At 59.5% G+C, this 461,373-nt stretch carries 413 protein-coding genes, 13 tRNA genes, 3 rRNA genes, 1 other RNA gene, 3 pseudogenes and 3 riboswitches (1 of these 436 running past the window's edge); of the genes and pseudogenes, 264 read left to right on the forward strand and 169 right to left on the reverse strand.

What is annotated here, in order from left to right:
- Positions 1-121: 121 nt before the first annotated feature.
- Positions 122-503: a transfer-messenger RNA gene (ssrA, locus tag P8A24_RS02975) on the forward strand.
- Between the two features lie 366 nt (positions 504-869).
- Here ssrA and P8A24_RS02980 read toward each other — a convergent pair.
- The 6 genes from P8A24_RS02980 to P8A24_RS03005 all read right to left on the reverse strand — a co-directional run bounded on the left by P8A24_RS02980 (position 870) and on the right by P8A24_RS03005 (position 7,641).
- A complete protein-coding gene (locus P8A24_RS02980) occupies positions 870-2,498 on the reverse strand; it encodes an Eco57I restriction-modification methylase domain-containing protein (protein ID WP_278059592.1) in 1,629 nt (542 codons plus the stop codon).
- Positions 2,428-3,393, reverse strand: a complete 966-nt coding sequence (locus P8A24_RS02985) for a XamI family restriction endonuclease (protein ID WP_278059594.1) — start codon at positions 3,391-3,393, stop codon at positions 2,428-2,430. The genes P8A24_RS02980 and P8A24_RS02985 overlap by 71 nt, the downstream gene beginning before the upstream one ends.
- Positions 3,394-3,583: 190 nt before the next feature.
- Entirely contained in the window at positions 3,584-5,875 is a 2,292-nt protein-coding gene (locus P8A24_RS02990; RefSeq protein ID WP_278060176.1) for an AAA family ATPase, read from the reverse strand.
- Between the two features lies 1 nt (position 5,876).
- Positions 5,877-6,083 (reverse strand): helix-turn-helix domain-containing protein, encoded by a 207-nt coding sequence (locus P8A24_RS02995; protein ID WP_278059596.1) that lies wholly within the window; start codon positions 6,081-6,083, stop codon positions 5,877-5,879.
- The gene (locus tag P8A24_RS03000) at positions 6,080-6,727 is read right to left on the reverse strand and encodes a hypothetical protein (RefSeq protein WP_278059598.1); all 648 of its coding nucleotides are present in this window, start codon (positions 6,725-6,727) and stop codon (positions 6,080-6,082) included. The genes P8A24_RS02995 and P8A24_RS03000 overlap by 4 nt, the downstream gene beginning before the upstream one ends.
- A complete protein-coding gene (locus tag P8A24_RS03005) occupies positions 6,727-7,641 on the reverse strand; it encodes a hypothetical protein (RefSeq protein ID WP_278059600.1) in 915 nt (304 codons plus the stop codon). Before P8A24_RS03005 ends, P8A24_RS03000 begins: the two co-directional genes overlap by 1 nt.
- A gap of 388 nt (positions 7,642-8,029) precedes the next feature.
- On the opposite strand from P8A24_RS03005, the gene P8A24_RS03010 reads away from it, so the two are divergent.
- From P8A24_RS03010 to P8A24_RS03040, 7 genes are all read left to right on the forward strand, one after another.
- Positions 8,030-8,587, forward strand: coding sequence for a sigma-70 family RNA polymerase sigma factor (locus P8A24_RS03010; RefSeq protein ID WP_278059601.1), 558 nt, complete (start codon positions 8,030-8,032; stop codon positions 8,585-8,587).
- 95 nt (positions 8,588-8,682) lie between these two features.
- Entirely contained in the window at positions 8,683-8,904 is a 222-nt protein-coding gene (locus P8A24_RS03015) for a hypothetical protein (RefSeq protein WP_278059603.1), read from the forward strand.
- Positions 8,901-9,293, forward strand: coding sequence for a hypothetical protein (locus tag P8A24_RS03020; RefSeq protein ID WP_278059605.1), 393 nt, complete (start codon positions 8,901-8,903; stop codon positions 9,291-9,293). Before P8A24_RS03015 ends, P8A24_RS03020 begins: the two co-directional genes overlap by 4 nt.
- On the forward strand, positions 9,280-10,425 hold the full coding sequence (locus tag P8A24_RS03025) for a DUF2800 domain-containing protein (RefSeq protein WP_278059607.1): 1,146 nt from the start codon (positions 9,280-9,282) through the stop codon (positions 10,423-10,425). The genes P8A24_RS03020 and P8A24_RS03025 overlap by 14 nt, the downstream gene beginning before the upstream one ends.
- A gap of 16 nt (positions 10,426-10,441) precedes the next feature.
- Positions 10,442-10,990 (forward strand): DUF2815 family protein, encoded by a 549-nt coding sequence (locus P8A24_RS03030; RefSeq protein WP_278059609.1) that lies wholly within the window; start codon positions 10,442-10,444, stop codon positions 10,988-10,990.
- Positions 10,991-11,007: 17 nt separating this feature from the next.
- Positions 11,008-11,217: a DUF1049 domain-containing protein gene (locus tag P8A24_RS03035; RefSeq protein ID WP_278059611.1), complete on the forward strand. Its 210-nt coding sequence runs from the start codon at positions 11,008-11,010 to the stop codon at positions 11,215-11,217.
- Positions 11,218-11,299: 82 nt separating this feature from the next.
- Complete coding sequence (locus P8A24_RS03040) at positions 11,300-13,252, forward strand: DNA polymerase (protein ID WP_278059613.1); 1,953 nt, start codon at positions 11,300-11,302, stop codon at positions 13,250-13,252.
- Here the strand turns inward: P8A24_RS03040 and P8A24_RS03045 are convergent.
- Positions 13,237-13,530: a hypothetical protein gene (locus P8A24_RS03045; RefSeq protein ID WP_278059615.1), complete on the reverse strand. Its 294-nt coding sequence runs from the start codon at positions 13,528-13,530 to the stop codon at positions 13,237-13,239. The genes P8A24_RS03040 and P8A24_RS03045 overlap by 16 nt on opposite strands.
- A 245-nt stretch (positions 13,531-13,775) precedes the next feature.
- Here P8A24_RS03045 and P8A24_RS03050 point away from each other — a divergent pair, with 245 nt between their 5' ends.
- The 3 genes and pseudogenes from P8A24_RS03050 to P8A24_RS03060 form a co-directional block, all read left to right on the forward strand.
- Entirely contained in the window at positions 13,776-14,216 is a 441-nt protein-coding gene (locus tag P8A24_RS03050) for a DUF7768 domain-containing protein (RefSeq protein WP_278059617.1), read from the forward strand.
- Complete coding sequence (locus P8A24_RS03055; RefSeq protein ID WP_278059619.1) at positions 14,213-15,253, forward strand: primase alpha helix C-terminal domain-containing protein; 1,041 nt, start codon at positions 14,213-14,215, stop codon at positions 15,251-15,253. Before P8A24_RS03050 ends, P8A24_RS03055 begins: the two co-directional genes overlap by 4 nt.
- Positions 15,186-16,025: pseudogene (locus P8A24_RS03060) on the forward strand (IS3 family transposase); the annotation flags it as partial. The gene P8A24_RS03055 and the pseudogene P8A24_RS03060, both read left to right, overlap by 68 nt.
- Before the next feature lie 306 nt (positions 16,026-16,331).
- Here the strand turns inward: P8A24_RS03060 and P8A24_RS03065 are convergent.
- Positions 16,332-17,879 (reverse strand): ATP-binding cassette domain-containing protein, encoded by a 1,548-nt coding sequence (locus P8A24_RS03065; protein ID WP_278059623.1) that lies wholly within the window; start codon positions 17,877-17,879, stop codon positions 16,332-16,334.
- A 356-nt stretch (positions 17,880-18,235) separates the two neighbouring features.
- Here P8A24_RS03065 and P8A24_RS03070 point away from each other — a divergent pair, with 356 nt between their 5' ends.
- The 3 genes from P8A24_RS03070 to P8A24_RS03080 all read left to right on the forward strand — a co-directional run bounded on the left by P8A24_RS03070 (position 18,236) and on the right by P8A24_RS03080 (position 19,601).
- A complete protein-coding gene (locus tag P8A24_RS03070; protein WP_278059625.1) occupies positions 18,236-18,541 on the forward strand; it encodes a hypothetical protein in 306 nt (101 codons plus the stop codon).
- Positions 18,542-18,568: 27 nt separating this feature from the next.
- Positions 18,569-18,763 (forward strand): hypothetical protein, encoded by a 195-nt coding sequence (locus P8A24_RS03075; RefSeq protein ID WP_278059627.1) that lies wholly within the window; start codon positions 18,569-18,571, stop codon positions 18,761-18,763.
- 265 nt (positions 18,764-19,028) lie between these two features.
- Complete coding sequence (locus tag P8A24_RS03080) at positions 19,029-19,601, forward strand: P-loop NTPase family protein (protein ID WP_278059628.1); 573 nt, start codon at positions 19,029-19,031, stop codon at positions 19,599-19,601.
- A 152-nt stretch (positions 19,602-19,753) separates the two neighbouring features.
- On the opposite strand, the gene P8A24_RS03085 is transcribed toward P8A24_RS03080, so the two are convergent.
- From P8A24_RS03085 to P8A24_RS03110, 6 genes and pseudogenes are all read right to left on the reverse strand, one after another.
- Complete coding sequence (locus P8A24_RS03085) at positions 19,754-20,164, reverse strand: ADP-ribosylglycohydrolase family protein (protein WP_278060178.1); 411 nt, start codon at positions 20,162-20,164, stop codon at positions 19,754-19,756.
- Positions 20,104-20,592 carry an ADP-ribosylglycohydrolase family protein gene (locus tag P8A24_RS03090; protein ID WP_278059630.1) on the reverse strand — a complete coding sequence of 163 codons (489 nt, stop codon included), beginning with the start codon at positions 20,590-20,592 and terminating at the stop codon, positions 20,104-20,106. The genes P8A24_RS03085 and P8A24_RS03090 overlap by 61 nt, the downstream gene beginning before the upstream one ends.
- 41 nt (positions 20,593-20,633) lie before the next feature.
- Entirely contained in the window at positions 20,634-21,521 is an 888-nt protein-coding gene (locus P8A24_RS03095; protein ID WP_278059632.1) for a DUF4300 family protein, read from the reverse strand.
- A 134-nt stretch (positions 21,522-21,655) separates the two neighbouring features.
- Positions 21,656-22,201: an ArsR/SmtB family transcription factor gene (locus tag P8A24_RS03100; protein WP_278059634.1), complete on the reverse strand. Its 546-nt coding sequence runs from the start codon at positions 22,199-22,201 to the stop codon at positions 21,656-21,658.
- On the reverse strand, positions 22,185-23,447 hold the full coding sequence (locus tag P8A24_RS03105; RefSeq protein ID WP_278059636.1) for an MFS transporter: 1,263 nt from the start codon (positions 23,445-23,447) through the stop codon (positions 22,185-22,187). The genes P8A24_RS03100 and P8A24_RS03105 overlap by 17 nt, the downstream gene beginning before the upstream one ends.
- Before the next feature lie 91 nt (positions 23,448-23,538).
- Positions 23,539-24,543: pseudogene (locus P8A24_RS03110) on the reverse strand (DUF5692 family protein); the annotation flags it as partial.
- On the opposite strand from P8A24_RS03110, the pseudogene P8A24_RS03115 reads away from it, so the two are divergent.
- Positions 24,526-24,882: pseudogene (locus P8A24_RS03115) on the forward strand (hypothetical protein); the annotation flags it as partial. The pseudogenes P8A24_RS03110 and P8A24_RS03115 sit on opposite strands and share 18 nt — an antisense overlap.
- Before the next feature lie 87 nt (positions 24,883-24,969).
- Complete coding sequence (locus tag P8A24_RS03120; protein ID WP_278059638.1) at positions 24,970-25,962, forward strand: DUF5692 family protein; 993 nt, start codon at positions 24,970-24,972, stop codon at positions 25,960-25,962.
- Positions 25,963-26,019: 57 nt separating this feature from the next.
- Here the strand turns inward: P8A24_RS03120 and P8A24_RS03125 are convergent, their stop codons facing one another.
- Positions 26,020-26,994 carry an EamA family transporter gene (locus P8A24_RS03125; protein ID WP_278059639.1) on the reverse strand — a complete coding sequence of 325 codons (975 nt, stop codon included), beginning with the start codon at positions 26,992-26,994 and terminating at the stop codon, positions 26,020-26,022.
- Between the two features lie 100 nt (positions 26,995-27,094).
- Here P8A24_RS03125 and P8A24_RS03130 point away from each other — a divergent pair, with 100 nt between their 5' ends.
- The 5 genes from P8A24_RS03130 to P8A24_RS03150 all read left to right on the forward strand — a co-directional run bounded on the left by P8A24_RS03130 (position 27,095) and on the right by P8A24_RS03150 (position 30,686).
- Positions 27,095-27,340, forward strand: a complete 246-nt coding sequence (locus tag P8A24_RS03130; protein WP_278059642.1) for a ribbon-helix-helix domain-containing protein — start codon at positions 27,095-27,097, stop codon at positions 27,338-27,340.
- A 5-nt stretch (positions 27,341-27,345) separates the two neighbouring features.
- Positions 27,346-27,648: a type II toxin-antitoxin system PemK/MazF family toxin gene (locus P8A24_RS03135; protein ID WP_278059644.1), complete on the forward strand. Its 303-nt coding sequence runs from the start codon at positions 27,346-27,348 to the stop codon at positions 27,646-27,648.
- A gap of 241 nt (positions 27,649-27,889) precedes the next feature.
- Positions 27,890-28,312 (forward strand): DUF2871 family protein, encoded by a 423-nt coding sequence (locus P8A24_RS03140; protein ID WP_278059646.1) that lies wholly within the window; start codon positions 27,890-27,892, stop codon positions 28,310-28,312.
- 106 nt (positions 28,313-28,418) lie between these two features.
- Complete coding sequence (locus tag P8A24_RS03145) at positions 28,419-29,387, forward strand: pirin family protein (RefSeq protein WP_278059648.1); 969 nt, start codon at positions 28,419-28,421, stop codon at positions 29,385-29,387.
- Positions 29,388-29,546: 159 nt separating this feature from the next.
- Positions 29,547-30,686, forward strand: a complete 1,140-nt coding sequence (locus P8A24_RS03150) for an L-lactate dehydrogenase (RefSeq protein ID WP_278059650.1) — start codon at positions 29,547-29,549, stop codon at positions 30,684-30,686.
- Between the two features lie 138 nt (positions 30,687-30,824).
- On the opposite strand, the gene argH is transcribed toward P8A24_RS03150, so the two are convergent.
- Together argH and P8A24_RS03160 are read right to left on the reverse strand one after the other, a co-directional pair.
- On the reverse strand, positions 30,825-32,228 hold the full coding sequence (argH, locus tag P8A24_RS03155) for an argininosuccinate lyase (RefSeq protein WP_278059652.1): 1,404 nt from the start codon (positions 32,226-32,228) through the stop codon (positions 30,825-30,827).
- 1 nt (position 32,229) lies between these two features.
- Positions 32,230-33,447 carry an argininosuccinate synthase gene (locus P8A24_RS03160; RefSeq protein ID WP_278059654.1) on the reverse strand — a complete coding sequence of 406 codons (1,218 nt, stop codon included), beginning with the start codon at positions 33,445-33,447 and terminating at the stop codon, positions 32,230-32,232.
- A gap of 258 nt (positions 33,448-33,705) precedes the next feature.
- On the opposite strand from P8A24_RS03160, the gene P8A24_RS03165 reads away from it, so the two are divergent.
- From P8A24_RS03165 to purB, 3 genes are all read left to right on the forward strand, one after another.
- The gene (locus P8A24_RS03165; RefSeq protein WP_278059656.1) at positions 33,706-35,151 is read left to right on the forward strand and encodes a GuaB1 family IMP dehydrogenase-related protein; all 1,446 of its coding nucleotides are present in this window, start codon (positions 33,706-33,708) and stop codon (positions 35,149-35,151) included.
- Positions 35,152-35,248: 97 nt separating this feature from the next.
- Entirely contained in the window at positions 35,249-36,532 is a 1,284-nt protein-coding gene (locus P8A24_RS03170) for an adenylosuccinate synthase (protein ID WP_278059659.1), read from the forward strand.
- Positions 36,533-36,625: 93 nt separating this feature from the next.
- Entirely contained in the window at positions 36,626-38,050 is a 1,425-nt protein-coding gene (gene purB / locus P8A24_RS03175; RefSeq protein ID WP_278059661.1) for an adenylosuccinate lyase, read from the forward strand.
- 113 nt (positions 38,051-38,163) lie between these two features.
- On the opposite strand, the gene P8A24_RS03180 is transcribed toward purB, so the two are convergent.
- A complete protein-coding gene (locus P8A24_RS03180) occupies positions 38,164-38,622 on the reverse strand; it encodes a hypothetical protein (protein WP_278059663.1) in 459 nt (152 codons plus the stop codon).
- Positions 38,623-38,944: 322 nt separating this feature from the next.
- Here P8A24_RS03180 and P8A24_RS03185 point away from each other — a divergent pair, with 322 nt between their 5' ends.
- Entirely contained in the window at positions 38,945-40,036 is a 1,092-nt protein-coding gene (locus P8A24_RS03185) for a zinc-dependent alcohol dehydrogenase family protein (protein ID WP_278059665.1), read from the forward strand.
- Positions 40,037-40,149: 113 nt separating this feature from the next.
- Here the strand turns inward: P8A24_RS03185 and P8A24_RS03190 are convergent, their stop codons facing one another.
- Entirely contained in the window at positions 40,150-41,355 is a 1,206-nt protein-coding gene (locus P8A24_RS03190) for a cobalamin-independent methionine synthase II family protein (RefSeq protein ID WP_278059667.1), read from the reverse strand.
- Between the two features lie 431 nt (positions 41,356-41,786).
- Here P8A24_RS03190 and P8A24_RS03195 point away from each other — a divergent pair, with 431 nt between their 5' ends.
- Positions 41,787-42,344, forward strand: a complete 558-nt coding sequence (locus tag P8A24_RS03195) for an alpha/beta fold hydrolase (RefSeq protein WP_278059669.1) — start codon at positions 41,787-41,789, stop codon at positions 42,342-42,344.
- A gap of 172 nt (positions 42,345-42,516) precedes the next feature.
- A complete protein-coding gene (locus P8A24_RS03200; protein ID WP_278059670.1) occupies positions 42,517-43,878 on the forward strand; it encodes an NAD(P)/FAD-dependent oxidoreductase in 1,362 nt (453 codons plus the stop codon).
- A gap of 71 nt (positions 43,879-43,949) precedes the next feature.
- Here the strand turns inward: P8A24_RS03200 and P8A24_RS03205 are convergent, their stop codons facing one another.
- The 3 genes from P8A24_RS03205 to P8A24_RS03215 all read right to left on the reverse strand — a co-directional run bounded on the left by P8A24_RS03205 (position 43,950) and on the right by P8A24_RS03215 (position 46,448).
- Positions 43,950-44,963: a polysaccharide deacetylase family protein gene (locus tag P8A24_RS03205; protein WP_278059673.1), complete on the reverse strand. Its 1,014-nt coding sequence runs from the start codon at positions 44,961-44,963 to the stop codon at positions 43,950-43,952.
- A 139-nt stretch (positions 44,964-45,102) separates the two neighbouring features.
- The gene (locus P8A24_RS03210; RefSeq protein WP_278059675.1) at positions 45,103-45,960 is read right to left on the reverse strand and encodes a glutaminyl-peptide cyclotransferase; all 858 of its coding nucleotides are present in this window, start codon (positions 45,958-45,960) and stop codon (positions 45,103-45,105) included.
- Between the two features lie 236 nt (positions 45,961-46,196).
- A complete protein-coding gene (locus P8A24_RS03215; RefSeq protein WP_278059676.1) occupies positions 46,197-46,448 on the reverse strand; it encodes a type B 50S ribosomal protein L31 in 252 nt (83 codons plus the stop codon).
- Positions 46,449-46,696: 248 nt separating this feature from the next.
- Here P8A24_RS03215 and P8A24_RS03220 point away from each other — a divergent pair, with 248 nt between their 5' ends.
- Positions 46,697-47,920 (forward strand): amidohydrolase, encoded by a 1,224-nt coding sequence (locus P8A24_RS03220; protein WP_278059678.1) that lies wholly within the window; start codon positions 46,697-46,699, stop codon positions 47,918-47,920.
- A 1-nt stretch (position 47,921) separates the two neighbouring features.
- Here the strand turns inward: P8A24_RS03220 and P8A24_RS03225 are convergent, their stop codons facing one another.
- The 7 genes from P8A24_RS03225 to P8A24_RS03255 all read right to left on the reverse strand — a co-directional run bounded on the left by P8A24_RS03225 (position 47,922) and on the right by P8A24_RS03255 (position 56,864).
- On the reverse strand, positions 47,922-48,230 hold the full coding sequence (locus tag P8A24_RS03225; protein WP_278059680.1) for a helix-turn-helix transcriptional regulator: 309 nt from the start codon (positions 48,228-48,230) through the stop codon (positions 47,922-47,924).
- On the reverse strand, positions 48,227-48,580 hold the full coding sequence (locus tag P8A24_RS03230) for a type II toxin-antitoxin system RelE/ParE family toxin (protein WP_278059682.1): 354 nt from the start codon (positions 48,578-48,580) through the stop codon (positions 48,227-48,229). The genes P8A24_RS03225 and P8A24_RS03230 overlap by 4 nt, the downstream gene beginning before the upstream one ends.
- A gap of 54 nt (positions 48,581-48,634) precedes the next feature.
- Positions 48,635-49,483 carry a M15 family metallopeptidase gene (locus P8A24_RS03235; RefSeq protein ID WP_278059684.1) on the reverse strand — a complete coding sequence of 283 codons (849 nt, stop codon included), beginning with the start codon at positions 49,481-49,483 and terminating at the stop codon, positions 48,635-48,637.
- Between the two features lie 98 nt (positions 49,484-49,581).
- Entirely contained in the window at positions 49,582-50,568 is a 987-nt protein-coding gene (locus P8A24_RS03240; protein ID WP_278059686.1) for a PRD domain-containing protein, read from the reverse strand.
- A 251-nt stretch (positions 50,569-50,819) separates the two neighbouring features.
- A complete protein-coding gene (locus tag P8A24_RS03245; protein ID WP_278059688.1) occupies positions 50,820-52,850 on the reverse strand; it encodes a glucose PTS transporter subunit IIA in 2,031 nt (676 codons plus the stop codon).
- Between the two features lie 283 nt (positions 52,851-53,133).
- The gene (locus P8A24_RS03250; protein ID WP_278059690.1) at positions 53,134-55,362 is read right to left on the reverse strand and encodes a glucose PTS transporter subunit IIA; all 2,229 of its coding nucleotides are present in this window, start codon (positions 55,360-55,362) and stop codon (positions 53,134-53,136) included.
- Positions 55,363-55,499: 137 nt separating this feature from the next.
- A complete protein-coding gene (locus P8A24_RS03255) occupies positions 55,500-56,864 on the reverse strand; it encodes an MFS transporter (protein WP_278059692.1) in 1,365 nt (454 codons plus the stop codon).
- Positions 56,865-57,094: 230 nt separating this feature from the next.
- Here P8A24_RS03255 and P8A24_RS03260 point away from each other — a divergent pair, with 230 nt between their 5' ends.
- The 10 genes from P8A24_RS03260 (at position 57,095) to P8A24_RS03305 (ending at position 68,691) form a co-directional block, all read left to right on the forward strand.
- Positions 57,095-58,594 (forward strand): YkvI family membrane protein, encoded by a 1,500-nt coding sequence (locus tag P8A24_RS03260; RefSeq protein WP_278059694.1) that lies wholly within the window; start codon positions 57,095-57,097, stop codon positions 58,592-58,594.
- Between the two features lie 183 nt (positions 58,595-58,777).
- A complete protein-coding gene (murJ, locus tag P8A24_RS03265; protein WP_278059697.1) occupies positions 58,778-60,466 on the forward strand; it encodes a murein biosynthesis integral membrane protein MurJ in 1,689 nt (562 codons plus the stop codon).
- Position 60,467: 1 nt separating this feature from the next.
- Positions 60,468-61,712, forward strand: a complete 1,245-nt coding sequence (locus tag P8A24_RS03270; protein ID WP_278059699.1) for a carboxylate--amine ligase — start codon at positions 60,468-60,470, stop codon at positions 61,710-61,712.
- A gap of 358 nt (positions 61,713-62,070) precedes the next feature.
- A complete protein-coding gene (gene nrfH / locus P8A24_RS03275) occupies positions 62,071-62,535 on the forward strand; it encodes a cytochrome c nitrite reductase small subunit (RefSeq protein ID WP_278059701.1) in 465 nt (154 codons plus the stop codon).
- Positions 62,536-62,540: 5 nt separating this feature from the next.
- The gene (locus tag P8A24_RS03280; RefSeq protein WP_278059703.1) at positions 62,541-64,034 is read left to right on the forward strand and encodes an ammonia-forming cytochrome c nitrite reductase subunit c552; all 1,494 of its coding nucleotides are present in this window, start codon (positions 62,541-62,543) and stop codon (positions 64,032-64,034) included.
- Between the two features lie 79 nt (positions 64,035-64,113).
- Positions 64,114-64,971 carry a tetratricopeptide repeat protein gene (locus tag P8A24_RS03285; RefSeq protein WP_278059706.1) on the forward strand — a complete coding sequence of 286 codons (858 nt, stop codon included), beginning with the start codon at positions 64,114-64,116 and terminating at the stop codon, positions 64,969-64,971.
- Positions 64,971-65,669 carry a cytochrome c biogenesis CcdA family protein gene (locus P8A24_RS03290; RefSeq protein WP_278059708.1) on the forward strand — a complete coding sequence of 233 codons (699 nt, stop codon included), beginning with the start codon at positions 64,971-64,973 and terminating at the stop codon, positions 65,667-65,669. Before P8A24_RS03285 ends, P8A24_RS03290 begins: the two co-directional genes overlap by 1 nt.
- Positions 65,670-65,684: 15 nt before the next feature.
- Positions 65,685-67,124 carry a cytochrome c biogenesis ResB family protein gene (locus P8A24_RS03295; protein WP_278059710.1) on the forward strand — a complete coding sequence of 480 codons (1,440 nt, stop codon included), beginning with the start codon at positions 65,685-65,687 and terminating at the stop codon, positions 67,122-67,124.
- On the forward strand, positions 67,117-67,974 hold the full coding sequence (ccsB, locus tag P8A24_RS03300) for a c-type cytochrome biogenesis protein CcsB (protein WP_278059712.1): 858 nt from the start codon (positions 67,117-67,119) through the stop codon (positions 67,972-67,974). Before P8A24_RS03295 ends, ccsB begins: the two co-directional genes overlap by 8 nt.
- 36 nt (positions 67,975-68,010) lie before the next feature.
- Entirely contained in the window at positions 68,011-68,691 is a 681-nt protein-coding gene (locus P8A24_RS03305) for a TlpA family protein disulfide reductase (protein WP_278059714.1), read from the forward strand.
- Between the two features lie 94 nt (positions 68,692-68,785).
- Here the strand turns inward: P8A24_RS03305 and P8A24_RS03310 are convergent, their stop codons facing one another.
- Positions 68,786-70,027, reverse strand: coding sequence for a lipid II:glycine glycyltransferase FemX (locus P8A24_RS03310; protein WP_278059715.1), 1,242 nt, complete (start codon positions 70,025-70,027; stop codon positions 68,786-68,788).
- Between the two features lie 394 nt (positions 70,028-70,421).
- Here P8A24_RS03310 and P8A24_RS03315 point away from each other — a divergent pair, with 394 nt between their 5' ends.
- Positions 70,422-71,543, forward strand: a complete 1,122-nt coding sequence (locus P8A24_RS03315) for a YdcF family protein (protein ID WP_278059717.1) — start codon at positions 70,422-70,424, stop codon at positions 71,541-71,543.
- 90 nt (positions 71,544-71,633) lie between these two features.
- Here P8A24_RS03315 and P8A24_RS03320 read toward each other — a convergent pair whose 3' ends face one another.
- From P8A24_RS03320 to P8A24_RS03330, 3 genes are all read right to left on the reverse strand, one after another.
- The gene (locus P8A24_RS03320; RefSeq protein ID WP_278059719.1) at positions 71,634-72,605 is read right to left on the reverse strand and encodes a lactate/malate family dehydrogenase; all 972 of its coding nucleotides are present in this window, start codon (positions 72,603-72,605) and stop codon (positions 71,634-71,636) included.
- Positions 72,606-72,884: 279 nt separating this feature from the next.
- Positions 72,885-73,328 (reverse strand): MarR family winged helix-turn-helix transcriptional regulator, encoded by a 444-nt coding sequence (locus P8A24_RS03325; protein WP_278059722.1) that lies wholly within the window; start codon positions 73,326-73,328, stop codon positions 72,885-72,887.
- A gap of 228 nt (positions 73,329-73,556) precedes the next feature.
- The gene (locus tag P8A24_RS03330) at positions 73,557-78,107 is read right to left on the reverse strand and encodes a TIGR03773 family transporter-associated surface protein (protein ID WP_278059724.1); all 4,551 of its coding nucleotides are present in this window, start codon (positions 78,105-78,107) and stop codon (positions 73,557-73,559) included.
- Positions 78,108-78,691: 584 nt separating this feature from the next.
- Between P8A24_RS03330 and P8A24_RS03335 the strand changes: the two genes are divergently transcribed.
- Entirely contained in the window at positions 78,692-80,302 is a 1,611-nt protein-coding gene (locus P8A24_RS03335) for a fibronectin-binding protein (RefSeq protein ID WP_278060180.1), read from the forward strand.
- Between the two features lie 80 nt (positions 80,303-80,382).
- Here P8A24_RS03335 and P8A24_RS03340 read toward each other — a convergent pair whose 3' ends face one another.
- A complete protein-coding gene (locus P8A24_RS03340) occupies positions 80,383-81,795 on the reverse strand; it encodes a hypothetical protein (RefSeq protein ID WP_278059726.1) in 1,413 nt (470 codons plus the stop codon).
- A gap of 242 nt (positions 81,796-82,037) precedes the next feature.
- Here P8A24_RS03340 and P8A24_RS03345 point away from each other — a divergent pair, with 242 nt between their 5' ends.
- The 8 genes from P8A24_RS03345 to P8A24_RS03380 all read left to right on the forward strand — a co-directional run bounded on the left by P8A24_RS03345 (position 82,038) and on the right by P8A24_RS03380 (position 89,185).
- Positions 82,038-82,592, forward strand: coding sequence for a GNAT family N-acetyltransferase (locus tag P8A24_RS03345; RefSeq protein WP_278059728.1), 555 nt, complete (start codon positions 82,038-82,040; stop codon positions 82,590-82,592).
- On the forward strand, positions 82,570-83,307 hold the full coding sequence (locus tag P8A24_RS03350) for an AzlC family ABC transporter permease (RefSeq protein ID WP_278059730.1): 738 nt from the start codon (positions 82,570-82,572) through the stop codon (positions 83,305-83,307). The genes P8A24_RS03345 and P8A24_RS03350 overlap by 23 nt, the downstream gene beginning before the upstream one ends.
- Positions 83,304-83,630, forward strand: a complete 327-nt coding sequence (locus P8A24_RS03355; protein ID WP_278059732.1) for a branched-chain amino acid transporter permease — start codon at positions 83,304-83,306, stop codon at positions 83,628-83,630. Before P8A24_RS03350 ends, P8A24_RS03355 begins: the two co-directional genes overlap by 4 nt.
- Positions 83,631-83,691: 61 nt before the next feature.
- On the forward strand, positions 83,692-84,891 hold the full coding sequence (pepT, locus tag P8A24_RS03360) for a peptidase T (protein WP_278059735.1): 1,200 nt from the start codon (positions 83,692-83,694) through the stop codon (positions 84,889-84,891).
- Between the two features lie 14 nt (positions 84,892-84,905).
- A complete protein-coding gene (locus P8A24_RS03365; RefSeq protein ID WP_278059737.1) occupies positions 84,906-86,477 on the forward strand; it encodes an aspartate:alanine exchanger family transporter in 1,572 nt (523 codons plus the stop codon).
- 175 nt (positions 86,478-86,652) lie between these two features.
- Positions 86,653-86,934: an HU family DNA-binding protein gene (locus P8A24_RS03370; protein WP_278059738.1), complete on the forward strand. Its 282-nt coding sequence runs from the start codon at positions 86,653-86,655 to the stop codon at positions 86,932-86,934.
- 149 nt (positions 86,935-87,083) lie between these two features.
- Positions 87,084-87,422 (forward strand): DUF3039 domain-containing protein, encoded by a 339-nt coding sequence (locus tag P8A24_RS03375; RefSeq protein WP_278059741.1) that lies wholly within the window; start codon positions 87,084-87,086, stop codon positions 87,420-87,422.
- Positions 87,419-89,185 (forward strand): DEAD/DEAH box helicase, encoded by a 1,767-nt coding sequence (locus P8A24_RS03380; protein ID WP_278059744.1) that lies wholly within the window; start codon positions 87,419-87,421, stop codon positions 89,183-89,185. Before P8A24_RS03375 ends, P8A24_RS03380 begins: the two co-directional genes overlap by 4 nt.
- A 157-nt stretch (positions 89,186-89,342) precedes the next feature.
- Here P8A24_RS03380 and P8A24_RS03385 read toward each other — a convergent pair whose 3' ends face one another.
- Positions 89,343-90,698 carry a nicotinate phosphoribosyltransferase gene (locus P8A24_RS03385; RefSeq protein ID WP_278059746.1) on the reverse strand — a complete coding sequence of 452 codons (1,356 nt, stop codon included), beginning with the start codon at positions 90,696-90,698 and terminating at the stop codon, positions 89,343-89,345.
- A gap of 123 nt (positions 90,699-90,821) precedes the next feature.
- Between P8A24_RS03385 and clpS the strand changes: the two genes are divergently transcribed.
- From clpS to rdgB, 8 genes are all read left to right on the forward strand, one after another.
- Positions 90,822-91,121 (forward strand): ATP-dependent Clp protease adapter ClpS, encoded by a 300-nt coding sequence (clpS, locus tag P8A24_RS03390; protein WP_370870601.1) that lies wholly within the window; start codon positions 90,822-90,824, stop codon positions 91,119-91,121.
- Positions 91,118-91,852 (forward strand): DUF2017 family protein, encoded by a 735-nt coding sequence (locus P8A24_RS03395; protein ID WP_278059748.1) that lies wholly within the window; start codon positions 91,118-91,120, stop codon positions 91,850-91,852. The genes clpS and P8A24_RS03395 overlap by 4 nt, the downstream gene beginning before the upstream one ends.
- Positions 91,849-92,664 carry a glutamate racemase gene (gene murI / locus P8A24_RS03400; RefSeq protein WP_278059750.1) on the forward strand — a complete coding sequence of 272 codons (816 nt, stop codon included), beginning with the start codon at positions 91,849-91,851 and terminating at the stop codon, positions 92,662-92,664. Before P8A24_RS03395 ends, murI begins: the two co-directional genes overlap by 4 nt.
- Entirely contained in the window at positions 92,661-93,443 is a 783-nt protein-coding gene (locus P8A24_RS03405) for an MBL fold metallo-hydrolase (RefSeq protein WP_278059752.1), read from the forward strand. Before murI ends, P8A24_RS03405 begins: the two co-directional genes overlap by 4 nt.
- Before the next feature lie 93 nt (positions 93,444-93,536).
- Entirely contained in the window at positions 93,537-94,169 is a 633-nt protein-coding gene (locus tag P8A24_RS03410; protein WP_278059754.1) for an FG-GAP repeat domain-containing protein, read from the forward strand.
- Positions 94,170-94,585: 416 nt separating this feature from the next.
- Complete coding sequence (locus P8A24_RS03415; protein WP_278060184.1) at positions 94,586-95,269, forward strand: SGNH hydrolase domain-containing protein; 684 nt, start codon at positions 94,586-94,588, stop codon at positions 95,267-95,269.
- A gap of 146 nt (positions 95,270-95,415) precedes the next feature.
- On the forward strand, positions 95,416-96,153 hold the full coding sequence (rph, locus tag P8A24_RS03420; RefSeq protein WP_278059757.1) for a ribonuclease PH: 738 nt from the start codon (positions 95,416-95,418) through the stop codon (positions 96,151-96,153).
- A complete protein-coding gene (gene rdgB, locus P8A24_RS03425; protein WP_278059759.1) occupies positions 96,150-96,755 on the forward strand; it encodes an RdgB/HAM1 family non-canonical purine NTP pyrophosphatase in 606 nt (201 codons plus the stop codon). Before rph ends, rdgB begins: the two co-directional genes overlap by 4 nt.
- A gap of 110 nt (positions 96,756-96,865) precedes the next feature.
- On the opposite strand, the gene P8A24_RS03430 is transcribed toward rdgB, so the two are convergent.
- Positions 96,866-97,402 (reverse strand): DUF4916 domain-containing protein, encoded by a 537-nt coding sequence (locus P8A24_RS03430; RefSeq protein ID WP_278059761.1) that lies wholly within the window; start codon positions 97,400-97,402, stop codon positions 96,866-96,868.
- Positions 97,403-97,578: 176 nt separating this feature from the next.
- Between P8A24_RS03430 and P8A24_RS03435 the strand changes: the two genes are divergently transcribed.
- From P8A24_RS03435 to P8A24_RS03445, 3 genes are all read left to right on the forward strand, one after another.
- Positions 97,579-97,902 carry a hypothetical protein gene (locus P8A24_RS03435; RefSeq protein WP_278059764.1) on the forward strand — a complete coding sequence of 108 codons (324 nt, stop codon included), beginning with the start codon at positions 97,579-97,581 and terminating at the stop codon, positions 97,900-97,902.
- Positions 97,899-98,375, forward strand: a complete 477-nt coding sequence (gene bcp, locus P8A24_RS03440; protein WP_278059765.1) for a thioredoxin-dependent thiol peroxidase — start codon at positions 97,899-97,901, stop codon at positions 98,373-98,375. Before P8A24_RS03435 ends, bcp begins: the two co-directional genes overlap by 4 nt.
- Positions 98,376-98,433: 58 nt before the next feature.
- A tRNA-Leu gene (locus P8A24_RS03445) sits at positions 98,434-98,514 on the forward strand.
- Positions 98,515-98,767: 253 nt separating this feature from the next.
- Here the strand turns inward: P8A24_RS03445 and P8A24_RS03450 are convergent.
- Positions 98,768-99,169: a PepSY domain-containing protein gene (locus P8A24_RS03450; protein ID WP_278059767.1), complete on the reverse strand. Its 402-nt coding sequence runs from the start codon at positions 99,167-99,169 to the stop codon at positions 98,768-98,770.
- Positions 99,170-99,281: 112 nt separating this feature from the next.
- Between P8A24_RS03450 and P8A24_RS03455 the strand changes: the two genes are divergently transcribed.
- The 4 genes from P8A24_RS03455 to P8A24_RS03470 all read left to right on the forward strand — a co-directional run bounded on the left by P8A24_RS03455 (position 99,282) and on the right by P8A24_RS03470 (position 102,832).
- Positions 99,282-100,586: a HAMP domain-containing sensor histidine kinase gene (locus P8A24_RS03455; RefSeq protein ID WP_278059769.1), complete on the forward strand. Its 1,305-nt coding sequence runs from the start codon at positions 99,282-99,284 to the stop codon at positions 100,584-100,586.
- The gene (locus tag P8A24_RS03460; RefSeq protein ID WP_278059771.1) at positions 100,583-101,269 is read left to right on the forward strand and encodes a response regulator transcription factor; all 687 of its coding nucleotides are present in this window, start codon (positions 100,583-100,585) and stop codon (positions 101,267-101,269) included. The genes P8A24_RS03455 and P8A24_RS03460 overlap by 4 nt, the downstream gene beginning before the upstream one ends.
- A gap of 82 nt (positions 101,270-101,351) precedes the next feature.
- Entirely contained in the window at positions 101,352-101,645 is a 294-nt protein-coding gene (locus P8A24_RS03465) for a helix-turn-helix transcriptional regulator (protein ID WP_278059773.1), read from the forward strand.
- Positions 101,646-101,887: 242 nt separating this feature from the next.
- Positions 101,888-102,832, forward strand: a complete 945-nt coding sequence (locus P8A24_RS03470; RefSeq protein WP_278059775.1) for a type II toxin-antitoxin system HipA family toxin — start codon at positions 101,888-101,890, stop codon at positions 102,830-102,832.
- 58 nt (positions 102,833-102,890) lie between these two features.
- Here P8A24_RS03470 and P8A24_RS03475 read toward each other — a convergent pair whose 3' ends face one another.
- Positions 102,891-104,717: an AMP-dependent synthetase/ligase gene (locus P8A24_RS03475; protein ID WP_278059776.1), complete on the reverse strand. Its 1,827-nt coding sequence runs from the start codon at positions 104,715-104,717 to the stop codon at positions 102,891-102,893.
- Between the two features lie 40 nt (positions 104,718-104,757).
- Complete coding sequence (locus P8A24_RS03480; protein WP_278059779.1) at positions 104,758-105,660, reverse strand: hypothetical protein; 903 nt, start codon at positions 105,658-105,660, stop codon at positions 104,758-104,760.
- Between the two features lie 37 nt (positions 105,661-105,697).
- Here P8A24_RS03480 and P8A24_RS03485 point away from each other — a divergent pair, with 37 nt between their 5' ends.
- Positions 105,698-106,429, forward strand: coding sequence for a fumarylacetoacetate hydrolase family protein (locus P8A24_RS03485; RefSeq protein WP_278059782.1), 732 nt, complete (start codon positions 105,698-105,700; stop codon positions 106,427-106,429).
- A 61-nt stretch (positions 106,430-106,490) separates the two neighbouring features.
- Here the strand turns inward: P8A24_RS03485 and P8A24_RS03490 are convergent, their stop codons facing one another.
- The gene (locus P8A24_RS03490) at positions 106,491-107,651 is read right to left on the reverse strand and encodes a MalY/PatB family protein (RefSeq protein WP_278059784.1); all 1,161 of its coding nucleotides are present in this window, start codon (positions 107,649-107,651) and stop codon (positions 106,491-106,493) included.
- 92 nt (positions 107,652-107,743) lie between these two features.
- Here P8A24_RS03490 and gltX point away from each other — a divergent pair, with 92 nt between their 5' ends.
- The 4 genes from gltX to P8A24_RS03510 all read left to right on the forward strand — a co-directional run bounded on the left by gltX (position 107,744) and on the right by P8A24_RS03510 (position 109,780).
- Complete coding sequence (gene gltX, locus P8A24_RS03495) at positions 107,744-109,243, forward strand: glutamate--tRNA ligase (RefSeq protein WP_278059786.1); 1,500 nt, start codon at positions 107,744-107,746, stop codon at positions 109,241-109,243.
- Between the two features lie 242 nt (positions 109,244-109,485).
- A tRNA-Gln gene (locus P8A24_RS03500) sits at positions 109,486-109,557 on the forward strand.
- A 39-nt stretch (positions 109,558-109,596) separates the two neighbouring features.
- Positions 109,597-109,669 (forward strand) — tRNA-Glu (locus P8A24_RS03505).
- Between the two features lie 38 nt (positions 109,670-109,707).
- Positions 109,708-109,780, forward strand: a tRNA-Glu gene (locus P8A24_RS03510).
- Positions 109,781-109,834: 54 nt separating this feature from the next.
- Here P8A24_RS03510 and P8A24_RS03515 read toward each other — a convergent pair.
- The 4 genes from P8A24_RS03515 to P8A24_RS03530 all read right to left on the reverse strand — a co-directional run bounded on the left by P8A24_RS03515 (position 109,835) and on the right by P8A24_RS03530 (position 115,405).
- Positions 109,835-111,229, reverse strand: coding sequence for an NAD-dependent succinate-semialdehyde dehydrogenase (locus tag P8A24_RS03515; protein ID WP_278059788.1), 1,395 nt, complete (start codon positions 111,227-111,229; stop codon positions 109,835-109,837).
- 186 nt (positions 111,230-111,415) lie between these two features.
- Positions 111,416-113,419 (reverse strand): M3 family metallopeptidase, encoded by a 2,004-nt coding sequence (locus P8A24_RS03520; RefSeq protein ID WP_278059790.1) that lies wholly within the window; start codon positions 113,417-113,419, stop codon positions 111,416-111,418.
- Positions 113,420-113,543: 124 nt separating this feature from the next.
- Positions 113,544-114,677 carry a glycosyltransferase family 4 protein gene (locus P8A24_RS03525; RefSeq protein WP_278059792.1) on the reverse strand — a complete coding sequence of 378 codons (1,134 nt, stop codon included), beginning with the start codon at positions 114,675-114,677 and terminating at the stop codon, positions 113,544-113,546.
- Positions 114,674-115,405 (reverse strand): IclR family transcriptional regulator, encoded by a 732-nt coding sequence (locus P8A24_RS03530; protein WP_278059794.1) that lies wholly within the window; start codon positions 115,403-115,405, stop codon positions 114,674-114,676. The genes P8A24_RS03525 and P8A24_RS03530 overlap by 4 nt, the downstream gene beginning before the upstream one ends.
- Before the next feature lie 167 nt (positions 115,406-115,572).
- On the opposite strand from P8A24_RS03530, the gene murA reads away from it, so the two are divergent.
- Positions 115,573-116,892, forward strand: coding sequence for a UDP-N-acetylglucosamine 1-carboxyvinyltransferase (murA, locus tag P8A24_RS03535; protein WP_278059796.1), 1,320 nt, complete (start codon positions 115,573-115,575; stop codon positions 116,890-116,892).
- Between the two features lie 3 nt (positions 116,893-116,895).
- A complete protein-coding gene (locus tag P8A24_RS03540; RefSeq protein ID WP_278059798.1) occupies positions 116,896-117,714 on the forward strand; it encodes a lysophospholipid acyltransferase family protein in 819 nt (272 codons plus the stop codon).
- A gap of 92 nt (positions 117,715-117,806) precedes the next feature.
- Here P8A24_RS03540 and P8A24_RS03545 read toward each other — a convergent pair whose 3' ends face one another.
- Positions 117,807-118,454 (reverse strand): AMIN-like domain-containing (lipo)protein, encoded by a 648-nt coding sequence (locus P8A24_RS03545; RefSeq protein ID WP_278059800.1) that lies wholly within the window; start codon positions 118,452-118,454, stop codon positions 117,807-117,809.
- Positions 118,455-118,554: 100 nt separating this feature from the next.
- On the opposite strand from P8A24_RS03545, the gene P8A24_RS03550 reads away from it, so the two are divergent.
- On the forward strand, positions 118,555-119,664 hold the full coding sequence (locus tag P8A24_RS03550) for a D-alanine--D-alanine ligase family protein (protein WP_278059803.1): 1,110 nt from the start codon (positions 118,555-118,557) through the stop codon (positions 119,662-119,664).
- A 226-nt stretch (positions 119,665-119,890) separates the two neighbouring features.
- Positions 119,891-120,847: a thiamine-phosphate kinase gene (gene thiL, locus P8A24_RS03555; protein WP_278059805.1), complete on the forward strand. Its 957-nt coding sequence runs from the start codon at positions 119,891-119,893 to the stop codon at positions 120,845-120,847.
- Between the two features lie 91 nt (positions 120,848-120,938).
- Here the strand turns inward: thiL and rpmB are convergent, their stop codons facing one another.
- Positions 120,939-121,130, reverse strand: a complete 192-nt coding sequence (gene rpmB, locus P8A24_RS03560) for a 50S ribosomal protein L28 (RefSeq protein ID WP_278013363.1) — start codon at positions 121,128-121,130, stop codon at positions 120,939-120,941.
- 181 nt (positions 121,131-121,311) lie between these two features.
- Between rpmB and P8A24_RS03565 the strand changes: the two genes are divergently transcribed.
- The 12 genes from P8A24_RS03565 (at position 121,312) to P8A24_RS03620 (ending at position 131,109) form a co-directional block, all read left to right on the forward strand.
- Complete coding sequence (locus tag P8A24_RS03565; RefSeq protein WP_278059807.1) at positions 121,312-123,504, forward strand: ATP-dependent DNA helicase RecG; 2,193 nt, start codon at positions 121,312-121,314, stop codon at positions 123,502-123,504.
- A 2-nt stretch (positions 123,505-123,506) separates the two neighbouring features.
- On the forward strand, positions 123,507-124,064 hold the full coding sequence (gene rsmD / locus P8A24_RS03570; RefSeq protein ID WP_278059809.1) for a 16S rRNA (guanine(966)-N(2))-methyltransferase RsmD: 558 nt from the start codon (positions 123,507-123,509) through the stop codon (positions 124,062-124,064).
- Between the two features lie 9 nt (positions 124,065-124,073).
- The gene (gene coaD, locus P8A24_RS03575) at positions 124,074-124,553 is read left to right on the forward strand and encodes a pantetheine-phosphate adenylyltransferase (RefSeq protein WP_278059811.1); all 480 of its coding nucleotides are present in this window, start codon (positions 124,074-124,076) and stop codon (positions 124,551-124,553) included.
- The gene (locus tag P8A24_RS03580; RefSeq protein ID WP_278059813.1) at positions 124,550-125,062 is read left to right on the forward strand and encodes an SPFH domain-containing protein; all 513 of its coding nucleotides are present in this window, start codon (positions 124,550-124,552) and stop codon (positions 125,060-125,062) included. The genes coaD and P8A24_RS03580 overlap by 4 nt, the downstream gene beginning before the upstream one ends.
- A 7-nt stretch (positions 125,063-125,069) precedes the next feature.
- Positions 125,070-125,639 (forward strand): YceD family protein, encoded by a 570-nt coding sequence (locus P8A24_RS03585; protein ID WP_278059815.1) that lies wholly within the window; start codon positions 125,070-125,072, stop codon positions 125,637-125,639.
- A complete protein-coding gene (gene rnc, locus P8A24_RS03590; RefSeq protein ID WP_278059817.1) occupies positions 125,639-126,322 on the forward strand; it encodes a ribonuclease III in 684 nt (227 codons plus the stop codon). The genes P8A24_RS03585 and rnc overlap by 1 nt, the downstream gene beginning before the upstream one ends.
- Before the next feature lie 138 nt (positions 126,323-126,460).
- Positions 126,461-127,081, forward strand: coding sequence for a response regulator (locus tag P8A24_RS03595; protein WP_278060186.1), 621 nt, complete (start codon positions 126,461-126,463; stop codon positions 127,079-127,081).
- 410 nt (positions 127,082-127,491) lie between these two features.
- On the forward strand, positions 127,492-127,848 hold the full coding sequence (locus P8A24_RS03600) for a hypothetical protein (RefSeq protein ID WP_278059819.1): 357 nt from the start codon (positions 127,492-127,494) through the stop codon (positions 127,846-127,848).
- 9 nt (positions 127,849-127,857) lie between these two features.
- Positions 127,858-128,736 (forward strand): hypothetical protein, encoded by an 879-nt coding sequence (locus tag P8A24_RS03605; protein WP_278059821.1) that lies wholly within the window; start codon positions 127,858-127,860, stop codon positions 128,734-128,736.
- 74 nt (positions 128,737-128,810) lie between these two features.
- A complete protein-coding gene (locus P8A24_RS03610; RefSeq protein WP_278059822.1) occupies positions 128,811-129,413 on the forward strand; it encodes an ABC transporter ATP-binding protein in 603 nt (200 codons plus the stop codon).
- On the forward strand, positions 129,406-130,611 hold the full coding sequence (locus P8A24_RS03615; RefSeq protein ID WP_278059824.1) for an ABC transporter permease: 1,206 nt from the start codon (positions 129,406-129,408) through the stop codon (positions 130,609-130,611). The genes P8A24_RS03610 and P8A24_RS03615 overlap by 8 nt, the downstream gene beginning before the upstream one ends.
- A 21-nt stretch (positions 130,612-130,632) precedes the next feature.
- Positions 130,633-131,109 (forward strand): hypothetical protein, encoded by a 477-nt coding sequence (locus tag P8A24_RS03620; RefSeq protein ID WP_278059826.1) that lies wholly within the window; start codon positions 130,633-130,635, stop codon positions 131,107-131,109.
- 23 nt (positions 131,110-131,132) lie between these two features.
- On the opposite strand, the gene P8A24_RS03625 is transcribed toward P8A24_RS03620, so the two are convergent.
- The 5 genes from P8A24_RS03625 to P8A24_RS03645 all read right to left on the reverse strand — a co-directional run bounded on the left by P8A24_RS03625 (position 131,133) and on the right by P8A24_RS03645 (position 139,106).
- A complete protein-coding gene (locus P8A24_RS03625) occupies positions 131,133-132,758 on the reverse strand; it encodes a GAF domain-containing sensor histidine kinase (protein ID WP_278059828.1) in 1,626 nt (541 codons plus the stop codon).
- On the reverse strand, positions 132,755-134,527 hold the full coding sequence (gene cydC / locus P8A24_RS03630; RefSeq protein WP_278059831.1) for a thiol reductant ABC exporter subunit CydC: 1,773 nt from the start codon (positions 134,525-134,527) through the stop codon (positions 132,755-132,757). Before cydC ends, P8A24_RS03625 begins: the two co-directional genes overlap by 4 nt.
- Positions 134,524-136,278, reverse strand: coding sequence for a thiol reductant ABC exporter subunit CydD (gene cydD, locus P8A24_RS03635; RefSeq protein ID WP_278059833.1), 1,755 nt, complete (start codon positions 136,276-136,278; stop codon positions 134,524-134,526). The genes cydC and cydD overlap by 4 nt, the downstream gene beginning before the upstream one ends.
- A gap of 183 nt (positions 136,279-136,461) precedes the next feature.
- A complete protein-coding gene (gene cydB, locus P8A24_RS03640; RefSeq protein ID WP_278059836.1) occupies positions 136,462-137,589 on the reverse strand; it encodes a cytochrome d ubiquinol oxidase subunit II in 1,128 nt (375 codons plus the stop codon).
- 11 nt (positions 137,590-137,600) lie between these two features.
- Positions 137,601-139,106, reverse strand: coding sequence for a cytochrome ubiquinol oxidase subunit I (locus tag P8A24_RS03645; RefSeq protein ID WP_278059838.1), 1,506 nt, complete (start codon positions 139,104-139,106; stop codon positions 137,601-137,603).
- Between the two features lie 510 nt (positions 139,107-139,616).
- On the opposite strand from P8A24_RS03645, the gene P8A24_RS03650 reads away from it, so the two are divergent.
- The 3 genes from P8A24_RS03650 to rpmA all read left to right on the forward strand — a co-directional run bounded on the left by P8A24_RS03650 (position 139,617) and on the right by rpmA (position 142,983).
- Positions 139,617-142,229 (forward strand): Rne/Rng family ribonuclease, encoded by a 2,613-nt coding sequence (locus tag P8A24_RS03650; protein ID WP_370870603.1) that lies wholly within the window; start codon positions 139,617-139,619, stop codon positions 142,227-142,229.
- A gap of 152 nt (positions 142,230-142,381) precedes the next feature.
- A complete protein-coding gene (gene rplU / locus P8A24_RS03655) occupies positions 142,382-142,687 on the forward strand; it encodes a 50S ribosomal protein L21 (RefSeq protein ID WP_278059840.1) in 306 nt (101 codons plus the stop codon).
- A 38-nt stretch (positions 142,688-142,725) separates the two neighbouring features.
- The gene (rpmA, locus tag P8A24_RS03660; protein WP_278059842.1) at positions 142,726-142,983 is read left to right on the forward strand and encodes a 50S ribosomal protein L27; all 258 of its coding nucleotides are present in this window, start codon (positions 142,726-142,728) and stop codon (positions 142,981-142,983) included.
- Positions 142,984-143,657: 674 nt separating this feature from the next.
- Here rpmA and P8A24_RS03665 read toward each other — a convergent pair.
- The 4 genes from P8A24_RS03665 to P8A24_RS03680 are packed head-to-tail and all read right to left on the reverse strand — an operon-like array spanning position 143,658 to position 148,458.
- Positions 143,658-144,302 carry a LutC/YkgG family protein gene (locus P8A24_RS03665; protein WP_278059845.1) on the reverse strand — a complete coding sequence of 215 codons (645 nt, stop codon included), beginning with the start codon at positions 144,300-144,302 and terminating at the stop codon, positions 143,658-143,660.
- The gene (locus tag P8A24_RS03670) at positions 144,302-145,930 is read right to left on the reverse strand and encodes a LutB/LldF family L-lactate oxidation iron-sulfur protein (RefSeq protein ID WP_278059847.1); all 1,629 of its coding nucleotides are present in this window, start codon (positions 145,928-145,930) and stop codon (positions 144,302-144,304) included. Before P8A24_RS03670 ends, P8A24_RS03665 begins: the two co-directional genes overlap by 1 nt.
- Before the next feature lies 1 nt (position 145,931).
- Positions 145,932-146,720 carry a (Fe-S)-binding protein gene (locus tag P8A24_RS03675; RefSeq protein ID WP_278059849.1) on the reverse strand — a complete coding sequence of 263 codons (789 nt, stop codon included), beginning with the start codon at positions 146,718-146,720 and terminating at the stop codon, positions 145,932-145,934.
- Positions 146,721-146,766: 46 nt separating this feature from the next.
- Complete coding sequence (locus tag P8A24_RS03680; RefSeq protein WP_278059851.1) at positions 146,767-148,458, reverse strand: L-lactate permease; 1,692 nt, start codon at positions 148,456-148,458, stop codon at positions 146,767-146,769.
- Positions 148,459-148,711: 253 nt separating this feature from the next.
- Here P8A24_RS03680 and obgE point away from each other — a divergent pair, with 253 nt between their 5' ends.
- The 3 genes from obgE (at position 148,712) to P8A24_RS03695 (ending at position 152,487) form a co-directional block, all read left to right on the forward strand.
- Positions 148,712-150,235, forward strand: coding sequence for a GTPase ObgE (gene obgE, locus P8A24_RS03685; RefSeq protein ID WP_278059853.1), 1,524 nt, complete (start codon positions 148,712-148,714; stop codon positions 150,233-150,235).
- Entirely contained in the window at positions 150,232-151,326 is a 1,095-nt protein-coding gene (proB, locus tag P8A24_RS03690; RefSeq protein ID WP_278059855.1) for a glutamate 5-kinase, read from the forward strand. Before obgE ends, proB begins: the two co-directional genes overlap by 4 nt.
- 201 nt (positions 151,327-151,527) lie before the next feature.
- Positions 151,528-152,487 carry a hypothetical protein gene (locus tag P8A24_RS03695; protein WP_278059857.1) on the forward strand — a complete coding sequence of 320 codons (960 nt, stop codon included), beginning with the start codon at positions 151,528-151,530 and terminating at the stop codon, positions 152,485-152,487.
- A 78-nt stretch (positions 152,488-152,565) separates the two neighbouring features.
- Here the strand turns inward: P8A24_RS03695 and trxA are convergent, their stop codons facing one another.
- Positions 152,566-152,937 carry a thioredoxin gene (trxA, locus tag P8A24_RS03700; protein WP_278059859.1) on the reverse strand — a complete coding sequence of 124 codons (372 nt, stop codon included), beginning with the start codon at positions 152,935-152,937 and terminating at the stop codon, positions 152,566-152,568.
- A gap of 162 nt (positions 152,938-153,099) precedes the next feature.
- Here trxA and P8A24_RS03705 point away from each other — a divergent pair, with 162 nt between their 5' ends.
- The 6 genes from P8A24_RS03705 (at position 153,100) to P8A24_RS03730 (ending at position 157,352) form a co-directional block, all read left to right on the forward strand.
- Positions 153,100-154,380 (forward strand): glutamate-5-semialdehyde dehydrogenase, encoded by a 1,281-nt coding sequence (locus P8A24_RS03705; RefSeq protein ID WP_278059861.1) that lies wholly within the window; start codon positions 153,100-153,102, stop codon positions 154,378-154,380.
- Positions 154,370-155,113, forward strand: coding sequence for a nicotinate-nucleotide adenylyltransferase (gene nadD, locus P8A24_RS03710; protein WP_278059863.1), 744 nt, complete (start codon positions 154,370-154,372; stop codon positions 155,111-155,113). The genes P8A24_RS03705 and nadD overlap by 11 nt, the downstream gene beginning before the upstream one ends.
- Positions 155,110-156,045: a prolipoprotein diacylglyceryl transferase gene (locus P8A24_RS03715; protein ID WP_278059866.1), complete on the forward strand. Its 936-nt coding sequence runs from the start codon at positions 155,110-155,112 to the stop codon at positions 156,043-156,045. The genes nadD and P8A24_RS03715 overlap by 4 nt, the downstream gene beginning before the upstream one ends.
- Positions 156,046-156,065: 20 nt before the next feature.
- On the forward strand, positions 156,066-156,530 hold the full coding sequence (gene rsfS, locus P8A24_RS03720) for a ribosome silencing factor (protein WP_278059868.1): 465 nt from the start codon (positions 156,066-156,068) through the stop codon (positions 156,528-156,530).
- Positions 156,527-157,180, forward strand: coding sequence for a histidine phosphatase family protein (locus tag P8A24_RS03725; RefSeq protein WP_278059870.1), 654 nt, complete (start codon positions 156,527-156,529; stop codon positions 157,178-157,180). The genes rsfS and P8A24_RS03725 overlap by 4 nt, the downstream gene beginning before the upstream one ends.
- A 99-nt stretch (positions 157,181-157,279) precedes the next feature.
- Positions 157,280-157,352 (forward strand) — tRNA-Ala (locus P8A24_RS03730).
- Positions 157,353-157,460: 108 nt separating this feature from the next.
- On the opposite strand, the gene P8A24_RS03735 is transcribed toward P8A24_RS03730, so the two are convergent.
- Positions 157,461-158,198 carry an HNH endonuclease family protein gene (locus P8A24_RS03735; RefSeq protein ID WP_278059872.1) on the reverse strand — a complete coding sequence of 246 codons (738 nt, stop codon included), beginning with the start codon at positions 158,196-158,198 and terminating at the stop codon, positions 157,461-157,463.
- An 82-nt stretch (positions 158,199-158,280) separates the two neighbouring features.
- Here P8A24_RS03735 and P8A24_RS03740 point away from each other — a divergent pair, with 82 nt between their 5' ends.
- From P8A24_RS03740 to nadE, 9 genes are all read left to right on the forward strand, one after another.
- Positions 158,281-159,243 (forward strand): diacylglycerol/lipid kinase family protein, encoded by a 963-nt coding sequence (locus P8A24_RS03740; protein WP_278059874.1) that lies wholly within the window; start codon positions 158,281-158,283, stop codon positions 159,241-159,243.
- Positions 159,244-159,420: 177 nt separating this feature from the next.
- Entirely contained in the window at positions 159,421-160,248 is an 828-nt protein-coding gene (locus tag P8A24_RS03745) for a PRD domain-containing protein (RefSeq protein WP_278059877.1), read from the forward strand.
- A gap of 11 nt (positions 160,249-160,259) precedes the next feature.
- Complete coding sequence (gene nagE / locus P8A24_RS03750; RefSeq protein WP_278059879.1) at positions 160,260-161,858, forward strand: N-acetylglucosamine-specific PTS transporter subunit IIBC; 1,599 nt, start codon at positions 160,260-160,262, stop codon at positions 161,856-161,858.
- Positions 161,859-162,344 (forward strand): PTS sugar transporter subunit IIA, encoded by a 486-nt coding sequence (locus P8A24_RS03755; protein ID WP_278059881.1) that lies wholly within the window; start codon positions 161,859-161,861, stop codon positions 162,342-162,344. It abuts the gene before it with no gap.
- A gap of 127 nt (positions 162,345-162,471) precedes the next feature.
- Positions 162,472-162,732 carry an HPr family phosphocarrier protein gene (locus tag P8A24_RS03760; protein WP_278059883.1) on the forward strand — a complete coding sequence of 87 codons (261 nt, stop codon included), beginning with the start codon at positions 162,472-162,474 and terminating at the stop codon, positions 162,730-162,732.
- A gap of 3 nt (positions 162,733-162,735) precedes the next feature.
- Positions 162,736-164,454: a phosphoenolpyruvate--protein phosphotransferase gene (locus tag P8A24_RS03765; RefSeq protein WP_278059885.1), complete on the forward strand. Its 1,719-nt coding sequence runs from the start codon at positions 162,736-162,738 to the stop codon at positions 164,452-164,454.
- Between the two features lie 216 nt (positions 164,455-164,670).
- Positions 164,671-166,254, forward strand: a complete 1,584-nt coding sequence (locus tag P8A24_RS03770; RefSeq protein WP_278059887.1) for a succinic semialdehyde dehydrogenase — start codon at positions 164,671-164,673, stop codon at positions 166,252-166,254.
- 8 nt (positions 166,255-166,262) lie between these two features.
- Positions 166,263-167,096, forward strand: a complete 834-nt coding sequence (locus P8A24_RS03775) for an SDR family oxidoreductase (protein ID WP_278059889.1) — start codon at positions 166,263-166,265, stop codon at positions 167,094-167,096.
- A gap of 124 nt (positions 167,097-167,220) precedes the next feature.
- Positions 167,221-168,042 carry an ammonia-dependent NAD(+) synthetase gene (gene nadE, locus P8A24_RS03780; protein WP_278059891.1) on the forward strand — a complete coding sequence of 274 codons (822 nt, stop codon included), beginning with the start codon at positions 167,221-167,223 and terminating at the stop codon, positions 168,040-168,042.
- A 195-nt stretch (positions 168,043-168,237) separates the two neighbouring features.
- Here nadE and P8A24_RS03785 read toward each other — a convergent pair whose 3' ends face one another.
- The 3 genes from P8A24_RS03785 to P8A24_RS03795 all read right to left on the reverse strand — a co-directional run bounded on the left by P8A24_RS03785 (position 168,238) and on the right by P8A24_RS03795 (position 170,718).
- Positions 168,238-168,909 carry a response regulator transcription factor gene (locus tag P8A24_RS03785; RefSeq protein ID WP_278059893.1) on the reverse strand — a complete coding sequence of 224 codons (672 nt, stop codon included), beginning with the start codon at positions 168,907-168,909 and terminating at the stop codon, positions 168,238-168,240.
- A 356-nt stretch (positions 168,910-169,265) separates the two neighbouring features.
- A complete protein-coding gene (locus tag P8A24_RS03790) occupies positions 169,266-169,985 on the reverse strand; it encodes a sensor histidine kinase (protein WP_278059896.1) in 720 nt (239 codons plus the stop codon).
- Positions 169,986-170,016: 31 nt separating this feature from the next.
- Positions 170,017-170,718 (reverse strand): DUF559 domain-containing protein, encoded by a 702-nt coding sequence (locus P8A24_RS03795; protein ID WP_278059898.1) that lies wholly within the window; start codon positions 170,716-170,718, stop codon positions 170,017-170,019.
- Between the two features lie 805 nt (positions 170,719-171,523).
- Here P8A24_RS03795 and P8A24_RS03800 point away from each other — a divergent pair.
- The 5 genes from P8A24_RS03800 to P8A24_RS03820 all read left to right on the forward strand — a co-directional run bounded on the left by P8A24_RS03800 (position 171,524) and on the right by P8A24_RS03820 (position 176,240).
- Complete coding sequence (locus tag P8A24_RS03800; protein WP_278059900.1) at positions 171,524-172,309, forward strand: ABC transporter ATP-binding protein; 786 nt, start codon at positions 171,524-171,526, stop codon at positions 172,307-172,309.
- Positions 172,306-173,706, forward strand: coding sequence for an FtsX-like permease family protein (locus tag P8A24_RS03805; protein ID WP_278059902.1), 1,401 nt, complete (start codon positions 172,306-172,308; stop codon positions 173,704-173,706). Before P8A24_RS03800 ends, P8A24_RS03805 begins: the two co-directional genes overlap by 4 nt.
- 104 nt (positions 173,707-173,810) lie before the next feature.
- A complete protein-coding gene (locus P8A24_RS03810; RefSeq protein ID WP_278059904.1) occupies positions 173,811-174,149 on the forward strand; it encodes a hypothetical protein in 339 nt (112 codons plus the stop codon).
- Between the two features lie 136 nt (positions 174,150-174,285).
- Complete coding sequence (locus tag P8A24_RS03815) at positions 174,286-174,735, forward strand: hypothetical protein (RefSeq protein WP_278059906.1); 450 nt, start codon at positions 174,286-174,288, stop codon at positions 174,733-174,735.
- Positions 174,736-174,815: 80 nt separating this feature from the next.
- Positions 174,816-176,240, forward strand: coding sequence for an MDR family MFS transporter (locus P8A24_RS03820; RefSeq protein WP_278059908.1), 1,425 nt, complete (start codon positions 174,816-174,818; stop codon positions 176,238-176,240).
- 24 nt (positions 176,241-176,264) lie between these two features.
- Here the strand turns inward: P8A24_RS03820 and P8A24_RS03825 are convergent, their stop codons facing one another.
- The 3 genes from P8A24_RS03825 to P8A24_RS03835 form a co-directional block, all read right to left on the reverse strand.
- The gene (locus tag P8A24_RS03825; RefSeq protein WP_278059910.1) at positions 176,265-178,454 is read right to left on the reverse strand and encodes an alpha-galactosidase; all 2,190 of its coding nucleotides are present in this window, start codon (positions 178,452-178,454) and stop codon (positions 176,265-176,267) included.
- 105 nt (positions 178,455-178,559) lie between these two features.
- Positions 178,560-178,946, reverse strand: coding sequence for a hypothetical protein (locus P8A24_RS03830; protein WP_278059912.1), 387 nt, complete (start codon positions 178,944-178,946; stop codon positions 178,560-178,562).
- A gap of 72 nt (positions 178,947-179,018) precedes the next feature.
- Positions 179,019-180,398: an MFS transporter gene (locus P8A24_RS03835; RefSeq protein ID WP_278059914.1), complete on the reverse strand. Its 1,380-nt coding sequence runs from the start codon at positions 180,396-180,398 to the stop codon at positions 179,019-179,021.
- A gap of 614 nt (positions 180,399-181,012) precedes the next feature.
- Here P8A24_RS03835 and P8A24_RS03840 point away from each other — a divergent pair.
- The 11 genes from P8A24_RS03840 to P8A24_RS03890 all read left to right on the forward strand — a co-directional run bounded on the left by P8A24_RS03840 (position 181,013) and on the right by P8A24_RS03890 (position 189,034).
- Entirely contained in the window at positions 181,013-181,387 is a 375-nt protein-coding gene (locus tag P8A24_RS03840) for a YchJ family protein (RefSeq protein ID WP_278059917.1), read from the forward strand.
- Between the two features lie 20 nt (positions 181,388-181,407).
- Positions 181,408-181,767: a hypothetical protein gene (locus P8A24_RS03845; RefSeq protein WP_278059919.1), complete on the forward strand. Its 360-nt coding sequence runs from the start codon at positions 181,408-181,410 to the stop codon at positions 181,765-181,767.
- Positions 181,768-181,910: 143 nt separating this feature from the next.
- Entirely contained in the window at positions 181,911-182,861 is a 951-nt protein-coding gene (locus P8A24_RS03850) for an acyltransferase family protein (protein ID WP_278059921.1), read from the forward strand.
- Entirely contained in the window at positions 182,852-183,940 is a 1,089-nt protein-coding gene (locus P8A24_RS03855) for an SGNH/GDSL hydrolase family protein (RefSeq protein ID WP_278059922.1), read from the forward strand. The genes P8A24_RS03850 and P8A24_RS03855 overlap by 10 nt, the downstream gene beginning before the upstream one ends.
- A gap of 92 nt (positions 183,941-184,032) precedes the next feature.
- Complete coding sequence (locus P8A24_RS03860) at positions 184,033-184,332, forward strand: ArsR/SmtB family transcription factor (RefSeq protein WP_278059925.1); 300 nt, start codon at positions 184,033-184,035, stop codon at positions 184,330-184,332.
- Positions 184,329-185,378 carry a permease gene (locus tag P8A24_RS03865; RefSeq protein ID WP_278059927.1) on the forward strand — a complete coding sequence of 350 codons (1,050 nt, stop codon included), beginning with the start codon at positions 184,329-184,331 and terminating at the stop codon, positions 185,376-185,378. Before P8A24_RS03860 ends, P8A24_RS03865 begins: the two co-directional genes overlap by 4 nt.
- Before the next feature lie 11 nt (positions 185,379-185,389).
- Positions 185,390-185,806, forward strand: coding sequence for an arsenate-mycothiol transferase ArsC (locus tag P8A24_RS03870; RefSeq protein ID WP_278059929.1), 417 nt, complete (start codon positions 185,390-185,392; stop codon positions 185,804-185,806).
- A 55-nt stretch (positions 185,807-185,861) separates the two neighbouring features.
- On the forward strand, positions 185,862-186,098 hold the full coding sequence (locus P8A24_RS03875; RefSeq protein ID WP_278059932.1) for a thioredoxin family protein: 237 nt from the start codon (positions 185,862-185,864) through the stop codon (positions 186,096-186,098).
- A gap of 128 nt (positions 186,099-186,226) precedes the next feature.
- Positions 186,227-186,396, forward strand: a riboswitch (Lysine riboswitch).
- Positions 186,397-186,508: 112 nt separating this feature from the next.
- Positions 186,509-187,408: a transporter substrate-binding domain-containing protein gene (locus P8A24_RS03880; RefSeq protein ID WP_278059934.1), complete on the forward strand. Its 900-nt coding sequence runs from the start codon at positions 186,509-186,511 to the stop codon at positions 187,406-187,408.
- Between the two features lie 14 nt (positions 187,409-187,422).
- Positions 187,423-188,307, forward strand: coding sequence for an amino acid ABC transporter permease (locus P8A24_RS03885; RefSeq protein ID WP_278059936.1), 885 nt, complete (start codon positions 187,423-187,425; stop codon positions 188,305-188,307).
- A gap of 1 nt (position 188,308) precedes the next feature.
- Positions 188,309-189,034: an amino acid ABC transporter ATP-binding protein gene (locus tag P8A24_RS03890; RefSeq protein WP_278059938.1), complete on the forward strand. Its 726-nt coding sequence runs from the start codon at positions 188,309-188,311 to the stop codon at positions 189,032-189,034.
- Between the two features lie 94 nt (positions 189,035-189,128).
- Here the strand turns inward: P8A24_RS03890 and P8A24_RS03895 are convergent, their stop codons facing one another.
- From P8A24_RS03895 to P8A24_RS03910, 4 genes are all read right to left on the reverse strand, one after another.
- On the reverse strand, positions 189,129-191,804 hold the full coding sequence (locus tag P8A24_RS03895; protein ID WP_278059940.1) for a bifunctional lysylphosphatidylglycerol flippase/synthetase MprF: 2,676 nt from the start codon (positions 191,802-191,804) through the stop codon (positions 189,129-189,131).
- Positions 191,801-193,060, reverse strand: coding sequence for an alpha/beta hydrolase (locus P8A24_RS03900; RefSeq protein WP_278059942.1), 1,260 nt, complete (start codon positions 193,058-193,060; stop codon positions 191,801-191,803). Before P8A24_RS03900 ends, P8A24_RS03895 begins: the two co-directional genes overlap by 4 nt.
- A 240-nt stretch (positions 193,061-193,300) precedes the next feature.
- The gene (locus P8A24_RS03905) at positions 193,301-194,011 is read right to left on the reverse strand and encodes a purine-nucleoside phosphorylase (protein ID WP_278059944.1); all 711 of its coding nucleotides are present in this window, start codon (positions 194,009-194,011) and stop codon (positions 193,301-193,303) included.
- Between the two features lie 53 nt (positions 194,012-194,064).
- Complete coding sequence (locus tag P8A24_RS03910; protein WP_278059946.1) at positions 194,065-195,330, reverse strand: AI-2E family transporter; 1,266 nt, start codon at positions 195,328-195,330, stop codon at positions 194,065-194,067.
- 100 nt (positions 195,331-195,430) lie between these two features.
- On the opposite strand from P8A24_RS03910, the gene P8A24_RS03915 reads away from it, so the two are divergent.
- Complete coding sequence (locus P8A24_RS03915) at positions 195,431-196,183, forward strand: HAD-IIB family hydrolase (RefSeq protein WP_278060190.1); 753 nt, start codon at positions 195,431-195,433, stop codon at positions 196,181-196,183.
- A 1-nt stretch (position 196,184) separates the two neighbouring features.
- Positions 196,185-196,886, forward strand: a complete 702-nt coding sequence (locus P8A24_RS03920) for a vitamin K epoxide reductase family protein (RefSeq protein WP_278059948.1) — start codon at positions 196,185-196,187, stop codon at positions 196,884-196,886.
- Positions 196,887-197,015: 129 nt separating this feature from the next.
- Here P8A24_RS03920 and P8A24_RS03925 read toward each other — a convergent pair whose 3' ends face one another.
- Positions 197,016-197,441, reverse strand: a complete 426-nt coding sequence (locus P8A24_RS03925) for an HIT family protein (RefSeq protein ID WP_278059950.1) — start codon at positions 197,439-197,441, stop codon at positions 197,016-197,018.
- A gap of 73 nt (positions 197,442-197,514) precedes the next feature.
- On the opposite strand from P8A24_RS03925, the gene leuS reads away from it, so the two are divergent.
- The 3 genes from leuS (at position 197,515) to P8A24_RS03940 (ending at position 202,470) form a co-directional block, all read left to right on the forward strand.
- Entirely contained in the window at positions 197,515-200,379 is a 2,865-nt protein-coding gene (gene leuS, locus P8A24_RS03930; RefSeq protein ID WP_278059952.1) for a leucine--tRNA ligase, read from the forward strand.
- Positions 200,380-200,481: 102 nt separating this feature from the next.
- Entirely contained in the window at positions 200,482-201,456 is a 975-nt protein-coding gene (locus tag P8A24_RS03935) for an aldose 1-epimerase (protein WP_278059954.1), read from the forward strand.
- 231 nt (positions 201,457-201,687) lie between these two features.
- Positions 201,688-202,470 (forward strand): HAD-IIA family hydrolase, encoded by a 783-nt coding sequence (locus P8A24_RS03940; RefSeq protein WP_278059956.1) that lies wholly within the window; start codon positions 201,688-201,690, stop codon positions 202,468-202,470.
- Positions 202,471-202,567: 97 nt separating this feature from the next.
- On the opposite strand, the gene P8A24_RS03945 is transcribed toward P8A24_RS03940, so the two are convergent.
- Positions 202,568-204,424, reverse strand: coding sequence for a helicase HerA-like domain-containing protein (locus P8A24_RS03945; protein ID WP_278059958.1), 1,857 nt, complete (start codon positions 204,422-204,424; stop codon positions 202,568-202,570).
- A 166-nt stretch (positions 204,425-204,590) separates the two neighbouring features.
- On the opposite strand from P8A24_RS03945, the gene P8A24_RS03950 reads away from it, so the two are divergent.
- From P8A24_RS03950 to pntB, 5 genes are all read left to right on the forward strand, one after another.
- A complete protein-coding gene (locus tag P8A24_RS03950) occupies positions 204,591-205,460 on the forward strand; it encodes a helix-hairpin-helix domain-containing protein (protein WP_278059960.1) in 870 nt (289 codons plus the stop codon).
- Positions 205,461-205,604: 144 nt separating this feature from the next.
- On the forward strand, positions 205,605-207,182 hold the full coding sequence (locus tag P8A24_RS03955) for a ComEC/Rec2 family competence protein (RefSeq protein ID WP_278059963.1): 1,578 nt from the start codon (positions 205,605-205,607) through the stop codon (positions 207,180-207,182).
- Positions 207,073-208,035, forward strand: coding sequence for a DNA polymerase III subunit delta (gene holA / locus P8A24_RS03960; RefSeq protein ID WP_278059965.1), 963 nt, complete (start codon positions 207,073-207,075; stop codon positions 208,033-208,035). Before P8A24_RS03955 ends, holA begins: the two co-directional genes overlap by 110 nt.
- A gap of 101 nt (positions 208,036-208,136) precedes the next feature.
- Entirely contained in the window at positions 208,137-209,669 is a 1,533-nt protein-coding gene (locus P8A24_RS03965) for a Re/Si-specific NAD(P)(+) transhydrogenase subunit alpha (protein ID WP_278059967.1), read from the forward strand.
- 1 nt (position 209,670) lies between these two features.
- Positions 209,671-211,116, forward strand: a complete 1,446-nt coding sequence (gene pntB, locus P8A24_RS03970; RefSeq protein ID WP_278059969.1) for a Re/Si-specific NAD(P)(+) transhydrogenase subunit beta — start codon at positions 209,671-209,673, stop codon at positions 211,114-211,116.
- Between the two features lie 127 nt (positions 211,117-211,243).
- On the opposite strand, the gene rpsT is transcribed toward pntB, so the two are convergent.
- The 7 genes from rpsT to wecB form a co-directional block, all read right to left on the reverse strand.
- Positions 211,244-211,510: a 30S ribosomal protein S20 gene (gene rpsT, locus P8A24_RS03975; RefSeq protein WP_278059972.1), complete on the reverse strand. Its 267-nt coding sequence runs from the start codon at positions 211,508-211,510 to the stop codon at positions 211,244-211,246.
- Positions 211,511-211,773: 263 nt separating this feature from the next.
- Entirely contained in the window at positions 211,774-212,400 is a 627-nt protein-coding gene (locus P8A24_RS03980; RefSeq protein ID WP_278059974.1) for a type II toxin-antitoxin system PemK/MazF family toxin, read from the reverse strand.
- Between the two features lie 68 nt (positions 212,401-212,468).
- Complete coding sequence (locus P8A24_RS03985) at positions 212,469-212,981, reverse strand: PH domain-containing protein (protein ID WP_278059976.1); 513 nt, start codon at positions 212,979-212,981, stop codon at positions 212,469-212,471.
- A 45-nt stretch (positions 212,982-213,026) separates the two neighbouring features.
- Positions 213,027-213,605, reverse strand: a complete 579-nt coding sequence (locus tag P8A24_RS03990; protein ID WP_278059978.1) for a hypothetical protein — start codon at positions 213,603-213,605, stop codon at positions 213,027-213,029.
- A complete protein-coding gene (locus tag P8A24_RS03995) occupies positions 213,602-215,266 on the reverse strand; it encodes a glycosyltransferase (protein ID WP_278059980.1) in 1,665 nt (554 codons plus the stop codon). Before P8A24_RS03995 ends, P8A24_RS03990 begins: the two co-directional genes overlap by 4 nt.
- Positions 215,256-216,488 (reverse strand): glycosyltransferase family 4 protein, encoded by a 1,233-nt coding sequence (locus tag P8A24_RS04000; protein ID WP_278059982.1) that lies wholly within the window; start codon positions 216,486-216,488, stop codon positions 215,256-215,258. The genes P8A24_RS03995 and P8A24_RS04000 overlap by 11 nt, the downstream gene beginning before the upstream one ends.
- Entirely contained in the window at positions 216,488-217,624 is a 1,137-nt protein-coding gene (gene wecB, locus P8A24_RS04005; RefSeq protein WP_278060192.1) for a non-hydrolyzing UDP-N-acetylglucosamine 2-epimerase, read from the reverse strand. Before wecB ends, P8A24_RS04000 begins: the two co-directional genes overlap by 1 nt.
- 149 nt (positions 217,625-217,773) lie before the next feature.
- On the opposite strand from wecB, the gene wecC reads away from it, so the two are divergent.
- Complete coding sequence (gene wecC / locus P8A24_RS04010) at positions 217,774-219,024, forward strand: UDP-N-acetyl-D-mannosamine dehydrogenase (RefSeq protein ID WP_278059984.1); 1,251 nt, start codon at positions 217,774-217,776, stop codon at positions 219,022-219,024.
- Positions 219,025-219,092: 68 nt separating this feature from the next.
- Here wecC and P8A24_RS04015 read toward each other — a convergent pair whose 3' ends face one another.
- From P8A24_RS04015 to P8A24_RS04040, 6 genes are all read right to left on the reverse strand, one after another.
- Complete coding sequence (locus P8A24_RS04015; RefSeq protein WP_278059986.1) at positions 219,093-220,664, reverse strand: CDP-glycerol glycerophosphotransferase family protein; 1,572 nt, start codon at positions 220,662-220,664, stop codon at positions 219,093-219,095.
- Positions 220,661-222,766, reverse strand: a complete 2,106-nt coding sequence (locus P8A24_RS04020; protein WP_278059988.1) for a glycosyltransferase — start codon at positions 222,764-222,766, stop codon at positions 220,661-220,663. Before P8A24_RS04020 ends, P8A24_RS04015 begins: the two co-directional genes overlap by 4 nt.
- On the reverse strand, positions 222,757-223,374 hold the full coding sequence (locus P8A24_RS04025) for a hypothetical protein (RefSeq protein ID WP_278059990.1): 618 nt from the start codon (positions 223,372-223,374) through the stop codon (positions 222,757-222,759). Before P8A24_RS04025 ends, P8A24_RS04020 begins: the two co-directional genes overlap by 10 nt.
- Positions 223,364-224,239: an ABC transporter ATP-binding protein gene (locus P8A24_RS04030; RefSeq protein WP_278059991.1), complete on the reverse strand. Its 876-nt coding sequence runs from the start codon at positions 224,237-224,239 to the stop codon at positions 223,364-223,366. The genes P8A24_RS04025 and P8A24_RS04030 overlap by 11 nt, the downstream gene beginning before the upstream one ends.
- Positions 224,229-225,077, reverse strand: coding sequence for an ABC transporter permease (locus P8A24_RS04035; RefSeq protein WP_278059993.1), 849 nt, complete (start codon positions 225,075-225,077; stop codon positions 224,229-224,231). Before P8A24_RS04035 ends, P8A24_RS04030 begins: the two co-directional genes overlap by 11 nt.
- Positions 225,078-225,139: 62 nt before the next feature.
- Positions 225,140-225,529 carry a GtrA family protein gene (locus P8A24_RS04040; protein ID WP_278059995.1) on the reverse strand — a complete coding sequence of 130 codons (390 nt, stop codon included), beginning with the start codon at positions 225,527-225,529 and terminating at the stop codon, positions 225,140-225,142.
- Between the two features lie 80 nt (positions 225,530-225,609).
- On the opposite strand from P8A24_RS04040, the gene P8A24_RS04045 reads away from it, so the two are divergent.
- From P8A24_RS04045 to P8A24_RS04060, 4 genes are all read left to right on the forward strand, one after another.
- Positions 225,610-226,077, forward strand: a complete 468-nt coding sequence (locus P8A24_RS04045; protein ID WP_278059996.1) for a GtrA family protein — start codon at positions 225,610-225,612, stop codon at positions 226,075-226,077.
- A 76-nt stretch (positions 226,078-226,153) separates the two neighbouring features.
- Complete coding sequence (locus P8A24_RS04050) at positions 226,154-226,855, forward strand: glycosyltransferase family 2 protein (protein ID WP_278059998.1); 702 nt, start codon at positions 226,154-226,156, stop codon at positions 226,853-226,855.
- Position 226,856: 1 nt separating this feature from the next.
- A complete protein-coding gene (locus tag P8A24_RS04055) occupies positions 226,857-227,207 on the forward strand; it encodes a DUF2304 domain-containing protein (protein ID WP_278060000.1) in 351 nt (116 codons plus the stop codon).
- Positions 227,204-228,883 (forward strand): DUF6020 family protein, encoded by a 1,680-nt coding sequence (locus P8A24_RS04060; protein ID WP_278060002.1) that lies wholly within the window; start codon positions 227,204-227,206, stop codon positions 228,881-228,883. The genes P8A24_RS04055 and P8A24_RS04060 overlap by 4 nt, the downstream gene beginning before the upstream one ends.
- Positions 228,884-228,930: 47 nt before the next feature.
- Here P8A24_RS04060 and galE read toward each other — a convergent pair whose 3' ends face one another.
- Positions 228,931-229,977 (reverse strand): UDP-glucose 4-epimerase GalE, encoded by a 1,047-nt coding sequence (gene galE, locus P8A24_RS04065; RefSeq protein WP_307014880.1) that lies wholly within the window; start codon positions 229,975-229,977, stop codon positions 228,931-228,933.
- A 127-nt stretch (positions 229,978-230,104) separates the two neighbouring features.
- Here galE and P8A24_RS04070 point away from each other — a divergent pair, with 127 nt between their 5' ends.
- Both P8A24_RS04070 and P8A24_RS04075 read left to right on the forward strand, forming a co-directional pair.
- Complete coding sequence (locus tag P8A24_RS04070; protein ID WP_278060005.1) at positions 230,105-232,816, forward strand: bifunctional glycosyltransferase/CDP-glycerol:glycerophosphate glycerophosphotransferase; 2,712 nt, start codon at positions 230,105-230,107, stop codon at positions 232,814-232,816.
- Positions 232,816-234,690 (forward strand): hypothetical protein, encoded by a 1,875-nt coding sequence (locus tag P8A24_RS04075; RefSeq protein WP_278060007.1) that lies wholly within the window; start codon positions 232,816-232,818, stop codon positions 234,688-234,690. Before P8A24_RS04070 ends, P8A24_RS04075 begins: the two co-directional genes overlap by 1 nt.
- Positions 234,691-234,824: 134 nt before the next feature.
- On the opposite strand, the gene P8A24_RS04080 is transcribed toward P8A24_RS04075, so the two are convergent.
- Positions 234,825-236,939: an N-acetylmuramoyl-L-alanine amidase gene (locus P8A24_RS04080; RefSeq protein WP_278060009.1), complete on the reverse strand. Its 2,115-nt coding sequence runs from the start codon at positions 236,937-236,939 to the stop codon at positions 234,825-234,827.
- A 178-nt stretch (positions 236,940-237,117) separates the two neighbouring features.
- Between P8A24_RS04080 and lepA the strand changes: the two genes are divergently transcribed.
- The 4 genes from lepA (at position 237,118) to P8A24_RS04100 (ending at position 241,769) form a co-directional block, all read left to right on the forward strand.
- Positions 237,118-238,974, forward strand: coding sequence for a translation elongation factor 4 (gene lepA / locus P8A24_RS04085; RefSeq protein WP_278060011.1), 1,857 nt, complete (start codon positions 237,118-237,120; stop codon positions 238,972-238,974).
- Positions 238,975-238,976: 2 nt separating this feature from the next.
- Positions 238,977-239,813, forward strand: a complete 837-nt coding sequence (gene trmB / locus P8A24_RS04090; protein WP_278060013.1) for a tRNA (guanosine(46)-N7)-methyltransferase TrmB — start codon at positions 238,977-238,979, stop codon at positions 239,811-239,813.
- On the forward strand, positions 239,813-241,000 hold the full coding sequence (gene hemW, locus P8A24_RS04095; protein ID WP_278060015.1) for a radical SAM family heme chaperone HemW: 1,188 nt from the start codon (positions 239,813-239,815) through the stop codon (positions 240,998-241,000). The genes trmB and hemW overlap by 1 nt, the downstream gene beginning before the upstream one ends.
- Before the next feature lie 94 nt (positions 241,001-241,094).
- Complete coding sequence (locus tag P8A24_RS04100) at positions 241,095-241,769, forward strand: hypothetical protein (RefSeq protein WP_278060017.1); 675 nt, start codon at positions 241,095-241,097, stop codon at positions 241,767-241,769.
- On the opposite strand, the gene P8A24_RS04105 is transcribed toward P8A24_RS04100, so the two are convergent.
- A complete protein-coding gene (locus P8A24_RS04105) occupies positions 241,770-242,615 on the reverse strand; it encodes a DUF3097 family protein (protein WP_278060019.1) in 846 nt (281 codons plus the stop codon).
- Positions 242,616-242,721: 106 nt separating this feature from the next.
- On the opposite strand from P8A24_RS04105, the gene hrcA reads away from it, so the two are divergent.
- Genes hrcA through uppS form a run of 9 tightly spaced genes read left to right on the forward strand, consistent with a single transcriptional unit; the run spans position 242,722 to position 250,788 of the window.
- Entirely contained in the window at positions 242,722-243,738 is a 1,017-nt protein-coding gene (gene hrcA / locus P8A24_RS04110) for a heat-inducible transcriptional repressor HrcA (RefSeq protein ID WP_307014886.1), read from the forward strand.
- A 12-nt stretch (positions 243,739-243,750) separates the two neighbouring features.
- A complete protein-coding gene (gene dnaJ / locus P8A24_RS04115; RefSeq protein WP_278060024.1) occupies positions 243,751-244,875 on the forward strand; it encodes a molecular chaperone DnaJ in 1,125 nt (374 codons plus the stop codon).
- Positions 244,872-245,642: a 16S rRNA (uracil(1498)-N(3))-methyltransferase gene (locus P8A24_RS04120; RefSeq protein WP_278060026.1), complete on the forward strand. Its 771-nt coding sequence runs from the start codon at positions 244,872-244,874 to the stop codon at positions 245,640-245,642. The genes dnaJ and P8A24_RS04120 overlap by 4 nt, the downstream gene beginning before the upstream one ends.
- Position 245,643: 1 nt before the next feature.
- Positions 245,644-246,603: a PhoH family protein gene (locus P8A24_RS04125; protein WP_278060028.1), complete on the forward strand. Its 960-nt coding sequence runs from the start codon at positions 245,644-245,646 to the stop codon at positions 246,601-246,603.
- The gene (gene ybeY, locus P8A24_RS04130) at positions 246,600-247,106 is read left to right on the forward strand and encodes an rRNA maturation RNase YbeY (RefSeq protein WP_370870604.1); all 507 of its coding nucleotides are present in this window, start codon (positions 246,600-246,602) and stop codon (positions 247,104-247,106) included. The genes P8A24_RS04125 and ybeY overlap by 4 nt, the downstream gene beginning before the upstream one ends.
- Before the next feature lie 2 nt (positions 247,107-247,108).
- Positions 247,109-248,350 (forward strand): hemolysin family protein, encoded by a 1,242-nt coding sequence (locus P8A24_RS04135; protein ID WP_278060030.1) that lies wholly within the window; start codon positions 247,109-247,111, stop codon positions 248,348-248,350.
- Complete coding sequence (era, locus tag P8A24_RS04140; protein WP_278060032.1) at positions 248,343-249,251, forward strand: GTPase Era; 909 nt, start codon at positions 248,343-248,345, stop codon at positions 249,249-249,251. Before P8A24_RS04135 ends, era begins: the two co-directional genes overlap by 8 nt.
- 34 nt (positions 249,252-249,285) lie before the next feature.
- Positions 249,286-250,020, forward strand: coding sequence for a DNA repair protein RecO (recO, locus tag P8A24_RS04145; RefSeq protein WP_278060198.1), 735 nt, complete (start codon positions 249,286-249,288; stop codon positions 250,018-250,020).
- Positions 250,021-250,029: 9 nt separating this feature from the next.
- The gene (gene uppS / locus P8A24_RS04150) at positions 250,030-250,788 is read left to right on the forward strand and encodes a polyprenyl diphosphate synthase (RefSeq protein WP_278060033.1); all 759 of its coding nucleotides are present in this window, start codon (positions 250,030-250,032) and stop codon (positions 250,786-250,788) included.
- 48 nt (positions 250,789-250,836) lie between these two features.
- On the opposite strand, the gene P8A24_RS04155 is transcribed toward uppS, so the two are convergent.
- Entirely contained in the window at positions 250,837-251,589 is a 753-nt protein-coding gene (locus P8A24_RS04155; RefSeq protein ID WP_278060035.1) for a VIT1/CCC1 transporter family protein, read from the reverse strand.
- Between the two features lie 203 nt (positions 251,590-251,792).
- On the opposite strand from P8A24_RS04155, the gene P8A24_RS04160 reads away from it, so the two are divergent.
- The 33 genes from P8A24_RS04160 to P8A24_RS04320 all read left to right on the forward strand — a co-directional run bounded on the left by P8A24_RS04160 (position 251,793) and on the right by P8A24_RS04320 (position 285,754).
- On the forward strand, positions 251,793-252,311 hold the full coding sequence (locus P8A24_RS04160) for a hypothetical protein (RefSeq protein WP_278060037.1): 519 nt from the start codon (positions 251,793-251,795) through the stop codon (positions 252,309-252,311).
- Between the two features lie 48 nt (positions 252,312-252,359).
- The gene (locus tag P8A24_RS04165; protein WP_278060039.1) at positions 252,360-253,067 is read left to right on the forward strand and encodes an SseB family protein; all 708 of its coding nucleotides are present in this window, start codon (positions 252,360-252,362) and stop codon (positions 253,065-253,067) included.
- Between the two features lie 226 nt (positions 253,068-253,293).
- Complete coding sequence (gene infC / locus P8A24_RS04170) at positions 253,294-253,917, forward strand: translation initiation factor IF-3 (protein ID WP_307014927.1); 624 nt, start codon at positions 253,294-253,296, stop codon at positions 253,915-253,917.
- 39 nt (positions 253,918-253,956) lie between these two features.
- Positions 253,957-254,151: a 50S ribosomal protein L35 gene (rpmI, locus tag P8A24_RS04175; RefSeq protein ID WP_278013474.1), complete on the forward strand. Its 195-nt coding sequence runs from the start codon at positions 253,957-253,959 to the stop codon at positions 254,149-254,151.
- A gap of 21 nt (positions 254,152-254,172) precedes the next feature.
- Positions 254,173-254,553 carry a 50S ribosomal protein L20 gene (gene rplT, locus P8A24_RS04180; RefSeq protein ID WP_278060042.1) on the forward strand — a complete coding sequence of 127 codons (381 nt, stop codon included), beginning with the start codon at positions 254,173-254,175 and terminating at the stop codon, positions 254,551-254,553.
- A 200-nt stretch (positions 254,554-254,753) separates the two neighbouring features.
- The gene (locus P8A24_RS04185) at positions 254,754-255,605 is read left to right on the forward strand and encodes a TrmH family RNA methyltransferase (protein WP_278060044.1); all 852 of its coding nucleotides are present in this window, start codon (positions 254,754-254,756) and stop codon (positions 255,603-255,605) included.
- A gap of 102 nt (positions 255,606-255,707) precedes the next feature.
- Positions 255,708-256,784 (forward strand): phenylalanine--tRNA ligase subunit alpha, encoded by a 1,077-nt coding sequence (pheS, locus tag P8A24_RS04190; RefSeq protein WP_278060045.1) that lies wholly within the window; start codon positions 255,708-255,710, stop codon positions 256,782-256,784.
- Between the two features lies 1 nt (position 256,785).
- Entirely contained in the window at positions 256,786-259,371 is a 2,586-nt protein-coding gene (gene pheT / locus P8A24_RS04195) for a phenylalanine--tRNA ligase subunit beta (protein ID WP_278060046.1), read from the forward strand.
- An 8-nt stretch (positions 259,372-259,379) separates the two neighbouring features.
- Positions 259,380-260,180 carry an SDR family NAD(P)-dependent oxidoreductase gene (locus P8A24_RS04200; RefSeq protein WP_278060048.1) on the forward strand — a complete coding sequence of 267 codons (801 nt, stop codon included), beginning with the start codon at positions 259,380-259,382 and terminating at the stop codon, positions 260,178-260,180.
- Between the two features lie 72 nt (positions 260,181-260,252).
- Positions 260,253-260,741: an arginine repressor gene (locus tag P8A24_RS04205; protein ID WP_278060051.1), complete on the forward strand. Its 489-nt coding sequence runs from the start codon at positions 260,253-260,255 to the stop codon at positions 260,739-260,741.
- Positions 260,742-260,799: 58 nt separating this feature from the next.
- Positions 260,800-262,062 carry a tyrosine--tRNA ligase gene (tyrS, locus tag P8A24_RS04210; protein ID WP_278060053.1) on the forward strand — a complete coding sequence of 421 codons (1,263 nt, stop codon included), beginning with the start codon at positions 260,800-260,802 and terminating at the stop codon, positions 262,060-262,062.
- Positions 262,063-262,619: 557 nt separating this feature from the next.
- Positions 262,620-264,146 (forward strand): 16S ribosomal RNA (locus P8A24_RS04215).
- A gap of 233 nt (positions 264,147-264,379) precedes the next feature.
- Positions 264,380-267,463 (forward strand): 23S ribosomal RNA (locus P8A24_RS04220).
- A gap of 75 nt (positions 267,464-267,538) precedes the next feature.
- A 5S ribosomal RNA gene (rrf, locus tag P8A24_RS04225) occupies positions 267,539-267,655 on the forward strand.
- Together the 16S, 23S and 5S rRNA genes form the textbook arrangement of a ribosomal RNA operon.
- Positions 267,656-268,002: 347 nt before the next feature.
- The gene (locus P8A24_RS04230; protein WP_278060055.1) at positions 268,003-269,481 is read left to right on the forward strand and encodes a hypothetical protein; all 1,479 of its coding nucleotides are present in this window, start codon (positions 268,003-268,005) and stop codon (positions 269,479-269,481) included.
- Positions 269,482-269,490: 9 nt separating this feature from the next.
- Entirely contained in the window at positions 269,491-270,510 is a 1,020-nt protein-coding gene (locus P8A24_RS04235; RefSeq protein WP_278060057.1) for an HAD-IIA family hydrolase, read from the forward strand.
- A 62-nt stretch (positions 270,511-270,572) separates the two neighbouring features.
- Positions 270,573-270,710 (forward strand): hypothetical protein, encoded by a 138-nt coding sequence (locus tag P8A24_RS04240; protein ID WP_278060059.1) that lies wholly within the window; start codon positions 270,573-270,575, stop codon positions 270,708-270,710.
- Entirely contained in the window at positions 270,710-271,552 is an 843-nt protein-coding gene (locus tag P8A24_RS04245) for a TlyA family RNA methyltransferase (protein WP_278060061.1), read from the forward strand. Before P8A24_RS04240 ends, P8A24_RS04245 begins: the two co-directional genes overlap by 1 nt.
- Entirely contained in the window at positions 271,549-272,385 is an 837-nt protein-coding gene (locus P8A24_RS04250; protein WP_278060063.1) for an NAD kinase, read from the forward strand. The genes P8A24_RS04245 and P8A24_RS04250 overlap by 4 nt, the downstream gene beginning before the upstream one ends.
- Positions 272,378-274,069, forward strand: coding sequence for a DNA repair protein RecN (recN, locus tag P8A24_RS04255; protein ID WP_278060065.1), 1,692 nt, complete (start codon positions 272,378-272,380; stop codon positions 274,067-274,069). Before P8A24_RS04250 ends, recN begins: the two co-directional genes overlap by 8 nt.
- A gap of 8 nt (positions 274,070-274,077) precedes the next feature.
- Positions 274,078-275,253: a putative cytokinetic ring protein SteA gene (steA, locus tag P8A24_RS04260; RefSeq protein WP_278060067.1), complete on the forward strand. Its 1,176-nt coding sequence runs from the start codon at positions 274,078-274,080 to the stop codon at positions 275,251-275,253.
- A gap of 9 nt (positions 275,254-275,262) precedes the next feature.
- Complete coding sequence (locus P8A24_RS04265) at positions 275,263-276,234, forward strand: copper transporter (RefSeq protein WP_278060069.1); 972 nt, start codon at positions 275,263-275,265, stop codon at positions 276,232-276,234.
- The gene (locus P8A24_RS04270) at positions 276,231-277,019 is read left to right on the forward strand and encodes a hypothetical protein (RefSeq protein ID WP_278060071.1); all 789 of its coding nucleotides are present in this window, start codon (positions 276,231-276,233) and stop codon (positions 277,017-277,019) included. Before P8A24_RS04265 ends, P8A24_RS04270 begins: the two co-directional genes overlap by 4 nt.
- The gene (gene murJ / locus P8A24_RS04275; RefSeq protein WP_278060073.1) at positions 277,016-278,587 is read left to right on the forward strand and encodes a murein biosynthesis integral membrane protein MurJ; all 1,572 of its coding nucleotides are present in this window, start codon (positions 277,016-277,018) and stop codon (positions 278,585-278,587) included. The genes P8A24_RS04270 and murJ (P8A24_RS04275) overlap by 4 nt, the downstream gene beginning before the upstream one ends.
- Entirely contained in the window at positions 278,584-279,174 is a 591-nt protein-coding gene (locus tag P8A24_RS04280; protein ID WP_278060075.1) for an NUDIX domain-containing protein, read from the forward strand. Before murJ (P8A24_RS04275) ends, P8A24_RS04280 begins: the two co-directional genes overlap by 4 nt.
- A gap of 150 nt (positions 279,175-279,324) precedes the next feature.
- On the forward strand, positions 279,325-279,999 hold the full coding sequence (locus P8A24_RS04285) for a helix-turn-helix transcriptional regulator (RefSeq protein ID WP_278060077.1): 675 nt from the start codon (positions 279,325-279,327) through the stop codon (positions 279,997-279,999).
- 36 nt (positions 280,000-280,035) lie between these two features.
- Entirely contained in the window at positions 280,036-281,475 is a 1,440-nt protein-coding gene (gene sufB, locus P8A24_RS04290) for a Fe-S cluster assembly protein SufB (RefSeq protein ID WP_278060079.1), read from the forward strand.
- On the forward strand, positions 281,475-282,608 hold the full coding sequence (sufD, locus tag P8A24_RS04295; protein WP_278060081.1) for a Fe-S cluster assembly protein SufD: 1,134 nt from the start codon (positions 281,475-281,477) through the stop codon (positions 282,606-282,608). Before sufB ends, sufD begins: the two co-directional genes overlap by 1 nt.
- Positions 282,608-282,928 (forward strand): Rieske (2Fe-2S) protein, encoded by a 321-nt coding sequence (locus tag P8A24_RS04300; RefSeq protein WP_278060083.1) that lies wholly within the window; start codon positions 282,608-282,610, stop codon positions 282,926-282,928. The genes sufD and P8A24_RS04300 overlap by 1 nt, the downstream gene beginning before the upstream one ends.
- Before the next feature lie 30 nt (positions 282,929-282,958).
- Entirely contained in the window at positions 282,959-283,717 is a 759-nt protein-coding gene (sufC, locus tag P8A24_RS04305) for a Fe-S cluster assembly ATPase SufC (protein ID WP_278060085.1), read from the forward strand.
- The gene (locus P8A24_RS04310; protein ID WP_278060087.1) at positions 283,717-284,973 is read left to right on the forward strand and encodes a SufS family cysteine desulfurase; all 1,257 of its coding nucleotides are present in this window, start codon (positions 283,717-283,719) and stop codon (positions 284,971-284,973) included. The genes sufC and P8A24_RS04310 overlap by 1 nt, the downstream gene beginning before the upstream one ends.
- On the forward strand, positions 284,970-285,431 hold the full coding sequence (gene sufU, locus P8A24_RS04315) for a Fe-S cluster assembly sulfur transfer protein SufU (RefSeq protein ID WP_278060089.1): 462 nt from the start codon (positions 284,970-284,972) through the stop codon (positions 285,429-285,431). The genes P8A24_RS04310 and sufU overlap by 4 nt, the downstream gene beginning before the upstream one ends.
- Positions 285,362-285,754, forward strand: a complete 393-nt coding sequence (locus P8A24_RS04320) for a metal-sulfur cluster assembly factor (protein WP_370870573.1) — start codon at positions 285,362-285,364, stop codon at positions 285,752-285,754. Before sufU ends, P8A24_RS04320 begins: the two co-directional genes overlap by 70 nt.
- A gap of 66 nt (positions 285,755-285,820) precedes the next feature.
- Here the strand turns inward: P8A24_RS04320 and ypfJ are convergent, their stop codons facing one another.
- The gene (ypfJ, locus tag P8A24_RS04325; protein WP_278060091.1) at positions 285,821-286,708 is read right to left on the reverse strand and encodes a KPN_02809 family neutral zinc metallopeptidase; all 888 of its coding nucleotides are present in this window, start codon (positions 286,706-286,708) and stop codon (positions 285,821-285,823) included.
- Positions 286,709-286,835: 127 nt separating this feature from the next.
- Between ypfJ and P8A24_RS04330 the strand changes: the two genes are divergently transcribed.
- Both P8A24_RS04330 and P8A24_RS04335 read left to right on the forward strand, forming a co-directional pair.
- Positions 286,836-288,449 (forward strand): ABC-F family ATP-binding cassette domain-containing protein, encoded by a 1,614-nt coding sequence (locus tag P8A24_RS04330; protein ID WP_278060092.1) that lies wholly within the window; start codon positions 286,836-286,838, stop codon positions 288,447-288,449.
- Between the two features lie 10 nt (positions 288,450-288,459).
- A complete protein-coding gene (locus tag P8A24_RS04335) occupies positions 288,460-288,954 on the forward strand; it encodes a SixA phosphatase family protein (protein WP_278060094.1) in 495 nt (164 codons plus the stop codon).
- A 65-nt stretch (positions 288,955-289,019) separates the two neighbouring features.
- Here the strand turns inward: P8A24_RS04335 and glgC are convergent, their stop codons facing one another.
- Positions 289,020-290,264, reverse strand: coding sequence for a glucose-1-phosphate adenylyltransferase (gene glgC / locus P8A24_RS04340; protein WP_278060096.1), 1,245 nt, complete (start codon positions 290,262-290,264; stop codon positions 289,020-289,022).
- Between the two features lie 97 nt (positions 290,265-290,361).
- Between glgC and glgA the strand changes: the two genes are divergently transcribed.
- From glgA to P8A24_RS04365, 5 genes are all read left to right on the forward strand, one after another.
- Positions 290,362-291,588 (forward strand): glycogen synthase, encoded by a 1,227-nt coding sequence (glgA, locus tag P8A24_RS04345; RefSeq protein ID WP_278060098.1) that lies wholly within the window; start codon positions 290,362-290,364, stop codon positions 291,586-291,588.
- Between the two features lie 29 nt (positions 291,589-291,617).
- Positions 291,618-292,400 (forward strand): ABC transporter ATP-binding protein, encoded by a 783-nt coding sequence (locus P8A24_RS04350; RefSeq protein ID WP_278060100.1) that lies wholly within the window; start codon positions 291,618-291,620, stop codon positions 292,398-292,400.
- A 7-nt stretch (positions 292,401-292,407) separates the two neighbouring features.
- A complete protein-coding gene (locus tag P8A24_RS04355; protein ID WP_278060102.1) occupies positions 292,408-292,833 on the forward strand; it encodes an NfeD family protein in 426 nt (141 codons plus the stop codon).
- A 21-nt stretch (positions 292,834-292,854) separates the two neighbouring features.
- A complete protein-coding gene (locus tag P8A24_RS04360; RefSeq protein WP_278060104.1) occupies positions 292,855-293,949 on the forward strand; it encodes an SPFH domain-containing protein in 1,095 nt (364 codons plus the stop codon).
- Positions 293,950-294,021: 72 nt separating this feature from the next.
- Positions 294,022-294,858 (forward strand): TrmH family RNA methyltransferase, encoded by an 837-nt coding sequence (locus P8A24_RS04365; RefSeq protein ID WP_278060107.1) that lies wholly within the window; start codon positions 294,022-294,024, stop codon positions 294,856-294,858.
- 3 nt (positions 294,859-294,861) lie between these two features.
- Here P8A24_RS04365 and P8A24_RS04370 read toward each other — a convergent pair whose 3' ends face one another.
- Positions 294,862-295,179, reverse strand: coding sequence for a helix-turn-helix transcriptional regulator (locus tag P8A24_RS04370; protein ID WP_278060109.1), 318 nt, complete (start codon positions 295,177-295,179; stop codon positions 294,862-294,864).
- A gap of 99 nt (positions 295,180-295,278) precedes the next feature.
- Positions 295,279-295,758, reverse strand: a complete 480-nt coding sequence (locus P8A24_RS04375; RefSeq protein ID WP_278060112.1) for a tRNA (cytidine(34)-2'-O)-methyltransferase — start codon at positions 295,756-295,758, stop codon at positions 295,279-295,281.
- Positions 295,759-295,898: 140 nt separating this feature from the next.
- On the opposite strand from P8A24_RS04375, the gene P8A24_RS04380 reads away from it, so the two are divergent.
- From P8A24_RS04380 to P8A24_RS04395, 4 genes are read left to right on the forward strand one after another with little or no spacing between them, the layout of a single operon-like run.
- Complete coding sequence (locus P8A24_RS04380; RefSeq protein ID WP_278060114.1) at positions 295,899-296,537, forward strand: hypothetical protein; 639 nt, start codon at positions 295,899-295,901, stop codon at positions 296,535-296,537.
- On the forward strand, positions 296,534-298,081 hold the full coding sequence (locus tag P8A24_RS04385; RefSeq protein WP_278060115.1) for a DNA polymerase Y family protein: 1,548 nt from the start codon (positions 296,534-296,536) through the stop codon (positions 298,079-298,081). The genes P8A24_RS04380 and P8A24_RS04385 overlap by 4 nt, the downstream gene beginning before the upstream one ends.
- On the forward strand, positions 298,078-301,275 hold the full coding sequence (locus tag P8A24_RS04390) for an error-prone DNA polymerase (protein ID WP_278060117.1): 3,198 nt from the start codon (positions 298,078-298,080) through the stop codon (positions 301,273-301,275). Before P8A24_RS04385 ends, P8A24_RS04390 begins: the two co-directional genes overlap by 4 nt.
- Before the next feature lie 40 nt (positions 301,276-301,315).
- Complete coding sequence (locus tag P8A24_RS04395; protein WP_278060120.1) at positions 301,316-301,774, forward strand: hypothetical protein; 459 nt, start codon at positions 301,316-301,318, stop codon at positions 301,772-301,774.
- Positions 301,775-301,919: 145 nt separating this feature from the next.
- On the opposite strand, the gene P8A24_RS04400 is transcribed toward P8A24_RS04395, so the two are convergent.
- The gene (locus tag P8A24_RS04400; RefSeq protein WP_370870574.1) at positions 301,920-302,393 is read right to left on the reverse strand and encodes a pyrophosphohydrolase domain-containing protein; all 474 of its coding nucleotides are present in this window, start codon (positions 302,391-302,393) and stop codon (positions 301,920-301,922) included.
- A 264-nt stretch (positions 302,394-302,657) separates the two neighbouring features.
- Between P8A24_RS04400 and P8A24_RS04405 the strand changes: the two genes are divergently transcribed.
- From P8A24_RS04405 to P8A24_RS04425, 5 genes are all read left to right on the forward strand, one after another.
- Positions 302,658-302,743, forward strand: a tRNA-Leu gene (locus tag P8A24_RS04405).
- Between the two features lie 65 nt (positions 302,744-302,808).
- On the forward strand, positions 302,809-303,534 hold the full coding sequence (locus P8A24_RS04410; protein ID WP_278060121.1) for a glutamine amidotransferase-related protein: 726 nt from the start codon (positions 302,809-302,811) through the stop codon (positions 303,532-303,534).
- Positions 303,534-304,682 (forward strand): glutamate--cysteine ligase, encoded by a 1,149-nt coding sequence (locus P8A24_RS04415; protein WP_278060123.1) that lies wholly within the window; start codon positions 303,534-303,536, stop codon positions 304,680-304,682. The genes P8A24_RS04410 and P8A24_RS04415 overlap by 1 nt, the downstream gene beginning before the upstream one ends.
- A 14-nt stretch (positions 304,683-304,696) precedes the next feature.
- Entirely contained in the window at positions 304,697-305,995 is a 1,299-nt protein-coding gene (locus P8A24_RS04420) for a M20/M25/M40 family metallo-hydrolase (RefSeq protein ID WP_278060125.1), read from the forward strand.
- Positions 305,996-306,034: 39 nt separating this feature from the next.
- Positions 306,035-306,463: a hypothetical protein gene (locus P8A24_RS04425; RefSeq protein WP_278060126.1), complete on the forward strand. Its 429-nt coding sequence runs from the start codon at positions 306,035-306,037 to the stop codon at positions 306,461-306,463.
- On the opposite strand, the gene P8A24_RS04430 is transcribed toward P8A24_RS04425, so the two are convergent.
- Positions 306,460-307,383: an aldo/keto reductase gene (locus P8A24_RS04430; protein ID WP_278060127.1), complete on the reverse strand. Its 924-nt coding sequence runs from the start codon at positions 307,381-307,383 to the stop codon at positions 306,460-306,462. The two genes, P8A24_RS04425 and P8A24_RS04430, sit on opposite strands and share 4 nt — an antisense overlap.
- A gap of 50 nt (positions 307,384-307,433) precedes the next feature.
- Here P8A24_RS04430 and P8A24_RS04435 point away from each other — a divergent pair, with 50 nt between their 5' ends.
- Together P8A24_RS04435 and P8A24_RS04440 are read left to right on the forward strand one after the other, a co-directional pair.
- On the forward strand, positions 307,434-308,282 hold the full coding sequence (locus P8A24_RS04435) for an undecaprenyl-diphosphate phosphatase (protein WP_278060128.1): 849 nt from the start codon (positions 307,434-307,436) through the stop codon (positions 308,280-308,282).
- A 6-nt stretch (positions 308,283-308,288) separates the two neighbouring features.
- On the forward strand, positions 308,289-308,957 hold the full coding sequence (locus P8A24_RS04440) for an HAD family hydrolase (RefSeq protein WP_278060129.1): 669 nt from the start codon (positions 308,289-308,291) through the stop codon (positions 308,955-308,957).
- Here P8A24_RS04440 and P8A24_RS04445 read toward each other — a convergent pair.
- Complete coding sequence (locus P8A24_RS04445) at positions 308,932-309,756, reverse strand: RecB family exonuclease (RefSeq protein WP_278060131.1); 825 nt, start codon at positions 309,754-309,756, stop codon at positions 308,932-308,934. The genes P8A24_RS04440 and P8A24_RS04445 overlap by 26 nt on opposite strands.
- A 104-nt stretch (positions 309,757-309,860) precedes the next feature.
- Here P8A24_RS04445 and P8A24_RS04450 point away from each other — a divergent pair, with 104 nt between their 5' ends.
- The 10 genes from P8A24_RS04450 (at position 309,861) to P8A24_RS04495 (ending at position 319,846) form a co-directional block, all read left to right on the forward strand.
- Entirely contained in the window at positions 309,861-310,970 is a 1,110-nt protein-coding gene (locus P8A24_RS04450; RefSeq protein ID WP_278060133.1) for a tRNA (adenine-N1)-methyltransferase, read from the forward strand.
- The gene (gene arc / locus P8A24_RS04455; RefSeq protein WP_278060134.1) at positions 310,963-312,654 is read left to right on the forward strand and encodes a proteasome ATPase; all 1,692 of its coding nucleotides are present in this window, start codon (positions 310,963-310,965) and stop codon (positions 312,652-312,654) included. Before P8A24_RS04450 ends, arc begins: the two co-directional genes overlap by 8 nt.
- A complete protein-coding gene (gene dop / locus P8A24_RS04460) occupies positions 312,651-314,234 on the forward strand; it encodes a depupylase/deamidase Dop (protein ID WP_278060136.1) in 1,584 nt (527 codons plus the stop codon). Before arc ends, dop begins: the two co-directional genes overlap by 4 nt.
- An 8-nt stretch (positions 314,235-314,242) precedes the next feature.
- Positions 314,243-314,413, forward strand: a complete 171-nt coding sequence (locus P8A24_RS04465; protein WP_278060138.1) for a ubiquitin-like protein Pup — start codon at positions 314,243-314,245, stop codon at positions 314,411-314,413.
- Positions 314,410-315,783, forward strand: coding sequence for a Pup--protein ligase (pafA, locus tag P8A24_RS04470; RefSeq protein WP_278060140.1), 1,374 nt, complete (start codon positions 314,410-314,412; stop codon positions 315,781-315,783). The genes P8A24_RS04465 and pafA overlap by 4 nt, the downstream gene beginning before the upstream one ends.
- Positions 315,780-316,625, forward strand: coding sequence for an FKBP-type peptidyl-prolyl cis-trans isomerase (locus P8A24_RS04475; protein WP_278060142.1), 846 nt, complete (start codon positions 315,780-315,782; stop codon positions 316,623-316,625). Before pafA ends, P8A24_RS04475 begins: the two co-directional genes overlap by 4 nt.
- A gap of 12 nt (positions 316,626-316,637) precedes the next feature.
- Positions 316,638-317,570, forward strand: coding sequence for a prolipoprotein diacylglyceryl transferase (gene lgt / locus P8A24_RS04480; protein WP_278060144.1), 933 nt, complete (start codon positions 316,638-316,640; stop codon positions 317,568-317,570).
- A 10-nt stretch (positions 317,571-317,580) separates the two neighbouring features.
- The gene (gene pyk, locus P8A24_RS04485) at positions 317,581-319,005 is read left to right on the forward strand and encodes a pyruvate kinase (RefSeq protein ID WP_278060146.1); all 1,425 of its coding nucleotides are present in this window, start codon (positions 317,581-317,583) and stop codon (positions 319,003-319,005) included.
- Between the two features lie 46 nt (positions 319,006-319,051).
- A tRNA-Leu gene (locus P8A24_RS04490) sits at positions 319,052-319,134 on the forward strand.
- 154 nt (positions 319,135-319,288) lie between these two features.
- Positions 319,289-319,846 (forward strand): ANTAR domain-containing response regulator, encoded by a 558-nt coding sequence (locus tag P8A24_RS04495; protein WP_278060202.1) that lies wholly within the window; start codon positions 319,289-319,291, stop codon positions 319,844-319,846.
- Between the two features lie 51 nt (positions 319,847-319,897).
- On the opposite strand, the gene P8A24_RS04500 is transcribed toward P8A24_RS04495, so the two are convergent.
- Entirely contained in the window at positions 319,898-320,263 is a 366-nt protein-coding gene (locus tag P8A24_RS04500; RefSeq protein WP_278057384.1) for a PaaI family thioesterase, read from the reverse strand.
- Between the two features lie 47 nt (positions 320,264-320,310).
- Between P8A24_RS04500 and polA the strand changes: the two genes are divergently transcribed.
- Positions 320,311-322,986 (forward strand): DNA polymerase I, encoded by a 2,676-nt coding sequence (gene polA / locus P8A24_RS04505; RefSeq protein WP_278057386.1) that lies wholly within the window; start codon positions 320,311-320,313, stop codon positions 322,984-322,986.
- 28 nt (positions 322,987-323,014) lie between these two features.
- Here polA and P8A24_RS04510 read toward each other — a convergent pair whose 3' ends face one another.
- Positions 323,015-323,830 carry a class I SAM-dependent methyltransferase gene (locus P8A24_RS04510; RefSeq protein WP_278057389.1) on the reverse strand — a complete coding sequence of 272 codons (816 nt, stop codon included), beginning with the start codon at positions 323,828-323,830 and terminating at the stop codon, positions 323,015-323,017.
- A gap of 151 nt (positions 323,831-323,981) precedes the next feature.
- Between P8A24_RS04510 and rpsA the strand changes: the two genes are divergently transcribed.
- The 13 genes from rpsA (at position 323,982) to secG (ending at position 341,128) form a co-directional block, all read left to right on the forward strand.
- Entirely contained in the window at positions 323,982-325,451 is a 1,470-nt protein-coding gene (rpsA, locus tag P8A24_RS04515; protein WP_278057391.1) for a 30S ribosomal protein S1, read from the forward strand.
- A gap of 93 nt (positions 325,452-325,544) precedes the next feature.
- On the forward strand, positions 325,545-326,177 hold the full coding sequence (gene coaE, locus P8A24_RS04520) for a dephospho-CoA kinase (RefSeq protein WP_278057393.1): 633 nt from the start codon (positions 325,545-325,547) through the stop codon (positions 326,175-326,177).
- A 10-nt stretch (positions 326,178-326,187) separates the two neighbouring features.
- Complete coding sequence (gene uvrB / locus P8A24_RS04525) at positions 326,188-328,239, forward strand: excinuclease ABC subunit UvrB (protein ID WP_278057395.1); 2,052 nt, start codon at positions 326,188-326,190, stop codon at positions 328,237-328,239.
- 253 nt (positions 328,240-328,492) lie between these two features.
- A complete protein-coding gene (locus P8A24_RS04530; protein WP_278060204.1) occupies positions 328,493-329,563 on the forward strand; it encodes a TerC/Alx family metal homeostasis membrane protein in 1,071 nt (356 codons plus the stop codon).
- Positions 329,564-329,647: 84 nt separating this feature from the next.
- Complete coding sequence (uvrA, locus tag P8A24_RS04535) at positions 329,648-332,542, forward strand: excinuclease ABC subunit UvrA (RefSeq protein ID WP_278057397.1); 2,895 nt, start codon at positions 329,648-329,650, stop codon at positions 332,540-332,542.
- Positions 332,539-334,521, forward strand: coding sequence for an excinuclease ABC subunit UvrC (gene uvrC / locus P8A24_RS04540; RefSeq protein WP_278057399.1), 1,983 nt, complete (start codon positions 332,539-332,541; stop codon positions 334,519-334,521). Before uvrA ends, uvrC begins: the two co-directional genes overlap by 4 nt.
- A 32-nt stretch (positions 334,522-334,553) precedes the next feature.
- The gene (gene rapZ, locus P8A24_RS04545; protein WP_278057401.1) at positions 334,554-335,492 is read left to right on the forward strand and encodes an RNase adapter RapZ; all 939 of its coding nucleotides are present in this window, start codon (positions 334,554-334,556) and stop codon (positions 335,490-335,492) included.
- Entirely contained in the window at positions 335,492-336,427 is a 936-nt protein-coding gene (locus tag P8A24_RS04550) for a gluconeogenesis factor YvcK family protein (RefSeq protein ID WP_278057403.1), read from the forward strand. Before rapZ ends, P8A24_RS04550 begins: the two co-directional genes overlap by 1 nt.
- A 97-nt stretch (positions 336,428-336,524) precedes the next feature.
- On the forward strand, positions 336,525-337,523 hold the full coding sequence (gene whiA, locus P8A24_RS04555) for a DNA-binding protein WhiA (RefSeq protein ID WP_278057405.1): 999 nt from the start codon (positions 336,525-336,527) through the stop codon (positions 337,521-337,523).
- A 166-nt stretch (positions 337,524-337,689) separates the two neighbouring features.
- Positions 337,690-338,694 (forward strand): type I glyceraldehyde-3-phosphate dehydrogenase, encoded by a 1,005-nt coding sequence (gene gap / locus P8A24_RS04560; protein ID WP_278057407.1) that lies wholly within the window; start codon positions 337,690-337,692, stop codon positions 338,692-338,694.
- A 114-nt stretch (positions 338,695-338,808) separates the two neighbouring features.
- Positions 338,809-340,002, forward strand: coding sequence for a phosphoglycerate kinase (locus P8A24_RS04565; RefSeq protein WP_278060207.1), 1,194 nt, complete (start codon positions 338,809-338,811; stop codon positions 340,000-340,002).
- Positions 340,002-340,772 carry a triose-phosphate isomerase gene (tpiA, locus tag P8A24_RS04570; protein WP_278057410.1) on the forward strand — a complete coding sequence of 257 codons (771 nt, stop codon included), beginning with the start codon at positions 340,002-340,004 and terminating at the stop codon, positions 340,770-340,772. Before P8A24_RS04565 ends, tpiA begins: the two co-directional genes overlap by 1 nt.
- A 110-nt stretch (positions 340,773-340,882) precedes the next feature.
- Complete coding sequence (secG, locus tag P8A24_RS04575) at positions 340,883-341,128, forward strand: preprotein translocase subunit SecG (protein ID WP_370870605.1); 246 nt, start codon at positions 340,883-340,885, stop codon at positions 341,126-341,128.
- 83 nt (positions 341,129-341,211) lie between these two features.
- On the opposite strand, the gene P8A24_RS04580 is transcribed toward secG, so the two are convergent.
- The 3 genes from P8A24_RS04580 to tkt all read right to left on the reverse strand — a co-directional run bounded on the left by P8A24_RS04580 (position 341,212) and on the right by tkt (position 345,909).
- Positions 341,212-342,141, reverse strand: a complete 930-nt coding sequence (locus tag P8A24_RS04580) for a glucose-6-phosphate dehydrogenase assembly protein OpcA (RefSeq protein ID WP_278057415.1) — start codon at positions 342,139-342,141, stop codon at positions 341,212-341,214.
- A gap of 9 nt (positions 342,142-342,150) precedes the next feature.
- A complete protein-coding gene (gene zwf, locus P8A24_RS04585; RefSeq protein ID WP_278057416.1) occupies positions 342,151-343,680 on the reverse strand; it encodes a glucose-6-phosphate dehydrogenase in 1,530 nt (509 codons plus the stop codon).
- A 135-nt stretch (positions 343,681-343,815) separates the two neighbouring features.
- Entirely contained in the window at positions 343,816-345,909 is a 2,094-nt protein-coding gene (gene tkt, locus P8A24_RS04590) for a transketolase (RefSeq protein WP_278057417.1), read from the reverse strand.
- A gap of 150 nt (positions 345,910-346,059) precedes the next feature.
- Between tkt and xerD the strand changes: the two genes are divergently transcribed.
- From xerD to P8A24_RS04650, 12 genes are all read left to right on the forward strand, one after another.
- Positions 346,060-346,962, forward strand: a complete 903-nt coding sequence (xerD, locus tag P8A24_RS04595) for a site-specific tyrosine recombinase XerD (protein ID WP_278060209.1) — start codon at positions 346,060-346,062, stop codon at positions 346,960-346,962.
- A 21-nt stretch (positions 346,963-346,983) separates the two neighbouring features.
- Positions 346,984-347,835 (forward strand): ParA family protein, encoded by an 852-nt coding sequence (locus tag P8A24_RS04600; protein WP_278057418.1) that lies wholly within the window; start codon positions 346,984-346,986, stop codon positions 347,833-347,835.
- A complete protein-coding gene (locus P8A24_RS04605) occupies positions 347,835-348,713 on the forward strand; it encodes a segregation and condensation protein A (protein WP_278057420.1) in 879 nt (292 codons plus the stop codon). The genes P8A24_RS04600 and P8A24_RS04605 overlap by 1 nt, the downstream gene beginning before the upstream one ends.
- Entirely contained in the window at positions 348,706-349,272 is a 567-nt protein-coding gene (gene scpB, locus P8A24_RS04610; protein ID WP_278057421.1) for an SMC-Scp complex subunit ScpB, read from the forward strand. Before P8A24_RS04605 ends, scpB begins: the two co-directional genes overlap by 8 nt.
- The gene (locus P8A24_RS04615) at positions 349,269-350,018 is read left to right on the forward strand and encodes a pseudouridine synthase (RefSeq protein ID WP_278057422.1); all 750 of its coding nucleotides are present in this window, start codon (positions 349,269-349,271) and stop codon (positions 350,016-350,018) included. The genes scpB and P8A24_RS04615 overlap by 4 nt, the downstream gene beginning before the upstream one ends.
- Positions 350,019-350,690, forward strand: a complete 672-nt coding sequence (gene cmk, locus P8A24_RS04620; RefSeq protein WP_278057424.1) for a (d)CMP kinase — start codon at positions 350,019-350,021, stop codon at positions 350,688-350,690.
- 9 nt (positions 350,691-350,699) lie between these two features.
- Positions 350,700-352,163: a ribosome biogenesis GTPase Der gene (der, locus tag P8A24_RS04625; RefSeq protein WP_278057426.1), complete on the forward strand. Its 1,464-nt coding sequence runs from the start codon at positions 350,700-350,702 to the stop codon at positions 352,161-352,163.
- Between the two features lie 165 nt (positions 352,164-352,328).
- The gene (locus tag P8A24_RS04630) at positions 352,329-352,643 is read left to right on the forward strand and encodes a DMT family transporter (RefSeq protein WP_278057427.1); all 315 of its coding nucleotides are present in this window, start codon (positions 352,329-352,331) and stop codon (positions 352,641-352,643) included.
- Positions 352,643-352,990, forward strand: coding sequence for a DMT family transporter (locus tag P8A24_RS04635; RefSeq protein WP_278057429.1), 348 nt, complete (start codon positions 352,643-352,645; stop codon positions 352,988-352,990). The genes P8A24_RS04630 and P8A24_RS04635 overlap by 1 nt, the downstream gene beginning before the upstream one ends.
- Positions 352,990-354,165 carry a hypothetical protein gene (locus P8A24_RS04640; protein ID WP_278057431.1) on the forward strand — a complete coding sequence of 392 codons (1,176 nt, stop codon included), beginning with the start codon at positions 352,990-352,992 and terminating at the stop codon, positions 354,163-354,165. Before P8A24_RS04635 ends, P8A24_RS04640 begins: the two co-directional genes overlap by 1 nt.
- Positions 354,166-354,174: 9 nt before the next feature.
- Positions 354,175-355,140, forward strand: a complete 966-nt coding sequence (locus tag P8A24_RS04645; RefSeq protein ID WP_278057433.1) for a glycosyltransferase family 2 protein — start codon at positions 354,175-354,177, stop codon at positions 355,138-355,140.
- 1 nt (position 355,141) lies between these two features.
- Entirely contained in the window at positions 355,142-357,088 is a 1,947-nt protein-coding gene (locus tag P8A24_RS04650; protein WP_278057434.1) for a glycosyltransferase family 39 protein, read from the forward strand.
- Between the two features lie 77 nt (positions 357,089-357,165).
- Here P8A24_RS04650 and P8A24_RS04655 read toward each other — a convergent pair.
- Positions 357,166-357,239: transfer RNA gene (locus P8A24_RS04655), tRNA-Pro, on the reverse strand.
- Positions 357,240-357,494: 255 nt separating this feature from the next.
- Between P8A24_RS04655 and pepN the strand changes: the two genes are divergently transcribed.
- The 5 genes from pepN to P8A24_RS04680 all read left to right on the forward strand — a co-directional run bounded on the left by pepN (position 357,495) and on the right by P8A24_RS04680 (position 362,546).
- Positions 357,495-359,996 carry an aminopeptidase N gene (gene pepN, locus P8A24_RS04660; RefSeq protein WP_278057436.1) on the forward strand — a complete coding sequence of 834 codons (2,502 nt, stop codon included), beginning with the start codon at positions 357,495-357,497 and terminating at the stop codon, positions 359,994-359,996.
- A gap of 95 nt (positions 359,997-360,091) precedes the next feature.
- Positions 360,092-360,535, forward strand: a complete 444-nt coding sequence (locus P8A24_RS04665) for an FHA domain-containing protein (RefSeq protein ID WP_278057438.1) — start codon at positions 360,092-360,094, stop codon at positions 360,533-360,535.
- The gene (ftsR, locus tag P8A24_RS04670; RefSeq protein WP_278057439.1) at positions 360,532-361,275 is read left to right on the forward strand and encodes a transcriptional regulator FtsR; all 744 of its coding nucleotides are present in this window, start codon (positions 360,532-360,534) and stop codon (positions 361,273-361,275) included. The genes P8A24_RS04665 and ftsR overlap by 4 nt, the downstream gene beginning before the upstream one ends.
- A gap of 154 nt (positions 361,276-361,429) precedes the next feature.
- Positions 361,430-361,948, forward strand: a complete 519-nt coding sequence (locus tag P8A24_RS04675; protein ID WP_278060210.1) for a MerR family transcriptional regulator — start codon at positions 361,430-361,432, stop codon at positions 361,946-361,948.
- Positions 361,949-362,189: 241 nt separating this feature from the next.
- On the forward strand, positions 362,190-362,546 hold the full coding sequence (locus P8A24_RS04680; protein WP_278057440.1) for an RNA polymerase-binding protein RbpA: 357 nt from the start codon (positions 362,190-362,192) through the stop codon (positions 362,544-362,546).
- An 86-nt stretch (positions 362,547-362,632) separates the two neighbouring features.
- Here P8A24_RS04680 and P8A24_RS04685 read toward each other — a convergent pair whose 3' ends face one another.
- From P8A24_RS04685 to P8A24_RS04710, 6 genes are all read right to left on the reverse strand, one after another.
- Positions 362,633-363,385, reverse strand: coding sequence for a polyprenol monophosphomannose synthase (locus P8A24_RS04685; RefSeq protein WP_278057443.1), 753 nt, complete (start codon positions 363,383-363,385; stop codon positions 362,633-362,635).
- Positions 363,382-364,866, reverse strand: coding sequence for an apolipoprotein N-acyltransferase (gene lnt / locus P8A24_RS04690; RefSeq protein WP_278057444.1), 1,485 nt, complete (start codon positions 364,864-364,866; stop codon positions 363,382-363,384). The genes P8A24_RS04685 and lnt overlap by 4 nt, the downstream gene beginning before the upstream one ends.
- A gap of 269 nt (positions 364,867-365,135) precedes the next feature.
- Positions 365,136-367,724 carry a DEAD/DEAH box helicase gene (locus P8A24_RS04695; protein ID WP_278057446.1) on the reverse strand — a complete coding sequence of 863 codons (2,589 nt, stop codon included), beginning with the start codon at positions 367,722-367,724 and terminating at the stop codon, positions 365,136-365,138.
- Complete coding sequence (locus tag P8A24_RS04700) at positions 367,721-368,032, reverse strand: hypothetical protein (protein WP_278057448.1); 312 nt, start codon at positions 368,030-368,032, stop codon at positions 367,721-367,723. The genes P8A24_RS04695 and P8A24_RS04700 overlap by 4 nt, the downstream gene beginning before the upstream one ends.
- Positions 368,029-368,955 (reverse strand): helix-turn-helix transcriptional regulator, encoded by a 927-nt coding sequence (locus tag P8A24_RS04705; RefSeq protein WP_278057449.1) that lies wholly within the window; start codon positions 368,953-368,955, stop codon positions 368,029-368,031. The genes P8A24_RS04700 and P8A24_RS04705 overlap by 4 nt, the downstream gene beginning before the upstream one ends.
- Positions 368,952-369,860 carry a helix-turn-helix transcriptional regulator gene (locus tag P8A24_RS04710; RefSeq protein ID WP_278057450.1) on the reverse strand — a complete coding sequence of 303 codons (909 nt, stop codon included), beginning with the start codon at positions 369,858-369,860 and terminating at the stop codon, positions 368,952-368,954. The genes P8A24_RS04705 and P8A24_RS04710 overlap by 4 nt, the downstream gene beginning before the upstream one ends.
- 59 nt (positions 369,861-369,919) lie before the next feature.
- Here P8A24_RS04710 and P8A24_RS04715 point away from each other — a divergent pair, with 59 nt between their 5' ends.
- Positions 369,920-371,026: a DUF3866 family protein gene (locus tag P8A24_RS04715; protein ID WP_307013907.1), complete on the forward strand. Its 1,107-nt coding sequence runs from the start codon at positions 369,920-369,922 to the stop codon at positions 371,024-371,026.
- 63 nt (positions 371,027-371,089) lie between these two features.
- On the opposite strand, the gene P8A24_RS04720 is transcribed toward P8A24_RS04715, so the two are convergent.
- From P8A24_RS04720 to P8A24_RS04835, 24 genes are all read right to left on the reverse strand, one after another.
- A complete protein-coding gene (locus P8A24_RS04720) occupies positions 371,090-372,049 on the reverse strand; it encodes an ABC transporter substrate-binding protein (protein WP_278057452.1) in 960 nt (319 codons plus the stop codon).
- Complete coding sequence (locus P8A24_RS04725) at positions 372,046-372,798, reverse strand: ABC transporter permease (RefSeq protein WP_278057453.1); 753 nt, start codon at positions 372,796-372,798, stop codon at positions 372,046-372,048. The genes P8A24_RS04720 and P8A24_RS04725 overlap by 4 nt, the downstream gene beginning before the upstream one ends.
- Before the next feature lie 56 nt (positions 372,799-372,854).
- Positions 372,855-372,976: riboswitch (FMN riboswitch) on the reverse strand.
- Between the two features lie 84 nt (positions 372,977-373,060).
- Positions 373,061-373,723 (reverse strand): ribulose-phosphate 3-epimerase, encoded by a 663-nt coding sequence (gene rpe / locus P8A24_RS04730; RefSeq protein ID WP_278057455.1) that lies wholly within the window; start codon positions 373,721-373,723, stop codon positions 373,061-373,063.
- Positions 373,720-375,159, reverse strand: coding sequence for an RsmB/NOP family class I SAM-dependent RNA methyltransferase (locus P8A24_RS04735; RefSeq protein WP_278057456.1), 1,440 nt, complete (start codon positions 375,157-375,159; stop codon positions 373,720-373,722). The genes rpe and P8A24_RS04735 overlap by 4 nt, the downstream gene beginning before the upstream one ends.
- The gene (fmt, locus tag P8A24_RS04740; RefSeq protein WP_278057459.1) at positions 375,152-376,075 is read right to left on the reverse strand and encodes a methionyl-tRNA formyltransferase; all 924 of its coding nucleotides are present in this window, start codon (positions 376,073-376,075) and stop codon (positions 375,152-375,154) included. Before fmt ends, P8A24_RS04735 begins: the two co-directional genes overlap by 8 nt.
- Positions 376,076-376,158: 83 nt before the next feature.
- Positions 376,159-378,231, reverse strand: coding sequence for a primosomal protein N' family DNA-binding protein (locus P8A24_RS04745; RefSeq protein ID WP_278057461.1), 2,073 nt, complete (start codon positions 378,229-378,231; stop codon positions 376,159-376,161).
- 45 nt (positions 378,232-378,276) lie between these two features.
- Positions 378,277-379,467 carry a methionine adenosyltransferase gene (gene metK / locus P8A24_RS04750; protein ID WP_278057463.1) on the reverse strand — a complete coding sequence of 397 codons (1,191 nt, stop codon included), beginning with the start codon at positions 379,465-379,467 and terminating at the stop codon, positions 378,277-378,279.
- Positions 379,468-379,507: 40 nt separating this feature from the next.
- Positions 379,508-380,722: a bifunctional phosphopantothenoylcysteine decarboxylase/phosphopantothenate--cysteine ligase CoaBC gene (coaBC, locus tag P8A24_RS04755; RefSeq protein WP_341276044.1), complete on the reverse strand. Its 1,215-nt coding sequence runs from the start codon at positions 380,720-380,722 to the stop codon at positions 379,508-379,510.
- A 61-nt stretch (positions 380,723-380,783) separates the two neighbouring features.
- A complete protein-coding gene (gene rpoZ, locus P8A24_RS04760) occupies positions 380,784-381,053 on the reverse strand; it encodes a DNA-directed RNA polymerase subunit omega (protein WP_278057467.1) in 270 nt (89 codons plus the stop codon).
- Between the two features lie 30 nt (positions 381,054-381,083).
- Positions 381,084-381,635 (reverse strand): guanylate kinase, encoded by a 552-nt coding sequence (gmk, locus tag P8A24_RS04765; protein ID WP_278060212.1) that lies wholly within the window; start codon positions 381,633-381,635, stop codon positions 381,084-381,086.
- Between the two features lie 93 nt (positions 381,636-381,728).
- Positions 381,729-382,043: an integration host factor, actinobacterial type gene (mihF, locus tag P8A24_RS04770; protein WP_442319915.1), complete on the reverse strand. Its 315-nt coding sequence runs from the start codon at positions 382,041-382,043 to the stop codon at positions 381,729-381,731.
- Positions 382,044-382,310: 267 nt separating this feature from the next.
- Positions 382,311-382,787, reverse strand: a complete 477-nt coding sequence (gene nusB, locus P8A24_RS04775; protein ID WP_278057469.1) for a transcription antitermination factor NusB — start codon at positions 382,785-382,787, stop codon at positions 382,311-382,313.
- Positions 382,787-383,344: an elongation factor P gene (gene efp / locus P8A24_RS04780; protein ID WP_278057471.1), complete on the reverse strand. Its 558-nt coding sequence runs from the start codon at positions 383,342-383,344 to the stop codon at positions 382,787-382,789. The genes nusB and efp overlap by 1 nt, the downstream gene beginning before the upstream one ends.
- Positions 383,345-383,437: 93 nt before the next feature.
- Positions 383,438-383,947 (reverse strand): shikimate kinase, encoded by a 510-nt coding sequence (locus P8A24_RS04785; RefSeq protein WP_278057473.1) that lies wholly within the window; start codon positions 383,945-383,947, stop codon positions 383,438-383,440.
- Positions 383,944-385,509, reverse strand: coding sequence for a 3-dehydroquinate synthase (gene aroB / locus P8A24_RS04790; RefSeq protein ID WP_278057475.1), 1,566 nt, complete (start codon positions 385,507-385,509; stop codon positions 383,944-383,946). Before aroB ends, P8A24_RS04785 begins: the two co-directional genes overlap by 4 nt.
- Positions 385,509-386,711, reverse strand: coding sequence for a chorismate synthase (aroC, locus tag P8A24_RS04795; RefSeq protein WP_278057477.1), 1,203 nt, complete (start codon positions 386,709-386,711; stop codon positions 385,509-385,511). The genes aroB and aroC overlap by 1 nt, the downstream gene beginning before the upstream one ends.
- 12 nt (positions 386,712-386,723) lie before the next feature.
- Positions 386,724-387,218, reverse strand: coding sequence for an A24 family peptidase (locus P8A24_RS04800; protein ID WP_278057479.1), 495 nt, complete (start codon positions 387,216-387,218; stop codon positions 386,724-386,726).
- Between the two features lie 26 nt (positions 387,219-387,244).
- A complete protein-coding gene (locus P8A24_RS04805; protein ID WP_278057481.1) occupies positions 387,245-387,994 on the reverse strand; it encodes a hypothetical protein in 750 nt (249 codons plus the stop codon).
- Positions 387,991-389,115: an endolytic transglycosylase MltG gene (gene mltG / locus P8A24_RS04810; protein ID WP_278057483.1), complete on the reverse strand. Its 1,125-nt coding sequence runs from the start codon at positions 389,113-389,115 to the stop codon at positions 387,991-387,993. Before mltG ends, P8A24_RS04805 begins: the two co-directional genes overlap by 4 nt.
- On the reverse strand, positions 389,108-389,608 hold the full coding sequence (gene ruvX, locus P8A24_RS04815; protein ID WP_278057485.1) for a Holliday junction resolvase RuvX: 501 nt from the start codon (positions 389,606-389,608) through the stop codon (positions 389,108-389,110). The genes mltG and ruvX overlap by 8 nt, the downstream gene beginning before the upstream one ends.
- Entirely contained in the window at positions 389,571-392,234 is a 2,664-nt protein-coding gene (alaS, locus tag P8A24_RS04820; RefSeq protein WP_278057487.1) for an alanine--tRNA ligase, read from the reverse strand. Before alaS ends, ruvX begins: the two co-directional genes overlap by 38 nt.
- An 8-nt stretch (positions 392,235-392,242) precedes the next feature.
- Positions 392,243-392,611, reverse strand: a complete 369-nt coding sequence (locus P8A24_RS04825; protein WP_278057489.1) for a DUF948 domain-containing protein — start codon at positions 392,609-392,611, stop codon at positions 392,243-392,245.
- A 65-nt stretch (positions 392,612-392,676) separates the two neighbouring features.
- The gene (rpsD, locus tag P8A24_RS04830) at positions 392,677-393,300 is read right to left on the reverse strand and encodes a 30S ribosomal protein S4 (protein WP_278057492.1); all 624 of its coding nucleotides are present in this window, start codon (positions 393,298-393,300) and stop codon (positions 392,677-392,679) included.
- Between the two features lie 111 nt (positions 393,301-393,411).
- A complete protein-coding gene (locus P8A24_RS04835) occupies positions 393,412-394,746 on the reverse strand; it encodes a replication-associated recombination protein A (protein ID WP_278057494.1) in 1,335 nt (444 codons plus the stop codon).
- Positions 394,747-394,864: 118 nt separating this feature from the next.
- On the opposite strand from P8A24_RS04835, the gene P8A24_RS04840 reads away from it, so the two are divergent.
- Positions 394,865-397,258 (forward strand): MMPL family transporter, encoded by a 2,394-nt coding sequence (locus tag P8A24_RS04840; RefSeq protein ID WP_278057496.1) that lies wholly within the window; start codon positions 394,865-394,867, stop codon positions 397,256-397,258.
- Between the two features lie 60 nt (positions 397,259-397,318).
- On the opposite strand, the gene P8A24_RS04845 is transcribed toward P8A24_RS04840, so the two are convergent.
- Both P8A24_RS04845 and aspS read right to left on the reverse strand, forming a co-directional pair.
- Positions 397,319-398,038: a GNAT family N-acetyltransferase gene (locus tag P8A24_RS04845; RefSeq protein ID WP_278057498.1), complete on the reverse strand. Its 720-nt coding sequence runs from the start codon at positions 398,036-398,038 to the stop codon at positions 397,319-397,321.
- Positions 398,039-398,076: 38 nt separating this feature from the next.
- The gene (gene aspS, locus P8A24_RS04850) at positions 398,077-399,879 is read right to left on the reverse strand and encodes an aspartate--tRNA ligase (protein WP_278057500.1); all 1,803 of its coding nucleotides are present in this window, start codon (positions 399,877-399,879) and stop codon (positions 398,077-398,079) included.
- A 265-nt stretch (positions 399,880-400,144) separates the two neighbouring features.
- On the opposite strand from aspS, the gene P8A24_RS04855 reads away from it, so the two are divergent.
- From P8A24_RS04855 to P8A24_RS04865, 3 genes are all read left to right on the forward strand, one after another.
- Positions 400,145-400,918, forward strand: coding sequence for a formate/nitrite transporter family protein (locus P8A24_RS04855; protein WP_278057502.1), 774 nt, complete (start codon positions 400,145-400,147; stop codon positions 400,916-400,918).
- Between the two features lie 83 nt (positions 400,919-401,001).
- Positions 401,002-402,483: an MFS transporter gene (locus P8A24_RS04860; RefSeq protein ID WP_278057503.1), complete on the forward strand. Its 1,482-nt coding sequence runs from the start codon at positions 401,002-401,004 to the stop codon at positions 402,481-402,483.
- Between the two features lie 84 nt (positions 402,484-402,567).
- The gene (locus P8A24_RS04865) at positions 402,568-404,529 is read left to right on the forward strand and encodes a DEAD/DEAH box helicase (RefSeq protein ID WP_278057504.1); all 1,962 of its coding nucleotides are present in this window, start codon (positions 402,568-402,570) and stop codon (positions 404,527-404,529) included.
- Positions 404,530-404,596: 67 nt separating this feature from the next.
- Here the strand turns inward: P8A24_RS04865 and P8A24_RS04870 are convergent, their stop codons facing one another.
- The 4 genes from P8A24_RS04870 to P8A24_RS04885 are packed head-to-tail and all read right to left on the reverse strand — an operon-like array spanning position 404,597 to position 409,984.
- Entirely contained in the window at positions 404,597-406,183 is a 1,587-nt protein-coding gene (locus tag P8A24_RS04870) for a GTPase (protein ID WP_278057505.1), read from the reverse strand.
- A complete protein-coding gene (locus P8A24_RS04875) occupies positions 406,180-407,904 on the reverse strand; it encodes a P-loop NTPase family protein (protein WP_278057506.1) in 1,725 nt (574 codons plus the stop codon). The genes P8A24_RS04870 and P8A24_RS04875 overlap by 4 nt, the downstream gene beginning before the upstream one ends.
- Positions 407,888-409,225 (reverse strand): histidine--tRNA ligase, encoded by a 1,338-nt coding sequence (hisS, locus tag P8A24_RS04880; protein ID WP_278057507.1) that lies wholly within the window; start codon positions 409,223-409,225, stop codon positions 407,888-407,890. The genes P8A24_RS04875 and hisS overlap by 17 nt, the downstream gene beginning before the upstream one ends.
- Positions 409,226-409,264: 39 nt before the next feature.
- A complete protein-coding gene (locus tag P8A24_RS04885; protein WP_278057508.1) occupies positions 409,265-409,984 on the reverse strand; it encodes an MBL fold metallo-hydrolase in 720 nt (239 codons plus the stop codon).
- A gap of 112 nt (positions 409,985-410,096) precedes the next feature.
- On the opposite strand from P8A24_RS04885, the gene P8A24_RS04890 reads away from it, so the two are divergent.
- Both P8A24_RS04890 and P8A24_RS04895 read left to right on the forward strand, forming a co-directional pair.
- Positions 410,097-411,479 (forward strand): DUF349 domain-containing protein, encoded by a 1,383-nt coding sequence (locus P8A24_RS04890; protein ID WP_278057509.1) that lies wholly within the window; start codon positions 410,097-410,099, stop codon positions 411,477-411,479.
- Positions 411,480-411,574: 95 nt separating this feature from the next.
- Entirely contained in the window at positions 411,575-412,117 is a 543-nt protein-coding gene (locus P8A24_RS04895; RefSeq protein WP_278057510.1) for a hypothetical protein, read from the forward strand.
- On the opposite strand, the gene P8A24_RS04900 is transcribed toward P8A24_RS04895, so the two are convergent.
- The 16 genes from P8A24_RS04900 to thrS all read right to left on the reverse strand — a co-directional run bounded on the left by P8A24_RS04900 (position 412,054) and on the right by thrS (position 428,752).
- Entirely contained in the window at positions 412,054-414,360 is a 2,307-nt protein-coding gene (locus P8A24_RS04900) for a RelA/SpoT family protein (RefSeq protein WP_278057511.1), read from the reverse strand. The two genes, P8A24_RS04895 and P8A24_RS04900, sit on opposite strands and share 64 nt — an antisense overlap.
- Positions 414,361-414,463: 103 nt before the next feature.
- Positions 414,464-415,006, reverse strand: coding sequence for an adenine phosphoribosyltransferase (locus tag P8A24_RS04905; RefSeq protein WP_278057512.1), 543 nt, complete (start codon positions 415,004-415,006; stop codon positions 414,464-414,466).
- On the reverse strand, positions 415,006-416,082 hold the full coding sequence (gene secF, locus P8A24_RS04910; RefSeq protein ID WP_278057513.1) for a protein translocase subunit SecF: 1,077 nt from the start codon (positions 416,080-416,082) through the stop codon (positions 415,006-415,008). The genes P8A24_RS04905 and secF overlap by 1 nt, the downstream gene beginning before the upstream one ends.
- Positions 416,082-417,977 carry a protein translocase subunit SecD gene (secD, locus tag P8A24_RS04915; protein WP_278057514.1) on the reverse strand — a complete coding sequence of 632 codons (1,896 nt, stop codon included), beginning with the start codon at positions 417,975-417,977 and terminating at the stop codon, positions 416,082-416,084. Before secD ends, secF begins: the two co-directional genes overlap by 1 nt.
- Positions 417,978-417,999: 22 nt before the next feature.
- Positions 418,000-418,374 (reverse strand): preprotein translocase subunit YajC, encoded by a 375-nt coding sequence (yajC, locus tag P8A24_RS04920; RefSeq protein WP_278057515.1) that lies wholly within the window; start codon positions 418,372-418,374, stop codon positions 418,000-418,002.
- 217 nt (positions 418,375-418,591) lie between these two features.
- Entirely contained in the window at positions 418,592-419,608 is a 1,017-nt protein-coding gene (gene ruvB, locus P8A24_RS04925) for a Holliday junction branch migration DNA helicase RuvB (RefSeq protein WP_278057516.1), read from the reverse strand.
- A gap of 2 nt (positions 419,609-419,610) precedes the next feature.
- Entirely contained in the window at positions 419,611-420,204 is a 594-nt protein-coding gene (ruvA, locus tag P8A24_RS04930) for a Holliday junction branch migration protein RuvA (RefSeq protein WP_278057517.1), read from the reverse strand.
- Between the two features lie 133 nt (positions 420,205-420,337).
- Entirely contained in the window at positions 420,338-420,958 is a 621-nt protein-coding gene (gene ruvC / locus P8A24_RS04935; RefSeq protein ID WP_278057518.1) for a crossover junction endodeoxyribonuclease RuvC, read from the reverse strand.
- Complete coding sequence (locus tag P8A24_RS04940; RefSeq protein ID WP_278057519.1) at positions 420,959-421,720, reverse strand: YebC/PmpR family DNA-binding transcriptional regulator; 762 nt, start codon at positions 421,718-421,720, stop codon at positions 420,959-420,961.
- An 82-nt stretch (positions 421,721-421,802) separates the two neighbouring features.
- Positions 421,803-422,369: an NUDIX hydrolase gene (locus P8A24_RS04945; protein WP_278057520.1), complete on the reverse strand. Its 567-nt coding sequence runs from the start codon at positions 422,367-422,369 to the stop codon at positions 421,803-421,805.
- On the reverse strand, positions 422,366-423,535 hold the full coding sequence (locus P8A24_RS04950) for a PrsW family intramembrane metalloprotease (protein ID WP_278057521.1): 1,170 nt from the start codon (positions 423,533-423,535) through the stop codon (positions 422,366-422,368). Before P8A24_RS04950 ends, P8A24_RS04945 begins: the two co-directional genes overlap by 4 nt.
- A 9-nt stretch (positions 423,536-423,544) precedes the next feature.
- On the reverse strand, positions 423,545-424,081 hold the full coding sequence (locus P8A24_RS04955) for a hypothetical protein (protein WP_278057522.1): 537 nt from the start codon (positions 424,079-424,081) through the stop codon (positions 423,545-423,547).
- The gene (locus P8A24_RS04960) at positions 424,078-425,202 is read right to left on the reverse strand and encodes a glycosyltransferase family 4 protein (protein ID WP_278057523.1); all 1,125 of its coding nucleotides are present in this window, start codon (positions 425,200-425,202) and stop codon (positions 424,078-424,080) included. Before P8A24_RS04960 ends, P8A24_RS04955 begins: the two co-directional genes overlap by 4 nt.
- Positions 425,199-426,158 carry a phosphatidylinositol mannoside acyltransferase gene (locus P8A24_RS04965; protein WP_278057524.1) on the reverse strand — a complete coding sequence of 320 codons (960 nt, stop codon included), beginning with the start codon at positions 426,156-426,158 and terminating at the stop codon, positions 425,199-425,201. The genes P8A24_RS04960 and P8A24_RS04965 overlap by 4 nt, the downstream gene beginning before the upstream one ends.
- On the reverse strand, positions 426,145-426,789 hold the full coding sequence (gene pgsA, locus P8A24_RS04970) for a phosphatidylinositol phosphate synthase (protein ID WP_278057525.1): 645 nt from the start codon (positions 426,787-426,789) through the stop codon (positions 426,145-426,147). The genes P8A24_RS04965 and pgsA overlap by 14 nt, the downstream gene beginning before the upstream one ends.
- 10 nt (positions 426,790-426,799) lie before the next feature.
- Complete coding sequence (thrS, locus tag P8A24_RS04975; protein ID WP_278060216.1) at positions 426,800-428,752, reverse strand: threonine--tRNA ligase; 1,953 nt, start codon at positions 428,750-428,752, stop codon at positions 426,800-426,802.
- A 277-nt stretch (positions 428,753-429,029) separates the two neighbouring features.
- Here thrS and P8A24_RS04980 point away from each other — a divergent pair, with 277 nt between their 5' ends.
- The 6 genes from P8A24_RS04980 to P8A24_RS05005 all read left to right on the forward strand — a co-directional run bounded on the left by P8A24_RS04980 (position 429,030) and on the right by P8A24_RS05005 (position 435,299).
- Complete coding sequence (locus P8A24_RS04980; protein WP_278057526.1) at positions 429,030-430,412, forward strand: L-serine ammonia-lyase; 1,383 nt, start codon at positions 429,030-429,032, stop codon at positions 430,410-430,412.
- A 243-nt stretch (positions 430,413-430,655) separates the two neighbouring features.
- Complete coding sequence (locus tag P8A24_RS04985; protein ID WP_278057527.1) at positions 430,656-430,949, forward strand: YerC/YecD family TrpR-related protein; 294 nt, start codon at positions 430,656-430,658, stop codon at positions 430,947-430,949.
- A 93-nt stretch (positions 430,950-431,042) separates the two neighbouring features.
- The gene (locus P8A24_RS04990; protein ID WP_278057528.1) at positions 431,043-431,846 is read left to right on the forward strand and encodes a transporter substrate-binding domain-containing protein; all 804 of its coding nucleotides are present in this window, start codon (positions 431,043-431,045) and stop codon (positions 431,844-431,846) included.
- A 62-nt stretch (positions 431,847-431,908) separates the two neighbouring features.
- On the forward strand, positions 431,909-432,562 hold the full coding sequence (locus P8A24_RS04995) for an amino acid ABC transporter permease (RefSeq protein ID WP_278057529.1): 654 nt from the start codon (positions 431,909-431,911) through the stop codon (positions 432,560-432,562).
- A gap of 3 nt (positions 432,563-432,565) precedes the next feature.
- Positions 432,566-433,318 carry an amino acid ABC transporter ATP-binding protein gene (locus P8A24_RS05000; RefSeq protein WP_278057530.1) on the forward strand — a complete coding sequence of 251 codons (753 nt, stop codon included), beginning with the start codon at positions 432,566-432,568 and terminating at the stop codon, positions 433,316-433,318.
- Between the two features lie 52 nt (positions 433,319-433,370).
- On the forward strand, positions 433,371-435,299 hold the full coding sequence (locus P8A24_RS05005) for a hypothetical protein (RefSeq protein ID WP_278057531.1): 1,929 nt from the start codon (positions 433,371-433,373) through the stop codon (positions 435,297-435,299).
- Between the two features lie 409 nt (positions 435,300-435,708).
- On the opposite strand, the gene P8A24_RS05010 is transcribed toward P8A24_RS05005, so the two are convergent.
- The 11 genes from P8A24_RS05010 to P8A24_RS05055 form a co-directional block, all read right to left on the reverse strand.
- Positions 435,709-435,945, reverse strand: a complete 237-nt coding sequence (locus tag P8A24_RS05010) for a hypothetical protein (protein WP_278057532.1) — start codon at positions 435,943-435,945, stop codon at positions 435,709-435,711.
- A 116-nt stretch (positions 435,946-436,061) separates the two neighbouring features.
- On the reverse strand, positions 436,062-436,508 hold the full coding sequence (locus tag P8A24_RS08925) for a nucleotidyltransferase family protein (protein ID WP_370870576.1): 447 nt from the start codon (positions 436,506-436,508) through the stop codon (positions 436,062-436,064).
- A 152-nt stretch (positions 436,509-436,660) separates the two neighbouring features.
- Positions 436,661-439,486 carry a class I SAM-dependent DNA methyltransferase gene (locus tag P8A24_RS05015; protein WP_278057533.1) on the reverse strand — a complete coding sequence of 942 codons (2,826 nt, stop codon included), beginning with the start codon at positions 439,484-439,486 and terminating at the stop codon, positions 436,661-436,663.
- 51 nt (positions 439,487-439,537) lie between these two features.
- Complete coding sequence (locus P8A24_RS05020) at positions 439,538-440,053, reverse strand: GNAT family N-acetyltransferase (RefSeq protein ID WP_278057534.1); 516 nt, start codon at positions 440,051-440,053, stop codon at positions 439,538-439,540.
- Between the two features lie 75 nt (positions 440,054-440,128).
- Positions 440,129-440,386: a 50S ribosomal protein L7/L12 gene (locus P8A24_RS05025; RefSeq protein WP_278057535.1), complete on the reverse strand. Its 258-nt coding sequence runs from the start codon at positions 440,384-440,386 to the stop codon at positions 440,129-440,131.
- A gap of 35 nt (positions 440,387-440,421) precedes the next feature.
- Positions 440,422-440,787: a PIN domain-containing protein gene (locus P8A24_RS05030; RefSeq protein ID WP_278057536.1), complete on the reverse strand. Its 366-nt coding sequence runs from the start codon at positions 440,785-440,787 to the stop codon at positions 440,422-440,424.
- The gene (locus tag P8A24_RS05035) at positions 440,771-441,223 is read right to left on the reverse strand and encodes a type II toxin-antitoxin system RelB/DinJ family antitoxin (protein ID WP_278057537.1); all 453 of its coding nucleotides are present in this window, start codon (positions 441,221-441,223) and stop codon (positions 440,771-440,773) included. The genes P8A24_RS05030 and P8A24_RS05035 overlap by 17 nt, the downstream gene beginning before the upstream one ends.
- 46 nt (positions 441,224-441,269) lie before the next feature.
- Positions 441,270-441,342: transfer RNA gene (locus tag P8A24_RS05040), tRNA-Gly, on the reverse strand.
- A gap of 29 nt (positions 441,343-441,371) precedes the next feature.
- A tRNA-Val gene (locus P8A24_RS05045) sits at positions 441,372-441,445 on the reverse strand.
- Between the two features lie 13 nt (positions 441,446-441,458).
- Positions 441,459-441,529, reverse strand: a tRNA-Cys gene (locus P8A24_RS05050).
- Between the two features lie 34 nt (positions 441,530-441,563).
- Positions 441,564-441,636, reverse strand: a tRNA-Gly gene (locus tag P8A24_RS05055).
- Between the two features lie 148 nt (positions 441,637-441,784).
- On the opposite strand from P8A24_RS05055, the gene P8A24_RS05060 reads away from it, so the two are divergent.
- A tRNA-Val gene (locus P8A24_RS05060) sits at positions 441,785-441,856 on the forward strand.
- Between the two features lie 239 nt (positions 441,857-442,095).
- On the opposite strand, the gene P8A24_RS05065 is transcribed toward P8A24_RS05060, so the two are convergent.
- From P8A24_RS05065 to P8A24_RS05075, 3 genes are all read right to left on the reverse strand, one after another.
- Positions 442,096-442,752 carry an ABC transporter ATP-binding protein gene (locus tag P8A24_RS05065; protein ID WP_278057538.1) on the reverse strand — a complete coding sequence of 219 codons (657 nt, stop codon included), beginning with the start codon at positions 442,750-442,752 and terminating at the stop codon, positions 442,096-442,098.
- A complete protein-coding gene (locus P8A24_RS05070) occupies positions 442,749-444,449 on the reverse strand; it encodes an ABC transporter permease (protein WP_278060217.1) in 1,701 nt (566 codons plus the stop codon). The genes P8A24_RS05065 and P8A24_RS05070 overlap by 4 nt, the downstream gene beginning before the upstream one ends.
- A 93-nt stretch (positions 444,450-444,542) precedes the next feature.
- Positions 444,543-445,610 (reverse strand): thiamine ABC transporter substrate-binding protein, encoded by a 1,068-nt coding sequence (locus tag P8A24_RS05075; RefSeq protein ID WP_278057539.1) that lies wholly within the window; start codon positions 445,608-445,610, stop codon positions 444,543-444,545.
- Positions 445,611-445,647: 37 nt separating this feature from the next.
- Positions 445,648-445,752: riboswitch (TPP riboswitch) on the reverse strand.
- A 128-nt stretch (positions 445,753-445,880) separates the two neighbouring features.
- On the opposite strand from P8A24_RS05075, the gene glgX reads away from it, so the two are divergent.
- The 3 genes from glgX to treZ all read left to right on the forward strand — a co-directional run bounded on the left by glgX (position 445,881) and on the right by treZ (position 452,470).
- Positions 445,881-448,100: a glycogen debranching protein GlgX gene (gene glgX, locus P8A24_RS05080; RefSeq protein WP_278057540.1), complete on the forward strand. Its 2,220-nt coding sequence runs from the start codon at positions 445,881-445,883 to the stop codon at positions 448,098-448,100.
- Positions 448,101-448,259: 159 nt separating this feature from the next.
- Positions 448,260-450,770, forward strand: coding sequence for a malto-oligosyltrehalose synthase (gene treY, locus P8A24_RS05085; RefSeq protein ID WP_278057541.1), 2,511 nt, complete (start codon positions 448,260-448,262; stop codon positions 450,768-450,770).
- A complete protein-coding gene (gene treZ, locus P8A24_RS05090; protein WP_278057542.1) occupies positions 450,767-452,470 on the forward strand; it encodes a malto-oligosyltrehalose trehalohydrolase in 1,704 nt (567 codons plus the stop codon). Before treY ends, treZ begins: the two co-directional genes overlap by 4 nt.
- Here treZ and P8A24_RS05095 read toward each other — a convergent pair.
- Positions 452,439-453,464: a lipid II:glycine glycyltransferase FemX gene (locus P8A24_RS05095; protein ID WP_278057543.1), complete on the reverse strand. Its 1,026-nt coding sequence runs from the start codon at positions 453,462-453,464 to the stop codon at positions 452,439-452,441. The genes treZ and P8A24_RS05095 overlap by 32 nt on opposite strands.
- An 84-nt stretch (positions 453,465-453,548) precedes the next feature.
- Between P8A24_RS05095 and P8A24_RS05100 the strand changes: the two genes are divergently transcribed.
- Positions 453,549-454,124 carry a DUF3000 domain-containing protein gene (locus P8A24_RS05100; protein ID WP_278057544.1) on the forward strand — a complete coding sequence of 192 codons (576 nt, stop codon included), beginning with the start codon at positions 453,549-453,551 and terminating at the stop codon, positions 454,122-454,124.
- On the forward strand, positions 454,121-455,320 hold the full coding sequence (locus tag P8A24_RS05105) for an HRDC domain-containing protein (protein WP_278057545.1): 1,200 nt from the start codon (positions 454,121-454,123) through the stop codon (positions 455,318-455,320). The genes P8A24_RS05100 and P8A24_RS05105 overlap by 4 nt, the downstream gene beginning before the upstream one ends.
- 1 nt (position 455,321) lies before the next feature.
- Here the strand turns inward: P8A24_RS05105 and dxs are convergent, their stop codons facing one another.
- The 3 genes from dxs to P8A24_RS05120 form a co-directional block, all read right to left on the reverse strand.
- Positions 455,322-457,190 (reverse strand): 1-deoxy-D-xylulose-5-phosphate synthase, encoded by a 1,869-nt coding sequence (gene dxs, locus P8A24_RS05110; RefSeq protein ID WP_278057546.1) that lies wholly within the window; start codon positions 457,188-457,190, stop codon positions 455,322-455,324.
- 79 nt (positions 457,191-457,269) lie between these two features.
- Positions 457,270-458,469 carry a class I SAM-dependent RNA methyltransferase gene (locus P8A24_RS05115; protein WP_278057547.1) on the reverse strand — a complete coding sequence of 400 codons (1,200 nt, stop codon included), beginning with the start codon at positions 458,467-458,469 and terminating at the stop codon, positions 457,270-457,272.
- Positions 458,470-460,281 carry an APC family permease gene (locus P8A24_RS05120; RefSeq protein WP_278057548.1) on the reverse strand — a complete coding sequence of 604 codons (1,812 nt, stop codon included), beginning with the start codon at positions 460,279-460,281 and terminating at the stop codon, positions 458,470-458,472.
- A 44-nt stretch (positions 460,282-460,325) separates the two neighbouring features.
- Here P8A24_RS05120 and P8A24_RS05125 point away from each other — a divergent pair, with 44 nt between their 5' ends.
- Both P8A24_RS05125 and P8A24_RS05130 read left to right on the forward strand, forming a co-directional pair.
- A complete protein-coding gene (locus tag P8A24_RS05125) occupies positions 460,326-460,994 on the forward strand; it encodes a potassium channel family protein (protein ID WP_278057549.1) in 669 nt (222 codons plus the stop codon).
- Positions 460,991-461,373: the 5' portion of a potassium channel family protein gene (locus P8A24_RS05130; RefSeq protein WP_278057550.1), read on the forward strand. 286 nt of this gene lie beyond the right edge of the window; the window shows 383 of its 669 coding nt (coding positions 1-383); the start codon lies at positions 460,991-460,993; the stop codon falls past the right edge of the window. Before P8A24_RS05125 ends, P8A24_RS05130 begins: the two co-directional genes overlap by 4 nt.

Here is a 461,373-nt window from a genome sequence, read left to right on the forward strand (position 1 = left end):
CGCGAGTTGCGCCGTGCGCGAGGTGGGCCTTGCTGGACCGGGGAGCCCGACGTCGTCGGCTCTGGACTTTCGCTCCTGACGCGAGTACTATCGAGAAACACGTTGGTTAACAACTGAATACGGGGCTGATCGGTTTCGACGGCGGTGACTGCCGAAGGGAAGCGGGTAGAGGATGCTTGGTCATCTCTTTAACGATTCCAAGCGAAAAAATAACTGCCAACAAGCAGAACAACGACTTCGCCCTCGCTGCCTGAGCGCGAGCGCATTTCAATGAAGTCCGTCAGACCATCCGTGCTTTCCGGATGGATTCCTGGCGTCGTTTTAGAAAGCCACTGCTGATCTGCTAGGAAACTGAGCGGATCGGGACTTTCAAAGTTTCTAGGTTGGTGAGTGACTTGTTCACGTGAGCACTCCAGCCGAAAACAACGTTGTGTGAACTGCACCCGGAGAAGACTTGGGTTTTGCATCGTCGGACGGGAGTTCAATTCTCCCCAGCTCCACCATTTGTACTCGACTTTTGATACAAAGAATTGAGTACGAACTGAACCCCTTGGGTTCCGCGTTTTACCTGGTATTTCGCGGGATTCGAGGGGTTTAGTGTTTCTCAGGAGCGGGTGGTCATCGGGCCGGTAGCGGCTTCCAGTGGCCGGGTTCGGGCTTTCGCGCGGTCGTATGGGGCCCAGACTTTGGGAGCCGTCAAAAGGTATAGGCGTCCGTCAAAAAGTATGGGCAATCGTCAAAAGGTTCAGGGTTGCCGTCAAAAAGTACCGGGGTTGGCGTCAAAAGGTATCGGGGTTGGCGTCAAAACGGTTTAGGGCGCCTGAGTTCATATGTTGGCGTCAGTTCGTTCGTCTCGTGATATACGTTTTCTAGAACAGGCGGTCCCCGCTCGTGTTATACCGAATCCCAAGCTGGCGGAAGATTGAACCGGCCGGGACATTAGCGAGCTCTTTCGGCTCGATCTTCCTGAGTCCTCCTCCATAAACTCGTCCTCCAGCTATCAATGATTCTTGGGAGAACTGTTGCAAAGCTTTGTGTACGTCTTCAAGCGTAAGAGAGCCCTCTTGGATAGCGTTTTCGAGTACGCCGCGTGGATAGAGCATTAGATAACCGTTGGTTGCAATTGCTCTCGAGTAATTGAGAATGAACCTAAATGGGGTGCCTTTGCCGTTAGCGCGCCCCATGTAGGTCAGCAAAATGGGTGCGGGTTCTCGACTCTCAACTTTGTACCAGGGCGCGCGATTGCGTACCAAGTAGGAGTTGCGTGTCTTGTCATCAGCACCTTCAAAGTACTTTGCGAGACTTGGGTTCTTGGCCGCAATCGTTGCTTCAGGTTCAGAGGAACTCATCAGGACAAGCTGTTCAGATAAGATTGGCCAGCCATCCGGATCAGCAGAAATGGTTGGAAGGTTTAGCCTTCGGGGCGGGGGAAGCACTGGAATGAGATCCGAATCGTCGATTCCGTCTGCTGCGACCGCATCTCTAGAGCGGATGAAATAAGAATTATTTCCCGTTGCTATTCCACGACGAATAGTAAACAAATCAGAAAGCGTAGGTTCAGTTTCCGGCAGGTCGGAACGTGGAGCTTGCGTGAAGTATCCACTCCAGCGGCTTTCTCCGTGCAGTGAAGTCTGCGGGAATACGAGACTTGCGCCTTCTGGGTTGTTGATGTCATCGCCCTCGGAGAAAGTGACTTTATGATTCTTGCCGGGTTGTTTGTTCCTAAAGACGAGTATTAAAGATGTGACTAATGCGTCATCAAAAACTAATCCATCGGGATCGAATCGGTGAATCCGCTCGATAGACACATTTTCGGCCAGGTATTTCCGAATAGATTTTCCATAGTTTGTATCGAGAAACTCAGATGGTATGAGCCATGCGGATATTGCGCCTGGCGCTAGGCACAGCTGGGAAGCGAGAATGAAGTAGACGTAAAGCCCTGACAGACCGGAAGGTGATCGTCCAGTGACGCGCGACACGATTGCGCTGTAACGAGCTTTGATTTCTTTTGGCAAATGATGGTGACGAACGTACGGTGGGTTAGCAATGAGCAGATCTGCTTTGAGTGAAGAGGTTGTAGCGAAATCGAGGAAATCTCCTTCAATGATCGTTGTTCCCCACTCACTCCATAGATTCTTTGCTACCTCAGCAAATTCCTGATCCTTCTCAACTCCAACGATGTCCCTATACCTAATGCCAGTTTGTTCTGCAGCTGACAGGGCAGCATAAATGAAAGCTCCGGAGCCGCATGACGGCTCGAGCATGATGGGTTCGTCAACTGAAACCAATTGGAGCGCGAATTTTGCTATTGAACTTGCTAACGAAGGAGGAGTTGCAAACTGGCCCTCCTTGTTCCGCTCCACAGGGTCGCGTTTCGCATCGAGTTTGCGCTGCTTGGATAGGCGTTTCTTCTCAAGATCCGTAAGACTAAAGTCCGGCAATTTCGAGGTCCTCCACTCTGTGCTCCCAGATCCAGTCAAGCCCTTCAGCGGCTTCATAGCCAAGATACCCTGCATCAAAATAACCGCATAAAAGCAGAAGAAGGTCAAGTTCATCGCCGTAAGTGCGCTTCAATTGATGTGCCTTAGCTGCCTCTTCTTTTCGTCTCTTGTTTGTGTTTGTGAAGTCGCCAGCACTCTTAGCCTCAATAAGTACAGGGAATCCGGACTGGTTTGGTGTATGTGGTTGCACTACGAGGTCAATCGGCATATTTATGAGCTTTCCGTCTCGATTTTCTACCGGAACGTTATGGTGCACGGAAAAAGTTCCTGGTGGTAGATCTTTAAGAGAGAGATTCCTGGCGTAACGTTCTTCTTTGTACCCGCGGGCAGTCAGCCATGCGCGCATGACTGTCAATTGTCTCGCTTCTTGCGCGTTTCTAATGATGGGGTCTGTAACTGCACCGCATCGGCGATCGCCCACAACAACTGAGGCAAGCTCAATCTGCTTCTCGGAAGGCGGCGTCTTCGTGGCAACCCATTCAAAAAGAGTGTCGTCTAGAAGCTCCATGATTATCGAAATAATCCGCTCTAAATTATCTCGTAAATCCTTGTCAGTCATTCGAGTTGGTAAATCGCCAGCCTCGAGGCTATTGACAAGAGATTTGGGAACATTGGCGAGACCAACCAATCTGTCCCGAGCTATTGGTGGAGCAGTGACCATGCGGAGAATTCCCATAATCTGCGGGGCATCTATAATGTCTTGCGGGGTTAACCTATTCATGTAGGCGGTAGCTTTGAAAAGCTGCTCGACTTCGTCAATCACGGCGGAACGGGAACCTCTATACGCTTCGGGAGCGGCGTCGAGAAACCATTCGTTGTACATCTTCACCGATCGGTACACGTCCTCCTTCCAAAGATCCACACGATGTCGGTTGATATTTGGTTTACTCATAAGAAGTCCTTACCTTTCGCGGTTATTATCCCGAGAGTGTCACAGTCCTGGTCGCTAGATGAATGCGTTCTTGCGCTTGAGACAGTCTTCCCGGTCGCGTTGATCTTGGTTGGCGTCATAGATGATCCGGCGGTGCAGCAATTTCCTGCTTTGACCGAGGCGGTTACTTGTTGCCAGTTTGAACGCATGCTCATTTGCTTCTCGCTTCTGCTGGCGCAAATTCGACCGCGTGTTGTCCATTCATCATCTTGTAGTGCTGTTCTTGTCCCATGAGGGTGAAGATGAGTTGGAAGATATGGCGTAGTTGGTTGGGGTCGTGGTCTTCGGCGATGAGGTAGGTGTCGTCCTCGAGTCCGTTCTTGTGGTGGCTTATGCAGGTGAGCATGGACGTGACGAGGTGGTAGTCGGCAAGGTCTTCGATTCCTTCGCCGTTCGTGTGGATGAATTTGTCCCGGTTGTCTTTGAGCAGGGTTGTGGTGAGGTCGGCGCTGTCGTAGCCACAGAGTTGGAGAAAGTAGTGCTCCAAGATCCTGCGGGTGACGTTCAGTACCGTGATGCTAGAAGATGCTTCTTTGTATTCGTTCCATAGCGCTGCGTAGGAGTTGAGGACGGGGGTGTAGTTTTCCTTTTGGGAGGGGGCGTCTTGCCCGTGACGTACGCACAAATTGACTCTGGATACGTTGTCGGTTTTCTTGATGAGGAAGTAGGAGGCGTAGCGGTAGTCGTTGAGGTTGGGGTAGGAGACTTCTCTATAGAAGTATGGGTTGTGGGACAGGATGATGATCTGCTTGATGTGGTTGCCGCGTCCGGTGTCGTGGCGGTAGTCAACGTTGTTTTGACAGATCTTGATGAGTTCTCTGATGTGGGCGGCGACGATGAACATTGCGCCGGAGTCCATGCTTGAGACGGGATCATCGATGACCACGATGTTGTTCCGGAGGTATTCTGCCTGCTCCAGGCTTCCTTGGATGAGGAAGTAGAAGTAGAGGAAGGCGATGAAGTTTCGTTCGCCTTCGGATAGGTTTTCGGCGGTGGTGCCGTCGAGGCGGACTACGCGATAGGCGTTTTTCTTGCCGGGTACATCATCGAGATGGAAGCCTTGGAATCCAGATTCTCGCAGGACGGTGTTGATCTGCTCTTTGACGACGCTTGTGTTAACGACTGAACCGAGAAGTTGCTGGATCTGCGTGTCGAGATCCTTAACCGAAGCACGAGCTGACTTCGCTATTAGCGTGGCTGCGTCAATCTCGTCTGCTAGCTTCTTTGCTTCGTTCCCATAGCTGGTGACAATGTGAGCAAGGTGATCGGCGATATGCTGCCATACTCGTTCGGTACAGATCTTGCGTTGCTGTTTTTGGTTTGCGACGACCTTATTGTGAGCCTCGATCGCTTCGTTGGCGTCAGTAATGAGCTGGTTGAGATCGTCGATCACACTTGTGGTGTCGTCAAGCTGTAGCTGACTACTGGGTGTTCTCAGTTTATGTTCGATGGTTTCCACGTTGGCTTGTAGCTTCGCCCGCAGGAGTTCGACGTAGGTGTCGTACTCTTTTGTCTCTAGCTGGGGTGGAGCAGCCGTCATAGTGGTGCTGAGCGGAACATTCCATGCTTGGCGCGCGGCGGCCTTATACGTGTCGGCGAAGGTCTGTAAGTCTGCGAGCGACTGTTCGTAGGCGTCATCGAAGCACGCGACCAGAGTTTCTGTGAATCCTTCGGGTAGTTCTTGCTGGCAAAAGGGGCAAGGGTCTCCGTCGCTGGTGGAGAATGTGGCGTTGCCGTGCCTGACCCAGTCAGCAGCGTTGATGGTGTCGATGAATCTGGCGAAGTCTGTGTTAGCCGTGTTGACGATCGCCGCGCCCATGAGGCGATCATCGGGGGGCTGAATGTCGACGAGGTCGAGGAGCGGGTGGGTCGTTGCTTGCTTGTCGAAGGCCGCAGTGTAGAGCGCTTCTAGTTCGCTCAGGTCTTGTTCCTTCGGATCGGCTGTGGTGAGTACGGCTTCGGCGAAGGTTCGTTTCTGCTTTCGACCGTGTTGGGTTTCAGAAAACTGGTCGCGGAGGTCTTTTGACTTTTCCCAGCACTCGTCGTGAAAGTTTGCCGTTAGTTGTTCGAGCTGTGCTTGTTTCGCGGAGGCTTCGTCTTCGTGATGCTTGGCAACGCGAGTGTGTTCATCGCGGTCTTGGCGGAGGATGGCGAGTTTCTTCTCTGCCTCGATATTGGCTTTGCCGAGGGTGAAGACGCCGTTGAGTGATTCGTAGGTGGAGAAATTCTCATCAACGAATCCGCGATCGTAGACCATGACTGAGTAGTCGTCTGCATCAACATTCGTGTCCCAGGTCAGGCCGTGTCCTAAGCCTAGGGTGCGTGCGATTGTTGATTTACCTGCTCCGTTTCGGCCGAAGAAGAAATTGAGGTAACTCAAGTCAACGGTGCAATCCGTGAAGGTAGCTGAGTTGACCCTGATTTGCCTAATCGGGCCTCGCATCTTATCCAACGGTGTTCTCCTGATCGAGTTTTCCTTCACGAAGCCACTGGTCGACTTCCGAGAGCTTGTATTTGTACATTTTCCCGGCCTTGTATGCGGGTAGGCGTCCTTCTTTTGTCCAGTTACGCACGGTGTCCTTGCTGACGCTCAGATGGGTTGCTACGTCGTCAAGGTTGACCCAGTTTTCTATTTCGCTTCCTGTGTTCATGGCTGGCCTCCGATCAGGGTTGGCATGAGGACGCTAATTCCGGCCTGCGCGAGTTCGTGAACAAGATCCACGTTCTTGACTGCCCAGTGAGTACGGTTGAGCTCATTGAATTTGTCGTTGCCACATAGGTCGAGTTCTTCAAGCAGCTCGTTGAGTCGTTGCTGCGGGATCGCTGTTAAAGGTGCATATCCGATTTTTATCCCGCGTACACCGTTGCGGATGTTCGTGATTGCTGCAAAGTAAGCAACCTGGTCATTGCTGGCCCTGCCGAATTCGTCGTTCTCGTTCATGATGAGGGCAGGGTAGGTTTTCAGTGTCTCAATCGCATCTTTGTCGAGTTTCTTTAACTCCTCACGATTTGTGGGGCACATGCTTTCAGTCAAGGCACGCTGAGGATCCATAGGGACCGATCGGGCGTTCGGGTCAAAATCTGGGGTCACGATCAGCTGGTAATAGTCACAACTGAGGGCGACCGGAGTAGCAGGGGCGCCAGCAGTCCCGACAGGTGTTTGCAACATGATGTGGATAGGTGCGTTGACGGTACCTGCGTGAGCGATCTGAACACCATTTGCCCCGAGTTGATTGAGAACCATCGCATTGGGTGGCGAGGCCGGTTCTGCTGGGACGATTTGTCCATCTGACATCACAACCCCCTGCCAATGTTAAGGGTGCCCACTGAACCAATCTGCTGACTGTTCGCCCCGTACTGGTTAAACACGACGTGCGGTGTTACTGCATGGGCCTTCTCGAAATTGCGATCGGCTGAGGCATCACTGTCATCATTAGCCTGATCGTCGTCGACTATTTCAGCTTCGATAATCTCGTCATCCCCCGAAATGCGAGGTTGCGCCTGTTCGGTGGGGTCTTCGTCGTAGCGGGTGATGGCAGGTGTCCAACTCCCGTCGAAGTTGAATGCCTTCATATCGAATTTTCGTGTCGCGTTTGGTGCAGAGGTGGCAAGGTGCCATCTGTCAAAAGTGCTCTGGCCTGATGTGTTGCGCACCGTCGGATCCGAGACATATTTCCAAACCCCGAGGATGAGGGACTCGAGGCATATTTCCCTGGCGTCTCCAAGCTGGGCTTTGGTGCGGTGCGAGCCGTCGGGCAAGAGCTCGACTTCTTGAGTGTCAGTGATGGTGGCGTCGCGGTTGATGAGCGTTCCGAGCATCTGGACAAGGCGTAGCCCCTTGGAATCTACGTCGATGAAGCGGTCAACGAAGTCTCTCGTTCTGGCCAAAGCCTGGGGGAGATTGTTATCAATCAGATCGTTGAATTCGTGCGCAAACTCTTCCCCGCCTACTGGCATATAGGTGGTGTTCCCATCATTTTTGCAGTTGCGTAGTCCACTCGTGTTCTGGCTGAACGTGCTACCGGCTGATGGTGGCTGAAAGCTTGGGCTCACGATGCGGATGAGCCCGGCAAGGATTTCTGGATTACTGAGCCCGTCGGCTTTACCGGCGAGGGTGTCGCGAGCCTTTTTTCGAAGAGGAAGTGCTTCTTGGAGCAGCACGAAAAAGGTGCCCGCTGTTAGGCGATCACTACTTTCCCGCGTTCCCATGATCCTCGATTCCGAAATTACAAACCTTATGAACCTTAAGAACCTTGGTAACCCTGGTGTCCGAACCTTGCGAACTCCACGTTAGAAAGTGGAGATGCAAGAAGCGACTCCACCGCATCGGCTCCGAACGAGTGGACTGGTTCCCATCAATTCCTAGAAAATCACTCTACTTCGTTACCGGCATCGGCGCAGTGGCGACGCGTCTCGTGTCTCTGGCCAGGCTCTGATCAAGCCTGTCCTCCAGTTGGCAACTGGGAGACGCGTTCGAGACGCACCTGGCGGGCAGCCCCTCATCGGGCTGTCCGCCTCTTTCGTCTCAACCGTGATCCTCCAGTAGCCAACGCAAGTTCTCGAATGGGTCTCCCTTCATTTCTGAAGGAAGATTCAAATGGTTTTCAACAACAAGCGCACCCTCACGGTGCGTTTTGAACGCGAGGATTCGACCGAGCGTTTCCCGTCCTCTAGATACTCCGTCCAGGTCACCCAAGACGAGGTAGATGTCATGGTCAAGTGTGACTACGTACAGCGTCTAGCTGTAGCTGATGATCCAGCATCGGTGGAGCGTCGTGACCCGAACGAGATTCTCGAGCAGGAGGTCGCCAGGCCTGAGTACAACGCTGCGAAGTCCCACTTTCGCAACACCACCTACCGAGCCACCACCCCACGGGATGCGGAAGAGCCAGTGTCGGTGATTGAAGGAGAGCTCACCTCCGACGGCTATCTCGTCAGCGAAGATTCTTCCGATCCGGCTGATGCGTGGGTGGGGGAGATTCGCATCTGGGACGCGATCAATTCTCTGCCTGAGCGTGACCGAAACGTCCTGGTCGATGTGCGACTCAACGGTTTCACCCAGGCCGAAGTCGCCGCCAAGTACGGGGTTACCCAACCGGTGATCTTCAAGATCCTGCGGCGCGCCACCGACGTGTTGAAGGAGAAGTTGTCATGAGGGGTTATAAACAACGGTGCCTGAAAGCCCTTCTAGTAGCAGGGCATGCCAATCCGGGCTCAACCGTCCTGCACATACAGGAAGGGGAGTCTCTAATGAGGCACAAACTACAGGTTCGGATCACCCCCGATACCGATTCGGTGGTCAAGGTCCGCCAGCTTCGTCTTCGTGAGCGTCTGGCCCGCCGTATCTTCGGCACCAGCGATCGTTTCGCTGTGCTCGTGCCGGGCGGCAGCGTTGACGAGGTCACGATCATCGAACAGTCCGATGAGTTGATGGCGTTGGCTGACGCGGTCCAGGGCGGTGGTGCGAAGTGAACATCACCGAACTGAACAAAGCGATAGCGGCGTTGAACCAGATCGCAGAGATCGCGACCAGCGCGGCTGGTGTTTTGGAGCAGGCGGGGTGGGAGTCGTTTGAGGATCATCATGGGATGAGCGGGGTGCGTCCGATCGCGGCAGCTGAGCTTTCCCACGCCGCCCTCGAGGACGCCTACGAGGACCACATCGAACAGGTATCACTTGATCCGGTCGTGACTGTGGAGGAAGTCCGCGCCGCCCTCGCAGACTTGTCGAAGGCCGGGTTGACGGCCCAGGCGCGATCCTTGATTGAACAGACCGGGGTATCGAAGCTCTCCGAGGTGGACCCGGGCAAGTTCGCATGGTTGCTCGAGCAGGCGAAGGTGATTACTGATGCCACCGAATGACCACGCACTCCTAAGCGCATCGAGCGCTCATCGGTGGTTGGAGTGCCCGCCGTCGGTTCTCGCCAGCCTCGAGGTCGCGGACACATCGTCGGCGGCCGCGGAGCAGGGGACAGCGGCTCACGAGCTGGCCGAGTTCAAACTCAGGCGCGCTCTCCATCTCAACCCTACTGTCCGTCCGGTCTCGGATTGGCACGACGCCGAGATGGAGACCCACACGGATGACTACGTCGCCTACATCCAACAGGTTCTAGCTTCGGTCAAGGAATCGACTCCGGATCCGTTGGTGTGTGTCGAGCAGCGCCTGGACTTCTCCCACGTCGTCCCAGATGGTTTCGGTACCGGTGACTGCGTGATCGTTGCTGACGGGATCATCCATGTCATCGACCTCAAGTACGGGGCCGGTGTCCTGGTTGAGGCTGAGGAGAACCCACAGCTCAAGCTCTACGCTCTGGGCGCACTCCACGCGTTCGAGGCCTTGTATGAGCCAGGCGAGGTGGTGGTGCATATCTTCCAGCCACGAAGGGACAACGTCACCTCCTGGACCACCACCGCCACCGAGCTCACCACGTGGGCTGAGACCGAGGTGGCACCAAAAGCTGAACTCGCCGTGGCGGGCGAGGGCGAGTTTTGTCCCGGGGCGTGGTGTCAGTTTTGCAAGATCGCATCAACCTGCAGGGCCAGAGCACAAGCCAACCTTGACCTGGCCAGGTTCGAATTCGCCCCACCAGCAGAGCTCACGGATGCCGAGATTGCCGAGGTGTTGGCTCAGCTGCCACAGCTGACGAAGTGGGCGGCTGATGTGGAGGCGTATGCGACGTCGCTTGCGGTCAACCAGGGCAAGACCTGGGGCGGGTTCAAGCTCGTCGCCGGCCGCTCGATGCGCAAATACGCCAACGAATCCAAGGTGGTTGAGGCGCTCGAAGCAGCCGGTTGTACGGACGTGTTCGACCAGAAACTGCGCACCATCACCACGCTCGAAAAGCAACTGGGCAAGAAACGGTTCGCCGAGATCCTGGCAGGCCTCGTGGTCAAACCAGCGGGCAAACCATCCCTCGTGCCCCTCTCCGATAAACGCCCCGCCCTCGAGATTCGGGATGCGGGTAGTGAATTCACGTTAATAACCGATAACTAAGAGAAAGAAGACACTCATGTCCAACACTGAGACCCGTGTGGTCACCAATGAGGTCCGCCTGTCGTATGCCAACATTTTCGAGGCGAAGTCCATCAACGGCTCCAAGCCCAAGTACTCAGTCTCCTTGATTATCCCCAAGTCCGACACGGCCACGATCGCCAAGATCGAGAAAGCCATCGACGCCGCCATCGATCAAGGCGTGGCGAAGTTTGGTGGGAAGAAGCCCAACAAGGCTGCCCTCAAGCTCCCGCTGCGTGACGGCGATATCGACAAGGACGACCCAGCCTACGCTGATGCGTTCTTCGTCAACGCCAACTCCACCACGCCACCCCAGGTCGTCGACCAGGCGTTGAACCCGATCCTGGACGCCAACGAGGTCTACTCCGGTTGCTATGGGCGCGTGTCGATCTCGTTCTATGCGTTCAACACGAACGGTAACCGGGGTATCGCCTGCGCGCTGGGCAACATCCAAAAGATTCGCGACGGCGAACCACTCGGTGGCGGCCGCGTCAGTGCAGAGTCTGACTTCGCCGCCTTCACGGCCGGCGAGGACTTCCTCAACTAGACGAACGGAGAACCATCATGAGCGAGTGCTACACCGCCGCTTTGTTGGCAGGAACGACTCTTTTTGTTGCTTGGGCGATCGGCTCCATCGTCGGGTCCGTGCTGGGAGCATGGCTGACCTCATGGTTTGAGAACCGTGCGATCCGCAAGGACCGTGAGCGTATCGAACAGCTCATGGCAGAGACCGAAGCGCAGCGCGAGCAGTACCGCATGCGCACCAAAGAGTAACTATTAGCCCGCGGCCGGGAGAACACCTACCACCACTAAGGTGGGTGTTGTCCCGGCCCTTACCTCGTGTGGAGGCGTTATCGTGCACGAACTGGCCATTGACATCGAGACCTTCAGTCCCGTCAACCTCACCACATCCGGGGTCTACCCCTATGCCGAACACCCTGACTTCGACATTCTCTTGTTTGGTTATTCGATCGACCACCAACCGCCCATCGTGGTGGACCTCGCCGGTGGAGAAGAACTGTCTGCCGAGGTCGTTCATGCTCTGGTGGACCCGGATGTGGTGAAGGAAGCGCATAACGCTGCCTTCGAACGTATCTGCCTCAGCTCGTACCTGCACCGACACCACCCAGAACTCATGGCAGACCGTCGGTTTCTTGACCCTTCCCAGTGGCGCTGCACCATGGTGTGGGCCGCCTACCTCGGCCTACCGCTCGCGCTCGATGACGTCGCAAACGTCCTTGACCTTCCTGCCCGGAAAGACCCGGCAGGTAAGAAACTCATCCGACACTTTTGCACCCCCAACAACGACGGCACCCGAAACCTACCCGGCAGCAACCCAGCTGGCTGGGAGTCGTTCAAGGCGTATAACGCTCGTGACGTCGAGGTGGAGACCGCGATCCACCAGCGCCTGGCAAAGCACCCCATGCCACAATCCGAGTGGGACACCTATGCGCTCGATCAGCGCATCAACGACCGAGGCATCCTCCTCGACCACACCCTCGTTGAGCGTGCTGTCGCTATCGACGACGCCTCGCGTGCCGCGCTGCTTGCTCGAGCAGTCGAGCTCACCGGACTCGAGAATCCGAATAGCCCCACCCAGCTCAAGACCTGGCTCGAAGCCCACGACTGCCCAATGGATTCATTGGCGAAAACTGCGGTCGAGACCGCCCTCGAGACGGCAGACGGTGTGGTCCGCCAGGTCCTCGAACTACGCGGAGAACTCTCCAAATCAAGCGTCAAAAAGTACCAGGCGATGCAGGTATTCCGTGACGGTGATGGGCGGGCGCGCGGGCTCATCCAGTTCTATGGCGCAGGCAGGACAGGACGGTTTGCAGGACGCCTCATCCAAGTCCAAAACCTACCCCGCAACTACCTGTCCGATCTCGATACTGCCCGTGACCTCGTCAGAGCCGGTAACCGCGAGGCGGTCGAATTGCTCTACCCGTCGGTTGCCGACACGCTCTCCCAGCTCATCCGCACAGCCTTCATCCCGTCGCCCGGCCACTCATTTGTGGTCGCGGATTTCTCTGCGATCGAAGCACGCGTGATCGCCTGGCTCGCCAGCGAAACCCACACCCTGACCGCATTCGAGGAAGGCAAAGACCTCTACTGCGAGACCGCATCACGCATGTTCGGCGTCCCCGTCGAAAAACACGGCACCAACTCTGGGCTGCGGCAGAAAGGCAAGATCGCAGTATTGGCTTGCGGATACGGTGGCTCGGTTGGTGCTCTGACTGCGATGGGAGCCTTGAACATGGGGCTGAGTGAAGATGAGCTCAAACCCATCGTGGATGCATGGAGGGCCGCCAACTCCAACATCGTCCAGCTCTGGGCCGATGTTGAGCATGCGGCGATCACAGCGATCACCACCAGAAGGGCTGTGCGCCTCCGCAACCTACGCTTCATTTACCAGGCCGGGATGCTGTTCATCGAACTCCCATCAGGCAGGAGGCTCTCGTATGTGAAGCCTGGGCTGGGGGAGAACCGGTTCGGTGGCCAATCCATCACCTACTGGGGACTCGGGGCCAACCGGAAATGGGTCCAGCTCGAGACCTATGGTGGGAAGCTGACCGAGAATATCGTCCAAGCAATCGCACGCGACCTGCTCACACACTCCCTGCACCTGCTCGAGACTGCTGGACACACGATCGTCATGCATGTCCACGACGAAGTTGTTATCGACCACCCCGAGACAAGCCCACACACCGTCGAGACCATCTGTGACCTCATGGCCACCACCCCCGCATGGGCGGCCGGGCTACCACTGGACGCAGACGGATACGAGTGCGCCTACTACCGCAAAGACTGAACACCAGCTTCGTAACGAGCGTGGGCAGCATCGGCGGTGATGGTCTCGGTTGCCACAATCTCAACGTCGTAGCCAGCGAAGGTCCGGGTGAACACCTCCATGCCGTGCCTGGTTGCTTCTACAGCGGTTTCGCCCCTGACGTAGAAGATCGCGGTGGTCGGGGTTTCACGGTCCGCATCAGGCCAGTAGTAGAGCTCATCGACCAGGTCGAAGGCTGACTCGATATCGGTGTCGGTGAGGTTGGGGTGGGCAATGAAATCAACAATGACGTGCCACATGGCCGGTCTCTTTCTAGGACTCTCCCACACAAGGAAAGATTGCAACATTACCCCAACGACAACTGTCCCGCACGCTAATTGCCTTCCTGTGGCGCAAGCCCCGATCCCGCCCACGAAAATATCTATCGTACGTGGGGTTATAAACCACGGTGTCTGAAAGCCCTCCTTGTAGAGGGCTCCCACTCTCGCGCGCCTTGCGCAGGGTGCGTCACCGATCTTGGGCCTTCTGGAAAGTGGAGGCACCAATGACACCGACCAGCAGTCTCGATGTTGGCTTTACGCCACGCAATAAGGAAGGGTATGCCGACTACACGGCATTCCAAGCCTTAAAGAACGCCCAGCGGGCAGAGTTCGGATACCGGCCCCTGGTCTATATTTGCTCACCCTACTCAGGCGACACAGTCGCAAACGTGGAGGTGGCTCGCCGGATCTGCGCCCACGCCGTCGAGGCGAAGAAGATCCCGCTGGCACCACACTTGCTTTTTCCGCAGTTCATGAACGATGAGAACCCCGATGAGCGTGAGCTTGCCATGTTTTTCAACCGTGTCCTGCTCTCACACTGCGAAGCCGTCTGGGTCTACACCCCACGAGTGTCTGCCGGGATGAGGCTTGAGATCGACTGGGCCCACGCCCTAGAGTTGCCGATCCGCTACATCGACGCGGACTTTAGCGAGGTGGTCTTGTGACTATCACCTTGTGCGCATCAGGTGTGTGTGGGGTCCAGTCCAACACCCGCTACCCACACCACCACACCATCACCACCACCGCCGAACTCGCCTCGGTCGCGGCATTCGATCATGTGGCCGCTATTTATGCCGGGGATAAGCGCGGCAATGCCACCTTCATCGAATCTGATTGTGTGGTGATGGATATCGACAACGACCACACCAACATACCATCTGAGTGGATCACCCCCGCCCGGCTCGCTGATCTCATGGATGGCGTGGCGTTCATGACCGCAACCTCACGGAATCACAACAAACCCAAAGGCCAACTTTCCGCGCGCCCCCGCTTCCACGTGTATTTCCCCATCAGCCCGGTTCAGGATGCTGGGGTGTATGCGGGGCTGAAACAAACCCTGGCGGCCAGGTTTGATTTCTTTGACGCGAATGCGACCGATGCTGGCCGGTTCACCTACGGCAACCCCCACGCCCAGGTCGAGATCTTCAACGGTGACACCACTCTAGACGTGTGGCTCGATGAGGCAGATGACCTGGACATGTTTGCCGCGTTCGACGCCGCCACCCAGGTGATCGGTGAAGGCTCACGCAACGCCACCCTCTCGCGTTTCGCTGGCCGGGTGCTCGTGCGGTTCGGGATCACCGACTCGGCACGTGACGCCTTCGATCGGAAAGCCGCACTATGCGAACCACCCCTATCGGAGTGGGAACTGAAACGGATCTGGGCATCAGCCTGCAGGTTCGCAGCTAAGGTTCAATCCAGACCCGACTATCTCCCGCCCGAGGCTTATGAACAGCTGACCAGCCTCAAACCTGACGACTTCACCGATCTGGGGCAGGCGACCGTGCTGGCGGGGGAGTATGCGGATCGGATGTGTTTCTCAGCCGCGACGAACTGGATGGCGTATGAGAACGGGGTGTGGGAAGAAAACGAAGCCAAAGCCCAACGCCTCGTCCAAGAACTCACCAGCCGGCGGTTTCATCACCTCCCGTGGTTACCGCCAATCCAAAGCCCGTGGAATGAGTACGCGCAGTGTTCGTGATGCTGGCCTTGTGGAGCACATTCGAGACGTTCACGGCCGCAACTACGGCGTCTACGGTGTGCGGAAAATGTGGCATGCCTTGCGCCGTGGCGGAATTCAGATCGGTCGGGAACAAACCGCGAGGCTCATGCGCCTAGCTGGGGTATCGGGCAAGGGTAAGGGACGTTCCCCGATCACGACACGCAAAGCCAGAAGAGAAGATACCAGGCCAGATTTAGTCCAGCGTGAGTTTCGCGCTCCTTGCCCGAATCGGCTGTGGGTCGCGGATATCACGTATGTCCGCACCGCGACAGGCTTCGTGTATGCCGCTTTTGTGACAGACGTATTCTCGCGAAAGATCGTCGGCTGGGCGTTATCGGATTCCATGCGCACCGAAGCGTTACCGCTACAGGCGTTGAATCAGGCGATCGTCAGCGCGAAGGAAACTGCCGGGGTGATTCATCACTCGGATCACGGGAGCCAGTACGTCAGTATTGTGTATAACGAGCGCCTGCTCGATGCAGGCATCAGTGCATCGACCGGGACGGTTGGGGATTCCTACGATAACGCGCTTGCTGAGAATGTCAATGGCTCGTATAAGAACGAGCTCATCCATACCCGCACATGGCGTGATGTGCTCGAGGTTGAAATCGCTACCTTCGAGTGGGTGAACTGGTGGAACCAGGCTCGTCTCCACCACACCCTCGACTACCGGCCCCCGGTCGAGGTCGAAAACGAGTACTGGCACAAGGCCAGCACATCAGAGAAAATAAAAATCAGGGCAAATGCCTAGGAACAAAACCTGGGACACTTCACGAAGCTCGCATTGACGCTTATTATTCTGATGGGCAAGAGGCCAAGCGTTTGACGGAACGATCAATCGCCGGCGTTCTTAAGCAGCGGAGTTCCTCCCAGTGCGTGTCAGATTGTTGGATTGTTGTCGGCCTTGCTCTGGGATCGGTATTGGACTTGCCGCAGACGTCCAGCACTGAATGTCAATAAAAGAAAGAGGAACTGAGGACCAAACTTTCTTTTCGTGAGGCTTCGAGCCGCTGGTTGTGTTGAGTACCGAGCGGCCCGTCGCCTCAACCCCAATGGTTTAGAACGTCGCGGTTCCGTCCTTATGCAAGGTCAACACGCGCTCGATCCCGATTCGGTCGATGAAGTGCTGGTCATGGCTCACCACCACAACAGCGCCTCGGTAACTCGCAAGCGCATTCACGAGTTGATCGACGGAATCGATATCGAGGTTATTGGTCGGTTCGTCGAGGAATACGGCCTCCGGCGGAGGGTCAGCCATCAAGAGCCGTGCAAGACACACTCGGAAACGCTCGCCTCCAGAGAGCGTGGAGACGTCGCGCTTCACAGTGTCCCCGTGCAACCGAAAAGCAGCAAGGATCTCGTAAGTGTTGTGTTTCAACCTGCCTGGCGCCGACGTCGAAACGGCATCGAATACTGTTCCGGCCGGTAATTCGAGTTGCTGATCAACGTAACCGATTCGCGCCGTCGCTCGAGCGAGCGCTGCGCGCAGCACGGTCGTCTTCCCGACGCCGTTGTCTCCAGCGATCTGCCAGCGGTCGCCTCCTCCAACGGTCACTGCCACGTCCCCGAACGTGAGCTCGGCGAGCACCTTGGACCGAGGAACATCCGGATCGACGATCGGGATCCGGATCGATTCGTACTCGCGCACGTCCTCTTCGGCACGCTTGAGCTGTTCGCGAGCTTCAATTACCTTTGCGGCTGCGGCCTTCACGCGGCCTGCGCGGCGTGCTTCTGCCGCCCGTTTCGCGGTAGGGTCGGAGAGTTTGGGGCCGCCTTTGACAGCCGTGAATTTTGCCTTTGCTCGTGCGGCTTCGTGAGCGGTTCGCGCACGAATTTGCTCGAGGTCTTTTCGTTCTGCGTTGAGTGCAGATTGAGTGTCGGTGACGTTGCGAAGGGTGGCTTCGCGCATCGCCTCGCGTTGTTCAACATAGTGATCCCAGTTCCCTCCATAAACCACGGCGTTTCCCTGGTGGACTTCCACAATAGTGTCTACATGGTGAAGTAGTTCAGTATCGTGGCTGGCCACAACAACCTGTCCGGACCAATTGTTGATCGCTTCAATTAAAGTCTCACGGGATGGGCGATCCAGGTTGTTCGTGGGTTCGTCCAGCAGCGCGACGCGACGGCGTGACAGCTTCAGTCCTGCCACGCCGAGGCGGACGAGTTCGCCTCCAGAGAGTGTGCGGGCTTCGCGTGACAACACGTTGTCGAGGCTGAGGGAGGGGAGTGTTTCGGAAACGAGTGCGAGTGCTCGGGCTTCGATATCCCAGTCGTCTCCGACGTCGTCGAAATCGGTGGGGTTAACGCTCCCCGCTTCGATACGCTGAAGAGCCAGTAATGTGCGGTCGATACCGAGAATTTCTGCAACGGTTGAGTGAGGTGACGTCGCGATACGTTGTGTGAGCGTCACGGTCGGCGGTGCGCTGATCGAACCCGATTGTGGCGCTAAAGCTCCGTTGATGAGTTTGAGAATGGTGGACTTGCCTGATCCATTACGGCCGACGACGCCGATTCGGCGCTCGGTCAGGGAAAACGAAGCGTTTGCGAGAATCGGACGTTCATCAGGAGAATACGAAAAACAGACGGAAGAAAATGAAATCGACATAGTGCTCCAAGCATCGAAGGTAGCCGGAGCGGTTGCTCGCGGCTGTTCAGATACGCGGAGTGTCGTTCATTGGAGTGTTTAATCCTTTCGTCAGGATGCTCTCACTACATCCGTCATGAGCGTACCACGGCAGTTCGGGAAGCTGTCAACTGCCGTAATGGTAGCGGCAGGACGCGATCAAGATCTCGTCGCATTGTGGCCAAGAACCTACCGGGCGTTTGCGCAATGTTTCGAACCACCGTGAGCAGTTTTCGTGAAGGGCCTATCTGTGAACTCCGGGGCTGTTGTTGGTTTGGTTGGAGTTGTAGCCTCGTGAGACAATCGATGAAGAACGTCGAATGATTCGAGGTGGGTCAATGAAGACCGTCGGCTGGTGGATTCTTGTGGTCTGCCTGTTTTTGATTGTGTTTCCCTGCATGCTTGCGCTCGCGTTTGGTCTGATGCTTGCGGGTGTGCTTGCACCGATAGCGGGTATTGGAAATGTTCTTGCACACCTTGCTGGCTGGCAGATTCATCTGTTTGCACCCGGCACAGTTCCGCTTTCGCCGTGGCTTGCACTCCCTGCTTCATTGTTGATCGGCGTGCTTCTGGTTGTGCTGGGTTGGCTTTTGTGGAAATCGAGCGTAGGGCTTTATCGCTGGATAATGCGCGTGAAGCCATAAGCTCGAAGCTACGTAAGGATAGGACAAATGGAATCTCACGAAGATCGCATCGATGCTTATTATTCTGATGGGCAAGAGGCGAAGCGTTTGACGGAACGATCAATCCTCGGCGTTCGTAAGCAACGGACTTCCTCCCAGCGCACGTCAAATTGGTGGATTGTTGTTGGCCTCGCTCTGGGCTCAGTGCTTGGACTCGCCGCATACGCCCAGCACTGGATTTAAATAAAAGAAATTGGCGCCTAAGATCCCTACTTTCTAATTGTGAGGACTCGGGCGGTGCGTCGAGGAAGATGGCTTCCGGTAGCGGGTCGGCTATAGAAAATCGTGAGGGGCGGGTGAACGGTGTGGTGCGTGGGCTCGTTCATCAGTACGACTCGCCAGTAAGACAGCCTCAGTCATGTTGTTTTGTTAGACTCGGCCTTTGTCGGGGCTTTCGAGCCTGTTCTCCATTTGTGAAGTAGCTGAATCATCCGAAAGGGGCGCCTCTATGCCTCGCGCGACCATAGATAATGCCCTTGTTGCTCGGCGTGTGCTTTTCTATGGCGTGACTGGCTCGGGTAAATCGACTGCGGCGCTACGTTTTGGGGAGGCTCGTCGGCTGTCTGTTGTGCTAGTGGATGAATCTATTGGCTGGCTCCCCGCCAACGTCGCTCCATGGACCAACCGGAGTGATGAAGAAATGCGTTCCATCGCATCCGGGTTGGTGGCCGATGAAGAGTGGGTATTCGACTCCGCCTACGGCCAGTTTCGTGACATCGTGCTCGCACGTGCGCAAGTCATCGTTGCACTTGATTGCCCGCGTTGGCTTTCGCTGGGGAGGCTGATCCGACGCACGTGGCAACGTGCTCGCGATGGGCGCGAGATCTGCAATGGGAACAAGGAAAACTGGAAGCAAATCTTCAGTCGAGATTCGATTGTGCGGTGGCACTTCCAGACGTTTTCGCGGAAACGTGTGCGGATGCGGTCACTCGAAGCGGCGCCAACCGGTGTTCCTGTTTTGAGGCTAACCCACCCGCGTCAGCTCGAGGAACTCGTTGCTCTCGCGATGACGTCATCATGAGTTGACGAGATGATCGTGGTGATCGGCGACCCGCTTGGCTCCGATCAGAGATAACGCCGACGCCGGGTTCCTCCTCGTCCTTGCGCTGTAGTTTTTCGGTTGGGGTCTTTCGCTCCCCCAAGTGGTTCTTCCGCGCGCGATACTGGTGATCGTTATCTCTTTGCCAGACGGTTTTCGTAGCTTGTGACGAAACCCCTCAGGTCGTCGGGCAGGAAGGAAAGAGTAGCCATCGCCATCGTGCGCATCTGCTCATCCACACTACCGTTCTTCGCGTAATACGCCCACGCGATCGAGCCGGTAATCGCGCCCATCGTGTCGGCGTCGCCACCGAGCCAGATAGCGTTGCGAATCGCTTCTTCAAAGCTCATCGACTCGATAAACGCTTGAATCGATTCTGGGACCGTGCCTTGGCACGAGGAATCGAACTGATACGTTGGCTGGATTTCTGCAAGGCTACGCTTCAGCGGGTAGAAAGCCTTCCGCATATAGTCCGCAATCGCGGCTATCGGTTCACCGGCGCGTGCCAGATAAATCGCTGCGGCAACTGCCTGTGCGCCTTTGATTCCTTCCGGATGGTTGTGTGTGTGACGGCGGCGCTCAGCTCGGCGAAGTGAAGAGCTTGATCGAGGCTTGCCGCAAGCTCGCCGGCGGCACTCACTCGCATCGCGCTCCCGTTGCCCCACGAGAGATATGGCGACGTGTTCGTCAGGCGTAACCACAATTCGAATCTCTCCCCGTACGACCCCATCGGAGTAGGGAAGCGACGTCCGATTTCTTTCATTCGGGCAATCAGCAAATCCGTGAGGCGGTGATCTGTGCGCGCGCTCTCCTCCAACCCAAGAAAATCCGTAAATGCCATTCCCTGCGCGATCGTCATGAGCGAATCATCAGTGAAATCCGACCCGTCAGGAAACAGGGCAAAATCCCGCCCGTGAACTGGATCGAACTCACGGGTCGAGCCGACGACGTCGCCAATTATCGCACCGATCACGTTTCCGCCTCCCTCACTTCATCTTCACCCGTCAAGCATGCTTACCCCGCCAGCGGCTTTCCGTTTTCGAAGATGAGTGGTGAGCCGTAGTCCACGTTCGGCCCATCGTCGTACATGCCGCGCAAATACTTTGCGAGGTCGGCGCGCGAGGCGAACGTGATCGCACGGTAGGGCTGGTCGAACGCCAGCTTCTCAACGAACAGCAGTCCGCTTCCCGCGTCAACGAGAACGCCCGTGTGCCCGATAAACGAGTACGCCTGCGCGTCGAGCGTGTCGTGGATGAACACCGAAATCACGGACGCCTTCCCGCTGGCGAACGTGATTGTGTGGTCAGCAAAGTACTTTTCGACGTCGGCGATCCGCTTCGCTTCGTCTTTGTTTTTCGTCGTCGGGACGCGCCCGTAGAGAACATCGAAAGTTGGCTGCTCGCTGGCAAAAAGTTTCGGCGCGACGGCGATCTGCTCGTGGTCGATAAAGAGCTGCGATGCGTCCGCTCCCGCAGGTTTGCCTGCGCCAATGAGCGAGTGTGCGAGCGTGAACACCGTGATTCGGCAGTTCGTGAGGCGCTGTTGCGCGCCGGTCGCGGCAGAGACCGTGCCGTCGTCGGCTTTAGCGTTCGCCAGCGGGGTTGGCGAAGCGATGAGCGAACCTTTCGGGGCGACGGCGGTCAGCGAGCGTACTTGCTCGGCAAACGTGTCGACGTCGGCTTGCGGTAGCCCAGCGCCCGCAAGCGCGGCCGTCACTTTCCCAAGCGACTCCTCGCTACCGAGATTCGTGAACGTCCCCGGCTCGCCGACGTCGATCACTGCTACTTGCGCACTTGCGGACGTGCTCTCGGCAGTGGGCGACGACGTCGGGGCGGGCGACGACGTCGGGGCAGAACAGGCAGCGAGAGCCAGGCACAAGCCGGTGGCAAGAAGTTTCTTCATTCGCCAAACGATACTCCGCCGGCGGGGTTATGTCGCGGTCTGCACTGATCCGCCGGGCAGTTTTATCGTGATCGTGAAGCTACACAACTCCGCGCGGAAACATCAACACACTCAGAATTTCTCGATTTGGTGTGTTACTCCGCCGGCTGGATGGGGAGTAGCTCCGCGTTGAGGAAGTAGACGACGTCGGTGGGGGAGTTGGTCAGCGCATTCTCGTCGGCGAGCTTCGCGATCTTCTTGAAAGCTGTGGAAAGAATCGTGGCTGCTTTGCGTGCGCTGTCCTCGCTCAAGCCGATAAGCCTGTCGCCTTGGAACGCTGGCATGTCCTCGCGTCCGAACGTGAAGTTCAGCGATTTCACGAGCATCTCCTGCTTGTAGGCGCCGGCCATTGCGGCGAGCGTGGGGAGTTGCTCGCGGCTGACCTCGTCGTCGTGAATCGCAACTCCGCCGTCGGGAATTTGCCACCAGGTTTCGCGCTGGTCGCCGCTGCGCGCCACGCGCACAACGGCCCCCGCCTCCTCCAGTTTTGCGATGTGGTACGAAATTTTGTTCGCTGCCTCGCCAATCGCGCCCGCGATGTCGGACGTTCGGAGCTGCCCTCCGAGCGCGAGTTGCGCAAGAATTTTTACGCGCAGTGGGTGGAGGAGCGCGTCGGCGCGGGTTTTAGCGGAGCGAGGCATGGACATATTCCTCCCATTTGTCGGGCGTCGGGATGTGGCGGATCAGCGCGCGGCTTGCGGCGATCCCGGCGCCGCACAGCATGCAAGCCGCGCAGAACGCGACCGCGACGGAGGGGTGGACGTGCTCCACAAGCGCTCCCGCGATGATCGGTGCGAGCGCGCCCAGCCCGGAGCTGAGAATACCGAGCGCTGAGAGCACTCGCCCCTGCAACTCTACCGGGACAATCGCGGCAACAAAGCCGTTCATCGACGCGTTGATCAGCGGCAGAACGAGGCCGATCGCAATCGCAGTGCCAATCATCACCGGCAACGTTGGTGAGAAAAACGAGGGGATTCCTGCGATCGCGAAGAATGACATGGCCGCGATGGTTGGCGGCCCGGTCCTCAGTGCCCCAACAAACTTCCCGGCAATCAGTGTGCCGAGTAGGAGTGCGGCGCCGAGCGTGAGTGAGAGGTAGCCGATCTTCACTGGGGCGGTTCCGTGCGCTGCGAGAGTGAAGACGTACGTGTTCCACAGTCCGCTAAAACCTAGGTTGAAAACGAGCAAGGTGCCGGCGAGGGCTGCGAAAATTCGTTTGCCCGCTATCCATGCCAGGCCACTCGCGAAATCACGGCAGAAATGGCGCTCGCTAGAATCGGGCGAGCGCGGGTTGAGGTTGCGCCGGATCAGTGACGCGGCGGCGAAGGCGGTGAGGTATGCGCCCGCGCCAACGCTGAATGGGAGCCAGATGAACAGCGCGTAGAGGAAGCCACCGGCCGGCCCAGAGAGGAGTTCGATTGCGGCATCGCGGCCCTGGTTCGCGGCTTGCGCCTTGGGGAAGTTTGCTGTGGCGACGATTGAACGTAAGGCGGCGTTGCTTGCCGTACTCAGCAGCCCGTTCACCAGCGAGGCGAGCGAGGCGCACGCGAGCAAGATCCAGAACGTCATTGTGTGCCACGCGATCAGCAGGCTTGCGAGAGCCCAGATTCCGGCACCGGTGAGTGCCTGGATTTTGATGAGGGTTTTTCGGTCGAACCAGTCCACGATCACTCCGCCCGGGATGGATGCTGCGAGGGCGATCGCCATCGAGACACCGGTGATCAGCCCGGCTTGCGTAGGGGAGCCGGTGAGTGCGACGACGAGGAGTGGCATTGCAAAGGCACGGATCGAAGCGCCGACGGCGGTGCCCGTGTCGGCAGTGAACCAGAGTGCGTAATCGACGTTCCAGAGCCTCGGGGCTGGCTCGGGGCTGGAGTTTGTGTTCATGCCATCATTGTAATTAGTTCAAATAAACTGCGCAAATAAATTGAACTAATTGTCTGTACGCTCTTCGCCGCCGGCGCTCGAGCTGGCGGTGTTACTCGCGCTCCGTCACTCCTTTTGCGAGTAGGGTCGGGTCTGCTGCGAGCGGAGTACGCGGCTTGGGATAGCGCTTGTCTTTCTTCCACCAGGGCATCCAGCCAACGTAGCCGTCACGCGGCGGGATATCGCTCTCCGGTTCGAATCCGAGCTCGGTGGGGGTCTCCTTGATCATGTCGGTCACCCAGTACTTGTCGCGATCGTCGGTGTGCTCGCGCATAATCGTGCGGAACTCGCCCAACTCGAAGAAGAGGCAATTCGTCCACGGATTGCGGCCGAACACGCGAATCTTGTAAAGCCAGTACCCGAACAGCCACAGGTTGAAAAGCAACGCCGCCCAGGCGCAAATTTGGTTAGCCACGGGATTCATTGTGGAGAAGTTCGTCATGATGCTCGGGCGAACCAGCAGCTCAGGCAGGATATTGTTCGCTGCGATCCAGAACATGAGCGTGAAGCAACGGAACCAAATCCACTGGCCCTTCGCCCAAGTGAACGCCGGTACGGTACAAGCCAAAAGCAATGCAAGCGTGCAGTACCAGGTGTAATCGGCGAGCGAGTTGTACAAGAATGCGTGGTTCCACAGGTCGTAGGCGATAATCCACGGCCACACCATGTCAACCCAGATCAGCCCGCGCACCTTCGCCGTCTTAGGCGAAGAAATGAAGATCTTCCCCAAGCCCGTGATCGTGATGATATTCAGGAAGCCGGCCGCTGCAGTGATGAGATTCCAGTAGCCCCCGATCGTTCTAAAACCAGTTGCGGGATCGATCCCGATTCCGCGTTGCTCAAACACGGCGCTCACAGCCGAATACCACTCGGGGGAGAGCGGGGTTTGGGTGAGCCCACGAATCTCCGGAAGCCCAGCGATCATCGAAACCGAGCGCGCCTGATCAATATCCATCAAACACTGCGCATTCGATGCGCAGGCCAGGTATGTATCTTTCTCGAAGAAAATCGTGATATCGCGAATATTTGCCTCGGTGATGTTCACCGCCAGGCCGAGTTCCGCAAGAAGCCGCAGATCCAGGCGCGCATCAAGCGCGCGGTTCTGGGTGGCAAAGTGTTTGGCTTTGGCACACCCGCGGGCCGTTACGACGGCACCCCGCTCTACGAGAACACCCACAACACGTGGTTGCGTTACGGCCGCATGAAGCCGGCGTGCACCGAGTTGCGCGAGCCGGTCACCGAGAACGCGGCCTGGCCGCCAACCGGCCCCGGCACGCCGTGGGCCGGCGACGTCGACGAACACTACTTCGACGGCTGGAGCGAGCCCGAGTTCTCCTGGGACGAGCAGATTCGCCAAAAGATGGAGGGCACCTACCTGAAGAACTGGGGTAAGGAAGCTGCGCCGACGACGACGGAGGGCTCGGCAGCGACGGCGGCACCGGCGTCGTCGGGCGAAGCCGGCGAGAAGGAGGCGAAGTAACCCATGGAGCCAACCTATCCCACCCTCTTTTTCTTTGAAGTGGGGCAGTGGTGGGACTATGCAATGCTCGCGGTGGTGATCGCCGCGCTCGCGACCGCCGCGTGGCTCGCGATCCGCAGTAAGTGGATGGCGATCGCGTCGTTCATCGTGATTCCGGTGTTGCTCACGATGTTCTGGTGGCCGTGGTCGACGGCCGGCACAAGTTCCGCCGGCTGGTTCCCGATCGTCAAACAGTACTCGGCGCTTCTGGGCTCACTTTCGCTCGTGGCGCTCCAGTATTTTCCGAAGCTGCGCACTAAAGCGTGGTACTTGTGCATTCCGCCGCTGATTCTGTCCGTCAACATCCTTGAAGCCGTGATCCGTGATTTTCAGTGCTACTTTATTCACGGCGTGGACCCCGAGAACAATATGCTCACATGGGGCGGCCCGTGGAACATCATGAACGGTATTGCTGGAATTTTGAACCTGCTGATGATCTCCGGCTGGGTCGGGATCTATGTCGCAAAGGGGAAGAACAAGCAGATTATCTGGGGTGATCTGACGATCCCGTGGATCATCGCCTACGACCTGTGGAACGTTGCCTACGTGTACAACTGCCTGGCAGACCGCGCATGGTATTCGGGCGTGGCACTGCTCGCGGCATGCACGATCCCGGCGTTGATGCGCGGCGGGCGCGGCGCATGGATCCAGTATCGTGCATACACGCTCACGTTCTGGTCGGGTGTGGTGCTCACGTTCCCGCATTTCATGCACGATTCCGCGTTCGCACACCGCTCCGCGCACAACCCGCAGGCGATGTTCATTGTGTCGCTGTTGGCGTTGCTGGTGAATGTAGCGGTTTTCGCGTGGCATGCGTACCGAGTTGTTACGAAGCGGCGCAACCCGTTGACCCAAGAGGTCTACGCGGATACGCCCGAGAGCATGCGAATCGCGGCCGAGTTTGCCGACGCCGATGTGCTGGCTCGTCGCGACGCGCGGCTGGCGAACCGGGGCTAGCACGATTCGTTGAGATGAAAATGGCGAGTTTCATGGGAACTCGCCATTTTCATGTTCTCAGCCGCGAGCGAGGGCCACCGCCACCGTGATGCAACCCAAGCCAACAAGCTCGCCCGGCGTCGGGATCTGGCCCAGCAACGCAACCCCAACGAGCATCGACGTCGCTGGAAACAGCGAGCTGATCAGCGAATAGGTGGACGTGGGAATGTGTTTGAAGAGCAAAACATCCAACAAGAACGGCAGGAGCGAGGAGAGAACAGCCACGCCGATCATCATCGCGAGCAGGCGGTAATCCGTGAGGATCGGGCCGAAGCCTATGATCGCGAGCGGAAGGTAGGCGAGAGCGCCGGCGCAAAAGCCGATCGCGAGGGCGTCGGGCCCGCTTGCGCCCGTGCTCACCTTGCGCCCAGTCCAAATGTAGAGCGCCCAGAACAGGCCGGCGAACAGCGCAAGTAGAACACCGAGGAGCTGACCCGGCGCGCTCAAATCCACACCTACCCACGAGATCAGGAACACGCCAGCGAGCGCAAAACCAATGCCGACGCGCTCGCGGATACTTCTGCCGGTGAGTGCGGCGAGCACCACCGGCCCGAGGAACTCGAGGGCCACCGCCGTGCCCAGGTGGATCAGTGAGATCGCATAGTAAAACACCACGTTCATGGTGGTCAGCGCCAGGCCGAACGCGGCCGGCGCGCGGAGCGTGAGCCACGCTTGGCGTGGGTGGCACCAGGGGATTTTTGGCCGGCGGATCGCGGCTAAAACGATCCCTGCGATGGAGAAACGCCCCCATGCCACCGCGCCCACGGTCGCCGCCGCGAAGAGCTGCACGGCGATCGATGCGCCCACGTATTGCATGATCGCCGAACTGATCACGATCGCGGGAGCAAACAGCGCCACGAAGTTGCGCTCGTGGCGGGGGAGCCGCGGTGGCTCGGCTGGCTGCACCACGGGCTTGGCTGGTGTGCCGTGCGCAATGTGTGGTTCGGGCGCGCCTTGCATGCCCGACGTCGGGGTGGGGTTTTCGGTACTCACAATCGGCCAGTCTAGCGACGAAAACCGCCCCTCGCCCCGGCGTCTGTGAATGTGAGATTTTGGCATTTCCTTCGAATGCTCAATGTGTCATACTATGTGCATGACAGTCCAAATTGCAGTTCGTATCCCTGATGAGTTAGCGGAGTTTATTGACGCAGAGGTGCATAAAGGTGGCGCACGCAATCGCACTGATTTTGTTACGAGTGCGATTGAGCGTGATATGCGCCGTCGATTGGCCATGCGTGATGCTCAAATTTTGCGTGAGCAGGGGGCAGAGGATGATCTCGACTCCCTAGTTGCGTGGTCAGCGGGGCGGAGCAGTTCGGTCTTTTCTGACTTGGATTGAGAACAATGCGTGAGATCCGTTTAGCGAAATTAGACAAAACTCGCCCAGTCCTTATCTTGACCCGTGAAATAGCGCTTCCTGCAATGCGGAAAGTGACCGTTGCGCCGATTACCTCAACAATTCGTGGGTTAACCAGCGAAGTACGAGTGGGCCAACGCAACGGTCTTGATCACGAGTGTGTAGTGGCTTTAGACAACATCACCACGATCCCTCAGACTCTGCTCGGAAAAAGAATCGGCTATTTCTTCGATGAACAGGAAAGTGAATTATCCTTGGGGCTAAGTCTCGCTTTCGATTTACCTTTCTAGCTACTCTCGGCGGTTGTTTTGGGGCGTGCTCACCCGGTTCAGCACCGGCACGAGCGCGATTAGTGCGCACAAGGCAAGCGCGATAGCGCCCGCGGGCGCTGCGATGAGCCGCCCGAGCTCCGACGTCGGCGCCGAAACTTAGCGTCACGCGCGTCGCTCGCCGTCGCCAAGCGTGCCGTGTAGGGTGGAGCAAAAGCGCGGGCAACACCGCCACGCGTGCACAACCCGCCAAGGAGAGAACATGAAGAAGATCTGGATTGCCGCATGCGTGTATGCTGCGCTCGGCCTGTTTGCGGGCCTGCTGTACCGCACACTCACGCATTCGATGGACGTGATCCCCAAAACCCAGCTGGCCACCCTCCACACCCACTTGCTTTCCCTCGGCATGATCGTGATGCTCGTGGTTCTCGCGCTCGACGCCGTCTTCCATATCTCAAATACGCGCGCATTCAAAGGCTTCTTCCACGGCTACAACACCGGCCTGGCGCTCACCGCCGGCGTGATGCTCTGGCAGGGGATCGTGCAGCTCGGCGGTCACAAGGCGGGAGCCGCGGCCGCAGGCATCGCTGGCCTGGGGCACATCGCGATCACCGTTGGCATCGTCTTCTTGCTGGTCAGCCTGGCGGGCCCGGTGCGCGAACTCGCTGCCTCGCGCGAAAGCTGAGCGCCGGCGTCGGGAATCGGCTAAGCGGCGGACCTTGAAAGTCCGCCGCTTTCGCTGACGCCAAAATACCCCCACCTGCCTGCGCTTTCCCCGGTAGCCTGTGTGCATGGAGAATCGAGCCGCAGTAGAAATCATCACCTCCCGCGACGTCCCGCTCGGCGGGCCTCGCGCCATGACGGTCAAGCGCACGCTCCCGCAGCGCCAGCGCTCGCTGATCGGCGCCTGGTGTTTTTGCGACCACTACGGGCCCGACGACGTTTCCGTCACCGGCGGAATGGACGTTGCCCCGCATCCGCACATGGGCCTGCAAACCGTTTCGTGGCTTTTCGAAGGTCAGATCATGCACAACGACGCAGCCGGCTACCACGCCGTCGTGCGCCCGGGCGAAGCCAACTTCATGACCGCCGGCCACGGCATCTCCCACTCCGAAACCTCCACGCAATCCACCACCCGCCTCCACGGCGTGCAACTGTGGGTGGCACTACCCGATTCGGTTCGCGACGGCGAGCGTCGCTTCGAAAACTACGTCCCCGAACCGGTTACCTTCGACGGCGGGCAGGTCCTCGTCTTTATGGGTGAACTCCTCGGTTCGACCTCGCCGATCACCTGCTTCACACCGCTCGTCGGCGCGGAGATTCGGCTCGACGCCGGTGCGCGCCTCACGCTGGACGTTGCCGAAAGCTTCGAACACGGCCTCCTGCTCGACGCCGGCGACGTGCTGCTCGAAGGGGTGCCGGTAGAGCGGACGCAACTGGCCTACACCGGCGTCGGCGAAACCTTGCTGACCATCGAAAACACTGGCCAAACCGAGGCTCGCATGCTCCTCATCGGTGGGGAACCGTTCGAGGAATCGCTCGTGATGTGGTGGAACTTCGTGGGCCGCACGCACGAGGAAATCGAGCGGGCGCGTGAGGAATGGCAAACCCACTCGGGCCGATTCGGAACCGTCGAAGGCTACATTGGCCACCACCAAGACGGCCCGAGTTGGCTACCCGCGCCCAAAATGCCACACACGCCGATCCGGCCGCGCATCAACCCCGCACCCGTCGCGCGCCCTGAAATGCGAATCGACTAATTTGTGACGCCGAGGCCGGGGGCTACTACGAGATGAGAGGGTTTGAAACATCGTGTTGAGCTCGCTCACATAGGGGTCTCCGGCATGGGCATGTGAGCCCTCGCGGAACTAGCCTTAAGAGGTATTCGATAGTTGCGTTTAGTGGCAAAAGGAGTAGCGATGAGCGCGAAGAAAGACACACCAAGCACTACGGACAAGAACACCAACTCACCACACGCCACTGCCGCCCAGGAAGGCGTAACGACGCCGGTGCCGGAACAGGTCCAAAAGAACGTTGAGCGAGTCAAGGCAGCCGTTGCGAAGAATCGCGCGCACCAGAACTCGAAGATTATCTTGATCGGCGACGGCGCGGTGGGCTCCTCCTACGCGTACGCCCTCACGATCGAGGGGATTGGCCGCGAGCTCGGCATCATCGACCTCAATAAGAAGAAGGCAATTGGCGACGTGATGGACCTGTCCGACGCCCTGTCCTATACCTCGCCGAAGAAGATTTTTGCGGCGGATTACGAGGATTGTGCCGACGCCGGCCTGATCGTGATTTGTGGTGGCGCTCCGCAAAAGCCGGGGGAGACCCGCCTTCAGCTCGTGGATAAGAACCTGCGCATTTTCCATGACATTATCTCTTCGGTGATGGCAACTGGCTTCGACGGCATGATCCTCGTGGCCTCGAACCCGGTGGATATCCTCACATACGCGGCCTGGCGCTTCTCGGGCCTGCCCTCGAGCCGCGTGTTTGGTTCGGGTACAGCGCTCGATTCGGCGCGTCTACGCAAGGAGATTGGCGAGCTGTTCAACGTGGACGCCCGCTCGGTGCACGCCTACATTATGGGCGAGCATGGCGATAGCGAGTTCCCGGTGTGGTCGAACGCGAATATCGGCGGTATGGCCCTCTCGGGCTGGATTATGCGCGATCCGAGCGTGAACTCGAAGGCGCTGGTGGACATCTTCGACAAGGTGGTCAACGCTGCCTACAAGATCATCGATGCGAAGGGTGCCACCTTCTATGGCATCGGCGTGGCTCTCGCGCAGATCACAAAGGCGATCGTTCGCGATGAGAACTCGGTTCATGCGATTTCTGCATACCTGGACGGCGAGTTCGGGGTACACGACATCTACACGGGAACTCCGGCCGTGATCGGAGCCGAGGGCGTGAGCACGGTGATTCCGATCCAGCTCGATATGGTGGAAACCGAGCACTTGGAGAGCTCGGTGAAGGTGCTTCGCGACATCATCGACGAGTCCTTCGCCAAGTTCGAGAAGGACATGGGTATCAAGGTTCCTGCGGGCGTCATCGGCTGATTTTCTCAGAAGTGAGCGGTGAGGCGGCAATGCCGCCTCACCGCTTTATTGTGCCCCGTCAGTTTCAGTTGCTGCCGACGCCGGTGCCCACCGACGCCGGTGCTAGCCGTTGCGTTGGCATCCGAAAACGCCGCTAGATCACTGCGCACCCGCCGAGATCCTGAGAGTGGCGAGTTCTGAACGCACCGCCGCGATATCTGCCACCACGGCCGCAGGCGCGGGGCCTCCGGGGATGTTTCGGCGTGCCACGCATGCGTCAATGTCGAGGAAGCCGTACACGTCATCCTCGATCACGTCTGACTCGGCCTGGAAAACTTCAAGCGGGAGATCTTCGAGAACCGTGCCGTGTTCGATGCAGTAGTGGACGAGCGCCCCGGAGTGTGCGTGAGCCTCGCGGAACGGCACTCCCTTCGTCACCAGGTAGTCAGCAAGGTCGGTGGCGTTCGTAAAGCCGCCGGCGGCGGCCTCGCGCATCCGCTCCTCGCGCACGTCCAGCATGGCGATCATGCCGGTGAACGCCGGAACCACGAGCCGCACTGTATCCACAACGTCGAAAATCGCCTCCTTATCCTCCTGCAAGTCTTTGTTATAGGCGAGGGGGAGGTTCTTCATCATCGTGAGCAACCCGAGGAGGTGCCCGAAGACGCGAGAGGTTTTCCCACGGGTCAGTTCGGCCACATCGGGGTTCTTTTTCTGTGGCATGATCGAGGATCCGGTGGCGTAGGCATCGTCGATCTCGACGAATGCGAACTCGGCCGAGCTCCACAGGATCACCTCTTCGCTCAGGCGCGAGAGGTGCATCATGAACAGCGAGAGCGCCGCCGCAACTTCCACAACGTAGTCGCGGTCCGCGACGGCGTCGATCGAGTTCCCCATCACCGCATCGAAGCCGAGCAACTCGGCGCTCATTGCGCGGTCGATCGGATAGGTGGTCGTAGCGAGCGCGGCCGCGCCGAGCGGGGAGACGTTCGCCCGCGCCCCGGCGTCGGCAAGCCGCGCCAGATCGCGCACAAACATGTGTGCGTAGGCCATGAGGTGGTGACCGAACGTGATGGGCTGGGCTCGCTGGAGGTGCGTGTAGCCGGGCATCACGGTGGAGGTGTGGGCCTCGGCTACAGCAATCACCGTGGTGGTGAGCTCGCCAATCATTGCCGTGAGCGTTGCTAACTCGCCACGCATCCACAGTCGTAGATCGGTGGCCACCTGATCGTTACGGGACCGGGCGGTATGGAGTTTCTTTCCGGGCTCGCCAATGCGCGCCGTGAGCTCCTCTTCGACAAACATATGGATGTCTTCCGCACCGTTATCGAAAGCGAGCGTGCCCGATTCGATATCAGCCTGGATGCCGCGCAGCCCGCCAACGATCGCGTCGCGCTCGGTATCCGTCAGCACGCCGACTGCTGCCAGCATGGTGGCGTGCGCGATCGAGCCGGCGATATCCGCGGCGTACATGCGCTGGTCGAAGCCGAGCGAGGAGTTCATCTTCGCCACATCGGCGGCAGTCGCCTTTTGGAACCGCCCGTCCCACATCATTTTCGCCATGTCAGCCCTCGAGCATTCCGTTGGCGGCGCGCATCTGTGCCACGACGGCGGTGGGCAGGCCGAACAAGTTAATAAAGCCGGTGGCATCCCCCTGGTTGTACACGTCGTCCTCGTTGAACGTGGAGAGTTCTTCCTGGTAGAGCGAGTACGGCGAGGTAGTTCCTGCCGGGGTGACGTTGCCTTTGTAGAGCTTGAGTTTCACGACGCCGGTGACGACTTTTTGCGTATTGTCGACGAACGCACTGAGCGCCTCGCGTAAGGGGTGGAACCACAAGCCGTTGTAGACGAGCTCAGCGAACTTTTGGGAAACGAGATCCTTGTAGTGGAGCGTATCGCGATCGAGGGTGAGGAGCTCGAGCTCGCGGTGAGCCGCGTAGAGCACGGTGCCGCCCGGGGTTTCGTATACGCCGCGCGATTTCATTCCCACGAGGCGGTTTTCCACGATGTCGGCGATTCCCACGCCGTGCTTGCCGGCAAGCTCGTTGAGGTAGGTGAGCATCTCGACGTCGCCCGTGACGTCGTTCACGCGCACCGGAACGCCGTCAGCGAATTCGAGTTCAACGTACTCGGCCTCGTCGGGGGCTGCCTCGGGCGTGTTCATCAGGTGGAGTAGCGAATCGTACTTGGGCTCGTTTGCCGGGTCCTCCAGATCCATGCCCTCGTGCGAGAGGTGCCAGATGTTTTGGTCCATGGAGTAGTTGTTTTCCTTGGTGACCGGCACGGGGATGTTGCGCGCTGTGGCGTACTCGATCTCTTCGTCGCGCGAGCGGATGTCCCAGGTGCGCCAGGGGGCGATGATCTTCATGCCGGGGGCAAGGGCCTTGATGGCGAGCTCGAAGCGCACCTGATCGTTGCCCTTGCCGGTGCAGCCATGGGCGATGGCGGTGCAGCCTTCAGCCTTCGCGATTTCCACCATGCGCTTGGCGATCACGGGGCGAGCGGTGGAGGTGCCCAGGAGATACTTGCCCTCGTACACGGCGCCGGCCTTGAGAGTGGGGTAGATGTAGTCGGTGATGTATTCCTCGGTGAGATCCTCGACGTAGATCTTTTCCGCACCGCACGCGAGGGCCTTCTTTTCGAGGGCTTCCTGATCAACGCCGATGCCGACCTCGCCAGCCATTGCGACGACGTCGCAGTCGTAGTGTTCCTTCAGCCACGGGATGATGATCGAGGTGTCGAGGCCGCCGGAGTAGGCGAGAAGAATGCGTTCTTTAGACATTGGGGAACTCCTGAAAATAGTGAATAAATATCCGCTTATGGTGATAACTATACTCTTGAGCGGTGGTGATGCAAATCCACAATATGGATTTTTTAATTCCATATTGTGGACGCAGAGGAAATTAGTGCCCGTTTTTCACCCCTGCAAAACCCCGAAATGTCGCCATTGGCCAAATAGCGAGACGCACTAATCTCGAAATATGAGATTCTTGTGTGAATTGGCTTCACTTCCAGCTCGCCGCTCCCTAGACTCAACGTCGTGAAATTCCTTAACGATTCAAAGCCCCAGTTCGAGCTCACGTACGACGACGTCTTCATGGTGCCGTCGCGTTCCTCCGTCGGATCACGTTCCAACGTGGATCTGACCACCGCCGATCACACCGGCACCACCATCCCCCTCGTCGTTGCGAACATGACGGCGATCGCCGGCAAGCGCATGGCGGAAACCGTGGCCCGCCGTGGCGGCCTCGTGATTATCCCCCAAGACATCCCCGTCGACGTCGTGATCGACACCGTCGCACAAGTCAAGTCCGCCCACCTCCTGTACGACACCCCCGTCGTCGTCAAGCCGCACCACACCTGCGGATACGTTCGCGGCCTGATCCCCAAGCGTGCCCACGGAGCCGCAATCGTTGCGGACCCGGATTCGGGCATCCCGCTCGGCATCGTCAACATGGACGACGTCACCGGCGTGGACCGTTTCACCCAGGTCAAAGAAGTGATGAGCACCCGCCTTCTCACGCTCCCCGAGGGAGTGGACCCGCGTGAGGCATACGAAACGCTCAAAGAGAGCCATTATCCGCTCGCCCCGATCGTTGACGACGCCGGTGCGCTTGTTGGCGTGCTCACTCGCGCTGGCGCTGTGCGTGCCACGATCTACCAGCCGAACGTGGACGCGAACGGCTGCCTGCGCGTCGGCGCAGCGATCGGGATGAACGGCGACCCGGCAGGCAAAGCGAAGCGCCTGGTCGAGGCGGGTGTGGATCTGATCGTGGTCGATACCGCCCACGGCCACCAGGACACCATGCTCGAAGCCGTGCGTTCGGTGCGAGCCGTCGTGCCCGAGGGATTCCCGATCGTGGCCGGAAACGTTGTGCACGCCGACGGCGTCCGCGATCTCGTTGAAGCCGGCGCAAGCATCGTCAAGGTGGGTGTCGGCCCGGGCGCGATGTGCACCACCCGCATGCAAACCGGCGTCGGCCGCCCGCAGTTCTCCGCCGTGCTCGAGTGCGCCCAGGAAGCCGAAAAGCTCGGCGCGCACGTCTGGGCCGACGGCGGTGTGCGCCACCCGCGCGACGTCGCCTTGGCACTCGCGGCCGGCGCCTCCAACGTGATGATTGGCTCGTGGTTCGCCGGCACGTACGAATCGCCGGGCGAGCTCCAGTGGGACGCGAACGGCCGCCCGTACAAGGAGTCCTTCGGCATGGCCTCCAAGCGCGCGGTGAAGAACCGCACCGCGAAGGAATCGGCTTTCGATCGCGCTCGCAAGGCGCTCTTCGAAGAGGGGATCTCGGGCGGGCGCATGTTCCTCGACCCGGAGCGCCCGGGCGTTGAAGACCTCATCGATCAGATCGTCTCTGGTGTGCGTTCCTCGTTCACCTACGCAGGCTCGGCGAACATCGAACAGTTCCGCCAGCGCGCGATCGTTGGCATCCAGTCGTCCTCCGGCTACCGCGAGGGCGCACCGGTTCCGACCTCCTGGTGACCTCCCGACGTCGGTGCCCGCCGAGCGTTAAGACGCGCCCTGGGCACCGGCGTCGCCAGGTGCCGCAAAACACAAACTTCACAAAGAAAGAACAGTAATGACGGATCAGATCGCAGCAATCGTGGGAATCAACTGGGGCGACGAAGGTAAGGGGCGCATGGTCGATCTTCTCGCCGCCCAATACGACGTGGTGGCGCGCTACCAGGGCGGCGGGAACGCTGGCCACACGGTGGTCAACGAGCATGGCACGTTCGCGCTTCACCTGCTGCCGTCGGGTATTTTCAACCCGGGCGTGATCAACGTGCTTGGCAACGGCGTGGCCGTGAACGCCGAGCAACTCATGCGCGAGATCGACGACGTTGCGGCGCAGGGTGTGGCCGTGACGCCACAGAACCTGGTGGTTTCCGAGCGTGCCTCGCTACTGCTGCCGTGGCACCGCGACCGGGACAACCTCGAGGAGGCGCGCCTTGCGGATAAGCAGTACGGCTCCACGAAGCAGGGGATTGCGCCGTTCTATTCGGACAAGTTTGCGAAGAAGACGATCCTCGCGGGCGAGCTGCGTAATCGCGAGGCGCTGCGCAAGCACGTGGCGCTGCTGCTCGAGTGGGAGAACCTCACTCTTGAGGGCGTGTACGGGGCCGAACCGACGTCGCTGGACGATGTAATGGAATGGATTGACGAGTGGGCGATGCGCATGGTTCCGTTCCTGGCTGACCCTGCGCAGGTGCTCGGCGACGCCCGCGCGGCCGGCAAGCGTATCCTGTTCGAGGCGCAGCTTGGCGCGCTTCGCGACATCGACTTCGGTATCCACCCGTTCACGACCTCGTCGAATACGATCGCTGCATACGCGCCGGTTGGCTCTGGCTTGCCGAGCGCCCGCGTGGAGCGCGTGGTAGGCGTGGTGAAGGCCTACTCGACGGCGGTGGGTGCTGGCCCGTTCGTGTGCGAGTGGGACGGCGAGAAGGCGGATCGTCTGCGCGACGCCGGCGGCGAGTATGGCGCGACGACGGGGCGCCCGCGCCGCGTTGGCCCGATCGACATCGTGGCCACCCGCTATGGCGTTGAGGTTCAGGGCGCTACCGAGATCGCGCTGACGAAGATGGACGTGCTGTCCGACATGGACGAGATCCCGGTTGTCGAGGCCTACGAGCTCGACGGCGAACGCACCGAGCGTTTCCCGTTCCCCTCCGATCTGGACCGTGCCCGCCCGATCGAAACCTCGCTGCCGGGCTGGCGCACCGACATCTCCGGCGCGCGCACCTGGGACGAACTTCCGCAAGAAGCACGCGACTACGTGGAGTATGTTGAGTCCAAGATCGGCGCGCGCATCAGCTACGTGTCGGTGGGCGCCGAACGCGACGCCTACATTGTGCGCAACTGACTTGCGCAGGCAGCCAGCGTCGGCGAAAACAGAACACCGACGTCGGGCGCGCTGGCTGAGCAAGCTGGCGCGCCGGGGTCGCGAGAGGAAAAAATGAGCGAAACGAAAAATCGGTATGTGAGCCCGCTGGGGGAGCGCTACGCGTCGGAGACGATGATGGAGCTGTTCTCGCCGCGCACGCGCGTTGCTACCTGGCGCAAACTCTGGGTGAGCTTGGCACGAGCCCAGCACGAGCTTGGGCTACCGGTGAGCGCGCAGCAGGTCGCGGCGCTGGAAGCCGCCGCCGACGACATCCGGTTCGATGTGATCGAGGCGCGCGAGGCTGAGGTGCGCCACGACGTGATGGCGAACGTGTACTCGTTCGGGCAGGTCGCGCCCGAGGCCGCCGGGATTATTCACCTCGGTGCGACGAGCTGCTACGTGACCGACAATGCGGACCTGGTGATCTACCGCGACGCGCTCGACAAAGTGCGCGAAGGGCTCGTGGCTGTGATTGCGAATCTTGCCGATTTTGCGGATAGTTACAAGGCGATGCCGACCCTCGGCTACACGCACTACCAGCCTGCGCAGCTTGTGACCGTGGGCAAGCGCGCCACGCTCTGGCTGCAGGATTTTATGGCGGATCTTGAGGAGCTCGATTTCGTTGTTTCGACGATCAAGTTCCTTGGCTGCCGCGGCACCACCGGAACCGAAGCGAGCTTTGTGGAGCTGTTCGACGGCGACGGCGGTGCAATCGACGAGATGAACCGGCGGATTGCCGACGATTTCGGGTTCAACAAGCTCTTCGACGTTGCCGGGCAGACGTATCCGCGCAAGTTCGATGCGCGGATCATGAGCGTGCTTGCAGGCGTGGCCACGAGCGCGTATCGAATGGCGCAAGATATTCGTCTGCTTCAGCATGATCGCCAGGTGGAAGAGCCCTTCGAGGCGCACCAGATCGGCTCGAGCGCGATGCCGTACAAGCGCAATCCGATGCGTACCGAGCGCATTTGTTCCCTGGCGCGTTACGTGATCGCGGATGCGGCGAACGCCTCCGCGACGGCGAGTGCCCAGTGGCTTGAGCGCACGCTCGATGATTCGGCGAACCGGCGGATTTCGGTACCCGAGGCGTTCTTGGGTGTGGATGCGATCCTGAAAATCGCCGCGAACGTGACTTTCGGTTTGCACGTGAACGATGCGATTGTGGCGAAGGCTGTGCGCGATTACCTGCCGTTTATCGCTACCGAAAACATTTTGATGGAAGGCGTCAAGCGTGGGGGAGACCGCCAGGAACTCCACGAGATCATTCGTGAAGAATCGCTCGCAGCAACCGCGAAAATGAAGGTCGGCGAGCCCTTCGATTTGCTCGGCGCGCTTGCCGAGCACCCTGAGTTTGGCATGAGCCCGAAGGAGTTTGCGCAGGCCCTCGACCCGTCCGCCTACATCGGTCGATGCCCGCAGCAGGTGGATGCGTACCTGGAAAAAGTGCGTGCCGTGATCGGGGAGCAAGCCAAAGAAAACCCGCAGCTCGCGGTGTGAGGTGAGCTTCGGCGTGAGGTGTTCTGGGCGCTTGGCTGAGCTGAGAGTGCCCAGTTGGCAGTAGTTTGAGAGACCGGGTGGCCGGCGAGAATCCTCGCCGGCCACCTGCTCGTCTATCCCATTCTTTCGAGGCGGCGAGTGACGTACGGAGCTAGCGCCGAGAGGACGCCGATGACGAGCGCTTGCTTTGTGTGTGGCAGTTTGCGTCCGCGGTCTCCGGCGCGTACGGCCCGGCGGTAGATCGTCTTCTCGCCCCAGATAGTCAGCGCGACCGATCCAGCAAGTACCGCTCCGCCCGCGCTGAGGGCGATTGCTTTTGTTGTGGTGTCGTAGGCTGTAAAGTCTTCCCATACTTGCGCAGTGGCAGGCTTTGCGTCGTCGTGAGTATCGCCGTCGACGTCGGTGGGGCGAGGTTCGTTTGCTGCGTTCATTGCTCCGAGACCGGCAACAATTGCCGTTTTAAGTAAGCCTCTAGCGACACGTGAGCGCACAAAATCGGGTAGCGCATAGTAGGCGGTGGTGCCAGCGCCCATGATGATCGCTTCAGTGGTGGCAGAAAATTTCAGGTTCATGGTGAGCCCCTTCGTCGGCGTTGACTTTCCCCTATCTTGCCATCGGTTCGTTTGTCAGTGAGTAGGCCCTTCGTCGGAGATTTCTCAAACATCTGTGGAAAAGGGCTGAATTTATCGTGAACGTATCCTCGTTTAGTGGCGCAAATAGGCCAATTCGCCCGGGAGGGGAGAGATAACTCCCGGGCGAATTGAGTTTGGGTCTTTCGTCCGCTTCGTGGAGGTTGTAGACTGCCAGCGTGTGGTGGAGGTAACAATAAACCACACACCTAGATGATAACAATTATCGACTAGGAATTACAATCCCATATTTTCTCACTGCTCAATGATGAGCATTTCGAAGGGAGAGATCATGAAGGCATTGGTGTACCACGGTGAGCGCAATATCGCGTGGGAAGAGCATCCGGATCCAAAGATTCTGCAGCCAACTGACGTTATTGTGAAGATCGATACCACGACGATTTGTGGCACTGACCTTCATATCTGGAAGGGCGATATGCCCGAAGTTGAAGATGGCCGTATCCTCGGCCACGAGGGTGTGGGCACCATCATCGAGGTTGGTGAGGGCGTGAAGAACTGGAAGGTCGGTGATCGCGCAATCCTTTCCTGCGTCAGCGCCTGTGGTGAGTGTGAGTACTGCAAGAAGGGGCTCACCTCCCACTGTATGAATCCGGAAGGTGCGAAGGGGCTCGGCTGGATCTTCGGATACATGATCGACGGGACGCAAGCAGAGAAGGTGCGCGTTCCATTCGCTGATACCTCCCTCTACCGGATTCCCGACGGCGTGTCTGATGAGCAGGGTTGTATGGTTTCCGACATTCTCCCAACCGGCTATGAGATTGGTATTCGCGACGGCGGTGTGAAGGAAGGCGACACCATCGCGGTCATCGGTGCGGGCCCAGTGGGCCTGGCTGCGATGATGACGTCGGCCCTTCATGGTGCAAAGCGCGTGATCGCCATTGATTTTGACGATAACCGCCTGGAGAATGCCAAGGCGAAGTTCGGTGCAACGCATTCTGTGAATGCGGGCGATGAGGACTGGTTCGAGCAGGTCATGGCACTCACTGAAGGTGGCCTCGGCGTGGATGTTGCATGTGAAGCGGTCGGCGTTCCGGTGACTCTTCAAAACTGCTTCAAGATCGTGCGCCCTGGCGGCCAGGTGGCAAATATTGGTGTGCACGGTGCGCCGGTGGAAATCGCCATGAACAAGTACTGGATTCAAAACATTCGAATGTCCATGGGCTTGGTGAACGCTGTCGAAGGCGAGCGCCTCCTCCAGGGCATCACGGACGGAAAGTTCAAGGCTGAGAATCTGGTGACCCACCACTTCGATATGAACGACATGATGGATGCCTACGAGACCTTCCGCAACGCGAAGGAAACAAAGGCGATGAAGGTGATCATCACGCAGAAGTGATAACGCCACGTGATTGAACAGGGGTGCGGGAGGCTGGGTTATTCCAGCCTCCCGCACCCCACCTGCGAGCTCAATTTAAGCGGCAAGATCTGAGCTCAATTCAAGCGCGAGGATCAGCCAAACAGCTCTGTCGAGGCGATGTGCGCGCCCTCGACGAGCGATTCGAGCTTCGCCCACGCGATATCGCGGTGAATGCGCCCGCCCAGGCCACAATCCGTCGAGGCGATCACGTTCTCGGGGCCAACCAGCTCGGCGAACTTCACGATCCTGTCCGCCACCAGGCGCGGATGCTCCACCACGTTCGTCGAATGCGAGACGACGCCGGGAACCAGCACGCGACCCTTGGGCAACCGCCCGCCACCCCACACGCGCCACTCATGCGCGTGGCGGGGTGAGGACGCCTCGAACGAGAAATACTTCGCGTTCACCTGCAAACACTGATCCACGATTGCCTCGAACGGGATGTCGGTAGTGTGCGGGCCGTGCCACGAACCCCAGCAGATATGAAGGCGGACCTGGTCCGGGTTGATCCCCTCAAGCGCGCGATTTGCCGCATCAATACGCAATTGGAGCCACGCCTGGAAATCCTCCACGCTCGGCTCAGGATTGATCTGATCCCAGGCTTCCGCAAGATCCGGCGCGTCGAGCTGAACCGTGAACCCGGCGTCGGTGATGATTTTGTACTCGTCGTGCTGGGCATCCGCAAATGCGCAAAGCTGCGCTACTTCGTCGTCGTAGAATTTGTTCGTGAGGCGAGCTGCCGCTCCCGGGGAAAGGGATGCAATGAAGCCGTTTCCGCCGCCGTGCGCGGCAAGCGCATTCGTCAGCAGGCCGACGTCGGTGCGTGTTTCCTTGTGCCCCACGTACGTGATCGGCCCAGTGATCTCCGGGTTCGGCACGCTCGCGCGGTGGGTGAGGATTCCCGACGTCGGGTCGGTGTAGGCGTCGTTAAAACGACGCCGATCGCGCCGGTCCTGGAACGACGTGAGCCGGATCTTGCCCGGTTCGCTGCGCACGGCGTCGTCGTTCGCCCAGCGATCCTTGCCTGAGAGCGTGAGCCCGCCCAGGCGCGAGAACGAGTAGTTCCACCAGGCGCCGTAATCGACCGCGCCTGACGTGATGTGGCCGTACTCGCCCTCGTTGATGATGTCGAGCCCGATCTCGCGCTGACGGGCAACCACCTCGCCAACGGCAAGTTCGAGGATCTCGCGGAAATCGGCGTCGGAAATCTCTCCGGCCGCGCGACGCTGGTTCGCTTCGAGAAGCGCAGGCGTGCGGGGGAGCGAGCCAACATGTGTGGTCAAAATATGGTCGGTCATGGTCTTCTCCTGAACTGTGCACGATGTGCACGAATGGTGTGAAGTTGGTTGGTGCTCATGATGAGCGAACATTCGCCGGGGTTTGGAGGACATGAAAAAAGCCCGGCGTTCGCAGCGGGCCTCATTTTCTGTGTGTGTGAATCACTCACACCACATTGAGCATGGACCGGCCTGCCAGGGCGTACATTCGCATCATCTGGAAAGCCATCGTGCTCAACCTCCTTTGTGTTCAAGGAAAAACTTGGGGCAACCCTACCCGTTTGCGGTGGGCGGGTGCAAATCGTGCCCGACGTCGGGGCGCAACTTGCGCCCGGCGAGCAACTCACGCCCGTAGCGTCCCTTGCGCAACGGCGTCGGCGAAAAGCGAAACTTTTCCTCGCAATACCCAGCAGGGTGTATAAATGGAGGAGAGAAATGCCAACGAAAGGAACATGATGGCAACGTATCAAGACACTGCCGTGGACAACCCCAAGGGGCTCGCGCTCCTCCTGCCTGGTAAGGCGTATCCGACGCAGATGCCGCAGCTCTACTTTGCGAAGCAGGTGGCTCTCGCAGCCGGCTACAACGTGCGTGAACTTGCGTGGGATCCGGGCATGGAGTGGTCGGTTCCGGCGATCACGGCCGAGGTGGAGAAGGCGCTCGAGGGCAACGATCTGCCGCTCGTGATCTTTGCGAAGTCGATCGGGTCGCTCTCGTCTGTTTACGCGGCAGAGCATTCGGTGCGTTCGGTATGGATCACGCCAACCCTGGATACCCCTGAGGTGATCGAGGCGATCGGCGCGAACACGGCGGCGCAGTTCGCGTTCGGTGGTACCGAAGATGGCTACTGGAACTCCGAGGCTGCTTCCACCTGGCCCGAGAACGTGCGCGTGCTCGAGTTTCCGGGCGCCGATCATTCGCTCCTCGTTGCCGGTAACCCGGCGCGTGGAGCGGCAATCGTGGGCGAGTACACGACCGCGATGGTCGAGTTTGCCTCCGAGAACCTGTAACACTGTGGGGAAGGCGGCCCGCCGACGTCGGTAAGCTTTGTCCCGACGCCGGTGGGCACCTCTTGCTTGTCTGCGAAACGTTAGGGATATAACAGGCCCTCGGGCTATGGGAAGAACGCGGACTTGGGGTAACCTAAGTTCGCATTTTTCTTATGACACGCGAGGAGTACACGTGCCACATCGAGTAGTAGTGATCGGATCGGGTTTCGGCGGGCTGTTTGCCACGAAGGAATTGAAGAAAGCCGACGTCGAGGTCACGATGATCTCAAAGACCTCCCATCACCTTTTCCAGCCGCTGCTGTACCAGGTGGCCACGGGGATCCTCTCGCCGGGGGAGATTGCGCCGGTCACGCGCGAGATCCTCGCCAAGCAGAAGAACGCCCGGGTGCTGCTTGGTCTGGTGGAGGATATTGATACTGAGGCTCGCGAGGTTGTGTGGCGCTACCATAACCGAACCGAGCGCACGCCATACGATTCGCTGATTATCGCCGCCGGCGCGAACCAGTCCTACTTCGGAAACGATCAGTTTGCGCAGTTCGCCCCGGGCCTGAAGTCGATCGACGACGCGCTCGAGCTTCGCGCACGCATCCTCAACGCGTTCGAGCTCGCCGAGATCGAGTCGGATCCGGAAAAGCGTGCCAAGATCCTCACGTTTGTCGTGATCGGAGCTGGCCCCACCGGCGTTGAGGTGGCCGGCCAGATCCGCGAGCTCGCGTCGAAGACTCTCCGCCACGATTTCCGCAACTTCGATCCGGCCGCCGCCCGCGTGGTACTCGTGGACGGCGCAGCGCACCCACTTCCGCCGTTCGGTGAAAGCCTCGGCAAGCGCACCCAGCGTGATCTGGAAAAGCTCGGGGTCGAGGTGCTGATGAGCCAGATGGTTGTGGGGATGAGCGATTCCACTGTCACGCTACGCGATCGTGACGGCAACGAGCAGGTCATCGAGTCGATCTGCAAGGTGTGGTCGGCTGGTGTGGCGGGCAACCCGCTGGGCAAGAAGCTCGCCGAGCGCACCGGCGTCGAACTTGATCGCGCCGGCCGTGTGCGAGTGAACGAGGATTTGACGATCTCTGGCCACCCGGAGATTTTCGTTGTGGGCGACATGATGAGCCTCGACGGCGTTCCCGGCGTTGCCCAGGGAGCGATCCAGCCGGGTCGCTTCGCGGCACGCGCCATCAAGGATCGCCTCGCTGGCCGCGAGCCGGCGGCCAAGTTTGAGTACAAGGACAAGGGCTCGATGGCGACGATCGCGAAGTCGAAGGCCGTGGTGAAGATCGGCAAGCTCGAGATGGGCGGCTTTTTCGCCTGGCTCGCCTGGTGTGGGTTGCACCTGTTCGCACTAACCGGCTTTAAGTCGCGTTTGTCCACGCTGATGCGCTGGTCGATGAGCTATCTCTCGCGTCACCGCAGTGCCCGTGCAGTCACGAACCAGCAGCTAGTGGGCCGCCTTGCGCTCGAGGCTCTCGGTGAGCGCGCCTCGGGGCATCTGTTGGTTGACGACGTCGATGTGCACCCGATTGCGAAGCGCAACTAATCGAGTGTTGTGATGAGGTGAGGGCCAGCGATATCGCTGGCCCTCACCTCATCACAACGGGGGTAATCGGATTAACCTCCGATGATTCCGAACTCGTAGCCCTTCGACTTGAAGTAGTCGATGATCTTCGGCATGGTCTTGACGGTCATTTCCTTACCGTTGGCATCGTGGGAAAGAAGAACAACAACATTCTTATCTCCCGCCGTCTGCATCACAGCCTGCATCATCGTTTCGGGATTCTTTGGCTGGGAACGCTTCGGTACTGCATCGTTCGTGCCGGCGTTCCAATCGAGCCAATACACGCCCTTCTTTGCGAGAACCGCATCGCACGGCGCCATATCCTTCCAGGACATGTGACCGCCGGGGTAGCGGAACGTGTTTGAGGACCAGCCGGGGCCGAGGATATTCTTCATCTTCGCGTTCAATGCGTCGAAATCCTTCGCCACGTTCGCGGGGTTGCAGTGGCGGCCAGGGTAAAGGAAAGAATAATCGTGTGAGTTGGAGTGGACGGCGACGGCGTGCCCTTCCGCATACTGGCGCTTCATGAGCTCCTGCACCTTCGGGTTTCCAAGGGAGAGGCCGACATTGTAGAACGTGGCGTGAACTCCGGCCTTCTTGAAAGTATCAAGGTTACGCGCGGTGGTGGAGGTGTTCGGGCCATCGTCCATCGTGATGAAGACGATCTTCTTACCCTTGGGGTACGTGGGTGATTCCTTGCCGTTGAGGAGCCAATCGTGAACGTCCTTTGCAGGGTATGCGTACGCTTTTGCGGAAGCGATATGGTTGGTTCCTTGTTCGGGTTGCGTCTGCGCGCTCGGCTGGGCAGATTCGCTTCCCGACGCCGAGGTGCTGGCGGTGCCGGACGCATTCGCGGTGGGCGTTCCCGATTCGTTTGATGACGGTGTTGTGACCGCGGACGATGACGTGGTTGGCGAGGCACTGGCTGACGTGGTTGCGCTTTGCGTGGCAGGGGGTGTCGAAGCATCTGGGGTTGATACGCCAGAATTCTGCGGTGCGGGTGAGCATGCGGCAAGTGTTGCGGCGAGCGCAACGGATGCGGTGATGAGAGTACGTCGAGCGAACACTTCGACCCCTTCGTGTGGTGGATTCGAGCGCGGTGCAGGCGCTTAGGTGCACCTAAATTCTAGTTGGTATTTCCTAGATATGGGCCACTCTACCTGTGAGCGTGGCAACGTCTCGTCCACCCGCGGACGGAAGTTGCGCTCACTGTTGGGGCACGAAACGAGCTTCGTACATGGTGGGCCAACGTTTGCCTGTCAGATAGAAACGATCCGTGCCAGGGATCTGCGCGATTCCGTTGAGGACAGCTTCCCGATCGGCGAGTGTGCTCTCGGGGCGTAGTCCACTGGCGTCGATCACCGCAGTAACCCGTCCGGAGACAGGGTCGATCCGCAGGATAGTGTCCGTCACAAACACGTTCGCGTAAATTCCGTCGCTCGTACACGAGAGCTCGTTGAGCGGGCCCGGTGCTGCGCCGTCGAGAGAGACTTTCACGCGGCCGGTTTCCGCGAATGTTTCGCCGTCGCGCCGCACGAGCGTGTCGGTGCCGTTCGACATCCACATTTGCCCGTCGTCGTAGGAGCACAATCCCCACCCTTCGCCGTCGTAATGCGCTTCGGCGGTTTTCGTGAACGTTTTTGCGTCGTATTTGAAGGCTTTGCCGGCCTTGTAGGTCAGGAGCCAGATCGAATCACCCACCCTCGTGGTTCCCTCACCGAAGTATTGTGCGGGCAGATCGATTTTTTGAAGGATCTCGCCGGTCAGCGTTCGGCGCGAAAGGGACGAGGAGCCGGTGAGTCCAGATGAAACCAGGAGGTGGCCGCCTTCCACTTCGATTCCTTCCATGAAGAGGGAGGCGTCGAAGGGGTGCGTGGCGATCGTTTCAACGCGCATGCGTTGTGCGGGCTGGTTGGGTGCTGGCGCAGTCGGTGCGACGACGGCGGACGAGGCGGCCGACGCCGATGAGTCACCTGGCTCAGAGGAAGTGGCTGGTGACGAGCACGCAGCTGTGAAGAGGATGGCCGTCAGTGTGATGGTGAGTGTGAGGGGAGAAAAGCGCATGACACTATTGTGCCTGATATCGTTGCAGGAGATCCGAATATAGGTGACCTTGGTGACGGGGTCTAGACGTACTGTGAAGAACCAGGCACAATGGTTTATCTCGCGATAGTTGAGCGAGGGCGGAGCAGGTATTGCCTGCTCCGCCTTTTCCTTATGCCGCGTTCTTGCTGCGCGTGGTGAAAAACGAGGGCGAATGGGTTGGCCCATTCGCCCTCGCGATGTTTACTTGCGCGCGATCACTTGGTGCGCTTGCCGTAGCGGCGGTTGAACTTCTCAACCTGGCCGGCGGTATCGAGAATACGGCGCTGGCCCGTAAAGAACGGGTGCGACTTATCCGAAACTTCGATGTCGATCACCGGGTAGGTGTTGCCATCTTCCCACTCGATCGTCTGATCCGACGTGCGGGTGGAGCGGGTCAGGAACGTGTAGTTCACCGAGCGGTCACGGAAAACCACCGGGTGGTAATCGGGGTGAATACCCTGCTTCATAATGTCCTCCTTGAAAGAATAGAACCTGAGCCAGCCTACCATCTGCGATAACTGTTCTCACAATTCTTACCTCATTTGGTAAGGCTGAACGCGTCACATTTATTCCAATGCTTCGGCTGGATGGGAGATTTGCAGCCGTCGACGTCGGCGCATCGGTGCCGAGCGAACGCGCGAGTGAGACGGGCCGGCAACGCACGCCGACCGCTCGCTACCATGGAATCACCAATTGCAGTATCGAAGGGATAAGAATGAACGCCGTTGTGGACGCCGTCGCTGGCCGCCTTGATGCATTTGAAGACATGTACCTCGATTTTCACCAGCACCCGGAGCTGTCAATGCAAGAGGATCGCACGCGCGCAGCGATTTCCTCGCGGCTTTCCGAGCTTGGCTATGAGATCCTGGAGATCGGCGGTGGCATCGTTGGCATTCTAGTCAATGGCGAAGGGCCAACAGTTCTCTTCCGTGCGGATATTGATGGTCTGCCTGTACGTGAATCAGACGATAAAGAATATGCCTCACGCGCCCAGCAGGTGAACCGAGCGGGCGAGCACGTGCCTGTGATGCACGCCTGCGGTCACGATTTCCACATTACTGGCGGGCTGGGGGCGGCGGAGTTTCTTGCCGAGCATCGCGATCTGTGGTCGGGCACGTACGTGGCCTTGTTCCAGCCTGGGGAAGAAACCGGCGAGGGAGCGAAGGTGATGGTCGCGGCGGGACTGGTGGACGCCGTGAACGCGGCAACCGGCAATGGCAGAGTCGATGTTGCCCTGGCTCAACATGTGCTCCCCGCCCCTGTTGCAGGCCACGTGGCCACCGTCGTCGGGCCGGTGTTTTCGGCGGCCGCAACGCTACGAATCACCTTCACTGGCCGCGGCTCGCATGGCTCCATGCCGCACCTCGGAATCGACCCGGTTCTCATGGGAGCACATACTGTCACTCGGTTGAACGAGATCGTCTCGCGCGAGCTCGCTCCTGGCGAATTCGGCGTCGTCTCCGTGAATGCGTTCCATGCGGGTGAGGCTGCGAATGTGATCCCCGATTCCTCAGAGCTCCTCGTGAACATCCGGGCTTATTCGGACGAAACATATGAAAAGGAAATTGCAGCGATCCATCGCATCGCACAGGCTGAGGCCGCTGCGAGCGGCGCGCCGGCGCCAGTAGTCGAGATGTTTGAAGATACGCCAGTCGTCACCAACGACGCCGTCGTCACAGCCCGCGTTCGTGAGAGTTTGGTTTCGGTGCTCGGCGAGGAACGTGTAGACGATCTCGTCCCGTCGACGGCGTCGGAAGACTTCTCGATCATTGCCGATGCGTTCGGCGCGCCCTACTGCTACTGGGGCCTTGGCGGCTTCGCCGATCCAGCTGCCGCCCAGCCGAACCATTCCCCGCATTTCGTGCCGGATCTACACCCCACTCTGGAAACCGGCGTCGCTGCCGCGATCGCAGGAGTGCTGGCGTACCTCGGGAAGTGACTCAGGCCACCTGGACGCGTATGTCGCCCTGAATAAATTCAAGGGAGAGGGAACCGCCGATGGCCGAGAGGTAATTCCGTATCGTTCCCAGCTTGGTTGTCTCAATCTCGCCACGTTCGATTTTGGATACCTGACGTTGGGAAACGCCGAGTCGTTGTGCGACGTCCGATTGTGTTAAACCGGCGCTTTCGCGTAGTTCGCGCAATCTGTGTGCGCGAACTTGCGCCATCATGTTTTCCTTTGCTTCGTCGATAGCGTGCCGGTCAACAGGGCGGTCACGTAAAAAATCTTCAAGTAGTAGTGCCATCATTTCCCTCGTTTCAGTTGCTTCAGATGGAGGTCGTAACGATCATCTGCGATGGGGATGTTTGTTTTATACCATTTTGTCCATTGGCCGGATTTGTCTCCTGCGATGAGGATAATGGCCCGCCGGTTCGGATCGAATATAAAGAGTAACCGTATTTTGCTTCGACCGGATGAGCCTGGCCAAAGTTCTTTCATGTTCTTGTGGCGTGATCCTGAGATTGTATCGACAAGTGGGCGCCCTAAACTCGGCCCATGCTCTCTAAGCAATTCTAGTGCCGCGATTACTTGTACCGATGAGCTGGGGTCTAATCTGCTTAGCCAGTCGGCAACTGGTTCGACATCGATTTCCCACACGACATAATTTTAGAACTTAGAAGTTCTAAAATCAATGTCTTTTTCGTGCTGTTCTTAGTATGTGGGTGCTGCGGGTTGGCCCAAGTAATCTTCGTACGTCTTCGCACCAGAACGGTAGTAACGGGTGGACTCCTCAACGCCGAGGAAACGGAAATGCCACGGCTCGAAGTTGTAACCCGTCACGCCCGTGTTCCCTTGCGTGTAGCGCAAAATAAACCCGTACTTCCATGAATTTGCGGCAAGCCACTGCGCGGCCTCGGTTTTGGCAAACGCCGCCGTAAGCTCGCTGCCGTCGGTCAGATCCACGGCAAGGCCAGTCTGATGCTCAGAATACCCGGCGCGGGCCGAGAGGAGCTCCGCGTGCTCACTTCCGTAACGGTTGGCGTATCCGGGGTGAAGGGTTGCCTGAGTCGAGGCGGAGCGGTAGCCCGAGCGCAGCTCGAAGAAGACCCCTGCTTTTTTCGCGGCAGCATACATCTGTGCGAGCGCCTCGGCCGCATCTTTGCGAAGTAACTGGCCACCAAAACTTGGCACGCCAAGCGACGTCGGTGCTACCAGATCCTTAGGGGTATAGCTGAGCGGGGTAAGTGGGTTCTTCTTGTTCACTAAGACGGTGAGCGAATCAGCTGACGTGAAATCGATTGTTTCTGAACGGGGCTGGCGCGACGCCATCATGAGGGTGGCCATTGGCCCGAGAGCGTCCGCCATCGATTGAGCTGAGCGGTAGGGGATCGCGGGATCAACGTGCAGCGTAGCCTGCTGGGGCTTTTCTGTAGCCGCGCTCGCCTGTTTTTCAGTGGCAGAGCTTTCAGAACCGCTAGCAAATGGCGTCAGGAGGGCACACGAAATTCCCAGCGCCAGCGCGCCGGAAATCCCACCAATTTTGTGAACCATGTGTGCCATGGGCAGAAGTTTATCGAATCGTTATAAAAAGATGAACGCAGATTTCATGTGAATTTGCTGAACGAAGCAAACTGTGTGGGCAAGGTGACGGCGGATGCTCAACCGCGCGCATCTTGCGCAAGGCGTGCGATATGAAGGGAAAGGTACGCAACCTCGTCGGTGGAGAGCGTGGCGTCGGTGCGCAGCTCAATGATTTCGGCGAGCACGCGCGCCACCTTCGCAGCCTCCGGGTAGGAGGAGTTGATCGATTCGGAGATCGCGCTCATGAGATCGTCGAGCTGGCGGTGTTCGGCGATGCGCACGAACAGGTAGCGCAGGTGCGTGATGAAACGCCCAACGTTCACGCTGGATTGCTCGAGGTGGATCCCGAAATAGTCCTCGATCACGTCGATCATCTGTTGGATCACGCCGGTCATCATGTACGTGCCTGCGAGGTTTCCCTGCGTGAAAGCGGCGTTCACCAAGTGGAGCGTGATTGCCACCGCCTCGTCGGCCGGGAGGCGGACATCCTCATACTGCGGGCACTGCTCGAAACGCGCGTTGATCTCGTCGAGCATCTCGTGGGCGGCGGTGAACTCGGCCGGGTACAGGCCCCGCACTTCTGCTTCGAGTGGGTACGGCGAATGGATACCCTTGCGCGCCCGCTTCACGGCAAACGCGATGTGATCGGCAAGAGCGATCAGTAGCGCTGGATTTTCTGCAACGACGCCGGTGAGGGGCTGAGCCGAAGTCCCGGTTGGAGCGACGGAGTGGGAGACACCGGCGCCGGGCGTTCCGGTGGGAGTGCTCGAGCTAGATGTGCTGGTGTCGGGAAGGAAAGCGCTAGAAACAGGTGTGAGCTGCACACTCGCGGAAACCTCGCCGACGATCGCGACGATCTGGGGTGGGATGTCGGCGAGGAGCTGGCCGAGGTGGTCGGGGGAGCGGTCATCAGAGGGAACAAACGTGCGCACGATCGCTGCCGGATCGACGGCGTCGCCGGGCTTCTTCTGGAAGCCGAGCCCGCGGCCCGTGAGGATCACCTCCGTGCCGTGCTCATCCCGTGCCAACACCACGTTGTTGTTGAACACGCGCAATACGTTCATGCCACCTCCTTCGTCACCGCACCATTTTAGTGCAGAAATATTCTCGTGCCCGGGCCTTTCGTTCGCTGTGCGCAACTGTGAGGGTGCGGATCCCGCTTGTGGCCTGGTCGGAGCGCGATGGCTCAGGGGACCGGTGGGGGCGGGGCCTCGGTGCCGTATGGCGCGATGTCTCGGGTATGTCGGTTCGCGCAGGGATGAGGCGGGGCGGGCGGAAGTGAACTTCCGCCCGCCCCGGAATCCTGCCAGCGCGATTACTTCGTTGCCGAAATAATCTCCTCGCCAGCCTGAACATCCATGCCCACGCGCGGCTCAACCGAGCTCATCGCGCGAGTATTCGTGATTACCACGAGCGTGGTGGTGGGGTAACCCGCCGCCTGGACCTTCTCCAGGTCAACGTCCACCAGCGGCTGACCCGCTTCGATAATGTCGCCCTTGGCAACCTTCGGCTCGAAGCCGTCGCCCTTCATCTCCACAGTGTCGATGCCGACGTGCACGAGCACCTCAACGCCCGTATCCGACGTGATGCCGTACGCGTGGCCAGACTTCTGTACCGTCTTGACCTTGCCCGAGACGGGGGAGACGATGTGACCGCTTGCGGGCACCACGCCAACGCCCTCGCCGAGCGCGCGGGAGGCGAACACCTTGTCGCCGGTTTCCTCCAGCGAGATCACCTTGCCGGCAACCGGTGCGAGCACTGCCGTCGTCACCGGGGCGAGAGTTGCAACCGAGCCGTCTTCTGCCGACGCCGGGGCGCCAGCCTCTGCGGCGGTCGCGGTAGCGGTTGCAACGCCTTCCTCAGAATCGCGCTGGGCGATAAACTCGGCCTGCTGCTCCGGGGTACGGTAGCCGGAGATGATCACGAGGATCATCGCGGTGAAGAATGCAACCGCGATCGCGATCACGTAGGTGAGCATCGGGGTGAACACCGGGATCGTCAGAAGCGAGGTGAACACGAAGGCGGAGGTCTTCACGCCGCCGGTCGGGATGCCAAGAATACCGATCACAACACCGCCGGCCAAGCAGCCTGCGAGCATGCGCGGGTAGATGCGCTTGAAGCGCAGGTGGATGCCGTAGAGCGACGGCTCGGAAATACCACCGAGGAGGCCGGCCGCGAGAGCACCCGCAGCGGTCTGGCGCATCGTCTTATCACGATCCTTAATTGCCAGGAACAGAACACCAGCGGTCGCGCCGAAGCACGCGAAGTTCCATGCGCCCATCGGGCCCTGGATGAAATCGTAGCCGAGGGTGTTGATGTTGATCAGCATCAGAGCGTTGAGCGGCCAGTGCAGGCCGAGCGGCACCAGGAACGGGTACACGAGCGGGATCAGAATAGCGAAGATGAACGGAGCGTTGCCGTTGAGCCAGGCCAGGCCAGCGCCCAGACCGGAGCCGAGCCAGATCGAGATCGGGCCGATGAGGAACGCGGTGAGCGGGATCATGATGATCAGCGAGAAGAAGGGCACGAACACCATGTGCACGATCTCAGGGATGATGCGCTTGAGGGTGCGGTACACACCCGCGAGGACCACGGCCATGAACAGAGGCACGAACACCTGCCCGCCGTAATCATTGAGCTGCATCGGCAAGCCGAACACGTGAGCCGTGTAGAAATCGCCACCGAGAGTCGACGACGTGGTCTTCACTGTGTCCGCCGCGTTCTTCAGGGCGCCGAACTCCGGGGTCATCACAGCGAGCATGATCGCGGCGCCGAGCCAGCCATCAACCTTGAGCTTCTTCGCGGCGTTGTAAGCAACCATCACCGGGAGGAAGTAGAGCACCGAACGCCACATCGCGTCGATGAATACCCAGCTAGCGCCCTTATTCGGATCATGGAAGTTTTGAATGTGGAGAGCTTCCATCACGGCTGCAAGTGCGATGATCAGCGACGCGCCGAGGAGCACGCCGAGAATCGGGCGGAACGAATCGGAAAGGAACTCGAAGAAGGTATCCACCCACGCGTACTTGCCACGGGCCTTCGCGCGCATCTCGTCCTTCACATCTGCGTTCGACTTCCCGCCGTGGAAGTTTTTCATCTGCGGGAGTTTCACCATGTCGTTGTAGACGTTGGCGACGCCGCCGCCGATGATCACCTGGTAGCGGTCGCCGCTCTGGGGGACGGCGCCGAGCACGCCAGGGATCTTTTCGATCTCGTCGTTGTTGACGCCGGAGGCGTCCTTGAGCTCGAAACGCAGGCGGGTTGCACAGTGCGTGAAGCTCGAAATATTTTCTGGGCCGCCGATGGCGTCCAGAATCGCCTCGGGGGCGTTAATTTTGGTGGTCACACCTAGCTCCTTTGCTGAAAGTGGCCGTTTTCGGGCAATAAAAAAGACCCGAGATACACTGGTGGTATCTCAGGTCTTGCCCCAAAACGGGTAACAATCCTTCGGTCCGAAAACCGATTGCGTACAGCCTAGCACCGCATGTGATGCAGTTCAATAGGTGCGACGAACCGGGAACCGGCAGTCGCGAAACGTGTGTGCATGGTTGACGCACACGGCGTGCGGAAATGCAGTTCGTGAGATGTGCGCCGGCGTGCTCGTCAGATCGCCGCGCCACAGTCTGGCTTCAGAGCGCGACGGCGATGACCGCGCCGCCCTCGGCCACCTCACCGGGCGCCTCTGGCGTCACCTGCGCGAGCGCACGCGTGTTTGTGACCACCACGAAGGTAGTAGTGGAGTGCCCTGCGGCCTCGATCGCCGCGAGATCCGCGCTCGCAAGCGGATCGCCAACATCCACACGTTGCCCGCGCTCAACATGAGCGGTGAACCCGCGGCCCGCCATCTCCACTGTGTCGATCCCAATGTGGATCAGAACCTCCACGCCGTCGTCCGAGCGAATCCCGTAGGCGTGCCCGCTTGGTTGCACGGCCGTGACCACGCCCGCAACCGGCGAACTGAACTCGCCGCTCGCCGGGACGATTCCCACGCCGTTTCCGAGAGCCCGCGAGGCGAAGATCGCGTCGCTCGTTTCCTCCAGCGCTACGATCCGGCCATCGACCGGCGAATACACGCTCGCGTGCAACCCATTGGCCGCGCCCGTCACCTGGCCCTCCTGCGAGGGGAGCGGGAACGCGTGCGCGAGCCCTGAGCCCGGCCCCTCGTCCGCAAACACTGGAGCCTCGGACATCGCTCCGGCCTCCGACCGATCGCTCCCCGACGTCCGCGCGGGCACACCTGCGACATCAGCGCCCCCGACGTCGGGAGCCTGGCGAACGCCCACACCCGCCGGAGCCGTGGCCGTAACTGGCGCATCGGCGTCGTCCATCAACGGCGAAAGCTGGCCGACCCGGAAACGAGTGCCGTTCGCGGATGCGCCAAAAATCGGCTTCTCGCCAGGCTCGCGGTAGCCCACAATCAGCACGCCAACCATCGCCACGAAGAAAGCCACCGCGATCGCAATCAGGTACGTGCCCGCAGGATCGAAGACGGGGATAGTGAGCAGCGATGAGAAGACGAACGCCCGCGTTGTGACCCCGCCCGTCAGCCATCCGCCGATCGTGATCGACAGTCCGCCAGCCGCACACCCCACCAGCAACGCCGGATACACACGCCGATAGCGCAGGTGAACGCCGTAGAGCGCCGGCTCCGACGTGCCGCCAATCAGCCCCGCCCACAGCGCCGAGCGCGCCGTTGAACGAGTGGCGTGATCCTTCGCCCGCCATGCCACAATCGCCACGCCCGCCGCCGCGCCGTAGCACGCAAAATTCCAGGCGCCCATCGGGCCCTGCAGAAAATCAAAGCCGAGCGTCGAAAGGTTCACCAGCATCAGCACGTTGAGCGGCCAATGCAACCCCAGCGGAACAATAAACGGATACAGCAAGGGGATCGACAGTGCGAACACGTATGGCGCGGAACGATTCACCCAGCCCAGCATGTCGCCGATCTCGTTCCCCAACCACACGAACGCAGGGCCAATCACGAACGCTGTGAGCGGCACCATCACGAGCAGCGTAAGGAACGGGACGAACATCAGCTGCATCGTTTCCGGCAGATGCCGCTTCAGCCAATGATAGAGCCACGCCAACACGGGAACCATCGCCAACGGAACGAGTACGCGGCCCCCATAGCTCGGCAAATGCAACGGTAGGCCGAAAACATCCAGAGTGAAACTCAACGTTCCCGCCGGCGAGCCCAGCTCCTCCAAGCCGGCCGTTCCTCCCGAGGTGTGTGCCGCAAGCGTTCGAATCGCGCCCGTAAACGGGGTCATCAACGCGAGCATCACCGCCGCGCCCAGCCATCCATCAACCTTCATCTTGACCGAGGCGTTGTACGCCACCAACACAGGCAAGAAGAAGAACACGCCCGCCCACAGCGATTCCACGAACCACCGCTCAGGAGTGCGGCCCGTGGAGGCGAACCCGGGCACCCCCAGCCACTGCAACACGATCGCCAGCGCCATCACCAGTGAAGCACCGAGCAAAACACCAAGCGACGGGCGGATCGCATCCGAGAGATACTCGGAAAAGGCGTTGAACACGGCCGACTTCCCGCGGCCCTTCTTCTCCAACTGCTCCTTCAGCTCATCATCTGTGGCGCGCCCAAAATTGCGCATCGCCGGCAGAGCCATGAACTTCGAAAAATAATCCGCAACATTGCCGCGCACGACCACCTGGTAGCGATCGCCCGCCTGCGGGATCGCGGCGATCACATCTGGCGCGCCGGCGATCTTCTCCCGATTCACCGCCGAATTATCCTTGAGCTGGAAACGCAAACGTGTGGCACAGTGGATCACGGTGGCGATATTCTCCATGCCCCCGATGCCATCGAGTACTTCCTGTTGCGAATTCTTGGCCACGCTGCCTCCCTTAGTTCTGCATCAATGGTAGCCGGAGGGGAGGACAAAAATTGGCGATCACCTCGGGTGAGGAGGTTCGGTAGGCGGCCCACCCCGCGTCGGGCTCGCCGGACCGAGCGTACCGGCGGCGAGGTGTCCTACGCCCGCACTGAAATCTTCTCCCGCATCAGCCACAGCGCCGGCACACCAGCGCACACGGACACCGCAATGGCGTAATACGCGGGCGCGAGCAGATTCCCCGTCGCGGAGGTCAACATGCTCACCACCGCAGGAGTGAGCCCACCAAACAAAACCGCAGCCAAGTTATAGCCGATCGCCATCCCAGAAAACCGTCCATGTGCAGGGAACTGCTCGGGCACCGACGACGCCGCAATCGCAGACCACGCCGCGGCGGGCGCCGCCAACAGCGCTGCCGCCACGCCCAACACCCACGCTGAGCCCGAGGACAACATCGCGTAACCCGGCACCGCGAGCGCCAACAGGGCAAGGAGGGTCGCTATAAAAGCGCGCCTGCGCCCGAAAACATCCGCCGCAAGGCCAACGAACGGCGTCACCACAATCGCCGCCACCGCCGCCACAATGCCGAGCCGCAACGCAGTCATCGAATCTGTGTTCATCGACTCCACGTACGTTGGAATATAGGTAATCGTCAAGAAATACGACGCCGAACCGACCGTCGAGATCAAGAACGACACCAAGACCGCCATTTTTTGCTCGCGGAACGTGTACATCAGCGGGGTCGACGCCGCGGCTCCATCCGCGTCCGCGCTCGCGGGATGACCCGCCTGCGACACCCGAGCCACAAAACCAGCTGCACTGCGCGACGCAACCTGCGCACCGCCGTCGGGCCTCGCCACTGAGCTATCGGCGCTCGTCGTGACCGCAGGCGACTCCGCCATGTACTTACGCAACGGAATCATGCCGGCGGCGAAGAACGCGCCGAGCACAAAAGGCAGGCGCCACGCCCAGTCGTGGAGGGCCTCAGTGCCGAAGATCCGGGTGACCAGCGCCGCCGACCCCACCGCGAGCAGTGCACCAACCTCCGAGTTGGCCGCCGCCCACGACGCCGCCAACCCCCGCCGGTTCGGGCGCGCTGTCTCAGTCAAATACACCATGATGCCCGTGTACTCCGCGCCCACGGAGAAACCGGCGAGCGCGCGGAAAAGCAGCACAATGATGCCACCCCACGCGCCGATCGTCGCATACCCGGGTGTGAGCGCTATCCCCGCCATCGACACAGCCATCAACCCCGCCGATGCGATCAGCGCAACCGTGCGCCCGCGTGTATCGCCGATATGTCCGAACACCACCGCACCCAGCGGGCGGAAAACAAACCCCACCGCCGCGATCGCTAGCACAAGTAGTGTGGAGTTTTCTGAATTTGGGTAGTAGGTGGAACTGAGCGACGTGGCAAGGTAGAAGAATAGCGAAAAATCGAACCATTCGATCACCGTGCCCGACGCCGCGATCAGCATAGACAGACGACGCGTGCGTTGATTCATTCTTCAATCATAATCGGGGAGGGGAGGGTTGCCACTCCGACTTCGGGGTGAACTGAACGAACCGTCGCCGACGCTGGTACCAGGCTTGCGTCCGCACTGTTCCTTCCCACCCGGCGCCACACCGCCCGCCATACGCTTACCGCGGAATCGGCCACAATCCGCCACTGTCTCTCCACATCGGAGCGTAATCCGGGTAGGGTGGCAGGGTTAAAGACACGAAAGATTTCCTTATGATTAAACAAATTTTGATTGTTTCTTCCGCGTTCATTGGCCTTGTCGTGGGTGCGGGTTTCGCCTCCGGCCAGGAGGTATTGCAGTACTTTGTGGCGCACGGCACCTGGGGTATTGCGGGCGCAGTGGTGGCCACCGTGATGATCTCTGTGATTGGCGTGGTGGTGCTCCAACTCGGCTCGTACTTTCTCGCCAAAGAGCACTCGATTGTGTACGACCGCGTGGCACACCCAATCATTTCGCGCCTGCTGGACGTGTTTACCACCTTCGTGCTGTTCTGCATGGGCGTGGTGATGCTTGCGGGCGCAGGCGCGAACCTCAACCAGCAGTTCGGCATTCCGAACTGGCTCGGCGGCATTATTCTGGCGCTGATCGTGTTTGCGGTGGGCTTCCTCGACACCTCGAAGGTGACCACGGTGATCGGCGCGATTTCGCCGTTTATTATCGCCCTGATCATCGTTGCCGCGATTTACGCCTTCACGCATCCGGACGGCTCGGCGGCCCAGATGAACGCGTCCGTTCACACGATCACTCCGGCGATCGACAACTGGATACTCGCCTCGCTGAACTATGTGGGGATGAACCTTGCGACGGCGGTGGCGATGGCCCTCGTCATGGGCGGTAACTTCCTCTCGATCCGCGTTGCAGGCTGGGGTGGCGCTGTGGGCGGCACCGCCTTCGGCGGTCTGGTGATCCTCACAGTCGTGTCCCTCTTCGTGAAGGCAGATACCGTCAAGGATGCCCCGATGCCGATGCTGAAGCTGGTCGATTCGATCCATCCGGCGTTCGGCACGATCATGTCCGTGGTGATTTTCGGCATGATCTTCAATACTGCGATCGGCATGTTCTACGCGCTCTCGAAGCGTGCAACGGTGAAGCATCCGCGTTATTTCAACGCGGCGATGGCGGTGCTAATCGTGATTTGCTACGGCGTTTCGTTTGTTGGCTTCGAGACTCTCGTGAACAAGGTTTTCCCAATCGTGGGCTGGGTTGGTTTGGCGCTCGCAGCGATTCTCACGGTGGCGTGGGTGCGCTCGAATAAGGAGATCCGTGCGGAGGCGAAGCGTCGTAAGCGTATTCGTTCGTTGTTGGGGCGGATGTGGACGGCGGGCGTACACTTCTCGCATCTGGATCGCCTGCGTCTGCGCAAGCACCTTGCGGCGTCGAATATCGACGACCGTCGCATGGCGCGGCGGATGAGCCGTGAGGTTGTGGCCGATCTCCAGGGCGACGATTCTGTCGAGGTCGAGGATCGCTGGGAGGCGACCGAGGCGCGCTGGGATGAGGAGCGCGAGAAGGTGATTGCTGAGGCGGCCGAGAACGAAGCGCGCGCAGCTGCCGGCGCGGAGTTCCCCTCCGAGGGTGCGGTCGGTGCGTCGATGTCACCTGACGCAATGGACGCCCGCCCGACGTCGGTGGCGGAGTCCGAGCCTGTTGATCTTGCGCCTGGGTTCGGCGCGGGGGAGACGTCGGCTGTGGCTGAGCGTCGTAACGACTGAGCCAGGTTCAGCTACGAGCAGAGCAACGATAGTGGGGGCATGGCGATTTCATTCATGCCCCCACTAGGTCTACTTTGCTGTGGCGTGGTTGGTGGGTAAGTAGTCATCCGCTTGCCTCATGCGTGCCGGTGTCGGGAGGCGGTAGGCTGGGTGCGCTCGCAGAGCACAGGAAGAAGGAGTTTTATGGCGGCGAATGCAACCAGATCGTCGATCGTGATGGCAGCGGGTACGCTGGTATCTCGGTTGCTTGGCTTCGTGCGTTCGCCGTTGCTGCTCGGCGTCGTTGTTGGTGTGAATTCGATGGCGGCCGATTCGTTCGATATTGCGAATAAGCTCCCGAACCTGATTTACATGGCTGTGATCGGCGGAGTGGTGAATGCCGTACTGATCCCCGCAATCGTGCGCGCCATGGCGCAGGGCCAGGAAACCGGCGCAGCTTTCATTAATAAGATCCTCACACTTGCAACAGTTGGCCTGGGCGGGATCACGTTTGTCCTCACGTTAGCATCGCCGTGGCTGGTGTCCATTTTCGCGTCGTCTCTTCCGCCGGATTGGTACCAGGTTGCGGTGGCCTTCGCTTTTTGGTGTGTACCGCAGATCTTCTTCTACGGCATGTATACGGTGATCGGCCAGGTGTTGAATGCGAAGGAAAACTTCGGCCCTTACATGTGGGCTCCGGCGCTGAATAACGTGGTAGCGTGCCTGGGAATCACCGCGATGATTCTGGTGTATGGTTCGGCCACGCAAGCGGTGACGGGAACGGCGTCGGTATGGACGGCGGGGCGGATCGCGTTCCTTGGTGGAGTCTCGACGGCGGGGGTAGCGGCGCAGGCGCTGGTGCTCTTGATTTCGTTGCGTAAAGTGGGGGTTCGGTGGCGCCCGGATTTCGCATGGCGAGGTGCAGGTATTGGCAAGTCGGCTCGCGTTTCTACGTGGATTTTCGCGGAGATGGCGGTAGGTATTGTGCCGACGATTATCTTGACGAACGTTGCGGCGCAGGCCGCCGCCCGTGGCGACGCCAGTGGGATCGAGCGCGCCCGGATCGCAGGCAACGCGGGCTACTCCGCTGCCTATATGTTGTATTCGTTGCCGCAATCATTGATCGTGGTTTCGGTGGTGACGGCGATTTTCACATCGCTTGCTCGGAACGCGCAGGCGCAGAACTTGGCGGTGATCCGCCGCGATTCCACGCGTGCTCTCCAGGTGATCGGCATGTTGATGTTCTGGTGCACGGTTGGCCTGGTGGTACTGGCATTGCCGCTCACACGATTGCTCATGGCTACTGTGCCCCTCGCGCAGGCGAGTGCCGTGTCGGTCGTGTTGGTGACGATGTCGCTGGGCCTGGTTGGCGTGGGTGCTTCTACGGTTCTCAATCGCGTGTATTACGCTTATGAGGATACGCGTGGCGCATTCATGATCGGGTTGCCGCTGAAGTTGATGGGCATGATCGGTTATGTGCTGTCAGGGTTCCTTTCGCCGTCGCTCACGGTAGCAGGTATCGGCCTGACCATGGCACTGACGAACACGGTTTCGGTACCGCTGATGCTGTGGGATTTGCGCCGGCATATTGGCAAGATTTCGATGTGGCCGATTGCCTGGACGTATGCGCGCTATTTCGTGATCTCAGTGATCTCGGGTGTGTTCGGAATCGCTGTGGTTTCGTACCTCGACGCAGGTGCGCAGCTTCCGCTTTCGTTGGCGGTGTTCCAGGTGTTGATTGGCGGAACGGCGATCACGGCGATGTTTTTTGTGCTCTGCGAACTTTTGCGCATGCCTGAGGTGGCCTACTTTGAGCGGATGGTTTTTGCAGTGTTGGCGAAGTTGGGCGTGAAGCGTGTTGAGCCGCATTGGCCGCGCCACGGAAGGAAGTAACGTGATTGATAACCTGTTGCCGGTGATTTTTGGTTACGACATTTCGGCATATTCCTTTGCACGCTTGTTCCACGAACTTGGGGGATATCGTTCGCTTGTGGTGGCTGACGCTGATCGTGGGCCCATCCAGCATTCGCGGCTTTTCGATGTACGCAGGATTGATCGAGAGGTTCGTCAAAACGAGGATCGGTTTTTTGCTGAGCTCGGTGCGATTGAACGCGAGTATCCGGATCGCCAGCTCTTGCTGTTGATCAACACGGACGATGAGGTGGAGTTTGTTGCCCGCCATCCGCACAAGCTTGAGCGCTGGATTGCACCGTATTCGAGCGAGGATGTGATCGCTCGGGCTTCGAACAAAGAATCGATGGCTGAGCTTGTTACTGGCCTGGGGTTGGCGGTCCCCAAGCGCGCGGACGTTCGGATCGTATCGGAGTCGGGAGTAGAAGCGTGGGCTGCGGCACTGGAGTCGCTGACGTTTCCGGTGGTGGTCAAGCCGCAAGATGCGCGGTTCTCGCTGGATCGCTGGTGGAACCAAGGCCTGCGGAAGGTCAAGGTGCTGGCTACCGTACCTCAGGCGCTGGAGTGGTTTGGGATGCTCGCTCGCAACGGCGTGGAGACGAATCTGATTGTTCAGGAACTGATTCCTGGGCACGATACTGCGCAGTGGCTGGTGAATGGGTATGTGGATTCGAATGGTTCGGTCACGGCAGTGGGTAGCGGTCACGTACTGCTCGGTTTGCATCAGCCGGCATATATTGGCAACGCGGGCATCGTGCTGTTGGAGAAGAATGATGTGCTGATCGATCAGGCTACTCGGATCGTGAAAGCGGCGGGGATCCGAGGGTTCTTCTCGATGGACGTGAAGGTAGATCCGCGCACGGGTGTTCCTTACTGGCTGGATCTGAACCCACGTATCGGACGTGGCCATTATTATCTGAAAGTTGGGCGAGTGGATTTGGCGAAAGCGTTGCTCGACGACGTCGAAGGGCGGCCGGCGCAGTTCCAGACTAATTCGCGTACCGGTATTTTTTCGATCATTCCGCAGGCGATTGCAACGCGCAAATATGTGCCCGATGCAGATTTGTGGGACAAGGTGAAAGAAGCGCGTAAGGTGGCGAAAGTTGACCCGCTCGCTTATTCAAAGGATTGGCACATCAAGCGCTGGATCTATCGCACAGTTCATGGGCTCAATGAAGCGAAGCGGATGCGCCAGTTTTATCCGAAGCCGACGGAAACTGGTTTCTGAGATGATGCCATGGCGTCGTCAAACGATGTGTGGGTGAACTGGTTGGAGAAAAGCGGTTGTGGCACCACAAGTCCTGGGTAAAAACACATTTTTGGATCGTGTCACGAAAGTATAAAACTGCAGTATGTCGGGGATAAGTCGTGGTGTAGAAATTTTTCGTATGCGACAAAAGTCCTTCGTGTCGCCAACCTGTTGATGATTGCGAAAATTACTTCGAATTCTTTTTCGTGGAATTTTTTATGTGAAACGCGTGTCAGATAGATTGATAATGAGACTTGTAACGAAGCCATTGTTATCAAAAACTGGGAGGTGCGCGATGGAGCGGAAATCGTCTCGGTTACGCCGCATATGGCGTGCCGTGATCGGTCTCTTTTCAGGAAAGATGGGGCTCGCCCTTGCCGCAATGATCGGCATTGTGCTGGGTGTTGGGGCAATGACGCTCCACTATTCCGGATTCACGAAGTATTTCGGCAATGATCCGCAAACATGCAATTCGTGCCATGCCATGAACGAGCAGTACAACGGATACATCAAGGGGTCGCATGCGAATGTGGCAACGTGTAACGACTGCCATGCACCGCACGGCAGTTTGGTGGCGAAGTACATCAACAAGGCCGAAAACGGCCTGATGCACTCTCTGAAATTCACATTTGGGAATTACCCAGAGAACATCCAAATCAGGCCTCACAACAAAGAGGTCACTGAGCAGGCGTGCGTGTACTGCCACGGAAATTTCGTGGATCAGATTGCGCACAATTCAGTTCAAGCCGATGAAACGCTTTCGTGCATTCGTTGCCACGACGGCGTCGGACATAAGAGGTGAAGAAAATGAGCACCGAAAACAACGTGCCGGATGCTCAGCCTGCCGCAACGGCCGTGCCGCAGGAGAAATCCAGAACATGGATTGCTGGGGTATTGCTGGTTGTGGTTGCGCTGATCGCTGCTGGGATCACGTGGTTGCTCATGGATATTGCTGGCCATAAGCAAGAGGCTGCACATCCATGGAGCCCCGTGGCTCAGATTGACGACACAACGTTCGATCCCGCTGTGTGGGGTCAGAACTGGCCGAAACAGTACGAGGGATTCAAGGCGACAGCCGAGATGGAACCTGGTGCGGCAGTGGAGAACACTGATCCGTCGGTTCCGGAGGATACCCGTAAAACTAAAACCCATTCGAAGCTTGCAGTGGAGCCTCGATTGGTGAGCATCTGGAAGGGGTACGCGTTCTCGGTGGAATACAACGAGCCGCGTGGTCACGAATGGATGTTCGAAGATCAGAAGTTCGTGAAGCGCATGACGGATTTCAAGCAGCCTGGCGCATGCTTGAACTGTCACGCTTCGGTGCCGGCTGTTCTCAATTCGATTAACCCGAACGATCCGAAGGATGCGTGGGCGAAGATGAACAAGATGCCGTACGCCGAAGTCGCACAGCACGCCAAGGGGCCGCTTGCTTGTATCGACTGCCATGATCCAAAGACCATGAAGTTGACGATCACTCGCCCTGCCTTTATTGAGGGAATTAAGGCGGAGAAGGCTGCCGAAGGCATCAAGGATTACGACGTCAATCGTGATGCCACGAATCAGGAGATGCGGACGTTCGTGTGTGCTCAGTGCCACGTGGAGTACTACTTCAAGGGTGAGGAAAAGACCTTGACGTTCCCATGGACAAAGGGCTTGACCGTCCAGGACGCCATGGCGTATTACGACGAGGTTGGCTTCTCGGACTTTACCCACAAGGATACGGGAGCAAAGGTCATCAAGGCCCAGCACCCGGATTTCGAAACATGGAGTCAAGGAATCCATGCGAAGAACGGCGTGAGCTGTGCGGACTGCCATATGCCGTACAAGCGCGACGGAGCGGCCAAGGTCTCTGACCACCAGGTACGTTCGCCGATGGCAAGTGAAGCGCAGATCAACTCTTCATGTCTGACCTGCCACCACTCCACTGCGACTGAGATGAAGGATCGTGTGTCGAACATCCAGAAGCGGTGGGAAGGCGCCAAGGATACGGCGTTTACCGCGGTCCAGAATCTGATTGACGACATCGTGGCCGCCAAAAAGGCGGGGACGGTGAAGGACGAGGATCTTCAGAAGGCCTACGATTTCCAGCGCAAGGCGCAGTTCATCGTGGACTACTCGGTTTCGGAGAACTCGCGAGGCTTCCACGCTCCGCAATACTCGGTATCGATTCTGAACGAGGCTACTGATTACGCTCGCTCGGGCCAGTTGGCTTTGCGAGGCGTGAAGGTCGACACGGCACGCCCGGCGTCGAGCTACAAGGACATCAAGCCGGTTGACCGGCCCAGTCCAATCAAGAAATAGCATCGGCTCGGTAGTGGCGGCGCTCAGCGCCGCCACTACCGATTTTTACACACACGATTGAAAAATTAAGGAGACGGCAGTGACGAATGAACGTGACAATAGCCAAGACTTCGACGACGCCGTCGATATCGAGCAGTTTGAAGCAGAAACTGACGAAGGAACACAGTCGGCTGGCTGGTTCTCTCGCCGTAAGAAACACACGGAGAGCGCTCCCGTGAAGCCGCGCACTCACGCATCTGCGGATCCCGCAGCTGCTACGCAGGCCGCAATTGCGACGTCGGGAACGAACGCACGCATGGGGAAGCGGGGTTACACGAAACTTGAAATTGTTTTGGTGGTGCTACTCGCGATCTGCCTCGTGATCATTATTCGCCAATCCGGAGCAAATTCGTCTCCCACCTCATTGCCCTCGGGGCATCCTGATATTTCTCAGATGCAGGGGAATCCTGCTGGTGCGGGAAGTAAATCTGCGTCTGCGGGGCATCAGACGCTCGACGAAAAGAAGGTCGAGGAGTTGAAGAAGAAGCTCGAGGCGAATCCGAAGGATCTGCAGGCGCGCAAAGATTTCGGCAAGCTCTATTTCGATGCCGGATTCTATCAGGATGCCTCTGGGCACTTCGATGGCGCCCTTGAGATCGAGCCGAATGATATGGAAACCTTGCTGATCGCCGGTGTTGCGAAGTTTAATGTGAACGATTTTGATGGTGCTGAGAAGCTCTGGAAGAAGGCCACTGAAGTGGATCCGAGTAAGCCGGAACCATGGTTTGATTTGGGCTATGTGTATTTGATGCGCAAGCCTGTTGACGAGGCAAACCTTAAGGCCGCATGGGATAAGGTGCTCGAGCTCGCGCCTAATTCGGACATGGCCAAAGACATCAACGAATACCGCAAGAGCTCGGGGCCGAAATCAGCGACGAGCACGCAGGGTGCGAAGTAATGGAAATCGGAATTGCCGTCGCATTTGTGGCAGGGCTTGTGGCTTTCGCTTCCCCCTGTTTCCTTCCGGTTGTCCCTGTATTCATCGGGCAATTGATTGGAGGAACGCCAGGGAAGGTATCTCGCAAAGCCGCAGCCGTTCACGCGCTGGTTTTCATCGCAGGGTTCTCAGTGGTCTTCATCGGACTATGGGGATCGATCGCACTGCTCGGGAACGTCGTGGGTCAATACGCTCCGGCTTTACGGGTGACTGGTGGAGTGGTGCTCATCGTGATGGGCCTGCACATTGCCGGCCTGATTGCAATCCCGTTCCTAGATCAGACAATGGGCGCCGATATGTATAACGCGAGCACTCGCGGCACAGGCGTCACACGATCGGCGCTCATGGGCATTGTGTTTGGTGCCGGTTGGACTCCCTGCATTGGGCCAATTCTCGGCGGCATTTTGGCCCTCGCGTCGCAAAGTGCAACGGCGTTTTCGGGAATCGCATTAATGCTCGTGTTTTGTGCGGGGTTAGGCACCCCGATAGTCGCAGTGGCCGTCGGCGCTGTTGACGCCCGAGCGCGTTTCGCCTGGTTCACCCGCCACCACTCGGCGATCGCTGTTGTGAGCGGGGCAGCGTTGATCGCGCTCGGATTTTTGATGGTGACTGGGTTATTTGGGAAGTTAGTGAATCTCGTGCCGAGTGTGGCCGCTTAGGAAAAGGTGAAAGAGATGAGTGACCGCATGGATAACGGCCCTGTTGATGGGCTTGATGGTGTAAATTTTTCGGCTCGCCAGATCGCGCGTGCCGTCTATGCGTTTTTCTATAACAAGCGCGTGGGTCTGATTTTGATTTTGATCGTGAGCGTGCTCAGTTTGATCGGCGTTCTCGTTCCGCAGGTGAGTAACGAGGTACGAGCTCATCCGGAATCGTGGGCGTCGTTCCTTGATCGTGTGAGTGAAGTTTACGGTGGCTGGACTCGCGTCCTCGCGTTCCTCGGGATGTTTACGATTTTTTCGTCGTGGGTGTACTTGGGGGCGATGGTGTTGCTATGCCTGTCGATTATTGGCTGCACGGCGCATCGCCTACCGTTGTTGTACCGCAACGCGTTCAAACCTCACGTCAATGCTCGAGGAAGCTTCTTCGAGCGTGCCCGTCTGCGCGAGGAGTTTTCGACGCCGGCTACCGCCGACGACATCGAAGCGGCACTTCGCGTGCAGACGAAGCGTTGGCACGGGCGCGTTTTGGAAGGTCGCAGCGGGGAGGAACGTAATTTTTATGTTGATCGTTTCCGCCTTGCGCCCTTCGGTACAGCGCTTTCACATGCTGCATTCGTGATTATTATCTGCGGTTTTGTGGTGAGCTCAATGACGGGTTTCCGTGATGAGTCCTTCACGCTCACTGTGGGAATGGATAAAGAAGTTGGCCATTCGACGGGGCTGACAGCACGCGCTGAGTCATTCCGCGATACGTATTACGATTCGGGCAAGCCGAAGGACTATGTGACCGACCTCGTGATTTCACGGGGTGGGACACAGGTTGCACGCCAGGAAGTTCGAGTGAACTCACCGATGACAGTCGACGGCGTGACGTTTCACCAAGCGTCCTTCGGGATATCCGGAGTACTCAAGGTTGAGGATGCTTCAGGCAAGGTAGTGTTCCACGACGGTGTTCCCCTCACTTCGACCACGTCCGACGGTAATTACAGTTTCGGCACTGTCCGAGTCGATGGACTCGATGTGTACGTAGTGGCGTCGGCATCTGGCCACCAGAATGCGGATATCCGTGCGGGGCAGGCTCGCCTGGAGGTATACCCGGCGGGGGAGAAGACCCCGACGGCGACGAAGGTCGTTGACCAAGGCCAGGCAGAAAAGCTTGGCGAGCTCACGTATACATTTGAACGTGAAGCTCAGTACACGGGTATCCTCGTGAAGAACGATCCGGGAACGTGGGTGGTTTGGCTCGGCGCCGCATTGCTTGCTATCGGAACAACCCTGACGATGGTGTGGCGTCACCACCGCATCTGGGTACGAATCACTCCAGGTGAAGGTGGTGGCACGCGCGTGCAATTCGCCTCGCATGACAAAGCCGAGCTTGGCTTTGAACGCCAGTTCTCACAATTCGCACATTCGACTGTGGAAATTATTCAAAAGGATGTAACCAATGCTTGAGTTTTCTCAAATTCTTCTATTCGCCACCGCGATTTTGGTCGCTTTGGCCTTTACCGCCTACGTTTTGCTTACGTTCACCGCGTGGCGTACCCGTTCCCAGAAGGTGACCTCTGTGTCTTCGACGTCGGCGGGGAGCCAGCCCAAGGGAGTTGCGTGGTATGCGAGCGGGCTGGTGGTACTGGCACTCGTGGCGCTCACGGCATCGATGATTTTGCGTTGGGCTGCCACGGGGAAGGTTCCGCTTGCAAACCAGTACGAGTTTGCGACGTCGTTCGCGTGGGGGATGTTGTTATTCCAGGTGTACTTCAATCACAAATACCACGCGCGGACCCTCGCATTGTTCACCCTTCCGGTGATCCTTGCGATGCTGGTGTACATCACCACACTCAGCTATGAGAACGATCCGTTGATGCCTGCGTTGCAGAATTCGCCACTGCTCACGATTCACGTGTTCACTGCCGCGCTCTCGTACGGCGCCGCCGTGGTCGGGTTTGGTGCTGCGCTCATGTTCCTCCTTGCACCGAGGATTTCCTGGCGAGGTTGGCCCAAGCCGGAGTTGCTCGACGAGATTGCTTACAAAGCGGTGGTGATCACCTTCCCGCTTCTGACCATCATGATCATCCTGGGCTCGATCTGGGCGAATATTGCGTGGGGCCGCTACTGGGCGTGGGATCCGAAGGAGACTGCCGCGCTGGTCACTTGGCTGATTTACGGCGCGTACCTGCATGCTCGAGTGGTTCGCGATTGGCGCGGGAATAAGGCTGCGTGGCTTCTCGTGATCGGTTTCGTGGCGATTATTTTCACGTTCTTCGGCAATTACTGGTTCGGCGGCCTACATTCGTACGCCTAATGTGGGTCGGCACTGAGAAATATTCAGGGAGACGAGATGAGCGAGTATAACGACTCCGGGGCTGGACGTGATACCGAGCGAACAACTGGCGCCACACCTGCATCGCAGGGAAACTCCGAGCTAGGTAAGGATTGGCGCGCGCGCATCCGCGAGAGCAAGTTTGGCACGGTCATTGTGCTGGCAGTGACTGCGGCAATCGTCGTTGCCGGCGCCTGGACGCTCAAAGGTGCGCCGGTGGATTCTATGGCGGAGGGAACCGGCAAGGTGACCGCTGTTGATACAGGTGGAGCCAGCGTTTCGCCTCAAGTTGGCGCGACTGTTCCGGATTTCATGGGCACTGATATCAACGGCCAGCCCGTGCGGTTTTCGCAGCTGAAAGGAAAGCCCGTCTGGCTGTCATTCGTGGCTTCATGGTGTCAAGGATGTCGTGCGGAGATGCCGGATGTTGCTTCTGCAGCGAAGAAGTATGCGTCGCAGGGGCTTGAAGTGGTGTCGGTATTCGTTGGAGAGGATCAGGCTGCGGTTGCGGCGTACGCGCAACGCGCTGGCCTTGATTTCACGTTGATGCCCGATCCGACATCGGAGGTCTCGGCTCTGTACGGTACGCTCGGGATCCCCTCGCATTTCTTTATTGATAGAGAGGGGAAGCTCCGCGAGCACCCTGTGGGTGTTCTCAGCGAGGCTCAGATAGTGAAGTCACTCGAAACAATCATGTGAACGAAACGGTGGGTTCTGAGCGCAGGTTTTGCGCTCAGAACCCACCGTTCATCCGGCGGCCGTGATTATTCGCCAGTCGTCAAAAACTCACCGTTTATTCGGCAGCCTTTGTCAGTTTGGCGAGGAACGGCGAGACCACAAGCTGGTACGTGCCGATGAACTCTTCCACCTGTCCGTTGAGTAGGCGCTTGAATTTGAGCACGGAGGCATCTGGGGCATCGGGCCCAAAGTTCCCAGATACACCGAATGTGTTGTAAGTATCGAGCTCGTGTTCCACCGCCCAGCGGAACAGCGAACCTTCCACGGGGTAGTTGCGAGCGAACTGTACGAAGCGCTTGTCCATTCCGCCGAGCAATCCCACCAGCTCATTTCCACAGCGGAACGCGAGAGCGCCGTTGATCGCGATCTTGTCACCATATTGATCGAGAGTTGCCTGAGCTTCTGCACGTTGGGCATCGTTCTGCTCCAAGGCTTTGCGCTGTTGGGCAAGCTCTGTATCGCGCTTGGCAGTGGGCTTGCGCGCCTCGAGCGTGGCGATGCGTTCTTCGGTGGCTGCCCGATCTTCAGCGAGCTCGTCGAGGTAGCGCGCCGGATGCATGTAGGCGATGCACAGGAATCCATTCTCTGGCCCAACATCTTTCATCAGCTCGCTGAAAAGTGCGATCTGGTTGTGTGAAAGATCAGCCATTTCGTGACGATCCTGAGCCGCAGAGAACAGGCCAGTGAACGTTTCCCATGCCTCGGGCCCTTCGAATTTCACTTCCACACCGTAGCGTTCCGTGTTGCGGAAACGCCTGCGCAGAGTTTTCGAGATTGAACCGATCGCTTCATCGAAGTTCATCCTTGCAATCGTCTTGGTATAGATGTAGCGAATCTGCACGTCAGAGCGCTCATAGAACTCCGCATCAACATGTGTGAATCCGTATTGACGCAGAAGGGAATCAGCGTGCGCACCTTCAGCAAGCTCGGCGTGTACAAGCTCAATGTCCTCATAGCGGTTCTTCGCCACGATCGGGTTCACATCAAGAGTCAGCACGTTGCGCTGTGCCTTCAGATGTGCTCGCAGGCCGTCAAAGAACGCTTGCACACTGGCGTCGTCGTTCCAATCGAGGGTCGGACCATACGTGAGGTGTGCCTTGCGGAAGAGCTTCTTCCACGGCTGGTAGGTGAGCACGCCAGCGCCAACTACTTCTCCGTCTGCCTTCACACCGACGAACTCCGCTTGTGCGCCGACGGCATTTTTTGCGGCCGCGTATGCGGGGAGTTGGGGGATGAAGTGCCGGCGGTGGGCGATGAACGTTTCGTATTCGGCTCGTGTCAGCTTCGCGAATTCCATGCTCACTATTGTTCCAAATTTCTGGTGGCCGTGGGTGGTCCTCAGGTAGTGCGTTGTGTAAGACATCTAGCACTCGAAACGCAACTTGCTGGTGTTTGGGCAGACGGACATCACCGGTGAGCAGTAGGGGAGCGCCGGGCGTGAACGGAGGTGGCTTGTTATGCGAGCGACCTGCTCCAATGCGTCATCCTCGGCGCAAGAGCGAGACGAGGATATTGTGTAACATTCAACTATGCCTGTGGGTATAGACCGCGTTTTCAATTTTGAATAGTTAAAAGCGAAATTACTCTGCCACCGCCCGACGCCGATGCCCGGCCCGCGCCCGCCCGGCCGGGTCCGTGTTCGTCCAGATAGGATGTGTGCGACATGAACCGGCCGCGCGAGAGGAATAACGATGGACGAAGAGCTTTCCCGATTTTTGGTGGTGCTGGCTGTTGGATTGATCCTCCTGGCGTGGGGGCTTGTGCGCCTGGTGCGTGATCGCCGGCGAGCTGCAACTGGATTGTGGCTGCTCGCGGGTGGTCTGCTGACGTGGGTCGGGCTTGCGGCGCTTGTGTCGGCGGTTTCGCCGGCACTGGGTTTGTTCATGTTCTACGGGTTGCTCATCGGCGGGTTCCTGCTGGTCGTTGGGGTGTCGTTGGCTCTGATCGCGAATGGGTATTACGTGATGATGCGATACGGCGTGAATTTGGCGCGTGCGCTTCCGTTGGCGGCGGGCCTGGCTACTTTCGCGGCCACGATCTTGATTGTGTATATCAATTCTTCGGCGTTTGTTCGTGCCCTCGAATCGGCGAGCCCGCAAACGAATTTGCGCGTGCTCGCCCTCGCGATGTGGTACATCCTGGTGGTAGGCTATGTGGGTTTCAATTTGGTGGCCTACGCCCTTCAGGCATGGATTCACAGTTTATGGCCGCGCGAGGAGCGGTATGACGCGGTGGTTGTGCTGGGTGCGGGTCTGATTGGCGAGCGAGTCACGCCGTTGTTGGCGGGACGCTTGGATCGCGGTATCGGCATTGCTCGCGACGCCGGCGCCCGAGTCATTGTGTGCTCCGGCGGGCAGGGCAGTGATGAGGTGATTTCCGAAGCTGAGGCGATGAGCCGGTACGTGCACGAGGTGAGCGGGGACAAGTTCACTGTGCTGAAGGAGGATCGCTCCACCACCACGCGTGAGAATTTGCTGTTCACTCGCGAATTGTTGGAGAAGGTAGGAGCGGATGCGCTCGCGGCCGGTGCGGATATGGTAACGACGCCGGAGGGGGATCCGGAGTTTTCCAAGCCGGGCGAGCGTCCGTTGCGGGTTGCGGTTGCGACGTCGAACTTCCATGCGCTACGTGCGGGCGGGTTGGCTCGTCAATTGGGGTTGCCGTGGCATGTGTATGGTTCGCCCACGGCGCTCTACTACATCCCCACGTCGTTCTTGCGTGAGTTCGCGGCGAATATGGTGTTCCATTGGCGCCTGCACGCAGCGGTCGTGGGGCTCTTGACGTTGTTTATTGCTCTGCTGGCGATGATGTAGCAGGCACCCGGTGTCCGTGGTGGCGCTAAAACAGTGAACGTGGCAAGTTTTCCCGAGAAAACTTGCCACGTTCACTGTGTGGGGTGATTTCTAGTAGTTGCAGTCGGCGTCGGTCATCGCGCTTTGGATGGCGATCGCGGCGCGTTCTTTGGCCTCTTCTTCCCATGCGTTGAGGGTGAGTGGGAGTCGCTTTTCCACTCCCGCTGCGCCGATGGCGAGTGGGAACGACATCGCGACGTCGCCGTCGTGGCCCCACTCTGCGCGCAGGGTGGTTGAGCCGGGAAACACGGTTTTCTCGTCGAGGAGGTAGGAGCGTGCCATGGAGAGAGCGGCTTGCGCTACACCAGCGTTGGTCCAGCCCTTACCGTTGAAAACGGCGTAGGCGGCGTCGACGACGGCCTGCCCGACTTCGGCCGGGTCGAGGGGATCGACGCCGTAGGTTGTTGGCAGATCGGCGGTTGCAACCGCGCCTGCGGTGAGGTGGGAGAGGATGGGGAAGGCGGCCATGCCGTGCTCACCGCCCATAAATCCCGCCACAGAGGCGGGGGCGATTCCGACATGGTCGGCGACGCGGCGGCGCAGGCGTGCAGAATCGAGACAGGTTCCGGTTCCCCACACGAGGTGCTCGGGGTACTCGAATTCGTTTTGTGCGATCCACACGAGGGTATCGACGGGGTTTGTGATGATGATGACGGCAGCGGTTTGCGTGTGTGCCGTGATGTCGCCCATCACTTGGCGGATGGTTTCGGAGTTGACCTTCGCGAGAATTGCACGGTCGGGCTTGCCGGTGGGATCGTTTGGGTCGGGGAGCATCGAGGGGCCGGCGGCGACGATCACAACGTCGGCGTCGGTGTAATCGGCGGTGGTTCCTTCGTGCACGTTCACGTTGGTGAGCGTGAGCGCGCCGATGGCCTGGTATTGATCGAGTGCTTCGCCGTAGGCAACGCCTGGCGCAGTATCAATCACAGCGATTTCTCCGAAAAGTCCCATTTTCATGGCGTCGGTGAGCACTGCGCTTCCGACGTGTCCGGCTCCTGTAATTACAAGTTTGTGGGGCGTCATCTATTTCCTCCTGTATTTTCCCGACGCCGGTGGCTCGGCTGGTTCAAGGTTAACGGGTGGTGTGTGGCGTGTGTGGCCCACGGTCACATCGTGGAGGTCGACTACGGTTACCGCAGTTGTGCGGTAGGGGATTATCCCGCGAGTGCCAGTGCCAAAGGTGACGAGCGCCAAAGGCGTTGAGTGAAACACATAACGAGGAACTCAGGAATCCAGCCTCCCGCACGTTTATCGATGCCGGCACGAGTGTCTGTGGGCTGATCAGTGCTGTGGCCCTGCGGCTCACGGCTCGTCCGCCGAGACGTTTTCCTGCGCGGTGCGAATGAACTCCACGAACTTTTGTTGTTCGTCGGCGCTCATTCCCTTCAGGAGGTCAGATCCAGTGTGGGTGCCATGCTCGTGGAGGAAATGGATTGCGCGGTTTCCTTTATCGGTGAGGTGAATGACTTTGGCGCGCGCATCGACGTCCGAGGCTGTTACTTCGATCATGTCCTTTGCGGCCAGGCGTGCAACGAGGCCTGATGCTGTCTGGTGACGAACACGAAGAAAGTTCTTCAAGTGAGTGGTGGACGATTCTGGATTGTGTGAGAAAAAGAGGAGCGAATCGGCCTGCTCGGCGGTGAGCCCGACCTCTTTCAAGTGCTCGTTGCGGTTCGCGATGATCCGGTTCGCAAGAGTAAGGATTCCTCGGGCGACACGGAACTCGATGTCTGCGGGCTGATTCATATCGGGCACCTTTCTCCTTCTGTGCCCAACAAGTGTAGCACGCTGTATTTGTCGTTGTTGTGCGTCGTTCACTGTAGGAGACGGGCCACCTCGCGACGCGGCACCAGTGCACCGAGGGAACAGCTGCGAAGCCGTCGCCCGGGGAGAATGTTGCTCGTTCACCGTTGGATAGATGGGTGTGGCCCGGAAGGAAACCTTCCGGGCCACACCCATTGATCGATTCGTCACTCAGTAGCGTTTCTTTCGCATCCCGACGAGCACGCTTCCCACGGCGATCGCCGTGAGCATCAGGACGAGCCCCTCAGGCACACCGACGGTGCCGGTGTAGGAGAGGTTCGACGGGAAGCCTGCCGCCTTGAGCTCAGCCTTCGACGGCGTGCACGGAGCGCCAGAAGCAGTCACCCACTTGCCCTTCGGCATCGAGCTCACTGCTGAGCCCGACGTCGACGTCGGAGTGTCGGCTGCTACCGAACCACTGACGAGCTGCGGTCCGAAGTCGAAGTGGCCAGAGTTCGCACTACCGGAACCACCCACAACGAACGTGAGTGTGGTGTTGCCCGAAACGCGCTTGCCGTCCTTCGTCGTCGCCGACAGCGTCAAACCAACCTTGTACGTTCCCTCCTTTGTAAACATCCAGTTCGGGTGAACGTGGGTGTTCGCAGGAATCGTTGCAGTTCCGCTTCCGCGGTTGCCGTTGCCGGAGAACCAGGCCTGGCCAACCGCGTTCCCGAGGTTACCCGAGGTGAAGACCTCCATCATGCCCGGACCCGAGAACGAAGTCAGCGAGATCGAGGTCGCCCCCGAGATATTCTCCAGAGCGCTCGGGTGCTGGGTGTTCATTCCCAGCCACGGAACGCCACCGACCTGCGAGGATGAGATCATCCACACTGGGGTCCCCTGTGAAATCGCGCCAATATTCTGCGGTGTCGTCGCCTTCCCCGCATTCGAAATACCAAACGTCAACGACGACGGCGAGACCCACTTTGCGGGGACCGCGCGATCGTCCTTCACCATCGGAACCAGGTTCAATCCAGCGTTGCCTGCTGCAGGTGTGTTTGGCTTTGCTTCCTTGGCGGAGACTTCGTTCGCGGACTTGTCAGGAACGAACGTGCATGCCTCACGAGTCGACCCACCAGCGCTGCTCGACGAGTACGTTGCCGAAGGTGCCGGATCAGCGCCAGCGTTCGACGATCCATCGCCTGTGCCTGTCGTTGTGGCCTCGGAAGTGCCGTTCGAGGTTGACTGAGTGTTCGAGCCAGTATTCTTGTGCTCGCCGGTCTTCTTCTTAGGAGTTTGCGGCTTCTTCTGCTCAGCCTTCGGGGCAACCGCGCCCGGAAGCTTCGTGTTGTCTCCAACAACGATGGTGTACACCCCAACGTTCGACTTCACGGGATCGCCGCCCATTACAGGAGTTGACTCGGCATGAACAGTGAACGTGTAGATGCCTTCCTTCTCGAACATCCAGTTCGCGTGAACGTGAGCCGGGTTGACCTGATCGATGTAGTCGCCAGCGCTGATCGCAAAATTGCCGGACTTCAGCGCGGGGGCAACGCCGCCAAACGCGTCGGAGCGCGAGAGGAAGACCTGCCCAGGGCCCTCAACCTTGTCGAAGACGATCTTGGTTGCTTCGAAGTTCGGGCGTACCGCAGAGGTGTCCCATCCTGGCCACACCATTTGCGACGTGTCCGCGTCATTCGCCGGAAGGAAGAAGACTTCCTTCGGGAAGATGGAGGGGAACGTGTCCGGTGTGATGATGAAGCGGTCGCTCTTCACACGAAGCGCGATGCTCTCGGGCTTGTGTAGAACTGGCTTGCCGGTGGTGTCTTCCTTCGCGGCAAGGAGCACCTTGCCGTCCTTGGCGAACACGTTGAACAGGTCAAAGTGGCCGTGATCGAACAGCGTCACTTTTGTCTGCGGGTCGGCCTGCGCGGGGGGCTCCTGAGTTTCGGGAGCCACTGGAGTTGTCACGGATGCGTCCGGGCCCTTCTGTTCCGGAGCTTGTGAGGTCTGCGGGGCCATCGGCGTCGCCTCCGCCTTGGGGGCGTCCGGAGCCTCGATCACCGAGGGATCCTTTGCCTTGTTAATGGCATCGAGGATTGCGTCGAGAGTGTCGAGCTTACCGCTGATCTCAGCCAACTGGTCCTTGATCGCGTCCAGGGCCGAGTCGCCAGGCTGAGGCATTTCAGGCGTGTCGGCCTCGGCATTCGGCGTCGGAGTTGTGCTCGGAGCGGGTTGCTCAGTCGCATCGCCAATGAGCCAAGTGTATGTTGCCTCATTCGACTTGACCTTCACCGAATCAGCCTTTGGCAAGCCCATCAGTGAACCGGCAGCCAGAGCGCCCTTCGCGTCTTCTGCCTGAACCTTCATCGTGTACACGCCCGGCTGGGTAAACAGCCATGAGGTGTGCACGTGCATCGGTGTTTCCTGAAGAATTGAATCGCCCGAGTTCAGCTCCATGTTGCCGCCCTCGAGAGGGGAGACGAGCTTTCCACGACGGTCCGAACCAAACATGAACACCTTGCCACCTTCAGGAGTGGTGACCTTATTGAAGTGGATGCGAATCTGCTCGTACGCAGGCTGAACCAGTGTGGTGTCCCATCCGGCAAACGGAGCGTAGGTCTGATCCTCGCCATTTTGCGACAAGAGGTAGCCGTTCGGCGCGGTCTCCTTGGCAAGCTTGCCGGGGATATCACGCTTCGACTTGTCGCTCACGCGTAGGTAGAAGCTTTCCGGTGCGCGCAGCACGGGTGTCTCGCCTGTGGTGTCGTCCTTCGCGTTGAGGACGAGCTTCTTGCCGTCGGCTGACACGTTGATCAGGTCAATATGGCCGCGTGCGATCTCGAGCTTCTTCTCCACCGGCGCCTTCGGAGCGAGCGTTTCGTTGTCCTTGGGCGTTGGGGCCGACGTCGGAGCAGGACTCGGTTCGGGAGCCGGAGTTGGCTTCACGATTCCCGGAACCAGTTCGACCCATGGGAACGAGGCCTTCGGAGCCTCGGGGGTTGTGTCGTCGTTTTCGGACGGGGCAGAGGACGGTTCTTCAGTCTTCGGCGTCTCCTCAGCCTTCGGCGACTCGCTCGCAGACGGGTCAGGGGCGTTGGTCTTGGGATCGCCGGCCTTCGCCTCTGGAGCCTTGTCGAGCTCGGACAGATCGCCGGCAGCATCCTTGTTTGGATCGGCGTCGTTGGGCTTGACGAACCAGTTGTATGTCTTCAGCGAAGATTCCACCGGTCCAGATTCGGTCTCGGCAACTACCTTCGCTTTGATGACGTACTTACCCGGCTTGGTGAAAATCCAGTGGGTGTGCTTGTGATACGAGGCAGGCACGGAGAACGAGGCGCCGTCCTCAACATAATACTTGCCGCCGTCGAGCACGGTCTGGAACGTGCCGTCGAGGTTGGCGTCCATAAACGCGAGCTTGCCAGGGCCCGTGATCGATTCGAAAACGACTTTCGCGTTCTTGACTTCGTTCTTGGTGTACTGGTTTGAAGCAAAACCAGGGTAGAGACCCTTCTTTGCCTTCACCGAGGGGGAGATGTAGCCCGTGGTTTCGCCGCCGGGCAACTTGTACTCCAGGCCGGTCTCGTACGTGTCGGCGTTCATGACGAAGCGTGCCGACTCGGGCGTGCGGATAACGCCCTGACCGGTGATGTCTTCCTTGGTGAGGAGGTCCACTGACTCAAGGTCGCTGGAATAGACATAGAATGCGTCCAGGTGTCCTCCGGCGAGGGTTGCAGGAGTTTCTACAGGTTTCCAAGCAGCTGGTGGAGAATCGACCCAGTCGGGCGTGCCATCATCCTCGTTATCGCCGAACAGGCCACCCCAGTTCCATCCAGAGCCAGTATCTTGAGATTCATCGGTTCCGGGAGTCTCGGTATCTTTGGTGTCCGGTTCGGGCGCATCAGCGGAGGGCGCCGCGGAAGTTTCGCCGTCAGCTGGAGCATCGGCATCGACGTCCTCTGAGGGCTGTGTGCTCGGGGTATCCGTGGGGGTAGGTGCAGGTTCTGTCGACGGCGCGGCCGATGGCTCTTCCTTCGGAGCTGGTGCTGAACTGCTGAGATCTTCGGCTCGGACGCCCTGTGGGCGGTCTTTAGCTGTTGGATCCTCGCCGCGGTCAACAACTGGTGACGCCGGGGATGAATCGTCTTCGGACTTGGTGACTTTGTAGGTCTGGGTCACTTCCTCGCCGCGGATAACCTCGCCATTCTTGACTCCCAGAGGAACGACCTTAAATGTGTAGTCGCCAGCCTTCTGGAAGTACCAGTGCGCGTGGGTGTGTCCGAGGATAGGCAGGTAGGTGCCCTTCCTGATGAAGTATTGATCTCCCGCAAGGACTGGGGAGATGTCCTCATCGTTGGTCAGGTTGTTGCCATAGAGTGAAAGCTCACCCGGGCCTTTCACATCAGTGAACAACACCCCGAGTGCGGTGAAGCCATTCCCGGTGGGGTTGCCGCTCCAGCCGGGCTCAAAGTAGGAGCGTTGGTTCACCGAGTAGTATGCTGTATGGCCGGTCTTCTCGAACTGCGCAAACTCGTAGGAGCCGTCATCGTAAGCTGAGGGGTCAATGATGAATGTGGCGTTGCCGTCGTAGACGGTGTTTGCTAGACCGTTTCGTGTCTTCAGAACGGGGGTTCCGGTATCCGTCACGACGTAGAAGCCGTCCGTGTGGTTCTCGGAGAACACCGGGCCGTCGGCGGCTGTTGCGGCCACCGGCGTCGTCGACACGAAGAAAAGGCTGGCGGCTGCCGCAAGAACGGCAGACTTCAGAGCTTTCATCTTCATTTTGTTTCTTTCTAATTCACTGCTGTTAGGCATGAGGAATCGATAGAAATTCCTGAGCAAGATGCTAACAAAAATGAGTAGCGTTCTCATGTAGTAGTGAGGTTGATCGCACTAGGAGAGTTTCACTCGTGCGTTGCGCCCCAATTTTGGAGCAAAATCCGTTTTCGAGTCGAATTGATATGTGGGTGTCATATAATGGGTGAAACTCTTTTCAAAACCTGCTTGTTATCGAGTGCGGCGCTTATCTGCAACCGAGCAAAACACTCGAGAAATAACTGGTGAAAAGAGTTTCACAATTCGATGGAAAGGAATCTTGTGAGTTCACTACGCAGATTCAGTAAAAGAGCGTTGACTGGCGCTGTCGGTGCGGCGTTGGTGGGCGGCGTTGGTGCAACATTCGTCAGCCCGGTCCAAGCCGCGCCTGCTGACACGCAGCAGTATCACATTGCGGAAAAACGGAGAATGACTATTCGTATGTCCTCGCGGTCACTCCATTACCCAAGTACCCGAACTATCAGCGGTACTTTTTTACGAGCCTCTTTAAGGTAGTCAACGGAACGGATCAGATCCTGCGCGCTTACTGCATCGAGGCAAGCGAGCCTGTAATTTATGGCAAGGCCACCACCTACACGGTGGACGCCAAGTCTTACGAGCCTATTCGAAAGAGTGCGGCCAACCACTTCAAGGAAGAAGAAGTCCAGAAAAAGGTTGCGTGGATTTCGCAGAACTCGTACCCAACACTCGCTCTTGAGCAGGTGCGCACGAAGTATCAGTTGCCGAACTTAACTGAGAAGCAGGCGATTGCAGCAACACAAGCTGCGATTTGGCATTTCACCGATGGCTTCGATGTCGACATGACGAAGTCGCGCGCAATTCCAGATGCGGATAATCTTGCCGATCATCCGCACTGGCTCGAGAATACGGATGCCGATGAAGTCCGCTCGGCGATCGAGCGTAATCTTCCGGTTGTGAAGGCGGAGAACGGCGAGCGCATGGCGAAGCTGTACGAGGCGTTGATTGGGCAGCAGAACACGGGTATCGAGCTCTCCGAGCTCACGCAGCCGCATGTTTCGCTCTCGAAAGCCACTGTGCCGTTCGAGGCAGGGGAGCTGGCTGGTCCAGTCACTGTTTCAATCGAGAATGCCGAGAGCGCGTCGCTTGAAGTGTCTCCGAATCTTCCTTTGACCGACAAGTATGGTGTGAAGATTAACCCGGCTGAAGTCAAGCCTGGGCAGCAGGTGTATGTGGATGCTCGGGGGGAGACAACCAAGGGTGAGGCTCTGATCACTGCAACCGTGAAAAGCAAGGTTTTCAACGGCAAGATTCTTATCCCCACTCAGCCCCTGAAGAGTGGTGGTCTCTTTGCGGGCCAGAACGTATTTCTGATGCAGCCGGCCGAGGCGCGCGCGAAAACCGACGTGACGCTCTCCTGGACGAGCAAGCCGACTCCGACGCCGACTCCGTCGGATACTCCGACGCCGACTCCGTCGGATACTCCGACGCCGACTCCGTCGGATACTCCGACGCCGACTCCGTCGGATACTCCGACGCCGACTCCGTCGGATACTCCGACGCCGACTCCGTCGGATACTCCGACGCCGACTCCGACTCCGTCGGATACTCCGACGCCGACTCCGACTCCGTCGGATACTCCGACGCCGACTCCCTCGGATACGCCTATTGCCGGTGGCGGTAACTTCGTGGATTTCACCGAAGATACCCAGCCGGGTGATTCTGGTTCGAATGGTGGACAGACCACCGAAGAAGATTCGCAGGTCCCGTGGATCGAGATCGGTGGCGGTGGGGTCATCGATTTTACTGAGGACACCCAGCCAGGGATGTCGGGTTCCAACAGTGGTGAGACCACTGAGGAAGATACGCGTATTGTGACCTACTCGGGGTCACCGACCCCGTCGGAGACCCCGACCCCGTCGGAGACCCCGACCCCGTCGGAGACCCCGACCCCGTCGGAGACCCCGACCCCGTCGGAGACCCCGACCCCGTCGGAGACCCCGACCCCGTCGGAGACCCCGACCCCGTTGTCGACTCCGAGTCAGCCGGGCTCTACGCCGAGTCAGCCAGCGCCGCGAACCAAGCTACCGTTTACTGGTGCGTCGGTAGGGGCGATGGGAATTCTGGCATTGCTTGCTCTGAGCGCCGGTGTAATGATCACTGGGCGTCGTCGCTTTGAGTAATAGGTGCCGATCGCTTAGGTGAAGAAATAAGAGTTGGGGGCCACCGGGAAACCGGTGGCCCCCAACTCTTCCTTCTGTGATCAGAAGGCGTAAGGCATTGCGTAAACGATGAATGCGTTGTAGCTCGACTGCTGGCGGAGCTGCCAGAATGCTGGGCGCTGCTGTGCGCGGAATGCCTCAGCGTAGGCACGCTTCGCGGCCTCGTAACGAGCCTGGGCTGCGTTGGTACGCTTGATCGCATCTGCGAGCTTGGCTCGGGATTCCTTGGCCGTAGCCACCGCATGCCGCGCCTGCTGGGCGCGCTCCGAGGTGGCCTTTACCGACTGCTGGGCGAGATCGACGCTGTATGCCGCATCCTCGTACGCGAGTTCCGCTCGGGAAACACGATCTTGGGCATTCTTGACACCCTTACCAGCTTGAGCAAGAACAGCGGAGGCTTCCTGGGTGGCTACGCGTAGTTTGGCAAGTTCTGGTTCGGCCCGTGCAATGTGTGCCTGGATGTACTTCTCCCAGATCTCACGCGAGTTAGGGGATGCGAAAGTGTTGAGGATGTTGTTGGCCTCGTCTGTTGCCTCGACGGCGGCCTCGTATTCGGCCTGTGTCGCAGCGAATTTCTTCTCTGCCGCAGCAAGTGCATCCTTCGCCTGCTCGATGGCTACGCGCGCTTGGGCGGCTGTCATCGTCTTCTTGGGGGCGGAGGCCTTCGGCGTAGATGCGCCGGGGAGAGGCGGCGCCGGCGGGACTGCTCCAGGGAGCGGGGGAGCAGGGGGAACATCGGCGGGAGCGGACGTTGTCTCAGCCGGCGCAGGTTGTGTTGCGCCCTCGGGAGCCAGAGCGGCTTCGAGTGCTTCTTCGGCTTCGCGAAGTGCAGCCTTTGCCTTGCTGACCTCAGCACGCAGAGGAATCAGCTCGAAACCGAGGTGGACGCTCTTTTTCGCCAGGCCAGTAGATGCCTTGAGTGCTTCTTTCTCGCCATCAGTGAGCTCGTGTGCAGAAGCGATCTTCTCCAGAAGACTACGGTTATACTGCTGACCTTCCTCTCCCGTGCGATAGTCGGCTTCCTTCTTGTTCGCTGCTGTCTGGGCAGCGTCCTGGGCGTTCTTCGCTACAGTAAGAGCAGCTTTCGCCTCCTTCAGTGCTGATTCGCTGGCCGAAAGCTTCGCCTTAGCTTTTGAAAGGCCGCTCTCGGCGGCTGCCAGCGCATCTGCCTTTGCGTTGGCGATTGCCGTGGCGCGCTGGATCTCCCATGTGCTTGGCGTTGTGAGTGAGATTCGCTTGGCCTGATAAACGGCCTGAACGTATTCGCGTTCAGCGCGATCGAGAGCGGCTTTGAGGACACTCAACGAAGCTGAACGTGCCGTGTATGAGTGGTCGGTGGAAACGTATGTGCGTGTGCTGGAAGTGTACGGGTAGGCGTTAGCCGGTGCCGCCACTAAAAGTGAAGAAACGGCAAATGTGCAAGCCGCAGCGGCTCCAGTGAGCTGATATTTCATTGTGTTTCTCTTTCATGGTTGCGAAAAACTCAAAATAATCTGTGAAGTTTGTGTGACTATGATGAGTGCTTATGTGAATGAGTGAAGGTATAAGCGTGATCAGCCTAGCAGGATGATGTCGAAAAGTCCTGAGAACCCGATCATTTGTGATGACCTGCGAAAACATCGGTAAACGAATATTTTTGAATGTAATGTAAAAACTCGTACTCAACCAGGGGGAACGCGCTGGTATCCTCGGTGGCATGGACATCAATGCGTCAGATATCACCTCCTTTGATTCGCCTTTTGCTCTCCAGGCTCGCGCTCTCTACCATGAGGCATTCCCGGAAGCAGAACTTGTCCCAGAGGAAGAACTTTTCCCTCTCATCGTGGAAGGGAAAGTGCGAGCAACCGCTTTTCACGATGCTGCAGGTTTCCTTGGCGCCACACTGACAATGAGTGATGCAGACATCCTCTACGTGGTTTTCCTTGCCGCATCTCCTGAGCGACGCGGAAAAGGAGCGGGTGGCTCAATCCTTGATTATTATCAGCGTCAATTCCCACACCATCGCCAGATCCTTGAGCTCGAAACTCTCACCGACCCACACGCACCAAACCCGGAGCAACGGAGCGCCCGCGAACGCTTCTACCTGCGCCATGGATTCCACTATGCGGGCTTTTCTTCAATCGAGGAAGGAGGTGTGTTTGACTTTCTCGTACGTGGGGGCGAGGTCACCCTTGCAGAGGTCAAGACGATGATTGAAGAAGATGTGAGTGCGTGGGAGGTAGAACTCGTTGATCGAAGAAAACGGAACTGAGGAGCAGCAAACCGCGGCGCCGGCGTCGCGCCGCGAATCCATCGGAATCGCCGCCAAAATTTCGTGGCCGATCTTCCTCGCCTACCTTCCGCTCGGCATGGGCTTCGGCGTGCTCATGGCAAAATCAGGCTGGGGGCCACAATGGGCTGGGCTGTCTGCCGCTGTGGTCTACGCCGGTTCACTCGAGTATCTTGTTGTGGTGTTCCTGGGTGGTGGTTTCACGCTCGGTACTGTTGCTCTGATGGCTTTCCTGTTGAATTCTCGCCATATGTTCTACGGGCTTCCGTTCTTGCGCAAGTTCCGAAGCTTCGGCCCGCGTGCCCAGGCGTTCCTGATCTACACACTCACGGACGAAAACTTCGCGCTCCACGCCTCCTACCGGCACGCGCGTGGGGACGAGCGTCTGATTCGTCTCGTCTACTCCGGGCTCACCTACTTCTACTGGGTGTTCTCCGCAGTTCTTGGGGGAGTTCTTGGTGCTGCGCTTCCGTTCGATTCCACCGGGCTCGAGTTTTCCCTGACTGCACTCTTTGTTGTCATCGCGATGGATCAGATCCGTCAACTCGGAACCGTGATTCCTGCAGTCGTTGCCGTAGCTGCCAGCGCAGTCGCGTGGGTTTTCTTTGGCCGCGAGAACTTTCTTCTTCCCGCACTCCTCTTGGCGCTCGTCGGTTTGCTTGCGCTTCGCGGGCTTATCGAGGAGGCCGCGCGATGAGTACCTGGGGAGCCCTGACGATTATCGCGATCTGCGGTGCAATTACAGTTGCGCTACGTGCGTTTCCATTCGTCGTTTTCCGCGGGCGAGAAGTCCCCGCCTGGGTTGAATACCTCGGTTCGGTTCTCCCGATCGCCGTGATGAGCGCGCTCGTTGTGTTTATGGTGCGTCATGTCTCGCCGACGTCGGTCGGCTCGGTCGCGCCCACTGTAATCGCCCTCGCCGTGACGATCGGCGTTCACCTGTGGAAGCGCAACACATCGCTGTCTGTTATTGTGGGAACGCTCACCTATATGGTGTGCGTGCAGGCGATTTTTGTGTGACGTTGCGTTAAACCTGCCTCTGGGCGCGGTGCGGTTGCAGGCGCGGTCCTACCATTTAACCGTGAGGGAAGAACTAATTGAGCGATTCATGCGCTACAGCGCGATTGAATCGCAATCGAACGCAAAGGCTACCGAGGTACCGTCCAGCAGTGGGCAGTGGGAGATGATCCGCCTACTCGAAGCTGAACTGGCTGAGCTTGGTGCCAAACGTATTCATGTCGATGAGCACGCCTGCCTCACCGCCGTCTTCCCCGCAACGGGTACCGGCCCGTCGGTGGGTTTCTGTGCGCATGTTGATACTGCCGACGTCGGGCTCTCGCCGCGCGTCAACGCACAGGTACACGACTATGCGGGTGGTGACATCGATCTTGGACGCGGACCCCTCTCAGTTGCGGATTTCCCCGAGCTGGAGCGGTATGTGGGCGACACCGTGATCACAACCGACGGGACGTCCGTGCTCGGCGCTGATGACAAAGCGGCAATCGCCGAGCTGATGACGGCGTTTGGCCGACTTGGCGATTTTCCTCACGGAGAAGTTCAGATCGCCTTCGTCCCCGACGAAGAGATCGGACTGCGCGGTGCGAAAGTGCTCGATATGAGCCGCTTTAACCCCGATTTCGCGTACACGCTCGATTGTGGACCGATCGGCGAAGTGGTGTGGGAAACGTTCAACGCTGGCTATGCGCGCATTGAGATCGACGGCGTGGCCGCCCACCCGATGAGCGCGAAGGGCGTGCTCGTCAATCCCCTCCTGATTGCCATCGACATCGCCAACTCTTTCAATCGAGCTGAAACTCCCGAGAATACTGAGGGGCGCGAGGGATATATCTGGGTTCAGGAGATGGATGCCGTGCAATCCCACGCGTCCCTCACCCTCAATATTCGTGACCACTCCCGTCAGGGCTACGAAGAGAAGAAATCCCGGATCGCCGCCGTCGTCGATGAAATTGCACGACGAGAGCCGCGCGCCCGCGTCGAACTCGTCCTCGAAGATACGTACGCGAATATTGCCGACTCGATGACGGAGGAAAATCGGGCCGGGCTCACCCGCCTCCTTGAGGCGTTCGAGTACGTCGGTGTCGAGCCGAAACCCACACCGATGAGAGGCGGAACCGATGGATCCTACTTCTCCACACAGGGGCTTTTCACGCCAAATTTTTTCACTGGCGCACATAACTTCCACTCGTTTCACGAGTTCCTTCCCGTCGGGTCGATGGAGCTCGCCACCCGCATCATTCTTCGGCTGGTCACAGCCGCATAACTGAAAGGAATACGTTGATAGAGCTACTTTCGGCGCAGCCGCTTTTGACCGTCTTTCTCGTGGTCACACTCGGCGCGCTCCTTGGAATGGTTCCGTTCGGGCCGCTCAAGCTCGGCGCGGCTGGCGCACTCTTTGTCGGCCTGCTTGTTGGCAACTTTGTGCCAGAGATGGGGAAGACTCTCGGTCTTGTGCAAAGTCTTGGGCTTGGCCTGTTCGTCTATATGGTGGGCATCAGTGCAGGGCAAACTTTCTTCTCGGATCTGCGCCGTCAGGCGAAGTTCATCTTTTCGTCTGTGCTAGTTCTCGGCATCGGCGGCGCGGTTGTGGTGTTCCTCGGAAATCTGCTTGGCCTCTCGCGTGATCTGGGAATCGGCGTTTTTGCTGGTTCCATGACCACCACGCCGGCGCTCGCCGCTGCAACTGACGCCGCCACGAACAAAGACGCCCCTGGCGTGGGCTACGCGCTTGGGTATCCGATGGGTGTGATTGTTGCGATCATTGCCGTCGCGATCGTGGTGGGTCAGAAGTGGAACGAAAAGAACGATGTTCCGTCGCGCGCCGGAGATCACCTCTCGGCCGTTACAGCCATTGTCCATCGTGCCATGCCGGTCCGCGACGTTCCCGGCTGGAAGGAACAGCAGGTGCGGCTGTCGTATCTGCAGCGCGGCGACTCCGTGCGCGTGATTTCGCCCGGTGAAGAGTTTGTGGAGGGTGATCGCGTGGTGGTGGTTGGCATGGCAGCCGACGTCGATGCAGCTGTTGATGCTCTCGGCGAGGTTGTCCCGTCTCACCTAGCGGACGATCGCTCGACGGTTGATTTCCGCCAGTTCCTCGTGTCCAACGACGATCTGGCGGGACGTAGCGTCGTTGAGCTTAACGTGGGAGGCCGCTTTGGTGGTGTGATCACGCGTATTCACCGTGGCGACATCGAGATGCTCGCAGCCGACGACATGCACCTTGAACTCGGAGATCGCGTTCTCGTGGCGTTCCCGCGCCGTGAGTTTGACGCGTTGAATTCTTTCTTCGGCAACTCTGTGCGCTCCATTTCTGAGGTCGACGCGATCCCGATGGGGCTGGGTATGGTCCTTGGCCTTTTGCTCGGCATGGTGCAGTTCACGCTTCCGGGTGGGAGTACCTTCTCCCTCGGTGCTGCTGCGGGACCTCTTGTTGTGGGCATGATTCTTGGCTATCTCCAGCGAACGGGTCCGGTCGTGTGGCAGTTCCCAATGGCCGCAAACCTGACGATCCGTCAGCTTGGCTTGCTCCTCTTCCTGGCCGCCGTGGGTATCTCGTCCGGCCCGGCCTTCGCGCGGACTGCATTCACGCCGGAAGGACTACGAGGGGGCCTTCTTGGTCTCGCGATCGCCGTCGTTGTTCTTGTGCTCACTGCATTGGCGGGCAAATTCCTCGGTCTGTCGGCGCAACGCACTGCTGGCGCCATGGCGGGCATCCTTGGTCAGCCAGCGATCCTTGCCTATGCACAGGGCAAGGTCAACGATGAGCGCATTGAATCGGGTTATGCTGCGCTGTTTGCGTTCGGAATTATCGTGAAAATCATCTTCGTCTACCTTCTCGTTGCGATCTAGCAACTGTTGCGAATGTGACGAAGCGAGAGTAAAAAGGATCAAAACGTGGAAAGAATTTTGCGAATTTCGTGCAACACGCCCGAAAAGTCGCCGTTTTGCCCGCATATCCGTTAGGTTTTTACTTAGCGGTTCATCCGAACCCGTCAGACATATCCGTTTTATCGAGAGGAAAACAATGTCCCTCAACCGCACTGAGCTTATTGCAAAGATCGCCGAAGAGGCCGGCCTGACCAAGACCGACGCCGATAAGGCCATCTCGGCCCTCCAGACCGTCCTCGTTGAGGCTCTCGCCAAGGGCGATTCGGTGAAGATCACCGGCCTCATGTCCGTGGAGCGCACCGAGCGTGCTGCTCGCAAGGGCCGCAACCCCCGCACCGGCGAAGAGATCCAGATCCCGGCTGGCTACGGCGTGAAGATCTCGGCTGGTTCGAACCTGAAGAAGGCTGTCACCAAGTGATTGATCACTCCGAGGTGGCGTTTATGCCTACTCGGAGATAGTACTTCGGAAAAGGGAGGCGCTTAGGCGCCTCCCTTTTCCATGCGAGTGTGGTGAATCCCCGCCTGCTGGGTCTGGGCATCGCGGGGGAGCGGAATTAGAATAGGTCCATGTTCACTACTCCTTCGTTTGGTCCATCTCAGCCTGGCTACCCGGATCCGGGGCAGCCCGAATCTGCCGGCGGCACTGCGGTTCTCGAGGAGGTCCGCGAGGAGGTTGAGCCCGGCGATAACGAGCGATACGCCCACTACGTTCGTAAAGACAAGATCATGCGCTCGGCCGTGGAAGGGCGCCCTGTTGTCGCGCTGTGTGGCAAAGTCTGGACCCCGATGCGTAACCCCGATCGTTACCCAGTGTGTCCCACGTGCAAAGCGATCTACGAATCGATGAAGAACGGCGGAGGGGATTCCTCGTGGCCGTTCGGCCCGAACGTTCCGGGTGAGCAGTGAGCGGCGGGCGTCAAAGCCAGCCCTCACTCTTCTCAGCTGAAAACCTTTCTCCCTCGTATCCCCAGCGCGCTGCTTGGGGTACGGCAGGGAGTCTGCGCGCTTGGCAGGCGGAGGCGCTGGAGCAGTATTTGAACCAGATGCCGCAGGATTTCCTTGCGGTGGCGACACCGGGCGCTGGTAAAACCACGTTTGCTCTGCGTGTGGCCGTGGAGATGATGGCACGCGGTGAGGCCACAGAGCTCACGGTGGTGTGCCCCACGGAACATTTGAAGTATCAGTGGGCCGAGGCTGCGGCGCGCGTGGGTATCCAGCTGGATCCGGATTTTTCGAATTCGCAGAGCGGGCTTGGGCGCTCGTTTAACGGCGTGTGCCTGACGTATGCGCAGGTGGCGCGCGCGCCGATGATGCACCGGCACCGAACCTCCGCGAAGAAGACGATGGTAATCTTGGACGAGGTGCACCACGGTGGCGATAACCTCTCGTGGGGTGACGCGATCCGTGTGGCATTTTCTCCGGCGGTTCACCGCCTGTCGCTCACAGGAACGCCGTTTCGCTCGGATACCTCGCAGATCCCGTTTGTTACCTACGAGCCCGACACTGATGGCATTTTGCGTTCGCGCGCGGATTATTCGTATGGATACGGCAATGCCTTGCACGACGGTGTCGTGCGTCCGGTGATCTTCATGTCGTATTCAGGCGAGATGACCTGGCAGACCAAACACGGTGAGGTATACCAATCCACGCTCGGTGAGGTATCGACGAAAGACATCACAGCGCTCGCATGGCGCACGGCACTCGATCCGAGCGGTGATTGGATCCGTGCGGTTCTCGCTGCCGCTGACGATCGCCTGACGGTTGTGCGCAAGGGCGTTCCCGACGCCGGTGGGCTGGTGATCGCTACGGATCACAAGACTGCCCGTGCGTACGCTGCGATCCTCGAGCAGATTTGCGGCGAGGCCACCACGGTGGTGCTGTCGGATGACGCGACGGCGTCGGATAAGATCGCCGAGTTCTCGGCGAATACGAAGCGTTGGATGGTAGCGGTTCGTATGGTCTCGGAGGGCGTGGACGTTCCGCGCCTATGCGTGGGCGTGTACGCCACCTCCACATCTACTCCGTTGTTCTTCGCACAGGCGATCGGACGTTTCGTGCGGGCGCGTAAGCGCGGAGAGACGGCGTCGGTGTTTCTTCCCTCCGTTGAGGTGCTCCTCGGGCTGGCAGGCCAGCTAGAGAAGGAACGTGATCACGCACTCATCAAGAAAGACAATCCGGACGGCTGGAATGACGACGAGCTTGCGCAGGCGAACCGTGAGGAAACAGCCTCCGACGAGGTCGATGGACCGGGCTACCAGGCACTCTCTTCAGATGTGACGTTTGATCGCGTCGTGTTCGACGGGGCGGACTTCGGCCAGTGGGCTGAGGTTGGCTCAGACGAAGAAGCAGATTTCTTGGGGATTCCTGGCCTGCTTGATCCAGCTGAAGTAACGCAGCTGTTGCGCCAGCATCAGGCTGAGCAGGCGGCGGCATCGAAGAAACGCGGCGATGGCCCCAGCCCAGTGATGGATTCGCGTAAGCGAAGGGAAAAGCGCAAGGAGCTTTCCAAGCTTGTGGCCGCCTTCGCGGCAAAGACAGGCCGCCCGCACGCGCTCATCCACACCGATCTACGCAAAGCCACTGGCGGCCCGGACGTGGCGCGCGCATCCCTCGAACAGATCGAGGCGAGGATCCTTAAGATTCAGCGGTGGTTCGTTGGACGAAAATAATCATTGTGCAGCAGCGGGGCGGGGACAGTTCAAAATCCGTCCGCGCCCCGCTGCTGCACAAACACTGTCGTCCGCAGGCCCCGCCGTCATGCGCGGCTTCAAGACGAAGTTCCAACAGGAGCGTATGGAAATGCCGGGCGGCAGCAGGGTGTGAGGTTTACTCCTCGTCGCCGTCGAAGATATCCTCCAGGCGGGTGGGGATTCCCGGCTCGCCCTCGGACAGGCGCCATGCGGCGTAGGGGAGAGCAGCGCGAGAATTACGGTGACGCTCAGCGGCAAGCGCCAGCGAATCCGCCTCGCGGTACTTTTCATTGATCACGCCGTTTTCGATCAGAGGCACCTGGAGCGGACGGGCGTGTTGCGAGGCCAGGTAGTCGAGCCCCTGCTGGTAATCGCGCGCAGAGACCACGACTTCCTCCACTGCACGGCCTGTTTCGTCGTGACGGCGGCCGGCTACCTTGAGGCCCCCAACCGACGCCTTGTGGTCCGATTTCTTTGCGACTTCCTTCCACGTGCCGTCCGTGTTCTCGCGAGCAACCAGCTTGTAGACGAGCCCCGCCGTCGGGTGCCCGGAACCGGTGACTAGCTTCGTGCCGACGCCGTACGAATCCACGGGAGCGGCACCAAGCGCGGCGATCGCGTACTCGTCCAGATCGGAGGTTACTGTGATCTTCGTGGACGTTGCGCCAAGATTATCGAGTTGTGTGCGTACTGTGAACGCCTGTGCCACCAGATCACCAGAATCCAGGCGCACAGCGCCAAGCTCGCCACCGGCGTCGCGGGCCGCCTTAACGGCCTTCTCTACTCCAGCTGTGACGTTGTATGTATCGACCAGCAACGTCGTGCTCGTGCCCATGGTTGCGATCTGAGCAGCGAACGCTTCCTCCTCCGAATCGTGAAGAAGCGTAAACGAGTGAGCCGCCGTGCCAATCGGCTTGATCCCATACTGGCGGGCAGCCTCAAGGTTGGACGTGCCCGTAAAGCCTCCGATGATCGCAGCGCGAGCGGCCGCAACTGCGGCCACTTCGTGGGCACGGCGGGCACCCATGTCCAGGCACGGACGGTCGTGGGCCGCCGTCGTCATACGCGACGCCGCCGTCGCCACCGCAGAATCGTAATTCAGGATCGACAGCAGCACCGTCTCAAGGATGCACGCCTCAGCGAACGTGCCCTTCACCGTCAAAATTGGAGAATTCGGAAAATAGCACTCGCCCTCCGCATAGCCGTAAATCGAACCAGAGAAACGATAGTTCGCGAGGAAATCGAGAGTCTCTTGCGAAAGGAAACCCTGCTCGCGCAGGTACTCGATCTCTTCCGGGTCGAAACGGAAGTTCTCCACTGCGTCAAGCACGCGAGCTGTGCCAGCAACAACGCCGTAACGGCGCCCGCCGCCCAATCGGCGGCCAAAAACTTCAAAAACAGATTCACGAAAAGCCGTCCCCGAGTGAATTGCCGAGTCCAGCATCGTCAGCTCGTACATATCGGTGAGCAACGCCGTCGAATGTGTGGTCATAGGCACTACGGTAGTGCTCATCGTGTGACCGCGCATACTTTTTAGGAGAAAAACCGCTCAAAATGTGGGTGAATGCGCTGTTGGCGTACCGGACACGCGCCAAATCTTGGGTAGAATTACGCCGTGCCCACAGAAAATACCAACATCGTCAAACCTGAAGAAAACGCGACGGCCGTGCCAAGCAAGGCAACCGGCTGGCGCACCGTCGTGCATAACGATCCCGTGAACCTGATGGGCTACGTTCAATGGGTGTTCGAATCCTACTTCACAATGGATGTGGAAACTGCATACAAATGCATGCTTCGTGTGCACCACCGCGGGCGCGCGATTGTTTCGCACGGTAGCCGTGAGGCGATGGAGAAAGACGCCACTGCCATGCACACGTACGGCCTGCGTGCCACGATCGAGGAGGACGAGCAATGATGGCTTTCCGCCCCGCGCGCGGGGGATACGAGGCACGCGCCACCGAGGACGAGCGCACCATGCTCGCCTCGCTCGCACGCGATCTCGTTCTCATCATGGGATCCGACATTCGGCGCGAGGTTGAGCGCCGCGAAGAAGTCGAGCAACGGCCCTCGGATCCCGAAGCCGATCTTTTCGATGCGCTCGAGTTGGAGCTCGCGGGAGTGGAGGAAGCTGCCCACTCTGCCGTCGACGTCGGGCCCTCCAGTTACGAAGATGGCTTACCCGTCGACCCTGCGATGGAAGCACTCTTCCCGGACATGAGCGAGAACCCTGAATCTGCACACACACTGAGGTCGCTGACGGAGGATTCGATCGCGGGAGCGAAGATCGAAAACCTCACCACGTTCTATATGCAACTGCGTGCGATCGAGACTCCGCAAAATCCGGGCGCCACCGCGATGGGGATCGGAGACCGTGTATGGGTGTCGAACGAGGACGCCCCGTCCTGGCTCGCCTCCCTCAACGACATTCGCCTTGTTCTTGCCACCCGCCTCGAAATCGATTCCGACGAGGCCGCCACTGAAATTTTCGAACGCGCCGGCATGTTCACCACACAGTATTCTCGGCTCACCGACAACGTGCCCGAGGTCGAAACTCCAGAAGACATGATGGCTGTTCTCTACGCGATGGCCACATGGTGGCAGGAATCGCTCGTAGCGTCCGTACGTTCGAAGGAGGCGCGTCGATGAACAACGCACCCATTGGCGTGTTCGATTCCGGGCTCGGCGGGCTCACCGTGGCCCGTGCGATTATCGATCAGCTGCCTGGCGAATCGATCAGCTACATCGGTGATACGAAATACGCGCCGTATGGCCCGCGCCCGATTGCACAGGTACGCGAGCTGGCGCTGGGCGTGATGGACCAGCTTGTGGATCAAGGCGTGAAGATGCTGGTGATCGCATGTAATACGGCCTCGTCGGCCGTTCTCCACGACGCACGCGAGCGCTATCAGCGGGCAGGCATCCCCGTGATCGAAGTGATTCAACCTGCCGTGCGCAGGGCGATGGCCTCGACAAGGAACCGTCACATCGGGGTGATTGGCACTCAAGGCACGATCGGTTCGGGTGCGTACGCGGATGCTTTCGCGGCGGCAGTTGACGTGCGCTTGACCATGAAGGCGTGCCCAGCTTTCGTTGAGTTTGTGGAGCAGGGGGTGACTGCCGGGGCTGAGGTTCTCGCCGCCGCGCAAGAGTATTTGGAGCCTGTTCGCGACGCCGGTGTAGACACGCTCGTCTTGGGCTGCACGCACTATCCGCTGTTGACGGGTGTCATCTCGTACGTGATGGGGGAGGACGTAACCTTGGTGTCGAGTGCGGAAGAGACCGCGAAAGACGTTTACCGCACCCTCATTGCGAACGGTATGCTCGCTGACGCCCCCGAGCCGAACTACCAGTTCATGGCAACAGGCGACCCCCAAGATTTTGGACGCCTCGCACGGCGCTTCTTGGGGCCAGAAGTGACAGGGGCAACGCAAATCTCTCACACGGAGGAACGCGCATGAAGCTCACAGTGATTGGTTGTTCGGGATCGATGTCGGGGCCGACGTCGGCGGCATCCTCGTATCTCGTGCGGGGGCAGGGCGGAGGTTCGATTCTTCTTGATCTGGGCGCCGGAACTATCGGCAACCTTCAAAATCATATTGATCCGCTTTCGCTCGACGCGATTGTGCTCAGCCACCTGCACGCAGATCACTGTGCCGATCTCGCGGCGATGCACGTGTATCGCCGCTGGCATCCGGCGGCGCCCGGCACGCCGATTCCCGTGTATGCGCCTGCGGATGCTGGTGCGCGTCTTCAGCAACTCGCTGATGATTCCGCGTGTGAGGATTATTCACCCGAGTTCGATTTCCATGTGGTCGCTCCGGGAGACACCGTGAGTATTGCTGGGCTCGATCTTGCATTTTCAGCCGCGTGGCATACGGTGCCAGCGGTTTCGATCCGCGTTGAGGATCGCGTGGGCGGGGGACGTGCACTGTACACGGGCGATTCGGACTTGAACGACGAACTGGTGGCGGCGGCGTCGGAAGCGGATTTCGTACTGGCTGAAGCTGCGTTCGAAGAGGGCCGTGATACGGTGCGCGGCGTGCATATGACGGGCATTCGTGCGGGGCAGCTCGCTTCTCGAGCCGCCGACGTCGGTGCTCGGTTCACTGAGAACGGCACGCTTGTCCTCACTCATTTGCAACCGTGGACGAGCGTAGAGAAGGCGCTCGCCGATGCACGCAGTGCGTTTGGTGGGGAAGTGTCGGTTGCGCGTCCAGACGCTGAGTATGAGATTTAGGGCCTGGATTTTACTTATGTGAATAAACGGCGGAAAATTCCTCGGATTTTGCTTATAGTGAATGTGCACATTTACTCATTAATCGGGGGATTTATGAAAGATTTCGCGCGTAAGGTGTTTGCGATTGTTGGCGTAAGTGCGTTGTCAGTTGCTGGCATGGTCGCACCACCGTCTTTCGCACAGTCAAACTCCTCGCAGGCGCAACTTGCGCATCGAGGATCATCTCAGGCCACGGCGTCGGCATCGTGGAGCCTCCAAAACATCGGTACCGGATGGGCGTCGAAAGTAATCACACATACGTTTAATGCGGGTGACTTAGACCGCAACGGGTATCAGGACATGATGCTTACGGATACGAAGGGCGACCTGTGGTTGTACCCGGCGCGATCGAATACGTCGTTCTATCCGCGCAAGCGTGTTGGTTACGGCTGGAACGGAATGCGCGACATTTTCGGCGGTGTTGATTTTAACGGCGATGGGAAAGTCGACATCCTCGGGATCGACAATAGAGGTAATTTGCGCTTCTATGCGGGCCTTGGCAACGGGTATTTTGCGAAAAACCGTGTGATTAACACAGGGTGGAGAAGCGCAAAGAACGTTTCCCTTGCGCAGAAGGGTTTCAATGGGAAGCCCATCATCATGGCCTCATTCAACGGCGTGTTGCGCTCGTTCGCGACCGATGGCCGTGGTCACTTCGCGCGCAGAATCACCTATGGTAGCGGCTAGAACGCTGTTCGCTTGACTTCAATGACAACCGATGTGACGGGTGACGGCATCCCGGATATGTGGGTAGTTCTGAAGAATGGCGAATTGCGTCTCTATGCTCCAAAGGACGGCCGTGGCACTGCGTTCTATATCTACAACAAGCTTTCCACTGGTTGGGGCTCCGTCATTAACTTCCTCCCAACGGCTAATCCGAAAGTGATTAGGGCGGTATTCCCTGATGGGCGGCTGCGACAGTACACGATGCGGTCATTTACGCCTCAGGCGCTTAAAGAGAAAGCACCCGGGTTCACTCCGCGGAAAAACCTACTTCGGCTAAGTTCATCGGCGCCAACACTAACGTTGACTTCACCAATCCTCAAAAGCAGGTGTCGATTCCTTCCGGTCGTGGTTGCCACATTTCTGTGTCATTCTCAGCGGTGACGACGCCGTCTGGCTGTCGTTACGGAAACGGGCGTGGCCCCAAAGTCCTGATGGTCGCTGGTGATTCACACGCCGCTGCGTGGGCTCCCGTGATGGAAACTCTTGCGAACCAGGGTCGATTCACTCTCGAGTACAACACTCGAGATTCGTGCTCCATCCAAGATCGAGGATTGACTGGAGAAAGTACTGAGGTTCCCTCGTGCCTGCGGTGGAAGAAGAATGTTGTGGCGAAGATCAAGAAGAACCCGCCTGATGTTCTGCTCCTGTCGTACTACACCTATACGAAGCCGATCACTCTCGCCGCTCACGAAGCGGCCATGCGCGATTTGCTCCGCCAGATTCCTCGTCACACGCAGGTTGTCTTCATCCGAGATACTCCTCGGTTCAGTGATGACGTCATGCAGTGCTTGCAGCAGAACCTGGACCGTCCTGGTGCGTGTGCAGTTCTGCGTAAGGACAGCGTCGACGAACAGTATTTTCCAATCAATAAGAAGTTGGCGAAAGAATTTGGCGCGAAGGTCTTGGATATGAACGACTACATTTGTGATGCAAACTATTGCTATCCCGCAATCGGTGACACCACAGTGGTGAAAGACGCTCATCATCTTGCTCGCGGATTCGCCCAGAAGATGACTCCCGCATTGTTAGCGGAGCTTCGCAGAATCGGGATTCTTCGATAGTCGAGAGAAGGCTAAGCAAAAGCGTGTTGACGGACCTATCCTGTCAACACGCTTTTGTGTTTTTGTCGGCTGCTTGTGCAAGCAGCCGACTGTTATCTACCAGCGCCGGCCGTCACACCGTCTGTGGAGCGCGTTATGCTTGGAACATGACTGATTTTTCTCGCAAAGATGGGCGTGCCACCGATGAGCTCCGCCCGGTAACGATTACCCGCAACTATCTCGAGGCAGGCGAAGGCTCGGTTCTGGTGGAGTTTGGGCGCACGAAAGTGCTGTGCGTCGCTTCTTTCACGGCTGGCGTTCCGCGCTGGCGTAAAGATTCGGGCCTGGGTTGGGTGACTGGCGAGTATGCGATGCTCCCGCGAGCAACCGATACGCGCAACCAGCGCGAGTCGGTCAAGGGCAAGGTCGGCGGCCGTACCCAGGAGATTTCGCGCCTGATTGGCCGTTCGCTTCGCGCAGTGGTTGATTTCGAGGCGCTGGGCGAGAACACGATCGTGCTCGATTGCGATGTGCTCCAGGCCGACGGTGGCACCCGTACCGCCTCGATCACGGGTGCCTACGTTGCTCTCGCCGACGCTGTGGCGTGGGGAATCGCCAACGGGCACGTTCACCCTCGCGCAGGCAAGCCAGTTCTGCGCGATTCAATTTCGGCGATCTCTGTGGGGGTGATCGATGGCCATCCATGCCTCGATCTGCCATACGAGGAGGATTCGCGCGCGGAAACCGACATGAACGTCGTGATGACAGGCGCAGGCAAGTTCATTGAAATCCAGGGAACAGCGGAAGGCGAGCCGTTTTCACGAACCGAACTCGGCACGCTTCTCGACCTCGCGGAGAAGGGAAACCGTGAACTTGCCAAGCTCCAGGAGTCGGTGCTTGCATGAAGCTGATTCTCGCCACTCACAACGAACATAAGGTCGCCGAACTCGAGGCGATCCTGCGCCCGCTGATCCCTGAACTTGAGGGGCTCGAATCGGCCGCGTCGCTCGGTCTGGATGAACCTTTGGAAAATGCCATTACGTTCGAGGGCAACGCGCTCATCAAGGCGCGCGCCGTTGCACAAGCAGCAGGCGTTCCCGCGCTCGCGGACGATTCGGGCATCGTTGTCGACGTCCTCGGCGGCGCGCCTGGCATCTTTTCCGCCCGTTGGAGCGGCGCACATGGCGACGATGCCGCCAACGTGGCGCTTTTGTTGGCGCAGCTTGCGGACGTGCCGGTTGAGCACCGCGGTGCCGCCTTCGTTTCTGCAGCTGCACTCGTTATGCCGGATGGGCGCGAGTTCACGCAACTCGGCGAGGTTCGTGGCACGCTCCGTTTCGAGCGCTCAGGCAACGGCGGTTTCGGCTACGATCCGATTTTCCAGCCGGAAGGTTTCGAGGTGACGGCGGCCGAGCTCGCTCCCGAGCAGAAGAACGCAATCTCGCATCGCGGCCGCGCCTTCACCGCGTTCGCGCCGGTAATCCGCAGGGAAGTCTTCGGCGCGTAAGCCCAACGAGCCGGTTGTGCACAAGCCGCGCTCCGGCGTCGGGACAACTTGCCGACGCTTGCCGTCGGGAAAACCAAGGATCCGGGCAACTGCCCGGATCCTTCCCGTATTTACAGCCGTTGGCGCTGGTAGCCAAGGTATGCAAGCGCACGGCGGACGATATCGACGTGCCCGGGCGTCATTTCGGAGCACAGCTCGCGAGTGTAAAGATCGCCTGGCTCGAACCAGGTAAAGCCGAGGGCGTCGTTTTGTGGGGAGCAATCCCCAGCGATTGGTACGACGTAGCACAGCGCAACCGCGTGCTGGCGCGGGTCGAAGAATCCCTCGCCGGGGGTGGGGAAGTATTCACCGATCGTGAACGGAACCATGGATGCAGGGATTCTCGGAAGAGCCATGGATCCGAGGTCTTTTTCCAGGTGACGGATCACCGCTGCGCGGACAGTTTCGTGGAAAAGCACCCTGCCGGAAACGATGGAACGCGAGATGGCATCATCGCCGCCTTGGAGCAGCAACCCGACCGCCTCGACCTCGCCAGATTCGCCGAGGCGCACCGGCACAACGTTCACATAGAGCATCGGCACTTTGTTGCGAACAAATTCGAGTTCTTCCGGGCTGAGCCACGAGGCCATTTCTTCCATCTCATCCATATCGTCATTGTGCTCTCTTCAGGCGGGGGAAAGACAGGCTGTGCGCCAGCGGTGAACGGTGGCGCGGAAAGTGGAACGAACATTCTCGCGTGGTCTGCTGTGTTCTGGAAGGTCTGCCGTCATGTGGCGTGCCGCGTCCGCGCGAGCCTTGGTCAAAGCCGTGGCATGATGGAGGTATGAAGAAATATGAAAAGCCGATGATGGCTCTCGCGCTTGCCTTTTCCACGGTGATGGTGCTGATCGGCTGGTACACGTTGGTCAAATCGGATTGGAACTGGATGGTTTCGATCTTGGTGTTGGTGTCGACTGCGCTCGCTGCGGGTGCGGCGTGGGCATTCTCGTCACGATTCCTGCATGGTGTGGCCGGGTGCATGCTCGGCGTTGCGTTCCTGACGCCGACGGAGTTCGGGCTGGTCCCGATGATCGTAGGCTTTGTGCTGTTCGCGCTTTTGGTGAGTTTGCGGCTTTTCAACGAGTTGGAAAATGGAGGACAACGATGACGTTTGAGGTTGGGCTCAAGGCTCCGGATTTCACGCTGCCGGTAGCTGGCGGCGGCGAGGTAACGCTGTCGCACGTGTTGGCTGGCGCTGAGAAGGGCGTGATCGTGTACTTTTATCCACGCGCGATGACTCCCGGGTGTACGAAGGAAGCGTGTGATTTCCGTGATAGCGAGAATTCATTGAAGAGCGCTGGCTATTCGGTGATCGGGATTTCGCCGGATTCTGTGGAGCGGCTCGAGAAGTTCACCGCGAAGGAAGCGCTCAATTTCCCGCTGGCATCCGACGAGGATATGGCTGTTGCTACCGAGTGGGGCGTGTATGGCGAGAAGAAGAACTACGGCAAAGTGTCGATGGGGATAATTCGTTCGACCTTTGTGATCGACCCCGATGGTACGTTCTCTCAGGTGATGTACAACGTGAAAGCGACGGGGCACGTTGCTCGCGTCCGGAAGGCTCTCGGCATCGACGAGTAAGGTTTCATGGTTCCCCGGTTTTCCTTTCCCGACGTCGGCGGCTATGCTGGGGGAGCACGCGCGAGTGGCGGAATTGGTAGACGCGCTAGATTTAGGTTCTAGTGTCTTTGACGTGGGGGTTCAAGTCCCCCCTCGCGCACAACGACGCAGGGTTTTCTGCGAGGCCGAAGGCCTCGTGAGAAAACCCCAGGAAGTTGTGCTGAAATTCCCGAAGGGAATTCCATAGCACAGCAAAATGGCTCTGTATCAACGAAAGATACAGAGCTATTTTTCTACGTACACACCCGCGTACACACAGGGCAAGATAAATGGTCTCAAACGGCACTCAACACCAGATGGTGGCCGGCATTTTCGCCGGCCACCATCGTGTTGTTCGCTGAGAGGTTGGGTTTTCACTTGTCGCAGGGCACGTCCAGGGTGGTCACGTCTGCGTCGGTGGGGCACTCGATTTTGTGATCGTCGAGTACCTTGCCGTTGTCGCCGTGGACGGTGACCCAGTGCTCGGTTCCGCCGGCTGCCACGACCACGTCCCAAGCGACGGTGTTTTCGTCCCACGGGAAGGCTTCAGCCTGGACGACCTTCCCGCCGGGGTGGGCTGCGAGTGCCGTCTTTTCGGCGTCGGCCTTGGTCACCTTGGCGTGGGTTGCCCAATTGTCACAGTCGGCGCAGGGAGCCGTGGTTGACGACGTCGGAGCCGGGCTCGGAGCGGACGCTGCGTTTGCGAGCTGGGCAGTGCCGGCGACTGCGCCTGCGGCGAGGATGCCGGAGAGGATGATTGCCTTGATATTTGCCATTGGTGTGTCCTTTCGTTGTGTTCCAATGTGCCTTAAGTGTGCCGGGTACTTCCTGAATGCCCGCTGAATCGCCGCGTTGACCGGCTGCTTTTGCGCTCGGGATAATAAGTGCATGATGTTAAAAAATCGGCCTATTTCTGTGCGTGCGGCAGTGTCCGCGAGCGCAGTATTGGCATTGGCTTTGACCGCGGTCGTTGTGGTTTTCGCGTATGTGCTGGCGGCGTCGAACGCGAGTTCGGCGCGGGAGTCGGCGTATGCGCAGGCGCAGGCATGGGCTGATCGTGTGGCGGATGGAACTCCTGTTTCCCAGATCATTGACGAGTCGTTGCGTGCCGGCGCGGAGCTTCAGGTTGTCAGTCGCGAACGAGTGGAGATGGGTGAGTTTTCGTCGCTTGCTCACAAGCCGTGGTTGCCAGCGCAGGCCGAGACGGGTGAGCTGAGTGTCGGATCGGCGCGCTACGAGGTGGTTGCTGTCCCTGCGGGTGATGCTCGCATCGTGGTGGCAGTTGCGGTGGAGACGGAAACCGTGCGCACCGCCGTCGTCGTGTTGGCGGCGCTTGCTGTGGCGATGTGGGGAGCAGCGACGGCGGTGACCTACGTTGCCGTGAAGCGTTCGTTGCGCCCGGTAGCACGAATGACGGCGGACGTGCAGGCGATTTCGGATGCTGGTGGCAGTGAACGTGTGAGCGTTCCGCCGAGCCACGATGAGATCGCTCGGCTCGCCACGACGATGAACGCAATGCTGGAGCGCCTCGCGCGCTCGGACGAGGCGCGCCGCCGGTTCGTTGCGGACGCCTCACACGAGTTACGTTCTCCGATCGCCACGTTGCAGGCGCACGTTGAGACTGCGCCCGACGCCGGTGCGGGCGAAGTCCGCGTGCATCGCAACCTTGCGCTGAGCGAACTTGAGCGGCTCGGCGGGCTTGTTTCGGACATGCTCACGCTGGCACGCGCCGACGACGCCGGTGTGGCGGCCGAGTTTTTCGACGTCAGTGAGTGCGTGGCTGGCGAGGTGTCGCGGTTGCGTGGTGCAGGGAGGGACGTGCACGCCACCATCGATTACGGGCCGGTGCGTGGCGATCAGGCCGCACTCAACCATGTGTTGCGTAATCTCGGCGATAACGCGCTTCGGTATTCGAGTGGATGGATCGCGTTGCGCATGGAAACGGACGGCGCGTGGGTCAAGATCCACGTGGATAACGAGGGCACGCCGATCCCGCAGGCGATGCGTGAAAAAATCTTTGACCGGTTCGTGCGCCTTGACGAGCACCGTGGACGTGACGAAGGCGGATCCGGGCTTGGGCTCGCCATCGCTTCCACGCTCGCTGGTGCGATGGGCGCAACTCTCACCACCGGCGTCGGGCCGGACGGCAACTGCCGTTTTACTGTGAGCCTGCCGCTTGCGAAGGAGGAATGATGCGAATCTTGCTGATTGAAGATCACGTGCCGCTGGCGCAGTCGATCGTGCGCGGGCTGAAGGCCGAAGGTATGGTCGTGGATCACGTCGAAAACGGGATTGAGGGGAGCTGGCTTGCGCGGAATAACCCCTACGATGTGATCATCTGCGACATCATGCTTCCGGGGAAGAACGGGTATCAGATCGTGCGCGAGCTTCGCCAGGCACAGGTGTGGACCCCGGTTCTCATGCTCACCGCGAAGGACGGCGAATACGATCAGGCCGACGCGTTTGATCTGGGGGCCGATGATTATCTGATCAAGCCGTTTCATTTCGTCGTGCTGGTGGCTCGGCTGCGGGCGCTCGCGCGCCGCGGAGCGCCCGCCCGGCCGGCAGTGTTCACGTGCGGTCCGATCACGATCGATCCGGCCGCGCATCTGGCATCGGCTGGCGGCGCGCCGCTTGAGCTCTCCGCAACAGAGTTTGCGCTGTTGTCGTTCCTTGTGCGTCGTGCGGGCGAAGTACTGTCCAAACCTGAAATTCTTGACAACGTGTGGGGAGCAGATTTTTCAGGGAGCGAGAACATCGTGGAGGTGTACGTGCGTAAGATTCGCACGCATCTGGCCCGCGCCGGCGTCGGCGATATGATCCACACAGTGCGGGGCGCCGGCTACCGGCTCGAGGTGGCCGGGGTAATCGGCTGACCTTCCACATCACATTGTTCTATGTTATGTTTGTGCAACATAGTAAGTCGGTGTGTTACTGATATGAAACATAGGAGGGGTGATGAAGCAACCAGACTTTATTGTGAATAAAAATCTGGAGGAGTTTGGCAACCATATGCGCAACTGGCGAAAGATCCGGCGAATGAGCCAGCAGGACGTGGCCGATCGTGCACACATCACCCGCCAAACGGTTGCGAAAATCGAACAAGGCATCGGCTCAGTGCGTTTCGAAGATGCGATCGCGATATTAAAAATCTTGCAGCAGGACCGCGTGGTTCTAGACGCAGTCAACCCGTGGAACAATGAGGCCGCACGTGCTCGGTGGATGCTCACTGAAAAGGAGCGGGTGGGATGAGTGGTGCATTCGATGTGCTCATGGGCGATGCGACAGTCGGGCATCTGACCTGGTTTGGTGAAGGAAAATTCGTCTGGAGCGAGTTTGCTTACAGCCCTCAGTAGCTGAATAACCCATCGGCATACGCGGTAAGCCCAGATCTTCCGCTCACTTCTCGCACGCTCAGCTTCGGCGGAGCTCCCTCGCTACCAGGGGCCCTCGAAGACGCGGGGCCAGATTCGTGGGGACAAAAGCTCATCGGTATGCGCCATCCTGGCCGCTCACTATCAGTTTTCGAGTATCTCACCGACGTCGACGACCGCACGCGCATGGGGAACTTGCGCATCGCCGTCGGCGGAGAAGTTGTTCGCGCAGAAACCGAAGAGATCCCGTCCACGACGGTTCTCCACGATTTTGCCGAACGGACGGCGAAGATTGGCCACCTATCGGACCACGAATTCGAGGTGATCGCCGTCGCAGGGTCATCTCTTGGCGGAGCCCGGCCAAAGATGACCATGCACGACGACGATTTTGGACTAAGTGTGGTCAAGTTTCCTTTCCGGTCTGACGACGACGACGATGTGGAAGGGTGGGAAGCAGTCGCGTTGAGTTGCGCTTCCGACGCCGGTATCGAAGTTGCGCCGTTCCGTCACGTAAGGCTAGGGGAGTTTTCCTCTGCGCTGGTAACGCGGCGCTTTGATCGCGGATTGGCTGGAGAGCGGATCGGATATATTTCTGCGCACACGGCGCTCGGTCTACCTGATGCCTCCCACCCGTACTCCTTTGAGATGCTCGCGAGCGTCATGGACGTCCTTTGCGATGATCCTCGTGCGGACAAGGCATCATTGTTTGATCGGGTTGCGGTGTCGATTGTCCTTGATAGCGTGGATGATCACATGCGAAATTATGGGTTCTTGCGGACGGCTGATGGCTGGCGACTTGCCCCTGCTTTCGACATCGTGCCAGACTTTCGCGCTCCGATGATTGAGGCAACCCCGATCGCGCATGGCCACTCAGGACGTGGGCGAACAATTGGCAAACTGGTTGATGCACATCAAATTTTCGGTTTGGCGCGTGAGGAAGCCGAGGCCCGTGTTGCCGGAGTTGTCGCTGCTTGTCGTCGTTTCCGCCAGTACGCACACAATTTCGGGATAGCGGAGCTCGATGATTCCGTGCTGGCTGAACGTATTGAAGCTCGCATCGCATAAACGTGGCCTGAGCTGAGAACGCTCAGCCCAGGCCACGTTGAGACAATATCTGCCCGCCTTACTTCTTCTTGCCCTTTTCTTCTGGCTTTGCGCCTGAGTAGAGCTTCTCGATCGCGGAAGCGAAACGGCGGTTCACCTCGGCGCGCTTGACCTTCAGCGACGGCGTGAGCAGCCCGTTCTCCACCGTGAAATCGGTGGGGAGCACCGAGAACTTGCGGATCGATTCGGCGCGGGAAACCTGCTTGTTCGTCTTGTCGATCGCACGTCCGAGCGATTCGAGCACAGCCGGATGCTTCGCGGCGGTGTACACGTCCATCGTGGTTTCCAACCCGTGAGCGGCAAGCCAGCCCGGCAGCATGTCGGCATCGAGGGTGATGAGCGCCGAAACGAACGGTCGCTGATCGCCAATGGCCACGATCTGCGAGATCAACGGGTGCGAGCGAAGCGGATCCTCAAGCACTGCAGGCGAGACGTTCTTGCCACCCGCCGTCACGAGCAATTCCTTCTTGCGCCCGGTGATCGTCAAATAGTTCGCCTTGTCCAACTCGCCGATATCGCCCGTGTGGAACCAGCCTTCGTCGTCGAACACTTCAGCGGTGGCTGCAGGATTGTGGCGGTAGCCGCGGAACAGGTGCGGGCCCTTGATGAGGACTTCACCGTCGTCGGCGATCTTGTATGTGGTTCCCGGCATCGGCAAGCCAACCGTGCCCATCCGAATAGCCTTCGGCGGGTTCACCGAGGTGGCACCGGTAGCTTCCGTCAGCCCGTAGGCTTCGAGGACTTTGAGGCCGATGCCACGGTAGAAATGGCCGAGTCGCTTGCCGAGCGGCGCGCCCGCAGAGACTGCCCAATCCACTTGCTCGCCAATCACATCGGTGATCTTGGACCACACGAGCTTGCGTGCCATCTTGACTTTGAGCTTAAGAATCGGGCCGTTCCGCTTCGACGACGAATCGACCGCAACCTGCGCAGCCCAACGGAAGATCTTGCGCTTGAGGCCGCCGCCCGCCTTGGTTTCCGCAGCGTTGTAGATCTTCTCCAGAACGCGCGGTACAACGAGCAGTGCCGTGGGCTTGAATGAAGTGATGTCGGCAACGAGATTCTTGATGTTCGGGGCGTGGCCTGCCACGCCAGTTCCCGTGATGATGTAGTAGAACACCACGCGGGCCATCACGTGTGCCATCGGGAGGAAGAAGAGCACGCGGGCATCCTTCGCCATCGTGATCACGGGGAGGAACTTGTGCACGCCCATCGTGGAATGCACAAAGTTTCCGTGCGTGAGCTCAACACCCTTCGGGTTGCCCGTTGTGCCGGAGGTGTAGATCACGGTGGCGAGCGTGTCCATGGTGAGGTTCTTCTTACGGCGCTCGATCTCCTCATCGCTCACATCCGTAGCTGCCGCATAGAGCTTCGAGATCGCGTCCCCGGCGAACGAGACAACCTTCATCAGCTCCGGAGTTGCCACCGATTCGACCATGGCCTTTTGCGCCTCGGATTCGGTGATCACGTATTTCACGTTGGCGTCTTCAAGAATCCAGCGCACCTGCTCCGCCGAATCCGATTCGTAGATCGGCACCACAACGAGGCCAGCGGAGAGCGCGGCCATATCGATGAGGTTCCAGTGATAAGAGGTGGCGGCAAAGATCGCGATCGAATCGCCCTCGGCGAGGCCTTCGCCCACAAGGCCACGAGCCACCACGCGAATATCCGCCTGGAATTCGGCCACCGTCATCGGCGACCACGTGCCAATCGCGAGCTGGCGCTCGATCGCCACCTGTTTCGGCGCGCGCTTTTCGCGTTCGTCGAGCATCCACGGGATGTTCATCCAGTGCTTCGTGGTAGCGAGAGACTTGCGAGTGACGCTTCCGTCACGGTTCTTCTTCATCAAACCTTCTTTCTTGGCGGATTCGCAGGTAATGCCAACTTTAGGAGCGGGCGCGGCCGAGCGCTACTGCTTGAGCGAGGGCGTCGGCTATCTTTTTCCGGAGTGCGCTCCCGTTTTTATATGCCTCGCGTTGGCGCTGGACGTATTCGGCACGCCCATCCACCGTTTCGACGGGGATGGGCTCGACGCCGATACTACGAGAATCGTACGGGCTCGCGGCTTGGTCGATTCGGCGTGCAGCGAGTGCCAGATCGTAGGCCTGGATCGCCCATTCGCTGGGGAAAATTTGGGGAAATTGGAGGCAGACGCGCAGCAGGTCCATCGTGACGTGAATACAACCGGGCTGTTCGTTCTCGATCACCGTTTCGTAGGAGGGCTGGCTCGCGTTCAGGGGCTTCGCCTCGGGTTGGAAGAACTGGAAGGCGTCGAAGTGGGAGCATCGAATGTTTGCTTCCTCGACCACGCGGTCGGTTTGCTCCTGCCCGAGCCTCAGCGGCAACGGGTGGCGCAGGTGGTCCGCTTTGTAGACCATGGCCCATTCGTGCCAGCCGAAGCATCCAAAGCGTGGCTCGCGCTCGAGAAGCTTTTCTTGGAGCGAGGCTTGGAACTCCAGCCCGTGGGCGCGCTCGGCGAAATACGTGGGGGAGAGCATGACGACGTCGGCGCCAGCCTCATACCAGCGGTTACGGGAGCGTTCCTCCCACCATGCGAGCGCCTCGCCGCCGCGCGGGCGTGCCAGCCCCACACCGCCGTCGTCGGCGATTCCCGGATGCCACGTGGCAAAGCGGCCCGGGCGGAGCGGATAGTACTCGTAAAGAAAATCTTCCATCGCGTTGGGGGTGTGATGGCTTTGCCGTTCCAGACGCCCGCCGGTTCGCGTGTTCGCCGCTTCTTGGTGGGCAAGGACTCGCGGCCACCACTGTTCTTCTTCGAGCACAATCATGAAACAAGTGTGGCAGGTTTTGCCTTACAGTGGGTGCATGAAGATTGCGCGACTCTCACTTGAATCCGGCCCGCGTTTTGGCGTGGCCGACGAAACTGGCAACTACCACATTATTGCGGGAGACCCGATCTATTCGGGCATTGAACAAACCGGCAAGGTGGTGCGTGAGGCGGAGGCCAACCTTGTGTCCCCAATGATTCCGCGCTCGAAGGTTGTGGGTGTGGCCGGGAACTTTGGGCAGGAAATCGATGGGCTGGCATTCCTCAAGCCGAACACCGCCGTCGTCGGCCCGGACGTGCCGATCACTGTGCCCACCTGGTCCACCCAGGTCGCCGTAGCCGGCTCTCTCGCGGTGATTATTAAGCGCATCTGCAAGGACGTGGAACCGGAGCAGGTCGGTGAGGTGATTTTCGGTTATACGGGGGCGATTGACGCCACGGACGTTGCGTCTTTGAAGCAGGGCTGGCTGGCCGAGGCGAAGGGCTTCGATACGTCGTTGCCGCTCGGCCCGGTGATCGAAACCTCGCTCGATACGACGTCTCTTGAGATGGCGCTCGAGGTGAACGGCGAGGTGCGTGCCAGCGGGAACACTGTGGATTTCACGCGCTCAGTTCCGGAAATCGTCTCGCGCATGTCCAAGGTCTTCACACTTCTGCCCGGTGACGTGATCCTGCTCGGACACCCTGGCGAGCTGGTGCCTGTTGAGGCCGGCGACGACGTTCGCTTGACGATTGAAGGGATCGGCACGTTGCGTAATCCCGTGGCATAGGGAAGAAACGCACAAGAAGGATCGGCGGGAGCCTGAGCTCGCGCCGATTCTTCTGTGTGGCTTACTTCAGTCCGAGCGCGGATTCAATTCTCTCCAGCGCCTCGGCGAAGACGGCGGGCGGCTCGGCGATCATCATGCGCGCGAAACGCTCCAGTCCTGGCCCTTGTTCCTCGCCCGGGGTGAGCGCCACGCCGAACTTTTCTAGGTGAGTTGCGGCCCCGACGTCGGCGGGTATGCGGCCGGCATCGTAAGCGCCAGAGAAATCGAGCCACGCGATGTACGTTGCTTCCATTGGCGTGAGCTTCACACCGGGCCAGGTGGCAACTCGGCGCGAGAGCTCGTCGCGATTGGCTCGGATCGTGGCAAGCGCCTCGCGCTGCCAGTGCCAGCATTCGTTGTATGCGACGGTCTGGGCTACGACGCCGAGTGTGGACAGTGCCAGCTCATCCTCGGCGAACACTGGTGCGAGTGTATCCAGATCCGCCGGATTCGTGAAAATCACCTGTGCGGCCTTATAGCCGGCCAGATTCCATCCCTTCGACGCCGACGTCGTGGTGATCGACTGGCGTGCGGCGTTGCTGGAAATTGTTGCGTAGGGGATGTGTTCGCCGTCCATCACGAACGGTGCGTGGATCTCGTCAGCAATGACGGGGGTTGCGGGGTAACGCGAAAGCACAGCATCGAGCGCCGTGAGCTCCTCGCGGGTATAGACGCGGCCGGTTGGATTTGCGGGATTGACCAGTATCAATACGGCGACCCCGGCGTCAAGTTCCCGCTCGATCGCCGCGAGGTCGAATGTGGTCCGGCCGTCGACGTCGGCGAACGGCACTTCCACGACCTCACGGCCAGTGAGCGGGATAACATGGCGGAATCCCTTGTAACCGGGAGTGAGCATGAGGATGCGCTCGTGTGGGCGCGCGAGCCGCGTGACGAGCAACTTGCCGATCGTGACGACGTCGGGCGCGAGGCTGACCTGGCTGGGGGAGATGTCGAGCCCGAACCGGGCGACGAAACCAGCAGTGGCTTCGCGCAGAGCGTCCAGTTGCTCCGGATCCAGATACCCGACGCCGGGACCATCGATTATTTCCTTCACAGCCTGCTGAATCTGTGGCGCGGTCCCGAAATCCATCTCGGCGCGCCACAGTTGGAGCGGCCGTTTCGGATCGGACCACTTCGGCGAGCCTGAGGAACGAAGATCATCAAGAGTCGAGTCAAATCCCATGAATCCAGCATATCGAACGTGCCATGGGCCACGTAAGGGTCAGGACGTTCGCTACGCACCGGCGTCGTGAACGGGTTTAGAATGGAACTACTATGACTACTTTGCCTCCTGCGGATACGATCCGCGTTCGTTTTTGTCCGTCGCCCACCGGCACACCGCATGTCGGCATGGTGCGTACCTGCCTGTTTAATTGGGCCTATGCCCGCCACACCGGCGGCACGTTCGTGTTCCGTATCGAAGATACCGATGCGGCTCGTGATTCTCAGGAATCCTACGAGCAGATCCTTGATTCGTTGCGCTGGCTGAACCTGGATTGGGATGAGGGTGTTGAGGTCGGCGGCCCTCACCCGCCGTACCGCCAGAGTGAACGCATGGACATCTACAAGGATGTTGCTGCAAAGCTTCTCGAGGCGGGCTACGCCTACGAGTCCTTCTCCACTCCGGCGGAGATTGAGGAGCGCCACCGCGCCAAGGGTGAGGATCCGAAGCTCGGCTACGACGGCTTCGATCGTGATCTCACTGAGGAGCAGAAGGCTGCCTACCGCGCCGAGGGCCGCCAGCCGGTTCTGCGTATCCGCATGCCTGACGAGGACTTGACGTTCGACGATCTGGTGCGCGGCGAAATCACGTTTAAGGCCGGTTCGGTGCCGGATTACGTGATCGTTCGCGGCAACGGTGATCCGCTCTACACGCTCACCAACCCGATCGACGACGCAATGATGGAGATCACCCACGTGTTGCGTGGCGAGGACATTCTCTCCTCCACCCCGCGCCAGCTGGTGCTTTACCGCGCGCTGATCGAGCTCGGCATTGCGAAGTGGACCCCGTACTTCGGCCATCTTCCATATGTGATGGGCGAGGGCAACAAGAAGCTGTCCAAGCGCGATCCGGAATCGAACCTGTTGCTCCACCGTGAGCGTGGCATGATCCCCGAGGGTCTGCTGAACTACCTTTCGTTGCTCGGCTGGTCGTTCTCTGCCGATCAGGACGTTTTCTCCCAGGATCAGCTTGTGGAGAAGTTCGATATTCACGATGTGAACCCGAACCCGGCGCGCTTCGACGATAAGAAGTGCATCGCCATCAACGCCGAGCACATTCGTATGCTCGAGCCGTCTGATTTGGCGCAGCGCCTCGTGCCGTTCCTGTTTAATGCTGGTGCGGTCTCGAACGAGAAGTACGAACTGCTCTCACAGACCGAGCGCCACTACCTCGATTCGGCGGCCCCGCTGGTGCAGACCCGCATCCAGCTGTTGGGCGAGGCTCCGGCCCTTATGGGCTTCCTCTTCGCTGGTGCCGATGAGCTTGAATACAACGAGAAGGCTGTGAACAAGCTCAAGGATTTCACCCCTGAGGTGCTGGCGAAGGCCGTTGAGGTTCTCGGCGCGCTTGAGGAGTTCACGCCGCAGGCGATCAAGGCCGCATTCGACGAGCAGGTGGTGGCCGCGATGGAGATTAAGCCGCGCTTCGCTTACGCACCGCTCTTTGTGGCTCTCACCGGCACGAACGTGTCGATCCCGGTGGTCGATTCGATGTCGATCCTCGGCAAGGACGAGACTCTCACTCGCATCGAGCGCTTCGCTGCCACGTTCTAATTCGCCGTGCAGTGCGCGGGGCGCGGGCGGGAACTTCCCGCCCGCGCCCCCTGTATGTTCCGCCAACAGAGCGGTTCGTTGCAAGGCGTGAATACATGGCGTGACGCTTCGGGCGGATCGGGATGGCGTCCCGAGGGAGGGCGGCTGTGAGTGAGCACGGTCACGGCAATCTAATTTGCTAGGTGGGTGCGAACCTGCCTATTATATTTCTCGTTGCGGTTCGAAAAGAACACGCGCCATATTGGGGTATGGTGTAATTGGCAGCACGAGTGATTCTGGTTCATTTAGTCTAGGTTCGAGTCCTGGTACCCCAGCGAAATAGCGTCAGCTATCTCAAAGCGAGTCATCGCAAGGCCCCGTTCGTCTAGCGGCCTAGGACGTCGCCCTCTCACGGCGGTAACACCGGTTCAAATCCGGTACGGGGTACGAATCAGAAGAGATTCTGGTTTACAACAAAATAATAGGCCCCGTTCGTCTAGCGGCCTAGGACGTCGCCCTCTCACGGCGGTAACACCGGTTCAAATCCGGTACGGGGTACAAAAGGAAAGGATCCGATCTTTCGATCGGATCCTTTCCTTTTATTGCCGTCGATCAGAACGAGCCGTCGATCTTGGTCTCAACCACGACCTTCTGGTTCACGAACTCCTTCAGGCCCCACTCGATTAGCTCGCGGCCGAAGCCGGAAAGCTTGGTGCCACCGAACGGTACATCCGCCTTCACGCCCGTGGGCTGGTTCCAGTACACCATGCCCGTATCGAGCTTGCGTGCCACCTGAGCGAAACGATCCTTGTCGGACGTGAACACTGAACCACCCAGGCCGAATGGCGAGGAGTTGGCAACCTCAATAGCCTCGGCCTCATCCTTGACGCGGTAGAGCTGGGTGACCGGGCCGAAGAACTCCTCGCGGGAAGTCTCCGAGCCTGCAGGGATTTCGGTCATCAGGATCGGCGGGAAGAAGTTGCCTGTTTCCGGAACCTCGAAATCGAACTCTTCAACCTTCACGCCGTCGCGGGCCTTTGCCGCTTCAACCTGCTTCTTGAGCCCTTCAACGGCCGATGCAGAGGACAGCGGAGCGAGGGTGGTGGCCGGATCCATCGGATCGCCGAGCACGAACTTCTTTACTTCGTCGCGGTACACCTCGAGGAAACGATCGTAGAGCGAATCGACCACGATCAGGCGCTTCGAGGAGCAGCATACCTGGCCGCCGTTCCAGTGGCGTCCGAATGCTGCCCACTTGGCGGCCTTCTCCACCTCGGCGTCGTCCAAAACGATGAACGCATCAGCGCCGCCGAGCTCGAGCGTGGACTTCTTGACGTACTTCGATGCTGTCCCCGAAACGGCTGCGCCGGCCGGCTCGGAACCGGTCAGTGCCACGCCGCGCACGCGAGGATCCGAGAGGATCTGGTCGGTGGCATCGTGTGAGGCGAACACGTTGACGAGCAGGCCGTCTGGTGCGCCCGCCTCCTTGAAGAGCTCCTCCATCTTCAATGCAGACTGCGGAACGATCGATGCATGCTTGAGCACGATGGTGTTGCCTGCTGTGAACTGCGGTGCGCCGATACGGATCACCTGGTAATACGGGAAGTTCCACGGCTCGACAGCGTAGATCACTCCGAGCGGCTCAAAGTAGGCCTTCACCTCACCGTCGGCGAATCCCTTCGCAGGGATAACCTCAGGCGCGAGGAGATCCTCGCCCTTCTCCACGTAGTACTCGAGCATGCCCACACACAGATCAACCTCGAGCTCTGCCTCGCCGATCAGCTTGCCCATCTCGGTTGTCAGCACCTTCGCGTACTCATGGCGCTCTGCCTTGAGAATCTCAGCCGCCTTGGCGAGCACCTTCACGCGCTCGGAAATCGGTCGATCCTTCCACTCCTGGAAAGTCTCATCCGCCTTCGTGATCGCTGCTTCGACTTCCTCACGGGTAGCAGTGGGGAATTCCTTCTCAACCTTGCCGGTAAACGGGTTCGTGGTTGCGTATGCCATTTTCTCTCCTCAAATTTCGCGACGTTGCGTAGAAGAATGTTGTGACCGGCGTCATTGCCGGATTGAGACCAGTCTAACACCAATTTTGCATTATGTGGGCAGATAGTCCTACGTCCAGGGCGAACTTTAGTCCTAAAAAGTGGGTGCAGATGGCACGCCACCTGCACCCACATGTGTCGAGCGAAGTTACGCCAATCCACGACGCTCCAACAGCGCCGCTGACGTCGGCTCGTGCCCGACCAGTGCCAGGAAGGAATCCATTACCGGACGTGACGATCCACGCGAGAGCAGTTCCTCGACGTAGCGCTGGCCAGCCTGACGGTTGAAACCACGATTCTCGCCTTGCTCGCCCCACCAGTGCTGTACCTCGGCAACCAAAACGTCTGCCCACAGGTACGAGTAGTAACCGGCGTCGTAGCCGCCCGAGAACGTGTGCGCAAAGTAGGCACTACGGTAGCGCGGGGGCACAAACTCGATCCCGTGCTTCGCCAGCGCCTCGAGTTCGAATGCTTCGACGTCGTCGGGAACCTGACCCGCCGAAATCCGGTGCCACTCCTGGTCCAGGAGCATCGCGGCCGTCAGCTCGGTGGTGGCGTAGTCCTCGCCGAACGTGCGCGCTGAAATCAGAGTGTCGATAAGCTCCTGGGGGAGCGGATCGCCTGTCTCGTAATGGCGCGCATAGCTGGCGAGAACCTGCGGATCCCACGCCCACATTTCGTTGAGCTGCGAGGGCATCTCCACAAAATCTCGAGGAACATTCGTGCCCGAGCGTCCGCGGTACGTGACCTTCGAGAGGAGGCCGTGAAGCGCATGGCCGAATTCGTGGAACAGCGTGATCACGTTATCCCAGGTAAGCAATACTGGCTCGCCCGCCTTCGGTTGCGGGAAGTTCGTGTTGTTGAGGATCACGGGCTTCGTGCCGTCGTGGGCGGAGTTCACCATCACCGAATGCATCCACGCGCCGCCCTTCTTACCCGGGCGGCGGTAGTAATCCGCTTGGAACAAGCCGATCCCGTTGCCAGCTTCGTCCTTTACTTCCCACGTCTTCATCGTGGGGACGTAGCCGGCGATATCCTCACGCGGGGTAAAAGTGATCCCATACAGGCGCGACGCCGCAAAGAAAACACCCTTCTCCACCACGTTCTCGAGGAGGAAGTAGGGGCGCATCGCATCGTCGTCGAGGCCCAGCTCGGCGCGCAACTTCTCCGCGTAGAACGGCCAATCGGCTGCCGTGAACTCAGTTTCACCGTCCGCTTCGGCCATCGCACGCAACTTCTCGCCCTGAGAGCGCATAGCCGCCATGGCCTTTGAGGCGACCGAATCGAGCAAATCCATGATCTTTTCCGACGAGCCGGCCATCTCGCGTTGCGCCACCACCTCGGCGTGGTGAGGGAAGCCGAGGAGCGCGGCGCGCTCGGCGCGCAGGCCCACAATCTTCTTCACCAGTTCGCGCGTGTCCGACGCGGAATGCGAACCCAGGCCACGCGAGAGCGACGCCTCGTGAAGCTTGACGCGCGTCGCATGGCGCGCAAGAACCGCAAGCGGCGGCTGCGAGGTGAAGTTCGCGAGTGGAACGAGGTAAGTGCCGTCTTCCTGCTTCCACTCGGCCAGCTGTGCGGGTGACGCGCCCTCAAGCTCCTCAGCGCTCGCCACCGGCAGAGCATTATCCTCCATCGCCTGAACCACACGGTGTCCGAACTCGATGCTTGCGCTGGTCAATTCGGAATCGATCGCGCGCAAGCGATCGGCGGCCGCACCTTCGAGTTCAATGCCGTGCATGCGAAACGCTTTGAGCGTATCCGACATCCACGTGCGCACTTCTTCGCTTTCGCCGGAAACGTCGAGGGAGTTCAGGCGCTCGAACAGAGGCTTGTTCAAGTAGAAGGCAGCCTCGTGCTCGGTGAGCTTTGGCCCGAGCTCGGCTTCGATCGGTGCGTACGTCTCGCCACCCATCGACGAGAAGTAGGTGAAGATGATCGAACAGATCCGGTCGGTTTCACGGCCGGCATCCTCAATTGCCTCGAGGGTGTTGGCGACCGTGGGAGGTTCGGTGTTCGCAGCGATCGCTTCCCATGCCTCGCGCTCGGCTACCATGGCGGCCTCCATCGCGGGGAGGAAATCTTGCGGCGTGTAGGACGTCCAGTCCGGGACGCCATAGGGCAATGTTGACGGTGTCAGTAATGTGTTCATAGGCGCCATTCTACCCGTGGCTACTGGCTCCGGCTTCGGCGCAAGTTCGCTACGAGCACGACGCTTGATCCGCCCGTACGAGCCGCGCCTGGCGCAAATAGGTCTCGAACGGCGCCTGTTACAGTCAGCTCAGCAAGTCGAGCAACGGGACGGCCGCTTTGGACCAGGTCCACTCCTGTTCGACCCATTCGCGCCCGCGAGAGCCCATAGCTGCCGCGCGCGCAGGTTCCTCAAGCAAGTATTCGATCGCTGCCGCGACGGCGTCGGCGCTCCGACCGTTCGTGACGATGCCGGTTTCGCCGTCGAGAACGGCTTCCGGTGCGCCGCCAGAATCCCCGGCGACGACGGGGCGGCCGGCTGCGTACGCTTCGAGATAGACGATCCCTAGCCCCTCGATGTCGAGTCCTCCGCCGCGCGTGCGTGCCGGCATGGCGAAAATATCAGCCATCGAGTAGTGGGCGGGAAGCTCGCTGAAGGGTACTTCGCCGGTGAAGACGATGTCTGCCGACGCCGTGCTCGCCGCGGCTCGCGCGCGTAACTTCTCACCGTAGGGCCCCTTGCCCACAATAACGAGTTTCGTCCCGGGGAAACGAGCGGTGACGCGCGGCCACGCGTCGATCAAGGTATCTTGCCCTTTGCGCTCCACGAGACGCGAGATACAGGCGACGATGGAGGTGCCAGGAGTGATTCCGTAGCGGGCACGAAGAGTTTGGCGTCCGGCGTCGTCGAATGCGAAGATTGCAGGATCAATGGCGCCGTGGAGTTGGACGACTGGCGTGTCGCCAATGAAAGGTGCCAGTCGGCGCAAAGTGGCGTTCGTCAGGTAGGTGACGACGTCGGCGTCGGCGAAGACTTTCCGCAGGGTCTGCCGCGAACCAGGGAGCATCGACCAGCCGATCTCGTGGCCGTGGGTGGTGGAAATGATGCGCCTAGCGCCGGCGGCTCGCGCAGCGTTGGCCATGATGCCGAGCGGCGCGGCCGCGCCGAACCAAACATTTTCCACCGCGTGCTCGCGGATCAGCTGTTGCATCTCGCGGCGAACCCCCGGCGTGGGGAGCATTGTGGTGCCGGGATACCTCACGACCTGGTAGGGGAGTGTGGCGTCGTACTCCAGGGCGCTTTGCGCCCCCGACGGCGGTGTTGAAGCGTAGACCACCAGCTGGAGTGGATCGATTTGGGTTGCGAATCCTTCGAGGAATGTTTGGATCCCGCCGGCGCGCGGTGGGAAATCGTTGGTGACAAGGAGGGTTTTCTTCACGAGACGGCCTCGGAACGCGCCAGGATTTGTGTCAGACGGTTTGCGGCACTGACGACAGCGCCTGCGTGCAACCGGCCGGGCTGCTGGCCCATGCGCTCGATCGGGCCAGAGATTGAGACGGCGGCGATCACGTTTCCGTTTGGGGAGCGCACGGGTGCCGAGATGGAGGCGACGCCGGGTTCGCGTTCGCCGACGGACTGTGCCCATCCGCGACGGCGGACGGCAGACAGGACAGTCGCGGTGAACTTTGCGCCGTTGAGGCCCTGGTGGAGTTGCTCGGGATCTTCCCATGCGAGGAGGACCTGTGCCGCAGATCCGGCATACATTGAGAGCGTGGCGCCGACTGGGATCGAATCGCGTAGCCCCATCGAGTGTTCGGCGCTGGCGACGCACACGCGCATATCGCCCTGGCGCTTGTACAATTGTGCGGATTCGCCGGTGTGATCGCGTAGCGCGACGAGAATGGGGTTCGCGGCGGCGAGAAGGTGATCTTCGCCCGCGGCTTTGGAAAGTTCGGCCAGGCGCGGCCCAAGCACGAACGAGCCGGAGGAGTCGCGAGCAACGAGCCGGTGGTATTCGAGTGCGACGGCGAGGCGGTGCACGGTTGGGCGGGCGAGAGCGGTTGCGCTCACGAGGCCTGCGAGGGTGAGCGGGCCATTTTCGAGGGCGGTGAGAACTGCGGCTGCCTTGTCGAGAACGCCGACGCCGCTTCCTTCAGTGTTTTCCATGAGTCGATATTGCCATCTCATCTGTCGAGATGCAACATTCCATATGTTGGCGATTTTGGGTGGTTGCGTGGTGCCACCGCAGGGGAGTTATTCCCTCGGCGCACCCACTCCTTCTGATGAGCGATTGTGTAATAAACTGTGTGCGTTGAACTGACAAGGAGATGTGAATGTCGGGTGTACTGAAAGTTACGGGCGGCACGCCGCTCAATGGAGAGATCACCGTTCGAGGTGCGAAGAATTTCGTGTCGAAGGCGATGGTTGCCGCTCTGCTCACGGAAGAGACGTCTGTTCTGAAGAACGTTCCTCAGATCCGCGATGTGGACGTGGTTTCCGATCTCCTCCGTGCTCACGGTGCCGAGGTTAACTACGATCAGGAAGCTGGCACTGTCACTATTACGCCGGGCAAGATCCACCTTCCTGATCCGATGGAAGTCGATCGCCTCGCCGGCTCGTCTCGTATTCCAATTCTTTTCGCCGGCCCCCTCCTTCACGCGCTTGGAGAGGCCTTCATTCCAGACCTTGGCGGGTGCCACATTGGAGATCGTCCGGTTGATTTCCACCTTGCGGTCCTCGAAGATTTCGGCGCAAAGCGTGATCCTCAGGCTCTCGGCCTCCATCTACTTGCGCCGTCGGGTCTCAAGGCGAAGAAGGTTCACCTGCCGTACCCATCTGTGGGTGCTACGGAGCAGACCTTGATGGCGGCTGTGCGGGCCGAGGGAATCACCGAGCTTTCCGGTGCGGCGGTTGAGCCTGAGATTATGGATCTGATCGCAGTTCTGCAGAAGATGGGTGCGCTCATTACGGTGGATACGGATCGCACGATCCACATCGAGGGTGTGTCTACCCTCCGTGGCTACACACACACCGCTCTTGCTGATCGTATTGAAGCTGGTTCGTGGGCTGTAGCAGCGCTCGCTACCCATGGCGATATCACCGTTCGTGGCGCCGAGCAGGCTCCGATGATGAACTTCCTCAACGTCTACCGCAAGATCGGTGGCGAGTTCGAGGTGCTCGACGACGGCATCCGATTCTGGCATCCGGGTGGTGAGCTCAATTCCGCAGCACTCGAAACCGACGTGCATCCCGGCTTCATGACCGACTGGCAGCAGCCCATGGTTGTCGCTCTCACACAGGCGACTGGCGTATCAATCGTTCACGAGACGGTGTACGAGAACCGTTTCGGATTCACCGAAGCACTCAACAAAATGGGTGCGCACATTCAGGTGTATCGAGAGTGCCTCGGCGGTAAACGTTGCCGCTTCGGGGTGTCGAACTTTTACCACTCGGCGGTCATCCAAGGGCCAACTCCGCTTGCGGCGGCCGATATCACGGTTCCTGATCTTCGCGGCGGATTCTCGCACCTCATCGCTGCGCTCGCGGCGGAGGGTACCTCTCACGTGTCCGGTATCGACATCATCAACCGTGGCTATGAGCACTTTATGAAGAAACTGGAGGCTCTGAGCGCCAACGTTGAACGCGTGGAGTGATCCATGGGCTTCTTCACTGTGCCAACAGATGCTCCCTGGATCATGCATCTTGCGGTGCCGGTGGCACGCGTCCTGCGTGCAATCGTCACCCGGCCCACAGTAGTTGGAATTGAAAAAATCCCTGCGAGCGGCCCTGTTATCATTGCGCCTAACCACACGGATTATTTCGACATCATTTTGATGGGTCTCGCTGTGGTCGAGGCTGGTCGTACGCCTATCTGGGTGAGCGCGGATCAGTACTTTAAGATCCCGGTTTTCCGTTCGATCCTCAAGGCTGTCAACACGGTTCCGGTGTACCGTTCAACCGGGCACGCGGGCGATGCGATGGCCGGTATGAAGAAGGCCCTCGAGCAAGGCGGATGCCTCGTTGTTTTCCCCGAGGGAATGATGAGCGTGGATCCGCAAAAGTGGCCGATCACCGGGAAAACGGGAATCGCTCGCCTGAGCGCCATGGTTCCCGGCACCACGATCCTGCCTGCAGCACAGTGGGGGACGGAACGGATCCTTGAGCCGTGGAGCCTCAAACTGAGCTGGAAGTGGTTGCGTTCGCCGTCGACGGTCGTGATCGGTGATCCGGTCAATCTCGGGCTGACGGAGGATTCTCCACACGGTGAGGTCAAGGCTGCAACCGAGCGGCTGATGAAGGCGATCGAAAAACTCCTCGTTCCGCTACGTCAAGCAAATCCGCTGGGCTTTACAACTGAGCCGCGCGATGTGCGCTGGGATAAGAAGCGCGACGGCGATCCCCACACGGCAACGGCCGGAACGGACGGGCTACGCGAAGAACTGGCACCGTTTGAACATCCGGTTCGACCAAAGTAAGCCGCGCACCGGCCTCGGGAGACCCGGCGCCGGGCGAGGATCAGGCGAAAGTGTGGGAGGGAAGCGAGTCGCTTCCCTCCCACACTGGCGTTTTAGCGCGCCACGTCGATCACGAGACGCGCAGGATCGTCCATCCAGGTCACTTTGTAGGGGCGCGCCTTATCAGATCCGATATAAATCTGGTGTGATCCCTCGAACCCGCCATTGACCTTCACCTCAGTAATGACCGAGCCTGCCGGCGGCACTGCCTTGAGCTCCTCCACGTGCTCCAGGGGGCCGGGGTAGCGAATCCCGTAGCCGAATACCTCCAAAATGATGTCTCCGCGCAGGTCGACAGGGAATCCGGAGCCCTCCTCCGTGGCTTCCTTCGTCCAGCCAGCGTTCCACTGGACGGGCGCTTTCGCCTTTGAATACTCGATCACGACGCGGTCGTAGCCTTTATCGGGATGGGACCCCATGCGTACCTTCACCGGCAGCGCCTGTGCCGAGAGGTCTTTAATATTCACTGAATGGCTTTCGCCCGTAGTAAACCCTTCGAGGGTGGGGGCAGGACTGCTCTGTGCGGGAGCGCTCGAAGTCGCGGCTTGCGCGGCATCTGGAGCCGACGACGAAGCGGCCTGTTGCGCTTGATCGGATTGCGAGCCGGCCGGTGCTGCCGACGTTGGCGTGCTGGTTGCTGTCGAGCTGCAACCAGCGAGCGTCAGGGCGGCGATGGCCCCAATGGCCCAAATGTTCTTCATATGCTCCTCCTTCTCGGGTGTGGTCCATCCCACTCTATCGCGTCGGTGAAGCTCAGAGCGCTTCAACGTGATCAGCAATGGCCGGCGGTAGAATGCTTGCATGCAGAAAATCTCAGTTGCAGTGATCTACGGTGGGCAAAGCGGAGAACATCCGATTTCGTGTGCTACGGCCGGAGCGGTGATGGCCGCTATGGATCCAGAAAAGTATCAGATCCTGTCGATCGGTATTCGCCGCGATGGTGCCTGGGTGCCGGGGGAGACTGACCCTGCACGGCTCCAACTGGGAGATGCCACTGTGGAGGTCGGCCCGTCTGATGAGCGGATTATCATCGGGCCTGGCGATGGTACGCAGTCGATTCTGGCACGTAACGTGGTCACGGGTGAGATTCGAGATCTCGGAGCTGTGGACGTCGTTTTCCCTCTCCTTCACGGCCCGTTTGGTGAGGACGGAACGATTCAAGGATTGCTGGAGATGGCGCGCCTGCCATACGTTGGCTCTGGGGTGTTTGCCTCCGCCGCAGGAATGGATAAGGTCTACATGAAGCAGGTGCTCTCCCAAGCAGGGCTCGCGATCGGTCCTTACGTGTACGTATCGCCGTGGCGCTGGGCTAACGAGCGCGAGGTGGTGCTTTCTGAGATCTCACAGCTGTCCTTCCCATTGTTCGTGAAGCCGGCGCGCGCAGGCTCATCGCTCGGAATGACGAAAGTAACTGATCTGGCCCAGCTCGACGCTGCGATTGCCACGGCAGCGGAGGTTGATCCACGGGTGCTCGTTGAGCAAGGTATTTCCGGGCGCGAGGTGGAGTGCGGGGTGCTTGGAGGCCTGGGCGGAACGCGCGCCTCGGCGTCGGGAGTCGGTGAAGTGATCCTGGATGTGCCCGAGGGCGAATTCTACGATTTCGAACACAAGTACGTGGCAACGGACGTGCTCACCAACCAGATTCCTGCGGATGTTTCGCAAACGGAGCTCGAGGATCTGCGTAGCGTTGCTCTTCGCACTTTTGAGGCGTTCTCGTGTGAGGGTCTGGCACGAGTGGACATGTTCCTCCTCGCAGGTGGCGAGGTTGTGGTCAACGAAATCAACACGATGCCCGGTTTCACCCCGTTCTCAATGTATCCCGCTCTGTGGCAGGCTGAGGGCATGAGTTATTCGCAGCTCGTAGATCATTTGATTTCGCTTGCACTCGAACGGACGGTGGGCCTGCGATAGCGCACTAACATCGTGCGAATGCGAGGTGAGCAGAGCCACCACGGCGAGCCTTGCTCATTTTTGCGCAGGTCGTTAGAGTTTTCTCCGGCCCAATAGTGTGAGACTGTGTGGTCGCCAGATAAAGGTGAGGTATCTGGCGAGGCGTACCCTGCAGTCTGCTTCGTCAAAGCGCCTAGCATCCTCGGCATGGTTGAGATGGCATGATGAACTCATGCAGATTTCTTCCATGACCGAGGACGTTTTAATTTCCCGGCTTCGCCCGTTGCTTCCGGTTTCGCGGCGTGCGTTCGTTGCCTCTGGCGACGACAGTGCCGTGTATTCGCTTTCTGGCGCAGCGACGCTTTCTGTGGACATGCTTGTTGAGGGCGTGCACTTCCGCCCCGAGTGGTCGAACGGCGCCGACGTCGGGGCGCGTTCTGCCGCACAGAATCTTGCCGACGCCGTGGCGATGGGTGCCCGGCCGACGTCGCTGGTGGTGGGGCTGGCGGTGCCGCCGACCACCGAGGGGGAGTGGGTAGAGGATTTTGCCCGAGGGATGGCGAGCGTGTGTGAGCCGCTCGGAGTTGGGGTCGACGGCGGAGATTTCGTGGCGTCGGATCAGATCGTGGTGTCGGTGACGGTGCTGGGACAGATGGAGGGGCGTGAGCCGCTTCGCCGAAGCGGGATGCAGATGGAGGACAAGCTGGTATTCGCGGGGAATCTTGGGCATGGGCGCGCCGGATACGAGCTATTAAACGCCGGCTACACGCGTGAAGATAAGAATCCGAAAATCGCGGCGATGATCGAGCACTTCCTCGTACCGCAGCCACCGCTGGAGATTGCACTTGCCGCTGCGAGCACTGGCCAATTGCGGTCGTTGATGGACGTATCGGACGGGCTGGTCAAGGACGTAGGCCGCATGGCGGGTGCGTCCGGTGTGTGGGTGGATATCGATCATCACGCAATTACGCGCCTGATCGGCCCGATCGCGACGGCAGCCGGGAGGCTCTCGGCGGACCGTAGCCAGTGGGCGTACACAGGCGGGGAGGATCACGGGTTCGTGGGGACAGTGGCGAAGGATGCTCCGATTCCCGGGGGCTTTACGCGGATCGGAACAGTGCGCGGAGCGGCGCTCGGCGGGCGCGTGACGGTTGGCGGCGTCCCGTTCGAAGGGAACGGTGGCTGGGACCACTTCGCGCAGTGATGAGAAATGCCCGCTCGCGCGAGGAGCGAGCGGGCACAATAGTGCGGGTATCAAAAAGGCCCCTGCGCAAGCAGGGGCCAATTTGTCGCGATCAGATGTTGCGAGTCACCTTGCCGGCTTTGAGGCAGGAGGTGCACACATTCAGGCGCTTAGGCGTACCCTTCACCAGCGCACGGATGCGCTGAATGTTCGGGTTCCAGCGACGGTTGATGCGCCTGTGGGAGTGCGAGACGCTCTTGCCGAAGCCCGGGCCCTTGCCGCAGACGTCACATACAGAGGCCACGGTTATCTCCTTCGTTTAGCTTCACTTAGCTTACCAATATTGGCAACCAAGCCAGATTAGCCCAAAAGCAAGTGATGGCGCAATTTAAACCGCCGTGGCATGGGGCACTTTGCCCCTGGTAGGCCCGCTCCGAGGCGTCACAGATGATGATAACCTGACGACAGTGAAAAGGGAGGAACGCATGGGCGATGCGGCGACGAGCGCGGAAGAGTGGACTGCCCTCACGCGGCCGCTCGCGCGCCTACTCGGCGCGAAAACCGCGTCCGCGCTGGAGAAACTCGGGCTCGCAACCGTCGGTGATCTTCTGCTCCACGTTCCTTTCCGCCTCGCCCATCGCGGCGAACTGATGGGGATCGAACGTGTAATGGAAGGTGAATCGGTCACCGTCGTCGGGCGCGTGATGAATTCCACTCTCCGCCCGATGAATGCTCGGCGTGGTTTCATCCTCACGATCACTATCTCCGATGGTAACCACGATCTGTCGCTCACGTTCTTCGCAAAGTCCTCCCGGCCGCTCAAGTTCCACGAATCGCGCCTCGCGCCAGGAACGGTAGCCGTCTTTTCGGGCACGATCTCCTCCTACCGCGGTCAGCTCCAGCTCAACCACCCGGACTACGAGCTCCTCGAAAATGAGGATGAGGTGAACGCGCAGGAGATCACCAAGCCGATTCCGATCTATCACGCCTCGGCGTCGTTGCCGTCGTGGAAGATCGCGAAAGCCGTGGAGGTGATCCTTCCGCAGATTTCGGAGGCGAACGTGCCCGATCCGCTCCCGGCGTCGTACCGCACCGAGCACCACCTGCCCTCGAAGTTTGCCGCGCTGCGGGCGCTCCACGCTCCGCAAACGGATGCTGAATGGGAGGCGGCGCTGGAGCGCATGCGTCACGAGGAAGCGTTCGTGCTCCAAAGCGTCCTCGCCACTCGCAGAGCCACGGCGCTCGCCGTAGCCGCGCCGGCAATGGAACGCACCGACGTCGGCGCGCTCGCCACGTTCGACTCGTGCCTGCCGTGGCCGCTCACGGACGGGCAACGTGAGGTGGGGGAGGAGATCGCTGCCGATCTCGCCACCACGCTCCCGATGCGCCGGCTCCTCCAGGGCGACGTCGGCGCCGGCAAAACCGTCGTCGCCCTGCGTGCGATGCTCCAAGCGGTCGATTCCGGCCGCCAGGCTGTGCTCCTCGCGCCCACGGAAGTCCTTGCCTCCCAGCACCTCGAAACGCTCCGCGCCCTCCTGGGGGATCTCGCAACCGGCGGGCAACTCATGGCGCCCGAGCACGCCGTGCAACTCGAGTACCTCGTCGGCTCACTCGGCGCGAAGGAACGCCGCCAAGCCCTGGCCAACATCGCCTCCGGCGCGGCGGGCATCGTCGTGGGAACGCACGCCCTCCTTCAAGAAAATGTGCAGATCCCGTTCCTCGGGCTCGTCGTGGTCGACGAACAGCACCGCTTCGGAGTGGACCAGCGTGACGCCCTCTCCCACGGCGCCCACATGCTCGTCATGACCGCCACGCCCATCCCGCGCACCATCGCGATGACCTCCTTCGGCGATCTCGACGTCTCCACACTGCGCCAGCTTCCCGCCGGGCGAGCTGGAATCACCACGAACCTTGTGCCGGCTTCTAAAGCCGCGTGGATGGAACGCGTGTGGCAACGGGCGCGCGAGGAGGTCGACGCCGGGGGCAGGGTTTTCGTTGTCTGCCCGCGGATCTCCGCCGACGACGACGCCGACGCGCCCGAACCCGTCGCTGAGGACCTGTTCGGAGCGGACGCACCTCTCGCCTCCGTGGAAGGAACGCTCGCCGAGCTCGCCCAGAACCCGGCTCTCACCGGCGTCGGGATCGGAGCCGTCCATGGGCGCATGAGCGCAGCGGAAAAAGACGCCGCCATGGCCTCCTTCTCTGCCGGACGTGCGCCCGTGCTCGTCGCCACCACCGTGATCGAGGTCGGAGTGGACGTACCGGATGCCACCATGATGGTGATCCTCGACGCCGACCGCTTCGGCTTGGCTCAGCTCCACCAGCTACGCGGGCGGATCGGGCGAGGCACGAAACCGGGCCTGTGCCTCGCCGTCCACAACTCGCTCCCCGGTACCCTCGCCTACGAGCGCCTTGAAGCGTTCGCCTCGACAAACGATGGCTTCGCGCTCGCCAACGCTGATCTCGAGCTACGCAGCGAAGGAGACGTGCTCGGAGCCGCCCAATCCGGGCGCGGGTCCACGCTCCGATTCCTCTCCGTCCTGCGCGACGCGCGCATTATCGACACAGCCCGCGAATCCGCCATGGCGCTGGTCGAGCGCGACCCGCGGCTCGTCACCGAACCCGCGCTCGCGGCCGCCGTCGCAGCTACTCACGCCGACTACATCGAGAAAGGCTAACCATGACCCGAATTGTTGCAGGAACAGCGAAGGGCAGGATCCTCCAGGTGCCGAAATCGGGAACCCGGCCCACGTCGGAGAAAGTGCGCGAGGCACTCTTCTCCCGGCTCGTGCACCGCGGCTACGTGGAAGGCTGCCGCGTCCTCGACCTGTACGCAGGATCGGGTGCGATCGGCCTAGAAGCTGCCTCGCGCGGAGCCGCAACCGTGATTCTCGTGGAAAACAACCCGGCCGCAGCGAAAATCATTCACGCGAACGCGGCAGCCACCGGGCTAGGCGTGAGCATTGTCAAGCAGAGCGCGGCCTCCTACCTTGCCGCACTTCACGGCATCGAATTCGACCTTGCTGTGCTCGACCCGCCCTACGACGTCGGTGAAGAAGAGCTCGCTACCGTGTTAGGTGAGCTCGCGGCGCACCTCGTGCCCGACGCGATGATCGTCGTGGAGCGTTCCAAGCGCAGCCCCGAACCCACCTGGCCAGAGGGATACGTGCTCGACGACCAACGAACCTGGGGCGATACCACGGTGTGGACAGCTACAGCGCTGGACTCAGATGAGTAGAATAAAGGCATGAGTATTGCTGTTTGCCCCGGATCGTTCGATCCGATCACGTACGGTCACGTGGATGTGATCAAGCGTGCCGCCACGATGTTTGATTCGGTCATCGTTGCCGTGTCCACAAACTCGGCCAAACGCTACATGTTTACCGACGCCGAGCGGGTGCAGCTTGCCCGCGAGGCGCTCGCGGCTGCTGGCGTTGAGGCTGAGGTGGAGTTGGTGGGCGGACTCATTGCTGAGTTCGCGGCTGAGCGAGGGGCGGCGGCAATCGTGAAGGGCCTGCGTGGCACCGCGGATTACGACGCCGAGGTGGCAATGGCACTCCTGAACCGGCACCTGACCGGAGTGGAAACGGTGTTCGTGATGGGCGATCCTGCGCTGAACCACATCGCCTCCGCTTTCACGAAAGAAATTGCCGCTTATGGCGGAAACATTGACGATCTCGTGCCTGCCAACGTGGCTTGCGCGATCCGAGGAAAGGTAAAGAAATGAGCGAAGCGGAATCCCTGCTTGAACTCGTTGACGACATGATCGCCATGGTGGAGCGCGCCCGCTCCGTTCCCATGTCGGCATCCGTCATGGTGAACAAGTCCGAGATGCTCGATCTTCTCGACGCCGCACGCGAGATGATCCCCGATCAGATCGGCCGAGCCGACGCCGTGCTCGCCGAGGCGCGCGCAACCCGCGAAGAAGCACGCAACGCCGCCGACGACGTCGTCGAGGACGCGCGCAAGGAAGCCGAGACGATCGTTGCGGAGGCCCGCGAGCAGGCCTCGCGCCTCGTTGCCTCGGATTCGATCACAATCGCCGCGAAATCTCAGGCCGCGAAGATCGTAGACGAGGCAAAATCGCAGGCGGCGAAACTGCGCTCTGGTGCAAACGACTACTCGCAGACTATCCTTGATGAGCTCGCCGGCCAGCTCGAACATCTCCAGGATCAGATCGCGGCCGGCCGCGAAGTGCTTCTCGAACGTATTAATCCGGCACAGCCGGAAGAATGAGGAATTGATGGATCTCAAATCTCCCTTCGTGATCTCGATCGTGGATCTCCCGCGCCAAGAGGGAGCCATGCGCGAGGTGCGCACCGGTTTCAACGCCCCCTCCGACGTTGGCGTGGCGATGTACCAGGTGGCTGAGGGCTCGCCGCTCGGCGTGGATCTCACGTTGCAGTCGGTCTCCGAGGGCGTGCTCGTTGATGGGTACGTTTCGGCGCACGCACACGGCCAGTGCTCGCGGTGCCTGATTGATATTGACGAGGACATGAACGAGCGCATCTCTGAGCTGGTGTTCTATCCAGAGCGGGCGGCCGCACTGGAGGACGAGGGCGATGAGGAGGCTGAGGATTTCTTCCTCATCGAAAATGATCGCATCGATCTGGAACCGATTATCCGCGATGCCCTCGTGCTCTCCATGCCACTCCAGCCGCTGTGCCAGGCCGATTGTGAGGGGCTGTGCCCGGTGTGCGGCGAGCGCTGGCTGGATCTGCCGGAAGATCATGAGCATCTGGAGGAAGCGTCGGATTTCTCGGTTCTCGATGCGCTCGCGGCAAAGCTCCGCGCAGCGGAAGAAGGCGAGTAATGCATCGCGATTTTCACGAATTCGATCTCGAAGGCTGGGGCGCATCGGTCGAGCCGGCTCTGCTTGAGCAGGCACTCACGCATCGCTCGTGGGCCTTCGAACACGGCGACGCCCACAACGAGCGCCTCGAGTTTTTGGGAGATTCGATCCTCGGCGGCGTGGTGGCGCGCCGCATCTACCTCGACTTCCCGGAGTCTGACGAAGGCGAGATGTCCAAGATCAAGGCCGCCTCTGTTTCGGAGAAATCTTTGGCGCAGATCGCTCGGCGCCTGAACCTCGGCGAGTTCATTCGCTTGGGCAAGGGGGAGGAGCGCAGCGGTGGCCGTGAAAAGGATTCGATCCTGTCCGACACAGTGGAGGCGCTGATCGCTGCCACGTTCCTTTCCTCCGATATTTCGGTGGTCAAGGGTGTGATCGAGCGTCACCTGTTAGTGCAGATCGAGGCAGCTTCGAAGATGGGGCCGGCGCTCGATTGGCGAACCGCTTTGGAAGAGCTGGCTCGCGCACGGGGGATTCCTGGCGAGCTTTCGTACGAGATCGTGGGCTCGGGCCCGGATCATGCTCGTTCCTATGAGGCGCACGTATTCCTCGGCGGCGTGGAGTACGGGGTGGGGACGGCTTCCAGCCAGAAGATGGCGAAGCTCGCGGCGTGCGAGAACGCCTACCATTCGATTCAGGGTTGAAAGTTCGCTCATAGGCTAGGCCTCGCCAGCGCGGACAATCACGCGAATGTGAGGTAGATTATTTTCTCGTAGAGGTGTGGGCCGTTCGGCCCGGCTTGTAAGAAAAGGTGAAACGTGGATAAAACGAACGTGACAGTGATGATTATCGACGACCACGAGGTGGTTCGCCGCGGCATCGCAGAGGTTGTGGAACGTGCGGACGGGCTCACTGTGGTGGCCGAAGCTGGCACGGTGGCTGAGGCGGTTCGCCGCGCAGAGCTGATGCACCCGCAAGTTGCGCTCGTGGATCTTCGCCTTCCGGACGGCACAGGTATCGATATTTTGCGCAAGTTTGCTGAAGTTGCGCCCGACGTCGCCCCGATCATCCTCACCTCCTTCGACGACGACGACGCTCTCGCCGAGGCGCTCGCCGCGGGCGCACGTGCGTACCTGCTCAAGTCGGTGCGTGGCGCCGAGATCACTGAGGTGATCCGCGCTGTTGCTGAGGGGCGTGTGCTCCTTGACGATCGCACGATTACTCGCCACCGCGAAGACCACGACGATCCGACGGTTGATCTGACGCCGTCGGAGCGCCGCGTCCTCGAGCTGATTGGCGATGGCCTGTCCAACCGCGAGATTGGCGACAAACTCGGCGTTGCGGAGAAGACGGTGAAGAACCACATCACGTCGCTGTTGGCGAAGATGGGCATGAAGCGCCGCACGCAGGTGGCCGCCTGGGTGGCCGGCCAGCGAGCCGCCGGTTGGCGCAACCAGAATTAGAGCGTTCATCAAACCAACCTATTACCTCCTCTGTGCTCCAGCTACAGTTTCGTAGCTGGGGGCACACTTCATCGCGAGCACTGGGCGGAGGCTGTGGCGATGTATCACGGGGTAGATGAAACTCGGCGTTTCGTGGCACGGAGTTTCTTAGGTGTCGCTAAAAGTTTCGAACTGAGTTTAGTAATTCTGGATGGTGGGAGGACTGGGGAACTGCGAGAATGGGCCCTTGTTGAACGTGATACTGCACTCCGGAAACGTATGTCATTACTCACTCGATATTCGTTCGCATTAGCTTGTCTCGAAAAATTGCGATCGCTATGATTGTGATTGCTCGCAAAGATGCGAGTGATTCCCACATTGAAAGAAGATAGTGCAATGAAAAAAAGAATCTTGGCGTTTTTCTGGTTGCCTTGAGTATTTTCACTGGTGCAGGTGCGGCGGTTGCTAACGCCGACACGACCCGCATCGGTGGCGATCTCAATACTTCTGGGGCTCTTGTCAAATATGACTACACCAGAACACACACGTTCAACGGCCCGATTACAATCGACATTGACGATATGCCATCAACATATCTGCGGTTGGGTCTGCGGAACATGAAAATTGCAGGCGGCCCACAGTTTGGCCAGAGCATCCAGTGGAATTCTGTTGGACGACACTCGTGGACAGGTGTCCGCAAGGGGACGCGTTTTGCTCTCCAAGGCCGCATGGGGGCTACCTGGTTCTGGCAGCGGGACAACCACTGGGGCGGAACGATTACCTACTGAGTGAGTACAATGAAATCAAAAATGAGCATATTGCTCGTTGGCTCGATGGTGGCTTCTGTGGGACTGGTGGCGTGCGGAACGCACGGCACGGAACAATCACAGGATCCACCTGAAAGCCAATCAGCGCCGCTAGTCGTAGTCGAGAAACGCGATATCGCTCCGACAATTTCACAATCCGGTGCAATCGAAAATTTGGCACCTTACGTGGTTCTGGCCCCGAACGCTGGCAGCGTCGATTCTCTCCTTGATGCTGGTACCACTGTGAAAAAAGGCCAACGAATCGCGGTGATAGCGGGAACCGAAGTTGTCGCGCCAACTGACGGGCGGGTAACAAAAACGGTGCGAAGCGGTGCTAACGTTCCAGCAGGGTTTTCAATAGCGGTTGTGGAGTCTGAGGCTTTTTCGATCCCTGTTGAATCGAAGTTGCTCAAGCACCAGTTTTCCTCTGGCGCGCAATTTTCTGGCCGCTTCCAGATTGAGGATGGAGTGGGTCCGAGCAAATGTGAAGCTGTGGTATTTCGTGAGGATTCGCGCGGAGGCAGCGAGAATGAAGGTGGATCGGGACCGGGAACCGCTGCGGCTCCGGGCCGCGCATCGTCAACTTTGCAATGTGTGATCCCTCGCAATGAGAACGTGTTTCCTGGTAGCTTGGCCACCGCTGTTCTTGTAGCGAAGACCCGTCAACAGGTCTTGGCATTGCCGGTAGAAGCTGTGGCAGGTCGTCAAGGTCATGGCGAGGTAATCGTTCATCGCGACAAAACGAAGGAGCGAGTGGCAGTTTCTCTCGGTGTCAATGATGGTGCATGGATTGAGCTGACATCTGGAGTAAAAGAAGGCGAGCAGGTCGAATCGCTTGCACCGAAACTAGATCCAGTGGGCAAACAGTGACACTTATTTCATTGACAGACTTAAGTGCGAACGTACAGTTGCCTGATGGGAAGTTACTGACCACCGTCGATCGCGTGAATCTCGAAATCGAGGAAGGGCATTCGTACTCGATCATGGGCCGTTCCGGATCGGGAAAAACATCGTTAATCTCGATCATCGGGATGTTGAATATGAGGGTTGAAGGCGGATACCACTATCACGGGCGGAATGTTCGTGATCTATCTGATCGTGAACGGGCGAAGCTACGAGCAGACAAAATTGGATTCGTTTTCCAAAACTACTCATTGATTGCGCACATGCGTGTTTGGGAGAATGTCGCGCTACCGCTGATGTACGCAAAATCCGTGCCGCGTACAGAACTACGTCCGCGTGCGCTCGAAGCTCTTGAAGAAGTCGGTTTAGCAAAACGTGCTCACGACTATCCCTCGAGGCTTTCGGGTGGAGAGCAACAGCGTGTCGCTATCGCTCGAGCCTTGGTATCCGATCCGGAACTGATGATTTGTGACGAGCCAACTGGTGCATTGGACCGCTCGACAGGAGATCGGGTGATGGAAACTTTACTGACTCTGATCTCAGAGAAAAGTGTCACCCTTGTGATGGTCACCCATGATCGAGAGATTGCACGCATGTGTGAAAACCAGCTCGTCATGGATGTAGGGAGAGTGCGTCATGTTTAGGATGGTGCTCCAAGATATTCGAACTTCTCGTTTACGTACATCGATCACGGCGTTTTCGATTTTCATTGGAGTAATCGCTGTAGTGTTCTCGGTCCTCATTGGGACGATGGGAAAGAGCTACCTCGAATCCACGATTGCGCAGAAATCCGGACGTTCGGTGACGTATAAAGCTGATCTCACTGATGCTTCTTTGACTACTACAGCGCTCGCTCGGCTTGATCAGCGTGTCACGGCCATGAAAGGAATTGACGGAACAATCGTCATCGAGATGCCCGATACTTTGATGAGCCTGGTTCCCGGAAAGTCACAGAATTCAGACGAAGCAGCTACGGTGAACGGTCACGATACACATTCGGCGCATGTAGTTTTTACCGATCCGGAATACTCAACAGTGTATTCGGTACCGATGGACCGAGGCCAATGGTTCCAGCGGACGGATGCTCCTACGGCTGCTTCGATAATCGTCAATAAAAAACTTGCCCAAGATTTGAAAGGTGCTCAGACCGTCTCAGCTTATATTGGGAATTTACGGACGCCGATGATGATGCGGATACAGGGCGTTGTCAACGATGGGGAAATGGATGAGGCGAAAGTGTATCTTCGACACGATCAAGCCCAAACATTCTTCCGAGGGCTTGCCGAGCAAGGCAGTGTCTCACTCCGCCTTCATCCGCGCAGCGAGGGTATGAGTCAAGAAGAGGTTCGCAGTCGCGCCGCTGATATTGTTTTCGATATTTTTGGTGATCAAAAGTTTGAGTTTGTGACGACCAATGACGGAAACCAGTTCGTAGGCGTGATTGAGTTCTTGCAACTCGCCTTCCTCCTGGTATCTGCCGTGATCCTTTTCGTCTCGATGTTGGGTTTGCTCAACATCAGTATCGCGTCGACGGAACAGAAAACTCGTGAGCTCTTGATTCGACGCGCGGTTGGGGCCTCCCGAGGTTCCATTTTTGTCCTCGTGCTGTCCTCGATTGTACTTCTGACCGTGGCGGTATCGATCCTCGCCGTGGGGATCAGTGTGGTCATTGTTCAGTTTCTTCCGCTCCTTGTCCCTCACGATTCTCCAATTGATATCCCCGGGTATCCGTACACCGCTGCGATTGCCGGGATCGGTAGCGCCGTAGTGACAGGGCTACTCGCCGGACTAATTCCTGCTTACCAAGCGGCCCGCCTAGAGCCAGCTCTTGTTCTTCGATGACCCTCATGTGAAAGGAATAAGATGATGAAAAAGATGAGTCAAGTATTGTGTGTTTGTGTAGCTCTTGCTCTGGTGGGCGGATGTGGCACGAAAAGCACAACATCCCAGGAAACTTCAGGAAAAACATTTATCACTCATACAGAGCTTGAACAAGAATATCGTGATTCCATCAAAAAGCTGGAGTTTCCGAAGGGCTTTAAAGTCCCGCAACAAACCACTGAAGAAATAGATGCAACATTCCAACGCGGATATGGCAACACCGTTGCTTCGTATACATGGCAATGTGCATGGCAAAAAGAATGGCTGGAACGATATGCTTCCGATTCTGATCGAGCAAATCGGGCACTGAAAGTCTTGGAAAAGGCGCCGTCGATGCCCTACCTCGATAAAGCGCATGCCGACGATGCGACGCGGCGGATATTCAAAGAGAATATTGATAAAGCAAAACTTGGAGATCCATCGGGAATTCAAGAGGATGTGAGTGCCAATTGTAAGTAAGTGCCACAGAATCTGTCATTCCTTTAGCGCAGCGGTACGCTCCAGCGCATGACCGTACCTTTCGCGCCTTCACGGGGGCCAAGTGAAAACTCTCCGCGGTGTCTGCGTGCGCGCGCCGCCAGGTTTGAGGTGCCCGAGCGTCGGCCGAGCGTCGGGGTGATGCCATCACCGTCGTCGGCGACTTCCACCACCAGTTCGTCAGGGGAGGTGTCCACGTGAACAGAAACGGAAGATGCGTGCGCGTGGCGGGCTGCATTGGACAGACCTTCGCGGACAACTGCGACGACGTCGTCGGCGATATCGGCGCCGACGGCGTCGTCGATCAGTGTCATCTCGTTCTCTGTTTCGAACGGCTCGCCGTTCCACGTGATGATGAGCGAGGGTGCGAAGCCAAGGAGCTCGCGCGCCTTTGAAGCTTCGTCCGCAAGGCGCGGCGCCACCGCGGCCGAGGACTCAGAATCGCGCAGGCGGCGCACAATCGCACGGATCTGCGAGACCGAATCGTCAATCGCCTTGATCGCGTGGTTGAGAGAATCGAACACCTCAGCGGGCAGATCGCGCTGCTCGAGATCTTCCTTCACCGCAGTGATATGCATGCCGGAGGCGAACAGCTGCTGGATCGCGAGATCATGCAGATCGCGCGAGATGCGCGAGCGCTGATCGAGCTCAGCGGCAAGCTCAGAGGCGAACCGTGCCTCCGCCAGCTCGAGCGCGATCGCGGCCTGCTTCGCTGCACTCTCGCCCATCGCCAAATCGTGGAGGTTGAACTCTTTCTTCCCCGGGCGGCGCAGCAAAATAATCACGCCCTTACCAGAACCCTTCGCGATCAGCGGCGCGTAGAGAGCCGGCCCCCACTGGCGCATCTGGTCCAGGCGAATCGTGCGCAGGCGCTGCATCGAATCGATCACCATGCCCGACTGCTCCGAGATCGTCGTTTGCGCACGCCCGTTCGGCGGGAACTCGACTCCAAGCAGATCGCCTGCATCGCCGTCGACAATCTCGCCCACCCACGTGTTGTTAATCGAGGGGAGCACCATCACGGCCGCGTCGGCCTCGGCCGCCAGGCGCATCTCGTGCGTGATTACCTCAAGTGCTTCGTCCTCGTCCGTACCTTCGAGGAGTGCGGACACAATATGTTGGGTGGCGTTGAGCCAGCCTGCACGGTTGCGGGCCTGTGCGTACAGGCGCGAGTTGGTGACGGCGATCGCCGCGGCCCGCGCGAGAAGGCGCATGTTCGCACCGTCGTCGTCGGTAAAACCGCCCGGTTTGTTTGTCAGGTACAAGCGCCCCCATACCTGCTGATCGATCGGAATCGACACACCGAGGAACGAGTTGAGCGGCGGATGCTCGGGCTTGTGAGGCTTGCGTGGTTCGGGCGGCAGATCGTTGTCGATCAAGTATCCGAACGGTGGGACACGATGGAAAAGGCCGTGGCCGCGCGGCGGGCGGCCAAGTGCTTTTGCGGTTTCCTCATCGAGCCCGGATTGGAAAAACTCCATCGTTTCGCCGTGCGAATCGAGCACGGAGATAGCGGAAAACTCGGCGCCGGTGAGCATACGCGCGGAATCGGCAAGGTAGTGGAGAGCCTTGTCGCGCTCCAGATTGCCTGTGAGGGCGAGCGCCTCGGTAATAACATCCATCAAGCTCATTGTTCACCTTCCTGCGCCAGCGCCCACGCGTACGCCTCATTTGACGCGGCGAGCTCAGCATGTGTGCCGCTTGCCACCACGCGCGCTATCCCGTCCACAGTACCAAGAACGATCACGCGATCGGCGGCCGCCAGCGCGGAGAGATGGTGAGTGACGAGCACGACTGCTCGTTCGCCGTCACCTGCGTGGAGCAAGTCCGCGATCAGTCGGTCCGCAGTTATAGGATCGAGGTGTTCGCCCGGTTCGTCGAGGAGCAAGAAATCGGCGGTCGAGGCGAGCGCGCGTGCCAGGAGTAGGCGACGTCTCTCTCCGCCCGACATCGTCGTGGCATCCGAGCCGAGTTGCGTTGCGAGGCCGTGCGGGAGCTGAGCGAGCCAATCGCCCAGGCCTGCGCGTTCGAGGAGCTCTCGCGCTTCGGCGTCGGTCACGTTCCCGCGGCCCACGCGTACGTTTTCGAGGACCGACGTGGCGAAGACGTGGGCGTCTTCTGCCGTGAGGATAAGTGTTTTGGAGACGTCGGCGCGCTCAAGTTCGCTGACCTCACGCCCGTCAAGCCGCACCGAACCCGTGTGTGGGGCGATGAGCCCGGCAAGCGTTGAGAGGAGAGTAGATTTTCCGATTCCGGAGGCGCCGACGATCGCGAGCGATTCTCCGCGGCGCACCTCCAGCGAGCCGATATACCCGACGTCGGGGCCACCGGGCCAGCCGATCGTGAGGTTGTTGGCGAGCAGGCCGGTGCCGTCGGGCTCGGCTGCGCGTTCGGCGTGCGCAGCGGCGACGTCGGCGCTGGGGGCGTCGGCGCCGTCGAGGATCTCCATGATCCGGCGTGCAGCGGCGGCAGAACGAATTAGTTGGATGCCGGCGTCGGTCATTCGCTGGGTTGCTTCGAAACCGGACAGCGGCGTGAGCACACACACCACGTAGTTGACGGGCGAGAGATCGCCGGTAGCCACCTGCCAGCCGCCAATCGCGATCGCTGCCACGACAGTGATGCCGAGCGCGAGAATATCGAGCGCCGCAGCAAGCGCAAGTGGGCGTGCAGCAGCGTCGCGGTGGCGCTGGATGCGCGCCTCCGTCCGTTCTCGGGCCGCCTCCATCTGGGCGAGTCTGCCGGAAACGCGCAGTTCTGAGGCGTGTTCGAGCAACGTGAGCGAGTCCGAGCCGAGGACTGCGCGGTCTTCTACGTGCGCTTCTTGCCACGCCGCGCCGTGCATCGCAACCCACGGGGCTGCGATGCCGGCGATCGCAAGGCACAGCGCGAACACGAGGCCGATCAGGGGCGAAAGGATCCCCACGATCGCCAAAGAAATCAGCGAGACTGTGAGCGCGACGGCGGCCGGGAGCATCGATCTGACGACAAGGTTTCCCACCTCATCGACGTCGGCGCCGGTACGGGCCAGCAGATCCCCGCGCTTGAGCGACGCCACGCGATCTGTGCGGGCGTCCGCCAACGCTTGGTAAAGAGAGGTGCGCAGGTTCGACATGCCGTAGAGCGCCACCCAGTGGGAGGCGATGCGCTCGAGGTAGCGGAAAATCGCCTTGCCGACGCCGAAGGCGCGAACGCCCACCGAGGCGACCGACAGGTCGAGGACGGGCGGGAGTTGCGCTGCGCGGGCGATGAGCCATGCGGAGGTGGCGCCGAGCGCTACGCCGGAGCCGATTGCTCCGGTGCCGGCCGCAACCGACGCTGCGAATTTCGCTTTGTCGTAGTCGAGGAGTTCGATGGCGCGCTTGAGTGCCGCGCGGTCTGCTTTGCTCAGCACGCTCATCGGGTGCCTCCGTTCCTCAGGGCCGCTGGGATCGCAAAGTCGGCTTCGCCGTCGAGCACGCGGTTCACGGCCTCGATGGCGCGCCGGCGGGCGGCGTCGGCAGCGAGTTCAGCGCTAATGTCACGCGTTCCGGAGCGGACGTCGATCACGTGGTCCGCCAGTGCAACCATCGCGGCACGGTGCGCGATTACCAGCACGGTGTGTCCGCGCCGGCGAAGTTCCTTCACGACGTCGCTCACGTAGGTTTCGCTGGACGCGTCCAGGTGGGCGGAGGGCTCGTCGAGAACGACAAGGGCGCGCGGGGAAACGAGTGCGCGAGTGAGCGCGAGTCGTTGACGTTGGCCGACTGACAGGCCCACCCCGCCCGAGCCGATGCGCGTGTCCCAGCCGTCGGGGAGCGAGGCAACGACGTCGGAGAAACCGGTGAGCGCGGCGGCCTGCGCGGCTTCCTCAGGGGATGCGCCGAGGTTGTCCGCTACTGTGCCCGGGATGAGGGCGGGGCGTTGCGGCACCCACGTGATTTGGTTCCACAGCGACTCACGGTCGATGTTTTCGAGGGGGATCGATCCGATCCGAATAGTGCCTTCCGACGGCTGGAGGAGCCCAAGGAGCATCGACACAGCCGTAGTTTTTCCCGCTCCAGATGGGCCGCGCAGCACAGTCACTTTTCCGGGTTCGACGACGCCGGTGAGGCCGGCAGGCGCGACGGTCGCGCGGCCTTCGGCGAACATGGACACGCCGTTGAATTTGATGGGTGTGGAGGCGAGGTCAGGTGCGGTGACACCGTCGTCGTGGGTGGGAAGTGGCGTGGTGAGGAGGGTGAGTGCGGCGTCCACTGCGGCCACGCCGTTCGCTGACGCGTGGAACTGTGTGCCGACTTCGCGAAGTGGGCGGAGGATTTCGGGCGTAAGCATGATGAGGATCAGGCCGTGTGCCAGCAGAATTGAGCCGCCCACCATGCGGAAGCCGACCTCGACAGCGACGAGCGCCGTGGTGAGCGTGGTGAGGAACTCGAGGGCGGCGCCGGAGAGGAACGCGACGGCGAGGGTTTGCAGAGTGGAGGATGCGAAGCGATCGCCGAGGGTCTTCACATGGGCGCCCGGGCCCTTCTCGCGGCCAAGTGCCTTGAGTGTGGGCAAGCCGGCGAGGAGATCGAGGAGCTGCGCGGATTGCTCTTCCATCGTCTTCAGGCGCTTGGCAGAATAACGCGCGGTGAGCTTGCCGATGAGGATCATGAAAAGAGGCACGAGCGGGATACATGCGGCAACGAGCAACGCCGAGGGCCAGTCAAGGATCGCGACGACGAGGAGTAGGGCTGGCATCGCGATAGCGGTGAGGAACAGTTCGGGCAGGAACTTCACGAAGTAGTCTTCGAGATCGTCCAGGCCACGGGTAGCGAGCGTGACGATCTTGGGGGAGTGCCCGTCGGAGAGCCAGCGTTCGCCCATGTCGCCCGCGTGGCGAAGAACCTGGCCGCGCAGATCGGCGATCACTTTTAACGCTGCGCGGTGGCCGATCGACTTCTGAACATATGTGACAGCTGCGCGGGCAAGGAGCACACCTGCGAGCGCGAGGACGAGACGCGCCGTGGTAGGGCTATTGCCGTAGAAAATGGGTTCAACCGCGTATGCGATGAGGAACACCTGTGCCGTGATCGACGCGGTGGAAAGCAAACCAAGCCCCACAAGGAATGCGATATAGGCGCGGGTGGCAGAAGCGTAACGGATCAGGCGCGGGTCAAACGGCTTCACGAATAGCTGTCCTTTCTTTCACCTGGACATTTTACCGGGCCGGCCAGTGAGAAAACGAATGCGATGGGAGGTAATCCTCCCCATAAATGCAGGAAGTGATCCTCCCAGGAATAATAAGCTCGCCGGTGAAAACCAATGCGGGCGGGTGGGGAACCCCACCCGCCCGCATGAGCAATAGCGCGATTACTTCGCAGTTTCGAATGCGCGCACCTGCGGGCCCAGGCCCGCAGGCTTCTCGGGCACATTCTCCACAGCCATACGAGCCGCGAACGACTTGTAGGCCCAGAACGTGTAGCCAAGCACAATCGGAACGAAGATCACGGCGGCGATCGTCATGATCGTCTGGGTCGGAGAAGTCGCCGATGCCTGGACGAGCGTGAGGTTGTACTTCTCGTTCACGTACGACTTCAGGGCGTTAGCACCGAAGGTCAAGAACACGAACACAACCGCGAACGCGATCGCAGTGAACGACGCGAAGAAGGCTGCCACGTCCTTGTTCTGCTGGGCGAAGAATGCCGCAGCGATGAACGCGAGCGCGGCCACGAGCAACGGAATGATGCTCAGAGCGTTTGCCGAGTAGGCGAAGTTCGCCCACAGGCCCCAGATCGCAGCGCCGGCAACCGTGACCAGCGTGAGCTTCTTGGCGAGCTCCATGTTGCGAACTGAGAACTCCCCGCGCGTCTTAATCGCCATGTAGAGCGCGCCGTGGGTGGCGAAGATCGCCAGGAACACGAGGCCGGAGAACACGGTGAACGGGGTGAACAGCGAGAAGAAGCCACCGGTGAGGAAGTGGTTATCGCCAGCCTTCAAAGCTGCGTCCACTGCGTTCGGATCAGCAGCCTTGAACACGCCGTTTTCGTAGTGGCCAACCTCGATCGCCATGCCCTGCACCAAGTTACCGAAGGCAACACCCCACACGAGGGTGGCGAGCCAAGCGACTGTGGTGTGTAGGGTATCCCAGGTGTTGCGCCACTTCGCTGTGTTGATCTTGCCGCGCCACTCAAGTGCACAGATGCGGATGATGAGCAGGAGCAGGATCAGGACGAGAGCGGTGTACATGCCCGAGAACATCGTGGCGTACCAGGCCGGGAAAGCGGCGAAGGTTGCGCCACCGGCGGTCAGGAGGAACACCTCGTTGCCGTCCCAGTGCGGGCCAATCGTGCCGAGTGCCAGGCGGCGCTCACGATCATTTTTCGACACAATCGGTATGAGCATGCCGACGCCGAAGCCGAAGCCTTCGAGCGTGAGGTAGCCGATCCACAGAACGGCGATCAGGATAAACCAGAGAATCTGAAGAAAAGTAAGTTCCATGATGACTCTCCTTAGTAGTTGAAGCTCAGGGTAGCGTTCGGCTCGGCCTTGAGGTCAACCGGCTTCACCTCGTAGTCGGCATTCGTGTTGATGCCTTCCTTGGCGTAGCGCTTAACCAGCAGGAACCAGACGATTCCGAGAGCCGCGTAGAGGAGCGTGAATGCGAGCATCGAGATCACGATTTCTGCGGACAGAACCGTGGGCGAGACTGCATTCTCGGTGAGGAGCTTGACCATCTGGTTCGAATCCTTGACGCCCATCTCAGCAACGATCGGGTAAACAACCCACGGCTGGCGGCCCATCTCGGTAAGAATCCAACCGAAGATCGAGGCGATGTAGGGGAACGGAATCGTCCAGATGAAAAGCTTCGCGAGTCCCTTCGAGGTCGGGAGCTTGTCGCCCTTGATGGCCGCCAAACCGACGATCGATAGAATGAACGAGGCGAAGCCAAGGCCCATCATGATGCGGAACGAGTAGAACGACACGAACACGTTCGGGATGTAGTTGACCGGCATGCCGTTGACTTCAGCGCCGAACTGCTTCGCGAACTGCTCCTGAAGATCCTTCGTGCCCGGGATGTAGGAATCCGGACCCGAGAAGTGGTTCGTGGCCGCAAACGACTCGAGGCCAGGAATCGGCAACGTGATCACGGAATCGGGGCCAAGCTCGGTGGAGGTGAGTGCCAAGCCGAGCGGGTGGGCCTCGCCACCTTCGTAGATACCCATCGCAGCGGACATTTTAGTGGGCTGGATTTCGCCGACGTGCTGGCCCATGAAGTGGCCAGTGCCGATGACGAGGAGCGAGGACACAAGCATGGTGACCAGACCGAAGTGAGCCGCAGGCTTCCAGTAGTTGGTCGCTTCAGCGGTGTCGCCAGCGTTCATCCGGCGGACCAGCCACCACAGCGAAATGCCAGCGATGAGTGAGCCAGCCACGAGGAGCGACGCAGTAATCGTGTGAGCGAAGGCGTACAAGGTGGTGGGGGAGAAGATAACCTTCAGGAAGCCACCCATGCCGTCGAGCTCTGCGCGGCCCGTTTCCGGGTTGAAAACAGCGCCAACAGGGTGCTGCATGAAGGAGTTCGCGGCCAAGATGAACAGGGCTGAGATGTTGGTGCCGAGGGCCGCCAACCAGATAGAAGCGGTGTGAGCCTTGGGCGACACGCGGCCGCGACCAAAGATCCACACGCCAAGGAAAACGGACTCCAGGAAAAATGCGAGGAGCGCCTCAAATGCAAGAGGGGCGCCGAAGATGTCGCCCACGAAGAGGGAGTACTGCGACCAGTTCATACCGAACTGGAATTCCTGGACGATGCCGGTAGCCACACCGAGGGCAAAGTTAATCAGCAGAATCTTGCCGAAGAACTCAGAGAGACGGAGCCAACGCTGGTCTCCGCTCTTGAGCCATCGAGTCTGCATCACTGCAACCAGTGGCGACAGTCCGATCGTCAACGGCACCAACAAAAAGTGGTACACCGTTGTGATACCGAACTGCCAACGTGCGAGGTCGACGTTCACTCGATCACCTTTCTTAGACGTTGTGTCGGCTCGATTGCTCGAACCGGGTAGCTGATGTTGGTCGGTGAGTAAGACCCACATCAGGCTCTGACCTCTCTATCTTCCCGGTTTTCTTGACGTTTTTCCATCTCTTAGAGCTGAATTTAGGTGCTGTTATCTTCATCGCGTTTATGACACTCTTCGGAGTGTGTGTAAGAAAATCCGCCTTTCGGTGAGTTGCCGCGTTTTCGAGGGAAACTATTTTTCTGACACCTGGATTTTTAGGCGTAATTCAGGGAAGCCTAACTGGGGACGTAGGTCCTAGAGCCGTTCTCTGACGTGGGAGTTTGCGGGGCTCTCCTCTTAATGGGGTTGCGCAGTGTAGAATGGAGACAGGTGGAGAACATCGGTCCACATGGAGGAAGCGTGCGCCGCGAGAGCGTTGCAGCCCTTCCTTCACATAGAAGACTTCCGCGGGATCCCCGCGACTACCTGCGCGTAGCCGATGTATGCGTGCGCTACAGGAGAATAATGATGGCTGACGAAGCCAATGAGAAAGTGACCTCGAGCGAGGCCGCCGAGAAGAATACAACCAAACGTGCCGCTCGCCAGCGCAAGGCGCCTGCAAAGCATGAAGGCGCGGCAGAGTCGGTGGCGCAGTCGCTCGCCGAACTCGCCCAAGAGAAGGGGAAGTCGGTGTTTTCTGCGGCCGAGGAGGCGGAAACCACTCCAGATGTTGTAGCGCCAGCTCCGATGACCGCTCTTCTGTTCCAGGAGCCGGACGTCGAGAAGGCTGTCCGTACACGCCGAACCCGTAAGAAGGTTTCCGAGCCCGACGTCGACGCTCCGGAAGCCTCGGAAGAGTTCGCTGAGGAAGATGCTCCGAAGCGCCGCCGTCGCGGAACGCGAGGGGGTCGCAGGAGCGCCGAGGTCGAGGCGCCAAATTCAAGCGACGAGGAATCGGCTGAAGATTCCACTGATGAAACATCGAAGAAGAAGCGTACCCGACGTAAGAAGTCTGATGCCGCGGACGCGGTTGCTGAGAAGTCTGATGCGAAGACGGAATCGGGGGAGAGCTCGGAACCCAGCGAGGGGGAGGAAATCTCGGTGCGTCGCCGTCGTCGCCGCCGTTCTGATGCCGACGAAGTAACCGCTCCGAAGGGGTCGACACGTCTCGAAGCGAAGCGTCAGCGTCGCAAGGAAGGTCGCGCAGCTGGGCGTCGTCGCCAGACGATATCGGAAGCCGAGTATCTCGCACGTCGTGAGTCGGTTGAGCGTGAAATGCTCGTGCGTGAACGCGACGGATTGAACCAGATTGCAGTGATTGAAGACGGCGTGCTTGTCGAGCACTTCGTCGCGCGGCATACGCAAACGTCGATGGTGGGCAACGTCTACCTTGGGCGCGTGCAAAACGTGCTGCCATCGATGGAAGCTGCGTTCGTCGATATTGGAAAGGGCCGTAACGCAGTTCTTTACGCTGGCGAAGTGAACTGGGAAGCTGCGGGCTTAGAAGGTAAGCCGCGCAAGATTGAGCAGGCGCTCAAGAGTGGCGATACTGTGCTCGTGCAGGTCACGAAGGATCCTATTGGGCATAAGGGTGCACGTCTTACCTCGCAAGTGACGCTTGCCGGCCGCCACCTCGTACTCGTCCCGAGTGGTGCCATGACGGGAATCTCCCGCAAGCTCCCCGAGCGTGAGCGAGCCCGCCTCAAGAAGATCCTCAAGGAGATCGTTCCCGGAGATCATGGCGTCATCGTTCGCACCGCGGCGGAAGGTGCCACCGAAGAGCAGTTGCGTGACGACGTCGAGCGCCTGACAAAGGCCTGGAAAGACATCGAGGCGAAAGCGAAGTCCACAAAGAACGCCCCGTCATTGCTGAAGGGTGAGCCGGAGCTCGCCGTTCGCGTGGTCCGCGACATCTTCAACGAGGATTTCCGCGCCCTCAAAGTTCAAGGGCGCAACGCGTGGGAGACCATCTCCGAGTATGTCCGCGATCTGTCGCCCGAATTAATGGATCGCGTCGAGCATTGGGAATCGGATGCGGATATCTTCGCTGCCAACCGGGTCGATGAGCAGCTCCAGAAGGCGTTCGATCGCAAGGTGATCCTGCCCTCCGGCGGCTCGCTCGTGATCGACCGTACCGAGGCAATGACGGTGATTGACGTCAATACCGGCAAGTTCACGGGTTCGAAGGGTGGCACGCTCGAAGAGACCGTCACAATGAATAACCTTGAGGCCGCTGAAGAGATTGTGCGACAGCTCCGGCTGCGCGATATCGGTGGAATCATCGTGGTGGACTTCATCGATATGGTGCTCGAGGCTAACCGGGATCTCGTGTTGCGCCGTCTCATTGAGTGCTTGGGGCGCGATCGGACCCGCCACCAGGTGGCTGAGGTAACCAGCCTCGGACTGGTCCAGATGACGCGCAAGCGTGTCGGCCAGGGCCTCGTTGAGGCGTTCTCCACCACGTGTGAAGTTTGCGAGGGGCGTGGCTACATTACGCACGAACATCCTGTTGAGCGTGGAGAAACCACCGAGCAGGCTGAGAAGGCCGACGCGAAGCGTGCCAAGGGGCGTGCAAAGAAGGCGAAGGCTGAGCCGGAAGTTGCCGACGATCCCAAGCGTTCAGAAGTAAAAGCTGCTCTGAACTCCATCGCTGCAGCGGCGGTGCATAAGCATGAGGAAAGTGAGGTTGATTCCGAGCTGAAGGCTGATGAGCAGGGCGAGGAAAAGTCGAAACGTGCCCGCGGGCGTCGGAGCCGTTCGAAGAGCTCGGACCAGATTGCCCAAAGTGCACCCAAGCAGGATAACCTGGGCGATTCTGATAACGTTCACGATGCCCCGCACGCCGATGGTGAGGATGAGGCCTCTCAAGGGAAGGAGCGTCGCCGTTCCCGCTCCCGCAAGGGTGTGTCGCGGAACGGGGGTGCTGAGCCTGTCGAAGCCACCTCGAGTGCAGATGCGTCTCGTGAAGCCTCTCGTGACGTAGCAGGCCACGATGATGATGCCCATGCGTCGGCGCCTTCAGGGAATCGGGAGCGTGCCGTGACGACGGAGCGCAAGTCTCGAATCGTGTCGTCCTCCGGGACGATCACGCCGACGTCGTCTGCGTCATCGGCGTTCCTGAGCTTCCCTAAGAAGTAAAGAAAGAGGAGGCGAAACTGTGGCGTGCGTCGCCGTGTGTCAACTTGTTTCGCCCCTCAAATCCATCTAATATGGATTGTCGGCGCGTTGTTACGCGTCCCTAAAATCGTAAGTGCACTCCGGTGCATCCCAACTGACGGAAGATGAGCAAAATGGTTTACGCGATTGTGAAGGCAGGCGGCCGCCAGGAGAAGGTGTCCGTCGGATCCATCGTCGTTGTGGACAAGATGGCAGGCGAAGCCGGCGACAAGGTCGAGCTCGAGCCGCTGATGCTCGTCGACGGTGACAAGGTCACCACCGCCGCCGAGGGTATTACCGCTAAGGTTACTGCCGAAATTGTTCGCGATGAGAAGGGTCCGAAGATCTCGATCATCAAGTACAAGAACAAGACCGGCTACCGTAAGCGTATGGGTCATCGTCAGAAGCTGACCCGCCTCAAGGTTACCGGCATTAAGTGACCACGGTCCGTCCCGAGCTTTAGAGAAGAAGGTCTGAAATGGCACATAAGAAGGGCGCGAGCTCCTCGAACAACGGTCGCGATTCGAACGCGCAGCGCCTCGGCGTGAAGCGCTTCGGCGGCCAGGCAGTGAACGCGGGTGAGATCCTCATCCGCCAGCGTGGCACCAAGTTCCACCCGGGTGCCAACGTCGGCCGCGGCAAGGATGATACTCTGTTTGCCCTCGAGGCTGGCACGGTTGAGTTCGGCGTTCGCCGCGATCGTAAGATCGTGAGCGTCGTTGCGGCTGAGGCCTGATTTGCCTGAGCTGAGGAATTAATCCTCACACAACATAATCACCACAGTGGAGGCTGGGATCTTATCCCAGCCTCCACTGCTCTATGCACTAACTCGGCTGAGCCACCACCCCACGACTCCGCGCAGCGACGCCGCAACAGCGTCCCTGTGCTTGCGCAATTGTTCGGGCGCGCACAATCTGCCCCACAGTCGAATCTTCTGGGCAACCAAATCCCGCCTGCGCTACCTATGAGCCGTTGTGGCACGAGACAACCTGCCTCCACCGCGGTAGCGGACATCACGAGCCGCAACCTTCCCGGCATCCCAAACCTAGGCCTGCTCTCTCCATGGCTCTACCTATCGGATCGCGTTCTACCGTCACGAGTGACCGGTTTTGGTGCGTGGATGGGCACCCGTCGTGAATGGTGCTGCGGGTCGGAGTATTCGCACTAAAACCGGTTCTGGTGCGTGGCGGGTGGACACCCGCCACCTGCCATGCTGGCGTACAATTTTTGGGGCATGTTGGGGCGGGGCATTGTGACCGGTTTTGGTGCGCGGATTGGGATCGAGCGATGTTAGTGCCTCGGATGGTCGTATACGCACTAAAACGGGTTCGGGTGCGGGGCGGACCGTGCACAGAAAGGTGCCCTGGTGGCGAAGCCACCAGGGCACCTCACTTACTTGATGGAATCCGGTCAGTCCACGATCACAACGCGCAGGTTGCGCGGGCCATGAACGCCTGCAACACGGACCAGCTCGATGTCTGCCGTAGCGGACGGGCCAGCGATCCAGGTGGTCGGACGAGTGGGATTCTCGCTGAGGATACGCACGGCCTGCGGAACCGTGGGGTACACGTCCGAAGCGCGGAGGACCACAACGTGAGTATCCGGAACCAGCGTGATCGCACGGCGGCCCTGATCGGGCTCACCGTCAAGGATGATCGTGCCAGAAAGCGAGATCGCAACGCGAGAAGCCGTCACCACGGCGTCCGTCTCATCCAGCTCCTTGTGGGTGAGGTTCGCCTCGCGGGAATCCTCACGCACGGTGCGGCCATCACGGCCGGCGGCTTCCTTCCAGGAATCCTTCAGACCGTGGGGGACGACCACCGAATTCAAGCCCTTGAGGAAATCAGCGATCACGTCCTCGATCCCTGCCTCGTTCGTGCGGACGACAACAGCGTTGTAATCCTCGAGTTTCTCGATCATGTCGGCAATGACCGGCTCCGAACCTGGAGCATCGGTGCCTTCCATACGGTAGTTGCGCTCCACCTCGGGGGTGGGGTACGGGGAGTCCTTCAGAGCTCCGCGCACGGCTGCCAGAATGTCTTCGCGAGCACCCATCAGTTCTCCTCCTTCTTTGCTGCGTGTGCGCCGGCGGGCTTCGCCGGTGTTGCCTTAGCCTTGGTGGGCTCGTGGCCTGCCTTCTCCTCATCCGCAAGCCAATCGCGGAACGAGCGAGCCGGCGGAGCAGGGATGTCCTTGTTGCGGGTCCAAGCGCTGACCGGCCACGGCACGTTCGAGATGCGCTCGTCCTTGCCTGCGACAATACGACCAAGCTTGGCGGCCTTCTCTGCGGTGCCCCACAGCTTGCCGTTGCCCATCACCTTGGACGACACCTTCATGCCGATGTCCCAACCGCTCGGGATACCGCCGCGGTTGCGCTCGGTGATCTCATGGCGCAGGTGCACCAGGATGCCCGGAATGTCGATCTTGACGGGGCACGCATCGCCACATGCGCCACAGAGCGTGGATGCGTAGGGGAGCGTGTGAACCGGATCGTGGTGATCGCGACCGTCGAGAAGCTGAGGCGTGAGGATCGCTCCGATCGGACCCGGGTACACCGAGTTGTAGGCGTGGCCGCCCACGTGCTCGTACACCGGGCAAACGTTCATGCACGCGCCACAGCGGATGCAGTTGAGGGCCTCGCGGCCGACAGCGTTTGCGAGAGTCTTCGAACGGCCGTTGTCCAGCAGGATCAGGTGGAACTCCTGGGGGCCGTCGCCCGGGGTGACGCCAGTCCAGAAGGAGGTATAGGGGTTCATACGCTCGCCGGTTGCGGAACGCGGCAGGAGCTGGGAGAACACCTCAATATCCTCGTACGACGGAACCATCTTCTCGATACCAACCACCGAGATCAGGGTTTCCGGAAGGGTGAGGCACATACGGCCATTGCCCTCAGATTCGTACACGGACAGCGCACCAGTATCGGCCACCATCATGTTTGAACCGGAAATAGCGACCTTAGCCTTGAGGAACTTTGCGCGCAGGTGCGCACGGGCGGCCATGGCCAGTGCGCGCGGATCAGCCTCGAGATGCTCGGGAGCATCTTCCATCTCGCGCTCGAAGATCTCCTTGATCTCGGCGCGGTTGCGGTGGATCGCCGGAACCACAATGTGCGACGGCATGTCCTTGCCGAGCTGGACGATGAGCTCCGCGAGGTCGGTCTCGAAAGCGTCGATGCCGCGCTCGGCGAGGTACTCATTCATATTGATTTCCTGAGTCACCATCGACTTGACCTTCACGACCTCTGTGACCTGCTTCTCTTGCAGGATGGAGTAGATGATCTCGTTGGCTTCCTTGGCGTCGCGAGCCCAGTGCACAATGCCGCCGTGAGCCTTGACGTTCTCTTCCATCTGAACGAGAAGCTCAGGCAGACGCGACATGGTGGACGACTTGATCTGGGAGGCCGCGTTTCGCAGATCCTGCCAATCCGGCATCTCCTCAACGCGTGCGTTGCGCTTGTTACGGATAGTTGTGGTGGCGTATCCCAGGTTCTTACGCATCTGGGTGTTCTTCAAAGTGACTTCAGCGCCCTCTGGGAACGACGCGCCCCAACGCAGAGTGTTTTCCGGGATCGGATCGCCGTTCACCCACTGGTGGTGGGTTCCGCGCACGCCAGGCTCAGCTTTTGTCGCTGGGGCACCGGTGATCTTCGACAGGACCTTGGGGATTCCGAGGAATGTGGACATGTTACGCACCAACCTTCACAGTGGACTGCGCCGGGATCCAAGGCTGATCCTCGGTGCCGGCAAGAACTTCAGCAAGATGCATCGCGCGAATACCTGCGCGGTTGCGAGCGAGGCCGCCGGCAATGTGCATGAGGCACGAGTAGTCGCCGGCCACGAGGACGTCGGCTCCGGTGGACTTGATGTTGGTCATCTTGTCCGCGAGCATCGACGCCGAGGTGTCGGGGTTCTTCAGCGAGAAAGTTCCACCGAAGCCACAGCAGGAATCGCCGTGCGGGAGCTCGACGAAGTCGATGCCGCGCACGTTGCGCAGCAGGCGCTCCGGCTTGTCGCCAACGCGTGCGACGCGGAGTGAATGGCATGTGGGGTGGTAGGTGACGCGGTGCGCGAAGTAGGCGCCGACGTCGTCGGTTCCGAGAACATCGACGATGAACTCCGATAGCTCGTACGTCTTGTTTGCGATTGCCTGTGCCTTAGTGCCGAGCTCCGGGTGGCCCTGGGCGTCAGCGACGAGCTTCTGCTGGTGTCGGATCGAGCCGGTGCACGAGCCGGAGGGAACGACGATGGCGTCCCACTCGCCGTCGAGGACGGGCTCGTAGGTGCGCACGTGATTCTCGATCAGCGGCATCGCTTCGGGGTAGTAACCAGTGTTGACGTGCATCTGGCCGCAGCATGCCTGCGACGGCGGTACGACGACGTCGATTCCCAGGCGCGTGAGCAACTGCAGTGTTGCCTGCGGCGCCTGCGGGAACATGGCGTCTCCGATACACGTTGCGAAAAGAGCGACTTTCATGAGACCTACTTTCCTATATTTCGTAAACTTTGCGACTAAAGATTGATCAGTTGGCGACGAAGGTGAACGACGGCAGGATGCCGTTGGCCACGAGGAACGTCAGGGCGCACAGGTAAACCAGGAGGCCGATTGACCACGGTGCCGCCTTGCGCAGGATTTCCGCTTCGGTGCCAGGCTCCTGGATTGCAGTGGACGCGATTGCCAAGTTCTGTGGGGAGACGATCTTGCCGATGCCGCCGCCGATGGAGTTGGCGGCGAGGAAGACGTCTGGCGAAGCGCCAATTCCGTGTGCGGCAGTGGCTTGCAAGTTCGCGAACAGCGCGTTCGAGGAGGTTGCGGAGCCGGTGACGGCGGTGCCCACCCAGCCGAGGATTGGCGAGAGGAAGGCAAAGGCTGCGCCGGTTGCCGCGAGTGCGGTACCGATAGCGGCGGTCTGGCCCGAGAAGTTCATGACGTATGCGAGCGACATCACGAGTGCGATAGTGACGAGCGACCAGCGGAGCGCGACGACGGTATCGACGAAAGTCTTCAGGCCCTTCACGAACGTGAACTGGAACTCCTTGGTGGACTTCCAGCCGTACACGGCTGAGACGATGAGTGCGGTGATCACGATCATGAAGCCAGGCGAGTTGAGGATCTGAAGGTTGTAGATCGCGGACTTGGAGACCTGGCCGTCGCCTGTCATGAGCGAGCCGTACAGGCCGGGCCACTGGATCGGGATATCCGTTTTCGCGAGGGTAGCCGGAACGTCGATGCCGAGTTTCCATAGCTTGTAGATTGCGAAGATCATGACGACGAGGCCGTATGGCAAGAGTGCGAGGGTGACGCGCTCCCCGGAAGGGAGGGTGCCGGACTCGCTGGACGACGTACGGTATTCCTCCGGAACTTCCGGCTGCTTGAGGTAGATCATCGCGGCGGCAGCGGCGAAACCAACGAGCGACGCGAGCACTGCAGTCAGCGCGTAAGAAATGAACGTCGCGGCGATGATGTGGCCAAGAGCGGTCACAACACCCTGGAAGAGGGCGACGTGCCACAGCTGCTTGAGGCCGCGGACGCCATCGATGATCAGGAGGAGGAAGATCGGAACGAGGACGACGATCCACGGGGTGATCGACACCGCCTTGTAGGCGACGGCGGTGCCCGGGTCGATACCTGCCAAGCCGCCGAGTTTACCAGCGGTGGTCACCGGAATGGCCATCGCACCGAAGCCCACGTTGATGGCATTGCCTACCATGGTCACGATCGCGGCCTTAATCGGGGGAAGACCGAGCGACACAAGCATCGCGGCGACGATCGCGACCGGTGCGCCGAATCCCGCGAGCCCCTCAAGCAGGCCACAGAAGGAGAAGCCGATGAGGAGTGCCTGGACGCGCATATCGCCGCGCCCGACGGCGGAGAAGACGGTGCGAACATCTTCAGCGCGGCCCGACTCGACTGAGATGTTGTAGAGCCACACGGCCGCGATCACGATGAAGATAATCGGAAGCAGTCCAAATGCAATTCCGTAGAGCGCCGAGGAAAAGACCATACCTGCAGGCATACCGAAACCGAGCGCTGCGGAGATGGCGGCAATGGCCAGTGATCCGAGCGCGCACCAGTGGGTTTTCAGCTTAAAGACGCCGAGAAGTACGAAGAATGCGATGAGTGGGAGGATTCCCACAAGGGCGCTGAGTGCGGCTGAACCACCGATGGAAGTGGGGTTCGGCGTGAACGCTGCGCTCACGATAATTGCGTTCAAGGGTGCATTTCCTTCCTCTTTGAACAATGCGACTTAAGGCCGGGAGTAGCCCTAGTGCAAGCATAGGGAACTCATGTTCTAAATGCGCTCCATGCGCCCTCGTTTTACGGCCCAAAAATGTTTCGTAAATCGAACTGTGCTCCGCCTGAATGTGGCCTGAAAATTTACCGTTTTCGCTGATACGCGGTCATGGAGCTTCGACGTTGGCGACGTCTCGTTTCGCAGTGCCGCGCCGTCGCTTACACTTATACCTATGCCAGATTTTATTGATCGCGTTACTTTGCACCTGAAAGCCGGTAAGGGAGGCAACGGTGTTGCTTCCGTGCGCCGCGAGAAGTTCAAGCCGCTCGGCGGGCCGGATGGCGCGAACGGCGGCCACGGCGGGGATATTGTGCTTGTCGCGGATCGTAATGAGACCTCCCTCCTCACTCTTCAGCGCAACCCTCACCAGGTGGCTCCGAATGGCGCGCCTGGCGCCGGTGATCTGCGCCATGGTAAGCGTGGCGAGGACTTGGTTCTCACTGTGCCGGTGGGAACTGTGGTGAAAGACGAAGACGGCTCGGTTCTCGCCGATCTTTCCCACGACGGTGATCGTTACATTGCTGCACTTGGAGGTTTTGGTGGTTTGGGTAACGCGGCGCTTGCTTCTCCCAAGCGCCGCGCTCCTGGCTTCGCTCTCCTTGGCGAAGAGGGGGAAGAGAAGGACGTGCGGCTTGAGCTCAAGTCCGTTGCCGACGTTGCGCTGGTCGGTTTCCCGTCGGCGGGAAAGTCGTCGCTGATTGCGGCGATGAGTGCAGCGCGTCCGAAGATCGCCGACTATCCGTTTACAACGCTCGTCCCGAACCTCGGTGTCGTCGACGCCGGGAGTGCGCGGTTTACGATGGCCGACGTTCCCGGGCTCATCCCGGGTGCTTCGGAAGGCAAGGGGCTCGGCCATGAGTTCCTCCGTCATATTGAGCGTTGTTCGGCGATTGTCCACGTGCTCGATTGCGCCACGCTTGAGCCTGGCCGCGATCCGCTCACGGATCTGGACACGATCGAGGCGGAGCTCAATGCCTATGCCAAGGACGTGCCGCCCATGGAGGGCGTGGTGCCGCTCATGAAGCGCCCGCGCGTGGTGGTGCTCAACAAGGCTGACGTTCCGGAGGCGCGTGAGCTTGCCGAATTTGTTCAGGCTGAGATCGAGAAGCGGAAGGTTCCTGTCTATATTGTGTCGGCTGTGTCGCACGAGGGTCTGAAGGAGCTGAAGTTCGCTCTCGCTTCTCTCGTTGAGAAAATGCGTGAGTACATGGCTCCCGCCGAGGCGGAGACTCGCGCAGTCATTCGCCCTCTCGATCGCCGCGAATCGAATGCGTTCACGATTCGTCGCCTTGAGTACGAGGGTGAGCCGTTGTGGGAGGTTCGCGGATACAAGCCAGAACGCTGGGTTCGCCAGACCGACTTCGCGAACGACGAGGCTGTAGGCTATCTTGCCGATCGGCTCAATACGCTGGGCATTGAGAAGCAGCTCATCAAGCAGGGTGCTCGTGCTGGGGATTCTGTAGTGATTGGCTCGGCTGAGGACGGTTTCGTTTTCGATTTCGAACCATTGGTTTCCACGGGGGCGGAGTTGCTGTCGCCGCGCGGCACTGACGATCGCCTCTACGAGCGTCACCGTGCCACGCACGCGGAGCGTAAGGCTGCCTACCACGAGAATATGGACGCCAAGGAAGCCGCGCGTCAGGAGCTCCTTGACGAGCGTAATCGCGGCATTTGGACGGATCCGGAGGTCGAGTGAAAACGCTTCTTGCGAACCGCGCCCTGCTTGGTCAGGCGGCACGACTTGTTATTAAGGTGGGTTCGTCGTCGTTGACGAAGAACGGAGCGCTCAACGAGCCGGCGCTCGCCGCGCTTGTCGACGTCGTGGGCGCGGCTCACGCACGTGGGCAGGAAGTGGTTCTGGTCTCCTCTGGCGCCGTGGCTGCTGGTCTGGCACCGCTGGGGTTTGCCTCACGTCCGAAGTTGCTCCGCGATCAACAGGCGGCGTCGATGGTGGGGCAGGTGCGCTTGCTCGCCGCGTATACGCGCGAATTTTCGCGGTACGGCATCACGATCGGCCAGGTACTACTCACTCCTGAAGACGTCCTGAACCGCAGTCACTATGCGAATGCGCAAGGTTCGCTGCGGCGTTTGTTGCACCACGGCGTCGTGCCGATTGTGAACGAGAACGACGCCGTCGTCACGGGCGAGCTTCGTTTTGGCGATAACGATCGGCTCGCGGCGCTCACGGCACATCTGGTCGATGCGACGGCACTGATCTTGTGCACCGACGTTGATGGCCTGTACACGGCTCCGCCGTCGGAGCCGGGAGCAGAGCTGATCACGGAGGTGACGTCGCTGAGCCAGGTGAAGTCGCTCGTGATTACGGGGAAGGGCTCCGACGTCGGAACTGGCGGCATGCGCACAAAGGTGGAGGCCGCGAAGATTGCGATTTCTGGGGGAGTGGGGGCGCTCGTGACGTCGGCTCAGAACCTTGCGTCCGCGCTGAACGGGGATCCCGTGGGTACGTGGTTCGTTCCGCAGGGCAAGCGTCAGAGGGCCCGCGATTTGTGGTTGAAGAACGTTGCGCAGGCTCGTGGCTCGCTTGTCGTCGACGACGGCGCGGCTGCCGTGGTGCGTGCTGGCGGTGCGTCGTTGCTGTGTGTGGGAGTGACTGAGGTTCGTGGCGCGTTTGCGCGTGGTGCTCTCGTGAGGATCGTCGATCCGCATGGCGAGGAAGTCGGCCGCGGGCTTGTGGGGTATTCGTCGGCGGACGTGCGCAAGTTTTTCGATGATGGTGGGCGTGCTCCTCGGCCTGTGGTGCATGCGGATGACCTTGTGAGGCGGTAGGACACGCCCTGTTATCGATTCCACACGCCAATCATCCTCCAGTAGGGTTTGCGGTGTTTTTCCTGGTAAACTCGGGGTGATATTCTCGTTCACTTTTTATCCGAAGTGTGATTTGAATAAATATTCGATGCTGTGAATGAAATTGCTCCGCATGCGCGGTAGATTTCTCTCAGAAACTTTCGAAACCCCAGGTAGGAAACGATGACGCTAGAATTGACCGCTTCAGCGAGGGCTCTGGAATCATTCGAGATTGATCCAGAGTTTCTCGTGCGCGACCACGTGTGCTCAGCCTATTTTGGGCTTGAAATCGGAGCCCTCGGGGCGGCGGGTGATGTTGACCCTGCGTACCGCCACGAGCTCGGCCCTCTCCAAGTGAACTGGCAGCGTCTCGCAAGTGCGGTCCGTGCTGCGCAGATGGGCGGCATGGATTTCGTCTCGATCGATTCACGTTTCCTCCTGAAGGCTGACGTTGATCCTCGCGAGGGCCTCCTGGATGGCGCGCGTGCTGCCGCGCGAATTGCGCCCCACTCCATTGGAGGAGTGCTTGTGGAAGTCCCAGGTGTGCCCAAACTGATGAGCCAAGCGATCGATATCATGGAAAAACAGGATGAAGGCTGGGCTGGTCTGATCTTCCACTTGAACGACAGTTCGGATTTCTTAGGGCTCAGCAAAGTTGCTGCAAAAGCCCAGGAAGCTGGCGTCAAGCTCCTTGTGATTATCGGGGAGGCGGAGTTGGTTCCACAGCGTGCGCATATTATTGCTCCGTATGCAGATGCGATCGAGCTACGGTGCCCCGATCCCATCCTCGCGCGGAAGGCGCGCTTCGCGCTTCGTGAGGCAGGGGAGAAGCTCGGAAAAGAAATCCACGTCTACGCTCAGGTTGGTGTGGTGATTTCGGCATCGGAATCCGCCGCTCGGGATCGTGCAGAGCTTGTGGGTTCGATCCATGTTGGGCATCTCTTTGGTGGTCGGATGCGAGTCCTTGGAACAGTGTATGACGTCGCAGACGCCGTCGAAGCATTGATCGGCATGGGTGCTGCAGACGGAGTGTGGTTCATGCCATGCTCGCTTCCTGCGGATCAATCGTCGGTGATTAAGGGTGTCGTCCCCCTGATCCGTGCGCGCACGCGTGAGTGGCGAGCCGCCAACGCTTTGGCCTGAGAACCTCTGAATGTGAAACAAAAAGTTGGTGGACGTTTCGTCCACCAACTTTTTGTTAATCACAAAACTCGCTGAAGATTAGTCCTCATAGCCCGAGTTCTGCGGCTGGGTAGCCTTCTTCACTTCGTTCATATCGAGGTTCTTTGCCTGCTCGATCAGGTCCTCGAGCTGGGCGGCCGGAAGCGCGCCAGCGCCACGGTAAAGCTGAACACCATCGCGGTAAATAAACAGGGTCGGAATGGACATCACACCGTAGGTCTGGGCGATCTCCGTCTGAGCGTCAACATCGACCTTTCCGAACGTGATCTCCGGGTACTTCTCCGACGCAGCCTCAAAAGTGGGGCCAAACTGGCGGCACGGGCCGCACCATGCTGCCCAGAAATCGAGAATGGCGATGCCATCGCCGATGGTGTCGTTCAGGTTTGCGGAAGTAATTTCGATGGTTGCCATGGAAAGCCTTTCTTCGGTTCGGGCCGTTACGTGAGTTCTAACGATCTCGTCGGAGTTTTATTCCCGATATATTGGACTAAACTCCAACTCTCACGTGTTGCCATATATTATGGCATGTCGGAGAACTAATATTTTCAGTTTTACAACCCACGAGGGGGATGAATGGCGCAGACATCGAGCGACGTAGCGCGTGAGGGTGTGGAGAGAGTTGCGCGGCGCGCGAAATCCGCGGCGCGTGTGCTGCGTCAGTGCGGAACCGCGCAGAAAAACAGCGTCCTGAATGCGATCGCCGACGCGTTAGAGATGAACACGGACGTGATTGTTTCGGCGAATGCTCGCGATCTTGCAGCTGGTCGTACAGCGGGAACGTCTGCTGGCCTTCTCGATCGCCTCATGCTCGACGGCGAACGTGTTCGATCGATCGCGAACGCCGTTCGAAACGTTGCCGCTCTGCCTGACCCCGTGGGTAACGTGGTGCGTGGCTCGACGTTACCCAACGGGATGAGCTTGATTGAGAAGCGCGTGCCAATGGGCGTGGTCGGAATGATCTACGAGTCACGCCCAAACGTGACGGTCGATGCTGCCGTTCTGGCATTGAAATCGGGCAACGCTGCGATTTTGCGTGGTGGGCGTGCGGCAGCGGAATCGAATAAGGAAATCGTGCGAGTCATTCGCGAAGCGATTGAATCGCAAGGACTGCCTGCAGATCTCGTTGCGAGTGTTGACGAGTTTGGTCGTGAAGGCTCCGTTGCATTGATGCGTGCTCGCGGACTCGTGGATCTCGTCATCCCACGTGGGGGAGCCGGGCTCATCCAGACGGTTGTACGGGAGGCGACCGTCCCGGTGATCGAGACCGGCGTTGGTAACGTGCACGTCTACGTCGATGAAGCGGCCGACGTCGCGAAAGCCCTTCCGATCGTCATGAATGCGAAAACCCAGCGAGTTGGCGTGTGTAACGCTGCGGAAACTCTCCTCGTCCACGAAAAGATCGCGCCTTCGTTCCTCCCTGCGATGCTTGACGCTCTTTCCACCGCCGGAGTGGTGCTCCACGCGGATGCGGCCTCGAAAGCTTTCGCACCGGCGTCGGGAAACGTTGTGGACGCCACAGAAACCGACTGGGAGACGGAATATCTTGCCCTCGAGCTTGCCGTGAAGGTCGTGGCGGACGTCGACGACGCCATCGAGCACATTTTGCGCTATACGTCGGGGCACACGGAAGCGATCGTGTCGGAGAACTACTCGACGATCCGTCATTTCGTTGATTCGATGGATTCAGCAGTCGTTGCTGTGAATGCGTCAACGAGGTTCACGGACGGAGGCGAGTTCGGGCTCGGCGCTGAGATTGGCATCTCGACCCAGAAGCTGCACGCTCGTGGGCCGATGGGGCTTGAGGCTCTCACCACCACAACGTGGATCCTGCAAGGAGACGGAAATGTCCGATAACACGTGGATCGACCCGTCGTCGGGAGAGGTTCGCAACCGCGAAAGTCTGCTTTACAACGAAACCGAGCACCGGCGTCGTCGAATCGGGATTATGGGCGGAACATTCGACCCGATCCACAACGGGCACCTCGTGGCAGCCTCGGAAGTGCAACACTACTTTGATCTCGACGAAGTGGTGTTTGTTCCCACCGCCGAACAGCCCTTCAAGAAGGGCAAGCGAGTAACGTTCGCTGAACATCGGTACTTGATGACCGTGATCGCGACTGCTCCCAACCCGCGCTTTTCTGTATCGCGGGTGGATATCGATCGTGGTGGAACAACTTACACCATCGACACGCTTCGCGATCTGCGAAAAGTGTATCCCGACGCAGAAATGTTCTTCATTACGGGTGCTGACGTGCTCCCGCAAATCCTGCGGTGGAAGGACCAAGAGGAACTCTGGGACCTCGCACATTTCGTTGGTGTGAACCGGCCTGGCCACGTTCTCGATACGTCGGCATTGCCGGAAGGATCCGTTTCCGTGCTCGAAATTCCGGCGATGGCAATCTCTTCGACGGGCGTGCGAAACCGCGTCGCGAGCGGGGTTCCCGTGTGGTATCTCATGCCTGATGGGGTAGTTCGCTATATCAGCAAGTATCATTTGTATAGACCAGAGGAAGCGATTACGACTGCCCTTGCGTCGGTCGTTGGCGACTACGAGCCAAATGCCGATCCTGGGAAGGAGATTTTATGAGTGACACACCGCGATTGAGTAGGCGGGAGCTGAAGGCACAAGGCAAGCTCACAACCCGCCCGGCGAACGCCACGCCTCTCACAGAAACCGCTGAGCTTCGCCTCGGGCGAATGTCGCGCAAGGAGATGCGCCTGCGCGAGAAAGAGGAGGCTCGTAAGGCCGCGGAAGAAGCCGAGAAAGCTGCAGCCGAAGCACGCGCGGCAAAGGAAGCTGAAGAAGCCGCAGCCGAAGCGCGCGCGGCAAAGGAAGCTGAAGAAGCAGCCGCCGCTGCGGCTCAGGCTGAAAAGGAATCGGCGCAGGCCGCGCAGGAGGCAGAAGCAGTCCAGGCGGCCGACGTCGCGCAACCTGAGGCGCCTGAAGAGAATCAAACCGCCGTTGCGTCCGACGAAGAAACTGCGCCTGCTCAGGAAGAAGCAGTGCAAAATCCAGCAGTAGAGGAAGAACCTGCGGAAGAACCGGCAACCGCCGAACAGCCAGTGGCAGATCAAGAGGCTCAGCCGAAGGCCGAGGAACAGGCCGAATCTGCGGATGCTGAAAGCCCTGAACGCAAGTCGGTGTTCGATCGTTTTGAAAGCAACGAGGAAGAGGGCGCCGATGAGGAGCCGTCGCTTCGTAGCCGCTTGACCTCCATGACTGCACGCGACAATTCCTCGATCGGCGCGGACGAAGCACCCGGCGTCGTTAAGGCACAGCCTGAGCGCGAAGCGGACGAGGATTCTCACGCCACCGAGAAGGTCGAGGCGGTTACGGATCCGAACTACGCAGATTTTGAGGATGAAGAGGATGAAGAGCCGTCAACGTGGCGTTCGATCCTCGGCTGGATTCTCATCATTCTGATTGGTGTGCTGGTGGGCTATCTCGTGGGCACCTGGATGAACCAGACACTGTTCTCGCTCGGCGCCCTGCCGGCGGCTACCACACTTCTTCTTTAATGAAGCGCGAAAGGACTTTTGTGAGCGCAACACCTGAATCTATTGAGATGGCGATCGTTGCCGCACGGGCAGCGTCGGACATGAAGGCCACGTCGATCGTTGCGATTGACGTTTCCGAGCGTCTCGTGATCACCGACGCTTTCGTGGTCGTATCCGGATCGACCGAACGCCAGGTGCGTTCACTGGTTGATTCGATCGAAGAAGCAATGCACAAGGCCGGGCACAAGCGTGTGCGCCGTGAAGGTACCGAGGGTGAGGCCCACTGGGTGCTCATTGATTTCGGTGCCGTGATGGTGCATGTTCAGCAAGATGAGGATCGCGAGTTCTATGCTCTGGAGAAGCTATGGGCGGATTGCCCCAGGATTGAGCTTCCGGAGGATGTCACGGTGGAGCGCGAGCCGGAGCGTTCGTCGCTGATGGATTTCTACTCCTGGGAAGGCGAGTCTACCGACGCCGGTGAGGGCGATGTGGAGGTCGCCGAGTGAGTGCTTCCACGGTGATACTGTGGCGCCACGGGCAAACTGATTTCAACAAACTCCGCCGAATCCAAGGCGCATCCGATATCGCGTTGAATGCTACTGGGATTGCGCAGGCACAGCGTGCCGCGAAGCAGCTGGTCAAGCTCGGTATTGATCAGATCGTCGTTTCGGATCTTGGGCGTGCCCAGGCCACGGCGGATGCTGCGGCAAAGCGGCTTGGTGTCACCCCGGTCGTCGACTCTCGCTTGCGAGAGCGCGGCTACGGCCTGTGGGAGGGGAAGACCTCCGAGGAAATCCAAGAGCTGTGGCCGAGCGAGTGGGCCACCTGGCGTACGGGCGCCGATCCGGTCGGGGTTGGCGTGGAGCGGCGGGACGACGCCGGTGCGCGTTTTGCGCAGGCGGTGACGGAGCACGCGAATGCGGCTCCGGATGGGTCGACGCTTCTCGTGGTGGCGCACGGGGGGATTATTTCGTGTGGGATCGTGAGCTTGTTCGGCGGGCATCCGTCGAGTTTCTACCCTCTTGTTGTGCTCGATAACTGCCATTGGGCAGTGCTGAAGGCCGGGCAAGTGGAGGGAAGCTGGAGGCTTCGGTCGTATAACAGGATGCTGGCGCACAGTGAAGATGTGGACCTGATTCCTGAGATTATTGGCTAGTTCCCACGGTTTCGATCGGCGGTGATCTGTTTCACTCGAGTAGAGCGGATCTGGATTGGCCAAATCGGGGATCGGCGCGTAATATTAATCAGGTCTTACGGGGCATTGGCGCAGTTGGTAGCGCGCTTCCATGGCATGGAAGAGGTCAGGGGTTCGAATCCCCTATGCTCCACAATCAGAATCCCGAACGGCGTAGCCGTCCGGGATTCGCTGTATTTCCGCAGCGCGAGCTCGCTCGCGGCGGAGGAAAATACGGCGAAGCCGGTGCTGACGTGAAACGTCAGCGTGGGCACTCCGCCAGCACTCTTGCCATCGCGTCTTTTTCTTGGCGGGTCACGCTCAGTCCCCATGTGCTTTTGACCTGGATTTGCATGGTCACGTACGTGCAACGGAACTCGCGGTTGGGCGGGAGCCATTCGGCGGCGTCGGCCGCTGACTTTTCTTGGTTTGCGGGGCCATCGACGGCGAGGAGGTTCGTGGGCTCGTTGGCGAAACGTTCGCGGGTGGCAGCGTCCCACTCCCATGCGCCTGAGCGCCAAGCGTTGCCCAACGCGATGACGTGATCGATTTGTACGGCTTCCGATGTTTTCGGCCCGCGGACGAAGTTGATCGAGTTTCCGGTGTACGGATCTGCAAGCTGGCCACGAAGCACAACGCAATCGTGAGTGCGCGGCTTAAAGGTGACCGAGCGCAGGTCTCGAGCGAGAATGTCGTTGCGGGTGTCGCATCCGTTACGGTCGACGTCGGCCCAGGCCTGCCCGAAGGCGCTCCGTTTGTACTGTGGCGCACCTTCGCTCGCTCGCACGGGGAGCGCAGCGAGCGCACGCACAATCTCCGTATCGGGCAACACGAGCACTGGCGGGCGCGAGAGTGGCCCGCGCCAGTTGCTGGGCGTGAGCTTCACACCGAAACGGGCCTCCAGCCCTCCGACGTCGGGCCCGAGCCCGGGTACGAAAAGCCAGGCGACGAGCGCGACGAGCGCCGCCGCAACCCACCGAGATCGCCTGCGTTTTCTCACCTGTCGATTCTCCCACGAACAGCATCGCCAGCCGCGAACTTTTCCACAGGCGAGTGTGAGTGCCGGTCCGTAGGATGGGGGCATGGCAAAAATCCGCTTCGTGCTCTCTCGCAGTGCCGGCCGTGGCCGGGCGCACCGGCTTGTCGACGCAATCCGGCGTGTCTACCCGAACGCCACTCACACGCGCGTCGGTTCCTCGCGCGAAGCGGCGGGTGACGTGACGATCTCGATGACGTACGGGCCAGCTGACGTCGCGCAGCTTGCGCGTGAGTGGCGCGAGTGGCACGGTGCAGATGGCGTTGTGTACGTGGCTGGTGGCGACGGCTCAGTCAGCGAAACCGCTTCCGCTCTTGCAGGTAGCGAGTGTGCGTTCGGCGTGATCCCGATGGGGAGTGGGAATGACTTTGCGCGCGGCCTCTACAATGGCGATGTGGGGGAGCGTGCAGCACTGGCTTTGGTCGCGGGTACCGTAGCGCCCCAGGTACGTCCAATCGATCTTCTGCAGGTCAACGACGTGACCTGCGTGAACGTGTTCTCCCTCGGCTACGACACTCGGATCCTGCGCAATGCCATGCGCGTCGGGCGCGCAGTGCCGTTCGCTGGCTCTCTCGCGTACCCGATCGCCGTCGTCGGAGCGGTCGGCATGCGAAAACGGGATTTCGTGCGCGTCTTGGGCACCGACGTCGGCGGCGAAAAGCTCCGGATTGAGCAGGACGTGACCGTGTGTGCCGTCGGGAATGGGCGCTTCTACGGCGGCGGCTACCAGCCGCTCCCTGAGGCAAAAATCGACGACGGTGTGGCGGATTTTCTTTATTCGGAGCCTGTTGGATTGATGGGATTTGCGGCGGTGATTGGCAAGTATCGCGGCGGCTCGCATGTGGGGGACCGGCGCGTGCATATGCGGCGAGTGCGTTCACTCGTAATTGAGGGCGAGCGCGAGTTGCTGTGGAATGTGGACGGGCAAATCCATGAAAGCTCACGGATCGCAATCCACGTTTTGCCTGGCGCCGTGAGACTTGCCCTCCCGACGCCGGACCGTTCGTAGCGTCCACGGTGGCACTCACCCTGGAGGCTGACGAAACTGAGTGTCCTAGCTCTCACCTTTTTCCCAGATGTCGGGTACACTGAGAGCGTTAGTTTCCATCTGGGTGTTACTGATTTTCAGGCATGACCAGGACTTCAGGCGCATCATTGTGCCTGTGTCGCTCAACGAGGAGCTCAAGTGTCCGAAAGTCCTGCTCGCGTGATTCGCGCGTTCAACAACAACGTGGTTCTTGCACGTGTTGGTGACGCCGAAGTTGTGCTTGCCGGAAAAGGTATCGGATTCGGCAAGCACCCAGGGGATCTCATTCCATCCGAAGCGATTCAACGTCAATACGTGGAAGCCAACGCAGAACGCATTCAAACACTCAAAGCGCTTGCTCTGCGCCACCCGGCGCTGGCGGAATCGGTTGCGAACGCCGTCGAAAAGGCGGCCGAGGGGATCGCCGGTGTACACCCGTCCGTGTACGTTGTGCTGGTCGATCATCTTGCGTTCGCGATCGAGCGCTACCGCGACGGCATGTACGTGCCCAACGAGCTGCTGGGGGAGATCCAGGCCGGATTCCCTCTCGAGTTCGCTGCTGCGGAGAGGGTTTTGGCAGATGTCTCCAGCAAAATCGGTATCGATCTCCCGATCGACGAGGCCGGATACATTGCTTTGCATTTGAATGCGGCACGCACAGGAGCATCGGTCAAGCGATCCGTCGCAATGGCCAACCTCCTGTCGAAGCTTGTGACTGCGGTTGCTGCCCACCTCGGCGCTGAGGTTTCGCGGCCGGCGATTGCGTCCGAGCTTGCGCGGCTGATTAGCCGCGTGGAGGCGAAGAAGTTTCGGCGCAACGCCGCGACGGAGGCGATCCGGAGCGCGTTGCCGAAAGAATACGCCTTCGCACACACCATTATCCGAAAGATCCCCGGAACCTCCGTCAATGATGCGGTGTCCGGGGAAGCGGCATTCCTTGCGGTAGCAATGCACGGCTGGCGCATGGATGCCGACGCACAAGATTAAGGAGTTTTTCCATGGGAGGAAAGACCATTTCGGGCTTGCAAAAGCTCGGTAAGGCGCTGATGGGCGCCGTCGCGGTGCTTCCGGTTGCCGCGATCCTCATGGGTATCGGTTACTGGATCGATCCGACAGGCTGGGGCGCAAACTCGATCGTCGCCGCTGTCCTGATTAAGGCAGGCGCCGCAGTTCTGGATAACCTTGGCTGGGTGTTTGCCGTGGCGATCGCCTTCGGCCTCGCTCGCGATCACAACGGCGCTGCCGCGCTGTCGGGCTTCATCGGCTTTGTAACGATCACGAACGTGATCGGTGAAAAGACCGTTGCAGGCTTCCGTGGCGTCGATCTCGAAAAGCTCGACGACGCCGCCAAGCTGGCGTGGGCTTCCGAAGGCTGGTCGAAGATCGGCCCAGGTAACGTGCTCATCGGTATCCTCGTTGGCTTGCTTGCCGCGTGGGTGTACAACCGCTTCCACCGCACGAAGCTCCCGGACTACCTGGCGTTCTTCTCGGGGCGCCGTCTGGTGCCGATCCTGACCTCGCTCTTCTCGATCGTGCTCGCAGGAATTTTGTACTTCGTGTGGCCGTTCGTGTTCTCTGGCCTGTTCCACTTCGGCCAGTGGATCCAGACGCTCGGCGCCATGGGGGCTGGTATCTACGGTTTCGCGAACCGCCTCCTGATCCCTGCCGGTTTGCACCATGCTTTGAACTCGATCTTCTGGTTCGACGTGATCGGCATTAACGACATCAATAACTTCCTCGGTGGTGCTAAGACCATCGCGGCGGCTGCCGATGCGACGAACGCGGCAACCTGTGTTGGTGCCGGCTACTGGAACGGTACCTCCTGTGAAGTGATCGGCTACATTGGTCGCTACCAGGGTGGCTTCTTCCCGATCATGATGTTTGGCCTGCCGGGTGCGGCGCTCGCCATGTACCTGCGTGCTGATTCGAAGGCGAAGAAGACCACCGGCGCGCTCATGATGGCCGGCGCCCTGGCATCGTTCTTCACTGGCGTGACCGAGCCGATCGAGTTCTCGTTCATGTTCCTCGCTCCGGCGCTCTACCTTGTCCACGCGGTTCTCACAGGCATCTCGGTGGCGATCGCGGCAGCGATGCACTGGACTGCGGGCTTCGGCTTCTCTGCAGGCTTTGTGGACATGTTCCTCTCGGCGCGCAACCCGCTGGCTAACCAGTGGTACATGCTGCTGGTGATGGGTGTGGTGTTCTTCGCAATCTACTTTGCGGTGTTCTACTTCCTCATTGGCGCATTCGACCTGCGTACGCCGGGCCGCCATGAGGACGAGGACGGAGCCGAGAAGGCAACGCTGACCTCGGATTCCGATTTCGCCGACGCCGCTGCGAAGATTATTGCTGGTCTGGGCGGCGCGGAGAACATCAACGAGATCGACTACTGCACCACCCGCCTGCGCACCACGGTCCGCGATCACACCAAGGTGAACGAGAAGCTCATCAAGTCCACCGGGGTGGCCGGAATGATTCGCCCATCGCAAACAGCGGTCCAGGTTGTCGTTGGCCCGCAGGTAGAATTCATGTACGACGAGGTGGCTGGCCAGCTTGCTTCGTCCAACGTGACGTTGAAGGGCGAGCAGGAGGTCTAAGTGTTCGGTTTTGGCAAGAAGAAGGAAGAGTTTCACGCACCTTTCGCGGGAACGGTACTCGCGCTGGACGATGTCCCAGATGAAGCATTCTCCTCGCGGATGCTCGGCGATGGGTTCGCGGTTTCGCCGGATCCTTCGGCCACGGTTGTGGAGGTTCTAGCGCCGATCGCAGGAACAGTGGTGAAGATTTTTAAGACTCACCATGCGTTCTCGATGCGTACTCCGCGTGGCGTGGATGTCCTCGTTCACATTGGAATGGATACGGTGGAGCTCGGCGGCAAGGGGATGGAGGCACTGGTGGATTCTGGTGCTGAGGTCGCCGCAGGCACCCCGATTATTCGTGTGGATGCAACAGCTGTTCGGGACGCGGGCAAGTCGCTCGTTACTCCGATCGTTTTCACGAAGAAAGCCCAGGTGGCTTCAGTTGATGTGAACGTTGGTCCTACGGAGCCGTCCAAGGTTGCCGCTACTGTCACACTTGCATGATTGACATGGTTGAGGGGCCGGCGATCGGCCCCCTCAACCGTGAAAATCGCTGGTTTTATATAATAAATGCGCGGCATATCCGCGTGCCCCCTCGCGGGTTCTTCCGCGAATAACGAAAGGAAAATTCATGGCGCAGCGCGTTGTTACTGTTGGTTCGAAGGTCGGTCTGCATGCTCGCCCGGCGGCGAAGGTCGCTGAGGTTGCTGAAGAGACCGGCGCAGATATTCTCCTCACCTTTGGCGAGGAAGAGGCCGACGCAGCATCGATTCTCGAGATCATGGCGTTGGGTGCGATGAACGGCGACGAAATCACCGTCAGCGGCGATGATGAGACAGCAGTAAACACTGTTGCAGATCTCATCGCGTCGGATCTCGACGGGGAGGAGTGATCCGTGGCTTCGACAAGCCTTTCGGGTATCGGAGTTTTTGCCGGGAGCGCGGTGGCCCCCGCCGTCGTCGTCGAGCGTGTGGATGCCGATGCCGTCAAGGAGATCGAGTTCGCCGACGCCGGTGCGTCGCGCGAGCTAGCCACCTCGGCGCTTACTGCAGTTGCGGAGCATCTGACGAAGCGTGCTGAGGCTACCTCGGGTCATGCGCAGGAAGTTCTTCAAGCGACAGCCGGTCTGGCAACCGACCGCGGGCTGGTGAAGGCCGTCGGCAAGAAAGCCGACGCCGGGGCTGGGCCAGTTGAAGCTGTGCGTGCGGCTGTCGCCGATTACGCGGCCAAACTTGAGAAGATCGGCGGCTACATGGCTGAGCGAGTCACGGACCTGATGGATATCCGTGATCGTGCAGTTGCACAGCTCGCTGGTTTGCCGCAGCCGGGTGTGCCTGATTTTGAGGGAGAGGCCGTGATCGTTGCTGACGATCTCGCGCCCGCCGATACTGCAACTCTGGATCCAGCGCGCGTTCTTGCTGTGGTTACTGAGAAGGGCGGCCCAACGTCGCACACGGCGATCTTGTGTGCACAGCTGGGAATTCCCGCCGTCGTTCGCGCTTCCGGCGCGGGGGAAATTACGTCGGGCACCGTCGTCGGTGTTGATGGCGAACACGGTGTGGTTCTCGTTGAGCCGACCGCCGATGAGCAGGCGGGGTTGATCGAGCGTGCCCGCGTCCGCGCGGAGGCTCTCGCGGCCGCCGTCGGCAAAGGCGAAACCTCCGATGGCCACCGCGTACAGCTCCTCGTGAACCTGGGCGGAGCGGAGGAGGCGGAGAAGGTCGCCGCTGCTCATTCAGCTGAGGACGATCCGATCGAAGGCATCGGCCTGTTCCGCACCGAGTTCCTGTACCTCGGCCGCTCAGACGCTCCGAGTGTCGAAGAGCAGACCGAAACCTACCGACGTGTTCTCGCCGCTTTCGCTGGCAAGAAGGTCGTCTTCCGCACACTCGATGCGGGCTCGGACAAGCCACTGAAGTTCACTGAGAAGATCGAAGAAGACAACCCTGCCCTCGGCGTTCGCGGAATTCGCATGTGTCAGCGCAACGAGCAGTTACTTCGCGATCAGCTCGAGGCGATCGCAGCTGGCTACAAGGCCGTTGTGGAGTCTGATCTTCCGGGCGCGGCCGAGACATTGCTGTGGGTCATGGCGCCGATGGTTGCCGATGCAGACGAGGCGGACTGGTTCTTCGGCCTCGCCCACGAGTACGGGATCGAGCACGCAGGTGTGATGATCGAGACCCCGGCAGCGGCAATCCGCTCTGGCGTGGTGTTGAAGAACGGCTCGTTCGGCTCGCTAGGAACAAACGATCTGACCCAATACACGATGGCAGCCGATCGCCTCCTTGGTGATCTCGCGGCGCTCAACAGCCCGTGGCAGCCAGCGGTTCTGGACATGATCTCGGCGGCCGTTTCTGGCACTGAGAACCCGATCGGCGTGTGTGGCGAAGCTGGGGGCGATCCGCTCCTCGCTCTCGTGCTCACGGGCATCGGAGTGAAGTCGCTGTCGATGGCGGCACCAAAGGTCCCGGCCGTTCGTTTCGCACTTTCGCTCCACACGCACGCGCAGTGCGTGGAGCTTGCTGAGGTTGCGCGCTCGGCGCGTACGGCAACCGCAGCGCGCGAAGCTGTATTGGCGAAGGTCGATCCGAAGCTGGCCGCGCTGGTTTCCTGATCGGAGAGCGTTTGGCCGAATGGTGGCGGTTTTCGCAGATGTGCGAAAACCGCCACCATTCATTTCCGAGGCATGAGATGATCTCGCAAGCCCACGCCCTGTCCAGTGCGGGGTAAACGTTGCGTATGGTCAACGATGTGGCCGGTCCTGAACGCCTCTGCGGCTCGATCCAGGTGTGCATTTGAATCGCAGCAGGGATAAGCGTTGAATGGAGATATGAGTTACTCAGATCACAACGGAGTGAATGTGCCTGGCATCGGCCCCCAGTGCCACGGGCGAGGCATCGATCCGTCGCTGGCATTCCTCGCGCACGCACACGGGGAAACACTCGAGGTCCATTACCCTGTGGACGGCACCCCCGTCGGCACAGTTCGCACAGCCACCCAGGCCGACGTCGAGAGCGCATTTAAGCTTGCGCGCGCTGCCCAGCATGAATGGGCGCAAACCCCCATCCGCGATCGCGCACGCATCCTCGTCCGGTTCGCCCAGTATGTTCTCGACAACTGTGACGAGCTTCTTGATTCAATCCAGCTCGAAACAGGGAAAAACCGGCTCTCCGCATTCGAGGAAGTCATGGATGTGGCACGGCTCGCCGCCCACACGGCCGCCGTCGCGCCCTCGATCCTCAAAACCAAGCGGGCCGCAGGAGCATTCCCGATACTCACGCAGGTGCGGGTCGAACGCGCGCCGAAGGGCGTCGTCGGGGTAATCGCTCCGTGGAACTACCCCCTCACGCTTGTCGCCACGGATATCGTTCCCGCACTTATCGCAGGAAACGCCGTCGTGATGAAACCCGATTCCGCCACGCCGTTCACGGCCCTCCTCACCCGAAAGCTCCTCCTTCAAGCAGGATTACCCGAGGATCTCTTCCTCGTCACCCCAGGCTCCGGCCGCACCGTGGGCACGTGGATCATCGACCGCGCAGACTTCATCATGTTCACCGGCTCCACCGCCACCGGGCGCCTCATCGCCGCGCGCTGCGGTGAACGCTTGATTGGTTGCTCGGCCGAGCTCGGAGGAAAGAACCCGATGATCGTCCTTGCCGACGCCGACATCGAACGAGCCGCCGCCGGCGCAGTCAAAGCCTGCTTCTCCAACACCGGGCAACTGTGCATCTCCATCGAACGTATTTACGTGGCGCAAGAAATTGCAGACGAGTTTACCCGCGCATTCGTCGAGAAGACCCGGGCACTCACCCTCGGGGGAGGGCTCGACTGGAATACCGACGTCGGCTCGCTCATCTCGCCCGAGCACATGGCGCGCGTCAAAGCGCATGTGGACGACGCCGTCGCGAAAGGCGCCCGCGTGCTCGCCGGCGGGCGGGCCCGGCCCGACCTCGGCCCAGCATTCTACGAACCCACCATCCTCAGCGACGTGCCTGACGAAGCCGACGTCGCGCGGGCAGAAACCTTCGGCCCCGCCGTCGCGCTTGACACCTACGACCACGAAGCCGAAGCCATCGCCGCCGCAAACGACACCACCTACGGGCTGAACTCGTCCGTCTGGAGCCGATCTGTCGCTCACGCACGCGCCGTCGCCTCCCGACTCGAAACCGGCACCGTCGCCATCAACGACGGCTACACCGCCGCCTGGGGCTCCATCGCCGCACCCATGGGAGGATGGAAAGAATCCGGAATCGGCCGCCGGCACGGCGCCGACGGCATCCTCAAATACACCGAAAGCCGCACTGTTGCGGCACAACACCTCATTCCCATCGGCCCGTTCGGGCCACTCGACGCAGAAAAATTCGCACACGTGATGCGGCGAGGCATACGCGTACTCAACGCTCTCAAGTTCTAGGAGGAAAAATGGCAGGAAAACGAGTACCCATTAGAGGAGCCCGAGTCCTCATCACCGGCGCCGCATCCGGAATCGGGCGGCTTATGGCCAAAGGCGCGGCCGAACGCGGGGCCCGCGAAGTGTTCCTGTGGGACCTCAACGGCGAGGCCGCCCAGGCGCTCGCACGCGAAATCGGAACCAACTTCGCCGGGCTCCCCAGCGCAACACGCGCATCGGCCTCGGCCATCGACGTCACCGACTCGGCCGCCGTCACCGCACTCGCCAAGGAAATCGGCCACGTTGACATCGTCATCAACAACGCCGGCGTCGTCACCGGCAAACCGCTCCTTGAGGCGAGTGAGGCGCAGATCCGGCGCACATTTGACGTGAATGTCCTCGCGCAATACTGGGTGACCCGTGCGTTCCTCCCCGCAATGCTCGAACGCGACCGCGGCGCAATTGTGAACATCGCGAGCGCCGCCGGCCTCGTCGGAGTAGCAAAACAAACCGACTACTCAGCCTCCAAATTCGCGTCCTTTGGCTTTACAGAATCGCTCCGCGCCGAGCTCTCTAAAGCCGATTCGCACGTCCACACCCTCGTCGTCGCCCCGTACTACATCGACACCGGCATGTTCGACGGCGTCCGGACCAAATTCCCTGCTCTGTTGCCGATCTTGAAAGAAGCGGACGTCGCGAGAAAGATCCTTGACGCCCTCGAATCAGGCAAACACCAGCTCGTCATGCCACCCTTTGTGAAACTCCTGCCTGCGATGCGCCTGCTACCACCGCGTGCATTCGACGCCGTGTGCAACTTCTTCGGTGTTAACACAACCATGGATAACTTCGTCGGACGCAAGAGCTAGGCGCTGCGATTGCTGCTCGCGCGCCGCCGTCGGGACGGCTCACGGCGAGACTCGCGCGCCGGCGTCGGGACGGCTCACGGCGAAACTCGCGCACCGGCGACGGGAAGGGAAGTAAACTAGCCGCATGCGTGAACTACAGCGAGAAATCATCGAAAAACTCGGCGTGAAGCCGAACATTGATCCCGCCGCGGAAGTCGAGGCACGTGTGCAATTCCTCGTCGACTATGCACGATCTGCGCGGGCAACAGGCTTCGTGCTTGGAATCTCCGGGGGAGTGGACTCCACCCTCGGCGGCCGCCTGGCACAGATGGCGGTCGAAAAGATGCGAAGCGAAGGCGATGATGTCGCCTTCGTCGCCGTGCGCCTGCCGTACGGGGTGCAGGCCGACGAGGCCGACGCCGCCGCCGCGATGGACTGGGTCGCCGCCGACCACGAGGTGACCCTCAATATCAAGGAACCCACGGTAGCGCTCGAAGCCGCATACGAAGACGCCATGGAAATGGACATCTCAGATTTTAACCGCGGCAACGTCAAGGCACGAATGCGCATGATCGCGCAGTACGCGATCGCTGGCGACGCCGGACTGCTCGTCATCGGTACCGACCATGCTGCCGAGAATGTGACGGCATTCTTCACTAAGTTCGGCGACGGTGCTGCGGATCTACTGCCGCTCGCAGGGCTCAACAAGCGTCAAAATCGAGCACTACTGAAGTACCTGGGGGCACCCGAGCCCCTATGGGCGAAAGTGCCAACTGCCGATCTGCTCGATGGGAAACCGCTACGCACAGACGAAGACGAGCTGGGCCTCACTTATGATCAGATCGACGACTACCTCGAAGGCAAAGAGATCGATCTGGCGGCTGCCGAGAACCTCGAAGCCAAATGGATGCGAGGGCGCCACAAGCGCACCGTCCCGGCGACGCCCGCAGACACCTGGTGGCGCTGAGGTGACACAACATCTTGGCCGTTGCCTCGCTCTTCTGCCTGAAGCTGGGGTCGGAGCGGGCATTCGTTGCACACGCGCCAGTATTCGCCGTGCTGACGGCAACCGCACCGAATGTCGGCCAGGCGCGTGATCGCCGTCGGCGGGCAGAGGATCACTTTCGAACGTAGGTCCGCCTGCGCCGTCGGCCATCGAGGATCAGTTCTGGCCAGTTGCTGTGAGATAGGCGAGCACAGCACGCACCCGCCGGTTTTCTTCGCCCGGTGGCAAGCCGAGCTTCGTGAAGATGTTCGACACGTGCTTCGACACCGCGGCGGAGGAGAGGAAAAGCGTATCTTGGATTTCCGAGTTCGACATGCCTCGCGCCATCAGCTCGAGCACCTCGCGCTCTCGCGGCGTAAGTTGCGAGAGCGCATTCATCGAGCCACGGATCAGGCCGGCGGCAACGTCGGGGTCTACGACCATGCCGCCAGCCGCCACCATATTGAGTGAGGCCACGAAGTCCGATACCTTCGATACGCGTTCTTTGAGGAGATAACCGATCCCTGCCTTCCCGCGATCGGGCGATACGAACAGCGACGCTGCGTATGCGGGTGCAACGTATTGTGAGAGAACCATGATTGCGAGCTGCGGATAGCGCTCACGGAGCTGGGCGGCTGCGCGCAAACCGTCGTCGGACATCCCCGGTGGCATGCGAACGTCGGTGAGGAACACATCCACCTGCTCGCCGGCGTCGAGGAGGGCGCCGACACGGGAGACCGCGCTCGGGGCGTCTTCAGCGAATCCGACGACCTCGAAACCCACACGTTGCAAGATCCCTGCGAGCCCTTCACGCATCAGCGTGGCATCGTCGGCAATAAAAATTTTCACAGCGTTCCTCTCCGGGATTCTCCCAGGGTTCGTCTCCAGGCGATCTGTCGGGGCCTCTGCCAGCTGAATCCCTAACCGATTTTAGTGCAATTACGAGGATCGGTTCTGCTTTGGGTCGCAGCTCCCCAGATATGCACCAAACCTCGACTCGTGGAAGGTAGCCAGCGCGCCAGCGTACGCTTCAGTCCTCAAAGGTCTGTGTTGTTGACAACCCGCGGCTGATCTCCAGTCAACCGATTTCAGTGCGATTGTTGGGATCGAAGGTGGTGTGTGTGGATGGGGTGGCGGATCTGCACCAAACTTTGTCGAGTGGAAGGTGACAAGTCAACCAGCCTGTTTATCTGTGTCTAGTGAAGCTAGGCGTTGGGCACTCCAGATTCGCCGCGCCGTAACAAAAGCGGGATCGTCGCGCGTAGCACCGTTGGGCCACCCGCAGGTGAGGAGAGCTCCAGTTTCCCGCCGAATGCGGCGAGTCGTTCCCGCAACCCTGCCAGCCCGTGCCCAGGTGTAATCGTTGCCCCACCTAGCCCGGTGTCGACGATCGAAATGTGGAGGTCGTCGTCGGCGGCGAGGACGACGGTTGCCGTGGCTTGAGGAGCATGTTTTGCGGCATTCGTCAGCGCCTCGGAGACTAAAAAGTAACCAGTAGCGATGATGCCTTCGGGCATGGTCGGCAGGGAGTGAGGAACTCGAACCTGAACGGGAATTTCGGCGCGCTCCGCGACATCGCGGATCGCCTTTTCCAGCCCGAGATCGGACAGCACTTTAGGGTGGACGTTGTTGACAGTTGCGCGGATTGCGGCGAGGCCTTCAGCGTTAGCCTGCTGGGCACGTGCGAGAACGGCAGGGAGATCGGCAAGTGCGGGCGGTAGGGTGCCGGCAAGTTGGATGATTAACTCTGCTTCGCCGAGTGCCATCCCGGTCGCAACGACGAACTGCTGAGCTCCGTCGTGAAGATCACGTTCGATACGTCTGCGCTCAATCTCGAAAGCGTGCACGATCTCGCGCCGCGATTCCGTCAGCTCTGACAGCTCACGTGCAATATTTCGTCGATGTTTGTTGAACCAGCCGAACATGCTCTCCAGTGTATCGGCTCAGTCTGAGGACTTATGCGAAGATCGAGTAATGATCAGTGAGGTCAAGCAGCCGGCGTTGATGCCGGCGTGAGCGGACAATGGCGCGAAGGACGCCTTTCGTGTGGCGCCAATCCGTCCATATTTGCTCGAAACTTAAACGCAGTACCTCAAATCCGCGAATCGCCGCTTCAAGATCGCGCCTCCTGTCAGTGAGATATCCGGATTTTGTGGCGTGATAGGCTGACGAATCCGCTTCGAGGATCAGGTGTTTCCCGAGCCGGAAATCGGCTCGATAATCTGCAGAGAACTGAAATTGCTGGTCAAACTTGATTTGCTCTCGGATGAAGAAGAACTTGAGCCGCGTCTCTGAACCAGAGCCGGATCGATCGTCAACGAAGCGCAAAAGACGAGCGCGCCGTTTTGGCAGACGACGGATGATCGCGTGAACTTCGTCCATCGACGCTTTGCCCTGTGCGAGGGCGCTTTCAAGCACAATCGCAGCAGTTTCAGTTGAATGCCAACGGGCGACCTGTTCCAGAACTTCCACCAATGGAGGAACGAGCCGGTTACGGGGATACTTCCAACGGCGGATCGTCGCTTGTCCGAATCGTGGGCGGCGGGTGCCGGGCCGCGTCGAGACCTCAGTTGGGTGCCGCCCCGGCGGAACCCACAGTTTGTAGTATTTCGCCGCGGTGAGCCCGGCAATCTGCAGGTGGCGGCGTGCCACCTGCATGAGGAGCCCATTGGCTTGGGTATCACACCACAGGCCAGGGCACACTTTTCGGAGTGTTCCCTGGCTGATTGCAACTCGGAGCGCGGTGCGGGTTCGGTAGCCACGCTTAAATAGCGTCGTTCGTGAATAAAAGCCTTTTTCCATGGAACTAGCGTTGCGATTTTACCGGTTGCATGGGGAGGGCCAGCTCGAGCCTGTGGATTCAAATGGTAGGCCGCATACCTGTGGACAACTTTCGCGCGTGCTGAGCACGGGTTCGCTCTGCTAGGCGGTGTGTCGGTTCGCTTTTAGTGCATATTCCGCGATCGGTGGTGTAGAGGATAGCGGGTGGCGGTTTGCGCACTAAACATGGTCGCGAGCAGGAATTTTGGGAACGGGAGACTTCTCCTCGGCCGGGAAACTCTTCGAGAACGGAGGGGTACGGACAGGCGTGTGAAAGTAGTTGGCAAGAATCGTCCGACCGTTTTTAGTGCATATTCCGCGATCGGTGGTGTAGAGGATAGCGGGTGTCGGTTTGCTCACTGATTTTGGTGACGGGAGGGGTGGGCCGAGTGCTGGCAGTGCTGAGAGAGCGAGGAAATGAACGATGCCGGTGGGTTGAGGACACGGGTGGGTTGAGGTTGAGGACACCGGTGGGTTGACGACGCCGGTGGGCCGAAAATGGTGCCCGGCTGGAAACGCCGGAAGCATGCCCTGTCAGCCAGGATCGGGAACACTGCCGTGGAATGAACAGTAGAGCTAGCTCTACCCCAAGTGTGGAGTTGGGCCGATTCCGCCCAGCTCCCACCTGCGGTGAAATAGAACTATGAACACGATGAATCTCCGCGGTCGCGGTCTGAAGAAAATGTATGGCCCCGTTCATGCCCTCGCTGGTGTGGACATCGATATTCCCCAGGGCGAGCAGGTGGCGATTATGGGCCCGTCGGGCTCGGGTAAATCCACGCTCCTGCACGTGTTGTCGGGCATTCTCACGCCTGATCAGGGGACGGTTGAGCTCGGCGAGACGACGGTGTCGAAGCTATCCGATGCGAAGCGTTCGGCGCTCCGACGCCGACAGTTGGGTTTTGTTTTTCAAGACGGTCAGTTGGTTCCGGAATTGACGGCGCGTGAGAACGTGGCTTTTCCGCTCTTGCTTGAGGGTGTGAGTAAGGCGAAGGCGCTCGCAGAGGCGGAGAATTGGTTGGGCCGGCTTGGTGTGGCTGACCAGGCTCGCAAACGTCCAGGTGAGATGTCGGGCGGCCAGGCGCAGCGCGTAGCGATTGCGCGAGCGCTCGTTCATCGGCCAGCGATTTTGTTTGCGGATGAACCCACTGGCGCGCTCGATCAGGCGACAGGCCACGAGGTGATGCAGATTTTGACGACGACGGCGCAGATGAATGGCACCACGCTTGTTGTCATCACGCACGATGCGAAGGTCGCGGCGTGGTGCCAGCGTTTGGTTGAGATTCGTGATGGCTTGGTGCATTTTGACGGCCCTGCCGCCCGCGCCGACGCCGGTGCCCGTCTCGCGTCCGACGCCGGTGCCCGCCGCGCTGCCCCTGGTACGCACGTTGCCCAGCCTGGCCAGATGGATGAGTGGGGTGCGCGATGAAGACTCTCTCGCTTGCCAGTATGCTGGCGAAGGCTCGTCTGCAAACACGCACGGGCAATGCGCTCCTCGATGTTTTTGCGGTGGTGGCGTTTGCTGTGTCGAGCTGGCTCACGCTGACCACTCTCGGTGGCGTGTGGATGTTTTACAACAATCAGGCGGCAATTGATGAGGCTTTCGCCACGCGCTATGGTCTGGAAGATTTCATGGCGGGTTCGGGTGGCATGTATTTTGGTCTATCGGTGATTGCGCTTGCGTTGCTGACGATCCCGCTCTTGTCGCTGGGGGCTGCTGCAGCCCGTCTCGGGGCGAATGGCCGTGAGCGCCGGCTCGCCTCGCTACGACTTGTCGGCATGAGTGCGCGCCAGGTTGTGGGGATGTCGGTGTTCGAGTCGATGATTCACGCAGCTCTCGGTTTTCTGGCGGGGCTTGCGATCTATGTGGCCTCGTTGCCGGCGTGGACAGCGCTTTCCTTTGGAACCGTTCAGATCACGGTGTCGTCGATGACGTTGCCGTGGTGGGCGTTGCTTGGTACGTTTGCCTTGATTGTTGCGATTGCGGTCGTGTCGACGGCGGTGGGTTTGGCGAATGTGTCGATCTCGCCGTTGGGTGTGGCTCACCGTGTGACGCCGGCTGCGGTGCGCGCCTGGCGCATGGTCGTGTTCGTTGTTGCGCTTGTGGCAGTGCTTTACTTTTCGCAGAGCCGTGATCGCGCTCGCGATGTTGAGGTGACGCAGTTGATCACGTTTGCGGCGATTATCATGATGCTTTTTGGGGCGGTTGCCCTGGTGGGTCCGTTGTTTATCCAGCTGACGATGCGTCCGCTTCTTGCGGTTGGCAAGCCGGCGTGGCTCCTTGGAATGCGGCGCGTGTTGGGCAATTCGCGTGCGGCGTGGCGCAATATTAACTCGGTGGCGCTGATGGGGATGGTCGCCACGATCACGCTAACTCTGGTGTCGTTCAACGTGGCCTCGAGTGTGAAGAATACGTCGGCTGATCTCATGCTGTCGCAGATCGCGTCGGACATTTCGAAGGGTGTGGTGATTGCGTTCGCATTCGCGGTGGTTTTGGGTGCGGTTTCGACGTTGGTGCATCAGGCTTCGGATGTGTTTGACCGCGCCGATGAAGCTCGAGCACTTGTCCAGCTGGGTACTCCGCTTGGGGTGTTGATCCGGGCACGTTTCGTGCAGGTGATGGCTCCGATGGCCGCGTTGATGTCGATCCTCCTGGTAGTGGGCTTTCTTCCGGCACTGGCTCAAGGGGGCGGGGTCAATCTCGGCAACCTTAAGACTTTGGGGTTCATGGTCATCATTGGCGTAGTTCTGACCTTCGTTTCGGTGCTCGTGACTGTTCCGATTCAGCGCCAGGTGGTGTATGCGCGGGTGCGTAAGAATGACTAGCCTTCGGTTGTAATACTGCGAGTGGGCGGCGGATTGATCCGCCGCCCACTCGTCGCGTTCTGCCCGCGCGGCTAGGATGATGTGGAGAATAAGGCGTGGAGGGCATGTTGGATATTGATTTTGCGAACCTGACTCGCGTGGACGCGGAGCGCTTAGCGCTTGCTGGCGAGCTTGTGAAGTTTTTCCTGTACCCTCGCCGGTTTGGCGGCACTGAGGAGGAGGCGGATTCGCGTTTTCTAACGCCTGAAGCTGCTGCAGCCAAAGCGAAGTTCGACGACGCCGTTGGTGCGCGTTTCGACGACGGCCGGATTACGGGCTACATGGTGAGGGCTTACGACGTGGGGGAGTCGCCGGTTCCCCGAATGATTAAGTTGATTGCGACTTCCCGTGGGGTTCCGATTTTCGTGCAAGAGGTCTCTGTCTGGTCTGCGGGTGAGCGCTGACGCCGGTGTGCCTTTGGGCTATTCTGAGTTGAGGTTTTCGTTCAATGAGGTGAGAGATGGATCGACGCACACGGTCTCGTCATCATTCCGCCAACGGCCTATTGCCTGATGTGGATGGTGATCGCACGCGCGCAACATGGAAGGATTTTTCGTTGTTAGCGCTGATCGCGGGGTTAGTGTTGGTTGCTGGGCTGATGCTAACGAACGTGTGGATCACCGCCCGGCGCGCGGTGATGGTTCGCCCTGTGGATTTTGCGTGGGGCTTGGCGGGGGACGAGTTTCTGGCGATGGTGTTGGTGGGGCTCCTCATAGTTGTTTTGTTTTGTTGTTTTGGAGCACAAGCGGATTTGTTCCGTGGTGGCATTCGTTCGCGCCGGGCGTTGGGGGAGGTGGCATCCTCTTTATTCAAGCACTGATCAATGTGTGGGCGAACCTGGAAACAGCCCCGTGGAGTTCGATGGTGGAGGATTCGAAGTTTGCAATTTTGACCTTTGTCGCGTGCTCAACACTTGGTTTTTTGTGTTGGGCGTTCCGGGTTGCGTGGCGTCGTGCTGGAAAAGATCTGATTGAACGCGAAGAAGAGTAACCCTCCAATGAAACACAGCATGCTGAATAATGTGAGACACGCAACGGAATATAGTTGAAAACAAAAGTATTATTGGGAGTATGAGAACGAACGACTCCTGGTCGCCACTGCGCGACGAAAACACGCCGGTGCTCTTCGCACTGATGCTCGCAAACGCGCTTATCGCAATGGACGCGACGATTTTGGCGACCGCCGTACCGTCTGTGATCAGTGATCTGGGAGAGTACTCGCGGTTCCCGTGGCTGTTCTCAATCTACCTCCTCACGCAGGCAGTGACTGTTCCCGTCTATGGCAAGCTCGCTGACATGCACGGGCGCAAGCCCATTCTCGTTTTCGGAATTGTCGTGTTTCTGCTCTCGTCTGTCTCTGCTGGCTTCGCTACCTCGATGACATCGCTCATCATCTCGCGCGCGATCCAGGGCGTCGGTGCTGGCGCGGTCGGCCCGATGGCGATGACGATCCTTGGCGATATCTACACGCTCGAGCAGCGAGGAAAAGTCCAAGGCTACATGGCGAGCGTTTGGGCAGTGAGTTCGGTGATCGGCCCGCTTCTTGGCGGCTTCTTTGCGGAAGTTGGCGCCTGGCGCGGGATTTTCTTCGTGAACGTTCCTTTTGCGCTCCTCGCCCTCATTCTCGTGTGGCGCAAGTTTGCCGACGTCGGTGAGCACCCCTCGCGCAGGATCGATTACCTCGGTGCCATCACAATGACAGTTGGCCTGACGTCGCTCGTGCTTGGAATCCTCGAAGGCGGAATCGCATGGCCGTGGCTGTCGTGGCAGACGGGAGTCGCTTTCGGCGTCGGTGTCGCGCTTCTCGCGCTGATGGGTGTGATCGAACCCCGCGCAGAGGAGCCCGTGGTGGAGTTCCGACTGATGAAGAAACGGCTGATCGTGGCGACCTCGCTGACCATGGTCTCCATCGGTGCGCTGACGGTTGGAGTGACAAGCTTCGCCCCGAACTTCCTTCAGCAAGCCACCGGGATTTCGCCGATTCTTGCTGGCCTCGCCGTCGCTGCGATGACCCTCGGGTGGCCGCTTGCCGGTGGCAATTCCGCAAAGCTCTACCTGCGTCGCGGCTTTCACCGAACGATCCGGCTCGGCGCAGTTATCGCTCTGATAGGTTCAATCCTGTTAGCCGTGACAGTCCACTGGCCCAGCGCCTGGTTCGTGGCAGGGTTCGCATTCATTCTCGGGCTCGGTCTGGGGTTTGCAACCGCACCATCGACGATTGCTGCACAGAACTCGGTGGGGTGGAACCAACGAGCACAGGTCACCGCAATCAACACTTTTGCGCGCTCAATCGGAAGTGCGGTTGGCGTGGCGGTCTTCGGAGCGGTGTCGAATGCAGTCCTCGGCTACTATGGTGGCCAAGCAACGCCCGCATCCGTGACGGCATCAACGCAGGCAGTGTTTATTGGTGTCGTCCTCGGCGCGCTCGCAATGCTTGCCGGTGCGTTGCTCACGCCGAAGGACGAGCCTGTCGTCAAAAAGGTTCACCTCAGTTAGACAACGGCCCTCGACCCTCCCTCCTCACTGGCGTCCAGCTCGCCCATCGCACACCAGTGCCACGGCGTCGACCTCGAGGAGAACCGCATTCCCGGGGAATACGTGCTTCGAACGCAAACCCCAGTCGGTGAGAACACGGCCCGGAACCTCGATGCCCTCGTCGTTCCACCAGGCGGGTGCCGGTCGACCGACGTCGGAATCGCTGTAGCGCGCCGCGCCCCCAAGCGGGCGCACGCGATACACCAGCTCAGGGCGTAAACCCGGCAACTGGATCGGAGCGATCGGATAGTTCGCCGACGTCGCAAGCTGGGTCACGGCGTAGACCGCATGCTGACAATCAACGCTCACTACGCCGTCAACAGTCACGGACGGGTCGGAACTATCCCCATGCACCGCGTTCATCGGTGCTTCGATCAGCTCACGATGTAGCGCTACCCACTCGCGAGCCAGCACCCTCTCGAAATCGCTCATCCGAGAAATATCCATCTCGAACCCGAAACCGTAGCAGAACGCGACAGCGGCGCGCGTCGTCAACGTTGTCGTCCGGTTCGTCTGATGCGACGGCGACGCGGCCACATGCGCGCCAATCATCTCCGGTGGGACAAGCAACGAAGTGTAACGCTGGATCGTAGCCCGCTCGACCGGGTCCGTGCAGTCCGACGCCCACACTGAACTCGCGATCGCCATCGCAGCCAGGTCCACTCGCCCGCCACCAGAAGCGCAATTCTCAATCACGAGCTGCGGGTGAGCAGTGCGAAGCTCGCGCACCAGACGGTAATAGGCGAGTGTCTGATCGTGAACGGCCGGCCGGCCTGTCGCCGGGGAAATCGCCTCCGTGATAAACCGGTTGTGATCCCACTTGATGTAGTCGATGCCCAGTTCTCCAATAAGGGTAGAGATCCTGTCAAAGAGATAACTGAAGGCTCGCGGGTTCGTTAAATCGATCACATACTCGTGGCGGCCAGGAAGCGGCAAACGATCGGGGCTCGGGCGCAACACCCACTCAGGATGGGCACGCGCAGCACCGGAATCGAGCGAAATCATCTCTGGCTCGAACCACAAGCCAAATTCCATACCAAGCGAGTGAACGCGCCCCGCGATCTCCTCGAGCCCATTCGGCCACTTCTCGGTACTCACATACCAATCACCAAGGGCTTGGAAATCGTTCGAACGGCCCACGAACCAGCCGTCGTCGACAACGAAACGCTCCACGCCAGTCTCCGCCGCAGTTTGAGCCAGAGCGAGCAACGTTCCAGGACGCTGGTCAAAATACACCGCCTCCCACGTGTTCAACGTCACCGGGCGGCGCAACTCGCGCCCCGGCGTCATCGCATGCAACGCGCGGATGTGCGTGTGGAACTGGTGTGACACCTCGTTCAAACCGTGCCCAAACCCGCCGTACACGCGCGGGGACGTGTAGCTGGCGCCCGGCTCGAGCACAACCTCTCCCGGGTAGAGCAACTCGCTGCCGCCGATGAGGCCCGCCGAGTAAGGAGTGCGCAACGCGAAGTGCTCTACGTTGCCACTCCAGGCGACGTGGCTTGCGTACACTGCGCCTCGCGTAAAACCGAAGCCCGGCGTCCCTGCGATCGTCATGAAGCCAGAGTTGAAGTCCGGCCGGCCCATCCAGGACTGCTGGCTGTGTAACCCCTGCGAAAATTCGGACCGGATCGGGGCGCGTTCACGCAGGTGATGGCCGCTAAACGTGAGCAGCTCGCTCGCCGACGACGGCACCGGGAAAGCGAGCCGGAGCTGGACCACTTCGAGCGGTTCTGCACCCGTGTTTGTCAGCTTTGCCTCTTGCCAAGCAAGCCCGCCCTTCTCCAGCGCAATTGCGTAGTGCAACTCGACGCCGTCGGCGTCGGCGGTTAACTCGTACCTCGACTCGGTGGCGGCAGCCTCGCGGACAGTAAACGCGGGGAAAACCGCAATGCCGTCGCGGCGCAACATGAGGAACGGCGCGCCGCTCCAGCCTTCGGCCTGGTGAGGAAGAATCGAGGGGATCTCTGCGCGGTCGATTCCGGCGTTGATCAGCTGCGGTGATTGGGACGCAAGGAGCGCAGGGTGCTCCAGCGGGAGGTCCTCGCCCCAATACGTGATCACGGGAAGCGCGCTTGTCGGCGAAAGGACGATCGCCGGGCGCACTGATGGAACGCCGACGGGATGCGGCGAATGTGGGGCACGAATGATGACGTCGTTGTGCATCGTGGCCATGATTTTCTCCAAGAAAGACGAAAAAATACGAGTTGGGGGAGCCGGCGAGCGTCACTGATCGCGGCTTGGAACCCACTCACCACCCTACCACCGAGGTGTCCATGGTTAGTCGACAGGCTCCCACTCAGGGAATGAAAGCTCACTCGCTCGGGGGAGCGTGGTGGGCAGGTCGTCGGCGAGAGGAGGGATCTCGAGCGAGGAAAGACGGTCGCCGTCGACCAAGAGCATCACCATCTCGTCACGCGGCGAGAAACCATCGAGAACGAAATCGGCGCCGTCAGTTTGCTCCTCGAAAAAGTTGATCGAGTAGCACGTTCCGCAATCGCACCGGCCCGTCACCACCAGGTTGGGGATCTGCGTGAGCCAGCGCTCGCGGTCGGCCTGCGTGGGCTGGGCGTGGCTGGACGTTCCGTTGAGGACCATCGCCTCAACAACCTCTGCTTCCTGCCCGGTGAGCGGGCGCGGAAATTCTGAAGATGACTCGTTCACCATGTTGCCACCGTACAGCAATGCGGGGTCATCGCCAATAGGCAGATTGGTGATGACCCCGCTGATGTTTCAACACTATGCTTTCACGATCTTCTTCTCGTACCGCGAGATAAAGAGGTAGAGAACACCTCCAAGTATCGCGAGCGCGAACAGCACGAAGAACGACGCCGTCCAGGACAGATGCTCGGCCAGGATCGGCATCACGAGGTTCGCAGCCATTTCACCGACGATATATCCGAACAACCCAACGAAACCAACGGCAGCGCCAGCCGCTTTGAGTGGAACAACGTTCAAGGTCATGATGTTGACGATCAGCTGCGGGCCGTAGATGAGCGCCCCCATCAATCCCGAGACGATCAGGAGTACCACATAGTTATGGTTGCCCATGTACACCCACACGAGCGCGGCGAGGCCGATCAACCCAATCGAGCCAACGATTGACTGGCGGTTTGGCGCCTTGATCGCGACCCATGCAAAGAAGAAACAGCCAGGGATGGCCACCCATTCCAGCACGGAAAAAGCGGTGAGGTATTGGTACTTTTCGAACCCCATTTCGGTGCCGAGGAACGCTGGCATCCAGTTCAGGATGCCGAAGCGCAGGAAGTAAAGAATTGCATTGATGAGCGCGACGATCAGAACGACAGGCGAGGTAATCACAAAGCGGTAGAAAGTGGTCCAGTAGCCGTCTTCGGGGACGTCGTCGACGTCGGGCTCGCCGTATGGGCCGTAGATCGTGTTCAACCGTGGCATGTGTTCATCCTCTGGCCGGTCGCCGCCATAGCGCCAGAACACAAACGAGAGGACGACGACGAACATGCCGGGGATGAGGAAGCCGAGGTGAGTTGAGCCTGCGCCTCCGAGCGCGGCGATCCACGAAATGATGAGGGGAAGGCCTGCGCCGCCCAGATTCTGTGAGGTGTTCCAGATCGCGATACCAGAGCCGCGCGAACGGTTCGGATACCAGTTCGCGATCATCGCCATCGAGCTAGGTGCGAGTGCGCCTTGCAAAGTCCCCAGCACAAGCATGAGCGCGAACAGGAGCCAGAAATTATGGACGTAACCCATCGCGATGCAGATCAGGGCCGAGCCGCCGAGGCTACCGGCGAAAATACGACGAAGAGAAACGCGGTCCGAGAGCACGCCCATGAAGAATTTCGCGAACCCATATGTCAGTGTGAAGGCGGTGAGGATAATGCCGATTTGGGTGAGCTCCCAACCGTTTTCTAGGCGGATCTGTTCGGATTGAAGCTTGAAATTATTTCGCACCAGGTATGCGCAGACGTAGCCGAAGTAAGCGACAGCGAAGACGACCCACCGGCGTCGCAAGTAGCGTGCGAAGGTATCTGGCGCAGTTGCTTTGAACCGGTCTGCGTACTGCTGTTCTGTGGCGTCGTCCTCGAGTGTGGCGAACTCGAGGTGGTCAAAATCGATTTTGCCGTCATATCGATGGCTCATGTGGCCTCCTTGATGTCTTCAATACTCACCCCGTTGTGAATATTGGTCTCAATAGGTTATCGCACGTGCTGCTTCAGACGCGGCCGCCGTCACTATCTGTAACGCTTTGTAATTGTGGGGGGGGCGTGGTGACCGGTTTTAGTGTGCGGATTGGTAGCCGGGCAAAGATGCGCGGCGGATCTCGATAGGCGCACTAAAAGTGGTTCAGCGAAGCAGGGGCGGATGGGAGGGGATGACTTAGGCGAGTTTGGCGCGGGGTGGTCGGGCCGCGTGGCTAGTACCCGTGGTGACCGGTTTTAGTGTGCGGATTGGTAGCCGGGCAAAGATGCGCGGCGGATCTCGATCGGCGCACTAAAGTTGGGCGGCTGGGTGGGAGTGGCCGGGACTGTGATGAGGAAGATTAGGTATAAGCGAGGCAGGTGCGAGTTCGTACCGCGACAAGTTTTAGTGCGCGGATCGGTGTCTGGGCAAAGATGCGCGGCGGATCTCGATCGGCGCACTAAAACTGGTTCGGGAATAGCGACGGTAGAGGAATCGGGCAGGCGTTCTGAGGATTTTGTGAGCGCGGAATAGGGCCGAAGAGCGCTGTGCGCCGAAGATGGTACGCTCTGCACGTGTCTGATTTGATGTGTCCGTGCGGCTCCGGATCCACATACGCCGAGTGCTGCGAGCCGTTCCATGACGGCGCCCCCGCGCCAACTGCCGTCGCGTTGATGCGCGCCCGCTACAGCGCCTACGCGCTCGGCCGGCTGAATTATGCGTTCGCCACCTGGCATCCGCGCACCCGCCCAGCGGATCTTTCATCGGCTGGCATTGCCTGGACGGGCCTGGAAATACTGGCGATTGTGGACGGCGCTGTAGCTGACGACGCCGGAGAGGTCACGTTTCGTGCGCATTACGTTTCCGCTGGCGAGCCTGGTGTGATGGAGGAGCGCTCTGCGTTTGTGAAACGTGGCGGCCGCTGGGTCTACGTTGAGGCGCTGGCCTAGCCGTGTGGCAAAATTCCCGTATGCACGCTGTTCACCGTTCTACCTGGTACCGCCTGGCTGCCCTGCTCGTCGCCTATGTTGTGATCCCGCCGGTTACGGTCGCTTCCTATTCGGTGTGGGGAGATCCGTATTCCTGGCCTGAGTTGACGATTTTGCTCATACTGTTGCCACTGGTCACGATGGTGTTGGCCGCGTGGGATGGTGCTCGCCGCGGTTATAACGTGCTGTGGCTTGCTCTGCCCGTGCTCGCCTCTGTGGTGTGGGCTTTCATCGACCGCGATATGGCCTGGATCGTGTTCGGTGCGGCCTATGGCGCGCTCGGGACGATCGCAAACGCGCTCGCGGCGGCGTTGACTGCGCGCTCACGATTCGAGGAGTAATCCCGACGACGTCGGTGCGCGGGTTGCGTCGAGTCTACGGCTTGTTGCCACGCCCGGTGTGGGCGATGTTACGCCTGCGCGGATGAATCGGCTTCCCATAACGGCCTACGGTATGAATGCATAATCAATGGAATAGAGCAACTATGCCAAAACCGATTGGTCATTCTTCACGCTACAATCCCGCGATCGATGGCATACGCACCCTCGCGGTTCTTGCTGTGATTTTTTATCACATGAAACTCGCGTGGATGCCGGGCGGCCTCCTGGGAGTTGCCGTTTTCTTCACGATCTCGGGTTTCTTGATTACGGGGAACTTGATGCGGTCGTGGTATCGCCATGGAAACCTGGGTTTGAAAACGTTTTGGCTTCGCCGTCTGCGTAGGCTGATGCCTGCGGTGATCTTGGTGGTGTTGGTGGTGTGGGCGCTGACTCCTTTCCTGGCTGCGAACAAGTGGGCCGACTACCGCTTTGGCGGGCTCACCGCGATTTTTTACGTGAATAACTGGGCCAGCATCGTCTACGGCGATTCGTATTTTGACCAGTTTGAGGCGAGCCCGCTCGAGCACATGTGGTCGCTCTCGGTGGAGGAGCAGTTCTACGTGTTTTGGCCACTGGTGCTGTTCCTGTTCCTCGTGCTCGCTCGCGGCAGGAAAGCGACTGTGGTTGCGCTGACGATGGTTCTCGCCGCGGCGTCGTTTGGGTGGATGGCGTACGCGCATTCGCTTGGGTATGAGGCCACTCGGATCTATGAGGGCACTGACACGCGCGCGGGTAGCTTGTTGATCGGTGCCGTGTTGGCGATGCTGGTGACGCGCCGGAGTGCGGAAAATGGTGAGGAGACGACGTCGGGGCGGCTTTTCGCTGAAATTGCTGGACTTGCGGGTGTAGCGGTGGTCGTCGGGATGATGTTGCGTACCGACGATAACGCGTCTTATCTGTACACGTACGGCCTTGTGCTTGTGGGTATCGCATCGGCTGGCCTGCTGTACGGGGTAAGTCATCAACGCACGCTCGTTGGGCGCTTTTTGGGCTCGCACCAATTGCCTGGGTGGGGGAGCGTAGCTACGCGATTTATTTGTGGCACATGCCGGTGATTGCTTTTGGAAAGCCTGGGCTTGATCTGCTCCCGTTGTGGGCGTCGACGTCGGTGGTGACGGTCGCGTCGATTGTTCTTGCGTCGCTGTCGTGGACGCTCGTTGAGGATCCGATTCGCCGTCACGGTCTCATTCCACCGATTCTCGCGTGGCTTCGCAGGCAGGCTCGCTTCCCGAAGGCGATCTGGGCCTTCCCGGTGGCGCTCGCTGTGGCGTTTGCCGGTATTCTCGCGCCGGCGTCGGCAGGCCAGAAAATGCAAGCGGACCACCAGGCATTTTTGGCGCAGGAGCGTGCAAAGAAGCTCGAGGAACAGCGCCGAGAGGAAGAGAAAGCGAAGCAGCTAGCAAAGGACCAGTATTTAGCGGCGACCACTACGCGTTGTCAGGAGATCGTGCACCTGGGGGATTCGACGTCGCTGTCGATGTTCACGGATTCGGGTGTCCTGGATCCGGCGGATAACGCCTACAAGGTCTATGCCTCGACCGGCGCAAAGAAGGTGGAAAACTCGTCGTTTGGTGCCCGGGCCACAAACCAGGGTTTCAAAGAGAACCCGTCGGGCAATGATTCGCTGAAAGAGATCTTGGCGAAGGGTGTTTTGCCTGATACATGTTTCGTGATTGCGTTGGGCACGAACAACGCGGCGAATTTGAATCGCGGAGGTGCGCTTGAGCTTGCGCCGAAGGCGATCGACCAGACGATGCGGATTATCAACGGAAAGTATCCGGTTTTATGGATCTCGACCACAGTGAACCCTGCTGGTTCGCCAAAGTGGTATTCGAAGGATGCGATGAACGCTTGGAATAAGGCGCTGTTCGAGGCGCAAAATCGGTATCCGAACATGTGGGTCTACACCTGGGATCAGGATGTAAAGCCGGGCTGGTTCCTCAAGGGCGACGGCGTGCACTACAACCAAGAGGGGAGTTCGGAGCGTTCGCATCGTTTCGCTCAGGCGGTGATTAATGCGTGGCCGATGCGTCCGCAGAAGCTGGATGTGCCGTTAATGCCGAAAGAGCCGATTCCCGCGAAAAATCGTGTGGTGACGAGTGAACGTCCGAAAGTGAAGATTCCACAGGGCTAGCGTACCGGTAAGGGGATCCTTCGTTTCGAGGGGTCTCGCGCACAGCTCACTTCACATATTCTTGAATCAAGAACGTTTGAAGTGAGGTCCTGATGGTTCGCTTAGTTGATGAATATGCTGGAGCGGCGCAGCTTTTTGCGGCGCTCGCGGATCCTGTTCGGCTCGAGGTTTTTGAACGCATCGCGCAGGCCGTCGAGCCGATGTGCGTGTGCAATTTACAGCCCAATCCGCCGATTCCGGACAACCGCCTGAGCTACCATCTGAAGGTCTTGCGCGACGCCGGGCTGGTCACATCCGAGCGGCGTGGCCGGTGGGTTGATTACACGATCGCTCCCGACGCCGAGGCGCGGCTTGCGCATGCGCTTCCGCTGTCGCCGGCGGTGACACGATGACGCAGATGCTCGAGTTGACAGCGCCGACGTCGGAGCGTCGGTTTTGGGGGACTCTCGCGGCTGGTGTGACTGGCTGGGTTGTTGCTTTCGTCGCGAATGAGTCGCTGTGGACGTGGCTGTTCGGGCAGGTATTCGGCCTGGATGTGGAGGGTCGGCTTGGGGGAGCACTCCACTTTTTCGCCGTGGACACTGTCAAGATCCTTCTTCTCCTCACGGGGCTCATGTTTGTGATCGGCGTGGCTCGAGCATCCCTCAACCTCGATCGTGCACGCGAGTTCCTCGAGGGCAAGGGTTTGTTTGTTGGGCTTGTGCTTGCGGTGGTGCTCGGCGTCGTCACGCCTTTCTGCTCGTGTTCGTCGATCCCGCTGTTCATCGGGTTTGTGGCAGCGGGGATTCCGCTACCGATTACGCTCACGTTCTTGGTGGCGTCGCCACTGGTGAGCGAAACGGCGGCGATCCTCATCGGTTCGCAGTTCGGCTGGGGGATTGCAGGCGCATACGTTGCCGCAGGGTCCCTGATCTCGCTGATGGTTGGTTTCGTCTTTTCACGATTCCACTTGGAGAAGTGGGTAGAGGGATCTGTGTTTGGGATTACGCTCGGCGCTGCCCCGACGTCGGGTGGTCGGATGCCAGCCCGTGCACGCGTGAACTCAGCGATCGCGGAAACTCGCGATATTTTCTCCAAAGTGTGGCTGTGGGTGATCGTCGGCGTCGCGATCGGGGCCGCGATTCATGGCTGGGTGCCTGCGGATTTCTTCGCAGGCTACCTTGGCGCAGTTAATCCGCTCGGTGTTCCGTTGGCCACGATTCTTGGCGTGCCGCTGTATGTGAACGGTGGCGGCGTGGTTCCGATCGGTGAGGCGCTGTGGGCGAAGGGTCTGCCGCTTGGAACCGTGATGAGCCTGATGATGGGCGCGATTGCGCTGTCCATTCCTGAGGCGATCATGCTTCGCCGCGTGCTCAAGCCTCAGCTTCTCGCACTGTTTTTCGGCGCGGTGACCGTTGGGATCATCGCCGTCGGCTACCTGTTCAACGCTCTGTTCTGAAAGGCAGAATAATGACTACCGTAATGTTTGCGTGCCGAAAGAACGCCGGCCGCTCGCAGATGGCTGCGGCTTTGATGGCACATATTGCGCCGCACCTGCGCGTGATGTCCGGCGGAACGACGCCGGGGCGCGAAGTGCACCCGCAGGCGCGTGAGGCATTGGCGCAAATCGGGCTCACACCGTTCTCGGAGCAACCCCAGGCACTCACGCCGGATCGCGTGAAGGAAGCTGACTGGGTGATCACCATGGGATGCGGGGAAACCTGCCCAGTGTTTCCCGGAAAGTACTACGAAGATTGGCCGGTGGAAGATCCAGCCGATCAGCCGATCGAAAAGGTTGCGCTCATCCGCGATGACATCGAGCGGCGCGTGCGCGATCTGCTCGCCCGTATCGAACGCGAGGTGCCAACCGGCGCCGTCGACAACTGAGAACCAACCGGCGTCGGCAGCGAGGCCGCGCCTGTCAACAATGAAAGAAGGAACAATGAATATCAAGATTCTCGGGCCGGGTTGCACGAACTGCGTGAACCTGGAGAAAAACGCGAAGGAAGCCGTTGAGGCCCTCGGGCTGGAGGCCACCGTCGAAAAGGTGACGGACTATGCGGACATCATGAGCTACGGGATCCTCTCGACGCCGGGGCTCGTCGTGGATGAGAAGGTACTCGTCTCGGGGCGTGTGCCGAGCGCCAACGAAATCACACGCCTGCTAGGGGAGGCGTGAAGAAGCGGGAAGCGCAGGTCAGCGAGCTCGGATTTCGAGGCGCTGGCCTGCGGGTTCTCACTATGTGGACGGCGGCGCGCCGGGATTTGCGCACATGTCCACCCGAGGTCTAATATCAATCCCAACATAAGCATGATAGAGGCGCAGCCAACATCAGTAGCTTCCAGAAAACGCCCGGTTGAGGTGGGAAGCGAAAGGGAAGGTTGCCGAGGGGATCGTGGTTCAACCGATCACGAATTACCCGGGCCATCAGGGAATACCTGATGGACTGTCGCGAAAGCGGAGAGCTGTCATGATTCCATACGTGAGCGCGAACGCAAACGCATGAGGTCATGTACAGACATGGCCTCATTTTTTGTGGCCGTGGCTTATGTGAACCGAATATCACAACGTATGGAAGGAAGCGCAACATGCGCAACTACAAGGCTTTGGCCGCACTCACTTTTGCTCTGACCCTCGGCGCGTGCTCCACGGGCGCGGCCCCGACGCCGGCTGCCCCACCTGCGCCGGCGTCGGCTGGTGCGTCCGGTGCTGCGAACGGCACCGGCGTCGAAGACGGCGTCTTCACAGTGGCGATGGAAGCGGCTTACGCGCCCTACAACTGGGCTCAGCCGACGGATGCGAACGGGGCCGTGCCGATCAAGGGCTCGAACCTGTTTGCCAACGGCTACGACGTGATGACGGCGAAGCACATCGCGCAGAAGAACGGCTGGAAGCTCGAAATCGTCCAGTTGGATTGGGATTCGCTCATCCCGGCCGTGCAGTCGGGCACGGTTGACGCCGTGATCGCGGGTCAGTCGATGACGGCAGAGCGTGAGAAGGAAGTGGACTTCGCCGGCCCGTACCAGGTGGCCAACATGGTGGTGCTCACGAAGAAGGATTCGAAGTTCGCCAGCGCGAAGGGCATTTCAGACCTTGCAGGAGCGAAGGCCACCTCGCAGTCGGGCACCGTGTGGTATGACTCGTTGGTTCCACAGATCCCGAACGTCAACCGCCTCCCCGCAGTCGAATCGGCACCGGCGATGCTCGTGGCGCTCGAAACTGGTCAGGTGGAGATCGCGCCCTGCGATAAGCCCACCGCCCAAGGTGCTGTGCGCGCCTACCCGGACCTGACGATCCTCGACTTCACCGGAACAAAGGACAACTTCACAGTCTCCGGTGAGGACGTGAACGTGGGTATCTCGGTGCGAAACGGCAACACGCAGCTTAAGGACGCGATCAATAAGGCTCTCGAGGGGCAAACCCAGGCTGATTTCGACGCCCAAATGGCACACGCGGTGGAGATCGCGCCGCTGCAGAACCAGAACTGAGTAACGGATTCATCATGACCCTCTGGAACGACATCATTTACCTGCTCGACCAGTACGGGTGGATCTACCTGGCGGGGATGGGCAACACGCTCATCCTCGCCACGGTGGCCACACTGATTGGTTGCCTGATCGGGTTCGCGTGTGGTGTGCTCACGACGATCCCGCACCCGCCGTCGATGGCGTGGCCGCGCCGCGCCGGTTTATGGATCATCCGAGCCCTGATCCGCATCTACGTCGAAGTGTTCCGCGGCACCCCGATGATCCTGCAGGCGATCTTCATCTTCTACGGCCTTCCGTACTTCACGAATAATGCCCTGCAGTTCACGAACATTTGGACCGTCTCAATTCTCGTCGTGTCGATCAACACTGGCGCGTATATCGCGGAGTCGGTGCGCGGTGGTATCTTCGCCGTGGACCCGGGCCAAACCGAGGGCGCGCGTGCAATCGGTATGAGCCACGTTCAGACGATGCTGTACGTTGTGCTTCCGCAGGCGCTGCGTAGCCTCCTCCCACAGATCGGCAACAACCTGATCATCAACATCAAGGACACGTCGGTGATGTTCATCATCGGGTTCTCCGAGTTCTTCTCGGTGCACAAGATGGTCTCCGGCGCGATCTTCAAGTACTTCCCGTCGGCGACGATCGAGATGGTCGGTTACTTGACTGTGACTCTCCTCGCCTCGGTGTTGCTTCGCTGGTTCGAGCGCCGCCTTGACGGCGATGAATCCTACGAGTTGGTCAACTCGGATCAGCTGGTGATGGCGGCAGGTACGTATACGTTCCGTGAGCCGCGTCGTCGCCCCGACGTCGTCGGCGCGGGCGAGCCCAATGCCAGCCGTGCTCACGACGCCGGTGGGCGAGCACAAACCCAGGCCACAACTTCCGGGGAGGAAAACTGAGATGGCGACGATTCTTGAGATTGAGGGGCTTCGCAAGAGCTTCGGAAAAAACGAGGTGCTTCGCGGCGTGGACCTGACGGTGAGCGCCGGCGACGTGACCACGGTGATCGGCGCGTCCGGCTCCGGAAAGTCCACGATGCTGCGCTGCATTAACCTGCTCGAGCAGCCTAGCGGCGGCACGATTCGCTTCCACGGCCAGGATGTGCGTGAACTGAACCCTCACACCTACCGTTCGAAGGTGGGGATGGTGTTCCAATCCTTCAATCTGTTCAACAACATGACCCTGCTGGAGAACTGCGTGATTGGCCAGGTGAAAGTGCTCGGGCGAGGCAAGGAAGAAGCGCGCGAAAGGGCGCTCCACTACCTTGATCGCGTGGGCATGGCCCCGTACGTGAACGCGAAGCCGCGCCAGATTTCGGGCGGTCAGAAGCAACGTGTTGCGATTTCGCGTGCGCTGGCGATGGACCCGGAAGTGTTGCTGTTCGACGAGCCGACCTCAGCACTGGACCCGGAGATGGTGGGCGAAGTGACGGACGTGATGCGTTCGCTCGCCGAGGAGGGCATGACGATGGTGGTGGTAACTCACGAGATGACCTTCGCCCGCGACGTCTCCACCAACGTGGTGTTCATGGCCGACGGCGTAGTGCTCGAATCGGGTACGCCTGCGGACGTGTTCGGATCACCTCGCGAACATAAGACGCGTGAGTTCCTCCGCCGCTTGCGCTGATAACGCGCTTGCCTCAATAGACCGCTCGGGCATCGTCTGCTCCCGCCGTGAACACCGGGAGCGGGCGATGCCCGAGCTTTTTCTGAGCGTGAAATTAGACGGACGTTTCGCTGTTGACCTTCGCTACGATGGCGTCGATTTCACACGCGGGAAGGAGCTTTGCCGCCTCGGCAGGGATCTCCTGCCCGCGCCGCAAAGCCTTCTCCACGGCGTCGCGCGCCTCAACCAGAGCACGGCGCTTGGCCTTTTCTTCTTCGTCGATCTTCGCCTGCTTTTGAGCCTCGAAGTACACGCGCACGATCTCTGCCATTCCCTTCGGCCCGATCTCGGGCAGATAGCAGTGCGAGATTGCGAGCCCGATGGCACCGAGCGCGAGCTCGTCGTTGTAAGCCAAGTACCAGCCTTCATGTGTGGGGTTGAACTTGTATTTCGAGCCCGCCAGCGAGCGGAAGCCGTAGAGAGGCTCGATGATTGCACCCACTCGATCCAGGACGTTGTCGAGGAACGACGGATCTGAAGCCGCTTCGCTTCGTGCAAGCGGCGCTCCCGACAGCGAGACCCACTTCAACCCGAGCTCATCCATCTTCGGCACGGACTCGCCAAGCAGGAACTCGATCACAGAACGCCAGCCATCCGAATCACGGCGCATGAAATCGAGCGTGTAGCCCACGAGCTGGCCGCCCTCATAAACGGGGAGCCAGGAGGTGATTCCGTGGAGCGTCAGCTTGCTGTCAATAGCGAGCATCATCTTCGTTCCGGGAACTTTCAGCTCGTCCAACGCGCCCAGGGTGAAGCCCATTTCTGGGAGGGCCTTCTCGGCGACCCATTGCTCGGACAGTGCTGTGACGCGGGCGCGCATGTCTAGATCGAGGCTCTCCCAATCTGTCCAGACAGCCGTGATGCCTTCCTTGGCTGCGTTGTTCTTCGCCGTGCGAACGTTCTGGAATTTCTTGCCCGTGAACTTCGTATCTGCGGGCAGTACGCCTTCCTCGGCGACGTGGAGCTTCTTGAAGCCTGGGCGCTGGAAGGATTCGTTGACTGAATACCATGCGATGTGCCAGCCCTGTTGCTGGACGAACGCTTCGAAGGCAGACGCTAACTCCTCGCGTTCAGCTTGCGTGGGCAAGGATATCGGTGCCGTTTCTACGCGTGCCGTAGCATCGGCGTCGTCGGCCGTCTCCTGGTCGGCGTCGGAGGAGCGGCCAGCAAACACGGGTCCGCCGAGCGTCACGGCGACGCCATTCGACACACGGTAGGCTACGTAGCCGAGCTCGTGGAAGAAATATGAGTTTCCCTCCCACAGCGTCATGAAGGACAGGTGGTCGCCGGTGCCGGACTCGAGGATTTGGCGCGCCTTGACGCGGTCGTGGAAGTGAAGATCTGAGTGGGAATCAACCACCAGGTAGAACAATGCGACCGCGATGAAAATCCAAAATACTGTTCCCGACCAAATGAAAGCGTTCCACGCGCCGGTTCCAGATGGCACGTTCCCGAGTGGGAGGAAGAGCGAAGCAATTGGGGGGAGCAGACGGACAACGAACTCGCCAAGAGCCTCGCGCAATCCGATCGCAGGGGCGAATTGCGAGGAAAACGTCAAAGCCCCGGCAAACCATATGAGGGCGGCAGTACCTAGGCCGGTTCCAACGAGTGCAAGCGCGCGTGCATGCTCACTGCGTGAGGTCCGTACCCTGTACAGAGTGCGGGTTGCGAGGAGTGCGATTGTGACGGCGAACCATGGAATGAGCGAAAACACGCAAATAGCAATGACTGCGCTCAAGTCGCCTGCGATAAGGCCAACCTGGACGAACTGGACGACGACGATCACTACAGTCAGAAGAGTCGAGGCGAGTGCGCCAATCCAGGCCGCACGCTTGGCACGCACAAGCCCCCACGCGAAAATCAACTGGATAGTCACAGGAATAAGGTTGGCAATCGTATTGGATGGTCCCTCAAACTTGACGAGACTGCCCATCGAGGCACAGCGAGCTGCGTCGCCAGCGGCACACGCCCAATCAGCGTGGAACGCAAGGGCAAAAGGTTGCCAAATGAGGAAACTCGCATCCACAAACAAGCCAGATGCCGCCGGATGAGCGCCGATGAGGACGGGAACGACCGCGACCGTGCCAAGGAGAACGGCAACGAGAACGCGCTTCTCACGTGCCGAGGACTGACGGAGGGTACGCAGGCGTGGAACTCCGAGGCCAGCGACAAGGGAGCCAGCGATGATACCGCCGATCACGGCGATGAATGACACCGTGTTCGTCACCGTGCCGAGGAAGAGCATCTGAGTTGCCGAAATGACGAAAGCGGCAAGGCGAAGGCGGCGCTTCCAGATGGCTGGCATGAATGCGGTAGCGAACATCGACGTGCCGAAGATCCATGCCCCTGGAGAGAGCAAGATGTCGGATGTACCGGCCGTGGCAATCGACTCAAGGAATGGTTCGGAGATAACAGCGAACCACAGGCCGAATGGGGCGAAGATGGTGTGCATCGCAAGGGAGAGGAGCGCGAAACGCATCGAGCCGAGCACTCGCTCAGCCGCAACTCCGAGCGTGAGAATCCCAATCGTTGCCCCGATCACGCCTTGGGCAGTGGCCGATGTTAGCCCCGAGCTAAACACGTGGAGGAAGTTCAGATCGCCGTTGGCGCGCAGTCCAAACGTATGGCGGAGGGCCATGTGATCGCCTCCGAGGGCGAGCCACATGATCCACATCGTGACGAGGAGCGCAATGGCAACAGGTGCCTTTTTGACAATCGCGAATACTTTCACTTCAACCCTCCAATGGTCTGAGCGGCGAAGGGGAGCGCTTTGACGAAAGCAGCCCGCCACACGTCAAAGCTGTGCCCGCCTGGAACAGTGAAGGTTGACACATTCATCCCTGCGTTCATCGCGAGCCTCGCAAGGTATTCCTGTGAGGTGATCGCCTCGGCATCTTCTGCTCCGGAGATAAACATTCCGCGTTGTCCGCTGAAGACGTCTGAGCGGGTATCGGCTGCCTTCGCGAGTACGTGTGCGGGGTCGGCAGCTTCCCAGGCGGCAGTATCGCCACCGAAGAGGGTGTTGATCGTCGCTTCACGGCTGCCGACCTCGAGGGTTTTGTCGCCTGAGAAGGAGAGGAACGCGCCATAGGTTCCCGGCGCCGTCGTCGCGATTTGAACAGAGCAGGTTGCCCCGTAGGACAGGCCGCCGATCGACCAGGTGTGTTGGTCGGTGTTGACTCGGAAGTGCTCCTTGATCAGAGCGGGCACGTCTTTGGTGAGATAGGTGTGGACCTTGTAGACGGGGCCGTCGACGCACCCGGGGTTCCCCATCAACGAGCCAGTGCCGTCCACCGAGATGATGATCGGGGAGCGTCCGCCATGCGCCTTTTGGTAGTTGTCGGCTGCTGTTGCGGCATCGCCGGCAGTGAACCAGTGATCGGGAGTCCCGGGGTTTCCGGCGAGAAGAACGACGACGGGCAGGCGCTCTTGCGAGGTGAAGTAGGCGGGTGGAATGTACGCGACGGCGTCGCGAGCAGGGAAGCCCGACGTCGGGCCTTCAAACGGAACCGTCACGAGGGCGCCGACCGTTCGACCTTCGTTGACCGGCGGACGTTGCTGGTGCGTGAACTCCTCGTAGCTCATTCGAACAACGTTGGTGGGCGGCAAAAAGGAGCCGAAGTTTGTGTATTCCTTGTAGGTAAGGTTCGCGACGAGGAAAGTGAGAATCGCGCTGAGCACTGCCAGTGGGAGTAACCGTAGCCGAGCACCGGCAACGAGTGCGACACCTGCGATCGTGAAAACTGCAGTGAAGCCGGCAACGAAAAGATTCCATGGAACTTCACCTGGCCAGGGGTTCGGCCACACGAAGAAGCCGAAAACCGCGATGCCGTCGATAATTCCAGCAACGATCAGGGCAAGACGAGCCCGAGCACGGTTTGCTCGGAATGTGTAGACAAATGCACCGACGGTGATCGTTGCCACGAGAGCCCAGATCACGATCTGCGCGGGCAGACCGGTGAGCGGGATGTTCCAGAAAAAATCCATATTTCCATTATGTTGCGAGAATTGTGTGAATCTCGTGCCACTGAGGACGGAAATTATGGTGAGCGTTTGAAACTGATCGCCAAAATCTGTCATACCCTCATGAAATCCTGTCACCGATACATCGACGTGAAGGGAGATCAACAATGCAGATGAACGATTCGGCCGCGCAGGGAATGGAACGGGGGCGTACGTTCCCCAAGGAAACGTACGCCCCCGCGCTGTTGATGGTTTATGCGCAGATCAGGAATGAGCCGCAGCAACTGCGAGCTTCAGAGCGCGCTGGAACAGCTCCTCACGCTCAGCGGCAGTGTAATCACGATCCGAGCCCTTCAGAATGTGATCCGAAACCGTGAGGACTGCAAGTGCCTGACGGCCGTACTTGGCGGCCAGGCCGTAGAGGGCGCCGGCTTCCATCTCGGTACCCAAGCAACCGACGGCGGCGAGTGCTTCGTTCTCCTCCTTCGGAACGCCATAGAAGCGATCGCGCGAGGCAACGGTGCCAACATGGATACCTTCTTCACCTTCGGCTGCATCGACGGCTGCGCGCACGAGGCCGTAATCTGCAACGGCCGAATAGTGGATTCCCGGTGTGAGATAGGTGTTGAGTACACCTTCGTAGTGGGCGCCCATCGCCACAACGACGTCGCCGACGTTGACGTCCATCGAGAGGCCACCGCAGGTTCCTACGCGGATCGCGCGCTCAACGCCGTAGTGCATGAAGAGCTCATTGACGTAGATTGAGAGCGAGGGCTGGCCCATGCCGGTTCCCATAATGGACAGCGGCTTGCCATTGACTTCACCCGTGAAACCGAGGATGCCACGGACGTCGGTGACGAGCTTCGCATCAGGCATCAGCTGCTCGGCCATGCGCTTGGCGCGCTTCGGATCGCCGGGAAGCAGCACTGCGGGGGCGAAATCACCGGGCTGCGCACCAATGTGGGGTGTGGACATAGTTATCTCCTTTGATTGACTTCGGCGAATGCCGACGCTTCATTGTAACAATCTCATTCGTTGGATGCGGTGGCTTCTTCGTCGCGTTCGATCGATTCTTTCGTCCCCGATTCGCCTGTGACAAAGCGGGATTTGGGCGACTCGGTCTGGGCAACGTTTTGCGCGAAATCTTCCCAGTAGAGCTTGGTGTAGTAGTCGAACGGCTTGAACGGCCCGCCCGGGCGGTTCTCGTCGGATGTGAGATATGGGTAAATGTCGTGGCCACGCAGATACAGGGCTACCGTGTTCACAGCGGCGGCGATCGGCACGGAGAAGAGTGCGCCGTAGAGGCCGAAGAGGGCAGACCCTCCAGCGATCACCATAACGATTGCGAGCGGGTGCATGTTCAGAGCGTTGCCTTGTAGGACGGGCTGGAGAACGTTGCCCTCGACCTGCTGAACCACGAGCACGCCAACGAACATGGCCAGTGCCATCCACGGGCTTCCCGTGTTGACAAGCACCACCATTGTGGCAACGAAACCAGAAACGAACGCACCAACGATCGGGATGAACGAGAACAAGAACACCAGTACGCCGATTGGGAAAGCGAGCGTGATTGGCGTTTTCAAGATGAATGCAACGAGCGCAATGCCGAGGGCGTCCACGAATGCCACGATCGCCTGAACTCGCACGTACGAGGCAACCGTAATCCATGCGCGGATGCCCGATTCGTTCACTGCGGTGCGGTTCTCGGCGGGGAAGAGGCGTACCACCCAGTGCCACATGCGTCGTCCATCCTTGAGGAAGAAGAACAGGGTGAAGAGCACGAGGACGGTACCAGTTGCGAGCGAGAGAAGGCCCGAGCCCACGGAGGCGACGCCGCCCGCGATCGTCGAGGAATTGGACTTCGCGTAGTCCTGAACTTGCTGCCAGGCGTTCGAAATTTCTTGATCGAACTGAGGGAACTGTTGGTGCAGCCAAGCCACGATCGAGTCGATTCCGGCGTTGATTTGGCTGGAGAGATCCGCAAAGCCCTGGAAGATTGAGGTGCCTGCGCCGATGAGGAGCAGACTGACAATGATCACCAGCCCGAGGAGAGCGGTTACGGAGGCGAGGGAGCGCGGCCAGTGCCATCGATTGCGGAGGAAAGATGCCACTGGCTCGAGGATCACAGCGAGCAAGAGCGACACCATGAGCGCAACCACAATGGAGGAGAGCTGGAGCATCGCCCAGCCGGCGGCGAGTAGCGCGACGGTGGTCACAATGAGGCGCCATGACCATGCAGCGCTTCGCTCGAGGGTAACTGGCACTTTCGGCTCAGATGAGTTGTTGTTGAGCATGCTTCAATTCCTTATCTAGAGGTATTCGTATTAAACACTAGCGCCCAATGCTGGCAAAGTGGAAAAATATGGCCGACTACCTGAATGGAAGGGAAACATGATTTCGTTGATCGCGTTCGATCTGGACGACACGCTCGCGCCGTCCAAGTCGCCACTGCCGCCAAGGATGGGTGAAGCGCTTGCCAAGTTGCTCGACGTGGTGCAGGTGTGTGTGATTTCTGGCGGAACGTTTGCACAGTTTGAGAACCAGTTGCTCGCAAATTTGGACGCCACCGAGGAACAGCTCGGGCGACTCCACCTCATGCCCACATGCGGCACGCGGTACATGAGGCGCGACGCCGGCGCGTGGGTACCGGTGTATGTGCGCGACTTGCCCGATGAGTTGCGTGAGCGTGCACTGGGGGCTCTCGAGGAACAGGCGAAGCGGCTGGGCTTGTGGGAAGAGACGACGTGGGGAGATATCCTCGAAGACCGCGGCTCGCAGATCACGTTCTCAGCTCTTGGCCAGGAAGCCCCGCTCGAGGCGAAGAAGGCGTGGGATCCAACAGGAGCGAAGAAGGAAGCATTGCGCTCCGCCGTCGAGCCTCTGCTCCCGGAGCTCGAGGTGCGATCTGGTGGGTCGACGTCGGTGGATATTACCGCCAAGGGCATCGACAAAGCGTACGGAATTGCGGAGCTAGCACAGCAAACTGGAATTGCGATCGAGGAGATGCTGTTCATTGGCGACCGCCTTGACGAGGGAGGGAACGATTACCCCGTTACTCGTCTTGGGATCGCGACCCACGCGGTGACGGGCTGGGAGGACACCGCCGAGTTCGTTGAACAGTTTGTCGCTCAAAACAAGGGGAAGTAGCGTGAAGGATCTCGAATATCGCGATGATATGACTGATGAAGAGCTCGACGCTCTCGAGGCACGGCTCGATTCCGTGGCAGAACGCTATCACGCGCCGGCGAGCGAGCATGAGCGATCCGGTGGTGTAACACGTGGAACAGCGATCGCCGTCGTCGTGTCCTCTCTGATCGGTTTTGCCGCATCGCTGGGGCTGATTTTGTCCGAAAAGGAAAAATTGACGAACCCGGATGCTGCGCTCGCGTGCGATATTAACCCGCTCGTGGGTTGTTCGAAGTGGATTGGCCAATGGCAAAACGAGGTGTTTTTCGGCATCTCGAACTCCGTGCTCGGATTCGCGTTCTTTTCGGGCATGATCGCGATCGGGCTCGTGTTGCTCACGCGCTCGACGATTTCGCGACTCGTGTGGCAGGCGATTTCACTTGCGACGACGGCTGGAATCGTCTGGGTGTGCTGGTTCGCATACATGTCCTTCTTCAAAGAGGGTTCGCTCTGCCCGTATTGCGTGGTGACATGGTTCGCGACGATACCTCTGTGGGTGACGGTTGCAGGTGCATCGCTCCACGCTGGGCACTGGGGGAGCGGCGGAGTCCCGTTTGGGCGTGCTCTCGTGCGTAACCGCTGGTACGTGGTGGTTTCGGTATGGGCTGCGCTGGTTGTGTTCGCGATTATCTGGTTCTGGGATCAGTGGATGATCGTCTTGTGAGCCCCCGACGCCGGTGCTCGGCTCATATCGTGGGCCACGGCGTGGGCGCAAAACACCGAAGAAAGAATGACTGTCCCGGTCTCACGCCATTGTGAGGCCGGGACAGCCGGTTTTGTGAAGTTGCGGAGGTTATGCCTCGGCGACGAATTCTGCGTGGCCGGAGCGAATCAGGGCGGTGCGGAGCTTCGCCATCGCCTCGGCAATCTCTTCAGCGGGGGCTGCGGTGGCGTTGTCGAACTTTGCCGCGCCAGAATCTGCGCCTGGGATCACGTGGACGTGCGTGTGGGGCACGTCGAATCCGAGGATTTGGACGATCGTGCGCTCCACACCGAATGCTTCTTCCTGGGCGCGGCCCACGATCTGGGCAACATTCATGAGGTGGGCGAAGACCGCCGGAGCGAGATCGGTGTACTTGGCGACTTCCTCGCGCGGGATCACCATGACGTGACCGGGACGAACGGGCTCAATCGTGGCCATGACCACGCATACAGCGTCCTTCCACACAAACTGGCCAGGGATTTCTCCGCGAATAATCTTCGTAAAAATGCTTGCCATAAGGTTCAGTGTACGCCGGGTTTGTGCGGGGGTGCGCTACCATTGGATGAACCGTTTTTATTCAAGGAGAGTCATGAGCGAATTTCGCTATCGCTACACGGCCGAGCTCGCAAACGAGATCGAGGCGAAGTGGCAGAACATCTGGGAATCTGATGGTACCTTTAACGCCCCAAATCCTGTGGGTGAGCTAGCGGGAGATACCGATAAAGAAGCATTCTTCCTCCTTGACATGTTCCCGTTCCCGTCGGGCAAGGGCCTGCATGTCGGCCACCCGCTGGGGTACATCGCAACGGACACGGTTGCGCGCTATCAACGCATGCTGGGTAAAAACGTGCTGTACACGATGGGATACGACGCCTTCGGTCTTCCCGCCGAGCAGTATGCGGTGGAAACGGGCCAGCATCCGCGTGTGACGACCGAGGAAAACATCGCGAATATGCGCCGTCAGTTGCGTCTGCTCGGGCTGAGCCACGAGCAGCGCCGCTCGCTCGCTACTACGGATATCGAGTTTGTGAAGTGGACCCAGTGGATCTTCTTGCAGATCTTTAACTCCTGGTACGACGCCGAGGCGCCGGGTCGCGAGGAGGGCACGGTTGGGCGTGCTCGCCCGATCTCGGAGTTGATCGTCGGCTACGAGGATGGCTCGATCGCGACGCCGTCGGGGAAGGCTTGGAGCGAGATGAGCTCCGATGAACGCCGTGAGGCTGTCGATAGCCGTCGTTTGGCATATATCGAGAATGCGCCGGTGAACTGGGCTCCTGGCCTGGGCACGGTGCTCGCCAACGAGGAAGTGACGGCCGATGGCCGCTCGGAGCGCGGGAACTTCCCGGTCTTTAAGCGCGAACTTTCGCAATGGATGATGCGCATCACCGCCTACGCGGATCGTCTAGCGGAGGATCTCGATACGGTGGATTGGCCGGAGAAGGTGCGTGCGATGCAACGCAACTGGATCGGAAAGTCCCGCGGCGCCGATGTTGATTTCACGGCCCATCACGAAGGTGGGGACGAGACCCTCACCGTCTTTACCACGCGTCCAGACACGCTCTTCGGCGCAACGTTCATGGTGGTCTCGCCTGAGCATCCGATGCTGAAGTCCGAGAACCTGCCCGCTCAATGGCCGGCGGGAACGCGCGAGGCGTGGATGGGCGGTGCATCGGATCCGCGCACTGCCGTCCATGATTACCAAATCGCTGCGTCGCGCAAGTCGGATATGGACCGTGCGGACGCCGAGAAGGAAAAGACGGGTGTTTTCACCGGTATTTTCGCGACGAACCCGGTGACGGGCACCGATATTCCAGTGTTTACGGGCGATTACGTCATGATGGGCTACGGTACGGGTGCGATCATGGCGGTGCCGGCTCACGATGAGCGCGATTTCGCGTTCGCAACCAAGTTTGACCTGGATATCGTACGCACGATCGCGGCGCCGGAGGATTTCCCTGCCGATCAGGCGTACACCGGCGATGGCGCGATTATCGATTCGTCGAACGATTCGGTGTCCCTTGACGGCCTGGATAAGGCAGCTGGCAAGGCGCGCATGATCGAGTGGCTCGAAGCCGAGGGCAAGGGTAAGGAGGCGATCTCATATCGTCTGCGTGATTGGTTGTTCTCTCGTCAGCGCTACTGGGGTGAGCCGTTCCCTGTGGTCTACGACGAGGAGGGGAACGTTCACGCGTTGCCAGAGTCGATGCTTCCGGTGGAGCTTCCGGATACGCCAGATTATTCGCCGCGATCGTACGATCCGGACGATGCGGAGTCCAACCCGGAACCACCGCTTGGTCGTTTGACTGACTGGGTGAATGTGGAACTCGATCTGGGTGACGGTGTCAAGAAGTACAAGCGCGACACGAACACCATGCCCAACTGGGCAGGCTCTTGCTGGTACGAGATTCGCTACATCGATCCGCACGACGACGATGAATTCGTTGCCGCGCAGAACGAGGCCTACTGGATGGGGCCGCGCGAGGGCAAGGCATCCGGCGGCGCCGATTTGTACGTGGGCGGTGTGGAACACGCAGTGTTGCATCTGCTATACGCGCGCTTCTGGCAGAAGGTCCTCTTCGATTTGGGCTACGTGTCCTCCTCAGAGCCATTCCACAAGCTGTTCAACCAGGGCTACGTTCAGGCGTATGCCTACACGGACTCGCGCGGTGCATACGTCCCTGCAGAGAACGTCGTCGAGGTACCGGCGTCGGACGGTTCAGGCGAAGTGACCTGGGAGTACAACGGCGAGAAGGTGAACCGTGAGTACGGCAAGATGGGTAAGAGCCTGAAGAACATCGTCACCCCGGATTACATGGCAGAAACGTACGGCGCCGATACGTTCCGCGTGTACGAGATGTCGATGGGGCCGCTCGATATTGACCGCCCATGGGAAACCCGCGCAGTGGTTGGTGCTCAGCGTTTCCTTCAGCGCCTGTGGCGCAATGTTGTGGACGAGGAAACTGGTGATGTGCTTGTCACGGATGAGCAGATGCCGCGTGAGATGGCCCAGCAGGTTGCGCGAACGATCGATTTCGTTCGGGGCGAATACGAGAACATGCGCATCAATACGGCCATCGCGAAGCTGATTGAGCTCAATAACTACCTCACCGGAAAAGATGTGCCGCGTGAGGCTGCCGAGGCGATCGTTCTGATGACTTCTCCGGTTGCCCCACATATTGCGGAGGAGCTGTGGAGCCGCCTTGGCCATGAGGGCTCTCTCGCGCACGAGCCATTCCCACAGGTGGAGGATCCGTCGCTCCTTGTTGACGATCAGGTGACTGCCGTTTTCCAGGTGAAGGGCAAGGTTCGCGATCGCGCCGAGGTTCCGGCAGATATCTCGGCTGACGACCTTGAGAAGTTGGCGCTCGCCTCCGAGAAGGTGCGCAAGTTCCTCGACGGAGAGCCGCGCAAGGTGATCGTCCGAGCGCCGAAGATTGTCAACATCGTTCCGTGAGTGAACATGAGGGGCGGGTCGTGTATCAAAATTCCGGCCCGTCCCCGCATGTTGTATGTGACGTTGTAAACTGTTGGGAAACATTGAGAGAAGGCGAGTGATATGGCGCAGGTTGCAAGCACCACCGTTGAGAAGGCGGAGTTTGATGGGATGCCAGCGTGGCGGTTAACATCCACTTCTGGCGCCACGGCCCTTGTCGCAGAGCAGGGCGCCACCGTGATCTCGTGGGAGCCCGCCGCGGGGGCACACGTGATCTCGGGCTACGCGAACGCCGGCGAGCTTCGCGCTGGGGTTGGCGGACGCAGTGCAGTGTTGGCTCCGTGGATGGGGCACATGGAGGGGGATTCCTACAGCTTTGACGGCGCCGAATACAACGTTGGAGGTGTTCCGGAAGGTTTCCTGGGCCTTGTGAAGGATGCGCCGTTTACAATGCGTAATGCGGATTCCACGCTCACACTCGAGTATTCCTACTCCGGCTCAGAGGCGTACCCGTGGCCGTTCGATATTTCGGTGACGTTCTCCCTCGATTCGGGTGCAGATGCCGCCGAGCATTTGTCAGTGACCCTGGCTGCAACGAACCGCTCCGACGTCGCTGTTCCGCTGGCGCTGGGCTGGTCACCGTATCTTGCGATGCCGGGAGTCTCCTCCATCAAGAACTTGTCGGTGGAGATCCCGGCGCGCACGAAGATTCTCACCGATGCAAACTCGGTGCCGTTGCGTGGCGAGGCTGCATACTCGGGAGTCAAGGCCCCGGTGGTTATCGATTACATTGGCACGAAGTCGTTCGCCACGTATTACCGTGGCCTCGTTCCGAACGATGCCGGTGTGGTTGTCACGTCGATCCTCAACCCGTCGTCGGCGGCTCAGATTACGCTCACTCAGGAGCCGGCCGAAGCGCCGGTGGTGTACGTCGATTCGGGTGACCGCCTAGATCGCGATGCCCGTAAGTCGCTGTGCCTCGCGCCGATCTCGCATCATGCGGATTCGTTCAACCGCTACGATTCGGCGCCATCCTTGAGGCTACAACCGGGCAACACCCGTTACATGACCGCCACACTCACGTACCGCGCACACTGATTGACGGCGCATTTCGGCGAATTGACTTCGGCGGGTTTCGCAAAATAGTTTGCGAAACCCGCCGTTTTGTGCCCGATCCACGGGTGCTTTCTGACGGCGCATAGGGGATGCGATGTTCTTCGGCGATTAGACGAGCGCCCAGGTGGCCCTGCATTTTCGCAGTTCAAAGGGTGTGTTTTCCGTGAGCGATACTAGGGTTACCCAATCGTAGGTTAGTGGTATAACGGGGGTATGAATGAACGTATTGATAGTTGGCTGACCGATATGGATGGCGTGCTAATCCACGAGGGCAATGCCCTCCCCGGTGCGAACGAGTTCATCACGGCGCTCCAGGAGAACAACATCCCGTATTTGGTGTTGACGAATAATTCGATTTTCACCCCGCGTGATCTTTCGGCGCGTCTAGAGGCGTCGGGGCTGAACGTGCCTGAGGAACACATCTGGACGTCAGCACTCGCCACCGCGCAGTTCCTCGCGAACCAGTCACAGTCGCGCCGCGCTTTCGTTGTTGGAGAGGCTGGGTTGACCACTGCATTGTACGAAAAAGGCTTCGTCATGACGGAACAGAACCCTGATTTCGTGGTGTTGGGGGAGACTCGCACTTATTCGTTCGAAGCAATCACGAAGGCGATTCGCCTGATCGACGCCGGTGCTCGTTTCATCGCAACGAATCCCGATCCCTCGAGCCCATCGGCCGAAGGAAAGATCCCGGCAACGGGAGCTGTGGCTGCAATGATCACGAAGGCAACAGGTAAGAATCCGTACTATGTGGGCAAGCCAAACCCTGTGATGATCCGCAATGGATTGAACAAAATTGAGGCTCATTCGGAGCACACGGCGTTTGTGGGCGACCGCATGGATACCGATATTCAGTCGGGTATGGAGGCGGGGTTGCAGACCCACCTGGTGCTTTCTGGCTCCACCACACGCAGTGACATTACGCAATACCCGTACCGTCCGGATTTCGTCCATGAGTCGATCGCGGATGTCGCACAGCTCGTGGCATCGGACTAATTTATGCCGGGCGTTTTCGTCAAAGGTGTGGCTTCACGGAACACTTCCGTGAAGCCACACCTTTTCTTCATCACCGAGAGATCGGGCTGTTGGGAGGTTACTTTCTGCGCGTCCCAAAGATCGAACGGAGGATCTCTCGCCCAACGGTGCGCCCGACTGTGCCCACGATCGAATCCACAACGGATTCGCGGCGCCGCTTGGAGCGTTCGGCTTCCTTTTCAGCCTCGCGGCGGGCACGTTCCGCTTCCTTTTCCGCAGCTTTGCGATCCGCTTCTGCCTGCTTTTCGAGCTCGCGGGCGCGGCGTTCCATTTCCTTTTGGGCCTCCGCCTCGGCTTTTGCAGCAGCTTCGGCGTCTGCCTTTGCTTTCGCTTCGGCTTCGATTCGTTGTGCGAGGAGCTCGGTGGCGGACTCGGGATCGACGGCGTCCTTGTACTTCGCCATCGTGGGGGAGGCTGCGAGTGCCCCAGCGACGGCGGCATTAGAGCCGACTCCCATCACCGACGCTGGTGCCCAGATCTTGGTGGGCGCGACGGGGGAGGGACGGCCCTTCGGATCCAGAACCGTCACAATGGCCTCGCCGGTTCCCAGCGACGGCAAGAGCGCTTCGAGATCGAGCTCGGGAGTGATCGGGAATGTCTTGACTGTTTCCTTGAGCGCGGCAGCATCTTGAGGCGTATGAGCGCGCAGAGCATGCTGAACCTTCGCGCCGAGCTGAGCGAGGACGTCGGCAGGGACATCCTTCGGGGTTTGGGTGACGAAGAAAATGCCCACGCCCTTGGAGCGGATCAGACGGACCGTCTGCACAACCTGCGCGAGGAATTCCTTCGACGCATCGGTGAACAGCAGGTGAGCCTCGTCGAAGAAGAATACGAGCTTCGGTTTCTCAGCGTCGCCGACTTCGGGCAGCTCCTGGAACAACTCGGCGAGCAACCACATGATGAATGTGGAGAACAGCGCGGGTTGGGAACCGACGTCGGGAAGCTCAAGCGAGGAAATGACGCCGCGCCCGTCAGTAGCAGTACGCATAAATTCTTTCACGGAGAACGCAGGCTCGCCGAAGAATGAGTCGGCTCCTTGGGCCTGGAGGGCGGCAACCTCGCGCAAAATCACGCCCGCCGTCGCGGACGCGACTCCGCCGATCCCGGAGAGCTGTTCTTTTCCGGCGTCCGAGGTGAGGTACTGGATGACGTCGCGCAGATCGCCGAGATCGATGAGTGCGAGCCCGTTTTGATCTGCCCAGTGGAAGATCAGCGAGAGTGCTGATTCCTGGGTTTCGTTGAGCCCGAGCACCTTTGCCAACAGAAGCGGGCCGAAGTCGGTCACAGAGGTGCGGATTGGGGTTCCGTTGCCATTACCGCCGAGCGTGTAGAGTTCCGTCGGGAACGATTTGGGCTCCCACGGTTGGCCGTTCGCGGCGGTGCGAGCGAGAAGTTTCTCGCTCGAGGGGCCGGGTTCAAGGAGTCCAGTGAGGTCGCCTTTAATATCGGTGATAAAAACGGGCACTCCTGCGTTCGAGAGCGACTCTGCGAAAAGCTGGAGCGTACGCGTTTTTCCGGTACCAGTTGCACCGGCAACGAGCCCGTGGCGGTTGAGCATCGCGAGCGGCAGCTTCACGGGAACTGACGGCACGGGAGTGCCGTTTTCCATATACGAACCAAGGGTAAAAGTGAGGCCTTCGTAGGTGTAACCGTCGGCGACTTTCTGGGCATAGTTGCTGATGGGCGCCGCCTCCGGTTCGCTTGCAGGAGCCGGCGCTGGAGCCTCGCTTGGGCTCAGAGCGTCAGTTTGTTCGCTTCCCGACGCCGGTGCGGTAGGTTCGGCTGGTGTGGGACTCCCTGCCGCGGCGAGTGCCGCTTCGAGTTGTGCTTTCGCGGCTGCCGCCTTTGCGGCGGCGGCTTCTGCTTCTGCTTGCGCTGCCTCAGCTTGGAGGCGCTTGATCTCGGCTTCGTTCATGCACACATGATACGTTGTCTCGGCCACATTTTTGTTGTGAGGCAACGGCGATTTCATTGTTGAAGCATCTCGAAAATGTATCCACAGTTTGCAGTAGTGTGGTGTTTTTCCACAGGTGTCTGCCCTGAAAGGGCAAGGGATGTTGTGGACGTTTCATACTGGGCTCATGGAAGTACCACCACGGGCGTTGAGAGAACTCAAGCGTGCGCCGCGCGATCGGCGTCGCGAATCAGAGCGTATGCAAAGAGAGCCGCATCAGGGTCGCGCTACTGCTACGGGATTCGCTCATGTCGCCCTTGCGGCGGGCGTGGGCGACGATATCGGAGCGCTTTCCGAGCAGCCCCCGAAATGGAAGATCCGCCTGACGGCCGAACAGGGACGCCTCGTCGCTGTGAGTTTGATCCTCGTCACTGTGGTTGTGTGCGTGCTCCTTGTGTGGAACCGGCCGGGGCAAGCTATCGAATTCCCATCGCAGGTGCAAAGCTCTGCTGCGTTCGCAACTCCTCAAGCACCGAGCTCTTCAGCAGTGCAGCCAGGTCAAGGCTCGAGCGTCTCGCCTGCACCTCCTTCGGGTGATGCGGTCGTCTATATCTCCGGAGCGGTTGTGCGCCCCGGCGTCGTTACAGTGCCTCAGGGAGCGCGCATCGACGACGTCGTGAAGGCAGCCGGAGGGTTCGCGCAGCAGGCGGATACTTCAGCTGTTAACCTTGCCGAGAAAGTGGAGGATTCGCAGCACATCCACGTGCCTCGCGTTGGCGAACCTTTGAATGGTACTGGCCATGTGCCCGATCACCCAGGCGAAAAGAACACACCGCAGAACAATAGCGGAAGCGCAACGCAGGAGAACACTGTGAATCTCAATTCGGCTACGGTAGCTGAGCTCGAAGCAATCCCTGGTGTCGGTCCTGTCACCGCCGCCGCGATTGTCGAATATCGAACGAGTATTGGTTCTTTTTCGTCGGTGGATCAGCTTACCGAAGTCAGTGGTATTGGCGTCAAAACGCTCGAGAAAATTCGTCCGCATGTGCGCCTCTAGCCCAGGCGTATACCAAATCATTGCGTGTCGACAAACATTTGTCAGTATCGCAATGGCACGGAAGCATGTGGTTGTTACGTCTTCAACACGACAATCGTGGGGGTGCTTGCCATGATGATTCGCCGTCCGGTGAGGTAGCGAGAGATGGGCGACCTTCGGCTCGGGCCAGCGGCCGTCGTGTTGTGGCTTGGTGCGATCTGTAGTTGGCATTCGCTGACGTTGACGCTTGCCGGCCTCATCCTCGTTCTGGGGGCTGCTTTGTGGCAGGGCGAGGAGAGCATTCGTCATCTGGTGTGTGTTTGCGCGGTGGCGCTCGTGTGTACGAACGTTTCGGGAGCTATCCACGATTCCCTCTCCCACAGGGATCCAGCGGTGACTGCGGCGGCGCAGGATGCATATGTTCGGGCGGTGGTTGAAGTTGCCTCGCACCCCACTACTGACACTCATGGGGGAGCGAAATTTCGGGGCGTTGTGAGCGCGGTCGAGTTTCGCGGAACGGGATCGACGTCCGCATCGCACGTTGAGATTCGGCTCACCCGCCCCGAGATCGTCACTCTGGGGGAAACGCTGCTCATTCGCGGCCGTGTGGGGGTCAGTCCGCGGGGAGGTGATCTGCAGCTTCGTGGCGTTATCGAAAGCCGTGCACCTCTGTCGTCTTCTTCCCGTGTTGCCCGGACAATCCGCGAGCGCTTAACGCAAGCATTACGGGGCGACGATCGCTCAGTGGCTGGCCTGCTCCCGGGCATCCTCGTTGGCGACGATTCGGAGCTCGATCGAGATCTGAAAACCGAGATGCGGAGTTTGTCACTCTCGCACCTCACCGCAGTGTCGGGAGCCCATGTTTCGTTAGTAGTTGGTGGGATCATCGCGATGATCGGGCTGCGACGTGGCTGGCTCGGTGCGGTGAGCGCTCTCGCTGGTATCTGGGCACTTGTGCGGCTTGTCGGCCCGGATTCGTCGGTGTTGCGAGCAGTCTGGATGGGTGTTGGCATGTGCACCGGGTACGCACTACGCCGGCGCGTGAGCGCTTTCCCGCTCCTTGCACTGACGGTCGGTGGTACGAGCTTGGTCGATCCGCATCTGGCGACGTCGGTGGGCTTTGTATTGTCGGTGCTCGCGACGGCGGGGATCATTACCGTCGGGCGCCCGTTAACTCGCGCGCTTTCCTCGCTTCCAAAACCGTTGGGAGAGCTTATCTCCATACCGGTGGTCGCAAGCCTTGCAACAGCTCCGGTGGTCGCGAATTTTCAAGATGAGGTGTCTGTCTGGGGTGTGGTCGCGAACGTCGTGGTTGCGCCGGTGGTAGCTCCGCTCACGATCACGGGGTTGGCGGCGTCCGTTCTTTTAATGGTGCCAGGAGGCTCACTGGTGGCGTGGGTATTTCTCGGGGTGGCGAAGGCGTGTACGTGGTGGATCGTCGCAGTCACGCATGTGTGCTCGAGTTTCCCGTTTTCCCAGGTCCCTTTCGGTATTGCGGCACTGGTGAACGCCGGAGTCGTGGCGGCGCTAGTAGCAGCCTTGGCGCTGATGAAATACCGCAACACGCGCGTCATCGCTGACGAAACGAACTGCACGCCAAAAACTGTCATAGGTGCATGGAATAATAGTGGGCATGCAGTGGAACGAAATTCAGGCAGCGCCGGTAGTCCTCATCAAGTCGGAGGAACCGGTCTTCGCAGATCGGGCGTGGGAGTTGCTGAGGGATCAGCTCCGCCACCGTGATCCGAATACCGAGTTCGTGCGCGTGGACGCCGCCCAGTATCAGCCTGGTCAGCTCGCGGCGCTCGCGAGTCCGTCACTGTTCGCCGAGCCAAAATGTCTTTATGTTCCTGCGCTGGAAACTCTGGATACACCGCTTCAGGCAGATCTTGCTACGTACCTGGAATCTCCAGAACCCGACGTCGTCGTTCTTCTGCGTCATAACGGCGGGGTACGTGGGAAGAAGGTGCTTGAGGAACTCGCAGCTGCCGCAGTGCCAACCGTTGTCATTCCGAAAGTGAAGACCGCCTCAGACAAGGCGGACGCTGTGATGGAGGTGGTGCGTTCGCGCCGGCGTCACATGAGTTCCGAGGCGGTTGGCGCGCTCGTTGATGCACTCGGAAGCGACGTTCGGGAATTACTTGCCGCGGTCTCTCAGTTGCTTGCGGATGTGGAAGGTCGGATCGAAGAAACCCACGTGCATACATATTTTGCTGGTCGCCTCGAAGCAACGGGGTTTAACGTTGCCGATGCCATGGTAGCGGGGCAGACGGCCCGTGCTGTGCAACTTGCTCGGCATGCTATGGCGACGGGCACATCTCCTGTCGCGATCGTCTCGGCGTTGGCGTTCTCGCTACGCCAGATGGCACAGGTGCTCGGTGCGCGTTCGTCGAAGCTCGGTGTGAAAGTGCAGATGGCGCCGTGGCAAATGGATCGTGCAAAGAGAAGCATCCGGAACTGGAGCGTTGCTGGCCTTGGGCGAGCGATCGAGCTCGTCGCAGCTGCCGACGCAGAGGTTAAAGGGGGGTCGCGTGATCCAGGGTTTGCCCTTGAGCGAGCGATTGTGAGGATTGGGCGAATTCGTAAGAGAGGATAATTCGCGTTTCGTTCCTCTGATAAAAAGTGACGTAGGTCCTAAAATGAAAGTGTGAGCCGCGTATCAATACAAGAACGCGGACTAAATGAAAAGGAGATAAGGTGCGTATTGGAGTACCAAATGAGTCTCGCCATGGCGAGGCCCTGGTCGCTACCACGCCTGATACTGCTGGGAAACTCATCAAACTCGGCTACGACGTTGTTGTCGAGAGCGGTGCGGGGGAGCGTGCAGCATACCCTGATCAGCAGTACGTAGAGGCAGGGGCTTCCATAGTTTCACGCGACGAGGTGTGGACAAGCGATATCGTCGTCACACTTGACACGCCACAGGATTCCGAACTCGATCTCATGGCTCGAGGCGCGACGCTGGTTTCGCGGCTTGCGCCAAAGCGTAACGAAGCAACGATCCAGGCTTTGGCTGAGCGAGGGCTGACAGGGCTATCGATGGACATGGTTCCGCGTATCTCGCGTGCCCAGTCAATGGATGTTCTCTCGTCGATGGCCAACCTTGCCGGTTATCGCGCGGTGATCGAGGCCGCTAACGCATATGGGCGTCTCTTTTCTGGCCAGGTTACGGCTGCGGGTAAGATGCCGCCGGCGAATGTGTACGTGATCGGCGCCGGCGTTGCAGGTCTGGCTGCGATCGGTACTGCTCACTCGATGGGCGCGCAGGTATTCGCAACGGACGTCCGCGAAGAGACAGCCGAGCAGGTGGAGTCGATGGGCGGAAGCTTCGTGGCGATTCCAGTTGCCGGCCAGAAGAGCGAGGATGGATACGCGAAGGAGATGACGGCAGATCAGGCACAGGCTGCCGCGAAACTCTACGCTCAGGAAGCCGCGAAAGCCGATATTGTCATCACCACGGCCAATATTCCGGGCCGCACCTCACCGATCCTTTTGGACGATGCTGCGGTCGCTGCGATGAAACCAGGCTCGGTGATCGTCGATATGGCTGCCGCGAACGGCGGCAACGTCACTCTGACGCGATCTGGCGAAGCAGTCGTCACAGATGGTGGCGTCACTATCATCGGCTATTCCGATTTGGCTGGGCGCCTGCCGGGGCAGGCCTCGCAGCTCTACGGCCAGAACTTGGTGAACTTCTTCAAGCTCACCACGCCGGAGAAGGATGGCGTGCTCAACCTTGATCTGAACGACGAGGTCGTTCGCCAGATGGCCGTGACTGTCGAGGGGGAGGTGTTCTTCCCGCCACCGCCGGTCAAGGTCTCGGCTGCTCCCGCAAAGTCGCAGACTGCGCCAGTTGCGGAGCCTGCGCCTGAACCGGAACCGAAATCGTGGCTTGCGCGCTACTGGTGGGCTCTTGTCGCGGCCGTGGTACTCGGCGTGCTGATCTTCCTCGCGCCACCGGCGATTGCCTCACACTTCATGGTGTTTGCCCTTGCCGTCGTCGTCGGCTTCTACGTGATCACCAACGTCACGCATTCACTCCACACGCCACTGATGTCGGTGACTAACGCAATCTCGGGAATCATCGTGGTCGGTGCGATCCTCCAAGTTGGAGCAAATAACGTCGCCGTTCAGATTCTCGCCGCGATTGCAGTGGCGGTTGCCTCGATTAACGTGTTCGGTGGCTTCGCAGTGACCGAACGCATGCTGAAGATGTTCCGGAGGAGCTGAAATGAATACTTACGCAATTCTTGGGACTGTTATCTCGATCCAGACGCTCGCGTATATCGTCGCAGCGCTGTTGTTTATCCTCGCACTTGCAGGGCTGTCAAAGCAGACCACCGCTGAGAACGGCAACCGATTCGGTATCGCGGGTATGGCCGCAGCGCTGATTGCGACCGTGGTTGTTGTGCTCACTGCTTCTGGTGAGTTGATGGGAAGCCGGCATCTTGTTGCCGTGCTTGTCCTTCTGGTGGTCGCGATCGGAGTGGGCGGCGCTTTTGGGATCTACAAGGCCCGAAAAGTCGAAATGACAGGCATGCCGGAGCTTATCGCACTGTTGCACTCCTTCGTCGGTTTTGCCGCCGTGCTCGTGGGCTTTAACTCTTTCCTTCTCACGCCGGGTAGCGATAGCCCCGAGAACGCTTTCCATATGGGAGAAGTTGGCCTCGCTGTTTTTATCGGCGCTGTCACATTCACCGGTTCGATCGTCGCCTACTTGAAGCTGAGCGCCAAGATCAAGGGAGCGCCGCTCACACTCCCGGGCCGCAACTGGCTCAACCTCGGCGCTATCGTGGTCTCGCTCCTGCTGATCGTGTGGTTCGCCTACACACGGTCCGTTGCTATGGGGCTTATTCCGTTACTTCTGCTAACGGTGGTTTCCCTCGCACTTGGAGCACACCTCGTCGCGGCGATCGGTGGTGGCGATATGCCCGTGGTCGTCTCGATGCTGAATTCGTACTCGGGCTGGGCGGCTGCGATGGCAGGCTTCACGCTCGGTAACGATCTTCTGATCATCACCGGTGCGCTCGTCGGTTCCTCTGGTGCTTACCTGAGCTACATCATGTGTAAGGCGATGAACCGGTCGTTCATTTCGGTGATTCTCGGTGGTTTCGGGTCCGACGGCGCCACCACTGGCGAGTCGAAGGATTACGGATCGCATACCGAGATTTCTCCGGAGGATGTGGCAGAGCTCCTCAAGGGCGCGAAGCGTGTGGTGATTACTCCTGGCTACGGCATGGCTGTGGCGCAGGCACAGTACCCGGTAGCAACGCTCACCGAGAAACTGCGCGCCCAGGGGGTGGATGTCACGTTCGGTATCCACCCTGTTGCGGGGCGCCTGCCTGGTCACATGAACGTCCTTTTGGCTGAGGCAAAGGTTCCTTACGACATCGTTCTCGAGATGGACGAGATCAACGACGACTTCGCTGATGTCGATGTCGTGCTTGTGATCGGTGCAAACGATACTGTGAACCCCGCAGCGCAAGAGCCGGGCTCGCCGATTGCAGGAATGCCAGTTCTCAAGGTGTGGGAGGCGAAGCGAGTGATCGTCTCGAAGCGTTCGATGGGCAACGCCGGCTACGCAGGCGTTCAGAACCCGCTGTTCTTTAACGAGAACACGGATATGATGCTCGGAGACGCCAAGGATTCGGTGGAACGAATCGTGGCCGCGCTCTAAAACACAGGTAACAGCGGCGCATAAAGGTGGTGGCTTCGGTTCCGAAGCCACCACCACAAGCCGCGAATAAAAAATGTGAGGGCCGGATCAACAGATCCGGCCCTCACGTTTCGTCAGCGTGGGTGCATCACTTGCCGAGCTTGGCAACCTGCTTTGCAAGCTTCGACTTGCGGTTGGCGGCCTGGTTCTTGTGGATGATGCCCTTCGAGACAGCCTTATCAAGCTTACGCGAAGCAACCTTCAGCTCGTCTGCAGCCTTCTCGGCATCGCCAGCGGCGATAGCCTCGCGGGTCTTACGGACAAGGGTACGCAACTCCGACTTGTAGCCCTGGTTGCGCACGCGGCGCTTCTCGTTGGTCTTGATACGCTTCTTCTGCGACTTAATGTTTGCCACTTAATAACTCTTTCACTTCTCGTACGTGCGCCTGCACGCACGAAACTGACATGGTCGTTGAGGGCTTGCCTGATCCGGACTGCCGGGCGTGGGGACACCCGTGGAAAGAATCAAGGCCGAACTTTTCACCCGACCGAGCTCAAAGTCCGAGAAACAACATTACCAGTGTGGCTCTTCATTTGTGAAGGAACTCCACACGATTCTCGGTGGAGCGCGTCACGTGAATGGTGCAGGCATAGAGTGAACACAAAGTTCGGTTACCGCTACTGGATTTGTGCGAGCTTGTTCACTACAGCCTGGAAGATTGCAGAATCAATGCGCCCACCCTCGCGTCGTACAGTTTGCTCGTGCACGACGAGCAAACGATCGAGACGCACTTCGCTCGGTCGGCGTTTCGGATCCCAATCTCCAGAGCCGATATCCATCCACTGTCTGCCCCAGCGTGCTTCCTGAGCGGCGTCGATATCGTGATCTTTGGAGGTCAGCTGAGCCACGATCACGTGCGGGCCTTCCTGCGCGACAACCAAGACGGGGCGGTCCTTTCCGCGTCCGTCGTTCTCCTCGTAGGGGATCCACGTCCACACGACCTCGCCAGGGTCCGGAGCGCCGTCGTGCTCGGGAGCGTATGAGAAGGCTGGCAAGCCGAGCGCGGCGACGTCGTAGACGAGCGCTGGTTCGTCCGGGCCAGGGAACTGCGCGGTTGAGTGTGCAATCCCGTCGCCGGCGGACCTATCTGCCCGGGACGCTTGCGTGTGTGTTGTCGCCGTCGTTCGGCGTTGCTTTCCCGAAAGCGAGTCGGTGACGGCGCGCTCCACTTCCCGGCTTGCCCGGCGAAGCAGAGTGCGGCCGACGTTGCGGATTATCGAGGAGAGGATGTCGGTCCAGGCCATCACAATTCCTTTCGTTGGGTGAAATTCACAGCTGCCGAAGGGGCGTGAGGTCCTCCTCGGCTGGTGGGTTAGTCGTCGGGGTCGACGTCGGCCGCGGCGGAAGCGTTTCCGAACAACAGTTCCGTCAGTTCCAAGTTCACCTTTTCAACTTCCGGAACGTCCGTCAAAAACAAAGGGTTTCCGGCAGACGTTTCCAGAACGAGCGTTCCGCACCCGAAGAGGCGATCAACGAAATCGCGCTCGTAGGAAACGTTGGAAATGCGCGAAAGCGGAATATCGTGCCCTGCCTTGGTGAGGATTCCCGCGCGAGTGATCACGCGCCGATCCGTGATGGTGTACGTGGTGGTGAGCCACTGGAGGAACGGGTAGCCCACGAAGATCACCAGGAGGACGAGCGCCGTGATTCCCGCAGCCAGAGCGCCCCATGGCCACAGCGAATCAGGAAGATAAACGAGCGCGATAATGACGAGGGCGATCACCACGATCCCGACTGCGAAATTTCCTGTGAGAGCCTTGATGTGCTCATGCATGTGGCGGATCACGCGTTCGTCGCGCCCCAAGAGTTTGTTCGGAAAAGCCATAGGTCTATGGTGCCACGCGCGTGGCGTGAGGGGAATTTGGGAAACCTACAGTATGAGGAAGAGCGCGGTGATGAGGAAGATAACCGAGACGGGGACGGCGATGATGGTGCCCACCAAGGCAATGAGGGTGACGCGCACGTCGTCTTTCAAATACGGCGCGTTGTCCACACCTCCGGCCATCGCGATCGCGGCTCGCTGTGCTGCCTCGATTCGAGGCAGGTACGTCTGGCGAAGCTGCGCTGATTCGGCCATCGCCTTCTGTGAGCGTTCCCGAGCGATCGCATGCTTGCGTTCTTCGGTCAGTGCCGCTTCGGCGTCGTCGCGGACAACGAGCTGGCCCGCGCCACCCGACGCCGGCGCGCTGTTCGACAGGCGCGCTTGGGTGGCTTTCACTCCCGCCTCGAGACGGCGCCTGCGCCACGCAAAGAGTGCCACAGGGATCGCTGCGACGATGCCAACGATAAACGGTAGCCAGGTGCCGCCTGCCATATTCCCGGCTCTCCAGCCGGCCAGAAGAAGGAACACGACGACGAAGGTGGAAACTCCGACAAGCAGGCGCCCAGCTCCGCGTCCGAGCCGTTCGATCAGCGGCAAAATGATAGACATCGAGCCTGCACGGATCATGAGCGCCCTCCTTCGCTGGTGAATAGTTGGCTGTAGAGCCTACCGTATGCGCGAGTGTTTGCGGGCCACGTGCGCCGCGCAGCTTCAGATTTCGCCGCCGCGGAGGCGGCTGCGTACGCGGTAGGGGAGTCCATCAGGGAACGGATCGCATCCGCCATCGCCTGCGCATTGCCAGGTTCGAACGCGATTCCGGCACCGGCATCGGTGACCATTTCGCGTAGCGGTGCAAGGTCGGAGATCACCACGGGAGTGCCGTTCGACATTGCTTCGACAGGTTTAATCGGCGTAATGGTTTCGGTGACGAGGGTGCGGCGCCGTGGAACGGCGAACAGATCAAGCGCCTGGTACCAGGTGTGGGAGTCGCTCCGGCTGACGCGGCCGGGCATTGTGATCGCTTCCTCGAGCCCGAGCGTGTCCCGTAGCCCGGTGACTTTTGCTCGCGATACGCCGTCGCCGGCGATGACACCGCGCACGTTGCGTCCCTCGGCTCGCAGGATGCCGATGGCCTCCACGAGCGTGTCGAGCCCTTCGTAGTCGACAATCGATGTGAGGGTGCCAACCGTGAATGCTTGCGTCAGACCGAGTCGATCGCGTGCCTGAGTGGGAGTGAGCGGCGTGACATCCGCGGGTGAGTAGGCGTTGGGAATGATTGTGATTTTCTCGGCGTCCACGCCGCGTGCCACGAGGTCGTCGAGTTGCACTTTCGACAAGACAACGACGGCGGAGGCGGATTTGGCGAGTTCGGCCTCTTTTTCTTGGATGAGATGGAACAGTTCGGAGTGTGCCGCACCGTCGCGTTCGGATTCGGGCAGCGACGCCACCCACGATTTTTCGCGTTGCCCGCGCATTTCGTACACCCACGGAATCCCGAAAGCCTCCGCGACCGCGCGCGCAACCTCTGCGTTGGTGTAGTCGGTGGTGGCGTGCAACGCGCGTGGGCGGAGCTTCGCAACGAGCGACGCCAAGTAGTCGGCGTGCATCTGGGCCCGCTCGTAGGCGCCGAGTGGGTAAGAATCGGGCTGGATACGCCAGTAGCGCACGCCGTCGACATCGGAAAAGAGGGGAGCGCTCGCTGAGCCGATGATCGTGGGATAGCCCAGGCGTGTCACCCCGGCGACGTTCATGCCTGCGTCACGCTGGCCGGCGATGATGGCACTGGTTCGAACAGTGTAGCCAGAGGAAGTGTAGGGGGCGGAGGAGACGAGGACGTGGAGCACATCGAGGCGCTGAGAGCTATCGGTTTGTGCTGGCATCACCGGAACGTCGAGTGCGAGCGGCTGGGTGAGTAGACGGCGTTCGCTTTCGTAGCGTTGGCGAAGCTTCGTGTTTGGCGTGAGCGCAGCAATTGCCTCGCTGATCTTCCCGACTGCCCGAAGGTAACGTGCGCGTTGGAGCGGGGTCGCTGTGGCGCCGGGGTCCATACCTTTCGCCACGCGCATGGAGCGCACGAAAGGCCCGGGCGTGTCCAGTGTGGATGGGTGGTCGGCGAGGAAGGCACCAACCTGCGCGAGGTAGGGAATATTCGTTGCGTCGGCGGCCCGCGCGACGGCGTCGCGGAGCTTACGTGGCAGGCGGCGGCTCGTCTGAAGTGCGAGGAATGCGGGATCTTCAGTGGCCATCGTTTTGATGGCGGAGGCGGCGAGTCGGAGATTAACGGGCACGAGCACACTCCTCCAGAGCGGTGACGAAGGTTGCAGATGGTTGTTCTTGAGCAAGTTCCTCAGTGAGGAACGTGTGACCAGTGTTGCCGACGTCGAGCCGGCTGGGGGAGCTGGCAAGAGAGATCCAGAGATCAGCGAGCGCCTGCGCGTCCATGGGCGCTACGGCTTGCCCGACGCCGGAGCGTTCGAGTAACTGTGCGCCTTCTCCTGCGAGCGCCGCGCTCACAAACCGGCCAGAATTGATCGCTTCAAACAGTTTGGACGGGATGGTGGTTGTCAGTGGTGGCCAGTCTTTCAAATGGACGAGAACGGTATCGCACCAGGCGAGGTGGGCGGGAATCTCGGATCGGTCGACGCGCCGGGTGAATTCGACGTCGTCGGAGGCGACGGCGCGAAGGCGCTGCTCGTGAGCTCCGGTGCCGACGAGGCGTAGGTGCACGTCAGTGCCCGCATTCTTTGCGAGGCGCACTGCCTCGATCGCGTTCTCGAGGCCCTGGGCGCGCCCGAGCGTTCCTGTGTAGAGCACGCGCAACTCGCTGTGGGGTTCGGTGGCGGGTAGCATGGGGGCGGACTGAAGATCGAGGAGTAGCAGGTTGGTCAGCGGGCGGGCGTTGATCCCGCGTTCAGCGAGTTGGCGCGCATGCCAGCGCGAGGTGGTCAGGACGAGGTCCGCATGTGCGACGACGGTTCCGAAGGCTCGGCCTGCGGCGTGGAGCGCGGTTGCGAAGGCGCGCCTTGCAAGCGACGGTTCGCCGCCGTCGGCGGAGGCGACGTAGTCGACGAGTTCTGGCCAGGCATCGCGCAGGTCCAACACAAACGGCACACCGAGCCGCTTTGCCACCGTATATGCGGTAAAGGCTGTAGGGAGTGGGGGCGCGGTCGCGATGACGACGTCGGGGCGCCGATCGCGTGCCGAACGCAGGGCAGTGCGCACTGACGTGCCGGAGACTGTTGCCTGATCGACAATTCGCGAAGGAATCGCTTGAGTGTGTGGGCGGAATTGTGCCCTGTAGAGAACTTCGCGTGGGCCTAGCCGAGTGACGGCTCCGGCTTGGTCTTCCCGGGCAGTGGACAGGAGCGTGCCGGTGGGATAGTGCGGGGGAGGCGCGACGATGGACACAGTGTGGCCGGCATTCGTGAGCTGGTCGACCATCCAGCGCCCGCGGCGCTGTGGCACGCCCTTTTCGGGAGCCCACTGTTGGGCGACGAACAGAACGTGCATCAGGCCACCGGGGAAAAATCGGGCAGGCGCTGGCCGATTCCAAGGAGCGCAGCGATTGCGGCGACGCAACGGGAAGAAGCCTCGCCGTCGCCGTATGGGTTCACCGCATTCGCCATAGCCTCGTAGGCGGCGCGGTTGTCCTTGAGGCGGGACACCTCCGTAACGATGCGATCGGTATCGGTGCCGATCAGCTTTACCGTTCCGGCGTCCACAGCTTCCGGGCGTTCAGTGTTTTCGCGCAGAACAAGGACGGGCTTACCGAGGGAGGGTGCCTCTTCTTGGACGCCGCCAGAATCGGTGAGTACGATGTGGGCGGCTTTGATGACATGGGTGAACTGTGGATAGTCGAGGGGATCGAGGAGCACAACGTTCGGCTCACTGTCGATCTGTGGGGCGATGAGTTCGCGGACCTTCGGGTTGCGATGGATGGGGAAGACAATCAGATCATCTGGGTACGCACGGGCAAGTTCGCGAAGCGCCTGCGCTGTATTGCGCATCGGTTCGCCAATATTTTCGCGCCGGTGAGAGGTGACAAGGAGGATCCTTCGGCCAGAGGCGAGGGCATCGGCGAGCGTGGGATCGGAAAAATCAACATGCTCCTCGACGGTGTGGAACAAGGCGTCGATCACAGTGTTGCCCGTGACGGCGATGGACTCAGGCACGACGCCGTCGTGAAGCAAGTTGGCCTTCGATTCCTCAGTGGGTGCGAGGTGGAGTGAGGCGATCTGCGAGACCACTTTGCGGTTACCTTCCTCAGGGAACGGTGAGAAGAGGTTGCCACTGCGCAGGCCAGCTTCGAGGTGTACGACAGGGATTTCGCGGTAGAACGCGGCGAGAGCAGCGCAGGTGACGGACGAGGTGTCACCTTGAACCACGAGCGCATCGGGTGCGTACTGCTCAAGGATCGGATCGAGCCCAGCGAAGATCTTCCCGGCCATCGAGTTGAGTGACTGACCGGGGGCAAAGATTTCGAGATCGACATCGGGAGTGATCTTGAACAGCTGATTGACCTGGTCGAGCATTTCGCGATGTTGACCGGTGGAGACGACGATGGGAGTGAAATCCGGGGAGGCCTCCAGCGCCTTGATGAGCGGAGCGACCTTGATGCCCTCAGGGCGTGTTCCGTACACCACCATTATTTTTTTCACGGGTTCCTCCTTGTGACACCGTCGACTGCGCCACCATTTTACCAGTAGCGAAGCGTAGGACTCATGACCGTGCGGTGGACGGTAGAATGATTGTCGAGTGTCTGACCGGCACAAATGTTTGATGGAAGTAGAGGAATATGGCACGCAAAGTTGTGGTGATTGGTTTGGGCTATATTGGCCTGCCCACCGCCGTCGTTCTCGCAGAATCTGGCTGGGAAGTGACGGGTGTTGATGTCTCGGACCGCACGATCGAGTATGTGTCGGCAGGTCGCCTGCCCTTCGTTGAGGAAGGATTGGCTGATGCCCTGAAGAAAGTTGTCGAGAATGGCTCGCTCAAGGTCCAAAAGGAAACTCCAAAAGGCAACATCTTTATCATTTCTGTTCCGACTCCTTTCAAGGGAGATCACGAGCTCGATTCAGGCGCGATCGATTTGGCAACCGATGCTCTCATCCCGCAGCTTGAGGGCGATGAACTGGTGATTCTTGAATCGACTTCTCCTCCGGGAACCACTGAGCGTATGGCGCAGCGAGTAATGGATGCCCGCCCGGATCTGTCGGTTGATGGCTCGAATGGCCGCCCGATCGTGCATTTCGCGCACGCCCCGGAACGCGTCCTTCCTGGCCGTATCATGATTGAGATGCGTGCGAACGATCGCATTGTTGGTGGTATGACCCCGGAAGCTACCAAGCGTGCGGCAGAGGTTTACCGCTCCTTCACGGAGGGCGAGGTTGCCGAAACGGATGCCCGCACTGCTGAGATGAGCAAGCTTACCGAGAACGCCTTCCGTGATGTCAACATTGCGTTTGCGAACGAGCTCTCCCTGATTGCGGACGAGCAGGGGATCGACGTGTGGGAGCTGATTTCGCTTGCGAACCGCCACCCGCGCGTGAACATTTTGAACCCCGGCCCGGGCGTGGGCGGTCACTGCATCGCGGTGGATCCGTGGTTCATCGTTTCCACCTCGCCGTTTGCCAAGTTGATCAAGCAGGCCCGAGAAATCAATGATGGTAAGCCGGATTTCGTGATGGGCAAGCTCGAAGAAGCTGTTGCACAGAAGAAGGCGGAGAAGGGCACGGCAACGATCGCCCTGCTCGGCTTGGCTTTCAAGCCGAATATCGACGATCTTCGAGAATCTCCTGCGATGGCGATTGCGCAGCGCGTGGCTGCAGAGTACCCGGAAGATCGGGTGCTAGTTGTCGAGCCGTTCGTTCCGGAAATCCCAGCGAAGATCGCGAACTTCCGCAACGTGGAATACGTTGATGCGCACACGGCCGTCCAGCAGGCGGATGTTGTGGTTGAGCTCGTGGCCCACGATCAGTTCAAGGATCTCAAGGGTTCCATCCCAGATTCGGTCGCAGTGATCGACACCACCGGTTTGTGGCGCTAAGCGTACGTATCGAACGGGGCGAGGGAGTTTTTCTCCCTCGCCCCGTTCGTTTGTTGGTGGCCTGGCGGCTAGTCGCTGAGCATGGATCGGATCGATTTGACCACCCGCGCTGAGTTATTGCGATCGACGTGCGCGAAGGCGGCGTCGCGGCGGGCGCGGAACTCATCACCGAGAGTGGGCAGCGCATCTTCGCCAATCATGGCGAGTACGGCATCGCGTGTTTCTTCAAGTGTGCCAGCAACTGGTCCGAACCCGGTTTCTCGCGTGTCGTCATCGCCACGCTCGTAGGTTTGCCCCTCGTAAAAAGTTTCCACGTCGAACTGCGCGTACACCACGGGTTTGTCCAGGTAAGCGACGTCGTAGGCGACGGAGGAGTAGTCGGTGACGAGCAGTGCGCAACACTCGAAAGCCCCAGGGTAGTCGTGGGGAGGAGTCGAAACTGTGACGACGTCGTTGCCGGAGAACTCGTGAGTGTAGTTGGCGAGCGAGGGATGCAGGAGGAACTCGATTCGATACCCCGCCTCGCGCAGTCCAGCGAGGAGGGCACGGTCGGAAAGGAACGCGTTCCAAAACTGACAGTACTGCGATGAACGGAATTCGTCGGCGCAGACGCCGGCAAGATTGGTGCGCCACGTCGGCGCGACGAGGACCACGCGTTCGGCCCTGTTTTCGAGCCGGTCCATGCGGGGCATACCCGTGAGCGCGACCTGGCCCGGCTGGTACCCGTAGCTGGAGGCGAGGGCACGCGCTTCGGCGTCGCCGGAGGCGACCACGAGATCGATACGTTTCACATATCGTCCCAGTACTGCGGATAGGTCGTGGAAAAGTACTCCGTGCTGGAGGAAAACAAATCGCCACGGGTAAAGATCACGGTAGACTCCGTGGTCGCCAAGCGGATCGATTACGTAGGGGCCGGCTTGCGAGGATGCCACGACGCGCGCTCCAAGTGCGGCGAACTTTCCGGGTAATGACGCAGGATCGACGACTTTTCCAAACTCGGCAAGCCGTGCGCGTTCGGCGGCATTCGCGATCGCGAAGACGGGCACGACGTCGGGGCTCGGGTGAGCGGCGAGGTGCCGGAAAAGAGCCTCGCCGTTGTCGCCCGCTTTGTTCGGCGAGTCCGAAATCAGCCAGGTGCGTTGGTGGAGCACTCGGGCGAGCGGGGCGAGCACACGGTAGAAAAAAATGCGAGCAGGTAGCGCGCTTTTGACAACAGACGCTGCGAGCGCCGTGTTCCACCGCAGGCTCGCGAGCACGGCGGCTCGCGTTCCGCTAGAGAAAGTAAGCGTGGTCGGGTTCGTTTTCGCAATCACGCGCCCACCGATACGTTTGTAAGCGAACCGTCGCGACGACATCGCAGCAGCACCGCGAAGCTCGAGCCGGCCGACGTCGTGCGAGCCCGATATTCGCAGTTGGAGGGTCGAAGAGTTACCGGGGACAACGAGTAATGCAGAATTCACTGCGCCGGCACCGCCCAGCGCGCGGAAACGACCGGCAGAAGCAACACAGAAATCCGTGAGCGGGGCGAACACTCCGTCGATGCCCAGCTCACACTCGCTGGGAGGCTGAGGCGTGACCACATGAATCGCCCAGTTCCCAGCAGCTACCTCGACGAGATCAACGAAGAATACCTCGCTCATTGGGGAGCTTTCGTCGCAATGTCTGCAAGTGCTCTCTCGAACGATACGAGATCGCCAATCGTCGACGTGTAGTGGGCGTCGAGCTTCGATAGCGGAGAACCGGGTTGCACGATCGCCCATATCGGCGTGCCGGATGCGCGATAGTCCGAAACCTTCGACGGCAGGAACGGGTTGAGCGTCATCGACGCGGGGGCAAGGGCATCGGTGGCGAGGAGCACGTCGAACTGCCGGCAAGCGCCCACAAACTCCACATACGGTAGGTACGGATGCAGGTGCACGCGGTGCGCGATTCCGAGCTCTTTGACCTGCGCTTTCAACGCGTCGAAGGTGTTTGTGAAAATGTGGAGGTGAATGCGCTCATCGCTACCTGCCAGAGCGCCGAACACGTCGCTAAACCCTCGATTGGCATACACGGAGCCGAAATATCCGACGTTGATCGTCTCGGGGCTGAGCTGGAGATTTCGTGTTGGAGTGTCGAAGAGCGCAGGATGCGGAGCGGGATGTGGGCGCACTTCCACCTTGCGGGCGAAACGAGCCGCGTCGTCGGGGGAGTAGAACGAGAGCATGTAGGCAAGCTGGTTCTCGTTGGTCACGATCACTCGGTCGGCGAGCTCGAAAGCGGCGCGTTCAATGAAACCGAACAGATTGTCCTCTCCGTTGAGAGCCGGGCAAGCTCGGCGAACTTCCCGGGCGACGTCGTCGTCGGAAACTTTTCCGGGCCGGACGTTGCCTTCGGCGTCGGTGCGGAGAGGATCAGAAAACTCAGCCACCCATTCCACCTGCGGATGGCGCGCTTTGAAGAGAGCCGCTGCGAGATGAGAACCGGGCCAGAGCGCGCGCGAGTAGATGCAATCGTAGGCGTGGCCGGAGTGCCATATTTCGCCGCGCTCACACGCGCCCGCAGCGTACTGGGCGATCTCGTTCCAGTTCCCGAACGCGGTCGGGGTGTCAAGGAACTCAGCGCGCTTGATCCAACGCGAGGCGAGAAGATCGAGAGAGTGATCCGTGCGGCGGCGCGAGCTCATATCGTTCGCGATCACATCCGAGTATTGGCGGCGATCCGCCACCACTTTCGCTGCGATCACGCCGGCGGTGTCCGAGAACGGCGGGAAACAATAGGAGAACACAAGCTGCGTTGCAGGGGGGCGTTCGAGATCACTCCAGGCGAAGCGCTCAACTCCGGCGCGGATGACTGCCGCCTCAAGCTCGTCCATCTCGTTAGGATGGCCTGCCATATAGTTGCGCACAAAGCTCATCTGTGCGCCGACGCGCGAGGCGATCGGGCCGGCAACTGTCGGGCCGAGCTCGAGGCGTTGCACCGCCGCGATGACCTCGAGCCGCTGAACCACGTTGAAATCGAACGACTCCTCCTTGCGCGAAACAGAATCGGCGGCGAGCAGGCGGCGGTAGGCCGCGTTGTCCGGCCGCGCCGGCACGACCTTCAGGTGTGGGTAGGCGAGCAGACCCGCCCAGAAAACCACGTCTTCTCCTGAGCGTAGGCTCTCGTCGAAACGCAGTGTTTGCAGGATTGGCGTGGGGACGAGCTTGCATGCGTTGAAACTCAGTAGCCACGGGTAGTCGGCGATTTCGCCTCCTCGTAGCGCGGTAATTTGCCGATTGAGAGCGTTCGAAGCGTTCACGGTTCCGTCGGGAGTGACATCGAGGATCGGATTGACGACGACGGTGCCTGGTTCCGCAGCAGCCCAGGCGTTCGTGAGGTAATCGGGTTCGAGAGTGTCATCCACATCGAGGAACACGCAATAGCTTCGCTGAGCGAGGCGAATACCGAGGTTGCGAGCGGTACCTGCACCAGCATGTGCGCTGCGGTACCAGCGCAGCTCGAACCGATGCTCTGCAACGAGAAGATCAGCGGCGCCGTCGTCGGGGCCGTTGAGTACCACGATCACTTCAAATAGATCGGTGGCGAGGGTTTGCGCGGCGAGCGAGTCGAGGAGGGCGGGCAAATACTCGCGGGATTTGTAGGCAGGGACGATCACGGTGACGCCAGCGGCGAGTGGCGAGAGTCCGCTCGGTGTGGATACGCGTTGAGTACGGTGGATCCGCCCAAGGGCTCGCAGCGTTGAGTCAGTGTTTAGAACCATTTTCGGAGCTTTCTGCGGAATCCTCGGAGCTTGCGGAGGGCGGTACCGATCGGCGTGTCTGTCACGAAGTGCCACTCGCGTTTCCAGTCGGCGAAGCGGAGTGCGAGTTCTTCGTAATCGGCGTTGCCTCCAACTGTGGGGCGATCGACGAGAGTGTCGAAGGGCGAGGGTGCACCTGCCGCGATCTGCGCTGCGAGGAGGTTTTCCTCGGTTTCTTGGATTCGGTGTGCGAGAAGGTGACGGCTGAGTTCGAGTGCCTGCGCGAGGCTGCGGGGCTCAGCTGCTTCATATGGTGCGAGTTCCCTTGGACCGACCCAAAGTGCTGGCGCACCGAACAGCTCGACGATGCACGCCACACGAGGCTCGATTACAGCCTGAAGTATCTGCGCGGGCGAGTCTGTTCCGACGACGACGGTCGCGATATTCGCGTTTGACGCAAGCTGTTCGATACGGGCGAAACTCGGCGCGTCAACGTCGGCAACCACCGCAGAAACCTGCGCGATCACACCAGCAAGCGCATCGACGTCGGGAAGGAGAATCGCGCCGCTCGGAAGCGGCGGGATCGGCCGATCGCCGCCAACGTACGCGAGCGTTCCCTCAGGCAACATAGGCTGTGCCGTCCTCGTTGTGGACCAGCTCGACCTTCGGGAAGCGCTCACGGCAGTCGGCCTCGATCTCGGCCATGATTTTGGGGCTCCCCTTTGCCGAATGCCAGGCCCAACGCTCATACATTTTCGTGATCTCTTCGGGATCGCCGTCGGCAAGGATCCCGCCGTCGTGGAGCCAGATCACTCGGTTGCACAGTTCGCGAATCAGCGTGGGGGAGTGCGAGACAACGAAAACGGTTCCTGCCGCATCGAGCGTTTCGTGCATACGCTTCTCCGACTTCTCTTTGAAAGCGGTATCGCCCGTTGCGAGTGCCTCATCAATTAAGAGGATTTCGGGGCGTGCGGTGGTCGAAATTGCGAAACGTAGGCGCGCGGCCATTCCCGAGGAATAGGTTTTCATCGGGCGGTGGATTGCCGTGCCAATCGAAGTGAAGGAAACGATATCCGGGAGAGCGGCTTCGGCTTCTTCAGGGCTCATTCCCATCGCCAAACAGCCCAGGCGCGCGTTTTCGTACCCAGACAGTTCGGGGACGAGCGCGGCTGAGACTCCCAAGAGGACTGGCTGGCTCGCGGCATACACCTTGCCTGACGCCGGAGACTCGGCACCCGCGACAATGCGCAGGAGCGTTGATTTTCCGGCGCCGTTGTGACCGACGATTCCGATCGATTCGCCGCTCTTTGCCAGGAGAGTGAGGTCAGTGAAAGGCGCGACGTCGACCATCGGAGGGCGCCCGAGGAGCTTTCCTTTGACCTTCTGGATGAACGAGGCGTTCTTGCGTTCTTCAGGAGAAGTTGACGGCGTTTTGTAGAGCACCGACACCTTGTCGAGGATGATGTTGTATTCGAGCTTAAGGTTATTTGACATTCGAGAACTTCTCCTCGTTGTACCAGAACAGCACGAAACCAAAAATGAACATTCCGATACTCCAAGCAGTGAAGGACAGCCAGAGCCATGCTTGTGGAAGACGGTTGTAGACGAGGAGTTCGCGGCACAGTTCAAGGAACTGCCAGCCGGGGTTGATCTCCATGATCGCCACGACCTTCGGATGGCCTTTAAACTGTTCCATCGCCCAGATGACGCCCGAGCCGTAGAACCAGAAACGCGTGATCACAGGCCAGATGAACTTCAGATCGGGAATCAAGGTGGTCATCGCTGAGGTAAAGAATGCCAAGCCTAAGCCGAATGGGATTGCGATCGCAAAGGCAACGGGGAACAGAAGCCATGTCCAATACGGTAAGGAGTGCGGAGGGACGATGACGATGAAGAGGATCGTGGCATACAAAGTAGGCAAGAAATCGTAAAGATTTCGCAGAGTGAACGAGAAAACAAGGGAGGCTCTCGGGAAGCTGAATGCGCGGATGAGATTGCGCCCGTTCGTGATGATGTTGGTTGCTCCGCCGAGTTGGTTGTTGAGGAATTGGAAGAAAGTGACCCCAACAACGAGGTAGCCGACGAAGCCCGCACGGCTCTTGGAGAAGCCGAGAAGAACGCCGAAGATCACGTAGTAGACCGCAGCGTTCAGAAACGGGCTGAGGATGAGCCAGATCGTTCCTAGGGTGGTGTCTTTGATCGACCCGTATGCCTTGGCTTTCGACTCGCGCTGGATGAAGTAGCGGCGTGCCCACAGATTCCGGACGTACTCAAGCAACGGAGGGCGCGCGCCGATCGGCGTATACTGCTCCAAATCCACTTTTGTATTCACCCCACCAATTTACCAGATGCGCGCTCCTCGAAATATGAGCAAGAAATACCGGTTCCCGTGTCCTATTCGCGCGATTCGAGCGTCTTTTTCCGAGAAACGAAATTCCACACCATCACGATCGCTGTGGCAAACACTTTCGATGCCATGTAGTTTAGGCCGATAACGCCGGTAAGAAGCCACATTGTTAGGTTGTTCAGGATGAGCCCGAAGAGTGCGAGGACCACGAAGATTGTGAATTCTCGGGAGCGTCTGAGATCGCTACGGCGTGCAAAAACGTATCTCATCGAGGCGACGTAGTTGAAGACCAACGAGATGCAGTATGCGACAGTAGCTGAGACGAGATAGTTGAGCCCCGTGACCGAAACGAGAAACCATAGCAGAGCAAAATCGAGGACGGTCGCAAGTACCCCAACAATTCCGAATCTGGAAATTTGGGCGAAAAGGCGATTCATGCCGGTACCCTTTCGAGCGAAGTGGTGACGCGACGTTACTGCGCCTACTAGCGTGTATGCTATCAACATCCAGGAACGTGGTGGAATCGATCCGCAAGTCGATGGAAGGAACGCAAGTAGTGGTTGACCCGCAGCGAGACAGATCTGATCGAGGCCGAGCGTCCAGCGAGTTCGGTGCAATTGTCCGTTATATTGTGAGTGCTGGAATTTCCTTCGTGCTAGATGTGGTGCTCTTCGCCGTATTCCAAATTGCGTTGCAGGCGGTCATGGGACGTTATTCGATTCTTGTTGCCACTGTGCTTGCACGAGCGATCTCGTCTTTCGTGAATTTTCTTCTCAACTCGTACTTCGTTTTCAAAAGCCAAAAAAAGAACGCGATCTATCAGTACTATGCTCTCGTTGTCACACAAATGACGGTGTCGGCGCTAGCTGTGTATCTGCTGAGTTTTGTGTTCGCCGTCGCACCTGTGGCGATCAAGATCCCTGTTGAAATCGTCATTTTCTGCGCAAACTACTTAATCCAGAGATTTGTCATTTTCTCGAAGTGAACCAATGTTAAAATTTCATGGGCTTATGCATGATTTTTCGAGGAAGGTTGGCTAGATGGGGAGTAGTCACGGACGCGTGGTAGTGCTTGTCCCTTGTTATAACGAGGCGGGTGGAATTGCGAACGTTGTTGAGGGCTTGCGTCGATCGGGTTACGACTATCTTGTGATTAACGATTGCTCGACGGATAATTCTGCACAGATCTTGCGGTCGGTTGGTGCAAACTTCCTCGATCTTCCAAACAACTTGGGGATTGGCGGTGCGATGCAGACTGGGTATCGCTGGGCGCAACGCCATGGCTATGATGTGGCGATCCAGTTCGACGGCGATGGTCAACACCGCACAGATGAAATCGACAAAATTGTCGGCCCGATCCTAGCGGGTGAAGCTGACTTCGTTGTGGGGTCGCGGTTTGTAGGGGATGCTAAGGGCGCAGGCTTTCAAAGTACGTGGCTACGTCGCGTTGGGATTAAGACCATCTCGTCGGTGACGAAGTTTCTCACCAGGGGGAAAACGATTCTCGATTCGACGTCAGGATTTCGCGCAGCAAATTCGGAGATTATTCAGCAGTTTGCCGATCGTTATCCGTCTGAATACCCGGAACCGTTGACTAATCTCGCTGTTCTTAAGAGCCGGCTGCGTACTCTTGAGGTTCCTGTCACAATGAATGAAAGGGAATTCGGGGAATCCTCGATCGGTGGCCTGTCGTCGGTCTATTACATGCTGAACGTCGTAATTCAGCTGTTCCTGGTTTCCCGGTTCCCTCAGGAGGACTTCTAAAATGCCCGTTGTCTTGTCGTTGCTAGTCACCCTTGTCGGGCTGCTTCTCGCGCTGTACGTTCTCAAGAACATCAAGACGCACAAGCTTGATTTCAGGCACGGTCTCTTTTGGCTGGTGCTTGCTAGCTTGATTGTGTTGTCTGCGTGGATTTATCCCCTTCTTCGTGTTGTCGCCGAAACGTTTGGTATCGAAAACGTCTCCAGCATGGCATTCTTCTTTGCCCTTGTACTACTGATTTATTTGTCGTTCACGTATTCGAGAGCCTTGTCCAAGCAACGCCGGCAGGTCACTAAGCTCACTCAAGAGTTAGCCCTTCTGCGCCGCGATCTGGAGGGGGGAAGCCATCAATGAATACTCTGAGCGAGTATCGTCATCTCCTTAGCGCAAACCGGATGCCCGTCGTCGTTCTGCTCGTTGCAGGGACGCTGACGTCATTTATCAATGCGCTGGGCATGTCTCTTGTTCCGACCGGGAGGTGGGAAGTAGGCCCACTCACGCTCATCGGCCTCACAGTGGTGGGGATACCATTCTGGGTTGTTGCATACGGGATTGCAACGTTGTTGTACACGCACTTCGCAGGGAAAAAACTGCCGGGTCCCTTGCGTTTCGTTGAAAATGCTTCGGTGCCTCAACTTGCTGGCATACTCATCGTCTTTTGGCTACCGTACTTGCTGGTCTTCTATCCAGGAACAGCGAACATGGATACGGTGTTACAGATCAGGAATTTCTTAGGTGACGATGTTAAGACGGTGAGTCTGCCGAGCGAGGGGTTCCGTTTCAAGGATGCTAATCCGCTCCTTGATACATTGGTTTACGGCGCAGTTGTTTACTTTTCGTCTGTTGTCTCTCAGTACCTTCCTTTGGGGGCCGTCAACGCAGGCTGGAATCTTGGCATGGCGCTCCTAGCACTGACCCAAATTGTTGGCACCGCTTTCGCAGTCGCGTATGCCGTCTCGTTCTTCCGTGGGTTTGACAAAGGTCGGTCACTGACTCTCATCGCATACGTCATGTTTGCGTTGCTCCCGGTTTACCCGATGTATGCCATTTGTGTGGTCAAAGATTCTACTCAGGTCCCATTCTTCATTGTCTTTTTCGTGATGTTCGCGAAGATTCTTCACACACGAGGAGCGGTCCTCAGCTCTTGGAAGTGGGCGGTCGGTTTTTCACTGACTCTGTTGATGTTTGTTTTGACCAAGAAGACTGGTGAGTTTGTTCTACTGCTCGTCGTTCTTTTGATGCTTTTCGCAATAAAATCTCTGAAATTTCGCGTTCGTTTCCTTGCTTCGACGGGAGCGGTGCTTGTTTTCATGCACACTGTTATGCCCTTCGTTGTGTTCCCACTTCTGAACGTTGAACCTGGTCAGAAAGCGGAATCTTTGGGTCCACTTTATCAGGCAACCGCCGCATACGTGTCGGCGCATCCGCAGCAGGTCACAGCTGAAGAAAAAGCTGTTATCGATCGTATATTGAAATACGACACACTCGCTGAGAGGTATGATTTTTCGCTCAGCGATCCCGTGAAGAACCGGTCTAATTTTGACGCCACTGAGGACGAGTTCGCAGCCTACTACAAGGTGTGGTTGAAACAATTGGCTCGGGAACCAGCTACCATTGTCGGTTCGCTGATTTTCCCTATCCTCGGGTTCGTTTCGGACCAAAAGCAGGTAGGCTTTTATTATGAAGCTGGCAAGTATCAGGCAGTGAAATATCCAGCCGTATTAAAGCCCGCGCGCGATTTCGTATTCCATGCGACGCAGTGGTATCCCAAAGCTGGTGCGACTGCAGCGTTCGGTAGCGTTGCATTCTATACGCTGTGGATTCCCGTCGCTTCGCTGGTGATCGCCTTAATCAGAACACGACGTTGGCCTGTGACCGCCTACTGGATCCCGATTGTGGCATCTCTTGTGCTTCTTGCGCCTTCTCCCGTGACTTCCACCCGGTACGCTCTTAACCTCATTTGGGTCGCTCCGCTACTTTTGCTCCTTCCACTAGTCGGTGCCCAGGAAAAGACAAGTACGCATCGATAAAAAATATGTACCCGGCGCGGTTCATTCACCGCGCCGGGTACATATTTTTAAAGTTGGGCTGGGCGAGAGATGGGATCTCCGTCAGGATAGCCCTCCGGATTCGCCTGTTGGAACCGCCATGTATCCGCGCACATTTCGTCGATCGTCTTTTCGGCGGTCCATCCGAGTTCGATCTTGGCGCGTGAGGCATCAGCCCAGAATGCGTCGCGATCGCCGTCGCGCCGAGGCGCATACTCGATGGGGAGCGTAAGGCCCGAGGCTTTTTCAAATGCGTGAATAAGCTCCAAGACGGAGGTGCCTTGGCCAGTGCCAAAGTTCCATGCTCGAACCTTGGTGTCGTGAGCTGCAAGGTAATCGAGTGCGGCGACGTGGCCTGCTGCGAGATCCTGCACATGGATGTAATCACGTAGACAAGTACCATCGGGGGTGGGGTAATCGGTGCCGAACACGTAAAGCTTCTCGCGGCGACCAGTGGCAACGGAGGCGATTGCGGGCATCAAATTGTTCGGAATACCGAGCGGATCTTCGCCGATCGTCCCGGATGGGTGTGCGCCGACTGGGTTGAAGTAACGTAAGAGGCCTACCTGAATATCGGCAACTTTGGCTGTATCGGTCAGTACACGTTCGATCGCGACTTTCGAATACCCGTACGGCGAGAGTGAGTTGACGGCCTCCATATCTTCCTGGAATGGGATCGGGTTATTGCCGTAGACAGTCGCTGAAGACGAGAAAACAATGTGACGAGTTTCAGCTGTCGCCATTCCATGGAGCAAGTTGAACGTGGTGTTCATATTGGTTTCGTAGTACCACAATGGTTTTTCAACCGACTCACCCACAGCCTTCAGGCCAGCGAAGTGGATGACAGCGTCCGGCTGTTCCTGAGTGAAAATCGCTTCGGTGATCTCGCGGTTGGTCAGGTCGGCGTTGTACCAGGTCAGGTGCGAGCCAGTGAGAGCTTCAAGCCGGTCGATAACAACAGGTTTCGAGTTCGAAAAATTGTCGACAATGATCGGTTCGTGTCCTGCTTCGACAAGTTTGACCACTGTGTGAGATCCAATAAAGCCGGCTCCTCCGGCGACGAGTACGCGCATCATGGCTCCTCTAAGTCAAGCGAAAATATCCTTCCATATGATGATAACGCGTTGCTGCAGGTCCGATACTGCGTATGTTCTCTGCTGTAGAATTACTCAGGTGAGAATCGCGAGGGAATGGAGTACGCGAATGGGCGCTACAACTCAGTTTGATCCGTTGTTCACTATCGTCGTTCCGGTCTACAACACGGAGAAGTACGTGGGGGAGACGATTGATAGCATCATTCGTCAGGCTGAATCGATGTTTGAGCGTACTGAAATTATTCTCATTAACGACGGTTCTACTGATGGTTCGGCAGAGATTGCGCAGTCGTATGTGGATCGGTATCCGGGAAAAATTCACCTTTTCTCCAAACCGAATAGTGGTACGAGTGATTCTAAGAATTTAGGAATTGAACATGCGCGTGGCCAGTACGTCGGTTTTCTGGACTCTGACGACTTGTACGGTCCTAACGTTCTAGGGGAAGTTGCGCAATTCTTTGCCGTACACTCCGATGTCGACGTCGTTTCGATTCCGATGCAATTTTTCGACGGGCGGACCGGTGAGCATCGACTGAACAACAAATTCGGTCCTGGTACACGTGTCATCGACGTACTCGACGATTGGAAAGACGTCCAGCTTTCAGCAGCATCGTGTTTTGTCCGCCGGGCGTTACTTCAACAGCACAACATCCGTTTTGACGCGCGAATCCATCTGGCAGAAGATGCAAAATTCATTACTCAAGCGATTATGGTAGCTACGAAACTTGGTTTGGTGTCTTCGGTCGCGTATCTCTATCGCAAGCGCGCTGAAGGATCGTCAGCGATTGATACTTTCAAAGCCGACCCTGCGTCGTACACGCCAGTGCTGAGGTATGCCTGGGAAGAACTTTTCGAACAGTACTCGAACTCACTGGGGATTATTCCCAAGTATGTACAAAATGTTGCTATGCATGACATGGAATGGCGTCTGTCGGATAAGCAACAATTTGTTCTCGATCGGGAGGAACTTGACGAGTACGAAAGTGTAATGAGGGCTTTGCTTGAACGCATCGATGTCGATGTCATTATGGCTCAGCCTTTCCTTCGCGACATTTTCAAAATTTATGCCCTCTCGATCAAATTCGGCGAGGATGTCGTTCAACACTCCGAGCGTGACGGCGCCGCATTTTACTATCGTGGTCGCGAAATCTGGCGTTTTCGAATTGAAAGCGTCTTGATGCACGTCGATTACCTTGATGCTTCTGATCGAACTATTACTCTGCATGGCGCCTACTTTGGTATTCAATTCCCAGATATCGAATTTGGGATTCTACGAAACGGGAGTTTCATCCGGTTCGAACGGGCGTCCATACCGAAGTGGCGCCAGGTATCAAATAACGGGCGCCTAGTGTATGAGCCTTGGGTCTTTAACCAGAAGTTCTCAGCGGTTGTTGGTGACGTCTATCATCCGGCTGTCAGGTTGGGGGATAAGATATTTCGTGTTCGATTTGTCTTTGAGCAAATGGCGAAAATGCCTCGATTTGGTGGTGCTCACCGAGTGTACGGCGATATCATGCTTACGAATTTCACCAACCGTGGGCTTGCCGTGGAAGCAGTCACCCCGGCCAGAATTCTCAAGCGTGAATTAGGGTTTTCCCGGCGCATCGCTCGGCCTTTGCTTCGGCGTGGAAAGCGTGCGCTCGCACTGCTCGGCTATCGTTGGATATGTCAACTAGTGAGGCCACGCCTCTCCAAGGAAATTTGGCTAGTGTCCGATCGTCCTTATGCGGCAGGCGATAACGGCGAAGCGTTCTTCCGTTACTTGGCAACTCACACTCCGGATAATGTTCTGCCGATCTTCGTGATACGAAAGGATTCACCGGACTATCCGCGAATGAAGCAGATTGGCCGAGTCATCGACCCACAGTCACCGCTGTTCCCCCTCGTCCACCTGATGTCTGCACAGGTGATTTCATCACAGGCTGACGATGTCGTTGTGAATGCGTTCCGTGGCATGAAGCAATACATGTCGGATCTGTACAATTTTGACTTTGTTTTCCTGCAACATGGCATTACAAAGGACGATCTGTCTGGTTGGCTCAACAAGAGTTATAAAGATATCCGAGTTTTCGTTACTTCCAGTCCTGCCGAGCAGGCGTCTATTGCTAACGAGGAGTATGGCTATACCAATGGGGAAGTAGTTCTCACAGGAATGCCGAGATTTGACCGACTGGAGAACCGGCCAACCAAGAAAATTGTGTTCGCGCCAACCTGGCGTCAGAAAATCGCAAGTGCTGTTGATCCAGCAACAGGACAACGCCCGTATGCTCCAGGGTTTAAAAACACTCGATATTATCAATTCATTCAGGAACTGATTTCGGATCAGCGCCTTAATGACGCTCTATTGCGGTACGGATATGAGGCTGAACTTTTCTTGCATCCGAATCACGTAATGAATTCAGGCGATTTTAAAGGTGGGAAAGCTTTTGTGATTCAGGCTGGCCCGCACGATTATTCGCAGATGTTCGCACAGGCATCTTTGCTCATTACGGATTATTCTTCGGTTGCTTTCGACTTTGCGTATCTACGCAAACCGGTCATCTACACGCAGTTTGATCATGATGAGTTTTTCTCAAGCCATTCATATGATGAGGGATATTTCTCCTATGAGAATGATGGGTTTGGTCCGGTTGTGTATGATGTCGAGAGTACGGTGGACGCAATTCTTGATTCCTTAGATCGTGGTACCCAGCTCAGTGATTTCTATCGAGCCCGAATCTCGAAGTTTTTCGCTTTCGATGATCGTTCCAACAGCGAGCGAACACTCCAAGCGATTCTTCAACAAGCGCGTCGCCGAAATAAGCAGACAGGAAATAACTAATGCGTCACCCACTTCGTAAACTGCGGGCATTTTCAAAAACACAGCTTGACAAATTGCTTATAGGGGCAGGGCGAACGGGCGCTCCGCAGGCTGTCCTTGATTCTCTTCGTGGCAATCGGTTGACGAAGAAAGTTGCGTCACGTTTCGAAGGTACGGACATCGCCTTGACGATGCGGCAAGCAGAAAGTATGCCGTTAGGACCTGGAAAGTTCTACGTGCGCCTTTGTTACAAGAGCTGGTCTTCACATGTTGGCGAGTACATCAAGCTGTATTGTCGTGGTGAACAGATATATGGAAACGTGATCGAACCGCCGGAAGCAGGGAAACCCGTAGAGTATCGCAATATGGTTGGGACGAGCGCGAACCCAGAAGATTATGCGATCAACTTGCGCGGGAAGTTCAGTGTGTCTGTCTCTCCGTATCCGTTTGTGACACGCGAGCAGGCGCGATTTGATGCACGCTTTGACGTCCGTCAACACGGAAAGGTTTTCTATTCAATTCGAGGGAACACCGTTGCTCCGGAGCGGGTTGTGTTTACCTTCCCTGGATTTACGCTTTCCACGTCGTCAATTTCTTATACTGTGTCGTATTTGAAAGGATTGTCTCCCACGGAGCTGCTCCGTACAGCTGTGGTTGTTTTCCAAGATCGATATTATGTTCCTGGCTCTTACATGCTTGTAGATTCGCAAGGCCGATCAGTAGTTGAGGATGTTCGTGGTGCGATGACGGATATTCTTGATAATTTCGGTCTTGATTCAAGTCAAGCTTTGCTCTTTGGTGCCTCAAAGGGTGCAAGCATTGCATTATTTTACGGACAGTTTTTCCCAAAGTCGCATCTGGTGGTATCCACCCCGCAACTCAATCTTCCGTATTATTTCACGAAACCAGCATTTCGAGAGAATCTCTTCATGTTCGAAGCAATGCGGGGCGTCGTTGCGCCTGGCGACCTGCTGCAGGAATACTGCAATGAAGGACGAAGAATTGACTTCTTCTATACCTTAAAGGACGAGCTGTCGAATCAGTCTCTCGTCGAGTTTCCGCAGGATGCGGCCAATTTCGTTTCCCATCGAATCAGTGGAGTACATACTGATGTTGCAAAGCGCGGATTGCCATCGATGATGGGAGTTATTCGCCAGTTTATTCACGGGCAGCCTCTCGAGCCACGCAGCAAGATTGAAGTTGGCTCGGTGCGGCTGTTCGAGCAAGGTGAGCATTTGGTTGGTGTGGACGTTCAGTTGGGCCGAAAGTTGGTCATTGACTCCGAGCATAATTGGTATCTTGAGAGGAGATTTGGGCAATCGGTGCTTCGCTACGAAATGGATGAGGTGAGTCTGGGGGCGGCACTGAAGACCAGCTCTACCCAGTTGCTGGACACGCGAATTGATTCGCTTGATGGCGAATGGGCGCTGAGGTATGTGACGGAAAACGGTACGACTGATGCCGTAATTCTTTCTCACTGGTCGGATGCCGTGAGGAAAGCGCGCATTTCGGCAGGTGTGGATCTAGGCTTGCCGGGTGACTTCCACGTCGACGTCAGGTCTCAAGGCTCATACACGGTTATCGACGGATATGACGTATCAGTTTTCAACTACTGCTTTGTGCCTGGCGCTGGTAGTGACAATTGTGAACTGGTTGTGGTGCTCGGAGAGGCACCTTGTGATCTTGTTGAAGCTGTGAGTACTGACCAGCCAACCTTGGCAATTGATTCGAGTACTTTTTCGCCATCACTTTCTCAGTTCATCATGAGGGTAGGGGCTCGGGTGTATGCGTCGCGGCTGCGAATTTTTGTCACGAAGGGCTACGATTCTCAGAGCTTCGTTGATGCGTTGTCGACAATTGATTGGAAGACCGTTTTGATCGATCGTCTGGGGTGAGAAGATACTCCGATTTTATCGCCGAACGATATCTGCGACTGTCTCGGACAATTGTGGTGGGTTTCTACGAAATCGCTTCGTAGAAACCCACCACAATTTTGGTATAGCCCCGCATCCTCGTGGGAGCGATGAGCCTATTTCATCCGGAGTGACCTTAGCGTGTACTTACGCAAGATTCCGTCAGGGAAAATAGCGCGAACTTCGCGTGGATCGCCAGACTGTGTGAGGAAATAACGAATGCCTTTCCACCCATACCCAATCTTTGAGTAATTGAAGGTTTGTGCGCGTCCATCCTTCGGGGCGTAAAGGTAAAGATCTCCGTTATTGCGAACCGCCCACATATCGGGAATGCCGTCTCCTGTGATATCGCCTGTAATGGCGGTAAGAACGGTGGTATTCCAGCCCGGGCCAAAGGTCGTGCGAGTTGTGAGGTTTCCGCGGCCGTCAGTCCGCCAAGCACGAAGGTAACCAGCTGATGTCCCCATGATCATCGGTTTGCCGTCGAATCCGTTCCCGGTCACAGAGATGTTTGAGACATCGCCCCAGCCAACACCGATTGTCTTTTTTGCGAGGAAGTGACCGTCGCCGCGCCCGGGGTACAAAATAAGATTTCCAGTAACCTTTTCGATGCCGAGGATGTCGACATTTCCGTCACCATCAAAATCCGATCCTCCGAACACTGTGCTCATGTTGCGCCACCCCCATCCAACCTGCAGTCTCTGCATGAAGCGTGTGCGTGAATTCATGGGGTAGAACCACAGGAAGCCGTTGCGGTCGGTGAGCATCATATCGTTGTAGCCATTGCCATCGAGGTCGCCCGCTGCGAAGACTGCAGTGTACTGGGTCGATGCCCAGCCCCATCCGATATCGGTTCGATTCCACGAGTAATTTGCAGTCTTTTGCTCGGAGTAATCTTGGTTTTGCGAAATGGGAGTCGGACTGGTGGTCTGATCTGCAGACGCATCGGCGATTGCCTTCGCAACGTTGGCACGAATCGTCGGCAGATAGTTTTCGATCAGTGCCGGGCAGTCGGTGTAGGACACGTCCTTATGGCCGAGAATTACAGGCTTGGTGAGCGGAGTCTTGGCGAACTTCGTCATGGTGGACCACGTACCATTCGGGTCGATCCCGGCGCGGCCAAACTGCCATGCGATCATATTCACGATCTGGTCGATGGCGGCCTGGGGCGGCTGGATCTGCGAGTAGTTCCCCATCACTGAAATGCCGACGGACCCGCTGTTGGCCGGTGCAGCATGCGCGCCGATACTCATTTTCCCTGCAGGTGAGTTGAGTGAGCCTTCACGGCCCTCAAAGACGGTCCCGTACTTGTCGATGAGGAAGTTGTATCCGATGTCGCCCCACTGCCGCATGTTGGCATGATAGTTCCAGATTGCTTTCACGATCGACGGCGACTGTGCACTCGTGTACGTATTGTTTCCTGCTGTGTGATGAATGACTGCAGCCTTCAGAGTTGCGCTTTCGGGCCGCCACTCGGCCTTCGCGGGGGCGCCCCACTGGGCGCGGCTGACAACGGTCGGCGCGGGAATGTTCGTAACGGGAGCGGGTGCCATCGCAAAGTCGCGGGAGAAAGCCGCGTTTGTTATCGACGTCGGTGCCTCGCGGAAGAGAGCGTTCTCGAACGTTGTCGTCTCGCCGATAGCCGCCTGTTTATCCGTACCTGCCGGCGGGAGTTGCTCGGCGACGTCGGTGCGCGCCTCGCGTTCAGTTCCGTGAGTTCCAGCGCCAGTGAGGAGCGCCACCTGGAAGTCCTTCGGGGTCTGAATGAACTTTGCTCGAACCTGAACCCCGTCGGCTCCGGCAGCCATCATCGGTTCGGTGCCGGGTGCCTCGCCTTGGCGGCCTTCGTCCCTCTCGATGTCGAGTGAATACCACGGCGACCAGGTGCCGTTGGTGCGTGTGCGCATCTCAACTAGCTGTGGATCCGCCCCGGTCCAGGTCGCGGCCGCAACATTGAAGTGTTGGGTGTCCAGAGGCTGAGTGATCACGGTGTAGTCGTTCGTGCCGCCGAGTGCCACCGGTGCGACTCGAGACGAAGCTGCATCAACGACAACGTCGTAGCCGGCAGGTGCCGTCGTCGGGGCGGCCGATTCCGGAGCTTCGAGTGCTGGAACATCGAGCAGGTCGAAGACGTACGCGTCGGGTTGTGGGATGGCCAGCGGCGACACAGGAATAGCGAGGGGAGCAAGCCCCAGCGACAAGACGGGAATCAAGGTGTGCGCTTTTATCACGAATTCTCCAATTGCTCGGACACCTGCGCGGTGTGAAATATGTGCCTCTTGAGTATATTTTCAATGAAGCGATAATAAAAGTGATGAATTGCGTAACTTCCCCTGAAGCTCACACGCTACCCTCGCCGCCGCGTGCCTGCGCTTGGTAAAGTTTGTATGTTCATACAGGAGGATTACTTTGCCTATTTCGACCGACCGCGAAAAAGCGGCCATCGTCCCAGCGGCCACCGATCCCGCGCTGATTCGCAATTTTTGTATCATCGCCCACATCGACCACGGGAAGTCCACCCTCGCCGATCGTATGCTTCAGCTCACCGGCGTCGTGGATGAGCGCGCTATGCGCGCGCAGTATTTGGATCGCATGGATATTGAGCGCGAGCGCGGTATCACGATCAAATCGCAGGCCGTGCGCATGCCGTGGAGCGTTGGCGGCCAGGCGTACGCGCTGAACATGATCGATACCCCCGGCCACGTGGACTTCGCTTACGAGGTCTCACGTTCCCTTGCTGCCTGTGAGGGGGCGATCCTCTTGGTTGATTCAGCGCAGGGTATCGAAGCGCAAACCCTCGCAAACCTCTACATGGCGCTCGAAAACGATCTGGCGATCATCCCGGTTTTGAACAAGATTGATCTTCCGGCGGCAGATCCCGATCGTTACGCCGAAGAGCTCGGTAACCTCATTGGCGTGGATCCGAGCGAGTGTATCCGGGTCTCAGGAAAGACGGGCGAGGGAGTGGATCAGCTCCTGGACCGCATCGTTTCCGAGGTTCCGGCGCCAGTTGGCACCCCCGGCGTCGCGCCACGCGCGATGATCTTCGATTCGGTTTACGATTCTTATCGCGGCGTGGTCACTTACGTGCGAGTGGTCGATGGTGAGCTTTCTCCGCGCCAGAAAGTTCAGATGATGTCCACGAAGTCCACGCACGAGCTGCTGGAAATCGGCGTCATTTCGCCCGAACCAGCTCCAACCAAGGGGCTGGGAGTTGGTGAGGTCGGTTACCTCATTACAGGTGTGAAGGATGTGCGCCAGTCGCGTGTGGGCGATACCCTCACCGACGCCGGCAAGCCTGCCACTGAGCCGCTTGCCGGCTACCGCGACCCCAAGCCCATGGTCTTCTCCGGCCTCTACCCGATCGACGGTTCCGATTACCCAGCCTTGCGCGACGCCTTGGATAAGCTCAAGCTTAACGACGCCGCCCTCACTTACGAGCCCGAAAACTCGGTTGCGCTCGGCTTTGGTTTCCGTTGTGGCTTCCTTGGTTTGCTTCACTTGGAGATTATTCGTGAGCGCCTCGAGCGCGAGTTCAATCTCGATCTCATTGCTACCGCCCCGTCGGTGATTTACCGTGTGATTACGGAAGGTGGCGAAGAGGTGATCGTTCAGAATCCATCGGAGTTTCCAGCCGGTAAAGTACGAGAAATCTTCGAGCCGTTGGTTTCGGCAACGATCCTGACGCCGAAGGATTTCGTGGGAACGTCGATGGAGCTGTGCCAGGAGCGTCGCGGCAATCTGCTAGGCATGGATTATCTTTCGGAGGATCGCGTGGAGCTACGCTACACGTTGCCGCTCGCGGAGATCGTCACAGACTTCTTTGATCAGCTCAAGTCCCGTACCAAGGGCTACGCCTCGCTCGATTACAAGCGCGAGGGCGAACAGTCCGCAGATCTGGTCAAGGTTGATATCCTCCTCAACCACGAACAGGTGGATGCGTTCTCCGCGATCGTGCACCGCGATCGCGCGTTCGGATATGGCTCAGAAATGACGAAAAAGCTCAAAACGCTCATTCCACGCCAGCAGTTCGAAATTCCGGTTCAGGCAGCCGTCGGCACTCGCGTGATCGCGCGTGAAACGATCAAGGCTGTCCGTAAGGACGTGCTGGCCAAGTGCTATGGCGGCGATATTTCGCGTAAGCGCAAACTCCTCGAGAAGCAGAAGGAAGGCAAGAAGCGCATGAAGTCGATCGGCCGTGTTGACGTGCCGCAAGAGGCCTTCGTTGCCGCCCTGTCTTCCGAGATGCCCGAACAGAAGAAGTAACAATGAGTGAACAGAACCCAAACTTTGGCCGAATCATGTCTTTTTCCCGCCGTGGTTCACGGCTGGGAGATAAGTTTGAAAAGGTGATGGAGGAGCACGCAGCACGGTTCGTGATTCCCATTCCTGCCGGTGAGGCGCTCACCACGATTGCAGACGATGCGTTTATGGATCTCGCGGAGGCGTTCGGCCGCGATGCGCCGCTCACGGTGGAGATCGGCCCGGGTTCTGGTGAACAGACGATTGCGAACGCCCTCGCCAACCCGGATCGCAACTATCTCGCCGTCGAAGCCTGGGCTCCCGGCGTCGCGCGGTGCGTGAACGCGGCACAGCGGGAAGGCGCCCACAACGTGCGCATCATTGAGGTGGACGCCGCACAAGCCCTCCCGATCATCTTCCGCACCGACGTCGAGAATCCGAACCGGCGCGCAGACGAAGTCTGGACATTCTTCCCAGACCCGTGGCGCAAGAAGAAGCACTTCAAGCGCCGCATCGTCAAGGCATCGTTCGCGCGCACAATCGCGGGTGTGCTGAAAGAAGGCGGAATCTGGCGGCTGGCAACCGATTGGGATTCGTACGCGTGGCAGATGCGCGACGTCGTCACGGACGCCCCCGAGTTTACGAACCCGCACGAGGGCCAGCGGGTGGACCCGGCAGATGACGGCGCCTACGAGGGCGGCTTCGCCCCGCGCTTCGAGCACCGCGTCATGACGCGCTTCGAACAGCGCGGTATCGACGCCGGCCGGACAATCCACGATCTCAAAGTTGTGCGCGTACCGGGCGAGTTCCCGCTCCCGGTTCCCGCGAACGAAACAGGCGCACCGGCGTCGGAGGCGCTCTAGTGGCGCAACTTCCCGACGGCGTCCCCGCGCCTGGGGACGGCTCGCTTCCCGATCCGAACGTTGCCAGCGGGTTCGCAGCCTACGTCCACATTCCGTTTTGCGCCGTACGCTGCGGATATTGCGATTTCAACACGTACACGAACCTTGACTTCGGGCCAGGTGCGTCGGCGTCGGACTACCACGACACGCTCGCGCGCGAGATTGAGCTCTCGGCGGGGGTGCTCGGCAACCCAGGCAAAGTTACGAGCGTCTTTTTCGGAGGCGGGACGCCAACGCTCCTGCCTGCGAAGGATCTTGCTGCAACCCTGGAGCGCCTGCGTGCCACGTTCGGTATCGAGCCTGGCGCAGAAGTGACAACTGAGGCAAACCCCGAAACCCTCACCTTTGAGCGCCTGCGCATCCTGCACGACGCCGGCTTCACTCGTGTCTCGTTCGGCATGCAGTCGGCTGTTTCGCACGTATTGCAGGTTCTCGATCGTGCCCACACTCCCGGCCAAGTGGATGCCGCAGTCGGCTGGGCGCGCGAGCTCGGGCTCGAGCATTCTGTGGATCTGATTTACGGAGCGCCAGGGGAGTCCATGGATGATTGGCGCGCCTCACTCGAGGCCGCGATCGCGCTCGATCCGCCGCACATTTCCGCTTACGGCCTCACGATCGAGCCTGGCACGAAGATGGGTGGCCAAGTCCGGCGCGGAGAGATTCCCGAGCCCGACCCGGATGTCCTCGCCGACAAATACATGCTCGCCGAGGAGCTTTTGTCCAACGCAGGCTACGAGTGGTACGAGGTGTCGAACTGGGCCAAGCCTGGCCATCATTCTCGCCACAACCTCGCCTACTGGCAGGACGCTAACTGGTGGGGGTATGGGCCTGGCGCTCACAGTCACGTCAATGGCACACGCTGGTGGAATGTGAAGCACCCGATCCAATATGCGGCGGCGCTTGCACAGGGAAAATCGCCGGCTGCTGCTCGTGAGCTTCTCACGGCCGATGAGCGACGCGAAGAACAGATCATGCTTGGCATCCGCCTGCGCGAGGGAATCGCAACGCCCCAGGGTGCCGCACCCGAGGTAGTTGCGGGCTTCATTGCAGACGGGTTGGTGGAGCCTGTACCCGCGATGCATAGCCGTCTCATCCTGACAGTAAAGGGGCGCTTGCTCGCCGATACCGTCATCCGAGCGCTCTGGTAATGCTGCCGAGTGGCCTGTGGCGAGCCACACCCCGGCGTCGCGAACACACGTCCTCATTTTAGTGCCACCAGCCCATGCTGGTACGCTTTGCCTCATGAATGTCAACGATGTCGCAATGTTTTCTCTCGTCGGCGTGTTTTTCCTGGTTGTCATCGGAGGGATCGTCTTTTCGTTCCTTGGCAAAAACAAGGGTCATTGGGATGAGCGCTCGCGCGTGCGCGGGCAGATGCGTAAGCGCGGTTGGAAGGTTGCAGACACAGTTGGCGACATTGCCAAATTTTTCGCGGTCAATGATCGTTACACGCTCATGGATCGTGCCCTGGCACCGGACGTGCCAGGCCTGATGGCCGTCGAGGGCAAGAGCGGTGAGACGGAATGGAAGACTGCCGTGACGATCTCTCCCGACGACGGTGCGCAGCTTCTCGTGTCGGCTACCCTTGCTCAGCGACCGGACGGTTCGATTGGTGCGCTGGACGAGGCGCGCCTGGATCGCACTGACGGCGGCTTCGCGATTTTCTCCGATCAAGGCGAGGCGAGCTGGCTAGCGGACGGCACGGAGAGCGGGCAGTTCCCTCCCTATCTCACTCATGATCTTCTCGATTGGCTTTACCGCTGGGAGAGCGCGGAAGCCGTTCACTTTGCAGGTGAGCAGGTCACGGCCCGCTTGACCCCCGAGGCGTCCAGGCGCGATCTCGTGGAACTCGTGGACGAATCTTCACGGGCAATCGGCACCACGATTGGCCTGCTCCCTCCGATCGCGTGGGCGTAGCTACTCGCCTTCGGTGACGAAATCGATCAGCTCTTCCATGCGCCCGAGGAGGGCGGGGGAGAGATCCGTATAGGAGTGCACTGAATCGAGGATGCGCTTCCAGCCCAGCCCGATGTCTTCGGCGTTCGAGTGCGGCCAGCCGAGCCGTGTGAGAGTGCCCACCTTGATGTCCTCTCCGCGTGGCACGGTTGGCCACTGCCGGATGCCGACGGCGCTGGGCTTCACTGCCTGCCAGACGTCCACGTAAGGGTGGCCGAGGACGAGCACGCCGGGCTTTCGCATGGCGGCCTGCGCGATTCGTGATTCCTTCGACCCAGGAACAAGATGATCGAGGAGAACTCCGGCTCTGTGGCGCTCATCAGGCCCGAACACCTCGAGGATCTCGAGGAGATGATCGGCGCCGAAGAGCTCTTCGACCATAATCCCCACGTAGGCGAGATCCTCACCCCAGATTTTCGACACCAGCTCGGCGTCGTGCTTTCCCTCAACCCAAATGCGACTCGGACGTGCCACCCGAGCCTCATGGGCAACGGCTCGCGAGCCGGAGGCGGTAATCTGCGCACCAGCGACCGTCTTCAGCCCCGACGTCGTTGTTGCCGGTTTCGGCGGGACCAGGGTGACGGGTTTGCCCTCGGCCCAGAACCCCGGGCCCACGAAGAATGAGCGTCGTTTGTTGAAACGATCCTCGAGCTCCATCTGCCACTTTCCGGCGACTTTCGCGACCCGCATCACTTCTCCGACGTAGCCCGACGACGGGTCTTCGAGGAGCATGCCCACCTCGACTGGCACCTCGGGCGCCTTCGGGTTGCGTGAAAAGTTGGCCAATACATCGTTTGAGTAACGCACGCGCCCCAGAATAGTGCACGCGCAGGGCTGAATTTGGGATATGTACACCGGCAAGTTGCGGCGTAGAATTAGCACTCGGAATGTGCAAGTGCCAGGGAGGTGAGTGATGACGGATCGCAAGTCAATTGTTTTGAAAGCAATCGTGGAGGATTACGTTGCCACGCGCGAGCCCGTTGGCTCGAAGGCCGTGGTGGAACGTCATAAGCTCGCTGTCTCACCGGCAACGGTCCGCAACGACATGGCGCAGCTCGAGGAAGCAGGTCTGATCGTCCAGCCGCACACGTCCGCCGGACGCATTCCAACCGATGCTGGATATCGTGCATTCGTCGATGCGATTGCGAAGGTGAAGCCGCTGTCGAAGGCGCAACGCACGGCGATCAACGACATGCTTTCGGACGCGGTGGATCTCGATGATGTCTTATCTCGAGCCGTGCGCCTGCTCGCTCAGTTCACGCGGCAGGTTGCGGTTGTGCAGTACCCATCCCTCACGCGCGTCGGGCTAAGGCATGTCGAACTCCTGCTGTTGGCTCCTCGCGTGATCCTCGTGGTGATTATTACCGATGCTGGGCGCGTCGAGCAACGAACGATTTCAGCGGTTGCCGAGCATACGGAGGCTGAGCTGGCACAGGTTTCTCGTGCACTCAATGAGGCTTGTGGCGGCGCATCTTTAGAGAATCTCGCTGGCGCCGCCCTTGCCGCACAAGAAACCCTCCCCGCCCCGTTGCGTTCGATTGCCGCGGTCGTCGCAGAGACGATCGACGCCACCTTGCGCACCGACGTCGAAGAACGCGTCGTCGTCGCCGGTACAGGCAACCTCACCCGGTACGGCATCGACCCGGCGGAGGTGGCGCCCGTGCTCGACAAGCTCGAAGAACAAGTGGTTCTGTTGCGCTTGCTGGCCCACCAAGCAGGCGGACTCGGCGTACGCATCGGTGCCGAAAACGGTGCGGATCTTGGTGAGACCTCGGTGGTGTCCACCGATTATGCGGGTGGCCACGCGGGTGCCGTCGCGCGCCTTGGTGTGGTTGGCCCAACCCGAATGGACTATCCGGGCGCAATGAGCTCGGTGTATGCGGTTGCTCAGTACCTGTCTCATTTCCTTGGAGAAACTGAGACGGACTAAAGGAAGGAACACGTGGCAGATTATTACGAGATTCTCGGTGTTTCGCGCGATGCGAGCCCGGAGGAAATCAAGAAGGCGTACCGCAAGCTTGCGCGAAAGTTGCACCCCGACGTCGCCGGCCCTGAAGGTGCAGAGAAGTTTAAGGAAGTGACCGAAGCATACGACGTGCTCGGGAATGAGGAAAAGCGCCGCACCTACGACATGGGCGGTGCAGATGCGTTGCATGGTGGCAGCTTTGGTGGTGGCGCTGGCTTCGGTTTTGAAGATATTTTCAATTCCTTCTTCGGTGGAGGGATGGGCGGCGGGCGCGGCCCGGCGTCGCGAGCGCGCAAGGGTGGCGATACCCTCGTCGATCTCGAGATTTCACTCGAAGATGTCGTGTTTGGTGGCGATCATCAATTTACGTACGACGCCATGATCGAGTGCAATACTTGCCATGGTCAGATGAGCGAGCCAGGCTACAGTGCCGAAACTTGTACGCAGTGCGGTGGGTCGGGATCGATCCAGAAAGTGACGCAGTCGTTCCTGGGCCAGATGGTTACCCAGGCGGCCTGCCCCACCTGCCGTGGTTACGGCACCGTGATCACTCACCCGTGCCATGAGTGTGCGGGAGAGGGCCGTGTGCGCGCCTCGCGTACCACCACGGTGAAAATCCCGGCTGGCGTGGATAACGGCATGCAGATCCGCGTGGGTGGTATGGGTGACGCTGGCCTGGCCGGTGGGCCCGCAGGCGATCTGTTTGCTCAGGTACATGTGGCGTCTCACCCGCTTTTCGAGCGCCGTGGCGACGATCTCCTCACTACCGTTGAGGTCCCCATGACGACAGCGGCGCTCGGCACCGACGTCACGATTGAAACCTTCGACGGCGATAAGTCGATCACGATCGATCCGGGCACTCAGAGCGGGAAGATCATTTCCCTCGCTGAACTCGGCGTGGGCAGGCTCCGCCGCCGCGGGCGTGGGCGTCTCCTCGTGAACGTGCAGGTTGCAACGCCAACGAAGCTGACCGACGAGGAACGCTCGTTGATTGAAAAGCTCGCCGCGCTTCGTGGAGAGGAGCGCACCAAGGTGCAGGGCCGAACCGAGAATTCCTCGGTGTTTTCGCGTCTGAAGGATAAGTTCGGAGGCAACGCATGACCCTGCCAGTCTACGTCGATCGCGAGCTGAAGCCGCTCGAAGCGGGTACGTTGGTGTCGCTTCGCGGTGAGGAGGCTCGTCACGCGGCCACCGTTCGTCGTACCCGTGTCGGCGAGGAGCTGGATATCGTTTCCGGGCGTGGGGTGCGCGTACGCGTCGAGGTGACGGCGACGTCGAAGGATTCCTTGACGGGCCGGGTACTGGAGTCTGTGGAGGAGCTTCCGTCGGATCCCCAGATCGTGCTCGTTCAAGCGCTCGCTAAGGGCGGGCGCGACGAACAGGCGGTAGAAACAGCCACTGAATTCGGCGTGGACCACGTCATCCCGTGGGAGTCGGATCGGGCAATCGTTTCCTGGTCTCATCCGGGTAAGGCCGAGAAGGGGCGTACCAAGTGGGAGGCGGTCGCGTTGGCTGCTGCGAAGCAGTCACGTCGTTCCTGGGTTCCAACCGTTGGCGAACCGGTTTCGACGAAGCAGCTTGCACAGTGGATCCGGTCGGAGAAGGCGATGGGCGGCCGGATTTTCGTGTGCCACGAGTCTGCAACCACCCCGCTCGTCGAGAAACTCGAGCAGCGGACGCAACTCGCCGGCGACGTCGCGCCGCGCACCACCGTCGTCGTCGGCCCTGAGGGCGGGATCACGGATCTTGAGCTTGCACTCCTCGCCGACGCCGGTGGGGAAGTCGTGCTTCTGGGCAAGCATGTGTTGCGCTCGGCGACCGCAGGCCCGTGGGCGATCGCTGTCCTTCGCGCTTTGGGAGGAAAATAAAATGATGGAAACGCTGAATCTGGTCGTGCCGGCGTCAGTTCCGATGATCAACCTGCTCGGGCACGACGACGACGTGCTCCGCACCCTCGAGGGTGGGCTCGCACCTGTCACGTTTCACGTTCGCGGGCACAAAATCACTCTCAATGGGCCAGGAGAAGATGTCGCGATTGCCGGTCGCCTTGTGCGCGAGCTGATTTCGGTCGTCGTGGGAGGGGAACATCTCACCACGGATGCCGTGGAGCGCGCGATTTCGATCACGAAATCGGGCCTTGCGAAGCCGACTGCCTTGATGAAAGCGGATATCGTGACCGCTCATGGCAAGACGATTCGTCCGAAGACTCTCGGCCAGAAATCGTACGTTGAAGCGATCGACGCGAATGCGGTCACCTTCGGCATCGGCCCCGCGGGCACCGGGAAAACTTATCTGGCTGTGGCGAAGGCCGTCGTCGCGCTCATGAACAAGGATGTCAAGCGCATCGTACTCTCGCGCCCGGTGGTCGAGGCCGGAGAATCTCTCGGCTACCTGCCAGGGAGCCTCAACGACAAGATTGATCCCTACATGAGGCCGCTCTACGACGCGCTGTATGACATGCTCGATCCTGAGGCGATCGTGAAACTGCTCGCTGCAGGGACCATCGAAATCGCCCCGCTTGCCTACATGCGCGGGAGAACGCTTTCTGATTCATTTGTGATCCTCGACGAGGCACAGAACACCACGCGGGAACAGATGAAGATGTTTCTCACGCGCCTCGGTTTCGGCTCGAAAATGGTGATCACGGGTGATCTCACGCAGGTGGATCTTCCCCGCAAAGCCACCTCGGGCCTGTTGCTCGCACGCCGGATTCTTCGTGGAGTGGACAACGTTGCTTTCGCAGATTTCGGCTCAGCCGACGTTGTTCGAAACCGCATCGTTGCCGATATTATTGATGCCTACACACGCTATGAAGAGGACGAATCATGATTGAAGTGAATGACGAATCTGGCTACACGCCTGCCCCTGACCTGGCAGAAATTTCATCCCTGGCCACGTTTGTGCTGGGCGAAATGCGCGTGCATCCGCAGGCTGATTTGAACGTGATCATGATTGATGATGAGGCGATGGCGATCCTTCACAAGAAGTGGATGGATTTGGATGGTCCAACTGATGTGATGTCGTTCCCGATGGACGAGTTGCGTCCCGCTCCACTGGGTGAGGAGCCAAAGCCTGGAATGCTAGGAGATATTGTGGTTTCGCCGTCGGTGGCGGCCGCCCAGGCGCTCAAGGGCGGCCACGCCACGCAGGAAGAAATCCTACTCCTCGTCACCCACGGCATCTTGCATTTGCTCGGTTATGATCACGCCGAGCCGGAGGAGAAGAAGGAGATGTTCACGCTTCAGCGCAGGCTGTTGCTCACGTTCCTCGCCTCTCGCCGCGACGATTTCCAAGATGGCGATATTGATCTCATCGCCCCGCCGGTGGAGTGATCATGGGGAGCGTTTACCTCGGTCTCTTAGCCCTTCTCGCGCTCGTCGCGCTGTTGTCGTCGGTGTACACCACGCTCGTTGGTGCGGCCCTGACGCGTATTTCGCGCTCCCAGGCTTCGCACGCGCATGCGCAGGGCGCGAAATACATTCTTCGTGTCGTTGAGCAGCGCCCGGCGGCGGCGTCGGCAGTGAACCTCATCTACGGCATCCAGGTGGCGGTGTTTGCGATCGCCGCCACGCTTGCGATCGATACGCTCACCGAAAGCTGGTGGATCACGCTTGTGATCTGTGCGGGGGGCACGTTCGTCCTATTTCCTCTCTTACGCATCCTGGTACCAGCATCGATCGGGCACAAGCATCCGGTTGCGATCATCGCGGCTGCCGGCGGGTTTTTGCTGTTCGTCACCTGGTTTACGGCGAAGTTTGTGCGCGAGCGCGAACCAGCGGACGAGGAGGAGCGTGAGGCCTACGAGGAGAGCGCTCGCACCGCGATGGTGGAGCGCGTTGCCGAGTCAAAGGCAGTGGACGACGACGAACGCTCCCTCCTGGAGTCGGTGTTCAAGCTGTCGAGCACGCGTGTACGTGAGGTGATGGTGCCGCGCACCGATATGATCACGATTGATTCCCAGGAGAGCTTAGACAAGGCGGTGTCGCTGTTTGTGCGCTCCGGGTTCTCTCGTGTCCCGGTCGCGGGGGAATCTGTGGATGATCTCCTCGGCGTTTTGTATCTGAAGGACGCGATCTCGAAGCTACATGGCAAAACGCTCGAGCCCGCTTCGATCACGCAGATCATGCGTTCGCCCGTTTTTGTTCCAGAAACGATGATGGCCGACGATCTGCTTCATCAAATGCAGTCCGATTCGAACCATATTGCTCTTGTGGTCGATGAGTACGGCGGTATCGCGGGCCTGGTAACGATCGAGGATCTGCTCGAGGAACTTGTTGGTGAGATGAACGATGAGCACGATCGGGCCCTGCCGGAGCTCCAGGAGTTGGGCGACGGCACGTATCGGCTCCCTGCCCGCATGCCGATTAGTGAGGTTGGCGAGCTGTTTGATCTCGAGTTGGAAGACGACGACGTCGATACGATCGGTGGCTTGTTAACGAAGGCTTTGGGGCGGGTTCCGATTTGGGGAAGCAAAGTCGAGGTTCAGGGATTGGCCCTGGTCGCCGATGGCTTTGAAGGACGTCGCAAGCGGCTCGCGTGGGTGCGTGCGAACACAGTGGAGGAAGAAAATGAGTGAGGATTTCCGCGCAGGTTTCGTGGCGATCGTGGGCCGGCCGAATGCGGGTAAGTCGACGTTGACAAACGCGATGGTGGGCGAGAAGATCGTCATCACCGCAAATCAGCCCGAGACCACCCGTCGTGCAGTGCGCGGCATCGTTCAGCGTCCGAACGGGCAGCTGATCCTCGTCGACACCCCGGGTTTGCACCGTCCGCGTACGCTCCTGGGGGAGCGTTTGAACGACATGGTTCGCGATTCCTTGGAAGATGTGGATGCCGTGGTGATGTGCCTACCTGCAGACGAGAAAGTGGGTCCTGGCGATAAGTATTTGCTCGGCGTCGTCGCCCATGCAAATGCCCCTGTCTATGCCGTCATCACGAAGGTCGATAAAGTCAGTCGCGATGCGCTTGCCGCCAAGATCATCGAAGTCTCGCAGATCGGTGATTTTGCCGAGATCGTCCCGGTCTCGGCGGTGAAAGACGAGCAGGTGGATCTCCTCGCGTCGTTGATTCTCCAGAAGATGCCTCCCTCGCCGCCGCTATACCCGAGCGATTCGGTCACCGATGCTTCAGAAGAAGATCGCATCGCGGATCTGATTCGTGAGGCATCGCTGGAGGGTGTGCGCGATGAACTGCCCCATTCGATCGCCGTCGTGATCGAGGAGATGGAGGAGCGCCCGCGACGCCGTGGAGATAACCGCCCGCCAATTGTCGATATCCAGGCGTCAATCTTCGTCGAGCGTGATTCGCAAAAGGGAATCGTGATCGGGAAAGGCGGTTCGCGCCTGCGAACGGTTGGTTCGCAAGCCCGCGCCGGGATCGAACAGATTCTCGGGAAAAGGGTCTTCCTTTCGCTGCGCGTGAAGGTAGCGAAGGATTGGCAACGCGATCCCAAGCAACTCGGGAAGCTCGGCTTCTAGGGGTCTTTTGCCCGCAAGCCGTCAGTGTCATAATATATCGGTGAAAACTTACCGTGTACATGCGATCGTGCTTCGCCACCAAGATTTGGGCGAAGCCGATCGTATTGTCACGTTGTTCACCCGTGAACGGGGAATTGTGCGAGCTGTGGCGAAGGGTGTCCGTCGCACAAAGTCGCGCTTCGGAGCGCGCCTTGAGCCCTTTTCGCTTGTCGATCTTCAGCTCTACGAGGGGCGCAGTCTCGACGTCGTGACTCAAGCAGAATCGATCCACCAGTTCGGTCGCAAAATTGTGGCGTCGTATGAGGCATATACATCGGCGTCGGCAATGGTGGAGGTCACGGAGCGGCTTCTTCCTGCGGAGGGCGAACCCGACGCCGAACTGTTCAGACTTCTTCATGGCGCACTGGCTGCGGTGGCAAGTGGTGATCGCGCGCCGGACCTACTGATGAACTCATATATCGTCCGGGCGTTGGCGCACGCAGGTTGGGAGCTCGCGATCTTCGAGTGTGCAAAGTGCGCAATTGAGGGACCACACGAGGCCTTCAACGTGTACGCGGGTGGCGCAGTGTGTGATGACTGCCGTCCGGCCGGCTCTGCCACCCCGTCGGTGGAGACATGGCAGCTCCTGGCAGCCCTATCAGTCGGGGATTGGCGTATTGCCACTCAGGCAGACGAATCGGCGCGTAAAGCTGCTGCCGGTTTGATCGCTGCCTATGCGCAGTTCCAGATCGAAAGGTCGGTCCGCTCACTGAAGTTAGCAAACCGGTAAGCTGAGAGTATGAAACCACCATCGCATCCCTCCGGGGCAATGCCTCCGAATGTCACCCCGCCTGCGCATGTTGCCATCGTGATGGATGGAAATGGGCGTTGGGCGAATGCCCGTGGACTGCCGCGTACCGAGGGGCACAAGGCTGGCGAGCTGTCGCTGATGGAAGTGATCGCTGGATGTATCGAAGCAGGCGTGAAGGTGTTGTCGGTTTATGCTTTCTCCACGGAGAACTGGAAGAGATCGCCGCGTGAGGTGGCCTTCTTGATGAATTATTCGCGTGATGTGATACGTTCGCGGCGCTCTGAGCTCAACGATTGGGGCGTGAAGGTCGTGTGGTCAGGGCGCGTCCCGCGCCTATGGAAATCAGTGATCAAGGAGTTGAAGGCTGCCGAGGAGGTGACCGCCTCGAACTCCACGATGGTACTGAACTTTTGTTGCAACTATGGTGGGCGAGCAGAAATTGCCGACGCGGCTGCAGCTCTCGCTGCCGACGTCGCGGCTGGCATTGTTCGCCCGAAGGATGTTGATCCTGCGCTTTTAGGCAGGTACATGTACCAGCCGGATCTTCCCGATGTAGATCTTTTTATCCGCAGTGGCGGAGAACAACGCACATCGAACTTTATGTTGTGGGAAGCGCCGTATGCGGAGTACATGTTCGTCCCGGAGCCATGGCCGGAGTTTGATCGGTTAGTGCTGTGGCGGTGTATTGAGCAGTTCGGCTCGCGTGAGCGCCGGTTTGGCGGAGCAGAAGATAAAGTTGCGAAATAGGAATTGCGCGCTGGCATGCCAGTGCGCGATCCCTCTTTCACGAGAGCATCAGGCTGTTGGCGCGCCCAGCAGGTACCCAACGCCGTAGGTGACCCACATCGCCGCGTTACCCCAGAGGATGTTGCGGATCACCGCAGGGACGATCGGTGCATTGCCCAAGGATGCCGAGACACCTCCGGTGATCGCGAGTGCGATCGAGACTGCAATCACAGTGACAATCACGGCAACCGACACCGGCGAGAGCAAAATGGCGGCCATTGGGATGATGGAGCCGAGGACGAACGCCAGCATGGAGGCGAGCGCTGCGTGCCACGGGTTGGTGAGTTCATCGGCGTCGAGTCCGTACTCGTAGTGGGCGTGTGCCTCGTATGGGTCGCGTACCGAGAGTTCGCGTGCGATCTTTGCGGCGACAGGCTTGGAGATTCCGCGCCCGGCAATCATGCCGGCGAGCTTGCGTTCGGCACCTTGCGGGTCGGAGTCGATAAAGACGCGCTGACGTGCGATGGCGGCGCGCTCGGAATCGCGCTGGGTGGAGACAGAAACATACTCGCCGGCGGCCATCGAGAGTGCGCCAGCACCGACGCCAGCGATTCCGGCTGCGAGGAGAGCGTGTCCGGTGAGAGAGGCGCCCGCGACACCGGTCACGAGGCCCGCGATGGAGACGATGCCGTCATTCGCGCCGAGGACTCCCGCACGGAGCCAGTTCAGCTTACCGCCGATCGAGGTGGGCTCGATGACGGGGAAGTCGGTGTTCAGCGGCGCGTCAGTGAATGCTTGCGCTGGAGTATCGATAACTGCCATGGTTTTCTCCTTCGTTCTGGTTCGAATCTACGTCGAAAACCCGCATTCGACTAGCAAGGGAAGCCTTACGTTATTTTGAATGAGTCAAGTTTCTTAGGGTAGCCAAACTGCGTGATATTTTTCGTCTCTCGCCGCGTCAGTTCGCGGCTAAACGGCGAAATCGGTTAGTGTGATGGAGTGAAAATTCGCGGAAGGAGAGGCCAATGAAACGTCATGTGATCCTTACGCCATTCGCCGAAGCTCAGGTGGTTGCGGCGGTGCTCGCCATGCGCGGTGTTGAGGCTTTTGCTGTCCCGTCTTCTGCAGGCGTGCTCGTGGTGGTGGATGAAGATGCTGCCGAGTTTGGTGAGTGGGACATTTCGGAACTCCTCGGAGAGGATCCCGAATCCGCTGAAGGTCGGGAGCCTACTGCCGCGGAGGCGGCTGCGTCTGCCTTGTCAGAGCTTTCCGACTACGGTGTGGTCGTGATGGTTGCGGAGCTTGGCGACGACGTGGGTTCGGAACCTGGTGTTTCGGGGATGGTGAAAGCTCATCGGGTGAATGCGGGGGAGCGTGGCGAGGATTTGTCGGCCGGCCAGCTCATCAACAACTTGCCCGATGAAGTTGAGGATCTGCTGATTGGCGCTGACGTTCGTGCAGTTCCTGACGCCATCGATACAGCGGACCTCGGCCCCACGGAGATTCAGGAAATTCTTGACGCGCTTGGTCGCGGGAATTCTTGAAATCGCCGGTTAGCGAATTTGCGATACTCATTTGTGAAAGGTAGGACCATGCCCATTCCTCGCGATCTCACTGGAGGTAATCCCTTCGCCGGTGATGACGGGGCGCTCGAGCCTGCTCTCGCTTCGGCCTTCGTCACGGACGAAACGCACCGTGCAAAGGAAGTGGTGCTCTCGCTCGGCCGCGTACTCATCCCTGTGTTGCCACACGAGCATCCTGGTCGCGACGAGCTGGGGAAAGTCGTTGAGCACGAGAAAATTACTGTGAATGCGTGCGGTACCGAAGACGAGTCGCTCGTGAAGGTGCCGTTCCCTGGTGGCAGGGATTCTCTCGCGGTCTTTTCATCTGCTGAGGCGATGCGAATGTGGAACCCGCAGGCGCGTCCGGTGCCGGCGAAAATCATGACGGTTGCCTCTGAAACGCTTCGTCTTGAAATTGGGTTGATCACTCTCGATCCAGGCCTGCCGAGCCAGACGTGGATCGGCCGTAGCGCCGTCGTCGCTCTCGCAACACGCACGCCGTGGCGCGCGCCGTGGGAGGATCAGCGGATCGCGGATGAATTAAATGCCGGGCTGGGTGGCGAGGCGGTCGTCACGTTGAAGCCGTCTGCCGCTGGGGCTACCGTTGTCGAACTTGCCGTCGGTACGGTCAGCCGCGACGACGCCATGGTGGCGATCGCGTCCGTGACCTCCCTGATGGAGAACAACGAGTACGTCAAGGCGCGTTTGGACGCCGTGGAGATACGTCCTGTCGCCTGACGTGTGCAATGTCACCGACGTCGGTGGGCTGGTGTGCGTGGAGAGGCGCGGCGCTCAGTGGTAAACTCTTTTCCGACCGACCGGCAGATTGCCGGAACGCAAGCGGAGCAATCCCACCTGGATCCCCAAGGGATCGGGTTTCACAAAACGGCGCTCATGCCGTTGCCCTTGTGAACTCCGTGCGCATTCGGAACGGAGTAGAGGAGCAATTATTAACGAGCCAAGAATCAACGATCGTATTCGCGTACGTGAGGTCCGTCTTGTCGGTCCTGCGGGTGAGCAGGTCGGAGTGGTTCGCGTCGAAGACGCGCTGCGTCTGGCCGCTGAAGCGAACCTCGATCTAGTTGAGGTGGCGCCGAACGCTAATCCTCCTGTCGCGAAGCTCATGGACTACGGCAAGTACAAGTACGAAGCCGCCCAGAAGGCTCGCGATGCGCGCCGTAACCAGGCGAACACCCAGATTAAGGAAATTCGCCTCGGCCTGAAGATCGATTCGCACGATTATGAGACCAAACTCAAGCACGCCAACAAGTTCCTTGATGGTGGCGACAAGGTCAAGGTCCAGTTGCGATTCCGTGGCCGCGAGCAGTCGCGCCCGGAGGTCGGCCTGAAGCTGATGCAGAAGGTCGCCGAGGATCTGAAGGACAACTCCACATTGGAGTCGGCGCCGCGCGTTGATGGTCGCAACATGGTGATGGTCCTGGCCCCGCTGAAGAAGAAGTCTGAAGCGAAGTCGGATCAGCGCCGTCGTCGTGAAGCCGAGCGTGATCACCGCAAGGCTGAAGAAGCGCGCCGCACCGAGAAGAATGCGCAGCGAGTCGCCGCTAAGAGCGAATCGGACGAGAAGTAGAAAACAATCCCCCACGGGATCGAAAAGAAGGGGCACATCATGCCGAAGATGAAGACTCACTCGGGTACCAAGAAGCGTATCCGCGTTACCGGTAAGGGCAAGCTCATGCGTGAGCAGGCTGGCAAGCGCCACCTCCTCGAGCACAAGTCCTCGCGTCGCACCCGCCGCCTGTCCTCGGACCAGCCGGTTGCGCGCGCAGACGTCAAGATGATGAAGAAGCTGCTCGGCCGCTGAAGGTAGAAGGAGAAATATACTATGGCACGCGTCAAGAACGCCGTTAACGCTAAGAAGAAGCGTCGTACCACCCTCGATCGCGCCTCGGGTTACCGCGGTCAGCGTTCGCGCCTTTACCGTAAGGCCAAGGAGCAGGTCACTCACTCGTTCGTCTACAACTACCGCGATCGTAAGGTCCGCAAGAACGAGTTCCGTAAGCTCTGGATTGCTCGTATCAACGCTGGCGCACGCGCTAACGGGATGACTTACAACCGTCTCATCCAGGGTCTTCGCCTGGCTGAGCTCGAGATTGACCGCCGCATGCTCGCTGAGCTCGCTGTGAACGATCCGGCCGCTTTCGCTGCGGTTGTGGAGAAGGCCCGCAAGGCTCTCCCGGCCGATGTGAACGCTCCGGTTGCCTGAATTGAGGCTTGAAATGAGGCGCACGCCGTTTGGCGTGCGCCTCATTTTTTGATGCCCTTTGGAGTCGTCGAGGGGGCACGTGAGGGTAACTGGGCGTCGGCGTCGTGAGGTTTGTGATTGCGGCGTTCCTCCGTTGCTGGGAACAACCCCACAGCAGTGCGAGGATATTGTTGAGTTGCTCAGCCGCTAAGATGGAGCACATGCGCAATACGATTGATCGAATGACGGGCCAATTGAAGAAAGTTGCGGGTCTATACTCGCGCAACGCTCGGCGAAAGTGGGAGCGCGCGGTTGTTGAAGGTCCGCAGGCGGTCCGTGAGGTACTGTCATCCGCGCCGGAGCTCATTCGTGATGTCTACGCCACTGATGAGGCGCTCGCTTCACACCCAGATGTTGATTCGTTACTGCGCGCAGTTGATCCATTTACCCACATGTTGCCGCGAGATTTGTTTGAGCAGCTCACTACCACGGCGCAGGGCATACTCGCAGTGATCGACATCCCTGACGAAGTTCCCTTCGATTCACTGATGGCCGATTCGCCGAATCTGATCGTCTGCGCTGTGCAGTTGTCGGATCCCGGCAATTTGGGAACGATTGTGCGTAGCGCAGATGCGGCCGGCGCCGATGCCGTGATCCTCGGGCAGGGTAGCGTCGAGGCGATGAACCCGAAGGTGATTCGCTCCACTGCCGGCTCGTTGTTCCATCTTCCGATTCTTGAGGAAGAAGACGTGCCGAGCGTGGTTGAGCGGGTAAAGGCCGCGGGTATGCAGGTCTTGCTCGCCGACGGCGGTGGTGATGTCGATCTTGTTGATCTTCAACACGCGGCCGTTATGGGAGCGTTGAAAGGCGAAGCACCAGAAGGGATTGACCTGCGCCGCCCAACATTGTGGCTTGTCGGGAACGAGGCGCACGGCTTTACCGTGGCGCAGCGTGCGCTTGCTGATGCTGTAGTTTCTGTCCCGATGTGGGGTGGCTCAGAATCATTGAATGTTGCCATGGCAACGACGCTGTGCCTCTATGCTTCGGCGTCGGCGCAACGGTGCGCCAACTAGATTTCTGTCCGTGCCCAGCAATCGGCCGTCCCACATCGGCCGCAAAGCGTCTAGAATGGTGGGGTATGCGCATTATCCATTTGCGAATAGTGAAAGGTCACCATGGATCTCAGTCCACTCGATGAGGCCGGTATCGGGGCCGCAGTTGCCGCTGCGAAGGAAGCTTTTGCGGCAGCGACGTCGCTGGAGGAGCTGAAGGCGGCGCGCCTGGCTCACTCGGGCGATAACGCCCCGATCACCGCTGCGAATATGCAAATCCGCAATCTTGACAAGGCGGATAAGCCAACCGCCGGCAAGCTGATGGGAGGTGCGCGCAAAGAGATCCAGGCCGCTCTTGCCGTGGCGACAGCTCGTCTCGAGGCCGAGGCCGAGGAGCGCATGTTGGCCGACGAGACGGTCGATGTGACGATGCCGACCCGCCGTGCGCCGCTTGGAGCTCGCCACCCACTGACGGTGCTCGTTGAGGATATCGCTGATTTCTTCGTCGGCATGGGCTGGGAGATCGCGGAGGGCCCTGAGCTTGAACACGAGTGGTTCAACTTTGATTCGCTGAACTTCGGCCCGGATCATCCGGCGCGCCAGATGCAGGATACGTTCTATGTTGCGGGCGCTCAGCAGGTGGGGCAGCAGGAGATTGATGAGGCTCACGGCCTTGTGTTGCGTACCCACACCTCTCCCGTGCAGTCGCATGTGATGCTTGATCGCGGTGTGCCGCTCTACATTGCGTGCCCGGGCAAAGTGTTCCGTACCGATGCTCTCGATTCCACGCACACTCCCGTCTTCCATCAAGTTGAGGGTTTGGCGGTTGATAAGGGGCTCACGATGGAGCACCTGAAGGGTACACTCGATCACTTCGCACGGTCGATGTTCGGCCCAGAGGCGAAGACTCGCCTGCGCCCGTCCTATTTCCCCTTCACGGAGCCGAGCGCCGAGATGGACCTGTGGTTCCCTCAGAAGAAGGGTGGCCCGGGCTGGATCGAGTGGGGCGGCTGTGGAATGGTGAACCCGGAAGTTCTTCGTAACTCGGGTATCGATCCAGATGTCTACACCGGCTTTGCTTTCGGCATGGGCATTGAGCGTACGCTCATGCTTCGCCATGGAATTGCAGATATGCGCGATATGGTGGAAGGCGATGTTCGTTTCTCCGCGCAGTTCGGCACGACGGGAAGGGGCCACTGAGATGCCATTCGTTCCGATTGATTGGTTGAAGGAACATGTTGAGGTTCCAGCGGATCTCACCGCGGAACAACTCGCCGCTGATCTTGTCAAGGTTGGCCTTGAGGAAGAGGAAATTCATCGTAGCGACGTCACTGGACCGATCGTCGTCGGCAAGGTGCTCACCTTGGTCAAGGAGGAGCAGAAGAACGGCAAGTTGATCAACTATTGCCGTGTCGACGTCGGAGCCTACAACGATGCGCCTGGAGAGGGAAAAGAGCCGGCCGATTTCCCTTCTCGTGGAATTATCTGCGGCGCACACAACTTTGTCGAGGGTGATTACGTTGTGGTGTCGCTTCCGGGGGCTGTACTTCCCGGCGATTTCGCGATTGCCGCCCGCAAAACATACGGCCATATTTCCGACGGTATGATCTGCTCGGCCAAGGAACTTGGGCTTTCGGAGGAAAGCGAAGGGATCATTGTACTCGCTCATGAAGACGACGCCGGTGCAATTGCATCGATCCCTGCGCCGGGTGAGGACGCTCTTGGCTACCTTGGTCTCGATTCCGAAGTGCTCGAAATCAACGTGACTCCCGATCGCGGGTATTGCTTCTCCATGCGTGGTATTGCACGTGAATACTCGCATTCAACGGGAGCGAAGTTCACAGATCCTGCGCATGATGTGGATCTCCCTCCGTTCAACAACAAAGGTTTCCCTGTGGAGGTTGCCGACGACGCTCCGATCCATGGTGTGCCAGGTGCGGATCGCTTCGTCACTCGGATTGTTCGTGGAGTGAACCCGAATGCGGAGTCTCCGAAGTGGATCCGAGATCGGTTGACCGCTGCAGGAATGCGTCCGATTTCGCTTGCTGTGGATGCAACGAACTACGTCATGCTCGATCTCGGTCAGCCGCTTCACGCTTACGACTTGTCGAAATTGAGTGCTCCGATCGTGGTACGTCGTGCGAAGCCGGGGGAGAAGCTTCGCACTCTGGACGACGCCGAGCGCACGCTGGATCCTGAGGATCTTGTGATCTCTGATTCCGAGGGTGGCAAGGGAACTCGTGTGATTGGTCTCGCCGGTGTCATGGGCGGCGCATCCACCGAAATCTCGGACAGCACACAGGACGTGCTGATCGAGGCCGCGCACTTCGACGCTGTGTCGATTGCCCGCGGTGCTCGCCGTCATCGTCTGCCTTCTGAAGCCTCCAAGCGTTTCGAGCGTGGGGTTGATCCTTTGATTGCTCCTGTCGCCGCCCAGCGTGTGGCGGAGATCCTGGTGGAGTTCGGCGGCGGTACGATCGACGAGGCGAATTTCGAGTACAACGAAGTTTCGTTGCCAACGCCGACAGAGTTTGATACTCGTGAGACTGACCGTCTCACTGGCCTCACACCGTCGGTTGAGAAGACCATCACGATTCTTCGCGAGATTGGAGCAACTGTTGAGGTGGTGGAGGATCGTGGTGATTCTGCACTTCTTTCCGTCACTGCTCCCACATGGCGTCCAGATCTGGTTGGCCCTGCACACTACGTGGAGGAGGTTGCCCGCTTGATCGGCTACGACGAGATCGCATCGATCGTGCCGCCCGCACCTGCAGGGCGTGGGCTCACGGTTGTGCAACGGCAGCGTCGCGATCTCGCACGCGCATTCGCGGAGCAGGGGTGGACTCAGGTATTGAGCTACCCGTTTGTTTCTGCAGCAGCGCTCGATAAGCAGGAAATTCCTCAGGATGATTCACGTCGTCGCGCCATCCGCTTGGTGAATCCTCTTCAGGAAGAGGCTCCCTATATGCGCACCTCGATCTTGGATTCGTTGCTCGCGACCGCCAAGATGAATGTGGCTCGCGGGAATCCGCAGGTGGCCATCTTCGAGACGTCATTAGTGACATTGCCGGGGAAGATCGTTGATATCGAGAACCCTGGAGCTGGTGCGCGCCCGTCGGATGAGGTTCTTCAGACACTGCACGGTGCGATTCCTGCGCAGCCGCACCATATTGCTGGCGTTGCGGCACCGCAGGTGACTGCGACGGTTGCGGGCTTGCCACCGCAGGTGTGGGATTGGCGAGATGCTATCGAAGCGTTGAAGATTGCCGCTCGTACGGTTGGAGTGGATGTCCAGATCGTTGCGGCTCAATACGCGCCGTTCCACCCGGGGCGTACCGCCGCGCTCGTGGTTGGCGGTCAGGTCATTGGCCATGCTGGCGAACTTGCTCCGAAGGTTGTGAAGGCTTTCGACCTGCCCAAACGTTCAATCGCATTCGAGTTTGATGCAGATGCTCTGATGGCCGCCCGCGGCGGCGAGCCGATCCAGGTTGCTCCAGTTGCAACATATCCCTCTGCGAAGGAAGATATCGCGCTCGTCGTGGATGAAAAGTACACCGTCGCTGAGGTCATGCGCGTCATCGAAGATGCTGCCGGTGAAGTGCTTGAGGATATCCACCTGTTTGATGTCTATCGTGGCGACCAGGTCGATGAGGGGAAGAAGTCTTTGGCTTTCGCCCTTCGTTTCCGCTCGGCGGATCATACGCTTTCGGCGGAGGACACGGCAGGGTTGCGTCACAAGATCGTCAAGCGCGCGAAGTCGAAGCTTGGCGCGCAGTTGCGGGGCTGAGGCGCGCGGTGGCCCGATCATCCGAAGTCATTGTTCTGACCGGTGCTTCGCGTGGCATTGGGGCGGCGATTGCGAACGCAATCGCCGCCCCGGGGCGCACGCTGTTACTTGTGGCCCGTTCGATCGCTTCGCTCGAAAACACTGCCCAGGCGGCGCGTGGGCTCGGAGCGACCGTACATACTTACGCAGCTGAGCTCAGCGACGTCAGCTCCGTGAACTCTTTGGTTGTACATATCGCGGCAGACGGCTTTGTGCCGGATACGGTGATTAACAACGCCGGTGTGATGGGGGCAGAGCTAGCGCCGTGGGAGGATGATCCCGTGGCCTGGTGGAGAGTGTTGGAAGTGAACGTTCGCGCTCCGTTCCTGCTTGCCCATGCTTTCGTTCCGGCGATGCTGGAGGCTGGTTTCGGCCGAATCATTGATCTGTCGTCTGGCGCAGCTGTGTGGGACACCTCCAATACCGTGGCGTATTTTGTTTCGAAAACCGCCCTCTACCGGCTGGGATCGTCCATGCACGAGGCCGGTTATGAGCGTGGTCTACGCGTGCTGGAGGTAGCCCCCGGCGTCGTCAAGACAGACATGACCGCCGACGCACAGATGCACGTCGGGCGTACCGAGTGGAATGAACCTACGGAAGTCGCGGAGATTATTGCGGCTGCGGTGGATGGCGATCTTGACGGTTTGTCTGGTGCGCAGGTGCGTGCAGGGACCGATTCGCTCGAGGATCTGCGCGCGCGATCCGCTGCTGGTATCGGAGTCGAGGAGCGTAGATTGCGCATGACACCCTTCAAAACTGAAAATGAATAATAATGCACAATTCCTCGAATGTGAATTATAATTCTTCCAGTTTCATATCTATTCGATAAAGGAGAGGGGCACATGCCGAATCCGGTACCGAATACTCGCACCGCCCGTCAGGCCAAGATTGTTGAGCTGATCGAACAGCAGCCGGTGGCGTCCCAAGCGTCGTTGCGCTCATTACTTGCCGATGTTGGCATCAACGTCACTCAAGCCACGCTCTCTCGCGATCTCGAAGAGTTACGTGCGTATAAGGAGTACAACGCGCAGGGCGTACGTGTGTACAAGATCCCTGATGCGGTCGAACTTTCTTTCGCTGACGCCGGTGCACCAGGTCAGTTTGACCGGTGGGCTGGAGAGTTATTGACGGGCGCCGAATCAGCGCTGAATCAAGTTGTTTTAAGGACGATTCCAGGTGCGGCTCAGTTGCTTGCCTCTGCGATTGATCGTGCGGTTATCGGCGGCGTTCTTGGCTGTATCGCGGGCGATGATACTGTACTCGTGATCACTGATTCGGAACAGCGCGCAACGCGTTTATGTGACGATCTGTTGAGCCGTGTCGGCCGGTAAATCGTCATTTGGCGCTTCCTCAGGCACAATAGTGGGAGACAAACGAAAGGAAATGAACGTGACTGACGTCCTCGAAGAATTGCAGTGGCGCGGGCTGATTGCCCAGCACACAGATATCGATGCGCTCAAGCAAGCGCTGGATTCTGGGCCGATCACGTTCTATTGCGGTTTCGATCCTACGGCGCCGTCGCTCCATCACGGGCATCTTGTCGCCGTGAAGTTAATGCGTCATCTCCAGCTTGCTGGACACCACCCGCTTGTGCTCGTCGGTGGAGCGACGGGCCTTGTTGGAGATCCGCGCGCGAAGGGCGAACGCGTTCTCAACGGTCGCGACGTCGTTGCAGGGTGGGCCGATGCCTTGAAATCTCAGCTCGAGTCGTTACTCGATTTTGACGGTGACAATCCCGCTCGCACCGTCAACAATCTGGACTGGACCGAGCAGATGAGCGCGATCGATTTCCTGCGCGATCTTGGTAAGAACTTCCGCATGGGTACGATGCTGAATAAGGACATTGTCGCACGCCGGCTAGAGTCCGATGAAGGTCTGTCGTATACCGAGTTTTCGTACCAGATTCTTCAGGCCAATGATTACCTCGAGCTTTTCCGCCGTTACAACTGCACACTGGAGGTTGGAGGAAACGATCAGTGGGGCAACATGGCGGGTGGGATGGATCTCATTCGAAAGGTGGAGGGCAAGTCGGTTCATGTACTGACGAACCCACTGATTACGAAGTCTGATGGAACGAAGTTCGGCAAGACTGAAGGTGGCGCTGTGTGGCTGAACCCTGAGATGCTTTCGCCGTACAAGTTTTACCAGTTCTGGTTGAACACGGCTGATGCCGATGTTATCCACATGCTGAAGGTATTTACTTTCCTCTCGCGCGAGCGAATCGAAGACCTTGAGCAGTTGGTATCGGAGCGCCCACAAGCCCGTGAGGCGCAGAAAGTCCTTGCTGAGGAAGTTACCACTTGGGTACACGGCGCGCAGAACACGGAGCGTGTCAAGGCGGCTTCAGCGGTGCTGTTCGGCAAAGATGAGCCTGCTGGTTTGGATGAGCGCACGCTCGCGGATGCGACTGCCGAGCTTCCGCGGACAAAGGCTGGGCTTGGCGATGAGCTTGTCGATGTTCTCGTTAACCTTGGTTTCGAGAAGGGGCGTGGCGCAGCGCGGCGTACGATCGAAGCTGGCGGTGCGAATATCAACAATGTAAAGGTATCGGATGTCGAGCGCGTGCTGGTTGATTCCGACGTGCTCCCTGGGGGAATTGTTCTGATTCGCAAGGGGCGCAAGAATCTCGCGGTCGTCGAGATCGTGCAGTGAGCGGTGCACGAGGCTTCAAAGTGTCCGTAACTGTGTGAATGAAACTGACTGCTACGTGTGCGGCGGGAGGGCCGAAAAACGCCCCTCCCGCCGCCTCGTCCGGTAGAGAAAGCGATGTGGCAGCAGGGTGTGACTGGGGCCATGAAAATTCGATTTGACCGGGAAACCGAACCCGCCTAAAGTATTTACCTGTTGCGAGGCACGAAAGAAATTTCCAAACGATTCATCTCGTTGGTTTTTCCGCAGTGGTAAGCCGGAAAATCGGATTTCGATTTGACCGGTCGTCAACAGTGGGTTAAACTATGACCCAGTCCTCTTGAGGTGAGAATAAGAGATATTCGATCTTCGATGTAGGGGTGTTGTTTGAGATCTCAATAGTGTGTCAGCTTTTTATGTCTGACCTTGACTGTTTTTGGTTGGGGTTGGTTTTTGTTTGGTCTGGCTGGGCTCGCCTTTTTGTGGGTTTGGTTGGGCTGTTTTTATGCCAGTTTGTCTGGTTTTTTTGGAGCCGATTGGTTTTCTGAATTATTGATTGGAACCCTTGTGGTTTTGGTTTTTGTTTGGAGAGTTTGATCCTGGCTCAGGACGAACGCTGGCGGCGTGCTTAACACATGCAAGTCGAACGATGAAGCCGGAAGCTTGCTTTTGGTGGATTAGTGGCGAACGGGTGAGTAATACGTGAGTAACCTGCCCCCTTCTTTGGGATAAGCCTGGGAAACTGGGTCTAATACTGAATATTCTGCGCTGGCCGCATGGTTGGTGTTGGAAAGGTTTTTTCTGGTGGGGGATGGGCTCGCGGCCTATCAGCTTGTTGGTGGGGTGATGGCCTACCAAGGCGTCGACGGGTAGCCGGCCTGAGAGGGTGACCGGCCACATTGGGACTGAGATACGGCCCAGACTCCTACGGGAGGCAGCAGTGGGGAATATTGCACAATGGACGCAAGTCTGATGCAGCGACGCCGCGTGGGGGATGAAGGCTTTCGGGTTGTAAACTCCTTTTAACACTGAAGAAGCGAAAGTGACGGTAGGTGTTGAATAAGCGCCGGCTAACTACGTGCCAGCAGCCGCGGTAATACGTAGGGCGCGAGCGTTGTCCGGAATTATTGGGCGTAAAGAGCTCGTAGGCGGTTTGTCGCGTCTGCTGTGAAAGACCGGGGCTTAACTCCGGGGCTGCAGTGGGTACGGGCAGACTAGAGTGCGGTAGGGGTAACTGGAATTCCTGGTGTAGCGGTGGAATGCGCAGATATCAGGAGGAACACCGATGGCGAAGGCAGGTTACTGGGCCGTTACTGACGCTGAGGAGCGAAAGCATGGGGAGCGAACAGGATTAGATACCCTGGTAGTCCATGCCGTAAACGTTGGGCACTAGGTGTGGGGCCTTTTCCATGGGTTCTGCGCCGTAGCTAACGCATTAAGTGCCCCGCCTGGGGAGTACGGCCGCAAGGCTAAAACTCAAAGGAATTGACGGGGGCCCGCACAAGCGGCGGAGCATGCGGATTAATTCGATGCAACGCGAAGAACCTTACCAAGGCTTGACATACACCGGAATCATGCAGAGATGTGTGCGTCTTCGGACTGGTGTACAGGTGGTGCATGGTTGTCGTCAGCTCGTGTCGTGAGATGTTGGGTTAAGTCCCGCAACGAGCGCAACCCTTGTCTTGTGTTGCCAGCACGTGATGGTGGGGACTCACGAGAGACTGCCGGGGTTAACTCGGAGGAAGGTGGGGACGACGTCAAATCATCATGCCCCTTATGTCTTGGGCTTCACGCATGCTACAATGGCTGGTACAGAGGGTTGCGATCCTGTGAGGGTGAGCGAATCCCTTAAAGCCAGTCTCAGTTCGGATTGGGGTCTGCAACTCGACCCCATGAAGTCGGAGTCGCTAGTAATCGCAGATCAGCAACGCTGCGGTGAATACGTTCTCGGGCCTTGTACACACCGCCCGTCACGTCACGAAAGTTGGTAACACCCGAAGCCCGTGGCCTAACCCTTGTGGGGGGAGCGGTCGAAGGTGGGATTGGCGATTGGGACGAAGTCGTAACAAGGTAGCCGTACCGGAAGGTGCGGCTGGATCACCTCCTTTCTAAGGAGCCTATTTTCTCCTCGGTTTTTGTCTAGTGTTCGAGGGGGCCTCATGGATTGAGTGTTTGTGGGGTTGGGTTTTCTAGTGGAACATGGGAAGTTGGCATGCTGTTGGGTTCTGGGGTAACACCCTGTGCTACCTGTGATCATCTGCGGCCGTTGTGGTTGTGTGTGGTTGTGGTGTTGGTGTGGTGGTTGAGAATTGTATAGTGGACGCGAGCATCTTTTGGTTTTTTGTAAGTGTTCAAGGGCGTTCGGTGGATGCCTTGGCACATAGAGCCGATGAAGGACGTTGTTGCCTGCGATAAGCCTCGGGGAGTTGGCGAACGAGCTGTGATCCGAGGGTGTCCGAATGGGGAAACCTGGCCAGAGTTGTTTCTGGTGACCGCTGCCTGAATGTATAGGGTAGTTGGGGGTAACTCGGGGAAGTGAAACATCTCAGTACCCGGAGGAAAAGATATTCTGTGAGTAGTGGCGAGCGAAAGCGGATGAGGTTAAACCGGTTGTGTGTGATAGCCGTCGGGTGTTGCATGATCGGGGTTGTGGGACCTACTAGGAAAAACCGACGTTTTTCTAGCAAGTGAGAAACCAGCCATATAGTCGAAGCTGTTGGGAAGCAGTACCGCAGAGGGTGAGAGTCCCGTAGGTGAAATGTGGTTGGCTTGTTGTGGTGTTCCCGAGTAGCACGGGGCTCGTGGAATCTCGTGTGAATCTGCCCAGACCACTGGGTAAACCTAAATACTCTATGTGACCGATAGTGAATGAGTACCGTGAGGGAATGGTGAAAAGTACCCCGGGAGGGGAGTGAAATAGTACCTGAAACCGGACGCTTACAATCCGTCAGAGCCTTCTTGGTGGGGGTGATGGCGTGCCTTTTGAAGAATGAGCCTGCGAGTTAGTGGCATGTAGCGAGGTTAACCCGTGTGGGGGAGCCGTAGCGAAAGCGAGTTTTAAAATGCGATTTTGAGTTGCATGTCCTAGACCCGAAGCGGGGTGATCTACCCATGGCCAGTGTGAAGCACGTGTAAGAGCGTGTGGAGGCGCGAACCCACTTCAGTTGAAAATGGAGGGGATGAGCTGTGGGTAGGGGTGAAAGGCCAATCAAACTCCGTGATAGCTGGTTCTCCCCGAAATGCATTTAGGTGCAGCGTCGCGTGTTGCTTGGTGGAGGTAGAGCGACTGGATGGCTGATGGCCCTTACCCGGGTACTGACGTCAGCCAAACTCCGAATGCCATCAATGTTGAGCGCGGCAGTGAGACTGCGGGGGATAAGCTCCGTAGTCGAGAGGGAAACAGCCCAGACCGCCGGTTAAGGCCCCTAAGCGTGTGCTAAGTGGGAAAGGATGTGGAGTTGCTGTGACAACCAGGAGGTTGGCTTAGAAGCAGCCACCCTTGAAAGAGTGCGTAATAGCTCACTGGTCAAGTGATTCTGCGCCGACAATGTAGCGGGGCTAAGTACACCGCCGAAACCGCGGCAAACAATTTTTTGTTTGGGTAGGGGAGCGTCGTGCGTGAGGTGAAGCAGTCAGGGAACTGGTTGTGGATTTCGTACGAGTGAGAATGCAGGCATGAGTAGCGAATGATGGGTGAGAATCCCGTCCGCCGAATGACTAAGGGTTCCAGGGCCAGGTTGTTCCGCCCTGGGTTAGTCGGGTCCTAAGGCGAGGCCGACAGGCGTAGTCGATGGGCAACCGGTTGTTATTCCGGTACCGGCGAAGGACCGTCCAATGCTGAAGCTTGTGATACTAACCATCCAAACCACGCTCTTTTCCTTCGGGATTGGGGTTGTGGGGAGCGTGGGACCTGAACTTGTGTGTAGGCAAGCGTGTTAACAGGGGTGACGCAGAGTGGTAGCTTCCGCGTGGCTAATGGCTTGCCACGTTTAACAGCGCAGCCCGTTTCCTAGGCAAATCCGGGAAACAATTTCAGGGTGAGGCTGGATGATGACCCACAGTGGTGGGGAAGTAGAGTGATCCTGTGCTGCCAAGAAAAGCCTCGACGCGAGGTCCGAGCCGCCCGTACCCTAAACCGACACAGGTAGTCGAGCAGAGTATGCTAAGGCGTTCGAGAGAATCGTGGTTAAGGAACTCGGCAAAATGCCCCCGTAACTTCGGAAGAAGGGGGGCCTGATCCTTGAAGCACCTTGCGTGCTAGGGGTGATGGCCGCAGAAACCAGGGAGAAGCGACTGTTTATCAAAAACACAGGTCCGTGCGAACACGTAAGTGGATGTATACGGACTGACGCCTGCCCGGTGCTGGAAGGTTAAGAGGAACGGTTAAACACGTGTGTTGAAGCTGTGAATTTAAGCCCCAGTAAACGGCGGTGGTAACTATAACCATCCTAAGGTAGCGAAATTCCTTGTCGGGTAAGTTCCGACCTGCACGAATGGCGTAACGACTTCTCCACTGTCTCAACCGCGAACTCGGTGAAATTGCATTACGAGTAAAGATGCTCGTTACGCGCAGAAGGACGGAAAGACCCCGGGACCTTTACTATAGCTTGGTATTGGTGTTTGGTACGGCTTGTGTAGGATAGGTGGGAGACTGTGAAGCATGCACGCCAGTGTGTGTGGAGTCATTGTTGAAATACCACTCTGGTTGTGCCGGATGTCTAACCTTGGACCATGATCTGGTTCAGGGACAGTGCCTGGTGGGTAGTTTAACTGGGGCGGTTGCCTCCTAAAATGTAACGGAGGCGCTCAAAGGTTCCCTCAGCCTGGTTGGTAATCAGGTGGCGAGTGCAAGTGTACAAGGGAGCTTGACTGTGAGACTGACAGGTCGAGCAGGTGCGAAAGCAGGAACTAGTGATCCGGCGGTGGCTTGTGGAAGCGCCGTCGCTCAACGGATAAAAGGTACCCCGGGGATAACAGGCTGATCCTGCCCAAGAGTTCATATCGACGGCATGGTTTGGCACCTCGATGTCGGCTCGTCGCATCCTGGGGCTGGAGTAGGTCCCAAGGGTTGGGCTGTTCGCCCATTAAAGCGGCACGCGAGCTGGGTTCAGAACGTCGTGAGACAGTTCGGTCCCTATCCTCTGCGCGCGTAGGAAACTTGAAAAGGGCTGTCCCTAGTACGAGAGGACCGGGATGGACGAACCTCTGGTGTGCCAGTTGTTCCGCCAGGAGCATGGCTGGTTGGCTACGTTCGGAAGGGATAACCGCTGAAAGCATCTAAGCGGGAAGCCTGCTTTAAGATAAGGTTTCCAAACACCCTTCGTGGTGTGTGAGGCCCCCTAAAGACGATAGGGTTGATAGGCCAGACGTGGAAGGCAAGTAATTGCTGGAGCTGACTGGTACTAATGGCCAACCACTGACAAAAAGATAAAACGAGATTGCCTCGCGTCCCCTATACAATTCTGGACCACCAAACACACAGTGTTTGCTCCACCCGTTTGACGGTGGCTATAGCGGTAGGGATCCGCCCGGTCCCATTCCGAACCCGGAAGCTAAGCCTACCAGCGCCGATGGTACTGCACTCGCGAGGGTGTGGGAGAGTAGGACACCGCCGTCATTACACTTAACGTGGTAGCCCCCGGCATAGTCCGGGGGCTACCACTGTATGTACGGGCCTGGTGTTGGCGGGGCTTTTTGGCCTTTAAGCCGGCTTGTTTATAGTTTGGGGGAGAATACACGGCTATGCCACCAACAAACACCCTCACCCGCAACCAGAGTAGTCTTTTTGCCCTGGTTGTCGTTGCTAACGTCGGCGAATTTTTAGACATGTTCCGGATCGGACTGCTTTCACGGCTCGGACTGTGATGTGGCGCGACACGTTTCGCGTTTATTCGCGTAGGAGCTAGACTTACTATTGCACGTGCGCCGTGCATCCGTGATTAACAATTGAACCGTGAGGAAAAAATGGCCAACCATTACGACAACAATGAACGTTCACCGCGTCGCGAGAGGCCATCCTCCGGTTGGCAGTCCGCGTCCGAGCGCCGGCAGAGTAGCCAGCGTAAATGGTCTCGAGACGGAAACGACGGTCGTGATGATCGTGGCTACCAGCGTGATGATCGCGGGTATCGTGGTGGCCGCGACGGCGGATTCAAGCGCGACGATCGCCGCGACGACCGCGGCTATCGCCGTCATGATCGTGACGAGCGTGGTTACCGTGGGGATCGCCGTCGTGATGATTTCCGTCGTGACGGTGATGATCGTGGCTACCAGCGTGATGATCGCGGGTATCGTGGTGGCCGCGACGGCGGATTCAAGCGCGACGATCGCCGCGACGACCGCGGCTATCGCCGTCATGATCGTGACGAGCGTGGTTACCGTGGGGATCGCCGTCGTGATGATTTCCGTCGTGACGGTGATGATCGTGGCTACCAGCGTGATGATCGCGGGTATCGTGGTGGTCGCGACGGCGGATTCAAGCGCGACGATCGCCGCGACGACCGCGGCTATCGCCGTCATGATCGTGACGAGCGTTATGAGAACAAATCGCGTCGTGGCCAGGGTCGCGAACGACGTGACGATGCGCAGCTTCCCACACACGAACTCGAGGTTCCCGCATCCATCACGCCAGAATCGCTTGACCCGACCGCCTACCGCCACCTCAACTCACTCAATGTTGAAAATGCTCACAGGGTTGCACGTCACCTCGCGTACGCCGGCGAGATGATCGACATCGATCCTGAGGTTGCGTACCAGCACGCGAAGGCGGCATTCGTGACTGCCGCACGCATCGACATCGTCCGTGAGGCGCTCGGTATCACTGCCTACATGACCGGCCGTTACGCAGAGGCACTCCGTGAACTTCGAACCTACCGCCGAATGAGCGATGACTACCAGCATGTGCCGCTTGAGGCAGATTCAGAGCGTGGCCTGGGCCGCCCAGAGAAGGCACTACGTTTCATCGAGGGCATCCCGATGAATAGGCTCGAGCCGTCGGCACAGGTCGAGCTTGCATTTGTCGTCTCTGGTGCACGTGCCGAAATCGGGGATTCTGAAGGCGGCCTGGCTGTCATGGAGAAATTGAAGATTAACAATCTTCCGAACGAGGTTGCGGCCCGTGCATCGCTCATCAAGGCAGACCGCCTGGAGGAGCTTGGCCGTGATGAAGAAGCTGCCGAGCTTCGTGCGAAGTATGGTGACGACGACGATTCGGACGAGGTAGATGTTTATGACCTCAACGACGTACTCGACGACATGATCGACGAAGACCCGCATACGCCTCTGGCTTCTGAGCAGGAAGACACTGACGATCTCGACTTCGACGGGGATGATTTTGCCGACGAGGATCTTGATGACGACGTTGCGAGCGACGAAACCGTTGATGAGACGGTTGACGGCGACGGCGCTGCGACAGACTCTCCTGAGTCTGCTGATGAACAGTAAGGTGGTTTGATGACGACCCAATACTCTGGACCGGCGCTCGTCGAGATCGCTGATCTGATGCTGACCGACCTCGACGGCGTCGCCTATCTGGGGCAACAGGAAGCTCCATATGCGGCTGAGGGTATCGCAGCTGCGCGTGAGCGGGGCGTGCACCCGGTGTACGTGACGAACAACTCGTCGCGCCCGCCGGCGAAGGTTGCCCAGCACCTGTCATCCTTAGGTATCCCCACCGAGGCAACAGACGTGATCAACACTGCGATAACCGGCGTGATGCAGGTGGCACAGCATGTCCCTGCTGGCTCGAAGGTGCTCGCCGTTGGCGGCGAGGGAGTTTTTGAAGCACTCCGCGACGCAGGGTTCGACGTTGTGACAAGCGCCGAGGACGATCCTGCGGCTATTCTCCAGGGCTTTGCGGAGCACGTCAGCTGGGTTGAGTTGTCGGAGATCGCGTTGGCGATCCGAAAGGGTGCGCTATACGTCGCAACCAATCTCGATGCGACAATGCCCAGGGAGCGAGGCGAAACGATCGGTAATGGTTCTCTTGTTGCGGCGGTGGTGAATGCGACGGGAGTGGAGCCCCTGAGCGCTGGTAAGCCTGCTCCCGATATGTACAAGCTTGCAGTCGAGCGTACGGGGCTCAGCTCGCCGATCGCGATTGGTGACCGCCTCGACACTGACATGGTGGGCGCAAATGCTGCGGGAATCATCTCGGTGCATGTTCTGACGGGAGTTTCGCAGGTCCGCGACGTCCTTCTTGCAAGCGCTCAGGCGCGTCCTCGCGTTCTGGCGCGCGATCTGCGCGACCTGGGGATTGCCTACGCGCCAGTTGACAAGGATGGCGACGTTTGGCGCTGTGAGACCGCGAAGGCTTGCGTCAAGGATGGTCAGTTGCTGGTGGATGACGCGCCGATTGCTGGTTCTTTGACACTCAACCAGTATCGCGCCGCCGCCTCGGCGGCCTGGGAAGCGAGCGACGCCGGTGTAACATTCGACGCCGAATCGATTCCTGCTGTCGTCTCCGTTCGATAGCTGTGGATAACCCCGTGGCCGCATCGTGGCCACGGGGTACAGTAGTGGGGTGAGGAGGATATATGAGCGAACCGAAACCTGCGGTTGATCCGCGCACAAAACTTGGCCTGATCGGTGACAAGCCGCGCAACGAACAGATTTCGGATCTCGAAGATATCCACCGCGCACTCAGCGCCCAACTGAGTAAGGCACAGGGATAATGGCGAAGCTAATCCGTGTTGATGCTGAACTCGTCAGGCGTCATCTTGCAAAGTCGCGTAAGGAAGCAGCGGAATTGATCGCTGCCGGCAGGGTGTACCTTGACAAGATGGAGGTGACGAAGCCAGCGCGGCAGATGGACCCTGCGGCTGCATTGATTGTGAAAGAAACGGGTCAGCCACGCTACGCTTCGCGAGGCGCCTATAAACTGATTGGCGCATTGGATTATCTCGGTGAAGACGGGCCCACGGTAGCCGGAGTACGTGCGCTCGATGCAGGCGCGTCAACAGGAGGCTTTACGGATGTGCTTCTCCAACGTGGTGCGGCATCGGTAGCTGCTGTTGACGTCGGCTACGGGCAGATCGCATGGAAACTCCGCGAGGATCCACGTGTTGACGTGATTGAGCGGACCAACGTCAGAACGTTGGATCCGGCCATCGTTGCGCCTGCACCGTCTTTGGTAGTTGGGGATTTGTCGTTCATCTCTTTGACACTCGTCATCCCCGCTCTTGTCGCTGTATCCTCGGATGACGCCGAATTTGTGCTGATGGTCAAGCCTCAGTTCGAGATTGGAAAGGAGCGACTTGGCCATGGGGGAGTTGTTCGTAACCTTGCCCATCACCACGAAACAGTGAAGAAAGTTGCTCTCGCTGCTCGTGAATGCGGGCTTCAGTTGCGCGCTGTGGCGCCGTCGCCTCTACCAGGTCCGTCGGGAAATGTGGAGTATTTCCTCTACATGGCGAAACAGGGCCAGGACCTTCTCGGGGAGCATCTTGATGAGGCAATCGAGGCTGCTATTTCGGCTGGTCCGGCTGGGGGAGTACACGAGGAGGCGAACGAATGAGGAAGATCGCGCTACTAACGCACGAATGGCGCCAAGACGCGCTGGAACGTGCACGCTCGGCGAAGGAGCGCCTAGGGAAGGCCGGGATCACCGTTGTTGACGCAACCTGTTCTTCCGACGTCGCCGATGCGGAATTGCTTCTTATGGCTGGGGGTGACGGAACGATCCTGCGAGGGGCCGAATTCACGCGCGGCACGAAAGTACCGATCCTCGGTATCAATTTTGGGCACGTCGGCTTCCTTGCTGAGGCGGAGCCATCATCCATGGATGAAGTTGTCACTGCGGTAATTGAACACCAGTGGACAGTCGAAGACCGCATGACCCTCGATCTCGACATCACCCTCGAAAATGGCGAGGTTATCCACGACTGGGCCGTCAACGAGGCGTCGATCGAGAAAGCTCATGGGGCGCGCACAATCAACCTAGGCATCGGAGTGGATGGACGTGGGCTGTCCACCTACAACGCAGATGCGGCACTGATCTCCACACCCACTGGTTCAACCGCCTACAATTTTTCCGCACAAGGCCCAGTGGTTTGGCCCGACGTCGAAGCGATGATTTTTAACCCGATCGCCGCGCATGCGCTCTTTACACGCCCACTCGTTGTCGGGCCGAACTCGGTGATCCAGGTGCAAGTGTATTCGCGCGACGCGATTATCTGGTGCGATGGTCGCCGTCCTGTCGACGTCGTCGGGGGAGCGCAGATCGAGGCGCGCCACTCGAGCGAACGCGTGTATCTTGCGCGTCTGAACGATTCGCCTTTCTCCTCGCGCCTGGTACGGAAGTTCCACCTACCCGTTGCCGGTTGGCGTAAGCGGGGCGCCGATGATTGAGAAGGTTGTGATCTCGAACCTCGGTGTGATCGAGTCTGCCGAGCTTGAGCTCGGAGCCGGAATGACTGCGATCACGGGTGAGACCGGCGCGGGAAAGACCATGGCTCTGACATCGTTGGCACTGCTGATGGGTCAAAAGGCAGATCCTGCTCGCGTGCGCAATGGTGCAGAGTTTGCGCAGGTTGACGGCGTCTTCGTTGCACCTGCGCATTCGCCCGCAGTCACACTCGTCCAAGAAGCCGGCGGCACCGTTGATTACGAAGGTGACGATGCGATCATCTACGTCTCGCGCGTGGTCCCGGCGAGTGGAAGATCGAAAGCGTACGCAGGTGGGAAAGCAGTGCCAGCCTCTCTGCTTGCGCAGATCGCGGAGCTTTTGGTTACTGTGCACGGACAAAGCGATCAGATCCGATTGAAATCTCCGGCGGCCCAACTGGCTTCACTGGACGCCTTTGGAGGGGAGGAACTTGCCACGGCGCGCCGCTCCTACGATGAGGCGTGGGCTCACGCGCGCTCGGCGCGTGCGCAGCTCAAGGAATTTCGGGAGAATGCGCGTGCCTCGGGGATTGAGCGACTCTCGCTTGAAGCGTTGATAAAGCGTGTCGACGCACTCGACCCACAACCTGGGGAGGATGACGAGCTGCGCGCTGAGGCGATCCGACTCGAAAACGTGGAGTCGTTGCGTGAGGCGATGGGCGGCGCTGCCGGCGCGCTTGAGAATGCTGAGGAAGGAGCTGTGTCACGAATCGAGTTTGCACGTCACGAGCTTCAGCGCGGCAGCAGCGACGATCCAACGCTCGCGCAACTTGCACACGAGCTCAAGAGCGCGATCGCGGTGGCCACCGACGTCGGAGCTCAGTTGCGCCACAAGCTTTCGGAATTGTCAGCGGATCCTGAGCGTCTCAACAAAGTTCACGCTCGCCGAGCCGAGCTTACCCGCCTCCAGCGCGACCTAGCGATGTCGATTCCCGAGGTGCTTGCCGAACGGGACCGAGCTGCACAGCGTCTCTCAGCGCTAGTCGACCCCCAGGCGCTAGCAGAGAAACTGGAGTCTCAATACGCGAACGCTGTCTCGGAGCTCACGCGCGTGGGAAACGTGCTACGCGCAACCCGCGAACGTGCTGCGCAGGAGCTGTCTGGTGCGGTAACGCGCGAGTTACGCTCGCTTTCCATGAAAGATGCCACATTTAGTGTGCAGATCACCCCGCGCGAGAAGCCCGCTCCGCACGGTCTTGAAGACTGCGCCTTTATGCTCCAAGCTCACCGTGGTTCGCGTCAGCTTCCTCTTGCCACCTCCGCCTCCGGAGGTGAAATGTCGCGTATCATGCTCGCGCTTGAAGTCTCGCTTGCCGCTCGTTCTCACGAGGGACAACGCACGTTTATTTTTGACGAAGTAGATGCCGGAATCGGCGGCAGTACAGCGATAACAGTAGGTGAACGGCTGGCGCGTCTAGGGAGTCACCATCAGGTACTTGTCGTCACTCATCTCGCACAGGTCGCAGCTTACGGCGCGGCGCAGGTTGTTGTGCGAAAGTCGTCTGGTCCAACGGTCTCAACTGACGTCGAGCACGTCACTGATGAGGAACGGGTCGTTGAACTCGCACGAATGCTCTCTGGCCAACCGGATTCGGAGACGGCACGCGCCCATGCGGCTGAACTACTCGCCGGCGCGATTGTGGAATGATTAGCACCATGGTGTTCAGACGAAAACTGATTCCGCTCGGAGACGATTCGCAGATACAAGGACCTGCACGCGTCGACTCACGAACGAAGCGACTGACTAAGCGGCTTTCCCGTGGCGATGTAGCGATCATCGACCACGAAGATCTCGATCGAGTATCAGCTGAAGCGCTCGTTGAGTGCCAACCCGTCGTCGTGCTTAACGCGGCAAAGTCCACTTCCGGACGTTACCCGAACCTTGGCCCCGGAATCCTCCTTGAGGCGGGCCTGCCGTTGGTCGATAATCTGGGCTCGTCAGTGATGGACATTAAGGAAAACGCGAAGGTGCGTGTCACCGATGGGGGAGAAGTTTACGTCGGAGAAAAGCTCATCGCGGAAGGCGACGTCCTGACGGCAGAATCAAACGCCCTCGCGATGGAGCACGCCCGCGCGGGTATGGCCACGCAGCTGAAGGCGTTTGCGACGAACACGATGGAATACGTCGAGAAGGAACAGGATCTCATTCTCGACGGCGTGGGCGTTCCGGATGTGAAAACCTCGTTCGTCCGCAAGCATGCGTTGGTGGTGGTACGCGGATACCGATACAAGGAGGACCTACAGGCGCTGCGTCCGTATATCCGTGAGTATCGTCCGGTGATGATCGGAGTCGACGGCGGCGCCGACGCGATTCTGGAAGCGGGCTACCATCTCGACATGATTGTCGGGGACATGGATTCGGTGTCCGACAAGGCGCTGCGTTGCGGCGCTGAGATCGTTGTGCATGCATACCGCGATGGACGCGCTCCGGGAAAGAAACGCATGGAGGATCTCGGGATCGATCATGTGGTGTTTCCAGCAACTGGAACATCTGAAGACATTGCGATGTTGCTGGCCGATGACAAGGGCGCAGAACTTATCGTCGCCGTCGGTACACATTCGACGCTGATTGAGTTCCTCGATAAGGGGCGTGCTGGCATGGCGTCAACGTTCTTGACGAGGCTCGAGATTGGCTCGAAGCTCGTCGATGCGAAAGGCGTGTCTCGCCTGTATCGGTCACGGATTTCGAATTGGCAGATCGCCGCGTTGGTTATCGCTGGGGTGATCGCGATGGTTGCCGCATTGTCGGTCACTGATGCGGGGCAAATTCTGTTCAAGCTTGGCAGCGTGTGGTGGAGTGACTTCGCACGCTGGGTCACTCGACTTTTCTAAGGGGATTTCATGGTTGATTTTCGTTACCACCTCGTTTCGCTGGTGTCGGTCTTTCTCGCGCTGGCGATCGGCGTGATCCTTGGGGCGGGTCCCCTCCAAAATTCCATCGGAAGCGCACTGTCGAACCGTGTGGAGGCACTGTCGGATACGAATGCCGCCCTCGCGACCGAGAATGAGGCGCTGACGAGGGCTCAGGACTCGCAAAATCAGGCGATGGCCCAGCTCATTCCGTCGCTCACCGAGAACGCCCTTTCTGGCAAAACCGTGGCCTTCGTTGTGCTGCCGGGAGCTGCCGACGACGTAGTGAGTCAGGCGCGCGACGCCGTCGCGAAGGCGGGTGCCACCGTCACGGGCACAGCGAACGTGAAGGAAGCGTGGACATCGTCGGCAAACACTGCGTTCCGTTCGGCGTTCGCTGATCAAATTAAGAGCTACATTGCGAAGGCCCCTGCTGGCACGGACGCGAACGGCGTTCTCGCGGGTGCCTTGACCCAGATTGCCACTCGCGGTACGTCCGACCAGGCGAACGCCGACCTTCCGAATTTGCTGACGGGAGCGAAGACTCCGCTGGTTACGCTTGAGGATATGAAAGCGAAGGCCGACGCCGTTGTAGTCGTGGCACCCGATGCGGACGTTTCCGCTACTACGGCGACTTCAGAGCAAAAGGCGCAGATCGAATACGACGCGAAGGCGTATGCAGGCGTCGTTGCGGAGCTTGCGGCGAACGCTCCAACGGTTGCTTTCGGCGCAGCTGATTCTCCCAATGATGTGGTCACAGCGGTTCGTGGCGCAAAAGGCAAGGCCTCGACGGTGGATTCGCCGACACTGACGATCTCTCAGCTTAACGTCGTTCTCGCGCTCGTTCAGGAGCTTGCTGGAAAAGACGTTCACCTGGGATTTGACGACGGCGTGAGCGCCGCCGTTGGCCCGCTGGAGAAGGCGCCGACACCAGCACCATCCGCGTCAGAAGGCGCAAAGTGATCCGGCCGGCGCTACTCGGTGCGGTTGTTGCGGGGGTAGCAACAGCTGCTCTCGCCAAAATGAGCTTGCCGAAGTGGGATCGCCCATCGTATAGCGGGAGCACGGTGTCGCTCACCGGAGGGGCAGCGAGCGCTGCAGGAGCTGTTGTGGCGAGCGCTGTCAGTGGCGATATCCCCGCAACTATTGCGGGGGCTGCAGGTGCGGTCGCTGGCTATGTTGACGACCATCACGAGGATTCTTTTTCTACAATGGGCAAGGGATTCAAGGGCCACCTCGGAGCGTTGGCGCGTGGTGACATCACGTCGGGTGCAGTGAAGATCCTCGGAGTCGGGGCGGGTGCCGCAGTTTCTGGCTGGTGTGTTGCTTCGCGTTCTCGCGGTGTCACGCGGCTGTGCGACGCTGCGCTCAATACTGTTCTGATTGCGTCGAGCGCGAACGTCGTGAACCTGTTCGACTTGCGTCCAGGTCGTGCGTTGAAGGTAGCTTTGGCTACCGCTGTTCCATTGGGGCTCTCAGGAGATAAAGCGGCGCTCGCAGTTGCAGGATCATCGGTGGCCTCCCTTCCCACGGATCTTCATGGCGACACTATGCTCGGGGACCTCGGCGCGAATGCACTGGGCGCTCAGCTCGGCGTTGCTCTTGCTCGACGTCTTCCGTTGGGTGGGAGACTCGCCGTTACTGCCGTCGTCGTCGGTATGATGTACGTCTCGGAGAAAGTGTCTTTTTCGAAAGTAATTGATGAGTGCGCTCCGCTGCGATTCATTGATCAGTTGGGCCGACCGTGAAGAAGTTGCTTGCCTCCGTGGTGGGGGCGGCAGGCGTGATCGCCGTATTGACCCTCGCGTCTCGGCTGATGGGCCTGGTCCGCAAACTTGCGCAGTCGTGGGCGTTGTCCGATGGTCTCGTCGCAACGGCATACGACACGTCGAATACGATCCCGAACGTTTTGTTTGAAGTTGCGGCTGGCGGAGCACTTGCTGGCGCCGTAATCCCACTGATCTCGGGATTTCTCGCGAAGAAGCAGCGGGCGGATGCTGAACAGACGGTGTCTGCTCTCCTGACATGGGTTGTTGCTGTCGGCGTGCCGCTTGCGGTTACTGTCGTTGCATTGGCGGGTCCGATTTCTGGGGCTGTGCTTGGGGCAGGAGCGAGTGCACAGGCCCATGAAGTTGCAACGTCTCTCTTGAGGGTCTTCGCTTTCCAGATTCCTCTGTATGGGATTTCCGTGGTGACGACGGGCGTACTTCAAGCACACGGCCGTTTTGTACTTCCGGCTCTCTCCCCGCTAATTTCGTCGATCGTCGTGACGGTGGCTTTTGTTGTATATGGCGCAGGCTCGACGCCGCACGCCATGCCGAGCGCGGGTGAGCTTGCCGTGCTTGCATGGGGAACAACATTCGGAGTTGTGGCGTTTTCGTTACCGCAACTGGTCCCTGTGATGCGGCTTGTCACAGTTCGGCCGACGTTTGCGTTCCCTGTCGGTGTTGGCAGGCGTACGTTACGGCTTGCGGGTGCCGGGCTCGCGGCGCTTGGCGCGCAACAGGTTGCGATTATCGCGATCATGGTGACGACGAACGCGCTCGGTGGAGTTGGCGCCTACGCGGCGTACAATTACGCGTATTCGCTGTATATGGTCCCATATGCCGTGCTTGCGGTGCCGATTGCAACTGCGGTTTTCCCCCGGATCTCGGCCGCCGTTGGCTGTGGGGACCGTGAGGGTTCTCAGTTGTTGGTTGCGCGTTCAACGAGGCTGGTGATCGCCGCGGGAATGCTTGCAGGTAGCGTCTTAATTGCAGTTGCGAGGCCGGCTGCTCTCGTGATCTCAGTGGGACGTTCTATTCCTGGTATTGAGCAGGCGATGGTGGCAATGGGCGTCTCGCTTGTTGGTTTCTCATTGCTATATCACGGTGCTCGGGTGCTGTACGCGCTCGACGCCGGAGGGCGCGTGGTGCGCGCGAATTCGCTCGCGTGGGTTTGCGTCGTGTTGGTGCTCGCGGTTGGTTGGCTTGCTGGCGTCGAGGGTCGTATTGCGACGCTTGTCTTGGTCGGCGTGGCAATGAGCGTGGGTATGTGCCTGGGTGCGGTTGCACAGCTTGTGGCAATTCGGTCGGTTGCAGGTGAACGCGCAATCGCCGGCGTTGTTCGCCTCGTGGCATTGCTTCTTCCCGTGCTCGTTGTGATGACGGTCGCAGCCTGGTTTGCCTCCGTGATGCTGATGGGCGTTGTTCCTGGTCTTGGCGGCGCTGTCGTTGCCGCTGTCGTAGCTGGCGCTATCGTCGTCGCGGGCGGGGGAGCGGCGCTGCTCGTTGTCGATCGGAAAGCGATTGTTGCATTGAAAGGGAAATCCGCATGAAGGAACAACTCCAAGATGTTGACGCGCCCACGCACGTCGACGTGCTCAACTCCAGTAACGAGGCTTCGTCGCCGATTTTCTCGGTACGCCACGATACGCTTCGTTTTCGTGGGGGAGATACTGCCAAGCGTGACGTCGTGGTGCACGACGACGCCGTTGGTATTGTCGCGATTCGTGGGACTGAGACCCCTGAGATTTTGCTGATCCGTCAGTATCGCCATCCTGTTGAGCAACTGATGTGGGAGATCCCCGCGGGTCTTCTCGATCACGAGGGGGAGGATCCGCGCGACGCAGCCAAGCGCGAGTTGGCTGAGGAGGCGCAGCTCGCCGCAGACGAGTGGGACGTCCTCGCGCATTACGCGTCGTCGCCGGGTTTTAGCACGGAGAAAGTGACGATCTTCCTCGCGACGTCGGTGCACGAGAGCAACCTACCGGAAGGCTTCGTACTCGAAGCGGAGGAAGCCGAAATCGTTAAGCGGTGGGTGCCGCTCGCTGACGTTGTCGACGCTGTCGTTGCGGGGCAGCTTTCTTCGCCGAGCCTGGTGATCGGCGCGCTTGCAGCGGCTCGACGTTTCGATATTCGTTGAATTGAGTGATTCCAATTACTTGAGGTGCGGGTTTCGCCACAGGCGTCGTGGAAAAGCTACGTGCGTCACAGGGACATTCGGCCTAAGCACTTGCAATTGTCGATTTTAGAAACAAAAATGTTTCTTAAACACGAAGTGCTGGAGGTGAACATGTCTGAGCTGAACGACAGCAGCACATGTGACCAGGTGCTCCGGCTCATTATCGAACACGGGCCGATCAGCGCCGGTGAGCTCGCAAAGATGCTGGTATTAACCCCGGCTGCTGTCCGGCGTCATGTCTCGTCGCTTGTTTCGGACGGTTTGATTGCCGAGCATAACGTTCCGAACATTGGCCCCGCGAAGCGTGGCCGACCGTCGAGGAAGTATGTGGCAACCCAGGCGGGGCAGGCAGAGCTCGCTGAAGGATACGCGGATATCGCAAATGCGACCTTGTCTTTCATGAAGTCCGAGTTTGGACAGGGCGCTGTCGCAAAGTTCGTCGATGGCCGAGTCGAGGAGATCGAAAAGCGTTACTCTGCCGCATTGGCTGGAGCGAACAATCCGCTCGAACGTGTCGAGATGCTTGCACATGGATTGAATAAGGACGGCTACGCTACCTCTTTGCGTTCGGGCGGTCCTCGAGGTATTGCTATCCAGCTGTGCCAAGGACATTGCCCGATCCAGGATGTGGCGGCAGAATTTCCCGAGCTGTGTGAGGCAGAGACCCGCGCCTTCGCACGGCTGCTGGATGTGCCCATCCAGCGCCTGTCCACGTTGGCTGGCGGGGCGCACGTATGCACCACCAATATCCCGCTGGGGAATCCGAGAAAAAACTTGGGCGCGTGAGCGCTCATTGGCAATTCGCCATTGGAAAGGAAATCCATGACCCAACCTGCAGTGGGGCAGAAAGAAACGCTGTCCCAGGAAGAGACAATCGCCTCGATCGGAAACTACCAGTTTGGCTGGCATGATTCTGATGAGGCTGGAAGCAAGGCCAAGCGAGGCCTGAACGAAGAAGTGGTCCGCGACATTTCGGCGCGCAAGGGCGAGCCCGAGTGGATGCTGAAGAAGCGTCTGAAGGCCCTCAAATTGTTCGAACGCCGACCGATGCCGACTTGGGGTGCAGACCTTTCCGGGATCGATTTTGATTCGATCAAGTACTATGTGAAGTCCACCGAGGGCGCCGCCGCATCGTGGGAGGATCTGCCCGCCGATATCAAGGCAACCTACGATCGCCTCGGAATTCCGGAGGCTGAGAAGGAGCGTCTTGTCGCCGGCGTCGCCGCTCAGTACGAATCGGAGGTCGTGTACCACAAGATCCGCGAAGATCTTGAGCAGCAGGGCGTCATCTTCCTCGATACGGATACTGGCCTGCGCGAATACCCAGAAATCTTCGAGGAGTACTTCGGTACCGCGATTCCGCTGGGCGACAACAAGTTCGCGTCGCTCAACTCAGCCGTGTGGTCGGGCGGCTCGTTCGTTTACGTCCCGAAGGGCGTGCACGTGGAGATCCCGCTTCAGGCCTACTTCCGTATTAACACGGAGAACATGGGACAGTTCGAGCGTACCCTGATCATCGCGGATGAAGGTTCCTACGTCCACTATGTCGAAGGCTGTACCGCGCCGATTTACTCCTCTGACTCGCTTCACTCGGCAGTGGTGGAGATCTTTGTGAAGAAGGATGCGCGCGTGCGTTACACCACCATCCAGAACTGGTCGAACAATGTGTACAACCTTGTGACCAAGCGCGCGATGGTTGAAGAGGGCGGCGTGATGGAATGGATCGATGGCAACATCGGTTCGAAGGTGACCATGAAGTACCCGGCCGTCTACCTGATGGGTGAGCATGCCCGAGGCGAGACCCTCTCGATCGCTTTTGCGGGTGAGGGCCAGCATCAGGACACCGGTTCCAAGATGGTGCACATGGCTCCGAATACCCACTCGTCAATCGTGTCGAAGTCTGTTGCGCGTGGCGGCGGCCGCGCTGCATACCGCGGTCTGGTAAAGGTCAACCCGAACGCACGCCACTCGAAGTCGAACGTTTTGTGCGATGCGCTGCTCGTGGACCAGATCTCGCGTTCGGACACCTACCCGTACGTGGATGTGCGTACCGACGACGTCGAAATGGGCCACGAGGCCACCGTGTCGAAGGTGAGCGAAGACCAGCTTTTCTACCTCATGTCGCGCGGCATGGAAGAAACAGAGGCGATGGCAATGATCGTTCGCGGCTTCGTCGAGCCGATCGCGCGCGAACTCCCGATGGAGTACGCGCTCGAATTGAACCGCCTCATTGAGTTGCAGATGGAAGGAGCAGTTGGCTGATGGCTGACGAATTCAAGAACACAGGATCGTCGCGCGCTGATCGCCCGCTGTCCTTCAAGGGTGCCGACTACGGTGTTCCGCAGGGCACTGAGGAAGACTGGCGTTTTACTCCGCTTGAGCGGGTGGAGGATTTCTTCGCGGATTCCTTCGCAGGAACCGGTCTGACGGTATCAGCACACGGAGGAGTCGAGCTCGTGGAGGTTGGCCGCGATGATCCGCGTCTCGGTTCCACAATCCCGCCGGAGGACCGCGTGGGAGCGACTACCTGGGAGAGCTTCGACAAGGCTTACGTTCTTTCGATCCCGAAAGACGAAAAGGTTGCCGACGAAGTTATCGTGACCTTGAACGGTAGTGGTGGCTCCGGCGTCGTTCCTGCTCATCTCTACGTTGAAGCGCAACGCCACTCGGAAGCAACCGTCATCCTCGATCACGTTGGCGGCGGCAAGCTCGCCGAGGGCGTGGAAATCAACCTTGAAGATGGTGCGCATCTGACGCTCGTCACGTTGCAGGACTGGGACGAGAAGGCAGTGCACGCCTCGTCGCACCGCATCAAAGTGGGGCGCGATGCCACGCTCAAGCATATCGTTGTCTCCCTCGGCGGAGATCTCATCCGCATCACGTCCAGCGTTGATTTCGCTGGTCCGGGAGGCGACGTGACGATGCTCGGCGCGTACTTCGTCGACGAGTACCAGCACATGGAACACCGTCTCTTCGTCGATCACAACGTGCCCAACGCCAAGTCGAACGTTGCCTACAAGGGTGCGCTCCAGGGCACTGAGGCCCACTCGGTGTGGGTGGGTGACGTGCTGATCGGCAAGGACGCCATTGGAACCGATACCTACGAGCTCAACCGCAATCTCATTTTGACGGAGGGCGCAAGTGCCGATTCGGTGCCGAACCTCGAAATCGAAACAGGTGAGATCGAGGGAGCGGGCCACGCGTCGGCCACGGGACGCTTCGACGACGAGCAACTCTTCTACCTCATGGCGCGCGGTATCCCAGAAGACGAAGCTCGACGCCTCGTCGTTCGCGGATTCTTCGCCGAGCTCATCAACCAGATCGGTGTAGAGAGCGTGCAAAACAAGCTCATGGAGAAGATCGAAGAAGAGCTCAACCTGACAGGAGAGCTGTGATGTCGGATCTCGTGGTGTGTGCGATTGGCGATGTCGCACCCGGTGAAGTGGAAGCCTTTACGGTCGAAACCGAACACGGGCCGCACTCCTTCGCCGTCGTGCACTCGGCTTCGGACCACTGGTTCACCATGGATAACCGGTGCAGCCATGGCCGCTTCAAGCTCTCGGAGGGCTTCGTCGAAGACGAGACCATCGAATGCACCCGCCACGGCTCCGTGTTCGATCTGCTCACCGGCGAGTCGCTGAACCCGCCGGCGTCGTCGCCGATCACAACCTACCCAACTCGTACCGAAGGCGACGCCGTCGTCATCGACTTTTAACCTATTCCTACCAAGAGAAAAGAAAACAACGTGTCCACACTGGAACTGAAGAATCTCCACGTCTCGGTCGACACCGAAGATGGCCCCAAGCCGATCCTCAAGGGCGTGAACCTCGTGGTTAACGACGGCGAAATCCACGCTGTCATGGGCCCGAACGGCTCGGGCAAGTCCACCACCGCCTACGCGATTGCTGGCCACCCGAAGTACCACGTCACGGAAGGGCAGATCCTCCTTGACGGCGTCGACGTCACTGAAATGACCGCCGACGAGCGCGCACGCGCTGCCCTCTTCCTCGCCATGCAGTACCCGGTGGAAGTGCAGGGCGTGTCGGTGACCAACTTCCTGCGTACCGCCAAGACGGCGATCGACGGGCAGGCACCGAAGGTCCGCGAGTGGGTCAAGCTCATGAACCAGGCCATGACCGACCTCAAGGTCGATCCGGAGTTCGCCAACCGCGACATCAACGTCGGCTTCTCCGGCGGTGAGAAGAAGCGCCTCGAGATCCTCCAGATGGAGGTTCTCAAGCCGAAGTTCGCTGTGCTCGACGAAACCGATTCGGGCCTCGACGTCGACGCCTTGCGCCTCGTTTCCGAGGGCGTGAACCGCGTTCACGAGAACAACGGCAACGGCATCCTGCTCATCACCCACTACACGCGTATCCTCAAGTACATCAAGCCGCAGTTCGTGCACGTGTTCGTGGACGGCCGCATTGTGGAGTCCGGCGGTCCGGAGCTTGCTGACAAGCTCGAGGCTGAGGGCTACGAGAACTACGGCGAGGACCGCGCCTGATGGACACCCCCGCACCTCGCGAGGACTTCCCGATTCTGCAGCGAACCGTTGCGGACGGGAAGCCGCTCGTCTACCTCGATTCTGGTGCGACGTCGCAAAAGCCGCAGGTGGTCATCGACGCTGTTAATCGCGCGGAATTGTATTCGAACGGCGCTGTGAAGCGCGGTTCGCACCAGCTCGCCGCCGAGGCAACTGTGGCGTACGAGGAGGCGCGCGAGAAGGTGGCGCGGTTCGTTGGCGCTGATCCGGACGAGATCGCATGGACGAAGAACTCCACCGAGGCGCTCAACCTCGTGGCGTACTCGATCGGCAATGCGAGCCTTGGGCGCGGAGGTGAACGCTTCCGCGTTGGGCCGGGCGACAACCTGGTGGTCACGCAAGCTGAGCATCACTCGAATCTTGTGCCGTGGCAGGAACTCGCGTTGCGCACCAGCGCGCAGCTGCGCTGGATCTCGCTGACGGAGGATGGCCGTCTGGATCTCGACACACTCGGGGTGATCGACGCGCGTACGAAGGTCGTGGCGTTTACTCACGTGTCCAACGTGACGGGCGCGATCAGCCCTGTCGCCGACGTCGTCGCTGCAGCTCGCGCAGTTGGTGCGCTTGTTGTTCTCGACGCGTGCCAGTCGGTTCCCCACATGAGCGTGAACTTCCATGATCTCGACGTCGACTTCGCATGCTTTTCTGGCCACAAGATGATGGGGCCAACGGGCATCGGCGGCCTGTACGGCAAGCGAGAACTACTCGCAGAGCTTCCGCCGTTCCTCTTCGGAGGGTCGATGGTGGCGGTAGTCGAGATGGACAAAACCACCTACCTGCCGGCACCCGCGAAATTCGAGGCCGGCTCGCAGCCGGTCGCGCAGGCAATCGGCCTCGGGGCCGCCGTCGACTATCTAAGCGCAATCGGGATGGACAAAATCGCCGCTCACGAGCACGCACTGACCGTGCGCGCTCTCGAGGGCATCGTGAAGATCCCTGGCGTACGCGTGATCGGCCCGACCACCACGTTCGATCGTGGGGGAGCCGTGGCGTTCGCTGTGGACGGAGTCCATCCGCACGACGTCGGGCAGGTTTTGGACTCGCTGGGCGTTGAAGTACGAGTAGGGCATCATTGCGCGCAGCCGGTTCACCGCCACTTCGGGGTGGACTCCTCGAGCCGCGCGTCGTTTGCTGCGTACAACACGGAAGAAGAAGTGGACGCTTTCCTTGCCGCCCTGGCGAAGGTGCGGCCGTTCTTCGGATTGGAGGATGAATGAGCGCTCTTGAACAGATGTACCAGGAGATTATTCTGGAGGCATCGAAGGAACGCCACGGTGAGGGTCTGTTGGATTCTCCTGACGGCGAGTCGTTCCAGGTCAACACCACGTGTGGCGACCAAGTGACGATGCAGGTCAAGCTCGCCGACGACGGGGTGCATTTCGAAACCGTTGGTTGGGATGGTTCCGGGTGTTCGATTTCCCAGGCGTCGATTTCGATCCTCAATGAAATGGTTGAGGGAAAGACTGTCGATGAATTCGAGCACCTGTACGAGACGTTCCGCGCCATGATGGACAAGCAGGGCGCCGAGATTTCGGCGGAAGAGGCGGATCTTCTCGAGGATGCTTCTGCGTTCCAAGGTGTGTCGAAGTTCCCGATGCGCATCAAGTGTGCGCTGTTGGGGTGGATGGCGTTGCGCGACGCCACCGACAAGGCTCTCAAAGCGAAGGAGAACTGATGAGTGAAAATGTTGCACCGCCGAATGTGGCGGATATCGAAGAAGCTCTCCGCGACGTGATCGATCCGGAGCTCGGCATCAACGTCGTTGATCTCGGACTTCTGTACGGGATCACACTCGAGGGGAATTCGGCGATTGCCGACATGACGTTGACATCTGCCGCCTGCCCGCTCACAGACATGATCGAGGAGCAAGCTGCGGTTGCGACCGCCGGCTTGGTTGACGACTTCCGGATTAACTGGGTATGGCTCCCGCCGTGGGGTCCAGACAAGATCACCGACGACGGACGTGCGCAGTTGCGTGCTCTGGGCTTTAACGTGTGAGTGTTATCGGAACAAAAATGTGGCGGGTCCATCCGGGTCCGCCACATTTTTCTTGAGTCGGGGCACCTATGGGCGATCAACCGCCCACGTGTTGCACGCTTCGAGTGTGCCATTTTCGAGGCCGCGTTCGAGCCATTCGGCGCGCTTAGCGGACGAACCATGGGAGAAGTTATCCGGGTTCGCGTTCATGCCGGCTTTTTGGGCGATACGGTCGTCGCCGACGGCGGCTGCGGCATTCAACGCTGAGCTGATCTGCTCAGCTGTGGGTTGCTTCATGAACGGGATGCCGGTGTCTGGGTCTTTGACCGTGGAGGCATTGTGCATCCACGCGCCAGCCAGGCAGTCTGCCTGAAGCTCCGAGCGCACCATCGAAGAGGTAGGGCCGGAAGAATTATGGTCAATCTTTTGCAGGTCACCGGTGTGGTTTTGGATGTGGTGGCCCCACTCGTGGGCGAGGATGTAGAGCTGGGCCAGTGACGTGTTGTCGGCGCCGAAGCGTTTGAGCTGGTCGAAGAACGTGGTATCGATGTAGATCGTTTGGTCGCCGGGACAGTAGAACGGCCCGACGGCGTTCGAGCCGGTTCCACATGCGGTGGCGACTTGACCTGAGTACAGGTTGAGCGTGGGAGCGTAGTACTTGAGCCCGGCTTCGGAGGCGAGCTGCGCATTCCAGAACTGGTCGAGCGAGTTCTTTCCTGCGACCATGCGGCATCGGTCGGAGGAGTTCGCATCAGCGCCGGTTCGGCACTCTGCCGCAATGTCTGTTGCGGGGCGGTCGTTGACAGGTGCGCTGACCTCGCTTCCGAGGTTCGGAAATTGCCCAGTCACAAGGTAGAAGATGACGGCGGCGACGAGGCCGAAACCTCCAAGTCCGCCGCCGATGGCTGCACCTCTCCGCCCGCCGCCTGTACGGACACCAGATGTGTCGAGCGTGACATCGTCGTTGAAACTCATGAAAATTCTCCCTGTGTTGGAGTGAAGTACACCTTTAGTCCCACACACTACTCACATTGTGCGTGACGTGCTTGATAACACGTGGGGCTCAATACTGAGGCTCCCCATAGCCGGTACAATGGCTTGCGTGATTCAGACCTCCGATTTTTCCATGCGAATTGGTACCCGCACCCTGATGCAGAACGTCTCCGTGCGTGTGGCCAAGGGAACCAAGGTGGGGCTTATCGGGCGAAACGGCGCCGGTAAGACCACCTTTTTCCGCGTCCTGTCCGGCCAAAGCGACATCCCTGAAGTGATCGAGCATTCGGGGCAAATTTCGCGAAGCGGAACGATCGGATACCTGGCGCAGGATTCGCGCACGGGCGATCCCGAGCAGATTGCACGAGATCGTATCCTGTCGGTGCGAGGCATCGCAGAAACAATGCGCCGCATCCGCAAGGCAGAACGTGAGATGTCGACGCTCGAAGGGCCGAAGCAGATCAAGGCGATGGAACGCTATGTGCGCCTCGATGCGGAGTTCGCGGCGGCGGGCGGATATGCGGCGAACGCTGAAGCTGCTCAGATTGCTGCGGCCCTGGGGCTGGATGAGCGTGTGCTCGATTCCCCGCTCGGCCATCTTTCGGGCGGTCAGCGGCGCCGCGTTGAACTCACTCGCGTGCTCTTCTCGCAGGCTGATACCTTGCTCCTCGACGAGCCGACTAACCACCTGGATCACGATTCGCTGATCTGGCTTCGTGATTTCATTCGCTCCTATCCGGGCGGTGTCCTCATGATCTCCCACTCTGTCGATCTTTTGGCGGATACGGTGAATCACGTGTGGTATCTCGACACCAACCGCGCGGTGATCGACCAGTACAACATGGGCTGGGATGCTTATCTCAAGCAGCGTGAGGCAGACGAGAAGCGCCGTCGTCGGGAACGTGCGAACGCGGAAAAGAAGGCCGAAGCGCTCCTCGCGCAGGCCAACAAGATGCGCGCGAAGGCTACGAAAGCCGTGGCCGCTCAGAACATGATCAAGCGTGCCGAGCGGCTCGTCGAAGGCCTCGAGGAAGTCCACCAGGAGGAGAAAGTGGCGCATCTGCGGCTGCCTGAGCCAGCGCCGTCGGGAAAGACTCCGCTGATGGCGAAGGGGCTGACAAAGAACTACGGATCGCTTGAAGTATTCACAGGGGTGGATCTCGCGATCGACCGTGGCTCGCGAGTGGTGGTTCTTGGGCTCAACGGAGCAGGTAAGACGACGCTCCTGAAACTCCTTGCAGGAGTGGAGAAACCCGACTCTGGTGAGGTCGTTGCGGGGCACGGTCTCAAGCTCGGCTACTACGCCCAGGAACACGAAACGATTGACAATTCCGCGACCGTCGTCGAGAACTTGGCGAAGAGCGCGCCCGAGCTCAACGATACGGATTTGCGTAACGTGCTCGGCTCGTTCTTGTTTTCGGGCGACGACGTCGACAAGCCGGCCGGCGTGCTCTCCGGTGGCGAGAAAACCCGCCTTGCTCTCGCAATGCTCGTGATCTCAGCGGCGAACGTATTGCTCCTGGACGAGCCGACCAACAATCTGGATCCTGCCTCGCGCGAGGAGATCTTGAAAGCGATCCGTTCATACAAGGGCGCCATTGTGCTGGTGACGCACGACGAAGGGGCTGTGGAAGCGCTGGAACCAGATCGTGTATTACTGCTTCCGGACGCCGACGAGGACCTGTGGTCGGATGACTATCTGGAGCTGATTACTCTCGCCTAGGATTGATGCTATGAGAACGCTGTATATTATGCGCCATGCGCAGGCTGGCCACGGAAGTCCGGATAAGGTGCGAGATCTGACCGAACTTGGGCGGAGCCAGGCCGCCGACGCCGGTGCGCGTTTTGCGCTGGCCGGGCCTGTAGATTTGGCGATCGTTTCGGGTGCTGTTCGTACGCGGCAAACTTTTGAAGGGATCGTTTCAGCAGGCGGAGTTTTCGGCGACGTTCATTTTGACGATGATCTCTACACAGCCGGGCAGTACGGCGCTCTGGAACTGCTGCAAGAGGTAGTGCCGTCCGTGTCGTCCGTGCTCCTGCTCGGGCACGAGCCGACCGTTTCTGGCCTAACCGCTTTGCTCTCCAACGGAGCGACGCCGCTGGGACGCGAGGCGGGGCGCGGATTCTGGCCGTCTCAGGTTGCAGTGCTCGAATTCGGATCGACGTGGGCAGGGCTCGATATGCGTGGTGTGCAGGTCAATGACCTGTGGAAGCCCAGGAAATATTGATGTCAGTGGTGCGATGTCGTGGTGGGAGGGAGAAAAATCCTCCCTCCCACCACGACATTGAGTGATCACCGGGTGACGTGCGCACCCTTGGGAACGACAACTACGCCCGAATCAGACACCACAAAGCCACGAGCGCGATCATATTCGTGATCCAGTCCGATTGAGACTCCCTCATCGATCACAACATTCTTATCGAGAATGACCCTGTTGAGAGTGGCGTTACGTCCGATATTCGCGTTTGCGAAAATCACTGAATCGCGCACTTCTGCCCACGAGTTCACTCGAACGTACGGCGAAAGTACGGAGCCGTGCACTTCGCCTCCAGAGATGATCACACCCGGGGAGATGATCGAATCGATCGCGTGCCCCATACGCTCATAATGGCCGTAGACGAACTTTGCCGGAGGCAGGCCAGTGTAACCGGTCAGAAGCGGCCACTGCCTGTTGTAGAGATTGAACACGGGGTTGACTGCAACGAGATCCATGTTTGCCTCGTAGAAAGAATCGATAGTGCCAACGTCGCGCCAATAGTTGCGATCACGTTCGGAGGTTCCGGGAACCTCGTTGAACGTGAAGTCGTACACTCCGCAGTCATTGTTGTTGACGAACATGGGGACAATATTGCCGCCCATATCGTGCGCGGAGGAATCATCTTGGGCGTCGGCGTGCATCGCCTCGATGAGAGCAGAAGTGGTCATCACGTAGTTCCCCATCGAGGCAAGGATTTCGCCGGGGGAATCTGGCAGACCGTCGCAGTGGGCAGGCTTCTCGAGGAACTGTGCGACCTTGTGCGGATTGTTTGGATCGGTTTCGATCACGCCAAAGCTTTTCGACATCTCTTTGGGTTGACGGATGCCGGCAACCGTCAAGCCCACGCCCGATTCGATGTGCTGGCGCACCATTTGCTCGAAATCGAAGCGGTAGATATTGTCTGCTCCCGTGATGAGGACATACTCGGGGTGTTCGTCCTCAAGCGTGTTGAGCGACTGGTAGATGGCGTCAGCGCTTCCGAGGTACCACTGCTTACCGCGGCGCTGCTGGGCTGGTACTGGCGCAATATAGTTTCCGAGCAGGTTCGACATGCGCCACGTCTGTGAGATATGACGGTCGAGCGAGTGCGATTTATATTGGGTCAGAACGACCGTTCGCAGGTAGCCCGAGTTGACAATATTCGACAAGGCAAAATCGATAAGCCGGTAGATACCGCCGAAAGGAACAGCTGGCTTTGCGCGATCACGGGTGAGGGGCATGAGCCTTTTGCCTTCCCCTCCAGCCAGCACCATTGCAAGCACAGAAGGTGTATTTCTCATGGTTCTTACTTTAGCGACAATTTGACCGAGCCGTGTAGAAAACTCGCATGGTGAACCTTCTACCTCGTTAGACTGGAGACATCAACGAAGGAGTGTCATGAGAGTCGATCTGTTTTCTCGCGAGTTTCCGCCACACGTGTACGGGGGAGCGGGTGTGCACGTGACGGAACTTTCACGGGTTCTGGCGTTGCATGCGGATGTACATGTTCACGCGTTCGACGGCCCCCGTCCGACGTCAGTGCCGGGGGTGACTGTGCACGGTTACGACGCCGTGGCGGAACTTTCGCAGGCAAACAGCGCAATCGGTTCCCTCGGCGTCGATCTTGAAATGGTTGCAGGCGCCGAGGGTGCGGATATCGTACACTCTCACACCTGGTATGCGAACATGGCAGGCCATCTGGCCAAGTTGCTCTACGGCGTGCCTCACGTAATCTCTGCACACTCGTTGGAACCGTTGCGGCCATGGAAGCGCGAACAGCTCGGAGGTGGTTATCAGGTTTCGAGTTGGATGGAGCGAACTGCCTACGAGAGTGCGGATGCGATCATCGCCGTCTCGAACGCGATGAAGGAGGATATCCTGCGCGTCTATCCGGCGGTTCGTGAAGAAAGCGTGCACGTGATCCACAACGGCATTGATCTTGATGCCTGGAAGGCGCCTCAAACGCAGGAGGAATGGGTGGCCGCGCGGGAACGATTCCGTGCGACAGGCCTGGACCCTGAGCGGCCCACGATCGTGTTCGTTGGCAGGATCACCCGACAAAAGGGTGTGCCGTACCTCCTGCGCGCACTCAAGTATGTGGATCTTGGTGTGCAGGTGCTCCTTCTCGCTGGAGCGCCCGATACGCCTGAGATCGCGAAGGAAACGCGCTCTCTCGTCGAAGAGCTTCAACGCGAACGCGAAGGAGTGGTGTGGATCGACGAACACCTTCCGCATACGGATATTGTCGCCCTCGAATCTTGCTCGACCACCTTCGTCACGCCGTCGATCTACGAACCGCTGGGAATCGTGAATCTCGAGGCAATGGGTGTGGGCCTGCCCGTCGTCGGCACCAATACCGGGGGGATCCCCGACTGTATCGTCCACGGCGAAACCGGCCTCCTCGTCGATATCGAGCAATTGGACGATGGAACTGGCACTCCACTCGATCCGCCTGCGTTCGAACGCGCCCTCGGTGAAGCACTCCAAGCAATGGTCACTGACCCGCAACGAGCTGCGCAGATGGGAGCCGCGGGCCGGAGTCGGGTAGAAGAACACTTCGCATGGCACGCCATCGGCGAACAGACCATGAAACTATATACCGACGTCGTAGCTTCGCATTCCTGAAAGGTTCCACAATCGGCTACTCTTGAGCCATGGGTGATGTATGCGAAGTTGCAAACGTATCGGTCGTGCGCTCGGGCGCAGAAATTCTCAGCAACGTTAGCTGGGGGCTCAACGAGGGCGAACGTTGGGTTGTTCTCGGCCCGAACGGCGCGGGAAAAACCACGCTAATTCAGCTTTTGGCGGGGCGTCTTTTCCCAACGAGTGGCTCAGTGTCTGTAATCGGTGAGGATCTCGCCGAGGTTTCTGCCGAGGAAATCCAGCCACTGATCGGGCTTGCCTCAGCGGCGCTTGACGCCAAGATCCCCGCAACTGAGAAAGTCCTCGACGTCGTGCGTACCGCTGCGTGGGGGAAAACCGTCAGTTGGCGCGAATCATACGAAACGGAAGATACGGATCGAGCCGCGTCGCTGCTTTCACTCCTCGGAGTTGGCGAGCTTGCCGATCGAGAGTACCGGACGCTTTCTTCAGGAGAGCGCAAGCGCGTTGCTACGGCGAGAGCGCTCATGCCCAACCCCGAGATCCTCATTCTCGACGAGCCAGCAGCCGGACTCGATTTGGCAGGCCGAGAGCACCTCATGTCGAGCCTGTCTTCGCTCGCGTCCGAAAACGGAGCACCCGTGATGGTTCTCGTTACTCACCATGTCGAAGAGATCCCTGCAGGCTTCACCCATGCTCTGCTCCTCAAAGAGGGGAAGGTAGCGGCCAGTGGCCCCATCTCGTCGACTTTGACTGAACAGAACCTGTCTAACGTCTTCGGTCTGCCCATTCAGCTACACACAAGTGGCGGACGCTTTACCGCAACCGCACGATAGGAATAACATGTCACCGATTATCTGGGCACTCATCGCAGTGGTTCTCGTGATCATCGAGGCCCTCGTCGTCGATTTCACGTTCCTGATGATCGCCGCTGGCGCGCTCGCTGGCGTCGTCACAGCTCTCGCAACGGACGCACTCGCGCCACAAATCGTGGTGGCGGCAATCGTTGCAGTATTGGGTCTCATCTTCGTTCGGCCATACTTTAGGAACTATTTTTCGAAAGACAAGCAGCTCGAGTCGAACGTCTACGCACTTGAAGGAAAAAACGCCAACACGCTCACTCGCGTCACTTCAGACGCCGGTCAAGTCAAGATCAATGGCGAAGTCTGGAGCGCTCGAGCGCTCGACGGCGAGATTCCTGTGAATACGCAAGTCCGAGTCGTGTCGGTGCACGGAGCGACGCTCATCGTGTCACCGGCGTCGGCGTAATTAATTGAGAGAGGGTACCTCATGCCTCCCATCGCAAATATTGGAACTATCCTGCTCATCGCGATCGTCGTGTTGGCGATTGTCGTGGTGTTCAAGGCCGTCATCCAGGTTCATCAAGGCCACACCGTGATTGTGGAACGCCTGGGCAAGTTCCACACTGTTCTGACCCCAGGTCTTCATTTCCTTGTGCCGTTCATCGATTCGGTGCGCCAGCGTATCGACATGCGCGAGCAGGTGGTCTCGTTCCCGCCGCAGTCGGTAATTACCTCTGACAACATCGTGGTCTCCATCGACACAGTCATCTACTACCAGGTGACCCAGCCGCAGTGGGCCACTTACGAGATCGCGAACCCGCTCCAGGCGATCGAGCAGCTCGCAGTCACCACGCTGCGTAACATCATCGGCTCGATGGATATGGAGCAGGCTCTGACCGGGCGAGACCAGATCAACGGGCAACTGCGTGGCGTCCTCGACGAGGCGACCGGCCGATGGGGAATCCGCGTGTCCCGCGTGGAGCTCAAGGCGATCGACCCGCCGGCAACCGTCCAGTCTGCGATGGAGCAGCAGATGAAGGCAGAACGAGACCGCCGCGCCGCGATCCTCACCGCTGAGGGTGTCAAGCAGTCCGAGATTCTCACCGCTGAGGGCGAAAAGCAGTCTGCGATTTTGCGAGCCGAGGGCCAAGCGCAAGCGACGATCCTCAAGGCACAAGGCGAATCGCGCGCTATTTTGCAGGTCTTCGACGCTATCCACCGCGGCAACGCCGATCCGAAGCTACTCTCGTACGAGTACCTGAAGATGTTGCCGCAGATCGCGAACTCGTCGTCGTCGAAGTTGTGGATCGTTCCCACAGAGCTGACGGCTGCTCTCGATTCGGTATCGAAGGGCTTCGCGGGCTTCGGCGAGGCAGGCGCCAGCGCAGATCTTCGCGACGGCGAAGGGCTCTCGGACACGCTCGGTGCCACGGCGCTCCAGGATATCGACGAGGCGCTCGCCGATGCCCGTTCACAGGCGTCGAAGGCGTCGAACGAGGCGGAGGCATCTGGAACAGCGTCCGGTTCCCCGTTCGATCCAGACGCTGCACTCGGGCAGGCTCCGAACGACCCTAACGCCTAAACACGCGTAAAATATCGGGGGCGCACATTTTGCGCCCCCGATATTTTTGTGGCCACCACTGAGGAGAACACCGTGTTCGTACCGATCGACTCGCTCGACGATCCGCGTCTGGAAGACTACACCCGCCTCACCGACGTCGCCCTTCGGCGCAAACTCGAAACCGAACGCGGGCTGTACATGGCAGAGGGCGACAAAGTGATGACGCGTGCCGTAGCCGGCGGCCACACGCCGCGTTCTTTTCTCACTGCGCCGAAGTTCCTTCCCGTGATTGAGCCAGTCATCGCACAAGCGACGGGCTTCGATGACGGTGGTGAGGTTCCTGTGTTTGTTGCGAGTGACGTGCTTATGGAGGAACTGACGGGATTCCACGTGCACCGGGGTGCCCTGGCGGCCTTTAACCGTCCCGAGCTGCCTTCCGTCGAAAAGGTACTGGAGGGAGCGCACAGGATTCTGGTCTTGGAAAACCTCGTGAATCACACCAACGTGGGGGCCGTGTTCCGCAGCGCTGCGGCGCTGAACATCGATGCCGTGCTTGCCACGCCCACGTGCTCAGACCCGCTCTATCGGCGCGCCGTTCGCGTTTCGATGGGGACCGTTTTTCAAGTTCCATGGACACGCATTGAAGACTGGCCACGCTCGATTTCACAGCTGAAAGACACCGGCTGGATTACGGCGTCGCTTGCGCTTCGTGACGACGCTCTTGCGATCGACGAATTCTCAGCCCTCGAATCGGTCCGTGATCCGGAATCCAAAGTTGCGCTGATTTTGGGGACCGAAGGTGACGGTCTGTCGTCGCGCACGATCGCGAGCGCAGACTATTCGGTGATTATTCCGATGGCGCATGGCGTGGACTCGTTGAACGTTGCAGCTGCCGGCGCGCTGGCCGCATGGGAACTCCGACGCCGGTAAGGCTCAGTTGTACTTTCGGTACTCGGTGGGGCCGAAGGTTTCTTCTGCCTCGTTATAGGCGACTTCGGCGTCGCCAATGAGATCTTGCACATCGCAACCAAGCACGCGGGTGAGGCGAATGAGCGTAGTGAGCCGAGGATTAGCGGGCTTATTGCTCTTGTGATCGGAACGCGCGTATTCGAGATCTTGGTAGGTGCGGCGGTCCAGGCCCGCTTGTAGAGCAACTTCTTCTTGGGTGAGACCCAGTTCCTTACGACGGCGGGCGATCGTTTTTGCCAGAGTTGATGCAAGGATACGGTCAGATTCAGGTACATCGGTCACCCGGCCATTGTGAACGCCGCTTCACGAGGTGAGTGCGGGGTATACCCCGCACTCACCTAAATCACATTTTCGCAGGTCAGAGTGGGGATGCGAAGGGTTTTAATTCCCAAAGAGTGCAGAGCCTTGGTAACCGAGCTGTCGCCACGCTTCATAGACTGCGATCGAAGCAGAGTTTGCGAGGTTGAGCGACCTTCGCCCCTCGAGCATCGGGATTCGCAGGAGAGACGTAATGCGTGCGTCGTCGAGGACTGACTGGGGGAGACCCGTTGGCTCTGAACCAAACAGGAGTACGTCGTCGTCGCGATAACTGACAGACGCGAAGTTGTTGTCGGTGTGCGAAGTGAAAGCGAAGATACGTGCTTCGTCGCCGAAATATTGTTTTGTTTCCTCCCAGTTTGGGTGGATGACGACATCGGCGAGGTCGTGGTAATCGAGCCCTGCCCGCTTGAGGTGCGTGTCCGAAAAATCGAATGCGAGGGGCTCCACGAGATGGAGGCGTGCGCCGGTACAGGCGGCAAGTCGGATAGCGTTTCCCGTGTTTCCTGGGATCTTTGGTTCGTGAAAAATGAAATGTAGCACGTGAAATAATGTATCTCACGTGGGTATTTTTCTTCGAATTTTCGCCGATCTGTGTGGCGGGCGGAAAAATGATCTCGATTTTTTGTCATACCCCTCCATAAGATAGTTATCGAACAAGTGTTCGAGAGAAGGGAGAGGGAATGAATGCCAAGCTCGCTGCTGCGCGTGCGGCCCTTGCGGTTGCTGAAGATCGTCTCGGCATCAGTAGCGCACGCACAGATGGGTATGCCGTTCCTCGTTATCTCTCAGCGGTGTTTCCCCGTGGGGTTGTGAAGGGCCAAGCATATGTGGCATCTGGTTCGCCGATGTTGCCCTACTTGTTGGCCGGTGCCGCGGCGCAAGCGGGTGCGTGGGTAGCGATGGTCGGAATTGGTAACGTGAGTTGGTCTGCTACGGATGCGTGCGGCATCGAGCGCGAGCGCTTGGCGTACATCCCACACGTGGATTCTTTTGGTCCACAGGTGATCAGTGCTCTTGTGGATTCTTTTGATGTGCTCCTCGTGGGAGAAGTAGGCATGAGTAGCCGCCAAGCGCGGAGCTTGGAACGGCGTGTGCGTTCCAGAGGGAAAGTCGTGATTGCTCCCAGATGGCCAGAGGGCGAAAACGTCTCGATGCATCTTGCTTCTGTGGAGGGTTTACGTGATGGACGCGGGCATATTTCGTCGATGGACTACGATATTTCTTCGCAATTTGGGCATGTGCGCGTTTCCTATGCTCGCGGGGTGTGGGCCGAAAAGCCGAATTTTGGGTATTCACCGCTTGAGGTGGTACGGGCATGAGGATGGGTGCAGTATGGATTCCTGATTGGCCTGTTGTGAGTGCCGGAATGCACCTCGGCGAAAAAGCGGGAACGCCTTTGGCCGTTACTGAGGGCGGGAAAGTAGTAGCAGCGAATCCTCAAGCGCGAGCCCTCGGTGTCCGCGATGCGATGACATCGCGGCAAGTACGTATGCGCGGTGTGAGGTCAATTCCACGTTCTCGCGAGCGCGAAGCCATTGATTTTGAGTTGGTGGTTGAAGCCGTCCATCGGCTGGTTGCCAATTGCCTTGTGATCTCAAGCGGAGATCTCGTTTTTGTGGCGCGTGGGCCTGTGAAGAGTGCTGGGAATGAGGAACGTTTGGCAGAAGCGTTGATCGGGGTGATCGCGGAAGAAACAGGCACGGAGGCCCACATTGGCTTTGGTGAAGGCGCGCTCTGTGCGGTGGTCGCAGCGAGGGAAGATGCGGCGCCGCAGTGCGCAGACGAGTTCCTGGCCGATAAACCGGTGGGAGTTTTACGGCTATTAGCAGCCAGCGGCCGGATCGAGCGCGAATGTTCTGATTATCTGAGCGCTCTGGAAGGTCTCGGAGTGAGAACTCTCGGGCAACTAAAAACGATGGATAAAACAGCGGTGATTTCACGTTTCGGAGGGGTCGCCCAATGGGCCTACCGGCTGGTTGAGGGGGAAGATTCTTTCTCTGTGAAGAGTCAGAGTTCCGAGAAACATGTGAGTGTCCTACAAACGTTCGATACTCCGATTGCGAATATCGAGCAGGCGGCGTTCATCGCGCGGCACATGGCACACGAACTCAGCGAAAAGCTCAGTTACCACGGAAAATCTGCACGTGGATTGCTGGTGAATGCGCGTTCCGAGCAGGGCGGCGAACGGGCTCGAGCGTGGTATATCGAGGCGCCCACAGAACGTGACATCGTCGACCGTGTTCGGTGGCAACTGGCTAGCTGGATTGGCGACGGCGAACACGCTCCGCGCTCCGCACTCGTGTCTGTCGCTATTAGCGCCACCTCTCTGTTCCCTCTGGGGATTGATCAAGGGAAGTTGTGGGGCGGGAGCGCTACACAAGGGCGCAGTATCTCGCAGGCAGTCGCCCGCGTCCAGAGTCTTCTGGGGGAGATGAGCGTGCTTGTTCCTGAATTCATTGGCGGAAGGTATCCGCAAGAGGCTTACCAGTTGCGTGGGTGGTCAGAGCCAGCGTCTAGTGTGCGCACAGGGACATGGCCAGGAGCGTTGCCACATCCGTGGCCAACAAGCGTCGAAAATGCTCCTCTTTCTGCAACGCTTATCGACGGCGAAGGCCACCCCTGTAGCGTTGGTCAGATCGGCGAATTCATCTGTGACGAAGGGTGCGTTTTACCAGCACCCGCGGTCTATCAAAGAGGAAAAACGGAAAGCAAGATCCTGCATTTTGCAGGCCCGTGGCTACAAGACACCAGTTGGTGGGCAAAGCGTGAACTCTACGCATGGTGTCAGCTCGAAACAGGTAATGGAGCAGTTCTCGTTTTGCGTCATGGTGGGCGCTGGTGGCAAGTAGGGAGGTACTGGTGAAATACGCGGAGCTTCATACACATTCGAGCTATTCGTTCCTCGACGGGGCATCTGCTCCGGCGGAACTCGTTGAGCGGGCTGCACAACTTGGTTTATCGGCGATTGCGTTGACCGATCATGATGGGTTCCCGGGAGTCGTTCAATTCACTCATGCCGCTCGGGAGTATGGGGTGTCAACTGTGATCGGCACGGAAGTAACCTTTTCACAAAACGCGGCAACGCTTTCCCCTCGACGGTCAGGAGCGATCGATCCCGAAGGTGAGCATCTTGTCGTGCTCGTGCGCGATGCTGATGGATACCATTCGCTGTCACGGGTACTGTCTGAGGGAATGCTCGCAGGAGGTACGAAAGGTCAATCGTTGATCGGCATCGGTGATATTGCGAATGCTAGCGCTGGGCAGTGGCAGATTTTGACAGGGTGTCGAAAAGGGCGCGTGAGATCCGCGCTCGATTCCGCACGTGGAATCTGGGCAATGGAAGAAGCTACGCGAGCTGTGAGCGAGCTGGTTGGAATGTTTGGGCGGGAAAACGTGGCGGTGGAGCTCATCTCAGGTTTTGCCCCGCTCGATCGTGATCGGAATGAGGCCCTTGTGGCGATCGCCGAACGAGAAAATGTGCGTATTGTGGCCACGAATAATGTTCACAGCGCGCGCTCTACTGGGCTTTCTGATGCTCTCGTGGCGATACGTGCGAACCGGTCGCTTGAATCAGCTGCGCCTTTCCTCCCTTCCTGGAAGAGTGTGCTGATGGGAGATTCTCAGATGCGAATTATCCATCGAGATCACGAAAGCAGCGTCGATATGGCAGGGGAGATTGGGGCCGAGTGTGCTTTCGACTTCGCCTTAGTCGCCCCTGATCTTCCTCCCTTTCCTGTGCCTGCCGGAGAAAGCGAAGCTTCGTGGTTACGCAAGCTCGTTGAAGAAAAAGCCACGCGCCGGTACGGCACGCGCGCTCAGAATCCTTCAGCATGGAAAGTGATCGATCATGAGATGCAGGTGATCGAGCAATGCCATTTCCCCGGGTACTTCTTGATCGTTCACGAAATCGTTCAGTTCTGTGAGGAGAACGGTATCTGGTGCCAAGGCCGAGGTTCAGCAGCGAACTCTGCGATTTGCTACGCGTTGGGGATTACCGCTGTCGACGCCGTGCGTCACCACATGCTTTTTGAACGGTTCCTCTCACCTGGGCGTTCCGGCCCTCCTGATATTGATCTCGATATCGAGGCGAAGCGACGCGAAGAAGTCATTCAGCATGTATACGCGAGATACGGTCGTGAATGCAGTGCTCAGGTAGCGAATGTGATCACTTATCGCCCAAAGTCGGCGATTCGCGATGCTGCTCGAGCCCTTGGATATGAGGTCGGTGCTGCGGATCGCTGGGCAAAGATGCGCGGGCGCAGTGGAGAAGTCCGAGGGATAGAACATGAGATACCCAAAGATGTTGTTGCTCTTGCGCAGCAACTTGAGCGGCTCCCGCGTCACCTCGGAATCCATTCGGGAGGGATGGTGCTCTGTGATCGTCCGGTGATCGAAGTGTGTCCGGTGGGGTGGGCAACCAAACCTGGCCGAACAGTTCTCCAATGGGATAAAGACGATTGTGCTGACGCCGGATTGGTGAAGTTTGACCTCCTCGGCCTGGGGATGCTGACGGCCTTGCGACTAGCGTTCACTCCGCTCAGGGAGAGTGGGGTGACTGGCACAGATGGCCGGCCGATCAATCTTCACAATCTTCCGCAAGATGATCAGCGAGTGTATGACTTGTTATGTGCTGCCGATACCGTGGGTGTGTTTCAGGTGGAATCGCGTGCACAGATGGCAACTTTGCCGCGTCTACAACCGCGCACATTCTACGATCTGGTGATCGAGGTTGCGCTAATCCGTCCCGGGCCGATTCAAGGGAATTCAGTGAACCCGTATATCAACCGGCGTCGAGGGAGAGAGCCTGTCACGTATGAACATCCGCTCCTCAAAAATGCTCTCGAGAAAACACTCGGTGTGCCGCTCTTCCAGGAGCAATTGATGCAGATTGCCATCGATGTGGCAGGTTTTACTCCTGGTCAAGCCGATCAGCTCCGAAAAGCGATGGGCTCCAAGAGAAGCCATGAACGTATGCTGCGCCTTCGGTCCCAACTCATGGACGGAATGGCAAAGAACGGAATATCTCGCGTAACGAGCGAGCGCATCTACGAAAAATTGGAGGCATTCGCTGATTTCGGATTTCCCGAGTCACACTCTTTTTCTTTCGCTTACCTGGTCTATGCGAGTGCATGGTTGAAAGTGCACCATCCGGAAGGCTTTTATGCTGGCATACTGGCAGCTCAACCAATGGGCTTCTATTCTGTTCAGACGCTCATCGCGGATGCCCGCCGTCATGGCGTGAGTGTGCTCGAGCCTGACGTAAATTTTTCTGCCGCACATTCTCAGGTGGAAAAATGTGAGCGGCGCGTCGTCGCTCAGCACGCCCTTGTCGATGCTTCGCCGGTGCTTGGCGTGCGCCTCGGACTGACGAATGTGACAGGACTAGGGAAGGCAATTGAACGCATCATCAGTGCTCGACTCTCGGGAAAATTCGAATCGATTTCTGATCTTGCTTTGAGAGCTGAGCTCACAGAACGAGAGCTCATGCTTCTTGCGCAGGCAGGGGCCCTCAAAAGCCTCGGAATCAGTCGTAGAGAAGGAATATGGGCGGCAGGCGCAACAGCGTTTCAGGCCGTACGCCATGGAAACGAGGTTCAGCCAACGATTCCGGGCCTCGAGTTCGGCGCCCGTGCACCAAAACTTCCGCGTATGAGCAGGATTGAGGAGCTTCGTGCTGATGTGAAGAGCCTTGGAGCCTCCGTTCACCATCATCCTGTCGAGTTCGTTCGTGCATTGCTCGCGCCAGAAGTTCTGAGGATTAGCGACGTTGCGGGAGTGGACAACGGTACACGGATCAAAGTTGCGGGGATGATCACGCATCGTCAACGTCCCCATACAGCTTCTGGAATCACGTTTGTCAACCTCGAAGACGAAACAGGGCTACTCAACGTCCTGTGCTCGGCTGGCATGTGGAGACACTTTTCTCGTGAATGGAACGAATCGGCTGTTGTCGTGCGCGGCGTGGTTGAGAAAGCTGACGGTGTTGTGACTCTCGTGGCGGACGGGGTGGAGAAATGCGCAGTGAGCGTATCACTGCCTTCACGAGACTTCCGCTAACGATAAACTGGAACACGGATCGAGTGAAGGAGAACCAGCAATGGCAAAGTCGAAATACGGAAGCCTCATCAAATTCGCCACAGTGGCGGGCCCAGTAGCAATCGAACTGATTCGCAAGTACGGACCCGCATTGAAGAAGATCGCCCAAGAAAATCCTGAGCTTTTGGATCGTGTGAAAGCCACCGTCGGAAAGCTACGCCAGTCGAAAGGTGAAGCCACCCTCGCCGGGCTTGAAGAACGCATCGGCGTGCTTCGCGATCAAATCACCTATCTGTACGCATCTGCAGATAATCCAGGTGAGGCTCGCCGAGCCAAAGCCTGGCGCGGTGAGGTCGAAGTGATCGAACGTGCTTTGCCGATCCTCCAGGCGATGGCGGGTAAGCAGCGCAAAGCCGAAGCTGCCAAACTCTCCAAACGTCTCGATACTTTGTCCGCACAAATCCTTGATGCATCGATCGAAGAGCAGATCGAGGATGCGGAGATCGTCGAGGAATCGTGAAGGCGCGCTCGTTGCGCACAATAGCTGGCGACTGACTCACGTAAAAGTGGCGAGTTTTCACTGCGAAAACTCGCCACTTTTACGTGAGTGGAACACCGGCGCTAAGTACCTTCGATGCGCTGGCACTGGGGCGTCGCAACGTTACCTATTCGTCTATCTTTTTGTGACAACCGAGCACCTTCGCCAAATCAGGATCGTGGAAGTTCGGGCCTTTCAGTACTTTGCCATCCTCACGGTAGATGGGCGCTCCGTCAGCGCCGAGCTTTGACAGGTTCGAATCCTGAATTTCTGCAAGAACATCGGCCATTGGAATGCCCGTCTCCAGTGCCATGCCGTAGATCACGTACACCAGGTCACCGAGTGCGTCAGCTGTCGCGACGGTGTCGCGGTTGCCGTCGTCGGCGCCAACCGCTTGCTCGAATGCGTCAGTGACGATCGCTGATGCGGCCTCTCCGTACACCGCGCCAACTAGTTCAGTGAATTCTTCAGCGATGAGCGACATCCTCATATGGACGCGTTCGCGATCGACGTTGGGGGAGTCGGAAACGATTGGGAGGTTGTAAACCTCATGGAATTGACGAACAAGTTCTTCTGGGCGGGATGAATCGAAAGTTGACATGCCCTCATCGTAGGCGACATTCCTGATACGCCGATGGGAATGCTCGCTATCCGAACGCCTTACCAGATTTCTGTGCGATTACTTCCATAATTGCGCTACCTCCGTTGAAGAGAGGAAGACACGAGTGAATTTTTGGCGTCCCTACGTGACTTTGCGCTAAAGCGGCGTTCATCACATCGAAAAACAGGGGATTCGATTTGGCACATCGTAAATCTGGTGGTAGATTTTTCTTCGTTGCCCGGGGTTAATAACTCCGAGTCACCTGCGCGGGTGGCGGAATAGGTAGACGCGCTAGCTTGAGGTGCTAGTCCACGTATTAGTGGGTGGGGGTTCAAGTCCCCCCTCGCGCACGGATGAGGGTCCTGATCACAATCAGGACCCTCTTTTGTACATGCAGACGACCCCAGGAGACGAGATGTCGCGTTTTGCTTTTCTGGTCAATCGCCCACCGTCGCCGATTGCCGACGATGAACTCGCGTCCGTGCGCCGAATGAGCGGCGCAACGATCATCCCAATTGAGATGGCAAGCGATCTGCCGAATCTTGATTCCTATGATGGTGTTTTCATCTCTGGTTCGCCGTTTAATTTCCTCTCCGCATCGAAGAGTCCGCTTCAAGAGCGTATCGAGGATAACATCGCTGTAATTTCAGATTTCCTGGTCGCGAATGACATTCCGACATTGGGTATCTGTTTCGGGATGCAGTGGTTGGGTCGCGTCCGCGGCGCGAGAACTACCGCCCGTTACCCGGAAAACATTTCGGCGCCTCACGTCGCGCTCACCGACGCCGGCCGCGCCGACCAGCTCTTTGGTCAGTTGCCGCCTACGTTCCGTGTGTATACCGGACATTCAGAGGCGCTAGAGTTGTCCGTGCCCGGAACGACGTTTGCCGATGCCGCAACGATTCTGGCGACGGGCAAAAATTGCCCTGTGCAAGCACTCCGGTTTGGTTCGAATGTGTACGGCGTGCAGTTCCACCCGGAGATCGACGAAGCCTCGTTGGAGCTTCGTATCTCGGTCTACGGCGGCACGTATTATGAAGCTGGGGAGGCTGCCCGCATCCACCGAAACACTTACGGCGTGGATGTTAGTGCCGGCGCTCGGATTATCGAATGTTTCGCACAAACATATGGGAGGGCCTGATGGAATTTGCTCAGTCGCCACGCTCAACTCTCGGCATCGAGTGGGAACTCCAATATATCGATGCCGATTCACATGCGTTGCGTCAGTGCGCTGATTCAGTGATGACGGCTCTGCGTGCGCTTGATACGGATACCTCGTCGATTCACCGCGAAATGCTCCTCAATACTGTGGAGTTTGTTTCGGAGCCTCATGAACATGTGCGTGATTGTGTGGAGGACATGGCGCGTTCGACGTCGGTGCTCGAGCCCGTCATTCACCCCATGCGCGTCCGGCTCGGCACAGCAGGAACACATCCGTTCTCGAACCCTGCAAGCCAGATCGTGACCGACTCCGAACGGTACGCCGAACTGGTCAACAGAACACAGTATTGGGGTCGGCAGATGCTCCTGTTCGGCACTCATGTGCATGTCGGTGTGGACAACCGCGCGAAGGTGTGGCCGCTGATCCGTGCGCTGCTGACTCGCGCCTACCATATCCAGGCTCTGACGTCGGCGTCGCCGATCTGGAACTCGGAGGTGACGGGATACGCCTCGAACCGGGCGATGGTGTTCCAGCAGCTCCCAACGGCAGGTATCCCGTACCAGTTCCTCACGTGGGAAGATTTTGAAAAGTACGTCGCCGGTATGGTCGCCACGGGCGTGATTGAGCAGGTCAATGAGGTGCGTTGGGATATCCGCCCGTCGCCTGCGAACGGCACGATCGAGCTGCGGATGTGTGATGCGGCAACGAACCGTGCGGAGCTCGGCATGGTCGCAGCGCTCGCCCAGTGCCTCGTGGAGTACTTCTCTCGGATGCTCGACGCCGGAGAGGAACTTCCCACGTTGCCGGATTGGTTCGTTCGTGAAAACAAGTGGCGAGCCTCGCGTTACGGTATGGATGCGATTCTGATTTCCGACGCCGGTGCGCGCGAGGAGCTCGTTGCACACGTGCTCGTGAGAATGGTTGACAAGCTTGCGCCGATCGCCGCGGAGCTTGGTTGTAGCCTCGAGCTTGAGTGGGTGGAGCGCATCATGGCGATTGGTGCGCCCTACCAACGGCAGATGGAAGTATTCCGCAGTACGGGTGGAGATTTCCGCGAGGTCGTGCGCTATATGCTCGCAGAGTTCGACGCAGGACATCCGATCGAAACCGAGGATTTTCTTTTGTGAGGGGAGCGATTGACATGCAGGGACCGAATGAGGCGCTCGGGATCGCGCGCAAGCTGATTCAGTTTGATACAACAAACCATGGCGGGCCGGGGGAGATCGAAACTCCGGCAGCTCACTACGTGATGGATCTGCTTCATGAAGTGGGGCTCGAGCCGCAATGGTTCGAGTCTGAGCCGGGCCGCCCGTCGGTCGTTGTTCGCATCCCGGGAAAAGTGCACGAAGGTGCGCTTGTGATCCACGGGCACCTCGACGTCGTGCCTGCAGTTGCCTCTGATTGGTCCGTGGATCCGTTTGGGGGTGTGATCAAGGACGGCTATCTGTGGGGCCGCGGCGCTGTGGATATGAAGAACATGGTGGCCATGATGCTGGCGGTGCTGCGAGATATTGCCCGCACGGGCTTCGTTCCTGCTCGCGATCTGATCTTCTGCTTCTTCGCGGACGAGGAACGCGGTGGGCATAAGGGCTCGATATGGCTCATCGAGCACCATCCGGAGGTTTTTGCCGGCGCAACTGACGCCATTTCCGAGGTGGGCGGATACAACACGTATGTGGCGGGCCGTCCGGTTTTCTTGTTACAGACAGCTGAGAAATCCTTGACGTGGTATCGACTTACTGCGCGAGGGAGAGCGGGGCACGGTTCACAAATGAACCGTCAAAATGCGGTGACCGCGTTGGCGACAGCTCTCTCGCGAATCGGCAACGAACAGTGGCCGCTGCAGCTGACGCCAACCGTCCGCACGCTCCTTGAGGGAGTGGCGCGCCTCAGCGGGGTTCCCTTTGATCCGAACGACACTGCGGGCCTCGAACGTTTGGTCGAGCAGCTCGGCCCCGCACAGACGTTCGTTGGTGCGACCTTGCGCACGGGTGCGAACCCGACCCAGTTGGATGCAGGGTATTTGGTGAACGTGATCCCGCAGACGGCGACGGGCGGACTTGACGTGCGCGCGATTCCAGGCACCGAGGAGGCTGTGAAGGAACGGATCCGCGAGCTCCTCGGGAGCGTCGAGGCGGAGTACCTCCACGATGACGACGGTATTGAAGCTCCGTTCCATACGCCGCTGGTTGATGCGATGATCCGCGCTGTTCAGGCCGAGGAGCCAGACGCGGTTGTTCTGCCGTACATGCTTTCTGCTGGTAGTGACAACAAGACACTATCGAAGCTCGGGATCCGCGGGTATGGGTTCGCACCGACTCGAGTCCCTGAGGGATTCGATTTTCCTGCGATGTTCCACGGGGTTGACGAGCGTATTCCGGTAGATTCCTTGCCGTGGGGAACCCGCGTTTTGCATCATTTTGTGTCCAATTTCGCCTAGTCTTTTTGCGCTTTGGCGCGAGGAGGGTAGGCTCAGGGTATGGCTATTGATCCTCAGACTGCGTTTGACCAGCTCCTCGATTCGCTCGAAGAGTTCCACGAGGCTGTGCTCTCGGCGTCCGATCCGGATGAGCCAGCGATCCTTACTGCAATGAACGCGTTGTCGGACGCGTACACGATTTACGACGATATGCTCTTCCGTCAGTTTGGCGTGGAGGGCCCGTTTGATACGTTCGACGAGGACGATTCCGATTTTGAGGAAGATTTCGACGACGAGGACCTTGACGACGATTCCGATTTTGAGGAAGACGACGAGGACGATTTCGACGACGAAGACGACGAAGACGACGATTCCGATTTCGACGACGACGATTCCGATTTCGACGACGACGAGGACGATTCCGACGACGAAGACCTTGACGACGAGGTCGACAACGAGGACTTTTTCGACGACGACGAGGAGCGCTAGCGAGAAACTTCCCCCAGCGCCTGCGCAACGGGTGCAGGGAGCGGGGAAAGATCGAGAGCTAACGCCTGGTCAAACTGCGAGGCAGTGCGCGCTCCAATGAAAACGGCGCCGATTTCGGGCCGCATCAAGCTCCATGCGAGCGCAACGTCTGCAGGAGTGCGTGCGAGGCCGTCAGCCGCGCGAGTTACTGCCTCGGTCAAGGAACGTTGCGAATCCGTCAGATGCTGCTCCACAGTCCACGCAAGGTGATCGGTAGCGGCTCGCGACGTCGGAGGGATGGTGTGCCGATATTTGCCAGTGAGCACACCTCCAGCAAGCGGAGCGTAGGCAAACATTCCCATCCCTGCGTGCGCAAGGAAAGCTGTGGCTTCCGCGCTCCGATCGAGGAGCGAGTACCGCGCACCAAGTGCCACGAGCGGAAAGAGCTGGTGGTCGGCAACATATTGCGCCGCCGTCGCGGCGAGCCACGTGGGAAAGTTTGCGAGTCCGATATAGTGCGTGAAACCGCCCCGAACGAGATCGGCTGCAGCGTGGAGCGTTTCTTCGATGGGAGTGAGCGGATCCGGGCCGGCGATCATGACGACGTCGGCATAGTCGGTCCCCATGCGTTCGAGCGAGGAACGAACGGACTGGATCAGGGACCGCCTTCCTGTGTTGATCCCTTCAGGAGTGATTCCCGCATGAAGGATGAGTGCGAGCTCTGCGCGTGGCGCGCCGGAGGCCAGAATGTCGCTCATCACGTCGAGCCCCGCGCCGTCGGAGTAGGCAGGGGAGAGGTCGATCGCGTTTCCTCCGGCCTCAAGCAGGGAAAACACCTGGGATTGGGCCTCTTCGCTTTCGGTGTCGCGGCCCCAGGTGAGGGTGCCGAGCCCGATTTGTCCGCATTCGAGGCCGCTTGAGCCGATTCGTTTGGTCTTCACAACATGTAAGCCTAGTCGATTCCGTCCACGTGGCGGGGTACTGTAGCGGCGTGGGTATTTTTGAAGCAATTATCCTTGGCATTGTCCAGGGTCTAACAGAGTTCCTTCCGATTTCGTCGTCGGCGCACCTGCGCATCGTCGGTGAACTGTTCCCGTCCCTCGGAGGCGACCCGGGTGTGACGTTTACCGCCGTGACACAGATCGGTACGGAAGCCGCCGTCGTCCTCTACTTCTGGAAAGATATTACGCGCATTATCGCGAAGTGGTTCCGCTCGTTGCCGTTCGGTGCGCCGGAGAACCGGCTGCCGACGTCGGACCCGGACGTGCGCATGGGCTGGATCGTTATTATCGGCACGTTGCCGATCGTGATCCTCGGCCTGCTTCTCGAAAAGTGGATCGATACGACCTTCCGTAACCTCTATATCACTGCTCTCATGCTTGCCCTCTTCGCTGTGTTCCTCGGGCTTGCCGATAAGCTCGGGCGCCGCACGATTCCGCTGGAGCGGATGAGTCTGCGCGACGGCGTGATCCTCGGTTTCGCCCAGTCGATGGCGTTGATCCCGGGTGTTTCGCGTTCGGGCGGCACGATCACTGTGGGTCTGGCTCTTGGCTATACTCGCGAGGCTGCGGCGAAGATTTCCTTCCTTTTGGCGGTTCCAGCGGTGCTTGGCTCGGGTTTCTACCGGCTTATCTCTGATAAGGGAACCAGCCCGGTGCAGGTGGGCGCGATGCCGACTCTCGTTGCGACGGTTGTTGCGTTCGTCGTCGGCTATGGCGTGATCGTGTGGTTCTTGAAGCTCGTCCAGACGAAGTCGTATGCGGGCTTCGTCGCCTACCGTCTGTTGCTCGCCGCGCTTGTGGTGGTGTTGCTCGCAGCCGGCACGATTAACGCGATCTGAGGCCGTATGCTTCCGAAAGCTTTCCTGTTCGATATGGACGGCACCCTCACCGATTCCGAAAAACTCTGGTTCGACGCCGAAGTGGAGGTGCTCTCCCGCTACGGCATCCCGTGGGTCGAGGGAGACCAATACGACGTCGTTGGCATGTCGCTGACGAACGCTGGCCAGTACTTCGTCGATCGTTTCGGTTTCGACCACACAGCCGACGAGTTCGGGCATATGATCCTCGACGCCGTCGTGGAGATTGGCAAGCACGAGGGGCTGGAGTGGCGTGAGGGAGCCCGCGAACTGCTTTCCGCAGCGCACGAGTGGGGGATTCCCTGTGCTCTGGTGACCTCCTCCTATCGGAAGTTCACCCAGCTCACGCTGGACGCGCTACCGGAGGGCACGTTTCACGCCGTCGTGACGGGCGATATGCTCACCCGCGGCAAGCCTGATCCGGAGCCATACCTGATGGCGGCGCAGTTGCTCGGCGTTGAGCCGGCGCAGTGCATGGCCTTCGAGGATTCGGTTCCGGGTGTCACCTCAGCACACGCCTCCGGTGCGTTGACCGTGGGCATCCCCTTCGGCGTCGAGATTCCACAGTTGCCAGGGATGGTGACAGTGCCCTCACTCGCCGAACTGAGCCGGGAGCGAGTCGAGGAACTGTTCAGCGAGTGGGACGCTCGGCAGTAAGGAGTGCAGTGACGCCGTCGGCACTGATCTCAGGTGCAGTTCCTCCGAACGCGGGGCAGATTTCCTTGAAGTGGCACCAGTTGCACAGCGGGCCGGTTTGCGGCTGGAAGCCGGTGTCGATTGCCCCACGAATCGCAGACCAGATCGACTCGAGTTCGGCGGTGGTGGCGTCGACGTCGGCAGGAACCGGATCGTAGGTGAGGGTCCGTCCGTCTTTCAAATAGAGCAACTGGGTGCGCGCAGGCAAGACATTCTCCGAGTAGTAGAGCGCGGTGGCATAGAAGCGCATCTGGAAAATCGCACCGTCCTGGAACCGGGGGCTCGGTGATTTCCCGGTCTTGTAATCTACGACTCGCAGCTGGCCCTGGGGGGATTTATCGAGGCGATCGACGATGCCACGGATCGCGAGACCAGATGGCAGTGTGGCGTTGACAAACTGCTCGCGCCCTGCGGGTTCCAGATAGCTCGGGTTCTCGAGCGCGAAGTACTGAGAAATCAAAGGACGCGCGGATTCGAGCCATTCTGCGCGCTCCTGCGGGGAGTTGAAGAGATCGGCGTCGGCAGGCGTCTTGTCCAGGTGCGCCTCCCACATCGGGTGGAGAAGGGCTTGCGCCGTTGATTCTGTACGCTCGGGGGCCGGGTGGTCGAACAAGTGCTCGAGGACCGAGTGGACGATCGTTCCGCGCAGGGCCGCCGTCGACGGCGGTTCAGGAAGCTTGTCGATCACACGGAAACGGAACTTGAGCGGACACGAACGAAAATCGGAAGCTCGTGATGGCGACAGGGCAGCATGTTTCATGCACTCCACGCTACTACGTTGTGGTCCATTCGCCCGCCGGTTATCCACAGTGGCCCTCAACACGCGCGAGCGCGCGTGTGGGCCCAGCCCAGTAGACTGGAGCTGTGAATAATTACCTGCATCCTCTTGGTCCTGCCCGCCGTCGTGGCCCATTCCGTGCCGGTGAGCGTGTTCAGCTCACCGACGTGAAGGGGAAGAAGTACACCGTCACTTTGATGCATGGCGGCTATTTCCAGTCCCAGCGCGGCTCGTTCAAGCACGACGATCTGATTGGCAAAGACGAGGGCACCGTCTTTGACGCCGATGGGCACCAGTTGATGGCGCTTCGCCCGTTGATGAGTGACTATGTGCTCTCGATGCCGCGGGGAGCTGCCGTGATCTACCCGAAAGATTCGGCGCAGATCGTTGCAATGGCCGATATTTTCCCGGGTGCGAAGGTTGTCGAGGCCGGTGTCGGCTCGGGCGCACTCACACTGTCGTTGCTCGCTGCGATCGGCCCTGAGGGCCATTTGACCTCGGTGGAGCGCCGCGAAGAGTTCGCGGAAATCGCTATTGCGAATGTCGAATCCTGGTATGGGCCGCAGATGCCGGCCTGGGATGTGCTGATCGGCTCGGTGAGCGATCACCTCGAGGAGACAACCGGTGTGGACGCCGTCCTGCTCGATATGCTCGCTCCCTGGGAAAACATCGAACCTGCGGCGCACGCGCTTCGCCCAGGCGGAGTGATCCTCGCCTACGTGGCCACCACTACCCAGATGTCACGCTTCGTGGAGACTCTGCGCGAAAGCCAGTGCTTCACCGAGCCGGAGGCCTCGGAAACGCTTCAGCGAACCTGGCACTTGAATGGCCTGGCGGTTCGTCCGGACCATCGAATGGTGGCACACACGGGATTCCTGATCGTTGCCCGTCGAATCGCGCCCGGCTCGCAGCCGCTCGAAAAGAAGATGCGCCCGGCGCCCGGCGCCCACAACGAGGCACCCGAGTGGAGCGCCGAAGATTTCGAGGAGCGCACAATTTCGGAGAAGAAGCTCCGCAAGGTTCGCCGTGATGTTGCGCGCCGTGCCGACATCGAGGCATCGGGGACTGCCGAGGCAGGCCCCGCACAAGCGGCGATGGACGAGAAAATCACGGCAGAGGGAGCCGCGAAGGCAGAGGCAAACTTGCACGCGATTCGCGCTCGCCGTGTTGCACGAAAGGCACAGCGCGATGAGTGAACCGACGCTCATGGATCAGTTCCTCGAGGTTCAGCGCAAGAACGATCGTCTCTCGGCAGCGCTCAAGGATGCCCGCAATACGATCGCCCAATTGGGCGAGCAATTACAGGCGCTCACCCAGCCACCGGCGTCGTACGGAACCGTGCTCGAGATCGGCGCCGATCGTACCCTGGCCGTGATGAGCGCGGGCCGTAAGTTGCGCGTCGCGGTTGCCGCCGATGTCGATGTTGCTTCCCTCGTCGAAGGCCAGGAAGTGCTACTCAACTCCGGCAACGTGGTTGTGGCTGCGCAACGCTTTGAGAGTGCCGGCGAGCTCGCGACGATCGAACTCGTGGCTGGCGATCGCGCACTTGTGCGCCTGGGCGATGCCTCGAAGCGCTTGTTCCACCTCACCAAGCGCACCGACGCCGGAGAGTTTCGCAGCGGTGATCTCGTGCTCGTTGATGCGAAAAACGGCTTCGTGCTTGAGCATGTAGAGCGCCCCGACGTCGAGCACCTGCTCTTGGAAGAAATCCCCGACGTGTCGTATTCGGACATCGGTGGCCTTGGCCCGCAGATCGAGGCAATTCAAGACACAGTGGAATTGCCGTTCGAGCAGCCGCAACTCTACCGGGAGCATGGCCTCAAGCCTCCAAAGGGTGTGTTGCTCTACGGCCCTCCAGGATGTGGAAAGACCCTCATCGCGAAGGCGGTTGCTACCTCACTGTCGCACAAGCTCTCGTCCTCGAGCTCTGGGCGTTCCTACTTCATTAACATCAAAGGCCCGCAGCTTCTCGATAAGTACGTGGGTGAAACTGAACGTCAAATCCGCGAAATCTTCTCGCGTGCTCGCGACCGCGCCGCAGGAGGCGTTCCGGTCGTCATTTTCTTCGATGAAATGGAGGCATTGTTCCGCACCCGTGGAAGCGGAGTCTCCTCCGACGTCGAAACCACCGTCGTCCCGCAATTGCTCGCGGAAATTGATGGCGTAGAAAAGCTCGACAACGTGATTGTCATTGGCGCCTCAAACCGTGAAGATATGATCGATCCGGCGATTTTACGCGCGGGCCGCCTCGACGTGAAGATCCGCATCGAGCGCCCAAAATTCGCCGGCGCAATCGAGATCATGGAAAAGTACCTCACGCCCGATCTGCCGATCCACGAGGAAGAAATCGCGAGCGCAGGGTCTGCTCAGGCCGCCGTTCGCCATATGATTCGTGCGGGTGTTGAGGCGCTATTCGCGAAAACGCCTGAGAACGCGTTCGTTGAGGTGACCTATGCCGACGGTGAAAGCGAGATCCTCTACATTAGCGATTTCGTCTCAGGAGCGATGCTTGCCGAGATCGTCGACCGTGCGAAGAAAGGCGCCATCAAGGATTTGCTTGCTACAGGTGAGCGGGGAATTCGCACGCGGCATCTCATTGAGGCGACACGCGAGGTAGCACGGGAAGATGAATCTGTTGGCGCGATTCAAAGCCCCACCGAATGGGCACGGGTCAATGGGCGTAGCTCCGACCGTCGCATCACATACGTCAAGAAGCTCGGCGCAATGGGTCAAGCGCAGGGTGCCGACCCCGTTCCACATGGGATCCCCGACGTCGAAGCGCCACAGTCGGACACCGTCGTCGATCCCACAACAGTTCCAGCTCGTGGCCCCCGTGCCGTCACCGATTTCTCGCGAACTTTGAAGGAGGGCTTGCTGTGAGTGTCAAACGCATCATGGGAACGGAAACCGAGTTCGGAATCCTGAGCGTGAATGAACCCGCCGCGGATCCGGTGGATTTGTCAACCGAATTCGTTTCGGCTTATCTAGCTCAGGGAGCATCAGCGGGTCCACGTGGTGGAGTGATGTGGGACTATCAGGGTGAAGACCCGCTCAACGACGCCCGCGGATTCCGTTATGACCGCGCCGACGTCGATCCTTCGCTCCTGACTGATGATCCTGATTCTCCTGCACCATCGGGTCCGGGCCTGCAGTCGGTGCCCCGCCCGACGTCGGCCCAGCTTACGGCTCCTCGTGCGGCGAACGGCGTCCTGACAAACGGTGCCCGCTTGTACGTCGATCACGCCCACCCTGAATATTCCTCGCCTGAAACGGCAAACCCGCGCGAGGCTGTGTTGTGGGATCGGGCAGGAGAGCACATCGCCGTTGAGGCTCTCTCGCTCCTTGCGCATTCCGGGAAGAATTTCGCTATTTATAAGAACAACGTGGACGGCAAGGGTGCTGCCTATGGCAGCCATGAGAACTACGCGGTGTCGCGTAGCGTCGAATTTTCGGATATTGTCCGCTACCTCACGCCGTTCATGATCACGCGCCCCGTGATCTGCGGTGCAGGTCGTGTTGGCATCGGCCAGAAGTCGGAGTATCCGGGGTTCCAAATCTCGCAACGCGCCGACTATGTGGAGACGCCGGTGGGGATCGAAACCACCTTCAGGCGGCCCATTATCAACACTCGCGATGAGCCACACGCCGACCCTGCTCAGTTGCGTCGTCTGCACGTGATTGGGGGAGATGCGAACCTTTTCGATGTGTCGAACGTACTCAAGATCGGCACCACCTCGCTGGTGTTGTGGATGCTTGAACAGGACGCTGTGCCGCTCGCACTCGAATCGGTGGTGATGCACGATCCTGTGATCGCCACGTGGAATGTCTCCCACGACCTCACGCTTACCGAGCGCCTGGATCTCAACGAGGGAGAGATGACAGCGCTCGACATTCAAGAGATTTTCCTTGAGTCTGTGCGTGCGGCGGTTGATACCCACGGCGAGCCCGATTTCGATACTGCAGAGATTCTACAGTTGTGGCAGTGGACGATCGATACGCTCCGTCGTGACAAGTTCGATGCGGCGAGCTCCATCGAATGGGTCGGTAAACTCCGCCTGTTGGAACAGATGCGCGAGCGTGGGGGTTTGAGCTGGGATAACGATCGGCTCCGCGCACTGGATCTCCAGTGGCACGATCTGCGCCCCGAGCGCTCGATCGTTGCCAAGCTTGACGCAGCCGGCAAGGTACGCCGTCTGTTTACCCCATCTCAAGTCGCGTGGGCGGTGTCAAACGCCCCGCGCTCAACCCGGGCTTTCGTCCGTGGCGGCCTGGTCGAGAAGTTCGGGCCCGACGTCGTTGGTGCGAGTTGGTCGTCGGTGATTCTCGACGCCGGTGAGCCACAGTTAGTGCGTGTGCCGCTGCTCCATCCAAACCTTGGTACCGAGGCCCTCGTGGGGGATATCCTGGAGAAGTCGGCAACGGTCGCTGATTTCCTGTCGCAGGTCACGAAAGAGAAATGAGGAATCACATGTCGCAAGAATTTATTCGCCCGAACGCGGCGCAGGAAGAGAACGTTGTAACGCCGCTCGAACAACCGCAAGTGACCGACGTCGATTCTCTCCTCGATGATATTGATGCGATCCTTGAGGACAACGCGGCTTCCTTTGTTGCCGGATTTGTCCAGAAGGGCGGCCAGTGAACCGCCGAATCATCGGGATCGAGACTGAATATGGGATTACGGCGGCCGCGCTCAACTCTTCTGCCGCACCGGTCGAGGCTGAACAGGCGGCCGAGCTGCTGTTCCAACCCGTCGTCGAGACGAACGGGAGTACGAACGCTTTCCTGACGAACGGAGCCCGCCTCTACCTCGACATTGGTGCACACCCGGAGTACGCAACAGCCGAATGTGATTCTGTGCGCGATCTGTTGCTCAACGAACGCGCCGGCGATCTGATGCTTCGCGACCTTGCGCGCACCGCGAATGCGAAACTTGAGCAGGCGGGCGTGCCTTCGCGTATCCATCTGATGAAGAACAATCTTGATTCGGCAGGCAACTCCTTCGGATGCCACGAGAACTATCTGGTGCGGCGCCGGCCAGATTTCACCGAGCGCGTGGCGTGGTTGATCCCGTTCTTCACCACGCGCCAGATTTTGGTGGGCTCGGGCCATATTCGCCGTAGTGAAGCCGGCACGAGCTATGAGCTCTCCCAGCGTGCGGACCAGGTGTGGGATTCGATCTCGAACGCATCAACACGCTCGCGTCCCATGATCAACACCCGCGATGAGCCGCACGCGGACGTCGACCAGTATCGCCGGATGCACGTGATCGTGGGCGATACCAATATGCTCGAGCCGACGATGGTGCTCAAGGTTGCCGCAACTGAGGCGCTCCTGAACGTCGTCGAATCGGGAGTGCGCTTGCCGAGGCTTGAACTTGTGGATCCGCCCGCCGCATTGCGAACGATCTCGCGCGATCTTACTGGCACCGCCCCCGTACCGGTCACGGATGGCACGGCGATGAGCGCGCTCGATATCCAAACTCAGGTTCATGATTTCGTTCTCGGGCACTACGAGAAGGAAGGTTGGTTGACGGGTCTCGATCCGATCCGTGCCTACGGGCTCGATTTGTGGACACGCGGGCTGGACGCGTTGCGCGCCGGTACGATCGACACTCTGGCGAACGAGTTAGACTGGGTGGCAAAGAAGCGCCTCCTCGAGCGTTACTGTGATCGACTTGGAACCGATCTTTCCGACGTTCGCATTGCGCGCCTCGCGCTCGCCTGGCACGACATCACCGACGCCGGTCTCCTGTCCAAACTCGAAGACGCCGGTGCGGTTTCCACCCTGGTGCCTCGCTCCGACGTCGAGAGCGCACAGACGCTCGCCCCGCAAACTACTCGCGCCGCGCTCCGCGGTCGGTTCATCGAGGAGGCGTTGCGGCGCCGCCGCGGGTTCACTGCCGACTGGACTACGCTGCGCCTAGCCGACGCCGGGCAGACGGTTGCGCTGAAAGACCCGTTTGCGTCGGTTGACCCGCGCGTCGATGAGCTGATTGGGGAGATGTCGTGAAACGTGAGGTTTCTCGTTTCGTGCTCGCCGTCGTCGTGGGGGTTGGGCTGGGTCTGCTCTTTCCCTGGCGCATCTCGACGGCGGCCGAAATTACGGTCTCGGGGGAGCTTGGCGCTCCCGTCACTGTGGTCTCGACGGGCAATACACTCCCGGCGGATTTTTCGCGAACAGAACGGACAGGGGATGGTCGAGCGGTCACTGCGGGCGGTCAGGTCCTCTTCACAGCAACGTCGTTCGACCTAGCCTCAGGTGCTCTCACGGCGGCGCAGAACTCTGGACAAATCCAGGCCCTGCCGGCCACAAAAGAGGCGTTGGGGCAGCTGTATTCGTCGATCGTTGGCACGAAGGAGGGCTCGCGTGTTGTCACAACATTCACGCGCTCGGGGCGCACAGAGGTGGTAGTGATCGACGTTCTCCCGACTGTTGCGAGTGGCGAGCCCGCGGATGCTGGCGTTCTCGCTCAGCGTTTTACCTACGCTAACGACCGCGATGGTCGGCCGATCGCGAAGGGGAAGTCGGCTGCTGGCAACGACTTGGATATTCAAGTATTGCGCACTGGAAAAGGTGTTCAGGTGACAGGCTCCGATGTGGTCATCGGAAACTATCGCATGTTTGATCCGAACGGAAAAATAATTGAAGACACCTGGGCGACTGATGCGCCCGCGCGCGTGACGATGGCCGAGGTCTACCCCGGGCTCCACGATGGGCTACTGGACCAGCGTGTCGGTTCGAGGGTTGCGCTGACCATTCCTCCTCGTCTTGCTCAGGGCAAGGTGGCGGCGTTTGTCGTGTTCGATATTCTTGGGGTGTTGCACCCGCTCAGCGGTGAGACTGCAAAGTAAGAAGGAAGTATTATGAGCATTTTTGCGTCGATTCCCTCGCCCTCACAGGGCGTGTGGTATCTCGGCCCGCTCCCGATCCGAGCCTATGCGTTAGCGATTTTGACGGGAATCATCGTGGCGTACTGGCTGTCAAACCGCCGCTACATTCGCAAGGGCGGTGGCGAGGAAGTCACCATCGACGTGGTGGTGTGGATGGTGATCGTCGGTATTCTAGGCGCTCGCGTCTACCATCTGATGACCAGTCCTGATGCGTACTTCGGGGCGGGTGGCGACCCGTGGAAGGCTTTGCGGATCTGGGAAGGCGGGCTCGGTATCTGGGGTGCAGTTGTGGCGGGTGCGGGCGCAGCTTACGTCGCGCTTCATCGCCGAAACTTGCGGCTGGCTCCGTTCGCCGACGCCGTTGCGCCTGGTTTGGTTCTTGCGCAGGCGATCGGCCGGTGGGGGAATTACTTCAACCAGGAACTTTTCGGGCGCCCGACAACGTTGCCGTGGGGTCTGGAAATAGACGCGGCTCATCTTCCTGCTGGCTACGCGCCAGGGACGCTTTTCCATCCAACGTTCCTGTACGAGTCATTGTGGAACCTCGGGGTCTTTGCTCTGCTCCTGTTCGCGGAGAGGCGTTTCCGACTTCGTGGTGGACAGGTCTTCGTGCTGTACGTCATCGCGTATACGGCGGGCCGCGTGTGGATCGAGGCACTTCGCATCGATGAGGCGCATTTCTTCCTGGGCCTGCGCTTGAATGTATGGACGTCGATCATCGTTTTTGTTGCCGCCTGCGTCGCGTTTGCCCTGCTCACACGGCATCTGCGGGCGCATCCCGAGCTTGACGATATTGTGCTCGATCCTTCTCAGGACGCGCCGACCGCGCCCGGATATGTCAATATTTCGTTGAACGATGGCGAAGGTGGGACCGAGGACTCGGATACCGCCTCTCAAATCAGGTAAAGTAGGCACCATGCGTAGAGCTAAAATTGTTTGTACACTCGGCCCCGCAGTGGGTTCGAAAGAGAAAATCGTTGAGCTCGTCAAGGCGGGCATGAACGTGGCGCGTATCAACGCCTCCCACGGCTCTCACGAGGAGCACGAGGAGCGTATTGATTGGGTTCGCGAAGCAGCGAAGGAACTCGGTGTTCCGGTTGCTATTTTGTGCGATCTTCAGGGCCCGAAGATCCGCCTCGGCCGTTTTGCCGAAGGGCCAGTTCTCCTCGAGAATGGTGATATTTTCACGATCACCACAGAGGATGTTCCGGGCGATAAGGATCTCGTCTCCACCACGTTCAAGGGCCTTCCGGGCGATTGCAACCCCGGCGATCTCATCCTGATCGACGACGGCAAGGTCAAGGTCAAGGTTCTCGAGGTCAACGGCCCCCGAGTGAAGACCGAAGTTGTTGTCGGTGGCCCGGTTTCGAACAACAAGGGCGTGAACCTTCCAGGCGTTGCAGTGTCGGTTCCGGCCCTGTCGGAGAAGGATAAGGAAGATCTCGAGTGGGGTCTTGGCTACGGCTGTGATCTCGTGGCCCTGTCCTTCGTCCGCTCGGCTAAGGATGTCGACGATGTTCACGAGGTCATGGATCGCGTTGGGCGCAAGGTTCCGGTCATTGCAAAGATCGAGAAGCCACAGGCTGTGGACGCGCTCGAAGGCATCGTTCGCGCGTTTGATGGCATCATGGTTGCCCGTGGCGATCTCGGTGTGGAGCTCCCGCTGGAGCAGGTGCCGATCGTGCAGAAGCGCGCCGTGTCGCTTGCCCGCCGTCACTCCAAGCCGGTGATCGTCGCCACCCAGGTGCTGGAGTCGATGATTAACGCTCCAACCCCGACGCGTGCAGAAACCTCTGACTGTGCGAACGCCATTCTTGACGGCGCTGACGCCGTCATGCTGTCCGGCGAGGTTTCGGTTGGTAAGTACCCGATCGAGTGTGTGCGTACGATGGCCTCGATCGTGGAGTTCACCGAGGAGCATGGCCTTGAGCGCATTCCGAAGGTGGGCAACCTTCATCGTACGCGTAACGGCGTGATCACTCGCGCAGCCCTTGAGGTTGGTGAAGCTCTCGGTGTGAAGTACCTCGCAGTCTTCACCGCTTCCGGCCAGACTGCTCGTCGTATGTCCCGCCTTCGTGGTCGTATCCCGTTGCTGGTATTCACTCCTTCGGAAGAGATCCGGCAGCAGCTCGCTCTCACCTGGGGCGTGCAGACGTTTATGGTTCCGAACGTGGCCCATACGGACGACATGGTGGAGCAGGTGGACGAGGCTCTGCGCGAGAACAACATGGCTGTTGATGGCGATCAGGTCGTGATCGTCTCCGGTATGCCGCCGGGGCAGTCGGGCTCGACGAACTCGATCCGAGTTCACAAGGTGGGTGAACTTCTCATTCACCGATGAATTCGGGTATGGTGTACCGGTGGGCTTCGGCCCGCCGGTATGCATTGCTCCTGTGGTGGAATCGGTAGACACACCGCACTCAAAATGCGGCGCCCATAAAGCGTGAGGGTTCGAGTCCCTCCGGGAGCACTATTCGTTTGACAAGCGTCTGCAGCGAACACCGGTTTGCTACAGTCAGGTAAGCGAACCAAAGGAGGTGTCGTTTATGTCCCAGGCGGAAAATGTTCGGGACTTGGAGGTCGAGGTCATCCCCGACAACAACGATCCGTCGACGATCACCACGATGGTGGTCGAGGATGAAACTCTCATCCGTTTGGATATCGTTGAGACGCTGAAAGACGCCGGTTACGACGTCGTCGCCGAGGCTTCCAGCGGCGAAGAGGCGGTTGAGCTCGCCTCGGAGCTTGAGCCGCACTTGATCGTCATGGACGTGAAGATGAACGGCATGGACGGCATCACCGCCGCAGAGAAGATCCTCGCCGAGCACCAGTGCGCAGTGGTGATGCTCACCGCTTTCTCTCAGAAGGAACTCGTGAACCGCGCACGGGATGCTGGTGCGATGGCCTATGTTGTGAAGCCGTTCACACCCCAAGATCTTCTCCCGGCAGTCGAGATTGCGATCTCACGGCATCTCGAGATCGTCTCCTTGGAGAATGAGGTCGCCTCGCTTGCGGAGCAATTCGAGACGCGTAAGCGCGTGGATCGCGCAAAGGGGCTCCTGCAGGAGAAGATGGGTCTGACTGAGCCCGAAGCCTTCCGCTGGATTCAAAAGACATCTATGGATCGCCGTCTGACAATGCGCGAGGTTGCCGACGCTGTGCTGGACCAAGTCGGCAAGTAGTTTTTATGCTCTAGATAAGTGGCGATGGCACGCGGTGCCATCGCCACTTATCTATTTCGCAACGTAGACACATGTGAGTCGGCCTACCGCCGTCGTCACTCCGCCATCGTTGACGATCACAGAAACAACGCAATTTTTCTTTCCGCGGTGGAGCAATTCGGCGCGCGCCCGCACACGCCCTCCTCGAGCGCTTCCGACGTGCGAAACTGACAGCTCGGTACCAACCGGAACCGTGCCGTCGTCGCCAAGAGCAAGTGCCAGGCGCGAGCCCGCCTCTTCGATGAGCGCCGCGCTCGCCCCGCCGTGCAGGATTCCCACTACTTGCCGGTTTCCTTCGACAGGCATTTCCATCTCGACGAGCTGCGAGGATTCCGTAACAACACGGAAGCCGAGCTTTTCTCCAAGTTCAGTCAACATAGGCCTAGGATACCGCGCGAGTGACGCGAAACAGATAGGGTGGGAGTGTGAATACTCTTCTTCTTCTCGATGGCCATTCGCTCGCGTTCCGTTCCTTCTTCGCCCTCCCTGCGGAGTCGTTCAAAACCGCGCAAGGAAAGTACACGAACGCGGTGCACGGATTCCTCTCAACACTGCTATCGCTTGCTAAGAAGTATCAGCCCACGCACGTTGCAGTAGCGTTCGACCTTCCGGGTGGAACGTTCCGCACGCGCGAATACTCGGAATATAAGGGCGGTCGTGTTGCCACGCCCGAGGAGTTTAAAGGGCAGATCGAGCTGATTCAGGAGGTCCTCGACGCCCTCGGGGTCATGTGGCTAACAAAAGAAGATTTTGAAGCCGACGATATCGTGGCAACGTTGGCGACGCGTGGCGAGGCTGAGCATATGCGCGTCTACGTGGCCTCTGGCGACAAGGATTCGTATCAGCTCGTCAACGATAACGTCACGGTGCTCTATCCGATGCCGCGTTCGGTGATGCTTGAAATGACTCCCGATGTCGTCAAGGAGCGCACGGGTGTGTTCCCGCAGCAATACCCAGACATGGCAGCGCTCGTTGGTGAAGGCGCCGATAATCTCCCCGGCGTTCCTGGCGTGGGGAAGAAGACCGCCGAGAAGTGGATTACCACGTATGGCGGATTGTCCGAGATCATCGCGCACGCGGGCGAAATCAAAGGAAAAGTGGGGGAGCGGTTACGCGAAAATCTTCAGCAGGTCAAGCTCAACCGCGCTCTCAACGAGCTCGTGAGGGATTTGGATATCGTTCCGGATATGGCCGCGCTTGAGATCGCGGGCGCCGAGCCTGAGAAGGTCCACGAGCTTTTCGATGTCCTCGACTTCACGCAACTGCGCACCCGCGTCTTCGCTGAGTGGCCGACGCGCGAAGGGACAGCTCCGATTGTGGCGGATGCGCAGTTACGCGAGGCAAAAGTCGTCGCAGATACCGAGTTCTCGGATTTCGTGGCGGCGCACTGCGGTCCGTACGCTCTGTTTGTGCAGGGGGTGCTGGCCCCGGCGCGTGGCCGGATCGATGAGTTCGCAATCGCAGCAACCGACGGAGCAACGTTCGCGTCGTCGTTTGGTGAACTGACCCCAACGTCGGAAAAAACTCTCGCAACGTGGTTAGCGGATCCGGGCGCGAAGAAGATCGGCCACGGCACGAAGGGGATCTCGCACGCCTTCGCTGGCGAGGGGATGATGGTGCGCGGGTGGAGTGTTGATACCGAAATCGACGCCTATCTTCTCCACCCTGACCAGCGCAAGTACGATCTTGACGAGCTGGCGATGCGCTACCTTGGGCTTGAACTTGCCGCCGACGACGGTGCGCTTTTTGCGTTGGATGGCTCAGCTGCGTCGATCGCCCCGCGAGCTGTGGCGGTGCTTGATCTTGCCGAGGCTCTTGGTGCGCAGCTCGATCAGCAGGAGGGCTCGGATGCACTGCGCGATCTTGAGATGCTGGTTTCGCGGGTTCTGACAGACATGGAGGCGCGTGGCATCGCGGTAGATGAGGCAGCGCTCGAGGATCTGCGTGCTCAGTTTGACGCGCGCGTGGGCAACGCGGCGTCCGCTGCGTGGGATGCAATCGGCGATGACTCGGTGAATCTTTCGAGCCCGAAGCAGCTTCAGGCGGTGCTTTTCGACCAACTGGGCTTGCCGAAGACGAAGAAGACGAAGTCGGGATACACGACGAACGCGGAGGCACTCGAGGGGCTTTTGGCGAAAATCGCGAACCGTGAGGACGCTGATGGCATTGCTGGCCAGAACTTCCTCGCCGCTTTGCTCGAGCACCGCGACGCCATCAAGTTGCGCCAGTCGGTGGAAGGCCTCCTGGCCTCGATCCAAGACGACCGCCGCATCCACACCACCTACCAGCAGACTGTCGCCGCAACCGGCCGCCTGTCGTCGACGGATCCGAATCTGCAAAATATTCATGCGCGCACCGAGGAAGGCCTGCAGATCCGCTCGGTGTTTGTGCCCGGACAGGGCTATGAATCACTGATGACGGCGGATTATTCGCAGATCGAGATGCGTCTCATGGCGCACCTTTCCGGCGACGAATCGCTGATCGAGGCGTTCAACCAGGGGGCCGATCTTCATTCGTTCGTGGCGTCACGAGTGTTCCACATTCCGCAAGATCAGGTCACGCCGGCACAGCGTTCGAAGATCAAGGCGATGAGCTATGGCTTGGTGTACGGGCTGAGCGCCTACGGGCTGTCGGCCCAGCTGAGGATCTCGGTTCCTGAAGCTCAAAACCTGATGGACCAGTATTTCTCCCGGTTCGGGAAGGTGAAGTCGTATCTTGATTCGCTTGTTGTCCAGGCCCGCAAGGTGGGCTACACAGAGACGATCATGGGCCGGCGTCGTTATCTTCCGGAGCTGACAGCTACCAACCGGCAGGTGCGCGAGGCGGCGGAGCGCATGGCGCTCAACGCGCCGATCCAAGGCTCGGCAGCTGACCTGATGAAGGTTGCAATGTTGAACACTGAGGAGGCGCTGCGCAACGCTGGCGTCGCTTCGCGGATCCTCCTCCAAGTTCACGATGAACTTGTGCTCGAGATCGCTCCCGGCGAGGCGGAGCAGGTTGAGCAGATAGTCCGCGAACAGATGGGTAGCGCTTTTGAGCTGTCCGTTCCGTTGTCGGTCGGCGTGGGCATCGGCCCGGACTGGCGTTCGGCGGCTCACTGATGACGTCGGCGCGCGCGGTTCGCGTCCGCTAGCCGCGTGCGACGACGTCGGGCAGGTGTGATGCGATGATGAGCGTCCCGGGAATATAGGGAGAGCGCTCCGGCCCCCATCCTCCCCAGACGACGTCGCGCCCAGCTGGCCACGTGGGCTCGATGACTTCGTCCACGATAAAGCCTGCGTCGGTCAGAGCATTGATATGAGCTGAGAAGGTGTGGTGGAACTCGACGTAGGCGAGCCGGCCTCCGTCGCGCTCCTGGTAGGGAGTCGCGTCGAAGTAGGAGTTGCGCACTGTCATTCCCGCCGCGGTTGGATCGTCGGGGAACATCCAGCGCGCCGGGTGAAGGGCCGAGTAGATCCAGCGCCCGCCGTCGCTCAGGACGCGCGCGATCTCGCGGTGAAGTTCTGAGAGGTCAGGAACAAACGGAATCACTCCGAACGAGGTGAACACGGTGTCGAATTCGCCGTCGGGGAAGGGGAGCGTCAGCGCATCGGCTTCGATCACTGGGAACTCGACCCCGGTGCGCGAGTTGAGTTCACGTGCAGCTGTGACCATCCCAGGCGCAAGATCCGTTGCAACGACGTCGGCGCCGAGGGACGCGAGATAGCGCGAGCATTGCGCGGCGCCAGCGCCGACTTCCAGGATGTGGTGATCGGGGAGCTCCTGTGGGGGAGCGATCAGTTCAATCTCAGCCTCGCGTAGGCCTTCAGGGCCCCAAATGAAGTCGGAATCGCCCAGGGTTGGCCCGTGTTGCGCAAGGTACTCCCCGGCGTGGTTGGTCCACCACGTCCTGTTTGCCTCCAGGGGGCTGTCGGTTGTGCGTAACGGAGTGCGTCCGGCGTCCATCTTCGTCCTTTCTGTGGCGTAAACAATGGAAAAACACGCGTTTTGCGGCTTGAATCCAGCTCGGAAGACCCGTAGACTGTTCGATTGGTATGGGTCAGCCATGCCATGTCCATTATCCAACACTATTTACGTAAGCGGAGTCACCAACTCTATGACTGCTAACAACACTACGACGACCCCCGAAGTCGCAATCAACGATATCGGCGATGAGGCAGCCCTCATTGCAGCGGTTGATAAGACCATCAAGTACTTCAACGACGGGGACATCGTCGAAGGCACCGTAGTCAAGGTCGATCGAGACGAAGTTCTCCTCGACATCGGCTACAAGACCGAGGGTGTTATCCCCTCCAAGGAACTGTCCATCAAGCACGACGTGAACCCTGATGACGTCGTCGAAGTTGGTGACCAGATCGAGGCACTCGTCACGCAGAAGGAAGACAAAGAGGGTCGCCTTCTCCTGTCGAAGAAGCGTGCACAGTACGAGCGCGCTTGGGCGAAGATCGAAGAGGTCAAGGAAGCAGACGGCGTCGTTACCGGTACCGTCATCGAGGTTGTCAAGGGCGGCCTCATCCTCGACATCGGCCTGCGCGGCTTCCTCCCGGCTTCCCTCGTTGAGATGCGCCGCGTGCGCGATCTCGCGCCCTACATCGGCCGTGAGCTCGAGGCGAAGATCATCGAACTCGACAAGAACCGCAACAACGTTGTTCTTTCCCGCCGTTCCTACCTCGAGCAGACCCAGTCGGAGGTGCGTTCGCACTTCCTCGGCACCCTGCAGAAGGGCCAGGTCCGCGAGGGTGTTATCTCTTCGATCGTCAACTTCGGTGCGTTCGTGGATCTCGGTGGCGTGGACGGTCTCGTTCACGTGTCCGAGCTCTCCTGGAAGCACATCGACCACCCGTCGGAGGTTGTCGAGGTTGGCCAGCACGTCACCGTCGAAGTTCTCGACGTTGACTTCGATCGTGAGCGCGTCTCGCTGTCGCTGAAGGCTACCCAGGAAGATCCGTGGCAGACCTTTGCTCGTACGCACCAGATCGGTCAGATCGTGCCGGGCAAGGTCACCAAGCTCGTTCCGTTCGGCGCGTTCGTTCGCGTTGAGGACGGCATCGAGGGCCTCGTGCACATCTCGGAGCTCGCTCAGCGCCACATCGATCTGCCTGAACAGGTCGCCAAGGTTGGCGACGAGGTGTTCGTCAAGGTCATCGACATCGATCTCGATCGTCGCCGCATCTCCCTCTCGCTCAAGCAGGCGAACGAGGGCGTGGATCCGAACTCGGAGGATTTCGATCCGTCGCTGTACGGCATGACAGCCGAGTACGACGAGAACGGCAACTACAAGTACCCGGAGGGCTTCGACCCGGCCACCAACGAGTGGCTTGAGGGCTTCGAAGAGAACCAGGCCGCTTGGGAGGCCGAGTACGCCAAGGCTGAGGCTCGTTGGCAGGCTCACAAGGCACAGGTTGCGAAGGCCATCGAGGCCGACGCCGCTGCTGCCGCTTCGGCTCCGGCTTCGGCCGCTGCTGAGGAAGTTCCGGCGTCGTACTCCTCGGGTTCCGAGGCTGAGGGCACGCTCGCTTCCGACGAGGCTCTCGCGGCTCTCCGCGAGAAGCTGACCGGCAACTGAGCCTAGTCGCTGAATAAAGCTCTGGTGTGGGCGGAGGATTTTCCTCCGCCCACACCTTTATCTTCGCTAGAATTTCCCTCGGGAGGTTGGCAGATGATCGTGGTTGTGACGGGCGGAATCGGCTCAGGGAAGTCGACGGTTGCGCGGTTGCTCGCTGAACACGGCGCATCCGTGATTGATTACGACCAGGTTGCCCGCGAGGCTGTTGAACCCGGAACGCCGGCACTTGCACAGATCGTTGCGCAGTGGGGGAGCGATGTCATCGGTCGCTTTGGCGCGCTTGATCGCGCAACGCTCGCGCGGCGCGTCTTTGCGGACCCGCTGCAACTTCAACAGCTCAACAGTATTGTCCACCCGCGTATCGGCCAGATCGTTGCGAAGCGCGAATCTGCGATCCTTGAGGCCGATCCGGGAGCGATTATTGTGCGCGAGGTTCCGCTCTACACGCCTGATTCCTTTGCAGCCACCGGAGTAGACTTCGTGGTCGCTGTGTCCGTACCTGAAAACGCCCGGATTGCACGCCTCGTGGAACAGCGTGGAATGTCTGAATCCGACGCGCGTGCCCGCATCGCGAACCAGCTGCGCGACGAAGAACGCGAAGTTTTCTCCGACGTCGTGATTCACAACGACGGCAATCTCGACGCACTCGTGGAGCAAGTTGACACGCTGTGGGCATGGCTTCGCCGTGAGCAGGGACGCTCGCCGCACACCGACGTCGGAGAGTAGGCTTTTCGACATGCGTCCAGTTTCTGATCTCGTTCGCCAGGAAAATCCGTTCGAAGTTATCTCGCCGTATACGCCCTCAGGCGACCAACCCCAGGCGATCGCGGAGCTCGCCGAGCGCATTAACGCAGGTGAGGCGGACATCGTGTTGCTCGGTGCAACTGGAACCGGTAAATCCGCTACGACTGCATGGCTGATCGAGAAGATCCAGCGCCCAACCCTCATCCTCGAGCCGAACAAGACCCTTGCCGCGCAGATGGCGGCTGAGTTCCGCGAGCTCATGCCTAACAACGCCGTTGAGTATTTCGTTTCCTACTACGACTACTACCAGCCGGAAGCCTACGTTCCCCAAACGGATACGTTTATCGAAAAGGATTCGTCGATCAATGACGAGGTGGAGCGGCTGCGCCACTCGGCAACGAACTCCCTGCTCACCCGCCGCGACACGGTGGTGGTGGGCTCTGTTTCCTGCATCTACGGCCTGGGAACCCCACAAGAGTACGTGGACCGGATGGTCCGCCTGGAAGTGGGGCAGGAACTCGATCGCGACGAGCTGCTTAAGCGCTTCGTTGGCATGCAATACACACGCAACGACATGGCATTCACGCGGGGGACGTTCCGCGTTCGCGGTGACACGGTTGAGATTATCCCTGTCTACGAGGAGCTCGCGATCCGGATTGAATTCTTCGGAGACGAGATCGATTCCATCAGTGAACTTCACCCCCTCACTGGAAACGTGATCCGCGAAACCACGCATGCGCACATCTTCCCCGCTACTCATTACGTGGCTGGCCCAGAGCGAATGGCTCGCGCAATCGAATCGATTGAGGCTGAGCTTGCTGATCGGCTCGAGGAACTTCGCCGGCAGAACAAGCTTTTGGAGGCGCAACGTCTCGAGATGCGCACCACCTACGATCTCGAAATGATGCGAAACATCGGCACGTGCTCGGGCATCGAGAACTATTCGCGCCATATCGACGGGCGCGGCCCCGGCACGCCTCCGAATACACTCCTCGATTACTTCCCAGAGGATTTCGTGTTAGTGATCGACGAATCACACGTGACAGTGCCACAGATCGGCGCAATGTATGAGGGAGATATGTCGCGCAAGCGCACCCTGGTGGAGCATGGATTCCGTCTGCCAAGCGCGATGGACAACCGTCCGCTGAAGTGGGAGGAGTTTCTCGAGCGTATCGGGCAGACTGTCTATCTGTCTGCGACTCCCGGCAAATACGAAATGGAGAAGGCCGATGGGTACGTAGAGCAGATTATTCGCCCCACCGGGCTCGTGGACCCGGAAGTGATCGTCAAGCCGACAACGGGCCAGATCGACGATTTGCTCGAGGAGGTCCGAAAGCGCACTGAGCGTGACGAACGCGTGCTCGTCACGACGCTCACGAAGAAGATGGCGGAGGATCTGACGGATTACCTCGCCGAACGCGGTATGAAAGTCGAGTATCTGCACTCCGACGTCGATACACTACGTCGCGTGGAGTTGTTGCGTGAGCTTCGACTCGGCAAGTTCGACGTGCTCGTCGGCATCAACTTGCTGCGTGAGGGCCTGGACCTTCCAGAAGTCTCGCTCGTGGCAATCCTCGACGCCGATAAGCAGGGTTTCCTGCGTTCGACGACGTCGCTGATCCAGACGATCGGCCGCGCGGCTCGTAACGTTTCGGGCCAGGTCCACATGTACGCTGATTCCGTTACGCCCAACATGCGTGAGGCGATCGACGAAACCAACCGGCGTCGGGAAAAGCAGATGGCCTACAACAAAGAGCACGGAATCGACCCGCAGCCATTGCGTAAGAAAATCTCTGACGTGACGGACATGCTCATGCGTGAAGACATCGATACCTCCCAGTTGCTCGAGGGCGGGTACCGTAAAGAGGCAAAACCGACGCCCAAGCGTGGCGACGGCGCAGAGATCGCGGCGCTTATCGAAGAACTTCAGGCACAGATGCACCTGGCAGCTGAGCAGCTCCAGTTCGAGCTCGCGGCTCGCCTGCGCGACGAGATCGACGACCTAAAAAAGGAGCTGCGCGCGATGCGTGCTGCCAAAGCCTAGCGTTCGCTGGGCGCGCAATGTGAGATTTAGTGCCCTGTGTTCTCGTTGGGAATTTCAGGCGCTAGAATGGCAAGGCCATGGGGAGTATTCCCACCAATTCCACGTCGTCATCACGATTCGTCTATGAATCCGGCGTGGAAGCCAGCGTTGCTGGCGGGAAGAGACCGCGGTACCTAATGACTCGTACCAAAGGAACTGTATGTCTCTCATGACACTTCTCCAGGTGGGCTCGAAGCCCGCCGCCAGCGGAAATATGCACGTCGACATGTGGGAGTGGATCGTCCTCGGCGCAGTTGTGATCGCGCTGATTCTCTTCGATCTGCTGGGCCACGTCCGCAAGGCTCACGAACCAACCGTTGGTGAGGCCGCGCGCTGGACAGCACTCTATGTCTCGCTCGCCGTGGTATTCGGTGTGATGACAATCGTCCGCCACGGTGGCCAGTTCGGCGCCGAATTCTTCGCTGGTTATCTCACCGAGTACTCGCTATCGCTCGATAACATTTTCGTCTTTATCATCATCATTGCGGCCTTCCGTGTTCCCCGCCTGTACCAGCAAAAAGTGCTGATGTACGGAATCGTCATCGCCTTGGTTTTGCGCTTCGTCTTCATCCTTCTTGGCGCCGCGATTATCGAGCGCTTCGTGTGGGCGTTCTTCTTCTTTGGCGCCTGGATGCTGTGGACTGCCTTCAACCAGATCAAGGATGGCATCGAGGAAGGGCGCGAGCGCCTCGCAGGGGAATTGGAAGAGGAAGAGTTCACCCCGCCACTCATGTCGCGCATGATGTCCAAGTGGTTCAACGTGACCGAAGGTTTCGTGGGCGCAAAACTCGTCACTCGCCGTCACGGAAAAACGTGGATCACGCCGCTTCTTTTGTGCATCGTCTCGATCGGCACCATCGATCTGCTCTTCGCGCTCGATTCGATCCCCGCGATCTACGGCCTCACGGCCGAACCGTTTATCGTGTTCGCCGCGAACGCCTTCGCGCTCCTCGGTCTGCGCCAGCTGTTCTTCCTCGTGGACGGCCTCCTTGAGCGCCTCATCTACCTCCACTACGGCCTGGCCGTCATTCTCGGCTACATCGGCTACAAGCTGATCGTGCACGCCGCTCACGGCTACGAGATGGCCAGTTTCTTGCCGGAACCGGGGATCATCTTCTCGGTGGCCTTCATTATCGTCACGATCCTCGTGACAGTCATCGCGTCGATTATCGGCGCACGCCGTCTCGAGGCACGTGGCATTGTGCTCAACAAGGATGCGGACGAGATCGACGATATCGAGCCTCGCGAAGCTCCACACTACGACCTGGAGAACAAGCGGAACTAGTGGTTCCACGTCGTTCGCTGCGGGCCGAGGAGTATCTCGGCCCGCAGCCTTTTACTCGCAGGCATTCATGGATAAGGTGAGACAGTGCAAAATTCGATTCATGTTCAGGGCGCTCGCCAGCACAATCTGAAGAACGTCACTGCCGATATTCCTCGCGACAAAATGGTGGTTTTCACCGGCCTGTCAGGTTCGGGAAAGTCGTCGCTCGCTTTCGACACGATCTTCGCCGAAGGCCAGCGCCGGTATGTGGAGTCGCTCTCGTCCTACGCTCGCCAGTTCCTCGGCCAGATGGACAAACCGCACGTCGATTTCATCGAGGGGCTTTCTCCTGCAGTGTCGATCGACCAAAAGTCCACGAACCGTAACCCGCGTTCCACGGTTGGTACGATGACGGAAGTGTACGACTACCTGCGTCTGCTCTACGCGCGCGCTGGTACACAGTACTGCCCAGTGTGCGGCGAACGAATCGAGGCCCAGAGCGCCGAGCAGATCGTCGATGCTTTGCTCGCGTATCCGGAGCGTACGAAGTTCCAGATCCTCGCGCCAGTCGTTCGCGGCCGTAAGGGCGAACACGTCGATCTTCTCGAGAACCTTGTCAAGGAAGGCCTCGGGCGCGTGCGTGTGGATGGCGAGATATACCGGCTGGGGGAGGTACCGCCTCTTGCGAAGACGAAAAAGCACGATATCGACGTCGTCGTCGACCGTCTCGCAATTCGCGAGGGCCTCGCCTCGCGTCTGAACGACTCCGTCGAAACTGCCCTGCACCTCGCAAACGGGATCGTGATCGCAGACTTCGTCGATGAACCAGCAGATTCCCCCTCGCGCGAACGGAAGTTCTCCGAAAAGCGCGCCTGCCCGAACGGCCACGAACTCGAAATCGACGAGATTGAGCCACGCACATTCTCGTTCAACGCTCCCTATGGCGCGTGCCCGGCATGCGATGGCATCGGGTTTACCACACAGGTCGATCCGGAGCTCGTCGTTCCCGACGACTCGCTCTCAATTGCTGACGGCGCAATCGTCCCGTGGTCAGTGACGGCTTCTGCCCAGGCTCGCGACTACCACATGCGCCAGCTGCAGGGACTTGCCGATGAGCTCGGCTTTTCGCTCGACACCCCGTGGAAGAAGCTCGACGCCGGGGCGAAGGACGCGATCCTGTCCGGCAAAGACTACAAGGTGAAGGTCAAGTACAAAAACCGTTGGGGGCGGGAGAAGATCTACTCCACCGGTTTCGAAGGCGTTCTCACCTTCGTCCAGCGTAAGCACGACGAGACCGAATCCACATGGTCCAAAGAACGCTACGCGGGCTTCATGCGTGAGGTGCCGTGCGCAGTGTGCCACGGTGCACGCCTTCGCCCCGAGGTGCTCGCTGTGCGCGTGGGCGATCTCAACATTTCCGAGCTCACGGATCTGCCCATTGGCGAGGCCCTCGAGTACTTGAGCGCCCTCACTTTGGGGGAGCGCGAATCCAAAATCGCAGCCCAGGTGATGAAAGAGATTCTCGAACGGTTGACATTCCTCGTCACTGTTGGCCTTGACTACCTCACCATGTCACGGTCTGCCGGAACGCTCTCTGGCGGTGAGGCGCAACGCATCCGCCTGGCGACCCAGATCGGTTCCGGGCTCGTCGGCGTTCTCTACGTGCTCGATGAGCCATCGATTGGCCTGCATCAGCGCGATAATGATCGTCTGCTCGGCGCACTCAAGCGCCTGCGCGATCTCGGCAATACCCTCATCGTCGTCGAACATGACGAAGACACGATCCGCCAAGCTGACTGGCTCGTGGATATTGGCCCGGGTGCGGGCGAGCACGGCGGGGAGATCGTCTACTCCGGCCGCCCTGCGGATATCGTGCGCGAAGAACGCTCCGTCACTGGCGCATACCTTGCCGGAACCCGCCAGATCGTCGTCCCCACACAGCGCCGTAAGGTCAAGAAAACTCAGGCGATCGGCGTCGTCGGAGCCCGCGAAAATAACCTCAAGAACGTCTCGGTGAAGTTCCCTATCGGAGTCTTCACCGCCGTCACAGGCGTGTCCGGTTCCGGAAAGTCCTCGCTCGTGAACTCGGTGCTTTACCAAGTGCTTGCCAACGAGCTCAACGGCGCGCGCTCGCTCCCTGGCCGTCATACGAAGGTGACAGGCCTGGACCAGCTCGACAAAGTGGTTCACGTGGACCAAAGCCCCATCGGGCGCACTCCGCGCTCGAACCCAGCCACCTATACCGGCATGTGGGACAAGATCCGTACCCTTTTTGCCGCTACTCCGGAAGCGAAGGTCCGCGGCTATGGGCCAGGGCGCTTTTCGTTCAATGTGAAGGGCGGGCGTTGCGAGGCCTGCTCAGGCGACGGCACGATCAAGATCGAAATGAACTTCCTCCCGGATGTGTACGTGCCGTGCGAAGTCTGCCACGGAAGCCGGTACAACCGCGAAACGTTGCAAGTGCACTACAAGGGCAAGAATGTGGCCGAAGTACTCGACATGACGATCTCGGAGGCACGCGAGTTCTTCGGCGCTGTCACGTCGATCACGAAGTATCTTTCGCTTCTTGAAGACGTCGGCCTCGGATACGTGCGCCTCGGGCAGTCTGCAACGACGCTCTCCGGTGGCGAGGCTCAGCGCGTCAAGCTCGCCTCTGAGCTCCACAAACGTTCTACAGGAAAAACGGTGTACGTTCTCGACGAACCCACCACCGGACTCCACTTCGAGGACGTGCGCAAGCTCCTCGGCGTGCTCCAGGGCCTCACAGACAAGGGCAACACCGTGATCGTCATCGAGCACAACCTCGACGTGATCAAGAGCGCCGACTGGGTGATCGACCTCGGGCCGGAAGGCGGCAAGGGCGGCGGCGAGGTGATCGCTGAGGGCACGCCGGAAGACGTGGCCCTCACGCCCGGCTCCTACACGGGCAAGTATCTGCTCCCCATCCTCAAAAAGGCCGGCACGCTCAGCGGGCTGCGGCAGGGCAAGGCGAGCAAGTGAACCCCGCCGACTACCGCCCGAAAACCTCGGATATTCCTCGCGATCCGGGAGTGTACCGCTTCCGCGACGAGGAAGATCGGATCATCTACGTTGGCAAGGCGAAGTCGCTGCGCCAACGCCTGGTGAACTACTTCCAGGATCCGGCTCTCCTGCATCCGCGCACGCGCCAAATGGTTTTCACGGCTGCTCGCGTTGAGTGGGTAGTTGTGGGCAACGAGATCGAGGCGCTCTCGCTGGAGTATTCGTGGATCAAAGAGTTCGCGCCGCGGTTCAACGTGATGTACCGCGACGACAAGTCCTACCCGTATCTCGCCGTTACCCTCACCGAGGAGTATCCGCGCGTGATGGTCACTCGCAATGCTCACAAGCGCGGAAACAAGTATTACGGGCCGTATACGAAGGTCTGGGCGGTGCGCGAGTCGCTCGACCAGTTGCTTCGCGTTTTTCCGATGCGCTCGTGCACGAAGGGCGTGTTCAATAATGCCCAGCGCACGGGCCGCCCTTGCCTGAATGGCTATATCGATCGGTGCGCCGCTCCGTGCGTGGGACGTGTGAGCGCGGCAGAGCACCGGCATATTGCCCAGGCCCTTGTCTCGTTTATGGACGGAAGCGGTGAGGAACTGATTGCGGCGAAGAAAGCCGAGATGATGGAGGCGGCGAAGGCACAAGAGTTCGAGCGGGCAGCGCGCCTTCGCGACGACGTCGCCGCATTGACCACCGTCGTCGAAAAGAACACGGTTGTGCTTGACATGGATACCGACGCCGACGTGTTCGGCCTGGAGTTCGACGAGCTGGAAGCGTCGGTTCAAGTGTTCTTTGTGCGTGGCGGGCGCATTCGTGGCCAGCGTGGCTGGGTGACGGAGACAGTCGCAGATCTCGAAGCGCCAGGTCTGGTGTCGCAGATGATTTTGCAGGTGTACGGCCAGTATGCGCCTTCCCGCGTCGGCGCGAAGCGTTCGAGCGCGAAAAGCGTCGACGACGTCGCACACACCTCAGCAGACGCGATCCCGCGCGAAATCTGGGTTCCGGCCCTTCCTGACGACGCTGAGGCGCTCGAATCGTGGCTCGGTGAGTTGCGCGGCGGCTCGGTTCGCATCCGCGTGGTCCAGCGGGGCGCGAAAGCACAGCTTGCGCAAACCGTTCACACGAACGCGGTCCAGGCCCTTCAACGCCACAAGTTGCACCGTGCGGGTGATCTCACGGAACGCTCGAAGGCACTGGAGGAGCTGCGTATGGGCCTCGGTTTGGACCGTGCGCCGTTGCGCATCGAATGTTACGACATTTCGCACACGCAAGGGACGAACCAAGTTGGCTCGATGGTGGTGTTCGAAGATGGGCTCGCGAAGAAGTCCGATTACCGGCATTTCATTGTTCGCGGCCCGGACGGCAACGGGGTTCCCGACGACACCGCAGCGATGGACGAGGTGCTCCGCCGCCGTCTGACGCGGCTCGTTCAGGGCCATGCCGCCGACGACGCTTCCGACGACGAACCGACGTCGGGCCCGATTGACCTAGCCACGGACGCGCCGCGCCGCTTTGCATACAAACCGGACCTCATCGTCGTCGACGGCGGCCTGCCGCAGGTGAACGCGGCGCAACGCGTCGTTGAGGAGCTGGGCGCCGACGTCAGGATCGTCGGCCTCGCGAAGCGTCTTGAGGAGGTGTGGATCCCAGGCGAAGAGTTCCCGCTCATTTTCCCGCGCACCTCGCCCGCACTCCATCTCCTGCAGTATTTGCGTGACGAATCGCATCGGTTCGCCATCACGTTCCACCGTAAGCGACGCGCCAAGGCGATGACCCGCTCCGCACTCGATGCGATTCCCGGCCTCGGAACGGCAAAACAGACCGCGCTCCTAAAGCATTTCGGCTCGCTCGCCAAGATTAAGGAAGCCGATCTGGAGGCGCTTGAGGAGGTCAGCGGCATCGGACCGCGCCTCGCACAGACGATCGTGGAGTTCCTCCACCGCGAAAACGAGTAGCGAACGCGCCGCGAGGCTGGGAAGATGGAGCCATGAGCGACATCAACGACACCTCTGCCATCCCGCTGAACGAGATCCTTGAACTAGACAAGGCTGCGACACTCCCTGATGCGGACATCCCTGAGATCGTAATCATTACGGGCATGTCCGGTGCTGGTCGGTCGCGTGCCTCGGCAGCGCTGGAAGATCTCGGCTGGTACGTGGTAGATAACCTTCCGCCACGTTTGCTGGGTGCAATGGCCGGTTTGGTGACGTCCGGCGGCGGAGTTCAGCGTCTCGCCGCTGTGGTGGATGTGCGTTCGCGCGAATACTTCCAGGAGCTCTCGAGGGTCCTCGATTCGCTCTCAGAGGCGAACATCGCCTACCGCATCATGTTCCTCGATGCATCGGATGCGATCTTGGTGCGCCGCTACGAGCAAGTGCGCCGCCCCCACCCACTTCAAGGCGACGGGCGTCTCATGGACGGGATTGCCAAGGAGCGCCAGCTCCTCGCTCAGTTGCGTGATCGTGCCGACGTCTACATCGATACGTCAACGCTGTCTGTTCACGATTTGGCTCGTAAGATTCGCAACAATGTGGCATCCTCGTCGGATTCGGCAATCCACTTGACGGTGATGAGCTTCGGCTTCAAGTACGGGATCCCGCTCGACGCCGATCACGTGGTCGACGTTCGCTTCCTGCCGAATCCATACTGGGTGAGCGAGCTTCGCCATCTCACTGGAAAAGATGCTCCCGTAGCCAATTTCGTGTTGGCTGTGGACGGAGCACGCGAGTTCGTCGATTCCTATGTCAACATGCTCGCCCCGATCCTCGAGGGCTATGTTCGTGAGCTCAAACCGTACGTCACTGTGGCCGTCGGGTGTACCGGCGGCAAGCACCGTTCCGTGGCGATCGCTGAGGAGATTTCTCGCCGAATGCGCGAACGCGGTGTGACAGTGAAGACTCTGCATCGAGATCTCGGGCGCGAGTGATGCGCGACATCGGATATGCAGGGCGGCGTGTGGTCGCCTTCGGCGGAGGGCATGGCCTGTACGCCACACTTTCTGCGTTGCGGATTCTGACGCGAAACATCACTGCGATCGTCACTGTGGCCGACGACGGCGGCTCTTCTGGCCGGTTGCGTAACGAGATGGAGATCTTGCCACCAGGGGATCTGCGCATGGCTCTGTCGGCGCTTTGCGACGATTCTCAATGGGGGCTCACCTGGCGTAGCGTGCTCCAGCACCGTTTCACGACGTCGGGGGAACTCAACGGGCATTCCCTTGGCAACCTGCTGATCGCAGCTATCTGGCAGGAGATCGGAGATCCTGTTGCGGGCCTGGATCTGGTCGGCCAGTTGCTGACCACTCACGGCCGCGTTTTGCCGATGAGTGCAGTGCCGTTGAGCCTCACGGCACACATCGAGCGCGACGGCGTCGTCGAAACGGTTCACGGGCAGTCAGTGATCGCGAAGTTGGGAGAGGCGATCTCACAGGTCTCGCTTTCTCCGGCAAATCCTCCGGCGCGTCCGGAAGCGTTGCGGGCAATCGACGAGGCGGATTGGGTTATTTTTGGCCCAGGTTCCTGGTATACGTCGGTGATTCCACATTTGTTGGTTCCCGAACTCCGCGGCGCTGTGGCACACACGGCTGCCAAGCGTATGCTTGTGGTCAATCTTGCCCCTGATCTTGAGACTCGCGCGATGAGCTCGGCAGATCTGGTGCGTTCATTCCATGCGCATGCTCCGGATATGGCTCTCGACATTGTGTTGGTCGATCCGTCGGTTGTTGGCGACCATGCGGATTTGCGTGAAGCGGTTCGAAGGTGTGGTGCGGAGCTTTTGGTGTGGCCAGTCAAGCGCGACGTCGCCAAGCACGATCCGCTCACACTCGCTGCGGCGCTCCGCGAGGCATTCGAGACCGCTTGACATCCCTGCCTGCCCTGCTCGGAGAGGCGCGATTGCGATACGATATTTTCTCGACGTCGGGGTTCACCCGCCCGTGTCTGAAGAAAGGTTGAAGTTTATGCCAGCTCTTACTGTCGCTGTACAGGACGAACTTTCGGGCGTGTTTCCTCAATCTGCAACGTCGGCTATCGCCGAGATCGCGGCGATGTTTCGGTTTTCCGGCGGGTTGGAAATCAATAACGGCGTCGTCACGCTCGAGGCTGAGCTATATCACCCAGGCGCGGTGCGCCATCTTGCGCATCTGATCTCGCGCATCTTGCGAATCGAGCCTGAGATCCTCACAGTCAAGTCGAAGACTCGCGGCCAGAACCAATATTTTTTGAGAATCAACCGCGACGGCGAGAAGATCGCCCGTTTGCTCGGGCTCCTTGATACTCATGGGCGGCCGGTGCGCGGCTTGCCTCCTCAGATCGTCGCCGGTTCGAAGGCTGACGCAGCGGCAGCGTGGCGAGGGGCTTTCCTTGCGCGTGGAACACTCATGGAGCCTGGGCGTAACGGCGCACTCGAGGTCACGTGTCCGTCACTCGAAGCGAGCTATGGTCTTGGCGGCTTGGCCCGCCGGCTTGGGATTACTTACCGTGCTCGGGAATCGCGTGGGGCTCAGCGGGTTGATATCCGCGAGGGGGAACAGATCGCGCAGATTCTGATTCGAATGGGAGCAACACGCACCCTTGCCCAGTGGAATGAGCTCCGTTCCGAGCGCGAAGATCAGGGACAGTCGAACCGGCTAGCGAACTTCGACGATGCGAACATGCGCCGCAGCGCGGATGCTGCGGTGGTTGCAGTGATCCGCGTGCAACGAGCGTTTGAGATCCTCGGCGATGCGGTTCCCGAAAATCTTCGGCAAGCGGGCGAGTTCCGGATCAAGTATCCTCACGACTCGCTCAATGTGTTGGGGGAGAGGCTCACACCTCCCGCAACCAAAGATGCAGTGGCAGGTCGCCTGCGCCGTCTGAACACGATGGCTGACAAACTCGCGGAGCAACAGGGGATCCCGTCGACGCTCGACGCTGTAGCAGAGGCCGAGCGCCAAACGCATCCGCTCTGCGCTGATTGAGAAACCTCCCAATAACGGACCTTAGACCGTGCTTCAACGTTGTTCAGGCGTTAGAATGTAAGAGCATTGGAAACCTGAGTTGCGGGTAACCGCGCCAGCTTCCGAGATACGAGCGTGACGCTCGTATGAGTCAAACCGTGTGCTACGCACACAAGGAGGAAATAGAGTGACAACTCGCGTTGGAATTAACGGCTTTGGCCGCATTGGTCGTAACTTCATCCGCGCCGTCTACGAAGCCGGTGCTGATGTTGAGATCGTTGCAGTGAACGACCTCACTGACAACAAGACCCTCGCTCACCTGCTCAAGTACGATTCGATCCTCGGCCGTTTCGGTCACGAGGTTTCCTACACGGACGAAGCCATCGTTGTTGATGGCAAGGAGATTCGTTCGTTCGAAGAGCCGGATCCGTCGAAGATTCCGTGGGGCGAGGTTGGCGCAGACGTCGTCATCGAGTCCACCGGTCGTTTCCGTGATGGCACCAAGGCCCAGGCTCACATCGATGGTGGCGCCAAGAAGGTCATCATCTCCGCTCCGGGCAAGAACGTTGATCTCGACGTCGTCATCGGCGTGAACGAGAAGTCCTACGATCCGGCAAAGCACAACATCGTGTCGAACGCTTCCTGCACCACCAACTGCCTCGCGCCGGTTGCCAAGGTTCTCCAGGACAAGTTCGGCATCGTGAAGGGTCTCATGACCACCGTTCACGCTTACACCGCTGATCAGAACCTGCAGGATGGCCCGCACTCGGATCTCCGCCGTGCACGCGCCGCTGCGCTCTCGATCATCCCGACCAAGACCGGTGCCGCTCAGGCTGTTTCGCTGGTTCTTCCGGAGCTCAAGGGCAAGTTCGACGGCTTCGCATTCCGCGTTCCGACCCCGACCGGCTCGGTTGTGGACCTCACCTTCCAGGCTGAGAAGGAAGTTTCCGCCGAAGCAATCAACGCTGCGATGAAGGAAGCTGCTGAGGGCGAGCTCAAGGGCATTCTGGCTTACACCGAGGATCCGATCGTGTCGGCTGACATCGTCACCGATCCGCACTCGTCGATCTTCGATTCGGGCCTGACCCGCGTCATTGGCGATCTCGTGAAGGTCGTTTCGTGGTACGACAACGAGTGGGGCTACTCGAACCGCCTCGTTGATCTCGCTGTTCTCATGGGCAAGGGCCTCTGAGAGTAGATTCTCATGAATCACGTGCCCGCACATGCTCCGGTGTGTGCGGGCACGTGCACGAATTAGGCAAAAATTTTCCTGCACTGCCCGTGCAGAAAGAAGGTTGTAATTATGATGAAGACCATCGATACGCTCGGCGATCTCGCCGGCAAGAAGGTGTTCGTGCGTTCGGACTTTAACGTTCCGCTCGATGCCGACAAGAACATCACTGATGACGGCCGTATCCGCGCCGCTCTGCCTACTCTGACCCGCCTAGTGAAGGCTGGCGCCAAGGTGATCGTCGCTGCTCACCTCGGTCGTCCGAAGGGCGAGGTGAACCCCGAGTTCTCGCTCGCTCCGGTTGCCAAGCGTCTCGGCGAGTTGCTCGGCCAGGATGTCACCCTCGCTAAGGATACCGTCGGCGAGGACGCTCAGCGCCTCGCTTCCGAGATTAAGGACGGCGAGGTCGTTCTTCTCGAGAACGTCCGCTTCGATAAGCGTGAGTCGTCGAAGGTTGATGAGGAGCGCGAGTCGCTCGCAAAGGAATACGCAGCTCTCGCCGACGTCTTCGTTTCCGATGGTTTCGGCGTTGTGCACCGCAAGCAGGCTTCGGTGTACGACATCGCCAAGGAACTTCCGTCGGCTGCTGGCGAGCTCGTCTTCAAGGAGATCGATTCGCTCTCGAAGGCAACCGCGAACCCTGAGCGCCCCTACACCGTGGTTCTCGGTGGCTCGAAGGTGTCGGACAAGCTCGGCGTGATCGACAACCTCCTCGAGAAGGCAGATCGACTCCTCATCGGCGGTGGCATGGCATACACGTTCCTCAAGGCCCTCGGCCACGAGGTCGGCACCTCGTTGCTCGAAGAGGATCAGGTTGAGACCGCTAAGTCCTACCTCGAGAAGGCAAAGGAGAAGGGCGTCGAGCTCCTTCTCCCGGTCGATAATGTGACTGCTCCGGAGTTCAAGGCAGACTCGCCGGCATCGGTTTATGCCGCCGATTCGATGCCTGCAGGCGAGATGGGCCTCGATATCGGCCCGAAGACCCGCGAACTGTACGCGAAGGCGATTGCCGAGTCGAAGACGATCGTCTGGAATGGCCCGATGGGCGTGTTCGAGTTCGAGGCGTTCTCTCAGGGCACCCGCGCCATCGCGCAGGCCATGCAGGATGCGGAGGGCTTCACGATCGTTGGCGGCGGCGATTCCGCTGCGGCCGTTCGTACCCTCGGCTTCGACGAAGCTAAGTTCAACCACATTTCGACTGGTGGCGGCGCTTCCCTCGAGTTCCTCGAGGGCAAGACCCTGCCGGGCATCGCTGTTCTGGAGGCCTGATGTCGCGTACCCCGATTATTGCTGGTAACTGGAAGATGAACCTCGACCACGTCGAGGCAACCTCCGTGGTTCAGAAGCTCGCTTGGTCCTTGAAGGATCTCGGCCACGATTTCTCGAAGGTTGAGGCTGTCGTGATTGCTCCGTTTACGGATCTTCGCACGGTTCAGACTCTCGTGGAGGCAGACGAGCTCGAGATCAAGTACGGCGCTCAGGACGTGTCGATTCACGACAACGGCGCCTACACCGGCGAGATCTCCACGGCGATGCTCACCAAACTCGGTGTGAGCTACGTGGTGGTTGGCCACTCGGAGCGCCGCGACTACCACGGCGAGACCAACGAACTGATCGGCCAGAAGGCGAAGAAGGTTCTCGATGCCGGCATGCTCCCGATCATGTGCTGTGGCGAAAAGCTCGAAGTCCGCGAAGCGGGCACCCACGTCGAGTTTGTCCTCGGCCAGGTTGAGGAGATGCTGCAGGGCCTTTCTGCTGAGGAGGTCGCCAAGTCGGTCATCGCCTACGAACCCGTGTGGGCTATCGGAACCGGAAAGGTTGCAACCCCGGCAGATGCTGAAGAGGTTTGCGCAGCGATCCGCGTCAAGGTTGGTGAGCTCTACGATGAGGCGACGGCCGAGGCTCTTCGCATCCAGTACGGCGGCTCTGTAAAGTCGTCGTCGGTTGCTGAGATCATGGCTCAGCCCAATGTGGACGGCGCCCTTGTGGGCGGCGCTTCGCTGAAGGCCGACGAGTTCGCAAAGATCGTTCACTTCTGATCTTCACGTTCCGTTGACGATCCCAGAATTTGGGGCGGTGCAGTTTTGCACCGCCCCAAATTCGGCTATACTACTTGGGAAATCTGTTCTCTATGCTGGAGATTAATCACGTGAACACTCTGCTGACCATCTTGACGGTGCTTCTCATTATTACGAGCCTTCTGCTGATTGGCGCGGTCCTGCTGCACAAGGGCAAGGGCGGCGGCCTGTCGGACATGTTCGGCGGTGGTATCTCAACGTCGGCACGCTCCTCAGGCGTGGCAGAGAAGAACCTGGATCGCTACACGATCTGGCTTTCCGTGGTGTGGTTCATTCTCATCGGCCTGATCGGACTCATCGTCAAGGTCATGAACTAAGCTTTTTCTTCACATATCGTGGGTGGGAGCTAAGGCGAATGCCTTAGCTCCCACCCACGATATTTTGTGGCCGTGCTTTCGTGTCAGCGTCGTTTCTGCAACTGGCCAAGTACCTCTCGGTATTCGCGATCTTCACCCATCATTCGCAGCTCCTCGATCAGCATCGCCTGCGAGCTTCGAAGTGGCATCGTCACCTCGAGGTCCTTACGATTCGGGCGCCGGATCACCGCATGCTCGCTCCCTGCTGGACGTTCAATAGCGAGCTCACCGTCCGCGCGAACAAGAGTCACTGAATCAATTCCCGCGCTTTCGGAATGAACCAACTCCAGCTCGACGCCAAGGCGTAACTCAAGCCATGCGCCCAGAAGGTGGGCGCCACCACGGTTCAGATTGCCAACAATCCTCGCATGTGTCATCTGCTCATGCGGGGGCTCGTCAAGAAGCGACGCCAAATGCCCCCGCCAGATCGTCAACCCTGCCCAGGTGAGATCAGTATCGCCAGGGGAGTAGTGTTCAGCAAGCGTACCGAGGGCTTTGCGAGGGTTTGCGGTCGAATTCGCGTGCGTGATGCGGCGTTGTGCAACCTGGCCAATGCTGGTTTGGGAGGGCGAGGCCGGCGCATCCTGCGGCCACCACGCAATCAACGGGGTATCTGGGAGAACGAGCGGCATCACGAGGCTACCAAGATCGGTTCCTGCGCCACCACTCGGGCGGAGAATGACGATCTCTGCAAGGCCAGCTGTATCTCCGAGAATCATCTGCGCATCTAGGTTCGGCTGAGTGGCTGCTACCCCTGCGGCGACGTCTGGGTCTTCCAGGACGACGATGATACGTGCAGGGTGAGCTCGAGAGACCTCGAGCACGGCATTGATCACTTCCGCGACCGACTCTTCAGACGGGCTGACCGCGACCAACGTAACCACGCGCGTGAGTGACGAGGATCCATCAGTCGTGCGCTGCCCCTCAAGCCACCTGCTCACATAGGCGGAGGTGGTTCCTTTCAGTTCATACATCTTTTCTCCTTACGGGCGGCGCCACACGCGTCCGTCGAGTGCCAACATGTCGTGTGCTTCTTGGGGGCCCCACGAGCCAGGAGCGTATTGGGGGATCTCACGATCGGTGTGCTCCCAATAATTTGTCGCCTGATCCACCAGCGCCCAAGAAAGCTCGAGCTCGGTCTGCTGAGGGAAAAGTGGTTCCTCTCCCATGAGTACATCCAGGATCAACCGTTCATAGGCTTCGGGCGTATATTCCGTAAACGCGTGGCCGTAACCAAAATCCATCGTGACGTCACGCAACATTGTCTGTGTGCCCGGCACCTTCGATCCGAACTTGAAGGTCACACCTTCCTCCGGCTGGATTCGAATCACAAGCGTGTTCGCATTGACGTTTGCCATCGCCTCGTTCGAGAAGAACTGGAACGGGGGAGTACGGAACGTGAGGGCGATCTCCGTCACGCGCCGCCCGAGCCGCTTACCAGCGCGCAAATAGAACGGGACTCCAGCCCAACGGCGGTTGTTGATCCCCAGTCGGAAAGCTGCAAACGTATCCGTTCGCGAATCGTCGGCGATGCCCTCTTCGCCCCTGAAGGACGTGACATAATCGCCTCCCTGCCAGCCGGCGTCGTATTGGGCAAAAACGGAAGATTCCTCGACGGAGCCGATGAAGTGCGTTGCCGACAGCACCTTCTCCTTCTCCATGCGCAGCGCTTGTGGCGTGAACGCCGTCGGCTCTTCCATTGCAGTCAGTGCGAGAAGCTGGAGCAAGTGGTTCTGGATCACGTCGCGAGCCGCGCCGACGCCGTCGTAGTATCCGCCTCGGCCGGCGACGCCGATATCTTCAGCCATCGTAATCTCGACATGATCGATGTGGGCGTTATTCCACAGCGGTTCGTACAGCTCGTTGGCAAAACGCAACGCAAGGATGTTCTGCACGGTCTCCTTGCCCAAGTAGTGGTCGATTCGGAAGATCTCTGAAGGCTCGAAGACATCGAGCACGACGTCGTTGAGTTCCTTAGACGAGGCGAGATCGTGCCCAAACGGCTTCTCGATCATGACGCGGCGCCACCCCGAATCCTCGTGGCGGTCAAGGCCAGCAGCCTTCAGTTCCTTCAGGACGTGGGGGAAAAGCTTTGGAGGAATCGCCAAATAGAACGCGTAGTTACCTCCGGTGCCACGCTCCGTTTCCGCGCGAGCAAGCTCCTCGCTCAGCTTCGCGAAGGTCTCTTCTGACGTGTAATCGCCGATGACTTGTCTGAACCCGCTCATCAACTGCGCGAGAACACGCTCGTCAATTCCGGTATTCGCTCCTGCACGAATCGCTTCCTCAGCCATCTTTGTGAAATCGTCGATCCCCTTCTTCGGACGCGCCACGCCGATCAAGGTGAACGACGGCGGAAGAAGGCCACGATGCGCCAGATCGTAGATCGCGGGAAGAATCTTGCGCTTCGACAAATCTCCCGTGAGCCCGAACAACACCAAACCGGCCGGACCTGCCACTCGTTCCAGCCGGCTATCCCACGGCATGACGAGCGGATTTTCCCAATGACTCATCGAATCTTCCCTTCACTGACCAAAAATTGGCACGCGAACAGAACGCGTGCCGTGTGTTTAGCATTCCACACTTCGCCCCAAAAGCTCGGAGACGAAGTGTGGGGTGAGCAAGCAACCGCTCACCCCACACATTGGTTACTTCGCCGCGGCGATTGATTCCTTTGCGGCCTCAACGACGTGTTCAGCGGTCATGCCGAACTTCTCCATCAGGAGAGCTCCGTCTGCTGAGGCGCCGAAGTTGTCGATGCCCACGCTGCGGCCGGCGTCGCCAACGATGCTTGCCCAGCCGAACGTCACGCCTGCCTCCACCGAAACGCGTGCGCGCACTGACGTCGGAATGACAGACTCGCGGTACGCTGCATCTTGACGGTTAAACCACTCCACCGACGGCATCGACACGACGCGCGCACCGATCCCGTCTTGGGCGAGCTTCGCGCGTGCCTCGAGCGCCAGCTGCACTTCAGAACCCGTTGCGATCAGAACGACGTCGAGCTTGTCTGCATCGGCGAGGACATAGCCTCCCTTGAGCGTGCCTTCAGCCGAGGCGAGGACATCACCGTGCGCCTGGCCCTCACCACGTTCGAAAACGGGAACACCCTGACGGGTGAGGACAAGACCCGCCGGGTTCGACGTGTTCTCAAGGATGCCACGCCATGCCCAAGCGGTTTCGTTTGCGTCCGCTGGACGTACCATGTCCAGCCCAGGAATCGCGCGATACGACCACATGTGCTCCACTGGCTGGTGGGTGGGGCCATCCTCGCCCACGCCCACCGAATCATGTGTCCACACAAAGATCGACGGGATCTTCATAAGAGCCGCCAAGCGAACCGGGGGACGCATGTAATCGGCAAACACGAGGAAGGTACCACCGTAGACACGGGTCAGGCCCTCCAACGTGATGCCGTTGAGGATCGAGCCCATTGCGTGCTCGCGAATACCGAAGTGAAGCGTACGTCCGAACTCATTCCCGGGGAACTTCTTCGAGCTACGCTCGGAAGGGATGAACGACGGTTCGCCGTCCATCGTGGTGTTGTTCGACCCTGCAAGATCCGCTGAGCCGCCCCACAGCTCCGGGAGAACATCCTTCAGAGCATTGAGCACCTTTCCCGATGCCGCGCGGGTCGCGATCTTCTGACCGGGCTCGAACACAGGGAGCGCCTTCTCCCAGCCCTCGGGCAGGGAGCGAGTGAGCAGACGCTGGTACAGCGCAAATTTCTCCGGGTTGGTGTTCTTCCACGCCTCAAACTTCGCGTCCCACACCTCGTGAGCCGCCGCGGCGCGAGCCGCAACCTGGCCGCGAGTGTATTCGAGAAGGCCATCGGGCACCTGGAACGTGAGATCCGGGTTCAGGCCGATCTTCTCCTTCAGCCCGCGGATCTCCTCATCCCCGAGTGCGTTTCCGTGAGCGCCTGCCGAGTTCTGGATGTTCGGGGATGGCCAGGCGATGATGGTCTTGAGCTTGATGATCGAGGGGCGATCAGTGACCTTCTTCGCCTCCTCGATCGCGTCAAAGACGGCCTGCAGGTTCTCGTGGTAGTTGCCGTTGTTGCGGAAATCGACAGTCTGGGTGTGCCAGCCGTAGGCCGCATAACGGGCGAGTGCATCCTCGGTGTAGGCGATCGACGTGTTGTCTTCAATCGTGATGTCGTTCTCGTCATAGAGGACGACGAGGTTGCCGAGCTTCTGAGTTCCGGCGATCGACGACGCCTCGGAAGCCACGCCCTCCTCCAAATCACCTTCACCGGCAATCACGAACGTGTAGTGATCGAACGGAGAATCGCCGAGCGGAGTATTCGGGTCGAGGAGACCGTGAATCCGGCGGGTCGCCATGGCCATACCGACGGCGTTCGAGATTCCCTGACCAAGCGGGCCTGTGGTGGTCTCAACACCGCGCGTGTGGCCGTACTCCGGGTGGCCGGGCGTGAGAGATCCCCACTGGCGCAACCCCTTAAGATCATCGAGCTCAAGCCCGGCACCAGCGAGGAAAAGCTGGTTGTACAGCGTCAGCGAGGAATGACCAGCCGACAACACAAAACGATCGCGTCCCAGCCACTGATCGTCGTTCGGATCGAAGTTCATGACCTTCTGGAACAAGGTGTAAGCGACGCCCGAAAGCGAGATAGCGGTACCAGGGTGTCCGTTCCCGACGTTTTGCACGGCATCGGCAGTGAGGCCGCGCCCAACCTCGACAGCGAGCTGATCGCGCTCGGTCCAGTTGAACTCAGACATATAAACGTTCCTTCTTTCTCCATTCGGAAGACATGTCAAACAAAAGTCTAACCTGTCAAGGGCGCGTTTTAATCCCGCACCCGCATGAGGAAAGATGAAAAAATAATGAAAAATCGAGGAGGGTGTGTGGACCAAGAACTACCAGCGGCGATGGCTCGCCAGATGGAGCAGTACCTGACGCACCTACAGGTGGAGCGTTCGGTGTCGCCCCATACGCTAGCCGCCTATCGTCGCGACCTCGACAAGTACGCCGCACACGTCGCCTCGCGTTCGATTTCAAGCTTCGCCGACGTCGGTGAGGAGGACGCCGCATCGTTCGTGGACTACCTCCGCGCCGAGTTGTCACTGGCTGTGTCGTCGGTTGCACGGATGGTGACTGCGGTGCGCCAGTTTCACACGTTCCTTCTCGATGAGGGGATCGCGGCGACGAATCCCACTGCAGATCTCCACCCGCCGAAGATCGGCTCGCGTCTACCGAAAGCGATCACGGTGGGGGAGATGGCTGTACTGATAGAGGCCGCGTCGGTTGGCGATACCCCAGTTGCCCTCCGCGATCGCACACTTCTCGAAGTCCTGTACGGAACGGGCGCGCGAATCTCCGAGGCTGTTGCACTGACCGCCGACGACATTTCGTTCGAGAGCGCAACGATCCGTCTATTCGGCAAAGGGAGAAAAGAACGTATCCTTCCTCTTGGAAAGTATGCGCTCGACTCGCTGGAGGCGTATCTCGTGCGCGGGCGGCCTGCCCTCGCAACGAAAGGAACGGGATCGACGTCGTTGTTCCTCAACACACGCGGGCGGCCACTGTCGCGCCAAAGCGCATGGGGAATCATCCAACAGGTCGCCGAGCGTGCCGGGGTTGGACACATTTCGCCCCACACGTTCCGCCACTCCTTCGCTACCCACCTGCTCCAAGGCGGCGCGGACGTGCGCGTTGTTCAAGAAATGCTCGGGCATGCCTCAGTCACCACAACTCAGATCTACACCTTGGTTTCGGCCGATACGTTGCGGGAAGTGTATGCGAGTGCTCACCCACGTGCGTGGCACGAATGATTTTCCGGTAGATTTAGTTCTGTGAGTGCAGAACAGATCGAGCTTTTTGATAACGGTGAAAAAGACTTCCCGCTCCCCAGCGAGCTGGAGGCACATGGCCCTGCGCGCATCATCGCGATGTGCAACCAGAAGGGCGGCGTGGGAAAAACGACTACCTCGATTAACCTCGCGGCATCGCTGGCTGGTTATGGCCGCAAGGTACTCATCGTCGATTTCGATCCGCAGGGGGCTGCGTCGGCCGGTCTGGGTATCAATGCCAATGCGCTCGATCGCACGATCTACGATGAGTTATTGTCGCTCAAGCCCGATCCGTACCGAATTATCCAGCACACGTCCGTTGAGAACCTGGATATTTTGCCGGCCAATATTGAGCTCTCCGCAGCCGAGATCCAGCTGATTAACGAGGTGGCTCGCGAACAGGCACTCACGCGCGTTCTCACCCCGTGCCTGAACGACTATGACGTGGTGATTGTCGACTGTCAGCCGTCGCTGGGCTTGCTCACCGTCAACGCTCTCACTGCTGCGCACGGCGTGATCATCCCGCTCGAAGCAGAGTTCTTCGCGATGCGTGGCGTGGCTTTGCTTGTGGAGCAGATCCAGCGCGTCCAGGATCGTCTGAACCCAAAGCTCGAGATCGACGGCGTTTTGCTCACGATGGTCGATACGCGCACCTTGCACGCTCGCGAGGTCATCGCCACAATCGAGGCGCAGTTCAATGAGAAGGTGTTCGATACGAAGATCTCTCGGACCGTGAAGTTCCCCGATGCGACGATCGCTGCCGAACCGATTACCTCCTTCGCCCCCAATCATCCAGGCTCGCTGGCCTACAAGCGCCTGGCACGTGAGCTGATCGCGCGTGGTGCATCTGCCTAATGGAGCAACCGAGCCTTCTGGAGGAGTCTGCTGGCGGCTTCGCCGTCGAACTTGACGCCTTCTCTGGGCCTTTCGAGGTGCTCCTTACCCTGATTGCCCGCAAGCGACTCGATATCACGGAGGTCGCGCTCGGCGCTGTGACCGATGAGTTTTTGGCGTTCGTCGCAGCCCAGGACGAGGCAGATCTCTCTCAAATGTCAGAATTCGTCGTGGTTGCCGCTACTCTTCTCGATCTGAAGGCAGCCCGGTTGCTGCCGAAAGAGGATCGCGACGACGACGACAACTACGAGCTGTTGGAGGCCCGCGATCTCCTGTTTGCGAAGCTTCTTCAGTATCGCGCTTTCAAGGAGGTCGCAGCGGTTTTTGCTGCTCGGCTGGCGTCCCAGTCGCTTGCCTATGCGCGCGATGTTCCCCTCGAGGAGTACTTTCGCAGCCTCCTTCCCGAGGTCCAGTTGCGTGCAACAGCCGCCGACCTTGCACGGATCGTAGCTGGCGCTTTTTCGCGTACCCCGCCTATTGTCCGGCTCGACCACCTCCACGATCCTCTCGTTCCTGTTGAAACCCAGGTCAGCTACATTCGTGACAGGCTGATTGCTGGCGACCGTGTCTCGTTCGCGTCGCTGTGTGCCGATGCTGAGAACATTCCAACGATCGTTTCGCGTTTCATGGCGGTTCTGGAGATGCTGCGCGACGGCGAAGTGCGGGTGGAGCAGGAAGCGGCGCTCGCTGCGCTCATCATTACGCGCGTCGCGCCTGGCAAGTCTAAGCGCGGCGTCGTCGTTTCAAACTCAGGGCCCACCGACGTCGGCGGGGGAGCCGAGGGAAGTTCTGCCGAAACACACCACACGCAACACATGGAAGGAGCAGGCGATGCGTGAATCCGCACAGCGCAAGGGGGCCCTCGAGGCGATCCTCATGGTGGCGAGCGAACCCGTCCCGCTCAAAGCCCTTGCCTTCGCCATCGATACTCCTGAGGGGGAGACGCTCGAATTGCTACGTCAGTTGCAGAACGAGTACGCCTCCGATTCCGATGCGCCTCGTGGCTTCCAGATCCGCGAAGTTGGCGGGGGCTGGCGCTTCTACTCAAACCCGCACTACGCCGACGTCGTCGCGGGATTCGTCACAGCAGGTACGAGTTCTCGCCTCTCGCAGCCAGCCTTGGAAACGTTGGCCGTTATCGCGTATAAGCAGCCTGTCACGCGCGCCCAGATTGCCCAAATACGCGGTGTTGAGGTAGATTCTGTTGTTCGGACTTTGCAAACACGCGGTCTCGTTGAGCAAATCGGAGTGGCCCCAGCCACCGGTGCTGGACTTTACGGGACAAGCGAGCTTTTCCTTGAGAAGATGGGCATGAACAGCCTCGAGGAACTTGCGCCGCTCGCGCCGTATCTGCCGGGCGATGATGAACTTGAAGAAATTGAGAAGGAGCTGCCATGAGACAGCAAGATATGCATAACCCCAATGGCGAGCGCCTACAGAAAATTCTGGCACACGCTGGTGTTGCCTCGCGGCGAGCTGCCGAAGAGCTGATCGCGGAGGGCCGCGTTGAGGTTAATGGTCAGGTGATCCGCCAGCTCGGAATTCGAGTGGATCCCACCCAGGTGTCGATCCATGTCGATGGGATGCCGGTGCAGCTGGATCAGTCGAAGCTCACAGTTGCGGTGTACAAGGAGCCGGGTGTTGTCTCGACTATGCACGACGACCAGGGCCGCCGCACGCTCGCTGAGTACATACAAGATCGTCCCGAACGCCTGTTCCATGTTGGCCGTCTCGATATCGACACCGAGGGTCTGATTCTTCTGACAAACGACGGCGAGCTGGCGCACCGCCTGACCCACCCGAGTTACGAAATCCCGAAGACGTACATTGCACGCGTTGAGGGGACGGTAACCCGCGGTTTGGGCAAGGTCCTTGAGAAGGGCATTACCCTTGAGGACGGACCGATTCACGTCGATAAGTTCGTGCTCCGAGAGGCCCAGCGAAAGAATTCGATCATTGAGGTGACGCTTCACTCGGGCCGCAACCGCATCGTGCGCCGTATGATGGAGGAGGTCGGTCACCCGGTGATGGAGCTTGTCCGTACTCAGTTCGGCAACATCCAGGTGGGCCATTTGAAGCCGGGCCGCTACCGCCAGATTGCGGGAAGCGAGCTCGGAGCACTCATGCATATGGTGGGGATGTAAATGATTATTGCGATTGACGGGCCGTCGGGCTCCGGGAAATCAACGGTTTCGAAGCTCGTGGCACAGCGCAACGGCCTTGCGTACTTGGATACGGGTGCGATGTTTCGCGCAGCAGCGTGGTGGGCGCACCGCGGGGGTATTGATCTCGATGACCAGGCGGCGGTCGAAGAAGCGACCAAGGAAATGCCGTTCACTCCGCCCCTCGATCCGCTCGACCAAACTTTCGTTCTCGACGGAGTCGATATTACGTCCGCGATTCGCGAGCCGTCTCTGTCGCGTGTCGTGTCAAAAGTCGCTGTCAACCTGGGCGTCCGCGCTGAGCTGTTGCGCCGCCAGCGTGAGGTCATCGCCGCCGAGCAGCGCGGAGGTTTCTCGGGAGGCGCGGGAATCGTCGCGGAAGGACGTGACATCACCACCGTCGTCGTGCCGGAGGCAGATGTGCGCGTCTTGCTGACCGCCTCGGAAGAGGCCCGTCTTGCTCGCCGAGCACGCGAGGTCCGTGGCGACGCTTCCGACGCGGCAATCGAAGCCACCCGAGCCGAGATCGTCGACCGCGATAAGGCGGATTCCACTGTTTCGGAATTCATGCACGCTGCCGACGGCGTTACGACAATCGACTCGTCGGCCCTCACCATCGACCAAGTGGTCGATGCTATTCAATCTTTGATGTAAGGAACACACATGACTGAGAAGTACACGGAGTTCGAGGACGACGCACAGCGCGTCGAAATGTTGCGCTCGTTCCTGGACGATTACGAACTCGAGGAAGAAGATCAAGCGCTTCTTGAGCTCGCTGACTCCGACGAGATCGTCGAGCGCCCCGCCGGCTACCCGGTGATCGCGATCGTTGGCCGCCCGAACGTCGGCAAGTCCACGCTTGTCAACCGTATCGTTGGTAAGCGCGTGGCTGTGGTCCAAGACCGCCCAGGCGTCACCCGTGATCGCGTGCGTTACGACGCCGAGTGGAACGGAAAGAAGTTCACCCTGCTCGATACTGGTGGCTGGGAGCCCGATCTCGACGGCATCGATAAGTCAGTGGCGGACCAGTCCGAGCTCGCGATCCGCGAGGCCGACGTCGTCGTGCTCGTTGTGGACGCAACTGTGGGGGCAACAAACACAGAAGAGTTCATCATCGAGTTGCTGCGGCGATCGGGCAAGCCGATCGTTCTGGCTGCGAACAAGGTCGATGGCCCTCAGGGGGAATCTGACGCGGCGATGCTATGGTCGCTCGGCTTGGGAGAGCCGTTCCCTGTCTCCGCACTTCACGGGCGTGGAACCGGCGATCTTCTCGACGAAGTGACCCGCGTGATGCCGGAAAAGTCCGCGACCGCAACACTGCGCCCTGGTGTCGGGCCTCGCCGAATCGCTCTGGTTGGCCGTCCAAACGTCGGAAAATCGTCGCTACTGAACCAACTCGCGGGCGAGAACCGCGTCGTGGTCGATCCTCTTGCTGGCACCACTCGTGATCCTGTCGACGAAGTGGTCATGCTCGACGACCAGCCGTGGACGTTCGTGGATACAGCTGGCATCCGCCGTCGCGTGCACCTCACGCGCGGAGCCGATTACTACGCCTCTCTGCGCACGCAGAACGCGGTGGAGAAGGCCGAACTCGGCCTCGTCCTTATCGACGCTTCGGTTCCGCTCACTGAGCAGGATATCCGCGTGATGCAGCAGGTGATCGACGCCGGCCGCGCCATGGTTGTGATCGCCAACAAGTGGGATTTGGTCGACGACGAGCGCCGCTACGATCTTGATCGTGAGCTCGAAAAGGAACTCGTGCAGATGCCGTGGGTACGCCGTGTGAACCTGTCGGCAAAGACCGGCTGGCACACGAACCGCCTGACGACGGCGATGAACGAGGCACTCGAATCGTGGGATAAGCGCATCACTACGGGCAAGCTCAACTCATTCCTCGGGGAACTTTCTGCGGCTCACCCGCATCCCGTCCGCGGAGGGCGTCAGCCTCGCATCATGTTTGCCTCGCAGGTATCGAACCGCCCGCCGCGTTTCGTTCTCTTTGCCACGGGCTTCCTCGAGGCCTCCTATCGTCGTTTCATCGAGCGCAAACTTCGTGAGCGCTTCGGCTTCGAAGGCACGCCGATCGAAATTTCCGTGCGAGTGCGCGAACGCCGCAAGCGCAAGTAGCCCAGCACGATCACGAGACGGTCTGTGGGATGGAGATTTTCATCTCCATCCCACAGTTGCATCTGTGATGACAAATCCGCGTGCTAGCCTGGAAAACAGGCGACAATCCCGCCTGCGGACGAGGGAGCCGTACCCGCATCAGACCGACGGCCAGGAAGGATTGTCATGGCATGGATCATCTTGCTCGCCTCCGGTGTGATGGAGGCAGTGTGGGCGATCGCTCTGTCAAAATCGGAGGGGCTGAAAAAGCTCTGGCCCTCGGTGATATTCCTTGTGACGAACGTGCTGTCCCTGATCGGGCTCGCCGTTGCCATGAAACACCTGCCGACTGGCACGGCCTACGCAGCGTGGACTGCCACGGGCGCCTCCCTGACCGTTGTCTACGCGATGGTCAGTGGCGAAGAGAAAGCGACACTCGTGAGAATTGGAGTGCTACTCGCCCTAGTCGCGTGCGTCGTTGGCCTGAAGGTGGTGGCATAATGGCGTGGGTCATTCTGATTCTGTCAGGCGTTTTCGAAGCTGTCTGGGCTACTGCACTCGGAATGTCACACGGCTTCACGATCCTCGCTCCTACCATCGTTTTCCTCGTCGCAATGGCGATCTCGATGGTGGGACTTGGCTGGGCGCTCAAACGAATTCCAGTGGGCACGGCCTACGCGGTGTGGACTGGAATCGGTTCGGCACTCACAGTCATTTATGCGATGGCCTCGGGGAACGAGCCGTTCTCGGTTCTCAAGGCCGTCTTCATCACAGCGATCATCGCCTGCGTGGTGGCCTTGAAACTCATTAAGGATCCAGTCAGTGACAAGAAAGGACATGAGCGATAGTGTTCACGCAACGCCAGGTTTCCGGCAACAAGGGGAAGTTCTTCTCGGCGCCGCACACCTTTTTTCTTGTGGTGTTGTTCGCCGGTCTGGCGTTGCGGTTCGCAGGAACCCCGATTGTCTCTGCCGACATGAAGTGGTTCCTGCTCCCGTGGTTTTCGCAGATTGAGCCCGAGGGGTTCGGCTCGCTTGCACACCAGGTAGGCAACTACGGCCTGCTTTATCAAACCCTCATCGCGCTACTGACGTACATACCGTTGCCAGCAGTGTTCTTGTACAAGTTCGTCTCCGTCGTGTTCGACGTCGCCCTGGCGTTTTCGGCAGCGCTGATCGCGAGGCGCGTCACGGGAACTGGGTGGCGGGAGAAACCCGCACGCATGGCGTTTCTTGCGATCATGTTTCTCCCGCCCTTCGTCATCAACTCGGGCTGGTGGGGCCAGTGTGATTCCATGTACTCGCTCGCGGCGTTGTGGGCGCTCTATTTCCTTTACGAAAGGCGTTACCCGGCCACCGGCGTCGCGCTCGGGTTTGCCTTCGCACTCAAGTTGCAAACGATCTTCATCATGCCGCTTGTCGTGACAGTGTATGTGCTCCGGCGTCGGTGGCCGTTCCCTGAACTCATTTACGCCGCCGGCGTTTTCTGGGGTACCGGCGGGCTCGCGTACGCGTTTGGGCGTTCCCTGCTTGCCCCGCTCACCATCTACGCGGGCCAGACCGGTGACTTCCCGAAGATGGTCGTCAACGCCCCGAGCTTTTGGTACTTTTTCCCGGATAACTTTGCACTACTCGCCAAGCCCGCGGTTGTGGTCTGTGCGGCGATCCTCGCCATCGGTTTTTTCGCAATCATCCTCAAGAAAATCTCCATCGACTCCTGGCAACAGTATCTTGCCACCAGCGCCTGGATGATCTGGACCTGCTTCCTCTTTCTGCCCGCGATGCACGAACGCTACTCCTATCTGTTGCAGGTTGTCCTCATCCTCCTCGCAGTCGCATTCCGTGGATACTGGCCTTACCTCGCAGTCGAAACCGCGGTTACGTGTGTTACCTACGCCAAGTTTTTCCACCTTGGCCCGGGGGTAGTCGCGCCGCTCGTCGTCGCGGAACTTGCCACATGGGCCACGTTCACCTCTCTCATCGTTCATCGAGCCCATCTCAACTCGCTCATCGCTGATAAGTAAAGGAAAACTATGAAGGATAACCGTTCAGTGCCACGGGTGTGGTTCGTCATCCCGTGCTACAACGAAACGGAGGCGCTCGCTCTTTCCACGGGTGTGTTCGTGGGCGAGTTGCGTTCACTCATCGACGCTGGGAAAGTGGCTCCCGAAAGCTCTGTCTGCTTCGTCAACGATGGCTCAAGCGACGGTACATGGGAGTTGATCAACGAGCTCGCGGCCGAGAATCCACTTGTGCGAGGCATCACGCTCTCACGTAACCGCGGGCACCAGCATGCGCTTTTCGCCGGTCTCATGGAGGCCTATGAGCAGGGTGTGGATGTAACGATCTCGATGGACGCCGACGGCCAGGACGACGTCCACGCTGCCACCGCGATGCTCGACGAATACACGAAGGGCGCAGACGTCGTGTACGGCGTTCGCTCGAGCCGCGAAAAGGACACTTTCTTCAAGCGGTTCACGGCAGAGAGCTACTATAAGGTCCTCGGCCATATGGGGGCCGAGGTGGTGTTTAACCACGCCGATTATCGTTTGATGAGTTCTGACGCACTCGCCGGCCTTGCAGAGTTTTCTGAGCGCAATCTGTTCCTGCGCGGAATGGTTCCGTTGGTCGGTTTCAAATCCGCCCAAGTCGAATACGAACGTGCCGAGCGCGTGGCGGGGGAGAGTCACTATCCTCTCCGCAAGATGCTCGCCCTCGCTTTCGACGGCATCACCTCGTTTTCGGTCAAGCCCCTCCAGTACGTCACTACGCTCGGGATGCTGTTCTCGTTGCTAGGCTTTGTGGGAGTGGCGTGGGCACTGATCGCTTTCTTTACCGGGCATGCAGTGGCGGGATGGGCATCCACGATCGCAGTGCTCTCGATCATCGGCGGTATTCAAATGCTCGCCCTTGGCGTGATCGGCACGTACATTGGCAAGATATATATCGAGACGAAGCGCCGCCCGCGCTTCATTATCTCCGAGCGCACTTGGGAGTGACATGGCGATGAGATGGTCGCGGGCGGAGAAGCTCGCATGTGTGATGGCAACGCTGGCGGTGGTGATCGCGTGGTCGATCCACCTAGGAGCCAACGGTTACGCGAATAACTTTTATTCGGCCGCTGCATGGGCCGGTTCGCAATCGTGGAATGCGTTGCTGTGGGGTTCGGTCGATCCGGAGGGGTTCATTAGCGTGGATAAGCCGCCGCTCGCGCTGTGGGCTCCTGCACTCTTGATCAAGGTTTTCGGTCTTCACCCGTGGTCGGTGATCCTTCCGCAAGTGTTGATGGGCGGCGCGAGCGCGGCACTCATTTTCGCGATGGTTCGCGGAGCGCTCACCCAGTTTTCGGTACAGTTGCGGCTCGCAATGGGAAGCCTGGCAGTGTTGTTCTTTGTGCTCACTCCCGTTGCGGCTTTGATGTTCCGGTACAACAACCCCGATGCACTACTTGCACTGTTGATGACCGGCTCGGCTGGCGCCGCTTTGCGGGCGATTGCGCACGGACGCCTCCGGTGGCTCGCCGTGTCGGGTGTCCTTCTCGGGCTTGGCTTCCTCACCAAGCAGCTGCAGGTCGCACTGATTTTCCCCGCGCTGTACCTAGCTGTTGCGTTGTACTTCGGCGCCTCCTGGCGACGCCGGGCTGCCGGGCTCGCTACGCATTTTGCGGCTTTTGTGGGAACGCTGGGGTTGTGGGCAGTTCCCGCAGCTCTGGTTTCGCCGGCGTCGCGTCCGTTCTTTGGCGGTAGTAAGGCAAATTCGTTCATCGAGCTCACGCTGGGTTACAACGGGCTTGCTCGTGTTTCCGGACATGGCAAGGACAGTAGCGGTATTCTCGGGATGCTCACGGATCGAGTGTTGTCATTGGGCCGTTTGTTCGCACCGACCAACGCGTTGCAATGGTCCTATTTCGCATTTGTGGGGCTCGTGATTCCCGTCGTCGCGTACATTGTGCTCGTGCGCAAGTTGCGGCAGACGACGTCGGACGCAACGTTGCGCACGTTCGTTGCGAATCCTTCGGAACGTGATGTACGGGCCACCCACGCAACACTGGTGCTTGCGTATGGCTGGTTTCTCACGTCGTTCTTCATCTTCTCGTGGATGAAAGGCATCTTCCACAGCTACTACCTGGTGGGGATGATGCCTCCGATGCTCGTGGCAGTCTTTGTCGGGCTCGGCATAGTTGTCGCGTATCGCGAGGAACTCACACGCAGAGCCTGGATCGGCCTCGCTGTGCTGGCCGTGGTGACACTCGCGTGGCAGTACGTGCTGATGATCTTTGCGAAAGGCTGGATGCGGACGGGTGCGATCGTTGCCGGGGTTGCAGTGGTGATCGGTGCTCTCCTCCTGACTCGTGGGAAGGTGGGGCTTGCGTACGGATGGAACACCGGCGTCGGGAAAACGGTTGCCGCACTCACTGGAGTCGCTTTCCTTGCGATTCCATTTGCTGCCACTGCACAGACGAATGCTCTCCCGCACAAGGGGAGCGTGCCGAAGGCGCCGTACGCCCTGAAGTCTGCACGCAAGGGCCTGCCCGATCCGTGCGAACCTGATTTCTCGAGCACTGGCGCAACCAAGATCGAATCCGGGTTCGACGGGCTTCGGGCAATCGCAACCTCCGACGCAGCGCGCTGGCCACTCGCCACAGTGAGCTCGTATTGCGCATCGTTGTACGAGCTCGCAACCGAACGCCCCGTGATGGCGATCGGCGGCTGGGACGCCGTGGACCCTGTGCCGACGTTGGACACGTTCAAAGACCTTGTCCGCAACGGTCACGTTCGGTATTTCATTCCACGGTATCCGACGCCAGGCGGCGAGTTCTTGGGGAAGGTATCGCGCAAGGACAAGCCAGGGAATGCGCAAGATATCACGACGTGGGTGATCGACAACTTCCAGTCACAAGTCATCGATGGGCTTTCAGTCTTCGACCTCAGCGTTCCAAAGAAGTAATACGTACTTGGATACCTCCCTTGAGCTGAGAAAAGCAAAACCCCGAGATATCAATCGTTGATATCTCGGGGTTTTCGTCGGGCTAGCGGGATTTGAACCCACGACCCCTTGACCCCCAGTCAAGTGCGCTACCAAACTGCGCCATAGCCCGTTGCGTATCCGATAGTAGCGCAGAATCATGAAATGTCCCAATTCAAGTGGATGGTGGCGCTTGCCACAACGCCACCGTCCGGCACGCAGACGCTCGTAAGACAGACGTCGAAGTCCGTCATCCTGCCTCGAATAGGCACAGGTAGTCACGCGTCACCGCGCCAAGAGCAGGGGAGAAGCTGTCGCGGTCGTGCACCCCCGAGACCCACCGGCAAATATTTGCAATGCGCGCCGGCGACGAGTTGAATAAGAAGTTATGACTGAAAATCTGCAACGCTCAGAAGCGATGGCACGCTCTGCCGCGCTCGAGATCGCAACGTACCGCGTCCACCTGAATCTCTCTGAGTCCACCACCGACCAGAAATACTTTCCCGTGAGCACGGTCGTCCAGCTGACCGTCCACGAGGAGATCAGCACGTTTATGGACTTCATCGGCGAGTCTGTGACGTTCCTGCGCGTCGATGAAGAGATCCTGACACCACATTTCGACGGCGCACGAGTTACGTTGCCCACCCTGTCCGTGGGCGACCATGAGATCGAGGTGCGCGGGCACGCCCTCTATTCTCGCACCGGCGAAGGCCTTCACCGATTTGTCGATCCGGCCGACGGCGAAACCTACCTCTACACCCAGTTCGAGCCGGCAGACGCTCGCCGCGTTTTCCCGAACTTCGAGCAGCCAGATCTCAAGGCGAGTTTCCTCATCGGAATCACTGCCCCGGCGTCGTGGGCGGTGATCTCGAACGAACGTCAGGTGACGGAGCACCCCGCGGGCGAGAACTCGCAAGGCACGCCTCTAGCGCGTTTCGGCTTCCAGGACACAAAGCGTATGTCCACCTACCTCACGGCGTTCATTGCGGGCCCGTACACGCGTTTCACAGACGAATATGAGGGCATCAAGCTCGGCTTCTACACGCGCAAAACACTGGCGCCGCACTTCGATTCCGACGCCGTTGCGCTGATCACGAAGCAGGGCCTGGCAACATTCCCCGAGGCTTTCGGCATGCCCTACCCGTGGGGAAAGTACGATTCCATTTTCGTTCCCGAGTACAACCTCGGCGCGATGGAGAACCCCGGCGCCGTCACTTTCAACGAAAACGCCTACATTTACCGCGGAGCAGCAACTCGCGCCCAGTACGCTGGACGCGCCAACACGATCCTTCATGAGATGAGCCACATGTGGTTCGGGGATCTTGTCACGCCCAAGTGGTGGGACGATTTGTGGCTCAAGGAGTCGTTTGCAGAGTTCATGGGCGCGTGGGCATCGGTTGAGGCGACCGAATTCACCGAGGCGTGGTCGAACTTTGCGGGCGCGCGTATTTCCTGGGCAATGGCGAACGATCAATATCCCACTACTCATCCGATCGTAGCCGATATTGTCGATCTTGAGGCAGCTGATCAGAACTTTGACGGCATCACCTACGCGAAGGGTGCAGCCGTGCTCCGCCAGCTGGTGGCCTTCGTGGGTCAGGAGGCGTTCTTCGCCGGTGCTCGCACTTATTTCCAGGCGCACAAGTTTGGCAACGCAACGCTGAAGGATCTTCTTCACGAACTGCAGGTTGCCTCGAACCGCGACCTGTCCGAGTGGGCACGCCAGTGGCTCCAGTCGACGTCGGTCTCAACGCTTCGTGCCGAGCGCACGGACGCGGGTCTCCGCCTCGTTCAAGAGGGTACTGACATCAACGGTAACGCGATCACCCGACCGCACCGTTTCTCGGTGCGTTCGTTGCGTGCCACCGACGGCGTGCTGAGCACCGTTGCGACGGAGCAGGTGGAGCTCACCACCGACGTCGTGATCCCCTGGGAGAAACTCGGCGGAGCCGACGTCGATGCCGTCGTTGCGAACTCCGGTGCGGAAACGTACGCAAAGATCGCGCTCGACGAGCGCTCGCTGGCATCTGTGCTTGCCACCGACGTCGACGACGACCTCACCCGCTCCGTCATCTCCACGGCGCTGTGGCAGATGGTTCGTGACGCACGCCTCGACCCGCGCGAGTACGTCCACTTCGTGCTTTCGCAGCCACACGCCCAACCGGCGTTGCTCTCGCAGCGCACGACGGCGGCGCTGTCTGTTTCGCTTGACCTCGCGCATCCGCACCTTCGCCCCGGTCTGGCTCGTGAAATGTTCGAGGGCGCACGCGAGATTCTTGCAGACCTCGAGCCTGGAACCGATACTCATACCACATGGTCGCGCACCTTGGCCCGCGCCGGCGCCATGATGCCCGAGAGTGTCGACACGCTCCGCACCCATCTCGAAGAATCGTCGGATCAGGATCTGCGCTGGGGGTTCCTTAAGGCGCTTGCAGCGCTCGGGGTTGCGGGTGAAGCTGAGCTTTCCGCCGAACTTGGACGTTCTGGCACCTCTGCCGACAAGGTTGCACACCTCGAGGCTCTGTCGCTCCTGCCGGGCTCGCGCGCGGCGACGCTGGAGAAGTTATTGGGAGGCGAGAACTCTAACCTCGAGGCCCAGGCCCTGATCGACGGATTTTCGCATCCTTCGGGCGCGGACGAAGCGAAGGCCGCCTACCCAGACTATTTCGCTCACGCAACCGAAATTTGGGAGAAGTTTTCTCAGGAGATCGCCGAACGCATCCTCTACGGCCTGTATCCGGCTACGGATCGTGGCGAAGGGGAGGGGCTCACACCAGCTCAGGAATGGCTCGCGCAGAACGAATCTGCACCGGGCGCTCTTCGCAAGCTCATCTTGGACGAGGCCGACGACCACGCCCGCAAACTGCGAATCCAGGAAGCCTTTAACTGATTTCGCGGGGTGTGTGCATGTCCATGGCTGTCGCGCGTGCGCACACCCCACCGATCGGCTAAAGTTACGTTTAGATAACGGAGGGGGAAACGCACATGTCCGAATTTTCGAACGACCCAAGCCAGACTTCCAAGTTCTCGGCTATTGTTTTGGGCTCGCCCACTGAGCATCCGCAGCTTCGCGCGCTCAGCGGAGACGATCGCGTTGCCATCTCCAACCTGCCAATCGATTCGGCGCTGTTGATCGTCTTGTCGGGCCCAAACGAGGGCGCTCGCTTCCTTCTCAACTCCGATGTGACGACAGCAGGGCGTTCCACGCGCCAAGATATCTTCCTCGACGATGTCACTGTCTCCCGAAAGCATGCCCAGTTCGTTCGTGAGAATGGCGAGTTTTTCGTGCGCGATTCCCACTCGCTCAACGGTACATACGTCAACCGTGAGCTTGTCGATGAGGCGAAGCTGACCGACGGCGACGAGGTACGAATCGGCAAGTTTGCTCTCACTTTTTACGCGTCTCCGCTTAAGGGCGCCGCACAGTGAACGCGCAACCACAGGTTGCGCCCGAATCACTGGTCTCCTGGCCACAGGAGGTTTCTCACGAGCCCACCTTCAAGATTGGCGAAGTTTTGGATTCGCTGGCGAGCGAGTTCCCGTATCTTGCCGCGTCGAAGCTTCGATATTTCGAAAGCCAGGAGTTGCTCGCGCCGCACCGCACGCCGTCTAACCAGCGCATGTACTCGGCAGCAGATGTGGAACGCCTGCGCTTCATTTTGATCGAACAGCGCGATCGCTACACCTCCTTGCCTCAGATCAAGGAAATGCTCAAGCAACTTGATACTGGACTGGTACAACAGGCACATCCGGGCCGTATGCGCGTTCTGGCGGATAATGAGGTTGTCAAACCACAGCCTGGAACTCGCCTACACAAGGACGAGCTGGCACAACTGACAGGTGCCTCGATTGCCGAGATCGAGGCACTCATTGACGCCGCGCTATTGACTCCCGATTCGCGTGGTCGTCTTACCACGCATGCAGTGGACATCGTGCGTTACGTCCGTATGCTGGGGGAGAAGGGGCTCGATCTGCGCAAGATTCGCATGATCCGCAATTCGGCTCGCCAGCACGCCGTGAATGCTGTCGCGACCTTGGAATCGGACCGCTCAAAGTCCACGCCTGTTTTCCGTGAGCGCGTCGTCGCCGAGGCAGGGGAACTGGCCACTCTCATGTCGAATGCGTATCGGGCACTGCTCCTCGAAGGGATCGACGTCGAGCTGCGTTAGTGCGATTGGTGTGAAAGTTCAAGCACAACTTGAGACACGCCTGTAAAACACGCCGTTCACACCTCAAGTAGTGCAAAAGCGCTACACTTGACGCTGTACCTGAAAGAACAAAGGAGGCGACGTGAGCGAGGTTCACCCGCAACGGGCGCAGGCGATGCTTTTCGGCGACACGCTACCGGATCTGGACAACGAGACCGGCTACCGTGGCCCAGCTGTTTGCCGTGCTATTGGTATCACGTACCGCCAGCTCGATTACTGGGATCGCATCGGCTTAGTTGAGCCGTCGATTCGCTCAGCATCGGGATCCGGTTCACAGCGCCTATACTCGTTCCGCGACATCTTGGTGCTCAAGGTCGTCAAGCGCCTCCTTGACACGGGCGTTTCCCTCCAGCAGATTCGCATCGCCGTGGATCAGCTCGGGGAGTACGGCGTGGAGGATCTTGCAGCCGTCACCCTAATGTCGGATGGCGCCTCGGTGTACCTGTGCACCTCAAACGACGAAGTGATCGACCTGATCAACGGCGGCCAGGGCGTATTCGGGATCGCTGTCGGCCGCGTGTGGCGCGAAGTTGAAGGATCGCTCTGCGAGCTCCGCCCTGAGTCGCTTGATCACTCGTCGATTGTCGACGAACTCGCGGCGCGTCGGGCAGCGAAGCGTTCACACGCAAGCTAACCGACGACGTCGAAGAAGCAGTTTTTATCAGGCGCAACTGGGGAAGTACTCGAGTTGCGCCCGTCTTTTCACCACCCCGCTGTTTTGACATAATGTACATTATCGGCCTTTTGGAGAGTTCTCAGGAAATTCGTCAAGCACCGGCTTTCGGCATGTTTGCGCTGTTTAGCCCTCCACCCGGCCGGCCACTGCGCGCCCGCGCGATAAAATTATTGCGGATAAAATCTTTAGGGAGGTCAACATGGCAGAACGTTCACTGCGTGGAATGAAAATTGGCGCTAACTCGCTCGAGTCCGACGCCGGCGTCGCCTTTGTGGAGCGTCGCGAGGAAGAATACCTGTGCCCGAACGGTCACCGTTTCTTCGTCACGCTCGCCGCTGAGGCCGAGGCTCCTGCCAAGTGGGAATGCAAGTGCGGCCAAATGGCTGATCTCGTTCGCGGCGGCGGCGTAGAAGAAAATAAGAAGGTCAAGCCGGCCCGCACCCACTGGGATATGATCCTCGAACGTCGTTCGCTCGACGAGCTCCAGGTGCTTCTCGATGAGCGCCTTGAACTTCTGCGCGCGGGCAAGTTGCGCTCACGCCGCCCGCAGCACTGATCAGTATTTTTAGCGACATTTCGCCAAAAAAGTGGCGCTGGAGCAATTCGCCTCAGCGCCACTTTTGACATAATATATTCCCGCGTTTACTTCTGACGCAACTTCGAAACCAGTGCGCGCACTTGCTCTGAGCGATGCGCAATTCCCAGCTTCGTCGCGCGAATCAAGGCCTCCTGGACGATTGATCCGCTCATCTTCGATACACCAGCTTCACGCTCATGGAACGAGATCGGCACCTCGACAATCTTTCCACCCAGGCGGTGAATTTTCTCCGTCATATCCACCTGGAAGAAATACCCCGCAGATTCGACGGAATCAAAATCAATCTTCGCAAGCGTATCGGTGCGATACACGCGGTATCCGGCAGTTGCATCCTTTGCAGGTAACCCGAGCCACAGCTTGATGTAGAGGTTGCCTCCACGCGAGAGCACTTCCCTGCTCTTGGGCCAGTTCACAACTTCCCCACCGTGCGTCCACCGCGAGCCAATCACGAGATCCGGCGCATCCGAGGCGTAAGCGCGCTCGAGGAGCAACGGGAGTTGCTCGGGGCGATGAGAACCATCCGCATCCATCTCCACCACGTACTGATAGCCGCGCTCGAGCGCCCACGAGAATCCGTCCAAGTAGGCCTTCCCCAGCCCGTTCTTCGATTCGCGATGAAGTACGTGGATGCGCGGATCCTCCTCGGCGAGTCGGTCTGCGAGCTCTCCCGTACCGTCCGGTGACGCGTCGTCGATCACCAGGATCTCGGCGTCGGGAACTGCGCTGTGGGTGCGCTTGACGGCCACCGGAAGGGATTCGATTTCGTTATACGTCGGGATACAAATCAGTACGCTCACTGTCTCGTCCTTCTCTTTTTACTCAATAGTGCTCTAACAGCAAGGATACCGCCCACAGCCCCCAGCGCGTATGTCACGGAAACGCGAGTGGGCTCGGTGCGAGTTGAGAACGTCTCTGCATCGGCCAACTGCACGCGCACAACGCGAGCATCGGGCACGTTATCGATCACTGAGTATGCAACGTTTCCCCGTGGATCGATCACACCTGTGATCCCCGATGTCGACACCTGCACCACCGAGCGCGCCGTTTCGATCGCTCGGAAACGAGCGATTGCGAACTGCTGGTGCGGCTCCCCTGTGCCCTGGAACGTCGCATTGTTCGTTGGAGCGACGATAAGCTCAGCACCGAGCCGTACCGCTTCAGCAACGACGGCGGTGTCGGCAATCTCGAAACAGATCGGAGTGGCGAGCATGACATCCGCTTTCCCCACCGGCACACGAATCGCCGCAGGGTCACTCCCTGCAATCATGTCCACGGCAACTTGATCCACCGACCTGGTGATCGCACGGATCTGCTCGCGCCACGGAATATACTCCCCAAAGGGAACGGGGTGTTGTTTCGCGTATGTAGCGGTGACTTTGCCATGCACGAGCAGAATGTACTCGTTCAGTCGGGTGTTGCCCGAATAGCTCTGCGATCCGAGCAAAATCGGAACGTCGGTAGCGGAAGTTAATCGCTCAATGAGCGCACCGGCGTCGGGATCACGGCGGAAGTCGAGGTCGGATGTGGACTCCGGGAGAAAGATCACGTCCGGGTTTTTCTCAAGCACTCCGAGAGCAGCCTCGACGTGGTTGCGCGTGACGGTCAGCGCGCGATCCGGCCCCGGAGGTGACGGAACTGACCCCTGAACAATCGCGGCGTCGAGGTGGCCCGACGGCGCCGCACCAATCGGCAGGAAAACGCTCCCCCCAACGACTCCCGCACCGACGACGACGGCGCCGGCGATAGCAACTTTTCGACGGGAGCGTAGCGCCTGTGCCAACGCGATCGACACGCCGACTGCGACAAGCGAGACTAGCTCAACCGAACCGTAGGGCGCGAGACGCACCAGAGGCGAATCGACGAACGTGTACCCGACGCTCCCCCACGGCATTCCACCAAGTGGCCACGTGGAGCGCACATACTCGACCGCCACCCAAATCACCGCAGCGAGAGGAATGGCCGCACGACGGTATCGACTCGCACCGTTCCACAAAAGAGCCACGAGAGCAACGAACATCGCCTCAACCGCGGCAAGTCCAATTTGAGCAAGCACAGTGTGAGCAGCGCTGGCCGCCCAGTCGAACAGGAGAAGAAAGTAAGAACTTCCCCAGATGAACCCCCACCATGCGGCTGCGCCTGCACTCGCTCGGGTACTGACCCCCCAGAGGGCAGCCAGTCCAAAAAATCCAAGCGGCCACCAACCGAGAGGCTCACCGGCACACCATTGCACGACGCCCCCGCCAACGGCAAGCAGAACTGAGATGAGTATATTCTTCACCCTTCAAGAATACGGGCCGAGCGCAACAAAGGGCGAGCCCCACCATGTTCCTCGGGCCGTCACGAGACGAAGATTGTGCGTGAACGTTTTCTATCGAACAGGGTGGGACTCGCCTTACAGCTTATCGCGTAGTACTACGGTACGATCTGTGTGCCCAACACGCAAACTCTGTCCGCACTGTCTCTATCTCCATCGCGGTCTTTCCCACACAGCCCAGTCACTATGTCGTACGACACATTTAGAGCGTCGGGGTGTTGCGGCGTGTCGGGCTAGAGCCAATCCCAACGCTTGATGAGACGCTTCGCTTCAGCTGCACGTTCACCGAACCATACTCCGTTCCCGACAGCCTCGATTTGCCCCAAAAGGTCGATCAGTCGACGCATTGCGGAAATGAAATCGCCAACCACGAGATGCCCCTCGCGTAGTACCCGCTCCAGATCGCCTCCCTCAGCCCAGCGCGTCACTGCACCCATAGCGCCAGGGAACGGATCCGGCGTCCGTGTAATCCCTGCGTCAGCCTCCAGTGAGAGCAGATAGTCCACATTCACACCAATCATCCGCCATGAATCGCGTAGCTCCCCCGACGACGGCGGGCGCGAGCCGAGACGACGATCGCACAAGAAGGCGCTGACCGCTCCAGCGAATTGAGCTGGGCTGAGCTGACGGAGGTTCGGTGCGGAGAGAGCCTCGCACACGAGCAGATCTGCCTCATTGTGAATTCCGCGCAACACGTCAGCACCCGGGCCGAGCAGGATCGTGCCATCGCGGCGCTGAAGATATCCGATACGCTCAAGCACAGACGCCGTCGCGTCGAACTCTCGCGCCACCGAATCGTCGTAGGAGGCAACCATCTGCTCAAGTTCGGCAACTCGCGCGTCGAGCGAGACAAGCTCTTCCCCCTCTCGCAGATGCTGCGCCAAATCCGGGCAGGTGTGCACTGGGTGGGCGATCAGTTCCGGGCTCTCGCGCACAGCAAACCGATCCCACGAGCCCATCAGGTCGCGGTCCACTCCGAGCTCACTGCGCTCGTCTACCGCGTCGATGATCGAATCCGCAATCTGCTCACGCACCTCGCGCTCTTTCAGCGAACGACCAAACGGAATTGCGATCTCACCAACGAGGCGCATCTGCGCAGACAGATCGTCCTCGCGAAGCCAATACATCTCGCCGAACGCGTTAATAACACGCAACTTGCCGTTGCCCACCGACAGCACGAGCGCATACTCGAGCTCGCCGTCAAGCGCATACGCGTAGAGCATCCCCGTCGCCGCCTGCGCAAACGAATCGCGAATCCGTGCATGATACTCAGCCTTCGCACGCTTGCGCTGCGCTTTCGAAGCTCGGGCAGCACCGGCGCGAAGGCGGAGATATTCAACGAGATTTCCACGCTCACACTTTCGCGCCAACTCTTCTTCGACGTCGGCGAGCCGCGCGCGCACGCGCGCCAACCGGCCTTGGACCTGACCGAGATCGGCGTTGCGCTGATACTGAGCGAACGACGTTCCCATGATCTCGCGCGCCTTGCCCGGCGAGTAGTTCGCGAGCAGGTTCACCACCGTGTTATACGACGGGAAAAACGCGCTCATGAGCGGCTCTGACTGCCCCTTGGCAACTTCGCCCAGCACGTCCATATCGAGCTCGTCGGTGTCGATCACGACGGCGGTGCCGATCGTATCCTTTCCGCGCCTGCCCGCTCGCCCAATCAGCTGGGTGTACTCGGTGGCCGTGAGGTTGACAAAATCCTCGCCGTTGAACTTACGCAACTCATCGATAATCACCGTTGAGACAGGCATATCGATGCCAAGCGCAAGTGTGCCTGTCGCAAAAACGAGCTTCAACAGCCCCTGATCCATCAACGATTCTGCAAGCTCCTTGAGCACGGGAAACATCCCCGCATGATGGGCAGAAAAGCCACGCCCCATCGCTTTCGCCCAGAAGCCCCAACGCACAGCCTTCGCGTCCGAATCGCTGAGCGTTTCGCGGACCTTGCTCACCTGGCGCCGAACCTCACGCTCGGCCTCGGGCGAATTGAGAAGGACACCAGAATCGAGGAAATCCGCAACCGCCTGATCACAACCCTTACGAGAGAAAATAAACTCAATCGCAGGGAGCAGCCCCCGCTGGTTTAATGACTCCACAAGCCGGCGACGCCTCGCTGGGCTCACTGCTCGCCGCTCCCTCCTGCGAAACTCCCGCTCCTTCGTGCGGCGCGGAGCGGGCATGCCGTCGTCGATCGAAATCAAAGAGCGCCCCCGTGCCAGGAACTGTTGTAACGGAACCGGGCGCACGGTCGAGACCACCACCGCCGTCGGGCCGCGCACTGAACGTAACCAGCCGGAAAACTCCTCAATATTCGCCACAGTCGCGGACAAAGAAACGAGGCGCACGTGAGGTGGAAGCTGCAAAATCACTTCCTCCCACACAGGGCCACGCGACGGATCCGCTAAATAGTGCACCTCGTCAAGCACGACGTATCCGATGTGGGCCACCCCCGGATCGCGGGTGAAGAGCATATTGCGCAGCACTTCCGTGGTGACAACGATTATTGGAGCGTCGCGGTTGATGGTCACATCGCCCGTCAGGAGGCCCACGTTTTCCTCGCCCAGCCGCTGTGCCAAATCCTTGTACTTCTGATTCGACAGGGCCTTAATCGGCGCTGTGTACACGCAGCGTGCCTCACGCGCAAGGGCCATCTCCACGGCGAACTCGGCCACCACGGTCTTTCCTGACCCCGTTGGTGCACACACGAGCACGTCGTGGCCGCGTTCGAGCGCGTCAATCGCCTCACGCTGGAACGGATCAAGAATAATGCCCCGTGCCGCGTAGTTATCGGCGAAATTCGATGCAATCAGGCTCACTGTGTTCTCTTTTCGAAAGTTTCTTCCGCATCTGGCCAGCGCTCCAATGCCCGCGAAAGCCGACGCCGGCGCCCTGCCTCGCGTTCAGAGCGGATGCGTTCGCGGTCGGCGCGTGCCGCCGCCCGGCGCTGGCGCATATCGCCACGTTCGCCACTCCCCCGCCCCTGCGCATGCACATCGCTCAGCGCATCCACGAAACCAGAAATCGCCGCGAATACGCCCTTACTGCTACGCCAGACCCTGCGAATCGATGCCACGAAGTACAGCGCCAGGAGCACAATTCCGATCCAGAAAATCCACCAGATCACTGGCCCTCCTCGTAGGCTCGCAAGATACGCTCGAGGTTCGCTTTCGCTGCCTCCGACGACGAGGCAACCAGATCCTCTCCCAAACGCACAAGTAACGTACCCAGCCAGAAATCGCGCGCATTGAGAGTCACAACGAGCGGGTCAGCCCCTTCAACAGATTCAACGGGAAGTGACTCGGCCACCCAACGAGCCTTCGAGGACACCACGATCGCCGACGACGGACCATACGGATTCTCCTGCACTGACGAGTTACGGGTCGCAGCCTTCGCATCCCGACCCGAGAATTTCGTGTTCGTCACTTCGACCCGGCCAACCCGATCCACGCGGAAGAAGCGCAACGACGAATCCCCCACATCCGCCGTCACATACGGCGTGCTCCCTCCGATGACGTCGATCACGCCGGCGTCGTACTCCTTGGGGCGCGCACGCACACCATCGGACACCCAGTACTCAAGGCGCACTCGTTTTTTCATCTGTTTCGCCCGCGCGAGCTGTGCCATGACCTCAGGCAGTGCGTGGCGTACCGGCGCCGGCCACAGGGCCGACTCGTATCCAGCGTCCACCGCGCCCGCGACGAGGCGCTCACGCAAAGTGAGCAGATTCGCCGCGGTCGCCTCGTCTGCAACCTCCAACAGGCCGTCAATGAGCGCAACAACCGACATCACTTCCGCAAGCGAGAGTGCAGGCGCATGAATCTCGCCCTCGATGAGGCGAACAGGTTCGCCGTCGTCACTGGGGACGTCGACAAAAAACGGGCTGTATACGCCCCCGGATTCATTAATCTCCACCACGTTCAACTCGGACAATACCTCGCGCATCTGCGGAACCTTCATCGAGAAATGAGATGCGAGTTCGCGAAGGGACGAAGAATTCGCGGAAAGGTACGCCAACACCGCTAGTTGGCGAGAGAGCCCGATGTTCATTGACTCACCTCGATCGCATGGGTGAGGCGCGCAAGGAAATCCTCCCGCGCCTCCAACGGCGCAACAATACGCGCGTCAATTCCGTAAAACATCAGCAACTCGAAGAGCTCGTCTCGTGCAATCGTTTCGAGTGTGAGGCGATCCCACCCGTGAACCTGGGAAGGCTCGAAGCGCCCGTTTGCGCGCGCATACAGCGGCCGGCACGTGCCGGCTCGCACATCGACCACAGCATCGATCGGTGAAAACACGCTCTCGCTCGGTACCGGCGTCGACTCGATTCTCGTGCCCAAAATCTCAACCTCATCGACGATGCGATCCAGCTTAAAAATCCGAACCCCGCTCGCACGCCGACCAGCCAGACTCACCTGCTCGCCGCGCACGTAAAACGCATCGAAGTGCACGCTGATCTGCCACGGTTCGAGCACGTACCGTCGATCCCCGTGGCGCGAACGGTACGTGAATGCAACACGCCGTTGGCGCGTGATCGCGTCGGCAATGGCCACCACCTGGTTCCCGGACGGAACTCGAGCCTGATAAATCCCCTCAACCGTGGCATCGGCGTCGGCAAGGAGCTTATGGATTGCTGACTGGGCGAAAGTCTCCGGCAACTCGCCCCGATGCACGTCCAGGAAAGATCTGAGCATGCCAAGCTCACAGCCAAAACCGGACACTGTGATCATCGGCGACTGATCCAACACGTAGCGAAAATCGCTCGTGACATCGATGCGGTACCCCGATTGACGTAACTCACTGAGATCGCGCATAATCATCCGCTTTAAAGTTTTTTCTCCCGCGGAGTGAGCGTAGAACGGAAGCCGCATCAACTCTTTCATCGTGGGGTGGGTCTGGCGCAAGTAGGTGAGCAAAGCGATATGCCGCTCCTTCGTGGACCTAGTGTTGGACATGGAATCCACTTTAGTGCACTAGTCTTAGAGACGTGATGATGTGGAGAGAAGGAATAGTGGTGGCCCTGCGCAAAGCGTGGGGGCCAGCAATCGAATACACGGTGCGGCTCGCCGACGGCGGCGAGGCACGCGCGCTCGCATACGCGCCTCAGGTCGGTACTCCCGACGTCGGGGAACGCGTACTACTGTCCGCTTCCGCGGTGGCCCGCGGGCTTGGCACGGGCGGCTACATGATGATTGTGGCGGTGCCTGATCGTCTGCCGGTCGATCCTCCGCCCTCCCCTGGACACATCATGAAGGCGCGTTACACGCCCATGCAGTACATGGTGCAATCGGTCGACGAACAGGAATCGCCGTATTTCGAGATTCTCAAAGACGCCGACTCTATCGACGGCATGCCGGTGGTCGTTGCCGATCTCCATTCCGCTCTCCCTGCGATCGTTGCCGGGATCCACAAAGCAGAGCCGGCGGCCCGCATCGCTTATATTCAAACTGACGGCGCAGCGCTTCCGGCCTGGTTCTCCCAAGCCGCCCGCTCGATGACCGACGCCGGTCACATCCTCGGAACAATCACCGCCGGCCAGGCCTACGGCGGAGAGCTCGAGGCGATCAACATCCACACTGCGCTCCTCGCCGCACGGCTCGTCTGGAACGCCGACGTCGCCGTCGTCACACAAGGGCCTGGCAACGCTGGAACCGGAACCAAATGGGGATTCTCCGGCACCCAAATGGGCGAGGCGATCAACGCGGCCGCCGTGTTGGGCGGCCAGCCGATCGCGTGCCTCCGCGCCTCAGACGCTGATCCGCGCGAACGCCACCGCGGCATCTCGCACCATACAATGCGCGTCCTCACCGACGTCGTGCGCGTGAACGCGATCGTCTCCGCTCCGCGCTTCGATACCAGCGATCCGCTGATGGCTGGCATCGACGCCGACGTCGCCCGCAAGATGGAAGAACAGCTCGAGGAGCTTTCGGACCTTTTCGTCATCGACCGGATCAACACGAATGGGCTGGTTCGCGTGCTTGAAAACGCCCCCGCTCCCCTGCGTTCCATGGGCCGCGGCCTCGCCGAAGATCCGCTCTCCTTCATCGCGGCTGGTGTGGCCGGCGTCAGCGCGGGCAAGCGTGTGCCGCGCAAGCCCGAGGGAAGTAACGCCATCGGGTAGTTCGTGGAGCAAGCCGGCAAGAGGATCTTGCCGGCTCGCTCCACTTTTCAACACATGTGAAGGCTATTTCACCTGTGCGAACGTAGCCTTCGCGTCAACTGGCTTCTTCAGCACGCCAGACTTTTCAAGGAACGCGACCATGTCAGACCACTTCTGGGGATCTTGAGAGCCAAACGCACCGCCGTTGTAGAACTTCATCGTTTCCGCAAGCACATTCTTCGCGTTCTCACGCTGGGCTGGATCGACCAACGCGGTCACATACTTCGCGGTAATATCCAATGTTTCCTCAGGGCTCTCCGCAGCGAACTCCGCCCCCTTCTCCAGCGCCGTCACCAGCGCCTTCTGGGTTTCAGCCGGAACCTTACCCGCAAGCGAGCCGAGCCCCACCGAGATCAGCGGAAGATCTCCGAGCGAAATGGTTCGAACTGGGAAGCCTGCGTGCTCCATCGACACCGCATCATTGTTGGCGTATCCAAGCACCGCATCAACCTTGCCCGAGGAAAGCGCGGCCGTCTGCGTGTAGCCAATGAATTCAGCCTTCGCATCAATCCCGCGGGCCTTCAGAGCAAGATACGCAAAATAGTTCTCGCCGTAATTACCCGGCATTCCGATCGTCTTCCCGTTCAGATCCTCGAGTCGGGTAATCGGCGAGTCCTTCCCCACGATCACCACAACCGGATACTTCTGGTACAACGTCGCAAAATTGACGACGTCGGTGCCGACGCTCCGAGCCACGAGCATTTCTGACGCGCCAGCAAACACCACATCTTCCTGACCAGCGGCCAGTGCACCGAACAGCGCTTCTTGCGCGCCGTGATGACGCAACGTCACGTCCACACCGGCGTCGGCAAAAAAGCCTTTCTCCTTCGCCACGTAGACGGGCGCGAACTGAACATCGGGGATATAGGTCAGCCCGAAAGTCACCTTGGCGTCCGACGTCGACGACGACGTCGGGGCAGGCGACGCGCAACCGGCGAGGACCGCCAGCGCAACAACAACCACGACAATGATCTTCTTCATCATTCTCCAAACAGCACGCGAGCAAGGTTCCGTTCCACACCGCGCACAACTAGATAGATCGCGATCGCAATGACCGCCAAAATAGTGATGAGAGCAAACATTCCAGGCACGTCACCGAGGTTCTGCGCCGACACAAGATTGATGCCCAGGCCAGTTCCTCCGCCGATCACCATCTCGCCGACGACGGCACCCGTCATCGACAAGGTGGAGCCCGTACGCACTCCAGCCAAAATCCCCGGTGACGCCAGCGGAAGCTGGATATGCCACCACAGTTTCAACGAGCCGGCACCATCGACGCGAGCCGCGCCCATGATCTCCGGATCCACACGCCGCGCGCCCACCGCCGTTGAGACAATAATCGGGAAAATCACCATGACAACCACGAGCGTCACGATGGACACCGTGCCATAGCCCACCCACGTCACGAGGATCGGCGCAACAGCAACCGCAGGAATTGCCTGGGATGCAGCAAGATACGGCTCGAAGATTTCAGAGACGATTTTCCAATTCGCGATCGCGAAACCGATCGGGATTCCCACGCCGGCCGCAATCAGCGAACCAAAAATGGCCTCGGACACCGTATGGAGGGACATGGGAAGATAAATGCCTGCCGCAAAACCGGCCACAAGGCGCCGCGCCACTTCGATCGGGTTCGGGAGCGCCCACGCCCCCACCATGCCCGTGAACGCAACGATCCACCAGACGAATAGTGAGCCCACACCAAAAGCGATTGGGGCTATCCAGCGGCGCATCGTATTCCTCCCGAGCATGCATACCCGGGGTGCGCGCCCGCAACGGATGAAACGGGCACATGCTCCTCCCATCCGGACTTTGACCGTCGGTCGAGGAATTTCACCTCGTCAACCCGCGGGTGCGGGCTCGCGGACTTTCACCGCCGGTTCAGACTTACACTGACCCCCGGAGCATTTGCTTCACCGCTAGTTATAGCACACGTCGAGACGTTCGCGTGCCAGTTTCGCCCACAGCGCTCCGACGGTGGGAGTGCAACGTGAATCAGTGGCGATGATCCTGTGCCAGAGAACGCAATGATTCGATCTCAGCAGCGGCATCCTCGGCACCGAAAACAGCCGAGCCTGCCACAAACGTATCGGCTCCAGCACTCGCTGCCCGCTCGATCGTCGAACGGGAGATTCCGCCGTCCACCTGAATCCACACGTCCAGCCCGCTCTTATTCACTGCCGCACGCGTGCGCTCGACCTTTGCCATCATCGACTCGATAAACTTCTGGCCGCCGAAACCCGGCTCAACCGTCATAATCAAGATCATGTCGAACTCGGCGAGAATATCGAGATACGGCTCAATCGCAGTAGCAGGCTTGAGACCGATTCCGGCTCGTGCGCCCATGGCACGCAGTTCACGCGCAAGACGCAACGGCGCTGCGGCAGCCTCCGCATGGAAGGTGACGGACTTCGCCCCCGCCTCAACGAACGCCGGCGCCCAGCGATCCGGATCCTCAATCATCAGATGCGCGTCAATCGGCAGATCCGTAGCACGCGCGATCGACTCCACCACCGGCATCCCGAGCGTGAGGTTCGGGACGAAGTGGTTATCCATCACGTCCACGTGTGCCCAATCCGCGTTCGAGATTTTTGCCAGTTCGCTACTCAGGTTCGCGAAATCCGAATTGAGGATCGATGGGCTAATCCGAATACTCATGCTTTCTCCTGTGACGGCTTGGTGATCATTGCAAAGAACATGGCATCGCTGTGGTGCAGGTCCGGCCATAGCTGAACCATCTTGTCGGTGGAATCGATAGCTACCTTTGCCTGCTGGGAGGCGAGCGGACCGGCGTCAATCAGCTGGGCATCAGTTCGCTCGAGGAACGCCTCCACTACAGCGCGCGTCTCCACCAAGTACGGCGAACACGTGGAGTAACACAACACACCACCCTCGCGAAGGGCTGCATAGCCCGAATCGAGTAGATCACCCTGGAGAACAGAAAGATCCAGCGCATCCCCCGCTTCCTTACGCCAGCGAGCCTCAGGACGACGACGGAGAGCTCCGATCCCCGTGCAAGGAGCATCGATGAGCACACGATCGTATGCGCCCGGCTCCTGAGAACCGATCTCAGCGCCGTCGCCTAGCCTCAGATCCACGATATTTTCAAATCTGCGCACCGAATCAGCGACAAGATCGAGGCGGTGCTCGTGCAACTCGTTCGCGTGGATGCGTGCCCCGCGCTTGGCCGCATACGAGGCGAGAGTTGCCGTCTTGCCTCCGGGGCCGGCACACATATCGAGCCACAACGAATCTCGTCCCTCGATCGGAGCGTTGGCAAGCGTGCGTGCGATGAGCTGGGAGCCCTCGTCCTGAACGCCGGCGAGGCCGTCTTTGATCGCGAAGACACGATGGGGCGCACCGGACGTCAGGAGAACAGCAGAATCGACCAGAACGCCGGGGGCAGATGTCATCGATCCACGTTCGATATCCGATTCAAGATCACCGAGTGAAATATCGCGGGCCACCAACGCCACATGGGCAGGCGTATTATCCGATTTCAGCACCGACAAGATGTCCTTGTGAGGGCGCCCCGACGCCATCAGTGCCTGCGATAGCGCGCGAATAATCCACGCGGGATGCGAAAACCAACGCGACAGGAACGCCACGGAGTTTGCCTTGCCACCGGCGTCGGCACGAATGACCTCCTGCCATTCCTTTAAACTCCGCTCAGAAACTCGATGTAAAACAGCGTTGACGAACTTCGAAGCGCCCGTTCCTACCTCGTTGCGCGCGAGAGTGACAGTCTCGTTCACTGCCGCATGCGGAGCCGTGCCAAATTCCAGGAGCTGGTGTGCTCCCATGCGGAGCAGGATACGCACCGGGAGATCTGTCTCCTCGATCCGACGCCCGCCCATACAGTGTTCGAGGATCGCATCCCACCGACCCTGCATGCGTAGCGTGCCGTACGCGAGGTTCGTGGCGTATGCCGAATCCCTCCGCCCGAAATGCCATGCGCGAAGCTGCTTGGGCAACACGATGTTCGCGTACGCGCCATCTGCCTCCACGGCCATCAACACGTTGAATACTGCCAAGCGTGCCTTGTCCGACGCTGACCTGCCCGGTACCCAGTTCGCGGGACGTTCCTTAGACATCTTTCACCTCGAATTGAGTACGTCCGCTGAGCCCGCGGAGCCAATCTGCTGCAGGCATGTGTTTCTTCCCTGCGGGAGCAACCTGCGTCAGCTCGACATCGGTGGTGCCCGTACCAGCGAGAGCCTTCTTACCGACGAGTGCGACTTCTCCTGGTGCGAGCGAGGTCGACTCGATCGCGAGAACGGGGCCCAACTTTACCCGGGTACCACCCACGGTTGCCCACGCCCCGGGCGCCGGCGTCGTGCCGAGGATCAGATTCACGACCTCTGTGGCCGGGCGAGCAAAGTTCACGTGCGCGTTCGCCGACGTCAGCTGAGGGGCATGGGTTACCTCCCCCTCCTGTGGGCTCGCGACGGCGGTGCCGGCAGCGAGTTCGTCGAGCGTGCGTGCAAGGTGTTCGGCACCCGAGACCGCGAGCATGTTCAGGGCCTCGCCTGCCGTCATTGACGGATCACGAGGGAAGGTTTCAATCGAGAACACGTCTCCCGTATCCAAGCCGGCCTCGATACGGAACGTTGCGGTGGCGATCTGCGGATCACCCGAAATGATCGAGTACTGAACCGGTGCAGCTCCGCGCCAGCGCGGAAGCGCCGAAAAGTGCAGATTGATCCAACCGTGAACGGGGACATCAAGCAACGCTTGAGGGATGATCAACCCGTAGGCGACGACGGCGACCGCCTCAGGTACGTAGGCAGCGATCTGCGCCTGAACCTGCGGATCTTTCAACGTCGACGGCGACAAAACTGGCACACCGAGTTCCTCGGCGACCACCTGAACGGGCGACGGGGTTAGCACACGCTTACGACCAACAGGCGCCGGGGCGCGGGTGAGCACAGCCACCACCTCGTGGCGCTCGGCCAGCAGACGCAGAGCAGGGACAGATGTTTCTGGAGTTCCAGCAAAAATGATTCGCACGGACCCCATTCTACTGCCACCTCCTGCCTTTTCTGACGTGCATACGACCGGTAACGGCGTGAGATCGCTCCCCCGCGATGCCATCACAGCATCGAATCGACCTTCACTCGAACACTTGGCGCACTGTGATCCGCGGCAACCTCGCGAAGAGCCGCCGCGATCAGTGCCGTACGTTGCACACGATCCGCCTCCTCAAACCGTAAAAACACCGTGAGATTGTTTCCCTTCGCCGGTTGCGGACCTAGAACGCTCATTCCCGGAATAACCCCGTGGGCGCCACCGGTGAGCACCGCCTCCAATGGCACCTCGCTCTCCATTGCTAATCCCGATGCAAGGGCACGGTTGCGCAGTGTGGCCAGGAAACGCCGCAGATCATCCCATTGCCCCGTCACTTCGCACCACACCGACAGTGGTGGCTGCCCCAACGACGCTCGTTCGCGCAGTTGCTCTGCCTGCCACTCATCCCACGGCGCATCCACAAGCTGAACGAGTTCGCGCGGCGCGTTGCCGACGATCAGGAGTTTACCACCGTCGCGACGGGTGCGAATGCGTGCCGCCGTATGAGCGAGCGAGCGAAGGAAGTACGTGTGGGCATCGAGATGTGCAGAATGCAGGAGGTAGCCGGAATCGATGATAACGCCAGCAGAATATCCGCCAACCAGGCTCGGCTCAGCGCCAGGCGTGGAGACGACGATGCGCGGTTTGGAATCGATCGGAGCCGGCGGCGCGCCCACGCGCGGAAAGTGGATGGGGACATCGCGGAAAGCGCGGCCGATCTCTTGTGCTGTGCGGTTCGAGCCAATCCTGACCGCTCTGAGCTTTGTAAACCCGCAATGCCGGCAGACGAACGGATCTGCAGGTTGACCGCACGTCGAGCATCGAGGTGGCGCATCAGGAGAATCGATCCCGAGCGTGCCACCGCATTCCGTACACTGAGCAATATTTCGACACCTCGCACACGCGACCACCGGGATATATCCGGCGCGGGGAACAACCACCAGGACGGGCCCACTCTCAAGGCCTTCACGGACAACCGCGAAAAGTGATGAGGGCATGCGCGACCATGGCGCAGATTCGAAGGCGAAATCCGCGGCGTTGAGAATGTGCGGAGCGCTTGAGTGGTTCCACACTCGGGGAACAATTTGATCCACATTGCGTGTTGCTGCTAACGGAAGCGACGGAGCGTAGCTCAGCGCAATAAAAGCGCAGCCTTCGAGCTCACTGCGCGTGCTGAGAATTTCGCGGACGTGGACATACGGGCTACGAGGCTCGCGCATCGCGCTATGGTGCTCGTCCACCATGACCACGCATCCCAGGTTCTCGACCGGTGCCCACGCAGCGTTTCGCGTACCGACGACGATGCGCGCATGGCCGAACCTCACTGCGAGGAACTGTTGATAACGTGCCGCGTGGTCCGATTGCGCCACCATGGTGGCAACAGGCTCTCCAAGATCGCTCAGTTGCTGCGCGAGAGCATGGGCAGTTGCGGGAGTCGGAACGACGACGAGGGCGCTCTTCCCTACTGCCAGGCTCGCCTCGATCACTGGGCTGATGAGCCCGATGAGCCGGTGGCCCGGTGCTATCCGTACGGACGCAATGTACCGCCCGCCTTCCGCAAGATGAGAGAACAGTGCTTCACCGCCTGCGTATTCACCCCAGATGCCCATCTGCGCCTTTTGCGTACGCAACGGGAAACGTGGAGCGAGGGATTCGTCGAATTCCTTCTCGGTTCGGGCATGGCGTTGCGGAATCGCGAGCCTGAGACAATCGGAAACAGGTGCCGCCTGGCGTGCCGCAATCTGTTCACACAGCCGAAGGACTTCGGGGCTGAGCACAGGAACATCCGAGTACACCCGCGAGATGGGGCGTAACGCGCCGGCCACAGTGGTGACGGAATCACGAGCAACAATGAACGCATCAACTTTCCGTTGCCCCACCGGGACCACGACGCGTGCACCGACGCGAACCGAATTGAACTTCTTCGGAATCTCGTAATCGAAAATGCGATCCATGTGAGGCTGGGGCATATCCAACCGCACATGAGCAACCGGAGATTCGACCTCACCCGTGAGGGTACGATGCACAGGCTCAAGAGCAAGAAGCTGCTCTTGAGCCTGTGCATCACCTAACGTGAAGAGATCGTCCATACCGTTCATGCCAAAATTGTGGCACACGGGTATGACAATTTTTCGCGATCACTTTTACAACGCGGCAAGAAGATCCTTGACTCGATCCGTACGCTCCCAGGTGAACTCGGCGTCGTCACGGCCAAAGTGCCCATATGCGGCCGTCTCCTTGTAGATCGGGCGCAAGAGATCCAGATCACGGATAATCGCTGCCGGGCGTAGATCGAATACCTTATTCACGGCAGCAGCAATGCGTGCCGGATCGGCCTTCTCCGTGCCAAAGGTTTCCACGCGAACCGACACCGGGTGCGCGCGGCCAATCGCATACGCCACCTGCACTTCGCAACGGTCAGCCAGCTCGGCAGCAACCACATTCTTTGCCACCCAACGAGCTGCGTAAGCAGCAGAGCGATCCACCTTCGACGGATCCTTCCCCGAAAAAGCGCCGCCGCCGTGGCGAGCCATCCCGCCATACGTATCAACGATAATCTTGCGCCCGGTCAGCCCGGCGTCGCCCATCGGGCCACCCACAACGAAACGGCCAGAGGGGTTGACGAGAAGCGTGAAATCGTCGTCGGCAAAATCGGGAGCATACTTGGCAAGCACCGGAAGCACAACATGCTCGCGAATCGCGTTCGACAGCCACTCCTGGCTCACATCCGGATCGTGCTGGGTGGAGATAACAACAGTCTCCAACGAAACGGGACGGCCGTCGTCGTAGTTTACCGTGACCTGGGTCTTGCCATCGGGGCGAAGGCCCGGGACAACGCCGTCACGGCGCACCTTCGTGAGCCGTTCGGCAAGACGATGCGCCAGGAAAATCGGCATCGGCATAAGTTGCGTTGTCTCGTTCGAGGCGTAGCCGAACATCAGGCCCTGATCACCGGCACCCTGACGGTCCAGAGGATCCACCTCACCTCCCGAGCGCGCCTCGAGCGAATCGTGAACACCGCCGGCGATGTCTGGCGACTGAGCGTCGATTGAGACAGATACGCCGCACGAGTTGCCATCAAAACCGACAGCCGACGAGGTGTAGCCAATCTCGGTGACGACGTCGCGAACAATCTGCGGGATCTCGACGTATGCCTCTGTGGTGATCTCGCCGGCCACGTGTACCTGGCCGGTCGTCACGAGGGTCTCAACTGCCACGTGAGCCCTCGGATCTTCAGCCAGAATGGCATCCAGGATCGCGTCCGAGATTCGATCGCTGACCTTGTCGGGATGTCCTTCCGTCACCGACTCCGACGTGAAAGGCTGCAGTGCCATATTCTTTCCTCGTTTCCGTTAAAAATTCGCCGCAACAAGCCTACCGCGCCCCGCGCAGCTTCTCCACGATCGCATCCGCAATTGCGGCAGTTACCTCAGATTTTGCGCCCTGGGCGCGAGCAATTTCGTTGCCGATAGAATCAACGATCGTCACCAACGTCTCGACCTCGCCAAACCCTGTATCTCTGCCGACTTCGTTGATGACTAGCAAATCGGCGCCCTTGCGCTGAGCCTTCGCGATTCCGTACTCGAGTGCAGTATGCTCACCATCGCCAGTTTCTGCGGCAAAACCGACCACGACTTGACCACTGCGCCGACGATGGTGTGCCAAATCTGCAAGGATATCTGGGTTTTCTTCGAGTTCGAGTGAGAGCGCCCCTGACCGCTTGATCTTGGTCTCAGACGCCGCGACCCGATAGTCCGAAACTGCTGCCGCCATGACGACGACGTCGGCCTGCGCGGCTAGGTTCTCCATCGCAGCTGCCAGCTCCCGGGCCGTTTCAACGCTGATGATCGTTGCGCCAGGAAGCTCATCGGCGGCACCCGCAACGTTCGCGGCAACGAAGGTCACAGCCGCGCCGCGCGACATCGCGGCTTTCGCGAGCTCAAGCCCCATCCGTCCAGACGAGCGGTTACCGATAAACCGCACCGGATCGATGGGCTCGCGTGTTCCCCCAGCGGAAATCGCCACGCGCATTCCGGCAAGCTCCGACGACGTGGCCCCACTAAAACCTCGAGAAACGAGGTTCTCGATCGCGAGGAGAGCGATCGCTTCTGGCTCCATCATTCTGCCTGCGCCAGAATCCTTGCCCGTGAGCCTGCCAGAAACAGGGCCAGCAAAAATGACGCCACGCGAGCGTAACGTCTCGATATTCGCCACCGTGGCAGGATGCTCCCACATTTGCGTATGCATGGCTGGAGCGACAATCAGCGGGCACGTGGCAACAAGTGCAGAAGCGGTGAGCATATTATCGGCAATGCCAGCAGCAAGCTTCGCAATCGTATTGGCCGTGGCAGGCGCAACGATGAAAAGATCTGCACCAGCTCCCGTACGCACGTGCGCCACCTCATCGGCGGCTTCGGGAACGTGAACATGCGCCGGGTGGCCCGACAGTGCCTCCCACGTGGTCGCACCGACCATCTCCAGCGACGCCGGAGTGGGAACCACGCGCACGTCGGCGCCCCATTCCTTCAGCCGGCGAAGCAGAATTGCCGCCTTGTATGCGGCAATTCCGCCACTGACACCAAGTAGCACTCGAGGTCGAAAAACGCCTCCCAGTTGGGAGGCATTTTTGTTCACATTCGCCATAGCGGAATTACTTGCCGTCCGACGACATGTTGAGCTTATCTTCCACGATCTCCTCAAGAGCGAGTGAGAGCGGCTTATCCTCAGGGACCGATGGAACCAGCGGGCCGACGACGGTGATGTTGCCATCGCCGGACTTGAGCTCCTGGCGGTACTCGTTGATCTGGCGTGCGCGAGCTGCACCATACACGGCGAGCGTGTACTTGGAATCCACGCGCTCGAGCAGATCGTCAATAGCCGGCTTCGTAATGCCCTCAGGGTTTGGGGTCGTTCCGTACATCGTGCCTCCTTCAGTCAGCGAAACTTAAGTCTACTCGTCTACGCCAAGAATTTGCAGTAGCTCATCGGTGGCCTGAGCCACTGTATCGTTCACAACGATGTAATCGAACTCAGACTCCGCAGCGAGCTCGACCTTGGCTGTTTCGAGACGACGTTGCTGATCCTCCTGGGTTTCCGTTCCACGGGCGCGGAGCCGGTACTGCAGATCTTCGAACGACGGCGGTGCGAGGAAAATCTGAATCGCCTCGGGCATCGATTCGCGAACCTGACGCGCGCCAGCGAGATCGAGTTCCAAAATGACCGTTTTTCCTGCCGCGAGAGCATCTTCAACAGGTTTGCGCGGAGTGCCATACCTGTGCATGCGATGAACGACAGCCCATTCGAGCATCGAACCAGATTCGACCATCTCATCGAACTGTTCATCACTGACGAAGTAGTAATCGACACCGTCGCTCTCCCCTGGACGTGCCGGTCGGGTAGTTGCAGAAATCGAATACCACAGCTGGGGAGCACGCGCGAGGAGTTCCTTGAGCACAGTCCCTTTACCCACAGCAGTGGGCCCAGAAATCACAAATGCTTGCATACGATCAATAGTGCCACGTTCATCGCTCACACCAAGAAAAATACGCGGTGGCGGTGAGAGACTTCACCGCCACCGCGTATTTCACGAGACTGATCAGCCAAACAGTTCGACCAATGCTTTCGCTTGATGCGGCCCAAGGCCGCCCACTCGACGTGAGGGAGCGATGTTGACAGATTCCATGATCGCTTGCGCCTTTGCATCGCCGATTCCCGGCAGCGACATCAGCAAAACAGACACTTTCAGTTTGCCTGCGATAACGTCCGTCTTTGCAGACTCGAGCACTGTGGACACCTTCACTTCACCAGCCTTCAGCTTTCGCTTGAGCTCTGCACGTTGAGCGCGGACCGCCGCCGCCTTTTCCAACGCTGCCTTGCGCTGTTCAGGGGTGAGTACGGGAAGAGCCATCATAGCCTCCTGGAAACAAATAGACGCGAAGTTGTTTGTTACATATCTTATGGAGATTAAGGGCGTCATGTGGCTGTTCAGCTTGGGTAAATGTGCCCACTGTGAATTGCAGGAACGTTTGCGCAGGTCAGCGCGACGAGCCATGAAACAACTTTCACGATTTTGCATTCCTCAGGCTGTTGCAGCGTCCACATTTTGAGACAGTCCAAAAAGGCTGGGTGGTCGCAAAAGCAACCACCCAGCCTGCAAACTCACAAAATGAGCGAGGTTTTAGTTCTCCTCAGATTCGCGTCCAGAGTTTTCTAGCTCCCAGATCTCTGCGACGCGGTTGAGAATACCCATCGTAAATGAGACCGACTTTTCGGTTGAGAACTCGCGAGCAAGTGACGCAACTTCGTTGATCACTACTGGTCGATCAACATCGAGGTTCATTAGTTCCGTTGCGCCCAATCGCAACAGGTTGCGATCCACAATGGCCATACGATCTAAAGCCCACGAACCCGACGCCGCCTCAATCATTGAATCGACGTTCTCAGCGTTGTCAAGGTAGGCCTTCACAATCTGAACGCCATACTCGCCAATCGGAACCTGATGAGTCGATTCGACCTTGCGCGACTCCAACAGATCGAGCGCCTCACCGGCTCTCATCTGCTTGAAATCGATCTCGAACAGCACATCGAGTGCGCGCTGACGCTGCGCGGACCGTCCCTTACGCCGCCCGTCGCGGCGAGACTTCGGCTCCGACATCAGGCGCGCGTCAGGTACTCGCCAGTGCGGGTATCGACCTTGATCTTGTCGCCTTCGTTGATGAAGAGCGGCACCTGGACCTCGTAGCCGGTCTCAACAGTAGCCGGCTTCGTGCCCGCGTTCGAACGATCACCCTGCAGACCCGGCTCGGTAAACGTCACTTCGAGAACAACCGACGCCGGAAGCTCGATGAACAGCACGGTTCCTTCGTTAGTTGCCACGACGGCGTTCTGGTTCTCCAGAAGGAAATTCTTGTTGTCGCCAATGACCTCAGCCGAGATCGGGAGCTGCTCGTAGGTATCGAGATCCATGAACACGAAATCCGTGCCGTCATTGTAGAGATACTGCATGTCGCGGCGATCGACCGTAGCGGTCTCAACCTTCACGCCCGCATTAAAGGTACGATCCACATTCTTGCCCGAGAGAACGTTCTTCAGCTTGGTGCGCACGAACGCCGGCCCCTTACCCGGCTTGACATGCTGGAACTCAACAACCTGCCACAGCTGGTTGTCGATCTTCAGCACCATGCCATTCTTCAACTCGTTTGTTGTTGCCACGTGAACCTTCTTCCTGGGAACCAAAAGTATTGCCCGATAATCATACCGCACGCGCCCAAACTCTCTCAGAAACAGCGCGAAGTATGAGCGATCTTACGCCAATAAGGCCGCGACCTGATCAGCCGTCATCTCAGACGTATCCACGGTTTCAGACGCCACCGATTCAAACACGGCCCGCTTCGCATCCATCAGCTCACGGAAATGACGACGTGGCATGACAATCGCACCCGAATGTTGCCCAAGCATCCCGTTACGTCGAACTAGGGACGAAAGATCCGCAGTCAACCACACGACTCGCGCTCCGGCGTCGCCGTATGTACGCAACGCGCGCACGGCCTCGCTCCCCTCCCACAGCGCTTCACTTGACACCGCGATTGCGAACTTCCCTTCAGGGCTCGCGTCATCAAGCAACTCGACAAGCACCTGTTCAGAAAGCTTCCGGCGACGCTCCGGCTCGACGAGGACATAGAGATCTTTGCCTGTAACTGAGGCGCGTTCGGCGACGATCTGATCAGTATCCGCCGCCACGTAGCCCCGCGCCTGGAGCTCGCGGGCAACGCAGGTCTTGCCCGAACCCGGGACTCCAATGAGGACGACAGTCATTTCACTCCAATCGCACCGAACGCCCGATCCAGGTGGTCCGGCGCCGTCAAAATCTCTGGCACACCGACGTCGCGAAGCACAACGAAACGGAGCACGCCATCGCGAACCTTTTTGTCCGAACGCATGAACTGCATCAATTCTTCGCGCTCGAAGCCGGGCGCGTCAATCGCAAGCCCGACAGCCGAAAACGCCTCACGATGAAGTTCAACCAGCTCACGGTGTGCAATCGAATTGCGAGCGGCCAGCTCGGCAGCGAATACGCACCCCACAGCCACTGCTTCTCCGTGTGGCATCGTGAACCCGCTTGCCGCCTCAAGAGCATGCGCGAGGGTGTGTCCGTAATTGAGGATTTCGCGTTGGCCCGACTCGCGCAGATCTGACGAGACGACACGAGCCTTCAACGCAATCGACGCTGCCGCTACCTGGGCGAGAGCCGATGAGGTAGGGTCGAGGATCCGTTCGCGCTGGGCAAGCACTGTCTCAACGATTCCCGACCCTCCGATCAGCCCGCACTTAACCACTTCTCCCATCCCCTCACGAAGAGTACGCAGCGGCAAGGTTGTGAGGACATCAAGATCGGCGAAAACTCCTGCGGGCGAGTGGAAGGCCCCCGCAAGGTTCTTTCCCGCCGTGGTATTGATACCGGTTTTGCCTCCGACCGCGGCGTCCACCATGCCGAGGAGGGTGGTTGGAACCGCAACCCACGCAACTCCCCGGAGCCATGTGGCGGCAGCGAAGCCAGCGACGTCGGTGGTGGCGCCACCCCCAACCGCAACGACGACGCCGTCGCGCCCGATCTCCATTTGCGCAAGTTTTTCCCACAGAGACTCGATGACAGCCGCTGACTTTGCGTCCTCCGAACGCGGCACCGTGACGACTTCGGCACGAGTCCCCAAGTTGCGGATCGATCCCGCAAGCTGCGTGGCAAGACCGACAACGTCGGGCGAGGCGACAACCAGCGCGGCGGAGTAGCTCCCCGCAAGACGCGAGGCGAGCGGAGCTACGGCGCGACCTACAATGACGTCATAAGGGCGCTCGGCTCTCACAGGGATGGTCACGGGCGGGTTCAGCAGGGCTGCCACGACGACGTCGGTGGTCTGGTCTCGTGAAAAAGCTGACGAATCGACAACGACGTCGGCGACATCAAAATACAGCGCCGCACGCTCGTCGCGCAGCCGCGCAATCTTCGCACCGACGTCATCTATCAACAAAGGACGAACACCGCGCCCGTGCGTCACGCGCGCCTCAAGAACATCATTCGACGCATCCACCAACACAACAGGGATGTCGCCAAGTAAACCTCGGGTAACGGCGTCGAGAATCGCTCCACCACCAAGGGAAAGGATGCCATCGAACTCGCTGATGGCTCGCCGAACCACCTCGGATTCAACTGCGCGAAAATGTGCCTCTCCGAGCTCGAATAGCTCCGCGATTTTACGCCCGGTCGAACGTTCAATGAGAGAATCCGTATCTTCAAATCCGACACCCAGGCGGTTGGCAACGCGTCGGCCAATTGCGCTTTTGCCGCTACCCGGCATACCGATGAATACTGCGCGAACCATCAGCGGCGAACCTCCGGAATCGAGCGAAGAAAACCGTGAAGATTCCGGCGCACTTCCTCGAGCGAATCACCACCACACTTATCGAGCAACGCATCAGCCAAAACAAGGGCGAGCATCGCTTCCGCAATCACCGCCGCAGGCACAACTGCGCAGGTATCGGAACGCTGATGGTTCGCGATCGCCGGACCACCGGTGTCGGTATCGATCGTCTCGAGCGCTCGCGGGACCGTCGAAATCGGCTTGAGCGCGACGCGAACCGTGATCGCCTCCCCGTTTGAGATGCCTCCTTCAATCCCGCCAGCGCGGTTAGTACGCCGGCGGACAGTACCCTCACGATAGATGTCGTCGTGCGCCTGGGATCCGCGCCGCGCCGCGGATGCGAAGCCGTCCCCGATCTCGACGCCTTTCGCCGACTGGATCGACATCATCGCACTAGCTATCCGGGCGTCGAGACGTTCGCGATCCACCGCGTACGTGCCCAGCCCCTGTGGGACATTCCACGCCGTCACCTCGACCACTCCCCCGACGGTATCGCCTGCGAGTTTCGCCGCATCAATTTCCTCCACAAAACGCGCTGCCGCTTCCAAGTTCAACTGGCGCACCGAAGATTCATTCAATTCAGCCGCCTCCTGCGCCGATGCCGGGGCGACATCGGCGCGATAGGCGCCAATCTGCACCACTTGCGACACGATCTGGATCCCAGCTGCCTGCTCGAGTAGCGCGCGCGCGATCTCGCCCAGTGCCACACGCGCAGCGGTTTCACGCGCGGATGCACGCTCAAGCACGTTGCGCACCGAATCGAAGCCATACTTGTTCATGCCCACGAGATCCGCGTGGCCAGGGCGGGGCTTTGTCAGACGCTTGTTTCGCGCAAGTTCGCGCTGATCTCCGCGACCATCACTGCGCATCAGTTCAGCTTGAGAAACCGGAAGCGGCGACATCACCGCATTCCATTTCGGCCATTCAGAGTTTGCGATCGTGAGCGCGATAGGCGAACCGAGTGTGCGGCCGTGGCGAACTCCCGAAAGCACTTCGAGAACATCCGCTTCAAATCGCTGGCGTGAACCGCGTCCATACCCTGCGCGTCTGCGCGCAAGAGCCGCCTCGATGTGTTCGATCTGGATCTCGACGCCCGCTGGGACGCCTTCGATGAGCGCGACGAGCGCCTTGCCGTGAGATTCTCCCGCAGTTGACCAATGCATGCGTCCATTATCTCACGCGAACAGATCAGTGCACGCGCAGCCTGCCACGAGCGCTGGGCCAAACGGGAGGGTGTCGGTGAATCGCACTCCAGACGTGATGGCTTTGACAGCGAGCGCCACCACTTGGACAAACAAGGCAATGCAGATCGTCCACCACACCCGTTCCGGGGCAACACTTCCCTGCCACACCGCGAGAGCAGCGAGTAGGCGTGCATCCCCCATCCCGATGAGCCGGCCACCGCTCAGAAAGGACGTCACACCGACACCCGCGGCGAGACCGATGCCCCAAGCGAGCCCCGACAGGGGAAACGGATTCACTGTTGCGCTTATCAGCGCAATAATGATTGCCGCGTTCGACCACGCCACACGCAGTGTACTCGTGAGAAAATCATGGCGAGCATTCGCAACAACAGCAATATAAAACGGCGTAGCAAAGAGCAGGCGCGGCATCGGTACACCAAGTGTGGCAAGCGCCGCGAGAAGCAAACCAGTGAGAAGAAAAGACATACTCCCACGGTAGCCGGAATCCTCAATTACACCGCGAAGTTTTCCACAGCCTGCTCAATCACCCGGAGATCGGGGTTGACCCCAGTGAGAACACGCTGTGCATCCTCGATCTGGCGGGCAAGAACACTGTGGTACGCGACCTGCGCTGGCGCGTAGGGTGCGACAGCCACGATAGCGACGCCGGCGTCGCGCAACTCATCGTCCAGCACGTGTGGCACCTCTCCGCACACGAGTACAGAGTCGAACTCGCGAAGATGCCCACTCAGTTGTTCCACCCGGAAGGACTGAACGTTCACCCCCAGGCGATGTGCCGCCGAAATCGCAGAGCCAGGGCCAACAACATTCGACGGCGCAAGGGAAATTGACCGCGCCTTAAGCTGCACTGCGGCCGCCAGGGCGCTCGCTGCCCGCTCGCGCCCGCCGAGGATGAGCGTGGAACCGAGCGGTACTCCAACCGCCTGTGTGGCACGCACAATGCCCGACGTCAGCGTGTTGAATCCGATCAGCATGCGGCTGGAGCCAGTCGGTTGAACCGCGACGACGGCGCGAACAGCAGTTTCCTTGGCGAGGCCATCGTCGAGATCGGTGACCCCGGCAACGCCAACCGAAAGATCCGGGTGTAGCTCCAGCCCGACGACGTCGGGAGCTAGCTCGGTAAGCAGTGAAGGAAGCTCGCTCGCACTGGCCTCAATCCCGTACGCGTCTGCTCCGGCTGCCCGATGCGCCGCGACAACAACGTCGCGCCACGGCGCGGGGCCAACAACCGCGATCGTCACTTCTTATCCTGCGGATGCGCCTCGACCCACTTGCGGAACTCGGCAACGTTTGCGTTGTGGTCATCGAGGTTATCGGAGAACTTGGTCTCGCCGGTCTCCAGGTTCACCGTCACAAAGAACAACCAGTTACCTGCGGGAGGCTTCAACGAATCGCGAATCACGTCCTTTGAAGGATTGGAAATCGGCGCAGGCGGCAACCCCTTGTGAATGTACGTGTTGTACGGGTTGTCGTTTTTGAGATCATCCGCGGTTGGAACGCCGCCGGACTTCCCGACGCCGTACAAAACGGTCGAATCCATCTGCAACAGACCGTGCGAGACCGACTTATCATCCAGACGGTTCAAGATCACTCGTGCCACCTGACCGCGATACTTTTCGAAGCTCACCTCGCGCTCAACAATGGAGGCAATAATCAGCTGACGTTGCCATTGATCCTGCGCAATTCCGAGCTCCTGAAGCTCACCGACACGTTTCGCGATCATCTTCTTCAACGCATCTGTCGCTGACGTACCCGGATCGAAATTGTAGGTAGCAGGAGCGAGCCAGCCTTCAACATTCCCCTTCGCCACTTCGGGCAGTCCGATCGCAGCGGAATCCTTTGATGCCGCAACGATCTTCTCCAGCGGGATGTCCATTACCTTCGACATGCGATCGAAGACCTGCTTGGCGGTGAATCCCTCGACGACCGTCACGCCCGAGTTCGCTTTCGCAGCCGGATCGAGAAGGCGTGCAACCGCGCTGGCACCCGACATCTTCTTTCGCATCACGTACGATCCCGGCTGAATTTGGGACGCGCGTGGAGAATCGCGGAATGCGGTGACGAAAGCGCCACTCGAAGCTACGACCCCGTTGTCCACAAGAATCTGAGCCATCGCCACACCCGAGGCACCCTCCGGAATCGTCACAACGACCTCGCCACTGCCCTCACCCTGGTAATCGGTGGCGCTGGTGGCAAAGAGGGAGTTCTTCACCCACGGAACCACCGCAAACCCAACACCGGTCACAAGCATGACGGTCAAAAACAGAGCAATCGCAGTCTTGATCTTGCGACGGCGGGTACGCTCCCGACGCTGAGCTCGGTGGCTCTCGGAAGCGCTCTGCTCACCGAAGAATTCAGACATGGGGTGTCCTTTCAATCAGTTCACCAGGTTCGCGCCCTGTGTTCTTTTCAAACTGTAACGCTGACTCAAGAATAACGACCGCGGCCGCCTGGTCAACAACCGCACGATGGGAAATCTCCGCACGACCAGCTTCGTGAAGCTGGCGATGCGCGGTCACCGTGCTCATCCGTTCATCAAACATGCGGATCGGCACGTCAACCCGCTTGGCCAGACGCCTCGCCCACCGCCGGCACTCTTTGGCAGATTTGCCTTCCGATCCGTCCATATTGAGTGGGAGTCCGACAATCACCTCGATCGCGGAAAATTCGCGCACCCACTGTGCCACTTGACCAAGGTCGTTTTTTCCTCGAGCCAAGGTCGCAATTGGGGTTGCGAGGATCCCGGCCGAGTCGCACTTAGCAACACCAACGCGTGCCATGCCGACGTCGACCGAGATCCTCACACCCACACGAAACTCAGGCAAGAGCGCCCCGAATCGCTTCGAGCGCAGCATCGATCTTCGCGACGTCGGTGCCGCCACCCTGCGCAAGATCCGGCTTTCCGCCGCCGCCACCGCCGAGAGTCTTCGCAGCGAGCGAGACGAGGGCGCCTGCCTTGACGCCTTCCTTCTGCGCGGCCTCGTTCACCGCGACAACGACCGACGGGCGGCCGTTTGCGACGCCGATGAGGGCAACGACGCCGGCGCCGGAGCCAAAGCGGTTTCGCAGATCGGTTGCTGCGCTGCGCACTTCGTCTGCCGATGCGACTTCACCGATGTTTGCGATTACTGCATCGACACCGCCAACGCGAGCACGTGAAGCAAAGAGCGAATCGAAGGACGAGGCAAGCTTCTCATAGCGCAACGCCGCGATCTGCTTCTCAGCTTCCTTCAGGCGAGTCAAGAGCGAACCGATCTGCTCCGGAAGCTCCTCCGGACGCACCTTTGTCAGCGACGCGAGATGAGAGACCATCGCGCGCTCCTTGGCACCTTGCGCGTACGCGCCCGGGCCCACAAGAGCCTCGATGCGGCGCACTCCCGAGCCGATCGACGACTCGCCGAGCACCGAGACAAGGCCGATATTGCCCGTCTCAGGAACGTGGGTACCGGCGCACAACTCGCGCGACCAGTCGCCACCAATAGAGACGACGCGCACGCGCTTACCGTACTTTTCGCCAAAGAGTGCCATCGCGCCAAGCTTCTTTGCCTCGTCAAGATCCATGATCTCGTCGTTCACAGCGAGGTTCTCCTGAAGGCGCTGGTTCGTGCGCTCCTCGATCTCGTGCATCGTGGATGCAGGAACCTGCTCCCCGTGACGGAAATCGAAACGCAGGCGCGAGGGTGAATTCTCTGAACCTGCCTGGGTGGCCTGATCCCCCAGATACTCGTGGAGCACCTTGTGCACCATGTGGGTGGCAGTATGCGCGCGAGCAATCTCCTTGCGGCGCTGAACGTCGATCTGGGAAAAGACTGAATCGTCAAGAGCGATCGAGCCTTCTGTCAGTGTGCCACGGTGAACGAACAGGCCCTTGACCGGCATTTGAACATCGTCGACTTCGAACATGCCACCGCCTGCGACCGAAATGGTGCCGTGATCAGCGAGCTGGCCGCCCTGCTCAGCCCAGAACGGTGTCTGGTCCAGAACAATATCGACTTCTGCCGGAGCCTCAACTGCCGGAACCGGCTGACCGTCTTTCAAGATTGCCACAACCTTGCCGTCCGCCGAGTAATCCGTGTAGCCAAGGAAGTGGGTGTTTCCGCCTTCCTTCGCTTGGATCTCGTGGTAGACGGTGGCATCAACGTGGCCGGTCTTCTTTGCGCGAGCATCCGCGCGCGCACGATCCTTCTGTTCCTGCATCAGCGAGCGGAACTCGCCTTCATCGACCTTCACACCCTTTTCAGCCGCCATCTCGAGAGTGAGATCGATCGGGAAGCCGTATGTATCGTGGAGGGTGAAGGCATCCGAGCCGGACAGTACAGTGCCTGCCTTCGCAGCCTTTGCCACGGCCGCATCGAAAATCTGTGTGCCTTGGTTGAGGGTGCGGCGGAATGCCTCTTCCTCACCGTATGCAACCTTCGAGATGCGATCGAACTCGGTTTCAAGCTCCGGGTACGACTCTTTCATTGCGTCCTTCGACGCCGTGAGAAGAACCGGGAGCGCGACGTCGTCGTAACCGAGCAGGCGCACGGAACGAACCGAACGGCGGATCAGGCGGCGAAGCACGTAGCCTCGGCCATCGTTGCCGGGCAGGACGCCGTCGGCGATCAGCATCAGAGACGAACGCACATGATCGGCGATGACGCGCATCTGGACGTCGTCTTCTTCGTTATCACCGTACTTCTTGCCCGTGAGCTTCTCGGTTGCCTCAATCACCGGGTAGACCTGATCGGTCTCGTACATGTTCGGCTTGTCCTGGAGGATGAACGCCAAGCGCTCGAGGCCAGCGCCGGTATCGATCGCAGTCTGATCGAGATCGCCCAGGAGCGGGAAGTTCTTCCCCTCGCCCTCACCGCGGAGGAACTGATCGAAGACCAGGTTCCAGATCTCGAGGTAACGATCGCCACCCGGATCCACTGTGCCACCAACAGCTTCGGGGCCATACTCCGGACCGCGATCGTAGTGAATCTCCGCACACGGACCCGCCGGGCCGGGCTGGCCCGTGGACCAGAAGATCTCCTCGCGCTTGAGCTTGACGATGTGCTTCGGATCCACACCCACCTTGACAAGCTCGTTGTATGCGACGTCGTCTTCTTCCCATATCGTCACCCAGAGGCGATCGATCTCCAGCCCGTAACCGCCGTCCTCAAGCGAGGAAGTCAGCAGGCCGAACGCAAGATCGATTGCGCCTTCTTTGAAGTAATCACCAAACGAGAAATTGCCACACATCTGGAAGAACGTGCCATGACGAGTGGTGTGGCCAACGTTTTCGATATCGTTCGTACGAATACACTTCTGCACAGAAGCAACACGCGGATACGGGGCCTTTTCGGTGCCGATGATATAGGGAATAAACGGCACCATGCCAGCGATCGTGAATAGGATCGACGGATCTGGCGAGACAAGCGAGATCGAATCCTCGATCTTGTGATTGTGCTTGTCGAAGTACTCAAGCCAACGACGGCGGATTTCTGCTGTACGCATTCTCTTCCTTAGTTTTCCTTGTCCTCGCTGCGCGAGAAGGTGGTCTTGACTTTCGCTGCCCCCTTGCGAAGCGCAACAAACGGCGCACCGACTGTAGAGGTGACGAGGGTAGTCATGGCGGAAATATCTTCTGTAGTCCGAGCAGCGGCTGCCGTGATCTGATCAAGACGCTGCACCTGATCGTTTGCACCGGCGACAGTCTTCGCCGCCTCGTCGATCGCGGGGAGCGTATGTTCGGTCAGTTCCTTCAACGATTCAGCGAGACGATCGAGCGCCCCCGACAGCTTATTGAGCGGGCGAATCGAGAAATACACAAGCGCGAGAAAACCAAGCGCTGCGATGAGCGCGGCAATCTGCCCGAGAGACACAGGTTCCATGGTTAGTAGTTTACCTGAATACAGCAACGCGCCGCGGTGAGCCGCGGCGCGTTGCGAGCTTAAGATCAGCGCGAGTAGTGCTCGACGACCATCTGGATCTCGCAGGTCACCGGGATTTCCGGACGCAGCGGGAGACGGACGTACTCAAAGCGCAGCTTCTCGAGATCAACCTTGATGTACTCCGGGGCAGCCGGGAGCACGTCTGCGTGCTGGCCCTGCGCGGCGGCGAGGAACATCGGCGAGGTCTGAGACTTCGGCTTGACCTGGACAACCTGGCCCGGCTTCACGCGGAACGACGGACGATCAACGTGCTTGCCATCAACGAGGATGTGGCCGTGAACCACGATCTGGCGAGCCTGCGCAATGGTACGAGCGAAGCCGGCGCGCAGAACGAGCGCGTCGAGGCGCGACTCGAGGAGGGCCATGAGGTTCTCACCCGACATGCCTTCCATCTTGCGAGCTTCGTTCCAGATCTTACGCAGCTGTGCCTCGCGGATGCCGTACTGGGCGCGCAGACGCTGCTTCTCCTTCAGACGAATCGAGTAATCGGAATCCTTGACGCGGCCGCGGCCGTGCTCACCCGGACGGTACGGGCGGCGCTGCATGTAGCGCTCAGCCTTCGGGGTGAGGGCGATGCCAAGGGCACGGGACATACGCACGGACTTGCGTGCGCGGTTCTTCGAAGACATGTTTCTCCTGTCGACTATTGGCACGTTCCGCCGGATTTCGGCGAAAACGCGGGGCCAACCAGGTTCGGCTAAGACCCCAGGTGTTGCATGCGCAACTTGATAACTATAGCACTACTTGCCCTGCAATTGGCGAATCTTGGCCATTCTCGCCGTGATCTGCGCCTCGAAACCGCGCTCAAGAGGCTCGTAGTACACCGTGTCCTTCAACTCATCCGGAAGGTATTGCTGCTTCGCGACGCCGGTGGGCAGGTCATGCGGATAGATATACGGCACGTTTTTCCCGGTTTGCTCCGCGGCGATCTTCGAGGCCTTCACACTTTGGTCGCGCAGGTGAACGGGCACCGCACCGATTTTACCCGCCCGCACATCCGCGATTGCTTTGTTAATCGCTAGGTAGGCTCGGTTCGACTTGGGCGCGGTCGCAAGGTGTACCACAGCCTCAGCCAAAATAATACGAGCTTCCGGCATACCCACAAGCGCCACGGACTGGGCTGCCGCCGTCGCGGTTTGCAATGCCGAAGGATCGGCCATACCAATATCCTCTGCGGCAGAAATCATCAGACGTCGAGCAACAAAGCGCGGATCCTCCCCCGCCTCCAACATGCGCGCCAGGTAATGCATGGCCGCGTCCACATCGGAGCCGCGAATCGACTTGATGAACGCCGAGATGACGTCGTAGTGCTGATCGCCGTCGCGATCGTAACGCACCGCGTAGACGTCGACCGCCGCTTCGACGTCGGCGAGCGTGACTCGTTTTCCCCCACCGCTCGCTGCCGCTTCGAGGATCGTCAGTGATCGGCGCCCGTCGTGCCCAGCAAGGCGGATGATCGCCTCGCGAGCGTCGTCGTCGAGAGAAACTCGCCCGCCGAACCCGCGCTCGTCGGCCAGAGCTCGGTCAATCAAGGCTCCGACATCGGCTGACTCGAGCGGGTGGAGCGTGAGCAGAAGCGAACGCGACAGCAACGGAGAAATCACCGAAAACGACGGGTTTTCCGTTGTTGCAGCGATAAGGACTACCCACCGGTTCTCGACCGCGGGGAGCAACGCGTCCTGCTGTGTCTTCGAAAAACGGTGAACCTCGTCAACGAACAGCACTGTTTCTTGCCCGTCGGAAACGAGCCGGTGCTTGGCCTCGTCGATCACAGCGCGTACTTCTTTCACCCCTGCGGAAACAGCAGAAATCTCCACGAAACGCCGGTTCCCGGCGCGCGCAACCAGGTACGCGAGGGTGGTCTTGCCGATCCCGGGCGGCCCCCACAAGAACACCGACGACGCAGCCGAAGAATCCCCCTCAATCATGCGCGTCAACGGTTGGCCCGGACCAAGCAGGTGCCCCTGCCCTACGACCTCGTCGATCGATCGCGGGCGCATGCGTACGGCCAGCGGAGCATGTGCATCCACTGGAGTACCAACATCGTTTACTGAAGCGCTGTCAAAAAGATCCACGCCCCCATCGTAGGCGTTCACGCGCGATTTTCGTGGGGTCGCGAGAGAGCTCACGCCCGAGCGTTCGCCGTGGAGAAAACTCCCCAAAAGACGATCGATTGAGTGACATAATTAACATATGTTTACCGGTACTGCTCGTCTCGTGAATCGCTTTCCACGATCGATGATCGCCGCCTGGACTGCGGTGGTCGCGCTCGCGCTCGTCGCGGCAATCTGGGGATTCTCAGCGGGCAACCTGTTTACACGTATGGCCACAACCGAGTCGCTCGTGCCCGGCTCGCAGTCCGACGTCGTCCAGTTGGCCGGAGCCTCCGACGCCAACGCTCGAATTCTCGTGTCCGTCACCGGAACCACGGCGCAGGCTACCCAGACTGAACTCGCGAAGCTACGCACCGACGTCGCGAAGGTTGCAACAGTGAACGATCCACTCTCCGTCGCGCAGACATTTGCGAACGAAACTGCAACCCAACGTGAGAAAGCCGTACGCGAAGCGATCACCAAGCACGCAGACGATATCGCCTGGGCACAGGAACGTGCAGTGAGCCAAGCGGGTCCACAACTCGATTACCTTCCTGAAAGCCAGCGCGCCGGCCTCGAGAAACAGATTCGTGCCGAAGCGAAAGCCCAGGCCGAAAAGAAGATCGCTGACGAAGCGCGCAAAGCCGCCGACGCCGAGATCGCGAAGTTGAAGAACCCCGCCCGCGATTTCGCCAGCGAGGGCGGGTTCGCCGTCGTTATTACAATGAGTGAGCCCTCCAAAGAGCAAACCGTGACCGACGCCCTCGCCGCTTTCGATGCCGCGATTGCGCCCGCGCATGCCCGAGCAGTCTCGCCGCACTTGTTCGAGGATGCGGCCCTCAGCCAGGTCACCGCAGACCTCGTCACAGGAGAGACGATCGGCTTGCCCGCAGCTCTCATCTTGCTCATCATCATCTTCGGCGGGTTGCTTGCCGCCGGCCTTCCGCTCGTCACCGCGATCGTGTCGATCCTCATCGGCATGGGGGAAGTGTGGGGCTTGACGTTCGCGACCACCGTTGATTCGTACATCCTCAACGTGTTGTCGATTATCGGTCTCGCCCTTTCGATTGACTACGGACTCCTCATGGTCTCGCGTTACCGCGAGGAAATTGCTCGGGCGCTGGCGCAGCGCGGACTGCCCACAGACGGGAGTGAACGGCCCTCCGACGTCGGAGTGCTCGTTTCGCAAGCCGTCACGGCAACAATCCTCTCCTCGGGCCGCACAATCGCCTACTCGGCGCTGACGATCATCGTCTCGATCGCGGGTCTGCTCACGATGGCTCCGCCGATGATCAAAATGATCGGTGCGGGCGCCATGCTTGTCACGTTTGTCGCCGTCGCCTCGGCGCTCACGCTCCTGCCCGCAATCGTCGTCGTCCTCGGCGAACGCCTCGTGAAGCCGTCGGTGCTCACACGGATTCCCGTGGTGCGCCGCGCACTTCGCGGAGTTGGCGACCAGAGTGAGGACCACGGAGTCTTCTCGCGGATCGCCGCCTGGGTGCATGCGCATCCGTGGCCGGTTCTCGTCGGCACCGTCGCGGTTCTCGCTGTTGCCGCACTGCCGATCGGCTCGTTGCAGATGCGCTCGTCGTTCATCGAGAACGTGCCCCAAAGCTCCGCCGTGGTGATGGGATACGACGAGATCCAGGCCAACTACCCGGCGTTGCGAGCGCCCGAAGCGACGGTGCTATTCGCGAAGGGAACAACGGCAGATCCCGACGCCGTCGCGGCGGTTCCCGGCGTTTCGAGGATCGGCGAAGTCCGGCACATGGCCGGGCTCGACGCCGTCGACGTGTACGTCAGCGCAGCCGACCCCGTGGGACGCGAAGTGACCGATGTCGTCACCTCACTGCGTGAGGCGTTCCCGAGCGCCGACGTCGGCGGCGCAGCTGCAATGCAGGCGGACTTCAACCACGCCGTGATCAGCGCAGCACCGCTCGCAATTGGCATTATGGCAGGGTCCGTTTTGATTTTGCTCTTCCTCATGACGGGATCCTTTGTCGCTCCGATCAAGGCCCTCATCATTAACTCGTTCTCACTGATTGCGGGCATGGGGATCACCACGTTCCTCTTCGAGCATGGCCTCCTTGGTTTGCCGGTCAGCCACGGATTACAGACATTTGTGGTGGCGCTCGCGTTCGCCTTCGGGTTCGGGCTTGCGATGGACTACGAGGTATTTCTGCTGGCGCGTGTGAAAGAGTTCTGGGACGCGGGCGAAAGCAACGATCGTGCAGTCGAGCTTGGGTTGCAGCGTTCCGGGCGGATCATCACCTCAGCCGCTGCCATTATTATCGCCGTCTTCGTTGGGTTCATTTTCGGCGATATGCTCGCGATCAAGCAGATCGGCGTGGCTCTAGCGATCATCGTCTTCCTCGACGCCACGATCGTGCGCATGTTGCTCGTCCCCGCGTTTATGACGCTGATGGGCCGTTGGAATTGGTGGGCGCCTGCGTGGGCGCAAAAGTTTTACGAGAAGTTCCGCCTCGCAGGATAAGAAACGGGCCGACGACGCCGGTGGGTGCGGTGCGTCGTCGGCCCAGTTCCACAGTTTGAACTAGCCAAGCTCAACGAAGGGTTCGCGCCTGCCTTCGATAAGGTGGGCGTCATTGATGAGGCCAACCCGCTTGTAGATCCGGCCCGCTCCTTCGTTCCATGCCCACATGCCGAAGTGGATCGCATCGTGGGTTGTGAGCGCGAGATTGACAGCGCCGACCATGAGGAGCGACGCGTAGCCACGTCCGCGGAATTGTGGCAACGTCCCGAGCCCATGAAAGTAGGCGAAATCCTTGCCCTGGGAGTGAAGGGTTTCGTATCCCATGACGGCCGCGACCTCGTGTTCCTCCGAGAACGCGACGAACCAGGACAGTTTGTCGAAGTTCTCGTTTGCATCCGAGATCGGGTTCGATGCAGCAAGAGCAGCTCGGATCTGCTCAGCATGCTCAGCGAGCTCGTCCGTGCCTCGCGGAAAAATCGCTACACGCTCGGAGCCTGGAAGCTCTGCGAGCGGGCTCTGCGCGTACCAAAACTCCCACCGGTAGCCCCACTCCGGGCCGAGAAACTCCGCAAGGTCCGGATCAAGCGCCTGCCGAATCTGCGTTGTGAGTGTCGAGATGTCGGGACGTTGATCCGCGCGAAGCCGTCTGATCGTCGCGATGGCGAGCGTTGGATCGCCCGTCGCGATCAGCTCACGCTCTCCATTTTTCTCGACCAAGCGTACGCCGAACCGGCGGTCGGACTCCTCAACGAGGATCCGACCGCCGACGCGACCTTGCACGGTCAGCTCCCAAAACTTGGAGCCCAGATCATGCGCTGTCAGTTTTCGTCCTTCTTCTCAGCCTTCTCAGCAGCCTTCTTCGGCTTGGCATCTACGCCAGCCTCCTTGCGCTGCTGAGCGGTGATCGGCGCCGGAGCATCCGAGAGCGGATCCCAGCCGTTGCCGATCTTCGGGAACGCGATAACGTCGCGGATGGACTTGGCGCCCACCAAAAGCGACACAATACGATCCCAACCGAAAGCGATTCCGCCGTGGGGCGGCGCACCGAACTTGAACGCGTCGAGGAGGAAGCCGAACTTCTCCTGCGCCTGCTCTTCATTGAGGCCCATCACCTTGAACACGCGCTCCTGCACGTCGCGGCGGTGGATACGAATCGAACCGCCGCCGATCTCGTTGCCGTTGCAGACGATGTCGTAGGCGTAGGCCAGGGCGTTGCCCGGATCCTGATCGAATGCGTCAAGCCACTCGGGTTTGGGCGAAGTGAACGCGTGGTGCACAGCCGTCCATGCACCGTCGGAAATCGCCACATCACCCTCGGCAACCGCGGCCTTCGCCGGCTTGAACAAAGGTGCGTCAACAACCCAGACGAACGCCCAGTCACCTTCCTTGATGAGGCCGCAACGCTCGCCGATCTCGAGACGGGCCGCGCCGAGAAGCTCACGCGACGCCGTCGGCTCGCCAGCCGCGAAGAAGATGCAATCGCCGTTCTGGGCGCCGGTAGCCTCAAGCAGGCCCTCTCGCTCGGCGTCGGAAATATTCTTCGCCACAGGGCCACCAACCGTGCCGTCTTCTGCAACGGTCACATAGGCCAAACCCTTGGCGCCTCGGGCCTTCGCCCACTCCTGCCACTTGTCGAACGTACGACGCGGCTGAGAAGCGCCGCCCGGCATCACAACGGCGCCCACGTACTCATTCTGGAACACGCGGAACGGGGTGTCTGTGAAGTACTCGGTCAGATCAATGAGCTCCTGGCCGAAGCGCAGATCCGGCTTGTCCGAACCGTACTTCTCCATCGCATCTTTGTACGTCATGTGCGGGATCGGGGTGGACAGATCGTAGCCGATCAGGGCCCAGATCTCCTTGAGAAGATCCTCGGCCACCTTCATCACGTCTTCCTGCTCCACAAAGCTCATCTCGATATCAAGCTGGGTGAACTCTGGCTGACGATCCGCGCGGAAATCCTCATCGCGGTAGCAACGAGCGATCTGGTAGTAGCGCTCCATACCGGCAACCATCAGCAGCTGCTTGAACAGCTGAGGCGACTGCGGAAGCGCATACCACGAACCCGGCGCAAGGCGTGCCGGCACGATGAAATCGCGTGCACCCTCAGGCGTGGAACGAATCAGGGTTGGGGTTTCGATCTCGACGAAATCGTGGCCGTCGAGCACGCGGCGTGCCGCCTGGCTCACCTTTGCACGCAGGCGGATCGCCTTCTGCTCGTACGAACGGCGAAGATCGAGGTAACGGTACTTGAGGCGAGTCTCCTCGTTCACGGAGCCGGCATCTTCAGCGTGGTCCGACACCTGGAATGGGAGCGGCGCCGACGGGTTGAGGATCTCAAGCGATTCGGTCTCAACCTCAATATCGCCAGTAGGAAGATTTGCGTTCGCGTTACCCTCGGGGCGCTCACGCACCACGCCAGTGACCTTCACAACGAACTCACTGCGGAGCTCATGAGCCACTTCCTCACGAACCGTGACTTGGGCGATGCCCGAAGCGTCACGCAGATCGATGAACGCGATGCCACCATGATCACGGCGACGATCCACCCATCCGGTGAGGGTCACTGTGGAGCCGATATCTTCTTTGCGCAGGGATCCTGCCATTCGCGTGCGAAGCACGTGTCCTCCTTATAGTTTTGTCTACACCCGCGAGACGAGCGGGCGGCACTTCGCGCGAGACGGGCGCGGAGCGCCCTACAAGTCTACGCCCCTTGCTCGCCGGCCCGTTCCCCGCACGCCGTGAGCAACCACTCAACTCGCCCTCAACGTCGGGTGTGCACCTGTCGCCGACGGCGGACGCGGGCTTTCGGACGGAAGTCCCGCGCGCACGCTCCCCCACCCTTTAAGATAATCGGGCTAGCAAACCTCCCCGGAAGGACAACCAGTGAGCATCACCGAATCCATCGCAACACAGGCCAAAGTCGGCCTTGCGAAGTCGAATAAAGCCCACCACGTCGGCGGATATCTCACCGGAGGCGCGCTCGCGGGCGCATTCGTTGGCATCGGATGCCTGATCATGTTCGCAGGTGTAGCCAAGCTGTACGTTGCCGGGTCCGCAGTTTCTGGGCTGATGATGGGTCTGACATTCGGCATTGGCCTCGTGCTCGTGGTCTTCGCCGGTGGCGAGCTCGCCACGTCGGGCATGATGATCATGCCGCTTGCGGCGCTCAAGCGCGCGGTGAGCGTTGCACGCGCATCGTGGCTTATCCTCTTTATGCTCATCGGCAATCTGGTGGGTTCGATTGTGATGGCGGCCCTTTTCACGTTCGCGAACGTGTTCGGGAACGATAGCCCAAACTGGCAGATGCTCGACGCCGTCGTCGCCGGAAAGCTCGCCAAGGGGGCACCGGAGGTCTTCTTCCGGGCCGTAATGTGTAACGTCATGGTCTGCCTCGCGATTTGGACGATCGGACGCATGAAGAATGAAGTGGCACAGATTATCGTGATCGCGTGGGCGATCACCGTTTTCGTTGCGGCCGGTTTCGAGCACGTGGTGGCCAACATGACCATCTTTTCCCTCGCTCTCATGAACGACGCCGGTGGCGCAACTTTCGCCAACGTGGCGCTCGCTTTGTTGCTTGCAGGCCTGGGAAACCTCGTCGGCGGAATGGTCGTGGTCGGAGGAACGTTTGCACTTGCCTCGACGATGGAAGAGTAGGCCCACAGTCGTAGCAGATCCGGTGCCACGTTTCATACGTGTCGGTCTTGCACTTTCCTTGAAATTCGCGAAAACATGGGTAAGTGAGCATTAAGGAAGAATTTACACAGTCCCAGAGCGAGTACTGGCTGAAGATGATGTCTGTCATCCTCATCTCGCTCATCGCCTTCGAAACGATCGCGGTAACCACCGTGATGCCGTACGTGGTTGATCTCCTCAACGGGAAGAATCTGTATGCGCTGGCGTCGGGAATTACGCTCACAACACAGCTCATCACCACAGCGCTTGCCGGGCGTTGGGCTGATAACCGCGGCCCGAACCAGCCGCTGCTGACCGGCGCCGCACTGTTCATCGCAGGCCTGCTCATCATTTCGGTCGCGCCGACGGTTGAAGTTGTCGTGCTCGGGCGCGCCGTGCAAGGCCTCGGTTCCGGTCTTGTGGTTGTTCCGCTCTTCGTGCTCGTCGGGGCACACGTCCCCTCACACCGTCAGCCAGCCCTCTTTGCCACTTTTGCCGCTGCCTGGGTTGTGCCTTCCCTGCTCGGCCCTGCCATCGCAGGCCTCATGGTTGAGTACCTGCACTGGCGTGTCGTGTTCGCGGCTGTCCCGCTCATTCTTCTCGCGATGTTCCCAATGCTCGTGTCGAAGCTACGCCAATTCCCCGACACCCATGACCCACACAAACGATTCCGCCTGGGGGACACGTTCACCTTCGCGCTTCTTGTGGGCATTTCCGTGGGCGCTCTTCAGATGCTTTCCGCCCTCGGCGACGACGGCTTTAAGACCTGGGCACTGGCAATGATCGTGATCTGTTCGGCGGCCGCATTCTTCTTCGTTCGCCCACTTGTCCCCCAGGGCACTCTCTCTGCCCGCCGCGGCGTGCCTTCTATTGTGCTCCTCCGTGGCATCGTGTATGGCGCCTACTTTGCGGTGGAAATTTACCTGCCACTGATGCTGAAAAACGTGCACAACTGGGGGCCGAAGCGCGCCGGCCTCGTACTCGCTGCTGGAGCAGTGACCTGGGCGCTTGGCTCGTACTTGCAAAGCCAAGCGAGCGAAGAGCGGCGCAAGCACATCCCGACCATCGGCTTGGTGCTCCAGCTTGTGGGGTCTGCAATTTCGATCGCCGGCTCGTTCCACCAGATCACCGGCATCGTCGTGATTCTCGGCTGGCTCATCGCCGGGCTCGGTACGGGCCTGACCTACCCTCTTCTGCTTGTTTTCGCCCTCGGCCGCACCCCGAAGAGCCGCCACGGCAAGATCTCGGCAGCAGCCCAAATCGCGGATAACATGGGCGCGGCCGCCTGCATTGCCTACGCGGGTATCGCGTACTCGATGGCTGTGGATCTTGGGCATTGGGCTTTCCTTGCCGCGATCTCAACGATGGTTGTCCTCCTCATCGCAGGCCTGGTCGTCTCACGCCGCCTCGGGCTCAACGATCCGTTGCCCGAGGAGATGCGTGGCGAGCTCGCGGCCGAAACCGCTACTTCTGCCGAAAGCGCGGATTCGGAGCCTGTGTTGGAAAGCACCACAGGCGATCCCCACGATTCCCCCGAAAACAAGTAGTGTGGAAGAAGCGGCCGAGCCCCACTAGTTCAGATGTGTTTCCGGGGATGGCCGAGGGGCCGATTCCCCAGATTGGAAATTTTTGTGACCACATTTTCTGAACTTTCCCTGCCCGAAAATATTCTCAAAGCGGTGACCGAACTTGGATTCACCGAGCCTACCGAGATTCAAGAGCAGGCAATCCCCCATCTTCTCCAGGGACAGGACGTCATTGGAGTAGCCCAAACAGGCACCGGAAAAACCGCGGCCTTTGGGCTCCCGCTTCTGACCCACGTCGACCCGGAAAAGGACGAAGTCCAGGCGTTGGTTCTTGCCCCCACACGCGAACTCGCGATGCAGGGAGCCGAGGCTATTTCAACGTTTGCTGCGCAGATTGGTGGGCTCGAGGTCGTCTCCGTGTACGGCGGCTCGCCCTATGGCCCGCAGTTACGCGCACTTGAACGCGGCGCACAGGTGGTTGTTGGCACTCCGGGCCGCATCATGGATCTGATTGATCGCGGTGCTCTCAAACTCGAGCACGTTTCGTACTTTGTTCTTGACGAGGCGGACGAAATGCTGAGGATGGGTTTCGCTGAAGATGTCGACACGATCGCAACGAATCTTCCCGCCGAGCGTATTACTGCCCTGTTCTCCGCTACCATGCCGAACTCGATCCGCAAGGTTGCCGAGTCGCACATGAGCGAGCCGGTCGAGGTCACGGTGACCCGCCCGGCGTCGACCACCGAGACGATCCACCAGACCTACGCCGTCGTCCCCTCGCGCCACAAGACGGGCGCCCTTGCCCGGGTACTCGCGACCACCGACGCCGACGCTGCCCTCGTCTTCGTCCGCACCCGTGCTACCGCCGAGGATCTCACCATCGAGCTGTCAACGCGTGGCGTCCAGGCCGCGGCACTTTCCGGCGACGTCGCGCAGAAGGATCGCGAGAAGCTCGTGAACCGTCTGCGCGAAGGAACGATTGATGTTCTCGTTGCCACCGACGTCGCGGCCCGCGGTCTCGACGTCGAACGCATCGGGCTCGTCGTCAACTACGACGTCCCGAAGGAAATTGACACGTACGTTCACCGTATCGGCCGCACTGGCCGCGCGGGCCGCGAAGGCACGTCCCTCACGTTCGTCACGCCGAAGGAGAAGTTCCGCCTGCGCCGGATCGAAAAGACGACCGGCGCACAGATGGAAGAAGTTGAACTCCCAACGCCAGCCGAGGTTTCCGCTCTTCGTGCATCGCGCCTGGTCGATTCTGCGATCGAGCGCGTCGGCGTGGGCCGCCTGTCCGTCTACGAAAAGGCCGTGGAGAACTTCCTCGCCGCCCAGGCCGAGGCCGACGAGCCAATGAGCCTCGAGCAACTCGCATACGGCTTGCTTGCGCTTGGGGTACGAGACCCTGGCCCGCGCGCCGACGACGAGCCCGAGCATCTGTCCATTCGCGGCGGGCGCGAAGATCGCCACGAGCGTTCAGAGCGCGGCGGGCGCGGGCGCGAAAAGAGCGGACGCAAGACTTTCGACCACGCCGGTACCATGTACCGAGTTGAAGTTGGTAAGAAGGACGGCGTGGCGCCAGGCGCGATCGTTGGAGCTCTGACGAACGAAGGCGGTTTGACCGGCTCCCAACTCGGCAAGATCGACATCTACCCCACTTTCTCGATCGTGGAAATCGAGCATGAGCTCGACGAGCGCACACTTTCGAAGCTTTCGCGCGCCCAGGTTTCGGGCCGTGAGCTCGGTATTCGTAAGGATCGCGGCCCCGCAAAGAGCGGACACAAGCCGTTTAAGCGCGACGGCGGTTTCGGCAAACGCGAGAGCGGGTTCTCCAAGCGGCGCAACCGCGATGGTGATCGGCGCCCCTACTTCGACGACTACGACCCACGCGGGGCGCAGTCGCGCCGCGACCGTGAGCGTTCCTCACACGATTCCTACGAGTTCCGAAAGGCTCGTGCCGACCGTGCCTTCGGTGAGAAGAAGGCCCGCGAGGGCCGCAATGGTTTCCGCAATGCCGGCTTCACAAAAGGTGGTGCCAAAAAGGGAGGCTTCCGCAAGGGCCGGTAGCAAAAAGTAGTGACAATGAATGGGCAGGCTCGTGGGAACCACGAGCCTGCCCATTCATTGTGCATTCTTACGCTTGCGCCCTGCTCATGAGTTTGACGGCGTCAATGAATCCTTCGTACACATGGCGTTCGCCCGTCAGCGGCGCAAGTATGGTTTCTTGCGCGGCCCCGCCGACGGCGGTTTCGATTCGCCGACGCACCCGTCGTTGCGCACGCTCACTGCCCCTCCCAACGAACCATCGGGAAATCGCCGCGAAAAGAAGCCCCGCAATCATTCCGCCGGCGGCCAGGAGCAGAGGGACCTCAACAATTCCGACTCGTGGAGGATCGGGAAGAATAATTCCGATCATCGGCCCGAGGATTTTGAGTCCAAGCCACACATACCCAACAAGCGCGACAGCGGCGAACAGCCATTGAAGCACGTTCACGATCCGCCACCACAACGGCGTACGTTCGTACTCAACGTCGACAGTGCCAAGCAACGGATCGACGTTCGCGAGAAAACCGTTGAGACGCTCCTGGGCACGGTGTTCAACGTCGCGCGCCCACTGCCGCGGCATACCGGCAACGGCGGCGCTCGCGAAGCGTCTGCCTGCGCCGTCGGCTACGGCGAGATGCGCAGGCGCCGCGACGACGCCGGTGGTCGGCGCGACCGTTGTGGGCGCCTTGTCGAGATGAACAAGTTTGAGAGGGTCGCGTTTATTGTGGAGCCATCGGGTGAACCACCAGCTCGTCTTTCTCGTCCCGCGCACCCGGTAGCTTCCGCCGGCAGCCGAGGAGACGGCGTCGGCTCCGCTCGCCTTCGCTACCGCGGCCACGACCGGCTCGAAAGAGGGCATCGCCCCCAGCTCATACTTGCCGTGATCAGCAACCACCCACGCACCGAGACTCTTTGCCACAGCCCGCAGATCCGCCGCGATCTTCACTCGAGCCGCATTTGCCGCATCCATTTTCTGGCCGATACGGCTCGACAGATACTCAATCCCCTCCCCTGTTGCGACGGAGACAGGCACGATGTCGCAATGTACGCCGTCGTTGCGCAGGAGCCGCTCGAGGTCGTCCTCAACGTGGCCACGCTCCGCCGCAGAGAGCAGATCGATCTTATTGAGCGCCACGAGGAGCGAATCTGAATGTTCCCCCAGGTGCGAAAGATAGTCCTCGTGCACGATCGCATCCGCATACTTTTGCGGATCAAGCACCCACACCGTCAAGTCCGCCCGTTCGATGATCGCATGGGCGCGGCGCTGGTGGGCGATCTGGATCGAATCAATATCGGGAAGATCGATGAGCATCACTTTGCCCGAGGAGGAGAAGCGTTGCGCAAGGGCAGCGTTCACGTGGCGCTGAGAGACATCGAGCCAGTCCAGCAACGCCGGCTCGGAATCGGTGCCAACTGCGAGAGGTTCCGACGTCGTTGGGCGAAGCGCGGCAACCCGCGCGAGTTCCTGGCCCACCAACGCGTTCAGTAGCGACGACTTGCCCGAACCCGTTGCGCCAGCGAACGCGATCACGGTGACGTCGTCGCCAACTTGGGTACGTGCAACCGCAGAATCCAGCACCGCACGTGCGTCGCTTGCCACGCGATCGTCAACGAGATCGCTGCCCACCTCCAGGACGCTCCTGAGTGCTCCAATCCCTTCCGCAACGCTGGTCATCGATCCCTCCGGTTCTTCCGGGCGGCGTCGAACGCTTCCGCAAGTTCCTGCGCAACCAGCACGTCCACTCCGCATTCGGCCACAGCTGTATCGAAAACTCCACGGTCAGCCGCAATAAACTGTTGCACGCGCTCGTTCAACATCTGCTTGGCACGTTTGGCGAGCCTGCGAACAGCGTCCTCACCGAAAATTGCCTCGAGCAGTTTCTGAGCGACGACGGCGGTGCCGCCAGCAACCGCTATCTCACCGCCGACCAGCCCTCCCGTCGAAGCAAAAATCACCACAATGAGAGCCACACCAACAACATTGACCGAGGTTGCAAGCACACGCGCCGTGGTTTTCTTCGACGCGCCCTGATCACGCACGAGAGCCAGCACATCGCTTCGCCAATCGTGGACAAGCGCCGCACCGGCAGCCTCTCGATCTGCGCGAGAGCGCAGATCCGACTTGACGCGATCAACCAGCGGTTGCGCCACGCCGACAGTCTCCCAAGCTCGCAGTGATTGCGCGATCGCAGCATCCGTGCGTTCCACAAGCAGCGCAAGGAGGCCGTCGTCGATCGCATCCTCAATGTGAGATGTCGACTGGCCCGCGGAGGGCTTGAAATACCCAGCGATCCGATCGCGCAACGCGCTGACGCCACTTTCGAGCTTGCGCATCCATTCCCCAGCGCCAACCACATCTTGCCAGCGGGTGAGAACCTCACCGCGAAGCAATGAACCATCGACCAGATTCTCTTTGAACTGTTGGTCCGCAGCGTTGAACGCAGTCTCGACGTCCCAGCGGAGCGCGTCGCGAGTGGCCAGTTGGGCATCGTAGCCTGCGCGCACAGACTCCCCTTGCGCAACGAGCGCGCTAATCGCCCCCTCAAGAGTCTGGCGAACGACGACGGAGCGGGCAGCTTCGTCGTCGGCGATCGAGGAGAGAAATGCGCGAAGCGAGGCGACGTCGGCCGGATCGATTCGCCCATCGTTGAGCTCTTGCTCCGCGATCATGAACAGCGGAGCCCGCGCAAGCCCCCGCTCCTCGAGACGCGACACCAAATCTGCTCTCACCTCTGCGCCGACGCCAGGAGGCACACGGTTGAGCACTATCCCGAGAACGATGTCGCGCGAGGCTGCGTCATCGAGCATCGCCCACGGGATTGCGTCACCGTAGCGCGCTGCTGTCGTGACAAAAATCCACAGGTCCGCTGCCGCGAGAAGCTGCGCGGCAAGCCTGCGGTTTTCCTCGACCACCGAGTCGATGTCGGGCGCGTCGAGCAATGCCAAGCCACGAGGCACAGCCTGGGAAGCGATCAGCTCAAGCTCGCCGGCAGAATCCCCCGCGACGTTGCCACTAACTCGGGCGAGCTCCGGCAGCACGCGCACCGACGCAAACGCCTCAGCATCAGCTGGATTGTGCACGAGCGCAGGACGGCGGGTTGTGGGGCGGATCGCGCTTGAACGCACCACGTTTTCGCCGATCAACGAGTTCACAATGGCACTCTTGCCTGCGCCAGTTGACCCTCCGATCACGCATAAGAGCGGCGCATCCAGATTCTGTAGGCGCGGCAGAACATAATCACGCAGTTGGGCCTCAAGATCAGCCACCAGATCGGCGGTATCCTGCGCACCTGCCACAGAGAACGGAAAGTGCACGCGCTCCAGCACTTCCCCCAGGCGGGTCAGGCGCTCAAGGAGATCAGAACCGGGGCGCGGCAAATCATTCATGAGAGGCACTCACCAACTGTGCCACCAGATCCTCGGCCGGAGGCATCCACGCGTGCTCGTCCGCCGCGACCTGCTCGCCTGAGCGAATGTCCTTTACCTGCTCGCTCACGGCCCCGGATTCGTCCTGGGTGAACCAGACAAACGGGATTCCGCGGCGCTCCGCGTAGCGAATCTGCTTGCCAAACTTCTGGGTGTTCGGGGAAACCTCGGTAGCGATCCCGCGCGAACGCAGGGCCATCGCGATCTTTTCCGCGTGACGGCGCTCATCTTCGTTGTTCACAGCGACGAGCACCGCCGTTGGAACCTGACGAGACGCGCTCACCAGCTCCTTGCCGATCACACGCGCAAGGATACGCGAGACGCCAATCGACAGGCCAACGCCTGGGAACGTGCGCTTGCCGTCGCTGACAAGAGAATCGTAACGCCCGCCCGAGCATACCGAGCCGAGATCCTCGTGGCCGATCAACGTCGATTCATAGACCGAGCCTGTGTAGTAATCCAGGCCGCGGGCGATCGACAAATCGGCAGTGACTGAGCCTTCAATAAGCTCGTTCGCACCTTCGATGAGGCGAACAAGCTCGTCCAAGCCTTCATCCAGGAGCTCGTTGCGGAAACCAAGCGCCAGCACGGCGTCGGCAACCGACGCATCGTTTCCGCGGATTTCAGCCAGCTTCAGTGCGAGCTGCGCCTGTTCCTCGGTGGCTCCAACGTTCTGGGCGAGAGTTTCAGCCACACCACGCGGGCCAATCTTGTCCAGCTTGTCCACGATGCGCAGAGTTTCCTCAATGTCCTCAATGCCGATCGCGTCAAAAAAGCCTTGAGCTACCTTACGGTTCGAGGCGCGGATCACTACGCGCGGGATCGGTAGCTTTGACAGGGCATCGACCATCACCAGCGGAAGCTCAATCTCGTGGTGGAACGCAAGCGTATCGGCGCCCACAACGTCCACATCCGCCTGCACGAACTCGCGGAAACGGCCATCTTGCGGACGCTCTCCACGCCAGACTTTCTGAATCTGGTAGCGACGGAAAGGGAAATCGAGCTTGCCAGCATTCTCCAGAACGTAGCGCGAGAGCGGGACCGTGAGATCGAAGTGCAAACCGAGCTCCGCATCCTGGGAATCGCCGCCCTGGAGGCGATTGAGCAGATAGATTTCCTTCGAGGTTTCTCCCTTTGACAGCAGGCGCGACACCGGCTCGACGGCGCGGGTCTCGATACCAGAAAAACCGTGAAGCTCGAAGGTGGAACGGAGCGTATCAAGGACGCGCTGTTCCACAATACGATCTTGGGGAAGCCATTCAGGGAAACCAGACAAGGGTGCAATCTTCATAAAGCCTATTCTTTCACGTATTTGCGGGCATGGCCCAGTTCAGTCGAGGAACATCCGCAGATACGGGTTCGAATTCACCTCGCGGTCCAGGCGGGTTGCCGGACCGTGACCGGGGAACACCCACGTCTCGCCCGGAACTTCACGCACGATCGTCTGCAACGATTTCCCCATTGCACGAGGATCCGATCCGGGCAGATCGGTGCGTCCGATCCCGTTGTTGAACAGCACGTCGCCCGAGAGCATCATGTGCCCACCCTGCCCCGGCGCGAGCGGGAGTTCCTCGCCGTCGTCGACGACGCCGTCGAAGACAAAGACCGTCGATCCTTCCGAGTGGCCGGGCGTCGCAATCGCACGAATCGACACTCCGGGAACGATCTCTTGTGCGCTGCCATAGAACGACGTCGGCAGGATCTGGGCGTTCGTTGGACGCACCCACGACGGCGAGCCCACGGCCTGGAACGCGGCCGCGAGTTGCGGCAACGCTGTGCGAGAGAGCGGATCGTCGAGTCGGTAGAAATCTCCGGCCGGGATATACACAGGAGCATCCCCGGCCACAGCCGCACTGTCCCAGACATGATCGGCGTGCCCGTGCGTGAGCAGAACCGCCCCCAACGTCAGGCCACGCCGCTCGAGGGCCGGCCCTACCCAACGGCTCGCCCCAGCCCCCGTATCGACAACCAACGCAACTTTCGCTCCGGCGTCGGCGAGAACGTAAGTATTCGCACCGATCACTGTTTCACTAAAACGCACAAAAATCATGCATCAACTCTACCGCAGGCGCGTAAAACCGCGAAAAATCGGGAGCATTGCCGTAGAGTGGTGCCGTACGAATACGTGAACGGTATCAATTACCCCGTCTGAAGGAGTCCTCATGTCGGATACCATGCCCACCCCGGCCAGCAACGACGCAGCCGAAACCACCCAGAACACTACTGAAACCACCACACCGACCCCTGCGTCGGCGCCTACCCCGTCCACTCCAGTTGCTCCCGCTCCCCTCACGGAAGCTGAAGCCACTGAAGCCGCCAAGTGGGGCCGAGTCGACGACGAGGGCAACGTTTGGCTTCTCGACAGCCAAGGAAAAGACGTCCGCATCGTTGGTCAGTACACTGCTGGCGGTACAGCAACTGATGCGCTCGCGCTGTACGCGCGCAGGTTCCTCGATCTGCAGTCGCAGGTGGCACTTCTCGAGATGCGCATCAACACGATTTCCCCTGAGGAATCGCGCAAGTCGCACAAGCACCTTGCAGCGCAGCTCGAAGAGCCTGCAGCTATTGGTGATATTGCCGCGTTGCGCACCCGCGTTGACGCCACGCTCCCACTCATTGAGGAGCGAGCCACTGTGGTCGCCGAACAGCGTGCCGAGGCCAAGGCCAAGGCCCTAGAAGAGCGCGAAGCCATCGTGGCGCAGGCCGAGAAGATCTCCGGCCAGGATCCCGCAAAGACTCACTGGAAGAACTCGCGCGCGCAGCTCACTGAACTCCTCGAACAGTGGAAGCATGCGCAACGCCATGGCGCACGCATCGATCGTCCTACCGAGGAAGCCCTGTGGAAGCGATTCTCTTCGGCTCGCACGCAGTTTGATCGCCACCGCCGTCAGTACTTCTCCGAGCGTGATAAGGCAACAAAGGCAACCGTGAGCGCGAAGGAAGATCTGATCCGCCGCGCAACCGAACTCCAGAATTCCACTGATTGGGGCGCCACCTCCGCTGCATACCGTCAGCTCATGAGCGAGTGGAAGGCCGCGGGTCGCGCCGGCCGCAAGGAAGACGACAAGCTCTGGGATCGTTTCCGCGCCGCTCAGCAGGTCTTCTTCGACGCCCGTAACGCCCACAACACCCAGGTTGACGAGGAGTTCGGCGAGAATCTCGCGAAGAAGCTCGAGCTCTTGAAGGAAGCCGAGAAGCTGGTGCCGGTCAAGGATATCGAGGCCGCTAAGGCCGCGATTCGCGAAATCGGCGAACAATGGGATCAGATCGGCCGAGTTCCGCGAGCCGATGTGGGACGCACCGAAGGACGTCTACGCGATATCGAGCAGGCGATCCGTGATGCTGAATCCGAGCAGTGGCGCAAGTCCGATCCTGCGGTTGCCGAGCGTTCGAACGGCATGGCCGCCCAGCTTGAGGCGCTCATCGCAGAGCTCGAGGCCCAGCTCGCTGAGGCGAAGGCGGCCGGCAATGAGAAGAAGGTCAAGGAATACACCTCGGCCCTCGAAGCGCGTAAGCAGTGGCTTGCAGCCGTTCAGGCAGACTGAGTTGATATAGCACACAAGTGCTTCACGGGGTGGGGGATTTCCACAGGTGTGGAAATCCCCCACCCCGTTTTTGCGTGATGCCCCATGCTTGGAACATGGTTGAACTGTTCATGGATATCCCCAAGCGCCAACGCCAATGTTTTGAAAACGAGGGCCTCGTTGTGCAGGTCGGAAATCTCGGGTTGGTCGGGAGCGATCTTGTTGCCACGCGCACCGACCGCGCCCGGATCGTTGCCCTTGCCTACGGCGGAAATATCGCGATCCGCCACACTGCCTTGTGGATTTATACGGGAAACGTGACGCCGAACTTCCACGAGCATGTCGAAACGATTGGCGCGCACAGTGATATCGCCAAGCGCAGAAAATACGCCCCGTCGGATCTGGTCACGATCGGCTCGTTACTGGTCACCACGCCGGAACGCACCCTCATCGACCTTCTTCTCGACGACGTCCCGTGCGCGCTCGCCAACATTCATTCACTCGTACGCGCAGGGTGCGATCTGACTGCTGCGGCACGCCGAGCCGGACAGATCGAAGGTATTCACGGCATCGCACGAGTACGGACGATCGCACGTCAGTTGCCAGCGTCAGTAGTGACGCGGCGATCAGACTCACGCTTCGACCCCACCACTCGATAGGCGTCGTACACGCCATCGATCTTGCGTAGCTCCTTCAAAACCACCGTGAGGTGGCGAGGATCGCCCATTTCGAACTGGAAAGTGGAACGAGCCACTCGCTCCTTCGAGGTACTCATCGAGCCCGAAAGCATGTTGATATCGTGGTCCGAGAGGACCTTCGAGATATCCGCGAGGAGGCCGCGTCGATCGAGAGCCTCGATCTGTACCTGAACAACAAACACAGCGTCCTGAGCATCCGCCCACTCGATCGCGATGAAGCGATCGGGATCGCGTTGCAAACTTGCCACGTTCGGGCAATCCTTGCGGTGCACGGAGATACCATTGCCACGCGTGATGAACCCGACGATCGGATCCGGTGGCACCGGAGTGCAACACTTGGCAAGCTTGACTAGCACGTCGGCATCTTCAATCGACGAGACGACGACAGCCGAGCCAGCCTCCCCCGAACGCCGCGAAATACGCGTCGGCGTGACCGCCTCCGCCATCGTTTCCTCCGCGCCCGCGAGCCCTCCCTGCGAGGAGATCAGCTTCCGGACCACAGACTCCGACGAAATGTTTCCCTCGCCGATCGCGGAATACAGATCCGTGACGTCCTTACGGTTGAGATCCTGAGCGACGGCGCGGAGGGTCTCGTGAGACATCAGACGCTGCACGGGCTGATTCTTGCGGCGAATCGCCTTTGCGAGCTTCTCCTTGCCCTCTTCGATTGCTTCCTCGCGGCGCGACTTCGTGAACCACGACTTGATCTTCGCTCGCGCACGAGGAGTAGCCACAAAATCGAGCCACCCGCGCGAAGGCCCCGCATCGGACGACTTCGCGGTGACAATTTCCACGGTGTCACCTGATTCCAGCTTATGATCGAGAGTCACGAGGCGATCATTAACCTTGGCGCCCACAGTGCGGAAGCCGACCTCGGTGTGCACGGCGAAAGCGAAATCAACAGGCGTGGATCCGGCCGGAAGTTCCATCACCTCGCCTGCGGGGGTAAACACATAGACTTGGTTACCCGACATCTCGTAACGGAGCGAATCAAGGAACTCCGACGGATCAGCAGTATCACGCTGCCAATCAACGAGCTGACGGAGCCACTCCAGCTGAGCGTCCTCCTGCTTCTCGTGGCCAGTGCCCTTGGTGGCGTTGGGATTCTCCTTGTAGCGCCAGTGAGCGGCAACGCCGAACTCAGCGCGCCGATGCATCTCGTAGGTGCGGATCTGCACCTCGACGGTTTTGCCACCTGGGCCCATCACCGTTGTGTGGATCGACTGATAGAGATTGAACTTCGGCGAGGCGATGTAATCCTTGATACGACCCTGGATTGGAGTGTATGCGGAGTTAACGATGCCAAGCGTGGTGTAACAATCCTGAACCTCGTTGACCAGAACTCGCACACCAATGAGATCGTAAATATCTTCAAAATCTCGGCCGCGAAGGATCATCTTCTGATAGATCGAATAGTAATGCTTCGGGCGCCCAGAAATCGTACACTTCACTCCGGCCTTCGCCAGCTCAGATTGGATCTTCGCCTTGATGTCTTCCAAGAAGCGTTCACGTTCTGGCGCGCGCTCCTGCACCATCTGCTCGATCTCCGCATACACAGCAGGATAGAGCGTACGGAAGGAGCGATCCTCGAGCTCCCACTTGATCGAATTCATGCCCAGGCGATGAGCGAGCGGAGCGAAAATCTCGAGGGTTTCGCGCGCTTTGCGCTGTGCCGAGCCGGCCTCCACATAGCGCCATGTGCGCGCATTATGCAGACGATCACCGAGCTTAATGAGCAAGACGCGGATGTCTTTCGACATCGCGATCACCATCTTGCGCACAGTTTCAGCGGCAGCAGCCTCACCGTACTCGACCTTGTCGAGTTTGGTGACGCCGTCGACCAACAACGCCACCGTTTCACCGAATTCGCGGGAAAGCTCCTTGAGTGTGTAGTCGGTATCTTCAACAGTATCGTGAAGGAGCGCAGCGACAATCGTATCTTCGTCCAACCCGAGCTCTGCCAGAATAGTGGCGACGGCGACCGGGTGCGTAATGTAGGGCTCGCCCGACTTACGCTTCTGCCCACGATGCTTTTCTTCAGCGACAACGAAGGCCCGCAAAATGCGTTGCTCGTTGAGCCCGCGGCCTTCGATCGCAGCCATAATCGGCTCGAGAAGAGCAGGGACCTTCAGTGACTTCTTACCGCCCAGCCACGCAAAACGCGAACGTAAACGTGTAGGCACTGCACCAGTGTTGTCGCTCATACGCAGATTCTACGACATAGCACACCATTCATGCGTAGCGTGGTCAGCTGATGGCACAAGAAATGTGGGGAGCGCTTTGCGCTCCCCACATAACGTTCACAACTCAGTACGCGATAACAGAGTCGATCGGAATATCTCCGCCGAGGCGTTCACGGCCGCCAAGGTCCTTGAGCTCGAGTAGGACGCACAGCGCAGCTGGAACAGCTCCCGCCTGTCGAATCAGATCGAAAGCGGCGCCTGCAGTACCACCGGTGGCAAGGACATCGTCGATGACCAAGACGCGGTGCCCATCTTCCACAGTGAACGGCTGGAGTTCCATTCGCGCCGAGCCATACTCGAGATCATAATCGACGCCGACGACGGGGCCAGGCAGTCGCCCTGCCTTACGGACCGTCAGCATTCCGACGCCGAGAGCAACAGCGAGCGGGGCGCCGAGGATGAAGCCACGAGATTCGAGGCCGGCAACTGCATCTACTTTGCCACGATAGTGATCCGCCAGCATATCAATCAATGCTTTAAAGCCCTCAGCATCGGCAATGAGCGGAGTGATATCACGGAAGAGCACTCCACGCGCTGGGAAATCCTGGACCTCGCGGACGTGCGAGCGCACGATCTCAACGGTGTCTTTCGGGAAAACTTCGGACATCACTTCTTCTTTCGTTTCTTTGCGCCGCTTTTGGAGCGCACGTGAGACGACTCAATGTTACCTGAGTTCTCATCTGTTGAGGCCAAGTTCGCGGCCTTGTCTCGTGATTCGGACCGCATCTTGAGCACCGCCGCGGTATGTTCTTTCACCGCGTCGTTTCGCATTCCCAGAGCAACCGCGAACGGCGCCGCAAGGAAGATCGATGATAGCGTCGACAGGATCATACCCACGAACATCACGAGCGCGAGATCGCGCAGCGTATCGGCACCCAGCAAGTACACGCCAACGAAAAGCACGCTCATCACCGGTAGCAGACCCGTGATCGAGGTGTTCAACGAACGAATCAAAGTCTGGTTGATGGCGAGGTTCGCCGACTCTTCGTACGTCATGTCGTTCTGGCCGCGCAGCTCGACGGTATTCTCGCGAACCTTATCGAACACCACCACGGTGTCGTAGAGCGAGTAGCCCATGATGGTCAACAGACCAATCACAGTTGCCGGAGTGATCTCGAAACCACCGATCCAGTACACACCGAGCGTGACGATAAAATCGTGGAGCAGGGCGCCCATCGCGCCGACAGCGATTGCCCACGAGCGAAAATAGATGGTCATGATGAGCGAGACGATCACCATGAACACGATCATTGCTCGGATGGCCTTCGACATAATGTCCGCACCCCAAGACGGGCCGATGAACGTCGATGTTACTTCGGTTTCGCTCACTTTGTAGGCGCTTGCCAATTCGGCTCGAACCTTCTGAGTTTCCTGATCGGAGAGCTGGCCAGTCTGGACACGGATCGTATCGCTGCCCACGTTCGTCACGCGCGGGGCGGAATCCTTACCGATTTTGGTCACGACGTCGGTGGCGGGCTTGAGATCAGTGACTGCGGTTCCCGAAACGGTGAACTGCGAACCACCTCGGAACTCGATACCGAGGTTCGGCGTGATCGTCGCAAACGAAATCAGCGAAACCAGCACAAGCGCAATCGCAGCGCTAAACCAGTACATGCGCTTCTGGATTAGCGGGTAGGAGGTCTTACCCGAGTAGAGGTTATTTCCCCAGGAGTACATTGACATCAGTTCTCCCCTTTCGCTGCCTGGCGCTGCTGGCGACGTTCACGTGCCCGCAGTTGCGCAAGTGATTCTCCATCGCGGCGCTCAAGGCGCGATGTTTTCTTCGCCGTCGAGTGATCGGAGACGAAACGCTCATCTGGATATTCGTCAGCAGATAGCGCACGATCTTCCAGACCAGTCACGCCGGCGCGTGCCTTCTTCTTAGGCTCAAACGAGCGGACACGACCTCGGCCCTGGTACAGGGCCGGCCCCTCGAGCTTGGCTGTGTTAAGGCCCGAATACGGCTTGCCCTCACCGAAGAACTTCGTCCGCCCTAAGTAGTGCATGAGCGGGTAGGTGAACATCATAACGACGATCAGATCGAGGACCGTGGTGATGCCCAGGGTGAAGGCAAAGCCTCGAACCGAGCCAACCGTCAGGATGTACAGCACGATCGACGCAAGGAGGTTCACTGCGTCGGAGACGATGATGGTACGCCGTGCGCGCAACCAGCCGTGCTGGATCGCACCAGGAACGGTACGACCATCGCGAATCTCGTCCCTAATGCGCTCAAAGTACACGATGAAAGAATCGGCTGTCACGCCGATCGAGACGATCATTCCGAGCACGCCAGCCATCGACAATCGGTACCCCATCGCCCATGACAACAAGGAGATCACGAAGTAGGACAGGCCTGTAGACAGGAGAATCGAGATCACGGAAACCACGCCCAACGCGTGGTACTGCCACACCATGTAGGCGACGATGATAAGCAGGCCAATGAGACCAGCGATCAGACCCGACTGGAGCTGATCAGTACCGAGGGTCGCGGAAATCTGCTCCTCAGACTGAACCTGGAAGTTCAACGGAAGCGAGCCGAAGCTCAGCTGGTTCGCCAGCGCCGCCGCTTCCGGTGCTGTGAACGAACCGGTGATCTGAGCACCACCCGAGATTCGACCGCTCGGCACCGGCGCAGAAAGCACCTTTCCATCGAGGACGATCGAGAACTGGTTGCGCGGGCTCTGAAGCTGCGAAATGCGGGCGGTCGAATCGGCAAACGCCTTCGAGCCTTCCGAGTTGAACTCCATGTTCACCGCGTATCCGCCACTCGGCGTGCCCTGCGCGTTCAGCGCCGGGCCAGACGTCGCCTGAGTGATCTGCCCGCCTTCAACCTCGGCAGGGCCAAGAATGTACTTTGTGGTGCCCGTAGCATCACACGCCACGAGTGCCTTCTTGGGATCGTCGCCTGTGGCCGCGAGCTGAGCCGCCTGTGAACCACACTCCAGAAGGTACATATCCTGCGTGGTCTTCTCAGTGATCCACGCGGTATCCGACGGATCTGCCGGCTTCTTTTCCGGCGCGTCAGAAATCTTGCCGTCGCCGTTGATATCGGCCAGAGCAGCGATATTCTTCTTGATATCTTCTGGAGTCATCGCCTTGTCTGTGCCTGCAACGAGCTTCTTACCAGCCGTCTTCATGGCCTGGGCGATCGCCGCAGCGTCAAGCTTCTGGCTTTGCATGATCGCGAGGACTGGGCGCATACGCAGCACCGCCGAGGTGCGAACAAGATTCAGGGTTTCCTTGGAGGGGTTTCCCGGAAGACCGACCACGATATTAGAGCCGCCCTGCGAGTTAATCTCTGCTTCAGCAACGCCTGAGGCGTCGACTCGCTGACGGATAATTTCGATCGCCTGGGACACGTCGTCTGCAGTGACATCGCGCCCATCGGTTGCAACCGGGGTGAGGATGATCTGCGTGCCGCCCTCAAGATCGAGAGCGAGATCAGGAGTGAAACGATTCTTGTGGGTGGTGAGCGTGCCGTACGCGAGTGCACCCACGAGAGCCACGATCAACACACACAAGGCCACGAGTGGCTTGTAGAGCTTAGGTTTCACTGCCGCGTGAGAGGAGTGAGACATTGAACTTCCTTTACTGAGGAGTTTACTTGGCCGAATCCGGCTCAGAGAACGGCCCGTTCTCCTCCGGCTTTTGCGAGAACGGGGAGGGGGCGTCGACGTCGGACCCGGGCTCGTCGTCGGCGACGTAGCCGAGCGGCAGATCCATCTGCTGAAGGATCGCACGCTTCATCCACACGGTCTCATCCCCCGACGGAGACTCAAGCGTGACGGCGTCGCCGTCGATGTCGACAATCCGGCCAAAAAATCCGGACGTGGTGACGACGTTCGTGCCGACAACAAGCGCCTTTTCACGCTCTTCAGCCTGCTTCGCTTGGGCCTTACGAGCACCGCGCGACATGAACCACATGAGGGCAACCATCACCAGCAGGATGATGATCAGCTCGAAACCACCAGGCATAAATAAATCCTTCAATCAGACAGCGGCCGCACTGGCCATAACGGATAAACTCTACCCGAGTAGCGGGAAAATCACAGAGAATTCCACACAATAGTAACGAGATACTCACGTCGAATCGTCTCGTGAAGCCGAATGATGGACGGCGTTCAGCCCAAATATCGTGGAACCGCCTCGACGACCGCACTGATTCACACCGAACGAGTGAGCGCACCGCGGTTCAGCTGAAGAGTGTGCCCTCTTCAGGAGGCGTGAGCCCAAGGTGTGCCCACGCCAGAGGCGTGGCCATACGGCCGCGCGGGGTACGAACAATGAATCCTTCGCGCACCAGGTACGGTTCGGCGACAGTCTCCACCGTTTCCGGCTCCTCTCCAACCGATACAGCGATCGTTGCGAGGCCGGCAGGCCCCCCATTGAAGCGTCGGCAAAGCACATCCAGCACGGCGCGATCGAGCCGATCGAGGCCGAGCGAATCGACCTCGAACACATCCAGCGCCGCCTTCGCCGCCGCGAGATCGAGCACGCCAGAACCTCGGACCTGCGCCCAATCTTGAACTCGACGAAGGAGACGATTGGCAATTCGCGGGGTTCCGCGCGAACGCGAGGCGATCTCGTGGGCTGCCTGCGTATCGATCTGCGCATTGAGTTTGAGCGCGTTCGCACTGACAATCTGAGCAAGTTCATCGACCGTGTAGTAATCCAGGTGAGCCGTGAAACCGAAGCGATCTCGAAGGGGTGCCGGTAACAGGCCAGCGCGCGTGGTAGCCCCAACGACAGTGAAAGGAGGCAATGGGAGCGGGATCGACGTAGCGCCCGGCCCCTTCCCTACCATCACGTCCACTCGAAAATCCTCCATTGCCAGGTAGAGCATTTCCTCAGCGGTGCGGGCAAGGCGGTGGATTTCGTCGATGAAGAGAACATCGCCTTCCTGCAATGCGGAGAGCACAGCAGCGAGATCACCAGGCTTTTGGATCGCTGGCCCAGAGGTGAGACGCAACGAACCCACCACCTCGGCCGCAATAATCATCGCCAGAGTGGTTTTCCCCAAACCCGGAGGACCAGAAAGCAACACGTGGTCTGGCGATTTTGCGCGCGCGATCGACGCATCAAGAACGAGCGAAAGCTGGTTGCGCACTGTTTCTTGACCAACGAACTCACTCAGGCGCTTCGGCCGGAGCGCGGCCTCCTGGGCGCGCTCCGTATCGATGGCATCCGGCGCCATATCGAACTGCGACATCCTTACCTCCGAGATCCAAGCACTTGCAGCGCGGCGCGCAACAACTCCGGAACACTCGAACCTGCGCCATTTTCGCGTGCCGCACGGATAGCTTCTTCGGCCTCCGATTCACGCCAGCCGAGCGAGATCAAGCCTTCGAGAACAGCCGGGTCAATTGCCTCACTAGTTCCACCAGCCGCTGGAGCCTCTCCCAACACCGGGCCAAGCTTATCGCCGATTTCGAGGATCATTCGCTGCGCGCTCTTCTTTCCGATCCCTGGGACACGCCCAAGTGCCTTCTCGTCCCTTGACGCGAGAGCACGCCGAAGTTCATCAGGCGTGAATACCGCCAGTACGGCTAGCGCAATCTTTGGGCCGATCCCCGAAACGCCGGTGAGGGTTTCGAAGACGGACTTTTCGTCCGTTGATGCGAAGCCAAATAAAGTCATCGAATCTTCGCGGACCACCAGTGACGTCCAGATATGAACCTCGTGCCCGATCTGCAAACGCGACAGCGTGTTCGGGGTGGCGAGAACCTGATACCCGACCCCGGCCACGTCGATCACTGCGCTCGAGATCCCAACCTGTAGTACTTCACCACGAAGAGACGCGATCACCACTCCACCTTTCGAACGTTTGTACGATTGTATCGCATGCGCCAGTCATTACGTGCAACAACACCGCCAGCTCAAGTGCCCTTGCTGCGAGTACCGACGACGTTGGCGTGACACTTCCCGACAAGGGTGCGCCTCACTCTGGGGCAACCGCGCCGTGACGACGGGCGAGGCGTTCGGCGTCAGCCCACATTTTCTGGGCGGGTGTGAGCCCTGGCCCCGCATTGTCGGGGAGCATGCCAGCACCGCCATGCTGGGCACGCGTTGTATCGACCATGTGGTCCGCTCCCCCGCGCCACGCCTGCGTGATCGCGATTGCCAAAGCGTCGGCCGCATCCTTCGGACGTGGAAGTTCTGGCAAGCCGAGGATGCGTTGGACCATCTGCTGGACCTGAAGCTTTTGCGCCCGGCCGTTACCCGTCACCGCCGCTTTCACCTCCGACGGTGTGTGGGAACCGAGCGCTGTTCCAGCACGGGCAGCGGCCAGCAGCACGACGCCAGCGACCTGCGCGGTGCCTGTCACTGAGCGCACATTCTCTTGAGCAAACACACGCTCGTAGGCGACCACGTCCGGATGGAACCGAGCGATTTTCTCCTCAAGAGCGTTGAAGATTGTCAATAGACGCCGATGTGGCGCGACCCTGGGATCGGTTCGCGCCACATCAACGTCGAGCATTCGAACGCGACGGCCGCCTTCGGCTTCAATCACGCCAAGGCCGCAACGCGTCAATCCGGGGTCGACTCCCAGAATGATCATTTACTCGTCCGACTCCATTTGAGCCGCGATCTCCTCAGGGATATCGAGGTTCGAGTAGACGTTTTGGATGTCGTCGATATCGTCGAGGGCATCGATCAGGCGAAGCACCTTGTTCGCCGCCTCGACCGAATCCACGCTGACCTTCACGTCCGGCACGAACTGGACTTCAGCGGAGTTGTAATCCATGCCAGCTTCCTGCAACGCGCTACGGACGGCAACGAGGTCGTTCGGCGCAGAAATCACCTCGAAAACATCGCCTTCCTCATTCACTTCCTCAGCACCGGCGTCGAGGACAGCCATGAGGATGTCGTCTTCCGTGTTCCCCTCAGCGGGAACCTCAACAACGCCCTTGCGGTGGAACATGAACGACACCGAGCCCGGATCCGCGAGGGTGCCGCCGTTGCGGGTCAGGCCAACACGCACGTCCGAGGCTGCGCGGTTACGGTTGTCGGTCAGACATTCGATCAGCACGGCAACTCCACCCGAGGCGTAGCCTTCGTACATGATGGTTTCGTAGTTAACGGCATCGGCGCCTTCACCCGAACCACGCTTGACTGCACGATCGATGTTATCGGCCGGAACCGAGTTCTTCTTCGCCTTCTGGATCGCGTCGAACAGCGTGGGGTTACCAGCGGGATCGCCGCCGCCCGTACGGGCCGCAACTTCAATGTTCTTGATCAGACGCGCAAACAGCTTGCCGCGCTTGGCATCAATCGCCGCCTTCTTGTGCTTCGTGGTTGCCCACTTTGAGTGTCCGGACACAGATTCTCCTTCGTAAGTTCACAAAATTCCGTGTCTATAATAGCGCGTCCTCGCCTCCCGACACCGGTAGCTCGCTCACAGCCTACGCTTCCGTGATCTCCATCACCGTGCCATCCCAGTTGGCCCAACCTCGCGCAAACCCAGCCAAGCCTTCAGGGTAAAACGGCACACCGGCGTCGGCGGACTCTATTTCCTCCGGCGAAAACCAGGCATAATCGTCAAGAAGTTGTTCCTCCAACGCCGTCAGCGACGTCCCACGCAACTCGTCGATACGCGCACGCTCTTCCTCACTGACGTGGAGAATGAAAAACTCTTCATCTTGTTTGCGCGTCTCGAGGGCAAAACGAAACGTGGCGTGGCGAATCAACACCGGGCCCACCAAACGCACCGGGTCCACCGCGAACCCCGTCTCCTCACGGAGTTCGCGAGCCGCACCGTCGGCAGAGCGCTCCCCCGCCTCGAGCCCACCACCTGGCGTGAACCACCAGCGGTGATCAGGATCGTCGAAATCATGGCCGAGAATCAAGAAAATCCGCCCCTGTGGGTCGACGACCACCACGCGCGCCGCCGAACGGTGCGGGAAGCCATCGCCGTCAAGTGGCCACTCGGCGGCCAACTGCCGTGCACTTTCGTCAGACGTCTCGCTCAAATGAAGACCTCCCTCAACTTCTGAATATGTGCCAAGTGCTCAGCTTGCGCCAACTGCACGCTCCGGCGGCTCTCAGTGCCGCGCCGGATCGCCCGCGCCCGAAGATGCCCAAGTTTAAGCAGTTCCCGGTGCATCTGCCGCATCGCTGCGGCTCCTGAATCCGCAGAATACCCCTTCGCTTGCGCTCGCTTCGCCGCCCATTCCTTCGAACGTCGCCGCTCCGCGAGAGTCATCGTGAATGCCAGCTCCGTCGCAGCTATCTGCCCGGATTCCACGAACGGCGCTAGCCCGGAACGTACCGACTCTTTCTCTTCACGGTGAGCGTAGAGCACCATCACCACTGCGATCAGCGCGATCGGCACCGTATTGAGCAGCTTGTACATGCCATACGTCATCCCGTGCCAGCCAAGCGCATTATTGTTGAGGAAGTGGAACACCCACGCGCCCACCAGGCCTGGGATCGCCCACACACCCATCATGATCCGCCGCCTGGAATACTCCGCGAACCCCAGAAAAAAGCCGAAAAATGCTGTGTAAGCGTCGTGCGAAAGTGGCGAATCAAGGAAGCGAACCTGGAACGTGTTCGACAGCGTGGCCGCATACTCGGTGAAATACAAAACATTTTCCGTGAAAGCGAATCCCGCACCGATGAGTGCGCCGTACACGATGCCGTCAGCGGGCCCGTTGAAGGCACGCGAAAAAGCCACGAAAATAATCATCACGCCAAGCCCCTTGATGAGCTCCTCGGACAGTGGCGCTCCGTAGGAGGCCACCCAGGCGGTCACCTCGAACTCGCCGGCACCCTGCGGTAAGAATAGCGGGGCAATCCCCTTTGACCAGGCGTTCAGGAACAACGCGCCGAAAACCGCAGCGCCACCTCCCCAGGTGAGTGCCACGAAGTAGAGCGCACCGGGCTCGGGCTCCCATGAGTCGATCACCCACACAAAGACCAGCGTAAATGCCAGCGGAATCAGCGAGATCGCCACCGAACGCGCTACATCCACGTTCGCGGCGTGCGCGAAGAGAACGGGCCATGCCCAGGTAAGCGCAGCGACCGACGCCAGGACGAGAAGAATGACAACCACGGCATCGCGGGGACGTACCCGCACCGGCGACTTCCACGCTTTACGAACCTCCGGACGCGCCGGGATGTAGCTACTGATCATGGCACCGCCTTACTCATCATCGATATCGACAGTGACGGGTGCGGGCGCTGAGCCGTGCAGGTGGAATACACGAACAAGCAGGTTTCCTCGTACTTTTCGCGCACGCGAGACTTTCGAATTGTGGAACCTACGTGCCATCCTCACGCGGTCGCGCGCCTGTTCAAGCGGCGCGATCGAAGTGTCGAGCTCGTCGACAGTGAGCCGCAGCGCCCGTGACAGTTCCGATTCCAGGGCCAGCCGGTTAGCCGACGTCGGTGGCTGGGCGCCGTCGATCGAGATCGCGTCCAGCCCGTCGTCAACGATCGGAAACATCGTGGCGTCAAGGACGTTCGTGGCGGCGTCGGCGAGGACCATCGCGCCGGCGATGTCCAGTTGCCCGGATTGCGCAGCGGTGAGCGCCGCGTGCGCGCGTTCATTGAGGGCGTTTTCGAGCACGCGCCGGCTTCGAGTGACGGCGCGGTTGAGGTTATCGAGTTTGCGGGCGCGGAACACGACGGCGACCGCGAGGACGACGACGATGACGGCGATCGCAATGAGCCACTTCATGGGCGAGTCTTCCCTTCTGCCGAGGCGATCGCGGTGTCGTACACCGAGAGAATTTGGGACGCAACGGAGGACCAGTCGTAGCGCCATGCCTCCGCTTTCGCAGCCTCGGCAATCGAGGCACGCTGGGCAGGAGCGGCGAGAGCCTCGACGAGAACCCGTGCGAGATCGGCACTGTTCTCGTTCGCAAAGTGCGCACCGAATTCGCCCTCGCCAAGGACAGCCCGGAAGGCTGGAATATCCGAAGCGACGATGAAGGCTCCGGCGCTCATCGCCTCCACGAGGATGATGCCGAAGGACTCGCCTCCCGTGTTGGGCGCAATGTACGCATCCACGGACGCAAGGAGCGCCGCTTTGTCCGCGTCGGAGACGGGGCCAAGGAACGTGACGGCGTCGCGATCCGATCCGAACAGCTCGGCGGCGGCGTCGGAGTCGCCTTTACCCGCAACGAACAGACGCACGCCCGGGAAACGCGCCCGCACCTGCGAGAACGCTCCAGCAAGCACACCGAGCCCCTTGCGCGGCTCGTCGATGCGGCCAAGGAAGGCGAGCGTTGGCTCGGTAGAAGAACCAGTGAAGCGCTGGTCACGCTCCGCCTCCAGATCGCGCACGAACACTCCGTTGGGGATCACCCAGGCGTCGCCGCCGAGGTGCTGAACCATCGTGCGCCGCGCCTCCTGCGAAACGGCGATACGGGCCTCAATCTTGTCCAGGAGCGGCACAATGAACGGCGAAGCCAGAGCGAGCATGCGCGATGTGTCCATCGCCGTGTGGAACGTCGCCACCACCGGGCACGATGCGCTCATCAGCGCCAGCATCGACACTGACGGCGTGAACGGCTCATGCACGTGGAGCACATCGAATTCGCCGTCGCGCAGCCAGGTACGCACGCGGTGGTTGACTTTCGGGCCGAACGCGAGGCGCGCCACGGACCCGTTGTATTTGATCGGGATCGCACTTCCCGCGCTAACGACGAAGGGCTCGAGTTCGGCGTCGGGGCCGGCGGGCGCGATGACGGACACTTCGTGGCCACGCGCGATCAGTTCCTTCGCAAGGTCGCGAATATGGAACTGCACTCCCCCGGGAACGTCCCAGGAGTAGCCGCATGCGATGCCGATCTTCAACGTTCCCTCTCTTCTTCTCGTGCGTGACGCCGGGCGAGCCGGGCCTGGTCTAAGTCTTCCACAAACACTTTCTGGAGCATATGCCAGTTTTCTTCGCGGCCGGGCAAGTACGCACCGACGGCGTCCATCCAGGCCTGGTTCATGCGGGCAAGGTCTGTTTTTTCGTCGAGGGCGAAGTTCGGCTCGATCGACTCTCCGACGACGATGTGGATTCCTGCGGACGTACCGGCCCGACGTCGGCGCGCACGATCCGCGATACGTTCCGATTCGATGAACACGGGAAACATTGGCACGCGACGCCGGCGCGCGAGGAGCGCCGCGCCGACCGCTACCCTGATTGGCCGACCGAGCAGATTGACCTCGATGCCTTGAGCCGACAGATCACGATCACACAGAAGTGGCACGAATGTTGGACGCGCCATATCGGCTTCGAGGGAGTGAATCGCACCTTGTCCCTTGACGCCGTGGTAGATCGTCATTCCCATGTTTCGCCGAAGATCAAGGAAATAGTTGGCTACTTCGGGCGGCTCCAGTTTTTCCGCGATGGTGTGAACGGGGGCAAGGTTGCGCGTGGCCCATGCACCGGCGAGGTCCCAGTTTCCCATATGAAGCAAAGCCGCGGGGATGGCCACTCCTGAGTTGAGGTACGCGGTGAGGCGTTCCTTGCCGGAGATTCGCACGCGTGCGTCGATCTGTTCGCCGCTTAGGTGCGGCAAGCGGAAGATCTCATAGTAGTAGGCCATATAGGAGGCCATCGCACGTCCACCGCGGGCGCGCTGTGCGAGCTGCGAGCTGAGCGGACGGATGCGTTGGAGGTTACGCCTCAGCTGGCGGGCGCCGGCCATGTTTGACCAGCCGATGAGCCTGCCGGCAAACCGCGCAGTGAAACGCCCGAGCGGCTCGGGGATCACCCGAGCCGCTCGGGTCGCACGCTCGAATACTTTAACGCTCGCCACGTTTTCCGCCCGCGGCCTCCTCGGCCAAAATCTGGGAACGCACGTACATCATGCGCTGGCCAACCGTGAAAAGTGAAGCGGCCGCGATGAGCCACATCCCGGCCACGAACAGCCAGTGGCCGAACAAGAGCGAAAGGATCAGTGTGACGCCGACCGCCACCAAGCGATCCGCTCGCTCTGCCAGCCCGACGTCGGCCTTCTTCCCGATCGCCTCCGCACGCGAACGCGCATACGGCACGATTGACCCGATCAGCCCCGCTGCGATCGCACCTGCGATCCCCCACGGCCGCGCACCGGCGTCGGCGTGCAGGTACGCCCACATCGCGAGCGAACCAAAGATCGCGCCGTCAGCGAAGCGGTCCATCGTCGAGTCCAGGAATGCTCCCCAAGCGGAGGCCGTGCCCGTCGCTCGCGCGATCTGGCCGTCGAGGTTATCGAAAATCACCAGGATCGTGGTGACCACAATCCCCCAGATGAGATGGTTCGTGGTGAAGAATGCCAGCGCCGACGCCGACGTGGCAATTCCGCCCACCAACGTGGCCGTGTTCGCCGAAATTCCGAGTTTCACCGCCGCCCGCGCAAACGGTCCAAAGATCACCTGCGCGAGCGGACGGCCACTGCGAGAAAGCATGCGCGCTTCCTTACTGGTTCTCGTGCGAGTCGATTGCCGAAACGATGCGCTCCACGGCCTCGTCGATTGCGATGCCGTTGTGCTGGGAACCATCTCGCAGGCGGAATGACACGGCACCAGCCTCAGCATCCTCGCCACCGGCAATCAGCACGAACGGGATCTTTTCCTTCGAGGCGTTGCGGATCTTCTTCGGGAAACGATCGTCGGAGGTATCGACTTCCACTCGCACGCCCTTCGCGCGCAACTTCGCAGCAACATCCTCCAGGTAGCCGACGAACGGCTCCGCCACCGGGATGCAACGCACCTGAACCGGGGCGAGCCACGCCGGGAATGCGCCCGCATAGTGCTCGGTAAGAACGCCGAAGAAGCGCTCGATCGAGCCGAAGAGAGCGCGGTGGATCATCACCGGGCGCTGGCGCGAGCCGTCCGGAGCCGTGTACTCGAGTTCGAAACGCTCCGGTAGGTTGAAATCGAGCTGGATCGTGGACATCTGCCAGGTGCGGCCCAGGGCGTCACGCGCCTGAACCGAGATCTTCGGGCCGTAGAACGCCGCGCCCTCCGGATCTGGAACCAGATCGAGGCCGGACGCATCCGCCACTTCCTGCAGGGTGCGGGTGGCTTCCTCCCAGATCTCGTCGTCGCCAACGAACTTCTTGGGATCCTTGGTGGACAGCTCAAGATAGAAATCGTCCAGACCGTAATCCTTGAGCAGCGAGAGCACGAAATCGAGGAGCGAGGTGAGCTCGTCCTTCATCTGCTCGCGGGTGCAGTAAATGTGGGCGTCGTCCTGCGTGAAGCCACGTGCACGGGTCAAGCCGTGGATCACGCCCGACTTCTCGTTGCGGTAGACGGTACCGAACTCGAACAGGCGCAGCGGAAGTTCACGGTAGGAGCGTCCACGGCCGCGGTAGATGAGGTTGTGCATCGGGCAGTTCATTGGCTTGAGGTAGTAATCCGCGCCCTGCTTGGTGATGTTGCCCTCGGTGTCGCGCTCTTCGTCCATGTGCATCGGAGGATACATACCGTCCGCGTAGAAGGAGAGGTGGCCGGACACCTCGAAGAGGTTCTGCTTGGTGATGTGCGGGGTGTTCACAAAGGAGTAGCCTGCCTCGAGGTGCCGCTTGCGCGAGTAGTTCTCCATCTCCATGCGGATGATTCCACCCTTGGGGTGGAACACTGCCAGTCCGGAGCCGATCTCGTCCGGGAACGAGAACAGATCGAGCTCGGCGCCGAGCTTGCGGTGATCGCGGCGCTCCGCTTCCTTGATGCGCTCTTGGTAGGCAACCAGTTCGTCCTTCGTGGGCCATGCGGTGCCGTAAATGCGCTGGAGTGAATCGTTATTCTGATCCCCGCGCCAGTAGGCGGCCGAGGAACGCGTAAGCGCAAAACCGTTGCCGATGAGCTTGGTGGACGGCAGGTGCGGGCCGCGGCACAGATCGCTCCACACGGTTTCGCCCTTGCGGTTCACGTTGTCGTACATGGTGAGCTCGCCGCCGCCCACCTCGATCGAGGCGCCATCGGCGTGAGAATCGTGATCGCCCTTGAGGGAAACGAGTTCGATCTTGTACGGCTGATCCGTCAGCTCACCGAGCGCCTCCTCTTCAGAAACAGCGCGGCGCACGAAGCGCTGGCCTTCCTTGACGATGCGCTTCATATCCTTTTCGAGGTCCTTGAGCATCTCCGGAGTGACCGACGGGATGTTGCCAAAGTCGTAGTAGAAGCCGTCCGTGATGAACGGGCCAATGCCCAGGTTCACTTCAGGGAACTTGTTCTGAACAGCCTGCGCGAGCACGTGCGTGGTGGAGTGGCGAAGAATGTTCAGGCCATCTTCGGAGGCGATATCCACACCTTCGATTGTTGCGCCGTCCAGCCCCTCGAGCGACGTGTACAGATCCTTGAGCGTCCCATTCACGCGGATCGCCACAATATTCTTCTGCCCCTCGAAGAGGTCTGCACCGGTCATTCCCTGCGAAATCTCGTGAGACTGCCCGTCCAACATGATGTGTGCCAATGGATTCCTCCTGGTAAAGCCCCACGCCATACCGGGGCGCCGGGCATTTTTGTGATAGCGAAACTATCCTACCTGCTGAGCTGCGACATCGGCGCTTCACCTCCCGCGCGCTTGCTCACCTTTTCGCGAAACCCGCGCACCGACGTCGCGAACGTGGCTCCCGACGTCGGTGCCACCCGAGCCTGCGTCCCACCTGCACACGCTCGCGAAAACGCGTTACTCTTTCCTCATGGCTTTGAGCGTTTTCGATCTGTTTTCTATTGGCATTGGCCCGTCGTCTTCGCACACGGTTGGCCCGATGCGCGCGGCCGCGATGTTCCTGGAGTCGCTGGGCGATCTGACGCAGGTGGAGCGCGTGGAGTGCCGCCTGTACGGCTCGCTCGGCGCAACGGGAGTTGGCCACGCTACCGATAAGGCAGTGATGATCGGCTTGATGGGCGAACAGCCGGAAACTGTGGATCCCAAGCGCGTCACTCCCCTCGTGCACAAGGTTGAGGAGGAACTCGCCCTGAACCTGGGCGGGGTGAAGGTGATCGATTTCCCGCCCCAGCGCGACATTATCTTCCTGGGACGCGAGGAGCTGCCCGGGCATCCGAACGGCATGACGCTCGAGGCATGGAACGCGGCCGGAGCGCGACTTGCGTTCACGACCTACTATTCGGTGGGTGGCGGTTTCGTCGTGGAGGGCGACGTGACGCCGGACGAGCCCGTGATTGCCGACGAGCACCCCGTCCCCTACCCGTTTAGTACCGCGGCTGAGTTGCTGGAGATTTGCGACCGCGAGAACCTCACGATCGCGCAGGTCGTGATGGCGAACGAGCTCACCTGCCGGACGGAGACGGAGGTTCGCGAGGGCCTGATGGAGATTTGGCAGGTGATGAAGGATTGCGTGACCAACGGCGTCACCTCCGATGAGGGGATTTTGCCGGGGGTTTTGCGCGTACCGCGGCGTGCGCCAGCGCTCGCGGCGAGCCTGAAGGAGCGCGACGACGCCGGTGATCCGCTTCGCGGGCTCGATTGGGTAACTCTGTTCGCGCTTGCCGTCAACGAGGAGAATGCGGCCGGTGGGCGCATCGTCACCGCGCCGACCAATGGCGCCGCCGGGATTATTCCGGCCGTCCTGCACTATTACATGAGTTTCTGTGAGGGCAGTGACGAGGGCGTGATCGAGTTCCTACTGACGGCTGCGGCTGTGGGCATGATCGTGAAGAATAATGCTTCGCTTTCCGGCGCCGAGGTGGGGTGTCAAGGTGAGGTCGGTTCGGCCTCATCGATGGCTGCGGGAGGAGTGACAGCGGTGCTCGGTGGCACGCCGCACCAGGTGGAGAACGCTGCCGAGATCGCGATGGAGCACAACCTCGGGCTCACCTGCGATCCGATTGCGGGCCTGGTACAAATTCCGTGCATTGAGCGCAACGCGGTGGCGTCCGTGAAGGCGCTGACGGCAGCTCGTACCGCGCTGCGCGGCAACGGCGAGCACATGGTGTCGCTCGATGAGGTGGTGCGAACGATGAAGGAAACCGGGCGCGACATGCAGGTGAAGTATAAGGAGACCGCCCTCGGCGGGCTTGCAGTTCACGCGGGAATCCCGGTCTCGATTGTGGAGTGCTGAACTGACCGATTTTTATTGGGGTGCTGGTTGAGGCGAACCAGCACCCCAATTGTTCACCCATGATCCGCGCCACGTCATCCGAAGTCCGTATACCACGCGCATCCCATTTCCGTGCCATAGATGCACGCCAGCCGCGCAAGTCTTCACCCCTTGCGCTTCATCTCGCTAAAGTGCTAAAGTGGCACGCGTTGAGCAAACCGAGCTCCGACGTCGGCGGGAAACCGCACTTACGAAAGGCAACCTATGGAACGCAAAATCGGCCAGCTTTCGCAGGCAATCGCGGATCTCGAATCTGCCGACGCTGTGCGCGCGTTCCTTGAGGACCTGTGCACGATCCGCGAAATCCAAGACATGGCCCAGCGCCTCGAAGCGGCCCGCATGCTTGAGGACGGAGCGTCCTACCAGGAGGTCAGCGACGAGCTCGCGATCTCTTCGGCAACCATCGCCCGCGTGAATAAGGCTCTCCACTACGGCGCCGGCGGCTACAAGGCTGTGCTCGCCCGCCTCGGCTCGCAAAAGTCTCGACACGAGGGCTGAAACCTGCATACTGCACGGGCTGGCACTGTCCCAGCCCGACGCCGGTGTACCCGATTCACCTCCCTTCCCCACTTTTTCTCGTTAGGACTTTTCATGAAATTCGCAAAGCTCGCTGTCCTCGCAGCCGCTGCACTCCTCGCCCTCGGCGCCTGCAGCCAGAGCGCCACGACCAATTCCTCTCCCGAACCTGGCATGGAGTTCGCCGTCGGCTTCGATCAAAGCTATCCACCCTACGGCTTCATCGGCCCGGACGGCAACTACACCGGATTCGATCTCGATCTCGCAGCAGAGGTTGCCAAGCGCAACGGCTGGACGTACAAAGCCGAACCTATCAACTGGGATACGAAAGACGCCGAACTCGAGACCGGCGCGATCACCGCAATCTGGAACGGCTTCACCATGGAGGGCCGCGAAGGCCAATACACCTTCTCAGATCCCTACATGCTCAACGGCCAGGTGGTCGTGGTCAAGGCAGGATCCGGGATCAAGGATGTCGCTGGCTTGAAAGGAAGGAACGTGGTCACCCAGGTCGATTCGGCCGCGCTCGATGTCCTCACTGGCGCCCAGAAGAAAATCGCAGATACCTTCGGTTCCCTCCAAGAACGCGACAACTACAACACCGCGTTCATGGAGCTCGAATCCGGCGCTGTAGACGCCGTCGCCTGCGATCTTTCCATCGCCCAGTTCCAGATGGCCGCGAACCCGGGAGCCTACTTCCAGCTCCCTGATCCACTCTCATCCGAGCACTACGTGGTGGCGTTCAAGAAGGGGCGCACGGAGCTCGCCGCCGCCGTCACGAAGACTCTGCGCGAAATGGCAGCCGACGGCACCGTGGAAAAAATCGCGAAGAAGTACGAAAAAGACGGCCTGTCTGACAAAAACTGGCTCCTGAAGTAAGCCCCGCATCGAGCGCGCGCCGTGCACCGGCGTCGTCGTTCTCAACGAAACGAGAATCCCCCATGACTATCTCAGTAATGCTCACCGGCCTGTTGCAGGGCCTGGGCCTGTCGATCGCGATCTTCGTGCTCACGCTGATCGGTGCGCTCCCCCTCGGAATCCCGATCGCGTTCGCACGCATGAGCACGATCGCGCCGCTTCGGTGGCTCGCCCGCGCCTATATTTCGATTATGCGCGGAACGCCGCTCATGCTGCAGATGCTCGCGATCTATTTCGCGCCGTACTACGTGTTCGGGATCGAGCTGAACTCGAACTCGAAGTTCATCGCGGCCGTGGTGGCGTTCATCCTCAACTATGCGGGCTATTTCGCGGAAATCTACCGTTCCGGTTTGGGATCGATTCCGCGCGGGCAGTGGGAGGCTGCCGACGTGCTCGGCTATACGCGCGCCGGTGCGTTCCGGCGGATCATTTTCCCGCAGGTGATTCAGCGCATTCTGCCCGCCACGGGTAACGAGGTGATCACGCTGGTGAAAGATACGTCGTTGGCGTTCTCGCTGGGCATCTTGGAGATGTTCTCGATTGCGAAGGCGCAGGCCGCGGCGAGCGCGTCGATGCTGCCGTTTATCCTGGCGGGCGTGATTTATTGGGTGGTCAACTTCGGCGTGGAGATTGCGCTGGGGCGGATCGAGAAGCGTTACAACTACGAGATGGTGTGAAAAATGAGCGTTGTTTCTGTACGCGATGCGCGTAAGCGGTTCGGTTCGCAGCCGGTACTCAAGGGCGTGAGCCTGGAGGTGGCCGAGGGCGAAGTGGTGGCGATTATTGGACCGTCGGGTGGCGGAAAATCCACGTTGCTGCGTTGCCTCACCCTGCTCGAGCGGCTCGATTCGGGCGAGCTAACGTATGGCGAACTCGAGGTGGCCTCCGACGACGCCGGTGGCGCGCGTTACGCCGACCGCTCGGTTCTCGCCCAAGCGAAGGCGCGTTTCGGGCTGGTGTTTCAAAACTACAATCTCTTCCCGCACATGAGCGTGCTGCAGAACGTGATGGACGCGCCGATCCACGTGGCCGGGCGCGAGAGGCGCGAGGTTGAGGTGCAGGCGCGTGCCTTGCTGGCCCGGATGGGTTTAGAGGGTGCGGCTGAGAAGATGCCGAGTCAGATCTCGGGAGGGCAGGCGCAGCGCGCGTCGATTGCGAGGGCGCTGGCGATGCAGCCGGACGTTCTCTATTTTGACGAACCGACGTCGGCGCTCGATCCGGAGCTGACGGCAGGCGTGCTCGGCGTGATACGCGAATTGGCCAAGGAACGAATGACGATGGTGATCGTGACCCACGAGATGGCATTCGCACGAGAGGTGGCCGACCGCGTGGTGTTCCTCGACGGCGGAGTGATCGTGGAGGAAGGCACGCCGCAGCAGGTGTTTGATGCCCCGCGCGAGGCCCGCACAAAGGCGTTCGTGGCAGGGGCATAGCGCGCCGCGGTAGCATCGTGGGGTGACTACTCACCACACTCACCGTTCTCGTTTGCCTGAAAATACCGAGGCTCAGCGTCGCGATTGCTGGCGCCGTCTCGTTGTGATTGGCGCGATCCTGATCGCCCTGGCGACGGGATGGGGCGCCTCGCTCCTGGCCCAGCAGTTCGCGCCGGAGCCGGCTCCCCTACCATCGGCGTCGTCGTACTCGCATGAGGAGTACGCGAAACTGGAGTGGAAGTACGAGAGCGCCCAGCTGTGGATTGCGCGGCAGGCTCACGCGACGGGGATCCTCGCGGGAGGCATCGCGCTGGTGCTCGCGTATGTTGGCCTCGACGCGGCACGCCAGAACGCGATCCAGCGACGCCGGTTCCTGGGCCTCGCGGCGCGCTCCCGGCGCGAACGCCGCGCGGCTCTCGCCCGCGCACGCAGGCAGTTTACGCAGGCGAGCTCACAGATAGAGGAGCTGAGTTTCCTCCCGATCTTGCCGAATGCGACGAGCTCGGTGGAGGTTCGCGAGCGGGCACTTGCTCGTTGGAACGCCCGTTACGTCGAGTTTGCGCGCGCGATGTTCGCGGCGAACGAGTTTTCGGATCGAGAGCTGATCTCCGATCGTGAGCTCGCGTTGCTGACGAGGATCGTTTCGCTCGCGGATCTCGTCGAACGCACCACCGCGGATCTGCTGGGCGGCAATGAGGTGGCGCCGGAGCTGACGACGCCGCCCGAGCCCGTTTCCTCATCAGCAGCGACTGTGCCGGGCGCTCCTGAGCACGTACCACCAACGCCTACAGCCGAGCAGACGACCGATGCACCGCACCCGGCCACGCCGATGCTTGCGCCACCAGCCGACGGCGCCGGCGCACCGCCGTCGCTCCTCATGCTCCCCTCCGCAAAGTTCTCGCTCAATCCGCGGGTTGTGGCGTGGGCGTTTCCGCTCGCGGTCGCGTTCGCGGCAGTTGGGGTTTTCGTTGCGCCGGGCGTGTTCACTCCGCGCCTGTTCCCTCACTTCCCCACGTTCGTTCCGACCGATCCGAATGCTAGATTCCACGCCACTTATCCCGCAGCCGTGATGGTGAGTTCCCTATGGTTCTACTTCCCCGCGCTGGCCACGTTGGGCGTGGTGAGAGCGGTGGTTGGTGCTGTTCGCCGCAGGCGCGCGGAGCGGGCGGAGATCGCGACGACGCTGACCGCGTTGGCTCTGCAATACGATTCGCTTCAGCTCGAGGGCCTGCGTCTCGCCGTCGACGCCGGCACGTACAGTGCGCAAGCAGAGCGCCGGTTTTCGATGTGGCCGACGTCGTACGTGCGCGGCGTGCGTATCGCGAACGATCCGGATTCAAGCCATCGCAGGAAGCTCGCCGCGGTTCGAATGCTTCGTGCACAGGCGGAGAGCCTGTGGCGGATCGGGCCGATTCTCGACGGCGAGCTCGAGGCATCGCGTCTGCTCGACGACGAGGTCACCACGATGTATGCCCTGCTCTCGGCGGTGAAGTCTGCGCAGGTTTCAGAGCTGCTTGAGTTCGCGAACCGTCGTACTCACGTGAGCCTGGATCCGGCGTCGGCGCTGACCGAACTGGATGCGATTGCGCGCGAGGAGGGCGTGGCCCGCCTGTGGCGTCAGCTTTTCGTGGCCGAAGATACGCTCTACAAAGCCTATATTGATCGGCTGGCCTCGAAGCGTCACGCGTTGAGCGGGCGCCGCAGGGAGGCGATCTCGGAAGGTTTTGCGCGCGCCTCGCTGATCGGGCGCGATTCGCTCACGCAGCCGCGGCTTGTGCGCGAGGAGCCAGAATTTCGGTATTCAGTGCGCGAGTTGCGCGGGCCGTTGCTTGCGCGCCTGGCCGCGCGATGGGCCGCCTGGCGCACACGCCACGCCGCCGCCTCCGAGCTGATCATTTTTCTCGTGTGGTGCGCAAGCGGTCTGGTCTTTATGATCGCCGGATACGCCACTCTTGCCCTGTTCCTTGAAGCCTTCGGCTGACGCTACGCCTGCACCAGCCGCCGTGAGCTCTCGTTACACCAACATGAACGCATTGCCTAAGCTTCGGTCTTCGTTAGCCGACGATACGCTTTCACAAACTGTTTTGCGAACGAAATCCGGTACGTCACGGAGCCCCCCCCGGGAGATTAGGCAGACGTGGAGCTGTGGAGGAAAGCCAGTGCATCGTCGATGCAACCGCAATTCTGGGTAGCGCCCTGATGGCAATCACGTTCAAAGTAACCGAGCCGCTGTTGGATCACCTGACAGATAACAGCTCACACGATTCATGATGCCTTTTGCCAAGAGATACTTAACTCAAGCTCTGCGCCGTTCGCTTCGATCACGGCTCGCGAGCTGCGGCTTCGTCGTCGGCGGAAAGCTCGCGCAAAACCAACGTCGGCATCTCTGGTTACGCTTCTTTCGTCAACTGGCCAGCACGCTGGTAAGAGACGCCGAGCAACATCCCGATGTCACGCAACGTGATGCCCTCTTCCTGCAAAACGCGAGCGGCCTGGCGGTACTCACGAGCGCTACGAGCATTGGCTTCCTCAGCGACACGACGCGATTCTTTTGCGCTCTCCATCGCATCCGTGAAAGCACGCGGCAAGCGCGGAACAACATGAATACCAACTTGGTCTTCTGCCACACCTGCAAGGTAAACGATTGGTATGACAAACCTGCGGCCGCAGCAGCAGCCTTGCGGATTTTGATCACTTGCCTACGCTTCGTCTGAGAATTCCACCCCGAGAGAGACACGCAATTCTAGAGCAGGGTAGAACTCCCATGGCCGAATATGCTCACTGCTCGTTCCTCTCCGCCGTCGCTTAGGCGATCGGCGATTGCCGTCCCGTTGTCGGATCGGTGACCATCAGCGACGAGATTCCGAAGGCCTGAAGCTCGCATCACAACATTTCCATCTGCGGGATCCATATCAACCAAAATGTCAGTATCGCTTTCAGGCCCGGCCGGCCCCCGTGCCACGGAGCCAAACAAGCGAGGGTTAGTCGCATGGTATTTCTCAAGAAGCATGCGAATCTCATCTGAGCGCGACTCGAGACTCGCGCGTAACGCCCGAGTCTGAGAAGTTACAAATCCATCGCCTATACGGCAACAATATCGAACCGCTTGCACACTGACAACGCCGAAGAACCAACAACGCCCCGCGTCGCAACGTACGGTGCATATGGCGCAGGTAAGGGCTCGTAGCATAAAACCACCCCAGCGGCGTTCAGCTTGTGCTACTCGGACGTCGGTAGTCCAGCTTTTTAACCGGTGGAATTTATCGAATCGATTACCGCCACATTTTTACCGCCACATGGCGGTAAAAATAGAATCGCTACGAAAAGTAGCTACCGCACGGCTTAGCGGTTGACGGCGTGGTTGTAGAGCTCGAATAGGTGGGCGACGATCTGCTCCTCGCTCACCCCCGGCTCGAATCCGTAGGCGGCTTCCACGGCAACGTCGAGACGGCGGTGAGCCGCGACGAGCTGCGGGAACAGGAACTTGTGCTTCGGATCGTACATCTGGGCAATAGTCGAGTCCGGGTAGAGAGCGCGAGCGTCGAGAACCGCCTGCCCAGCCGCTTCGATCTCCGCGCGTTGCTCCGACGACGGCGTTGGCCAGATGAAGTTGTTGTAAACGACGCCAGCGGAATACCGATAATCACTCTTCAGCCTGCCTGCGACGGTGCGCATCCACGCGTTATGGACACGGGACTGTAGCACGCCGAAATGATAATCCTCGGCATCCTGGATCAAAAACACGAGATCACTGGCGAAAGTCCCCTCTTCAAGTATCCCCATCGGGATGTAATCGCGCCGTTCAGAAGACACTTTCGGCACAAGAATCGAGCGGCCAGACGGAATGTTTTCCACATGGAAACGAGTTGGAGTGTCGGCGATTTTTCGCGTTGGAGCACTCTTGGACTCAAGACGATACTGCCGCACAGCCTCTACCTGCTCCAAAACTCGCGGCATCGACAGCAAATCAGACGGCGAACAGTCCCCCGCCCACAGCACCCATCGCTCGATCCCCTTGATAAATTCCTGTGAGCCAAACCAGCGATGGAACAGCGACACAGCTCGAGGCTCTTGGCTTAGAAAGTCCGCTTTTTCGTCGGGTGTAAACAGGTAGAAACCTCCATCAATCGGCTTATTCCCAATCCCCATCGTTGGCACGTCACACAGCGGTTTGCTCCGGCTCCATACAAACACATCCGGAGCGTCCTTCAGGTAGGCGTTGAGCTGCGCCGGATACGCCAACTCGGGCACCGCCGTCGGCGAGGCGTAGTGCCACAGGCGCTTTTGCCCGCTGAGCTTCGAAAAGCCAACAATCACGCAGAAAACCGCTGCAGAATCCGTCGATTCGTTTGTCCATTTAAAGGTATCGTGAGCGAAATCGATTCGAACGCCCAGATCGTAAATCGGGCTCCATACGTTTGCCACCTGCTCACCTTGGCAGATCGAGTTGGTCGAGACAAAGGCAGCTCGAACCGGATGCTCACCCATGTACTGAGCCGCTTTCATATACCAGCCAGCGACATAATCAATATTTCCAGCATTACGCTTGCCCGAATACACCGCCTCAAGCTCGGCCTTTTGTTCCTTCGTCTGGTAACGCGCACCGCGAAACGGCGGGTTGCCGATAATGTAGCTCGCTTTGCTGGGCGGGAGTACACTCTCCCACTCCATCTGAAGAGCGTTACCCGCAACAATATGAGCCTTGTCGGCAAGAGGGAGATCCTCGATCTGCTGGGTCACGATTGTTTGCGCTTCGGCGTTGGCCTGAAGCTCCGCGATCCACAGGGCCGTCATCGCCACATTCACCGCGAAATCATTGATCTCGATCCCATAGAACTGGTCCAAGCTCACCTTCAACGGCGTGCCGATCTCCTCGAACACCAGCGAGGTCTGCTGATGAGCCAACTCCGCGAGAACCTTGTTCTCCAAGCGGCGGAGCCAAATGTACGTCTCTGTCAGGAAATTTCCACTGCCACAAGCAGGATCGAAGAAGGTCAGCGAGCCCAATTTCTCGTGGAAACGGCGCAACTCGCCGTTCCGCTTCCTTTCTGACGCACCGGCGTCGGCGAGGATATCATCCAGCTCTGCCTTCAAGCCATCCAAAAACAGCGGGTCGATCAGCCGGTGAATATTCTCTGGGCTCGTGTAATGCATACCGCCGCTACGGCGAGTCTGAGGATTCAGGGTTGACTCGAAGACGCCACCAAAAATCGTCGGCGAAATCTTCGACCAATCCGTCCCGCGGCTCACCTCGTTCAAAAGCACCGCTAGAATCTCGTCCGTGAACGGCGGAACCTCCACCACTTCCTCGAACAAGCCACCATTGACATACGGGAACGCCTTCAACTCGTCTGAGGCGTACGGATCGCGATTCTCGGGCTTCGTCCGCAAATATACGAACAACTCCTTGAGCGCACCGCGCACCGAACGCGCCTGCAAGCCATCCAAATAACGGAAGAAAGCATCCTTCGGGAATAAACCCGCATCCTCCGCGAACAAGCAAAACACCAGCCGCACACACAACACATTGAGCGAATGAAGATTCGCCGGCTCATCCGGATCCGCAAACTGCCCACGCAGCAAATCGTAGACCTTACCAATCAGCGCACCGGCGTCGAGAGAAACCCGTGCCTCGCGCTCGATTCGCCGACGCTCCGGATCCTTCAAAAAATCCAGCAAATGAAACTGCTCGGGAAGCTCGTCCAGCCGGAACGACGTGTAATGGTTCGCCGGATCCTCCACATCCAAATCGTGGATCCGGAACTCTTCAAAATTACACACGATAATGAAATCCGGGCGCTGCGAATTCGGCAGCGTATCCGCATATCGCTTCACCTGCTCGAACGGCGTCACCATCACGTTCTGGCGCAACTCCGGCTTATCCAGATCCACACCCAGCGACTTCTGCTCGATCATCGTCTTCGCTTCAGGCACCCACACGTCAATAAATCCGCCGGCACTAGTGCGATGCTCGAAGCTCGCCGACGTCGTCGTATCTTCCAAGCCCACAACCGTGCGCAACAACTCGAGCCAGAAGGAGTGCGTATCGCCCTTCTCATAGCCGCGGCCCGCCCACTTCTCCGCGAAAGTAGCAGCTGCCGCCTTCCGAGCCGCCGATCGCGCGGCCACGCTCAACTGAGGCTCTTCACCGGTAACGCGTACGGACATGCGGGATCCTTTCGATGTGGAACGCGAGGCTCATTCCTCGCGTGTCCTATTTTATTGCACGAGCGCGATCCAGTACCTGCGCACTCGTTCGCCGTCGAACTCGCGCACGTCTTCTAGCACGCCGCCGTTCGCTTCGATCACGGCTCGCGAGCCGGCGTTCGTTTCGTCGAAGGTCACGAGCACACGATCGAGCCCGAGTTCGCTTGCGCAGTAGCGCAGCGCCTGGGCGAGGATCTCGGTTCCATAGCCCCGACGTCGGTGCGCGGGCAGCACTGCGTAGCCGATATGCCCGCCGCGGGCGAGCAGGTAGTCGTTCAACTCGTGGCGGACGCTCACGCGCCCCACGAGCTCGCCGCCCACAAACGCACCAAAAAACGTTGCAGGAACGAAACCGTCAGGAAGATTAATACCCCGCCTCATCTCCTCAAGCTCGTGCATATACTCGACCCACGGACGCGAGGAATCCCCCAAAAGAAACTCGAAATCGTCCCCCAACAACTGGGCGTGGGCGGCGCGAGCAGCCGCTTCGTCGTCGGCGGAAAGCTCCCGCAAAACCAGCTTCAGCATTGAACGCCTTTCTCTGTGTCTCGAGCAACTCTCGAAGACGCGCTCGTTTGCGCAGGCCGAAACTTCGTCGGCCACTCACGGAACCGAATCGATCGCTTTCTTTGCCGTCACCAGATCGGCCCCCGTGCGCACCCTATACGCCTTGATCGCCTCAACCTGACGCCCTTGCATCGCGAGAGCACGTTCCTGCGTCGTCACCGCGTACGGATCCTTCTCCGGCCGCATGCCTGCTTTGTTCATCTGTACAAGCAGACGCTCAATCGCCTCGCGCTGACGGACAACCTCCGCTCGAAGACGTTCGATTTCTCGTGCTTGATCAAACCACTTGCCCATCGGTGTTCCTCTCGCAGTAAACAATGAAGTATTAGCTACTGTACACCGAGGAGCTTGTTGAGTTTCTTATCGAACGTAACGATACGCTCAGCCAAAACGCGCGAACGCGCAACCAGAACCGCATCAACAAAATCGATGCGATCTTCCGCAAATACCCGCAAGGCGACGAGCACAACCGCTCTGTTGTCCACGTCCACCTCATCAAGAAGCTGCGTCAATGCCTCAGCAATGTCACGCCGCGAAAGCTCGTAAACTCCAGACAGCACATAGACAACTTCAGCAACGACCTCGTCGACTGTGTATGCGCCAGCACGAATGGCAGCCTGTGCACGCTCAGCCTGCTCGGGGACATCGTCAAGGAGGTACCTCAGGATAACATTCGCATCAACGAGCACCGGCATGCTTTGCCTCCATGGCGGCCTCGAACGCGTGCGACTCCTTGGCACGCTTGGCGGGATCGGCAGCTGCGCGGAGAATCCCACGCGCACCCCCAGTCTGTTCGCGTGACGCATGTATAGCGAATGGGTATCCCTGTGCGTTGATCGACTGCACAGCAAACACTCGAACTGCTTCGGCGAAGCTCGTTCCAAGCCCCCGATAGAGCTCCTCCACCCGTTCTTTCACTATTCCGTCCATTCGAACTTGTAGCGTTGATTCTTTCGCCATCAACTCCCCCTTTCCAGATGAGACAAATATAATACGGCGTAATGCAAACGTAAATAGCCGGGCAGGGAAACCATCCAGAACGACAGACAGAAGATGACGGCGCCGCAGAGGAATACGAAAACAGCCGAAGAAGGCGAGGAAGTAGCGGGCACAAAAAATGACGATGCGCATAGGTTAAACCAAAGGAATATACACAACACTGTGCGAATAAAAAGAGAGCGGATGACGGGGCTCGGACCCGCGACCTCCACCTTGGCAAGGTGGCGCTCTACCAACTGAGCTACATCCGCAGAGAAACGCCGCCGAAGCGGCGTTTCAGTGGGCGATACTGGACTCGAACCAGCGACCTCTTCCGTGTCAAGGAAACGCGCTAACCAACTGCGCCAATCGCCCATATTCAATTGAGAGGTGGGTACGGGATTCGAACCCGTGTATACGGCTTTGCAGGCCGCTGCCTCGCCTCTCGGCCAACCCACCAGGTGGTTGAAGCGGTTGCCCGCTTTGGCCATCGAGCGGATGACGGGGCTCGGACCCGCGACCTCCACCTTGGCAAGGTGGCGCTCTACCAACTGAGCTACATCCGCATTGCTTTTTGGGGAACACCCCGCAACGAGTAATTAATTTACACGCATGTAACCCAATCGTCCAATCCGCGTTCCGTGACCTGCGCCACGCGGTTTCAATTTGATCGAGGGGTGGATTGTTGGCTATTCTTTTCGAGTGCCCAGCAAGGGGCGATTAGCTCAGTGGTAGAGCGCTTCGTTCACACCGAAGAGGTCACTGGTTCGAACCCAGTATCGCCCACAAGGAGAAGCCCGAACGGCGTAGCCGTTCGGGCTTCTCCTTGTCTTCTGGAGCCGCGCTCGCGCGAGCGGAAGAATGACACGGCAAAGCCCGCGCTGACGTGAAACGTCAGTGAGGGCGCCGAACTTGTGCGTAAAATCCGCAGGATTTTACAAGCACCGCAAGAGATCGTCGCATATGCGACGATCTCTTTTCGTATGCGCATGCCCCGAAGGGTTTTGCTGGCACGGCAAGGTCCCCTAGCTTGCGAGCACGCCGTCGGCGATGCGGACCACACGGTCGGCGAGAACGTCAGCTTCGGCCGGATCGTGCGTAACGAACAGCGCTGTGGTGCCGTGCCCTTTGAGAATCTCGCGAATCTCCACAGCGAGCCGGCCGCGGAGTTCTTGATCGAGTGCGGAGAGCGGCTCGTCGAGGAGCATGACGCGCGGGCGCGGAGCCAGTGAGCGCGCCAACGCCACGCGCTGGGCTTGCCCGCCGGAGAGTGTGGCGACGTCGCGCGGCCCGTATCCTTCAAGTCCAACGAGTGCGAGCATTTCTTCCACGCGCGCCTTGCGCTCACCGGCATCGACGCCGGCCATCTCGAGCCCGTACGCAATGTTGCGTTCGACGCTGCGCTGTGGGAAGAGGAGCCCGTCTTGAAACACCATCCCCACCCCTCGCTTGTGGGTGGGCACTCCAGCTACGGATTCGCCGTCGATCAGCACATCGCCGGAAGCGATCGGTTCGAGCCCCGCAACAGCGCGTAAGACCGTGGATTTTCCGGAGCCGGACGCGCCGAGCAACGCAACGATTTCGCCGGGAGCTGCGCTCAGCGAAACGTTTTTCAGCGCCTCGTACCCATCCGGGTAGACGAGCGAAATATGGCGGATGTCCAGGCCGACGGCGGTGTTCATGCTCTCTCCTTTCGTTGATTGCGCGCGGGCGCGCTGGCTCGTTCAACGCCAAGCATCACCAGACCGGTGACCACGCACAACAACACAGTGCCAGCGTAGGCCATGCCTTGATCGGCAGCACCTGCGCGGGATACGAGCCGGTAGATCATGACGGGAAGGGTCGGATCGCGCTGGAGCACCAGGAACGACGTGGCGGAGAACTCCCCGATGGAAATAGCGAATGCGAAGCCTCCAGCGACGCCGAGTGCGCGGGTCACTACCGGCCCCTCCACGACCCAGAACGCACGGAAACGATTCGCGCCAAGCGTAGCGGCGGCGTCGTAGAGGCGCCTGTTCACTCCCCCGATCATTGGCACGCAGGTGCGCACAATGATCGGGATGGACACGAGCGCCTGCGCGAGCGGCACAAGGAACGCTGAATCTGCGAGAAATCGGAGCGCCCCTCCGAGCGCCACGAGCATGCCGAAGCCGAGCGTGACCGACGAGATCCCAAGCGGGGCAACGAACAGGGCGTCGTAAAATGCGGTGACTTTCTCGAACGCGGCTGCGTGGCGGCGGAATTTTCGAGTAACGAGAAGCGACACGGCGAGCCCAAGTGCCACGGCGATCACGGTGGCGAGCACAGCCGACTGGAGCGACTCGAGGATCGAGGCGAGTACCGGAGCGTCGATCCCTTTCGCGGCTCCGGGAACCGTGAGGTCGGTGAAGTTCGCGAGCGTCCACTGGCCGTTGCGGCGCAGCGAGCGCACGAGCACCTGAACGAGCGGCGCAACAATGAGGAGTGCGACGACGGCGACGACGACGCCCAGGAGCGGCAGTTGCGAACGAGTGAGCCGACGCGGGGCACGAACGTAACGCGATGCAGCTTCGGCTTTCTGCCCGCGCTGGGCACGCCGAGACACCCACAGGGCCATGATCACGACGATCACCTGGAGGATCGAGAGCATGGCCGCAGCACCGAGGTTGAGAAACTCCGAGGTTTGGCGGTAGATCTCGGTTTCGATAGTGCGTGTGCGCGCGGTTCCGAGCACCATCACGAGCGAGTAGGACGTGGCGCAGTACAGGAAGACAAGCGTGGAGGCAGAGGCGAGCGCTGGCCGGAGCCTCGGCCATGTGACCGTCGCAAATGCGCGCAACGGGCTGGCTCCGAGTGTGCGCGCCGCCGCCTCATAGTTCGGGTTGAGCGCGCCCCACGCGGCGCCCACGGTTCGCACAAACACCGAGATGTTGAAAAACATCATGGCGAGCACGATGACCACGGGTGAGCCTTCCCAGCCGAGGGAGCCGAATGTTCCACCGGCGTCGTACAGGGAGCGGAACGCCATTGATACCGCGATCGTGGGCAAAACGAAGGGGAAGACGATCAGGAAACGCAACAGGCCGCGCCCTGGAAAAGCGGTGCAATAAAGAATGTACGCGGCTGGCACGCCCACTATCGCGGAAAGAACCGTGCCCGCGAACGCGAGGCCGAGCGTCGTGACGAGGGCTTGGCCGGCGTTGGCCATGACAAGCAGGTCCGCGAGCGCGCCGATGCCCCCGGCGCCCCACGCACCTGCGATTTGTTCGAACCCGAGCACACTCAGATCCCACACGGGAATCACGAAGAACAGTACGAGGAACGCCGCGGGGATGATGGCCAGGAGGGCCCACACGGCGTGTGGGCCCTCCTGGCGTATCCGGCTACGCGAATCAATCATGTCCACGAATTACCTTTCTTGGCTCCGGGATCACCGAAACGCACAGCGAGAGTGTGATGCGCGTTTCGGCTTCACACCAAGCGGGGCATGCAATCAGAACAGCGCAGTGACCGCGGTGATCCACTTTTGCTTGTTGGCCTTGATGAGTGTCGGATCGAGCGGATCGCCAGAGTTCGGGCGCGGCGCGAACTCGGCCATTCCCTTGGGGAGCTCGACCGATTCGTCAATGGGGTAGGTAACGTTCTCCTCAGCATTCGCCGCCTGGGCCTGCGGGGTGGCGAGCCACTCGAGGAATGCCTTCGCTCCTGCGGCGTTCTTCGCGCCCGTGAGTACGGCGCCGTATTCCACCACCGGGTAGCAGCCGCCTGCAACGTTCGCGGTTGCCGAAGCATCGCCTGCCTCATTGATGGTCCAGAACGGCGAGGAGGCATACGACATCACGATCGGGTACTTGCCCTTGCCTTCACCCGCGGTGAAATCCACCTGGTAGGCGTCTGTCCAGGAGGCATCGACCTTCGTGCCGTTGCCCATGAGCTTAGTCCAGTAATCCGTGTAGCCATCTTCACCGAACTTCACGATTGTGGCCGTCAGCAGCGCGAAACCGGTATCCGACTTCGACGGATCCTGGATCACAGTAAGCCCCTTATATTCGGGTTTGATCAGATCCTCGAGGCCGGCGGGCGGGGTGAGGTTCTTCTCCTTGAACCAGGCGATGTCGTAATTGAAGCAGGCATCCGAACGATCCAGGGCCACCGCGCCTTCAGCTCCTGCAACCGCGTATTTTTCTGCGCCCGTGGCCGGCTTCGGAGCCGATTCCTTGTCGAAAACACCAGCTTCGCCCACCTGGAGCACGTTATTTGCGGTGAGGCCAACGACTGCATCGCCCACCGGGTTCGCCTTGGTCAGAATCAGCTTCGAATCGAGCGTGCCCGATTCCTCGCCGTTCACCAGCGTGACCTTGTAGCCAGTTTCCTTCGTGAACTTCGCAAGCGTTTCGTCCTTGAGCTTCCATGAGCCATTGGTGACAACCTTCACATCCGTGATTTTCTCAGCTGCGGCAGACGAGCTGGCCGAGGAACCCGACGTCGACGACGAGGTTCCGCACGCGCCCAGTACGAGAGCGGATGCGGCTGCCACGGCGGCAAACTTGACAAACTTCATTTTTCCTCCATGTTTAGTGGAGGGCCTACCTGGGCAGGTAGGGAGAGACTTCACTTCCTCCGCCGGCATGACCCGGATCAGGTGTGAGGGTCTGCGGACCTTTCCGCACTCTCAGCGCGCTCGCGCTCCCCTGTGACGCCCACAATTTTATCAGGAGGAAAGTCCCGGATCGCTCATTGATTGTTGACGCTCGCCACATATTCATTCAGCCCACAGCGGCACGCGCGGACACATCGAGCACGATCTGTGTGCACGTGGCATATTAAGCACATGGAAATTTGGCCAGGAAAACCCTATCCGCTCGGCGCAACCTACGATGGCGCCGGAACGAACTTTGCCATCTACTCATCGGTGGCTGAGAAAATCGAGCTCTGTCTCATTGCAGACGACCTCACCGAAACACGCGTGGAGCTTCGTGAAGTCGATGCCCACGTCTTCCACTGCTACCTGCCCGGCATCCGCCCGGGACAGCGCTACGGCTTCCGCGTCTACGGGCCGTACGATCCGGCGTCGGGCAACCGATGCGATCCGTCGAAGATCCTCCTCGATCCGTACGCGAAAGCGATCGACGGCCAGGTGGAAAACGATCAGTCGAACTTCTCCTATGATTTCACCAACCACGAGGAGCGCTCGGAGCAAGATTCGCTCGGGCACACTATGCTCTCCGTGGTGATCAACCCCTACTTCGATTGGGGCCACGATCGCCCGCCGCGCCATCCCTACCACAAGTCCGTGATCTACGAGGCGCACGTGAAGGGCATGACCGCCACCCACCCGGGCATCCCGGAGGAACTGCGCGGCACCTACATGGGCATGGCGCACCCGGCGATGGTGGAGTACCTCAAGGAGCTTGGCGTCACTGCCGTCGAACTTATGCCGATCCACCAGTTCGTCAACGATACGGCCCTCATCGACCGCGGCCTGTCGAACTACTGGGGATACAACACGATCGGCTTCTTCGCACCGCAAAACACGTACGCCGCCGCAGGAACCCGCGGCGAGCAGGTGGACGAGTTCAAGGCCCTCGTGAAGGCCTACCATGCGGCTGATATCGAAGTGATCCTCGACGTGGTGTATAACCACACGGCCGAGGGGAACGAGATGGGCCCGACCCTCTCCTTCCGCGGAATCGACAACGCCTCGTATTACCGCTTAGTAGACGGCGACGAAGCGCACTATTTCGACACCACCGGCACCGGCAACTCGCTCAACATGCGTTCACCGCATTCGCTCCAGCTGATCATGGATTCGCTTCGTTACTGGATCCGTGAGATGCACGTGGACGGATTCCGTTTCGATCTCGCCTCAACTCTCGCGCGTGAACTCCACGCCGTCGACCGCCTGTCCTCCTTCTTCGATATCATCCAGCAGGATCCGGAGATCTCGCAGGTCAAGCTCATCGCCGAGCCGTGGGATGTTGGCGAGGGTGGCTACAACGTGGGTGAGTTCCCGCCGCTGTGGACGGAGTGGAACGGAAAGTACCGCGACACGATGCGCGATTTCTGGCGCGGTGAGCCATCGACGCTCTCCGAGTTTGCTTCCCGCCTGTCCGGTTCTTCGGATCTGTACGCAAATTCGGGCCGCCGCCCGTTCGCGTCGATTAACTTCGTCACCGCCCACGACGGCTTCACGATGCGCGATCTCGTGTCCTACAACGAAAAGCACAACGAGGCTAACGGTGAGGATGGGCGCGACGGCGAATCCCACAACCGCTCGTGGAACATGGGCGCGGAGGGCGAGACCGACGATCCGCAGATCCGCGCGATCCGATTGCAGCAGATGAAGAATTTCTTCGCCACGCTCCTGTTCTCGCAGGGCGTGCCGATGATCTCCCATGGTGACGAGATTGCGCGCACACAGGGCGGCAACAACAACGTTTACTGCCAGGACAACGAGATCTCCTGGATCGACTGGCAGATCGACGACGCTAAGCGTGATCTTTACCAGTTCGTCCGCTCCGCGATCGCGTTGCGCAAGGAGCACCCGGTGTTCCGCCGTCGTCGCTTCTTCAAGGGCGACGCCGATCGCGGCGGTACATCCGAGCGCGGCGACATCGAGTGGATGCGTAACGACGGCCAGGTGATGGGCGACGGCGATTGGGGCACCTCCTACGCGCGATCCATCATGGTGTTCTTGAATGGCGATCGCATCGCGGAGCCAGATCTGCGCGGCGAGGAGATTAAGGATGACGATTTCATTCTCGCGTTCAACGCCTCTGATGAGAATCTCTCCTTCCATCTGCCTCTCAACGAGAACACTCCCGAGGGCGTGTGGCACAAGGTGCTCGCAACGAACGTGTCGCTCGAGGTGCCCAGTGAGATGAACGCTGGCGACGAATTCGAGGTCGCCTCGCGTTCGCTCGTGGTGTTGCGCCGCGAGCGCCGCACCCCCGTGGCTGTGAACACGTCGAAGGCAACGCTCGAAGAACTCACGAACCTCGATCCGGCACCGTTCGAGGAGGAAGAGGCTCCTGCCTCCGATCCGTCCTGATCACGGCATACGATGAAGGCCCGGCAGCCCCGCTGTCGGGCCTTCATTCTTTTCAACAATCGCACAGCTATGCGTTCAGCCATGCCCCGGCGTCGGCTGATCGCGTAATCGGACCCGCACCACCGGCGTCGGTTCCCACGCCCGCGTAGGGTAGGACGCATGAGTGAAAATACCCGCCATCACACGCACGTTCCCGCCACCGGTCGGCGCACACCGGTCACGTCCTATCGCCTCCAGCTCAACGCGGACTTTACGTTTGCCGACGCCGAGTCGATCATCCCTTACCTCTCCTCGCTCGGTGTGACGGACGTGTTCTTCTCCCCCATTCTTCAGGCGGCTCCCGGTTCGACTCACGGCTACGACGTCGTCGATCACTCGCGTATCTCCGAAGATTTGGGCGGTCGCGCGGCATTCGAGCATGCGGCACGCGCCTTCCACGAGGCGGGAATGGGCGTGATTGTGGATGTGGTTCCGAACCACATGGCGGTGCCCACTCCCCTCTACAAGAATCCTGCCCTGTGGTCGATGCTCCGCGACGGCCACGATTCTCCTTACGACACGTGGTTCGATTTCGAACCGAGCGAAGCCGGCGATGGTCTCCTCCTCGCCGTGCTCGGAGATCGCATCGGCAACGTGCTCACCTCCGGCGAAATCACCGTGGAGAACATGGTAGTTCCCGGCTTCGAGGCCGACGGCGAAGTACCGGTTTTGCGCTACTACGACCATGTGTTCCCTGTGCGGGCCGGTACCGAATCGCTACCACTGGCCGAGCTCATCAACCGCCAGTACTACCGGCTTGCCTACTGGCGCGTGGCGAACGACGAGCTCAACTACCGTCGTTTCTTCGACGTCGATACTCTCGTTGCCGTTCGCGTGGAAGACGACGCCGTTTTCCGCGCCTCGCACGCGCTCCTCCTGGAGCTTTTCGATACCGGTTTGATCGACGCGTTCCGCATCGACCACGTGGACGGCCTGGCCGATCCGCGCGGCTACCTGCGCCGCCTCAACGAAGCGACCAGCGGGGCGTGGATCGTTGCCGAAAAGATTCTCGAAGGCGCCGAGCAGCTCCCCTCCGATTGGCCGATTGCCGGCACCACAGGCTATGACACACTCCGCCACGTGGGCGGGGTACTCACCGAGCCCGCTGGAATCGCCCACCTGATCCAGATCTACACCGAGGAATCAGGGCGCCCGCAGTCACTCGCCACGATCGAGCACGATGCGAAACGCCAAATCATCAAGGAGTCCTTGTTCTCCGAAGTGGACCGGCTCTCTACCCTCATCTGGGAGATCTTCCACGCGGACGTGCGCCTGCGAGATCACACCTTCCGCTCTATTTACGAGGCGATCGTGGAACTCGTGGTCAACATGCCGCGCTACCGTGCCTACGTGGTGCCTGGCGAACGCCCAGATACGATCGACGAGGAGTTGCTCCGCTCGGTCGCACAACAGGCTGTAGCCAACCTGGACGAGTTCCGTAGCGAAACGCTCTCCGTCGTCGTCGAGCTCCTGCTCGGGTACGAGGTCGGCTCAGCGGGCCGCACCCACGAAGACAAGCGCAACGAGGCAATCGTGCGCTTCCAGCAGGTAGCCGGAGCAGTGATGGCCAAGGGCGTCGAAGACACCACTTACTACCGCTACACGCCGCTGACCAGTGCAAACGAAGTCGGCCACGGGCCGGCCCACATCGTCGCGTCCACCGACGCATTCCACGCGTTCGAAAACCACTTGCATGAAGCGTGGCCGACCACGATGAGTACCCTGTCCACACACGATACGAAGCGCGGAGAAGATACCCGCGCCCGAATCGCCGTACTCTCCGAGTTCGCCACCGATTGGGGCGCAGCGCTCACAGCTGCTCGAACCGCCGTCGCCGAAGAGTGCCCTGCAGAGCTCGACGGCCGCTTCGAAAACCTCATGTGGCAAACGCTTCTCGGCACCTGGGTAGGCGGCGAACCGATTGAAACGGATCGTCTGCGCGCCTACTTCCTCAAGGCAGCACGCGAACAGAAATCCTGGACGACATGGACCGCTCAAGACGAGGGCGCCGAAGCGGACATGCTCGGCTACCTCAACGCGATCCTCAGCAATGACGAGGCGCGCACCATCCTCACGGACTTCGCCGCGCACATTGCTCCGGCCGCGCGCAGCTATCTCCTCACATCGAAGGCGCTCCAACTCACTGGCGTCGGGGTTGCTGATATCTACCAAGGCGAGGAAATCACCCAAACGTCGCTTGTCGATCCCGACAACCGGCGCCAGGTCGATTTCCCAGCGCTCGCGGCCACGCTCGAGGCTCTCGATTCCGACGGCCTGCCCTCCACTCCCACGCTCGACGAAGAGAAACTCTTCCTCACCTCGCGCCTGGCCCGGTTGCGCCGTGAACGGGCACTTTCCGACCCCAAGTGGGGCTACCTTGCGCTCCCGGTTTCCACCGGTCACGCGCTCGCCTTCGCCCGCACCGACGCCGACGGCGAGGCTCAACTCGTCACCGTCGGCACGCGTTTCGCCGGCTCACTCGAGCGCAACGGCGGCTTCGCGGCCCACACGGTGGTCCTTCCGCAGGGCAACTGGCACGACGTTCTCACGGGCCGCGACATCGCAGGCGGCGTGGTCAAACTCGACGATCTGTTCACCGATTTCCCTGTGGTGGTGTTGGAGCGAGCATGAAACTTTCCCTGTGGGCGCCAAACGCCACCGACGTCACGTACGAGACCAACCACGGGCCCATGCCGGCGGCTCCAGCCGAGAATGGCATGTGGGAGATCGATCTGCCAGTGGACGAACGCTACCAGATCCGGCTCGACGGCGGCATGCCGTTGCCCGACCCGCGCTCCATGTGCCAGCCCGACGGCCCGCACGGCGTGAGCGAGGTGGTCGATCCAGCGAGTTTTGTTTTCCACCACGATCGCGACGCCGGTGATCTCACGGGGCGCGTCTGGTACGAGCTCCATGTGGGCACGTTCACGGAGGAAGGAACGTTCCTCTCGGCGATCGAAAAGCTGGATGCGCTCGCCCAGCTGGGGATCGACGTCGTCGAACTCATGCCCATCGTGCCGATCCCAGGCAAACGCAACTGGGGCTACGACGGCGTCTCCCTCTTCGCGCTCAACCCCGCCTACGGGCGGCCGGAGGATCTCGTTGCACTCGTGGATGCCATCCATGAGCGCGGAATGGCAGCCGCCCTCGACGTCGTGTACAACCATCTCGGGCCCGACGGCAACTACCTTGCCCAATTCGGCCCCTACTTCACCGATTCGCACCACACGCCGTGGGGCTCGGCTGTGAACATGGACGCTCCCGGCTCCGAGCACGTGCGCCGATACGTGGTCGACAACGCGCTCCAGTGGCTCGAGCACTATCACTTCGACGCGCTTCGCCTCGACGCGGTGGACCACCTCAAAGACGATTCCCCGCGTCACATCCTCGCCGAAATCTCCGATGCCGTCGGTGAGGCAAGCAGGCGAACCGGGCGAACGTTCACTCTCGCCTACGAATCCGACGCCAACAACCCGCGCACCATCGCACCGACGTCGGCGGGCGGGCGCGGAGCAAACGCACAGTGGGCCGACGACGTCCACCATGCCCTGCACGTGTGGCTCACTGGAGAAACGAACGCCTACTACCAGGACTATGCCGAACCCGGAACCCTTGAGAAAGCGCTCGTTGACGGCTTCACCCGAACCGGGCAAGTCTCAAAATTCCGAAAGGTGGCATGGGGACAATCTCTGCCCGCGGACGTCAACGGGCACGCGCTAATCGTCTTCGACGAAAACCACGACCAGGTAGGCAACCGCTACCTCTCCGACCGACCAACCGAAAAGCTCACCCCTGGCGAGGTAGCAATCTCGCGCGCGCTCATCCTGCTCTCCCCCTTCACGCCCATGCTATTCATGGGCGAAGAATGGGGCACGAAACGCCGCTTCCCGTTTTTCACCAACTTCGGCAACGACATCGGGCAACACATCCTTGCCGGGCGCATGAACGAGTTCAAAGACTGGGATTTCGGTAGCACACACGAGGACATGCTCGACCCGCAAACCACCGAGGCTTTCGAGGCGGCACGGCTAGATTGGAGCGAAGCAGACTCACCGGAAGGCTCGCGAATGCGCACCTTCGTTCGCAAGCTGATTCGCTTGCGCCACGCAAGCCCCGACGTCGCAAGCGGAAACCGAGTTGAAACCGAGGCGCACGTCGGAGCCGACGGCGGCTGGTTGCGCCGCGGAGAAACGCTCGTCGTGTTTTCCAAGGTAGCCGGCGACGTCGCCGCCCCGATCGACGGACGCGAACCAGTCCTCGAATGGGAACCGGTGCGCGCCGAAGCGAACTCGGTAAGGTTCAGCGGGAGCGGGATCGCAGTTTTTCAATAAGGCGGCGCTTCGCTTTCAATCCTGCCACCAGGCCGCGGTAGAAAAGCGGGCGCAAGGGGTAATCCCATGCGCCTGGGATCTCAGTGATCTCTTCGGAAAACTTCGTTTTAAAACCACGAACTCCCGCAAGTTGTGGTGCGCGATCGGAATCGATCCCCATCAGATCAAACACCTGCACGCCCGATTCCTTCAAGAACTTCGCCATCGACCACACCAAAAGATCCGGGGCGCCGCTCTTGCGGCCCTCCTCGTTCGACGCGGCGTAGTAGTACGAGGCGTGCGCACCGTTGACGGTGCAGATCCCCCAGCACAGCGGGCGGCCCCCGCGACGCACAGTAAACAGGCGCCCATGCTGCGGGCCGAGTGCGCTCAACATCAGCTCATAGGTTTGCCGTGGCGCGATCCCGAACTCGTCGCGTGCGCCGGTCTCAACAAGCAACTCGTAGAGCTCGCCGAACACAGCTGACGCACTCGCGGTTTCCTCCGCCGCGACCATTGTTTCGTCCCTCAGGGCCTTGCGCACATCGCGACGCCCACGCTTCTTCATCGCATTCATTCGCTCCTCGTCACTGGGTGTGAGATCAAGCACAACAGTGCGATCGTAGGTCACAGACTGGAGCAAATCCACCAAATCATCCGCAGGCTCAGCATGAAGACGAATGAACGCGAGCGACCGATCAGCCTCACGCACGATCGCCGCAAGCCCCTCGCGGAACTGACGTTCCATCGTCGGAGTTGGCGCGGTGAACCACACCGGCCCGTGTTTCGCCCACAAGTAGGTAAAACCGCGCCCCTCCAGCGCCGAGAGGGAAATCACTGCCACGGGATCACCGTCGAGAATCCACGCGAAGCGCCCCCAGGGGCGACGCCCAGCTACCGCCTCATCGAACGGATCCCATGCCCCCGACTGCTCGAGCGGCAACGGAACACCAGCACTCTTCGCCAGCTCATCCAACTCGGCGGAATCAATTCGAACAAACTGCGAACGGCTCATCTCATTCCTCTCATCGTCATGCGGCTTCTATCCTACCCGGCGCGCCATATGACACTCGCCCCACTCGCCATTTAGAGTTTTTATATGCAAACGCCCCAGGAATTTATCACAGCCCTCGATTCGCTTCGCGGGCAGAAATTCCGCCCCGAGTTGCACGTGGTCCAGATTCCCCCACCAACACACATTGCACCCTGGACAGTTGCGCTCCAGGCGGAGGTCAATACGTCATCCGATCTGGATCCAGAGTTTTATCTTGGCGAAGCCAAGTTCGTGGTACTCCACGATCCTCAGGGCCAGCCAGCGTGGAACGGAAACTTCCGCGTCGTCGTCCATGCGAAAGCTCCGATGGATTCCGAGCTCGCTGGAGATCCCCTACTTGGCGAGGTTGCCTGGAGCTGGCTTGCCGAGTCACTGGACCACCAGGGCGCCTCCTTCCATACACTCGGGGGCACCGTCACGCGCGTCTTCAACGAGACTTTCGGTGGCCTCACGCTCGGAACGTCAAAAGTCGAACTTGAGTTGCGCGCCTCGTGGACTCCCCACACCGAGTACCTCACCGAGCACCTCCTCGGGTGGGCAGATTTCGCAGCGAAACTTGCAGGGCTGGGCCCGTGGGAAGAGAACGTCTCCAGCCTGCGCAGAAAGGTAGAAACAATTTGAGCGAGGATATCGACGCCCGCCCCTTAAACGAACCATTTGACGGGATTCCCCCGATTACCCACGACGACGTCGCCACTGCCGTTGCTACCCTTGCACAGTCGCCTGGGAAGGTTTTTGCACTCGATACCGAACGCGCAATGGGAATCCGCTACTCCGACCGCGCCTACCTCGTGCAGGTCAAAAGCGAAAATTCACCAATTTACCTCATCGATCCGGTTGGTGTTGAAGACAAACTCGGTCCTCTCGCTGATGCACTGTCCGGCGAATGGATCCTCCACTCTGCTGATCAAGACCTCCCGTCGCTGCGCGAACTCGGCCTTGAGCCAACCAAAGTGTTCGACACCGAGATGGCAGCGCTTCTCCTGGGCTACGATCACACCTCCCTCCAGCACCTCGTCGCCGATCTTCTCGGCTGGTACTTGGCGAAAGAGCACTCAAACGCCGATTGGTCGGAACGTCCACTCGGGCCAGACCTGCGCGCGTACGCAGCGCTCGACGTCCAGTTGCTCCACGAACTGCGTGATTCACTCACTGAGATGCTCAAGAATGCTGGCCGGTTCGACTGGTTCGAACAAGAGTGTGAAGAAATACGCATGCGCCCTCCGAAACCGCCGAAGGCACAGCCGTGGCGCCGAGCCGCGCGGCAAGCTGGAGTAAAGGACCAGCGCGCCCTGGCAATGATCGAGCAACTGTGGAAGGTTCGCGACGAGATCGCGAAATCTCGCGACCTCAACCCCTCGAAAGTGTTCCCCACCAAGCTGGTGGGCGAGCTTGCCTCACACAAGCTCCGCTCCTATGCGGACCTGAAGCGTTCGCCTTTGCTTCGTCGACGCGAGCGCCAAAAGCTAGTCGCCCCATTCTGGGAAGCAATCGACGCCGCATGGCATACTCCTGAATCGGAACTTCCTGCGCGGAAGTTCCGCGATCCGAACCGTGACCCATTCCCTCCAACGAACCGCTGGGACTCCGTGAACCCCGAGGCTGGCCGCCGGTGGCACGCAATACGAGATCGCATTTTCTCGCTCGCTGACGAACTCGGAATCCGCCAGGATGTGCTCCTCAAACCGATAGTTCAGAAGACCGTCGCATGGAACGGATGGAGCTCAACCTCGGATCTTCACCGTGCACTCACCGCTGCAGGCGCACGGCCGTGGCAGATCGAGCTCACCGTGCCGGTTCTGGCACAGACCGCGTAGGTCAGTTCAGCATGCGCCGAGCTGCCTCGACAACGGCGGCAGCGTCCATCCCCTGAGCCGTCAAAATATCCTTACGCGCGGCATGCAGGAGGAATTCTTTCGAGATGCCGAGCGTCTCGATCCGCACATCGGAACCAGCTTCGCGAACACTGCGCGCAATCTCGGAGCCAATACCGCCGTCGATCAGTCCGTCCTCGAGGATGACGGCACCTCGCGAGGAAGCGATCAACTGCGCCAGTTCCGTCGGTACTGGCAAAACCCACGTCGGATCCACAACGACCACAGGGGCATCGATGCTCCCTGCTGCGTCCATCATCGTGTGAGCGAGAGCACCGACCCCGACGAGCACGAGTGGGCGAGGATCGTCTGAATCGAGGAGAATTTCGATCGTTCCGATTGTTCGCACAGCGGGCAACGCCGGCGGCATCGCACCTTTCGGATAGCGGAGAAGCGTGGGCCCCTCGCTCGCGACGGCGGTGCGAAGTTCTGCTCTCAAGGTCGCTTCATCGCGTGGCACGGCAACCTTGAGCCCTGGAATCATTGCGGCGAGCGAGAGATCCCACATGCCGTTGTGGGATGGGCCGTCGTCGCCCGTCACTCCCGAGCGGTCGAGCGAAATAGTGACGTTCTCACCGTGGAGCGCCACATCCATCAACAGTTGATCGAAGCCGCGATTCATGAACGTTGAGTACAGTGCGAGGACTGGGTGGTAACCGGCGTGGGCGAGGCCTGCGGACATTGTCATCGCGTGTGCTTCCGCGATTCCGACGTCGATCACGCGCTGAGGGAACGCTTCCTTGAGCGGTTTGAGGCCCACAGGGTTCATCATCGCCGCAGTGACTCCGACAACCCTCGGGTTCTCCTTCGCGATCGATGCGAGCTCGTCCGCGAACACACTGGTCCAGCCAAACCGTGACGGCGCAATCGGCAGGCCCGTCTCTGGATGGATCTTCCCGATCGCGTGGAAGCGATCGTCTTCGTTCGTCTCCGCAGGTTTGTACCCGCGGCCCTTCTCGGTGATCGCATGCACCACAACTGGGCCACCGAAATCGCGTGCCATTGTCAGTGCTTCTTCGAGCTCTCCAATATTGTGGCCATCGACAGGGCCGATGTATTTGAGGCCCAAGGTGTCAAAAATGCCCGCATCGACAAGCATTTCCTTCATTCCGCGTTTGAATCCGCGCAACGCACCGTATGTGAGCTGGCCGGGAAGACCGCCCGCCTGCAAGGTGCGCTTGCCCCAGTTGAGGAAGCTTTCGTAGTTCTTCGACACGCGCATCGAATCGAGCTTCCTGGCCGGATCGAGCGACCGAATCACGCCACCCACTGTGGGCGAATAGGAACGTCCGTTGTCGTTAAGCACGATCACGACCGGACGGTTCGGATCCTCAGCAACATTATTGAGCGCCTCCCATGCCATGCCGCCCGTCATCGCGCCGTCACCAATGATCGCTACCGCATGATTTGTTGAACCTGACAGCTGGAAACCGCGCGCGACGCCGTCCGCCCACGAAATGGCTGTGGAGGCGTGAGAGTTCTCCACGACGTCGTGCTCGGACTCCGCTCGCGACGGATAGCCAGACAGGCCGCCGGCCTGACGCAGATGATCGAAATCGTGACGACCGGTGAGGATCTTGTGCACGTAGCTCTGATGCCCAGTGTCGAAAATCAGTGGATCGCGTGGAGAGTTGAACACGCGATGCAGAGCGATCGTGAGCTCGACGACGCCCAGGTTCGGACCGAGGTGCCCTCCTGTGGCTGCAACATGTTGAACGAGAAAATGGCGAATCTCCTCACTCAGGGTAGCGAGTTGCTCCTCGCTCAGCGTGCTGAGATCCGCCGGGCTTGTGATCGTTTCAAGAATCGACATGCACTACTCCTCGCTTCCATGCTGGCGTCTATGCCAAAGGACCTACCCAGCAATCTTACGTGGCATCGCCGCCTGGCGCTCACTCAAAAACGCTGACAATCTCGACGTGATGGGTGTGCGGGAAGATGTCGCGAGCCTGCGCTGAGACGAGTTCACGCCCATTTTCAATGAGTGCCTGAGCGTCTCGCGCCATCGCTGCAGGATCACATGAAACAAGCACGATACGGCGCGCATTCGAAGTAGCGGCAGCCTGCGCTTCAGCCTTGCCTAGCCCCGCACGCGGAGGATCGGCGATCACGACGTCGGCGCCTGAGGCGAGCTGGGCAACTTCTCTCACTCCGATCTTCCCGGCGTGGAGCGTGGAGTTGCCAAGCCCGCTAAGATTCTCGCGCGCGTCGGCGACGGCATCTGCGGAGCCTTCCATCGTGACCAGCGCACCGGCGTCGCCGATCGCTTTCGCTATCGGCAGGGAAAACAGGCCCGCGCCGGAGAAAAACTCAGCCACACGTTCTCCCCCGTGTAAGTCCGCGCCCGCCATCACGAGCTGCAACAGTGTGCTCGGCGCCTTTGCGTGCACCTGCCAGAAACCATCGGGAGAAATCTCGTAGTCGTAGATCTGGCTTGCCGTGGTCGCGCGCTCCGCAATTTTTCCACGGAAACGATCGCCAGGCGCCGTGTAAGCGCGCCCGCCGTATACCACGACGTTGTCGCCCGACGCCGGCGCCACCACGTGCACCCGAGTGCCCGCAGCGATCGCACCATCCCATGCACCGCCGAACAGATCGAGATCCTCCAGCTCACGAACGCCCAATGGCTGGGAGGCAAGCGCAACCAGATCATGCGAGGACTCACGATGCATCCCCATTCCGTGGGGAAGTTTCACCAGGTCGAAGCGGGTGCGCCGTCCCCAGCCGTCGCTCAAATCTACTGGCTCGACCGTCAGACCCGCTAGCGAATCTGCCAGCTCTTGAGAGCCCAGACGCCTCGCGAGCTGACGGATCACTCCCGCCTTCAACTCGCGCTGGTAGGAAAGCTCGGCGTGCTGATAATCCGCAGCTCCGACTCGCCCCGCAGCGCCGTCGGGCCACACCTCGTCCACGCGATGGGGGGACGCCTCGAGAACGCGAACCACGCGGGCAAATTGAAGCTTCGAACGCTTCTTCGTCACTTCAACGTCGACGACCTCGCCGGGGAGAGCACCGCGCACGAACACGACTTGGCCGTCGACTCGGCCAACGAATACGCCCCCGTGGGCAACGTCAGTGATCTCAATCTTCACTTAACTCTCCTCACGCTCGGTTTCGGCGTCGGTTAGCTGGAACGGAACCTCCATGATCGTCACGCCAGGTTCCATGCGCAACTCCGAAACGATCGCCGGAGTGGTGTGCGAGACGAAGAAACGTTGCCAAGCGCCTGTGGCCATCACAAGCGCAGTGACAACGACGACCAGATCGCGCGGATGCTGCTGGCGAGCGGCGCGAATGTACTCAATCACCGGGCCGCGTGCGGCGCCGCGGGGCGTTCCGAGAACTGTGAGTGGAACCGCAATCTGGCCACGGCGCCAGTCCTCGCGGATGGCGCGGGTCTGTGCCGGGTCGATGTCGACGGCGAGAGCTTCCAACGTGGATGGGCGCAACGCACGGGCCATATCGAGTGCCCTCAGGGTAGGATCGTCAACCCTCGATACCAACACATAGGTTCGAAGCCGCACCGGGATTTCACGGCCTGCGCCGAGTGAATCGGCGGACAGTTCGTCGGCGATACGCAATTGCCCACGACGCAAAATCACCAAAAATGCGCCCGGAACGGCAAGCATCGCCACGTCAAGGAGCATCCACCACGGTTGCATGTAGGTAATCGCGCCAAGCGCGATTGTGGCAAGGATCCCAAAGAAACGAAACAGCCAGCTTTCGATCCGTGCACGACGGCGAACATCCGACACCGTCGAGGAACGCAACTTCGCCTTGGCGCGGCTCACGAGCGCCGCCGCACCGAGAACGCCCATCACGAAGGTTGCCACCACAAAGGTAATCGGGACAACACGCGCAGACGACAAAACGTGCACTCCGATACCACAAATCACGGCGATCACGATGAGGATGAGGTTTCGTGAACGAACCGAATCACGAGCAGCGAGCCGGCGGGGAACGAGTCCGTCGACGGCGAGCTCACGGATGAGCCGCGGGAGCTGTCGGAACGACGTGTAGGTGACCGCGACACCTGCGAGCCCAATGGCAACGGCGACAACGTATTGCGGGATCTCTCCCATGAAAGCGGCGGCCATCGACAACACTGGCAGGGCGAGGCGTTCGCCTGGCAAACCGAGCACCACCGTGAGGTAGAGCGTTGCGAGAATGACCAGGAGTGAGGGCAAGAAGGCCAGAACAAGGCGTTGCATATCAACACGGCGTTCTTGGGCAGGAACCATGATCCGCTCTGCTGTGAGGAGGAGGAGACCTGTGGGGAATAGCGACGCAATAACGACGGCCGAAAACCCGCCCTGCGACGTTTTCGCTTCGGTGGCGAGCACATCGAGGCGTGCCGTCGCCACTTCGTTCCACTCGATCCCGCCTGTCGTTTCGAAGAACAAGCCAACAGCAAGAACGACAATCGCCATCGCGAGGGCTGCGGTCGTGGAAATCACCGTCCACCGTAGGTTTCCGACCCAGTGGCGCAATAGCACAACCACAGCTGCGAAGGCGATAATCGCCGTCGCAATCCAGGGCGCGAAATCACTCACATCGACGAAAGGAATCAGCGCCGCTGTTGTGAGCTCAGTGCCCAGAATCGAGACTGACGCATAGGCCACGATACGAGCCGAGGCCACCATAATCGCCGTCTGCGGCGAAAGGAACGCCCCTGCCAACTGGTGGAGCGAACGCCGGGGAGCAATCTGGCGCACCTGAACAAGGCCATACGCCACTGCGAAGAACGCTCCGATTCCCACGAGAACAGCGAGGAAGATCCCCCAACTCGCATGAAACTGAGGAGTGGAACGGAGCATCGTTTGCGGCACGATGAGGGCTGCGAGGCCGATCAGCACAACTGACGAGGCTCGCGACACCGACATTTCTGTTCTATTCTTGGACATCAGGAAACACATTACGCCAGGATTCACGCAAAGGAGTTCTCCCCATGCATTTTGTGGTGATGGGATGCGGGCGAGTCGGCTCGACACTCGCAGTGGACTTGGTGAATCGTGGACACTCAGTCGCCATCATCGATCGAGATCCTGCCGCGTTTCGCCGTCTGCCCGAAGATTTCCCTGGACAGCAGGTCACAGGGCACGGCTTCGACCGCGACATCTTAATCCAGGCAGGAATCGAGGAAGCGCACGCCTTCGCGGCAGCAGCCTCAGGAGATAACTCGAATATCATTGCGGCGCGGGTGGTCCGCGATACCTTCGGAGTTTCCAACGTCGTCACTCGAATCTACGATCCGCAACGTGCCACTATCTATCAGCGCCTCGGTATCGATTCCGTCGCACCCGTCACGTGGACGGCCGATTCCATGCTCCGAGCTCTCATTCCGCTCGGCCCTCACGAGGACTATTCGGACTCAGCCGCAGGAATTTCTCTCATCGAGGTCGACGTCGATGACGCCTGGTTCGGTACGTCTGTCACAGACGTCGAAACCGCAACAAGCGCACGCGTCGCCTACATTGTGCGAGCAAACAAAGGACTCTTACCCCAGCCCAGCACCGTCCTCCAAGACGACGACCGTCTGCACATGATGGTTCCGACGTCGCGAGCAACCGCGGTGCAACGCATTCTCAACCATCCGCCGACGGAGGACATGCTATGAAAATCGTCATTGCTGGAGCTGGGTCCGTTGGCCGCTCGATCGCCCGCGCGATGATCACTCGCGGCGATACCGTCGTGCTCATCGACCGCAATCCCAGCGCAATGCGCGTGGCTTCGGTTCCCCAGGCTGATTGGCTTTTGGGAGATGCGTGCGAAATTTCAGTACTGAACGACGCCGGCGTCAACGAAACCGATGTCGTCGTCGCGGCAACCGGCGACGACAAGGCAAACCTCGTACTGTCGCTCCTGTCGAAAACCGAGTTCGGTGTGCCCCGCGTGATTGCCCGCAACAACAACCCCGCGAACTCGTGGCTCTTCGACGAATCGTGGGGCGTGGATGTGGCAGTCTCGACGCCCGAGATTCTCGGCTCGTTCATCGA

The sequence above is a fragment of the Arcanobacterium wilhelmae genome (assembly GCF_029632765.1).
In the GTDB taxonomy this organism is placed as follows: Bacteria; Actinomycetota; Actinomycetes; order Actinomycetales; family Actinomycetaceae; genus Arcanobacterium; species Arcanobacterium wilhelmae.

Coding starts and splice junctions, on each gene's coding strand:
- P8A24_RS02980 (WP_278059592.1), bottom strand. CDS start 2,498: ATGAAGCCGCTGAAGGGCTTGACTGGATCTGGGAGCACAGAGTGGAGG.
- P8A24_RS02985 (WP_278059594.1), bottom strand. CDS start 3,393: ATGAGTAAACCAAATATCAACCGACATCGTGTGGATCTTTGGAAGGAG.
- P8A24_RS02990 (WP_278060176.1), bottom strand. CDS start 5,875: ATGCGAGGCCCGATTAGGCAAATCAGGGTCAACTCAGCTACCTTCACG.
- P8A24_RS02995 (WP_278059596.1), bottom strand. CDS start 6,083: ATGAACACAGGAAGCGAAATAGAAAACTGGGTCAACCTTGACGACGTA.
- P8A24_RS03000 (WP_278059598.1), bottom strand. CDS start 6,727: ATGTCAGATGGACAAATCGTCCCAGCAGAACCGGCCTCGCCACCCAAT.
- P8A24_RS03005 (WP_278059600.1), bottom strand. CDS start 7,641: ATGGGAACGCGGGAAAGTAGTGATCGCCTAACAGCGGGCACCTTTTTC.
- P8A24_RS03010 (WP_278059601.1), top strand. CDS start 8,030: ATGGTTTTCAACAACAAGCGCACCCTCACGGTGCGTTTTGAACGCGAG.
- P8A24_RS03015 (WP_278059603.1), top strand. CDS start 8,683: ATGAGGCACAAACTACAGGTTCGGATCACCCCCGATACCGATTCGGTG.
- P8A24_RS03025 (WP_278059607.1), top strand. CDS start 9,280: ATGCCACCGAATGACCACGCACTCCTAAGCGCATCGAGCGCTCATCGG.
- P8A24_RS03030 (WP_278059609.1), top strand. CDS start 10,442: ATGTCCAACACTGAGACCCGTGTGGTCACCAATGAGGTCCGCCTGTCG.
- P8A24_RS03035 (WP_278059611.1), top strand. CDS start 11,008: ATGAGCGAGTGCTACACCGCCGCTTTGTTGGCAGGAACGACTCTTTTT.
- P8A24_RS03045 (WP_278059615.1), bottom strand. CDS start 13,530: ATGTGGCACGTCATTGTTGATTTCATTGCCCACCCCAACCTCACCGAC.
- P8A24_RS03050 (WP_278059617.1), top strand. CDS start 13,776: ATGACACCGACCAGCAGTCTCGATGTTGGCTTTACGCCACGCAATAAG.
- P8A24_RS03065 (WP_278059623.1), bottom strand. CDS start 17,879: ATGTCGATTTCATTTTCTTCCGTCTGTTTTTCGTATTCTCCTGATGAA.
- P8A24_RS03070 (WP_278059625.1), top strand. CDS start 18,236: ATGAAGACCGTCGGCTGGTGGATTCTTGTGGTCTGCCTGTTTTTGATT.
- P8A24_RS03075 (WP_278059627.1), top strand. CDS start 18,569: ATGGAATCTCACGAAGATCGCATCGATGCTTATTATTCTGATGGGCAA.
- P8A24_RS03080 (WP_278059628.1), top strand. CDS start 19,029: ATGCCTCGCGCGACCATAGATAATGCCCTTGTTGCTCGGCGTGTGCTT.
- P8A24_RS03095 (WP_278059632.1), bottom strand. CDS start 21,521: ATGAAGAAACTTCTTGCCACCGGCTTGTGCCTGGCTCTCGCTGCCTGT.
- P8A24_RS03100 (WP_278059634.1), bottom strand. CDS start 22,201: ATGCCTCGCTCCGCTAAAACCCGCGCCGACGCGCTCCTCCACCCACTG.
- P8A24_RS03105 (WP_278059636.1), bottom strand. CDS start 23,447: ATGAACACAAACTCCAGCCCCGAGCCAGCCCCGAGGCTCTGGAACGTC.
- P8A24_RS03120 (WP_278059638.1), top strand. CDS start 24,970: ATGGAGCCAACCTATCCCACCCTCTTTTTCTTTGAAGTGGGGCAGTGG.
- P8A24_RS03130 (WP_278059642.1), top strand. CDS start 27,095: ATGACAGTCCAAATTGCAGTTCGTATCCCTGATGAGTTAGCGGAGTTT.
- P8A24_RS03135 (WP_278059644.1), top strand. CDS start 27,346: ATGCGTGAGATCCGTTTAGCGAAATTAGACAAAACTCGCCCAGTCCTT.
- P8A24_RS03140 (WP_278059646.1), top strand. CDS start 27,890: ATGAAGAAGATCTGGATTGCCGCATGCGTGTATGCTGCGCTCGGCCTG.
- P8A24_RS03145 (WP_278059648.1), top strand. CDS start 28,419: ATGGAGAATCGAGCCGCAGTAGAAATCATCACCTCCCGCGACGTCCCG.
- P8A24_RS03150 (WP_278059650.1), top strand. CDS start 29,547: ATGAGCGCGAAGAAAGACACACCAAGCACTACGGACAAGAACACCAAC.
- argH (WP_278059652.1), bottom strand. CDS start 32,228: ATGGCGAAAATGATGTGGGACGGGCGGTTCCAAAAGGCGACTGCCGCC.
- P8A24_RS03160 (WP_278059654.1), bottom strand. CDS start 33,447: ATGTCTAAAGAACGCATTCTTCTCGCCTACTCCGGCGGCCTCGACACC.
- P8A24_RS03170 (WP_278059659.1), top strand. CDS start 35,249: ATGACGGATCAGATCGCAGCAATCGTGGGAATCAACTGGGGCGACGAA.
- purB (WP_278059661.1), top strand. CDS start 36,626: ATGAGCGAAACGAAAAATCGGTATGTGAGCCCGCTGGGGGAGCGCTAC.
- P8A24_RS03180 (WP_278059663.1), bottom strand. CDS start 38,622: ATGAACCTGAAATTTTCTGCCACCACTGAAGCGATCATCATGGGCGCT.
- P8A24_RS03185 (WP_278059665.1), top strand. CDS start 38,945: ATGATGAGCATTTCGAAGGGAGAGATCATGAAGGCATTGGTGTACCAC.
- P8A24_RS03190 (WP_278059667.1), bottom strand. CDS start 41,355: ATGACCGACCATATTTTGACCACACATGTTGGCTCGCTCCCCCGCACG.
- P8A24_RS03195 (WP_278059669.1), top strand. CDS start 41,787: ATGATGGCAACGTATCAAGACACTGCCGTGGACAACCCCAAGGGGCTC.
- P8A24_RS03210 (WP_278059675.1), bottom strand. CDS start 45,960: ATGCGCTTTTCTCCCCTCACACTCACCATCACACTGACGGCCATCCTC.
- P8A24_RS03215 (WP_278059676.1), bottom strand. CDS start 46,448: ATGAAGCAGGGTATTCACCCCGATTACCACCCGGTGGTTTTCCGTGAC.
- P8A24_RS03220 (WP_278059678.1), top strand. CDS start 46,697: ATGAACGCCGTTGTGGACGCCGTCGCTGGCCGCCTTGATGCATTTGAA.
- P8A24_RS03225 (WP_278059680.1), bottom strand. CDS start 48,230: ATGATGGCACTACTACTTGAAGATTTTTTACGTGACCGCCCTGTTGAC.
- P8A24_RS03235 (WP_278059684.1), bottom strand. CDS start 49,483: ATGGCACACATGGTTCACAAAATTGGTGGGATTTCCGGCGCGCTGGCG.
- P8A24_RS03240 (WP_278059686.1), bottom strand. CDS start 50,568: ATGAACGTATTGCGCGTGTTCAACAACAACGTGGTGTTGGCACGGGAT.
- P8A24_RS03255 (WP_278059692.1), bottom strand. CDS start 56,864: ATGAATCAACGCACGCGTCGTCTGTCTATGCTGATCGCGGCGTCGGGC.
- P8A24_RS03260 (WP_278059694.1), top strand. CDS start 57,095: ATGATTAAACAAATTTTGATTGTTTCTTCCGCGTTCATTGGCCTTGTC.
- murJ (WP_278059697.1), top strand. CDS start 58,778: ATGGCGGCGAATGCAACCAGATCGTCGATCGTGATGGCAGCGGGTACG.
- P8A24_RS03280 (WP_278059703.1), top strand. CDS start 62,541: ATGAGCACCGAAAACAACGTGCCGGATGCTCAGCCTGCCGCAACGGCC.
- P8A24_RS03290 (WP_278059708.1), top strand. CDS start 64,971: ATGGAAATCGGAATTGCCGTCGCATTTGTGGCAGGGCTTGTGGCTTTC.
- P8A24_RS03295 (WP_278059710.1), top strand. CDS start 65,685: ATGAGTGACCGCATGGATAACGGCCCTGTTGATGGGCTTGATGGTGTA.
- ccsB (WP_278059712.1), top strand. CDS start 67,117: ATGCTTGAGTTTTCTCAAATTCTTCTATTCGCCACCGCGATTTTGGTC.
- P8A24_RS03305 (WP_278059714.1), top strand. CDS start 68,011: ATGAGCGAGTATAACGACTCCGGGGCTGGACGTGATACCGAGCGAACA.
- P8A24_RS03310 (WP_278059715.1), bottom strand. CDS start 70,027: ATGGAATTCGCGAAGCTGACACGAGCCGAATACGAAACGTTCATCGCC.
- P8A24_RS03315 (WP_278059717.1), top strand. CDS start 70,422: ATGGACGAAGAGCTTTCCCGATTTTTGGTGGTGCTGGCTGTTGGATTG.
- P8A24_RS03320 (WP_278059719.1), bottom strand. CDS start 72,605: ATGACGCCCCACAAACTTGTAATTACAGGAGCCGGACACGTCGGAAGC.
- P8A24_RS03325 (WP_278059722.1), bottom strand. CDS start 73,328: ATGAATCAGCCCGCAGACATCGAGTTCCGTGTCGCCCGAGGAATCCTT.
- P8A24_RS03330 (WP_278059724.1), bottom strand. CDS start 78,107: ATGAAGATGAAAGCTCTGAAGTCTGCCGTTCTTGCGGCAGCCGCCAGC.
- P8A24_RS03340 (WP_278059726.1), bottom strand. CDS start 81,795: ATGAAATATCAGCTCACTGGAGCCGCTGCGGCTTGCACATTTGCCGTT.
- P8A24_RS03345 (WP_278059728.1), top strand. CDS start 82,038: ATGGACATCAATGCGTCAGATATCACCTCCTTTGATTCGCCTTTTGCT.
- P8A24_RS03355 (WP_278059732.1), top strand. CDS start 83,304: ATGAGTACCTGGGGAGCCCTGACGATTATCGCGATCTGCGGTGCAATT.
- P8A24_RS03370 (WP_278059738.1), top strand. CDS start 86,653: ATGTCCCTCAACCGCACTGAGCTTATTGCAAAGATCGCCGAAGAGGCC.
- P8A24_RS03375 (WP_278059741.1), top strand. CDS start 87,084: ATGTTCACTACTCCTTCGTTTGGTCCATCTCAGCCTGGCTACCCGGAT.
- P8A24_RS03385 (WP_278059746.1), bottom strand. CDS start 90,698: ATGACCACACATTCGACGGCGTTGCTCACCGATATGTACGAGCTGACG.
- P8A24_RS03395 (WP_278059748.1), top strand. CDS start 91,118: ATGATGGCTTTCCGCCCCGCGCGCGGGGGATACGAGGCACGCGCCACC.
- murI (WP_278059750.1), top strand. CDS start 91,849: ATGAACAACGCACCCATTGGCGTGTTCGATTCCGGGCTCGGCGGGCTC.
- P8A24_RS03405 (WP_278059752.1), top strand. CDS start 92,661: ATGAAGCTCACAGTGATTGGTTGTTCGGGATCGATGTCGGGGCCGACG.
- P8A24_RS03410 (WP_278059754.1), top strand. CDS start 93,537: ATGAAAGATTTCGCGCGTAAGGTGTTTGCGATTGTTGGCGTAAGTGCG.
- rph (WP_278059757.1), top strand. CDS start 95,416: ATGACTGATTTTTCTCGCAAAGATGGGCGTGCCACCGATGAGCTCCGC.
- rdgB (WP_278059759.1), top strand. CDS start 96,150: ATGAAGCTGATTCTCGCCACTCACAACGAACATAAGGTCGCCGAACTC.
- P8A24_RS03430 (WP_278059761.1), bottom strand. CDS start 97,402: ATGGATGAGATGGAAGAAATGGCCTCGTGGCTCAGCCCGGAAGAACTC.
- P8A24_RS03435 (WP_278059764.1), top strand. CDS start 97,579: ATGAAGAAATATGAAAAGCCGATGATGGCTCTCGCGCTTGCCTTTTCC.
- bcp (WP_278059765.1), top strand. CDS start 97,899: ATGACGTTTGAGGTTGGGCTCAAGGCTCCGGATTTCACGCTGCCGGTA.
- P8A24_RS03450 (WP_278059767.1), bottom strand. CDS start 99,169: ATGGCAAATATCAAGGCAATCATCCTCTCCGGCATCCTCGCCGCAGGC.
- P8A24_RS03455 (WP_278059769.1), top strand. CDS start 99,282: ATGATGTTAAAAAATCGGCCTATTTCTGTGCGTGCGGCAGTGTCCGCG.
- P8A24_RS03460 (WP_278059771.1), top strand. CDS start 100,583: ATGATGCGAATCTTGCTGATTGAAGATCACGTGCCGCTGGCGCAGTCG.
- P8A24_RS03465 (WP_278059773.1), top strand. CDS start 101,352: ATGAAGCAACCAGACTTTATTGTGAATAAAAATCTGGAGGAGTTTGGC.
- P8A24_RS03470 (WP_278059775.1), top strand. CDS start 101,888: ATGCGCCATCCTGGCCGCTCACTATCAGTTTTCGAGTATCTCACCGAC.
- P8A24_RS03475 (WP_278059776.1), bottom strand. CDS start 104,717: ATGAAGAAGAACCGTGACGGAAGCGTCACTCGCAAGTCTCTCGCTACC.
- P8A24_RS03480 (WP_278059779.1), bottom strand. CDS start 105,660: ATGATTGTGCTCGAAGAAGAACAGTGGTGGCCGCGAGTCCTTGCCCAC.
- P8A24_RS03485 (WP_278059782.1), top strand. CDS start 105,698: ATGAAGATTGCGCGACTCTCACTTGAATCCGGCCCGCGTTTTGGCGTG.
- P8A24_RS03490 (WP_278059784.1), bottom strand. CDS start 107,651: ATGGGATTTGACTCGACTCTTGATGATCTTCGTTCCTCAGGCTCGCCG.
- gltX (WP_278059786.1), top strand. CDS start 107,744: ATGACTACTTTGCCTCCTGCGGATACGATCCGCGTTCGTTTTTGTCCG.
- P8A24_RS03515 (WP_278059788.1), bottom strand. CDS start 111,229: ATGGCATACGCAACCACGAACCCGTTTACCGGCAAGGTTGAGAAGGAA.
- P8A24_RS03520 (WP_278059790.1), bottom strand. CDS start 113,419: ATGAACACATTACTGACACCGTCAACATTGCCCTATGGCGTCCCGGAC.
- P8A24_RS03530 (WP_278059794.1), bottom strand. CDS start 115,405: ATGGAAAACACTGAAGGAAGCGGCGTCGGCGTTCTCGACAAGGCAGCC.
- murA (WP_278059796.1), top strand. CDS start 115,573: ATGTCGGGTGTACTGAAAGTTACGGGCGGCACGCCGCTCAATGGAGAG.
- P8A24_RS03540 (WP_278059798.1), top strand. CDS start 116,896: ATGGGCTTCTTCACTGTGCCAACAGATGCTCCCTGGATCATGCATCTT.
- P8A24_RS03545 (WP_278059800.1), bottom strand. CDS start 118,454: ATGAAGAACATTTGGGCCATTGGGGCCATCGCCGCCCTGACGCTCGCT.
- P8A24_RS03550 (WP_278059803.1), top strand. CDS start 118,555: ATGCAGAAAATCTCAGTTGCAGTGATCTACGGTGGGCAAAGCGGAGAA.
- thiL (WP_278059805.1), top strand. CDS start 119,891: ATGACCGAGGACGTTTTAATTTCCCGGCTTCGCCCGTTGCTTCCGGTT.
- P8A24_RS03565 (WP_278059807.1), top strand. CDS start 121,312: ATGGGCGATGCGGCGACGAGCGCGGAAGAGTGGACTGCCCTCACGCGG.
- rsmD (WP_278059809.1), top strand. CDS start 123,507: ATGACCCGAATTGTTGCAGGAACAGCGAAGGGCAGGATCCTCCAGGTG.
- coaD (WP_278059811.1), top strand. CDS start 124,074: ATGAGTATTGCTGTTTGCCCCGGATCGTTCGATCCGATCACGTACGGT.
- P8A24_RS03580 (WP_278059813.1), top strand. CDS start 124,550: ATGAGCGAAGCGGAATCCCTGCTTGAACTCGTTGACGACATGATCGCC.
- P8A24_RS03585 (WP_278059815.1), top strand. CDS start 125,070: ATGGATCTCAAATCTCCCTTCGTGATCTCGATCGTGGATCTCCCGCGC.
- rnc (WP_278059817.1), top strand. CDS start 125,639: ATGCATCGCGATTTTCACGAATTCGATCTCGAAGGCTGGGGCGCATCG.
- P8A24_RS03595 (WP_278060186.1), top strand. CDS start 126,461: ATGATTATCGACGACCACGAGGTGGTTCGCCGCGGCATCGCAGAGGTT.
- P8A24_RS03605 (WP_278059821.1), top strand. CDS start 127,858: ATGAAATCAAAAATGAGCATATTGCTCGTTGGCTCGATGGTGGCTTCT.
- P8A24_RS03615 (WP_278059824.1), top strand. CDS start 129,406: ATGTTTAGGATGGTGCTCCAAGATATTCGAACTTCTCGTTTACGTACA.
- P8A24_RS03620 (WP_278059826.1), top strand. CDS start 130,633: ATGATGAAAAAGATGAGTCAAGTATTGTGTGTTTGTGTAGCTCTTGCT.
- P8A24_RS03625 (WP_278059828.1), bottom strand. CDS start 132,758: ATGAGCTTGATGGATGTTATTACCGAGGCGCTCGCCCTCACAGGCAAT.
- cydC (WP_278059831.1), bottom strand. CDS start 134,527: ATGAGCGTGCTGAGCAAAGCAGACCGCGCGGCACTCAAGCGCGCCATC.
- cydB (WP_278059836.1), bottom strand. CDS start 137,589: ATGGAACTTACTTTTCTTCAGATTCTCTGGTTTATCCTGATCGCCGTT.
- P8A24_RS03650 (WP_370870603.1), top strand. CDS start 139,617: ATGATGGCTGACGAAGCCAATGAGAAAGTGACCTCGAGCGAGGCCGCC.
- rplU (WP_278059840.1), top strand. CDS start 142,382: ATGGTTTACGCGATTGTGAAGGCAGGCGGCCGCCAGGAGAAGGTGTCC.
- rpmA (WP_278059842.1), top strand. CDS start 142,726: ATGGCACATAAGAAGGGCGCGAGCTCCTCGAACAACGGTCGCGATTCG.
- P8A24_RS03665 (WP_278059845.1), bottom strand. CDS start 144,302: ATGGGTGCTCGCGAAGACATTCTGGCAGCCGTGCGCGGAGCTCTGAAG.
- P8A24_RS03670 (WP_278059847.1), bottom strand. CDS start 145,930: ATGTCCACATTCCTCGGAATCCCCAAGGTCCTGTCGAAGATCACCGGT.
- P8A24_RS03675 (WP_278059849.1), bottom strand. CDS start 146,720: ATGAAAGTCGCTCTTTTCGCAACGTGTATCGGAGACGCCATGTTCCCG.
- obgE (WP_278059853.1), top strand. CDS start 148,712: ATGCCAGATTTTATTGATCGCGTTACTTTGCACCTGAAAGCCGGTAAG.
- P8A24_RS03695 (WP_278059857.1), top strand. CDS start 151,528: ATGACGCTAGAATTGACCGCTTCAGCGAGGGCTCTGGAATCATTCGAG.
- trxA (WP_278059859.1), bottom strand. CDS start 152,937: ATGGCAACCATCGAAATTACTTCCGCAAACCTGAACGACACCATCGGC.
- P8A24_RS03705 (WP_278059861.1), top strand. CDS start 153,100: ATGGCGCAGACATCGAGCGACGTAGCGCGTGAGGGTGTGGAGAGAGTT.
- nadD (WP_278059863.1), top strand. CDS start 154,370: ATGTCCGATAACACGTGGATCGACCCGTCGTCGGGAGAGGTTCGCAAC.
- P8A24_RS03715 (WP_278059866.1), top strand. CDS start 155,110: ATGAGTGACACACCGCGATTGAGTAGGCGGGAGCTGAAGGCACAAGGC.
- P8A24_RS03740 (WP_278059874.1), top strand. CDS start 158,281: ATGGCAAAAATCCGCTTCGTGCTCTCTCGCAGTGCCGGCCGTGGCCGG.
- nagE (WP_278059879.1), top strand. CDS start 160,260: ATGGGAGGAAAGACCATTTCGGGCTTGCAAAAGCTCGGTAAGGCGCTG.
- P8A24_RS03760 (WP_278059883.1), top strand. CDS start 162,472: ATGGCGCAGCGCGTTGTTACTGTTGGTTCGAAGGTCGGTCTGCATGCT.
- P8A24_RS03770 (WP_278059887.1), top strand. CDS start 164,671: ATGAGTTACTCAGATCACAACGGAGTGAATGTGCCTGGCATCGGCCCC.
- P8A24_RS03775 (WP_278059889.1), top strand. CDS start 166,263: ATGGCAGGAAAACGAGTACCCATTAGAGGAGCCCGAGTCCTCATCACC.
- nadE (WP_278059891.1), top strand. CDS start 167,221: ATGCGTGAACTACAGCGAGAAATCATCGAAAAACTCGGCGTGAAGCCG.
- P8A24_RS03790 (WP_278059896.1), bottom strand. CDS start 169,985: ATGTTCGGCTGGTTCAACAAACATCGACGAAATATTGCACGTGAGCTG.
- P8A24_RS03795 (WP_278059898.1), bottom strand. CDS start 170,718: ATGCAGGTGGCACGCCGCCACCTGCAGATTGCCGGGCTCACCGCGGCG.
- P8A24_RS03800 (WP_278059900.1), top strand. CDS start 171,524: ATGAACACGATGAATCTCCGCGGTCGCGGTCTGAAGAAAATGTATGGC.
- P8A24_RS03805 (WP_278059902.1), top strand. CDS start 172,306: ATGAAGACTCTCTCGCTTGCCAGTATGCTGGCGAAGGCTCGTCTGCAA.
- P8A24_RS03810 (WP_278059904.1), top strand. CDS start 173,811: ATGTTGGATATTGATTTTGCGAACCTGACTCGCGTGGACGCGGAGCGC.
- P8A24_RS03815 (WP_278059906.1), top strand. CDS start 174,286: ATGGAAGGATTTTTCGTTGTTAGCGCTGATCGCGGGGTTAGTGTTGGT.
- P8A24_RS03820 (WP_278059908.1), top strand. CDS start 174,816: ATGAGAACGAACGACTCCTGGTCGCCACTGCGCGACGAAAACACGCCG.
- P8A24_RS03825 (WP_278059910.1), bottom strand. CDS start 178,454: ATGGCCACGATGCACAACGACGTCATCATTCGTGCCCCACATTCGCCG.
- P8A24_RS03830 (WP_278059912.1), bottom strand. CDS start 178,946: ATGGTGAACGAGTCATCTTCAGAATTTCCGCGCCCGCTCACCGGGCAG.
- P8A24_RS03835 (WP_278059914.1), bottom strand. CDS start 180,398: ATGAGCCATCGATATGACGGCAAAATCGATTTTGACCACCTCGAGTTC.
- P8A24_RS03845 (WP_278059919.1), top strand. CDS start 181,408: ATGCACGCTGTTCACCGTTCTACCTGGTACCGCCTGGCTGCCCTGCTC.
- P8A24_RS03850 (WP_278059921.1), top strand. CDS start 181,911: ATGCCAAAACCGATTGGTCATTCTTCACGCTACAATCCCGCGATCGAT.
- P8A24_RS03855 (WP_278059922.1), top strand. CDS start 182,852: ATGCCGGTGATTGCTTTTGGAAAGCCTGGGCTTGATCTGCTCCCGTTG.
- P8A24_RS03860 (WP_278059925.1), top strand. CDS start 184,033: ATGGTTCGCTTAGTTGATGAATATGCTGGAGCGGCGCAGCTTTTTGCG.
- P8A24_RS03865 (WP_278059927.1), top strand. CDS start 184,329: ATGACGCAGATGCTCGAGTTGACAGCGCCGACGTCGGAGCGTCGGTTT.
- P8A24_RS03870 (WP_278059929.1), top strand. CDS start 185,390: ATGACTACCGTAATGTTTGCGTGCCGAAAGAACGCCGGCCGCTCGCAG.
- P8A24_RS03875 (WP_278059932.1), top strand. CDS start 185,862: ATGAATATCAAGATTCTCGGGCCGGGTTGCACGAACTGCGTGAACCTG.
- P8A24_RS03880 (WP_278059934.1), top strand. CDS start 186,509: ATGCGCAACTACAAGGCTTTGGCCGCACTCACTTTTGCTCTGACCCTC.
- P8A24_RS03885 (WP_278059936.1), top strand. CDS start 187,423: ATGACCCTCTGGAACGACATCATTTACCTGCTCGACCAGTACGGGTGG.
- P8A24_RS03890 (WP_278059938.1), top strand. CDS start 188,309: ATGGCGACGATTCTTGAGATTGAGGGGCTTCGCAAGAGCTTCGGAAAA.
- P8A24_RS03900 (WP_278059942.1), bottom strand. CDS start 193,060: ATGGATTTTTTCTGGAACATCCCGCTCACCGGTCTGCCCGCGCAGATC.
- P8A24_RS03905 (WP_278059944.1), bottom strand. CDS start 194,011: ATGTCCACACCCCACATTGGTGCGCAGCCCGGTGATTTCGCCCCCGCA.
- P8A24_RS03910 (WP_278059946.1), bottom strand. CDS start 195,330: ATGCTCAACAACAACTCATCTGAGCCGAAAGTGCCAGTTACCCTCGAG.
- P8A24_RS03925 (WP_278059950.1), bottom strand. CDS start 197,441: ATGGCAAGCATTTTTACGAAGATTATTCGCGGAGAAATCCCTGGCCAG.
- leuS (WP_278059952.1), top strand. CDS start 197,515: ATGAGCGAATTTCGCTATCGCTACACGGCCGAGCTCGCAAACGAGATC.
- P8A24_RS03935 (WP_278059954.1), top strand. CDS start 200,482: ATGGCGCAGGTTGCAAGCACCACCGTTGAGAAGGCGGAGTTTGATGGG.
- P8A24_RS03940 (WP_278059956.1), top strand. CDS start 201,688: ATGAATGAACGTATTGATAGTTGGCTGACCGATATGGATGGCGTGCTA.
- P8A24_RS03945 (WP_278059958.1), bottom strand. CDS start 204,424: ATGAACGAAGCCGAGATCAAGCGCCTCCAAGCTGAGGCAGCGCAAGCA.
- P8A24_RS03950 (WP_278059960.1), top strand. CDS start 204,591: ATGGAAGTACCACCACGGGCGTTGAGAGAACTCAAGCGTGCGCCGCGC.
- P8A24_RS03955 (WP_278059963.1), top strand. CDS start 205,605: ATGGGCGACCTTCGGCTCGGGCCAGCGGCCGTCGTGTTGTGGCTTGGT.
- holA (WP_278059965.1), top strand. CDS start 207,073: ATGCAGTGGAACGAAATTCAGGCAGCGCCGGTAGTCCTCATCAAGTCG.
- pntB (WP_278059969.1), top strand. CDS start 209,671: ATGAATACTTACGCAATTCTTGGGACTGTTATCTCGATCCAGACGCTC.
- P8A24_RS03980 (WP_278059974.1), bottom strand. CDS start 212,400: ATGGCCTGGACCGACATCCTCTCCTCGATAATCCGCAACGTCGGCCGC.
- P8A24_RS03985 (WP_278059976.1), bottom strand. CDS start 212,981: ATGGCTTTTCCGAACAAACTCTTGGGGCGCGACGAACGCGTGATCCGC.
- P8A24_RS03990 (WP_278059978.1), bottom strand. CDS start 213,605: ATGATCCGTGCAGGCTCGATGTCTATCATTTTGCCGCTGATCGAACGG.
- P8A24_RS04000 (WP_278059982.1), bottom strand. CDS start 216,488: ATGCACGTTCTGTTCGTCGCCCAACAGTGGGCTCCCGAAAAGGGCGTG.
- wecB (WP_278060192.1), bottom strand. CDS start 217,624: ATGGTGGTGTACGGAACACGCCCTGAGGGCATCAAGGTCGCTCCGCTC.
- wecC (WP_278059984.1), top strand. CDS start 217,774: ATGGCACGCAAAGTTGTGGTGATTGGTTTGGGCTATATTGGCCTGCCC.
- P8A24_RS04015 (WP_278059986.1), bottom strand. CDS start 220,664: ATGAGCGAGGTATTCTTCGTTGATCTCGTCGAGGTAGCTGCTGGGAAC.
- P8A24_RS04020 (WP_278059988.1), bottom strand. CDS start 222,766: ATGGTTCTAAACACTGACTCAACGCTGCGAGCCCTTGGGCGGATCCAC.
- P8A24_RS04025 (WP_278059990.1), bottom strand. CDS start 223,374: ATGTTGCCTGAGGGAACGCTCGCGTACGTTGGCGGCGATCGGCCGATC.
- P8A24_RS04030 (WP_278059991.1), bottom strand. CDS start 224,239: ATGTCAAATAACCTTAAGCTCGAATACAACATCATCCTCGACAAGGTG.
- P8A24_RS04040 (WP_278059995.1), bottom strand. CDS start 225,529: ATGAATCGCCTTTTCGCCCAAATTTCCAGATTCGGAATTGTTGGGGTA.
- P8A24_RS04055 (WP_278060000.1), top strand. CDS start 226,857: ATGCCCGTTGTCTTGTCGTTGCTAGTCACCCTTGTCGGGCTGCTTCTC.
- P8A24_RS04060 (WP_278060002.1), top strand. CDS start 227,204: ATGAATACTCTGAGCGAGTATCGTCATCTCCTTAGCGCAAACCGGATG.
- galE (WP_307014880.1), bottom strand. CDS start 229,977: ATGATGCGCGTACTCGTCGCCGGAGGAGCCGGCTTTATTGGATCTCAC.
- P8A24_RS04070 (WP_278060005.1), top strand. CDS start 230,105: ATGGGCGCTACAACTCAGTTTGATCCGTTGTTCACTATCGTCGTTCCG.
- P8A24_RS04075 (WP_278060007.1), top strand. CDS start 232,816: ATGCGTCACCCACTTCGTAAACTGCGGGCATTTTCAAAAACACAGCTT.
- trmB (WP_278060013.1), top strand. CDS start 238,977: ATGAGTGAACAGAACCCAAACTTTGGCCGAATCATGTCTTTTTCCCGC.
- P8A24_RS04100 (WP_278060017.1), top strand. CDS start 241,095: ATGAATGTCAACGATGTCGCAATGTTTTCTCTCGTCGGCGTGTTTTTC.
- hrcA (WP_307014886.1), top strand. CDS start 242,722: ATGACGGATCGCAAGTCAATTGTTTTGAAAGCAATCGTGGAGGATTAC.
- P8A24_RS04120 (WP_278060026.1), top strand. CDS start 244,872: ATGACCCTGCCAGTCTACGTCGATCGCGAGCTGAAGCCGCTCGAAGCG.
- P8A24_RS04125 (WP_278060028.1), top strand. CDS start 245,644: ATGATGGAAACGCTGAATCTGGTCGTGCCGGCGTCAGTTCCGATGATC.
- ybeY (WP_370870604.1), top strand. CDS start 246,600: ATGATTGAAGTGAATGACGAATCTGGCTACACGCCTGCCCCTGACCTG.
- P8A24_RS04135 (WP_278060030.1), top strand. CDS start 247,109: ATGGGGAGCGTTTACCTCGGTCTCTTAGCCCTTCTCGCGCTCGTCGCG.
- era (WP_278060032.1), top strand. CDS start 248,343: ATGAGTGAGGATTTCCGCGCAGGTTTCGTGGCGATCGTGGGCCGGCCG.
- uppS (WP_278060033.1), top strand. CDS start 250,030: ATGAAACCACCATCGCATCCCTCCGGGGCAATGCCTCCGAATGTCACC.
- P8A24_RS04155 (WP_278060035.1), bottom strand. CDS start 251,589: ATGGCAGTTATCGATACTCCAGCGCAAGCATTCACTGACGCGCCGCTG.
- P8A24_RS04160 (WP_278060037.1), top strand. CDS start 251,793: ATGAAACGTCATGTGATCCTTACGCCATTCGCCGAAGCTCAGGTGGTT.
- P8A24_RS04165 (WP_278060039.1), top strand. CDS start 252,360: ATGCCCATTCCTCGCGATCTCACTGGAGGTAATCCCTTCGCCGGTGAT.
- rpmI (WP_278013474.1), top strand. CDS start 253,957: ATGCCGAAGATGAAGACTCACTCGGGTACCAAGAAGCGTATCCGCGTT.
- rplT (WP_278060042.1), top strand. CDS start 254,173: ATGGCACGCGTCAAGAACGCCGTTAACGCTAAGAAGAAGCGTCGTACC.
- P8A24_RS04185 (WP_278060044.1), top strand. CDS start 254,754: ATGCGCAATACGATTGATCGAATGACGGGCCAATTGAAGAAAGTTGCG.
- pheS (WP_278060045.1), top strand. CDS start 255,708: ATGGATCTCAGTCCACTCGATGAGGCCGGTATCGGGGCCGCAGTTGCC.
- pheT (WP_278060046.1), top strand. CDS start 256,786: ATGCCATTCGTTCCGATTGATTGGTTGAAGGAACATGTTGAGGTTCCA.
- P8A24_RS04205 (WP_278060051.1), top strand. CDS start 260,253: ATGCCGAATCCGGTACCGAATACTCGCACCGCCCGTCAGGCCAAGATT.
- P8A24_RS04230 (WP_278060055.1), top strand. CDS start 268,003: ATGGCCAACCATTACGACAACAATGAACGTTCACCGCGTCGCGAGAGG.
- P8A24_RS04235 (WP_278060057.1), top strand. CDS start 269,491: ATGACGACCCAATACTCTGGACCGGCGCTCGTCGAGATCGCTGATCTG.
- P8A24_RS04240 (WP_278060059.1), top strand. CDS start 270,573: ATGAGCGAACCGAAACCTGCGGTTGATCCGCGCACAAAACTTGGCCTG.
- P8A24_RS04245 (WP_278060061.1), top strand. CDS start 270,710: ATGGCGAAGCTAATCCGTGTTGATGCTGAACTCGTCAGGCGTCATCTT.
- P8A24_RS04250 (WP_278060063.1), top strand. CDS start 271,549: ATGAGGAAGATCGCGCTACTAACGCACGAATGGCGCCAAGACGCGCTG.
- recN (WP_278060065.1), top strand. CDS start 272,378: ATGATTGAGAAGGTTGTGATCTCGAACCTCGGTGTGATCGAGTCTGCC.
- steA (WP_278060067.1), top strand. CDS start 274,078: ATGGTGTTCAGACGAAAACTGATTCCGCTCGGAGACGATTCGCAGATA.
- P8A24_RS04265 (WP_278060069.1), top strand. CDS start 275,263: ATGGTTGATTTTCGTTACCACCTCGTTTCGCTGGTGTCGGTCTTTCTC.
- P8A24_RS04280 (WP_278060075.1), top strand. CDS start 278,584: ATGAAGGAACAACTCCAAGATGTTGACGCGCCCACGCACGTCGACGTG.
- P8A24_RS04285 (WP_278060077.1), top strand. CDS start 279,325: ATGTCTGAGCTGAACGACAGCAGCACATGTGACCAGGTGCTCCGGCTC.
- sufB (WP_278060079.1), top strand. CDS start 280,036: ATGACCCAACCTGCAGTGGGGCAGAAAGAAACGCTGTCCCAGGAAGAG.
- sufD (WP_278060081.1), top strand. CDS start 281,475: ATGGCTGACGAATTCAAGAACACAGGATCGTCGCGCGCTGATCGCCCG.
- P8A24_RS04300 (WP_278060083.1), top strand. CDS start 282,608: ATGTCGGATCTCGTGGTGTGTGCGATTGGCGATGTCGCACCCGGTGAA.
- P8A24_RS04310 (WP_278060087.1), top strand. CDS start 283,717: ATGGACACCCCCGCACCTCGCGAGGACTTCCCGATTCTGCAGCGAACC.
- sufU (WP_278060089.1), top strand. CDS start 284,970: ATGAGCGCTCTTGAACAGATGTACCAGGAGATTATTCTGGAGGCATCG.
- ypfJ (WP_278060091.1), bottom strand. CDS start 286,708: ATGAGTTTCAACGACGATGTCACGCTCGACACATCTGGTGTCCGTACA.
- P8A24_RS04335 (WP_278060094.1), top strand. CDS start 288,460: ATGAGAACGCTGTATATTATGCGCCATGCGCAGGCTGGCCACGGAAGT.
- glgC (WP_278060096.1), bottom strand. CDS start 290,264: ATGAGAAATACACCTTCTGTGCTTGCAATGGTGCTGGCTGGAGGGGAA.
- glgA (WP_278060098.1), top strand. CDS start 290,362: ATGAGAGTCGATCTGTTTTCTCGCGAGTTTCCGCCACACGTGTACGGG.
- P8A24_RS04350 (WP_278060100.1), top strand. CDS start 291,618: ATGGGTGATGTATGCGAAGTTGCAAACGTATCGGTCGTGCGCTCGGGC.
- P8A24_RS04355 (WP_278060102.1), top strand. CDS start 292,408: ATGTCACCGATTATCTGGGCACTCATCGCAGTGGTTCTCGTGATCATC.
- P8A24_RS04360 (WP_278060104.1), top strand. CDS start 292,855: ATGCCTCCCATCGCAAATATTGGAACTATCCTGCTCATCGCGATCGTC.
- P8A24_RS04380 (WP_278060114.1), top strand. CDS start 295,899: ATGAATGCCAAGCTCGCTGCTGCGCGTGCGGCCCTTGCGGTTGCTGAA.
- P8A24_RS04385 (WP_278060115.1), top strand. CDS start 296,534: ATGAGGATGGGTGCAGTATGGATTCCTGATTGGCCTGTTGTGAGTGCC.
- P8A24_RS04395 (WP_278060120.1), top strand. CDS start 301,316: ATGGCAAAGTCGAAATACGGAAGCCTCATCAAATTCGCCACAGTGGCG.
- P8A24_RS04400 (WP_370870574.1), bottom strand. CDS start 302,393: ATGTCAACTTTCGATTCATCCCGCCCAGAAGAACTTGTTCGTCAATTC.
- P8A24_RS04410 (WP_278060121.1), top strand. CDS start 302,809: ATGTCGCGTTTTGCTTTTCTGGTCAATCGCCCACCGTCGCCGATTGCC.
- P8A24_RS04415 (WP_278060123.1), top strand. CDS start 303,534: ATGGAATTTGCTCAGTCGCCACGCTCAACTCTCGGCATCGAGTGGGAA.
- P8A24_RS04420 (WP_278060125.1), top strand. CDS start 304,697: ATGCAGGGACCGAATGAGGCGCTCGGGATCGCGCGCAAGCTGATTCAG.
- P8A24_RS04425 (WP_278060126.1), top strand. CDS start 306,035: ATGGCTATTGATCCTCAGACTGCGTTTGACCAGCTCCTCGATTCGCTC.
- P8A24_RS04440 (WP_278060129.1), top strand. CDS start 308,289: ATGCTTCCGAAAGCTTTCCTGTTCGATATGGACGGCACCCTCACCGAT.
- P8A24_RS04445 (WP_278060131.1), bottom strand. CDS start 309,756: ATGAAACATGCTGCCCTGTCGCCATCACGAGCTTCCGATTTTCGTTCG.
- arc (WP_278060134.1), top strand. CDS start 310,963: ATGAGTGAACCGACGCTCATGGATCAGTTCCTCGAGGTTCAGCGCAAG.
- P8A24_RS04465 (WP_278060138.1), top strand. CDS start 314,243: ATGTCGCAAGAATTTATTCGCCCGAACGCGGCGCAGGAAGAGAACGTT.
- lgt (WP_278060144.1), top strand. CDS start 316,638: ATGAGCATTTTTGCGTCGATTCCCTCGCCCTCACAGGGCGTGTGGTAT.
- pyk (WP_278060146.1), top strand. CDS start 317,581: ATGCGTAGAGCTAAAATTGTTTGTACACTCGGCCCCGCAGTGGGTTCG.
- P8A24_RS04495 (WP_278060202.1), top strand. CDS start 319,289: ATGGTGGTCGAGGATGAAACTCTCATCCGTTTGGATATCGTTGAGACG.
- P8A24_RS04500 (WP_278057384.1), bottom strand. CDS start 320,263: ATGTTGACTGAACTTGGAGAAAAGCTCGGCTTCCGTGTTGTTACGGAA.
- P8A24_RS04510 (WP_278057389.1), bottom strand. CDS start 323,830: ATGGACGCCGGACGCACTCCGTTACGCACAACCGACAGCCCCCTGGAG.
- rpsA (WP_278057391.1), top strand. CDS start 323,982: ATGACTGCTAACAACACTACGACGACCCCCGAAGTCGCAATCAACGAT.
- coaE (WP_278057393.1), top strand. CDS start 325,545: ATGATCGTGGTTGTGACGGGCGGAATCGGCTCAGGGAAGTCGACGGTT.
- uvrB (WP_278057395.1), top strand. CDS start 326,188: ATGCGTCCAGTTTCTGATCTCGTTCGCCAGGAAAATCCGTTCGAAGTT.
- P8A24_RS04530 (WP_278060204.1), top strand. CDS start 328,493: ATGCACGTCGACATGTGGGAGTGGATCGTCCTCGGCGCAGTTGTGATC.
- rapZ (WP_278057401.1), top strand. CDS start 334,554: ATGAGCGACATCAACGACACCTCTGCCATCCCGCTGAACGAGATCCTT.
- P8A24_RS04550 (WP_278057403.1), top strand. CDS start 335,492: ATGCGCGACATCGGATATGCAGGGCGGCGTGTGGTCGCCTTCGGCGGA.
- whiA (WP_278057405.1), top strand. CDS start 336,525: ATGCCAGCTCTTACTGTCGCTGTACAGGACGAACTTTCGGGCGTGTTT.
- P8A24_RS04565 (WP_278060207.1), top strand. CDS start 338,809: ATGAAGACCATCGATACGCTCGGCGATCTCGCCGGCAAGAAGGTGTTC.
- tpiA (WP_278057410.1), top strand. CDS start 340,002: ATGTCGCGTACCCCGATTATTGCTGGTAACTGGAAGATGAACCTCGAC.
- P8A24_RS04580 (WP_278057415.1), bottom strand. CDS start 342,141: ATGTATGAACTGAAAGGAACCACCTCCGCCTATGTGAGCAGGTGGCTT.
- zwf (WP_278057416.1), bottom strand. CDS start 343,680: ATGAGTCATTGGGAAAATCCGCTCGTCATGCCGTGGGATAGCCGGCTG.
- tkt (WP_278057417.1), bottom strand. CDS start 345,909: ATGTCTGAGTTCAACTGGACCGAGCGCGATCAGCTCGCTGTCGAGGTT.
- xerD (WP_278060209.1), top strand. CDS start 346,060: ATGGCTCGCCAGATGGAGCAGTACCTGACGCACCTACAGGTGGAGCGT.
- P8A24_RS04605 (WP_278057420.1), top strand. CDS start 347,835: ATGGAGCAACCGAGCCTTCTGGAGGAGTCTGCTGGCGGCTTCGCCGTC.
- scpB (WP_278057421.1), top strand. CDS start 348,706: ATGCGTGAATCCGCACAGCGCAAGGGGGCCCTCGAGGCGATCCTCATG.
- P8A24_RS04615 (WP_278057422.1), top strand. CDS start 349,269: ATGAGACAGCAAGATATGCATAACCCCAATGGCGAGCGCCTACAGAAA.
- cmk (WP_278057424.1), top strand. CDS start 350,019: ATGATTATTGCGATTGACGGGCCGTCGGGCTCCGGGAAATCAACGGTT.
- der (WP_278057426.1), top strand. CDS start 350,700: ATGACTGAGAAGTACACGGAGTTCGAGGACGACGCACAGCGCGTCGAA.
- P8A24_RS04630 (WP_278057427.1), top strand. CDS start 352,329: ATGGCATGGATCATCTTGCTCGCCTCCGGTGTGATGGAGGCAGTGTGG.
- P8A24_RS04635 (WP_278057429.1), top strand. CDS start 352,643: ATGGCGTGGGTCATTCTGATTCTGTCAGGCGTTTTCGAAGCTGTCTGG.
- P8A24_RS04645 (WP_278057433.1), top strand. CDS start 354,175: ATGAAGGATAACCGTTCAGTGCCACGGGTGTGGTTCGTCATCCCGTGC.
- P8A24_RS04650 (WP_278057434.1), top strand. CDS start 355,142: ATGGCGATGAGATGGTCGCGGGCGGAGAAGCTCGCATGTGTGATGGCA.
- pepN (WP_278057436.1), top strand. CDS start 357,495: ATGACTGAAAATCTGCAACGCTCAGAAGCGATGGCACGCTCTGCCGCG.
- P8A24_RS04665 (WP_278057438.1), top strand. CDS start 360,092: ATGTCCGAATTTTCGAACGACCCAAGCCAGACTTCCAAGTTCTCGGCT.
- P8A24_RS04675 (WP_278060210.1), top strand. CDS start 361,430: ATGCTTTTCGGCGACACGCTACCGGATCTGGACAACGAGACCGGCTAC.
- P8A24_RS04680 (WP_278057440.1), top strand. CDS start 362,190: ATGGCAGAACGTTCACTGCGTGGAATGAAAATTGGCGCTAACTCGCTC.
- P8A24_RS04705 (WP_278057449.1), bottom strand. CDS start 368,955: ATGAACATCGGGCTCTCTCGCCAACTAGCGGTGTTGGCGTACCTTTCC.
- P8A24_RS04710 (WP_278057450.1), bottom strand. CDS start 369,860: ATGTCCAACACTAGGTCCACGAAGGAGCGGCATATCGCTTTGCTCACC.
- P8A24_RS04720 (WP_278057452.1), bottom strand. CDS start 372,049: ATGATGAAGAAGATCATTGTCGTGGTTGTTGTTGCGCTGGCGGTCCTC.
- P8A24_RS04725 (WP_278057453.1), bottom strand. CDS start 372,798: ATGCGCCGCTGGATAGCCCCAATCGCTTTTGGTGTGGGCTCACTATTC.
- rpe (WP_278057455.1), bottom strand. CDS start 373,723: ATGAGTATTCGGATTAGCCCATCGATCCTCAATTCGGATTTCGCGAAC.
- P8A24_RS04735 (WP_278057456.1), bottom strand. CDS start 375,159: ATGTCTAAGGAACGTCCCGCGAACTGGGTACCGGGCAGGTCAGCGTCG.
- P8A24_RS04745 (WP_278057461.1), bottom strand. CDS start 378,231: ATGAACGGTATGGACGATCTCTTCACGTTAGGTGATGCACAGGCTCAA.
- metK (WP_278057463.1), bottom strand. CDS start 379,467: ATGGCACTGCAGCCTTTCACGTCGGAGTCGGTGACGGAAGGACATCCC.
- rpoZ (WP_278057467.1), bottom strand. CDS start 381,053: ATGTACGGAACGACCCCAAACCCTGAGGGCATTACGAAGCCGGCTATT.
- gmk (WP_278060212.1), bottom strand. CDS start 381,635: ATGCAAGCATTTGTGATTTCTGGGCCCACTGCTGTGGGTAAAGGGACT.
- mihF (WP_442319915.1), bottom strand. CDS start 382,043: ATGATGGCTCTTCCCGTACTCACCCCTGAACAGCGCAAGGCAGCGTTG.
- nusB (WP_278057469.1), bottom strand. CDS start 382,787: ATGTCGGAGCCGAAGTCTCGCCGCGACGGGCGGCGTAAGGGACGGTCC.
- P8A24_RS04785 (WP_278057473.1), bottom strand. CDS start 383,947: ATGACTGTCGTCCTCATTGGAGTCCCGGGTTCGGGCAAGACCTGCGTT.
- aroB (WP_278057475.1), bottom strand. CDS start 385,509: ATGGTTCGCGCAGTATTCATCGGTATGCCGGGTAGCGGCAAAAGCGCA.
- aroC (WP_278057477.1), bottom strand. CDS start 386,711: ATGCATTGGTCAACTGCGGGAGAATCTCACGGCAAGGCGCTCGTCGCG.
- P8A24_RS04800 (WP_278057479.1), bottom strand. CDS start 387,218: ATGTCTTTTCTTCTCACTGGTTTGCTTCTCGCGGCGCTTGCCACACTT.
- mltG (WP_278057483.1), bottom strand. CDS start 389,115: ATGTCTGAATTCTTCGGTGAGCAGAGCGCTTCCGAGAGCCACCGAGCT.
- ruvX (WP_278057485.1), bottom strand. CDS start 389,608: ATGCTGCGCTCGAAGCGATTCGGGGCGCTCTTGCCTGAGTTTCGTGTG.
- alaS (WP_278057487.1), bottom strand. CDS start 392,234: ATGCGTACAGCAGAAATCCGCCGTCGTTGGCTTGAGTACTTCGACAAG.
- P8A24_RS04825 (WP_278057489.1), bottom strand. CDS start 392,611: ATGGAACCTGTGTCTCTCGGGCAGATTGCCGCGCTCATCGCAGCGCTT.
- rpsD (WP_278057492.1), bottom strand. CDS start 393,300: ATGTCTTCGAAGAACCGCGCACGCAAGTCCGTGCGTATGTCCCGTGCC.
- P8A24_RS04840 (WP_278057496.1), top strand. CDS start 394,865: ATGTTTACCGGTACTGCTCGTCTCGTGAATCGCTTTCCACGATCGATG.
- P8A24_RS04870 (WP_278057505.1), bottom strand. CDS start 406,183: ATGACCAGCGTTGCGGAAGGGATTGGAGCACTCAGGAGCGTCCTGGAG.
- hisS (WP_278057507.1), bottom strand. CDS start 409,225: ATGAAGATTGCACCCTTGTCTGGTTTCCCTGAATGGCTTCCCCAAGAT.
- P8A24_RS04885 (WP_278057508.1), bottom strand. CDS start 409,984: ATGATTTTTGTGCGTTTTAGTGAAACAGTGATCGGTGCGAATACTTAC.
- P8A24_RS04890 (WP_278057509.1), top strand. CDS start 410,097: ATGTCGGATACCATGCCCACCCCGGCCAGCAACGACGCAGCCGAAACC.
- P8A24_RS04895 (WP_278057510.1), top strand. CDS start 411,575: ATGGTTGAACTGTTCATGGATATCCCCAAGCGCCAACGCCAATGTTTT.
- P8A24_RS04900 (WP_278057511.1), bottom strand. CDS start 414,360: ATGAGCGACAACACTGGTGCAGTGCCTACACGTTTACGTTCGCGTTTT.
- P8A24_RS04905 (WP_278057512.1), bottom strand. CDS start 415,006: ATGTCCGAAGTTTTCCCGAAAGACACCGTTGAGATCGTGCGCTCGCAC.
- secF (WP_278057513.1), bottom strand. CDS start 416,082: ATGTCAATGTACTCCTGGGGAAATAACCTCTACTCGGGTAAGACCTCC.
- secD (WP_278057514.1), bottom strand. CDS start 417,977: ATGTCTCACTCCTCTCACGCGGCAGTGAAACCTAAGCTCTACAAGCCA.
- yajC (WP_278057515.1), bottom strand. CDS start 418,374: ATGCCTGGTGGTTTCGAGCTGATCATCATCCTGCTGGTGATGGTTGCC.
- ruvB (WP_278057516.1), bottom strand. CDS start 419,608: ATGTCGCAGTTCGATATGGCGCCGGATGCCATCGATACGGAGCGCGCC.
- ruvC (WP_278057518.1), bottom strand. CDS start 420,958: ATGATCATTCTGGGAGTCGACCCCGGATTGACGCGTTGCGGCCTTGGC.
- P8A24_RS04950 (WP_278057521.1), bottom strand. CDS start 423,535: ATGATCAGTAGCTACATCCCGGCGCGTCCGGAGGTTCGTAAAGCGTGG.
- P8A24_RS04955 (WP_278057522.1), bottom strand. CDS start 424,081: ATGAAGTGGCTCATTGCGATCGCCGTCATCGTCGTCGTCCTCGCGGTC.
- pgsA (WP_278057525.1), bottom strand. CDS start 426,789: ATGCTTTCTCGCAGTGGCCGTCCGCTCGCGCAGGTGATCTTTGGACCG.
- thrS (WP_278060216.1), bottom strand. CDS start 428,752: ATGACCGGTGCAGACCTCTTCGAGGGGCAGAAGAATATTGTGGCGATC.
- P8A24_RS04980 (WP_278057526.1), top strand. CDS start 429,030: ATGGCTTTGAGCGTTTTCGATCTGTTTTCTATTGGCATTGGCCCGTCG.
- P8A24_RS04985 (WP_278057527.1), top strand. CDS start 430,656: ATGGAACGCAAAATCGGCCAGCTTTCGCAGGCAATCGCGGATCTCGAA.
- P8A24_RS04990 (WP_278057528.1), top strand. CDS start 431,043: ATGAAATTCGCAAAGCTCGCTGTCCTCGCAGCCGCTGCACTCCTCGCC.
- P8A24_RS04995 (WP_278057529.1), top strand. CDS start 431,909: ATGACTATCTCAGTAATGCTCACCGGCCTGTTGCAGGGCCTGGGCCTG.
- P8A24_RS05000 (WP_278057530.1), top strand. CDS start 432,566: ATGAGCGTTGTTTCTGTACGCGATGCGCGTAAGCGGTTCGGTTCGCAG.
- P8A24_RS08925 (WP_370870576.1), bottom strand. CDS start 436,508: ATGCTACGAGCCCTTACCTGCGCCATATGCACCGTACGTTGCGACGCG.
- P8A24_RS05015 (WP_278057533.1), bottom strand. CDS start 439,486: ATGTCCGTACGCGTTACCGGTGAAGAGCCTCAGTTGAGCGTGGCCGCG.
- P8A24_RS05020 (WP_278057534.1), bottom strand. CDS start 440,053: ATGCTGAAGCTGGTTTTGCGGGAGCTTTCCGCCGACGACGAAGCGGCT.
- P8A24_RS05025 (WP_278057535.1), bottom strand. CDS start 440,386: ATGGGCAAGTGGTTTGATCAAGCACGAGAAATCGAACGTCTTCGAGCG.
- P8A24_RS05030 (WP_278057536.1), bottom strand. CDS start 440,787: ATGCCGGTGCTCGTTGATGCGAATGTTATCCTGAGGTACCTCCTTGAC.
- P8A24_RS05035 (WP_278057537.1), bottom strand. CDS start 441,223: ATGCGCATCGTCATTTTTTGTGCCCGCTACTTCCTCGCCTTCTTCGGC.
- P8A24_RS05065 (WP_278057538.1), bottom strand. CDS start 442,752: ATGAACACCGCCGTCGGCCTGGACATCCGCCATATTTCGCTCGTCTAC.
- P8A24_RS05070 (WP_278060217.1), bottom strand. CDS start 444,449: ATGATTGATTCGCGTAGCCGGATACGCCAGGAGGGCCCACACGCCGTG.
- P8A24_RS05075 (WP_278057539.1), bottom strand. CDS start 445,610: ATGAAGTTTGTCAAGTTTGCCGCCGTGGCAGCCGCATCCGCTCTCGTA.
- glgX (WP_278057540.1), top strand. CDS start 445,881: ATGGAAATTTGGCCAGGAAAACCCTATCCGCTCGGCGCAACCTACGAT.
- treY (WP_278057541.1), top strand. CDS start 448,260: ATGAGTGAAAATACCCGCCATCACACGCACGTTCCCGCCACCGGTCGG.
- treZ (WP_278057542.1), top strand. CDS start 450,767: ATGAAACTTTCCCTGTGGGCGCCAAACGCCACCGACGTCACGTACGAG.
- P8A24_RS05095 (WP_278057543.1), bottom strand. CDS start 453,464: ATGAGCCGTTCGCAGTTTGTTCGAATTGATTCCGCCGAGTTGGATGAG.
- P8A24_RS05100 (WP_278057544.1), top strand. CDS start 453,549: ATGCAAACGCCCCAGGAATTTATCACAGCCCTCGATTCGCTTCGCGGG.
- dxs (WP_278057546.1), bottom strand. CDS start 457,190: ATGTCGATTCTTGAAACGATCACAAGCCCGGCGGATCTCAGCACGCTG.
- P8A24_RS05120 (WP_278057548.1), bottom strand. CDS start 460,281: ATGTCCAAGAATAGAACAGAAATGTCGGTGTCGCGAGCCTCGTCAGTT.
- P8A24_RS05125 (WP_278057549.1), top strand. CDS start 460,326: ATGCATTTTGTGGTGATGGGATGCGGGCGAGTCGGCTCGACACTCGCA.